The organism is Arthrobacter sp. FX8, assembly GCF_026723805.1.
GTDB lineage: Bacteria > Actinomycetota > Actinomycetes > Actinomycetales > Micrococcaceae > Arthrobacter.
Genome location: NZ_CP113505.1, coordinates 1,895,609 through 2,356,981, shown reverse-complemented (window position 1 = coordinate 2,356,981; position 461,373 = coordinate 1,895,609). Strand labels below are relative to the sequence as shown.

General features: G+C 66.0%; 364 protein-coding genes, 8 tRNA genes, 1 other RNA gene, 46 pseudogenes and 2 riboswitches (2 of these 421 only partly in view). Of the genes and pseudogenes, 259 read left to right on the top strand and 160 right to left on the bottom strand.

From position 1 onward, the window contains the following. Together mshA and OUO20_RS10780 are read right to left on the bottom strand one after the other, a co-directional pair. Window positions 1-612, bottom strand: the beginning of a protein-coding gene (mshA, locus tag OUO20_RS10785) for a D-inositol-3-phosphate glycosyltransferase (RefSeq protein WP_223992220.1). It extends 654 nt beyond the left edge of the window; only the first 612 of its 1,266 coding nucleotides appear in the window; it begins with the start codon at window positions 610-612; the stop codon falls past the left edge of the window. A 76-nt stretch (window positions 613-688) separates the two neighbouring features. Continuing rightward, on the bottom strand, window positions 689-2,116 hold the full coding sequence (locus OUO20_RS10780) for a family 4 glycosyl hydrolase (RefSeq protein WP_268001712.1): 1,428 nt from the start codon (window positions 2,114-2,116) through the stop codon (window positions 689-691). Window positions 2,117-2,207: 91 nt separating this feature from the next. On the opposite strand from OUO20_RS10780, the gene OUO20_RS10775 reads away from it, so the two are divergent. From OUO20_RS10775 to tsaD, 6 genes are read left to right on the top strand one after another with little or no spacing between them, the layout of a single operon-like run. Next, window positions 2,208-3,299 (top strand): PfkB family carbohydrate kinase, encoded by a 1,092-nt coding sequence (locus OUO20_RS10775; protein WP_268001711.1) that lies wholly within the window; start codon window positions 2,208-2,210, stop codon window positions 3,297-3,299. Window positions 3,300-3,355: 56 nt separating this feature from the next. Further along, window positions 3,356-4,609, top strand: coding sequence for an alanine racemase (alr, locus tag OUO20_RS10770; protein WP_268001710.1), 1,254 nt, complete (start codon window positions 3,356-3,358; stop codon window positions 4,607-4,609). Further along, window positions 4,606-5,220, top strand: a complete 615-nt coding sequence (tsaE, locus tag OUO20_RS10765) for a tRNA (adenosine(37)-N6)-threonylcarbamoyltransferase complex ATPase subunit type 1 TsaE (RefSeq protein ID WP_268001709.1) — start codon at window positions 4,606-4,608, stop codon at window positions 5,218-5,220. Before alr ends, tsaE begins: the two co-directional genes overlap by 4 nt. Then, window positions 5,214-5,885, top strand: a complete 672-nt coding sequence (tsaB, locus tag OUO20_RS10760) for a tRNA (adenosine(37)-N6)-threonylcarbamoyltransferase complex dimerization subunit type 1 TsaB (protein WP_018769196.1) — start codon at window positions 5,214-5,216, stop codon at window positions 5,883-5,885. The genes tsaE and tsaB overlap by 7 nt, the downstream gene beginning before the upstream one ends. Before the next feature lie 20 nt (window positions 5,886-5,905). Continuing rightward, window positions 5,906-6,400 (top strand): ribosomal protein S18-alanine N-acetyltransferase, encoded by a 495-nt coding sequence (gene rimI, locus OUO20_RS10755; protein ID WP_056394254.1) that lies wholly within the window; start codon window positions 5,906-5,908, stop codon window positions 6,398-6,400. Continuing rightward, a complete protein-coding gene (gene tsaD / locus OUO20_RS10750) occupies window positions 6,397-7,488 on the top strand; it encodes a tRNA (adenosine(37)-N6)-threonylcarbamoyltransferase complex transferase subunit TsaD (RefSeq protein ID WP_268001708.1) in 1,092 nt (363 codons plus the stop codon). Before rimI ends, tsaD begins: the two co-directional genes overlap by 4 nt. Window positions 7,489-7,604: 116 nt before the next feature. Here tsaD and OUO20_RS10745 read toward each other — a convergent pair whose 3' ends face one another. Continuing rightward, window positions 7,605-8,756, bottom strand: a complete 1,152-nt coding sequence (locus tag OUO20_RS10745; RefSeq protein WP_018769199.1) for a glutamate--cysteine ligase — start codon at window positions 8,754-8,756, stop codon at window positions 7,605-7,607. Between the two features lie 386 nt (window positions 8,757-9,142). Between OUO20_RS10745 and OUO20_RS10740 the strand changes: the two genes are divergently transcribed. Both OUO20_RS10740 and OUO20_RS10735 read left to right on the top strand, forming a co-directional pair. Further along, window positions 9,143-10,591: a glycoside hydrolase family 3 protein gene (locus OUO20_RS10740; RefSeq protein ID WP_134163894.1), complete on the top strand. Its 1,449-nt coding sequence runs from the start codon at window positions 9,143-9,145 to the stop codon at window positions 10,589-10,591. Between the two features lie 69 nt (window positions 10,592-10,660). Continuing rightward, on the top strand, window positions 10,661-11,479 hold the full coding sequence (locus OUO20_RS10735) for a shikimate 5-dehydrogenase (protein ID WP_442781079.1): 819 nt from the start codon (window positions 10,661-10,663) through the stop codon (window positions 11,477-11,479). A 4-nt stretch (window positions 11,480-11,483) separates the two neighbouring features. Here OUO20_RS10735 and OUO20_RS10730 read toward each other — a convergent pair. Beyond that, window positions 11,484-12,709 (bottom strand): annotated as a pseudogene (locus tag OUO20_RS10730) (THUMP-like domain-containing protein). 52 nt (window positions 12,710-12,761) lie between these two features. Between OUO20_RS10730 and OUO20_RS10725 the strand changes: the two are divergent. The 3 genes from OUO20_RS10725 to groL all read left to right on the top strand — a co-directional run bounded on the left by OUO20_RS10725 (window position 12,762) and on the right by groL (window position 15,378). Then, window positions 12,762-13,142, top strand: coding sequence for a DLW-39 family protein (locus OUO20_RS10725; protein ID WP_026265756.1), 381 nt, complete (start codon window positions 12,762-12,764; stop codon window positions 13,140-13,142). 252 nt (window positions 13,143-13,394) lie between these two features. Next, window positions 13,395-13,688 (top strand): co-chaperone GroES, encoded by a 294-nt coding sequence (gene groES, locus OUO20_RS10720; RefSeq protein ID WP_018769205.1) that lies wholly within the window; start codon window positions 13,395-13,397, stop codon window positions 13,686-13,688. Between the two features lie 79 nt (window positions 13,689-13,767). Beyond that, window positions 13,768-15,378: a chaperonin GroEL gene (gene groL, locus OUO20_RS10715; protein ID WP_018769206.1), complete on the top strand. Its 1,611-nt coding sequence runs from the start codon at window positions 13,768-13,770 to the stop codon at window positions 15,376-15,378. Window positions 15,379-15,446: 68 nt separating this feature from the next. On the opposite strand, the gene OUO20_RS10710 is transcribed toward groL, so the two are convergent. Beyond that, window positions 15,447-16,049 (bottom strand): dihydrofolate reductase family protein, encoded by a 603-nt coding sequence (locus OUO20_RS10710; RefSeq protein ID WP_018769207.1) that lies wholly within the window; start codon window positions 16,047-16,049, stop codon window positions 15,447-15,449. Window positions 16,050-16,105: 56 nt separating this feature from the next. On the opposite strand from OUO20_RS10710, the pseudogene OUO20_RS10705 reads away from it, so the two are divergent. Further along, a pseudogene (locus tag OUO20_RS10705) lies at window positions 16,106-17,628 on the top strand (ATP-dependent DNA ligase). Window positions 17,629-17,651: 23 nt separating this feature from the next. On the opposite strand, the gene OUO20_RS10700 reads toward OUO20_RS10705, so the two are convergent. Further along, window positions 17,652-18,620: a DUF389 domain-containing protein gene (locus OUO20_RS10700; RefSeq protein ID WP_018769209.1), complete on the bottom strand. Its 969-nt coding sequence runs from the start codon at window positions 18,618-18,620 to the stop codon at window positions 17,652-17,654. Window positions 18,621-18,809: 189 nt separating this feature from the next. On the opposite strand from OUO20_RS10700, the gene OUO20_RS10695 reads away from it, so the two are divergent. Then, window positions 18,810-20,840 carry an acyltransferase family protein gene (locus tag OUO20_RS10695; RefSeq protein WP_268001707.1) on the top strand — a complete coding sequence of 677 codons (2,031 nt, stop codon included), beginning with the start codon at window positions 18,810-18,812 and terminating at the stop codon, window positions 20,838-20,840. A gap of 227 nt (window positions 20,841-21,067) precedes the next feature. Beyond that, a complete protein-coding gene (gene guaB / locus OUO20_RS10690) occupies window positions 21,068-22,579 on the top strand; it encodes an IMP dehydrogenase (protein ID WP_018769211.1) in 1,512 nt (503 codons plus the stop codon). Window positions 22,580-22,643: 64 nt separating this feature from the next. Here the strand turns inward: guaB and OUO20_RS10685 are convergent, their stop codons facing one another. The 4 genes from OUO20_RS10685 to OUO20_RS10670 form a co-directional block, all read right to left on the bottom strand. Then, window positions 22,644-23,579 carry a carbohydrate kinase family protein gene (locus OUO20_RS10685; protein ID WP_268001706.1) on the bottom strand — a complete coding sequence of 312 codons (936 nt, stop codon included), beginning with the start codon at window positions 23,577-23,579 and terminating at the stop codon, window positions 22,644-22,646. A 101-nt stretch (window positions 23,580-23,680) separates the two neighbouring features. Continuing rightward, entirely contained in the window at window positions 23,681-24,475 is a 795-nt protein-coding gene (locus tag OUO20_RS10680) for an ATP-binding cassette domain-containing protein (protein WP_018769213.1), read from the bottom strand. Further along, a complete protein-coding gene (locus OUO20_RS10675; RefSeq protein WP_018769214.1) occupies window positions 24,472-25,518 on the bottom strand; it encodes an ABC transporter permease in 1,047 nt (348 codons plus the stop codon). Before OUO20_RS10675 ends, OUO20_RS10680 begins: the two co-directional genes overlap by 4 nt. A gap of 24 nt (window positions 25,519-25,542) precedes the next feature. Next, window positions 25,543-26,661: a substrate-binding domain-containing protein gene (locus OUO20_RS10670; RefSeq protein WP_268001705.1), complete on the bottom strand. Its 1,119-nt coding sequence runs from the start codon at window positions 26,659-26,661 to the stop codon at window positions 25,543-25,545. Between the two features lie 164 nt (window positions 26,662-26,825). Between OUO20_RS10670 and OUO20_RS10665 the strand changes: the two genes are divergently transcribed. Further along, a complete protein-coding gene (locus OUO20_RS10665) occupies window positions 26,826-27,824 on the top strand; it encodes a LacI family DNA-binding transcriptional regulator (protein WP_268003419.1) in 999 nt (332 codons plus the stop codon). Between the two features lie 24 nt (window positions 27,825-27,848). After that, complete coding sequence (locus OUO20_RS10660) at window positions 27,849-28,142, top strand: putative quinol monooxygenase (protein WP_018769217.1); 294 nt, start codon at window positions 27,849-27,851, stop codon at window positions 28,140-28,142. Between the two features lie 68 nt (window positions 28,143-28,210). On the opposite strand, the gene OUO20_RS10655 is transcribed toward OUO20_RS10660, so the two are convergent. Next, a complete protein-coding gene (locus OUO20_RS10655) occupies window positions 28,211-30,697 on the bottom strand; it encodes a GH32 C-terminal domain-containing protein (RefSeq protein ID WP_268001704.1) in 2,487 nt (828 codons plus the stop codon). Window positions 30,698-31,198: 501 nt separating this feature from the next. On the opposite strand from OUO20_RS10655, the gene OUO20_RS10650 reads away from it, so the two are divergent. Then, window positions 31,199-33,058, top strand: a complete 1,860-nt coding sequence (locus tag OUO20_RS10650) for an ABC transporter ATP-binding protein (protein WP_056394172.1) — start codon at window positions 31,199-31,201, stop codon at window positions 33,056-33,058. Here the strand turns inward: OUO20_RS10650 and OUO20_RS10645 are convergent. Next, window positions 33,055-33,660 (bottom strand): hypothetical protein, encoded by a 606-nt coding sequence (locus tag OUO20_RS10645; protein WP_268003418.1) that lies wholly within the window; start codon window positions 33,658-33,660, stop codon window positions 33,055-33,057. The genes OUO20_RS10650 and OUO20_RS10645 overlap by 4 nt on opposite strands. Window positions 33,661-33,716: 56 nt before the next feature. Here OUO20_RS10645 and OUO20_RS10640 point away from each other — a divergent pair, with 56 nt between their 5' ends. The 8 genes and pseudogenes from OUO20_RS10640 to OUO20_RS10605 all read left to right on the top strand — a co-directional run bounded on the left by OUO20_RS10640 (window position 33,717) and on the right by OUO20_RS10605 (window position 45,913). Then, window positions 33,717-34,853, top strand: coding sequence for a GuaB3 family IMP dehydrogenase-related protein (locus tag OUO20_RS10640; RefSeq protein ID WP_018769221.1), 1,137 nt, complete (start codon window positions 33,717-33,719; stop codon window positions 34,851-34,853). A 103-nt stretch (window positions 34,854-34,956) separates the two neighbouring features. After that, on the top strand, window positions 34,957-36,696 hold the full coding sequence (locus OUO20_RS10635; protein WP_018769222.1) for a glycerol-3-phosphate dehydrogenase/oxidase: 1,740 nt from the start codon (window positions 34,957-34,959) through the stop codon (window positions 36,694-36,696). Window positions 36,697-36,736: 40 nt separating this feature from the next. Beyond that, window positions 36,737-37,225 carry a PTS sugar transporter subunit IIA gene (locus OUO20_RS10630; RefSeq protein ID WP_056394163.1) on the top strand — a complete coding sequence of 163 codons (489 nt, stop codon included), beginning with the start codon at window positions 36,737-36,739 and terminating at the stop codon, window positions 37,223-37,225. A gap of 98 nt (window positions 37,226-37,323) precedes the next feature. Continuing rightward, window positions 37,324-38,214 (top strand): SURF1 family protein, encoded by an 891-nt coding sequence (locus OUO20_RS10625; RefSeq protein WP_018769224.1) that lies wholly within the window; start codon window positions 37,324-37,326, stop codon window positions 38,212-38,214. Beyond that, a complete protein-coding gene (locus OUO20_RS10620; RefSeq protein WP_018769225.1) occupies window positions 38,211-38,720 on the top strand; it encodes a DUF3817 domain-containing protein in 510 nt (169 codons plus the stop codon). Before OUO20_RS10625 ends, OUO20_RS10620 begins: the two co-directional genes overlap by 4 nt. A 127-nt stretch (window positions 38,721-38,847) precedes the next feature. Then, a complete protein-coding gene (locus OUO20_RS10615; RefSeq protein ID WP_268001703.1) occupies window positions 38,848-39,840 on the top strand; it encodes an IS481 family transposase in 993 nt (330 codons plus the stop codon). A 127-nt stretch (window positions 39,841-39,967) separates the two neighbouring features. Beyond that, entirely contained in the window at window positions 39,968-41,557 is a 1,590-nt protein-coding gene (guaA, locus tag OUO20_RS10610) for a glutamine-hydrolyzing GMP synthase (RefSeq protein WP_056394155.1), read from the top strand. 128 nt (window positions 41,558-41,685) lie between these two features. Further along, window positions 41,686-45,913, top strand: a pseudogene (locus OUO20_RS10605) (AAA family ATPase). A gap of 85 nt (window positions 45,914-45,998) precedes the next feature. Here the strand turns inward: OUO20_RS10605 and OUO20_RS10600 are convergent. The 4 genes from OUO20_RS10600 to OUO20_RS10585 all read right to left on the bottom strand — a co-directional run bounded on the left by OUO20_RS10600 (window position 45,999) and on the right by OUO20_RS10585 (window position 47,850). Beyond that, window positions 45,999-46,226 (bottom strand): hypothetical protein, encoded by a 228-nt coding sequence (locus OUO20_RS10600; RefSeq protein WP_268001702.1) that lies wholly within the window; start codon window positions 46,224-46,226, stop codon window positions 45,999-46,001. Beyond that, entirely contained in the window at window positions 46,183-46,740 is a 558-nt protein-coding gene (locus OUO20_RS10595; RefSeq protein WP_268001701.1) for an SAF domain-containing protein, read from the bottom strand. Before OUO20_RS10595 ends, OUO20_RS10600 begins: the two co-directional genes overlap by 44 nt. A gap of 112 nt (window positions 46,741-46,852) precedes the next feature. Next, the gene (locus OUO20_RS10590) at window positions 46,853-47,119 is read right to left on the bottom strand and encodes an FmdB family zinc ribbon protein (RefSeq protein ID WP_018769229.1); all 267 of its coding nucleotides are present in this window, start codon (window positions 47,117-47,119) and stop codon (window positions 46,853-46,855) included. A gap of 110 nt (window positions 47,120-47,229) precedes the next feature. Next, a complete protein-coding gene (locus OUO20_RS10585; RefSeq protein ID WP_018769230.1) occupies window positions 47,230-47,850 on the bottom strand; it encodes a 5-formyltetrahydrofolate cyclo-ligase in 621 nt (206 codons plus the stop codon). A 107-nt stretch (window positions 47,851-47,957) separates the two neighbouring features. On the opposite strand from OUO20_RS10585, the gene galU reads away from it, so the two are divergent. From galU to OUO20_RS10555, 6 genes are all read left to right on the top strand, one after another. Then, entirely contained in the window at window positions 47,958-48,863 is a 906-nt protein-coding gene (gene galU, locus OUO20_RS10580) for a UTP--glucose-1-phosphate uridylyltransferase GalU (RefSeq protein ID WP_018769231.1), read from the top strand. A 4-nt stretch (window positions 48,864-48,867) separates the two neighbouring features. Next, on the top strand, window positions 48,868-49,488 hold the full coding sequence (locus OUO20_RS10575; RefSeq protein ID WP_056394144.1) for a GNAT family N-acetyltransferase: 621 nt from the start codon (window positions 48,868-48,870) through the stop codon (window positions 49,486-49,488). A gap of 105 nt (window positions 49,489-49,593) precedes the next feature. Further along, window positions 49,594-50,517: a hypothetical protein gene (locus OUO20_RS10570; RefSeq protein ID WP_144600058.1), complete on the top strand. Its 924-nt coding sequence runs from the start codon at window positions 49,594-49,596 to the stop codon at window positions 50,515-50,517. A 131-nt stretch (window positions 50,518-50,648) separates the two neighbouring features. Further along, a tRNA-Ala gene (locus OUO20_RS10565) sits at window positions 50,649-50,724 on the top strand. A 534-nt stretch (window positions 50,725-51,258) separates the two neighbouring features. After that, complete coding sequence (locus OUO20_RS10560) at window positions 51,259-51,411, top strand: hypothetical protein (protein WP_018769235.1); 153 nt, start codon at window positions 51,259-51,261, stop codon at window positions 51,409-51,411. Between the two features lie 155 nt (window positions 51,412-51,566). Then, on the top strand, window positions 51,567-52,259 hold the full coding sequence (locus OUO20_RS10555) for a Pr6Pr family membrane protein (RefSeq protein ID WP_134163899.1): 693 nt from the start codon (window positions 51,567-51,569) through the stop codon (window positions 52,257-52,259). Here OUO20_RS10555 and corA read toward each other — a convergent pair. Both corA and OUO20_RS10545 read right to left on the bottom strand, forming a co-directional pair. Beyond that, the gene (gene corA / locus OUO20_RS10550; RefSeq protein ID WP_018769237.1) at window positions 52,256-53,251 is read right to left on the bottom strand and encodes a magnesium/cobalt transporter CorA; all 996 of its coding nucleotides are present in this window, start codon (window positions 53,249-53,251) and stop codon (window positions 52,256-52,258) included. The genes OUO20_RS10555 and corA overlap by 4 nt on opposite strands. Next, a complete protein-coding gene (locus OUO20_RS10545) occupies window positions 53,252-53,746 on the bottom strand; it encodes an Lrp/AsnC family transcriptional regulator (RefSeq protein WP_026265759.1) in 495 nt (164 codons plus the stop codon). Between the two features lie 170 nt (window positions 53,747-53,916). Here OUO20_RS10545 and OUO20_RS10540 point away from each other — a divergent pair, with 170 nt between their 5' ends. After that, on the top strand, window positions 53,917-55,164 hold the full coding sequence (locus OUO20_RS10540) for an MFS transporter (protein ID WP_134163748.1): 1,248 nt from the start codon (window positions 53,917-53,919) through the stop codon (window positions 55,162-55,164). 22 nt (window positions 55,165-55,186) lie between these two features. Here the strand turns inward: OUO20_RS10540 and OUO20_RS10535 are convergent, their stop codons facing one another. From OUO20_RS10535 to OUO20_RS10525, 3 genes are all read right to left on the bottom strand, one after another. After that, window positions 55,187-55,690: an Lrp/AsnC family transcriptional regulator gene (locus tag OUO20_RS10535; protein ID WP_026265760.1), complete on the bottom strand. Its 504-nt coding sequence runs from the start codon at window positions 55,688-55,690 to the stop codon at window positions 55,187-55,189. Between the two features lie 138 nt (window positions 55,691-55,828). After that, window positions 55,829-56,344 (bottom strand): hypothetical protein, encoded by a 516-nt coding sequence (locus OUO20_RS10530; RefSeq protein WP_268001700.1) that lies wholly within the window; start codon window positions 56,342-56,344, stop codon window positions 55,829-55,831. Beyond that, window positions 56,344-57,066, bottom strand: a complete 723-nt coding sequence (locus OUO20_RS10525) for an MFS transporter (protein ID WP_268001699.1) — start codon at window positions 57,064-57,066, stop codon at window positions 56,344-56,346. Before OUO20_RS10525 ends, OUO20_RS10530 begins: the two co-directional genes overlap by 1 nt. 119 nt (window positions 57,067-57,185) lie before the next feature. On the opposite strand from OUO20_RS10525, the gene OUO20_RS10520 reads away from it, so the two are divergent. Further along, a complete protein-coding gene (locus tag OUO20_RS10520; protein WP_018769242.1) occupies window positions 57,186-58,160 on the top strand; it encodes a LysR family transcriptional regulator in 975 nt (324 codons plus the stop codon). Between the two features lie 96 nt (window positions 58,161-58,256). Next, window positions 58,257-59,206 (top strand): annotated as a pseudogene (locus OUO20_RS10515) (N-acetylglucosamine kinase). Window positions 59,207-59,258: 52 nt separating this feature from the next. Here OUO20_RS10515 and OUO20_RS10510 read toward each other — a convergent pair. After that, window positions 59,259-60,275 (bottom strand): pirin family protein, encoded by a 1,017-nt coding sequence (locus OUO20_RS10510; RefSeq protein WP_018769244.1) that lies wholly within the window; start codon window positions 60,273-60,275, stop codon window positions 59,259-59,261. 205 nt (window positions 60,276-60,480) lie between these two features. On the opposite strand from OUO20_RS10510, the gene OUO20_RS10505 reads away from it, so the two are divergent. The 6 genes from OUO20_RS10505 (at window position 60,481) to OUO20_RS10480 (ending at window position 66,264) form a co-directional block, all read left to right on the top strand. Continuing rightward, window positions 60,481-61,581, top strand: a complete 1,101-nt coding sequence (locus tag OUO20_RS10505) for an ABC transporter ATP-binding protein (protein WP_134163749.1) — start codon at window positions 60,481-60,483, stop codon at window positions 61,579-61,581. Beyond that, complete coding sequence (locus OUO20_RS10500; protein ID WP_018769246.1) at window positions 61,581-62,294, top strand: ABC transporter permease; 714 nt, start codon at window positions 61,581-61,583, stop codon at window positions 62,292-62,294. The genes OUO20_RS10505 and OUO20_RS10500 overlap by 1 nt, the downstream gene beginning before the upstream one ends. Next, window positions 62,291-63,037 (top strand): ABC transporter permease, encoded by a 747-nt coding sequence (locus OUO20_RS10495; RefSeq protein ID WP_134163750.1) that lies wholly within the window; start codon window positions 62,291-62,293, stop codon window positions 63,035-63,037. Before OUO20_RS10500 ends, OUO20_RS10495 begins: the two co-directional genes overlap by 4 nt. Continuing rightward, window positions 63,034-63,996 carry an ABC transporter substrate-binding protein gene (locus tag OUO20_RS10490; protein ID WP_056394123.1) on the top strand — a complete coding sequence of 321 codons (963 nt, stop codon included), beginning with the start codon at window positions 63,034-63,036 and terminating at the stop codon, window positions 63,994-63,996. The genes OUO20_RS10495 and OUO20_RS10490 overlap by 4 nt, the downstream gene beginning before the upstream one ends. 142 nt (window positions 63,997-64,138) lie before the next feature. Continuing rightward, complete coding sequence (locus tag OUO20_RS10485) at window positions 64,139-65,359, top strand: pyridoxal phosphate-dependent aminotransferase (protein WP_134163751.1); 1,221 nt, start codon at window positions 64,139-64,141, stop codon at window positions 65,357-65,359. Between the two features lie 50 nt (window positions 65,360-65,409). Next, entirely contained in the window at window positions 65,410-66,264 is an 855-nt protein-coding gene (locus OUO20_RS10480) for a polyphosphate kinase 2 family protein (RefSeq protein ID WP_018769250.1), read from the top strand. Between the two features lie 65 nt (window positions 66,265-66,329). Here the strand turns inward: OUO20_RS10480 and OUO20_RS10475 are convergent, their stop codons facing one another. Further along, window positions 66,330-66,548 (bottom strand): exodeoxyribonuclease VII small subunit, encoded by a 219-nt coding sequence (locus OUO20_RS10475; RefSeq protein WP_268001698.1) that lies wholly within the window; start codon window positions 66,546-66,548, stop codon window positions 66,330-66,332. Further along, the gene (gene xseA, locus OUO20_RS10470; RefSeq protein ID WP_134163753.1) at window positions 66,545-67,915 is read right to left on the bottom strand and encodes an exodeoxyribonuclease VII large subunit; all 1,371 of its coding nucleotides are present in this window, start codon (window positions 67,913-67,915) and stop codon (window positions 66,545-66,547) included. Before xseA ends, OUO20_RS10475 begins: the two co-directional genes overlap by 4 nt. 164 nt (window positions 67,916-68,079) lie before the next feature. On the opposite strand from xseA, the gene OUO20_RS10465 reads away from it, so the two are divergent. Together OUO20_RS10465 and OUO20_RS10460 are read left to right on the top strand one after the other, a co-directional pair. After that, window positions 68,080-68,931, top strand: a complete 852-nt coding sequence (locus tag OUO20_RS10465; RefSeq protein ID WP_018769253.1) for a hypothetical protein — start codon at window positions 68,080-68,082, stop codon at window positions 68,929-68,931. 9 nt (window positions 68,932-68,940) lie between these two features. Next, window positions 68,941-70,019: pseudogene (locus OUO20_RS10460) on the top strand (4-hydroxy-3-methylbut-2-enyl diphosphate reductase). A 98-nt stretch (window positions 70,020-70,117) separates the two neighbouring features. Here OUO20_RS10460 and OUO20_RS10455 read toward each other — a convergent pair. Next, window positions 70,118-71,347, bottom strand: coding sequence for a DNA recombination protein RmuC (locus tag OUO20_RS10455; protein ID WP_268001697.1), 1,230 nt, complete (start codon window positions 71,345-71,347; stop codon window positions 70,118-70,120). 90 nt (window positions 71,348-71,437) lie between these two features. On the opposite strand from OUO20_RS10455, the gene ychF reads away from it, so the two are divergent. From ychF to OUO20_RS10425, 6 genes are all read left to right on the top strand, one after another. Beyond that, complete coding sequence (ychF, locus tag OUO20_RS10450; RefSeq protein ID WP_026265763.1) at window positions 71,438-72,523, top strand: redox-regulated ATPase YchF; 1,086 nt, start codon at window positions 71,438-71,440, stop codon at window positions 72,521-72,523. A gap of 85 nt (window positions 72,524-72,608) precedes the next feature. Further along, the gene (locus OUO20_RS10445) at window positions 72,609-74,369 is read left to right on the top strand and encodes an ABC transporter family substrate-binding protein (protein WP_268001696.1); all 1,761 of its coding nucleotides are present in this window, start codon (window positions 72,609-72,611) and stop codon (window positions 74,367-74,369) included. A gap of 286 nt (window positions 74,370-74,655) precedes the next feature. Next, on the top strand, window positions 74,656-76,344 hold the full coding sequence (locus OUO20_RS10440) for a peptide ABC transporter substrate-binding protein (RefSeq protein WP_018768615.1): 1,689 nt from the start codon (window positions 74,656-74,658) through the stop codon (window positions 76,342-76,344). A gap of 126 nt (window positions 76,345-76,470) precedes the next feature. Next, the gene (locus OUO20_RS10435; protein ID WP_018768614.1) at window positions 76,471-77,400 is read left to right on the top strand and encodes an ABC transporter permease; all 930 of its coding nucleotides are present in this window, start codon (window positions 76,471-76,473) and stop codon (window positions 77,398-77,400) included. After that, window positions 77,390-78,334 carry an ABC transporter permease gene (locus OUO20_RS10430; RefSeq protein ID WP_018768613.1) on the top strand — a complete coding sequence of 315 codons (945 nt, stop codon included), beginning with the start codon at window positions 77,390-77,392 and terminating at the stop codon, window positions 78,332-78,334. Before OUO20_RS10435 ends, OUO20_RS10430 begins: the two co-directional genes overlap by 11 nt. 11 nt (window positions 78,335-78,345) lie before the next feature. Continuing rightward, the gene (locus OUO20_RS10425) at window positions 78,346-80,052 is read left to right on the top strand and encodes a dipeptide ABC transporter ATP-binding protein (RefSeq protein WP_018768612.1); all 1,707 of its coding nucleotides are present in this window, start codon (window positions 78,346-78,348) and stop codon (window positions 80,050-80,052) included. A 58-nt stretch (window positions 80,053-80,110) separates the two neighbouring features. On the opposite strand, the gene OUO20_RS10420 is transcribed toward OUO20_RS10425, so the two are convergent. Then, window positions 80,111-80,974 carry an SGNH/GDSL hydrolase family protein gene (locus tag OUO20_RS10420; RefSeq protein ID WP_268001695.1) on the bottom strand — a complete coding sequence of 288 codons (864 nt, stop codon included), beginning with the start codon at window positions 80,972-80,974 and terminating at the stop codon, window positions 80,111-80,113. Window positions 80,975-81,242: 268 nt separating this feature from the next. On the opposite strand from OUO20_RS10420, the gene typA reads away from it, so the two are divergent. Next, window positions 81,243-83,171 carry a translational GTPase TypA gene (typA, locus tag OUO20_RS10415; RefSeq protein ID WP_018768610.1) on the top strand — a complete coding sequence of 643 codons (1,929 nt, stop codon included), beginning with the start codon at window positions 81,243-81,245 and terminating at the stop codon, window positions 83,169-83,171. A gap of 517 nt (window positions 83,172-83,688) precedes the next feature. After that, window positions 83,689-84,177, top strand: coding sequence for a hypothetical protein (locus OUO20_RS10410; RefSeq protein ID WP_160144470.1), 489 nt, complete (start codon window positions 83,689-83,691; stop codon window positions 84,175-84,177). 49 nt (window positions 84,178-84,226) lie between these two features. Here OUO20_RS10410 and OUO20_RS10405 read toward each other — a convergent pair whose 3' ends face one another. Then, window positions 84,227-84,466, bottom strand: coding sequence for a putative acetyltransferase (locus tag OUO20_RS10405; protein ID WP_043424755.1), 240 nt, complete (start codon window positions 84,464-84,466; stop codon window positions 84,227-84,229). 137 nt (window positions 84,467-84,603) lie between these two features. On the opposite strand from OUO20_RS10405, the gene fdxA reads away from it, so the two are divergent. From fdxA to OUO20_RS10390, 3 genes are all read left to right on the top strand, one after another. Beyond that, window positions 84,604-84,930, top strand: coding sequence for a ferredoxin (gene fdxA, locus OUO20_RS10400; RefSeq protein ID WP_026265673.1), 327 nt, complete (start codon window positions 84,604-84,606; stop codon window positions 84,928-84,930). A gap of 14 nt (window positions 84,931-84,944) precedes the next feature. Next, window positions 84,945-86,096 (top strand): succinyldiaminopimelate transaminase, encoded by a 1,152-nt coding sequence (gene dapC, locus OUO20_RS10395; RefSeq protein WP_134163757.1) that lies wholly within the window; start codon window positions 84,945-84,947, stop codon window positions 86,094-86,096. Between the two features lie 236 nt (window positions 86,097-86,332). Next, window positions 86,333-87,619, top strand: coding sequence for a citrate synthase (locus tag OUO20_RS10390; RefSeq protein WP_018768605.1), 1,287 nt, complete (start codon window positions 86,333-86,335; stop codon window positions 87,617-87,619). A 76-nt stretch (window positions 87,620-87,695) separates the two neighbouring features. Here the strand turns inward: OUO20_RS10390 and galE are convergent, their stop codons facing one another. Then, entirely contained in the window at window positions 87,696-88,709 is a 1,014-nt protein-coding gene (gene galE, locus OUO20_RS10385) for a UDP-glucose 4-epimerase GalE (protein ID WP_144599992.1), read from the bottom strand. A 109-nt stretch (window positions 88,710-88,818) separates the two neighbouring features. Here galE and OUO20_RS10380 point away from each other — a divergent pair, with 109 nt between their 5' ends. Next, window positions 88,819-89,427, top strand: coding sequence for a TetR/AcrR family transcriptional regulator (locus tag OUO20_RS10380; protein ID WP_134163900.1), 609 nt, complete (start codon window positions 88,819-88,821; stop codon window positions 89,425-89,427). Window positions 89,428-89,541: 114 nt separating this feature from the next. Next, complete coding sequence (locus OUO20_RS10375) at window positions 89,542-90,153, top strand: hypothetical protein (RefSeq protein ID WP_018768602.1); 612 nt, start codon at window positions 89,542-89,544, stop codon at window positions 90,151-90,153. Window positions 90,154-90,183: 30 nt separating this feature from the next. Here the strand turns inward: OUO20_RS10375 and OUO20_RS10370 are convergent, their stop codons facing one another. Further along, on the bottom strand, window positions 90,184-91,041 hold the full coding sequence (locus OUO20_RS10370) for a hypothetical protein (RefSeq protein WP_018768601.1): 858 nt from the start codon (window positions 91,039-91,041) through the stop codon (window positions 90,184-90,186). Window positions 91,042-91,048: 7 nt separating this feature from the next. After that, the gene (gene dapD, locus OUO20_RS10365) at window positions 91,049-92,071 is read right to left on the bottom strand and encodes a 2,3,4,5-tetrahydropyridine-2,6-dicarboxylate N-succinyltransferase (RefSeq protein WP_144599991.1); all 1,023 of its coding nucleotides are present in this window, start codon (window positions 92,069-92,071) and stop codon (window positions 91,049-91,051) included. Between the two features lie 51 nt (window positions 92,072-92,122). On the opposite strand from dapD, the gene dapE reads away from it, so the two are divergent. Continuing rightward, window positions 92,123-93,259, top strand: a complete 1,137-nt coding sequence (dapE, locus tag OUO20_RS10360; RefSeq protein WP_056394095.1) for a succinyl-diaminopimelate desuccinylase — start codon at window positions 92,123-92,125, stop codon at window positions 93,257-93,259. Between the two features lie 73 nt (window positions 93,260-93,332). Here the strand turns inward: dapE and OUO20_RS10355 are convergent, their stop codons facing one another. The 4 genes from OUO20_RS10355 to OUO20_RS10340 all read right to left on the bottom strand — a co-directional run bounded on the left by OUO20_RS10355 (window position 93,333) and on the right by OUO20_RS10340 (window position 96,618). After that, window positions 93,333-94,172, bottom strand: coding sequence for an amino acid ABC transporter permease (locus tag OUO20_RS10355; RefSeq protein WP_018768598.1), 840 nt, complete (start codon window positions 94,170-94,172; stop codon window positions 93,333-93,335). After that, a complete protein-coding gene (locus tag OUO20_RS10350; RefSeq protein WP_018768597.1) occupies window positions 94,169-94,819 on the bottom strand; it encodes an amino acid ABC transporter permease in 651 nt (216 codons plus the stop codon). The genes OUO20_RS10355 and OUO20_RS10350 overlap by 4 nt, the downstream gene beginning before the upstream one ends. Before the next feature lie 85 nt (window positions 94,820-94,904). Then, window positions 94,905-95,792, bottom strand: a complete 888-nt coding sequence (locus OUO20_RS10345) for a glutamate ABC transporter substrate-binding protein (RefSeq protein WP_144599990.1) — start codon at window positions 95,790-95,792, stop codon at window positions 94,905-94,907. Window positions 95,793-95,862: 70 nt separating this feature from the next. Then, on the bottom strand, window positions 95,863-96,618 hold the full coding sequence (locus tag OUO20_RS10340; RefSeq protein ID WP_026265670.1) for an amino acid ABC transporter ATP-binding protein: 756 nt from the start codon (window positions 96,616-96,618) through the stop codon (window positions 95,863-95,865). A 104-nt stretch (window positions 96,619-96,722) separates the two neighbouring features. On the opposite strand from OUO20_RS10340, the gene OUO20_RS10335 reads away from it, so the two are divergent. From OUO20_RS10335 to OUO20_RS10320, 4 genes are all read left to right on the top strand, one after another. After that, window positions 96,723-97,505 carry a TIGR00730 family Rossman fold protein gene (locus OUO20_RS10335; protein ID WP_018768594.1) on the top strand — a complete coding sequence of 261 codons (783 nt, stop codon included), beginning with the start codon at window positions 96,723-96,725 and terminating at the stop codon, window positions 97,503-97,505. A gap of 43 nt (window positions 97,506-97,548) precedes the next feature. Then, window positions 97,549-98,004, top strand: a complete 456-nt coding sequence (locus tag OUO20_RS10330) for a DivIVA domain-containing protein (protein ID WP_056394094.1) — start codon at window positions 97,549-97,551, stop codon at window positions 98,002-98,004. 40 nt (window positions 98,005-98,044) lie between these two features. After that, the gene (locus OUO20_RS10325) at window positions 98,045-99,256 is read left to right on the top strand and encodes a hypothetical protein (protein ID WP_268003416.1); all 1,212 of its coding nucleotides are present in this window, start codon (window positions 98,045-98,047) and stop codon (window positions 99,254-99,256) included. A gap of 233 nt (window positions 99,257-99,489) precedes the next feature. Then, a complete protein-coding gene (locus OUO20_RS10320; protein ID WP_009357720.1) occupies window positions 99,490-99,657 on the top strand; it encodes a DUF3117 domain-containing protein in 168 nt (55 codons plus the stop codon). A gap of 55 nt (window positions 99,658-99,712) precedes the next feature. Here the strand turns inward: OUO20_RS10320 and OUO20_RS10315 are convergent, their stop codons facing one another. Continuing rightward, window positions 99,713-100,345, bottom strand: a complete 633-nt coding sequence (locus OUO20_RS10315) for an O-methyltransferase (protein WP_018768591.1) — start codon at window positions 100,343-100,345, stop codon at window positions 99,713-99,715. A 228-nt stretch (window positions 100,346-100,573) separates the two neighbouring features. Between OUO20_RS10315 and sigE the strand changes: the two genes are divergently transcribed. After that, window positions 100,574-101,188, top strand: a complete 615-nt coding sequence (gene sigE / locus OUO20_RS10310; protein WP_026265669.1) for an RNA polymerase sigma factor SigE — start codon at window positions 100,574-100,576, stop codon at window positions 101,186-101,188. A 216-nt stretch (window positions 101,189-101,404) separates the two neighbouring features. Here sigE and OUO20_RS10305 read toward each other — a convergent pair whose 3' ends face one another. Beyond that, window positions 101,405-101,656 (bottom strand): hypothetical protein, encoded by a 252-nt coding sequence (locus OUO20_RS10305; RefSeq protein WP_268003343.1) that lies wholly within the window; start codon window positions 101,654-101,656, stop codon window positions 101,405-101,407. 189 nt (window positions 101,657-101,845) lie between these two features. Here OUO20_RS10305 and OUO20_RS10300 point away from each other — a divergent pair, with 189 nt between their 5' ends. Continuing rightward, on the top strand, window positions 101,846-102,094 hold the full coding sequence (locus tag OUO20_RS10300) for a hypothetical protein (protein ID WP_268003342.1): 249 nt from the start codon (window positions 101,846-101,848) through the stop codon (window positions 102,092-102,094). A gap of 69 nt (window positions 102,095-102,163) precedes the next feature. Then, a complete protein-coding gene (locus tag OUO20_RS10295; protein WP_018768588.1) occupies window positions 102,164-102,568 on the top strand; it encodes a twin-arginine translocation protein subunit TatB in 405 nt (134 codons plus the stop codon). A 29-nt stretch (window positions 102,569-102,597) separates the two neighbouring features. On the opposite strand, the gene OUO20_RS10290 is transcribed toward OUO20_RS10295, so the two are convergent. From OUO20_RS10290 to OUO20_RS10280, 3 genes and pseudogenes are all read right to left on the bottom strand, one after another. Further along, window positions 102,598-103,755 (bottom strand): Mrp/NBP35 family ATP-binding protein, encoded by a 1,158-nt coding sequence (locus OUO20_RS10290; RefSeq protein ID WP_268003341.1) that lies wholly within the window; start codon window positions 103,753-103,755, stop codon window positions 102,598-102,600. Between the two features lie 61 nt (window positions 103,756-103,816). Beyond that, the gene (locus OUO20_RS10285) at window positions 103,817-104,509 is read right to left on the bottom strand and encodes a DUF1003 domain-containing protein (protein WP_018768586.1); all 693 of its coding nucleotides are present in this window, start codon (window positions 104,507-104,509) and stop codon (window positions 103,817-103,819) included. After that, window positions 104,493-105,775, bottom strand: a pseudogene (locus OUO20_RS10280) (magnesium transporter MgtE N-terminal domain-containing protein). Before OUO20_RS10280 ends, OUO20_RS10285 begins: the two are co-directional and overlap by 17 nt. Before the next feature lie 77 nt (window positions 105,776-105,852). Here OUO20_RS10280 and OUO20_RS10275 point away from each other — a divergent pair. Beyond that, window positions 105,853-106,854 (top strand): general stress protein, encoded by a 1,002-nt coding sequence (locus OUO20_RS10275; RefSeq protein WP_268003340.1) that lies wholly within the window; start codon window positions 105,853-105,855, stop codon window positions 106,852-106,854. A 140-nt stretch (window positions 106,855-106,994) separates the two neighbouring features. Here OUO20_RS10275 and OUO20_RS10270 read toward each other — a convergent pair whose 3' ends face one another. Beyond that, entirely contained in the window at window positions 106,995-108,569 is a 1,575-nt protein-coding gene (locus OUO20_RS10270) for an aminopeptidase P family protein (RefSeq protein WP_056394082.1), read from the bottom strand. An 80-nt stretch (window positions 108,570-108,649) separates the two neighbouring features. Between OUO20_RS10270 and OUO20_RS10265 the strand changes: the two genes are divergently transcribed. Further along, window positions 108,650-109,498 (top strand): PHP domain-containing protein, encoded by an 849-nt coding sequence (locus OUO20_RS10265; protein WP_018768582.1) that lies wholly within the window; start codon window positions 108,650-108,652, stop codon window positions 109,496-109,498. Here the strand turns inward: OUO20_RS10265 and OUO20_RS10260 are convergent. The 4 genes from OUO20_RS10260 to thiE form a co-directional block, all read right to left on the bottom strand. Continuing rightward, complete coding sequence (locus tag OUO20_RS10260; RefSeq protein WP_056394077.1) at window positions 109,495-110,367, bottom strand: DNA-methyltransferase; 873 nt, start codon at window positions 110,365-110,367, stop codon at window positions 109,495-109,497. The genes OUO20_RS10265 and OUO20_RS10260 overlap by 4 nt on opposite strands. Window positions 110,368-110,375: 8 nt before the next feature. Beyond that, complete coding sequence (locus OUO20_RS10255; protein WP_268003339.1) at window positions 110,376-112,076, bottom strand: DEAD/DEAH box helicase; 1,701 nt, start codon at window positions 112,074-112,076, stop codon at window positions 110,376-110,378. A gap of 289 nt (window positions 112,077-112,365) precedes the next feature. Continuing rightward, the gene (locus tag OUO20_RS10250; protein WP_134163763.1) at window positions 112,366-113,871 is read right to left on the bottom strand and encodes an RNB domain-containing ribonuclease; all 1,506 of its coding nucleotides are present in this window, start codon (window positions 113,869-113,871) and stop codon (window positions 112,366-112,368) included. A 36-nt stretch (window positions 113,872-113,907) separates the two neighbouring features. Next, a complete protein-coding gene (thiE, locus tag OUO20_RS10245; RefSeq protein ID WP_134163764.1) occupies window positions 113,908-114,639 on the bottom strand; it encodes a thiamine phosphate synthase in 732 nt (243 codons plus the stop codon). 27 nt (window positions 114,640-114,666) lie between these two features. After that, a riboswitch (TPP riboswitch) is annotated at window positions 114,667-114,785 on the top strand. Here thiE and thiO point away from each other — a divergent pair. The 3 genes from thiO to OUO20_RS10230 all read left to right on the top strand — a co-directional run bounded on the left by thiO (window position 114,779) and on the right by OUO20_RS10230 (window position 117,133). Continuing rightward, window positions 114,779-116,080, top strand: a complete 1,302-nt coding sequence (gene thiO / locus OUO20_RS10240; RefSeq protein ID WP_134163765.1) for a glycine oxidase ThiO — start codon at window positions 114,779-114,781, stop codon at window positions 116,078-116,080. (Overlaps the previous riboswitch by 7 nt.) Beyond that, window positions 116,077-116,313, top strand: coding sequence for a sulfur carrier protein ThiS (gene thiS, locus OUO20_RS10235; RefSeq protein WP_018768576.1), 237 nt, complete (start codon window positions 116,077-116,079; stop codon window positions 116,311-116,313). The genes thiO and thiS overlap by 4 nt, the downstream gene beginning before the upstream one ends. A gap of 4 nt (window positions 116,314-116,317) precedes the next feature. Next, window positions 116,318-117,133, top strand: coding sequence for a thiazole synthase (locus OUO20_RS10230; protein ID WP_018768575.1), 816 nt, complete (start codon window positions 116,318-116,320; stop codon window positions 117,131-117,133). A gap of 87 nt (window positions 117,134-117,220) precedes the next feature. On the opposite strand, the gene OUO20_RS10225 is transcribed toward OUO20_RS10230, so the two are convergent. The 3 genes from OUO20_RS10225 to OUO20_RS10215 are packed head-to-tail and all read right to left on the bottom strand — an operon-like array spanning window position 117,221 to window position 118,482. Beyond that, window positions 117,221-117,523 carry a hypothetical protein gene (locus OUO20_RS10225; protein ID WP_018768574.1) on the bottom strand — a complete coding sequence of 101 codons (303 nt, stop codon included), beginning with the start codon at window positions 117,521-117,523 and terminating at the stop codon, window positions 117,221-117,223. A gap of 21 nt (window positions 117,524-117,544) precedes the next feature. Continuing rightward, window positions 117,545-117,769 carry a DUF3107 domain-containing protein gene (locus OUO20_RS10220; RefSeq protein ID WP_018768573.1) on the bottom strand — a complete coding sequence of 75 codons (225 nt, stop codon included), beginning with the start codon at window positions 117,767-117,769 and terminating at the stop codon, window positions 117,545-117,547. 47 nt (window positions 117,770-117,816) lie between these two features. After that, a complete protein-coding gene (locus tag OUO20_RS10215) occupies window positions 117,817-118,482 on the bottom strand; it encodes a TetR/AcrR family transcriptional regulator (protein ID WP_018768572.1) in 666 nt (221 codons plus the stop codon). An 84-nt stretch (window positions 118,483-118,566) separates the two neighbouring features. Here OUO20_RS10215 and moeB point away from each other — a divergent pair. Next, window positions 118,567-119,764, top strand: a pseudogene (gene moeB / locus OUO20_RS10210) (molybdopterin-synthase adenylyltransferase MoeB). A 107-nt stretch (window positions 119,765-119,871) separates the two neighbouring features. Here the strand turns inward: moeB and OUO20_RS10205 are convergent. Beyond that, window positions 119,872-121,197 (bottom strand): glutamyl-tRNA reductase, encoded by a 1,326-nt coding sequence (locus OUO20_RS10205; RefSeq protein WP_144599983.1) that lies wholly within the window; start codon window positions 121,195-121,197, stop codon window positions 119,872-119,874. Between the two features lie 158 nt (window positions 121,198-121,355). Between OUO20_RS10205 and hemE the strand changes: the two genes are divergently transcribed. The 10 genes and pseudogenes from hemE (at window position 121,356) to hemL (ending at window position 132,394) form a co-directional block, all read left to right on the top strand. Further along, window positions 121,356-122,450, top strand: a complete 1,095-nt coding sequence (gene hemE / locus OUO20_RS10200) for a uroporphyrinogen decarboxylase (protein ID WP_043424792.1) — start codon at window positions 121,356-121,358, stop codon at window positions 122,448-122,450. 4 nt (window positions 122,451-122,454) lie between these two features. Further along, window positions 122,455-123,936 (top strand): protoporphyrinogen oxidase, encoded by a 1,482-nt coding sequence (gene hemG, locus OUO20_RS10195; protein WP_268003337.1) that lies wholly within the window; start codon window positions 122,455-122,457, stop codon window positions 123,934-123,936. Window positions 123,937-124,602: 666 nt separating this feature from the next. Beyond that, the gene (locus tag OUO20_RS10190) at window positions 124,603-124,974 is read left to right on the top strand and encodes a hypothetical protein (RefSeq protein ID WP_268003336.1); all 372 of its coding nucleotides are present in this window, start codon (window positions 124,603-124,605) and stop codon (window positions 124,972-124,974) included. A 113-nt stretch (window positions 124,975-125,087) separates the two neighbouring features. Then, entirely contained in the window at window positions 125,088-125,789 is a 702-nt protein-coding gene (hemQ, locus tag OUO20_RS10185; RefSeq protein WP_018768566.1) for a hydrogen peroxide-dependent heme synthase, read from the top strand. Further along, a complete protein-coding gene (locus OUO20_RS10180) occupies window positions 125,786-127,033 on the top strand; it encodes a ferrochelatase (protein ID WP_268003335.1) in 1,248 nt (415 codons plus the stop codon). The genes hemQ and OUO20_RS10180 overlap by 4 nt, the downstream gene beginning before the upstream one ends. Then, entirely contained in the window at window positions 127,030-128,028 is a 999-nt protein-coding gene (gene hemC, locus OUO20_RS10175; RefSeq protein ID WP_268003334.1) for a hydroxymethylbilane synthase, read from the top strand. Before OUO20_RS10180 ends, hemC begins: the two co-directional genes overlap by 4 nt. A gap of 7 nt (window positions 128,029-128,035) precedes the next feature. Continuing rightward, window positions 128,036-128,917 carry a uroporphyrinogen-III synthase gene (locus OUO20_RS10170; protein WP_268003333.1) on the top strand — a complete coding sequence of 294 codons (882 nt, stop codon included), beginning with the start codon at window positions 128,036-128,038 and terminating at the stop codon, window positions 128,915-128,917. Between the two features lie 57 nt (window positions 128,918-128,974). Next, entirely contained in the window at window positions 128,975-129,958 is a 984-nt protein-coding gene (hemB, locus tag OUO20_RS10165) for a porphobilinogen synthase (protein ID WP_018768562.1), read from the top strand. Beyond that, a pseudogene (locus OUO20_RS10160) lies at window positions 129,955-131,030 on the top strand (LLM class flavin-dependent oxidoreductase). Before hemB ends, OUO20_RS10160 begins: the two are co-directional and overlap by 4 nt. 33 nt (window positions 131,031-131,063) lie before the next feature. Then, window positions 131,064-132,394, top strand: a pseudogene (gene hemL / locus OUO20_RS10155) (glutamate-1-semialdehyde 2,1-aminomutase). 136 nt (window positions 132,395-132,530) lie between these two features. Here hemL and OUO20_RS10150 read toward each other — a convergent pair. The 4 genes from OUO20_RS10150 to OUO20_RS10135 form a co-directional block, all read right to left on the bottom strand. Beyond that, window positions 132,531-133,268, bottom strand: a complete 738-nt coding sequence (locus OUO20_RS10150) for an amino acid ABC transporter ATP-binding protein (RefSeq protein ID WP_134163775.1) — start codon at window positions 133,266-133,268, stop codon at window positions 132,531-132,533. Continuing rightward, window positions 133,265-134,029: an amino acid ABC transporter permease gene (locus tag OUO20_RS10145; RefSeq protein WP_018768558.1), complete on the bottom strand. Its 765-nt coding sequence runs from the start codon at window positions 134,027-134,029 to the stop codon at window positions 133,265-133,267. Before OUO20_RS10145 ends, OUO20_RS10150 begins: the two co-directional genes overlap by 4 nt. A 12-nt stretch (window positions 134,030-134,041) precedes the next feature. Next, window positions 134,042-134,995 (bottom strand): ABC transporter substrate-binding protein, encoded by a 954-nt coding sequence (locus OUO20_RS10140; RefSeq protein ID WP_018768557.1) that lies wholly within the window; start codon window positions 134,993-134,995, stop codon window positions 134,042-134,044. A 329-nt stretch (window positions 134,996-135,324) separates the two neighbouring features. Then, a complete protein-coding gene (locus tag OUO20_RS10135) occupies window positions 135,325-136,035 on the bottom strand; it encodes a 3'-5' exonuclease (protein ID WP_134163776.1) in 711 nt (236 codons plus the stop codon). Window positions 136,036-136,098: 63 nt separating this feature from the next. Between OUO20_RS10135 and OUO20_RS10130 the strand changes: the two genes are divergently transcribed. The 3 genes from OUO20_RS10130 (at window position 136,099) to OUO20_RS10120 (ending at window position 143,365) form a co-directional block, all read left to right on the top strand. Further along, on the top strand, window positions 136,099-136,515 hold the full coding sequence (locus tag OUO20_RS10130; RefSeq protein ID WP_018768555.1) for an MGMT family protein: 417 nt from the start codon (window positions 136,099-136,101) through the stop codon (window positions 136,513-136,515). A gap of 122 nt (window positions 136,516-136,637) precedes the next feature. Further along, window positions 136,638-139,889, top strand: a complete 3,252-nt coding sequence (locus OUO20_RS10125; RefSeq protein WP_134163901.1) for an ATP-dependent helicase — start codon at window positions 136,638-136,640, stop codon at window positions 139,887-139,889. Then, window positions 139,886-143,365, top strand: a complete 3,480-nt coding sequence (locus OUO20_RS10120; RefSeq protein ID WP_268003332.1) for a UvrD-helicase domain-containing protein — start codon at window positions 139,886-139,888, stop codon at window positions 143,363-143,365. The genes OUO20_RS10125 and OUO20_RS10120 overlap by 4 nt, the downstream gene beginning before the upstream one ends. Window positions 143,366-143,398: 33 nt before the next feature. On the opposite strand, the gene OUO20_RS10115 is transcribed toward OUO20_RS10120, so the two are convergent. Then, window positions 143,399-144,658 carry a macrolide 2'-phosphotransferase gene (locus OUO20_RS10115; protein WP_268003331.1) on the bottom strand — a complete coding sequence of 420 codons (1,260 nt, stop codon included), beginning with the start codon at window positions 144,656-144,658 and terminating at the stop codon, window positions 143,399-143,401. 143 nt (window positions 144,659-144,801) lie between these two features. Here OUO20_RS10115 and nudC point away from each other — a divergent pair, with 143 nt between their 5' ends. From nudC to OUO20_RS21505, 3 genes and pseudogenes are all read left to right on the top strand, one after another. Then, entirely contained in the window at window positions 144,802-145,824 is a 1,023-nt protein-coding gene (gene nudC, locus OUO20_RS10110) for an NAD(+) diphosphatase (RefSeq protein WP_018768551.1), read from the top strand. Between the two features lie 55 nt (window positions 145,825-145,879). Then, window positions 145,880-148,014: pseudogene (locus OUO20_RS10105) on the top strand (UvrD-helicase domain-containing protein). Beyond that, complete coding sequence (locus OUO20_RS21505; RefSeq protein WP_056394033.1) at window positions 148,011-148,643, top strand: M48 family metallopeptidase; 633 nt, start codon at window positions 148,011-148,013, stop codon at window positions 148,641-148,643. The pseudogene OUO20_RS10105 and the gene OUO20_RS21505 overlap by 4 nt, the downstream one beginning before the upstream one ends. Before the next feature lie 58 nt (window positions 148,644-148,701). Here the strand turns inward: OUO20_RS21505 and OUO20_RS10090 are convergent, their stop codons facing one another. Next, window positions 148,702-150,126 carry a zinc-dependent metalloprotease gene (locus OUO20_RS10090; protein ID WP_223992143.1) on the bottom strand — a complete coding sequence of 475 codons (1,425 nt, stop codon included), beginning with the start codon at window positions 150,124-150,126 and terminating at the stop codon, window positions 148,702-148,704. Between the two features lie 136 nt (window positions 150,127-150,262). On the opposite strand from OUO20_RS10090, the gene OUO20_RS10085 reads away from it, so the two are divergent. The 5 genes from OUO20_RS10085 to OUO20_RS10065 all read left to right on the top strand — a co-directional run bounded on the left by OUO20_RS10085 (window position 150,263) and on the right by OUO20_RS10065 (window position 156,120). Next, complete coding sequence (locus OUO20_RS10085; protein ID WP_268003329.1) at window positions 150,263-151,477, top strand: YlbL family protein; 1,215 nt, start codon at window positions 150,263-150,265, stop codon at window positions 151,475-151,477. 162 nt (window positions 151,478-151,639) lie between these two features. Then, a complete protein-coding gene (locus OUO20_RS10080; protein ID WP_268003415.1) occupies window positions 151,640-154,618 on the top strand; it encodes a UPF0182 family membrane protein in 2,979 nt (992 codons plus the stop codon). Between the two features lie 137 nt (window positions 154,619-154,755). After that, window positions 154,756-154,829: transfer RNA gene (locus tag OUO20_RS10075), tRNA-Met, on the top strand. 146 nt (window positions 154,830-154,975) lie between these two features. Further along, a tRNA-Met gene (locus tag OUO20_RS10070) sits at window positions 154,976-155,049 on the top strand. A 138-nt stretch (window positions 155,050-155,187) separates the two neighbouring features. Continuing rightward, a complete protein-coding gene (locus OUO20_RS10065; RefSeq protein ID WP_268003328.1) occupies window positions 155,188-156,120 on the top strand; it encodes a cytochrome b/b6 domain-containing protein in 933 nt (310 codons plus the stop codon). Window positions 156,121-156,150: 30 nt separating this feature from the next. Here OUO20_RS10065 and OUO20_RS10060 read toward each other — a convergent pair whose 3' ends face one another. The 3 genes from OUO20_RS10060 to OUO20_RS10050 form a co-directional block, all read right to left on the bottom strand. Beyond that, window positions 156,151-157,575, bottom strand: coding sequence for a cryptochrome/photolyase family protein (locus tag OUO20_RS10060; protein WP_268003327.1), 1,425 nt, complete (start codon window positions 157,573-157,575; stop codon window positions 156,151-156,153). Window positions 157,576-157,666: 91 nt separating this feature from the next. Then, window positions 157,667-158,455, bottom strand: coding sequence for a PspA/IM30 family protein (locus tag OUO20_RS10055; protein WP_018768543.1), 789 nt, complete (start codon window positions 158,453-158,455; stop codon window positions 157,667-157,669). Window positions 158,456-158,562: 107 nt separating this feature from the next. Next, window positions 158,563-160,608: a TPM domain-containing protein gene (locus tag OUO20_RS10050; RefSeq protein WP_268003325.1), complete on the bottom strand. Its 2,046-nt coding sequence runs from the start codon at window positions 160,606-160,608 to the stop codon at window positions 158,563-158,565. A gap of 283 nt (window positions 160,609-160,891) precedes the next feature. Between OUO20_RS10050 and OUO20_RS10045 the strand changes: the two genes are divergently transcribed. The 4 genes and pseudogenes from OUO20_RS10045 (at window position 160,892) to OUO20_RS10030 (ending at window position 165,244) form a co-directional block, all read left to right on the top strand. Further along, a complete protein-coding gene (locus OUO20_RS10045) occupies window positions 160,892-162,469 on the top strand; it encodes a S1C family serine protease (protein WP_268003324.1) in 1,578 nt (525 codons plus the stop codon). 239 nt (window positions 162,470-162,708) lie between these two features. Then, window positions 162,709-163,500, top strand: a complete 792-nt coding sequence (locus tag OUO20_RS10040) for an electron transfer flavoprotein subunit beta/FixA family protein (RefSeq protein WP_018768539.1) — start codon at window positions 162,709-162,711, stop codon at window positions 163,498-163,500. A gap of 13 nt (window positions 163,501-163,513) precedes the next feature. Next, window positions 163,514-164,461 (top strand): electron transfer flavoprotein subunit alpha/FixB family protein, encoded by a 948-nt coding sequence (locus OUO20_RS10035; protein WP_018768538.1) that lies wholly within the window; start codon window positions 163,514-163,516, stop codon window positions 164,459-164,461. 4 nt (window positions 164,462-164,465) lie between these two features. Further along, a pseudogene (locus tag OUO20_RS10030) lies at window positions 164,466-165,244 on the top strand (PIG-L deacetylase family protein). A 79-nt stretch (window positions 165,245-165,323) separates the two neighbouring features. Here OUO20_RS10030 and OUO20_RS10025 read toward each other — a convergent pair. From OUO20_RS10025 to OUO20_RS10010, 4 genes are all read right to left on the bottom strand, one after another. Then, window positions 165,324-166,196 (bottom strand): anti-sigma factor domain-containing protein, encoded by an 873-nt coding sequence (locus tag OUO20_RS10025; RefSeq protein ID WP_018768536.1) that lies wholly within the window; start codon window positions 166,194-166,196, stop codon window positions 165,324-165,326. Between the two features lie 10 nt (window positions 166,197-166,206). Next, the gene (locus OUO20_RS10020; RefSeq protein WP_018768535.1) at window positions 166,207-166,815 is read right to left on the bottom strand and encodes a sigma-70 family RNA polymerase sigma factor; all 609 of its coding nucleotides are present in this window, start codon (window positions 166,813-166,815) and stop codon (window positions 166,207-166,209) included. A gap of 215 nt (window positions 166,816-167,030) precedes the next feature. Continuing rightward, window positions 167,031-167,498: a tRNA (cytidine(34)-2'-O)-methyltransferase gene (locus OUO20_RS10015; protein ID WP_018768534.1), complete on the bottom strand. Its 468-nt coding sequence runs from the start codon at window positions 167,496-167,498 to the stop codon at window positions 167,031-167,033. A gap of 23 nt (window positions 167,499-167,521) precedes the next feature. Next, complete coding sequence (locus OUO20_RS10010; RefSeq protein ID WP_018768533.1) at window positions 167,522-168,466, bottom strand: J domain-containing protein; 945 nt, start codon at window positions 168,464-168,466, stop codon at window positions 167,522-167,524. A 444-nt stretch (window positions 168,467-168,910) separates the two neighbouring features. On the opposite strand from OUO20_RS10010, the gene OUO20_RS21500 reads away from it, so the two are divergent. Then, on the top strand, window positions 168,911-169,354 hold the full coding sequence (locus OUO20_RS21500; protein ID WP_326498085.1) for a hypothetical protein: 444 nt from the start codon (window positions 168,911-168,913) through the stop codon (window positions 169,352-169,354). 179 nt (window positions 169,355-169,533) lie between these two features. On the opposite strand, the gene OUO20_RS10000 is transcribed toward OUO20_RS21500, so the two are convergent. Further along, window positions 169,534-169,956 carry a hypothetical protein gene (locus OUO20_RS10000; RefSeq protein ID WP_018768531.1) on the bottom strand — a complete coding sequence of 141 codons (423 nt, stop codon included), beginning with the start codon at window positions 169,954-169,956 and terminating at the stop codon, window positions 169,534-169,536. 88 nt (window positions 169,957-170,044) lie between these two features. Between OUO20_RS10000 and OUO20_RS09995 the strand changes: the two genes are divergently transcribed. The 9 genes and pseudogenes from OUO20_RS09995 (at window position 170,045) to OUO20_RS09955 (ending at window position 180,646) form a co-directional block, all read left to right on the top strand. Next, a complete protein-coding gene (locus OUO20_RS09995; RefSeq protein WP_268003323.1) occupies window positions 170,045-170,710 on the top strand; it encodes a helix-turn-helix transcriptional regulator in 666 nt (221 codons plus the stop codon). Between the two features lie 45 nt (window positions 170,711-170,755). After that, window positions 170,756-171,985 carry a cysteine desulfurase family protein gene (locus OUO20_RS09990; RefSeq protein WP_268003322.1) on the top strand — a complete coding sequence of 410 codons (1,230 nt, stop codon included), beginning with the start codon at window positions 170,756-170,758 and terminating at the stop codon, window positions 171,983-171,985. A gap of 151 nt (window positions 171,986-172,136) precedes the next feature. Next, window positions 172,137-173,266 (top strand): annotated as a pseudogene (gene mnmA, locus OUO20_RS09985) (tRNA 2-thiouridine(34) synthase MnmA). 268 nt (window positions 173,267-173,534) lie between these two features. Further along, window positions 173,535-175,168: pseudogene (locus tag OUO20_RS09980) on the top strand (ABC transporter substrate-binding protein). Window positions 175,169-175,263: 95 nt separating this feature from the next. Continuing rightward, the gene (locus OUO20_RS09975) at window positions 175,264-176,346 is read left to right on the top strand and encodes an ABC transporter permease (protein WP_018768526.1); all 1,083 of its coding nucleotides are present in this window, start codon (window positions 175,264-175,266) and stop codon (window positions 176,344-176,346) included. Continuing rightward, entirely contained in the window at window positions 176,346-177,347 is a 1,002-nt protein-coding gene (locus tag OUO20_RS09970) for an ABC transporter permease (RefSeq protein WP_018768525.1), read from the top strand. The genes OUO20_RS09975 and OUO20_RS09970 overlap by 1 nt, the downstream gene beginning before the upstream one ends. Continuing rightward, on the top strand, window positions 177,344-179,059 hold the full coding sequence (locus tag OUO20_RS09965) for an ABC transporter ATP-binding protein (RefSeq protein WP_268003320.1): 1,716 nt from the start codon (window positions 177,344-177,346) through the stop codon (window positions 179,057-179,059). Before OUO20_RS09970 ends, OUO20_RS09965 begins: the two co-directional genes overlap by 4 nt. A gap of 97 nt (window positions 179,060-179,156) precedes the next feature. Continuing rightward, the gene (locus OUO20_RS09960; protein WP_056388109.1) at window positions 179,157-179,564 is read left to right on the top strand and encodes a chorismate mutase; all 408 of its coding nucleotides are present in this window, start codon (window positions 179,157-179,159) and stop codon (window positions 179,562-179,564) included. A 74-nt stretch (window positions 179,565-179,638) separates the two neighbouring features. Continuing rightward, complete coding sequence (locus tag OUO20_RS09955; protein WP_268003319.1) at window positions 179,639-180,646, top strand: hypothetical protein; 1,008 nt, start codon at window positions 179,639-179,641, stop codon at window positions 180,644-180,646. Window positions 180,647-180,648: 2 nt separating this feature from the next. Here the strand turns inward: OUO20_RS09955 and OUO20_RS09950 are convergent, their stop codons facing one another. The 6 genes from OUO20_RS09950 to OUO20_RS09925 form a co-directional block, all read right to left on the bottom strand. Continuing rightward, window positions 180,649-181,362 carry a DUF4166 domain-containing protein gene (locus OUO20_RS09950; protein WP_268003318.1) on the bottom strand — a complete coding sequence of 238 codons (714 nt, stop codon included), beginning with the start codon at window positions 181,360-181,362 and terminating at the stop codon, window positions 180,649-180,651. Window positions 181,363-181,405: 43 nt separating this feature from the next. Continuing rightward, complete coding sequence (locus tag OUO20_RS09945; RefSeq protein ID WP_268003317.1) at window positions 181,406-182,698, bottom strand: DUF58 domain-containing protein; 1,293 nt, start codon at window positions 182,696-182,698, stop codon at window positions 181,406-181,408. Then, entirely contained in the window at window positions 182,698-183,693 is a 996-nt protein-coding gene (locus OUO20_RS09940; RefSeq protein ID WP_268003316.1) for an AAA family ATPase, read from the bottom strand. The genes OUO20_RS09945 and OUO20_RS09940 overlap by 1 nt, the downstream gene beginning before the upstream one ends. Continuing rightward, window positions 183,690-184,916, bottom strand: a complete 1,227-nt coding sequence (locus OUO20_RS09935) for a DUF4350 domain-containing protein (protein WP_268003315.1) — start codon at window positions 184,914-184,916, stop codon at window positions 183,690-183,692. Before OUO20_RS09935 ends, OUO20_RS09940 begins: the two co-directional genes overlap by 4 nt. After that, complete coding sequence (locus OUO20_RS09930) at window positions 184,913-185,200, bottom strand: DUF4129 domain-containing protein (protein WP_268003314.1); 288 nt, start codon at window positions 185,198-185,200, stop codon at window positions 184,913-184,915. The genes OUO20_RS09935 and OUO20_RS09930 overlap by 4 nt, the downstream gene beginning before the upstream one ends. A 339-nt stretch (window positions 185,201-185,539) precedes the next feature. After that, a complete protein-coding gene (locus OUO20_RS09925) occupies window positions 185,540-186,991 on the bottom strand; it encodes a DUF7847 domain-containing protein (protein ID WP_224084002.1) in 1,452 nt (483 codons plus the stop codon). A 182-nt stretch (window positions 186,992-187,173) separates the two neighbouring features. Here OUO20_RS09925 and mtrA point away from each other — a divergent pair, with 182 nt between their 5' ends. The 7 genes and pseudogenes from mtrA (at window position 187,174) to secA (ending at window position 197,498) form a co-directional block, all read left to right on the top strand. Next, the gene (mtrA, locus tag OUO20_RS09920) at window positions 187,174-187,848 is read left to right on the top strand and encodes an MtrAB system response regulator MtrA (RefSeq protein ID WP_018768515.1); all 675 of its coding nucleotides are present in this window, start codon (window positions 187,174-187,176) and stop codon (window positions 187,846-187,848) included. Window positions 187,849-187,975: 127 nt separating this feature from the next. Continuing rightward, window positions 187,976-189,748 carry an MtrAB system histidine kinase MtrB gene (gene mtrB / locus OUO20_RS09915; RefSeq protein WP_235509711.1) on the top strand — a complete coding sequence of 591 codons (1,773 nt, stop codon included), beginning with the start codon at window positions 187,976-187,978 and terminating at the stop codon, window positions 189,746-189,748. Then, window positions 189,745-191,460 (top strand): LpqB family beta-propeller domain-containing protein, encoded by a 1,716-nt coding sequence (locus OUO20_RS09910; RefSeq protein ID WP_056388097.1) that lies wholly within the window; start codon window positions 189,745-189,747, stop codon window positions 191,458-191,460. Before mtrB ends, OUO20_RS09910 begins: the two co-directional genes overlap by 4 nt. 116 nt (window positions 191,461-191,576) lie before the next feature. Then, window positions 191,577-192,557 (top strand): ComF family protein, encoded by a 981-nt coding sequence (locus tag OUO20_RS09905; RefSeq protein ID WP_268003313.1) that lies wholly within the window; start codon window positions 191,577-191,579, stop codon window positions 192,555-192,557. A gap of 131 nt (window positions 192,558-192,688) precedes the next feature. After that, on the top strand, window positions 192,689-193,414 hold the full coding sequence (gene hpf / locus OUO20_RS09900; RefSeq protein ID WP_026265659.1) for a ribosome hibernation-promoting factor, HPF/YfiA family: 726 nt from the start codon (window positions 192,689-192,691) through the stop codon (window positions 193,412-193,414). A gap of 32 nt (window positions 193,415-193,446) precedes the next feature. After that, a pseudogene (locus OUO20_RS09895) lies at window positions 193,447-194,657 on the top strand (winged helix-turn-helix domain-containing protein). 100 nt (window positions 194,658-194,757) lie between these two features. Beyond that, window positions 194,758-197,498: pseudogene (gene secA, locus OUO20_RS09890) on the top strand (preprotein translocase subunit SecA). A 116-nt stretch (window positions 197,499-197,614) separates the two neighbouring features. Here secA and OUO20_RS09885 read toward each other — a convergent pair. The 4 genes from OUO20_RS09885 to OUO20_RS09870 all read right to left on the bottom strand — a co-directional run bounded on the left by OUO20_RS09885 (window position 197,615) and on the right by OUO20_RS09870 (window position 200,054). Beyond that, a complete protein-coding gene (locus tag OUO20_RS09885) occupies window positions 197,615-198,118 on the bottom strand; it encodes an Rv3235 family protein (RefSeq protein WP_026265657.1) in 504 nt (167 codons plus the stop codon). Between the two features lie 104 nt (window positions 198,119-198,222). Further along, window positions 198,223-199,125 carry a LysM peptidoglycan-binding domain-containing protein gene (locus OUO20_RS09880; protein WP_268003312.1) on the bottom strand — a complete coding sequence of 301 codons (903 nt, stop codon included), beginning with the start codon at window positions 199,123-199,125 and terminating at the stop codon, window positions 198,223-198,225. Window positions 199,126-199,186: 61 nt separating this feature from the next. Next, on the bottom strand, window positions 199,187-199,504 hold the full coding sequence (locus OUO20_RS21495) for a hypothetical protein (protein ID WP_326498084.1): 318 nt from the start codon (window positions 199,502-199,504) through the stop codon (window positions 199,187-199,189). 334 nt (window positions 199,505-199,838) lie between these two features. Then, entirely contained in the window at window positions 199,839-200,054 is a 216-nt protein-coding gene (locus OUO20_RS09870; protein WP_018768505.1) for a helix-turn-helix domain-containing protein, read from the bottom strand. A 152-nt stretch (window positions 200,055-200,206) separates the two neighbouring features. Between OUO20_RS09870 and OUO20_RS09865 the strand changes: the two are divergent. The 4 genes and pseudogenes from OUO20_RS09865 to OUO20_RS09850 form a co-directional block, all read left to right on the top strand. Next, a pseudogene (locus OUO20_RS09865) lies at window positions 200,207-200,839 on the top strand (hypothetical protein); the annotation flags it as partial. 5 nt (window positions 200,840-200,844) lie between these two features. Then, the gene (locus tag OUO20_RS09860) at window positions 200,845-202,149 is read left to right on the top strand and encodes an AAA family ATPase (RefSeq protein WP_268003311.1); all 1,305 of its coding nucleotides are present in this window, start codon (window positions 200,845-200,847) and stop codon (window positions 202,147-202,149) included. A gap of 55 nt (window positions 202,150-202,204) precedes the next feature. Further along, on the top strand, window positions 202,205-207,058 hold the full coding sequence (locus OUO20_RS09855) for an NAD-glutamate dehydrogenase (protein ID WP_056388080.1): 4,854 nt from the start codon (window positions 202,205-202,207) through the stop codon (window positions 207,056-207,058). 27 nt (window positions 207,059-207,085) lie between these two features. Continuing rightward, on the top strand, window positions 207,086-208,552 hold the full coding sequence (locus OUO20_RS09850; protein ID WP_018768501.1) for a sensor histidine kinase: 1,467 nt from the start codon (window positions 207,086-207,088) through the stop codon (window positions 208,550-208,552). A gap of 158 nt (window positions 208,553-208,710) precedes the next feature. Here the strand turns inward: OUO20_RS09850 and OUO20_RS09845 are convergent, their stop codons facing one another. Further along, window positions 208,711-208,959 (bottom strand): WhiB family transcriptional regulator, encoded by a 249-nt coding sequence (locus tag OUO20_RS09845; protein ID WP_003804966.1) that lies wholly within the window; start codon window positions 208,957-208,959, stop codon window positions 208,711-208,713. A gap of 345 nt (window positions 208,960-209,304) precedes the next feature. Between OUO20_RS09845 and OUO20_RS09840 the strand changes: the two genes are divergently transcribed. Next, entirely contained in the window at window positions 209,305-209,676 is a 372-nt protein-coding gene (locus OUO20_RS09840) for a hypothetical protein (protein ID WP_442781121.1), read from the top strand. Between the two features lie 61 nt (window positions 209,677-209,737). Here the strand turns inward: OUO20_RS09840 and OUO20_RS09835 are convergent, their stop codons facing one another. After that, entirely contained in the window at window positions 209,738-210,049 is a 312-nt protein-coding gene (locus OUO20_RS09835; protein ID WP_268003309.1) for a hypothetical protein, read from the bottom strand. Between the two features lie 514 nt (window positions 210,050-210,563). Then, entirely contained in the window at window positions 210,564-213,821 is a 3,258-nt protein-coding gene (locus OUO20_RS09830) for an FtsK/SpoIIIE domain-containing protein (RefSeq protein ID WP_268003308.1), read from the bottom strand. Window positions 213,822-214,063: 242 nt separating this feature from the next. Between OUO20_RS09830 and glf the strand changes: the two genes are divergently transcribed. From glf to OUO20_RS09800, 6 genes and pseudogenes are all read left to right on the top strand, one after another. Next, window positions 214,064-215,251, top strand: a complete 1,188-nt coding sequence (gene glf, locus OUO20_RS09825) for a UDP-galactopyranose mutase (protein WP_018768498.1) — start codon at window positions 214,064-214,066, stop codon at window positions 215,249-215,251. Next, window positions 215,248-217,272 (top strand): glycosyltransferase, encoded by a 2,025-nt coding sequence (locus tag OUO20_RS09820; RefSeq protein WP_223992095.1) that lies wholly within the window; start codon window positions 215,248-215,250, stop codon window positions 217,270-217,272. Before glf ends, OUO20_RS09820 begins: the two co-directional genes overlap by 4 nt. Beyond that, window positions 217,269-218,149 (top strand): annotated as a pseudogene (locus OUO20_RS09815) (ABC transporter permease). Before OUO20_RS09820 ends, OUO20_RS09815 begins: the two are co-directional and overlap by 4 nt. Further along, window positions 218,150-218,875 (top strand): ABC transporter ATP-binding protein, encoded by a 726-nt coding sequence (locus OUO20_RS09810; RefSeq protein ID WP_144599941.1) that lies wholly within the window; start codon window positions 218,150-218,152, stop codon window positions 218,873-218,875. A gap of 181 nt (window positions 218,876-219,056) precedes the next feature. Next, window positions 219,057-220,496, top strand: a complete 1,440-nt coding sequence (locus tag OUO20_RS09805) for a DUF6541 family protein (protein ID WP_326498093.1) — start codon at window positions 219,057-219,059, stop codon at window positions 220,494-220,496. Window positions 220,497-220,507: 11 nt separating this feature from the next. Next, complete coding sequence (locus OUO20_RS09800) at window positions 220,508-220,996, top strand: DUF6541 family protein (RefSeq protein ID WP_268003306.1); 489 nt, start codon at window positions 220,508-220,510, stop codon at window positions 220,994-220,996. Here OUO20_RS09800 and OUO20_RS21690 read toward each other — a convergent pair. Together OUO20_RS21690 and OUO20_RS09795 are read right to left on the bottom strand one after the other, a co-directional pair. Beyond that, the gene (locus OUO20_RS21690; protein WP_442781135.1) at window positions 220,966-221,238 is read right to left on the bottom strand and encodes an integrase core domain-containing protein; all 273 of its coding nucleotides are present in this window, start codon (window positions 221,236-221,238) and stop codon (window positions 220,966-220,968) included. The genes OUO20_RS09800 and OUO20_RS21690 overlap by 31 nt on opposite strands. A 1,505-nt stretch (window positions 221,239-222,743) precedes the next feature. Continuing rightward, window positions 222,744-223,970 carry a hypothetical protein gene (locus tag OUO20_RS09795; RefSeq protein ID WP_268003305.1) on the bottom strand — a complete coding sequence of 409 codons (1,227 nt, stop codon included), beginning with the start codon at window positions 223,968-223,970 and terminating at the stop codon, window positions 222,744-222,746. A gap of 585 nt (window positions 223,971-224,555) precedes the next feature. Between OUO20_RS09795 and OUO20_RS09790 the strand changes: the two genes are divergently transcribed. Both OUO20_RS09790 and OUO20_RS09785 read left to right on the top strand, forming a co-directional pair. Continuing rightward, on the top strand, window positions 224,556-225,464 hold the full coding sequence (locus OUO20_RS09790; RefSeq protein ID WP_268003304.1) for a glycosyltransferase: 909 nt from the start codon (window positions 224,556-224,558) through the stop codon (window positions 225,462-225,464). Between the two features lie 33 nt (window positions 225,465-225,497). After that, entirely contained in the window at window positions 225,498-226,481 is a 984-nt protein-coding gene (locus OUO20_RS09785; protein WP_268003303.1) for a glycosyltransferase, read from the top strand. 22 nt (window positions 226,482-226,503) lie between these two features. Here the strand turns inward: OUO20_RS09785 and OUO20_RS09780 are convergent, their stop codons facing one another. Both OUO20_RS09780 and OUO20_RS09775 read right to left on the bottom strand, forming a co-directional pair. Then, a complete protein-coding gene (locus tag OUO20_RS09780; protein WP_223992085.1) occupies window positions 226,504-227,430 on the bottom strand; it encodes a glycosyltransferase in 927 nt (308 codons plus the stop codon). A gap of 45 nt (window positions 227,431-227,475) precedes the next feature. Continuing rightward, complete coding sequence (locus OUO20_RS09775) at window positions 227,476-228,237, bottom strand: glycosyltransferase (protein ID WP_268003302.1); 762 nt, start codon at window positions 228,235-228,237, stop codon at window positions 227,476-227,478. Window positions 228,238-228,561: 324 nt separating this feature from the next. Between OUO20_RS09775 and OUO20_RS09770 the strand changes: the two genes are divergently transcribed. Then, on the top strand, window positions 228,562-229,497 hold the full coding sequence (locus OUO20_RS09770) for a glycosyltransferase family 2 protein (protein ID WP_268003301.1): 936 nt from the start codon (window positions 228,562-228,564) through the stop codon (window positions 229,495-229,497). A gap of 185 nt (window positions 229,498-229,682) precedes the next feature. Here the strand turns inward: OUO20_RS09770 and OUO20_RS09765 are convergent, their stop codons facing one another. Further along, the gene (locus OUO20_RS09765) at window positions 229,683-230,864 is read right to left on the bottom strand and encodes a DUF7657 domain-containing protein (protein ID WP_268003300.1); all 1,182 of its coding nucleotides are present in this window, start codon (window positions 230,862-230,864) and stop codon (window positions 229,683-229,685) included. Then, window positions 230,816-231,637, bottom strand: coding sequence for a DUF7657 domain-containing protein (locus OUO20_RS09760; protein WP_268003299.1), 822 nt, complete (start codon window positions 231,635-231,637; stop codon window positions 230,816-230,818). Before OUO20_RS09760 ends, OUO20_RS09765 begins: the two co-directional genes overlap by 49 nt. 433 nt (window positions 231,638-232,070) lie before the next feature. On the opposite strand from OUO20_RS09760, the gene OUO20_RS09755 reads away from it, so the two are divergent. Next, window positions 232,071-232,496 carry a GtrA family protein gene (locus OUO20_RS09755; RefSeq protein WP_268003298.1) on the top strand — a complete coding sequence of 142 codons (426 nt, stop codon included), beginning with the start codon at window positions 232,071-232,073 and terminating at the stop codon, window positions 232,494-232,496. Window positions 232,497-232,627: 131 nt separating this feature from the next. Next, window positions 232,628-233,509, top strand: coding sequence for a glycosyltransferase family 2 protein (locus tag OUO20_RS09750; protein WP_018768486.1), 882 nt, complete (start codon window positions 232,628-232,630; stop codon window positions 233,507-233,509). A 55-nt stretch (window positions 233,510-233,564) separates the two neighbouring features. Here the strand turns inward: OUO20_RS09750 and OUO20_RS09745 are convergent, their stop codons facing one another. From OUO20_RS09745 to rfbB, 4 genes are read right to left on the bottom strand one after another with little or no spacing between them, the layout of a single operon-like run. Further along, on the bottom strand, window positions 233,565-233,975 hold the full coding sequence (locus OUO20_RS09745) for a DUF2304 domain-containing protein (RefSeq protein WP_142072158.1): 411 nt from the start codon (window positions 233,973-233,975) through the stop codon (window positions 233,565-233,567). 8 nt (window positions 233,976-233,983) lie between these two features. Continuing rightward, the gene (locus tag OUO20_RS09740; protein ID WP_144599918.1) at window positions 233,984-234,715 is read right to left on the bottom strand and encodes a glycosyltransferase family 2 protein; all 732 of its coding nucleotides are present in this window, start codon (window positions 234,713-234,715) and stop codon (window positions 233,984-233,986) included. Continuing rightward, window positions 234,712-236,136: a bifunctional dTDP-4-dehydrorhamnose 3,5-epimerase family protein/NAD(P)-dependent oxidoreductase gene (locus OUO20_RS09735; protein WP_268003297.1), complete on the bottom strand. Its 1,425-nt coding sequence runs from the start codon at window positions 236,134-236,136 to the stop codon at window positions 234,712-234,714. Before OUO20_RS09735 ends, OUO20_RS09740 begins: the two co-directional genes overlap by 4 nt. Window positions 236,137-236,139: 3 nt before the next feature. Beyond that, complete coding sequence (gene rfbB / locus OUO20_RS09730; protein WP_134163811.1) at window positions 236,140-237,138, bottom strand: dTDP-glucose 4,6-dehydratase; 999 nt, start codon at window positions 237,136-237,138, stop codon at window positions 236,140-236,142. Between the two features lie 55 nt (window positions 237,139-237,193). Here rfbB and rfbA point away from each other — a divergent pair, with 55 nt between their 5' ends. Then, window positions 237,194-238,060, top strand: a complete 867-nt coding sequence (gene rfbA, locus OUO20_RS09725) for a glucose-1-phosphate thymidylyltransferase RfbA (RefSeq protein ID WP_018768481.1) — start codon at window positions 237,194-237,196, stop codon at window positions 238,058-238,060. 109 nt (window positions 238,061-238,169) lie between these two features. Here the strand turns inward: rfbA and OUO20_RS21490 are convergent, their stop codons facing one another. Beyond that, window positions 238,170-239,222 carry a hypothetical protein gene (locus tag OUO20_RS21490; RefSeq protein WP_326498092.1) on the bottom strand — a complete coding sequence of 351 codons (1,053 nt, stop codon included), beginning with the start codon at window positions 239,220-239,222 and terminating at the stop codon, window positions 238,170-238,172. After that, complete coding sequence (locus OUO20_RS21485) at window positions 239,171-240,667, bottom strand: GH25 family lysozyme (protein ID WP_326498083.1); 1,497 nt, start codon at window positions 240,665-240,667, stop codon at window positions 239,171-239,173. The genes OUO20_RS21490 and OUO20_RS21485 overlap by 52 nt, the downstream gene beginning before the upstream one ends. 4 nt (window positions 240,668-240,671) lie before the next feature. Here OUO20_RS21485 and OUO20_RS09715 point away from each other — a divergent pair, with 4 nt between their 5' ends. From OUO20_RS09715 to OUO20_RS09705, 3 genes and pseudogenes are all read left to right on the top strand, one after another. Beyond that, a complete protein-coding gene (locus tag OUO20_RS09715) occupies window positions 240,672-241,028 on the top strand; it encodes a hypothetical protein (RefSeq protein WP_268003296.1) in 357 nt (118 codons plus the stop codon). A gap of 346 nt (window positions 241,029-241,374) precedes the next feature. Next, a pseudogene (locus OUO20_RS09710) lies at window positions 241,375-242,265 on the top strand (CpaF family protein); the annotation flags it as partial. Window positions 242,266-242,297: 32 nt separating this feature from the next. Further along, window positions 242,298-243,860: a recombinase family protein gene (locus OUO20_RS09705; protein ID WP_268003295.1), complete on the top strand. Its 1,563-nt coding sequence runs from the start codon at window positions 242,298-242,300 to the stop codon at window positions 243,858-243,860. Window positions 243,861-244,058: 198 nt separating this feature from the next. Here OUO20_RS09705 and OUO20_RS09700 read toward each other — a convergent pair whose 3' ends face one another. The 3 genes from OUO20_RS09700 to OUO20_RS09690 form a co-directional block, all read right to left on the bottom strand. Then, entirely contained in the window at window positions 244,059-244,658 is a 600-nt protein-coding gene (locus OUO20_RS09700) for a recombinase family protein (protein ID WP_268003294.1), read from the bottom strand. Window positions 244,659-245,472: 814 nt separating this feature from the next. Then, window positions 245,473-245,925 (bottom strand): hypothetical protein, encoded by a 453-nt coding sequence (locus OUO20_RS09695; protein WP_268003293.1) that lies wholly within the window; start codon window positions 245,923-245,925, stop codon window positions 245,473-245,475. Window positions 245,926-246,179: 254 nt separating this feature from the next. Then, on the bottom strand, window positions 246,180-247,301 hold the full coding sequence (locus tag OUO20_RS09690; RefSeq protein ID WP_268003292.1) for a hypothetical protein: 1,122 nt from the start codon (window positions 247,299-247,301) through the stop codon (window positions 246,180-246,182). Window positions 247,302-247,837: 536 nt separating this feature from the next. Between OUO20_RS09690 and OUO20_RS09685 the strand changes: the two genes are divergently transcribed. The 17 genes and pseudogenes from OUO20_RS09685 (at window position 247,838) to OUO20_RS09605 (ending at window position 262,639) form a co-directional block, all read left to right on the top strand. Continuing rightward, entirely contained in the window at window positions 247,838-248,062 is a 225-nt protein-coding gene (locus OUO20_RS09685; RefSeq protein WP_268003291.1) for a hypothetical protein, read from the top strand. Window positions 248,063-248,201: 139 nt separating this feature from the next. Beyond that, window positions 248,202-248,549: pseudogene (locus OUO20_RS09680) on the top strand (CpaF family protein); the annotation flags it as partial. Further along, window positions 248,546-249,403, top strand: coding sequence for a type II secretion system F family protein (locus tag OUO20_RS09675; protein ID WP_134163814.1), 858 nt, complete (start codon window positions 248,546-248,548; stop codon window positions 249,401-249,403). The pseudogene OUO20_RS09680 and the gene OUO20_RS09675, both read left to right, overlap by 4 nt. After that, window positions 249,400-250,341: a type II secretion system F family protein gene (locus OUO20_RS09670; RefSeq protein WP_268003290.1), complete on the top strand. Its 942-nt coding sequence runs from the start codon at window positions 249,400-249,402 to the stop codon at window positions 250,339-250,341. Before OUO20_RS09675 ends, OUO20_RS09670 begins: the two co-directional genes overlap by 4 nt. Window positions 250,342-250,417: 76 nt before the next feature. Beyond that, window positions 250,418-250,714: a hypothetical protein gene (locus OUO20_RS09665; protein ID WP_268003289.1), complete on the top strand. Its 297-nt coding sequence runs from the start codon at window positions 250,418-250,420 to the stop codon at window positions 250,712-250,714. Window positions 250,715-250,717: 3 nt separating this feature from the next. Then, a complete protein-coding gene (locus tag OUO20_RS09660) occupies window positions 250,718-251,131 on the top strand; it encodes a TadE family protein (RefSeq protein ID WP_268003288.1) in 414 nt (137 codons plus the stop codon). After that, complete coding sequence (locus OUO20_RS21480; RefSeq protein WP_018768473.1) at window positions 251,112-251,789, top strand: hypothetical protein; 678 nt, start codon at window positions 251,112-251,114, stop codon at window positions 251,787-251,789. The genes OUO20_RS09660 and OUO20_RS21480 overlap by 20 nt, the downstream gene beginning before the upstream one ends. Continuing rightward, entirely contained in the window at window positions 251,786-252,232 is a 447-nt protein-coding gene (locus OUO20_RS09650) for a pilus assembly protein TadG-related protein (RefSeq protein ID WP_268003287.1), read from the top strand. Before OUO20_RS21480 ends, OUO20_RS09650 begins: the two co-directional genes overlap by 4 nt. A 73-nt stretch (window positions 252,233-252,305) precedes the next feature. Then, a complete protein-coding gene (prfB, locus tag OUO20_RS09645) occupies window positions 252,306-253,421 on the top strand; it encodes a peptide chain release factor 2 (protein ID WP_268003286.1) in 1,116 nt (371 codons plus the stop codon). A 187-nt stretch (window positions 253,422-253,608) separates the two neighbouring features. Then, window positions 253,609-254,397, top strand: a complete 789-nt coding sequence (gene ftsE, locus OUO20_RS09640; RefSeq protein ID WP_018768470.1) for a cell division ATP-binding protein FtsE — start codon at window positions 253,609-253,611, stop codon at window positions 254,395-254,397. Continuing rightward, complete coding sequence (gene ftsX / locus OUO20_RS09635; RefSeq protein WP_018768469.1) at window positions 254,394-255,308, top strand: permease-like cell division protein FtsX; 915 nt, start codon at window positions 254,394-254,396, stop codon at window positions 255,306-255,308. The genes ftsE and ftsX overlap by 4 nt, the downstream gene beginning before the upstream one ends. A 29-nt stretch (window positions 255,309-255,337) precedes the next feature. Then, complete coding sequence (locus OUO20_RS09630) at window positions 255,338-256,768, top strand: M23 family metallopeptidase (RefSeq protein ID WP_018768468.1); 1,431 nt, start codon at window positions 255,338-255,340, stop codon at window positions 256,766-256,768. A gap of 83 nt (window positions 256,769-256,851) precedes the next feature. Further along, the gene (gene smpB / locus OUO20_RS09625) at window positions 256,852-257,325 is read left to right on the top strand and encodes an SsrA-binding protein SmpB (protein ID WP_009356865.1); all 474 of its coding nucleotides are present in this window, start codon (window positions 256,852-256,854) and stop codon (window positions 257,323-257,325) included. Between the two features lie 73 nt (window positions 257,326-257,398). After that, window positions 257,399-257,767: a transfer-messenger RNA gene (gene ssrA, locus OUO20_RS09620) on the top strand. Between the two features lie 116 nt (window positions 257,768-257,883). Continuing rightward, window positions 257,884-258,344 (top strand): annotated as a pseudogene (locus OUO20_RS09615) (pyridoxamine 5'-phosphate oxidase family protein). A gap of 87 nt (window positions 258,345-258,431) precedes the next feature. After that, on the top strand, window positions 258,432-261,617 hold the full coding sequence (locus OUO20_RS09610; RefSeq protein WP_268003285.1) for an HAD-IA family hydrolase: 3,186 nt from the start codon (window positions 258,432-258,434) through the stop codon (window positions 261,615-261,617). Beyond that, window positions 261,614-262,639: an ATP-dependent 6-phosphofructokinase gene (locus tag OUO20_RS09605; RefSeq protein ID WP_268003284.1), complete on the top strand. Its 1,026-nt coding sequence runs from the start codon at window positions 261,614-261,616 to the stop codon at window positions 262,637-262,639. Before OUO20_RS09610 ends, OUO20_RS09605 begins: the two co-directional genes overlap by 4 nt. 4 nt (window positions 262,640-262,643) lie before the next feature. Here the strand turns inward: OUO20_RS09605 and OUO20_RS09600 are convergent, their stop codons facing one another. Both OUO20_RS09600 and OUO20_RS09595 read right to left on the bottom strand, forming a co-directional pair. After that, on the bottom strand, window positions 262,644-263,654 hold the full coding sequence (locus OUO20_RS09600) for a zinc-dependent alcohol dehydrogenase family protein (RefSeq protein WP_056388049.1): 1,011 nt from the start codon (window positions 263,652-263,654) through the stop codon (window positions 262,644-262,646). Window positions 263,655-263,675: 21 nt separating this feature from the next. Continuing rightward, a complete protein-coding gene (locus tag OUO20_RS09595; protein ID WP_268003283.1) occupies window positions 263,676-264,146 on the bottom strand; it encodes a pyridoxamine 5'-phosphate oxidase family protein in 471 nt (156 codons plus the stop codon). A gap of 168 nt (window positions 264,147-264,314) precedes the next feature. On the opposite strand from OUO20_RS09595, the gene OUO20_RS09590 reads away from it, so the two are divergent. Both OUO20_RS09590 and OUO20_RS09585 read left to right on the top strand, forming a co-directional pair. After that, window positions 264,315-265,193 carry a hypothetical protein gene (locus OUO20_RS09590; RefSeq protein ID WP_268003282.1) on the top strand — a complete coding sequence of 293 codons (879 nt, stop codon included), beginning with the start codon at window positions 264,315-264,317 and terminating at the stop codon, window positions 265,191-265,193. 10 nt (window positions 265,194-265,203) lie between these two features. Next, a pseudogene (locus tag OUO20_RS09585) lies at window positions 265,204-266,258 on the top strand (zinc-dependent alcohol dehydrogenase family protein). Between the two features lie 12 nt (window positions 266,259-266,270). On the opposite strand, the gene OUO20_RS09580 reads toward OUO20_RS09585, so the two are convergent. Continuing rightward, complete coding sequence (locus tag OUO20_RS09580; protein ID WP_018768459.1) at window positions 266,271-266,735, bottom strand: pyridoxamine 5'-phosphate oxidase family protein; 465 nt, start codon at window positions 266,733-266,735, stop codon at window positions 266,271-266,273. Window positions 266,736-266,897: 162 nt separating this feature from the next. On the opposite strand from OUO20_RS09580, the gene OUO20_RS09575 reads away from it, so the two are divergent. Further along, on the top strand, window positions 266,898-267,881 hold the full coding sequence (locus tag OUO20_RS09575) for a S1C family serine protease (RefSeq protein ID WP_056388045.1): 984 nt from the start codon (window positions 266,898-266,900) through the stop codon (window positions 267,879-267,881). Between the two features lie 48 nt (window positions 267,882-267,929). Here OUO20_RS09575 and OUO20_RS09570 read toward each other — a convergent pair whose 3' ends face one another. The 10 genes and pseudogenes from OUO20_RS09570 to OUO20_RS09525 all read right to left on the bottom strand — a co-directional run bounded on the left by OUO20_RS09570 (window position 267,930) and on the right by OUO20_RS09525 (window position 276,408). Next, the gene (locus OUO20_RS09570; protein ID WP_134163823.1) at window positions 267,930-268,307 is read right to left on the bottom strand and encodes a hypothetical protein; all 378 of its coding nucleotides are present in this window, start codon (window positions 268,305-268,307) and stop codon (window positions 267,930-267,932) included. A gap of 62 nt (window positions 268,308-268,369) precedes the next feature. Next, window positions 268,370-268,768: a fluoride efflux transporter FluC gene (locus tag OUO20_RS09565; RefSeq protein ID WP_056388044.1), complete on the bottom strand. Its 399-nt coding sequence runs from the start codon at window positions 268,766-268,768 to the stop codon at window positions 268,370-268,372. Then, window positions 268,765-269,202 (bottom strand): fluoride efflux transporter FluC, encoded by a 438-nt coding sequence (locus tag OUO20_RS09560; protein ID WP_268003281.1) that lies wholly within the window; start codon window positions 269,200-269,202, stop codon window positions 268,765-268,767. Before OUO20_RS09560 ends, OUO20_RS09565 begins: the two co-directional genes overlap by 4 nt. After that, entirely contained in the window at window positions 269,174-269,887 is a 714-nt protein-coding gene (locus OUO20_RS09555) for a metal-dependent transcriptional regulator (protein ID WP_018768454.1), read from the bottom strand. Before OUO20_RS09555 ends, OUO20_RS09560 begins: the two co-directional genes overlap by 29 nt. Window positions 269,888-269,932: 45 nt before the next feature. Beyond that, entirely contained in the window at window positions 269,933-270,691 is a 759-nt protein-coding gene (locus tag OUO20_RS09550; protein ID WP_056388041.1) for a class I SAM-dependent methyltransferase, read from the bottom strand. A 101-nt stretch (window positions 270,692-270,792) separates the two neighbouring features. Further along, window positions 270,793-272,209, bottom strand: a pseudogene (locus OUO20_RS09545) (aminotransferase class V-fold PLP-dependent enzyme). A 36-nt stretch (window positions 272,210-272,245) separates the two neighbouring features. Further along, a riboswitch (SAM riboswitch) is annotated at window positions 272,246-272,359 on the bottom strand. A gap of 152 nt (window positions 272,360-272,511) precedes the next feature. Beyond that, window positions 272,512-273,324 (bottom strand): histidinol-phosphatase, encoded by an 813-nt coding sequence (gene hisN, locus OUO20_RS09540; RefSeq protein WP_018768451.1) that lies wholly within the window; start codon window positions 273,322-273,324, stop codon window positions 272,512-272,514. A gap of 44 nt (window positions 273,325-273,368) precedes the next feature. After that, window positions 273,369-274,483: pseudogene (gene rsgA / locus OUO20_RS09535) on the bottom strand (ribosome small subunit-dependent GTPase A). Beyond that, window positions 274,467-275,853 (bottom strand): annotated as a pseudogene (gene aroA, locus OUO20_RS09530) (3-phosphoshikimate 1-carboxyvinyltransferase). Before aroA ends, rsgA begins: the two co-directional pseudogenes overlap by 17 nt. 6 nt (window positions 275,854-275,859) lie before the next feature. Beyond that, window positions 275,860-276,408 carry a DoxX family protein gene (locus tag OUO20_RS09525; RefSeq protein WP_018768448.1) on the bottom strand — a complete coding sequence of 183 codons (549 nt, stop codon included), beginning with the start codon at window positions 276,406-276,408 and terminating at the stop codon, window positions 275,860-275,862. Window positions 276,409-276,683: 275 nt separating this feature from the next. Here OUO20_RS09525 and OUO20_RS09520 point away from each other — a divergent pair, with 275 nt between their 5' ends. Continuing rightward, window positions 276,684-277,457, top strand: coding sequence for a sigma-70 family RNA polymerase sigma factor (locus OUO20_RS09520; RefSeq protein ID WP_268003280.1), 774 nt, complete (start codon window positions 276,684-276,686; stop codon window positions 277,455-277,457). Further along, entirely contained in the window at window positions 277,454-277,714 is a 261-nt protein-coding gene (gene rsrA, locus OUO20_RS09515) for a mycothiol system anti-sigma-R factor (protein WP_018768446.1), read from the top strand. The genes OUO20_RS09520 and rsrA overlap by 4 nt, the downstream gene beginning before the upstream one ends. Window positions 277,715-277,818: 104 nt before the next feature. Here the strand turns inward: rsrA and OUO20_RS21685 are convergent, their stop codons facing one another. The 5 genes and pseudogenes from OUO20_RS21685 to OUO20_RS09495 all read right to left on the bottom strand — a co-directional run bounded on the left by OUO20_RS21685 (window position 277,819) and on the right by OUO20_RS09495 (window position 283,967). Beyond that, entirely contained in the window at window positions 277,819-277,893 is a 75-nt protein-coding gene (locus tag OUO20_RS21685) for a 50S ribosomal protein bL37 (RefSeq protein ID WP_369299106.1), read from the bottom strand. 119 nt (window positions 277,894-278,012) lie between these two features. Beyond that, entirely contained in the window at window positions 278,013-278,474 is a 462-nt protein-coding gene (locus OUO20_RS09510; protein WP_018768445.1) for a PadR family transcriptional regulator, read from the bottom strand. Continuing rightward, the gene (locus OUO20_RS09505) at window positions 278,474-279,307 is read right to left on the bottom strand and encodes a DUF4097 family beta strand repeat-containing protein (protein WP_268003279.1); all 834 of its coding nucleotides are present in this window, start codon (window positions 279,305-279,307) and stop codon (window positions 278,474-278,476) included. Before OUO20_RS09505 ends, OUO20_RS09510 begins: the two co-directional genes overlap by 1 nt. A gap of 92 nt (window positions 279,308-279,399) precedes the next feature. Next, window positions 279,400-279,993: pseudogene (locus OUO20_RS09500) on the bottom strand (GDSL-type esterase/lipase family protein); the annotation flags it as partial. A gap of 155 nt (window positions 279,994-280,148) precedes the next feature. After that, window positions 280,149-283,967, bottom strand: a complete 3,819-nt coding sequence (locus OUO20_RS09495) for a multifunctional oxoglutarate decarboxylase/oxoglutarate dehydrogenase thiamine pyrophosphate-binding subunit/dihydrolipoyllysine-residue succinyltransferase subunit (protein WP_268003278.1) — start codon at window positions 283,965-283,967, stop codon at window positions 280,149-280,151. A 593-nt stretch (window positions 283,968-284,560) separates the two neighbouring features. Between OUO20_RS09495 and OUO20_RS09490 the strand changes: the two are divergent. From OUO20_RS09490 to OUO20_RS09470, 5 genes and pseudogenes are all read left to right on the top strand, one after another. Further along, window positions 284,561-285,894 (top strand): annotated as a pseudogene (locus OUO20_RS09490) (hemolysin family protein). Then, window positions 285,891-286,961, top strand: a complete 1,071-nt coding sequence (locus OUO20_RS09485; protein ID WP_018768440.1) for a hemolysin family protein — start codon at window positions 285,891-285,893, stop codon at window positions 286,959-286,961. Before OUO20_RS09490 ends, OUO20_RS09485 begins: the two are co-directional and overlap by 4 nt. Before the next feature lie 76 nt (window positions 286,962-287,037). After that, entirely contained in the window at window positions 287,038-288,015 is a 978-nt protein-coding gene (locus tag OUO20_RS09480; RefSeq protein ID WP_268003277.1) for a metal ABC transporter solute-binding protein, Zn/Mn family, read from the top strand. Next, a complete protein-coding gene (locus tag OUO20_RS09475; protein ID WP_268003276.1) occupies window positions 288,012-288,827 on the top strand; it encodes a metal ABC transporter ATP-binding protein in 816 nt (271 codons plus the stop codon). Before OUO20_RS09480 ends, OUO20_RS09475 begins: the two co-directional genes overlap by 4 nt. After that, window positions 288,827-289,711, top strand: coding sequence for a metal ABC transporter permease (locus tag OUO20_RS09470; RefSeq protein ID WP_056388024.1), 885 nt, complete (start codon window positions 288,827-288,829; stop codon window positions 289,709-289,711). The genes OUO20_RS09475 and OUO20_RS09470 overlap by 1 nt, the downstream gene beginning before the upstream one ends. On the opposite strand, the gene OUO20_RS09465 is transcribed toward OUO20_RS09470, so the two are convergent. Further along, entirely contained in the window at window positions 289,689-290,150 is a 462-nt protein-coding gene (locus OUO20_RS09465) for a Fur family transcriptional regulator (protein WP_268003414.1), read from the bottom strand. The genes OUO20_RS09470 and OUO20_RS09465 overlap by 23 nt on opposite strands. A 116-nt stretch (window positions 290,151-290,266) precedes the next feature. Here OUO20_RS09465 and OUO20_RS09460 point away from each other — a divergent pair, with 116 nt between their 5' ends. Next, window positions 290,267-290,923, top strand: coding sequence for an MBL fold metallo-hydrolase (locus tag OUO20_RS09460; protein WP_134163834.1), 657 nt, complete (start codon window positions 290,267-290,269; stop codon window positions 290,921-290,923). Here the strand turns inward: OUO20_RS09460 and OUO20_RS09455 are convergent. Then, on the bottom strand, window positions 290,920-292,032 hold the full coding sequence (locus tag OUO20_RS09455; RefSeq protein ID WP_326498082.1) for a PLP-dependent cysteine synthase family protein: 1,113 nt from the start codon (window positions 292,030-292,032) through the stop codon (window positions 290,920-290,922). The two genes, OUO20_RS09460 and OUO20_RS09455, sit on opposite strands and share 4 nt — an antisense overlap. A gap of 108 nt (window positions 292,033-292,140) precedes the next feature. Between OUO20_RS09455 and OUO20_RS09450 the strand changes: the two genes are divergently transcribed. From OUO20_RS09450 to OUO20_RS09440, 3 genes are read left to right on the top strand one after another with little or no spacing between them, the layout of a single operon-like run. After that, window positions 292,141-293,055: a sulfurtransferase gene (locus OUO20_RS09450; protein WP_268003275.1), complete on the top strand. Its 915-nt coding sequence runs from the start codon at window positions 292,141-292,143 to the stop codon at window positions 293,053-293,055. Further along, window positions 293,052-294,245 (top strand): NAD(P)-dependent alcohol dehydrogenase, encoded by a 1,194-nt coding sequence (locus OUO20_RS09445; RefSeq protein ID WP_268003274.1) that lies wholly within the window; start codon window positions 293,052-293,054, stop codon window positions 294,243-294,245. Before OUO20_RS09450 ends, OUO20_RS09445 begins: the two co-directional genes overlap by 4 nt. Next, window positions 294,242-294,670 (top strand): HIT family protein, encoded by a 429-nt coding sequence (locus OUO20_RS09440; RefSeq protein WP_018768431.1) that lies wholly within the window; start codon window positions 294,242-294,244, stop codon window positions 294,668-294,670. The genes OUO20_RS09445 and OUO20_RS09440 overlap by 4 nt, the downstream gene beginning before the upstream one ends. 25 nt (window positions 294,671-294,695) lie before the next feature. Here OUO20_RS09440 and OUO20_RS09435 read toward each other — a convergent pair whose 3' ends face one another. The 3 genes from OUO20_RS09435 to OUO20_RS09425 all read right to left on the bottom strand — a co-directional run bounded on the left by OUO20_RS09435 (window position 294,696) and on the right by OUO20_RS09425 (window position 299,923). After that, the gene (locus OUO20_RS09435; RefSeq protein ID WP_134163838.1) at window positions 294,696-295,679 is read right to left on the bottom strand and encodes a beta-ketoacyl-ACP synthase III; all 984 of its coding nucleotides are present in this window, start codon (window positions 295,677-295,679) and stop codon (window positions 294,696-294,698) included. Then, complete coding sequence (gene hrpA, locus OUO20_RS09430; RefSeq protein ID WP_268003273.1) at window positions 295,676-299,677, bottom strand: ATP-dependent RNA helicase HrpA; 4,002 nt, start codon at window positions 299,675-299,677, stop codon at window positions 295,676-295,678. Before hrpA ends, OUO20_RS09435 begins: the two co-directional genes overlap by 4 nt. Before the next feature lie 78 nt (window positions 299,678-299,755). Then, entirely contained in the window at window positions 299,756-299,923 is a 168-nt protein-coding gene (locus OUO20_RS09425) for a hypothetical protein (RefSeq protein ID WP_018768428.1), read from the bottom strand. Window positions 299,924-300,004: 81 nt separating this feature from the next. Here OUO20_RS09425 and OUO20_RS09420 point away from each other — a divergent pair, with 81 nt between their 5' ends. Then, window positions 300,005-300,973: a GlxA family transcriptional regulator gene (locus OUO20_RS09420; protein WP_268003272.1), complete on the top strand. Its 969-nt coding sequence runs from the start codon at window positions 300,005-300,007 to the stop codon at window positions 300,971-300,973. A 13-nt stretch (window positions 300,974-300,986) separates the two neighbouring features. Here the strand turns inward: OUO20_RS09420 and OUO20_RS09415 are convergent, their stop codons facing one another. Further along, window positions 300,987-301,319, bottom strand: a complete 333-nt coding sequence (locus tag OUO20_RS09415) for a protealysin inhibitor emfourin (RefSeq protein ID WP_056388014.1) — start codon at window positions 301,317-301,319, stop codon at window positions 300,987-300,989. Window positions 301,320-301,376: 57 nt separating this feature from the next. Then, window positions 301,377-302,429 carry a M4 family metallopeptidase gene (locus OUO20_RS09410; protein ID WP_268003271.1) on the bottom strand — a complete coding sequence of 351 codons (1,053 nt, stop codon included), beginning with the start codon at window positions 302,427-302,429 and terminating at the stop codon, window positions 301,377-301,379. A 125-nt stretch (window positions 302,430-302,554) separates the two neighbouring features. Here OUO20_RS09410 and OUO20_RS09405 point away from each other — a divergent pair. Next, window positions 302,555-303,504, top strand: a pseudogene (locus tag OUO20_RS09405) (cation diffusion facilitator family transporter). Between the two features lie 82 nt (window positions 303,505-303,586). On the opposite strand, the gene OUO20_RS09400 reads toward OUO20_RS09405, so the two are convergent. The 4 genes from OUO20_RS09400 to OUO20_RS09385 form a co-directional block, all read right to left on the bottom strand. Continuing rightward, window positions 303,587-303,659, bottom strand: a tRNA-Arg gene (locus OUO20_RS09400). Window positions 303,660-303,769: 110 nt separating this feature from the next. Further along, complete coding sequence (locus tag OUO20_RS09395) at window positions 303,770-305,269, bottom strand: FAD-dependent oxidoreductase (RefSeq protein ID WP_442781120.1); 1,500 nt, start codon at window positions 305,267-305,269, stop codon at window positions 303,770-303,772. A gap of 46 nt (window positions 305,270-305,315) precedes the next feature. Further along, window positions 305,316-306,188, bottom strand: coding sequence for an FAD:protein FMN transferase (locus OUO20_RS09390; protein ID WP_268003269.1), 873 nt, complete (start codon window positions 306,186-306,188; stop codon window positions 305,316-305,318). A 3-nt stretch (window positions 306,189-306,191) separates the two neighbouring features. Continuing rightward, entirely contained in the window at window positions 306,192-306,683 is a 492-nt protein-coding gene (locus OUO20_RS09385) for an FMN-binding protein (RefSeq protein ID WP_166673024.1), read from the bottom strand. Between the two features lie 210 nt (window positions 306,684-306,893). Between OUO20_RS09385 and argS the strand changes: the two genes are divergently transcribed. The 10 genes and pseudogenes from argS (at window position 306,894) to OUO20_RS09335 (ending at window position 319,569) form a co-directional block, all read left to right on the top strand. Further along, window positions 306,894-308,543 (top strand): arginine--tRNA ligase, encoded by a 1,650-nt coding sequence (gene argS / locus OUO20_RS09380; protein ID WP_018768420.1) that lies wholly within the window; start codon window positions 306,894-306,896, stop codon window positions 308,541-308,543. A 4-nt stretch (window positions 308,544-308,547) separates the two neighbouring features. Then, window positions 308,548-310,020, top strand: a complete 1,473-nt coding sequence (gene lysA, locus OUO20_RS09375; protein WP_268003268.1) for a diaminopimelate decarboxylase — start codon at window positions 308,548-308,550, stop codon at window positions 310,018-310,020. Then, window positions 310,021-311,336, top strand: a pseudogene (locus OUO20_RS09370) (homoserine dehydrogenase). Beyond that, window positions 311,337-312,443: a threonine synthase gene (gene thrC, locus OUO20_RS09365; RefSeq protein WP_018768417.1), complete on the top strand. Its 1,107-nt coding sequence runs from the start codon at window positions 311,337-311,339 to the stop codon at window positions 312,441-312,443. A gap of 2 nt (window positions 312,444-312,445) precedes the next feature. Then, the gene (thrB, locus tag OUO20_RS09360) at window positions 312,446-313,420 is read left to right on the top strand and encodes a homoserine kinase (protein ID WP_018768416.1); all 975 of its coding nucleotides are present in this window, start codon (window positions 312,446-312,448) and stop codon (window positions 313,418-313,420) included. Between the two features lie 293 nt (window positions 313,421-313,713). Continuing rightward, window positions 313,714-315,897, top strand: a complete 2,184-nt coding sequence (gene rho, locus OUO20_RS09355; protein ID WP_018768415.1) for a transcription termination factor Rho — start codon at window positions 313,714-313,716, stop codon at window positions 315,895-315,897. A gap of 106 nt (window positions 315,898-316,003) precedes the next feature. Further along, the gene (gene prfA / locus OUO20_RS09350; RefSeq protein WP_018768414.1) at window positions 316,004-317,077 is read left to right on the top strand and encodes a peptide chain release factor 1; all 1,074 of its coding nucleotides are present in this window, start codon (window positions 316,004-316,006) and stop codon (window positions 317,075-317,077) included. Window positions 317,078-317,114: 37 nt separating this feature from the next. Further along, entirely contained in the window at window positions 317,115-318,002 is an 888-nt protein-coding gene (gene prmC / locus OUO20_RS09345; protein WP_223992008.1) for a peptide chain release factor N(5)-glutamine methyltransferase, read from the top strand. Then, window positions 317,999-318,811, top strand: coding sequence for an L-threonylcarbamoyladenylate synthase (locus OUO20_RS09340; protein WP_134163845.1), 813 nt, complete (start codon window positions 317,999-318,001; stop codon window positions 318,809-318,811). Before prmC ends, OUO20_RS09340 begins: the two co-directional genes overlap by 4 nt. Continuing rightward, on the top strand, window positions 318,811-319,569 hold the full coding sequence (locus OUO20_RS09335) for a WecB/TagA/CpsF family glycosyltransferase (protein WP_056387995.1): 759 nt from the start codon (window positions 318,811-318,813) through the stop codon (window positions 319,567-319,569). Before OUO20_RS09340 ends, OUO20_RS09335 begins: the two co-directional genes overlap by 1 nt. Window positions 319,570-319,609: 40 nt before the next feature. Here the strand turns inward: OUO20_RS09335 and OUO20_RS09330 are convergent. Continuing rightward, window positions 319,610-320,505: pseudogene (locus OUO20_RS09330) on the bottom strand (glycosyltransferase). Between the two features lie 275 nt (window positions 320,506-320,780). Between OUO20_RS09330 and OUO20_RS09325 the strand changes: the two are divergent. From OUO20_RS09325 to OUO20_RS09260, 14 genes and pseudogenes are all read left to right on the top strand, one after another. Then, a pseudogene (locus OUO20_RS09325) lies at window positions 320,781-321,892 on the top strand (MraY family glycosyltransferase). Window positions 321,893-322,003: 111 nt separating this feature from the next. Next, window positions 322,004-322,486: a hypothetical protein gene (locus OUO20_RS09320; RefSeq protein WP_018768408.1), complete on the top strand. Its 483-nt coding sequence runs from the start codon at window positions 322,004-322,006 to the stop codon at window positions 322,484-322,486. Beyond that, window positions 322,479-322,817: an AtpZ/AtpI family protein gene (locus tag OUO20_RS09315; RefSeq protein ID WP_018768407.1), complete on the top strand. Its 339-nt coding sequence runs from the start codon at window positions 322,479-322,481 to the stop codon at window positions 322,815-322,817. The genes OUO20_RS09320 and OUO20_RS09315 overlap by 8 nt, the downstream gene beginning before the upstream one ends. A gap of 81 nt (window positions 322,818-322,898) precedes the next feature. Further along, window positions 322,899-323,699 (top strand): F0F1 ATP synthase subunit A, encoded by an 801-nt coding sequence (gene atpB / locus OUO20_RS09310; protein ID WP_026265641.1) that lies wholly within the window; start codon window positions 322,899-322,901, stop codon window positions 323,697-323,699. Between the two features lie 108 nt (window positions 323,700-323,807). After that, the gene (gene atpE / locus OUO20_RS09305) at window positions 323,808-324,026 is read left to right on the top strand and encodes an ATP synthase F0 subunit C (protein ID WP_003804776.1); all 219 of its coding nucleotides are present in this window, start codon (window positions 323,808-323,810) and stop codon (window positions 324,024-324,026) included. Window positions 324,027-324,080: 54 nt separating this feature from the next. Then, window positions 324,081-324,632 (top strand): F0F1 ATP synthase subunit B, encoded by a 552-nt coding sequence (locus OUO20_RS09300; RefSeq protein WP_018768405.1) that lies wholly within the window; start codon window positions 324,081-324,083, stop codon window positions 324,630-324,632. After that, on the top strand, window positions 324,632-325,459 hold the full coding sequence (locus tag OUO20_RS09295) for a F0F1 ATP synthase subunit delta (protein WP_056387991.1): 828 nt from the start codon (window positions 324,632-324,634) through the stop codon (window positions 325,457-325,459). Before OUO20_RS09300 ends, OUO20_RS09295 begins: the two co-directional genes overlap by 1 nt. Before the next feature lie 78 nt (window positions 325,460-325,537). Beyond that, window positions 325,538-327,175 carry a F0F1 ATP synthase subunit alpha gene (gene atpA, locus OUO20_RS09290; protein WP_268003266.1) on the top strand — a complete coding sequence of 546 codons (1,638 nt, stop codon included), beginning with the start codon at window positions 325,538-325,540 and terminating at the stop codon, window positions 327,173-327,175. Between the two features lie 72 nt (window positions 327,176-327,247). Beyond that, window positions 327,248-328,137: pseudogene (locus OUO20_RS09285) on the top strand (F0F1 ATP synthase subunit gamma). Window positions 328,138-328,220: 83 nt separating this feature from the next. Further along, a complete protein-coding gene (gene atpD / locus OUO20_RS09280; protein ID WP_056387986.1) occupies window positions 328,221-329,675 on the top strand; it encodes a F0F1 ATP synthase subunit beta in 1,455 nt (484 codons plus the stop codon). Between the two features lies 1 nt (window position 329,676). After that, window positions 329,677-329,961, top strand: coding sequence for a F0F1 ATP synthase subunit epsilon (locus tag OUO20_RS09275; protein WP_018760117.1), 285 nt, complete (start codon window positions 329,677-329,679; stop codon window positions 329,959-329,961). 10 nt (window positions 329,962-329,971) lie between these two features. Next, window positions 329,972-330,403 (top strand): DUF2550 domain-containing protein, encoded by a 432-nt coding sequence (locus OUO20_RS09270; RefSeq protein WP_018768399.1) that lies wholly within the window; start codon window positions 329,972-329,974, stop codon window positions 330,401-330,403. A gap of 5 nt (window positions 330,404-330,408) precedes the next feature. After that, the gene (locus OUO20_RS09265; RefSeq protein ID WP_134163849.1) at window positions 330,409-331,737 is read left to right on the top strand and encodes an alpha/beta hydrolase; all 1,329 of its coding nucleotides are present in this window, start codon (window positions 330,409-330,411) and stop codon (window positions 331,735-331,737) included. Then, window positions 331,719-334,365, top strand: a pseudogene (locus OUO20_RS09260) (phosphatidylglycerol lysyltransferase domain-containing protein). The gene OUO20_RS09265 and the pseudogene OUO20_RS09260 overlap by 19 nt, the downstream one beginning before the upstream one ends. 93 nt (window positions 334,366-334,458) lie before the next feature. Here OUO20_RS09260 and OUO20_RS09255 read toward each other — a convergent pair. Then, the gene (locus OUO20_RS09255) at window positions 334,459-334,662 is read right to left on the bottom strand and encodes a cold-shock protein (RefSeq protein ID WP_011692441.1); all 204 of its coding nucleotides are present in this window, start codon (window positions 334,660-334,662) and stop codon (window positions 334,459-334,461) included. A 306-nt stretch (window positions 334,663-334,968) separates the two neighbouring features. Beyond that, complete coding sequence (nucS, locus tag OUO20_RS09250) at window positions 334,969-335,664, bottom strand: endonuclease NucS (RefSeq protein ID WP_134163850.1); 696 nt, start codon at window positions 335,662-335,664, stop codon at window positions 334,969-334,971. A gap of 119 nt (window positions 335,665-335,783) precedes the next feature. Here nucS and OUO20_RS09245 point away from each other — a divergent pair, with 119 nt between their 5' ends. Both OUO20_RS09245 and OUO20_RS09240 read left to right on the top strand, forming a co-directional pair. Further along, the gene (locus OUO20_RS09245) at window positions 335,784-336,137 is read left to right on the top strand and encodes a hypothetical protein (RefSeq protein WP_026265638.1); all 354 of its coding nucleotides are present in this window, start codon (window positions 335,784-335,786) and stop codon (window positions 336,135-336,137) included. A 29-nt stretch (window positions 336,138-336,166) separates the two neighbouring features. Further along, window positions 336,167-336,963: pseudogene (locus tag OUO20_RS09240) on the top strand (alpha/beta hydrolase). Window positions 336,964-337,000: 37 nt separating this feature from the next. Here the strand turns inward: OUO20_RS09240 and OUO20_RS09235 are convergent. Beyond that, window positions 337,001-338,319, bottom strand: a pseudogene (locus OUO20_RS09235) (AI-2E family transporter). A 234-nt stretch (window positions 338,320-338,553) separates the two neighbouring features. On the opposite strand from OUO20_RS09235, the gene OUO20_RS09230 reads away from it, so the two are divergent. The 4 genes and pseudogenes from OUO20_RS09230 (at window position 338,554) to OUO20_RS09215 (ending at window position 342,666) form a co-directional block, all read left to right on the top strand. Continuing rightward, window positions 338,554-340,227: a hypothetical protein gene (locus OUO20_RS09230; RefSeq protein ID WP_268003412.1), complete on the top strand. Its 1,674-nt coding sequence runs from the start codon at window positions 338,554-338,556 to the stop codon at window positions 340,225-340,227. A 51-nt stretch (window positions 340,228-340,278) separates the two neighbouring features. Further along, complete coding sequence (locus OUO20_RS09225; RefSeq protein ID WP_134163851.1) at window positions 340,279-341,271, top strand: tetratricopeptide repeat protein; 993 nt, start codon at window positions 340,279-340,281, stop codon at window positions 341,269-341,271. Then, a pseudogene (locus tag OUO20_RS09220) lies at window positions 341,271-342,367 on the top strand (NADH:flavin oxidoreductase/NADH oxidase). The gene OUO20_RS09225 and the pseudogene OUO20_RS09220 overlap by 1 nt, the downstream one beginning before the upstream one ends. Window positions 342,368-342,381: 14 nt before the next feature. Next, complete coding sequence (locus OUO20_RS09215) at window positions 342,382-342,666, top strand: DUF3253 domain-containing protein (protein ID WP_018768389.1); 285 nt, start codon at window positions 342,382-342,384, stop codon at window positions 342,664-342,666. Between the two features lie 14 nt (window positions 342,667-342,680). Here OUO20_RS09215 and OUO20_RS09210 read toward each other — a convergent pair whose 3' ends face one another. Further along, window positions 342,681-344,555 (bottom strand): Na+/H+ antiporter, encoded by a 1,875-nt coding sequence (locus OUO20_RS09210; protein WP_026265635.1) that lies wholly within the window; start codon window positions 344,553-344,555, stop codon window positions 342,681-342,683. 51 nt (window positions 344,556-344,606) lie between these two features. Between OUO20_RS09210 and OUO20_RS09205 the strand changes: the two genes are divergently transcribed. The 5 genes from OUO20_RS09205 (at window position 344,607) to OUO20_RS09185 (ending at window position 349,986) form a co-directional block, all read left to right on the top strand. After that, complete coding sequence (locus OUO20_RS09205; protein ID WP_026265634.1) at window positions 344,607-345,401, top strand: ABC transporter ATP-binding protein; 795 nt, start codon at window positions 344,607-344,609, stop codon at window positions 345,399-345,401. Then, window positions 345,383-346,954: a transporter gene (locus OUO20_RS09200; RefSeq protein ID WP_268003265.1), complete on the top strand. Its 1,572-nt coding sequence runs from the start codon at window positions 345,383-345,385 to the stop codon at window positions 346,952-346,954. Before OUO20_RS09205 ends, OUO20_RS09200 begins: the two co-directional genes overlap by 19 nt. Window positions 346,955-346,975: 21 nt before the next feature. Next, window positions 346,976-347,755: a glucosamine-6-phosphate deaminase gene (gene nagB, locus OUO20_RS09195; protein WP_056387972.1), complete on the top strand. Its 780-nt coding sequence runs from the start codon at window positions 346,976-346,978 to the stop codon at window positions 347,753-347,755. A gap of 108 nt (window positions 347,756-347,863) precedes the next feature. Continuing rightward, on the top strand, window positions 347,864-348,205 hold the full coding sequence (locus OUO20_RS09190) for a DUF3039 domain-containing protein (protein WP_026265633.1): 342 nt from the start codon (window positions 347,864-347,866) through the stop codon (window positions 348,203-348,205). Then, window positions 348,205-349,986, top strand: coding sequence for a DEAD/DEAH box helicase (locus OUO20_RS09185; protein WP_018768383.1), 1,782 nt, complete (start codon window positions 348,205-348,207; stop codon window positions 349,984-349,986). The genes OUO20_RS09190 and OUO20_RS09185 overlap by 1 nt, the downstream gene beginning before the upstream one ends. 15 nt (window positions 349,987-350,001) lie before the next feature. Here OUO20_RS09185 and OUO20_RS09180 read toward each other — a convergent pair whose 3' ends face one another. Next, window positions 350,002-350,634 (bottom strand): isochorismatase family protein, encoded by a 633-nt coding sequence (locus tag OUO20_RS09180; protein ID WP_268003263.1) that lies wholly within the window; start codon window positions 350,632-350,634, stop codon window positions 350,002-350,004. A gap of 9 nt (window positions 350,635-350,643) precedes the next feature. After that, window positions 350,644-351,972: a nicotinate phosphoribosyltransferase gene (locus OUO20_RS09175; protein WP_056387970.1), complete on the bottom strand. Its 1,329-nt coding sequence runs from the start codon at window positions 351,970-351,972 to the stop codon at window positions 350,644-350,646. A gap of 273 nt (window positions 351,973-352,245) precedes the next feature. On the opposite strand from OUO20_RS09175, the gene clpS reads away from it, so the two are divergent. The 6 genes from clpS (at window position 352,246) to rdgB (ending at window position 356,572) form a co-directional block, all read left to right on the top strand. Continuing rightward, window positions 352,246-352,629, top strand: coding sequence for an ATP-dependent Clp protease adapter ClpS (gene clpS / locus OUO20_RS09170; protein ID WP_018768380.1), 384 nt, complete (start codon window positions 352,246-352,248; stop codon window positions 352,627-352,629). Then, the gene (locus tag OUO20_RS09165; protein ID WP_056387968.1) at window positions 352,622-353,188 is read left to right on the top strand and encodes a DUF2017 domain-containing protein; all 567 of its coding nucleotides are present in this window, start codon (window positions 352,622-352,624) and stop codon (window positions 353,186-353,188) included. The genes clpS and OUO20_RS09165 overlap by 8 nt, the downstream gene beginning before the upstream one ends. Window positions 353,189-353,310: 122 nt before the next feature. Then, window positions 353,311-354,324, top strand: coding sequence for a glutamate racemase (gene murI, locus OUO20_RS09160; RefSeq protein WP_018768378.1), 1,014 nt, complete (start codon window positions 353,311-353,313; stop codon window positions 354,322-354,324). Next, complete coding sequence (locus OUO20_RS09155; protein ID WP_018768377.1) at window positions 354,321-355,118, top strand: MBL fold metallo-hydrolase; 798 nt, start codon at window positions 354,321-354,323, stop codon at window positions 355,116-355,118. The genes murI and OUO20_RS09155 overlap by 4 nt, the downstream gene beginning before the upstream one ends. A 51-nt stretch (window positions 355,119-355,169) precedes the next feature. Further along, the gene (gene rph, locus OUO20_RS09150; protein ID WP_026265632.1) at window positions 355,170-355,928 is read left to right on the top strand and encodes a ribonuclease PH; all 759 of its coding nucleotides are present in this window, start codon (window positions 355,170-355,172) and stop codon (window positions 355,926-355,928) included. Next, complete coding sequence (gene rdgB / locus OUO20_RS09145; RefSeq protein WP_268003262.1) at window positions 355,925-356,572, top strand: RdgB/HAM1 family non-canonical purine NTP pyrophosphatase; 648 nt, start codon at window positions 355,925-355,927, stop codon at window positions 356,570-356,572. The genes rph and rdgB overlap by 4 nt, the downstream gene beginning before the upstream one ends. Before the next feature lie 129 nt (window positions 356,573-356,701). Here rdgB and OUO20_RS09140 read toward each other — a convergent pair whose 3' ends face one another. Then, complete coding sequence (locus OUO20_RS09140) at window positions 356,702-357,496, bottom strand: DedA family protein (RefSeq protein WP_043424767.1); 795 nt, start codon at window positions 357,494-357,496, stop codon at window positions 356,702-356,704. Between the two features lie 68 nt (window positions 357,497-357,564). Here OUO20_RS09140 and OUO20_RS09135 point away from each other — a divergent pair. Both OUO20_RS09135 and OUO20_RS09130 read left to right on the top strand, forming a co-directional pair. Continuing rightward, window positions 357,565-358,619: pseudogene (locus OUO20_RS09135) on the top strand (exonuclease domain-containing protein). An 83-nt stretch (window positions 358,620-358,702) separates the two neighbouring features. Then, on the top strand, window positions 358,703-359,182 hold the full coding sequence (locus OUO20_RS09130) for a DUF4395 domain-containing protein (RefSeq protein ID WP_056387964.1): 480 nt from the start codon (window positions 358,703-358,705) through the stop codon (window positions 359,180-359,182). Here the strand turns inward: OUO20_RS09130 and OUO20_RS09125 are convergent. Further along, the gene (locus OUO20_RS09125) at window positions 359,163-360,248 is read right to left on the bottom strand and encodes an ADP-ribosylglycohydrolase family protein (protein ID WP_056387963.1); all 1,086 of its coding nucleotides are present in this window, start codon (window positions 360,246-360,248) and stop codon (window positions 359,163-359,165) included. The genes OUO20_RS09130 and OUO20_RS09125 overlap by 20 nt on opposite strands. Window positions 360,249-360,463: 215 nt before the next feature. On the opposite strand from OUO20_RS09125, the gene OUO20_RS09120 reads away from it, so the two are divergent. From OUO20_RS09120 to OUO20_RS09105, 4 genes and pseudogenes are all read left to right on the top strand, one after another. After that, entirely contained in the window at window positions 360,464-361,408 is a 945-nt protein-coding gene (locus tag OUO20_RS09120) for an aquaporin (RefSeq protein WP_268003261.1), read from the top strand. Between the two features lie 57 nt (window positions 361,409-361,465). Beyond that, entirely contained in the window at window positions 361,466-362,644 is a 1,179-nt protein-coding gene (locus OUO20_RS09115) for an exonuclease SbcCD subunit D (protein ID WP_056387959.1), read from the top strand. After that, the gene (locus OUO20_RS09110) at window positions 362,641-365,769 is read left to right on the top strand and encodes an AAA family ATPase (RefSeq protein WP_268003260.1); all 3,129 of its coding nucleotides are present in this window, start codon (window positions 362,641-362,643) and stop codon (window positions 365,767-365,769) included. Before OUO20_RS09115 ends, OUO20_RS09110 begins: the two co-directional genes overlap by 4 nt. Window positions 365,770-365,935: 166 nt before the next feature. Next, window positions 365,936-367,190, top strand: a pseudogene (locus OUO20_RS09105) (MFS transporter). Between the two features lie 35 nt (window positions 367,191-367,225). On the opposite strand, the gene OUO20_RS09100 reads toward OUO20_RS09105, so the two are convergent. Continuing rightward, window positions 367,226-367,957 (bottom strand): IclR family transcriptional regulator, encoded by a 732-nt coding sequence (locus OUO20_RS09100; protein WP_056387952.1) that lies wholly within the window; start codon window positions 367,955-367,957, stop codon window positions 367,226-367,228. A 250-nt stretch (window positions 367,958-368,207) separates the two neighbouring features. Here OUO20_RS09100 and OUO20_RS09095 point away from each other — a divergent pair, with 250 nt between their 5' ends. Further along, entirely contained in the window at window positions 368,208-369,542 is a 1,335-nt protein-coding gene (locus OUO20_RS09095; protein WP_018768365.1) for an MFS transporter, read from the top strand. Window positions 369,543-369,621: 79 nt separating this feature from the next. Here OUO20_RS09095 and OUO20_RS09090 read toward each other — a convergent pair whose 3' ends face one another. From OUO20_RS09090 to OUO20_RS09080, 3 genes are all read right to left on the bottom strand, one after another. Then, window positions 369,622-370,269: a phosphoribosyltransferase gene (locus OUO20_RS09090; protein ID WP_056387950.1), complete on the bottom strand. Its 648-nt coding sequence runs from the start codon at window positions 370,267-370,269 to the stop codon at window positions 369,622-369,624. A gap of 103 nt (window positions 370,270-370,372) precedes the next feature. After that, window positions 370,373-371,200, bottom strand: coding sequence for an alpha/beta fold hydrolase (locus OUO20_RS09085; RefSeq protein ID WP_268003259.1), 828 nt, complete (start codon window positions 371,198-371,200; stop codon window positions 370,373-370,375). An 81-nt stretch (window positions 371,201-371,281) separates the two neighbouring features. Then, a complete protein-coding gene (locus OUO20_RS09080) occupies window positions 371,282-372,673 on the bottom strand; it encodes an amino acid permease (protein ID WP_395858339.1) in 1,392 nt (463 codons plus the stop codon). Window positions 372,674-372,974: 301 nt separating this feature from the next. Here OUO20_RS09080 and OUO20_RS09075 point away from each other — a divergent pair, with 301 nt between their 5' ends. From OUO20_RS09075 to OUO20_RS09055, 5 genes and pseudogenes are all read left to right on the top strand, one after another. Next, window positions 372,975-373,685: an NUDIX hydrolase gene (locus OUO20_RS09075; protein WP_018768360.1), complete on the top strand. Its 711-nt coding sequence runs from the start codon at window positions 372,975-372,977 to the stop codon at window positions 373,683-373,685. Beyond that, window positions 373,682-374,983, top strand: a complete 1,302-nt coding sequence (gene nadA, locus OUO20_RS09070; RefSeq protein ID WP_056387944.1) for a quinolinate synthase NadA — start codon at window positions 373,682-373,684, stop codon at window positions 374,981-374,983. The genes OUO20_RS09075 and nadA overlap by 4 nt, the downstream gene beginning before the upstream one ends. Continuing rightward, on the top strand, window positions 374,983-376,785 hold the full coding sequence (locus OUO20_RS09065; RefSeq protein ID WP_056387942.1) for an L-aspartate oxidase: 1,803 nt from the start codon (window positions 374,983-374,985) through the stop codon (window positions 376,783-376,785). The genes nadA and OUO20_RS09065 overlap by 1 nt, the downstream gene beginning before the upstream one ends. Continuing rightward, window positions 376,778-377,694 (top strand): annotated as a pseudogene (nadC, locus tag OUO20_RS09060) (carboxylating nicotinate-nucleotide diphosphorylase). Before OUO20_RS09065 ends, nadC begins: the two are co-directional and overlap by 8 nt. A 7-nt stretch (window positions 377,695-377,701) precedes the next feature. Further along, window positions 377,702-378,868 (top strand): cysteine desulfurase family protein, encoded by a 1,167-nt coding sequence (locus tag OUO20_RS09055; protein ID WP_018768356.1) that lies wholly within the window; start codon window positions 377,702-377,704, stop codon window positions 378,866-378,868. A 14-nt stretch (window positions 378,869-378,882) separates the two neighbouring features. Here OUO20_RS09055 and OUO20_RS09050 read toward each other — a convergent pair whose 3' ends face one another. Continuing rightward, window positions 378,883-379,371, bottom strand: a complete 489-nt coding sequence (locus OUO20_RS09050; RefSeq protein ID WP_144599852.1) for a GtrA family protein — start codon at window positions 379,369-379,371, stop codon at window positions 378,883-378,885. An 86-nt stretch (window positions 379,372-379,457) separates the two neighbouring features. Beyond that, window positions 379,458-380,120, bottom strand: coding sequence for a DUF1684 domain-containing protein (locus OUO20_RS09045; protein ID WP_018768354.1), 663 nt, complete (start codon window positions 380,118-380,120; stop codon window positions 379,458-379,460). Window positions 380,121-380,300: 180 nt separating this feature from the next. Here OUO20_RS09045 and OUO20_RS09040 point away from each other — a divergent pair, with 180 nt between their 5' ends. After that, window positions 380,301-381,128: a hypothetical protein gene (locus tag OUO20_RS09040; RefSeq protein ID WP_268003258.1), complete on the top strand. Its 828-nt coding sequence runs from the start codon at window positions 380,301-380,303 to the stop codon at window positions 381,126-381,128. Between the two features lie 66 nt (window positions 381,129-381,194). Beyond that, window positions 381,195-382,001 (top strand): transglutaminase-like domain-containing protein, encoded by an 807-nt coding sequence (locus OUO20_RS09035; RefSeq protein WP_134163864.1) that lies wholly within the window; start codon window positions 381,195-381,197, stop codon window positions 381,999-382,001. A 73-nt stretch (window positions 382,002-382,074) separates the two neighbouring features. Here OUO20_RS09035 and OUO20_RS09030 read toward each other — a convergent pair whose 3' ends face one another. From OUO20_RS09030 to bcp, 8 genes and pseudogenes are all read right to left on the bottom strand, one after another. Beyond that, window positions 382,075-382,542 carry a MarR family winged helix-turn-helix transcriptional regulator gene (locus tag OUO20_RS09030; protein WP_018768351.1) on the bottom strand — a complete coding sequence of 156 codons (468 nt, stop codon included), beginning with the start codon at window positions 382,540-382,542 and terminating at the stop codon, window positions 382,075-382,077. Then, complete coding sequence (locus tag OUO20_RS09025) at window positions 382,542-383,651, bottom strand: LLM class flavin-dependent oxidoreductase (protein ID WP_018768350.1); 1,110 nt, start codon at window positions 383,649-383,651, stop codon at window positions 382,542-382,544. The genes OUO20_RS09030 and OUO20_RS09025 overlap by 1 nt, the downstream gene beginning before the upstream one ends. Before the next feature lie 113 nt (window positions 383,652-383,764). Next, a pseudogene (locus OUO20_RS09020) lies at window positions 383,765-386,993 on the bottom strand (efflux RND transporter permease subunit). Window positions 386,994-387,061: 68 nt separating this feature from the next. Continuing rightward, window positions 387,062-388,564, bottom strand: a complete 1,503-nt coding sequence (locus OUO20_RS09015) for a malate:quinone oxidoreductase (RefSeq protein WP_268003257.1) — start codon at window positions 388,562-388,564, stop codon at window positions 387,062-387,064. Between the two features lie 79 nt (window positions 388,565-388,643). Then, the gene (locus OUO20_RS09010) at window positions 388,644-390,311 is read right to left on the bottom strand and encodes an ABC transporter substrate-binding protein (RefSeq protein WP_261377347.1); all 1,668 of its coding nucleotides are present in this window, start codon (window positions 390,309-390,311) and stop codon (window positions 388,644-388,646) included. A gap of 160 nt (window positions 390,312-390,471) precedes the next feature. Continuing rightward, window positions 390,472-391,164: a fasciclin domain-containing protein gene (locus OUO20_RS09005; protein ID WP_056387927.1), complete on the bottom strand. Its 693-nt coding sequence runs from the start codon at window positions 391,162-391,164 to the stop codon at window positions 390,472-390,474. A gap of 229 nt (window positions 391,165-391,393) precedes the next feature. Further along, a tRNA-Leu gene (locus tag OUO20_RS09000) sits at window positions 391,394-391,476 on the bottom strand. Window positions 391,477-391,595: 119 nt separating this feature from the next. Then, on the bottom strand, window positions 391,596-392,069 hold the full coding sequence (gene bcp / locus OUO20_RS08995; protein WP_018768345.1) for a thioredoxin-dependent thiol peroxidase: 474 nt from the start codon (window positions 392,067-392,069) through the stop codon (window positions 391,596-391,598). Window positions 392,070-392,165: 96 nt separating this feature from the next. Between bcp and OUO20_RS08990 the strand changes: the two genes are divergently transcribed. Then, window positions 392,166-392,624 (top strand): MarR family winged helix-turn-helix transcriptional regulator, encoded by a 459-nt coding sequence (locus OUO20_RS08990; protein ID WP_018768344.1) that lies wholly within the window; start codon window positions 392,166-392,168, stop codon window positions 392,622-392,624. Between the two features lie 167 nt (window positions 392,625-392,791). On the opposite strand, the gene OUO20_RS08985 is transcribed toward OUO20_RS08990, so the two are convergent. The 3 genes from OUO20_RS08985 to OUO20_RS08975 all read right to left on the bottom strand — a co-directional run bounded on the left by OUO20_RS08985 (window position 392,792) and on the right by OUO20_RS08975 (window position 395,354). Beyond that, window positions 392,792-392,866: transfer RNA gene (locus OUO20_RS08985), tRNA-Lys, on the bottom strand. Window positions 392,867-392,980: 114 nt separating this feature from the next. Beyond that, complete coding sequence (locus OUO20_RS08980) at window positions 392,981-394,111, bottom strand: PQQ-dependent sugar dehydrogenase (RefSeq protein ID WP_268003256.1); 1,131 nt, start codon at window positions 394,109-394,111, stop codon at window positions 392,981-392,983. A gap of 55 nt (window positions 394,112-394,166) precedes the next feature. Continuing rightward, window positions 394,167-395,354: a sunset domain-containing protein gene (locus OUO20_RS08975; RefSeq protein ID WP_268003255.1), complete on the bottom strand. Its 1,188-nt coding sequence runs from the start codon at window positions 395,352-395,354 to the stop codon at window positions 394,167-394,169. A 260-nt stretch (window positions 395,355-395,614) separates the two neighbouring features. Between OUO20_RS08975 and ilvD the strand changes: the two genes are divergently transcribed. From ilvD to metG, 8 genes and pseudogenes are all read left to right on the top strand, one after another. Continuing rightward, a complete protein-coding gene (gene ilvD, locus OUO20_RS08970) occupies window positions 395,615-397,333 on the top strand; it encodes a dihydroxy-acid dehydratase (protein ID WP_268003253.1) in 1,719 nt (572 codons plus the stop codon). 376 nt (window positions 397,334-397,709) lie between these two features. After that, window positions 397,710-399,617 carry an acetolactate synthase large subunit gene (locus tag OUO20_RS08965; protein ID WP_018768341.1) on the top strand — a complete coding sequence of 636 codons (1,908 nt, stop codon included), beginning with the start codon at window positions 397,710-397,712 and terminating at the stop codon, window positions 399,615-399,617. A gap of 2 nt (window positions 399,618-399,619) precedes the next feature. After that, the gene (gene ilvN, locus OUO20_RS08960) at window positions 399,620-400,132 is read left to right on the top strand and encodes an acetolactate synthase small subunit (protein ID WP_018768340.1); all 513 of its coding nucleotides are present in this window, start codon (window positions 399,620-399,622) and stop codon (window positions 400,130-400,132) included. Between the two features lie 83 nt (window positions 400,133-400,215). Continuing rightward, window positions 400,216-401,241, top strand: coding sequence for a ketol-acid reductoisomerase (gene ilvC, locus OUO20_RS08955; protein WP_026265624.1), 1,026 nt, complete (start codon window positions 400,216-400,218; stop codon window positions 401,239-401,241). Window positions 401,242-401,366: 125 nt separating this feature from the next. After that, window positions 401,367-402,956 (top strand): phosphoglycerate dehydrogenase, encoded by a 1,590-nt coding sequence (gene serA, locus OUO20_RS08950; RefSeq protein WP_018768338.1) that lies wholly within the window; start codon window positions 401,367-401,369, stop codon window positions 402,954-402,956. A 218-nt stretch (window positions 402,957-403,174) separates the two neighbouring features. Beyond that, window positions 403,175-405,971 (top strand): annotated as a pseudogene (locus OUO20_RS08945) (ABC transporter permease). Next, on the top strand, window positions 405,968-406,723 hold the full coding sequence (locus tag OUO20_RS08940) for an ABC transporter ATP-binding protein (RefSeq protein WP_018768336.1): 756 nt from the start codon (window positions 405,968-405,970) through the stop codon (window positions 406,721-406,723). The pseudogene OUO20_RS08945 and the gene OUO20_RS08940 overlap by 4 nt, the downstream one beginning before the upstream one ends. Before the next feature lie 36 nt (window positions 406,724-406,759). Further along, a complete protein-coding gene (gene metG, locus OUO20_RS08935; protein WP_268003252.1) occupies window positions 406,760-408,319 on the top strand; it encodes a methionine--tRNA ligase in 1,560 nt (519 codons plus the stop codon). 88 nt (window positions 408,320-408,407) lie between these two features. On the opposite strand, the gene OUO20_RS08930 is transcribed toward metG, so the two are convergent. The 4 genes from OUO20_RS08930 to OUO20_RS08915 all read right to left on the bottom strand — a co-directional run bounded on the left by OUO20_RS08930 (window position 408,408) and on the right by OUO20_RS08915 (window position 413,747). Then, window positions 408,408-410,942 (bottom strand): FtsX-like permease family protein, encoded by a 2,535-nt coding sequence (locus OUO20_RS08930; protein WP_268003251.1) that lies wholly within the window; start codon window positions 410,940-410,942, stop codon window positions 408,408-408,410. Window positions 410,943-410,944: 2 nt separating this feature from the next. Continuing rightward, the gene (locus tag OUO20_RS08925) at window positions 410,945-411,721 is read right to left on the bottom strand and encodes an ABC transporter ATP-binding protein (RefSeq protein ID WP_268003250.1); all 777 of its coding nucleotides are present in this window, start codon (window positions 411,719-411,721) and stop codon (window positions 410,945-410,947) included. A 101-nt stretch (window positions 411,722-411,822) separates the two neighbouring features. Next, on the bottom strand, window positions 411,823-412,551 hold the full coding sequence (locus OUO20_RS08920) for a response regulator (RefSeq protein WP_268003249.1): 729 nt from the start codon (window positions 412,549-412,551) through the stop codon (window positions 411,823-411,825). A 2-nt stretch (window positions 412,552-412,553) separates the two neighbouring features. Next, on the bottom strand, window positions 412,554-413,747 hold the full coding sequence (locus OUO20_RS08915) for a sensor histidine kinase (RefSeq protein WP_056387910.1): 1,194 nt from the start codon (window positions 413,745-413,747) through the stop codon (window positions 412,554-412,556). A 150-nt stretch (window positions 413,748-413,897) separates the two neighbouring features. Between OUO20_RS08915 and OUO20_RS08910 the strand changes: the two genes are divergently transcribed. The 6 genes from OUO20_RS08910 (at window position 413,898) to OUO20_RS08885 (ending at window position 420,303) form a co-directional block, all read left to right on the top strand. Further along, window positions 413,898-414,950: a 3-isopropylmalate dehydrogenase gene (locus OUO20_RS08910; protein ID WP_018768329.1), complete on the top strand. Its 1,053-nt coding sequence runs from the start codon at window positions 413,898-413,900 to the stop codon at window positions 414,948-414,950. A 104-nt stretch (window positions 414,951-415,054) separates the two neighbouring features. Then, on the top strand, window positions 415,055-416,167 hold the full coding sequence (locus OUO20_RS08905; RefSeq protein ID WP_018768328.1) for a branched-chain amino acid aminotransferase: 1,113 nt from the start codon (window positions 415,055-415,057) through the stop codon (window positions 416,165-416,167). Between the two features lie 216 nt (window positions 416,168-416,383). Beyond that, window positions 416,384-417,205, top strand: coding sequence for an MBL fold metallo-hydrolase (locus tag OUO20_RS08900; RefSeq protein WP_056387908.1), 822 nt, complete (start codon window positions 416,384-416,386; stop codon window positions 417,203-417,205). A 10-nt stretch (window positions 417,206-417,215) separates the two neighbouring features. Continuing rightward, the gene (locus tag OUO20_RS08895) at window positions 417,216-417,992 is read left to right on the top strand and encodes a fumarylacetoacetate hydrolase family protein (protein ID WP_018768326.1); all 777 of its coding nucleotides are present in this window, start codon (window positions 417,216-417,218) and stop codon (window positions 417,990-417,992) included. 56 nt (window positions 417,993-418,048) lie between these two features. Further along, entirely contained in the window at window positions 418,049-419,563 is a 1,515-nt protein-coding gene (gene gltX, locus OUO20_RS08890; protein WP_018768325.1) for a glutamate--tRNA ligase, read from the top strand. Further along, window positions 419,563-420,303 (top strand): HAD family hydrolase, encoded by a 741-nt coding sequence (locus OUO20_RS08885; protein WP_056387906.1) that lies wholly within the window; start codon window positions 419,563-419,565, stop codon window positions 420,301-420,303. The genes gltX and OUO20_RS08885 overlap by 1 nt, the downstream gene beginning before the upstream one ends. A gap of 88 nt (window positions 420,304-420,391) precedes the next feature. Here the strand turns inward: OUO20_RS08885 and OUO20_RS08880 are convergent, their stop codons facing one another. Next, window positions 420,392-421,996 carry a hypothetical protein gene (locus OUO20_RS08880; RefSeq protein ID WP_268003248.1) on the bottom strand — a complete coding sequence of 535 codons (1,605 nt, stop codon included), beginning with the start codon at window positions 421,994-421,996 and terminating at the stop codon, window positions 420,392-420,394. A gap of 302 nt (window positions 421,997-422,298) precedes the next feature. Here OUO20_RS08880 and OUO20_RS08875 point away from each other — a divergent pair. The 4 genes and pseudogenes from OUO20_RS08875 (at window position 422,299) to OUO20_RS08860 (ending at window position 426,133) form a co-directional block, all read left to right on the top strand. Beyond that, window positions 422,299-422,370, top strand: a tRNA-Gln gene (locus tag OUO20_RS08875). Window positions 422,371-422,499: 129 nt separating this feature from the next. Continuing rightward, window positions 422,500-422,575, top strand: a tRNA-Glu gene (locus tag OUO20_RS08870). 180 nt (window positions 422,576-422,755) lie between these two features. Then, window positions 422,756-424,522, top strand: coding sequence for a dynamin family protein (locus OUO20_RS08865; protein ID WP_442781119.1), 1,767 nt, complete (start codon window positions 422,756-422,758; stop codon window positions 424,520-424,522). Further along, window positions 424,519-426,133: pseudogene (locus OUO20_RS08860) on the top strand (GTPase). The gene OUO20_RS08865 and the pseudogene OUO20_RS08860 overlap by 4 nt, the downstream one beginning before the upstream one ends. Before the next feature lie 23 nt (window positions 426,134-426,156). Here OUO20_RS08860 and OUO20_RS08855 read toward each other — a convergent pair. Further along, window positions 426,157-426,702, bottom strand: a complete 546-nt coding sequence (locus tag OUO20_RS08855) for a DUF1697 domain-containing protein (protein WP_056387902.1) — start codon at window positions 426,700-426,702, stop codon at window positions 426,157-426,159. A gap of 44 nt (window positions 426,703-426,746) precedes the next feature. Then, window positions 426,747-427,466, bottom strand: coding sequence for an IclR family transcriptional regulator (locus OUO20_RS08850; RefSeq protein WP_009356552.1), 720 nt, complete (start codon window positions 427,464-427,466; stop codon window positions 426,747-426,749). A 113-nt stretch (window positions 427,467-427,579) separates the two neighbouring features. On the opposite strand from OUO20_RS08850, the gene leuC reads away from it, so the two are divergent. From leuC to OUO20_RS08820, 6 genes are all read left to right on the top strand, one after another. Then, the gene (leuC, locus tag OUO20_RS08845) at window positions 427,580-429,034 is read left to right on the top strand and encodes a 3-isopropylmalate dehydratase large subunit (protein WP_026265621.1); all 1,455 of its coding nucleotides are present in this window, start codon (window positions 427,580-427,582) and stop codon (window positions 429,032-429,034) included. 10 nt (window positions 429,035-429,044) lie between these two features. Then, window positions 429,045-429,647: a 3-isopropylmalate dehydratase small subunit gene (gene leuD / locus OUO20_RS08840; RefSeq protein ID WP_018768318.1), complete on the top strand. Its 603-nt coding sequence runs from the start codon at window positions 429,045-429,047 to the stop codon at window positions 429,645-429,647. 159 nt (window positions 429,648-429,806) lie between these two features. Beyond that, window positions 429,807-431,132, top strand: a complete 1,326-nt coding sequence (gene murA, locus OUO20_RS08835) for a UDP-N-acetylglucosamine 1-carboxyvinyltransferase (RefSeq protein WP_026265620.1) — start codon at window positions 429,807-429,809, stop codon at window positions 431,130-431,132. Between the two features lie 9 nt (window positions 431,133-431,141). Then, window positions 431,142-431,909 (top strand): lysophospholipid acyltransferase family protein, encoded by a 768-nt coding sequence (locus tag OUO20_RS08830; RefSeq protein WP_056387899.1) that lies wholly within the window; start codon window positions 431,142-431,144, stop codon window positions 431,907-431,909. Further along, on the top strand, window positions 431,906-432,955 hold the full coding sequence (locus OUO20_RS08825; RefSeq protein WP_056387897.1) for an NAD(P)H-dependent glycerol-3-phosphate dehydrogenase: 1,050 nt from the start codon (window positions 431,906-431,908) through the stop codon (window positions 432,953-432,955). The genes OUO20_RS08830 and OUO20_RS08825 overlap by 4 nt, the downstream gene beginning before the upstream one ends. A 2-nt stretch (window positions 432,956-432,957) precedes the next feature. Further along, complete coding sequence (locus OUO20_RS08820; RefSeq protein WP_056387895.1) at window positions 432,958-434,106, top strand: D-alanine--D-alanine ligase family protein; 1,149 nt, start codon at window positions 432,958-432,960, stop codon at window positions 434,104-434,106. 42 nt (window positions 434,107-434,148) lie between these two features. On the opposite strand, the gene OUO20_RS08815 is transcribed toward OUO20_RS08820, so the two are convergent. Then, complete coding sequence (locus OUO20_RS08815; RefSeq protein WP_018768313.1) at window positions 434,149-434,652, bottom strand: DUF3515 domain-containing protein; 504 nt, start codon at window positions 434,650-434,652, stop codon at window positions 434,149-434,151. Window positions 434,653-434,721: 69 nt separating this feature from the next. Between OUO20_RS08815 and thiL the strand changes: the two genes are divergently transcribed. From thiL to rsmD, 4 genes and pseudogenes are all read left to right on the top strand, one after another. Next, complete coding sequence (thiL, locus tag OUO20_RS08810) at window positions 434,722-435,768, top strand: thiamine-phosphate kinase (protein ID WP_056387892.1); 1,047 nt, start codon at window positions 434,722-434,724, stop codon at window positions 435,766-435,768. 22 nt (window positions 435,769-435,790) lie between these two features. Continuing rightward, window positions 435,791-436,776, top strand: a pseudogene (locus tag OUO20_RS08805) (DAK2 domain-containing protein). Further along, entirely contained in the window at window positions 436,766-439,036 is a 2,271-nt protein-coding gene (locus OUO20_RS08800; RefSeq protein ID WP_018768310.1) for an ATP-dependent DNA helicase RecG, read from the top strand. The pseudogene OUO20_RS08805 and the gene OUO20_RS08800 overlap by 11 nt, the downstream one beginning before the upstream one ends. A gap of 42 nt (window positions 439,037-439,078) precedes the next feature. After that, a complete protein-coding gene (rsmD, locus tag OUO20_RS08795) occupies window positions 439,079-439,708 on the top strand; it encodes a 16S rRNA (guanine(966)-N(2))-methyltransferase RsmD (RefSeq protein WP_056388174.1) in 630 nt (209 codons plus the stop codon). Window positions 439,709-439,721: 13 nt separating this feature from the next. Here the strand turns inward: rsmD and OUO20_RS08790 are convergent, their stop codons facing one another. Continuing rightward, window positions 439,722-440,510, bottom strand: coding sequence for a spermidine synthase (locus OUO20_RS08790; RefSeq protein WP_200953130.1), 789 nt, complete (start codon window positions 440,508-440,510; stop codon window positions 439,722-439,724). Further along, complete coding sequence (locus tag OUO20_RS08785; protein WP_186447729.1) at window positions 440,510-441,739, bottom strand: aminotransferase class I/II-fold pyridoxal phosphate-dependent enzyme; 1,230 nt, start codon at window positions 441,737-441,739, stop codon at window positions 440,510-440,512. The genes OUO20_RS08790 and OUO20_RS08785 overlap by 1 nt, the downstream gene beginning before the upstream one ends. A 43-nt stretch (window positions 441,740-441,782) precedes the next feature. On the opposite strand from OUO20_RS08785, the gene coaD reads away from it, so the two are divergent. From coaD to mutM, 5 genes and pseudogenes are all read left to right on the top strand, one after another. Then, the gene (coaD, locus tag OUO20_RS08780; protein WP_056387888.1) at window positions 441,783-442,283 is read left to right on the top strand and encodes a pantetheine-phosphate adenylyltransferase; all 501 of its coding nucleotides are present in this window, start codon (window positions 441,783-441,785) and stop codon (window positions 442,281-442,283) included. Between the two features lie 122 nt (window positions 442,284-442,405). Further along, window positions 442,406-442,930 carry a YceD family protein gene (locus OUO20_RS08775; protein ID WP_082581631.1) on the top strand — a complete coding sequence of 175 codons (525 nt, stop codon included), beginning with the start codon at window positions 442,406-442,408 and terminating at the stop codon, window positions 442,928-442,930. 36 nt (window positions 442,931-442,966) lie between these two features. After that, window positions 442,967-443,170: a 50S ribosomal protein L32 gene (rpmF, locus tag OUO20_RS08770; protein ID WP_009356569.1), complete on the top strand. Its 204-nt coding sequence runs from the start codon at window positions 442,967-442,969 to the stop codon at window positions 443,168-443,170. A 20-nt stretch (window positions 443,171-443,190) separates the two neighbouring features. Next, window positions 443,191-443,919, top strand: a complete 729-nt coding sequence (rnc, locus tag OUO20_RS08765) for a ribonuclease III (protein WP_056387882.1) — start codon at window positions 443,191-443,193, stop codon at window positions 443,917-443,919. Between the two features lie 6 nt (window positions 443,920-443,925). Further along, window positions 443,926-444,893: pseudogene (gene mutM / locus OUO20_RS08760) on the top strand (bifunctional DNA-formamidopyrimidine glycosylase/DNA-(apurinic or apyrimidinic site) lyase). 24 nt (window positions 444,894-444,917) lie between these two features. On the opposite strand, the gene OUO20_RS08755 reads toward mutM, so the two are convergent. Genes OUO20_RS08755 through OUO20_RS08745 form a run of 3 tightly spaced genes read right to left on the bottom strand, consistent with a single transcriptional unit; the run spans window position 444,918 to window position 449,634 of the window. Beyond that, entirely contained in the window at window positions 444,918-445,889 is a 972-nt protein-coding gene (locus OUO20_RS08755; RefSeq protein WP_268003247.1) for an NAD-dependent epimerase/dehydratase family protein, read from the bottom strand. Further along, window positions 445,886-448,588 (bottom strand): alpha/beta fold hydrolase, encoded by a 2,703-nt coding sequence (locus OUO20_RS08750; protein WP_268003246.1) that lies wholly within the window; start codon window positions 448,586-448,588, stop codon window positions 445,886-445,888. Before OUO20_RS08750 ends, OUO20_RS08755 begins: the two co-directional genes overlap by 4 nt. Next, window positions 448,582-449,634 carry a 3-oxoacyl-ACP synthase III gene (locus tag OUO20_RS08745; RefSeq protein WP_056387874.1) on the bottom strand — a complete coding sequence of 351 codons (1,053 nt, stop codon included), beginning with the start codon at window positions 449,632-449,634 and terminating at the stop codon, window positions 448,582-448,584. The genes OUO20_RS08750 and OUO20_RS08745 overlap by 7 nt, the downstream gene beginning before the upstream one ends. A 200-nt stretch (window positions 449,635-449,834) precedes the next feature. Here OUO20_RS08745 and smc point away from each other — a divergent pair, with 200 nt between their 5' ends. Both smc and ftsY read left to right on the top strand, forming a co-directional pair. Beyond that, window positions 449,835-453,458, top strand: coding sequence for a chromosome segregation protein SMC (gene smc, locus OUO20_RS08740; RefSeq protein ID WP_268003245.1), 3,624 nt, complete (start codon window positions 449,835-449,837; stop codon window positions 453,456-453,458). A gap of 104 nt (window positions 453,459-453,562) precedes the next feature. Next, window positions 453,563-454,768, top strand: a complete 1,206-nt coding sequence (gene ftsY, locus OUO20_RS08735) for a signal recognition particle-docking protein FtsY (RefSeq protein ID WP_223991946.1) — start codon at window positions 453,563-453,565, stop codon at window positions 454,766-454,768. A gap of 66 nt (window positions 454,769-454,834) precedes the next feature. Here the strand turns inward: ftsY and OUO20_RS08730 are convergent, their stop codons facing one another. Further along, window positions 454,835-456,076, bottom strand: a complete 1,242-nt coding sequence (locus OUO20_RS08730) for an MFS transporter (protein ID WP_026265614.1) — start codon at window positions 456,074-456,076, stop codon at window positions 454,835-454,837. Between the two features lie 226 nt (window positions 456,077-456,302). Here OUO20_RS08730 and OUO20_RS08725 point away from each other — a divergent pair. Next, window positions 456,303-457,663 (top strand): annotated as a pseudogene (locus OUO20_RS08725) (ammonium transporter). Beyond that, window positions 457,660-457,998, top strand: coding sequence for a P-II family nitrogen regulator (locus OUO20_RS08720; protein WP_018768294.1), 339 nt, complete (start codon window positions 457,660-457,662; stop codon window positions 457,996-457,998). The pseudogene OUO20_RS08725 and the gene OUO20_RS08720 overlap by 4 nt, the downstream one beginning before the upstream one ends. 93 nt (window positions 457,999-458,091) lie before the next feature. On the opposite strand, the pseudogene OUO20_RS08715 reads toward OUO20_RS08720, so the two are convergent. Further along, window positions 458,092-459,494 (bottom strand): annotated as a pseudogene (locus OUO20_RS08715) (glucose-6-phosphate dehydrogenase). 84 nt (window positions 459,495-459,578) lie between these two features. Between OUO20_RS08715 and ffh the strand changes: the two are divergent. Both ffh and OUO20_RS08705 read left to right on the top strand, forming a co-directional pair. After that, on the top strand, window positions 459,579-461,162 hold the full coding sequence (gene ffh, locus OUO20_RS08710) for a signal recognition particle protein (protein WP_018768292.1): 1,584 nt from the start codon (window positions 459,579-459,581) through the stop codon (window positions 461,160-461,162). A gap of 101 nt (window positions 461,163-461,263) precedes the next feature. Beyond that, window positions 461,264-461,373 (top strand): annotated as a pseudogene (locus tag OUO20_RS08705) (alpha/beta fold hydrolase) (it continues 624 nt past the right edge of the window).

Sequence of the window (461,373 nt, the reverse complement as noted above, 5' to 3'; positions counted from 1 at the left end):
CAGGTCCACTCCGGGCGGGGCGATGTCGATGCGGTCGTAGGTGGCGCCGTAGTGGGAAACGAGCTCGGCTGCCTCGGAGCTGGTGTTGGCGATCAGCCGTGCCGCGCCGTCCACGATGCGGTGCTCGCCCACCTCGCGCCGGCGCGGCTCCGGCTGTTCGCCGGATTCAAGGAGCAGGTTCTTGACCTTGGCCATGGTGTGCATGGTGTGCACCAGCGGCACGCCCCACAGTTCGGACAGTTCCAGCCCGGCGATCCCGGACACCCAGTAATGCGAATGGATGACGTCATAGCGGCCGTGGGGCTGCCGGCGGCGGATCTGTTCGATCTCGGCCACCATGGCGTGCAGCAACCCCGGCAGCTCCTCTTTGGGGATCTTCTTCGGCGGCCCGGCCAGGACATTGTGCACGCAGACGCCGGGATCGGGATGTTCGACGGCGGGCTGGTCGGCTGAGGTGGCGCGTGTGAAGATCTCCACTTCCACGCCCGCCTCGGCCAGGGCGGAGGCCAGCTCGCGGATATAGACGTTCATTCCGCCGGCGTCACCGGAGCCCGGCTGTTCCATGGGGGAGGTGTGGAGGGAGAGCAGCGCGACCCTGCGGATCAGTGCCACGGGACCTCCTTCCGGCCGCCGGCGGGTATCAGGGGAGCCGGCTCAGTGCGCATTCGATAAAACATTACTCCTTCCCCTAACGCCCGCCGCCTTCCCAGATCTTCCCCAAAGCCGGGAAAGCCTGCTCATAACCAGCCAGAAGCTTCGCGGCGAGGTCCGGCGAATCCACGAGCGGGTGCCGGGCGAAGGCTTCAAGGGCCGCATCGCGGGCTCCGGTGCCGGCGGCCCGGACCACGAGCCGTTCCACCTCTTTGACCCGCTGGAGCAGCCGCAGCTGCGGGCCGTCCGGCGCCTGCTGGGGCAGGGGCACGGCGCCCCTGGCCGTCACTATGCAGGGAACCTCGACGACGGCGTCGGCGGGAAGGCCTGGAATGGCAGGCTGGGGAGCGGGCGGGGCAGCCGTGGCGGAGGCGGGCGGGTGGCCTTCAGGTGTCCCGGCGGGTGCCGCCGTGTTCCGGGTGTTCAGGACCAGTTGGGTCTCCCCGCGGCCGGCCAGGGCCCGCATGGCCGCCAGCGCCACCCGCTCATAGCCGCCCCCGGCCAGGTCCTCCTCGGCGCGGCGCTCGCCATCGTGCCGGGCCTCGGCCAGGTAGCCCTCTTCGCGGGAGCGCCGCGCCTCCTCCCACAGCCGGTAGGCGTCCGGCCCGGCAGCAGCCAGCCGCGGGTAGAGCTCCCGCTGCTGGCTGTGGATGGTCTCGCCCCGGGTCTGCGCCATGGCCTGCATCGCCTGCCGGGCTGCGTCGCGCTGGTAGTAGTAATACAGGTACTCGTTGGGAAGCATGCCCAGTTGGGCCAGGAACGGCTGCGGGAAAAGGCGGCCTTCCTCGAACGACTGCAGTGCGCCGGCATCCGCCAAAAGGCCACGCAGCACGTCCCGGCCGCCGGACTCCAGGCGGTACAGCCAGCCCAGGTGGTTCAGCCCGTAGTAGCCCACGCCGTCGAGCCTTCCCTCCGGCAACTGCACCCCGGCAGCGGCCGCCGCCCGCTGCACCAGACCGCCGGCAGAATCGCAGATCCCGATGACCCGGTGGCCCAGGACGGGAAGCAGCGCCTCAGTGACCATCCCGGCAGGGTTGGTGAAGTTGACCAGCCACGCGTCAGGGCAGTGCTCCCGCATCAGCCGGGCAAGGCCAAGCATCTGCGGAATGGTCCGCAAAGCGTACGAAATTCCCCCGGCCCCCGTGGTCTCCTGGCCCAGCAGCCCTAGGTCCTGCGCCACCTTCTCGTCCGCAACGCGCCCCGCTGTACCGCCCGGCCGGATCGCGGCGAACACCACGGTGGTGCCGGGCAGTGCTTCGGCAGGATCGGTGGTGGCGTGGACCGGAAGACGGGCACCATCACCCACCGGCATGCTCTCCAGCACGGCGGTGACGGCATCAAGGCGCGCGGGATCGACGTCGTACAGCACCAGCTCGGTGACCAGCCCGGCAAAGCGGCCGGACACCAGGGCCCGGTATATCAGCGGCACCCGGAAACCCCCGCCGCCGGCAATCAGAAGCCGCATACCATGCAGTGTAGGCGGGGTGTCCCGCGGCCTGTCCACGCCCGACCAAGGCCCCTACCGCAGCGGTGCGGCACGGCGTATCCTGCGCACTATGGACGCCATCCCAGCACGCCCCTACGACCCCCTGGCTGCCGTCCGTTCACCCGCCGAACCCGGATTCGACCTCTTGCTGGCCGGGACCGTGTTCCAGGACATCATCTTCACCGGCCTGCCCCACGGGCCCGAACCCGGCACGGAAATCTGGAGCGACGGCATGGGCAGCTGCCCCGGCGGCGTGGCCAACCAGGCCATTGCCGCTGCCAGGCTTGGGCTGCGCACCGGGCTGGCAGCTGCTTTCGGCGACGACGGGTACGGGGACTTCAACTGGAAGATCCTTTCCGGCCAGGAACACGTGGACCTCAGCCTTTCCCGACGCGTCCCGGGCTGGCACTCCCCGGTGACCGTGTCCCTCTGCGTGGACCAGGACCGCTCCCTGGTGACCCACGGGCACTCCGCACCGGTGACAAATTCCGAGCTGATCGGAAACCCGCCCAAGGCCCTCGCCGGAATCGCTGAGGTGGGCCTGGAAGTGGAGCCGTGGGCCCACGCAGCCCACGCCGGCGGGGTAAAGCTGTTCGGCGATGTTGGATGGGACCCCAGCGGGGAATGGGCGCCCGTCAGGCTCGACAACCTGCAGTACTTCTACGCCTTCCTGCCCAACCAGCGCGAGGCCATGGCGTTCACGGGCAAGGACAATCCGTGGAGCGCCTTGTACGCGCTGGCGGACCACGTTCCGGTGGCTGTCGTAACCCTGGGCCCGCAGGGCGCCATGGCCGTGGACTCGGAAACGGGCGAGGAAGAATGGGTCCCGTCGCTTCCGGTCAAGGCGCACGACCCCACCGGAGCCGGCGACTGCTTCGACGCAGCCTTCATCGTGGGCACCCTGGCCGGGTGGCCGCTGGGGGACCGGCTGCGCTTTGCCAACCTGTGCGCGTCCATGGCGGTGCAGGAGGTGGGCGGCTCGCTGGCGGCGCCGGGTTGGGGCGACATTGCCGACTGGTGGAGACGCGCCAACGCCCGCCCCGAACGGCAGACGAGCCAGTGGCTGCGGCGCTTCGGGTTCCTCGCTGACATCATCGACGACGTGCCGCTGTCAGCCCAGCGCAGGGCGGCCGCCACCATCGCGCACTTGTCGGATGCTTAGGCGGCGTTGGAGGCCCTGATTATTCGGCGCGAAGTGCCCGCACTAGAATCACTTAGGTGACCTACCCCGCAACAACCGGTGAATTCAGCGCTGCCTCCGGGCCGGACCCCCGCCACGAGCGGTCGGCCGTGATCGACCTGGACGCCATCCGGCACAACGTCCGCCGGCTTGCTGCCGCTGCCTCCCCCGCGAAAGTCATGGCCGTCGTCAAGGCGGATGCATACGGGCACGGCGCCGTCCCCGTTGCCCGCGCAGCCCTGCAGGCCGGCGCGGCCTGGCTCGGCGTGGCCCACATTTCCGAGGCCCTGGCGCTGCGCGCCGCCGGCATCGACGCGCCGCTTCTCGCCTGGCTGCACACCACGGACAGCAACTTCGGTGCCGCGGTGGCCGCCGGCGTCGATATTGGCTGCTCAGGGTGGGAGCTGGAACGCATCGTGGCCGCGGCCCGTGAGCAGGAGCGGCCGGCACGGGTGCATCTCAAGGTGGACACCGGGCTGGGACGGAACGGAGCCACCCCCGAGTCCTGGGACCGCCTGGTAGGGGAGGCCGTGGAATACCAGGACCAGGGCCTGCTGCGCGTAGTTGGCATCTTCTCCCACCTGGCCGTGGCCGACGAACCGGAGCGGCCCGAAACGGACCAGCAGGTGGCCGCGTTCCGGGAGGCGCTGGCCATTGCCGAGGACGCGGGCGTGGATCCCGAGGTCCGGCACCTTGCCAACACCCCCGCCACCCTGTCCCGCCCGGACACGCACTTCGACCTGGTCAGGGTTGGCCTGGGCATCTATGGGCTGTCGCCGTTTGACGGGCAGACTTCAGCAGAACTGGGACTCCGGCCCGCCATGACGCTGCGCACCCTCGTGTCGCAGTGCAAGGACGTGCCCGAGGGGCAGGGCGTCTCCTACGGGCTGCATTACCGCACCAGGACGGCGAGCACGCTGGCCCTGATTCCGGTGGGCTATGCCGACGGCGTCCCCCGGGTCGCCACCGGTGGACCCGTCCGCGTCGCAGGGAAGACCTATCCCGTGGTGGGCCGGATCGCGATGGACCAGATGGTGATCGACCTTGGGCCGGAGGCATCCGGAACTGACCTGCAGGGTGCGGAAGCGGAACTGTTCGGGGACGGCGCCGACGGCGGGCCCACCGCGGAGGACTGGGCACGCGCCGCGGGGACCATCAACTATGAAATCGTGACCCGCATCAGCCCCCGTGTTCCGCGCCGCTTCATCAACGAGGACCAGCCGGCGGGCACCGGCCACGCGGGTAACGGCCACGGCCTGGTGGGCGCGCCCGGCCCGGCGGGGGCCGCATGAGCGCGGCCGGACAGTTGGCTGCCAACTGGGAAAAGACGTTCACGGCGACGACGGCGGAACAGACGCACGCGTTCGGCGCACGTTTGGCGGAGGTGATGCGGGCCGGGGACCTGCTGGTGCTTTCCGGTGAGCTGGGTGCCGGGAAAACCACCTTCACCCAGGGACTGGGCGAGGGGCTGGGTGTCCGCGCAGGCATCATCTCACCCACCTTTGTGCTGGTCCGGATCCACCCGAACCTGCCGGATGGTCCGCGTCCCGGCGGCCCCGACCTTGTGCACGTGGACGCCTACCGGCTGGGTTCCGCAGCGGAGATCGACGACATCGACCTCGAAAACACCATGGACTCGTCCGTGACCGTGGTGGAGTGGGGACAGGACCGGGTGGAGCACCTCAGCGAGAGCCGGCTGGAGATCGACCTCCTCCGTGCCATCGGGCTGGATGCCGCCGGCAGTGGAGCTGGAAGCCTGGACTTCGACGGCGAAGACACCGACGAGCCCCGCACCATCGTGATGCGCGGCTACGGGCCGCGCTGGGCAACTGCCCCCGAACTGGGTGCCCCCGAGCTGGGTGGGCCGGAGCTGGGTGGGCCGGAAGGAAACGCCCCATGCTGATCCTCGCGATTGACACTTCCGCGGTGGCCAGCGCCGCGCTGGTGTCCGATGCAGCCCCCGAAGGCGTGGTGGCCAGCTTCTCCACGGAGGACACCCGCAGCCACGCTGAGGTGCTCGCTCCCGGCATCCACACCCTGCTGTCCGAAGCCGGCGTCACCGGGCAGGACATCGATGCGCTGGTGGTGGGCGTAGGCCCCGGCCCCTTCACCGGGCTGCGCTCGGGCATTGCCACCGCCCGGACGCTGGCGTTCGTCTGGGGCAAGCCGCTGCACGGCCTGATGAGCCTGGACGCGGTGGCCCTGGAGGTAGCCGAATCCACCGCCGCCGTCCCGGAGTTCCTGGTGGCCACCGACGCCCGCCGGAAAGAGGTCTACTGGGCGCGCTACAGCCTGGGTGACGGGCAGCTGCCGCTGCTGGAGGACGGCCCCCATGTTGGTTTCGCCGCCGACCTGCCGGACCTGCCCGCCTTCGGCGCGGGCGCAGGTCTCTACGCCGACGTCCTCCAAGCCGATCCCGAGTTCGCGGGGGAGCAACCCGACGCCCTGTATCTTGGCCAGTTTGCCCTGGCGCGGCTGGCTGCCGGGGAGGCCCTGCTGGACACCACACCCCTGTACCTGCGCGAATCAGATGCCCAGGTACCCGGACCACGGAAGCGTGCACTGTGAGTACCACCCCGGAACCCCACATGGCAGGCGTCACCGTCCGCGACATGACCCTGGGCGATGTACCCGCCGTCGGCGCCCTGGAACACAAGCTCTTCCCCATCGACGCCTGGCCCGTGCAGATGTTCCTGGATGAACTCTCCCAGCCGGAAACCCGCCGCTACCTTGTGGCGGAGACCACCGACGGCATCGTGGGCTACGCCGGGCTGATGTGCATCGAGCCCATCGCCGACATCCAGACCATCGCCGTCGTTCCTGATTACGAGGGGCGGGGAATCGGCAGCAGGCTGCTCACCCAACTCATCGCCGAGGCCAGGCACCGCGGTGCCGCCGATGTCCTGCTTGAGGTCCGCGCCGACAACCCGCGGGCGCAGCAGCTGTACGTGCGGTTCGGCTTCGAACAGATCCACATCCGCCCCCGCTACTACCGCGACGGCGTGGATGCGCTCATCATGCGGCTCCAGCTGGCCGCACCGGAAACTGATGGCCACCAAGCAACGGAAGCAGGCCGGCAATGAACCGCTCACAGCCCCTGGTGCTGGGGATCGAATCATCCTGCGACGAAACCGGCGTGGGCATCGTCCGCGGCACCACCCTCCTGACCAACACCGTCTCCTCCTCCATGGACGAGCACGTCCGCTTTGGCGGCGTCATCCCCGAGATCGCCTCGCGCGCCCACTTGGACGCGTTCGTCCCCACGCTCGATCAGGCGCTGGCAGACGCAGGCGTGAGCCTTGACGAGGTGGACGCCATCGCCGTCACATCCGGGCCCGGGCTGGCCGGCGCACTCATGGTGGGTGTCTGCGCTGCCAAGGCGCTGGCCGTCGCCACCGGGAAGCCGCTGTACGCGATCAACCACCTGGTGGCGCACGTGGGCGTGGGGTTGCTGGATGACCGCGCCAACGGCCGGAAGCAGGAGCTGCCGGAGAACCTGGGCGCCCTGCTGGTGTCCGGCGGCCACACCGAAATCCTGCGGATCAGGACCATCACCAGCGACGTGGAGCTCCTGGGCTCCACCATCGACGACGCCGCCGGTGAAGCCTACGACAAAGTGGCACGCATCCTGGGTCTTGGCTACCCGGGCGGCCCTGCGATCGACAAGGTGGCCCGCGGCGGCAATCCCAAGGCCATCCGCTTCCCCCGCGGCCTCACCCAGCCCAAGTACATGGGCACGGCGGATGAGCCGGGGCCGCACCGGTATGACTGGTCTTTCAGCGGCCTCAAGACGGCAGTGGCCCGGTGCGTGGAGCAGTTCGAGGCCCGCGGCGAAGAGATCCCCGTGGCTGACATCGCGGCCGCCTTCCAGGAAGCCGTGGTGGACGTGATTTCGTCCAAGGCGGTGCTGGCCTGCCGCGAGTACGGCATCAAGGATGTCCTGCTGGGTGGGGGAGTGGCGGCCAACTCGCGGCTGCGGGAACTGACCGGGCAGCGGTGCGCGTCCGCCGGCATCCGGCTGCACGTGCCGCCCCTGGACCTCTGCACGGACAACGGCGCCATGGTGGCCGCCCTCGGCGCACAGCTGGTGATGGCCGGCGTCGAACCCAGTGGAATCGCCTTCGCCCCGGACTCGTCAATGCCGGTTACATGGGTGTCGCTGCCGGCCTGACGGCAGAGCGCCGGGCGAAAGCGAACCGTCGCGGGGCACTTTGGCGGGCTCCGCCGTCGTACATCACGATGGCGGCCGGCGTGTCCGTGTCGAAGTGCCCCACTTCGGCAGGAGCACTACGCGGTGGGGCCGTTCCGCATCTGCTTGACCAGGTCCAGCACCACGGCCTGGAGGTTCCCGCCATTTTCCGCGGCCACGCGGCGCTGGCGCTGGTACCCGGCGCCGCGGCGGATGATCTTCTCGACGTCGGCAAGCTCGTCGGCGCAGCGCAGCTTGGCCGCCACCGGCTCCAGCCGGTTCAGCGTCTCCAGCAGGTGCTCGGTGACCAGCTGTTCCCGCCCTGCGGCGTCCAGGATGATGATGGCGTCCAGGCCGTACCGGGCGGCGCGCCACTTGTTCTCCTGCACGTGCCAGGGCGGCATGGTGGGAATGGTGCCGCCGTTGTCCAGGGTGGTGGAGAACTCGTCCACCAGGCATTGGGTGAGGGCCGCAATGGCACCCACTTCCTCCAACGTGGCCAGGCCGTCGCAGATGCGCATCTCGATGGTGCCAAGCGCCGGCACGGGCCGGATGTCCCAGCGGATCTCAGAGATGGTGTCGATCACGCCGGTGGTGAACATGTCCTGCACGTAGGACTCGTATTCCTCCCAGGATTTGAACTGGAAGGGCAGGCCGGCGGTGGGAAGCTGCTGGAACATCAGGGCCCGCTGGGAGGCATATCCGGTATCCTCGCCGCCCCAGAAGGGGCTGGATGCGGAGAGCGCCTGGAAGTGCGGGAAGTAGTTGACCAGGCCATCCAGGACGGGGAGTGCCTTGTCCCGGCGGTCCAGTCCTACGTGCACGTGAACGCCGTAAATGACCATCTGCCGGCCCCACCACTGGGTGCGGTCGATGAGTTTGGCGTAGCGGGCCTTGTCCGTCACGGGCTGCAGCTGCGGCGGGCTGAACGGGTGGCTGCCGGCGCAGAAGAGTTCCACGCCCATGGGATCGGTGATTTCGCGGACGGCGGCAACGGACCGGCTGAGGTCTTCCTTGGCCTCGGCAGCTGTTTCGCAGATGCCGGTGACCAGTTCCACGGTGTTCAGCAGCAGTTCCTGCTTGATGTGCGGATGTTCGTCGTCTTCGTTGAGTTCCGGGTGGCGGGAAGCAACTCCGCGGAGCACCTGGTTGGCCACGGATGCGAGCTCGCCCGTCTTTCCGTCCACCAGGGCAAGCTCCCACTCAACACCGAGGGTTGACTGCCTCGATGGGGCGAAGTCGATCTTCACACGTTTCCTCACTGTCCGGTTTGCCGCTGGCTGATGCCGCTCACAGGCTGCTGCCGGCAGGCGAACGGGTGGTTCAAGTCTAGTGCAGGGGTAGCATCGTATTGATGGCCCCGTTCCCCACGCGTCACAGACCTGCCAAAACCACTCCCGCCAAATCCTTCCCGCTCCTCCTGGCCCTGTCGGCCCTGGCGCTGGCCTCCTGCACAGCCTCCCCAACCGCAGCCCCGCCGTCGTCGTCCTCCGGGCCCACCGGGGCCCCTTCGGCATCGGCAAGTACGACGACGGCGCCTCCCACCGCTTCTGCCTCACCTGACGCAGGCTCCAGCCCCCTGGGGTGGGGCCCGGAGCAGCGCGACCAGGACGCCGCCGTCGCGGCCGTGGCAGCCATGACTCCGGAGGAGAAGGCGGGGCAGGTTCTGCTCCCGTTCTTCAAGGGCAACCAGGTGGAGGCGCACGCCGCGCTCATCCAGCGGCTGCACCTGGCCGGATCCATCATCATGGGCGACAACGTGCCACGCGATCAGCAGGGGAACGTGGACCTTGCCGCCATGGGCGCGGTGAACCAGCGGCTGCAGCAGGCTGTCGCCGCCGGCGGCCGGCGGTGGCCCGGGATCATCGGCGTGGACCAGGAAGGGGGCGCCGTGGCACGCCTGGGGCAGCCCCTGACTGAATGGCCCACGCCCATGAGCTACGGAGCGGCCGGCAACCCGGCCCTGACCCGGGAAGCAGGAAAGGGCCTCGCCGGCGAGCTGGTGCCGCTGGGATTCGACCTCGACTTCGCGCCGGATACCGACGTGACCATCGGGCCCAGCGACCCAACCATCGGCGCGCGCTCCATGTCCGCGGATCCTGCCGCCGCCGCAGCCCACGGGGTCGCCTTCGCCCAGGGCATGCTGGACGCCGGCGTGCTTCCCACCGTCAAGCACTTTCCCGGCCACGGCTCGGTGACCGCGGACTCCCACCTCAGCCTCCCGGTCCAGCCGGCCGGCATCGACCAGCTCCGGGCCCGGGACTGGAAACCCTTCCAGGCGGCCGTGGCCGCGGGCCTGCCGGTCGTCATGACGGGCCACATCGCTGTGCCTGCGCTGGAGCCCGGTGTGCCGGCGTCGCTCTCCGCACCGAGCTACGCCGCGATGAGGGAGCTCGGATTCAAAGGTGTAGCCGTGACGGACGCCCTCAACATGGGAGCCGTGGACAAGCAGTACCCCGCCGGCGCAGCAGCCGTAAAAGCTTTGGGAGCCGGCGCCGACCTGTTGCTGATGCCCGCGGACGTGGAACAGGCGCACGCCGCCATCCTCCAGGCCCTGGCCGCCGGCACGCTTCCCGCCTCCCGGCTGGATGAGGCCGCGCAGCGGGTGGCCACCATGATGATCTGGCATGCCCGGACCACGCCGCCTGCCGGAACAGCCGGCACAGGTGCCCCGGCCGGAAGCGGTGCGGCGTTGTCGGCGCGGGTTTCGGCGTCGGCCGTGACGGTTGTCTCCGGTCCCTGCAGCGGACCCCTGGTGCCCGGTGCGGTGCGCGTTGCCGGCGGGGGACCGGGGGACCGGGAGCGCTTCGAAGCCGCGGCCGCACGTGCCGGCCTCGCGGTTGGATCAGGACCGCTGGTGAACCTCATCGGCTTCGGCGGGAATCCAGCGGCCGGGGACATTGCCGTGGCCCTGGATGCCCCCTGGCCGCTCCAAAACTCCACGGCTCCGGTGAAGCTGGCGCTGTACGGCCGCACCGACGCCGCCTTTGATGCGCTGGTGGCCGTGCTGGCAGGAAAGGCGCCTGCTCCCGGGAAGCTGCCCGCCGCCGTCGGGCCTTTCCCCGCGGGAACCGGCTGCCCCTGACCTCTGACTCCTGCCCCGGACCCCGGACCGGGGACCCCGCACGATGGCTGGAACGCGTTTAATGGTCTGGTGCCCATTCTGAATAAAGACATGACCCTCTGCATCTCGCTGTCGGCCCGCCCCAGCAACAACGGGACCCGCTTCCACAACCATCTGTACGGGCAGCTGGGCCTGAACTGGATCTACAAGGCGTTCGCGCCCACCAACCTGGAACAGGCCATCGCCGGAGTGCGGGGCCTGGGCATCCGCGGCTGTGCCATCTCCATGCCGTACAAGGAAGACGTCATCGCGCTGGTGGACGAGATGGACCCGTCCGCCAAGGCCATCGACTCCGTGAACACCATCGTGAACACCGACGGCCACCTCAAGGCGTACAACACCGACTACACGGCCATTGAGCAGCTGCTGGCATCCAACGGGGTCCCCACCGACTATTCCGTGCTGGTCCAGGGGGCGGGCGGGATGGCCAAGGCCACCGTCGCCGCGCTCCGGGACGCCGGTTTCAAGGACGTCACCGTCATCGCCCGGAACGAGGCCGCCGGGCGTGCGCTCGCAGGACAGTACGGTTTCCAGTGGCGTGCAGCGCTCGACGGCGGGACGGCGGACATGATCATCAACGTCACCCCCATCGGCATGGCGGGCGGCGCCGAAGCTGACAGCCTGTCCTTCCCCGCGGAGGCCATCGAGGCCGCACGCGTGGTCTTCGACGTGGTGGCACTGCCCGCCGAGACGCCGCTGATCCGGGCCGCCCGCGCGGCAGGCAAGCACGTCATCACCGGTGCGGAGGTTGCCACCATCCAGGCCCTGGAACAGTTTGTGCTGTACACGGGAGTGCGCCCCACCGCGGAACAGGTCCGGGCAGCCGAGGAGTTCATGCGCGCCCAGTAGGCGTTTACACCGGTTCCACCACGATGGCCACGCGGTCCTCGCCGATGCGAGTCAGGACCAGCGTGGCCGTCCTGGCGGAACCCTTGGCGGCGCCCTTGCCCTGCGGGAGGAGCTGCTTCCGCAGCTCTTCCGGGGTCACCGCTGTGCCGCGCTTCTTGATGTCCAGCACGGTGATCCCCTCCTCCTTCACCCAGGCCTTGAGTGCCTTGACGTTGTAGGGCATGACTTCCAGGACCCTGTAAGCCTTGGCGAACGGGGTGTCCAGAAGTTCCGCGGCACAGATGTAGGCAATGTGTTCATCCACCAGGTGCCCGCCGAGCTGCAGCGCCACGTCGGCAACCAGCCCGGCACGGATCACGGCGCCGTCGGGTTCGTACAGGTAACCCTCCACGGGTCCCACCGGAGCGGCCGGGCCAGCGCCGAAGTCCTCTGCGCTGGTCAGCTCGGCGGGCCCCTGGGACCCCAGGACCAGGGCAGCCCGGCGGACCCCGGGCCTGCGCACGGCGTTGAACCAGAGGGTCACCTCGGTCACGTCCCCGGCCACCGACACCCACTGGGCTTCGCATCCCGTGGGCACGGACTCGTGGGGCATGCCCGGGCCCATCTTCACGCCCACCGCCTTCCCCCGGCGGCCAGCGACTCCACGAAGGACAACGGCGGTGAGAAAGCCTCCGGGTCCCAGATCCGCTTGGTCCCCGACGTGGAAGTGACGCGGCGTGCCGGATCCAGCCAGACGCCGTCGATCCCTTCCAGCGGGACCGATGCCGCGTCCGCGTGGACCACCGTGGCATTGGGGAAGGGGATGAGGTTCATGGTGGCGCAGGCGGCGGTGGTTTCATCCATCTCCACGGCGGTGACGGTGATGTCCAGGGAAGCCAGGGCCATGGCGTCGGCACCAAGACCGCAGCCCAGGTCCGCCACGTGCCGGATCCCGGCTGCGGCGAACCGCTGCGCGTGGTGTGCGGCGACGTTCAGCCGGGTGGCCTGCTCAAGGCCTGCCTGGGTGAAAAGCATCTGGCGGGCGAACTCACCAAACTTCGCCTCGGCCCTGGTCCGCAGCCTGGATTGCGTCAGGACGGCGGATACAAGTTCGCCCGGGTGGCCGGCTTTCCGGAGCGCCGAATTGAGCTCAAACGCGTCCTCTTCGCGGTAGGGGCCCAGCGATGCCAGCAACTCCCAGCCTTCGGGGGTCAACAGGGGTGCGATCTGGTCCTGGGGAGCGTGGGGCATGGTTTCCAGCCTAGTGGAGGACGGCTGCCGGGATACGGATACTGTTGAAACCATGGATGACAGCGCAGCCCCAGGGGAGACCGGCGAACATCGACCCAGGGACCGCGGTGTGGCTAGGTTTGCCCGTCCAGCCCTGATCGCCGCGGCCGTGGTGGCCGTGGTGTGCATCGCCCTGTTGGTGATCATTTTCCTGCTGGACACGTTCAACGCCACCGTTTATTCGGTGGGCGGCAACGACATCCACGACAACACGCAGGAGGCGCGGGACATCCGCGGGTTGTACGACGGCGCACGGGCCGGGAGCATTTTCTTCCTCGTTGTTGCCGTACTCACCGCAGCCGGGGCCGGTTGGGTGCTTTACCGGAAACGTCAGCAGGGAGGCGGCGAGGCCGACGGTGGCGAGGACGTGGACTTCGACGACCTGGGCCGTTAGGGAAGCATGTTTGCCGCCCTGGACCGCCGTCGGCCGGAGCCCGAAAGGCTTACGCCGATGACGAAACGTTGGCACTCACCTTGACCGAGTGCTAACCCTTACATAGAGTCTTCATTAGCACTCTCCCTAGGAGGGTGCTAACACATGAAGAGCTGCCAGCCAGGCTGCTGCCGGCACCGCGACGACGGTTTGCCAGCCACGGCGGAAAGCTTTCCAGTCCACGAATTTTGCTGACGAAAAGGAGAGGTCCGAGTGTCGGTCTCTATTAAGCCTCTTGAGGATCGTATTGTTGTCCGCCCGCTCGAAGCCGAGCAGACCACGGCTTCAGGCCTGGTCATCCCGGACTCCGCCCAGGAGAAGCCGCAGGAAGGCGAAGTTGTTGCAGTAGGCCCCGGCCGTTTCGAAGACGGCCAGCGGGTTCCGGTTGACGTTGCCGTTGGCGACGTCGTCATCTACTCCAAGTACGGCGGAACCGAAGTCAAGACCGGCGGCACCGAGTACCTGGTGCTGTCCGCCCGCGACGTCCTGGCTGTCGTCGTCAAGTAACTCTTCCGGATCCCCGTGCCGCCGGCCATGCTCATGCTGGCCGGCAGTGCGGGGTTTCTGTCTTTGAAAGGACAAAACCATGGCAAAGCAGCTTGCGTTTAACGACGCTGCCCGCCGGTCCCTTGAGGCCGGCATCGATAAGCTCGCGAACACCGTCAAGGTGACGCTCGGCCCCCGCGGCCGCAACGTCGTCCTGGACAAGAAGTGGGGCGCCCCCACCATCACGAATGACGGCGTCACCATCGCCCGTGAAGTGGAACTTGACGATCCCTACGAGAACCTTGGCGCGCAGCTGGCCAAGGAAGTAGCCACCAAGACCAACGACGTTGCCGGCGACGGCACCACCACCGCCACGGTCCTGGCCCAGGCCCTGGTCAAGGAAGGCCTGCGCAACGTTGCTGCCGGCGCCGCTCCCGGCCAGATCAAGCGCGGCATCGAAGTTGCGGTTGAAGCCGTGGCTGCCCGCCTGCTCGAAAACGCCCGCCCGGTCGAAGGCACCCAGGTGGCTAACGTTGCCGCCATCTCGGCCCAGAGCGACGAAATCGGCGAACTGCTCGCCGAGGCCTTTGGCAAGGTGGGCAAGGATGGCGTCATCACCATCGAAGAGTCCTCCACCACCCAGACCGAACTGGTCCTCACCGAGGGCATGCAGTTCGACAAGGGCTACCTGTCCCCGTACTTCGTCACCGACGCGGAACGCCAGGAAGCAGTCCTCGAGGACGCCCTTATCCTGATCAACCAGGGCAAGATCTCCTCGATCCAGGAATTCCTGCCGCTGCTGGAAAAGGCACTGCAGGCTTCCAAGCCGCTGTTCATCATCGCCGAGGACGTCGAGGGCGAGGCCCTGTCCACGCTCATCGTCAACCGCATCCGCGGCACCCTGAACGTTGTTGCCGTCAAGGCTCCCGGCTTCGGCGACCGCCGCAAGGCCATGCTGCAGGACATCGCCACCCTCACCGGTGCGCAGGTTGTCTCCCCGGAGCTGGGCCTGAGCCTGGACACCGTTGGCCTGGAGGTGCTGGGTACCGCCCGCCGCATCACCGTCACCAAGGACAACACCACCATCGTCGACGGCGCAGGCTCGGCCGAGGACGTGGCCGCACGCGTTGCCCAGCTGCGCGCCGAGGTTACCCGCACCGATTCCGACTGGGACCGCGAAAAGCTCCAGGAGCGGCTGGCCAAGCTGGCCGGCGGCATCGGCGTCATCAAGGTGGGTGCCGCAACCGAGGTTGAGCTGAAGGAAAAGAAGCACCGCATCGAGGACGCAGTGTCCTCCACCCGCGCTGCCCTCGAAGAAGGCATCGTGGCCGGCGGCGGCTCGGCCCTGATCCACGCCCTCAAGGCACTGGATGAGGATGCCGCCGTCAACGCCCTCGAAGGCGACGCTGCCGCGGCCGTCGGCATTGTCCGCCGCGCGCTGGTCCAGCCCCTGCGCTGGATCGCCCAGAACGCCGGCTTCGACGGTTACGTGGTCACCTCCAAGGTTGCCGACCTGGAAATCAACAACGGGTTCAACGCCAAGTCCGGCGAGTACGAGGACCTGATCGCTGCGGGCGTCATCGACCCCGTCAAGGTCACCCGTGCAGCCCTCCGCAACGCGGCCTCCATCGCCGCGCTGGTTCTCACCACCGAGACCCTTGTCGTGGAGAAGCCGGCCGAAGAGGACGAGCACGCAGGCCACAGCCACTGATCCTGCCCGTCTTCACATACAGAAAACCGGTCCAGCACCAGCTGGGCCGGTTTTCTGTGTTCCGGGTGCTACGTAGCCGCCATCTCGGCGGTTTCGACTCCGCCCGCAGGCTCGTAGACCAACGACACGGCTCCCTTGGGGTAGCTGCGTACCGGCTCGGCGAGGCGGAATGTTGAGGGGACCGTCCCGGCGTCGAAGAGCCGCTTGCCCTGCCCCAGGGTGACCGGATACAGCCAGAGATGAAGGCGGTCCAGCACTTGCGCCTCCAGCAGGGACCGGATGAGGACGCCACTGCCGAACATGTGCACCTGCTGGTACTCGTCCCGGAGTCCGCCCGCCGCCGCGGCATCCGGCAGCACGGTGGTGCCGGCCCATGCCGGATCGGACAAGGAGCTTGACACCACAAACTTGGGTATCCGGTTGAGCGTGTCCGCGATGTCCCCGGACTGCTGGGGCCAGTAGGCGGCAAAGATGTCGTAGGTCTTCCTGCCAAGGAGCAGGGCATCCATCCGCGCTATTCCAGCCGCAATGGCGGCGCCGGATTCGTCGTCGGAGACCGGTGCCTGCCAGCCGCCAAGGTTGAACCCGCCCTCGCTGTCTTCCTCGCGGCCGCCGGGCGCCTGGTAGACGCCGTCCAGGGTGATGAACAGGTTCGCGACGATGTTGCCCATCCACCAAGTCTGGAACGGGGCTCCGGCCCTGTCCAGTGCCGTGGCAGGATGGTGCCATGCTGCTCCTTGAGCTCGTCAACACCGCCGAGGCCGTCACCTCCACCCGCTCCCGGCTGGCCAAGGTGGATGCGCTGGCCCAGCTGCTGGGCCGGCTTGAGCCGGCGGAAATCCCGACGGCGGTGGGCTGGCTGGTTGCCAAGCCCCGCCAGGGACGCGTGGGCGTCGGATGGAGTGCCGTGGCGGCGGCCAAGGAGGAACCCGCCGTCGAACCAACCCTCACCCTGGCCGACCTCGACGCTGCCCTGGACCGGCTGCTTGCCACGGCGGGTACCGGATCGGGCGCGGGGCGCGCGGCCACCCTCCGGACGCTGATGGTGGCAGCCACTGCTTCTGAGCAGGCCTTCATCGCAGGTGTCCTGCTTGGCGAGCTGCGTATAGGAGCCCTGGAGGGAGTGCTGACGGATGCCGTTGCCCGCGCTGCCGGGAAGCCCGTTGCCGCCGTACGGCGCGCTGCGATGCTTTCGGGCGACCTGGGCGGAGCAGCCCTGCTGGCCATCACGGGCACCGAAGCCGAGCTGGACGCCGTCGGCCTGGTGGTTGGCCGCCCCGTGCAGCCCATGCTGGCGGCCACCGCGGCCAGTCCCAGCGCAGCCCTGGAGGCGACCGGGGAGGCCTCGGTGGAATACAAGCTCGACGGCGCCCGCATCCAGGTGCACCGGTCCGGCGACGACGTCAGCATCTACACGCGCAACCTCGCCGACGTCACCCACCGGCTCCCAGAGGTGGTGGACCTGGTTCGCGGGCTGCCGCTGCGGGACGTGATCCTTGACGGTGAAACCCTGGCCCTGGACGAGGAAGGCGGCCCGCGGCCGTTCCAGGAAACCATGGCGCGCTTCGGTGCGGATGCCGCGCGTGAGACGGTGCTGCATCCCTGGTTCTTCGACGTGCTGCATATCGATGGGCGGGACCTGCTTGATGAGCCGCTGTCCGCCCGGATCAGTGAGCTCGAGCGGATCGCGCCGGAGCACCGGATACCGGGGAGGTCACGGCCGATCCCGCCGTTGCGGAACGGGTGTCGCAGGAGGCGCTTGCCGCAGGCCATGAAGGCGTTGTGGTGAAGGCCATCGGTTCCACCTACGCGGCCGGCCGGCGCGGAGCCAACTGGGTGAAGGTCAAGCCGGTGCTGACGTACGACCTGGTGGTGCTCGCCTGCGAATGGGGGTCCGGGCGCCGCACCGGGATGCTGTCCAACCTGCACCTGGGCGCCCTTGACCCCGCTGGGGAGTTCGGAGAACCCGGCGGCTACGTCATGGTGGGCAAGACCTTCAAGGGCCTCACCGACGAACTGCTGCGATGGCAGACGGAGAGGTTCCAGGAGCTTGAGGTGCGGCGCACGGCCGGCACGGTGTGGGTTGAGCCGGTCACGGTGGTGGAAATCGCCATCGACGGCGTGCAGCAGTCACCGCGCTATCCCGGCGGCATCGCCCTGAGGTTTGCCCGGGTCAAGCGCTACCGGGATGACAAGGCTGCGGCCGAAGCAGACACGATCCAGACCCTGCGCGCCCTGCTGCGGCCGTAGCGCACCGTGAATGCGGAGGCTCCTTAGTTGCGGGCCCCGCTCCGCTGGCGCCTCAGGTTCCGTGCCACCCCGTGCGGCACGCGCCTGGAAACCATGCGGTAGAAAAGCAGTACCGCGAGGGCGGCCACCACGATGCCCACGAGGTTGAGCAGCAACTGGAGCGCCGAGCCCGCAGCCTTCTGGTATTCCCCCAGGACCAGGGCCACCGCAACGTACCCTGCCGCCGGAACGGTGGTCACCGAGATGAAGACCCCGATCAGGGCCGCGGAGCGCCGGCCGATGATGGAGAGCATTCCCGCGATGCCGGCCAGGACGGCAACAATCAGCGAATACGGACCCGGATGGTAGATGAATTCCACCGCGGAACCCTTGTCCAGGGCATCTCGCGGGAAGAGACCGAGGGGCACCGACAGCCACGCCGTCAGTGCCGCCAGCAGCATGGCCACGGGGAACCCGACACCCAGGGCAATGGCAGCACGGCGGCCAAGCTTCCACTGCCGGGTGGCAAGCGAGACGGCGAGGGCGGCCAGCGGTCCGAACTCGGGACCTACCGCCATGGCTCCCACAATCGCGATGGGGGAGTCCGTCACGATGCCGATCCCGGCAAGCTGGGTTGCGAGCACCAGGAAGGCGAGGAAGTTCCATGTCAGGCGGGAGTCCTCTCCGGTTTGCCGCGTCACGTCGTCCCAGATCACTGCGTCCGCACCGTCCCCGGGGGCGGCCCGCTCCGCCCGGTCGGCTTTCTTTGACAGGACTAATTCCGGCGTGGACATGGCAATGGATCCAACGTCCTGGACCTTCAGGATCTCCAGCTTCTCGAGGAGTTCCTCCACTGACTCCCGGGCGATCAGGACCTCGATAACGTCGCCTTCCGGGACCACCGACGCACCCGCAACCAGCGCAACCTCTGCCGCGCCCCGCTGGTCCCGGCACGTCTTCAGCGTCACGGCGGACAGCTCGCCCGGCACGCAAATCCGCAGTTGGACAACCACGCCGTCTCCCTTCGATGATTGGGCCCAGCATAGTCCGAACAGGTGCGTTGATTGGCCGTTGCTGACCGGCTTGGCTAAGCTTGATGCTTTGGCTGGCGGGCGTCCTGAGAGGTTCTAGTGTCGATAACGGAAACGTCGAAGGCACCTGAACCCCCGTCCAGTGCCGCGAACAGGAAACAGTCCAGTTCCGTGAACAGGAAACGGAAGCCCACTTTCCGCCCCGAGGTCCAGGGGCTCCGGGCCCTGGCTGTCCTGATGGTGGTGGCGTACCACGTGTGGCTGGGCCGCGTGTCCGGCGGCGTGGACATCTTCCTGCTGATCTCGGCGTTCCTGCTCACGCTTTCCTTCGTCCGCAAAGCCGAATCCGGCCACCCTTTCAAGCTGATGGCGCACTGGCTGCACCTTTTCAAGCGACTGCTGCCGGCCGCCGTCGTGGTGATCCTTGGAGTGCTGGCAGGCACCTGGCTGATCCTGCCGCAGGGCCGCTGGCCACAGGTGCTGGACCAGGCCTGGGCGTCCCTCCTTTACCGGCAGAACTGGCTCCTGGCAGACAATGCAGTGGACTACTACGCGCAGGACCACGCCGGAGCCAGTCCGCTGCAGCACTTCTGGTCCCTGTCCATCCAGGGACAGGTCTTCATTCTGTGGCCACTGATCTTTGCCGCGACCGCTGCGTTGCTGAACCGGCTGCGCCGGGTTCCCCGCCTGCAGGGGCTGACCTACCGAGGGTTGCTCGGCGCAGTCTTTGGAACGGTTTTGGCGGTGTCGCTTGCCTACTCCATTGACCAGACCGCCGGCAACCAGGCCTACGCCTACTTCGATACGCGCGCCCGGCTTTGGGAGTTTGCGCTGGGATCGTTGCTGGCACTGGCGCTGCCCTACGTCAAGCCCGGCCGCGTGGTGCGGGTGGCCCTGGGCTGGGCCGGACTGGCAGCCATGGTGTCCTGCGGGCTGGTCCTGACCGTCGACCGGTCCTTTCCCGGGTACGTGGCACTCTGGCCCACACTGGCCGCGGCGGCCATCATCATCGCAGGGCAAACCGGCAGCCGGTTCGGCGTAGACCGGCTCCTCAGCAGCCGCCCCGCCGTCGCCCTGGGTGACAACTCCTACGCGCTCTACCTCTGGCACTGGCCGGTCCTGGTGCTGGCGCTCGCGGCCACCGGCGTGGAGTCACCCAACCTCAAGCAGGGACTGGGCATCGTCGCTGCCTCCATCGTGCTCGCTGTCCTGACCACCCGCTTTGTTGAAAAGCCGCTGCGCGACTGGCATTGGCCCAAGCTTCGCGCCTGGCGGACCGCCGTCGTCATTGTTGCCTGCGGTGCCTTGCTGGCTGGTCCCGTGGCGGTTTGGCAGACATCGCTCACCGCAGAGGAAAGCGCGACGGCGGCACAGCCCCGTGAGCTGACGCCGGGGGCCCTGGCGCTCACGCCGGAGAACGAAAGCACGCCCGCGCCCAGGGCCAGGACCATCCCCGGGCCCACCGCCCTGGACAACGACTGGGCCGGGATCGACTCGCCCTGCACAGGTGCCAACGCCACGGGCGATCCCATCCTGGAGGGGTGCCGGCAGGAGCTTCCGGAGGAACCGTCCACCCGGCGCATCGTGGTGCTGGGCGACTCCCATGCCCAGCAGTACCTGGCAGCGCTGGCTCCCGTGGCGGCCGCGCGTGGGTGGGAATTGGTCACCCTCCTGATGCCCGCATGCCGGTTCGGCGCCGAATCGGAGACCAGGAATGCCGAATGCAACGCCTACAACAAGGCCAGCTCCGCCTACGTCCTGGAACACCGCCCGGATGCGGTGTTCACCGTGGCAACGCTGACCCATGAGGATGCCCCGTTCGAAACGGAGGTGCCGGGGTACCTTGACGGCGTCAAGCCGTTCGCCGACGCGGGGATCGAGATCGTGGGAATCCGCGACAACCCGAGATTCACCTTCAACATGCCCCAGTGCGCCCAACGGAACGGCGCCGGCGCGGCTGCCTGCAATCCATCGCTCGCCGAGTCCCTGGTGGAGCCATCGCCACTGGAGAACTACCGCGGCAAGCTGCCCGGGCTGCACCTGATGGACATGAGTGACTTCATCTGTGCCCGGGGCGTTTGCCCTGCGGTGGTGGGGAACGTGTACGTCTACAAGGACGACAACCACCTGACCAGAACCTATGTGGAGACCATGATCCCCATGTTCGAGCAGCGGCTGCTGGCTGCAACCGGCTGGAGCTGAGCCGGCCCTAAGGGTGGGTGGGGGCGTGCGGTTGCTCACATTACCGGTGTGGAATAGGGGGATCGGCGCCGAGGTTCTAATATTTACTCAACACTTTCTGCCCCCGGAACGCCGTCCTGCACGGTGGTCCCGCAGGATCGTCTGCACAGGCCAGTTCCGTAATAACGGGCTGGTCATCGGCTGCAACCCCTACCCGTGACCCAGCAACCAAGGTAAGAGGCGCACTCATGACCGAGCCCGAACACAACCCCTTTGGCTTCATCGGCCTGACCTACGATGACGTCCTGCTCCTGCCGGGCCACACCGACGTGATCCCGTCCGAAGCAGACACCTCCTCGCGGATCTCCAAGCGGATCACGGTGCAGACCCCGCTGCTTTCCGCCGCAATGGACACCGTGACGGAATCCCGCATGGCCATCGCGATGGCCCGCCAGGGTGGCCTGGGCGTGGTGCACCGCAACCTGTCCATCGCCGACCAGGCTGACCAGGTGGACCGGGTCAAGCGGAGCGAGTCAGGGATGATCACCAACCCGCTCACCATCCGTCCCGAGGCCACGCTGCGGGAACTTGATGACCTTTGCGCCCACTACCGCGTCTCCGGCCTGCCCGTGGTGGACGAGGACAACCGCCTGCTGGGCATCGTCACCAACCGCGACACCCGCTTTGTCCCCGAGTCCGATTTCCCGCTGCGGCTGGTCAGCGACGTCATGACCAAGATGCCCCTGGTCACCGGACACGTGGGAATCAGCCGCGAGGAAGCCTCGCACAAGCTCGCAACCAACAAGATCGAAAAGCTCCCGCTGGTGGACGAGCAGGGCCGGCTCAAGGGCCTCATCACCACCAAGGACTTCACCAAAGCCGAGCAGTACCCGCTGGCCACCAAGGACGACGAGGGCCGGCTCCGCGTGGGTGCTGCCATCGGCTTCTTTGGTGACGGCTGGGAGCGGGCCATGGCCCTGGTGGACGCCGGCGTCGATGCCCTGTTCGTGGACACCGCCAACGGCCACTCCCAGGGTGTGCTGGACATGATCCGCCGGCTCAAGTCCGACCCCGTGGCCGCCCACGTGGACATCATCGGCGGCCAGGCTGCCACCCGCGAAGGCGCCCAGGCACTGATCGACGCCGGCGCGGACGGCATCAAGGTGGGTGTTGGTCCGGGCTCCATCTGCACCACCCGCGTGGTGGCCGGCGTGGGCGTCCCGCAGATTACCGCCATCTACGAATCCGCCAAGGCTGCCATGCCGGCCGGCGTGCCGCTGATCGCCGACGGCGGCCTGCAGTACTCGGGCGACATCGGCAAGGCACTGGTGGCCGGAGCCGACACCGTCATGCTGGGATCGCTGCTGGCGGGCTGTGACGAGTCCCCGGGCGAGCTGATCTTCGTCAACGGCAAGCAGTTCAAGTCCTACCGCGGCATGGGCTCCCTGGGCGCCATGCAGTCCCGCGGCAAGAACACGTCCTACTCCAAGGACCGCTACTTCCAGGCGGACGTGTCCGGCGACGACAAGCTGATCCCCGAAGGCATCGAAGGCCGCGTTGCCTACCGCGGGCCGCTGTCCTCGGTGGCGTACCAGTTGGTGGGGGGCCTGCGCCAGACCATGTTCTACACCGGCGCACCGACCATCCCGGAGCTGAAGGCCCGCGGCAAGTTTGTCCGCATCACGTCTGCCGGACTCAAGGAATCGCACCCGCATGACATCCAGATGACCGTGGAGGCGCCGAACTACGGTTCGCGCTGATCCCGGTGGCTTAATGCTGCGGAAGGAGGTGGGGAATTCCCCGCCTCCTTCCGCATTTAAGCCCCTATACCGCCGGCTGCAGTTCCGACGTCAGCTCCTCAAGGGTGGGCGGATTGGCGCCAGGGCGGCTGACCGTAATCGCGGCAGCCTTGGATGCCATCCTGCCCAGGGTTTCCAGGACGGACGGCGCCAAGCCATCGGTGCTCCGGCAGAGCAGGCCGTAGATCAGGGCCGCCATATAGGAATCACCGGCTCCGATGGTGTCTGCCACTACCGTTTGGACGGACGGAATGTGCACCCGTGTGGCGGGTGTTGCCAGCAGCGAGCCGGCTGAACCCATGGTGACCACAGCCAGGCCCGCACCAAGTTCCAGGATCCGCGCCGCGGCGTCCTCGAACGTCACCCCCGGGTAGAGCCACCGGGCATCCTCGTCGCTAAGCTTCAGCACGTCGGCTAAGGGGGCCAGGTCTTCGAAAACAGCGAGGGCTTCCGCGTGGCTGCCCAAGAGTGCGGGGCGGATATTGGGATCGTAGGAAACCAGGCATTCACGGTGCGCCCGTTCCAGGAGGCTCTTGACGGAACCGGCTCCGGGCGCCAGGAAGCTGGCGATCGAGCCGGTGTGGAGCACCTTGGGAAAGGTGGCGGGGTGCACCGGCGGCAGCTCCCAGGAAACGTCGAATTCGTAGCTGGCGGACCCGTCAGCGCTTAGCGTGGCGGTGGCGGAAGCCGTGCGGCCCGGTGATTTCGACCCTGGCAGCAGCGCAACTCCGGCGCTGCCCAGGTGGCGCTCGATCAAGGCGCCGCGTTCGTCGTCGCCTATTGAGGTCAGGAGGCTGGTTCGCACGCCCAACCGTGCCAGCCCGTAGGCGACGTTGGCCGGGGAACCGCCGGGGTGCTCCGCCGTTCCTTCGGAGGTGCGGACGACGTCGACGAGTGCTTCGCCAACCACGATGACATCGGGAGTGGAGGCGCTGGTGCCGGAGCCACTGGTGTAGGACATGGGAGCAAACTTTCGTGAAGACGGGCGCGGACCTGCCGCCCGGGGCAGGCGAGCAGGTCCGCGAACAGGAAGGGGAGTGAAGGAAAGCGGTCGAACGCGGATCAGGCCGTGGCGGCGCCGGTCATGATGGCCACCGCGTCGGTCATGCTGTGCGACTTCGGGGTGATCGTGGCGGCGCATTTGCCGAGACGCTGGATGTGGATCCTGTCGGCAACGTCAAACACGTGCGGCATGTTGTGGCTGATCAGGATGACTGGAAGGCCGCGGTCCCGCAGATCCCGGACCAGCTGGAGGACCTGGTTCGACTCCCGCACGCCCAGTGCCGCGGTTGGCTCGTCGAGCACCACCACCTTGGAACCGAACGCTGCTGCCCTTGCCACAGCCACGGCCTGGCGCTGTCCGCCGGAGAGGTTCTCCACTGGGACGGTGACATCCTGAAGGGTTGAAATTCCGAGGCGGGTGAGCTCCTCCTTCGCCTTACGGCGCATCCCCTTGGTGTCCAGGACCCTGAAGATGGACCCGAGCGGTCCGGCCACCCGTTCCTCCCGGCCCAGGAACAGGTTCGAGGCCACGTCCAGGGCCGGCGAGACCGCCAGGTTCTGGTAGACCGTTTCGATTCCATGCGCGCGGGCATCCTGCGGACGCTTGAAGTGCACCGGCTGGCCGGAGACCAGGAGCTCGCCCGAGTCCGGAACCTCGGCCCCGGTGAGGCACTTGATGAGGGTGGACTTGCCGGCGCCGTTGTCGCCGATGATGGCCAGCACTTCGCCCGGATACAGCTCAAGGCTGACACCGTCAAGGCCAACCACCTTGCCGAAGGTCTTGACGAGGTTCCGCGCCTGGAGGATCGGCTGCCGGGTTTCGGTCTTGGGGGATTCAATGCCGGTGGAGGTCATGACTTCACCTTTCGGATCCACTGGTCGATCGACACAGCGATGATGATGAGGACGCCGACGGCGAGGGTTTGGAACAGCACGTCCAGCCCGGCCAGGGAAAGCCCGTTGCGGAAAACGCCCACGATCAGCGCACCGAGGAGGGATCCCCAGACGGAGCCGCGGCCGCCGAAGAGGCTGGTCCCGCCAATCACGACGGCGGTAATGGAGTCCAGGTTCAGGTCCACCCCGGCGTTGGGGCTTGCTGCGTTGGTACGCCCGATCTGGATCCAGGCTCCAATCGCCAGCACCGCGCCGGCCGCGAGGTAGACGCTCATCAGGACGCGGTTGACGGGGATACCGGCCAGGCGGGCGGCTTCCTTGTCATCGCCGACTGCGTACACGTGCCGCCCCCACGCCGTCTTGCCCAGGATGAAGGCGACCGCCACATAGAGCAGGAGCATCATGACCACGCCGGTGGAGATACGAACGGGCCCAACGGGGAACGTGCTGCCCATCCAGGTCAGGAGCCCCGGCATGCTCGAGCCACGGACCGTGGAGCCGCCCGAGTAGAGCAGGGTCAGGGCGATGAAGATGTTCAGGGTTCCCAGCGTCACGATGAATGGAGGGAGCCGGAACCTGGTCACCAGGAAGCCGTTGACAGCCCCGGCGGCAAGTCCGACGACGAGCCCCGCCACCAGTGCGATGGGTCCCGGCATGCCGTTGTTCACAGCCAACTGCGCCACCACCATGGAGGCCAGGATCATCACGGCGCCCACGGAAAGGTCGATTCCGGCGGTGAGGATGATGAGGGTCTGGGCGATGGCCAGGGTTCCGACGACGGACACCTGCTGGGTGATCAGGGACAGGTTCTCGAACCGCAGGAAGCGGTCATTGAGCAGGCCGAACACCACCACCGCCACAATCAGGACGATGGCCGGGCTCAGTGCCGGGTAGCGGTGCAGCACATTGCGGATGCGGCTAAGGGGAGTTTGGCGGTCGAGGAATTCCTCGGCCAGGTCGGTGGGCCCGGTAACCGGCGGGCCTGCGGTTTGTTGCTGGGTCATCGTTGCTCCTGTCACAGTTCCGGCTTACTTGCCCCAGCAGATCTGGGTGGCGTCCGTGGTCGTGATGCTCTTGACGCCGTCAGCCGCCTTGTCGGTGACCAGTTCGACGCCGGTGTTGAAGAAGTCCAGGCCGGCAGAGTTTTCGGGCTTCTTGCCGGTCTTGGCGAGGTCCACGATTGCCTTGACGCCCAGTTCGGCCATCTTGACCGGGTACTGCTGCGCGGTGGCACCGATGATGCCGGACTTGACGTTGTTCACGCCCGCGCAACCGCCATCAACGGAGACCACCAGCACGTCCTTTTCCTTACCTGCAGACTTCAGGGCTTCAAACGCGCCCGCGGCGGCCGGTTCGTTGATGGTGTAGACGACGTTGATGTTCGGATTCTTGGAGAGCAGCGTTTCCATGGCGGTTCGGCCACCGTCCTCGGCGCCCTGCGAAGCCTGGTTGCCCACGATCTCGTACTCGCCGCCCTTGCCGCCGGTGTACTTTCCGGTCTTGGCTTCGTCGCCGTTCTTCTTCTTGTCGGCGGTGTCAACGCCCAGGCCGGTCAGGAAGCCCTGGTCGCGGTTGTAGTCAACCGAGACAACCTTGTCGTCGAAGAGGTCGATCAGCGCGATGGTGGCCTTCTTGCCGCCCAGCTGCGCCGCGGTCCACTTGCCGATCAGCTCGCCGGCGGCGAAGTTGTCGGTTGCGAAGGTGATGTCGGCGGCATCGGCCGGGTCCGGCGGGGTGTCCAGTGCGATGACGAACAGCCCGGCGTCCTTCGCCTTCTTCAGGGCGTCGACGACGGACGGGCCGTTGGGCGTGATGAGGATGCCTTTGTCGCCCTTGGAGATGGCGTTTTCGATTGCCTGGATCTGGGTGTCTTCGTCGCCGTCGGCCTTTCCTGCCGCGAGCTTGAGGTCGATGCCGTCCGTAGCAGCCGCCTTCTTCGCACCCTCCTGCATGGAGACGAAGAACGGGTTCGACGTGGTCTTCACGATCAGTGAGACACCGATTTTCTCCGAGGAAGTACCGTCGGTGGAGCCTGTTGCGGAAGAGTTGCCCCCGCAGGCCGAGAGGCTGAGGGCGCCCAGGGTCAGGACTGCGCCGATGGCGAGGGAACGAGTAACAGTGTGCCGCGGGGTTTTGGAACTCAACATTGAATCTCCTGGTCTCAGGGCACTTAGCGTGCCTGACAACGATGTCATCGCTCATGTAATCAATGTCACAGGGTAGAGTCAAGTGTGAATCAATGATGAAGAGCGAGGTATTGACAACGATGTCTAATCGTTACCAGTCCGAGGTCAGCACGAACCGACCCACCATGCGCCATGTGGCCGCCTTGGCTGGCGTTGGGATCAAGACTGTTTCCCGGGTGATGAATGACGAGCCCGGCGTTTCGGAGGCCACGCGCCAGCGTGTCCTGGGAGCTTCCCAGCAGTTGCACTACCAATTGGACATGGCGGCGGGGAGCCTGCGTCGCGCCGGCCGAAAGACCTTGTCCATCGGGTTGCTGCTGCCCAGCGTTGCCAACCCTTTCAGCAGCGAAATCCACCGCGCACTGGAAGACGCCCTCGCCGAGCGCGGAATCGCCGTGTTCGCTGCAAGCCTCGACGACGACCCCGAGCGGGAGAAGGCCCTGGTGGGAGCGTTCCTCGGGCGCAGGGTGGATGGCATGGTCCTGACACCCATTGCCAGGAGCCAGGCCTACGTCATCCCCGAGCACTCCCGGGACCTGCCCCTCGTCTTCATCGACCGCGAGCCGGTGGGGATCGAGGCCGACGCTGTGGTAACCGACAACGCTGCCGGCTCTGCGCGGGCTGCAGCCCATCTCCTCCAGCACGGCCATACCAAACTTGCCTACCTGGGTGACCGCCCTGATATCCAGACTGCCCGCGATCGCCGCAGGGGCTTCATGGAAGAACTCGGCCGGGCGGGCGTCGCCACCGGTTCTGTTCCGGTTCGCGATGGCCTGCACGACGAAGAATCAGCGCGGCTCGCTGCCCACGAACTCCTCGCGTCCGACAACCCGCCTACTGCCATCTTCTCCAGCCAGAACCTCGTGACGTTCGGCGTCATGAGGGCACTGCGTGAACGGGGAGCCAGCCACCGGGTGGCGTTGGTGGGCTTCGACGACTTCACACTCGCCGACATGATGGACCCGGGCATCACCGTCATCGCACAGCATCCTGACCGGATCGGGAAGCTCGCCGCTGAGCGGTTGCTCGCCCGCATGGACGGCGACGACAGTGCTCCCCAGGCTTATGTTGTCCCCTCGGAACTGATCGTGCGCGGCTCGGGCGAGCTGCCGCCGTCGAACTGACCCACCACAGAAAGAAGGAAATCCATGACCAAAACACTGTATGCAGAATTCACCGTCAAGCCCGGAAGCGAAGGACGCGTCGCGGAGATGATGCGGGAACTGACGGAGCGCGTTCGCCGCGAGCCGGGCAACGAACATTTCCTTCCGTATACCCGGGAGTCCAACCCGCGTGAGTACTTCGTATTCGAGGTGTACCGGGACGACGACGCTTTCCAGGAGCACATCACCGCCGAATACGGAGCCACATTCAATGCCGAGCTGGCGCGGCACATCGAAGAGGACGGGTCGGTCCTGACCTGGCTGCAGCCGGTGGAATAGTTTCGCTGGGGGCTTCAGCATGCCCAGCCACCGGATGCCGCCGGCTGGGCATGCTGAAGCCTGCTTTCTCAGCCCCGGGCCTTCCCTCCGGCGTTGACCGCCTTGAGGGACGCCAGGAACATGGCCTGTTTCATCGGTGTGACGGTGAGCGACTTCAACTGCGCAACGCCGCCCTCGGCGAACAGCGCTACCTCCTTGGCTCCGTCCGCAGGGAAGACCTGATCGGTGATTGTCCGCAGTCCGCCTTGGGCGAAGACTTCCACCGAGGACCTGTCCACGTAGATCCGGAGGGTCACATTTCCCTGGGCATCCACGCTGACCGGTGCCGAATCGACCGAGGCAAACAGCGGATGGAAGCCGACATTGCCCGAATTCGCGCGATCGACATAGACCTCTTTTGTGGCGGCGTCGTAACCGACGGCTGTGGACGATGATCCGTTTCCGAAGAGGGTGATCCCGGACTTGGCCGCAGTGCCGGGAGCGAAGGTCACATCGATCCGCTGCACATCCCCCGACGCCGCGGAAGGCAGGGCATGCGTTCCGGGAGTGATGGTCCCGCCTGCGGTATTCCGGTAACTGGGCGCAGAGGCCAGCCCGTCCACCTGCTTCACTGCCTGCTGCGTCAGCCGCGGGCCGTCCGGCGTTTGCGTCAGGCCGATCTCGCGGGGCAGCGACATCGCGCTGCGCCATGGGAAAGTGGGAATGCTGTTGGCGTAGTCCCAGTTGTTCATCCAGCCGAGCATGACCCGCTTATCTTCGGGCATGTTGCCGAAGGAAACCGAGGCATAGTAGTCGCGGCCATAGTCCAGCCAGTCATAACTGTTGATGCGCGGCCGGGCCGGCTGCGGGGAAGCGGTGAACTCGTCGGCCAGGATGTGTCCCCAGCCGAACCGGTTGTTGTCCACGACCCTGATCTGCGCTTGGCGGCCGCGGAATTCCGCCACGTTCCACGACGCCCAGTCCAGCACCTCACTGTTCGCGCCGGTAGCTGTGCGCACCACCTCGCCATCCACCACCAGGTTCACTGTGGTTTCGTCCGAGCGCGGCACCGCAGCCTGGTCGGTCAGCATGACATGGTCAGCGGTGAGGTGCCCCCAACCGCCGGTCGCCTGGTCAACGATTCGAAGCCGGGCCTGCTTGCCCGCGAATTCGGAGACATCCCAGCCCTTCCAGTTGAGCGCGCCGGCGTCGTCCCCGGCAAGGGTGCGCACCACGTTCCCGTCCACCAGCAACTGGGCCTCCAGTACTTGCCCGGAGTCCGGGGAACGGTGCCCGCCGCCCACCAGCATGCTCACAAAGTTCCGGGAGAGCGTGAACTCGGGGGAGGTCAGGCTGCCTTGCCGGTCGTCACCCGGGGCCGCGCCTGTTTCGAAGGTGTTGATGCGTTTAGCGCCGATGTAGTAGTCGCCTCCCGTCGTGGCGGGCTGATACGACGGCGCGAGGTCGCCCGTGCCGGTCCAGCCGGCGTCGGCGAGGGTAGTGCCGTCCGGGACCTCGAAGCCATTGAACAGCAGGTCTCCCGGCGGCGGCGTATTGTCCAGCTTGTCGGAGACCCGCGGATGCTGGCCTCCACCCACCAGGAAGTTGATGTAGTCGCTGTCTACGGTAAAGCCAGGCGAGGACATGGACCCCAGGGGCCAGTCGCCGTCGTTGAAGGAATTTATCAAGCCCGCGCCTACGAACCCGCCAACGAGGTTTTGGCCCGGCAGGGTTCCGGCTGCCGGAGCGTCAGTGAAGGGTCCGTTCTTCCAGTTGCCGGGTTCATTGCTCACGGCCCACCCGTTGTATGTGCCGTCGTTGAATCCCGCCACGGGGGTTCCAGGGGGTAGCGCATCGCTGGGTTTCGTGGTCTCCGAGGTAAACGTGACGCCATCGAAGCTGCCCACGAAGTACTGACCCGCCGAGCCGCCAGCCACCCCGCCGGGATTGATATTGACCACCATGACCCATTTGACGTTGTTCGGGTCTCCGTCAACGGCCAGCGGGAAGAGGTCGGGGCATTCCCACAGTCCGCCCGTGGCATTGGCGGGCCCGAATTCGCTCAGGGCCGTCCAGTCCTTGAGGTTGGTCGACTTGTAAAGCAGTACTTTGTGGTCCAGGGCCTCAACGGCCGCCATCACCCAGTAGCCGCCTTCGGCAGTGCTGTACCAAAACACCTTTGGGTCCCGGAAGTTGGCGGAGTTCCGGTTCAGGACCGGGTCCGCGCTGTATTTGGTCCAGGTTTGTCCGTCATCAAGGCTGTAGGCCAGCGACTGGGCCTGGAGCCCGCGGTGCGGCGAGGCATCTTTGTAGGCACTGGTGTAAATCGCAATCAGCGGCGGGTTCTCCGTAGTCCCCAGACCGGATGTATTGTTCTTGTCCACCACAACGCTGCCCGAGAACACGTCCTCCTGGGTATCCGTGGAAATGGCGAGCGGCTGCTCCTGCCAATGAACGAGGTCAGTGGAGGTGGCATGTCCCCAGGACATGTTGCCCCAGGTGTTTCCGGACGGGTTGTGCTGGAAGAAAAGATGGTAGATCCCTTTGTGGTAGACCATTCCGTTGGGATCGTTCATCCAGTTCTTGGCCGGCGAGAAATGGTACGCCGGCCTGTAGGTTTCCTGGCCCAAAGTGCTGCCCGTGGTGGGCCCGGGGGAGGATTCCCGTCCGACTTCCCTGCAATCGCAGGTCCGGCGCCGGCCAACGCTCCGGTCAATATCAAACCCGTCAGCGTCAGGGCCGAAAGGAGCCGCGTGCTTCCCTTTTGTTTTCTGTGCATTTTGAGGTCGCCCTTCATCGCGCGTTCAGTTAGACAACGATGTCAATACGTGACGGAGCGTAGGTTAAGTCCACGAGACAAGTCAACGAACTCCCGCGGCCGGGCATCGGTAAGGACCTGGCTGCTTTCGAGCCCGTCTGACCGGCACGGCGCTCGACACCGTTGTCATGACAGCGGGCAAGAGGTGGGAACGGACCTGCAGAACCAGCCCCAGCCGGCCTGCGGCAACGGTTGTTGGCTGCGCCGAACGCCCTTCCGGGCTACCGCAAACTTTCGGTGCGCGCCCTAGGCTTGAGGTATGCCCCCATCACGCCATCCGGCGGAACTGAGCCCGAAGAGCGAACCCCACCGGCGGCTTGCCATACGGCCTTACGCCCGCGCCGTGGCCCAGGTCTTGCGGGTCAGTTTCCGTGCATCCCCGGGCGCGGTGATCATGAAGGTGCTCGGCTCGCTGATCTCGGCCGTTCTTCCCCTGGTCACCACCTACTTTGCGTCCCTCACCACCACCGCGCTGGCCGCAGCCTACGCGGGCGACGCCGGAGCCGGACGCGTTGCGATCGTCTACGTCATTGTCACCGCGGCGCTGGGACTCTTCTGGGGCGCCTTCAACAGCGTTGACCGGTACATCCAGCAGTTGATGAGCTTCAAGGTGGGCGCCATTGTGGGCGACCAGATGTATCAGCGCTTCCTCGCCCTCGAATTCTGGCGCTATGACGACAAAGAGACCGTGGACCTCTACGACCGCGCCAAACGGTTCTCCGACTCCTATGCAAGGGTCCTGGACCGCATTGCCGCTATCTTTACGCAGCTCATCTCGGTCATCCTGGCCATCGGCGCCCTGCTGTTGGTCAGCTGGTGGATCGCCGTGATCGTCCTGGTGGCGATCGTGCCCAGCGTGTACCTGCAGTTCAAGCTGTCCAGGGAACAGATTGCGCACTGGAACACGCAGGTGGACTCACGCCGCCAACGCCGGATGATTGAAACCAACCTCCTCCGGCCGCAGCACATTGCCGAGATGCGGCTGTATGGCATTGTCGGTTTCCTCATGGACCTACGCTCCCGGCTTCGGGACGCAGACGAGCGGCGGCGCCTTGACTACCAGCGGCGCTACATCCCCAAGCAGCTGGCCGCCGATGCACTCCAGTACGGTGCGGAGGTGGTGTCGCTGATCTGGGTGGTGGGTCAGATCATTGCCCGCGCCCAGCCCGTGGGCCAGTTCCTCTATGTGCAGCAGATCGTCAGCCGCGCCCTGTCCACCGCAAACAACCTGGTGTCCTCCTTGAGCTCCATTGATGAAGACCTCGCCAACCTGAAGGACTACGAGTTGTTCATGGCAATGCCGGTTCACTCGGAGCACGCGCCGCCGTTGCTGGCAGCGCCGAAGGAAGTCGAGCTGAAGGACATCCGCTTCACGTACACCGGCAGTGACATCGAAGTGATCAGGGGCATCAGCCTGACCATCCGCCAAGGCCAGCACATTGCCATCGTGGGGGAGAACGGTGCCGGCAAGTCCACGCTGATCCGCATCCTGGCCGGCCTTTACCGTCCGGACTCCGGCCAGGTGCTGCTCGACGGCGTGGACCTCGCCGCCGTTGACGTCACCTCCTGGCACCGCCACCTGGCGGTGCTGAGCCAGGAGTTCCTGAAATACGAGTTTGCCACCGCGGCGGAGAACATCTACTTCGGCGACGTTGACTCGCCGCGGGACGATGACCGCATCCGCAAGGCGGCCGCGGATGCCGAGGCGCTCGACTTCATCAATAAGCTGCCCAACGGCCTGGACAACCACGTCAGCAACTGGATGGAGGACCCGCGCGGCCGGAAGGGCAGCGGCCTTTCCGGCGGCCAGTGGCAGCGCCTTGCCATGGCCAGGAACTTCTACCGGGACGCGTCCTTCATGGTAATGGACGAGCCCACCTCCGCCATTGATGCCCTGGCCGAACACCGCATCTTCACCCGGCTCTTCGCGGACCGCAGCAGCACCATCATCGCCATCAGCCACCGGCTTGCCACCATCGAGAAAGCCGACATCGTGTACATGCTGGAGGACGGCGAAATCGTGGAGCAGGGCACGCACAAGGAACTGGTGGCCCTGCGCGGCAGGTACTTCAGGATGTTCGAATCCCAGCTGACGGTAGAGGAACCTACAGCAAACTAGGCCTCCAGTACGGTGGTGCGCACCCTCGCGACACTGGGCTTGGGCGGGACGCTGCTGAAACCGAAGGTCACGGCGGGCCGGATGGGGGCCAGCGCGCCGGCGTCGGCGCCTTCCCATGAAACGACGGCGGAGGTCACGTGGTGCAGGTCCGTCACCCCGTAAAACTCTGCCCTGCCGCTGCCCGCCGTGCCGTAGGTGCGGGCACCGCGGGCTGCCAGGGCGGCCAGCGGACTGACTGCGGAGAGCCAGCGTGGATGGACTGCAAGTCGCCTGGGAAGTGCCTTCAGCGCGGAACCGAGGTAGGTCCTCGCCCCGGTGACTGCCTGGATTGCCAGCGGCCCGGCGTCGACCGCCAACGCGCCGCCGGACAGTCCGGCAGCAACGTCCACCATGCGCACCTCATCAAAGCTGTAGGTCGACGCTATGAAGCCGGCAACGTCGGCGGACGGCGCAAGCAGCAGGCGGTGACCTGAGGGTTCCTGCACCATGACGTCCGAGAAGGTCCCGAAAGGGGACTCCTGCCACATGCCAACCACCGCGCGCAGTCCGGATGTGGTGCCAATGCCGGCGATGTGCCCGTCGAAGATCCAGCGTCTGCCCATCATGCCACTGTAGCCACCGGCCGGGACCAACGGGGCTGCTGGGATAACCTAGAGCAGTGACTTATGAGATCGAGATCGGCCGTGGCAAGCGTGGGCGTCGTGCCTACTCCCTGGATGACATTGCAATCGTCCCCAACCGTCGCACCCGCGACCCCAAGGACGTTTCCGTCTCCTGGCAGATCGACGCCTACCAGTTCGACATGCCGGTGATCGCGGCCCCGATGGACTCCGCCATGTCACCGGCAACGGCCATCGCGCTGGGCAAGCTGGGCGGCCTGGGCGTCCTTGACCTCGAGGGACTCTGGACCCGGTACGAGGATCCGCAGTCTGTTCTGGATGAAATCGCTGCGCTCCAGGACGAAACCAACAGCCCAGCCGTCACTGGCAGGATGCAGGAGCTGTACCGGGCGCCCATCCAGCCGGAACTCATCACGTCCCGCCTGGCCGAGATCCGCGAGGCCGGCGTCACCGTGGCCGGATCGCTCACCCCGCAGCGCACCCAGGAGCACTACAAGACGGTCGTGGCCGCAGGCGTCGACATCTTCGTCATCCGGGGCACTACCGTCTCCGCCGAGCATGTCTCCAAGAACCACGAACCGCTGAACCTGAAGCAGTTCATCTACGAACTCGACGTCCCCGTCATCGTGGGCGGGGCGGCCGGCTACACCCCGGCGCTGCACCTCATGCGGACCGGCGCGGCTGGTGTGCTGGTGGGCTTCGGGGGCGGCGCAACCACCACCACGCGGCGCGCCCTGGGCATCCACTCGCCCATGGCGTCAGCCATTTCCGACGTCGCGGCCGCCCGCCGGGACTACATGGACGAGTCCGGCGGCCGCTACGTGCACGTCATTGCCGACGGCGGCATGGGCACCTCGGGTGACATCGTCAAGGCCATCGCCATGGGCGCCGACGCCGTCATGCTGGGCAGCGCGCTGGCGCGCGCCGAAGAGGCACCCGGCAAGGGCTGGCACTGGGGCCAGGAGGCGCACCACCTGGAACTGCCGCGCGGTGACCGCGCCAACGTCGGCACCGTGGGTCCGCTGGAGGAAGTCCTCTTCGGGCCCGGCCACCACACCAACGGCACGTCCAACCTCATTGGTGCGCTGCGCCGCTCCATGGCGACCACCGGTTATTCGGACCTCAAGGAATTCCAGCGGGTCGACGTCGTCGTATCGCCCTACGCAGGGAACTGACGCGTTGGACGGGGCAGGGTGGGCGCCGCCCACCCTGCCCAAAGCACGCCGCCAGCAAGTAGTGTGGGTTTACAACCGGCACTAGAGGCACTGGAGGCGTTCAATGAAGAGTGTTCCTGCAAACGGCGGAGCCCTTGGCCCCGAAGCCAGGGAAGCATCCATCCAGCGGTTGCGCGCCACGTCCGAACCGGGCCGGGAACTGGACATCCTGATCGTCGGCGGCGGCATCGTCGGAGCGGGAGCCGCTTTGGACGCCGTGACCCGGGGGCTGAGCGTTGGCATCGTCGAGGCAAGCGACTGGGCTGCCGGCACGTCGTCACGGTCTTCGAAACTCATCCACGGCGGCCTGCGGTACCTGGAGATGCTCGACTTCGCCCTGGTCAAGGAGGCCCTGCAGGAACGCGGGCTGCTGCTCTCCGAAATCGCCCCGCACCTTGCCCGCCCGGTGCCCTTCCTGTATCCGCTCACCAAGCCCTTTATCGAGCGGCCTTACGTGGGCGCCGGCATCGCGCTCTATGACCTCATGTCCATCTCCAGCGGACACAGCCGCGGCGTGCCGTTCCACAAGCACCTGAGCAAGCGCGGCACCCTGCGCGCCGCCCCCAGCCTGAAGAATGATGCCTTCGTGGGATCCATCCGGTACTACGACGGACAGGTGGACGACGCCAAATACGTGGCAAACCTGGTGCGTACCGCTGCGTACTACGGCGCCCACGCCGTGAACCAGATGGCGGTGGTGGACTTCCTGCGCGAGGGCGAGCGGGTGGTCGGAGCCAAGGTGGAGAACCATGAGGACGGGACGCAATTCAGCATCCGGGCCAAGCAGGTCATCAACGCCACCGGAGTCTGGACGGACGAAACCCAGGCCATGGTGACCGACCGGGGCCAGTTGAAGGTCCGTGCCTCCAAGGGCATCCACCTGGTGGTTCCCCGCGACCGCTTCCAATCCACCGTGGGCCTGATCCTGCGCACGGAAAAGTCGGTGCTCTTTGTCATCCCGTGGGGACGGCACTGGATCATCGGCACCACGGACACCGACTGGCACCTGGACAAGGCCCACCCCGCGGCCTCAAGCAAGGACATCGACTACGTCCTGGAGCACGTCAACCAGGTGCTCAAGCGCCCGCTGACCAGGGAGGACGTTGAAGGGGTCTATGCCGGACTCCGGCCGCTGCTTGCCGGTGAAAACGATTCAACCGCCAAGCTGTCCCGCGAGCACGTTGTGGCACACCCTGTCCCCGGCCTGGTGGTGGTGGCCGGCGGCAAGTGGACCACCTACCGGGTCATGGCCAAGGATGCGGTGGACGAGGCCACCCGCACCATGGACGAACGGGTCCCGCCGAGCTGCACGGAAACCATCCCGCTGCTGGGCGCCAGCGGCTTCCGTGCGGCCTGGAACCGCCGGAACCGCACCGCGGAGGAATCCGGGGTCCATGTGGCACGGATCGAGCACCTGCTCAACCGGTACGGCTCCATGACGCCCGAGGTGCTGGCCATCATCGAGCAGAACAAGGAACTTGCCGAGCCCATCCCGGGAGCGGATGACTACCTGCAGGCGGAGGCGGTCTATGCCGCAACCCATGAAGGGGCCCGCCACGTGCAGGACGTCCTGACCCGGCGGACGCGCATTTCCATCGAGGCCTGGGACCGCGGCGTGTCCGCTGCCCCTGTTGTCGCTAAACTGATGGGTGACGTCCTTGGCTGGAGTGACGCGCAGCGTGAAAACGAGGTCCGCCACTACATTGCCCGCGTGGAAGCCGAACGCCTCAGCCAGCAACAGCCGGACGACGAATCCGCAGACGCCGCCCGCCTGGGCGCGGAAAACATCGTGCCCTTGCGCTGAGGGGCCGTTCGCCCTGCACTGCTGACAGAAGGGATACGCCTTGGCGGAACCACTGGACCCGTATGACGCCCACCTCACCACTGCCGACATGGTGATCCTGGAAATGGAAGCGAAGGACAAGACCGACGCCACCACCCAGTTGGCGGAACGGCTGCACGCAGCCGGGCGGATCTCGGATCTTGACGGGTTCCTGAAGAACGTCAATGCCCGCGAGCACCAGCTTGCCACGGGGCTCCCGGGCGGCATCGGGCTGCCGCATGCGCGCAGCGAGTTCGTCTCCCAGACCTCGATCGCGGTGGGGATCGCCAAGTACGGCCATGCCCTGGACTTCGGCGCCGCCGACGGTCCGGCCACGGTGATCCTGCTGATTGCCACCCCCGCCAGTTCCTTTTCCGACCACCTGGAAGTGCTGGCCACCCTGGCACGGTCGCTTTCCAAGGAATCCTTCCGCGAATCGCTGCGGCGCGCCTACGACGCCGAAGTGATCGCCGAACTCATCAACTCCAGCCTGGTGTTCTTCGACCACTAGGAACGCCCGGACCAGCATCCGGCCAGGGCCGGCTCCTCCCTGGGGCGGCCGGCGCCGGCGTTTAGTTGTTCTACAGAAGTACGAAGTACGGTTAAGACGTGTGGAAAACAGCCCTTAAACCCCGATGGATCGCAGGCTTTATCTTCGCGATCGCGCTCTCCGGGGTCTTCGTGCTGTTGAGCCAATGGCAGTTCGGACGCTCCACCCAACCCGAAGTGCCGGTCAATCCGGCCACCGAACAGGTCCAGCCGCTGACAAGCACGCTCCAGCCTGGCGAGTTCTTCCACGGCAGCGTCGCGGACCAGATGGTCACCGCCCAGGGAACGTACAGCGCTGACAAGCAGGTCCTGGTTCCGGGCCGGCTTCACGACGGCAAAAGCGGCTACTGGGTGGTGTCGGCCTTCGCCGTCAACGGCGCGCCCACACTGACGGGAGCCGCCGCAACACCGCAGACCTGGATCCCGGTGGCCCGCGGGTGGGTGGCTGACCCGCGGGACGCGGCAGCACCGCCGTCGGGCCCGGTTGAACTGACCGGACGGCTGCTGCCGTCCGAGGCGCCGGTGGCCGGAAAGGCGCCAAAGCCGGGGGAGGCGTCGGCGGTTTCCGTGGCCGAGCTCATCAACTACTGGGACGTGAGCAGCTACCCGGGCTTCGTCTCGGCCACCGCAGAGGTGGTGGGCGGCCAGGACGTGAGTGCCGCGGCCGTACCCGGCAACCTCTTGCCGCTGGACATCGGCCCCCAGCCGCCGGCACAGCACATCAACTGGCTCAACCTCTTCTACTCCATCGAGTGGGTCGTCTTCGCCGGCTTTGCCCTCTTCATCTGGTGGCGGCTGGTCAAGGACGACTACCACCGGGACCTCGAGGAGGCCCTCGATGACGCCGAAGGTTCCGAGCAGGACGAACCGCACGAACCGCACCAGCTTCCCCCGCACCAGCCTGACCAGCACCAGCAGCCTGACCAGTCCCAGCAGAAGGTACAGCCATGATTGATCCGAAACCGGCCACCCCGTCCCCGCAGGCTCCCGGCGGCAAGACGTCCGGCAGGAAGCGCCGCTTCGGCGGCACCGAGGCCCAGATCCGGTCGGCCCTGAAGTTCTATAAGGTCATGGCCTACCTCACCGGCACCATGCTGCTCCTGCTGTGCGCTGAACTCGTGGCCCGGTACGGCTTCGGGCAGTACCTGTTCGCCGGCGGCACCAACGCCGTGACCGGCCAGCCGTTCGGTTTCGGGTTCGCGGACGCCGAGCCGCCGGGAGTACTGAACGGCGTGAACGTCTCCGTTACGGTCCTGATCGTGCACGGCTGGATGTACGTCGTCTACCTGATCTCCAACTTCCGCTTGTGGTCCCTCATGCGCTGGCCCTTCCTGAAGCTGGTCCTGCTGGCCCTTGGCGGCGTGGTGCCGTTCCTGTCCTTCATCGTCGAGAAGAAGTTCCACGCCGAGGCGGAGGCCGAACTCGCTGCCAACCCGCAGGCTCCGCAGCGGTACTAGCTGTACTGCCCAGGGACGTTGGTTCGGTGAATGTGATGACTCGCTGGAGTCGTTGAGCCAAAGGTGAGGACCTCCGGTTGCACAGTGGAGTTGCTTAGACAACCGCTGCAGCGACCAGGAGGTCCTCATGTCCCACGCTAATGCCGCTTTGACTCCGCGCCAACGTTTACGCGTCGCGCGTCTGGTCGTTGACCACGGCTGGCCGGTATCCCGGGCTGCCGAGCAGTTCAACTGCTCCTGGCCGACCGCGAAACGGTGGGCGGCCCGTTACGCCGCGATGGGTGAGGCCGGTATGGCTGATAGGTCCTCCCGCCCGTACCGGGTGGCCAACCGGACGCCGCAGCAGCTGGTGCGCAAAGTTGTGCACCTGCGCTGGAAGCAACGGCTGGGACCGGTCGCGATCGGGGCGAAGCTGGCCATGCCGGCCTCGACCGTGCACGCGGTCCTGGTCCGGTGCCGGCTGAACCGCCTGCATCACGTGGACAAGCGCACCGGAGAAGTCATCCGCCGCTATGAGCACGTGACTCCCGGAGCGATGATCCATGTGGATGTGAAGAAGCTCGGCAACATCCCCGACGGCGGCGGCTGGCGCTACGTCGGGCGGCAGCAAGGCAAGCAGAACCGTGCTGCGACTCCGTCAAAGCCGCGCAGCAGACACCGTAGCCCGCTGATCGGGACCGCCTACGTACACACGGTCATTGACGACAATTCACGGGTCGCCTACGCGGAGATCCATGACGATGAAACAGCGGCCACCGCAGTAGCAGTCCTGCAAAGGGCTGTGTCCTGGTTCGCTGCCCGCGGCGTCACCGTGGAACGGGTTCTCTCTGACAACGGGGCGGCCTACAAATCACATCTCTGGCGGGACACCTGCCAAGAACTGGGGATCACGGCAAAGAAGACCCGGCCATATCGCCCGCAGACCAACGGCAAGATCGAACGCTTCCACAGAACCCTTGCCGACGGGTGGGCCTTCAAGCGCTTCTACGCCACGGAATCAGCCCGCAGAAACGCCCTCCCGGCATGGCTGCACCACTACAATCACCACAGGCCCCACACCGCAATCGGAGGCCACCCGCCCATCAGCCGCTTAACCAACCTGCCTGGGCAGTACAACTAGCCCTCCGGGCTGCCGGCCGCTGAGGTGCCTGGCCCCTCGCGGCGGCCGCCCGCCGTCGTACGTCTGCTCCGTCACAGCACGGCGTCTCAAGGTGCGCCGGTGCAACGGCGCCAAGTAGGCTATTACGGTGACTACTCCCACTGCATCCCAAACTTCCCAGAAGCCGGTGCTGGTTGTTGATTACGGTGCCCAGTACGCGCAGCTGATTGCCCGCCGCGTCCGGGAAGCGAATGTGTATTCGGAAGTGGTTCCGCATACCTACACCACCGAGCAGCTCCTGGCCAAGAATCCCGCCGCCATCATCCTGTCCGGCGGACCTTCCAGCGTCTATGCCGACGGCGCCCCGAGCGTGGGTGCCGACCTCTTCGAAGCCGGCGTCCCCGTCTTTGGCATCTGCTACGGCTTCCAGGCCATGGCCAACGCCCTGGGCGGCAAGGTGGACAAGACCGGCCTGCGGGAGTACGGATCCACCGAAACCACCATCCTCGGTGACAGCCGCTCGGTGCTTGAGGGCATGCCCCAGCACCAGAAGACCTGGATGAGCCACGGCGACTCCGTCCACCAGGCGCCGGAAGGCTTCGAAGTCCTGGCGACGACGGCGGGCGCGGAGGTAGCTGCCTTCGCCAACGAGGAAAAGGGTCTCTTCGGCGTGCAGTGGCACCCGGAGGTCAAGCACTCCGCCTACGGCCAGCAGGTGCTGGAGAACTTCCTGTTCAACTGCGCCAAGCTCGAGCCCAACTGGACCACCGGCAACATCCTGGAAGAGCAGGTGGAACGCATCCGCCAGCAGGTGGGGGATGCACGGGTCATCTGCGGCCTCTCCGGCGGCGTGGACTCCGCAGTGGCGGCAGCCCTGGTCCAGCGTGCCGTAGGCGACCAGCTCACCTGCGTGTTCGTGGACCACGGACTCCTGCGTGAAGGCGAAGCGGAGCAGGTGGAGCGCGACTTCGTGGCCGCCACCGGCGTGAAGCTGTACGTCGCCAACGAACAGGAACGCTTCCTCTCGGCCCTGGCAGGCGTCAGCGATCCGGAAACCAAGCGCAAGATCATCGGCCGCGAGTTCATCCGCGCCTTTGAGGAAGCCGAACTGGCCATCATCGCCGAGGCCGCTGCCCACGGCGAGAAGATCAAGTTCCTGGTCCAGGGCACCCTGTACCCGGACGTCGTCGAATCCGGCGGCGGCGAAGGTGCCGCGAACATCAAGAGCCACCACAACGTGGGCGGCCTCCCCGAGGACCTGCAGTTCGAGCTCGTTGAGCCGCTGCGCGCCCTGTTCAAGGACGAGGTCCGCGCAGTGGGTGCCCAGCTGGGGCTGCCGCAGGAAATCGTTGGCCGCCAACCGTTCCCCGGCCCCGGCCTGGGCATCCGGATTGTCGGCGAAGTGACCAAGGAGCGGCTGGACCTGCTGCGCAAGGCAGACGCCATTGCACGCGCCGAACTCACGGCAGCCGGCCTGGACAACGAGGTCTGGCAGATGCCCGTCGTCCTGCTGGCGGACGTCCGCAGCGTGGGCGTCATGGGCGACGGCCGTACCTACGGCCACCCCATCGTGCTTCGCCCCGTCTCCTCCGAGGACGCCATGACGGCCGACTGGTCGCGGCTGCCCTACGATCTCCTGGCCCGGATCTCCGGCCGGATCACCAACGAGGTGGACGGCGTCAACCGGGTGGTCCTGGACGTCACCAGCAAGCCGCCGGGAACCATCGAATGGGAATAGCATCCTAAGTGGCCGGCCTCCGCCAGCGGGGGCCGGCCGCTGCTTTTCCCGGATGAATCCCGGCAATTTCCCGTGCTCCAGTGTTGCGGTCGCTCAAGTCCGGCGCCGAAGCGGCTACTCTCGAATCTATGCCGGTATGGTCCAGGACGTCACGTGCAAGCGCAGAAAAGAAGGCAGAAGTGTCAGTTGGTCAAGGCCACCCGGAAGGCTCGGAAGAGCTTCGCAAATGGCTGTCCGGGCTTAAACCCGTTACCGGCGCGGACACGATGCTGCGCTTCACCAAGACACCCGAAGGCTCCATCGACCTTACGTCGGCACACCCTCCGGGCTCGCCCAGCTCATGGCCGGGCGCCGCACACGCCTGTCCACCCTGATCCGTGACCGGCAGCAGTATGTGGTGGCGGCCCGCGCTTCGCGCAACATCCGGTCCAAGATCTTCGAGCTCGCCAACGACCGCGGCATCGATGCCGGCTACCTGTCCGCCGGCACTGTGGTGTGGACGTCAGCCGTCGGCGGCAAACCCCAGCGGGTGTCCGCTCCGGTCATGCTGACCGCCATCTCCCTCACGGTACGGCCGGGGAGGACGACTTCGAACTGCAGCTCACCGAGCAGGCGCACATCAACCCGGCCCTGGTGCGGCACCTGAAGAACATCCACGGGATCGTCTTTGACGTCAACGCCGTGACCCGCCTCGCCTACAGCACCGCCCGGTTCGACCCCCAGCCTGTCCTGGACCGGCTGGCCACCCTGATCCGGCCCATCCACGGCGCGGAAACCCAGCACAACCTGCTCGTTTCCACGTTCGCCGACCTCTCCGGCAACCTCGACGATCCCTGGATCAACGACTCCCATCCCCTTGTGTCCGCGCTGGCAACTGCTGCCGGCGGCGAAGTGGTGGACGTGGAGGAACCCGACCCCTCCCGCTTCCCCCACCTGGACAACAGGCACCCCAAGGACGAGCTGCTGCTGCTGGATGCGGACACTGACCAGCAGTACGTCGTGGACGCGGCCCGCGCCGGAGACTCCCTGGTGGTCAGCAGTCCGCCCGGCACCGGGCAGACCCAGACGGCCATCAACACCATCGGTGCCCTGGTGGACGCCGGCAAGACTGTCCTGGTGGTGGGCGACCGCCGCGCCAGCCTCAACGAGGTCTCCGGGCATCTGGAGTCGCTGGGGCTGGAGTCCATCCTGTTCCAGCTCTCCGGAAACGTCACGGCGCAGCAGCTGAAGGGCCAGCTGCTCCGGGCGATCGTGCGCAACGAAAAGTCACTGGAACCCCAGCTCGGGAACCTCCACAACACCCTGGTGGAACACCGGCACGCCCTCATGGACCACGTGGCGTCGCTCCACAACGTCCGCGAGCGTTGGGGCTGCTCGCCCTACCAGGCCATGCAGTCACTCGCGGAGCTCACCTCCATCCACCCCGCGCCCGCCACCACCGTCCGGCTCAAGCGCAGCGTCCTGGACAGCATCCGGGACCGCGAGGAGCTGGCCGGCAGGCTCAGGCGCGCCGCGGAACTGGGCAGCTTCAGTAAGGCGGCCACCACCAGCCCCTGGCACGGGGCCCGGCTGCTGACCCGCAAGGAAACGGAGGAAGCGCAGGACCTGGTCCGCTCCGTCGCCAAGAGCCTTCCCCTCCTCCGCGACCGCATGGACGCCGTTGCGGAGCACGCCGAAATCCGCCTGGGCGAATCATTCGCCGAGTGGGGCGAGCAGCTGGAACTGCTGGTCGCCGTCCGCGGAAGCCTGGACAAGTTCACCCCGGACATCTTTGACCGGCCCGTGACGGACCTAATTTCCGCCACCGCGCCGTCCGCCTGGCGGCGTGAGCGCGGCATCGAGCTGACTGCCATGCAGCGCTCAAGGCTGCGCCGGGTCGCCAAGGAATACGTGCGCCCGGGCGTCCACATCGCAGACCTGCACTCATCCCTGGTGCTGGTGCAGGAGCAGCGCGCCCTGTGGGCGGGCTACGCCACCACGCAGCGGCACCCCGCCGTACCTTCCGGCCTGGCCGAAATGATTGCCATGTACCGGTCCCTGGACGGCGAACTGGCACAGCTGGGTGAGGCGCTGCGGCACACGGAAGGCGGCGGCTCGCTGTCCACCGTTCCCTACGCGCGGCTGATGGAACGCCTGGAGCGCCTGGTGGCGGACACCGACACGCTTAAGACCCTGCCCGAGCGCACCCTCCTGGTCGAGAACATGCGCGAACACGGCCTGGGCGAGCTCCTGGCCGACCTCGCCGAGCGGGAAGTCCCGGAGGGATCCGTTGCCGCCGAGCTGGAGCTGGCCTGGTGGCAGTCCGCGCTTGAGGCAATGATCAGTGGTGACGACTACCTGGCCATGTCCGACGGCGACGCGCTGCGCCAGCTTGAGGCAGAGTACCGGCTGGCGGACAACGCCCACGTTGCCAGCGGCGCCGCCCGCCTGCGGTGGGACCTGGCGGAACGGTGGCGCACAGCCATCGCTGCCCAGCCCCGCCAGGCCGACCTGCTGCGGAGCCTGCTCAAGGACGGCCGGGTCTCCCTGCCGGCCCTTACCGCACAGGCTCCGGACCTGATCGGCACCCTGGTTCCCGTCTGGTCTGTCAGCCCGTACCTGATGACGGGCCTGCTTCCGGCGGAACAGCACTTCGACGCCGTCGTAATCCTCGATGCGGAAGCCACCTCGCTTCAGGCTGTCCTGCCGGCAATCGCCCGTGCACGGCAGGTGATTGCCTTTGGCGACTCGCGCATTGCCACGCCGCGGACCTTCACCGTCGGGGTGGAACGGCTGGCGCCCGGCGAGTCGGCCCACCACCGGGTGGAAAGTGCCTTCACGGCATTGTCTGCCGTGCTTCCGGTGTGGCGGCTCAACGTGGTGTACCGGGCGGTGGACGAGGACCTGGTCCTTCAGCTGAGCAAGAACTTTTACGACGGCGGCCTGCGCCGGCTGCCGGAAGGCCAGTCGGCCACGGGGCTGGACCGGTCGCTGCTGGTGGAATACCTGCCGGACGGCACGGGCCTGCCCAGTGCCGGCGACGAAGGCGTGGAGTCCGTGGTGGCCGAGGTCAACCGCGTGGTGGAGCTCGTCTTCGAACACGCCCGCCTGCGCCCGCGAACGTCGCTGGCAGTGGTTACCGCAAGCCTGCGGCACGCCGCCAGGATTGGTGAATCCATCAGGCTCCAGCTGTCCAACCAGCCGGGCCTGGCCGGCTTCTTCGGCGCCGGGCCGGAATCTTTCCGGGTAGTTGACCTTGAACGCGCCCAGGGCCTGGTCCGCGACCACGTCATTTTCTCGCCCGGATTCGGGCGGACCCCGCACGGCCGCGCCCTGCACAACTTCGGGCCGCTCTCCGCGGAGGGCGGCCGGGAGAAGTTTGCCCTGGCCATGACCCGGGCGCGCCGTTCCATGCACGTGCTCACCTGCTTCCGGCCGGAGGACCTGGACCACACCAGGCTCACCCACGGGGCGGTGGATCTTTATACGCTGCTGGACCGGGAAATTTCCGGCAACACCGATCTCGGGACTCCCGCGTCCCGTGCCGCGGCCAGCGAGCAGGCGCTGGGAGCGGACCCGCTGGTAGCGGACCTGGGGGACCGGCTGCGGGCCCGTGGCGCCAGGGTCTGGCACCAGTACGACGGCGCCATCGACGTGGTTGCCGCGGCGGATCCCCTGAACACCATGGGCCAGGACGACCCCGACCTCCCGCGGCCCGTGGCCATCGAATCCGACGGCACGGCCCAGTACCGCACCATGAGCGTGCGTGAGCGCAGCAGGCTGCGGCCGCAACTGCTGGAACGCCTGGGATGGCGGTACATGCCGCTGTGGACCATCGAGGTCTTCACGGACCCCTCGTCCTGCGCGGACCGCATCGCCGGTTACCTGGGACTTGAGAAGATGGTGCTTCCGGGCCGGACCACGTCCAGCACAGGATTCCTGGACGATGACTTCAACCACGCACTTCACGGAATTGATGGGGCGCCTGCTGCCGGTGTTTCCTACCTGCCTTCCGAGGCTGTCAGCCAAGGCCGGCGCGCCCAGGGGACAAGGGAAGCGGGTGCCACGACGAGAGAAGACCAGCCTGGGAAAGACAGGCCCGAGGAAGACATGCGCCAGAACGAGAACAACACCCGGAACACGAACGACCTGAACAGGAACGACGACCTGGATAAGAACGGCGGCTCGAACAGGAACGACGACCTGGACAAGAACGGCGGCGCGAACAGGAGCGGGGCCGCAGCCGGAACTGACCGCGGTGCCGCTCCCGCGGATTCCGCAGCGCCGGTGCCTTCTCCGGGGCGCGGCCGGCAGCGGGGGCACCGACGAGATCCTCCCGAGCAAGGCGGCGGAAGACGACGCCCGCAGCTGGGGTGACCGGGAGGACGATCACGATACCTGGTTGAAGGAACAGAAACCGCCGCACTGGGGCTGACCCACATCATCCGGGCCACGCTTGAGGTCAGGGCGGCCCGACCAGGACGAAGAACAGCCTGCCCTGGGTGGAGGCGCCGGCCAGGCGCAGTGATTGTTCGGCGGTGGCTGCCACCACGATCAGTCCATCGGTCTCGGTGGTGCCGAGCCATTGACCCCCTTGGCCGCCGTTGTTCGAGGTCCACAGCACCGGGACGGCAGACGCCAGGACCTCAGAGGGACTCTTCTGGTCGAACCCGTTGGCTGATGTCAGCACAATGTTGACCAGCTGGCCGGGGAGACCAGCTGGATGGATGAGGCATCCGCCATCCGCAGGGGAACCGCGGCCGAACCGGGGGCGTCCCTGCCAGGAGCCCGGGGCCCAGCAGCTGGGCGTCGGTGAGGAGCTGGCCCTTCCGCAGCGGCGCTGCGAGCTGCTTGCCTGCGGTTGCGGATCCATCCCGGAGGAAGCCGTCGGTCACCATCCCGGGCGGCACCTGGACCTGGGCCAGGTCTGCTGCCGTTACCGTTGTTCCCGCGGGCAGGTCCCGGGCAGCGGACAGCGCCGTGACGGTGGTGAGCGGGGCGGGAGTGAGTTGCTGGACAGCGATTGCTGCAGCTGCGCACAAGAGCAGGGCCGCTACGAGGCGTCGGTTGCGGCTGAGCCAGCCGGCAAACCGCGAGTGCAGGGGACGCCGTCCGGGGCGGCGGGGGATGTTACGGGCACCTGCAGCATGGACATGGCTGGGGAACCGGAGACCGTCGCGGCGACGTCGGAAGAGTACTGGCATGCGCCCACGCTAGGTGACGCCAAAGCGGCACGGGAGCCCGGACGGCGGCTATGTGGACAAAGGCGGCCGGACGCAGGGAGCGTCCGGCCGCCGTCGTAAAGTCCTGGGCTGCTTAGCTGGCGGCAGCTGCTGCCGGCGCCGACGCGGCGGGGGTGGCAGCGGGCGTCGCTGCGGGTGCGGGGGAGACGGAGCTGCCCTTGGAATCGCGGGAATCCGTGCGGTAGAAACCCGAGCCCTTGAAGACGACACCGACGCTGTTGAACTTCTTGCGCAACGTGCCCTCGCATTCCGGGCAGGACGTCAGGCTGCTGTCCGAGAACGACTGGACAATGTCGAAGGCGTGGCCGCAATCCTTGCAGGCGTAAGCATATGTTGGCACTGGTGCTCCTCCTCTTGGGCAAACGAGAGGTCCCGTGCTGCCACCGGGTAAACCGTTAGCAGTCGCAGGGCCTGAGTGCTAATTCTATCACTGTGCCCGAATGGACGGGCTCAGGCGTTGCCCGCCAATGGCCGGTATCCGGACGGGGCCAGGACGGCCGGGACCGGTCGGTCGAACTTCTCGGCCGGTATCCGGCCGGCGGGCAGCAATTCGTCATCGTAGATAACAGCGGCCAGGGGAATTTCCTTCCCTGCCGTAGCCAGGTGCCCCAGGAATTTGTCGTAGTAGCCTCCGCCCTGCCCGATCCTGTTGCCGGCAAGGTCCACTGCGGTGGCCGGAATAAAGAGCACCGCTGCGCCACCGGCCGTTTCCGGCCCGTGACGGTGCCCCGTGGGCTCCAGGATTGGTGCATATTTGCTGCGCTCGAAGCTGGTCTCCGGCGTCCAGAACACCCAGCTCAATTCGCGGCCTTCCTCGCACACCGGAAGCAGTACCTGATGGCCGCTGCGATGCAGGGCGTTGATCAGGGGCAGGGTGGGCGGTTCGTGTCCCACGCCAAGGTATACGCAGGCTATCGAGGCGTGCTTCCCTGTGACCGTCCCCGCCCATGCTTCCCCATGGACGGCCAGGGCCGCGCCGGCAGCTTCGAGCTGCGCCGGCGTCAGCGCTGCCCGCCGCCGGCGGTGGGCGGCCCTGATGCCGTCCTTGACTGCGTTGGTCTCCTGCAGCATGGTGTCCTTCCTGCAATGCCCCGTATTGGGAGGTTCTTCCCGCACCGGCACGGGCTTGCCGCTCCGGTGGTTACTGAAATGCTTGACGCTGACGTTAGATTAGACCGGTGAACACCAGTAACCCCAGAGTCCGCAAAGCCGTCATTCCCGCCGCGGGCCTGGGCACCAGGTTCCTGCCAGCCACCAAGGCGATGCCCAAGGAAATGCTCCCCGTCGTGGACAAGCCTGCCATCCAGTATGTGGTGGAGGAAGCCGTCCACGTGGGCCTCCACGACATCCTGATGATTACGGGCCGCAACAAGCGGGCCCTGGAAGACCACTTCGACCGCGTGCCGTCCCTTGAGTCAACGCTCGAGGACAAAGGGGACACGGAGAAGCTGGCGTCCATCCAGGCGGCCAGCCAGTTGGGTGACATCCACTACGTCCGGCAGGGCGACCCCCACGGCCTGGGCCATGCGGTGCTCCGCGCAAAACAGCACGTGGGTGACGAAGCCTTCGCTGTCCTGCTGGGAGATGACCTGATTGACGCCCGCGACGAACTGCTCAGCACGATGATTGACGTCCAGGCCAAAACCGGCGGGTCCGTCGTCGCCCTGATTGAAGTGGAGCCGTCGGAGATCAGCGCCTACGGCTGTGCGGACATCCAGGACATCGACGGCGAAGACTACGTCCGCGTCAACCGGCTGGTGGAAAAGCCGTCACCCGAGGAAGCGCCCTCCAACCTGGCCCTGATCGGGCGTTATGTCCTGCACCCCGCCGTCTTCGGCGTCCTTGAACACACCGAACCGGGCCGGGGCGGGGAAATCCAGTTGACGGATGCCCTCCAGGAACTTGCCTCCGGTGATGGTGAAGGGCACGGGGTGTACGGGGTCGTGTTCCGGGGCCGGCGTTACGACACCGGCGACAAACTCAGCTACCTCAAGGCCTGCATCCAGCTCGCCATCGACAGCGACGACCTGGGCCCGGGCCTGCGGGAATGGCTGCCAGGTTTCACCTCGGACCTTTCCCGCTAGCGCCATGCGCAGTGGTCCCATCTGGCCGGTCACCCTGGAGTGCGGCGACTTGGTCCTGCGGCCCATCCGGTACCGCGACAAGAATGAATGGATGGAGGTGCGCTCGCGTAACAGTGAGTGGCTGCAGCCGTGGGAGGCCTCCAATCCGGATCCGGGCGGTGGGCTGCCCGATTACCGGCACATGGTCCGGTCGCTCAAAGTGCAGGCCGCGCAGGCCACAGCTTTGCCCTTCCTTATTACCGAGTGGAGGTCGGGCCTCAGCAGCCCCGCCATCGTGGGCCAGTTGACCGTGTCGTCAATCGTGTGGGGTTCGGCCATGATGGCAACCCTTGGCTACTGGGTTGACCAGGCACGGGCTGGACGGGGGATCGCCCCCACCTCCGTGGCGTTGGTGACGGACCACTGCTTCAGGACCCTCGGCCTGCACCGGATGGAAATCAATATCCGGCCCGAGAACGGACCCAGCCTGCGGGTGGTGGAAAAGCTGGGATTCCGGGACGAGGGGTACCGGCCCCGTTTCCTGCACATCAACGGCAAATGGGCCGACCACCGTTCCTTCGCCCTCACCGCGGAAGAAGTCCCGGAGGGCCTGCTGGGCCCCTGGCTGGCCTCGCGCCGGTCATAAATCCAACGGTTTGCCAGAGGGGGCACGACACACCGGGGCTAATGCGGCCTGAGCAGGCATGATGCTCATACGGTTTTGAGTGTGGACTTCCCCCTTAGCAGCTCAGTGATCCTCGTGGTTGCCGTCGCGCTCTGGATTGTATGGGTTGCCCCTTACGTCCTCCGGAACCGCCGGCACCAGTTCCAGCCTGCCGTCGACTTCCTGGCAGACGCCCCCGCCGATGAGGGGCCGGATCCGCACGCCGGCCTGGTCTTGAACGTCGCCGCCCAGCAGGAGAAAGCCATGGAACCCAGGAAGAGTCCGGCACCCGGTGCCGGCGCTGCCAGCACCCCGCCTCCGGCCCGGCTCCGCATCCGCTACGGCCGGACCGCGCTGGCCCTGGTGGGGCTGCTCTCCCTTGTCACGGCATTCATTTCCGGGATCCTGGCTGCCTTTGGCATCGGTTCGCCTGCCCTTCCGATCCTGTGCACGGTGCTGACTGTCGGGTCGGTGGCGCTGCTGCGTATGCTCGCCGTCCGCGACCGCAAGGCAAAGGTCAATGCTGCGTTCCGCTCGGCCATGAGTGCGCCTGCACGCCGCCCGGAGACGGCCGACGCGATTCCCCCAAAACCTGAGGCCGCCCCCGCGCGGCCGGACAGCCCGCTTTTCGATGCCGAGGCAGGCCAGGCCGGGATCAAGCGGCTCACGGCAGTTGAGCTTCGTGAAGCAGCCCTCGCCGTCGCGGTGGCTGCCGGCGATACCAGTGCTGCAGAGGCGGCCCCGGCCACTCCGGCGGGAACCCCTTGGGAGCCGGTGGAAGTCCCCAAGCCCGTTTACGTGGACGCAGCCAAGGCAAAGCGCCCGGAGCCGCAGCCTCTTGAACTTCCTGAGGCGCCCAAGGCAGTTGGCAAGCCGTCCCTGAAGCAGGGCGCTGCCGGGGTGCAGGCAGCGGAGTCCGCGGAAGCACAGCAGGTGGCCGATCAGCAGTTGACCAAGGCGCAGAGCGCGCTGAGCAACCTCGACGACGTTCTTCAGCGCCGGCGCGCGTAAAGTTTGGGCGGCGCGCCTTGGGATCCCGCGGCCGGCCGGAGCGTCAATTGGCGTTGGGCCGGGAAAATTTGTAGCCTAGGGACACCGGTTCCGCACCATCCTGGAACGCCTTGCAGGTTGCGGCCGATTCCGGGGCTATAGCTCAGTTGGTAGAGCGCTTCGTTCGCATCGAAGAGGTCAGGAGTTCGAATCTCCTTAGCTCCACCATTTGCAGGCGTGTTGCCAGAGCCAGAACACCTGGTTTGCCTTCCTTTTCAAATGCAGGTGCCCACCGCCGGGGCGATTCCTGTCCGCGGGTGGACTCCGCGGATCCTTCCCTCGCTCGTCCCTTCCCGTGGCCCTGATGCAACGAGCCGCTTCCGCAGACCGGGCAAAGGGCGCCAACGTGGGCGAACTGTTGCGCGGAGGCTTTCCGGTGCCGCCGCATACGCTGGGCGGGCGCCTCACGGAAGCCGGTGTCCTGGCCGGGCCCACGGATGTCACTCACCTGCGCTTCGAGGAACTTTGCGGCAATGCCCGACGGCGGGGCGTTGCCGCCGGCGGAGAAGGAGCGGCACCGCCGGCGTGTGCTGGCCCGCGCCGCCAAACGCAGTGAGCTGGAAGGTAGGTCCGCAACCCGCACCCTCGTGAACGGGCAAACAGTGGTGGTGGACGGAACCGCGGGACGCGTTACCGTTCCCATAGGCAAAACGCCCCCGGATGCAGGCCCGATCCGATGGGTGGGGGCCTAGAGTGGGCCTCATGGGAATCATCATCGGACTTCTTGTCCTCTGGCTCATCCTGTCCATCGTCGGCTTCGTCGTGAAGGGCCTTCTCTGGCTCGCCATCATCGGCCTGGTCCTCTTCGTCGCCACCGGCGTCTGGGGCTGGCTGAAGCGCAGAACCAACGCCTGACCGTCACCGCCTGCCCGGACCGGCTGTCACCGGCCCGGGTGGGCGGTGGGCGTTAGCGGTCGAAGGACCCTGTCTTTTTCCTCCTGCCGGCGTGACCCTTGCTCCATGAGCCTCACGAAGAAGGAAGGGCACCCCCACAGCTGGCTCCGCCGGTCGTGCGCAACTTTGCCATCAACCGTGCCCTGCACCCCGACCGCCCATGGATCCGGGCCACCCGGATCAGCGTCGGTCTTGTCGTGCTGGCCGCAATCGTGCAAAAGACCTTCGACGCCACCCTGCCCGGCAACGACGTGGATGTCCCGCAGCTGTATTCGGAATTCACTGTGCAGGGAAATCTTGTCTTCGGGCTTGTCCTGATCATTTCAGGGGTGCTGCGGCGACGCCGGCCGCCGCTGTGGTGGGACCAGATGTTCGGCGCGCTGGTCCTGTACATGGTCATGACGGGCATCATCTACATCGTGCTCGTGGCTCCGCCGGAAGAGCCGTGGTGGACATGGGATTTGTATTGGCCGCAGGTTGCCCACCACCGCCTGGCCCCGCTGGTGGCGGCGCTTGACTGGATTCTCGTCACCCGGACGGTCCGAGGTCCCTGGTGGCGGCCCCTCGCCTGGCTGGGCTATCCAGTGGCCTTCCTTGCGTTTTCGTGGATCCGGGGCGGCCTTGACGGATGGTACGTGTACGACTTCCTTGACCCAACCCTCGATGGCGGATGGGTGAGGGTGCTGGGTTCCACCGGCCAGGTTCTGGTGGCATTCCTGGTTGTTTCCCTCATGGTGCACGCGGTGGGCAATATGCGGGTGGCGCTGGCCACCGGACGGCTGCCCGCGACGGTGATCCCGCCCCGCTAGATCCAGCCCTTCCTCTTGAAGATGCCGTACATAAGGCCGCCGGCAGCCACCATGAGGAGCAGCGCCAGGGGGTAGCCGAAGGACCAATGGAGTTCGGGCATGTTGTCAAAGTTCATGCCGTAGATCCCGGCCACGAATGAGGGCGCAAACAGGATGGCCGCCCAGGACGAGATTTTCTTGACCTGTTCGTTCTGCTCGGCGCTGGCCTCGTTCTGCCGGTTGGCTGTCAGTGTCCCGTCGAGGGTCAGGGCGTTCTGCAGCAAGTCCCGGAAGGAGTCCGCCCGGGAAATCACCCGCTCAACGTGGTCTTCCACGTCACGCAGGTTATGCCGCAGCTCGCTTTCCACTTCGTACTTCTCGAAGCCGCGCTTCAACTGGTCCAGCATCTCGGGCAGGGGGTGGATGGCGCGCTGGAACTGGATGACCTCCCGGGCCAGTTCGTAAATGCGGCGGGACACGGAGGAATCGCCGCTGAACAGCTGGTCCTCGATCTCGTCAATGTCGTTTTCCAGCCCCGCCACCACCGGGGCGTAGTCATCCACCACCCGGTCCAGCAGGGCATACAGCACCGCTTCGGGACCGTGCCGCAGGAGATCAGGCCGCCCCTCCAGCCGCTGCCGCACCCTGGCAACGCCGGCCGTTTCCGCATGCCGCACCGTCACCACAAAGTTCTTGCCGGTGAACACGTGGAGTTCGCCGAATTCCACGGTTTCGTCCTCGTCCACGTACCGGGCGGGCCGCAGGACGGTGAAAAGGTTGTCGTCGTAACGCTCCAGCTTGGGCCGCTGGTGGGCCGAAACGGCATCCTCCACTGCGAGGGCATGGAGTCCGAACTCGCTGGCCACGGCCGCCATTTCCTCCGCCGTGGGCCGGTAGAGGCCGATCCATGCCATGCCGCCATGCAGGGACAGGGTCTCAAAGGTCTGCTCAAGACTGTCGGGCTCTGCATGGCGGACGCCGTTGACGTAGACGGCGTTATCGATGATGGTCATTCAGGAAATCCTAGCCGCCGGAGCTGCGGCACTGCTCAGGCCGCTGATGAGGGGCTCGGTCCGGTAGGGGATATGGGTGTGCAGGGCCAGCACGGTCTCTGTCCGGATGACACCCTTGATCCGCAGGACCTGCCGCAGGGACGACTGGAGGTTGTGGGTGTCCGTGGCCACCACCCGGCACCAGACATCGCCGCGGCCGGAGATCTCGTGGACTTCCAGGACCTGCGGGATGAGCCGCAGTGCTGCCACGACGCCGTCCAGCTCCCGGTGGGAGACCTCAATGGTCACAAAGGCCACCACGTCATAGCCCACCGCCTCCAGGTCAACCTCGCGCCCGCCCGGGCGCAGCACCCCGCTGCGCAGCAGGCGGCGAACCCGTGACTGGGCCGTGTTGCGGGCGATGCCCAGGGACTCGCCCAGCTCACCGATCTGGATGCGGGGATCCCGGATGAGGGCCAGCAGGATCTTCAGGTCCGTGGGGTCCAGTTTGTTCAAGATCGTCACTCTCCATCATTCGTGGATCCATAAGTTGATGATTTTGCTCAATTATCCCTGCAAGGTCGAAAGATATGGCGCAGCGGTACCGCATTCTTGAACCATCACAGTTGTATCCGCGCCGGGCTCCCACAAGGACCACCCGCCGCGGCGACCCCTAAGGCGGCACAATGACGGTCTTCAGCGAACTGCGCATGCGCCCGGCCACGGCCAGCGGATGGAATGCCACCACTACGGCGCGGCTGGTGATTTCCGGCGCGGTCATCTTCATGCTCCTGGTGGGCGCCAACCTTGCCACCCCGCTGTACCCCCTGCTGCAGGCCAACCTCGGGCTGTCCAGCCTCGACGTAACGGCGGCTTTCGCCAGCTACGTCCTGGCCCTGGTGGGGACGCTGCTGCTCGCCGGGCACTGGTCGGACCATATCGGCCGCCGGGCCGCCCTCCTGGTCGCTGTCCTGACCGGACTGGCGGGCGGCTGGATCTTCGCCGAAGCGGGCACGCTGGCTGCCCTGTGCGCCGGACGGGCGCTGCAGGGAATGGCGGTTGCGCTCGCCACGGGGGCCAGCGCGGCAGCCCTTCGCGAGCTGCTCCCGTCCCGGCCGGAGTGGGCATCGCGCTTTACGCTGCTGGCCTCCTCGGGGGGCGTAGCGGCGGGTCCCGTCATCGGCGGACTGCTGTCGCTGCTTCCCGGTGCAACCACGGCTCCGTACGTCGTCCATTCGCTGTTGCTGGCCGCGCTCCTTGTCCCGCTGTACCTGATCCGCGCACGCCCGGCCATCATGGTGCCGGCAGTGTCCCGCCCGCTGCACGTCCTTGCCCCGCGCCGTCCCTCCGTTTCACGGCAGGCGAGGGGCGCTTTCTGGCTGGCGTCCGGCGTCGGCTTCCTGAGCTTTGCCGTGTTTGGCTTCTCCCTGTCACTGGCCCCGGGCTACTTCGCGCAGGTCCTGGGCACGGACTCCCGGCCACTGATCGGCGTGCTGGCCGGCCTGCCGCTGGGGGCGTCAGCCCTGAGCCAGCTGGTGACCCTGCGCGGGCGCCTGGCCGTGCCTGCGGGGCTGGCCGTCCTGGGCGTCTCCGTCATCCTGCTGGGAGCCGCCGGCGCATGGCACAGCCCACTGCTGCTCGTTGGGGCTGCCGTTACCGCCGGCCTGGGGCAGGGCATGGCCTTCCGGATGGTTTTCAACGAGGTGGCGGGCAAGGTGGAGCCGGCACGCCACGCGCAGATCATCAGCACCGTGTACGTCATCACCTACCTGGGCAGCGCCGTGCCGGTCCTCGGCCTGGGCTGGGCCAGCGCCGTGTTCGGAATGGCGGCAGCGGTGCAGGGATTCGTCCTGCTGTGCGGCTCGGCGGCACTCGCCCTGTCAGCCGTCACCCTCACCGCTTCCATCAAAGCAACGAAACAGGGGTCCGTCTGAGCCGGGTGGATCTACAGCGGCGCTAGTCCGGAAGCGGGCCGTGGTTGCCCTGGATGTGTTCAAAGACCAGCGTGGTTTCGGTGTGGCCCACCACGGGATCGGTAGCCAAATTGTCCAGGACCCAGTCCCGCAGGTCTTCGGTGCTTCCGACGGCGATGTGCAGCAGGTAGTCCACCGAACCTGAGGTGTGGAAGGTCGACAGCACGGCGGGCAGGTGCGGCACGCGCGCAGTGAAACGGTCGATCTGGTCCCGGTCGTGGGCACGGAGCCGTACGGCCACCAGGGCCTGCACCGACCGGCCGATGGCCGACAGGCTCAGCTTCGCCTCGTAGCCCTGCACAATCCCGCGCTCCGAGAGGGCGCGGGTGCGCATCAAGGCGGTCGACGGCGCAATACCCACCATTTCGGCGAGCTGCTTGTTGGAAATCCTGGCGTCTGCCACGAGGGCCGCAAGGAGGCGCTCGTCAATGGCATCCAGCGGCTCCAGGTGCGCCCCGGGCCTGGTGTTCCTGGCATTCGTACTCACGGCGGTTCCTTCCACACGGTCCTTAGTTCATCCTAGACCGCAGAATCTCCACCATCGGCTCCACAGGCACGCGTCCTGCCGAACATCCGCTCTATCCTCGAAGCTGCTGGAGCGTGTTAATTCGAGTGCGGCACCGAGTCAGGCAGCGGCCGTTTCCGCGCGGGAATGGACGACGGCGACAGTTGCGGCAGTGAGGCACGCCAGGGCGATCACGGCTCCAGCCAGTGCGTTCCAGCCCCAGGCCTGGAAGACCAGGCCACCTGCCCAGCCCAGGAGGCTGGAGCCCAGGTAGTAGGCCAGGTTGTAAAGGGACGCTGCCTGCGCGCGGCCGGTGCTGGCGATGGCGCCCGTCCAGCCGGAGCCGATGCTGTGGGCTGCGAAGAAGCCGCCCGTGAACACCACCAGCCCGCACAGGATCAGCACCAGGGACGGGGTGAGGGTCAGGGCAAGGCCGCCAACAGCCAGGCCAAGTCCGCCCAGCAGCACGTTCCGGCGCCCGTATTTCGAGGTCATCCCCGCTGCCCAGCGGGAGGAGAAGGTGCCGGACAGATAGGCCAGGAAGATCAGGCTGATCACGGTGGCCGGCAGCCCGAACGGGGCGCCCGACAACCGGAACCCCAGATAGTTGTAGACGGCCACGAACCCGCCCATCATCAGGAAGGCCTGGGCATACAGGGCCAGCAGCCGGATGTTCCTAAGGTGGCCCCCGAGCGTCCGGACGGCGCTCCGGAGTCCGGCGGCCCGGGCAGGAACAAAACCCCTGGCCCGGGGCACCAGGACAAGGAAGGCGACGGCGGCAATCGTCGCCAGCACGGAAACTGCCAGGGCTGCCGACCGCCACCCCCAGAGTTCGCCGACAGGGCCGGCCACGAGCCGCCCTGAAAGTCCCCCAGGGTGGTCCCGGCAACATAGCTTCCGGCGGCAAGCGCGGCGTGCGCTTTGCTGACCTCCTCGTTGAGGTAGGCAATGGCGATGGCGGGGATTCCGCCCAGCGCCATCCCCTCCAACAGCCGGAGGACCAGCAGCATGCCGAAGCTGGCGGACAGGGGCACCAGCAGTCCCAGCACCGTGGCCGCCGTGATGCCCCACATCATCGCCTTCACCCGGCCGATCCGGTCCGCCAGGAAGGACCAGGGGATCACGGTTGCGGCCAAACCCACGGTGGCCAGGGAAATGGTGAGGGCAGCCTCGGCGGCAGTGACGCGCAGATCGGCCGCCAGGAGGGGCAGGACCGCCTGGGTGGAGTAAAGCTGCGCGAACGTTGCAACCCCTGCGCATGACAGACCGGCCAGGATCCGCCCGTAGGCCCTGGACCCTTTGGGATGGCCGTTCCACGGAGGGGAAGCCGCCGTGCCGGAGCTCGCTTTCTGTGGCATCAAGCAAGCGTAGTCCCCGGGCAATGAATGCTTCCAATGCATATTTTATGCCAAACTGATAGCAATATCGGATTGCTTCCCGGTTTCGGGAAAGCTCGGGAACCGGCAAGGGAGCAGCCATGGAACCGGACCGGAAACAATTGGCCCAACTTCTGCCCCTCATGCCGGTACTCGCCGAGCTGGGACGGACCGAACACGTCACGGAGACGGCCGAACTCCTCGGATTACCCCAATCGACGGTGAGCAGGGCAGTGGCAAGGGCCAGCGCCGCCGTCGGCACCGAACTCCTGGTCCGGGACGGCCGCGGTGTCCGCCTGACGCCCGCAGCCCGCACCCTGCTGCCCTACATCGAGCAGGCGCTCGCGGAGTTCCAGGCCGGCCTGGACCTGGTCCGGAACGAGTCCGAACTGGTCAGGGGCACCGTGTCCCTGTCTTTCCAGCACACCTTCGGCGAGGCTACCCTGCCCCTGCTGATCAGCGCCTTCCGTGCCCGGCATCCCGGGACCGGGTTCCGGCTCAGCCAGGGCGCCCGGAGCGCATGCCTTGAAGAGCTGTCATCCGGGGAAGCGGACCTGGCCCTCACCGCTCCCGTGGCGCCGGCGGGCAAAACCCTCGATTCGGCCCCGCTGTACCGGGAACCGCTCCGGCTGGTGGTGCATCACGCCCATCCCCTGGCCAGGCAGCGGATGGCCCGGCTGGCCGATATCCGGACGGAACCGTTCGTGGCGCTGGGAACCGGATACGGGCTGCGTTCGCTGACGGACGCCCTGTTCCGCGAGGCGGGATACCGGCCGCGGATCGCCTTCGAGAGCCAGGATTCACACACGGTCCGCGGACTGGTCTCGGCAGGCCTGGGCGTCAGCATCCTGCCGCCCGGCGGCGACGCCCCCGGCAGGACGCTGCGCCCGGAAACCGGAGACCTCGGCTGGGTGGAGGTGCCGCTGGACTCGGAGCTGGCCTTCCGGGAAGTCGGAGTGAGCTGGCGGCGCCGGAAACCCGAAACCGAACCCGTTCCCGCCAGGCTCTTCCGCGAGCTGGTGGTGGCCCAGGGGCCACGCTTGTTGGCCGGGCTGGTCACCAGGGCGGGCCGCTGACCCGGGGAACCGGATGACGACGGCGGGTGGCGGCCGCGCCTCCGCGGAAGGCAGGCGCGGCGCCCCAAAGCCAGGCCACGCAAGTACCCTTGTGACGTGACGAACACCCAGAACCCCTCCACCAGTCCCGACCAGCACGCCACGGACTCGCCAGGCAACCCACTGCACGGCGTCACGATCGGCCTGGACATCGGCGGCACCAAGACACACGGCATCCGCTTTGAAGACGGAGTGCCCGTCGCGGACGATGCGGCGGGGAGCTCCAACGTCCAGAACGTCAGCCGCGACCAGGCAGCACGGAACCTGGCGGAGCTTTTCGCCAGGATCGGTGGCGGCCGCGTGGACCGGGTGTACGCAGGGTCCGGCGGAATCGATACCGACGAGGACGCCGCCGCCCTGGCGGCCCTGATCCAGCCACTCGTCCCGGAGGCCCGCATCACCGTTGTCCACGACTCCCGCCTGCTGCTGGCCGCGGGCCGTGCCAGTACGGGAGTTGCGGTCATTGCAGGTACCGGCTCGGCTGCCTGGGGACGCAACGCCGACGGCGGCGAGGCCCGGGCGGGCGGATGGGGCTACCTGCTGGGGGATGAGGGCAGCGGTTACTGGCTGGGCAGGGAAGCGGTCCGGCACAGCCTGCGCAGGATGAACCAGGGCCTGCCGATTGACCAGCTCACGGCATCCCTCCTGGCATCCTGCGGCCTGGACCACCCCAACAAGCTGATTGCGCTGTTCCATTCCCCGGACACGGGACGGCGCTTTGGGCCCAGCAGGCCAGGCATGTCGTGGAAGCGGCCGCTGCCGGGCACCAGGACAGTGCAGCCCTGCTGGAGCAGGCCGGCCGCGACCTTGCCGCCTTGGCCGGGCAGGTGCTGGGCCAGCTGAAAATTGAAGGTCCGGTGATCCTGGGCGGCGGCCTGGGCATGAACGTGGCACCGCTGCAGGAGTCATTCCGCCGGAACCTCGAAGCAGGCGGCATCACTGACGTGAGGGTCCTGGACCAGGAACCGGTGTTCGGCGTCCTGCAACTCCTGGCCGAACCGGCCTGACGGCCGACAGGAACCAAACCGCGCTTGCCCGTCAGCGGGCCAGGCGGCGCGCTTAGTCGACGGCGCGCTTACGGGGCGTCAACCGCACGCCGGGCAGCGGGGGAGCGGGAATGCGGCCGGCCTCCGCCCCGGCCTCCGGACCGTGGCCTGGCACCAGTCCATACCTGGCCGCAGCCGTTTCGGCATCCGGCAGCCCGGCCTGCGCTTCCCAGTCCTCCCGGGCCTGCTCCACTTCGTCGTGGGTGCGGCCCACAAAGTTCCACCACATCAGCAGTTCTTCACCGAACGGCTCACCGCCAATCAGCAGGAACCGCGTGCCGGGGCGGGCCTCCATCCGGAGTTCGCTTCGGCCGGTGCCCAAGTAGCCCAGCGGCCCCGCCGGCAGGTCCTGCCCGTCCACCGCCAGGCCGCCGTCGAGCACCAGGATGCCGTGCTCAAAGGCGGGGTCCAGTGGCAGTACCGCGTCCCCTTCGCAGGAAACGTCCGCGCCAACGATCGGCGAAAACATCGTCGCGGGGGACACGACGCCCGCAAACCCACCCACCATGACGGTGGCGGTGAAGCCGTGGCCGGCGACGCGCGGCAGTTCCCGGTGCTGTTCGAACGCCGGCTCCCGGTTTCTCTCCCCGTCGGGAAGGGCCACCCAGAGCTGCAGGCCCCGCTGCAGCGGCAACTCCCCGCCGTCGGGAAGCACGGCGAATTCAGAGTGCGAGACCCCGTGCCCCGCCGTCATGATATTCAGCTCCCCGGGGCGCACTACCACGTCGCTGCCAACGCTGTCCCGGTGTCGGATGTGCCCAGCCAGCGGCCACGTCACCGTCTGCAGCCCGATATGGGGATGGGGGAGGACAGACATGGCGGTACGGTCCGGCCCGAAGCTGTCCAGGAAGCACCACGCGCCGATGGTGGGCAGTCCGCGCTGGGGCAGGGTGCGCTTGACGTTCATGGCGCGCACCCCGCCCAGGGGCACCTCACGTTCGGGCCACAGCTGCAGGCACGGGCCCGACGTGCCTCCGGCAGGTGCGGGCGGACAAACTTCCTGCTGGGGTGAAACTTCCAAGTTGGTCACGCCTCCACTTTAGGCCCGCCCGGCTTCGGCTACCCATCCACGCCAAGCGGGGTACCGAATGATTACAGTAGGGATTCCTTTGCGGGGATTAGGGCCTCATCTGCTGAAGCCGGCCCCCGTTTGGGTTACCGTAACTATCAGCGTGCTGATGGCAATGTCGCGGTGCTGACAACAGCCCGTCCAAGAGAACAGGTAAGTCCGCACCATGGACCAGGCGATGATCGAGTTCCAGAGCGTTACCAAGCAGTACCCGGGCGGCCAGCCGGCGGTGGACGGGCTGTCCATGTCCATTGCCAAAGGCACTGTGACGGTCTTCGTGGGTCCTTCCGGCTGCGGTAAAACAACATCGCTCAGGATGATCAACCGCATGGTGGAACCCACGTCAGGGACCATCACCGTGGACGGCCGGGATGTCACCACGGTGCCGGCGGCCGAACTGCGCCGCTCCATGGGCTACGTCATGCAGTCGGCAGGGTTGCTGCCGCACCGCTCGGTCCTCGACAACATCGCCACCGTTCCACGGCTGAACGGCGTCTCCAAAGCTGACGCCCGGAAGCGCGCAGAGGAGCTCCTGGACGTGGTGGGCCTGGCGCACTCCCTGGGCAAGCGGTACCCGTCCCAGCTGTCCGGCGGCCAGCAGCAGCGCGTTGGCGTTGCACGCGCGCTCGCCGCAGATCCGCCTGTTCTCCTCATGGATGAGCCGTTCAGCGCCGTGGACCCCGTTGTCCGGGACGAACTCCAGCAGGAACTGCTGCGCCTCCAGAAGGACCTGGCCAAGACCATCGTGTTCGTAACCCACGACATCGACGAGGCCACCATCCTGGGCGACAAGGTCGCCGTCTTTGCCACCGGCGGCAAGCTGGCCCAGTACGCCACCCCGGAGGAAATCCTGCGGGCGCCGGCCAACAACTTCGTCGCATCCTTCGTGGGGCGGGACCGCGGCTTCCGCCACCTGGGCTTCACGCCGTCCGACGGCGTGGCCATCCATCCCGTGCCCACGATCGTCCGCTCTCCGGACGGATATGAGTCTGATGCCAGTGCTGCCGGTGGCTGGCAGTTGGTGGTGGATGCGGACAAACATCCCCTGGGATGGTCGGCACCAGGGACCGAGACCGAGCTCGTTCCGGGTGGGTCGCTGTTCCGTCCGGGAGAGAGCCTGCGGCGGGCCCTTGACGCGGCCCTGTCGTCCCCGTCGGGCCTCGGTGTCGCCGTTGATACCGATGGCACGGTATTGGGCGTGGTCCGCGGCGGTGAGGTCCTGGCGCTGATCGAAGAGGCGCGCCAGTTGCGGCAGGCTGCCCTCTGATGGAATGGTTCCTGGCCAACACCGGCATGATCCTGGAACGCGGCGGCCAGCACCTGGTGCTGGCACTCGTTCCCATGGCCCTGGGCCTGCTGATTTCCATTCCGCTGGCGCAGTTGGCACGGCAGAACAGTGCACTCCGCTCCGTGGTCCTGACGGCTTCCTCTCTCCTGTACACCATCCCCTCGCTGGCGCTGTTCATCATCCTGCCCACCATCCTGGGCACCCGGATCCTGGATCCCCTCAACGTGGTGGTGGCCCTGACCATCTATGCCGTGGCACTGCTGGTGCGCGCCGCCCTGGATGCCTTCGATTCCGTGGACGCAGACGTCAGCCAGGCCGCGCAGGCCATGGGCTTCAAGCCGCTGGCCCGGTTCCTGCAGGTGGACCTGCCGCTCTCCCTGCCGGTCCTGTTCGCCGGGCTGCGGGTGGTGTCCGTCAGCAACATCTCGCTGGTGAGCGTCGCCGCCCTGCTGGGTGTCGGCAACCTGGGCATGCTCTTCACCGATGGCCTCCAGCGCGACTTCGTCACCGAGGTGGTGGTGGGGATCGTCGCCATCCTGATCCTCGCGCTGCTGATGGATGCCGTCCTCGTCCTGCTGGAACGCATCCTCACTCCGTGGGAACGGGCAGGAACGCGGCGGGGCCGCAGGGATGAAGGCGGCACTGCGCCCGCCGCTGCGGAGCGCGCCACCCTGGCGGGAGAAGCAGCGTGAGCAACGTCTTTTCAGATACCTTCGCCTGGCTTTCCGACCCCCTGCACTGGTCCGGAAGCATGGGCATCCCCGCCCGGATGTTGGAGCATCTGCAGTACACCGGACTCGTCATGCTGATCGCCACTGCCATCGCCGTTCCCGTCGGGCTGTTTGTCGGCCACACGGGAAGGGGACGGGTGGCAGTCGTCGCCCTGGCCGGAGCCCTGCGCGCGCTGCCCACCCTGGGCCTGCTCATCCTGTTCGTTCTGCTGGCCGGCATCGGGCTGATGCCTCCCATCTGGGCGCTGGTGATCCTCACCGTGCCCCCGCTGCTGGCCGGGACGTATGCCGGCATCTCCAGCGTGGACCGGAATGTGGTGGACGCGGCCCGGGCCATGGGAATGACTGAACTGCAGGTCCTGTTCCGGGCCGAGCTGCCCAACGCACTCACCGTCATGTTCGGCGGTTTCCGAACCGGCGTGCTGCAGGTGATCGCCACCGTCTCCGTCGTTGCCTACATCAACCTAGGTGGCCTGGGCCGCTATCTCTTCGACGGCCTTGTCCTTAGCGACTTCCCCCAGATGCTGGGAGGTTCCCTCCTCATCGCGGCGCTGGCGATCGCCGTCGACCTTGTCCTGTCCCTGTTCCAGAGGCTGTTCCTGACCCAAGGGGCCTCGAAGCTGTCCTACCGCAGCCATGAGGCTGCGGTTGATCTCACAGACCCCGTTGTTGCGGAGACTGTTGTTCAAGGAGGTAAGTCATGAAAGATAGCCGTCCCCAGCGCCTCGGAAGGCGGGCGTTCAGCGGTTTGGCCGCCGGGCTTGGCCTGGCAGTGGCATTGTCCGCCTGCGGGGGGTCGTCCGATCCGCTGAAGAACCCGCCGGCCACCAGTGGCAGTGCATCGGGTGGGGCGACCTCCCTCGTGGTGGGTTCAGCCGACTTCCCGGAGAGCCAGATCATCGCCGAGCTGTATGCCGGTGCATTGAACGCCAACGGCATCACCGCCACCACCAAGCCGAACATCGGCTCCCGCGAGGTCTACTTCAAGGCCGTCCAGGACGGCTCGGTGGACGTGGTGCCGGACTACAGCGGCAACCTGCTGCTGTACGTGGACAAGGAAGCCAAGGAGGTCTCCGCCGGTGACATCGCCAAGGCACTGCCCGGCAAGCTGCCGGACGGACTCGGCGTGCTGGACGTGTCCAAGGCCGAGGACAAGGACGCCATGGTGGTCACCAAGGCAACGGCGGAGAAGTACCAGTTGAAGTCCATCGAGGACCTGGCCAAGGTCTGCAGCGAGATTGTAGTGGGGGCTCCGGCCACGTTCGCCGAGCGCGCGTACGGCCTGCCCGGACTGAAGAAGAACTACAACTGCGTCCCCAAGAAGCTGGAGCCCTTCAGCGACGGTGGCGGCCCGGTGACGCTCAAGGCGCTGCTGGAGAACCAGGTGCAGGTGGCCGACATCTACACCACCACGCCGTCCATCGCGGACAACGACCTGGTGGTGCTGGAGGACCCGAAGAACAACTTCATCGCCCAGCAGGTCCTGCCGCTGTACAACAAGGCCAAGATGACAGACAAGGCCAAGCAGGCGCTCAACTCCGTGTCCAGCACGCTCACGACGGATGACCTGATCAACCTCAACCGGGCAGTCAGCGGCAGCCAGAAGCAGGACGCCAAGGCGGCAGCAACCGCCTGGCTGAAGGACAAGGGCATCGTCAAGTAAATCGGTTCCCTGTCCGCACGGGCAGGGTACGGACTGTTGATTAACGACGGCGGCTGCCGGACCTGCGGGGTCCGGCAGCCGCCGTCGGCCGTGTGGTGGACGTCTCAACGGGGATGCATCCTTCCTGTGGCATATTTGAGGGATGGCAGAATTCAGGCAGTCCACGAAGCTCAACAACGTCCTCTATGACATCCGTGGACCGATCCTGCAGGCCGCCCAGCAGATGGAGGCGGAGGGCCATCGAATCCTCAAACTGAACATCGGCAACCCGGCGCCGTTTGGCTTCGAGGCGCCGGACGCCATCCTGGTGGACATGATCCGCCACCTGCCCCATGCCCAGGGCTACAGCGACTCCCGCGGCATCTTTTCGGCACGCACCGCCGTCTCGCAGTACTACCAGACCCGCGGGATCCAGAATATCCACGTGGATGACATCTACCTGGGCAACGGTGTCAGCGAGCTCATCACCATGTCCCTCATGGCCCTTCTTGACGACGGCGATGAAGTGCTCATCCCCACGCCGGACTACCCGTTGTGGACCGCGTCCGTGGCGCTGGCCAGCGGCAGGCCGGTGCATTACCTCTGCGACGAGGAATCCGGCTGGCAGCCCGACCTTGACGACCTGGAAGCGAAGATCACGCCGCGCACCAAGGGCATCGTGGTCATCAACCCGAACAACCCCACGGGCGCCGTCTACCCGGAAGAGACGCTGAAGAAAATCGTCGCCCTCGCCGAGAAGCACGGCCTGGTGATTTTTGCCGACGAGATCTACGAAAAGATCCTGTACGAGGACGCCGTCCATGTGAACCTCGCCAAACTGACCGGTGACGACGTCCTGTGCCTGACGTTCAGCGGGTTGTCCAAGGCGTACCGCGTCTGCGGCTACCGGGCCGGCTGGATGGCCATCTCCGGGCCCAAGAAGGATGCCGCCGACTACCTCGAAGGCATCAACCTCCTGGCCAATATGCGCCTGTGCGCCAACGTCCCGGCCCAGCACGCCATCCAGACGGCGCTGGGCGGCTACCAGAGCATCAACGACCTCATCCTCCCCGGTGGCCGCCTGCTGGAGCAGCGCAACAAGGCATACGACATGCTGAACGCCATCCCGGGCGTCAGCACGCAGCAGGCCCGGGGTGCCCTTTACCTCTTTCCCCGGCTCGACCCGGAGGTCTACCACATCCGGGACGACGAAAAGTTTGTCCTTGACCTCCTGAAGGAACAGAAGATCCTGGTGTCCCACGGCCGTGCCTTCAACTGGGTGCGCCCCGACCATTTCCGGATGGTGACGCTGCCCAACGTCAAGGACATTGAAGAGGCCATCGGCCGGATGGGGGACTTCCTAACCAGGTACCAGGGGAACTAGCCTGTGCTCACGGGCCTACCGGTCCGTGCAACCTTGCGGAAAGGACTCCCATGGCCCGCGTCGTCGGCTTCGACCAGCATCCTGCTGAAACCCTTCGGGCCGGGGAGGGGTTCTCCCTTGCCGCAGTGGACCCGGACTCGACCCCCGGGTACAGCGGCAACAAGGCTGACGGCCGGCTGCTGCTGGCGGAGATGGACGACGAACTTTCCGGGTTGCAGGAAAAGCTCTTTGCCGAATCCCGGTTCGGGGGGACCAAGCGGATCCTATTGATCCTGCAGGCCATGGACACCGCCGGCAAGGGCGGAATCGTCAGCCATGTCATGGCGGCGATGAACCCTCAGGGCGTCCAGTTCAAGGCATTCAAGGCGCCCACCGACGAGGAGAAGTCCTACGACTTCCTGTGGCGGATCGAAAAGGAAGTGCCGGCGGCCGGAATGGTGGGTGTGTTCGACCGCTCCCACTACGAGGACGTTCTCATCCATCGCGTCCACGGATGGGCCACCCCGGACGAGATCAAGCGGCGCTACGTGGCCATTAATGAGTTTGAAACACGGCTGGCCGACTCGGGGACGAAGATCATCAAGGTGATGCTCCACATCAGCAGTGCGGAGCAAAAGGAGAGGCTGCTGGCCCGGCTGGATGATCCTTCCAAGCACTGGAAGTACAGCAGGGGAGACCTGGACGAGCGGGCCCACTGGGAGGACTACATGGCCGCATACCAGGCGGCCATCGACGAAACGAGTACGCCCAACGCGCCATGGCATGTTGTTCCGGCCAACAAGAAGTGGTTCGCCCGGATCGCGGTCCAGCAGCTGCTGCTCGGCGCCTTGTCCGGCCTGAAGCTGGAGTGGCCCAAGGCCGAGTTCGACGTAGCTGCCGAGCGGGAGCTGGTGGCCCGTTCCTGAGGGCCGGCCCTGGCCGTGGTCCTGCTTCAGCTTCCCTGTTTGGTTTTCCCCGCTTCCGGGTTTGCCTAAAGCGGCTGGTCCCGGGCTGCAGCCAGCCGCTTCCGGGCGCCCTCCAGCCACTCCTCGCAGCGTACCGCCAGCGCCTCACCTCGTTCCCACAGGGCCAGGGACTCCTCCAGGCTTGCCCCTCCTGCCTCCAGCCTGCCCACCACTGCTATGAGCTGCTCCCGCGCTTCCTCGTAGCTCAGGGCTGCGGCGTCGGACTCAGGTTTCTGTTCGGTCATGACTTCTCTTCCAATTCCTGGTGGTGGTCGGGGTTTCCTGATTGTGACCCGCCGGCCCCGGTGGACATGGCCCCGGTGGACATGGTGCCGGTAGACGTGGCTCCGAAGCGCCCCTCTGCCACGCGGATGGACAGGGCGGCCCCCGCCGGCGCTTCGGCAGGACGGCGGACAACGGCGTGGCCGGCCTGGGCGATCCGGGCGGCCTGGTCTCCTGCCAGTTCGACGACGGCGTACCCCCGGTCAAGCGTCTTTTGGGGCGAGAGGGCCCGGACCTGGGCTTTCAGGTGTTCAAGCTGGTCCGCTGCCCGCACCACGGTGGAGCTCACGGCCGCAGAGGACCGCCGCAGCAGCCGCTCGATTTCCTCGGCCCGGACGGAGACCATTCCTTCGGGTGCCGCCATGACGGGCCGGGAATGCAGGGCCGCCAGCCGGTCCGACTCCCGGTCCACCAGCCGGTCCATGCACCGCCGCAGTTGTTCCCGCGCCTGGCGCACGCCGGCGAGTTCTTCCGAGACTTCGGGAACGATCCGCTTGGCGGCGTCGGTGGGGGTGGAAGCCCGGAGGTCTGCAACATCATCCAGCAGCGGCCGGTCGGCCTCATGCCCGATGGCACTCACCACGGGCGTGGCGGCGGCAGCCACTGCCCGGACCAGTTCCTCGCTGTTGAACGGCAAGAGGTCTTCCAGCGCCCCGCCGCCCCGGGCGATGACAATGACGTCCACCTCAGGCCGGGCGTCCAGTTCCCGCAGGGCGCGGACCACCTGGGCCACGGCGGTATTCCCCTGGACAGCAACCTCGCGGATCTCAAACTCCACCGCCGGCCACCGCAGGGCTGCGTTGCGCAGGATGTCCTTCTTGGCGTCCGAATCCCGCCCGGTGATCAGGCCGATGCGGTGAGGCAGCAGGGGCAGCGGTTTCTTCCGTGAGTCGGCAAACAAGCCCTCAGCCGCCAACGCCTGGCGCAGCCGCTCGATCCTGGCCAGCAAGTCGCCCAATCCCACGGGCCGAATGTCCCGCACCAGCATGTTGAGCCTGCCCGTCTTCAACCAGAACTCCGGTTTCAGCAGGGCCACCACCCGTGAACCGCGCTCCAGCGGCAGATTCTGCCGTTCCAGCACCTTGGTCCACACCGACGCGGGAAGGGACACCTCTGCGTCCACGTCGCGAAGCGTGAGGTAGGCGTTGGTGCCGCGGCGGTTCAGCTCGATGACCTGGCCTTCCACCCATGCCGACGGGGTGCGGTCGATATGCGCCTTAAGCTTCTGCGACAACAGCTGCAGCGGCCAGGGGTTGTCCGGGCTGGTTTCCGCCGCTGTGGCCGGCAGGGTAGTGGGCGCCGCACCCGGAAGGGAGGCCTGGTCAGACATGCGGACGCCGTTGGGAGGCTGCTGGTGCTGCGGGCATGCGGTCCTTCATCTGTTGTGGGCGGTCAATCAACCTTATCCATAAGGTGTAGCACCGGGCACTGACAGGGACGGCCCTTCCACCCTGCCTAGGATGGGGTAAGGCCCCCAACCCCGAAGGACCTGTTGTGCGCACTTTTGTTTCTGCCATCGCCACCGTGCTGGGCATCCTCCTGGCCGCCGTTGCGGTTCCCGCCATGTGGGTGGACCGGAACATTGTCCAGGAAGACGGGTTTGTCCGCCTTGCAGCTCCACTCGGCAAGGACTCAGACTTCCAAAGGAAACTCGCTGCGGCGGCGGTGGGAACGATCGATACCGGATCTGTCCCCGGTTTCCTGTCCGGGCTGGTCCAGCCGATGCTCGAGAAGGCGGCGGAGTCCCTGACCGGGCTTCCCGGCTATCCGGCGGCGTGGGAGGAGACGCTCCGCCGGAGCCACCGCCTAAGTTTCGCCGACCCGGCGGCCAGTCCGCAGGGCGGTGCCTCGGCATCCTCGTTAACCCTCGACGTCGCCCCGTTGGTTGCCCTCGGCTCGGAGGAGATCTCCCGCACCACCCGGCTTCCCCTCGACCCTCCGGAGCAAACGCTGATCAATGTCGGCCAGCCCGTTCAGCGGCAATGGACCGAGCGGCTGGCCACGTACGCACCCATGGGCTACATCCTGGCCATCGGTTCAGCCATAGCGTTCCTGCTGGCTCTCGTCGCGGCACGGCGCCGCTGGACCGTGCTGCTGGCAGCCGGACTCGGCGGACTGGCCCTTGCAGGGGCGTGGGGCTTGGCCTTACAGCTGGGTTCGGCCCGTGCCCAGGCCACGGACACCGGCAATGCGGTGGCCAACATGTTCCGTGACGAGTTCCTGGCCGCCGCGGGCACCGATTTCCAGACGTGGATCGCAGCGGCCACGGTGACAGGTGGCGTTCTTATGGCAGCAGGCGTTGTGACCTTGTTCGCATCCCGGAAACGGGCGCGGGCCAGCCGGTAGCATGGAGGGATGACCACCTCGGCTGTACCCCTCTCGATGCCAACCATTCCACGCAGGCGCCGCTCGCCTGAGGACGTAGCAGCGGCAGCCCCCGTGAACGGCACCAAGAAGGTGCTGTTGGCTGCCCCCGTGGCTACTGTGCAGGCGTTGACCGGGCCGTGATCGCCGTCGAAAAGGCACTGGAACACTACGGGCCGCCCGTGTATGTCCGCAAGCAGATCGTCCACAACGTCCACGTGGTCAGCTCCCTGGAGGAAAAGGGCGCCATCTTCGTGGAGGAGACGGACGAAGTGCCCGAAGGCGCGCTGGTGATTTTCTCCGCCCACGGCGTTTCCCCCGCAGTGGTCGAATCCGCCGAAGAGCGCGGCCTGCGCACCATTGATGCCACGTGTCCGCTGGTTACCAAAGTGCACAAGGAAGCCGTCCGCTTCGCCAAGGACGATTTCGACATCCTCCTGATCGGCCACGACGGGCATGAGGAAGTGGAAGGCACCTCCGGTGAAGCGCCGGAACACATCCAGATCATCAACGGTCCCCATGAAGTGGACAAGGTAACTGTCCGTGACCCCGAGAAGGTCATCTGGCTCTCGCAGACCACGCTGAGCGTCGACGAGACCATGGAGACCGTCCGGCTGCTCAAGGAGCGGTTCCCCACCCTGCAGGACCCGCCCAGCGATGACATTTGCTACGCCACCACCAACCGGCAGGTCGCCATCAAGAAGATCGCACCCAAGGCGGACCTGGTGATCGTGGTGGGCTCGGCCAACTCGTCGAACTCCGTCCGCCTGGTGGAGGTGGCACTTGAGTACGGCGCCAAAGCCTCCTACCGGGTGGACTTCGCCAACGAGGTTGACGAAGCCTGGTTCGAGGGCGTCGCTACCGTGGGCGTCACATCCGGGGCTTCGGTTCCGGAAGTCCTGGTCCAGGACGTCCTCAGGCTCCTGGCAGACTATGGCTACGGCGCGGTGGAGGAAGTGGTCACGGCAGAGGAAGACCTCCTGTTCTCGCTGCCCAAGGAACTCCGCGCAACCCTGAAGCAGGCCGGCGACGTCAGCCGCGCCCTTGGCGGACGCCGGCCCCGCAGCTGAGTCCCCTGCATTATCAGCAGCCGGACGCCAACCAGACGTAAAAGACGGGCCGGGCAGTCACACGACTGCCCGGCCCGTCCTGCATCCGCGGCCCGTTGTCAGGCGGCCTCGCCGTCGCCCTGGAGTTCGGGTGCCACCAGCGAGCGCGGCGTCACCTCCACAACAGGAGGTGTCACCAGGCCGGACTCCTCGAGCGAGTTGAGCTTCCGGGCAGTGGGCAGCACCCTGGCTTCCAGGGTGCCCACCATGGCGTTGTAACGGTCCACCGAAGACTTGAGGGAAGAGCCCAGTTTGGTGACGTTTTCACCCAGGGTGCCCATCCGGTCGTACAGCTGCCGCGCGAGCTCGAACAACTCACGTGCACTGTCCGTCAGGACGTCCTGGCGCCACGTGAATGCCACCGACTTCAGCACGGCCAGCAGGGTGCTCGGCGACGCAAGGACCACGTTGCGGGACAACGCGTAATCCAGGAGCCCGGCGTCGGCAGTCAGTGCCGCCGCCAGGATGGATTCGGCCGGAATGAAACAGACCACCAGTTCCGGAGAGTTTCCCGGGATATCCCAGTATTTCTTGGTGCCCAATGCGTCAACGTGCGCCCTCAGGGCCTTGGCATGCGCCGCCAGCAGCGCCTGCCGGTTCCGCCCATCACTTACCGACTGGAGTCCGGAGGGCTGGCCGGCGCGCGGATCCACCGCACCCAGTTCCTGTGCCTCAAGGTAGGACGACAACGGGACTTTGGCATCCACCACCAGCTGCTTGTCGCCCGGCAACTGCACCACCAGGTCCGGGCGGACAGCCGAGTCCTGGCCGGCGCTGTGCACCTGTTCCACAAAGTCCACGTGGCGCAGCATCCCCGCGGCCTCCACTACACGCCGCAGCTGCACCTCGCCCCACTGGCCCCTGGCGCTGTTGGAACGCAGGGCCGATTCCAGGGCATGCGTGGACCGGATGAGCTGTTCATCGGAAAGCCTTGCCTCCTGCAGCTGCTGCGCCAGTTGGCCGTACTGTTCCACCCGGTCCCGCTCCAGCAGCGCCACCTGCTGCTGGACAGCGGACAGCTTCTCCGCCACCGGGGCCAGGGCGCGCAGGACACTGCCGTCCTGCGTCCTGGCCTCGCCCAGCTCACGGTTCTGCACCGCCAAAAGCCGCCGCTCGGCGTCGGCCGCTGCCAGCTGCGCCGTGACCTCCGAAAGGCGGGACGACACCTGGTCAAAGTCCGCCTCCAAGGCATGCGAGTTCCTGCGCAGGGAGAAATAAGTGGCCGCGGCGCCGGCAAGCGCACCAAGCAGCAGCATGAGAAGGGCCAGAATCAAGGCAAAAGCATCCATGGCTTCACTGTTGCACGGGCCTCTGACAATCAAAGGCAATGACATTCCCCGGTAGGGGCTGCCGGGGCCGGACGGGTAGAATCAATGCTCGTGGCTCTAACTATTGGCATCGTCGGACTGCCCAACGTCGGCAAATCAACCCTCTTCAACGCGCTCACCCGCAACCAGGTCCTGGCCGCGAACTACCCGTTCGCCACCATTGAACCGAACGTTGGTGTAGTGAACCTCCCGGACCCCAGGCTCCAGAAGCTCGCCGGGATCTTCGGCTCGCAGCGTGTCCTGCCTGCCGCCGTGTCCTTCGTCGACATCGCAGGCATCGTCAAGGGTGCATCCGAGGGGGAGGGGCTGGGCAACCAGTTCCTGGCCAACATCCGCGAGGCTGAAGCCATCGCCGAGGTTGTCCGGGTCTTCGATGACCCCGACGTGGTGCACGTCGACGGCAAGGTGGATCCCCGCTCGGACATGGAAACCATCAACACCGAGCTGATCCTCGCCGACCTGCAGACCATCGAAAAGGCCATCCCGCGGATCGAAAAGGAAGTCAAGATCAAGAAGCGGGAGGCCGCCGAGCTTGCGGCCATCAAGGCCGCGCAAGCGGTCCTGGAACGGGGTGACACCATCTACTCCTCCATCAAGAGCGACAAGCTGGAGATGGAGCACCTCAAGGAGCTGGGGCTGCTGACGGCCAAACCCTTCATCTACGTTTTCAATGCGGATGAAGCCATCCTGGGCAGCCCGGAAAAGCAGGAGGAGCTGCGCGCCATGGTGGCCCCCGCGGACTGCATCTTCCTTGACGCAAAGCTCGAAGCAGACCTCGTGGAACTCGACGAGGAAGAGGCCCGCGAGATGCTCGAGATGAACGGCCAGGACGAATCCGGCCTGGACCAGCTGGCGCGCGTCGGCTTCCACACCCTGGGGCTGCAGACGTACCTCACTGCCGGGCCCAAGGAAGCGCGGGCCTGGACCATCCGGCAGGGGGACACGGCACCGCAGGCCGCCGGCGTCATCCACTCCGACTTCCAGCGCGGATTCATCAAAGCCGAGGTGGTCTCCTTCAACGACCTCGTGGAGGCCGGCTCCATGGCTGAAGCAAAGTCCCGCGGGAAGGTCCGCATCGAAGGCAAGGAATACGTCATGGCCGACGGCGACGTGGTGGAGTTCCGCTTCAACGTCTGACCGGCCGGACGGCTTATCCTGAGTCTGTAGGGCGTGATCGTGGCGACCCAGTCCCCTCCGGAGAGGGAAAACACAAGGAGGCGGCATGCCGGTCCGGCGTCTGATGCAGTTGCTCATCGCCGTATTGGCGGCTGCCCTGGTTCTTTCAGGCTGCTCAGGCACCAGTGCCCCCTCGGTGGTGGTGGGGGAGGCGAAGCGCGGCGGCAGCGTGACGGTGGCAGAGGTCAATGCCTTCTCCTCGTTCAACCCCTACAGCGCCAACGGCAATACCGACATCAACTCGAAGATCGGTGCCATTACCCACTCCGGCTTCTACTACCTCGATGACAGCTCCAAAGTTGTCCGCAATGACAAGTTCGGGCACTTCGAAAAGGTCTCCGACCAGCCGCTCAAGGTGAAGTACACAGTCAACGAGGGCGTCAAGTGGTCGGACGGTGCGCCAATTGGCGCGGCCGACCTGCTACTAAGCTGGGCCGCCGGGTCAGGCTACTTCGACGACGTCGATCCAGCGGCCGGGAAGGGAACCAAGTACTTCTCCGTGGCGTCTGACACCACCGGGCTGGCAGGCACCCAGTTTCCTGAAATCGGCTCGGACGGCCGGTCCATCACCATCGAGTACGCAGCACCGTATGCCGACTGGGAAGTGGCGTTCGACGTCGGCCTCCCGGCCCACGTCGTCGCCGCCAAGAGCGGGCTGAACGATGAGGAGGACCTGGTTGATCTCCTCAAGGACACCCCGCGGGGCAATCCGGAAAAGCCGGCATCGAACCCCGCGCTCAAGAAGGTCAGCGACTTCTGGAATACCGGTTTCGATACAAAATCCATTCCCGACGATCCGGCACTCTACCTGTCCAGCGGCCCCTACATTGTCCGCGACATCGTCCCGGAGGTTTCAATGAAGCTGGTCCGGAACCGGGACTACGTCTGGGGTTCCGAACCCTGGCTGGACGAGATCAACGTCAGGTTCACCGGGGCAGTGCCGGCCGCAGTTGATGCCCTGCGCAACGGGCAGGCAGACATCATCTCGCCCCGGCCCTCGGCTGCCACGGACAATCTCCTCACGGGCCTGTCCGGCCAGGGCATCATCGTTGAACGGTACAAGCAGTCCGGCTACGACCACCTGGACCTCAACTTCGCCGGACCGTTCGCCGACAAGGACGTCCGGGAAGCGTTCCTCAAGACGGTTCCACGGCAGGCAATCGTGGACGCAGTGCTGGGAAACCAGGTGCCGGACAGCAAGCCGCTGGACTCGCAGGTCTTCCTGCCTGGACAGCCCAAATACGAAGAGACGGTAAAGAACAACGGCTCCTCAAACTACGCCAAGGTGGACATCGACGCCGCAAAGAGCCTCCTGAAGGGCGCAACCCCCACTGTCCGGATTCTCTACAACCGCGACAATCCCAACCGTGCCAGGGCGTTCACCCTGGTCCGCGACTCGGCCGTCCTGGCAGGATTCCGGGTGGTGGACGGTGGCCAGGGGAGTGCCGACTGGGCAGCTGCCTTGAGCCGTGGCGGCTATGACGCCGCCTTGTCCGGATGGATTGGGACCGAGGCCGGCGTGAGCCGGGTGCCGCAGATCTTCCGCACCGGGGCAGGCAGCAACTTTACGGGCTATTCCGACGGCGACGCGGACAAGGTCATGGAACAACTGTCCCAGACCACGGATCTGGGCAAACAGGACGAACTCCTGGCCGAGATCGACAAGCACGTCTGGGAGGACGCGTACGGGCTGCCCCTCTACCAAACCCTCGGCACAACTGCCTTCAACTCCAAGGTGGCCGGCGTGAAGACCAGTCCCGGCCCCCTCGGTGTGTGGTGGAACGTATGGGACTGGCGTCTGTCCTGACGCAGCCGCGTTTCCTTTAGGTCTTCCGGCCCTTGCGGGGAGCCGCGCCAGCCGATTCGCCGTCTGGCTTACTGGCGAGTAGCATGTGACGTGCCTAACTATCCACTGTGGCCTGGGGCATTTGACTGCGCCGGTCACGGTTTGGCAACGGAGTACCAGTATCTGGACTTTGTGCGGTTAGGCTAACCCGTATATGTAGGTTTCGTCACAGCGGTGTGCTGCGTCCGGCCTGCGGGGAAGCACAAGATTCCCCTATACATCTCTCCCACAACTCATAGGAGGCGGAATGCGTTTTACGCGCACTTCCAAAGCATTGGGCATCGTGGCAATCGCCGCGCTTGCCTTGACCGGATGCGGCACCGGTGGCGGTGGCAGCAATGAGGGTGCCAGCAATGCTGCCGGCGACCCGAACAAGGTCATCACGGCCTACAGCAACGAACCACAAAACCCGTTGCTGCCTGCCAACACCAATGAGGTCTACGGCGGCCGTGTCGTAAACCTGCTGTTCGAAGGCCTTCGCAGCTACGACGCGAACGGCAAGGCAGTCAACGCGCTGGCCGACTCGATCGACTCGTCGGACGCGCAGAACTGGACCATCAAGGTCAAGCAGGGCCAGAAATTCACCAACGGTGAAGCCATCACGGCCAAGACCTTCGTTGACTCCTGGAACTTCGCGGCAAACTCCAAGAACCTGCAGAACAATGGCTTCTTCTTCGAATCCATTGCCGGGTACGAGGATGTCTCCGCCGTCGATTCCGTCAAGGGTGCTGACGGCAAGACCACCACCACGCCCGCTCCCAAGGCCGACACCATGTCCGGCCTGCAGGCGACCGATGATTCCACCATCACGGTCAAGCTCGCCCAGCCCGAGGCCGACTGGTCCCTGCGCCTTGGCTACTCCGCCTTCTACCCGCTGCCCTCCGCGGCTTTGAAGGACCCCAAGACCTACGGTGAAAACCCCGTGGGCAACGGCCCCTACAAGTTCGAGAAGCAGGGTTCCTGGGTCCACGACCAGTCCATCACGCTGGTCAAGAACGCTGATTACAACGGCACCCGCCCCGCCAAGAACGGCGGCGTGACCTTCAAGTTCTACACCGACCCGGGCCCCGCGTACACCGACCTTCAGTCGGACAACCTGGACATCACCGACGTCCTGCCGTCCAACGCCCTGAAGACCTACGTCAACGACTTCCCGGACCGGAACGCCACCAAGCCCGTAGCCACCGATTCCACCCTGAACATCCCGGGCTACAACCCGAACTTCCAGGGTGAAGCCGGCAAGCTGCGCCGCCAGGCTCTGTCCTACGCCATCAACCGCGAGGAAATCGCCAAGGTGGTCTTCAACGGCACCCGCACCCCGGCCAAGGCCTTCGCGCCGCCGGTCATCGATGGCTTCAAGGAAGGCATCAAGGGCAGCGAAGTCCTGAAGTTCGACGCCGCCAAGGCCAAGGACCTGTGGGCACAGGCTGAGAAGATCAAGCCGTACGACAACTCCAAGCCGCTCCAGATCGCCTCCAACACCGATGGTGGCAACAAGGAATGGATCGATGCCGTCGCCAACGGCTTCAAGAACAACCTCGGCATCCAGGCTGAAATCCAGCCCTTTGCCAAGTTCGCCGAAGTCCTGAACCTGCGCAAGTCCCAGCAGCTGCCGGGCCTGACCCGCGCGGGCTGGCAGGGTGACTACCCGTCGCTCTACAACTTCCTGGGACCGGTCTGGGCCACGGGCGCTTCCTCCAACTACGAGAAGTACTCGAACCCTGAGTTCGACAAGCTCCTCAAGGAGGGCCTGGCCGCCAAGAGCACCGACGAGGCCAACGCCAAGTTCAACCAGGCACAGGAGATCCTGTTCCAGGACCTGCCCGGCCTGCCGCTCTGGGACCAGGCACGGCCGATCGTGTGGAGCAACAACATCGTGAAGGCCGAAACCGGCTGGAACGGTGAAATCCTCTACTACGGCATCACCGCCAAGTAGTCCCAGATCTAACTTGCCGTCAAGGCTGATGGGGGTTCCGGTTACGTCCGGGCCCCCATTGGCTTGCAAGCGGCAGGAAGGCACTCATGAACGCGTTTTCTCCTTTACCGGAAGGCAGGTAACACTGTGCTCCGGTTCATTCTGCGCCGACTCCTCCAGGTGATCCCTGTTTTCCTCGGCACAACCCTCTTGGTCTACTACATGGTGTTCGCCCTGCCCGGTGATCCCATTGCGGCCTTGTTCGGCGACCGCCAGCCCCCGCAGGCGGTCATCGACACCCTGCGCAGCCAGTACAACCTCGACCAGCCCTTCTGGGTCCAGTACGGCCTGTTCCTCAAGAACCTCTTCACCTTCAACCTGGGCAATGACTTCACCGGCCAGCCGATTGCGGCAAGCCTGGCGCGGGTCTTCCCGGTGACGGCGATGCTCGCCATCGAGGCGCTGGCCATCCAGGCCATCTTCGGGGTCGCGTTCGGCGTTTTCGCGGGCCTGCGCCGCGGCGGCTGGTTCGACTCCACGGTGCTCGTGGCATCGCTGGTGGTCATCGCCGTCCCCACCTTCGTGTTGGGCTTCGTCTTCCAGCTCGTCTTTGGTGTCCAGCTGGGGTGGGCCAAACCCACCGTGGGCGCCAATGCCAACTGGGTCACCCTGCTGCTGCCGGCAGTGGTCCTGGGACTCGTCTCCTTTGCGTACGTCCTCCGCCTGACCCGGGCATCGGTGAGCGAAAACATGAACGCCGACTACGTCCGGACGGCAACCGCCAAGGGTCTGTCCCGGCCCCGGGTGGTCCTGGCGCACATCCTGCGCAACTCGCTGATCCCGGTGGTGACCTACCTGGGTGCCAACCTTGGCGGGCTGATGGGCGGTGCCATCGTGACAGAGGGCATCTTCAATGTCCCTGGCGTGGGCAACAAGCTTTACCAGGCCGTCCTGCGCAGTGAAGGTCCCACTATCGTCTCCATCGTCAGCGTGCTGGTGCTGGTGTTCGTGGTGGCCAACCTGCTTGTCGATCTCCTGTACGCCTGGCTTGACCCGAGGATCCGCTATGACCAGTAATAACAGCCACTTTGTGGCACCCATCGACGAGACACCTCTGCAGGCAACGGACGCCGTCAAGACTGACCAGGCCCCGCTCAGCCTGTGGGCTGACGCCTGGCGCAAGCTCCGCCGTCGTCCGTTGTTCATCATCTCGGCACTGCTGATCCTTGCCCTGATCGTGATTGCGCTGTTCCCGGGCCTCTTCACGTCAACCCCGCCCAACGAGGGCTGTGAGCTCGCAAACTCCGAGGCAGGCCCCACCGCCGGGCACCCGTTCGGCTTCACCTTCCAGGGCTGCGACGTCTATTCCAGGGTCATCCACGGCACGCAGGCCTCACTTTCCGTGGGCCTGCTCTCGGTACTCTGCGTCCTGGTCATCGGTGTGACCCTTGGCGCCCTCGCCGGATACTACGGCGGCTGGATCGATGCCGTGCTGGCCCGCCTGGGCGACATCTTCTTCGCACTGCCGCTGGTGCTGGGCGCACTGGTGATCACGCAGCTCCCGCTGTTCCGCGAGAACAAGAGCGTATGGACCGTGGTATTCGTTATCTCGCTCCTGGCGTGGCCGCAAATGGCCCGCATCACCCGGGGCGCTGTCATCGAGGTGCGCAATGCGGACTTCGTCACCGCTGCACGGGCGCTGGGTGTTTCCAAGTTCGGCGCACTGATCCGCCACGTCCTGCCGAACGCCCTGGCCCCGATCATTGTCCTGGCAACGCTGGAACTTGGCGTGTTCATCGTTGCGGAAGCCACCCTGTCCTTCCTGGGCATCGGCCTACCGCAAAGCATCATGTCCTGGGGCAATGACATTGCAGGTGCCCAGGCATCAATCAGGACCCGGCCGGAAATCATGCTCTACCCGGCCGCCGCGCTCTCCCTTACGGTGTTGAGCTTCATCATGCTGGGCGACGCCGTGCGTGACGCCCTTGACCCGAAGAGCCGTCAGCGATGAGAGATAAAGAGATGACAACTCCAGACGTCCGCATTGATGAGGCCGGCACTACCGGCGTCAGGCCGCTGCTCGAAATCCGTGACCTGGCCATCACCTTCAAGACCGGCGGCGGTGAAGTCCAGGCTGTCCGGGACGCCCACCTGACCATCATGCCGGGCGAAACCGTGGCAATCGTGGGGGAATCCGGCTCCGGAAAGTCCACCACTGCCTTGGCGGCCATCGGGCTCCTGCCCAACAACGGCAGGGTCTCCGGCGGCCAGATCCTGCTCGACGGCGAGGACATTGCCCACGCCAGCGAGCAGCGCATGATCGAACTGCGCGGCAACACCATCGGCATGGTCCCGCAGGACCCCATGTCCAACCTGAACCCCGTGTGGAAGATCGGTTACCAGGTGAGGGAAACTCTGAAGGCGAACGGCCGTCCCAGCGGGCCGGACGACATCGCCAAGGTGCTCTCCCAGGCAGGCCTGCCGGATGCCAAGCGGCGGGCCAACCAGTACCCGCACGAGTTCTCGGGCGGCATGCGCCAGCGCGCGCTGATCGCGATTGGCCTGTCCTGCCAGCCGCGCCTGCTAATCGCGGACGAACCGACGTCGGCCCTCGACGTCACCGTCCAGCGGCAGATCCTGGACCACCTGGAAACCATGACCAACGAGCTGGGCACCTCGGTCCTGCTGATCACCCACGACCTGGGCCTGGCAGCCGAGCGCGCGGACAAGGTCGTGGTCATGTACCAGGGCCGCGTCGTTGAAGCGGGACCGTCGCTGGAACTTCTCCGCAACCCGCAGCACCCCTACACCAAGCGGCTCGTGGAGTCCGCTCCGTCGCTTGCCAGCCGCCGTATCCAGGTGGCCAAGGAGCAGGGCGTGGAGACGGCGGACCTCCTTGCGCCCGCCGCTGAAACGGTGAAGTCCGATACCTTCCTGCAGATCCAGGACCTGCGGAAGGTGTACAAGCTCCGCCAGGGGCTGGGCAAGACAACGGACTTCGCCGCCGTCGACGGCGTGAGCTTCGACGTCCGGCGTGGCACCACGACGGCGATCGTGGGGGAGTCGGGTTCCGGCAAGTCCACAGTGGCCAAGATGGTGCTCCAGCTTGAGAAGCCGACGGACGGCAGGATCCTGTTCGACGGCGTCGACACCTCCGCCCTGAAGCCTGCCGAACTGTTCAAGTTCCGCAGGCGGGTGCAGCCGATCTTCCAGGACCCGTACGGTTCGCTCGATCCGATGTACAACATCTACCGCACCATCGAGGAACCGCTGCGGGTCCACAAGATCGGCGACCAGGCCAGCCGGGAAAAGAAAGTCCGGACGCTGCTGGACCAGGTGGCGCTGCCCCAGTCCGCCATGCAGCGGTATCCGAACGAGCTGTCAGGCGGGCAGCGGCAACGCGTTGCCATTGCCAGGGCGCTGGCGCTGGACCCCGAAGTCATCATCTGTGACGAGGCTGTCTCTGCGCTGGACGTGCTGGTGCAGGCCCAGGTGCTCAACCTGCTTGCCGACCTGCAGGCCAACCTTGGACTGACCTACCTGTTCATCACGCATGACCTTGCCGTCGTCCGGCAGATCGCAGACCACGTGTGCGTGATGGAGAAGGGCCGCCTGGTGGAAACCGGGTCCACGGACGACGTCTTCGAAGCGCCGAAGCAGGACTACACCAAAGCGCTGCTGAACGCCATCCCCGGTGCGAAGCTGATGCTTCCTCCTGAGGTGGCGTAGCGGAACGTTTTCGCTGAACGGCTTGAGCCGGGATCTTCGGGTCCCGGCTCAAGCTGTTTCACTGCTCCACTGCCGGTTTCCGGTCCAGTCCCAGTTCGCGCAGCCTGTGCTCAAGAATCCCACCGAGCGCCACACGGCCTTCGGCGTTCATGTGGACGGCATCCGCCAGGTCTTTCGCCAGTCCGTACCGGGTGAGCCAGTCGCCCACGGAAACAAAGGGAAGTCCGTTGGCTGCTGCCACGGCACCCAGCAGAGCGTCCACCTCGCTGCGGCGCCCACCGCCGTCGTTTGCTCCCCGCGCCAGGGTGCCTATCATGGCAATCCTCGTGCCGGGATAGCGGGTCCGCAGTTCGGCAAGCAACCGCTGGGCGTTTCCTGCGATCTGCGCGTTGCCGGCGCCCCCGGCGGCGTCGTTCCCGCCACCCTCAATCACGATCAGTGCCGGCGTTCCGGCGGGAAGCAGCCAGTCCCCGCGCTGCAGGGCATCGATGTAATTGCCCGTGGAGCCGTTCGCCGCCACGAAGCCTGTGCCGCCGCGGCCGCAGAAGTAGACGTTGTAGCCGGCAGCGGCGAGGCCCAGGCGCGGCCAGCCATCCGCGGGTTCCGACTGTGAATCGCCAATCAGCAGCACGGTCCTGCTGATGTCCGGAACCACCGCCTCGAGCCGTCCGTTTCCGGGATTGCGGATCCGGGACGTGGCCACCACGGCCGGTTTCGCTCCTGCGCCGCCGGCTTGCCCCGCGGCCGCCTGTCCGTCCGCCGGCTGCCCGGCTGCCGCCCGTGCCAGGCCGCCCTGGGGAGAGTCCCCGGACAGTGCACAGCCGGCGAGTCCGAGCACTGCCGATACTGCGACCAGGCCGGACACAGCGGCGGCGGCAGCCCGGGCGGCACCCCGCGGTGTGCTGGCCTTGGCTGGGGGCATCGTTGGCTCCGGCGGTCTCGGAAGTGGGCTGTGTCACAGTCATCATGCCACGTACGCGGAAGTGGGAGTGAACTTAGTCACATGCCGGATCGGTTGGGCCTGATCGCGGCATTCCCGGCGCCGGCAAATCTGCCGGAATTTAGGCCAACAAATGGCTGGGCGGCTAGAATAGAGGAAGGCGCCCTGTGCCAAGGGCCTTGTCCGTCGTGCGTTCCAGTTGGAAATGTCGCGATACAACAGCTGACTCCACTGAATCGAGCCATTACGCATGTCTGAAACCACCACCAACACCGCGGTAGCCACTGCATCGCGCAGTGACCTGCGCAACGTCGCGATTGTGGCCCACGTTGACCACGGCAAGACCACCCTGGTCGACGCCATGCTCAAGCAGACCAACTCCTTTGCCGAGCACAACCACCTTGAGGACCGGGTGATGGACTCCGGTGACCTGGAGCGCGAAAAGGGCATCACCATCCTGGCCAAGAACACTACGGTGGCCTACAACGGTCCGTCTTCCAACGGCGAGACCATCACCATCAACGTCATCGACACCCCCGGCCACGCCGACTTCGGCGGCGAGGTGGAGCGCGGCCTGTCCATGGTGGACGGCGTCGTCCTCCTCGTTGACGCTTCTGAGGGCCCGCTGCCCCAGACCCGCTTCGTGCTGCGCAAGGCCCTTGCCGCGCACCTTCCCGTGATCCTGCTGGTCAACAAGACCGACCGCCCCGATGCCCGCATCGACGAAGTGGTCCACGAGTCCATGGACCTGCTCCTGGGCCTGGCCTCCGACCTTGCCGACGAGGTGCCGGACCTGGACCTGGACAAGGTCCTGGAAGTTCCCGTTGTCTACGCCGCCGCCAAGGTTGGCCGCGCATCGCTGGAGCAGCCCGCCAACGGTGCCGCCCCGGACAACGAGGACCTTGAGCCGCTGTTCAAGACCATCATCGAACACATCCCGGCTCCCACCTACAACCCCGAAGGTGTCCTGCAGGCGCACGTCACCAACCTGGACGCTTCCCCGTTCCTGGGCCGCCTGGCGCTGCTGCGCATCTACAACGGCACCCTGCGCAAGGGCCAGACAGTTGCCTGGGCCCGCGCCAACGGTGAACTCAAGAACGTCAAGATCACCGAACTCCTGGCCACCAAGGCGCTGGACCGCGTTCCGGCGGAATCCGCCGGACCGGGCGAAATCGTCGCCGTCGCCGGCATCGAGGAAATCACCATCGGTGAGACCCTGACCGACGCCGAGAACCCGCAGCCGCTGCCGCTGATCACCGTGGACGATCCCGCGATCTCCATGACAATCGGTATCAACACCTCGCCGCTGGCCGGCAAGGTCAAGGGCGCCAAGGTCACCGCCCGCCAGGTCAAGGACCGCCTGGACAAGGAACTGATCGGTAACGTCTCCATCAAGGTGCTCCCCACCGAGCGTCCGGATGCCTGGGAAGTCCAGGGCCGTGGCGAGCTGGCGCTGGCCATCCTGGTTGAGCAGATGCGCCGTGAAGGCTTCGAACTGACCGTTGGCAAGCCGCAGGTTGTCACCAAGACCGTTGACGGCAAGATCCACGAGCCGATGGAGCACATGACCATCGACGTGCCCGAGGAATACCTGGGCGCCGTCACGCAGCTGATGGCTGCCCGCAAGGGCCGGATGACCAACATGGCCAACCACGGCACCGGCTGGTGCCGCATGGAGTTCATCGTTCCCGCCCGCGGCCTGATCGGCTTCCGCACCCGGTTCCTCACCGACACCCGCGGCGCCGGCATCGCAGCGTCCATCTCCGAAGGCTACGAGCCCTGGGCCGGCCCCATCGAGTACCGCACCAACGGCTCCATGGTTGCTGACCGTGCCGGTGTTGTGACCCCGTTCGCCATGATCAACCTGCAGGAACGCGGCTCCTTCTTCGTGAAGCCCACCTCCGAGGTGTACGAGGGCATGATCGTGGGCGAGAACTCCCGCGCCGACGACATGGACGTCAACATCACCAAGGAAAAGAAGCTCACCAACATGCGTGCCGCTTCCTCCGACACCTTCGAGAACCTGACCCCGCCGCGCGAGCTCACCCTCGAGGAATCGCTGGAATTCGCCCGCGAGGACGAGTGCGTCGAGGTGACCCCGGAAGCCATCCGCATCCGCAAGGTCATCCTGGACACCAACGAGCGCGCCAAGGCCAACCGCGCCCGCGCCAAGGCATAGCAACGCCTGAACGCCCAGAATGCCACCGGTATTGCACCGGTGGCATTCTGCGTTGCCGGGCGGCGCGGCCAACCCAGGCCTCGATGCGCAGGGACGGCGTGGGCGCACTGGGCGCCTACTTCGGCGCCAGGGTCCGTTCTCCACATAGCCGTTTCCACCATCTGCGGATGCTCCCCGCGAGGCGCAGGCTTCAGACATGCAAACTATTTCTGAAGCACTGGCTGCCTTGGGCGGCGTTGCGGGCACCCGAACACTGTTACTGGCCGGCGTCTCCCGCCGATGCCTGGAAGCCGGACTATCAGACGGCTGCGTCCAAAGGATCGCCCGCGGCGTATTCGCCCTTCCGGATGCTGACCCCGTGCTTGTCCATGCGGCGCGCCATCACGCCGCACCTGGTTGCGTCACGGCCGCAGTGGCTTCCGGGTTATGGGTGATCAAGGCTCCGGATAGGCCGCATCTTGCCGCCCGCCATGGCAGGCCAATAGCCGGCTGTGTGGTGCACCGCAGCGACCTTCCGTTGACTCCTCTGGACGTCGTCTGCCAGTCTCTCCGCTGTCTGCCCCCTCTTGAGGGACTGACTATCGCGGAGTCCGCCGTCAAGAAAGGCCAAATCCAACTCGCGGAGCTGCGGGCGCGGTTTCCGGCCGCCCGTGAAAAGGCCCTGTTGAACCTGGTTGGCAGAATCCGACCCCAGTCCGGCTCCATCATCGAAACCATCGCCCGGTATCTGCTTGAAGAAGCGGGGCTTACAGTCGAGTTGCAGGTGCACATTCCTGGCATGGGCCACCTGGATCTCCTTGTTGATGGGCTGCTGGGCATTGAGGCGGACGGCTATGCCCATCACAGCAGCCGGGAGGCCTATCGGGAAGACAGGCGGCGTTGGAATGTCACCGTCATCAGGGGTGTCCCAACTCTCCGGGTGACGTTCGAGATGCTGGTCCGCGACCCCGCGGAGTTCGTTGGAATCGTCCGTAAGGCACTTGCCATGTACGGGACGGCGCGATGAAGCCCGGGATCAGCGCGCAGGAGCAGTCCGGGCGCACCGGGAGCGGCAGTCAGCGCACGGCCGGGCGGCGCGGGGGAGCAGGCGGGACCTCCTTGGCGGCCACCACCTGCCCAAGGGGAATAACGACGTCGGCCTGCCGGGTGCGGACGGTACAGGAACCGGCGTCGCACGCCAGCAGGTGACCCAGGGCGTCCGTGAGGCCTCCTTCGATCCGGTAACGCACCACCACGCGGATGCCGGGCGCAGCCGAGGCAAGGAAGCGGGCGGGTGCGGGTAGTGGCTGACTCACCAGTTCATACTAGGTGCGCCGGCTAGGTTCGCGGGAACGGGCTGGGGGATAATAGGCTCAGATGTCAACAGTCCGGCCGTGCTGCCGGATGCAAGAGCCGGCGGGAAGCCGGAACCCAACGTGGAGAGGCCAGGGACGTGACGTACGTAATCGCGCAGCCGTGTGTGGATGTTAAGGACAAGGCATGTATTGAGGAATGCCCGGTCGACTGCATCTATGAGGGCGAGCGTTCGCTGTACATCCATCCGGACGAATGCGTTGACTGCGGCGCCTGTGAACCGGTGTGCCCGGTGGAGGCCATCTACTACGAGGATGACACCCCCGAGGAATGGGCCGACTACTACAAGGCCAATGTTGAGTTCTTCGATGACCTCGGGTCCCCGGGTGGCGCGGCCAAGGTCGGCAACACGGGCAAGGACCACCCCATGATCGCCGCCCTGCCGCCGCAGAACCAAGACCACTGACGCGGACGCAAGCCGTGACCGCAGCAACGAATTCGTTTGGCCTGGATCTGCCCGACTACCCGTGGGAGGCCATGGCGCCGTACCTGGCGAAGGCTTCGGAGCATCCCGGCGGAGCCGTGAACCTGTCGATCGGGACACCTGTCGATCCCACGCCGCAGCTGATACAGGATGCACTGAAGGCGGCCGCGAATGCTCCGGGATATCCCACGGTGCACGGCACCCCGGCGCTCCGGGAAGCCATTGCGGGCTGGTTCGAGCGCCGGCGCGGCGTGTCCGGCCTTGATCCCCGGAACATCATGCCCACGGTGGGGTCCAAGGAACTCGTTGCGTGGCTTCCGCTGCTGCTGGGCCTCAAGCCGGGGGACGTCGTCGTACGCCCCAAGGTGGCCTACCCGACGTACGATATCGGCGCCACCCTCGCAGGCGTCACCTCCGTGGCAACGGACAACCTGGACGAACTCGATGACGCCACCCGCTCGCGCGTCCGCCTCATCTGGGTCAATTCCCCCGGGAACCCCACGGGAAGCGTCCGGGGCATCGAATCCCTTAAGGCGCTTGTGGAACAGGCGCGTGAGCTGGGTGCCGTGGTGGCCTCGGACGAATGCTATGCCGAACTCGGATGGGGGGACTGGGACGTCCAGCGCGGCGGCCGGCGCGTTCCCAGCATCCTGGACCCGCAGGTGGCGGGCGGCTCCCACCAGGGCCTGCTTGCCGTGTACTCGCTGAGCAAGCAGTCCAACCTCGCCGGCTACCGCGCGGCATTCGTGGCCGGTGATCCGGACCTGATGCCCAACCTGGTCAACAGCCGCAAGCACGCGGGCATGATTGTCCCTTACCCGGTCCAGGAGGCCATGCGCGTGGCCCTGGGGGACGACTCCCACGTCGAGGCCCAAAAGGACCTGTACAGGGGCCGGCGGGAGCGGCTGGTGCCCGCCCTGCTGGACTTCGGCCTGGAGATCAAGGATTCCGACGCCGGCCTGTACCTTTGGTCGACGGCGGGGGAGGACACGTGGGACACGGTGGCCCGCCTGGCTGACCGCGGCATTGTGGTGGGACCCGGCGTCTTCTACGGGGACGCCGGCAACGGCTATGTCCGCGTTGCCCTCACCGGATCCGACGAGCGGATCGATGCGGCCGTGGCACGCCTGGCCGGATCGGGCTCCTAAGGGTACGTAATAATCGTGTGACTCGCCCCACATCCGGCGCGTTTTAGGGTGCATTTGACGGCTGCGGATTAGTGACACCCGCCAAGGGGCGGTACTTTTAAGTGACTATCAATGGTGGCTTTCTACAAGAAGGCAGCCCGGGTGTTGGAACCTGTCTCCTCAGGCTTCGTGCGCGGCTCACCTGATGTTGGATCAAGCTTTCGACAGAGGCCCAGAAGCCTCATGAAGGGGACTCCATGACTGAGACCAACAATGCTGCGACCCTGCTCCACGCAGGTGGCGAGCTGAAGCTCCCGCGCATCCAGGTTGTTGAAGGGAACGAGGGTTACGACGTCTCCAAGCTGCTGAAGCAGACCGGTGCCGTGACCTTCGACCCCGGCTTCATGAACACCGCAGCAACCACCTCGGCAATCACCTACATCGATGGCGATGCGGGCATCCTGCGCTACCGCGGATACCCCATCGAGCAGCTGGCGCAGCACTCCAGCTTCCTTGAGGTGTCCTACCTGCTGATCTACGGCAACCTGCCCACGCCCACCGAGCTGGACGAGTTCGACCAGAAGATCCGCCGCCACACCCTGCTGCACGAGGAGCTCAAGGGCTTCTTTGGCGGCTTCCCCCGCGACGCGCACCCCATGCCGGTGCTGTCCTCGGCGGTGTCCGCGCTGTCCACGTTCTACCAGGACTCGCTGGACCCGTTCAACGCCGAACAGGTGGAGGTCTCCACCATCCGGCTCATGGCCAAGCTGCCGGTCATCGCCGCCTATGCCCACAAGAAGTCCATCGGCCAGCCCATGCTGTACCCGGACAACTCGATGAACCTGGTGGAGAACTTCCTGCGCCTCAGCTTCGGCCTGCCCGCCGAGCAGTATGAGCTGGACCCGGTCATCGTCAAGGCCCTGGACCTGCTCCTCATCCTCCACGCTGACCACGAGCAGAACTGTTCCACTTCCACCGTGCGCCTGGTGGGCTCCTCCAACGCCAACCTCTTCGCGTCCGTTTCGGCGGGTATCAACGCCCTCTTCGGCCCGGCCCACGGCGGTGCCAACGAGGCCGTGCTCAAGATGCTCCGCCAGATCCAGGCCGAGGGCCTCAAGCCCGAGGACTACATGGAGAAGGTCAAGAACAAGGAAGACGGCGTCCGCCTCATGGGCTTCGGGCACCGCGTGTACAAGAACTACGATCCGCGCGCCAAGATCGTCAAGGCCACGGCGCACGAGATCCTCAGCAAGCTCGGCGGCAACGACGAACTGCTGGACATCGCCATGCGGCTGGAAGAGAAAGCGCTTAGCGACGACTACTTCATCCAGCGCAAGCTCTACCCGAACGTGGACTTCTACACCGGCCTGATCTACAAGGCCATGGGCTTCCCCGAGAAAATGTTCACCGTCCTGTTCGCCATCGGCCGCCTGCCCGGCTGGATTGCCCAGTGGCGTGAAATGATCAGCGATCCCAACACCAAGATCGGCCGTCCGCGCCAGCTGTACATCGGCGAGCCGGAGCGGGACTACCCGGTCCGCTGAAACCGGCCATAACGACGGCGGCCGCCCACCTTTCCAAGGTGGGCGGCCGCTTCGCGTTGTGCCACATTCAAGGGGACTACGAGGCGTAGCCCTGGGGGTTGTTTTTCTGCCAGCGCCAGTGGTCCTCGCACATCTGGTCCACCGTCTTGGTGGTGGACCAGCTCAGGTCCGCCAGGGCGGACGTGGCGTCGGCCCAGAAGGCGGGCAGGTCCCCTGCCCGGCGGCTGGTGATTTCGTAGGGGATGGGCTTGCCCACAGCCTTCTCGAAGGAGCGCAGGACCTCCAGAACGGAGGAGCCCTTGCCGGAGCCGAGGTTCCAGCGGAAGACGCCCGTCCGGCCGGCAATGTGGTCCAGTGCCGCGACGTGCCCTGCCGCCAGGTCCACCACGTGGATGTAGTCGCGCAGGCAGGTGCCGTCCGGGGTGTCGTAGTCGCCGCCGAAGACCATGAGCTTCTCGCGGCGGCCCACCGCCACCTGGGCGATGAAGGGAACCAGGTTGTTGGGGATGCCCTGGGGATCTTCGCCGATGCGTCCTGAAGGGTGCGCGCCCACCGGGTTGAAGTAGCGCAGCAGTGCTATGTGCCAGCGGGAGTCGGCTGCGCCAAGATCGGAGAGGATGTCCTCGATCTGTTCCTTGGTGCGCCCGTAGGGGTTGTTGGCGCCGATTTCCATCTTTTCCACATAGGGGATGGGGTTGTGTTCGCCGTAGACGGTGGCGGACGAGCTGAAGACAATGGAGCGGACGTCGTGCCGGTCCATGACGCGGATGAGGTTGAGCGTGCCCACCAGGTTGTTGTAGTAGTACTTGAGCGGCTGCTGCACTGATTCGCCCACGGCCTTGAGCCCGGCGAAGTGGATGACGGCGTCAATGCCGGCGCCGGCGAAGACCTTGTCGACGGCGGCCTCGTCCACCAGGTCGACGTTGTGGAACTCCGCGGTCTTGCCGCTGAGCTCAGCCACGCGGCGCAGTGACTCCTCGCTGGAGTTGACCAGGTTGTCGATGACGGCCACGTCGTGGCCGGCTTCCTGCAGGGAAAGAACAGTGTGGGAACCGATGTAGCCGGTACCCCCTGTGACCAAGATTTTCATGCCTCAACGCTATCCCACGGGAAGCGGTCCCCGCCCCTGCGTCCCGGATGGCGGGCGTCGACCTGACGGTGGAGGCGGCAGTGGAAGCACAAGTGTGCTAATAAGAATGGTGCCCAAAATAGTAGACGCGGATGCCCGGCGTCAGGATGTTGTCCAAGCGGTTCTGCGTATCATCGCCGTGGATGGGCTGGAACGTGCCTCGCTGCGCGAAGTGGCGGACGAGGCCGGCCTGGCAGTCGGTTCCGTCCGGCACTACTTCGCTGGCAGTGATGAACTGCTGGCCTTCTCGTTCGGCACCGTGGTGGACCGGGTGGTCGGCAGGCTGGAGGCACTGCTGCCGGGCGTGCAGGAGGCTGCCCAGGCCAGCCCTGAACAGCGGCAGGCGGTTCTGACCCTCCTGGGCGGCATGCTTCCGCTGGATGAGGAATCAGCTGTGGAGGCCTGCGCCTGGCTTGCCTTCAAGAACGCGGCGCGGATCAGGCCGTTCCTTGCCGCCGAGGCCGACCGCAGCCACCGCGAGGTGGCCGCCATCGTGGGCGTAGTGGTTGCATCCCTGCTCCCCGAAGATGAACCGCAGGAGAACCTGGTGGTGGAGGCGGAACGCCTTCTGGCCACCCTGGACGGCCTGTGCATGCATGCCCTGCTGCAACCGGGCTGGATGACAGCGCAGATGTGCCGCGACGTGCTTGAGCGGCACCTGGACGGACTGGCACGGTAGGCGCCCGGGTCCAATCCTGCACTACCGGGAACTGGCTGCGGGAATAGACTGATAGCCGGGTACTGCAGAGCGGGTCATGCCGCCCGGCATGGGAAGGCCAGGGAAGGACTTTGGATGCATCACGCAAGCGGTTCAGGGTGGCAGATCACCACCGACACGTCCGGGCCAATGATGATCGCACTGTACGTCCGGGATGCGGCCGGCTTGAACGGAGTGGGACAACCGATGCTGTCCCATGCGTCGCCGAAGGTCCGTTCGGCTGACCACTCCCACCTGACGGCCGACGTTGGTGGCATCAGCGCGCTGAAGACCGAGTGGGAGGCCTGGTGGGAGCAGCTGCTGAAGGCCCATCCGCACACATCGCCGGAACTCTCCCCGCCCAGTTTTGACGCGTTCGGCAACTCTCCGGCCCTGCAGCGGGTCCTGCAGGCCCATTTCGGCTCCGCCCTCACTTGGGCCAGGGAGCGCAGGAGCGAATACGCCGAGCTCGAGGCCGAACGGGTGGCCTCCGGAACGGACCAGCTGCTTGAGGACATGGTGGACGACAGGCTGATGGAAGTGGGGCGGGACTCGCGGGACTTCAAGCTGACCATCATCGAGCTGCCGCTGGACGAGCAGCGGGCCTGGTACCTGGAGCCCGACAAGATCATCATGAGCCAGGATTTGATGGGGCAGCCGGACCTCCTCCGCAGCTACGTACAGCCGGTGCTGGAAATCCTGGTCTAGCCGCCCTTAAGGCAGGACGACGGCGGCCCTTCAGCTGCCGCCGTCGTCCTGCCGTACGGTGATGCGCACCTGTCCCTCCGGGGCCCCTGAAGCCTGCCATCCGTCCCCATCGGGACGGTGCCAGGTCCGGCCTGCCACCTCCACCTGGGTGACGGCCAGGTCCTTGGCGTTGGCAACCGCCCACTGGGCAACCGACCATGCCAGCGCGCCGTCGGCGTCCACCACCAGGGTGGCCCCGTCAACCTGTGAGTCCACGCCGCCGTAGGCCTGGTCCAGGTCGGTGGCCACCGATGCGGTTGTCCCGCCGGCCGCCGGGGAGCGGAGCGTGCACTGCACTCCGGCCGGCGTCTGTCCGGTGAGTCCGGAGGCAAAGGCCCGGCCCATGTCCTCGTGCTGGGCATATGCCTTGGGGTAGGCCGACTTCTGGACCCGCTGAGCAGCATCGGTGATGTCGAGCGCCTCGTAGCCCGGAATTTTCACCAGCGCGTCATAGAAGGCATTGACGGCATAGTAGGGGTCCATGATCTCGGCCTCCGTGCCCCAACCCTGGGACGGACGCTGCTGGAAAAGCCCCCGCGAGTCCGGACCGGCCTGGTCGCCGTGCCCGATGTTGCGCAGCTTCGACTCCTGCATGGCGGTGGCGATGGCAATGGTGGCGGCGCGCGCCGGCAGTCCCCGCCTGACGGCCGCCGCGGTGATCAGCGCGGCGTTGGCCGCCTGGTCCGGCGCAAGTTCACCGGTCCGGTTGCCGGCCGCAGCGGTGCAGCGCTCCGAAACGAGGGTTTCGGAACGCTGCACGAAGAACACTGCTGTGTAAATTCCGCCCGCTGCCAGTGCGAGGGTGAGCAGCAGCACCGCCAGGCGGCGCAGGCCGCGTCTGCGTGCCACGAAGGGATCAGTTGGCGTGCAGGGCGTCGTTCAGTTCAACGGTCTGGCCCTTGCGGGGCAGGGCCTCCACCGCCCCCGTGGTGGAGTTGCGGCGGAACAGCAGGTTGGGCACGCCGGAGAGTTCGGCGGCCTTGACGATCTTGGTGGTGTCATCGCCCACCTCGTCCTTGGGGCCCGGAACGCGGACCCGGGTGCCTGCCGTGACGTAAAGCCCGGCTTCCACCACGGAATCATCCCCGATGCTGATGCCCACGCCGGAGTTCGCACCGAGCAGGACGCGCTCACCGATGGTGATCTTTTCCTTGCCGCCGCCGGACAGGGTGCCCATGATGGAGGCGCCGCCGCCAACATCGCTGCCGTCGCCGGCCACGACACCTGCGGAGATACGGCCTTCCACCATGGAGGTGCCCAGGGTGCCGGCGTTGAAGTTGACGAAGCCCTCGTGCATGACTGTGGTGCCGGCGGCGAGGTGGGCGCCCAGGCGGACCCGGTCGGCGTCGGCAATCCTGACGCCGGAGGGGACCACGTAGTCCACCATGCGCGGGAACTTGTCCACGCCGTAGACGGTGACGGCGCCCCGGCGGCGAAGCCTTGCGCGTGTCAGTTCGAAGCCTTCGACGGCGGCCGGGCCGAAGTTGGTCCACACCACGTTGGGAAGCTTGCCGAAGATGCCGTCCAGGTTGATGGTGTTGGGCTGGGCCAGGCGGTGCGAGAGGAGGTGGAGGCGGAGGTAGGCGTCCGCGGTGTCCGCCGGGGCTTCATCGAGGTTGATCTGGACAAAGACCACCTTCTGCTCGGTGCCGCGGTCCTCGTCAGTGCCGTTCTCGGCGATCTGCACCAGGGTTTCATCCGCGTTGTCCACCGTGCGGAGGTTCTCCGCCGCAACTCCCAGTGCCGGCGCGGGGAACCAGACGTCCAGGACCGTGGCGTCGCCGGTGGCAATGGTGGCTACGCCAAAACCGTAGGCGGAACGGTCATCAGCGTTGGAGGTCAGGGTTTCGGGCACGGCAGAGGAAGCGGTCTCAGTCATGTGCCCCAGTCTATCGAGGGCGGGGCATGGGGTTCGAACTAGACTGGCTTCGTGACTGCTGAAACCGCCCCAGACTCTTCCGTGTCCACCCTTGACCTCCGCCAGGACGTGGCGCTGCTGACCGCAGCGCTCATGGACATCAACAGCGTGTCCGGCAATGAAAAGCAGCTCGCGGACGCCGTTGAGTCCGCCTTGCTTGGGATTCCCCAGCTGGCCGTGGTGCGCGACGGCGACGCCATCATCGCCCGGACCGAACTTGGACTCGCCGAACGTGTGATCCTTGCCGGCCATCTGGACACAGTGCCGCTTCCGCTCACCGAAGGATCCCGGGGCACCGTTCCCTCCAGCTGGGAATCGGGTGTTCCGGGCGAGGGCGTCCTGTACGGCCGCGGGGCCACGGACATGAAGGGCGGGGTGGCGGTCCAGCTCGCACTGGCGGCAGGATTGTTCGACGGCGGCGCGCAGCCCAAGCGGGACGTCACCTTCGTCTTCTATGACCACGAGGAAGTGGAGGCCGTGAAGAGCGGACTGGGACGCCTGGTCCGCAACCACGGCGACCTGCTGAAGGGGGACTTCGCCATCCTGCTGGAACCGACGGACGGCACGGTGGAGGGCGGCTGCAACGGCACCAGCCGGTTCGAGGCAAGCACGGTGGGGGAGGCCGCCCACTCGGCCCGCGCCTGGATGGGCAGCAACGCCATCCACGCCGCGGCACCGATCCTTGCCCGCCTGGCTGCCTACGAACCCCGGACCATCAATGTCGACGGGCTCGATTACCGGGAAAGCCTCAACGCGGTGAAGATCAACGGCGGCACGGCCGGGAACGTCATCCCGGACCGCTGCGTCGTCGAGATCAACTACCGGTTCGCCCCGGACAAGACGCCGGACCAGGCCGAAGCCCACGTCCGGGAGCTGCTGGCGGGCTTCGACGTGGTCCGCACCGATGCCGCCGCCGGCGCGCGGCCCGGACTGCAGCACCCGGCTGCCGCCTCGTTCGTGGCCGCCGTGGGAGCCGAGCCCAAGCCCAAATACGGCTGGACCGACGTCGCCCGCTTCAGTGAGCTGGGCATCCCGGCGGTGAACTTCGGCCCGGGGGACGCGCTGCTGGCGCACAAGGACGACGAGCACGTCCACGCCGACGCCATCCGCAAGTGCCTGGCCGCCCTGGAGAGCTGGCTCGCTGCCTGACGGTCCACGAACAGGAAAGGTCCGGAACTCCCCACGGGAGCTCCGGACCTTTCCTGTTGTGGGCTCTTGGAAGCTACGGAGCCGCAGCTTCCAAAACATCGGGTTCGGCCTTCGCCATGCCCCCGGCTGCCTTCTTGGAGCCGCGGCGCTCGATCCATACGGCAAGCCGCGAGACCGAGATGTTGATGGCGATGTAAATGGCCGCCGCCACGAAGAAGATGGGGAACAGGTATTGCGTGCCAAGGAAGTCCGCCATGACCTGCACCGCGCGCAGCAGCTCGCCGTACGCCACAATGTAGCCCAGCGAGGTGTCCTTCAGCAGCACCACCATCTGCGCCACGAGGGATGGCATCATGCGGCGGATCGCCTGCGGCAGCTCGATCAGCATGCGGGACTTGTAGCTGGTGAGGCCGATGGCCAGGCCGGCTTCCCGTTGTCCCTTGGGCAGGGACTGGATGCCGGCGCGGATGATCTCGGCAAAGACCGCAGCGTTGTACAGCACCAGGCCGGCCACGACGGCGATGAACGCCGAGGTGCCGAACCCGAGCAGGATGAAGAGCATCATGAGGACCACAGGCATGCCGCGGAGGAATTCCAGGATGATCCTCATGGGAATCCGGATGAATGCGGCATCCGAAATGCGGAGCAGGCACAGCAGCAGGCCCAGCGGGAACGCGATGACTGCCGCCAGTGCGGCTGCGGAAAGCGTGGACCCCAGCCCTTTACCGAGCAGTTGCCACACGTCGCCGCGGGTGAAGATTTGCCAGCGGCGCGCCTCGAAGATGCCCTGCTGGGCGAGGATCGTAACCACCCAGGCCAGCAGGCCGAGAATCAGCAGGCCGCCGATGATGGAGGCAATGAGGGAAACCCGGCGCGCTTTGGGGCCGGGGACGTCGTAGAGAACCGAGCTCATCGGGCAATCGCCACCTTTCGTTCCACCGTGTTGGCGAGGATTCCCAGCGGAACGGTGAGGAGCAGATAGAAGAACGCCGTGCCCAGCAGGACGGTGATGACGGCGTCGCCGTTGGCGTTGGCCAGCTGGCGGCCGTAGCCGAACAGCTCCAGGACGAAGAAGGCGCCGGCCACCGAAGAATTCTTGACGAGCGCGATCAGGATGTTGATCAGCGGCGGGATCACCGTCCGCAGGGCCTGGGGGAGGATGATGAGCGAGAGCACCTGGCCGAACTTCATGCCGATGCTGCGCGCTGCCTCGGCCTGGCCGACAGGCACGCTGTTGACACCTGAGCGGACAGCTTCGGCGATGAACGCGGCGGTGTAGGTGCTGAGGGCGATGATCGCGGCGATCTCGAACTGTTCGAACTTGACTCCGATACGGGGGAGCACGACTGCTGCAAAGAAGAACGCGATGGTCAGCGGGGTGTTGCGGAGGACTTCCACGTAGACGGTGCTGAAACCGCGGAGTGCCGCAACCGGGGAGACGCGTGCCGCGGCCAGCAAAGTGCCAAGGATCAACGCGAAGATACCGGAGACGACGGAAAGGAAAAGAGTGCGGAGAAAACCCTCCCAGTACAGGGGCAGGTTTTCAAAGATGACGTCCATAAGATCCTTCGGCTGTAAGCGTGGACGGATTGAAGGCTGTGCTGCCGGGGCCGTTGAGGGGCCCCGGCAGCATGGCGGACGCTACTTAGTAACGGTTGATGGCCGGGAGGCTGGGCGCGGTCTTGATAACCGAACCTGCGGTGGCTTCCCACGCCTTCTTGTACGAGCCGTCCTTCCCGAAGGCTTCCAGCTGGTCGTTGATCCAGTTGCGGAACTCGGTATCACCCTTCTTCAGGCCGATGCCGTAAGGCTCCTTGGTGAAGGTTTCCTCTGAGGCGAGCTTGAAGGCATCCGGCTCCTTGTCAACGAAACCGGCGAGGATCACGTTGTCCGTGGTGACGGCTTCAACCTGCTTGTTGCGAAGCGGCTCCAGGCAGGCGGAGTAGGTGGCGGCCGGAACCAGTTCCGCGCCGTACTTGTCCACGATGGTGGCGGCCGGGGTGGAGCCCGTCACGGAGCAGACCTTCTTGCCCTTGACGTCCTCGGGCTTCTTGATGGAGTCGTTGTCCTTGTTCACCATGAGGGCCTGGCCGGCTTCGTAGTACGGGCCGGCGAAGTCGACAACCTGCTTGCGCTTGTCGCTGATGGTGTAGGTGGCAATGACCAGATCCACCTTGCCCTGCTCAATGAAGGGCTCGCGGTTGGCCGAAACGGTCTCGGACCATTCGATCTTGTCCGCGGCGATGCCCAGCTTGGCGGCGATCAGCTTGCCGATTTCAACGTCGAAACCGACGGGCTTGCCGTCCAGGCCAACCTGGCCGAACAGTGGCTGGTCGAACTTGGTGCCGATCTTGATGGTGCCGGCGGAGGACAGCTTTGCCATGGTGGTTCCGGCAGCGAACGACGGCTTCTCAACGGGGCTGGGGTTGCTGGAGCCACCCGAGTCTCCGCCGCCACAGGCGCTGAGGGACAGGGCGAGGGCAGCGGTGGCCGCCACGACGAAGGATTTCCGCCTGGACATAAATGCCTTCATGACATTCCTTTCATTGGTGGCCGTGGGTTTCCGGCCTGGATGCGAACTGACGTGTGATGGTTCGAATAACTCAGTGGGTGAGGAGCTTGGACAGGAAGTCCTTGGCGCGGTCGCTCTTCGGGTTGGTGAAGAATTCCTCCGGGGTGGCGTCCTCCACGATCTGGCCGTCCGCCATGAAGACCACGCGGTCGGCGGCCTTGCGGGCGAAGCCCATCTCGTGCGTGACCACAATCATGGTCATGCCTTCCTTGGCCAACTGGACCATGACGTCCAGGACCTCGTTGATCATTTCGGGGTCCAGTGCGGATGTGGGCTCATCGAACAGCATGACCTTCGGCTTCATTGCCAGGGCGCGGGCAATCGCCACACGCTGCTGCTGGCCGCCGGAGAGCTGGGCCGGCAGCTTGGGCGCCTGGTGGCCCACGCCCACCCGTTCGAGCAGGGCCATGGCGTCCTTTTCCGCGGCCGCCTTGGACACGCCCTTGACCTTGATGGGCCCCAGGGTCACGTTCTCGAGGATCGTCTTGTGGGCGAAGAGGTTGAAGGACTGGAAAACCATTCCGACGTCGGCACGGAGCTGCGCGAGCTCCTTGCCTTCCTCGGGGAGGACTTTCCCGTCGATGCTGATGGTTCCGCCCTCAATGGTTTCCAGGCGGTTAATGGCCCGGCAGAGGGTGGACTTACCGGATCCCGAGGGTCCGATGACCACAACAACCTCGCCCTTGCGGACCTGCAGGTTGATGTCCTTCAAAACGTGCAGCTGGCCGTAATGCTTGTTTACGGCGTTCAGGGAGACGAGGGCATCGCCGGGCACATGAGTAGTCATAGGAACGAATCTAGCGAAGAACCGTGCGTTATGACGCCAATCACCCCAAGTTCCTGCTGATCGTGATTCAAGAGATACCTGGAGTGGGAGGTTAGCCTAGGGGAATGAGTATCAACGCAGATCCGGCCAAGAATTCCCAGCCCCGCCGTAAGGGGCCCCTTGAGCTGCGGCGCAAGCAGGCGGCCGTGGAGATGTCGGACCAGCACCTGCTTGATACCAAGGGTCCGGGCCAGTTTGTCCACACCGATCCGTGGCGGGTCCTGCGGATCCAAAGTGAATTCGTCGAAGGTTTCGGTGCCCTGGCGGACATTGGAAAAGCGGTCAGCGTTTTCGGCTCGGCGCGGACCAAACCGGGCAGCCAGTACTACGAGATGGGTGTGGAGGTGGGCCGCAAGCTCGCCGAAGCCGGAGTCGCGGTAATTACCGGTGGCGGGCCGGGCTCCATGGAGGCGGCCAACCGGGGGACGGTGGAGGGCAACGGCGTATCGGTTGGCCTTGGCATCGAGTTGCCGTTCGAGCAGGGCCTGAACCAGTGGGTGGACCTGGGCATCAACTTCCGGTACTTCTTTGCCCGCAAGACGATGTTCGTCAAATACGCGCAGGGCTTCATTGTGCTCCCCGGCGGGCTGGGCACCCTGGATGAGCTGTTCGAGGCCATGGTCCTGGTCCAGACGCGCAAGGTGACCTCGTTTCCCATCGTGCTCCTCGGCGTCGAATTCTGGGGACCGATGATCGACTGGATCAGGGGCACCCTGGTGGCCGAAGGCATGGTCTCGGAAAAGGACCTGGACCTGATCCAGCTCGTGGACGATCCCGCGGAGGCGGTGGACCGGGTCCTGCATGCAGGCGTGACACCGTCCCTGAACGGGGAACAGCGGCCGGAGTAGCTGCAGGCCAAAGTCCGGGCCGCCGGTCTGGCACGATGGAACCGTGAGCTTCTTCCTCGTTTTCCTGGCCGTCGTGCTGGTGGCGGCCGTCCTTTGGGCCGGCCTGGGCCGGCGCGCCCGCAAGACCGGCGGGGCTGCGCTGCCCGCCCTTTTGGACGGGGGATTCGACGAGCCGCCCGCCAACCTGCCGCCCGTGCTGCTTCCGGAGCGTGCCGCTCCGGAAGACGTTGAGCAGATCCGCTTTTCGCTTGGCCTGCGCGGCTACCGGATGGACCAGGTGGACCAGGTCCTGGACGAGCTGCGGGACCAGTTGACCGCAAGGGACACCGAGCTGGCGGAGCTGCGTATCCGGCTGGCTGCCATGGAGCAGGCGGGGGAGCAGGCTTCCGACGGCGGACCCGCGGCACCCGGCGGGAGGGCACCTGAAGTGCCAGGCAGCGGGAACGCCGGGAGTGGGGAGGCCGACGAGGTTGCCGTGCCAGGACAGGGCGGCCTGTGAGCACGGTGGCCCCCGCAACGCTCCGCCCTCTGCCGGCACCCTGGCCCGGCGCCTGGCCTCAGCCGTCCGCAACTGGCCGTGGTGGCTCCAGGTCACCGGCCTGTATGCCGCCGCACGCCTCGTTTCGGCCTGCATCTTCATGGCCGCGGCGCTCCACCAGGGCGTCAACCCCTGGTTCCCGCCCAAGCCGGATTACTGGAACTTCATCAACATCTGGGACGCCCGCTGGTACGCCCAGGTCATCGCCAACGGCTACCCGTCAATCCTTCCCACGGATGCCGCCGGCAATGTGCAGGAAAATACGTGGGCTTTCTACCCGCTCTATCCTGCACTGGCCGGTGGACTTAGCCGCCTCACCGGCCTGAACCCTGCCGCCTCGCTGACCCTCATCGCCATGCTGGCCGGCTGGGCGGCCGCCCTGGTGGTCTACACGCTCTTCCGGCAGAAGGCCGCACACGTGCCGGCCATGTGGGGGGTAGCGTTCTTTTCGACTTTTCCCGTCTCCGCCGTGCTGCAGGTCCCGTATGCCGAGCCGCTGTCACTCCTGCTGCTGGCCGCGGCCCTGCTGCTGGTAGTACGCCGGCAGTACCTCTGGGCCATCCCCGCGGTGTTCCTGCTGTGCCTGTCCCGGCCGGTGGGCGTCCCCTTCGCCGCCATGGCGGGGCTGCTGCTGGTCTTCCGCGCCGCCGCGCACGTCCGGAAGGGGCGGCAGCGCGGCGCGGATGAAGCAGCCCATTCCCTCCGGGACCTGGCGGCACTGACAGGGCTCACCGCCGTCGCAGGCGTTTCCGCGCTGGCCTGGCCCGCCGCCGCCTGGGCAGCGACGGGCGACCCGCAGGCCTATACCAAAACCGAGACGGTGTGGCGGGGCCAGGACCTGGTCCCGTTCCAGCCGTGGTTCGACACCGGCGTCGAACTCTTCGGCCCCGTGCTGGGCCTTCTGGCCCCCGTGGTTTTCGTGGCACTGTTCATTGCCATGCTGTTCCTTCCCCCGGTGGTGCGGCTCGGCGTCGAACTGCGGCTTTGGTGCGCCTGCTACATGGGTTACCTGCTGATGTTCCTCCATCCGCAAACCAGCACCTTCAGGATGCTGCTGCCGCTGTTTCCACTGGCCCTGGGGGCGGCGTTCCTGTCCCGTTCCAGGGCTTACCGGGGCACGGTGGTGGTGATGTTCCTGCTGCTTCAGATGGTCTGGATCGTCTGGCTCTGGGCCTGGGCGCAGCTTCCCGGCGGAGGGGATTATCCGCCCTGACAAATCAGGCTTCCGCGCAGGTCAGCCGGGAAATAACAGTTGCCGGAAAATGTCCATCGATTAGCTACGTACGGGTAATTCCGCGATAATGATAGGTAAGCAAGGACAAAAGCATTCAGAAAACGCGCAGCCTTGGCGGTGGCACCACCACCCCGCCATAGCGGCCTGATCGACATGCGGACACAGCCCGCCCGGGCTGATCAGTCCTGGGACAAAATGGAGGGGAATTCCTCATGGCGGCTATGAAACCACGCACCGGCGACGGCCCAATGGAAGTCACCAAGGAGGGCCGCAGCCTGATCATGCGCGTCCCGCTCGAAGGCGGCGGGCGCCTGGTGGTCGAACTGAACGCTGCCGAGGCAGCCAACCTCAAGGAATGCCTGGTAGGCGTTACCGAATAGTCGTACCGGACAGGGTGCGCGGCCCGCGGGCTGCGCACCCTGTCCTTTGGGACGCTTACTTCTTGACTGCCACCAGCAGGCCATCGCCGGTGGGGAGCATTGCCGACGCCAGCCTGTCGTCGTCGCGGATTGCCCTGCCCACCTGCCGCAGGACCACCGTGGTGGCCTCCCGGCCCGCCGGGTTGGCAACCTTGTCCTTGTCCAGCGCGTCATTGATGACCAGCAGCCCCGCGGGTTTCAGCAGCCGGATGGCCTGCTCCACATAGCCCGGAAGGCCCGGCTTGTCCGCGTCGATGAAGACGAGGTCGTAGGCGCCATCGGTCAGCCGTGGCAGGACGTCGCCCGCACGGCCGGAAATGGTGCGGGTGCGGTTGGCGGGACTGCCGGCCTCCGCAAACGCTTCGCGGGCGGCCCTCAGGTGCTCCACATCCACGTCGATGGTGGTCAGGACTGCGTGCGGTCCCAGGCCCCGCAGCAGGCAGACGCCGGAGACGCCGGCGCCGGTGCCGATCTCGACGGCGGTCTGGGCTTTGGAGGCGGCGGCCAGCACCGTCAGGACGGCCCCCACGCCGGGGCTGATGGCGCTTACCCCCAATTCAAATGAACGTTCCCGGGCCCGAAGCATAACCTCATCCTCAGCGGGCAGATCTTCTGCATAGGACCAGCTGCTGGATTTGTCGGCGCTCATGAATTATCGCTTTCTGGGCGTAAGGGGGAATGTCTCCTCAAGCCTACTGTGTTCGGGCCGGCCGGCCGGGAAAGCGGCCGTTGCGCCGAAGGCTGAAGTTTGCCAATGGTCAGGAAATTCCCAGCCAAGTTTGACATGATTGATATCCGCTCATCCAAAAGGTGACCGGCGCCGAATCAGAGATGTCAACAGTATCCGGGCGTTAGCATTCCACGAGGGGAGTGGACGATGTCATCTTCAGTTGTGGCACCTGTCCCTGCAGTAAACAATCCCGATGATGAGTGGGTCCGTCCCACCTGGGAAGAAGTGGTCACCAACCATTCCGCAAAGGTGTACCGGCTGGCGTACCGCCTGACCGGAAACAAGTACGACGCCGAGGACCTCACCCAGGAGGTGTTTGTCCGCGTCTTCCGGTCGCTGGAGAACTTCAAGCCAGGAACACTCGATGGCTGGCTGCACCGCATCACCACCAACCTGTTCCTTGACCAGGCCCGGCGCAGGACCCGCATCCGGTTCGACGCCCTCGCGGAGGACGCCGAGTCCCGGCTGCCCGGCCGTGAGCCGGGGCCGGAGCAGAGCTTCGAGCTGAACAACCTGGACCTGGACGTACAGGCCGCGCTGGAGGAACTGCCGCCGGACTTCCGTGCCGCCGTGGTCCTGTGCGACCTCGAGGGGCTGTCCTACGACGAAGTCGCCGAGGCCCTGGGCGTGAAGCTGGGCACCGTCCGCTCACGCATCCACCGCGGCAGGACCATGCTCCGTGAAAAGCTGGCCCACCGCGACCCCCGCCCGCAGCAGTCCCGCCGCAAGCTTGCGATGCCACGCATCGCCGGCATCCTCTGAACGGCACATGAAGTCCCAGTTTCCTTTCGGCGGCAGGCATCAGCGCAGCGGCAGCCACCTTGAGGCCTGCCAGGAGTGTGCTGCGGCCGTGCGCCGGGAACGGCAGTACCTTGAGCGTCTGCGCGATGCTCCCATTCCGCCCGCCAGCCAGGACCTGACGGCGCGGCTGCTGACCCGCACCCACGAATTGGCAGCCCAGCCGCCCGCCCCTGCCCATCAGGGCGGGACCTCCCGTGTGGCCGCCCGGGCACTTGCATTCACCGCGGGCGGAACCATGGCAGCGGCCGGAGTGCTGGCCGTAGGGGCCTTCACGGCAGCGGGAGACCCTGCGGCCGGGGAACGGGCGGGGACCGAAGCAGCCTTTTCGCACGTCTCGTCCCAGACCCCTGCGGACGGCCGGACCTTGACCGCCGCGCAGCTGGCCACGTTGCGTTCCGAGGGGTGGGCCTGCCCCGAACTGCAGGCCATGGGATTCCATGTGGAAGCGGCCAGGGCGCTGGTGGTTGACGGGCAACCTGCAGTGGAGCTGCGGCTCACCGACGGTACCCATCACGCCACCGTCACGGAACAGCACCCGGTTGATCATCAACCGGCCGGCAACGCCACACCGGCTCCGGGCGGCCCGGCGGGGAGGGCACCGCCGGCCAAGGTGGTCCAATGCAGGTTTCGAGCACCTCTCCCTGGTCCGCCACCTACCGGGCAGCCGGCCTCACCATCACTTACCGCTCCGATCTGCCCCCCGAGCAGGCAGATGATGCCCTGCCCATGCTCAAGCAGTACGCCGATACCGCGGCGGAAGGGGTTGCCGCCGCCGTGCCCGACACCACAGTGACGCCGGCACCGGAGCCCCTGGAGTCGCGGCTGGAGCGCGGGATCAACAAGATAGCTGCCCTGTTCACCCAGTAATGCAGACTGTTTTCCCGTCCGCCGGACGGGAATCGTCACTCGCAGCCCGGAGAGGGTAATCTTCCTAAAGTGTTTGGAATCAACGGCCCGGAGTTCATCCTTCTGCTGATCATCGGCGTGCTGGTGATCGGCCCCCAGCGGCTGCCGGAATATACCCAGAAGCTGGCAAACCTGGTCAAGGAACTCCGCCGCATGGCTTCCGGGGCGCGTGAACAAATCAAGGAAGAAGTGGGCATCGACATTGACGATGTCGACTGGAAGAAGTACGACCCCCGCCAGTACGACCCCCGCCGCATCATCAAGGAAGCACTGCTCGACGACGACACCAAGCCCGTCAGCGCAAATGCTCCGGCCGCCGTGGCAGCAGTTTCCGGCGCCGCGGCCGTGGCGGATGCAGCCCCGCAGCGGCCCGAAAGAGTCGTGCAGAGGCTGGCCCCTGGCGATGCAGCCCCTTTCGACACCGAAGCCACCTAGGGTTTTCGGGCCCGCCAGTTCCGGCCCGGTCAGCGCGGCTGCAGTCCCAGCTTCATCCCTGCAAGGCCACGGGGTTTAGCGGCCAACTGCCCTGCGATGCCGGCCAGCGCCACAGCGCCCGCCGAAGCAGGTTGGCCCAGCACGATCGGAACCCCCGAGTCCCCGCCTTCGCGCAGCTGGATGTCCAGGGGAATCTGGCCCAGCAACGGTACCTCCGCCCCGACCGTGGCGCTGAGGCGTTCGGTGAGGACCGCCCCGCCGCCGCTTCCAAACAGTTCCATCCGGCCGCCGTCGGGCATCTCCAGGTAGGACATGTTCTCGATGACGCCCGCGATCTTCTGACCCGTCTGGGTGGCGATGGCGCCAGCGCGTTCGGCAACGTCCGCCGCCGCCGCCTGGGGCGTGGTGACCACCAGGATTTCGGCCTTGGGCAGGAGTTGGGCCACGGAAATGGCGATGTCACCCGTACCCGGCGGGAGATCCAGGAACAGGGCGTCCAGGTCGCCGAAGTAGACGTCGGTGAGGAACTGTTCCAGGGCCCGGTGCAGCATGGGTCCCCGCCAGGCAACCGGCTGGTTGCCGGTGACGAACATGCCAATGGAGATCACCTTCACGCCGTACGCAACCGGGGGCAGGATCATGTCGTCCACCTGGGTGGGTTTCTGGGTGATGCCCATCAGCGCAGGGACGGAGAAGCCGTAGACGTCTGCATCCACGATGCCCACACGCAGGCCTTGGGCAGCCAGGGCCGTGGCCAGGTTGACGGTGACCGAGGACTTGCCCACTCCGCCCTTGCCGCTGGCCACGGCGTAGACCCTGGTAAGGGAATCGGGCTCATTGAAGGTGATTTTGCGCTGGCCGCCGGCGCCGCGCAGCTTCTCCTTGAGGGCATCGCGCTGGGCCTGGTCCATCACCTTGAGCTCGACGTCGACGGCGGTGACGCCGGGGACTGCGAAAAGGGCCTTTTGCGCATCGGCGGTGATGGTGTCCCGCAGCGGGCAGCCGGCAATGGTGAGCAGGACCGCCACGCTCACCTTGCCGTCGTCGGAAACCTGGACGGAGTCCACCATGCCCAGTTCGGTGATGGGGCGCCGGAGTTCGGGATCGATCACGGTGGCGAGGGCGCTGTTGACGGCCTGTGCCAGTGCCGGTTGGGTGGAGTCAGCGGGATCGATGGGGGCGCTCATGGGAGGAGCCTCGGCTTTCGTACGGATGCGGCGGCGGGCCTGCCGGAGGGCGGCCTGGCGGTCATTGGGCAGAGTGGCCCGGTTTCACCCGGGGGATCTGCTGGGTGCGCGGGCTGCGTTGCCGGTCCCGCTGTTCGCGCAGCTTGTCCTTGACCTTGTCCCGTGGGGATTCGTGCGAACCGGGGCCCGTGTCATCGTGGGTCCGCAGTTCCTCCTGGGCTTCCAGCAGGTCTTCAAGGAGTGAGCGCAGCTCGGCGCGGACGTAGTCGCGGGTGGCTACCTCGCGCAGGGCGATCCGCAGGGAGGCCAGTTCCCGGGTCAGGTACTCGGTGTCGGACAGGTTGCGTTCGGCGCGCTGGCGGTCCTGCTGCACCGAGACGCGGTCGCGGTCATCCTGCCGGTTCTGCGCCAGCAGCAGCAGGGGCGCGGCGTAGGAAGCCTGCAGCGACAGCATCAGGGTCAGCAGGGTGAAGCCAAGGTCCCTTGAATCGAACTGCCACTCGACGGGCGCCCACGTGTTCCAGCCCAGCCAGAAAATACAGAACACCGTCATGTAGACCAGGAACTGCGGGGTGCCCATGAACCGGGCAAAGCCCTCGGTGGCGTGGCCGAATGCGTCCGGATCCGGGGAGAACTTGGGCAGGATCCGCTGCCGGGCGCTCAAGGGAGTATCGAGACTGCCTTTTGATTCCGCGTTGGCCAGGTTCCGCTGGCTGGGGTTCTTCGGGGCGCTGTTATCAGCCAATGCGGCCACCGAGCTTTCTTATCGGGGCTTCGCCATCATGGGCGCGCCAGTCGTCCGGCAACAAGTGATCCAATACGTCATCAACAGTCACCGCCCCCACAAGCCGGCCGGCGTCGTTGACCACCGGGAGGGAGTTGAGGTTGTAGGTGGCCAGGGTCCGTGCCACTTCGCTGATGTGGGCCTGGTCGGACAACGGCTCGAGGTTCTTGTCCACCAGGTTTCCCAGAGCCTCGAACGGCGGGAAGCGCAGCAGCTGCTGGATGTGCACCACACCCAGGAAGCGGCCGGTGGGGGTTTCCAGCGGCGGCCGGGCAATAAAGATCGACGACGCCAGCGCAGGGGAGAGCTCCTCCCGCCGGACGTGGGCCAGGGCTTCGGCAACCGTGGCTTCCGGCGGCAGGATGACCGGTACCGGAGTCATCAGGCCGCCGGCGGTGTCCTCGTCGTATTCAAGCAGGCGGCGGACGTCCTCCGCGCCTTCGGGTTCCATCAGCTGAAGGAGTTCCTCTGCCTGGGCGGAGGGGAGTTCGCCGAGGAGGTCGGCGGCGTCGTCGGGGTCCATCTCCTCGAGGACGTCGGCGGCGCGCTGGACATCCAGCGCGGAGAGGATTTCCACCTGGTCGTCCTCGGGAAGCTCCTGGAGGACGTCGGCCAGCCGCTCGTCCTGCAGTTCGCTGGCCACTTCGAACCGGCGCTTGTCGCTCATCTCCTGCAGTGCCTCGGCGAAGTCAGCGGGCTTGAGGTCCTCGTGGTTGGCCACGAACTGTGTGGCTGCCTGCGGCTCGGTGCGTGGCCCCTGCTGGGCGTCCGCCCAGTCAATGATCAGTGTTTCGTTGCGGCGCAGCCGGCTCAAGGGGGACAGTGAGTGGCCGCGCCGGACAAAAAGCTTGCTGACGAACCAGTCGCGGGACCGGTGCTGGTCGATGGCGATGTCCTCGATGGTGGCGTCCCCGCTGCCGTCACGGAGGGTGACCCTGCGGTCGAACATCTCCGCCACCACCAGCGTTTCGGCTCCGCGCTGTTCAAACCGGCGCAGGTTGACCAGGCCCGTGCAGATGATCTGGGTCTGGTCGATCGAGGTAATGCGCGTCATGGGCACGAAGACGCGCTTCTTTCCCGGTACTTCCACCACGATGCCCACCACGTGGGGGCTCCCTGGGTTCCGCGGGACAGCACAACAACATCGCGCAGCCGGCCCAGCCGGTCGCCCAGCGGGTCGAAGACATCGAGGCCCAGGAGGCGCGCCACGAAGACGCGAGTAGGTGTTGTGCTCACCACTACAGGCTACCGAGTCTGCTCTCTTTTAGCTGAATTTACAGGCAGCACCCACCTTGATGGGCAAGAATGGGGTTATGTCGAACATTTTTGGTCCTCCCAGGGCCGGCGCCGCGAACGGACCGGACGATGCCCGGGCTGTTCCCACCGGCGACACCGTTGGCTCGTACACTTCCTACCTCGACGCCCAAAAAGCGGTTGACTACCTGGCGGACCAGCAGTTCCCGGTCCAGATGGTCTCCATCGTGGGCAATGAACTGAAGATGGTGGAGCGGGTCACCGGGCGTCTCAGCTACCCCCGGGTGGCGCTGTCGGGGGCGTTGAGCGGCATGTGGTTCGGCCTGTTCGTCGGCGTCATGCTGTCCTTCTTCGCACCCTCGCCCGGCTACTTCTCGATCATGACGTCGGTGCTGATGGGTGCGGCGTTCTTCATGCTCTTCGGCATCGTCACGTACGCCATGCAGCGCGGCAAGCGGGACTTCACGTCCACCAGCCAGGTGGTGGCAACGAGCTATGACGTGATCGTTGCGCCGGAGGCCGCCCACGAGGCGCGGCGCCTGCTGCAGCAGCTGCCCATGACGCGTTCGGACGCGGCAGCGGGCCAGCGGCCGTACACACAGCACGACTACTACAACCAGCCGTACCAGCACCAGCAGCAGCCGGGGCAGCAGCAGGGCCCTGCCCGTCCCGCCGGATGGAACGATCCCTACGGCCAGCGGTCCGCCGGCACAGCCGCCGAGGATGGATCAGCCCAGGACGGAAGTGGCTACGCAGGCGACGCCGGCCAGCAGCACAGTGGCCAGCAGCACAGTGGGCAGCAGCACGGCGGGCAGCAATACGACGGCGGCCAGCACCAGCCGGCGCAGCCGGCAAGCCCGGTCCGGGCCGTCCGCTACCCGGACCTGCCGGATGGCCGCCCGCAGTACGGCGTGCGCCTGCCGCAGGGTCCCGGCGCCGGACAGCCAGGGCCAGGACAGCCAGATCCCCGACAGCCTGCGCCAGGACAGAACGCGGAACACCAACCCGACGCCCGGCATGGCCAGGACGGGGACCAGCACCACGGCGACCACCGGGAGTAGGACGGCCGGAGCAGCCAAGGTCCAGGAAGCCTGAAAGCCAAGGAAACCTGAAAGCCAAGGAAACCTGGGAGCGCCAACGCAAAGAGCGGGGCCGCCGGAACGAATCCGGCGGCCCCGCTCTTTGCTGTTTCCGGCCGGGGTCAGGCTTCTTCGGTCCGGTAGATGCCGGCCATCCAGTCCTCCACGTCTTCCGGTTTCCGCGGCAGGGCGGCACTGAGGTTCACGGGGCCGTCAGCGGTCATGAGGATGTCGTCCTCGATCCTGATGCCGATGCCGCGGTATTCCTCGGGAATCGCCAGGTCTTCCTTCTTGAAGTACAGGCCCGGTTCGATGGTGAAGACCATGCCTTCGGTGAGGATGCCGTCCAGGTAGAGTTCGCGTTTGGCCTGCGCGCAGTCGTGCACGTCCAGTCCCAGGTGGTGGCTGGTGCCGTGCGGCATCCACCGGCGGTGCTGCTGCCCCTCGGGGCTGATGGCCTCCTCCACGCTGACCGGCAGGATGTCCCATTCGGCCAGGCGTTCTGCCAGCACGGTGGTGGCGGCGGTGTGGATGTCACGGAACTTGGTTCCCGGCCGGGCAGCGGCGAACCCGGCGTCGGCAGCATCAAGGACTGCCTGGTAGACCTTGCGCTGGATGTCGCTGAAGGAGCCGCTGGCCGGAAGCGTCCGGGTGATGTCTGCTGTGTAGAGCGAGTCGGCCTCGACACCGGCGTCCAGGAGCAGGAGCTCGCCGGCGTGGATGCGTCCGGTGTTGCGGGTCCAGTGCAGCACGGTGGCGTTGTTGCCGGATGCTGCGATGGTGTCGTAACCCAGTTCGTTGCCCACTTCGCGGGCGCGGGCGAAGAAGGCTCCCTCCACCACCCGCTCGCCGCGGGCATGCGTCAGTGCCCGCGGAAGGGCCTTGACCACTTCTTCGAAGCCTTCGACGGTGGCCGCCACCGCGATCTTCATTTCCTCGATTTCCCACTCATCCTTGAGCAGGCGCAGTTCGGAAAGGGCCTCACTGAGCTTTTCGTCCAGGGCATCAAGGACGCCAAGGTCCAGGTTCTCAGGGTCCCTGGCCGTGTTGTACCGGGCCGTGTCCACCAGTGCGTCAATGTTCTCGTCCACTTTGCGGACCAGGCGGATGGAGATTCCGCCGATCTCCGGGGCGCCCACATCCTTGGTGATGGCCGTTTCCAGTTGGTCGATGTGCGCGGTGGCCAGTCCCAGGCGGGCCTCGAATTCCTCCAGGGTGGGGCGGGCCCCAATCCAGAACTCGCCGGAGCGGGAATCGGCGTAGAACTGTTCGGTGTCCCTGCCGGCCAGCGGCCGGAAGTACAGCGTCGCGCGGTGGTTCCCGCCGTCGTCGCCCGTTCCTTCTGCCACGGGTTCCAGGATCAGGACGGCATCCGGTTCGTGGTCCAGGCCCAGCCCGGTCAGGTGGGCGAAGCCGGAGTGCGGGCGGAAGCGGTAGTCGCAGTCGTTGGAACGGACTTTCAGGGGCCCCGCGGGGATGATCAGGCGTTCGCCGTTGAACAGGGCGGAGATCGCCTTGCGCCGGGCAGCGGCGTATCCGGCGACGGCGTCCCGCTGCGGAAGCTCCTGGCTGGACGGCGCCCAGTTGCTGGCCATGAAGGCCTTGAAAGCGTTGGAACTGGGCCGCTGCGAGCGGTTGTTGACGCGCTCCTCCAACGGCTGGGAAGCAGAGTTTTGGGTGTTTTCGGCATCGTTCACGGCACCATCGTCTCACCAGCATCCCGGCTAAGCGAACAGGACAGCCGGGTCCCGGGGCCGTGGTCCACTACGCTGGACCAGTGAGGATTGACCTGCATGCCCACTCCAATGTTTCCGACGGTACCGAAACGCCCGCCGATGTCATGGCGTCCGCCGCGCGTGCCGGCCTTGATGTGGTGGCCCTGACCGACCACGACTCCACGGCAGGCTGGGCGGAGGCGGCAGCGGCCGCAGCAACCTGCGGGGTGGCACTGGTACCGGGCATGGAGGTTTCATGCCGGACGGAGGAGGGCATCAGCGTCCACCTGCTGAGCTATCTGCATGATCCCACCCATCCCGGCCTCCTGGAGGAAATCACCAAGGCCAAGGATTCCCGCCTCACCAGGGCCGAACGGATGGTCACCATCCTGGCGGAGGACTACCCGCTGACGTGGGATGACGTGATCCACCACGTGGCACCCGGCGCCACCCTTGGACGGCCGCACATCGCAGACGCCCTCGTCGCGGCGGGCGTGGTGGAGGACCGTTCGGAAGCCTTCGCCTCCATCCTCACCTCCCGGTCCCGGTACTTCATCCCGCACTATGCTCCGGACCCGGCCACCGCCGTCGAACTCGTCCGTGCCGCCGGCGGCGTGCCCGTGTTCGCCCACCCTGTGGCGTCCGCACGGGGACGGATCGTGGGGGAGCGGACCTACCGCGACATGATCGACGCCGGGCTGGCCGGCCTGGAGATCGACCACCGGGACAACCCGGAAGAGGGCCGGGACTTCCTGCGCAGGCTCGCGGCCAAACACGGCCTGCTGATTACCGGTTCCTCCGATTACCACGGCACCGGCAAGCCCAACCTGCTCGGCGAAAACCTCACGGCACCCGACATGCTCGCGCGGATCGAGGCACTCGGCACGGGAGCCGCCGTCGTCCGGCCCTAGCTGGGCTGGAACGAGGCAACGGTGGCGTGCGCGCCCAGCCGCTTGGCCATGATGTCAATGGCGGGCTGGTTCTGGTCCACGCACACGAACTTCCGGCCAAGCTTGGCGGCAACGGCCCCCAGCGTTCCGGAGCCGGCGAAGAAGTCCAGGCACCAGTCACCGGGCCGGCTCGAGGCGGCCACCACCCGCCGGACCAGGCCCTCCGGCTTCTGCGTGGGGTAACCGGTCTTCTCCTTGCCGGTGGGTGAGACGATGGTGTGCCACCAGACGTCGGTGGGCAGCTTTCCCAGCTCGCGCTTGGCAGGCGTTACCAATCCAGGCGCCATGTACGGCTCGCGGTCCACCTCGGCGCTGTCGAAGTGGTACTTCGCCGGGTTCTTGACGTACACCAGGATGTTGTCGTGCTTGGTGGGCCACCGGTTTTTGGCCCGCGCGCCGTAGTCGTAGGCCCAGATGATCTCGTTCAGGAAGCATTCGCGGCCAAAGATCGCATCAAGCATCACTTTGGCGTAGTGCACCTCGCGGTAGTCCAGGTGCAGGTAGAGGGTTCCGTCGTCGGCCAGCAGGCGCCATGCCTCCACCAGCCGGGGTTCCAGGAAGGACCAGTAGTCGCTGAACGCGTCATCGTAGCGGTGCAGGGCGCCCTTGATGGTGTCGTAGGAGCGGCCCTTGAAGCCCACGCGGTCCCCGCTGCCGCCGGCGTTAACCACCATCCTGGTTTCCTGGCGCAGCTGCGGCCTGCCCGTGTTGAAGGGCGGGTCCACGTAAATCAGTGTGAAGGCGCCGTCCGGCAGCGTGGGGAGGTACTCCGCGTTGTCAGCGTGTACCACCAGGCTGCCGCCGTCCGGCGCCCAAACAGTGTCAGTCATCGGGGCAGTTAGCCCTCTGACGTGCCAGGCTGCGTGCCCGTGTCGGCGCCTGCCACCACTTCGCCGTTGCGGCGGCGGGTGCGGGTCCGGGGCCTGCGGGTGCGTGAAGGCTGTTCGCCGCCCGTTGCGGGTGCGGCAGCCTCGGCCGCGGGAGCGGCGGCGGAGTCCGGCGTCCGACGGCGGCGCTCGCCGCTGCGCGCGGTGTCGCCTCCGCTGCGGCTTCCTTCGCTGCGGGAACCTTCGCGGCTGCCAGTGCGGCTTTCCCGCCCACGGCCGTCCCGTTCCCGGGACCGGCCGCCGTCGCGGCTGCCGCCGCGGCTGTTCTTCTTGCCGGTTTCGCCCAGGTCCTCAAGCACCTCGGCGTCGACGCCAGCCAGGGTCCGCTTGTCACGCGGCAGCCGGCCCTTGGTACCCACGGGGATGTCGAGGTCCGCGAAGAGGTGCGGCGAGGAGGAGTAGGTTTCGACAGGTTCGGGCACATTGAGGCCCAGCGCCTTGTTGATCAGCACCCAGCGGGGAACATCGTCCCAGTCCACGAACGTGACAGCGGTGCCCTTGTTGCCCGCGCGGCCGGTGCGGCCCACCCGGTGCAGGTAGATCTTTTCGTCTTCCACGCACTGGTAGTTGATCACGTGGGTGACGTCCTCGACGTCGATGCCGCGCGCCGCGACATCGGTTGCCACCAGGACGTCCACCTTGTTGTTGCGGAATGCCCGCAGTGCCTGTTCACGGGCGCCCTGGCCCAGGTCACCGTGGATGGCAGCGGCAGCGAAGCCGCGGTCCACCAGTTCCTCGGCCACCTTTGCGGCGGTGCGCTTGGTCTTGGTGAAGATGATGGTCCGTCCGCGGCCGCGGGCCTGCAGGATGCGTGCCACCACTTCGATCTTGTCCATGCTGTGCGCACGGTAGATCAGCTGGCGGATATCGCGCTTGGTCAGGCCCTCGTCCTCAGGGTCCGCGGCGCGGATGTGCGTGGGCTGGGTCATGTAGCGGCGGGCCATGGCGATGACCGGACCGGGCATGGTGGCGGAGAACAGGAGCGTCTGGCGGACTGCGGGAGTTGCCGCGATGAGGGTCTCGACATCCGGCAGGAAGCCAAGGTCCAGCATCTCGTCAGCTTCGTCCAGCACCACGATCTTGACGTTCTTCAGGCTCAGGTGCTTTTGCTTGAAAAGGTCGATCAGCCGGCCGGGGGTACCCACCACAACCTCGACGCCCTGCTTGAGGGCCTCCACCTGGGGCTCGTAGGCGCGGCCGCCGTAAATGGTGGCGATCCTCGCGTTGCGCTTCCGGGAAGCGGTCACCAGGTCACCGGCCACCTGCACCGCCAGTTCGCGGGTGGGGACGATGACCAGGGCCTGCGGGGCTCCCGGGACGGCCAGCTTGGCGTAGCCGGGGTCGTCCTGCCCGATGACCCGCTGCAGGGCGGGGATGCCGAAGCCCAGGGTCTTGCCGGTGCCTGTCTTGGCCTGGCCGATGATGTCGTGGCCGCCCAGCGCCACCGGAAGGGTCATGGCCTGGATGGGGAACGGGTGGGTGATCCCGGCGTCAGCCAGGGATTCCACGATGTCCTCGCGGACGTTGTAGTCGGCAAAGGACTTTTCCGCGATCTCGTGCGGGGTCTCGTCGGAGATGATGGTTTCTTCCGGCTCGATGGTTTCCGTGCCGGTCTCATCGCTCAGGAGCTGGTGGGTATGCAATTCACTCACGGGGGAGTTTCCTTATTCATTTGGGCAATGGCGCTGCCTGCTCAACGGGCCGGCCAGGACTGGCCGTTCCGGAGCACGCTCAGGCGCGCAAGCGATTCCAGTGGAAGCCGATCGCGGGCTATCTAATGCTGGCACTGGTGACCAACGGGCAAATCTCAAGATCGCGTAGGGGCGGGCTTGTTGGTTTCAAATCAAGGAAATCAACGACCGGGCATCCATTTCTACCCTCTCAGTCTAGCTGCAAGGTCGCAGAAACACGTTTCGGCCCGCCTGCCGCGGCCGCCGCCGCTTACGGGATCAGCTCGAAATGGATCTCGCGGGTGGTGATGTCCGAGGAAACCAGCCGGACCCGGACCTTGGTACCCGACTCCAGCTCGCCGGCGCACCGGGCAGTGACCGCGGGCTCGGCAATCTGGATGATGCCCGAACTTCCGGTGCCGTTTCCGTTCTTCCCGTTGCCGTTTTTCACCGTCCCGGTCCCGTTTCCATTCCCGTTTCCGTTTTGCGGCCGGGAGCCGGAAATCACGATCGCATCGAACTCCTGCCCGATGTGGTTCAGCAGCAGCGCGGCCTCAACGGTGTCCAGGGCCAGTCGTTCCATCCTGGACGCGAGCTGGTCCGATCCGGCCATGATGCCCGGCAGGAGCGGCAGGGCTTCCCGCGCCCAGTCCGGAACATCCCCGCCATTGCTGAGGGCCTCGCAGATCACCAGCACAAAGCGGTCCACCAGGCGGCGGAGCGGCGCGGTGGTGTGGGCATAGGCCGCGCCGATGGCAGACTGCACGCCGTCCTCGGGGACCGTTCCGTCAAAGGCGGTATAGGAGGCGCCCCGGAACAGCATGCCGGCGGAATGCATGATGGCCAGCTGGCGGGGATCGGTGGGATCCAGGGAACGCAGGTATTCGCCGTAGCTGACTTCACCGTCCCAGGGCCTGCCCAGCACCTCGGTCTGCAGCCGGAAATGCTTCAGCGACCGTTCGTCCGGGGCGGGCATGGTGCGCAGGATTCCCACCTTGCCCTCCAGCATGAGCTGCGCGGCGGCCATCCCGGTCATCAGGGAAATCTGCGCGTTCCAGTCCTCCACGGGAAGCTGCGGTACGGCAGCAATGCGGTAGCCGCCGTCGGGCAGCTGGACAATTTCCTGCTCGGGCATGTTGAGGCTGGCCCCGCCGCGTTCCCGCTCCAGGGCCACCCGCTTCAGGCCCACCTCGCGGAGGAGCCGCAGCACCGGCGAGGCCGTCCCGGCGTCGAGGTCTTCCTGCGCACCCTTGTAGCTGAGCTTGTCGCGGCTGCGGACCCGCGCCCGCCTGACGCCCACCGACACAACCGTTGCGTCGCCGTCGAGCGTGAAGTCCCATACGAAAGCCGAACAATCCTGGCCCGGCAGCAGGCTTCCTGCCCCCTCGCTGATCACTTCCGGGTGCAGCGGAATCCGGCCGTCCGGAGCGTAGAACGTCTGGCCGCGGCGCCGGGTCTCGGCGTCCAGGGGACCTCCCGGCGCAACAAACGCCGGCACATCGGCGATCGCGTACATTACCCGGTAGCCGTTCCCGTCCGGTTCGATGAACACCGCCTGGTCCAGGTCCGTGGAGGAGGCCGGATCGATGGTCACGAACTGGACGGCGGTCAGGTCGTAGGACGGAAGCTTCAGCGCTGCCACAGCGGCCCGGGCATCCGCCACTGCCTCAGCCGGGTACGGTCCCGGCAGTTCAAGTTCGGTGCGCAGCAGGCCCAACGCCTCTTCCAGGGCGTTCCTGTGGTCATGGACGTTTGGAGCCAGCCGATGATGTGACACAAAAGTCAGCGTAGCTCCAAGTCCGCCGATATGGCATCAGGCGGCGGCGTCCAATGCGTCGAGGAGGGAGGCGGCAGCGGCGGCGGGATCGGAGGCCTCGGTGATGGCGCGCACCACCACGATCCTGCGCGCACCGGCTTCCGCCACCTGGTGGACGTTTCCGTGGTCAATGCCGCCAATGGCGAACCAGGGCACGGGGTCCGCCGCCTGCCGTGAGGCCTCGGCGGCATACTTCACCAGGTCAGTGCCCACGGCGGACCTGCCGGGTTTGGTGGGGGTTGCCCAGACCGGACCCACGCAGAAGTAGTCCAGCCCGGCTGGTCCGGCAGTTGCTGCCAGGGCGGCGTCCACCTGCCCGGTGGTGTGGCTGGAGAGCCCGATGGCGGCGTTGCCGTTGACCAGCGTGCGCGCCGCCGCCAGCGGCAGGTCCTTCTGGCCGATGTGGAACACCGGTGCCCCGGAGAGGACGGCGATGTCCGCACGGTCATTGACCGCCCACAGCTTTCCGTGCCGTACCGCGGATTCCTTCAGCACCGCCAGGAGGTCCAGTTCCTCGGCCGCCTCGATGGTCTTGTCGCGCAGCTGGATGATGTCCACGCCACCGGCGAACGCGGCGTCAACGAACTCCGCGAAGTCGCCGCGGTCCCGGCGCGCATCGGTGCAGAGGTACAGGCGGGCTGCCTTCAGGGCGTCGTTGTCCCGTGAATTGACGACTTCGGTGGCTGGAGCGTGGTGGCCGGCGGGAAAGGATGGGGTGGACACATTCATGCGTGCAAGCCTAGTTCCTCTAAACTGGGCTGGTACTGCGGGAGCCCGCGGCGGCTGTCACAAAGCGCCGGGCTGAGAGGGCGTCAGAGCCGACCGCTTGACCTGATCCGGTTAATGCCGGCGTAGGGAAGGAACCCACATGCGTACCCCCTTCACCCATCACCCCGGGTCCGCCCGCAGCTCCATTCCCTCCACCCTCCGGGCCGACGTTGCCGTCATCGGCGGGGGAGTGGTGGGGCACGGCATTGCCTGGGAGGCGCAGCGTTCCGGGCGCTCGGTGGTCCTCATTGATGACGCGCCCGGTACCGGCGCCAGCTGGGCGGCGGCCGGCATGCTGGCTCCCGTCAGCGAACTGCATTACCAGGAGGAAGAGCTCCTGGAACTGATGCTTGACGCATCATCGCGCTGGCCCGGGTTCGCCGCCGGGCTGGGCAGGGCAACGGGCGCGGATTCCGGATACCTGACGACGCCGACCCTCGCCGTGGGTGCCGACGCGGCCGACCGCCGGGCGCTGATGGACCTGCGCACAGTCCAGCAGGCCAACGGGCTGGCGGTGGAACCCCTGACCGTGCGGGAGGCCCGGAAGCGTGAGCCGCTGCTCAGCCCGGCCATTGCGTGCGCACTTGATACCCCGGCGGACCACCAGGTGGATCCCCGGCGCCTGGTGGCCGCCTTGCGGCTGGCCCTGGCCGGCGCGGCGCAGGAGCAGCCCCAGCTGGCGGTTGCCGGGGCAGTGGAAGGTTTTGCCGTGCCGGAGCGGGCAGCCGGGCTGCTGTGGGAGGGCGGAACGGTTTCCGGGGTCCGCCTGGCCGGCGGCGGCACGGTGCTGGCAACGGAGACCGTGGTGGCCAATGGCCTGCAGGCGGGGGCGCTTGACGGCCTGCCGGACGGCCTTGAGCTGCCGCTGCGGCCCGTGCACGGGGATATCCTGCGCCTTGCCGTTCCCCGCCACCTTCAGCCCTTGGTGACGTCAACGGTGCGCGGCCTGGTCCACGGCATCCCCGTGTACATCGTTCCCAGGCAGGACGGGACCGTGGTGATCGGAGCTACGCAGCGGGAGGACGCCCTCTCCGATGCCGTGAGTGCCGGCGGCGTCTACCAGCTGCTGCGGGATGCGCAGGCTCTGGTGCCCGCCGTCGCTGAACTCGAACTCCTGGAATGCACCGCCCGCGCCCGCCCCGGTACCCCTGACAACGCGCCGCTCCTGGGCCGGGTGCCGGCCGCTCCGGGCGCCGGGGGAGGACAGGCCGGGCACGTCCCCGGACTCATCATCGCCACCGGGTTCTTCCGGCACGGAGTCCTGCTCACTCCCGCCGCGGCGGCCATCTGCAGGGAACTGCTGGACGGCAGGGCCGATCCCCGCTGGGGACCCTTCAGCCCGGACCGGTTTTCCAGGCCGGCAACGGCAGCAACAAGCCCCCACATCAAGGAGACTGCGTGAACATCACCCTTAACGGAAACCCGCACACGGTGGCCGACGGAGCTTCGATCACCACGCTGGTCAGCGAGGTCACCGGACGCCCGCTGGCGGACAACGGACAGGCGACCGACGGCGGGAAACTCGGCGTCGCCGTCGCGCACAATGCCCATGTGGTGCCGCGCAGCCAATGGTTCGCCACCGCGCTCGCCGACGGCGACGACATCGAACTTGTTACAGCAGTACAGGGAGGCTGACGCCATGACCGAAACCAGCACCATCAACCCTGCAGGAAACGCCGGTGCCGGCGACGCCCTGGTGATCGACGGCGTCGAGCTGGGTTCCAGGCTCATCATGGGCACCGGGGGAGCGCCCAGCCTCGATGGCCTGGGCGCGGCGCTCCTTGCCTCCGGCACCGCACTGACCACCGTGGCCATGCGGCGCTACTCCACGGCTGAAACCGGCTCGCTGTTCCAGCTGCTGGTGGATCACGGAATCCGGGTCCTGCCCAATACGGCCGGCTGCTTCACGGCCAGGGACGCGGTCCTTACCGCGGAACTGGCCCGGGAGGCCCTGGAAACAGACTGGGTGAAACTGGAGGTCATCGCCGATGAACAAACCCTCCTGCCGGACGCCGTGGAACTGGTCGAGGCCACCGAGCAGCTGGTCAACCGCGGCTTCAAGGTCTTCGCCTACACCAACGACGATCCTGTGCTGGCCCTGCGGTTGGAGAACCTTGGAGCCACCGCCGTCATGCCGCTGGGTGCCCCGATCGGCACCGGCCTGGGGATCCTGAACCCGCACAACATTGAGCTCATCGTTTCCCGGGCCTCCGTGCCCGTGGTCCTGGATGCCGGCATCGGCACGGCATCCGACGCCTCCCTTGCCATGGAGCTGGGCTGCGACGCCGTGCTGCTGGCCACGGCCGTGACCCGCGCCCAGAACCCCACCCTCATGGGAGAAGCCTTCAAGCACGCGGTGATCGCGGGCAGGATGGCCCGGGCGGCCGGGCGCATCCCGCGCCGGGAGCATGCCCTCGCCTCATCTGCCATGGAAGGCCGGGCCGAGTTCCTCTAGGCATCGGCCATTCACCTAAAGGGCTGTGGCCACCACCCGCCTGGGTGGTGGCCACAGCCATATGCCTGGGAGCCTGCCAGCGACGGCTCAGCGCCGCAGGATCGCAGTGAGCCGTTCCGCATCATGGCGCGCCCGCGTACGGCCAAAATAGGCGACGGCGGCGATGGCGGCAGCAATGCCCAGAACGATGGGCAGGACCCAGGGAAGCCAGGTCAGCCCGGGCAGGTAGCCGAAACCGGCCGCCATCAGAATGATCCACACCAGCGCCGCAGCACCCGCGGCGACGCCGGCCGGAAGCGCCGCACCGTACTTGGCGTGCCGCTTGTCATTGGCCCAGACGACGAAGCCGCCGGCGACAGTGGCCAGCACCACAATGGACAGCGAAAGCATGGATCTCCTTGGAACCGGGGACTAGAACTGGCCGAAACCTACGCGCCGAACCTCTTCGGCACCGATTTCCACATAGGCAAGAGCGTTGCCCGGAACGATGATCAGGCGTCCTTTTTCATCCTTCAGGCGAAGTTCGTTGCCTCCGGTGATGGCTTCGCCAACAACCTTGGCCACAGTCTCCGCGTCCTGGTCCGATTCCAGCACGATCTCGCGGCCAACGTTTTGAACGCCGATCTTAATTTCCAAGGGGCCTCCCAGCCTGTGAAGTTCGTCGATGATGTCTTATTTGTAGTCTAGGACTCTTTGGGGAAGCGAGAGATTCCGCGCCAAGCTAAACGGTAGATGAGGTCACTGGCCACGTTGAGGTCCAGGTTGCCGTCCGTTTCCAGCCAGTACCGCGCGCTGACCTGCGCCATTCCGGCCAGTCCGCGGCCAAGGAGTTCGGCCTCGAGGTGGGGGAGCTTGGTGTCCTCGGCAATGACCCTGGCGATGGCGTCGGCGAAGGTCCGGTTGAAGGTTTCCAGCCTGGAGCTGACGTCGGGGTCGTTGATCAGGTCGGACTCGAACACCAGGCGGTGGGCCTGGTCGTCGCTGGCGATGAAATGGAAGTAGGCGCGCATGACGGCCTGGACCCGTTCATCGTTGTCCGTGGTGGAATTCAGGGCACCAAGCATCAACTCGGTCAGGGACGCCAGGTGGCTCTCGAGCAGTGCGAGGTAGAGTTCCCGCTTTGACGGAAAGTGCTGGTACAGCACCGGTTTGCTGACATGGGCGGTCTCTGCAATTTCATCCATGGCCGCGCCGTGGTAGCCGTTGGCCACGAACACCTCCTGGGCGGCGGCAAGCAGCTGTGCGCGGCGCTCATCCCGGGGCAGCCGGGCGGACCGATGGCCTGCGGGGCGGGAGGGAGTTTGCGGTTCGGCGGCGGGCGGGCGGTCAGCCCGTGCTTCAGGGACCACAGTTGTCCTTCTTTCCATTGCAGTTACCTTCACTTTACTGCGGGGTAATATGACCCGGCGGTATCCCGGGGCATACATTGAAGTATGGCTTCGTCTTTCACCGCAAATGTTTCAACCCATTCCCTGGATCCGCTGGTGGAACCGGCCGCCGGCCTCACCCCTGCCGAGGTTGAACGGTACTCCCGGCACCTGATCATTCCCGAGATCGGTGGCCTGGGCCAGCGGCGGCTCAAGAACGCCAAGGTGCTGGTGATCGGTGCCGGCGGCCTGGGCGCCCCGGCCCTGCTGTACCTGGCCGCGGCAGGCGTTGGAACCATTGGAATCGTCGACGACGACGTGGTGGACCTGAGCAACCTGCAGCGGCAGGTGATCCACGGCGTCAGCGACGTGGGCCGGCCCAAGATCGAGTCGGCACGCGATGCCATCGCGGAGCTGAATCCGCTGGTGGATGTCCGGCTGCACAACCTGCGCCTTGACGCGTCCAACGCCCTGGAGTTGTTCCGGGGTACGACCTCATCCTTGACGGGGCCGACAACTTCGCCACCAGGTACCTGGTGAACGACGCCGCGGCCATCCTGGGCAAGCCCTACGTGTGGGGTTCCATCTTCCGGTTCGACGGCCAGGTCAGCGTGTTCTGGGAGAAGCACGGGCCCACCTACCGCGACCTGTATCCGGAGGCTCCCCCGCGGGGTCCGTGCCGTCCTGCGGCGAGGGCGGTGTGTTCGGCATGCTCTGCGCTGCCGTGGGATCGCTCATGGTGACCGAGGCAGTGAAGCTGATCACCGGCGTCGGGCGTTCCCTGCTGGGCCGCGTGGCCCTCTTTGACGCCTTGGGCGGCAGCTGGCGGGAGATCCGGGTGTCGAAGGACCCCGCGGCGGAACCCATCACCGAACTCACTGACTACGAGGCTTTCTGCGGCATCGCTCCCGCCTCGCAGGCGGACACGGAACATACAGTCACCGCTACCCAGCTGGCCACCATGCTGGCGTCGCGGAAAGCCGGGCTCAAGGATTTCGAGCTGGTAGATGTCCGCGAAGCCGGGGAATACGACATCGTCCGGATCGACGGGGCCAAACTGATCCCGCAGGGACGGATCCTTGCCGGGGAGGCGTGGGACGAACTTCCGCAGGACCGGGACATCGTGTTCCACTGCAAGGCCGGCACCCGGTCCGCGAACGTGCTGGCAGCGGCACGGCAGGCCGGCTACCAGCGGGTCAGCCACCTTGACGGCGGGATCCTGGCCTGGGTGCGTGAGGTGGAACCCCAGAAGCCCGTCTACTGACGGGACGCTCCATCACTTCCCGCGCCCTTTTGGAGTACGCCCCATCACTTTCCAGAAGAAAGTGATGGGGCGTTGCCGTAAATAGTGCAGGTAGTGATGGGGCGTGGTCAGGCGGTTTCGCGGCCCTGGTGGTCCACCGGGCATTCGGCCTCGACGGCGGCAGGGGCGGCGGTGGCGGGCTGTTCGACAGTGATGCCGTACAGGGCCTCCAGCGCAGCAACGTAGTCGTCCTGTTGGCCGTTCGCAGCGAGTTCGCGGGCGCGGACCGTGGGTACGTGCAGCAGCTGCTTGACCATGCGGCGGAGGGCGAACTCGACTTCCTCGGCGGCGGCGGTGCAGCCGTGGCGGGCACGGACCTTTTCCATCTCCGCGTCCAGGACGTTCATGGTGTGGCGCCGCAGGGCAACGATGGCTGAATCGACGGAGCGGGCTTCACGCTCCTGCTCGAAGGCCTTGGCGGCACCCTTCACGATGCCGCTGGCCTGGGCCAGCGATTCCGCCTGTTCCTGCGGCGCGGCCAGGCGGACTGATTCCAGGGTGAGCAGTTCCACGCCGTCCAGCTCGCCGACGGCGGGGTCGAAGTCGTGGGTGAGGGCAAGGTCGATGGCGATCAGGGGCTGCGGCGAATCGGCGCGCACCTGGGCGAGCTCGTCGGCTTCGACCCGGGTGTCCGACCCACTGCACCCGATCATGACGTCCGCAGCCGCCACTGCGGACCGCAGCGAGTCCACGTCCAGGGCGGTCCCGCCGCGCGAGGCGACAAATCCTTCGGCCCGGCCGGACGAGGAGTAAACGGAGATGTCCGTGCAGCCGCGTTCACGCAGCAGTGCCATGGTGGCCCCGGCGTAGGCGCCGGTCCCGAACAGCACAACCTTCTTGGTTGTCCAGTCCGGGTTTTCGGAAAGATCGGTGGCAAGGTCCAGTGCCACCGAGACGATGGACAGGCCGCGGGAACCGAGCGCCGTCTGCGCGCCAACATCCTTGGCTGTCTTGGAGGCGGCCTGGAAAAGCCGGATGAGGCCGGCGCTGGCAGTGCCGTCGTGCTGGGCGGTAATCAGTGCCCGCCGCACCTGGCCGGCGATTTCGCGTTCACCCACGACGGCGGAGTCCAGTCCCGCGCTGACGGCGAACAGGTGCTGGGTCACCTCGGGTCCGGTGCGTGTGCTGAAGGAACGTGAGACGAGGGGTTCGGCCAGTCCGCTGGCCTCGCTGATCCGGGCCACGAGTGCCGCCCGGGCTGCTTCGACGTCGTTGGGGTTGGCAGCTTCGCCGTAGATTTCGTAGCGGTTGCAGGTGGCCAGCACCACTGCCCCTGCCACGGCGGGGGATTCGGTGAGCGCGGATGCGGCAATCCCGGAGGAACCGTTGCTCAACTGAGCAACGGTTTCAAGGTCGATGTCGGCGTGTGTAGCCACCAATGAGAAAAGAACCACAGCAGACCAATCATAGCTTTTTCGTTGCCTGGTAGAACAACCACCGGAAAGGATAACCGCCACATTCCACCGTGATCCGCGCCACCTCCCCCTGGCCCGCGTTGCCAGCGACAGGTTGTCGTTATCTTTTGCAGCTCTTTTTCGGCACAATCAAAAGCATGACTCCTAGCCCTGCCGTCTCCGCTGCCGGCGCCCTTGCCGCAGACCATCCACTGATGGACGGCCGCACAGCGGATTCACCGCTGATCACGGCCTACCGCGGAGGCAAGCCGTCCCGCCGTCCCGTCTGGTTCATGCGGCAGGCGGGCCGGTCGCTGCCGGAATACCTTAAGGTGCGCGAGGGCATCGCCATGCTGGACTCCTGCCTCCGGCCGGAGCTGGCCTCCGAAATCACGCTCCAGCCCGTACGCCGCCACGATGTGGACGCGGGCATCTTCTTCTCGGACATCGTCATCCCGCTGAAGCTCGCCGGCGTGGGCGTGGACATCGTTCCCGGGGTGGGCCCGGTCCTTGACATGCCGGTGCGTACGGCGGCCGACGTTGCCGCCCTGCCCCAGCTCACCTGGGAAGCCCTGGAACCCATCCGCGAAGCCGTCCGCCTGACCGTGGCCGAACTGGGCAAGACGCCGCTGATCGGGTTTGCCGGCGCACCGTTCACCCTGGCCGCCTACATGGTGGAAGGAAAACCCAGCCGTGACCACCTCGGCCCGCGGACCATGATGCATGCGGATCCGGAGACGTGGACCGCCCTGGCCAACTGGGCTGCCGATGCCTCGGGCATGTTCCTCCAGGCCCAGCTGGAGGCAGGCGCGTCCGCCGCCCAGCTCTTTGACTCCTGGGCGGGTTCGCTGGGACTGGCCGATTACACCAAGTACGTTGCACCGGCGTCGGCCCGCGCCCTGGACCATGTCCGCCACCTCGGGGCTCCGCTCATCCACTTCGGCACCGGCACCTCCGAACTTCTCGTTGCCATGCGCGACGTGGGTGTGGATGTGGTGGGCGTCGACTACCGGCTGCCGCTCGATGAGGCCAACCGCCGGCTGGGTGGAACCGTCCCGCTGCAGGGAAACATCGACCCCGCACTGCTGGCGGCTCCTTGGGACATCCTCGAGGCCCATGTCCGCGAGGTCATCGCCGCCGGCTCCGCCGCCCCCGGCCACGTCCTGAACCTGGGACACGGAGTGCCGCCCGAAACCGACCCGGACGTCCTGACCCGGGTGGTGGAGCTCATCCACTCCATCTCGCCGGAGTAGCCACATGGGCAGTTCTGCGGCGAGGCCCGGCACGGCACTGGTGGTGGGCGGCGGAATCTCCGGGCTGCTGTCCGCCCGGGAACTCGCCGCGGCCGGCCACGAGGTGACGGTCCTGGAGGCGGGCCCGGCGTGGGGCGGCTGCGTGGGCAGCCACACGGTAGCGGGCCTCACGCTGGACAGTGGCGCCGAGTCGTTCGCCACGCGGTCCGACGCCGTCGCGCGGCTGTGCGCAGAACTTGGCCTGGGCGCAAGGATCGTTCCGCCCCGCCCCGGAGGTGCGTGGGTGCAGCTTCCGGATGGTGCCCGCGAACTTCCCAGGACCGGCGTCCTGGGCATCCCCGCCAACCCCTGGGATCCTGAAGTCCGGCGCACCCTGGGTACCCTGGGCTCGCTGCGGGCCTCCCTGGACAGGCTGCTGCCCGCTTCCGTGGGCGCCGGTGCGGGCGTCACCAGCGTCTCCGCGCTGGTCAGGGCCCGGATGGGTTCGCGGGTGCTGGAGCGCCTGGTCTCGCCGGTGGTGGGCGGCGTCCACTCCGCAGATCCCGGGCTGCTCGACGTTGACATGGTGGCTCCAGGGCTGCGGGCAGGGTTGCGCCGGCACGGTTCCCTCGCTGCCGCGGTTTCGGCCCAGCGGCGCGGGGCCGGTGAGAATTCCGGGGCAGCCGGCGCCGGCACCCCACTCCAGCCCGGCCAAGCAGGAAAACCTGCCAAGGCCGGTTCCGCAGTCGCGGGCCTCGAAGGCGGCATGCACACCCTGGTGGATGCACTGGTGGAAGATCTCAGGCGACGGGGCGTCGCCCTGCTGGCGAACACCGCTGCCACCTCTGTATCCCGCACCCCTGAAGGCTGGCTGGTGGAGGCCGGCGGTGCAGCCTTCCGCACCGCCCTGCTGGTGGTGGCCGTGGATGGCCCGGCCGCCGTCGGACTGCTGGAACATGCCGTCCCGCTGATCGCAGGGAAGAAGCCTGCGTCCGGACCTGACGTCAAGCTGGTCACCGTGGTCCTGGACAAACCGGACCTTGACCGGCGGCCCCGGGGGACAGGAATCCTGGTGGCCCCGCAAACGCCGGGCATCGAGGCAAAGGCGCTGACGCATGCAACGGGAAAATGGGACTGGCTGGCGGCTGCTGCCGGCCAGGGACGCCACGTGGTGCGCCTTTCCTACGGCCGGGTGGACGGCGCTTCGGTGCACCAGCCTGCCGGACCGGATACCGATGACGAGCTCTTCGCAGCCGCCCTGCGGGACGCTTCCGCTCTCCTGGGCGTCCAGATCGCCGGCGGGGACGTGCGCGGATGGGACGTTGTCCGATGGCGCGGCTCGCTGCCGTTCGCAGCCGTGGGGCACCGCGCCCGGGCAGCAGAGATCCGCCAGGCCTGCACCGCCGCCGGTGGCCTGGCAATCGTGGGCGGCTGGGTGGCCGGAAACGGCCTCGCCGCCGTCGTTGCCGACACACGTGAGCAAATCGGCCAATTAACCGCCGCCTAGGCATCGGTGCTGGTCAGCCCGGCGCGTCGGGTTCTTGGCAGTATCCACCCGCACGCCCCGCGGCCCTTCCCGGTTTTCAATCGGCCATCCGTTCTGGTTAGGGTCGATGACTATGGTTCAACACAGGTCCGAGCTTTCCATGTCCCGGACCGGTATCCATGGGGGACTCCGACGCGGTACTGCAGCCGCTGCGTTCGGAGCGGTACTGGTTCTTTCCACCGGCGTGCAGGCGTCCTTGGCTGACGACGCGGTTCCCCCTCCCCAAGACTCCCCAGCGCAGGCGTCCCTGGCCGGAACGGCCGCCGACGGTTCAACTGCCACCCCTCGTGGCAAGGTTCCGGCCATCCCTGCCGTGCCGGGAGCATTGCTGCCGGCCGTGAAGGCTTCGCTCGCACCCGGTTCGACGACGGCGACGGCACAGGCCACAGCGCAGGCTTCGATGACGGGACTGCCGCTTCCGGACGTCCCGCTGCCCACAGTCTCCGGAACGCCTTTGGTGACCGGCGGCCCGACCACCTCGACTGCGGCGCCGGCCGGCGGAGCATCCTCCACGGCAACCCGACCAGGATCCGGCACCCAGCCGGGGCCCACCTCAGCCACCGCGCCAGGGGTTGCCCCCGCGGCCGGTACCTCCCCGGCGGGGGCGCCCCGGCCCCGACGCCTCCCTTGCCTGGAACAGAAGCGGCAGGCCAGGCGTCCGGTTCACAGGATGCCGTAGCAGCCCCCGGCGGGGCGGCAGGTACCGCCACCGGTGGAGAGGCCGGTGGAGATGCGGCCGGCCCGGCCGCGAGTGGGGGAGCGGTTGCGCCTTCTCCCACCCTGCCCACGTCGCTGCCCACCGCGCTGTCCATCAATGCACGCCAGTCCCAGCCCACCCGGGTGCCGCAGGCTGCCGCTGCACCCGCGGGCCCGGGCCGCGCCGTTTCCTCCACCGGCCCCCTGCCGGACATGCCGGATGCCATGGTGTGGTTGGGCGCCGGACTGGTTGGCGTGGGTGCCGCCGCCGGGTTGGTCTTCCTGCGCATGCGCCGCCCCTGAGGATGCGGCGCCGGAAGCCCTCCACGGCAGGCAAACGTGACTTTGCTCACTTCTACGAGTTGTAGAACTCTTCGGTTTCGCCTTGGGGGCAGCGAAGGGGCAAACTTGTAACCATGAGCCACACTTCTGCCGAATCTGTCACTAAAACCGAAGAATCAGCCGAGCAGTTCTTTACCCTCTGGACGGTATTCAAGCGGTCGGAGTCAGTGGTCCGCAGCGCCGATGCCGCCGCCGACTTCGAAGCGCTGCTGGAGCGGCTCGCCGCGGCCGGCGTCACGCACCGGGGCAGCTACGACGTCTCGGCCATGCGCGCCGACGCCGACGTCATGGTGTGGCTCCACGGCCCCAAGCCCGAGGCGCTGCAGCAGGCCATCCGCGACATCCGCCGCAGCCCCCTCTTCGCGGGCACGGAGATCGTGTGGTCCGCCATGGGCGTCCACCGCGAGGCGGAGTTCGCCAAGAACCACACGCCCGCCTACTCGCGGGGCGTCGCTCCGGCCGAGTGGCTGTGCGTCTACCCGTTCGTGCGCTCCTACGAGTGGTACATCCTGCCGGAGGCCGAGCGCGGCAAGATGCTCCGCGACCACGGCCTGCTGGGCAGGGACTTCCCCCAGGTCATCTCCAACACCGTCTCCTCCTTCGCCCTGGGGGACTGGGAATGGATCCTCGGCCTGGAGGCACCCGAACTGGTGGACCTCGTGGACCTGATGCGCCACCTGCGCGCCACGGAGGCCCGCAACCATGTCCGCGAGGAAGTTCCGTTCTACACCGGACGCCGGATCACCGCCGAAGAAGTAGCAGAGGTGCTCGCATGAACCCGCTCGACCCCACAGTTGCCACCGCCGTGAACCCCGTCACCGAGGCCGGGCGCATGGTCCCCAAGAATTACGACGCCGTCCTGCTCGCCTCCTTCGGCGGTCCGGAAGGCCAGGAGGACGTCATCCCGTTCCTCCGCAACGTCACGCGCGGCCGGGGGATCCCGGACGAGCGGCTCGAGGAAGTCTCACACCATTACCGCGCCAACGGCGGCGTGAGCCCCATCAACCAGCAGAACCGGGAACTCAAGGCAGCGCTGGAAGCCGAACTGGCTGCCCGCGGCATCGACCTGCCCGTGCTGTGGGGCAACCGGAACTGGGCGCCGTACATCCCCCAGACCCTGCAGGAAGCGTACGACGCCGGCCACCGCCGGGTGCTGATGCTCACCACGAGTGCCTACTCCTGCTACTCCAGCTGCCGCCAGTACCGCGAGGACATCGGCATGGCCCTGACGGAGACCGGCCTGGACGGCCGGCTGGAAGTGGACAAGGTCCGCCAGTACTTCGACCACCCCGGTTTCGTGGAGCCGTTCGTCGAGGGAACTGCCGCAGGACTGGCCGATGTGCGCGCCAAGCTTGCCGACGCCGGAAGCCCCGACGCGCCCGTCCACATCCTGTTTGCCACCCACTCCATCCCTACCCGGGATGCTGAGGCCGCGGGGCGGTCCGAGGGTGAGCCGCGTGAGTTCGAGGAAGGGTCCGCCTACGTGGCGCAGCACCTGGCCAACGCCGCGGCCGTCATCGGGCGGGTCCAGGATGAAACCGGCCTGACCGCACCGTGGTCCCTGGTGTACCAGTCCCGTTCGGGCGCCCCGCACGTGCCGTGGCTGGAACCGGACATCAATGACGCCATCGAGGAACTCGCCGGGCAGGGCGTCAAGGGCATCGTCATCGTCCCCCTGGGCTTTGTCAGCGACCACATGGAAGTTGTCTGGGACCTGGACACCGAGGCCATGGAAACGTGCGCAAACCTCGGCCTTGCGGCCACCCGCGTCCCCACCCCCGGTACCCACCGCACGTTCGTTAATGGACTTGTGGACCTCATCTGCGAGCGGACGGTGGCCAACAACATCAGCGACCGTCCCGCCCTGACGGATCTTGGCCCCTGGTACGACGTCTGCCGCCCGGGCTGCTGCGCCAACTTCCGCGGCGAAAAACCCACGATTGCAGGAGCCGACACCACCGTGGGCACGGGGCATGACCCTTATCCCTCGGGGGATGCCGGCGAGACGGCGCAGCCGTGACGGTCCGGATTGGAACCCGCGCCAGCAAACTGGCGCTCACCCAGACCCAGCAGACCGCGGACCAGCTCGCCGCCGTCGGGGGTTTCCCGGTGGAACTGGTGCACATCCGCACTGACGGTGACGTCCTCACCGGGTCGCTGTCCCAGATGGGCGGCACGGGCGTCTTTGTTGCGGCCCTGCGCGACGCGCTGCTGCGCAGTGAGTGCGACGTCGCCGTCCATTCGCTCAAGGACCTGCCCACCGGTGCGGCAGTAGGACTCAGCCTTGCCGCCACGCCGCGCCGGGTGGACGTCCGCGACGTCCTGTGCGCCCGCGACGGGTTCAAGCTGGCCGACCTGCCTGCCGGAGCCCGGGTCGGCACCGGGTCGCCCCGCCGCGCTGCACAGCTGCGGGCGGCCCGCGCCGACCTGGACATTGTCGACATCCGCGGCAACGTGGACACCCGCCTGGGCCGTGTTCCCGGCCTGCCAGGCAACTCCACTGACCAAGTGGTCCCCGGGAAATCCTGCGACCTGGACGCCGTGGTTCTTGCTGCCGCCGGCCTTGAGCGCATTGGCCGGCTGGACGCCGTCACCGAGTACCTCGAAACGGACGTGATGCTGCCCGCGGCCGGACAGGGATCACTGGCCATCGAATGCCGTACTGCCGACGCGCCGCCCAAACCGGGATCGGATGAAGGATCCCGTGAGGTCCTGGCCCAAGCCCTCGCTGCCCTGGACGACCCCGACACCCGCCTTGCCGTGACGGCAGAGCGCGCCCTGCTGGCCCGGCTCGAAGCAGGCTGTGCAGCCCCGGTAGGCGCCTATGCCTACCGGAAGGGCAGCATGCTGCACCTGAAAGCCGTGGTGTGCGCCGTCGACGGCACCGCAACGGTCCGGGACAAGCGCGCCACGGACGGACTCACGGAAGTCGGGGCCACCCTGCTGGGCATCGAACTGGCCGAAGCGCTGCTTGCCGCCGGAGCCGCCGACATCGCAGACCTGCAGGCGTCCTGACCCGGCGATGACGCAGCCTTCCCGCAGGTCCGGACCGCAGATTCCACCCAGCCAATCCCTGCTGGGCGGAGCCCGCGTCCTCGTCACGCGCAGCCCGGAGCGGTCCGGTGCCCTGGTGGAGGCCCTGGCCGGAGCCGGCGCGACGCCGGTGCTGCTGCCGCTCATCGACTTCGAACGGGCCCCGGACCAGCACGCGCTCGACGTCGCCTGCGACGCCCTGGCGGCAGGGGCCTTCGACTGGCTGGTGGTCAGCAGTGCCACGACCGTGCATGTCCTGATGGAAATGGCCGCCGAGCGTGGCCTTGGCCTGGGCCAGTTGGTCCCCTCCGGTACCCGGATCGCCGCGATCGGCCCCGCCACGCGGAGGCTGCTGTCGGCGGGCGGGCTGGATGCCGCCCTCACCCCCGCCGGCGAACAGTCGGCCGCCGGCCTCCTCGCGGTATGGCCCGGCGGCGGCAGGATCCTGCTGCCGCAGGCGGACATCGCAGCCGGCACACTGGCAGAGGGCCTCGCTGCCGCAGGCAGCGCCGTCACCGCCGTAACGGCCTACCGCACCGTCGACTATCCGGCGGCAGCCGACCGCAGGCTCGCCGTGCAGCCGGAAGACGGCGACGCCGGCCAGCACCCGCCGTCGTACTCCCTCCTGACGCCCGAAACGGCCGCCGCGGACATCGCCGAAGGGCGCATAGCGGCCGTGATCGCCGCCTCGCCGAGCGCCGTACGCCGTATTTCCGCCCTTGGTCCCCTGGGCGGCTGCCGGCTGGTGGTGATCGGCCGTTCGACGGCGGACCAGGCTGCTGCCCTGGGCCTGGACGTGGCTGCGGTGGCGGCTGAGCCCACACCGGACGGGCTGGTGGCGGCCGTCGCGAAGGCCCTCAACCCGCCCTGACCGCCCCGCCCCGGTATGCCCCCTCAAGCTTCAAGAACAACGCGAAGGACAGGACCCATGACTTTCCCCAACCAACGCCCCCGCCGCCTGCGCACCACCCCCGCCATGCGCCGGCTGACCGCCGAAACCCGCCTCTCGCCGGCGGAACTCATCCTTCCGGCCTTCATCCGCGAGGGACTGACCGAACCCAACCCCATCACTTCCATGCCGGGGGTGGTCCAGCACACCACCGACACGCTCAAGCGGGCCGCGGCGGAGGCCGTTGAGCTCGGCCTGGGCGGCATCATGCTCTTCGGCATCCCGGAAACCCGTGACGCCGAAGGCTCGGCATCACTCGACCCGGAGGGAGTGCTGAACAAGGCCATCCGGGACGTCCGCGCCGAAGTGGGCGATGACCTGGTGGTCATGAGCGATGTGTGCCTGGACGAATTCACCGACCACGGCCACTGCGGAGTCCTCGACGCCGACGGGTACGTGGACAACGACCGCACCGTGGAGATCTACGCCAGGATGGCCGTTGCACAGGCGGAGGCCGGCGCGCACATGCTGGGCCCCTCGGGCATGATGGACGGCCAGATCGCCGCCATCCGGTCGGCCCTGGATCAAGCCGGATATGCCAACACCTCCGTCATCGCCTACGCCGCCAAGTACGCCTCGGCGTTCTACGGGCCGTTCCGCGAAGCGGTGGACTCACAGCTCAAGGGCGACCGGCGGACCTACCAAATGGATGCCGGCAACCGCACCGAAGCCCTCCGCGAGGTTGAACTGGACCTCGCCGAGGGCGCGGACATCATCATGGTCAAACCGGCCATGAGCTACCTGGACATCGTGGCCGACGTTGCCGCGATGAGTCCCGTCCCGGTGTCCGCCTACCAGATTTCCGGTGAATACGCCATGATCGAGGCCGCCGCCGCCAACGGCTGGATCGACCGCCGCGCAGCCATCACCGAGTCCGTCCTGGGCATCCGGCGGGCCGGGGCCCACATGGTCCTCACGTACTGGGCCGCCGAACTGGCCGGCTGGCTGAAGGAAGCCCGGTGACAGCCGGGCAGGCCGCGGAACCCACCGCGCCGGTGGGGAGGACCGCATCCTCCTCGGCCTGAACACCTTCGGTGACGTTGGCGAGGCTCCGGACGGCAGCCAGCAGCCGCACGCCCAGGTCCTGCGCCAACTGCTGGAACAGGCGGAACTTGCCGACGCCGTCGGGCTCCATGCCTTTGGCGTGGGGGAGCACCACCGCAAGGACTACGCGGTGTCAGCGCCGGAAGTCTTCCTGGCCGCCGCTGCCGCCCGCACAACCCGCATCCGGCTGGGCTCCGCCGTAACAGTCCTGAGCTCGGATGACCCCATCCGTGTCTTCCAGCGCTTTTCCACTGTGGACGCCATTTCGAGCGGCCGCGCCGAAGTGATGCTGGGGCGCGGATCCTTCATCGAATCCTTCCCCCTGTTCGGCCTGGACCTGGCCGACTATGAGGTCCTGTTCGAAGAGAAACTCGAGTTGTTCGACAAGGTCCGCGCGCAAAAGCCCGTGCACTGGGAAGGCCGCACCCGGCCCGCGCTGCACGGCCTGAGCGTCTATCCGCCCCTGGAGCACCACCTGCTGCCCACGTGGATCGGGGTGGGCGGAACACCAGAATCGGTGCTGCGCTGCGCCCAGTACGGCTATCCCATCATCTTTGCCATCATCGGCGGCCAGCCGCGCGGCTTCCGGCCGCTTGCCGACCTCTACCGGGAGGCGATGGCCAAGTACGGGCACCCCATGCAGCAGATGGCCACGCACTCGCCCGGGCACGTGGCCGACACCGATGAGCAGGCCCGGGAAGAACTGTTCCCGCACTGGCTGAAGCTGCGCAACAAGCTCGGCGCCGAACGCGGATGGGGACCGGCCGGCCGGGGAGAGTTCGACGCCCTGTGCTCCGCGGAAGGCGCCCTCTACGTCGGATCGCCGGAAACGGTGGCCCAAAAAATCGTCCGGCTGAAGCGGAACCTGGGTGTGGACCGCTTCGACTTGAAATACAGCAACGGACCGCTGCCGCACGCGGCCATGATGCGTTCAATCGAACTGATGGGCACCGCGGTGGCGCCCCGGGTGGCAGAGCTGCTCGCCGGCTGACTGCGCTTCCGGCTAACTGAGAGAATAGAAACCATGACTTCCAGCAATCCTCGCAACGAGGCACTCTTCGACCGCGCCCGCCAGCTGATGCCGGGCGGAGTCAATTCGCCGGTCCGGGCCTTCGGCTCCGTCGGCGGGACGCCGCGCTTCATGGTCTCCGCCAAGGGGCCCTACCTGACCGACGCCGACGGCAAGGATACGTGGACCTGGTCTGCTCCTGGGGCCCGGCGCTGCTGGGGCACGCCCACCCGGCCGTGCTGGATGCCGTCCACGCCGCCGTCGACCGCGGCCTCTCCTTCGGCGCTTCCACCCCGGACGAAGCGAACCTGGCCGAAATCGTGAAGGAGCGCGTCCCCGCCGTCGAGCGCCTCCGCATGGTCTCCACCGGCACCGAAGCCACCATGACGGCGGTCCGGCTGGCCCGCGGGTTCACCGGCCGCAACCTCATCATCAAGTTCGCCGGCTGCTACCACGGCCACCTCGATGGACTCCTGGCCGCTGCAGGCTCCGGCGTGGCAACCCTCGCCCTGCCCGGTTCCGCCGGCGTCACGGAAGCCACCGCCGCCGAAACCCTGGTGCTGCCCTACAACGACCTCCAGGCCGTCAAGGAAGCCTTCGCCACGCACGGATCCAATATCGCGGCCGTCATCACCGAAGCGGCGCCCGCCAACATGGGTGTGGTCACCCCCGCCGAAGGGTTCAATGCAGGGCTTTCCCGGATCACCCGCGAGCATGGCGCGCTGCTCATCGTCGACGAGGTCCTGACCGGTTTCCGCACCGGCTACTCCGGCTACTGGGGCCTCACCGGAGGCGCGCCGGATGCCGAGGACCCCTGGACTCCGGACCTGCTCACCTTCGGCAAGGTCATCGGCGGCGGAATGCCGACGGCGGCACTGGGCGGACGTGCCGACGTCATGGACTACCTGGCCCCCACCGGCCCGGTCTACCAGGCCGGAACGCTTTCCGGGAACCCGGTGGCCATGGCGGCAGGGGTGGCAACCCTGACGCACGCCACGCGGGACGTTTATGCCTTCATCGACGTCCGGTCCCTCGAACTGTCCTCCGCGCTGTCCAACGCCCTGGATGCCGCCGGGGTGGACCACTCCATCCAGTTCGCCGGCAACCTGTTCTCGGTGGCCTTCGGAACCTCGGCCCACGGCGTCCACAACTACGCCGACGCCCAGGCCCAGGAGGCGTTCCGCTACGCGCCGTTCTTCCACTCCATGCTGGAGTCCGGCGTATACCTGCCGCCGTCGGTCTTCGAGGCCTGGTTCCTCTCCGCCGCGCACGACGATGATGCCATGAACCGGATCTACGACGCCCTTCCCGCGGCAGCCAGGGCCGCAGCCGCCGCCCAGGGGTAGGAACAGCGAAAAGGCGCGTCCCGGCGTCGTGAACCTGCCGCCGGGACGAAAAATCCCCGCCTTCCGGACAAATCCCACTGCATGCGAGGGGAAAGTCCGGGAAGCGGGGATTTTCTGTCTGTGCGTGCCTTCGGCCCTAGAGGACGTCCGAGAGGAAGCCCTTGAGCCGGTCCGTCTTCGGGTCGGTGAAGAGCTGCTCCGGCGGACCGGACTCCACCACAACACCGGCGTCCATGAACGTCACGGCGTCGGACACGTTGCGGGAGAAGCCCATTTCGTGGGTTACCACCACCATGGTCATGCCGCCCTTGGCGAGGTCCGCCATCAGCGACAGCACGCCCTTGACCAGCTCCGGGTCCAGGGCAGAGGTTGCCTCGTCGAAGAACATGACCTCCGGCTTCATGGCCAGCGCACGGGCGATGGCCACGCGCTGCTGCTGGCCGCCGGAGAGGTTGGCCGGGCGGGATTCGGCCTTATGCCTCAGGCCCACCAGGTCCAACTGCTCCAGTGCCTCACTGCGCGCCTCCTCCTTGGAGAGCTTGCGCAGCTTCCGCAGGGCCAGTGAAACGTTTTCCTCCACCGTCTTGTGCGGGAACAGGTTGAACTGCTGGAACACCATGCCGATCCGGCGGCGCAGCTCGTCCGGGTTGTCCTTCAGGACTGACCGCCCGTCCAGCAGGATGTCCCCCTGGTCCGGTTCGATCAGGCGGTTCATGACGCGCAACAGCGTGGACTTGCCCGAACCCGACGGTCCAATGACGGACGCCGTGGTGCCCTGGGGAACGTGCAGGTCGATGCCCCGCAGGACGTGGTTGCTGCCGAAGGAAAGGTGGATGTTCTTGGCGCTCAGTGTTCCCGACGCAAATTCGCTCATGCCTGGGCTCCCTTTCCAACGACCGCTGCGGCCTCGTCCGGTTCTTTCTTTTCGGGCCTGCCGGTGCGCAGCCGGGCATCGATCCAGTTCACGAAGTGGGTCAGCGGGATGGTCAGCGCCAGGTAGAAGACGGCTGCCGCCACGTAGGGCGACAGGTTGCCGGTGGTGGCCGCCGCATCCTTGCCGATCTGGAAGATCTCGCGCTCACTTGCCAGCAGTCCCAGGAGGAAGACAAGGGATGATTCCTTGATCAGCGCAATGAACTGGTTGACCAGGGCCGGAAGCACCCGCCGGATGCCCTGGGGCACCACTACAAGGCGCATGGACGCACCGTAGCCGAACCCCAGGGCGCGGGAAGCCTCGAGTTGTCCCTTGTCGACGCTCTGGATGCCGGAGCGGAAGATCTCGCCGATGTAGGCGCCGGACATCAGCGAAAGCGCCGCGACAGCCATCGGGTAGGGGCTCGTGGAACCCGTGAATTCGCGGACGATCGGCCCGAACCCGAAGCCGATGACCAGGATGGTCAGGACCGGCGGGAGGCCGCGCAGGATGTCCGTGTAGATCCGCGCGACCCAGCGCGCTGCTGCGTTCCGGGAGATCCCCATCAGGGCGAGCAGCATCCCCAGGGCTGTCCCGATGATGCCCGAGATGATGGCCAGCACGAGGGTATTCGGCAGGCCGACGGCGAACATCTTGGGGATGACTTCGCCCATCGCCTTCCAGTCAAGGAAGGTGTCAGCGAGTTGCTTGAGGATATCCATGGAACGCCCTGGTTACTTGGCGGCCGGGATCTGGACGGCCTTGCTGCCCGGCTTCCAGCCCTGCGGGGTCTGTTCAGCGGCGGTGGGGCGGTCCTTGTACCACTCGGACGTCAGCTTGGCCCAGGTACCGTCCGCGATGACCGCGTCCAGGCCGGAGTTCAGGGCGTCGATCAGGGGCTGGTTGTCCTTGTTGACGGCGTAGGCGGTGAAGTTCTGGGTGTTCACAACCTTCTCGGCGATCTTGGTGTTGTCGCCTTCCTTGACCTGACCGGTTGCCTGCTGGGAGGGTGCCACCCAGGCGTCAATCTGGCCGTTCTTCACGTTGCCGTACACGGTGTTGTAGTCCGGGAAACGGACCGGCTCCAGCTTGAGGGTGTTGGTGACGTAGTCGTCCTGGACGGTGCCCTGGACGACGCCGATCCGGACGCCTTCCTTGAGGTCGGCGAAGCCGTTGACCTTGGAGCCGTTCTTGGTCACCACAGCCATGTAGCCGAAGTCGTAGCCGTTGGTGAAGCCAACGGTCTTGCGGCGGGCGTCGGTGGTGGAGATCGAGGAGGATCCGACGTCGAACTGCTTGTTGGCCACCTGGGACAGCAGGGCCGAGAAGTCGGTGGAGGCGAACTCAACCTTGAGGCCCAGCTTGTCGGCAATGGCGCGCAGCAGCTCGTTGTCGTAGCCGGTGAACTTGCCCGAAGGGTCGATGAAGATGTTGGGCGGGGCGTCCGAGAGGGTTCCCACGCGCAGGGTGCCCTCGGTGATGAGGCCCAGCTTGGTCTTGTCGATCTTGTCCACCGGGGTGACGTTGGCGGTGGTGTACTTGTCCAGCGTCTGCTGGTCGCTGCCGGCGAGGGCATCGGTGGGGGTGCCGCTGGGCTGGGAAGACCCGCCGCCGCAGGCTGCGAGGGAAACCGCGAGGGCAAGTGCAACGGGAGCGGTAGTGAGCCACTTCATCGCTTTGATTTTCATCAGGTTGTCACTTTCATATGAGTCATAAGTCGACCGGGCCGCAAGGCAGCGCTGTGGCGCCTGGCACCTGCCCGGTGCTGGTCGAGCCGTCCCGGGCAGGGGTGACCGCAAAACTTTATTGTCTCACTAGCGTGAAGTGAGGGTCCTTGCCGAAGAAGCGCGAGCCCAATCTCGGTTCTGCCAAATGAAATTCTGCCCTTTATGAGGAAGTTGGAGCAGCTTGCGCGCGGTTACCCTCTTCCGGTGAAGGATGCAGGTGCAGAGACTCCCCGGTTTGTGAAGCAGCATGACTGTGACATGCCTCCCAGTTTGGAGTGGCGCGGCTGCGCCTAGAAGCCACCTGCGGTTGCATCCTGCGGCGGCAGCACCGGCCAGTCACCCTCGATCACGGCGGCCGGCTTTGTCTTTCGGAGGTACCCCTGGAAGTCCGCCGCCTGGCTGACCGCCCAGTCCACCTGCAGTTGGTGCAGCTGGCTTGCCGGCATCACCAGCTTGGGGAACTTGCCCGCCATCGCATCGAGGACCCGCAGGGTGGCAAGCGCATCCGCGGCCGAAGTGTGGGCATTGTCCAGGACCACGCCGTACTCCTCGCACAATGCGGTGAGCGTGCGCTTGCCCTTGCGGAACCGGTCAACCTGCTTGTTCATGATGTAGGGGTCAAGGACCGGGAAGCGGCTGAGCTGGGGAATCCCATAGCGGGCGGATTCAGCGGCAAGGACCGTGAAATCGTAGCTCGCGTTGAACGCGATCACCGGGATGGCGGAATCGAAGAGCTCCTGGAGCACCGCGGCGACTTCACGGGTGACCTCGTGCGCCGGGCGGCCGTCCCGCCTGGCCTGTTCGGTGGTGATGCCGTGGACGTCACTTGCCTCGGTGGGGATTTCCACGCCGGGATCAGCCAGCCACTCGTGTTCCTTGATGATCTGGCCTTGGTGGTCCACCACGGTGATTGATGCGGTGACGATTCTTGCCGCCCGCGAATTGCGGCCGGTGGTTTCCAGGTCGAAGGCTGCGCGGGGAAGGGTGTTCCAGGAACTCATGCTTCAACGCTAAAGGGACCCACTGACAAATCCGTGGAACGCCACTGCGGCTAGATTGGATCAATGCGGAATGAGTACGTCCAAGCGGTCCTTGCCGTCGTAAGGCTGGTACCGCCAGGGTCCGCAGTGTCGTACGGGGATGTGGCCGAGCTCCTGGGTTCGGGCGGACCGCGCCAGATCGGTTCCGTCATGAGCCACCATGGCGGCGGCGTTCCCTGGTGGCGCGTCCTGAAGGCCAGCGGCCACGCGCCCGAGGGGCATGAGGCCGAGGCCCTCCTCCTTTACCTTGAAGAGGGCACCGCGCTCCTTGGCGACTTCAGTTCGTACCTCCGGACCGGGGAGGGCCGGTGGCGGGTTGACCTGGCGGCCGCCCGCTGGGCACCCACGGAGAGTGATTTTGACAGTATCGACGCAATTGCCGGGCAACTTGAGCGCAGCCTCCACAGATTGTCGGTGGCTGATGATGGAATGATTTTGTGACCGTAACAATTCCTTTGACCGGCCCCTGGGACCCGCACCGGCAGGCGCCGGGGGCAGGCCAGCCCCACACGGGGCAGGAGCAGGCTTTTCCCGACGCAGGGACCCCGGACAGCGGCAGTGGCCTGCCTGCTGTCCCTGCCCTCCGGTTGCTGCCCCCGCGACGGGTGCACGTGGAAGCCCTCCGGCTCACGCCGGACCAGCAGGCCGCAGTTGACGTGGCACAGGGTTCCGGGCCCGTCCTGGTCCCGGGCGCACCGGGCACGGGAAAAACCACCGTCCTGGTCGAGGCCGCCGTCCAGCGGGTCTTCCGTGACGGCGTCGACCCCGAGCGCATGCTGATTCTCGCGCCCACCCGCCTCGCTGCCGATTTCCTGCGCGACCGTTTTACCGCCCGGCTGGACAGGAGCCTCAGCACCACCCCCGCCAGGACGTGGGCCTCCTACGCCTTCGACCTGATCCGCCGTGCCAAGGCCGAGGGCGTCATCCCGCTTTCCAGGCCGCCACGGCTGCTGTCCGGCCCGGAACAGGACCTCATCATCAGGGAACTCCTCGAAGGCCACAGGCTTCCCGGCCTTGAACTGCCCTGGCCCGCCGATCTTGAGGGGGCACTGGAAACCCGCGGCTTCCGCCAGGAAGTGCGGCAGCTCTTTGACCGCATCATCGAATCCGGCCGCACGGCCGGGGACCTTGTCCGGTTGGCGGATGAATGCAACCGGCCCGATTGGAAAGCCGCAGCTGCGCTGTATGCCGAGTACCGCGACGTCCTTGACCTGCGGATGCCCGAGGCCTTCGATCCCGCCGGGATCATCACGGCCGCCCGGCAGATCTTCCAGGACGCCCCGGATTTCCTCGCCGCGGAACGTGCCCGGCTGCAGGTTGTCCTGGTGGACGATATCCAGGAAGCAAACCCCGCTATCTTTGAGCTGCTGGCAGATATCGCCGCCGGCAAGGACTGCTACGTGACATCGTCCCCGGACACGGTGGTCCAGGGTTTCCGGGGAGCCCGTCCCGACCTGGTGGCGGAGCTGCCCCGGCTGCTGTCAACCCGGACGCCTGTCCTGGAGCGCCCGCTGTGGCACGCCCACGGCCTGGCGCCCAGCCTGGCCGAGGCGTGGCAAAACGTCGCGGGCCGCATTTCGCAGCGCGCAGGCGGCCAGCTGGCACGGCGCCTTGAACCGCCGGTGTGGCCTGGACAGGCCGAAGGCCCCGCGCGCCCCGGACCTGCCGTTCCCGGGAACGTCGAGGCCCATCTGGTCCCCACTCCGGTGCATGAGCTCCGGTATGTTGCACAGCGGATCCTGGACCAGCACATCAACCACAACCGCGGTCTCGCGGATATTGCAGTCATCGTCCGCAACGGCGGCCAGGTCAGCGAGTTGCAGCGTTATCTCTCCGGGCAGGGCATTCCGGTGCGGGTGCCTGTGGCCGAATCGGCGGTCCGGGACGAGGTGGCTGTCCGGCCCCTGCTGGATGCTTTCGCCATTGCGTTGGATCCCAAGCTGCTGACACCCGAGGCCGCAGTGTCACTTCTCACCTCCCGCATCGGTGGTGCCACCTCCATCGAACTGCGCAGGCTCCGGCAATCGCTGCGGCGCGAGGAACTCCTGGGCGGCGGGGGCCGCGCCAGCGATGTGCTGCTGGTCGAGGCACTGCTTGAGCCCGGCGCGCTGGGTGCACTGGGTATCGAGGGCCGCGCCGCCCGCCGGACTGCCCGGATGATCCAGGCCGGGCGGGAAGCCGCCCACCTGCCCGGTGCCAACGCCGAGTCGGTGCTGTGGGCGCTCTGGAACTCCACGGGGCTCTCATCGGTGTGGACGGCCACCGCTTTGTCGGGCGGCCCGCACGGGGCCCGGGCTGACCGCGACCTGGACGCCATGATGGCGCTGTTCCACACAGCGGAGCGCTACGTGGACCAGATGCCCGGCGCGGGCCCCGAACAGTTCCTGGAGTACCTCCTGAACCAGGAGCTTCCCATGGACACCCTCGCCGCCCGCGCCCAGGTGGATGATGCCGTGGAGTTGATGACCCCCGCCAGTGCCGCCGGGCGGGAATGGCCCGTCGTGATCGTTGCGGGGCTGCAGGAGGGGGTGTGGCCCAACACAAGGCTCCGCGGTGAACTGCTCGGCAGCACGCTGTATGCGGATGCCGTGGAACATGGTCCGGAGTATGCCCTCCAGCGGGACCCCTTGAGCCGCCTCCGGGACATCCGCTACGACGAACTCCGGAGTTTCTCCACGGCGGTGTCCAGGGCACGGGAGCTGCTGGTCTGTACGGCAGTCTCGTCGGAGGACTGCCAGCCGTCATCCTTCCTGGACTTCGTTGCGCCCCTGGACCCGGGGGAGGAGGGGCGGGCGTTCACCCAGGTGGAACGGCCCATGACGCTGCGCGCCCTGGTCGCCGAGCTCCGGCAACATGTCCAGTTGGAGGGGACAGCCCAGGCAGCGGAAGCCGCGAGGGTTCTGGCGCATCTCGCTGCGCAGGACCCTGCCGTGGCCGGAGCGCACCCGGACAGCTGGTGGGGACTTGCCCCTTTGACCTCCTCGGAGGCGGTGGTCCCGCCCGGCGGGACGGTGTCCGTTTCCCCCTCAAAGGTGGAGACCGTCCAAAAGTCGCCGTTGGACTGGTTCGTCCAGGCAGCCGGCGGGGAAGCAGCAACGGACTTCGCCCGGAGCCTGGGCACCCTGGTGCACGCGATCGCGCAGGACATGCCGGACGCGTCCGGATCAGAGTACGTTGCTGAACTCGTGCGGCGCTGGCCTGCGCTGGGTATGAAGGACAACTGGGAGGGAAAGCTGGACTTCCAGCGTGCTGAAGCCATGGTGCGCAAGCTTGCGCAGTACGTGCTTTCGATGAGGAGCGGAAACCGCAGCCTGCTGGGCGTGGAAAAGGACTTTGAAGTGGCCCTTGGTCAGGTGGCAGTGGACGATGCTCCGCCGCGTGAAGCGGTGCTCCGCGGCCAGGTGGACCGTTTGGAGATCGACGCCGAAGGGCGGCTGGTGGTGGTGGACCTCAAGACCGGGAAGCGGCAGCCAGGCAAGGACGATCTGTCCCGCCACCCACAGCTCGGCGCATACCAGGCGGCAGTACTGGCGGGCGGTTTCGATGCCGGCGCTGACGGGGACCGCCCCAGGTCCGGCGGGGCCGTGCTGGCACAGCTGGGGACTGGAGCCATCAATCCAGCCATCCAGCAGCAGGAACCACTCGACCCGCAGGAGAACTGGGCATTGGACATGGTGGAGGAGGCGGCCGCCGTGATGGCCGGCAAGGAGTTCGTTGCACGGCATGACCCTGCCAAGGGCAGCCATGGCGGCCATGGCTGCCGGCTACCTGAGGTGTGCCCCCTGTGCGCGCGCGGAAGGCAGGTGACCGAATGAGTGGGGTGCCGGCAGCCGCGGAAGCCGCTCCGGCGGTGCGCTTCAGCCCCGAAGAACTGTCTGCGCTGCTCGGAGAAAGAAATACCCCAACGCCTGAGCAATCAGCGATCATCTCCTCGCCGCTTGCTCCGCGGCTGGTCATCGCGGGAGCCGGATCGGGAAAAACCGCCACCATGGCGGACCGGGTGGTCTGGCTCGTGGCCAACGGGTGGGTCACCCCTGAGGAGGTCCTGGGCGTGACCTTCACCCGGAAGGCGGCCGGCGAACTTGCCAGCCGGATCCGGTCAAAGCTCCTGGCCCTGCAGCGTCTTGCGGCGAAGGAGGCCGGGAAAGGCGTCTTTCCGGAGGCCCTGGGCAGCAGTGACGCCCTTGAGCCCAAAGTGTCCACCTACCATTCGTTCGCCAGCGGCATCGTCTCCGACTACGGGCTGCGGCTCGGGGTGGAGCGGGACGTGGTTCTGCTGGGCGGCGCGCAGGCCTGGCAGCTGGCCAGTGAGGTGGTTGAGGCCTACGACGGCGAATACGCCCACTTCCGGGCCGCCAAGTCCACATTGGTGAAGGCCGTCATTCAGCTGGCGGGGGAATGCGCGGAACACCTTCAGGAGCCTGAGGACGTCGAAGCGTGGCTCATGGCCCGCCTTTCGGAGTTTGATTCACTGCCCTACGTGGCCGGAAAGAAAAGGAACCCGCCCAAGGCGGCACTGGACCTGGGTGGAATGCTGCGGACCAGGGCAAGCGTCGCTGACATGGTGGGCCGCTACGCCGCAGCCAAACGGGCCCGCGGCGCACTCGATTTCGGCGACCTGGTGGCCCTCGCCGCCAAGGTGGCGCAGGAGGTCCCGCTGGCTGCCCAGATGGAGCGCCAGCGGTACAAAGTGGTCCTGCTCGACGAGTTCCAGGACACCTCATACGCGCAGTTGGTGCTGTTTTCCCGTCTGTTCGGCGGCGGCCACGCCGTGACAGCGGTCGGGGACCCCAACCAGTCAATCTATGGTTTCCGTGGCGCTTCCGCGGGCCAGTTGTTCCACTTCGTCCGCGAATTTCCCGTCCGGACCAGCGCACCGGACGAGGCACCGGGCTGGGCGCCTGCCCCCACCTCATACCTCACAACGGCCTGGCGGAACGGCCGGTCGATCCTGGCCGCAGCAAACGTCATGTCGCAATCCCTCGGCCGGTCAGCGGCCCACAAGGGACCTGCCGGGGACAGGGCAGCAGCTGCGGACGTGCCCCCGCTGCAGCCGAGCCCCCATGCCGTGGACGGAACGGTGGTGCTGGGCCGTTTCGCCAGCGACGTGGAGGAAGCTGCAGCCCTGGCTGACGATGTCCTGAAATACCGGGTGACAGACTTCGAACTGAAACCTGACGGTGTGCCCGAGCCGCCGGCCCTCGCCGTGCTGTGCCGCAGGCGCGCCCAGATGGAAACCGTCCGGCGGCAGTTCGAGGCCCGGGGGATCCCTTACGAAATCGTCGGTCTTGGCGGACTCCTGGACACCCCGGAGATTGTTGACCTGGTGGCCACCCTCCGCGTGCTTGCCGATCCGGGGCGGTCTGATGCCCTGATGCGGCTGCTCGCGGGTGCCCGATGGCGGATAGGTCCTGCCGACCTCATGGCCCTGCGCGATTGGTCGAGCCAGCTGGCAAGGAGGCGGGGGCGGGCTGCGCAGGAGTTCGACGCCGACACCCGGGACGGTGACAGCGATGAAGCAGGCGTCCCCGTCCTCGAGGGTGACCTTACCGACGGCGCCAGCCTGGTGGAGGCCCTGGACTTCCTGCCGCGTGACGGGTGGACGTCGCAGAATGGCCGCATCCTCAGCGCTGCGGCCCGCAGCAGGCTGGCCCGGCTGTCTGCCGAGTTGCGGCAACTGCGCGGATACCTCGGCGATGACCTCACCACGCTCCTGGGCGAGGTGGAGAGGGCCATGCTGCTGGACATCGAAGTGGCAGCGCACCCGGGGATCAGCATCCACCAGGCCCGCCGCAACCTCGATGCGTTCCAGGATGCCGCCGCCGGGTTCCTGCGCACCTCCCAGAGAGTGGATATCCTCGCTTTCCTGTCCTGGCTGGAGGCTGCTTCAGCGGAAGAAAACGGGTTGGAAGCGCCTGCCAGTGACGTGAACCGGGAGGCCGTGCAGCTGTTGACGGTCCACGCTTCCAAGGGCCTGGAATGGGATGTTGTGTTTGTCCCCGGGATGAATGCCGGCGCCTTCCCCAGCGACAGGGACTCCCGCTGGAGCAGCGGTTCCGCCGCGCTGCCCTGGCCGCTGCGCGGGGACCGGGCCGACCTTCCGCAGTGGGACCTCGACCAACCGGACCAGAAAGGCTGGCTGGACGCGGAGAAGGACTACAAGGCCGGGGTGCAGGCCCACGGCGAATCGGAGGAACGGCGGCTGGCGTACGTCGCCTACACCAGGGCCAAGCATGTCCTGTGGGTGTCCAGTGCCGCCTGGGTGGGCTCACGGGCGGGGCGGGCGGAGATGTCTCCATTCCTTGCGGAGCTGGAAGTCCTGGCGCAACCGGCTGACGGCGCGGGAAGTCGGGAGGCTGTGGTCCACCCGCTGTCGCTGGAGGAGGCAGCGCTGCCCCTGCAGAGTCCGTTGACACTGGAAACAGAAGAAGCAACCTGGCCGTACGACCCCCTTGAAGGGCCCGTGGACCCACGCAGCGGTGAGCGCCTTCGGTTGGCCAGCGGGCGAAGGACGGCCATGGAGTCGGCGGCCCAACGGGTGCTCGGCATCCTGTCCACCGGCGGGGGAGCGCTGGTGCCCGCGGAGCGGTCCGGGCCGCAGCCCGGCCTGACGGGAGCAGCGGCCGGCTGGGCACGCGAAGCCGCGTTGCTGCTGGAGCGCAGGGCCAGAAGATCCAGTGGGCAGGATGTGCACCTGCCTACCCACATCTCTGCTTCCACCCTGGTTGACCTCGGGGATGACCCTGAGGCGGTGCTGGGGCGCCTGCGCCGGCCGGTGCCCCGGGAACCGGGCATGTCGGCCCGGAAGGGCACCGCTTTCCATGCTTGGGTGGAGGAATATTTTGGCAGGGCCGGAATGCTGGACCTCGGCGAAGCGCCCGGTTCGGACGACCATATCGATGCTGCCTACGATTTGGATGAGATGGTGGCTACGTTCAAGGCTTCCCCTTGGGCTGAGCGGAACCCGGCCTTCGTCGAGGTCCCGGTGGAAACCAGGGTTGGGGAGGTTGTGGTGCGGGGCCGGGTGGACGCCGTATTCCGTGACGCCGATGGCCGCTGGGACCTGGTGGACTGGAAAACCGGCCGCCGGCCGTCCGCGGAGCAGCTGAAGACCCGTTCGATCCAGTTGGCGGTGTACCGGCTGGCGTGGGCACGCCTGAAGGATGTTCCCCTGGAGGACGTGCGGGCTGCATTCTTCTACGTGGCTGACAACGCTGTGGTGCGGCCGCACGATTTGGGGTCGGCCGACGAGCTGGAAGGAATCGTTGCCGCTGCGCTTAGCCGGCCTTGAGTGGGACTGCCACGTAACCAGGCCTGGCCAGGCTCAGCCCTGTTTGACGTTAATGACCGAGATGGCGGCGGTGGATGTATCGTCCGGACCCTTGGTTCCGGGGGTTTCGGCGCCCGTGGCCTCCGCGGAACCGGCTGCAGTGGGCTGCTCCGCCGGGACGGGGGCAACGTGCACTGCAGGTTGGATGGAGACTGCCGGCTCCGCTGGCGTAGTGGACCCGGCGGGGACCGGAACCACCGTAACGGCGGGAGTGACGGCGGAACTGCCGCTCCCGGAAGCCGCGCCTGTTCCGGATCCGGTGGCGGCTGCGGGAACGGATGCGCCTGCAGCGTCCGGGCTGCCCTTGACCGGAAGCGGCTCCACGCTGATCGGCTGGCCGCCGTACTCGGCGATGTCGCTGGCCAGGCTCTCCAGCATGTCTTCCGCCTCGGTGACCATGTCCTGGTCACCGGTGGCGAGGCCCTTGACCAGGTACTGAGCCAGGGCGAATTCGGCGGACAGGGCGGCCCGGCGCAGGAGGTGCTGGTCCGGCACGTCGCGTCGGCTGGATGTGTACGCCTTCAGCACGGCGTCAATGAAGTCCTGTTCATTGGAAGCCACCAGCCAGGCGAAGTCATCGGCCGGGTCCCCGATGCGCAGGTCGGTCCAACCCGTTACTGCGGTCACCCTGCCCGCCTCCACCAGCAGGTTGTCCTCATGCAGGTCGCCGTGGACCACGCAGGGGTTGAACCGCCACAGGGACACATCCTCCATGGCGTGTTCCCAGCGGCGCAGCAGTGCGGCCGGGATCTTGCCGGTGGTGGCTGCCTGGTCCAGTTCGTTCAGCCGCCGCTGGCGGAACTCGTTGGGGGTGTAGCTGGGCAGGTCGGCGTTGCTGACCAGTGAGCGGGGCAGATCGTGGACCGCGGCCAAGGCGGAGCCGATCTCCCGGGCCAGGCCGGCAGGCCCCGACGTCAGCTCCTCGACGCTGCGTGTGGTGCCGGACAGGTGCGAGTATACGAAGGTGGTCAGCGTTCCCAGCCGGACGCTGCCGGCCACCGTCGGCATCAGGAACGGCAGTTCGGCGCGCACGGCGGGAGCAAAAGCCCGGAGTACCAGGAATTCCGTTTCCAGCCGCGCGCTGGCTTCCGCGTGGCGCGGCGACCGGACCCGCCAGCGCTTTCCTTCGGAATCGAGGAGCAGGGCCGAATCGAAGTCCGCGGGGTCATCCGGCGCGGAGCTAACGGCCGTCGGGGTCAGTCCGGGGACTGCCGCGGTTGCTATTGCCGCCAGTTCAATCGGTTTTCTTCTCACCGTTCCACGGTAGATTGCCCGCCCTCCCAGACAGCGGTCCGGCCGCGGCGAGTCTTGAGATAGCTGCAAATAGGGGGCTTCCCTGCGGCGGGGCGGTACCTCCCGAAATGTGAAATGTCGGAAGCAGTCAGTACGGTGGAACCATGAGCCATGCGGAGTCTGTCATACCCGTCCACCAGGCGGCGCCGGAACGGCTGCCGGCGAACCATCTGGTGGATACCCTGCTCCCCGTAAGGCCGGCCTTGGTGGACCGCGGATCGGCCGCGCGCGCCAGGCCCGGCATGATCGATGATCTTCTGTCCGGCCCGGATGCGCTGGCTGCGGTCCTGTCGAGGCGCCAGGGGCTGGTGCAGGGCGGCGACATGATGCTGACCGGGGCCAGGGAACTCCTGGCACAGCTGAAAGCAGCAGGAGCCGCGCCGGAACTCGTGGTGTACCTGGGCTCGGCGCTGCCTGCCTCACACCTTCCGGCCGGGACCGAGCTGCTGCTGTTCGTCCTTCCTGAGCCCCCGGAACCCGGGACCGCCGGTATCCCCGCGGATGCTGAGTGGGCTGGATTCCGCGACGTCGCCGCAGGCTTGACGGCCACCTCCACAGCCTTGTTCGTGGAAGCCAGCGCCATCGCAAACTGGCACGCTGCCCACACGCATTGCCCACGCTGCGGCACCCCCACGGAAGTGGTGGCCGGCGGCTGGGTGCGCCGGTGCCCGGCGGACAGTTCCGAACACTTCCCCCGCACGGACCCCGCCATCATCGTCACTGTCGTCGGCCCGGACGGCCGGCTGCTCCTGGGCGGCGGCGGCCCCGTGGACGCCCGGAACTACTCCACCCTCGCCGGGTTCGTTGAGCCTGGCGAATCCCTTGAAGAGGCCGTGGTGCGCGAGATCCAGGAGGAGGTGGGCGTGCGGGTCACCGCCTGCCAGTACCTCGGCTCCCAGTCGTGGCCGTTCCCCGCCTCCCTTATGCTTGGATTCACCGCCGTCACCGAGGACGCCCAGGCAACGCCCGACGGCGTGGAGGTCACCAGGGCCCGCTGGTTCAGCCGGGAGGAACTCCAGGAAGCGGTGCTCAGCGGGGAGATCACCATCTCCACCAGGCTCTCCATTGCCCGCTCGCTTATTGAGCACTGGTACGGCGGCCGGATCCAGGACCTCACTGGCGCCTAAGTTATTCCATCCACCAGACTCCAGCACGCGGTAGTCGAGAAACAAAGCAGCAGAAGTGACTACAGAGAATTTTGACGGAGCAGCCTCGCTGGAGGACCGGATCCTCGGCGGACTGGACGCCGAACAGCGTGAGGTGGCCAGCACCTTGAATGGCCCGTTGTGCGTCCTGGCCGGCGCGGGCACCGGAAAGACCCGTGCCATCACCCACCGCATCGCCTACGGCGTGCACTCGGGGGTTTACACTCCGCAGCGCCTGCTCGCCGTAACGTTCACGGCCCGGGCTGCGGCAGAGATGCGCAGCCGCCTGCGGGACCTCGGCGCCGGCAACGTGCAGGCCCGTACCTTCCACGCCGCTGCCCTGCGCCAGCTGCAGTTCTTCTGGCCCCAGGCGGTGGGTGGAACACTGCCCAACCTGCTGGACCACAAGGCCCAGATGCTGGCAGAGGCCGCCCGGCGGCTCAGGCTCAGCACGGACCGGGCCTCCATCCGCGACCTTGCCTCGGAAATCGAATGGGCCAAGGTGTCCATGCTGACACCGGCCAATTACCTGGAGAACGCCCAGGGGAGGGGCGCGCCCGGGGGTTCGACCTCACCACGGTCGCCCGGGTCTTCCAGTCCTACGAGGACGTCAAGACGGACCGCAACGTGATCGACTTTGAGGACGTCCTGCTGATCACGGTGGGCATCCTGCAGGAGGACGAGAAGGTGGCCGCCACGGTCCGGGAACAGTACCGGCACTTTGTGGTGGACGAATACCAGGACGTCTCCCCGCTGCAGCAGCGGCTCCTGGACCTGTGGCTCGGCGGCCGTGACGAACTCTGCGTGGTGGGTGACGCAAGCCAGACCATCTATTCCTTTACCGGCGCATCGCCCCGGCACCTCCTGGACTTCAAGACCCGATACCCCCAGGCCAACGTGGTCAAGCTCATCAGGGACTACCGCTCCACCCCGCAGGTGGTGAAACTGGCCAATGACCTGCTGGCCGCCCGCCGCAGCGGCGGGCCCACCGCCGACGCCGCGTGGGCATCGCCCCTCCAGCTCGTGGCGCAGCGCCCCGCCGGGCCCGCGCCCCAGTTCACCGAGTGCACGGACGACGAAGCTGAAGCCGCCACGGTGGCGCAGAAGATCAAGGCACTGCTCGACGCCGGCACTCCAGCCAGCGAGGTGGCCATCCTTTTCCGTACCAACGGCCAGTCCGAGGCTTACGAGCAGGCGCTGGCCGCGGCAGGCATCGGCTACCAGCTGCGTGGCGGCGAGCGCTTCTTCGCCCGCAAGGAGGTAAGGGACGCGATCCTCCAGCTGCGTGCCGCCACCCGGGCGGTTTCCGAATCGGACACACCGGAACCCCTGGGTCAACTGGTCCGGGACATCGTCTCCTCCCTCGGCTACACCGACTCGGCACCGCACAGCGGGGGTGCCCTGCGCGAACGCTGGGAGTCCCTCGCGGCACTGGTGGCGCTCGCCGACGAACTGGTGCAGTCCCGCGGCCCCCAGTTTGGCCTGGCTGATTTCGTCAACGAACTCCAGGAGCGTTCCCTCGCCCAGCACGCGCCCACCGTGCAGGGCGTTACGCTCGCCTCGCTCCACGCGGCCAAGGGCCTGGAATGGGATGCCGTCTTCCTGGTGGGGCTCAGCGAAGGCCTGATGCCCATTTCCTTCGCCGATTCACCGGAATCGGTGGATGAGGAGCGCCGCCTCCTCTATGTCGGCATCACCCGCGCCCGTGAACACCTTTCCCTCTCGTGGAGCACCGCGAGGACCCCCGGCGGCCGGGCCAACCGGAAGCCGTCCCGGTTCCTCGACGGCCTGCGGCCGGACTCGGTGGCAAGCTCAAGCACCCGGGGGAAGGGCGCGCTTCCGCGCCGCAAGGCTGCCGCCCCCGCCGTGTGCCGGGTCTGCGGGAGCATGCTTGCCACCGGAGCGGAACGCAAGGTTGGCCGCTGCAACGCGTGTCCCCCCAGCTACGAGGAGCAGACCTTTGATGCGCTCCGCAACTGGCGCCGCGAGGTGGCCCAATCCGCGGACGTCCCGGCCTTCGTCGTCTTTACCGACGCCACCCTCACTGCCATCGCGGAGGCGAGGCCGGCGTCGCTGGAGGAACTTGCGGGCCTGGCCGGCGTTGGCCCATCCAAGCTGGAAAAGTACGGGGAGGACGTCCTCCGGGTCCTCGTCGAAAGCTCGGTCCTGTGAAACGCGGAGCCAGCGGCGGTGCCCGGCAGGCGTCAGTGCTGACCACCTCGAACGGTTCTCCGGTGGAGGTGCGGCGCTCTGCCCGGCGCACCCGCACGGTGGCGGCGTTCTGGGAAGACGGGACGGCGGTGGTTGCCATTCCGGCCCGCTTCACTGCGGCGCAGGAGCGCGAGTGGGTCCACAAAATGCTGGCCAAACTGCACAAGCAGGGGCAGCGGCAGGCGGCAGCCGGGCGGCGGCGTCCTGCCACAGATGAGGCCCTCGCAGCCCATGCGGCCACGCTGTCCACGCAATACCTCGGTGGCCGGTCAGTGCCCACATCCGTCCGTTGGGTCAGCAACCAGAATTCCCGGTGGGGTTCGGCCACGCCGGCCGAGGGGACCATCCGCCTGTCTGACAAGCTGCGGCCCATGCCCCAGTGGGTCATCGACTACGTGCTGCTCCACGAGCTGGCCCACCTTCTGGTGGCCTCACACAACGCTGCCTTCTGGCAGCTGCTGGAGGCCTACCCCGAAACCCAGCGGGCCAAGGCCTTCCTCGAGGGTGTTTCCTTCGCCACGTCGCGGGGAATGGACAAAGATGCCGACCAGCCTGACGTCGGCCCGCTTGACGCTGACGTAGTCCAATAGCGGGCAAATCCGGCGAAAAGTCTGGCGGGCCAGGAGGCCCTGGCCCGCCAGCAATGTCTCAGCCCTTGGGCTGGTCCGTTCCGCCGTCGTCGTCCTTGCTGCCGGTGTCCCCGGCGCCGCCCTGATCACCGGAGGTGTCGTCGAAACCGCCGTCCAGCAGTTTCTGCAGCGCGTCATCCACCTCGCTGTCGCTTGCCTCGGCAAGCTTGCGGCGGGAGCTGAAACCCTTCGGATCATCCAGGTCCTCGGCCGTGGGCAGCAGGTCGGGGTGGTGCCAGATGGCGTCACGGCCCTCGATCCCGCGTTCCTCCTTCAACGTGGCCCACAGGGTGGCCGCGTCCCGCAGCCTGCGCGGACGCAGCTCGAGTCCCACCAGTGAAGCGAAGGCGTGTTCGGCGGGACCGCCCGTTGCCCGCCGGCGCCGCACTGTTTCGCGCAGTGCCCCGGCGGACGGCAGGACCTTCTCCGTGGCGGCCGCGGTCAGTTCATCCACCCAGCCCTCCACAAGGGCCAGCGCGGTCTCGAGCTTTTCCAGTGCCTGTTCCTGGGCGGGAGTCCGCTGTGGCATGAACACGCCCTGCGACAGGGCCTCCTGGATGCCTTCCGGGTTGCTGGGGTCAAGGTCGCGGGCGAGTTCCTCGATGCGTGAGGTGTCGATGTGGATGCCGCGGGCGTATGCCTCGATGGCGCCCAGCAGGTGTCCGCGCAGCCAGGGAACCTGTACGAACAGCCGGGCGTGCGCGGCTTCCCGAACGGCCAGGAACAGCCGGATGTCGTTCTCGGGCAGGGACAGGCCCTCGCCGAACGCGGCGACATTGGCCGGCAGGAGTGCCATCTCAAGGTCGGCCAGCGGGACGCCGATGTCGGTGGAGCTCACCACGTCCTTGGACAGGGCGCCGATGGCCTGCCCCAGCTGCATACCGAAGATGGCGCCGCCCATGTTCTGCAGCATCGAGGAGGCTCCGCCCATCATGGACTTCATTTCCTCGGGCATCTGCTCCGTCATGGCGGAGGAGAGCGCATTGGCGATGCTGTTGGCCACGGGTTCTGTCAGCCGCTTCCAGGTGCCCAGGGTGGCCTCCACCCATTCCGCGCGGGACCATGCCTTGCCGATCAGACCGGTGGCGGGCAGGTCGGTGACGGGGTCCAGCCACATCTCGGCGAGGCGGAGGGCTTCATCCACCTCCCGGGACTGCTGGGCAGTGACGGACGGGTCCGCGCTGCCGGCCGCAACCCGCCGGGCATTGTCGTGGGCCAGTGTCCAGTTGACGGGCCCTTCGGACGGTGCGCTCATCATCGCCTGAACCTGGGAGAACATCTGGGCCAGCAGGTTGGGGTCGTCCGGCAGGCCGGCCGCCTTGGCCAGCTCGGCGGGATCGAAGTTTTCCATCCCCTTGCCGCCCATTAGGTTCTGCAGCATTTCGGTCAACGGATCCTTGGGGGTGTCGTCGCCGTTGGACGGATTGAGTGGGTTGGAGGTCATGGTCCCGCCGATCGATGGTGTGACTGTTGATCAACCTTCACGGTACCCCGGTGGGGGTCGGCTGTCTGCCGCCCGCCGCCGTCGTTCGCTCTAGGCAAAGCGCCCCGTCGCACCACCACCGCGTACTGTTGGTGGGGTGACTACAACCCGTGGCGGCCACCCTTCAGAGGACCACGTTCCCGATCTTCCCCCTTTCTCCAATCCCGGTCCGTTTGGTGCCGGCAGCCCGCCCGAAGGCTCCGGGGCCGGTGGCGGCCAGGCAGTTGAAGGCAGCGGCCCCGGCGCGTCCGACGGCGGCGGCACGGCCAGGCGGCTTTCCACCATGATGGTTGCCGGGCTGGCGGCGTTGGGGCTGGGAATTGCCGTGGGGACGCTTCCGGTGCCGTATGTCATTGAATCGCCCGGGCCCACCTACAACACGCTGGGGGAGAGCCAGGGACATCCGGTCATCAACGTCAGCGGCCGCGAAACGTATCCGGCTGCCGGGAGCCTCGACCTGACCACCGTGTACGTTGACGGCGGCCCCAATGGCCCGGTCAGCATCCTCAACGCATTCTCGGCATGGCTGGACAACTCCAAAGCCGTGTACCCGGTGGAGCTGATCTATCCCACGGGCACAACGAAGGAAGAGGCCCAGGAACAGAGTGCGGTGGCCATGGCCACGTCCCAGGAGAACGCGGTGGCCTCCGCCCTGAATGAACTCGGGATTCCCTTCAGCCAACAGCTCCAGGCCGCGGACCTGTCCAAGGATTCCGCGTCCGCCGGCAGGATCCAGCAAGGGGACATCCTCAAATCCATTAACGGCAGGGACATCACCGCCCTCAGTGTGATCCAGGATGAGCTGGCCTCGGGCAAGGGTGCCCCGGTCTCGGTAACGGTGGAACGCGCCGGCCAGCCCGTCACCGTCCAGGTCACGCCCAAGGACAACGGCCAGGGCCGTTTCATCCTCGGTGTCATGTTGAAGTACCTCTTCAGCTTCCCCTTCCAGGTCCAGATCTCCCTGGACAAGGTGGGCGGGCCCAGTGCCGGGCTCATGTTCTCGCTGGGCATCATCGATACGGTTACGCCGGGGGACCTCACCGGCGGAAAACATATCGCGGGTACCGGCACCATCTCGCCTGACGGCAAGGTGGGACCCATCGGCGGCATCGGGCAAAAGATGCGGGGTGCGCGTTCGTCCGGTGCCACCCTTTTCCTGGCGCCCGCCGGCAACTGCAACGAAGTGGCCGGCCACGTTCCCGACGGCCTCCAGGTGGTCCGCGTGGAAAACCTCTCGGAAGCCCGGCATGCCGTGGAACTGGCCGGAAGCGGCCAGGACACATCCGCGCTCCCGGCCTGCGCCAGCAAATAGACTGGGCGCAACTAGACTCACAGGAACTAAGCTTTACCGCCACTCGTGGCACAGTTGACGGACGAAACCAGCCGTTTGACCGGTACCGTACGTCGCTCGCACGCTTCGAATATTTCGACGACCAGCTATGAGGTACCCAGTTTGTCCCGTCCCGCCAGCACCATGTCCACCGGCAGGCCCCCTTCACGACGCGGCGTGCTGACGCCCACCCTGATTATTGTCGCCCTGGTGGTAGTGGGCTTCATTTTCTTCGCCAACGTCTGGACCGACGTCCTCTGGTACCGGCAACTGGGCTTCATCGAAGTCTTCGTCACCGAGAACCTCGCCAAGATCGCCACCTTCGTGGCCGGCTTCGCCATCATGTTCGCGGCTGTCTTCTTTTCGATCCGCATTGCCTACAACGCCCGGCCGGTCTACGCGCCGGACTCTGAAATCAGGGACAACCTCAACCGGTACCAGGCGCAGCTGGAGCCGGTCCGGCGCATCGTCATGGTGGGCCTGCCGGTCCTCTTCGGCCTGTTTGCGGGCAGCGCTGCGGCGAGCCAGTGGCAGAAGGTCCTGCTGTTCTTCAACCAGGTTGGCTTCGGCGAGGCCGATCCGCAGTTCAACATGGACATCAGCTTCTACCTGATGACCCTGCCGTTCCTCGGTTTTGTGACCGGGTTCCTGATCAGCGTGGTGGTGATTGCGGGCATCGCCGGCATCCTCACCCACTACCTGTACGGCAGCATCCGGCTGATGGAGCGCGGCGTGTTCACCAGCCGCGCGGCACAGATCCACATCGCCGTGACCGGCGCCGCCTTCCTGGTGCTCCTCGGCGTCAACTTCTGGCTGGACCGCTACTCTTCCGTCCAGAGCAACGGCGGCCGCTGGGCCGGCGCCCTCTACACGGATGTCAACGCCGTCATCCCCACCAAGGCCATCCTCGCCGTGGCTGCCGTGCTGGTGGCCATCCTGTTCATCGTGGCCGCCGTGATTGGCCGCTGGCGCCTTCCGGTGATCGGTACCGCCATGCTGATCATCACCTCCATCCTGGCCGGGGGCGTGTATCCCTGGGTGATCCAGCAGTTCCAGGTCCGCCCGTCCGAGCAGACGCTGGAAAGCAAATACATCCAGCGCAACATCGAGAACACGCGCAAGGCCTACGGCCTGGACGGCATTCAGGAAACCCGGTACGACGCCACCAACACGGCCAGTACCGGCGCGTTGGCGCCGGACGCCCAGACCACTGCCAACATCCGCCTCCTGGACCCGAACCTGATTTCGGACGCGTTTGCTCAGCTGGAGCAGTACCGCCCGTACTACCAGTTCCCCAAGGCCCTCAATGTGGACCGCTACGAGGTGGACGGCAAGATCCAGGACACCGTGATCGCCGTGCGGGAACTGAATCCCACGAACGTGGCAACCAACCAGCAGGGCTGGCTGAACCAGCATGTGGTGTACACCCACGGCTATGGGGTTGTGGCGGCCAAGGGCAACAAGTTCACGGTTGACGGCAAGCCTGAATTCCTCCAGTCCGGCATTCCGTCCACCGGCGTGTTGGGCAACGATACAACCTACGAGCCGCGGATCTACTTCGGCGAGTCCTCGCCCGAATACTCGATTGTCGGCGCACCCGACGGCGCCACCCCGCGCGAGCAGGACCGCCCTTCCGGCAAGGAAGGGGAGGGCGAAACCCAGTACACGTTCAAGGGGAACGGGGGGCCCAATGTTGGATCCTTCTTCAACAAGATCCTTTACGCCATCAAGTTCCAGTCCTCGGACCTGCTGCTTTCGGACGGCGTGAACCCGGCGTCGCAGATCCTGTATGACCGCAGCCCCCGCGAGCGTATCCAGAAGGTGGCACCCTACCTGACCGTTGACGGCGGCGCTTACCCGGCCGTGGTGGACGGCAGGGTCAAATGGATCGTGGACGGCTACACCACCAGCCAGTACTACCCGTACTCGCAGCAGAAGCAGCTCTCGGATGCCACCACTGATTCGCAGACCAGCTCCGGCCGCGCCGTGGCCCTGCCCAACAGCACGGTGAACTACATCCGCAACTCGGTCAAGGCCACTGTGGATGCCTACGACGGCTCGGTCACCCTCTATGCCTGGGACGACACGGACCCGGTCCTCAAGGCCTGGCAGAAGGTTTTCCCCTCATCCCTGAAGCCGTACTCGGAGATGTCCGGCGCGGTGATGAGCCACGTCCGCTACCCGGAGGACCTCTTCAAGGTCCAGCGTGAGCTGCTGGGGCAGTACCACGTGACGGATCCCACCAGCTTCTACAAGAACAACGACGCATGGAGCGTACCTGCCGATCCCACGGTGGATACGGACGTGAAGCAGCCGCCGTTCTACATGTCGCTGCAGATGCCGGACCAGCAGAAGCCTGCGTTCCAGCTGACGTCCTCGTTCATCCCGCAGATCGTCAACGGCAATGCCCGCAACGTCCTGTACGGGTTCCTCGCCGCTGACTCGGATGCCGGGAACCAGGCCGGTGTGAAGGCGGACGGCTACGGCAAGCTCCGGCTGCTGCAGATCCCGCCGGAAACGCAGGTGCCCGGTCCGGGCCAGGCGCAGAACAAGTTCAACTCCGATCCCACTGTTTCGCAGGCACTGAACCTGTTGCGGCAGGGTGCGTCGGACGTGCTGAACGGCAACCTGCTCACCCTGCCCGTCGGCGGCGGCATCCTTTACGTCCAGCCTGTCTACCTCAAGTCCACCGGTGAGACGTCCTATCCCACCCTGCAACGCGTGCTGGTGGCCTTCGGGGACAAGGTGGGCTTCGCGCCAACGCTTGACGCGGCCCTCAAGCAGCTATTCGGTGGTGACTCCGGTGCAGCAGCGGGTGACTCCGCCAACAACGGCCAGGTGCCGGCCGGCCCGGCAGCGCCTGCGACACCGGCCGCAGCGGACGCGAAGGCCCAGCTGAAGGCGGCCCTGGACGAGGCGAATGCGGCCATCCAGTCCGGCCAGTCGGCACTGGCGGCAGGCGACTTCGCTGCCTATGGCGAGGCGCAGAAGAAGGTGGCGGCCGCGCTGAAGAAGGCGATGGACGCAGAGGCCAAGATCCCGGTCACCGCTCCGGAGGCAAGCCCGGCCCCCGCTGCTTCCAGCTCACCCTCGGCAACGCCGTCCCCGTCAGCGGGCCGGTAGCAGGACGGGCACAGCAGCACGACGGCGGCAGCCCGGCATCCGAGCCCCATGGGGGCAAGGTGCCGGGCCGGCGTAACGGACGTCACGCCGCTTCGATTTGGCCTGCGGTTCACCTCCCGGTAAAGTAGTTCTTGCGACGCGGGGTGGAGCAGTTCGGTAGCTCGCTGGGCTCATAACCCAGAGGTCACAGGTTCAAATCCTGTCCCCGCAACTGAGGAAAGGCCCGGACATTGGAAACAATGTCCGGGCCTTTTGCTTTCTCCGCTGGAGCCGCCGGGACCGTCGTCGAACCCCAAGGGGGCCTGGTGGAAGTGTGGTCAGGCCGGCCGTGAAAGTAGGGTAGTGTTGATCAAGCGACGCGGGGTGGAGCAGTTCGGTAGCTCGCTGGGCTCATAACCCAGAGGTCACAGGTTCAAATCCTGTCCCCGCAACTTATGAAGGCCCCGACCGGCAGTTACGCCGGCCGGGGTCTTTCTTTTCCTTGGATGCGCACAGTTCCTAGTATTCTCTTTCGAAGGGTCCCGCGATCTGCGGGCTGCCCCAGTCATTCTTGAGAGGTATGTTGTTCGATGGCCACACCCACGAAGAAACCCGGCGCCGCGACGGGTAAGCGGTCCCGGCTCTACTGGGCGGTTCCTGCTGTCCTCGTGGCGCTGGTCCTGGTGGTTCTGGCGGCCAGGCTGGTCGTGGGACTGCCCGCCGTCGCGTCCTTTGTCACCGACTACCCGGGCCAGTCGGCACTGCCGGCCGGCGCCCCGGTGGGATTCCCCGCGTGGCTCGCCTGGCAGCACTTCCTCAACGCCTTCTTCCTGCTCCTGATCATCCGCACCGGATGGCAGGTGCGGACCACTACACGGCCCAGCGGGCACTGGACCCGGAACAACAAGGGCCTGATCCGCACCAGGAACGCGCCCACCAAGATCAGCCTTGAACTGTGGTTCCACCTGACGCTGGACGCCCTGTGGATCCTGAACGGGCTCGTCTTTGCCGTGCTGCTGTTCGCCACCGGGCAATGGATGCGCATCGTCCCCACCAGCTGGGACGTCATCCCCAACGCCCTGTCGGCCGCGCTGCAATACGCCTCGCTGGACTGGCCCACGGAAGACGGCTGGATCAACTACAACGCGCTGCAGCTCCTGGCTTACTTCGTGACGGTCTTCCTCGCCGCTCCGCTGGCGTTCATCACGGGCCTGCGGATGTCCTCCGCCTGGCCAAAGAAGGCTGCCGGCCTGAACAAGGCCTACCCGATCGAATGGGCCCGCGCCGTGCACTTCCCGGTGATGATCTACTTCGTGGCCTTCATCGTGGTCCACGTCTTCCTGGTGCTCACCACGGGTGCACTGCGGAACCTGAACCACATGTACGGGGTCCGGGACGACGACGGCTGGTTCGGCTTCTGGGTGTTCCTGGCCTCCGTGGCCGTCATGGCGGCCGCGTGGTTCCTGGCCCGCCCGGTCTTCCTGCGGCCCATCGCCTCCCTCATGGGCAAGGTCAGCCGCTAAGGCCACCCGGCACCCCACAGCCGGGGCGGCTCAGCCGTCCTTGAGCTGCTGGTAGGCAGCCAGCGCCCGTTCCCGGGACTGAGGAAGCTCCACAAGGGGTTCCGGGTAGTCCGGGACCCCGGTCTTCCAGGGCTCGTGGATGGACTTGTTGTCCAGGTCAGCGAGCTCCGGAACGAACTCGCGCAGGTACCGGCCGCCGGCGTCGAATTTCCTGCTTTGGGTGACGGGATTGAAGATCCGGTAGTACGGCGACGCGTCCGCGCCGGAACCGGCCACCCACTGCCAGTTGGCCGGATTGCTGGCGGCGTCGGCGTCCACCAGCGTGTCCCAGAACCATTGCTCTCCAATCCGCCAGTCGGCCAGCAGATTCTTCACCAGGAACGAGGCCGCGGCCATCCGCACCCGGTTGTGCATCCAGCCGGTCTGCCAGAGCTGCCGCATCCCGGCGTCCACCAGGGGGTAACCCGTGCGTCCCTGCTGCCAGGCCGCGAGCTCACTCCTGCCCGGCTGCTGCCAGGCGAACCGGTCGAATTCGGCCCGGTAGTTGCGGGTGGCCAGGTCCGGGTTGTTGTACAGCAGCTGCCAGCAGAATTCCCGCCAGCCAAGCTCCGAGCGGAAAATTCCGACGTCGGCCGGCACCTTATGCGGGAAACGTTGGCGGATCTCACGCCACACCCGGAACGGGCTGACTTCGCCGAAACGCAGGTGGGGTGACAGACGGCTGGTTCCCTCGATGCCGGGCAGGTTCCGTCCGGTTCCATATTCCTCGGCAGGGCCGTCCAGGAAGTCCGCCAGCCGGTGGCGCGCGCCTTCCTCGCCGGGAGTCCAGGTGGCGGAGAGGCCGCCGCTCCAGTCGGGGGAGGAGGGGAGCAGCCGCCAGCTGTCGAGGTCGTCGCCGGCCTGGAGACGGCCGCCTTGAGGGGGTCCCGGGATCCGGGCCGGAGGCTCCTGGGGGTCCCGGACCTCCTGGCCGGCAAGGCATGCCCGCCAGAAAGGAGTGAACACCTTGTAGGGGCCGCCGGAGCCGGTCTTGACCGTCCAGGGCTCGAACAGGAGGTTTGCCTGGAAGCTTGACGCCTCCAGGCCGTTCTCCCCGGCCCACTCCTTGACCGCGGCGTCGATGCTGCGCTCGGGTTGACCGTACCGCCGGTTCCAGAACAAGTGCGTTGCCCCGGCGTGCACAGCCACTTCCTTAATCACCCGCCCGGCCGGCCCCCGGCGAAGGAGCAGCCGCGAGCCGCGGGCCTCGAGGGAGGAAGCCAATCGTGCCAGTGAGTGGTGCAGCCACCACCGGGTTGCACCGCCCAGCGGCCGGATGCCCGCAGATTCTTCATCCAGGACGTACACCACTGTCACCGGCAGGCCCAGCGCGGCGGCGGAGTTGAGGGCGGGGTTGTCATCCAGGCGAAGGTCATCGCGCAGCCAGACCAGGGCGGTCTCTTCAGAGGAGGTCATGGCACCACGCTACACACTGCGGACATGGCGGTGGCCGGGACCACGGGGTCCCGGCCACCGCCTGGTTTCGACTGTGTGGTGCTGGCTGGCCTTAGAGCTTGTCGAAGTCCGCTTCCTCCACGGTTGCCTCGGACTCCGCGGCGTTGGCGGCGCCGAGGGCAGGTTTGGCGCCGCCGGCCTTCAAAGCGGCCAGCCGGGCCTCGATCTCCGTCTGCTCGCCAAGGTCCTCCAGCTGGTTGAACTGGGCATCCAGGCTGGACGCTGCCAGTTCCTCCTGGCCGCGGACCCTGGCCTCTTCGCGGCGGATCTTTTCTTCGAAGCGTCCCACTTCGCTGGTGGGGTCCATGATGTCGATGCTCTTGATGGCGTCGTGCACCTGGGACTGCGCCTCTGCCGTCTTGGACCTGGCCACCAGTTCGTTGCGCTTGCTGGTCAGCTGGTTGAGCTTGTTCTTCATCTGGTCCAGGCCGGTCTTCAGCTTGTCCACCACCTCGCGCTGGGAGGCGATGCTCGGCTCTGCGCCCTTGGCTTCGTTCTCGGCCGCCATCTGCCGCTGCAGGGCGACCTTTGCCAGGTTGTCGAACTTCTCGGCGTCGGCGACGTCGCCGGCGGCGCGGAACTCGTCAGCCTTGCGGGAGGCGGCCAGTGCCTTGTTCCCCCAGTCGCGGGCGTTCTTGACGTCTTCGTTGTAGTCGTCTTCCAGCATGCGGAGGTTGCCGATGGTTTGCGCCACGGCGGACTCGGCTTCGGCGATGTTGTTGGTGTAGTCGCGGACCATCTGGTCCAGCATCCGCTGCGGATCCTCGGCGTTGTCCAGCAAGGAGTTGATATTGGCCTTTGCCAGCTGCGCGATCCGGCCGAAAATGGACTGCTTAACCATGGTGTTTGCCTTTCGTCCTGCTCTGTGTTGACCACTGACGTCCGTGAACAGTGGTGTCGTGCTTCTGTCCGCCCGCCGGGTTCTCCAGCGTGTTCCGACGGAAGTGTTTAGAAACTGCCGGAGTCTCCGCCGCCGAAATCACCGCCGCCAAAGCCGCCGTCCCCGCCGAAGCCGCCGCCTCCACCGCCATCACCCCAGCCGCCGCCGCCCCAGCCGCCGTGGCCACCGTTGAGGATTGAGTTGATCAGGATGCCGCCCAGGATGGCGCCGCCCAGTCCGCCGCCGCCTCCGCCGCCGAACATGCCGCCACGGCCGAAGCCCTGGTTGGCATAGCCGTCAAAATGCTCGACGTCGGCCTGGGCCAGCTGTGCGGCCTGTGCTGCCAGGGCGTGGGCCTGCTGCGCGTAGGTAAGCGCGGTGACGGGGTCGGTGCGGGCAATGGAGAGTGCGTAGTCGAGGTTCCGCTGCGACTCCGCAAGCCTGGTGCGTGCCTCGGTGCCCACCCCGCCGCGGCGCGCGGTGATGTAATCGGAGGTGGCACTGATCTGGGCCTGGGCGGACATGATGGTCTGCTGCAGCGACGCCTGTGCGCGGCGGGCCTGCTCCTGCTGGTCCCGGATCCCGGTCAGGGCCTGGTCCAGGGACTGGTGCGCGGTTTCCACCCTCTGCAGGGTGGCGATGGGGTCAATCTTTCCGCCCTGGATTTCGGTCTTCACCTGGGCAAGGGCGGCCTCCACCGCTGCCACTGGACCGGCCAGTTCGGCGTGGGTGCCGGACTGGATCATGGCCTTTGCCTGGGCCAGGTCCTGGGACGTATCCACCACCGCCGCTTCGAGGCCGTTGCGGGCCTGGTCGAGATTGGCGGCGACCTTGGCGATGGCATCCAGCAGGACGTTGGTCTGGTGCAGGCTTTCTTCGGCTGCGCGAACGGCCACTGCCGCCAGGCTGCTCTCGCCCTCGCCGAGCTTCTGCTGCGCGGTTTCGGAGGCGTTCTGGACGAACGCCAGCCGTTCCTTGGCCTGCACGATGTTGTCCGAGACCTGGGTCAGCGCACTGTCGGCGTACTTTGACCGCATGGCGGCAAGGGACTGCTCCGCGCTGGCGATCTTGGCGTCCGCTTCGCGGGCTCCGTTGTTGACCGCCGCAAGGGCCTGCGGTGCGTTCTTCTCCAGCTCACGCAGGGAGTCAAAGTCGGCCTTCTGCTCCTGCAGGGAGGCCAGGGCGGCTTCCGAGCGCCGGATGATCTCGCCCAGCCAGGTCCGCTGCTGCTCCTCGGTGTCCGGAATGTGGTCGTCCAGCTGCTGCTGAAGCTTGAAGGACTCCGTCATGTGGGCCTTCGCTTCCGCCAAAGCTTTGGTGAAGTTTCCGACGGCGGCATCACCGTACTGTGCCTGGGCAAAGCCGAGTTCCTGCTCGCTGGACTTGATGGCGTCATCCGCTTCGATGAGCAGGGATCCGCTCTTCCGGCGGAGTTCCTCCACGCTCAGTGACGCCAGCGGGTCCAGTTCTGCGCCCTGGGGGCCGTAGCTTCCACTGGACGCGTCCTTGCCGGCGGCCTTCTTTCGCCGGTTCCGGTAATACAGGTACGCGCCGCCGCCGGCCACCACCACGCCGGCACCCACCAGGATGCCCGCGCCGGCCCCGTCACCGGATGGCACATTGCCGCTGCCGCCGCCGGCAGCATCGCCGATGGCTGAGGCGGTATCTATGGCAGCCTGCGCGAAGTCGCGCTTGCCCGCCCCGAGGTTGGCGGCGACAGCGTTCTGGGTGATGTTGCTGCGCTTGGAGTAAATGGAACTGGCGGAATTGGGCGAGAAGTAGTACTTGCCCTGCTCGGTGGCGATGGCAAGAATGGCGTCTGCTTTGCCCATTCCCTTGGCCTGCGCCACCGCATTGCTCCAGGCTGCGGGATCAGTGGGGTTCTCGAACGACTTAACCGTGACCACGTACAGGTTGTACTTGTGGTCCTTCAGCAGCTTCTGGATGGCGTCCTGGACCTCGCCCTTCCGGCTGCCCAGGACGTTCGCGTCATCAACAATGTTGGTGCCGGAGGGGATGGTGACCGGGTTTTCGGCCCAGGCGGCGCCGGCGGGTACCGCCAGCAGCCCGGCAAGGCCGATCACGGCGAGGAAACGTTTGAACTTTGACCGCATGTGCAACCCTTCAGCACGCCTGACACCGATTCGGGACGAATCAGTCGTCGAATCCAACAGCGCCCCCACGCTTGGTGTGAAGCCGCAGGTCGCTGTGGCAATTCATCTTTGATTCTATGGTGCACCCCACAGCCAGTCCATGACGGCGAATATGCCCCCAGCGAAACGCCCCGCCCTCCAGAAGGACATGACCGGAACGTTCAGGAAGCTCTCAGCAAACATCCGAGCTTGTTCCAGCGGGACGGTCCATAGTTAATGGCAGACGAGGATGAAAGGAAGTCCCATGACTGAGAATCAAACCCCAGGACCGGTCCCGGAGGACAGCCACGCGGGCAACCGGAACCCGTGGCAGCGGCAGGGCCAGCAGCAGGACGCGCAGCAGCCCGGTGACCGGCAGGTGGCCACTCAGTATGGGAATGGGAACGGGACCGCGGACCAGGAGCCCGGCGGCTACAGCGGTGCGGAGCAGCGCGACCACACCCAGGAGTTGCCCGGAGCTCCACGTCCGGTGTATCCGCAGCGCCAGCCGTTTTACGGCCAGTCCGGACATTACGGCCAGCAGCAGCACCACGATGGCCAGCCCGTTCACGGCGGGGGCCCCGGCACGCCGAACGGCAGCGCCGGCTACACCCCCAATCCCAAGGACGCGCCGCGCCGGAAGGCAACCTTTGGCGTCGGTACCCTCGTGGCCAGCATCCTCGCAGCAGGCCTTGTGGGAGGCGGCGTGGCTACGGTGGGTGCCGGCGAACTGTTTGGGAACACCGGGTCCAGCACTTCAACCGTCGGCAGCAACAGCCAGCCCGGTACGGTCATCGTCAACAACAAGGACGACGTCAACGCCATTACCGCGGCTGCCGTGAAGGCCTCGCCCAGCGTCGTCACCATCAGTGCCACCAGCGGCAGCTCAGGGGGCACGGGTTCGGGCATCGTCCTTGACGACCAAGGCCACATCCTGACCAACACCCACGTGGTGACCCTCGATGGCCAGACCGCCAATGCCACCCTCGAAATCCGGACCAGTGACGGAAAGGTCCTGACGGCAAAGCTGGTGGGCACCGACCCCCTGTCCGACCTCGCCGTCATCAAGGTGGACGACACGTCAAGCCTGACCCCTGCCACCCTGGGTGATTCCTCCAAGCTGAACGTGGGTGATACGGCCATCGCCATCGGTTCTCCGCTGGGGCTGACCGGAACGGTCACGGACGGCATCGTGTCCACGCTCAACCGGACCATCAGCGTTGCATCGTCCGCAGCCCCGAAGGGCGGCGACAACAGCCAGGGCGGCGACCAGGGCTTCCAGTTCGCCCCTCCGGGCGGCGGCCAGAGCCAGCAAAGCGCGGGCGAGGGATCCATCGCCATCAACGTCATCCAGACTGATGCTGCCATCAACCCTGGCAACTCCGGCGGCGCCCTGGTGAACAGCAAGGGCGAGATCATCGGCGTCAACGTCGCCATTGCTTCCGCGGGCTCCGGGACGTCCACTTCCCAGAGCGGCAACATCGGCGTGGGGTTCAGCATCCCGATCAACAACGCCAAGCGCGTCGCCCAGGAAATCATCGACACCGGCAAGGCCTCGCACGGCCAGCTGGGTGTCAGCGTCAAGGCCAAGACGTCGGGTGCCTCCTCCGAATTCTCGGTGGGGGCCGACGTGGCAACCGTTGACCCCAACTCTGCCGCAGGAAAAGCCGGTATCAAGGTCGGTGACGTCATCACCAAGTTCAACGACCTCACCATCGGCGAACCGAACCAGCTGACCGCGGCCGTCCGCGAACAGCCGGCGGGCTCCACCGTGAAGATCACGGTCCAGCGCAGCGGCAAGGAACAGACATTCGACGTCACGCTGGGTGCCGCAGCCAGCTGAGGCCAGGCAGCAACATCGTGCAGCAATGACGACGGCGGCGTTCCCATCCAAGGGGGCGCCGCCGTCGTCATGCTGAGCCACGGTGAGGGCCTGACACAGGCGTTAACGGAAGAGGGCGCAGGGGCGCGCCGATATGGTTAGCTAGGAGCTACCCGCCTGCCGGGCATTCCGCGGCCATGACCCACCCGGCTGGCTGTCCACAAGCATGGAAGGCTGCTGTAAACACAGTGGAAGAGACATTGAAGATCGTAGTCCTGGTCAAACATGTACCGGACGCCCAGTTCGACCGTCATCTCAACGGTGAGGGCAACACGGTGGACCGCGACGAAAGCATTCTGTCCGAGCTTGACGAGTACGCCCTCGAGGCAGCGCTGCAGCTGGCCGAGGCGAGGGGCGGGAGCAAAGCGGGCAACCAGGTCATCGCCCTGAGCATGGGACCCTCCGGAGCCGTCAACGCCGTCAAGAAGTCGCTGCAGATGGGCGCCACCGAGGGCGTTCACCTGACGGACGACGCCCTGGCCGGCTCGGACGCCGCGGCCACGTCGCTTGCGCTCGCAGCGGCCGTCCGCCACCTGGGCGACGTGGACCTGGTCATCACCGGCATGGCCTCCACCGACGGTGAAACCTCGCTTGTCCCGGCGCAGCTGGCGGAGCGGCTCGGGCTGCCCCAGGTGACCTTTGCCTCCACGCTGGAGGTCGACGGCGGCCGGCTGACGGCCCGCCGCGACGCCGACACCTCCTCGGAGACCGTAGAGGCGCCGCTGCCCGCCGTCGTATCCGTGACGGACCAGATCAACGAGCCCCGGTACCCCAACTTCAAGGGAATCATCGCAGCCAAGCGCAAGAGCATCACCACACTGTCCCTGGCCGACATCGGTGTGGACCCCGCCCAGGTCGGCTTCGCCGGTTCCTGGACCAGCGTGGCCAGCGCGGAACAGCGGCCGCCCCGGACTGCAGGGACCATCATCACCGACGAGGGCGACGCCGGCATCAAGCTGGTTGACTTCCTGGCCGCCCAGAAGCTGCTCTAAGAGGGACATCGACATGGCAAAAGTACTCGTATTCATCGACAACCCCGGCGAATCGCTCAAGAAGAGCAGCCTTGAGCTGCTGACCCTGGCCCGTTCCCTGGGCGGGGGCGCCGTGGCGCTCAACGGAGACCTTTCCGACGGCGCCGCAGCCACCTTCGCCGAATACGGCGTGGAAAGCATCCTGCGCCCGTCTGCCCAGGACCTGGATGACTTCCTGGTGGCACCCAAGGCCGCCTACGTGGCCGCCGCGGCTGAAGCCAGCGGCGCTGGCATCGTGCTGCTGGACAACTCGCCCGAAGGCAAGGAGATCGCGGCGCGGGCGGCTATCCGGTTGAACGCCGGGGTCATTACTGACGTGGTGGCCGTGGACCCGGACGGCACTGCCCACAAGTCCGTCCTGGCCGGCTCGTACAACACGGACTGCAAAGCCACCACCCCGGTTTCCGTGCTGACCCTGAAGGCCAACAACGTCACCCCGGAACCTGCCCCTGCACCCACAACGCCCGAAACCGCGACGGTTGAGGTCCCCGCGGTGGCTGCAGCCGCCCGGATCACGGCCCGTGAGCAGAAGGTGGCCAGCGGCCGGCCCGACCTCACGGACGCACGGATCGTGGTTGCCGGCGGACGCGGCATGGACGGCGACTTCGGCCCGGTGGAAGAGCTGGCCGATGCCCTCGGTGCCGCCGTGGGCGCCTCCCGTGCCGCCACGGACGCGGGCTGGATCAGCCACGATGCCCAGGTGGGGCAGACCGGCAAGACAGTTTCCCCGCAGCTGTACATCTCCGCAGGCATCTCCGGCGCCATCCAGCAAAAAGCCGGAATGCAGACGTCCAAGGTCATCGTTGCCGTGAACAAGGATGCCGAGTCCCCGGTCTTCGAGATTGCGGATTTCGGCATCATCGGCGATGTGTTCGAAGTCCTCCCGCAGGCCACCGCCGAGATCAAGAAGCGAAAAGGCTGAATCGTTGACTGCCTCCCACGGGCAGGCAGGGAGCCCGTTCAACCCGGACATACACCGGGTTGGGCGGGTGCTCTGTTTTGCGGCCCACCCTGACGACATCGATTTTGGCGCAGCCGGCACCGTTGCCGCCTGGACGGCGGCCGGCGTGGAGGTCAGCTACTGCATCATGACCGACGGCGACGCCGGCGGCTTCGACCCGGCGCACCGCGCGGACATCATCGCCATGCGCGACGCCGAGCAGCGCCGTGCCGCGGAACTGGTGGGCGTCACCGACATCCACTACCTTCACCAGCGGGACGGGTACCTCGAGCCGTCGCACGAGGTGATGAAAGGGGTGGTGCGGCTGATCCGGGAACTCCGTCCCGACGTCGTCCTCGCCATGCATCCGGAACGGAACTGGCAGCGGATCCAAAAGAGCCATCCCGACCACCTGGCCGTGGGGAAGCGGTAACACGTGCCGTGTATCCCGCGCTCGAGAACCCGTTCGCCTACCCGGAACTGGCCGAAGCCGGCCTGGCAGCCTACAAGCTGCCGTGGCTGTGGCTTTACGCCGGACCCGAGGAACGGGAGAACCACTTCGTGGACGTCACCGCCCAGGTGGACGCCAAGCTGGCCGCCATCCATGTCCACGTCAGCCAGCATCCTGACGTGGCTGCCATGGAAGCCGCCGTCCGGCAGGGTATGCGGCTCAATGCCGCACGGGCCGGGCTGCCGGAGGGGCACAGCGCGGAAGCCTTCCACGTGGTGGCAATCAACGGGCCCGGGACCATCGCAGGCTTTTGAGTTGGAAAGCGCCCCCGGTTCCTTCCTCAGGAAGGAACCGGGGGCGCTTTACTGTTTGACGGCTGATGCCGGGGCCGGGTCAGGCTCCCAGCGGGGCTGCCGCCACCGTGGGCAGGGTGGGGGCCTTGGACCCGCCCGCCGGCTCAACTGTGATTCCCAGTGAAGCGGCCGAGTGGATGCCCTGGACCACCGCAGGCTTGGACAGGGCCTGTTCGTCCATGAGGCCCTGCGACACCGGTGCGGAGCCGTCCTTGGGGATCAGCCACATCTGGTAGACCTTGCCCGCCGGGGGAGCGGGCACGCCGCTCATCTTCACTACGGCCGCGTCCTCCGACGCTGAAATCAGGAGGGTGGCCTTGCCGCCGCCCACCACGTTCACGGAAGCTTCGCGCAGGTCCCCGGCCCTGGCCACCTGGTTGACCGGATCGTTTTGGTCGGCAATGTAGGCGCCAACGCCCACGCCGCCCAGGGCAATGGCTGCTGCAGCTGCCACGCCGACCAGCCAGCGCCGGGCGCCGGAAGCGCCGCGCCGGTCCTCCCGGCGCTTGCGGGCCTGCGCCAGCTCATCGCGTGCTTCCGGCCCTGCAGGCTTGCCTTCAAATGGGGTTGGCGGGGTGCCTGCGGCCGGTACGGCTCCACCGGGCAGCCCCTCCTGCCCGGGGAATTGGGCAGGAAGCTGCGCAATGATCCGCTCGAAGAGGTCCGACGGGGGTTCTTCCTCCACCCGGAAAGTGCGCGCCAGCGCCTCGCGGGACTGCCGGACGCGGTCCAGGAAGGCCAGGCGCTCCGCTGCCGGGGCCGAGGAGATGTACTGGTCAATGGTGTCGCGTTCCTGCTCCGTGACCGCATCCAGGGCGTAGAGCTCGGCCAGGTCAACGGCGCGGCCTGACGCAAGGTCCATGGCGACAGCGTCGCCGAAGGAACCCGAACGTCCACTGCGCCCTTCGTCCATACCGCTCATCTCAACTCACCCCCAAACAGGTCTTCAATCGGATCAGTCCATCGCGGATGCGGGACTTGATGGTGGGCACGGCTGCGTTCAGCCGTTCGGCGACCTCCCGGTAGGTGAGGCCGCCGTAGTAGGCAAGGCGCACGGATTCCTGCTGTGTTTCGGTCAGCGTCCCCAGGCAGCGGACCACCGCCTCAGCCTCAAGCCGGCTGCCCACTTCGTCGGAAACACTGTCGTGGTCGATGTCCTGCGTGCTGGCCCCGTACCTGGCTTCCCTGTCGGTGGAAGACTGCGACGAGCGCACCTTGTCCACGGCCCGCCGGTGCGAGATGGTCATCAGCCAGGAAAGCGGGCTCCCTGCCTGCGGATCGAACTTCGCCGCGTTCTGCCAGACCTGCAGGAAGACCTCCTGGGTGGTGTCCTCGCTGAGTTCGGGATCGATCAGGACGCGCCGTGCCATGCCGAAGACCCTGCGGGACGTCAACTGGTAGAACTCGGCGAACGCCGCCTGGTCTCCGCGGGCGATGCCCGCGAGCAGGATTGACAGGCGTTGGCTGAGGTCTGCCGGCGGGTCAGTCACCGCGGCGGAGCCCTCGGAATTTGGCGCGTTGGGAGTTTCCATTAAGTCCAAGCATAAGTCTCCGGGCGGCGAATCCTGAGCACTGCCGTGCCGGTTGCGGCTTGCCTGCCTGGATCCTGACTCCAGTAGTGTCACCTGCCGCTCCTTGCTCCGCTCGAATGTCGTCAAGAGTCATTCGAGGCCGGAGGCGGGGCGGATGGGACGGCGGCTGAAGAATTTGCATGGCTCCTGGGAGGGGGCGCCGGTCCGGACGACTGCTACAGCCTGGCCCCCGGAAAACCTTGCTGGCGCCAGGCCTCATACACGGCAATCGAGGCGGCGTTTGCGAGGTTCAGGGAACGCAGGGCCGGCAGCATGGGCAGGCGCACGGTGGCCGTTACATGGGGATCGGTCTTCAGTTCCGCCGGCAGTCCCACGGATTCACGGCCGAACATCAGTACATCACCGGGACGGTAGGTGATGTCCGTGTAGCTGGTGGTGCCGTCAGAGGTGAAGGCGTAAACGTTCCCGGGCTGAAGGTGCTCCCAGGCGGCTTCGATCGACTTGTGCACAGTGACGACGGCGAGGTCGTGGTAGTCGAGGCCCGCCCGGCGGAGTTTTGCGTCAGAGAAGTCGAACCCCAGGGGTTCCACAAGGTGCAGCTCTGCGCCGGTGATTGCGGCAAGGCGGATGGCGTTGCCGGTATTGCCGGGGATTTCTGGGGCATGGAAAAGGATGCGGAACACCTCCCCATCCTAGCGATCCGTTCTTAGTGCATTCCCCGCAGCAGCCTTGCGAGGACCGGAACGTTGACGGTGTTCGGGGCAGGGCCCGATGCCAGGAACTCCTTCAGGCCGCGCACCATGCCGGCGGCATTGACGATCTGGACGGTCTCCAGGGCGCCCGCGGGGCGCCGGTGGTGGTCGATCACGGGTTCGTGGAGGTTGCCGTCCGGGCTGTGCACCACGGTCCATCCGGTGACGTTCAGCTCGGGAAAGATGTCCTGCATGGCCCACACCACGCGGGCGAGCTGCGGTGGTGCCACCGCGCGGCCGCCGTGGTTGAGGGTCCGGCCGTCCCATGCATAGGCGCCCTTGGGCAGCAGCATGGAGTTGACCAGGGCCAGCCGGTAGCCGGACAGGACCGCGTGGTCGATGTGGCTGTTGTCCGCGGGCGACTGCAGGCCGTTGATGAGCCGCGCGGCCGGGATGGCCGGAAGCACCTGCCGGGTCAGCAGCTGAACGGTGCGCATCTCGCGCTGGATGCGGGCCTCGGCACCGAAGATACCCCGTTTCCGCGGCATCCCGTGTACCTGTTGGCGGGCCTGGGCAAGGGGAATGAGCGGGACCGCGGAGCCGGCTGCCTCGTACGGCGGAACGTAGACCGGCGGGTCGCCTGCGGTGTTCCTGCCGTTGTCCGGCCTGCGGACGGTGGCAGAGGCCCGGCTTCCGGCGGCGGGCGCATCAAAGTGGGCGCCGCCGTCGGACGTGTCACGGACCGCACCCGCGCCATAGGTGCGGTCGTAGGCTTTCCGGCGCTGCGGATCGATGAGGGTCTCGTACGCGGCGGTCACCCGGCGGAAGGTTGCGGCGTCACCCCCGTGGTCCGGGTGTGCCGCCCTGGCAGCGCGCCGGTACGCCACCTTGATTTCCTTTTCGGTGGCGGTGACGGCCACGCGAAGGACCTGGTAGTGGGAGCTGCTGCTCTCGGTCAAGATCTTCCTTTTCTTGATGCGCGGCGTCTTAATTCTCCGCAGGGAAAGCAAAGTGCCCGCCCAGTCTAGCCAGCACGGTTGATGGGCCTGCCGTAACAACGAATGTCCGGGGCTTCCAGGTTCCCGGCGGACGGCGTCTAGACTCTTGCCTGCGCGGCCGGACACCGGCCGAAGGGGATGCGACGGACTGGAGACGGATATGCCGACGACGGCGGGACGGGCCGGCAGGGCATGGAACCGGGGAGTGCAGCCCGCCATTGCAGGCCTGGTTGCGGTGCTTCTTGGCGGCTGCAGCGTGGACGTCCGGGATCCTTCCGTGCCTGCTGCCCCTGCCAGCACGCCCGTTCTGTCCACGCCAACCATCACCCCGGGCCACGACGCCGCTGCAGTGGCGGGACGGGACCTGCCCTTGCCGCCGGTGGCACCTTGGCGCCCGGGGTGCCGGTGGGAATTTCTGACGGGCTGAAGGACGTGCCCGGCTGGAAGGTCACCAAGGACAACGTGTCGGGCGCCAGCGAATACGTTAAGGCGGATGGGTGCGTTGTCGCCGCACGGGTCAGTACGGGCCAGGGGCCGCTGGTCCGCGGCGATGACCGTGAATCGTCTGTCGCCCTTTTCCAGTACCTGGACGCCACCATCCAGCCCTCGTACCTGAAGACCGGGACTTTGCGGTGGGGTGGTACCCCCGAGGCTCCCGGCAAGAATGTGGAAGTGCTGGCACTGGAGCAGACGGCTCCCGGCGGAAGGTCCACCGCCGTGCTGGCGAGGGTCTTCGGCACCGCAGGCTCCTCGGCCTATATATCCGTGTCCTGCCCGGATCCGGCCACCTTGGCCACGGCGCGCGACGAGGTGGTCCGCTACCTGCCGTTGCTGCCTCCGTCTGCTTGAGCCCGGACAGCGTGCATGCACGGGCCCTGTTGCAGGGCTGGGGCGCGGGGTCCGGCTCGTAAAACCGCCGGCGGCTGGAGGGCTCAGCTGCCGGCGGCTTTGGGTGTGCACAACGCTCCGCGCCGTGAGTAATGCTGTGCGCTGTCTGTAGTGCTTGCGCCTGGCCGGCGCCAGCGGCGTCAGGCAGCAGTTCGGCTGGTCCCCATCGACAGCCGGTTAAGGGCCAGCGCGCCGACCAGCAGCCCGAAGTCCCGGAGGGCCACGTCGTAGAAACTTCCCAGCAGGAGCAGGTTGACGATGATCCCTGCCAGCCACGCCGCCACGAGCAGCGAACCATACTTCGGCCGGACAGCCACGACGATGCCCGCGATGATCTCCACTGCGCCGACGATGTACATGAAGGTCTGGGGCGGCAGCGGCACCACCGCTGTTGCCTGGGGCGCCAGGTAGATGGTCCAGTCAGTCAGGATGTTCGTGAACTTGTCCAGGCCGAAAAGGACCGGAGCAACGGTGAAGACGGTACGCAGCAGCACGAACGCCTGCCGGGCCGCCGGCATGGTGGTTGATGCGTGCTGGGCCCGCACTGCCGACGCTGATTTCATGGTGTTCTCCTTCTAAAAGTAGGTATGCCCATTTTAGAAAGCGCACGTTCTATAATCAATAGATCTTGACTTTGGATTGGTGGGCATTATGTACCGACTTCCCTGGGCTGACAGGATTGCTGCCGTTGCCTCGCTGACGGACGCCAAGAGGCTGCATCTTTTCGAGCTCGTGGCATCATCACCACGGCCGCTGGGGCGCGACGATGTTGCCGAGGCCGCAGGCATGGCCCGCAGCACAGTGTCATTCCACCTGGACAGGCTGGTCCAGGACGGTTTGCTGGCCGTGGAGTTCCACAAGCCCGCAGGAAGGACGGGACCGGGCTCCGGCCGCCCCGCCAAGATGTACCGGACAGTGGGGAGTGAAATCGGCGCGTCGGTGCCGGACCGGAACTATGACCTCGCCGGGGAACTCATGGCGACCGCCATCGAAGCATCCCAGGCCGACGGCGCGCCTGTGGCTGAGTCGCTCCGCGCGGCCGCCTTCCTGAAGGGCCGGGAACTGGCGGAAGCGGCGGGGGACCTGGAAGAGTTCCTGACCGAATCGGGCTACCAGCCAGAGCACGACGGCGAGGGCGGTTACCTGCTTCCCAACTGCCCGTTCCACCGCCTGTCGCGGGCACATGCGGCAGTGGTGTGCGATATGAACGGCGCCTTCCTGCGCGGGGCCGCGGTGGGGTGTGGCAGTCCGGAAGAGCGCGTTGCCCCGGCTGCCGGCGCCGGCCATTGCTGCGCGAGGATTACCGGCGGGGACTGACCGGCTCCCCGGGGATGCGGCGGCAGGCCACGATAGAATTGGAGGATGCCCGCCTACCTCGACCATGCCGCCACCACTCCGCTGTCCGCAGCGGCGCTCGCCGCCCTGACGCGTGAACTGGCCCGGACCGGGAACCCGTCGTCGCTTCATGGATCGGGACGCCGGGCGCGCCGTGCCGTTGAGGATGCGCGCGAGGTGATCGCAGCGGCCGCGGGAGCCCACCCCTCCGAGGTAATTTTCACCTCCGGAGGCACCGAATCGGACAACCTCGCAGTGAAGGGCATGTACTGGTCCCGCGTGGCAGGGGACCCACACCGGCGCCGCATCCTTTGCTCCGCCGTCGAACATCATGCGGTGCTGGACACCGTCGAATGGCTCGAACGCCACGAGGGTGCCGACGTGACCTGGCTGCCGGTGGACGGCAAGGGTGTCCTGGACCTCGACGTCCTCGAAGCCGAGCTCGCGCGCGACCCCGCCGCCGTGGCCCTGGTGACCGTGATGTGGGCGAACAACGAGGTGGGCACCATCCAGCCCATCCACCGGGTGGTTGAGCTGGCCCATGCCGCCGGCGTCCCCGTGCACTCGGACGCCGTCCAGGCATTCGGCTCCGTCCCGGTGCACTTCAAGGAATCGGGCCTGGACGCGATGTCCATCTCCGGACACAAGATCGGCGGCCCGGTGGGCGTGGGCGCACTCCTGCTGGGCCGCGCTGTAAAACTGACGCCGGTACAGCACGGCGGCGGCCAGGAACGTGATGTCCGCTCCGGCACGCTGGACACCGCCTCCATCGCTGCCTTCGCTGCCGCCGCGGAGGCCGTCACCGCCGGGCTGCCGGCGGAAGCGGCGCGGATTGCCGCACTGCGTGACCGCCTGATCGAGGGCGTCCGGGAAAGCGTTCCGGAGGCCGTCCTCCGCGGGGCACCCCACGGCGGCCGGCTGCCAGGCAATGCCCATTTCACGTTCCCCGGCTGCGAAGGTGACTCGCTGCTGTTCCTTCTTGACCTGGCCGGCGTCGAATCATCCACCGGCTCGGCGTGCACCGCCGGCGTGCCGCGGCCATCCCACGTGCTGCTCGCCATGGGCCTGGACGAGGAAACGGCACGCGGAGCCCAGCGTTTCAGCCTGGGGCACGCGTCCACCGAGGCCGACGTTGATGCTTTGCTGAGGGCGCTTCCGGAGGCTTATGCGCGGGCCCGCCAGGCCGGCATGGCCGGGCACGAGTCCTCCATTCAGACAGCAGGAACCGTGGCGCGGCAGGCGCTGCGCGGCGTGTGAACGCGCCACCCGACGTTCTTCGTGCCCATACCGGCCTGGATCGTGCCGGCCGATTTGCCTGCCACCGTAGAATAGATAGGCGAAGATCGTTTCCGCTGCCGGTGGGTCCCAGCCCGGCCCGGAAGAACATATCCCCCAACAGAAGGCCAGCATGCGAGTACTAGCAGCCATGAGCGGCGGAGTGGACTCCGCTGTTGCCGCCGCCCGCGCGGTGGAGGCCGGGCACGACGTCGTCGGCGTCCACCTGGCCCTCTCGCGCATGCCCGGCACCCTGCGCACGGGCAGCCGCGGCTGCTGCACCATTGAGGACTCCCGGGATGCCTGGCGCGCCTGCGACGTTTTGGGCATTCCCTATTACGTGTGGGATTTCTCGGAGCGCTTCAAGGAAGACGTCGTCCAGGACTTCATCGATGAATACGCGGCCGGCAGGACGCCCAACCCCTGCATGCGCTGCAACGAACGCATCAAGTTCGCGGCCCTGCTGGAAAAGGCCATCGCCCTGGGCTTTGATGCCGTGTGCACCGGCCACTACGCCAAGGTGATCGAAGACGCCCACGGTAACCGGGAACTGCACCGCGCCGCGGACTGGGCCAAGGACCAGAGCTACGTCCTTGGCGTCCTCACCCACGAACAGCTCAAGCACTCCATGTTCCCGCTGGCCGACACCCCGTCCAAGGCCGAGGTGCGTGCCGAAGCGGAGCGGCGGGGCCTGTCTGTCGCCAACAAGCCGGACAGCCATGACATTTGCTTCATTCCCGACGGCGACACGGCGGGTTGGCTTGCGGAAAAAATCGACATGACCACCGGCGACATTGTCGACGAGACCGGCGCGAAGGTGGGGGAGCACCCGGGAGCCAACGCGTTCACGGTCGGCCAGCGGCGCGGACTAAAACTCGGAACTCCCGCTGCCGACGGCAAGCCCCGCTTCGTCCTGGAAATTCGGCCCAAGGAAAACAAGGTGGTGGTGGGTCCCGAGGCGCTGCTGGCGATCGACGAGATCCGCGGCATCAAGGTGTCCTGGGCGGGACTTCCGATCGCCGAGGTGAAAACGGGAGCTGAGTTCGACTGCTACGCCCAGGTCCGGGCGCACGGGGACCCGGTGCCGGCCACTGCCAGGATGGAGCCTGCCACGGACGGAGCCGGAGGCCAGCTGGTGGTCCGGCTGGTGACGCCCCTGAGGGGGTGGCCCCCGGCCAGACAGTGGTGCTCTACCAGGGCAGCCGGGTACTGGGCCAGGCCACCATCGACACCGCCCGGTCGCTGCAGCGCGCCGCGCTCTAGCCACACCATCCCAAAGCACCGTCCCGGTTGTCGCCGGGGCGGTGCTTTGGCGTTTCCGGCCGATTCCTGTCCCTCAGGCGCCTGCATCCGCAGTCCGACCAGTGGGCAGGGGTACCAATGAGATAAATTTTGTGTTTCAACTCACAAATTGGCCGTCCCGAGGGCTGACTCTCTGATTGAATCTAGGGATCAGCCCTGTGCTCCGGGGCAGGGGCACACACGCCCATGTGCCCGGAGCGCACGTTCTCATCGGACAGAAAGCTCACAGATGACGAAGAGCAACAAAGCCCTGCATGGCGCGATCGCGCTGGCAGGCATTTCCGCGCTGGCAATGACGGCCTGCACAGGCCCGTCCGGAGGCGGAAGCAGCACAGCATCGGGAAGTGCAGGCAGCATCATTGCTTACGGCACCACCGACAAAGTCACTGCCCTGGACCCGGCGGGGTCGTACGACAACGGTTCGTTCATGGTGATGAACCAGATCTACTCCTTCCTGATGAACTCCAAGCCCGGCGGCGCCGAACCTGCACCGGACCTGGCCGAATCGGGTTCCTTTACTAAACCCACGGAATTCACGGTCAAGATGAAGAGCGGCCTTAAATGGGCCAATGGGCACGTACTGGACTCCAAAGACGTGAAGTTTTCGTTCGACCGCCAGGTCAAGATCGCTGATCCCAACGGGCCTGCATCCCTGCTGACCAACATCCAGTCCATTGCCACCCCGGATGCCACCACAGTGGTGTTCACCCTCAAGCAGGCCAACGATCAGACCTTCACCCAGATCCTGCAAAGTCCCGCGGCCCCCATTGTTGACGATGAAGTCTTCCCGGCGGACAAACTCCTCAGTGACGAGGAGATCGTCAAGGCCAAGGCCTTCCACGGCCAGTACGTTATCGACTCCTACAACAAGAACACGCTGGTGAGCCTCACGGCTTGGCCCGATTACGACGGTGTCCTCGGCAAACCGGCCAATTCCGGCGCCACCATTAAGTACTACACCGACCAGACCAACATGAAGCTGGAAGTCAAGGGTGGGCAGATCGACGTTGCCAACCGCAGCCTCAGCGCCACGGACATTGACGACCTCAAAAAGGACTCCAACGTCAAGGTCAACGTCGGCCCCGGCGGCGAGATGCGGTACATCGTCTTCAACTTCGACACCATGCCCTTCGGCGCCAAGACTCCCGAAGCAGATCCTAAGAAGGCGCTGGCCGTGCGGCAGGCCATGGCCAACCTCGTTGACCGCCAGGCCATTTCCGACCAGGTCTACAAGGGCACCTATCTGCCCATGTGGTCCAATGTTCCGTCCGGTTTCCTCGGCGCCAACGAATCCTTCAAGCAGGCGTACGGCGACGGAAGCGGCAAGCCGAGCCTGGACAAGGCGAAGAAGGTCCTCAGCGACGCCGGCATCAGCGGTCCGGTCAATCTCAAACTGCAGTACAACCCGGACCACTATGGCAAGTCCTCGGGTGACGAATATGCCATGGTCAAGGACCAATTGGAGAAGAGCGGCCTCTTTACCGTAGATCTGCAGTCCACCGAGTGGGTCACCTACAACTCGGCATCGAAGAAGGACAGCTACCCCGTCTTCCAGCTTGGCTGGTTCCCGGACTTCAGTGATGCGGACAACTACCTGACCCCTTCTTCCCTAAGGGCGGCTTCTTCAACAACCACTACTCCAACACCGACGTCGAAGCGCTGATTGCCAAGCAGTTGGTCACTGCCGACAAATCGGAGCGTGTTAAGACTATCCAGGACATTCAAAACCAACTGGCCAAGGACATTTCCACCCTGCCGCTGCTGCAGGGAGCCCAGGTGGCCGTTTCAGGGAAAAACGTGAAGGGCGTGGATTCCACATTGGACGCATCCTTCAAGTTCAGGCTCGGGACCGTTTCCAAGTAATCACCAATCCGCCAGCTTAGGAGGTGGGGCCTGCGCGGCTCCGCCTCCTAACTGTTGGCCCCACATCTTTCGTTTTCTTACCAAGCAGGGACAGCATGGCCACAATGATCGATGCGCCGCCGCCAACGGTAGCGCCGCCCAAATCCAAATCCGCGGGAGGTGGCCTCGGGAGATACATCCTGATCCGCTTCCTGCTTATCTTTCCGACGATCTTCATCCTCGTCACCCTGGTCTTCTTCCTGATGCGGATCACAGGCGATCCCATCACCGCATCCCAAGGCGGACGCCTGCCGCAGGAGCAGATTGATGCGTTGATCCACCAGGCTGGTTATGACCGGAGCCTGTTCATTCAGTACGTCGAGTACCTTGGCAACATCGCCACAGGCAACTTCGGAAGGACCATCTCAGACGGGCGGCCCGTCATCGAGATGCTGACCACTTTCGGGGCCGCCACGCTGGAACTGAGCATCAATGCCTTGATCGTGGCGCTGCTGGTGGGGATTCCGCTGGGGATGTTTGCCGCCCACAAACGCGATAAGGTTCCGGACGCCCTCCTGCGGTTGTTTGCCATTCTTTGCTACGCCACTCCTGTCTTCTTCGCAGGTCTGCTGCTGAAGCTGGTCTTTTCCGTAGGCTTGGGCTGGTTCCCCGTCGCGGGCCGTGCATCCACCACAACGGAACTGGCGATGGGCAGGCTGGCAGCGCCCAGCCGGATCTACTGGCTGGACGCCCTGCGCAGCGGTGACCTGGCAGCTTTTGGCGACATCGTCCACCACGCGGTTCTGCCTGCCGTCGCCCTCGGCCTGCTTACAGCCGGTGTTTTCCTGCGCCTGGTCCGCACCAACGTCATTGGCACCCTGGGCAAGGATTATGTTGAGGCCGGCCGCTCCCGTGGAGTCAGCGAATTCCGGCTTGTGACAAAGCATGCCTACAAGCCGGCCCTGATCCCCATCATCACCGTTATGGGCCTGCAGATCGCCTTGATGCTCGGCGGCGCGGTGCTGACGGAAACCACTTTTGAGTGGAAGGGCCTTGGGTATCAGCTGGCGCAGTACCTGACGGCGCGTGACTTTGTTGCGGTCCAGGGGATAGTCATGCTTCTGGCCGTCATCGTTGCGGTCACCAATTTCGTGGTGGACATTGCTGCCGCCCTGATTGATCCGCGGGTGAGGTACTGATGAATAACGAAGCCCTGCCCCATCCCAAAAAGCCGCTGCTCGACCGCCTGCCGGTGGCGTCCCACATCCGCCAAAGCGTTGGCCTGCAGCGCACGATGCTGCTGATCGGCGTCGTGCTTTGTGTTGTTTTTGTGGTGGCTGCTGTTTTCGCGCCGCTGCTGGCGCCCTATGGTTTCTCCCAGATTTCCGATGAAGCAGGCTCGTTTCCGGCCCAGGCGGAACCCGGTGGCAAGCACCCATGGGGGACGACTGTTGGAGGCTACGACGTCCTGTCACGCGTGATCTGGGGATCACAGACAGCCGCAGCGGTGCTTGTGGCCGCTGTCGTGATGTCAATCTTCCTCGGGGTATTTCTGGGGCTCGTCAGTGGCTACATTGGTGGCTGGCTGGACCGGGTTCTTGTGGTGGTTGCTGATGCCATCTATGCCTTTCCGACCCTCCTCGTAGCGATCGTTATGTCCATCGCGATCAATAAGGGGCAGTCCGGATTCTGGGGTGGAATCCTCGCCTGCGGGCTGGCGATCACCGCAGTGTTTGTCCCGCAGTACTTCCGGGTGATACGTGCCGAAACCATACGGCTGAAAGCCGAACCGTTCGTGGAATCCGCCCAGGTGGTAGGTGCCTCCAGCGCCAGGATCATCGGCCGGCACATTTTCGCCAACGCCACCAGGACCCTGCCATTGATCTTCACCCTCAACGCATCGGAAGCCATCCTGACCTTGGCAGGGCTGGGCTTCCTGGGCTTTGGCATTGAGCCGAGCTCCGCTGCGGAATGGGGATTTGACCTGAACAAGGCACTTTCCGATGCCTCCTCGGGCATCTGGTGGACCGGTGTGTTCCCTGGCTTGGCCATAGTCCTGACGGTCGTCGGACTCACCTTGGTCGGGGAGAGCATTAATGACCTGAACGACCCGCGCCTGCGCGGACGCAAGCGTGCCGGCGGCACGGCGCCGGCCCCGGTGGCCAATGAGGCCATCGCTGCAGAAGTGAGGAATTCATGACAGGCAACATCGAATCGTCGCCGGTACACCAGCCCGACGCCGGCCAGCACGTGCTCGACATCGACCACCTGCAGGTCACGTTCGCCACGGACGCAGGCGACGTCCACGCAGTCAAGGACGTGAGCCTCAACGTCAGGAAGGGTGAGGTCCTTGCCATCGTGGGGGAGTCCGGCTCCGGCAAGACCGTCACGGCCAAAACCATCCTGGGCCTGCTCCCGGAAACCGCCACGAGTTCCGGCGCGGTCCTGATCAACGGCACCAACATCATCAGCCTCAGTCCGCACCGGCTGCGGCAGATCCGCGGCCGGGATGTGGCCATGGTGTTCCAGGAGCCGTCCACGGCCCTGAACCCCGTATTCACAGTGGGCTGGCAGATCGCCGAGGGGATTCGCGCCCACGCCGCCGTGGATGGCGGAGGCCGCGTCTCGGCAAAGGAGGCCAAAGCACGGGCAATCGAGGCGCTCCGCAAGGTGGGCATCCCTGACCCGGAACACCGCGTCAACTATTACCCGCACCAGTTCTCCGGAGGGCAGAAGCAGCGTGTGGTGATCGCCGCCGCGCTGGCGCTGAACCCCGGACTGATTGTCGCCGACGAGCCCACCACCGCCCTCGACGTCACCGTCCAGGCCGAGATCCTGGAGCTGCTGCGAGACCTTCGCGACAAGTACGGCACGTCCATAGTGCTGATCACGCACAACATGGGCGTGGTGGCTGACCTGGCGGACCGCGTGGTGGTGATGTACCAGGGCGACGTTGTGGAGGAAGCCCCGGCGAAGACGTTGTTCGCTGAACCCCGCCAGGACTACACCCGCAAGCTCCTGGCTGCAGTCCCGCACCTGGGCCGGAATTCCGCGTCCGCAGGCCTTACCGAACGGCGCCACCAGGATGAGGAAGTCCTTGTGGCTGCTGACAACCTGGTCATCGAGTATCCGGGGCGGCTCGGCACCCCCGCCTTCAAGGCCGTGGACGGCGTCAGCTTCACCCTGTCCAGGGGTGAGGTTTTCGGCCTGGTGGGCGAATCGGGGTCCGGCAAGACCACCATCGGGCGGGCGATCGCCGGGCTCAACCGGACCACCGGCGGCAGCCTGAAGGTGCTGGGCTATGAGATGCTCAACCTTCGCGAACGCACTTTCAAGCCGCTCCGCAAGGACATCGGCTTCGTGTTCCAGGACCCCGCCGCCTCCTTTAACCCGCAGCTGACCATCGGGGAATGCATCGCCGAACCTATGGTCATCCACACAAATCCAAGCCCGGCCCAGGCGCGGAAACGCGTCGGTGAGCTGCTCGAATCAGTCCAGCTGCCGGCGTCGTACGCGGCCCGTTACCCGCACGAACTGTCCGGCGGCCAGCGGCAGCGGGCATCACTGGCGCGGGCGCTGAGCCTGAACCCGCGGCTGCTGATAGCGGATGAGCCGACGTCGGCCCTGGACGTTTCGGTGCAGGCAAAGGTCCTGGAGCTGTTCAGGGACATCCAGGAGGAGTTCGGCTTCGGCTGCCTGTTCATCAGCCATGACCTGGCTGTAGTGGACATCCTGTCCTCGTGGGTGGGCGTGCTGTACAAGGGCAAGCTGGTGGAGCAGGGGATCGGAAGCCAGGTCATGGGGAACCCCCAGCATGACTACACGCGCCGGCTGATCGCCTCCCTGCCCGTGCCGGACCCGGCCGAACAGGCCAAACGCCGGGAGGAGCACCGGGCACTCCTGGGCATCTGACCCTCCAGGCCCGCAGTGTGGGGCGCCGGTGCCGGCGGACGGCCGCACCGGCGCTTCACACCCGCGTCGATTCCGTCGGCTCCCATAGACTGGAGCCATGACGCAGCACAACCCCAGCACTCCTGGCTCCGACGATTTTGATCCCTCCGCCAGCTCACTGGCTGGCCACGTGGACGATTCGGTGATGGCTGAACTGCTGTCCATCCGCTCCAGCATCGACAACATTGATGCCACCCTGGTGTACCTCCTGGCCGAGCGATTCAAGGCCACACAAAAAGTGGGCTTCCTGAAGGCAACACACCGCCTTCCGGCCGGCGACCCAGGACGTGAAGCAGCCCAGATCGCGAGGCTGCGACGCCTCGCCGAGGACGCCCACCTTGACCCGGCATTCGCAGAGAAGTTCCTCAACTTCATCATCGGCGAGGTGATCCGCCATCACGAGGCCATCGCCGAGGACCACCAGGCCTCGTCGGGCCAGCAGCCGCAGACTTCCGCACTGGCGTGAGCCGGGAACAGCACCAAAGGGGCCCAGCCCCGCGTCCGGCCGCGGCTCCCTTCCAGGAGGTCACAGCCAGGGAAGTGACGGCCACCGGACTGGGACCGTGGCCGGGCGAGGACCCGCTGGAAGCCGCCCGGATCATCCGCGGCGAGCTCGGCAGCCCGCACCTGCCATTCCTCGCCGAACTGCCCGACCGCGGTGTCGGCTCAGACGCCCTGGGCCGTACGGCCTCGTTCCTGGAAGAGCTGGCGGTGGACGTCCAGCCCTACGGATGGCGGCTTGTTGACCGCCCCGGCAAGGACATGCAGCGTGCCGTGTCGGCGCTGTCCACCGACCTGAATGTCCTCGCCGACGTGGCCGGGGGCGAGGACGTGTCGGCGGGTGAACTCAAGGTGCAGCTGGTGGGGCCGCTCAGCCTTGCCGCCGGCCTGCACTTGCATAACGGGGAGCGCGCCCTCCTGGACTACGGAGCCCGCCGGGACGTGGCCGCGTCCCTTGCCGCGGGCGTCGGCGGTTACCTTCGCCGGGTTGCGGCGGCCGTACCGGGTGCACGCCTGGTGGTGCAGGTGGACGAGCCCGCCATCGCCGCCGTGCTGGCCGGAACCATACCCACGGCGAGCGGTTACCGCACCCTCCGCGCAGTGCCGGCATCGGAAGCGCGCGAATCCTGGCGCCTGGTCCTGGACGCCCTCCGCTCGGCCGGTGCCGCTGAGGTTGTTGTCACATGTCCTGAAATCGAAGCGCCGATCGAGCTGGTCCTGGCGGCCGGTGCGGACGGCGTCGCCCTGCCGCTCAAGGCACTGACCAACCGCCAGTGGGAACAGCTTGCCGCAGCACTGGAGTCAGGGAAACAGTTCTGGGCCGGTGCGCTGGACGTCCCCGCCGGCGCCCCGCTGCCCAGGGTCGCCGACTGCGTGGAGTCAGTATGGCGTCCGTGGCGCCAGCTGGGTCTTCCGCCGTCGCTGCTTGGCGCCATCCGGGTGACGCCTTCAGCAGGACTGGCAGGCCACACACCTGCGCAGGCCACCGCCGTCCTGGGCCGGCTGATCCAGGTGGCCGACGGCCTGAACCAGCAGGCGCTGGGATAGGGCTACACCCTGTTCTCCCAGCGGTCCGGCTGGGCGTAGCGGGGCAGGAAGCTTTGGGCGGAACTGCCGCCAGTGTAGGGCCGCAGCCGGTAATCGAAGGCGCCCGCGTACACCAGCACCAGGCCGATCTGCGGCTGGATGACCTTCACCTGGATGCGGTGCCGCCCGTTGCTTCCTTCCGCGGGATCCCACCACTGTTCGGCGTACGCCTTGGCGTCCAGGCCTGCCGGAAGCGGGACCCGGAGCGGGCCCAGGAAGAGCCGCGACGCCTCTGAGACACCGCGCAGACTTCCGGCAGCGGTGACGCTCAGGTTCAGGTCGGTCACCAGGCGCCGGTATCTGCCCACGTAGTCCACCAGCTGGGTGGTGCCACCCCGGTTGGTGACGCTGGTGGTGTCCTGGAAAAGCCGGGTGCGCGCCGGGAACCGGATCTCGCGCCGGGCGGTAAGGCTGGAACGGCCGAACGGATCCTGGTGGGCGTGGTTCTCGATCCGGAACGGAACGTTCTCCCCGTACTCGGGGAAGAAGGCCTCTTCGCCCCCGGTGACCCTCAGCAAAGGGCGCAGCCACCGCTGGCGGCACCCCACGACGTCGAACGTTCCTTCCCCTACGCCGTACTGGCCGGATCCCGGGACCAGCGAGAAGTACTCCTGGAGCTCGGGCTGCAGCCGGGAGAATTCCCGGCCCAGGGCCTGCTGGTAGATCGGGACGTTCATGAAGTGGACCTCCTGTTGCCGGGGGAGACGATAGCCTCCGGATTCACAATCTACCGGCAGCCTTGAGCCGGATGTACATGTCCGCCAGCCGGGGCGGCAACTCGTGGGGCTCGGCGTCCACCACTTCCACCCCGTAGCGGCGCAGCTCGGCTGACACCGCCGCCCGCTGCAGGAGGGCGCGCTCGGCCGCGGCCGCGCGGAACACCGCCGTGGCATCGTTCCGTTCCCGGAGCATGGCGCCCAGCTGCGGGTCGCGGACAGCCGCCACCACCACAACATGCTGGCTCGCCAGCCGCTCCGCCACGGGAAGCAGGCCCTCCTCCGGCGCCCCGCTGTCCAGCGACGTCAACAGCACCACCAGCGACCGGTGCGCCGAAACAGCACGGACCTGGGCCGGGACCGCAGGCCAATCCATCTCAATCAGCTCGGCCTCAAGCGGAGCCATGGCCTGGACCAGCCGGCCCAGGATATTGCCCTGCCCGGCAGAGCCCGCCCGCGCCCGGACCCTGCGGTCGAAGGCTACCAAGTCCACCCGGTCGCCACCCCGTTCGGCCAGGACACCCAGAAGGAGCGCAGCCTCTATCCCAGTGTCCAGGCGCGATTCGTCCACGATCCTTGCTGCGGCGGTACGTGACGTATCCAGGACCATCACCACGCGCCGGTCCCGTTCCGGGCGCCAGGTCCGGACCACCACGGAGGAGCGCCGGGCAGTGGCGCGCCAGTCGATGGAGCGTACGTCGTCACCGCGGACATAGTCCCGCAGGGAATCGAACTCGGTGCCCGCGCCCCGGACCTGGACTGCCGCCTTCCCATCAAGTTCACGCAGCTTCCGCAGCTTTGACGGCAGGTGGCGTCGGGAATGGAAGGGCGGCAGCACCCGCACCGAGCCCGGACAGTCAATGGTCCGCTGGCGGGCTGCCAGGTGCAGCGGACCAAAGGACCGAAGCGTCACGTGCGGCGCTGAGAGGTCACCCCGCCGGACCGGCCGGAGCCGAACCGCGAACCGCCTGCCTTCCCCGGCCGGGACATCAATGTCCTGGACGGGGTTCCGGGCACCGGCGGAAGGTTGCCACCCGTCCCGGAACGATCCCCGAAGCCGCCTGCTGCCGCCGTTACGGATGGTGAGCGCCGCCTCCACCACATTGTTCAGGGTTACGTTCTCCGGTTCGGCACGCACCAGATTGACCTGCCGGAGGGGTGCCGCGGCCAGCAGGTCCGCGCCCAGCAGCGCTGCAAGCGCGGCGATGGTGGCTAGGATTGTCAGCCAACCCGGGAACAGCAGTACCGGCACGAGTCCCAGCAGCACCACTGCGACGAACCGCCCGGAGATGGCCATCAGCGCGGAACGGGGACGGCGGCCAGGATGCTGCCCAGGACGTCGTCCACCCGCACCCCGTCCATCTGTGCCTCGGGTTGCAGCGCCACCCTGTGCCGCAGGCAGGGCAAAGCCAGTGCCTTGACGTCGTCAGGGGTAACGAAAGGACGGCCGGAGAGCCACGCCCACGACCTCGACGTGTTGAGCAGGGCGGTGGCTCCCCGGGGTGAGACACCAAGCTGGAACGAAGGCGCTGACCGCGTGGCACGCACCAGGTCAACGATGTAGCTGATAATTTCCGGTTCCACCGCCACCCGGCCCACTGCCTCCCGCGCCCGTTCCAGGTCCTCCGCGCCGGCCACCGCCCGGACGCCGGCGGCCGCCAGATCCCGCGGATCGAACCCCGCGGCATGGCGGCGGATGACTTCAATCTCATCCCTGCGTTCAGGCAGCGGCATGGTGAGCTTCAGCAGGAACCGGTCCAGCTGTGCCTCAGGCAGGGAATAGGTCCCCTCGTACTCCACGGGGTTCTGGGTGGCCGCCACCAGGAATGGCGAGGGCAGCCGCCGGGAGACGCCGTCCACAGACACCTGCCGCTCCTCCATGGCTTCGAGGAGTGAAGCCTGGGTCTTTGGAGGAGTCCGGTTGATCTCGTCCGCCAGCAGGAGGTTGGTGAAGACCGGTCCTTCCCGGAAGCTGAACTCGGAGGTGTGCGAGTCGTAGACCAGGGAACCGGTGACGTCACCCGGCATGAGGTCGGGGGTGAACTGCACCCGCTTGGTGTCCAGGCTCAGCGCGGAGGACAACGCCCGGACCAGCAGGGTCTTTGCAACTCCGGGGACGCCCTCCAGCAGCACATGCCCCTGGGAAAGCAGTGCAATCAGGAGGCCGGTGACGGTGGCATCCTGCCCCACCACCGCCTTGGCCACCTCCCGGCGGACCGCAAGCAGCGCCTGCCGAGCGCCGTCGTCGTCAACCGTATTAAGGACCCGCTGGCCACTGCTCTGTTCGCTCATCGGATCTTGACCTCTTTCTCGAGTTTGTCCAAGGCCTGCGACCAGGCAACCAGCCGGGCCTCGGTTGCGGGGCGTTCGTTGATCAGCGTGCGGACTTCAGTGGCGTCCCGGTTCAGGAGCCGGGCTGCTGCCGAAATCGTGTCCTCGGCGGTGGCGCCTGGTCCCATCCGCAGCTTCCCGGACAACCGGACCAGCAGGCCGGCCCGGAGGTTGTCCCGTGCCTGGTCGATGGCGCGCGCGTCCTGGTAGAGCCGGGCACGTCCCTCGGCCGTCTCAACAGCCTTGACCACCACCGGCAACGGCTCGAATACGAGCGGCCCGTGCCGCCGGCCCCGCCACACGACGGCCGTCACCGCCACCAGGAGCAGCCAGGGGCCCAGGAAGCGGGCCCAGGCCGGAGCAATGTCATCGAGGGTTTTCCCGGATCCGTTGGATGCTGCGTCCTCAATCGAGGGCAGGTACCAGACCAGGTCAGGCGACGCGCCGAGCAACCTGGTGGCAAGCGCGGCGTTTCCCAGTTCGTCCAGCCTCCCGTTGCCCAGGACGGCCGTGCTGCCCAGCACGGCCAGGCGGCCATCGCCGCTGATGGCAAGCATTCCGGCGGTTCCTGCTGTCCGGAAACAGGACGTGCCGCCGTCGTACACAAATCCTCCCTGTCCCGTGACCTGTCCCGCAGCTTCCGCGTCAGGGTGGGAACACCCGGCATCAAGGATCGGGAAGGCATCGGGAACAACGCCGGCCTGGTGGATGCCGCTGTCAAGGGCGGTGAGCGTCTCCAGCCGTGGGGAGAGCACCACCACCCGGTCTGCCTCCGCTCTCAGGTCGGCCAGCTGCTGCGCACCCAGGATGCCGTTCCTGTCGTAGAGCAGGAGGGTGGGGGAGGAGCCGGAGCGCAGGTCCGCCAGCGCTGCATCGAACCGGCCGGGTGTGTGAACGGAAACCCCGTGCCGGCCCAGGATCTGCGCCAGCGCCCTGGCCCCTTCCGGCGCGGCATTGTGGACCGAGAGGGGAACGGCGTCACCCTTCGGAGCGAGTTGCGTGCCCACGACAAGTGCCAGCCCCGCAGCCACCACCATTGCCGCCGCGGTCAGGCCGCGGTGCCGCCGCAGCCAACCCCGAATCCTCCGGTTGTCAGCCACGGATCCGGTGGCCGGTTGCTTGCCACCGTCCGGTTCCCTGCCCGCGTCCCGGGGTTTCTCGCCGATGGCGGGAAGGCCGGTCACGGCGTCACCGCCGCAGTGCCGGCGGTGGCGGGCTTCATGGCGTCCAAGGCGGTATCAAGCTCCACCATCTGCCGGTAGTCCCCGCTGTCGGCCGCCCTGTTTCCGTAGCGGACCCCGTCGAAAGTGGCCGCTGCCCGGGCAAGGCGCCCGGACTGGCTGTTGAACGGAACGGACAAGGCCCGGGCCGCTTCGTCGGCAGTGCGGCCGGGCTGCGGGTCCAGGATGGCCCGGTCCTCCGCACTCCGGACCACCGCGCGGAAGCGGTCGACGACGGCGTCCCCCACTTTCCGGCGGCGGCCGCCGCTTCCGCACGGGCCCGGTAGTCGGTGGCACCAAGGGTGGGTTCCCGTTCGAAGACGTCCCTGGCCTGCCGGGACCGGGCGTGCAGGCGGGGGCGGGCCAGGATGATGGCAGCCGCGATGATGGCGGCAATAACGAGGGCGATGACGGGGCTTGGCACCGGGGCAGCGTCTCCCTGGGAGCCGTCCAGGGACTGCAGCCAGTCCAGGAAGTTCCGCCACAGGGTGCCGAGCCATGAGGGGGCGGCATCACGGTACTCCCGTTTGGCCAATTCCTCCTCCGCCCAGCGCCGTGCCTCCCCGGCACCCGGACGCACGGGTGGCTCAGCCGCCATAAGGCCAGGCTCCAGGCGAGGCTCCATATCCGGGATACGGGCGGTTGTTGCCGGGGTGCGCGCCCCGGCCCGGGATGCCGTCAGGATCAGCGCCGTTCTCCAATTGGTGCAGCAGCGCAATGTCCAGGCCGTCCCGGCGCATCCGCAGGTCCATGTAGAGCAACGCCATGACTGACGTCTGGAAGGCGTAACCGACCGCGCCCACCAGGGCACCGACCACCGCGGTGAAGATGCCGACGGCCACGGCGAGCGTTGCTTCCTGCCCGCTGCCGCCGTGCGGCGAGACCACCCCGGAGAGGACCGTTGGCAGGATGCTGGCCGGGATCAGGACCACCTGGGTGATGACGGCCACCAGGATCCCCACCACCAGGGTGATGCCAAAGATCCGCCACCAGTTGCCCCTGGTCAGTTTCCAGGACCGGCGAAGGCCGGCAAACGCCCCGAGTTCTTCGATAACGACGGCGGCGGGCGCCACCATGAGCTTGACCGCCACCCAGAGGAACCCGGCGCCGAAGGCCAGCATCAGGGGGATGACCAGCAGGGCTCCCGCGCCACGCACGTTGGAGAACAGGAGCACGACGACGGCGACGAAAACGATCGCCGTGGCCAGCACGGCTGCAACCAGCAGCGCCGCCAACCTGATCAGTGACCCAAACCTTGGACGCGCCAACGACAGCATGCGCCGGAAGCCGGTGGGCTGGTTAAGGACGGACCGGGCCACCGGGACCACCATGGCACCTTGGAGGACAACGGTGATGAAGACGGACAGGATGGACAGCAGGACGAAGGTGGCCATCAGCCCGAATCCCAGGGAAGCGATATCGGTGTTGCTCGCCGTCCGGGCCCAGGCTTCGATGGACCCTGACGACGTCGCGAAAACTCCCGTTAGCACCGCCGCGAGGATGGCTGACAGGGACTGCGCCAGGAGGCCGGCGCCGAGCATCGCCTTGGCGTTGCGCCTGATGGCCTGGAAGGAACCGTCCAGGACCTCCCCGAACAACAACGGCCGCAACGGAATGATCCCGGGTTTGGGCGGGGCTGCATACCTGGGCTGCGCTGAGGGCCAGGCGCCGTAGGAACCGCCGGAATACGGCGACCGGATATCTGGGGGTCCGCCGTAAGGCTGGCCGCTGTATCCCGGGGTCCCGTAGGACTGGCCGCCGGATGGGAAAGCTCCGGGGGACGGGGCGCCAGGGTACGGGGCATTTCGGGGCGGGTGCTGTCCGGGCTGCTGTTGCCACTGCGGTTGCTGCCGCGGCTCGGTTCCCGGCCAGGGGCCTGCTTGCCGGCCCTCGGGCGGCGTCCAGGGCTGGTCCCACTGCTGTTCCCGGGCGGGCGGCACCGGCCCGGGCCCGCCTGCGGAAGCCGGCCCGACGTCGTCGTGTCCAACGCCTGGCTGCTCCTGCGCCGGCTCCCCGGGCCCCGACTCCTGTGGTGACACTGATTCCTCCCCCAATACCAGTCCGCCTGCTCCTGCGCCGGAAATGCACCCGGCAAAAGGGCGCACCGGCCACGCGGGGCATGACCCCAAGACTATAGTTCCGGCGCCGGACGGCCTAGTGCCCCGCCATGCCGGAAGCCGCTCAACAGGACAAACCCATCCCGATAAGGGAATATATAGCTATGAAGGCACGCATTCTGGTGGTAGATGATGACGAAGCGCTGGCCGAGATGATTGGAATTGTCCTCCGTAATGACGGCTTCGAGCCGGTCTTTTGCGCCGACGGCGCCCAGGCCCTGGACGTGTTCCGGTCATCGCGGCCGGACCTGGTCCTGCTCGATCTCATGCTTCCCGGTATGGATGGCATCGAGGTCTGCCGCCAGATCCGCGGCGAGTCGGACGTGCCCATCGTCATGCTGACCGCCAAGTCCGATACCTCAGACGTCGTCCGCGGGCTGGAATCCGGGGCTGACGACTACGTGCCTAAGCCGTTCAAGCCTGCCGAGCTGGTGGCACGCGTGCGTGCCCGCCTTCGCCCGGGGGACCAGAAAGCCCCCGAAACGCTGCGCATCGCGGATATCACCATCGACGTCGCCGGGCACACGGTCAGCCGGGGCAATGAGCGGATCTCCCTGACGCCGCTGGAGTTCGACCTCCTGGTGGCGCTGGCCCGCAAGCCTTGGCAGGTCTTCACCCGGGAACTGCTGCTGGAGCAGGTCTGGGGCTACCGCCACGCCGCTGACACCCGGCTTGTCAACGTCCATGTCCAGCGCCTGCGGTCCAAGATCGAGCAGGACCCGGAAGCTCCGGAAGTCGTATTGACGGTGCGTGGTGTCGGCTATAAAGCAGGGGTCTGACCCCGCCGCGCAGGACGGGGAACCGGATCAGCGCGTAACCCCGGACTCCGCGGATGCCGTGAAACAGGACGGCGCCGTCCAGGATGCGCCGGAAGCCGGCGACGCCGCCACTCCCGGGCTGCGGCACATGGCGTTCCGGGCAAGGATCTGGCAGCGGCGTGCCCTGATTGTGGCGCTCCGCGTCGCCCGGCTCGTCCGGACGGGAGTCCGGCGCTTCCTTCCCGGTCTGCGGTACCTTGGGCGGGCCTTGCAGCGGCGCTGGCGCCGGTCCATTCAATTCCGCACCGTTCTCACCACACTGATGCTCGCCGTGACCTCGTTCGCCGTGGTCGGTGCCTATCTGTCCAACCAGATTGCCAACAACCTGTTCCAGGAGCGGCTGACGCAGGCGGAGTCCGAGACCCGCTACAACGTCAAGCAGGTTCAGGAAACGTTCGACGGCGCCCAGGTCACCGACCAGTCCAGCGTCATCACCCTGGTCTACGACACCCTGAACGCGGTGGAGGGCCGGGGCTCAGTGATCCAGCGCCGGTACGTCTTCGAGGCGATGCCGGAGCAGACCAAGCCCCGCAACCGGTGGGTTGAGTCGCGGGCATCCGACCAACTCACGGTCAGCGTCATTCCCCCTGAGCTGCGCAAGGCCGTCCAGCAGTCGGGGAAGGACCAGTACTGGGCTTCCACCGTCATCCCCGTGGGCACCGAGGACCGGCCGGGGATCGCGGTCGGCAACAAGGTGACCTTCAACGGCACTGTCTACGAGCTTTACCTGATCTACGACCTGAACACAGCGCAGCAGACGCTTAACGAGATCCAAAGCGTCCTGTGGGCCGGCGGTGCGGTGCTGGTCCTCCTGATTGGCGCTGTCGCCTGGTACGTCACCCGCAACGTGGTGAGCCCGGTCAGCCATGCCGCGATGGTCTCGGAGAAGCTCGCCGCCGGGCAGCTGCAGGAGCGCATGGTGGTCAAGGGGGAGGACGAGGTGGCCCGCCTTGGCGCTTCCTTTAACCACATGGCCGCCAGCCTGCAGGAGCAGATCACCCAGCTGGCGACGCTCTCCCAGATGCAGCAGCGCTTCGTGTCCGATGTGTCGCACGAGCTCCGGACGCCGCTCACAACCGTGCGCATGGCGGCAGAGGTCCTGTACGACGCCCGCGATGACTTCGACCCCATCAACAAGCGGTCCGCAGAGCTCCTGTACAACCAGGTGGAGCGGTTCCAGTCCCTCCTCTCCGACCTCCTCGAAATCAGCCGCTTCGACGCCGGCGTGGCCGTGCTGGATGCTGAACCCGAGGACCTTCTCCAAGTGATCTCCCACGTCATTGAAGGCGCCGCGCCGGTGGCGGCTGAATACGGTTCGGAGATTGTCCTGACCGCTCCCGAGGGCGCCGTGGTGGTGGAGATGGACGCCCGGCGCATCGACAGGATCCTGCGGAACCTGATCCTGAACGCGGTGGAGCACGGTGAGGGCAAGCCGGTGGCCGTCACGGTCGCGGTCAATGAAACTGCCGTGGGCGTTGCTGTCCGCGACCACGGGATCGGGATGGACCAGGCACAGGCCGCCAGGGTTTTCGACAGGTTCTGGCGAGCCGACCCTGCCCGCGCACGCACCACGGGCGGCAGCGGGCTGGGATTGTCCATCGCCATGGAGGATACGAAGCTGCACCACGGCTGGCTGCAGGCCTGGGGCAGGAAAGGCGACGGCGCCAACTTCCGTTTGACCCTTCCCTTGCGCCAGGACGGTGGCATCAGCGAGTCGCCCGTCCAGCTGGAGCCAAAGGACGTCACCAATCCCGGAGCGCCGGGGAGCGTTCCCGCGGAACAGGACTACAAAAACATGCTGGTGCTGCAGGCGGGAGCGGCCCGGCCTGCTCCGGTGCGCGCGCCCGAGGAGACACCATGAGGGCCACCGTGCGCCTGGCGAAGTACCCGGCGGCACTGCTTGCCCTGCTGATCGTCCTCTTGTCCGGCTGCGCACGGATCCCCACGTCCGGTCCGGTGGGAAAAAGCAGCGAAAGCAGCGCCGGCAACGTCAGCGCTCCCGTGTTCCTCCCGGCAGCGCCGCAGCCCGGGGCATCACCCGAGACCATCATCGACTACTTCTACCGGGCAGGCAGTGGCTACGAGGACGACTATGCGGTGGCCCGCCAGTACCTGACGCAGGCCTCGGCTGTGTCCTGGAAACCGGACAAACGCGCGCTGGTATACCGGGAGGCGCGCGTTGTGCCCACGGGCACGGAAAACGTCTTCAACTACGAGCTCGATGTGTCCTACACGGTGGACGCCGACGGCATAGCCACCCAGTCGCCGCCGGGAACCGTGGAGCGCATCCCGGTGACGGTGACCCAGGTGGATGGAGAGTGGCGGATTTCGGCGATTCCCGACGGGACCGCCATTGCCGAGGAAACGTTCAAGGTGATCTACGGTGCCTACCCCATCTACTTTTACGACCCCACCTTCACCTATGCCATCCCGGACGTCCGCTGGTTCCTGAAGAACAAGACGGTCAAAGCAATGACCAGTGCCCTGCTGGCCGGGCCCGCCCCGTACCTGCGCGGCGCCGTCGCCAGTGCCTTCCCTTCCGGGATCAAGCTCGCCCGGGAATCCGTGCCGGTGGTGTCCGGGGCCGCACAGGTGGACCTGACAGCCAAGGAGCTGACGGAAACATCGGCGGAGGACCGGCTCCGCATGCAGATGCAGCTGACCCTGACGTTCCGCAGCCAGCCTGACGTGGTCAATGTTGAACTCCGTGCCAACCAGGACCTGGTCCGGGTGGAGGACAACGGGTCCGTTCTTCCTCCGGTGCTGGACAGGACCGTGCCCTCACGCCAGATCGCCATCAGCGGCAACGAACTGGTGCGCTATGAAAACAACCGCGTCTCGCCGTTGCCTGACATGCAGCCGGTGTCTGCGCTCAACCCCCGCTATCCGGCGGAATCCCCGGTGTCACAGACGGCTGCCTTCCTCAATGAAGGCCGCACCACGCTGTACAGCATCAATCCCGGCCAGCCTGCGCGCGCCTTGACTACCCGGAGCACCCTCACCCGCCCGTCCTTCAGTGTCTCCGACTGGGTATGGACGGCCGGACCCGGTGCCACCGGAGCCACGGAAGTAGTGGCTTTCCATCCCACCGGAGTGGCAGAGGGCGCCGCCGTTCCGTCCGTGACGCTGGCACCCTCCTGGCTTGCCGGCCGCACGGTCAAGGAATTCCGCGTCTCACGCGACGGTGTGCGCGCCCTGGTCATATCCGAACAGAACGGGAAGTCCAAGGTGCAGGTGACAGGCATGATCCGCGCCGCCGACGGTACGCCGCGCGAACTGACCGCGCCCGTCACCCTGGTATCCGGCACCGACCCTGATCAAGGGGTGTGGGTGAATGGCATTACCGTTGCCGTCATGAAGGGGGCTTCGGGTTCCAACGTCACACCGGAGCTCCTGTCCCTCACCTCCGGCCAGCCGCAGCAGCTTGCCCCGTGGCCGGGCCTGGTAGCCATCAGTGCCGGGAATGGCGCCGACGACATTTATGTCCAGTCCGGGGAAGGGATCTTCCAGCGCCTCGGCAATGGCTGGTCCCCGCAGATCAAGGGCCCTATCGACCCCGCGTTTCCCGGCTGACACCCTGTTGGCGGTATCGCCAGGTTCTGCCTCCGCCGTCCCGATGGGGCCTGCCTTATGCACATAGCCCGGGCTGGCCCTCCAACTGTGACTGGGCTTCAGGCGACAGTGGAACCATGAAACGGCTCATCCGCAGGAACGGCGCGGCCGGTTCCGGCCACCGGGGGACCCGGAGGGTGGATCCGGACCTTCAACCGCCCCCGCCCTGGGCGGCGCTGCACCGGGGTGAACACGCGGCCGCCCTCCTTCGCCTTGCCGACTGGCTGGCCGGCGCCGTGGCGGATCTGCTCGCCCTGGCCGTCCCTGTGGACTGTGTCTGCTGCGGGGCCGAAGACAGCACCCTGTGCCCATCCTGTGCCAGCCGCATCCGCCAGCTGACCAGGCAGCCATTCCGGGCCGAAAGCGGAGCTCCGGCCCTTATGGATGTCGCCGGCTCCGTCGTGCTTCCCGTCGTTGCAGCGGGGGTGTACCGGGACGAGCTGGCGCAGGGACTGCTGTCGTTCAAACGGCACGGCCAGCCTCAGCTTGGCAGAAGCCTTGGCCGGGCGCTCGCATGTGCAGTCAGGGCCGCCGTCCCTGGCCCCGGCCGATGCCTCCTGGTCCCCGTGCCCACCAGCACGCCGGCCTACGTCAGCCGGGGCTTCAGCCCGGTCCACCTGCTCCTGAAGTCGGCGGCACGGCAGCATCCAGGGCTCGACGTCGCGGATGTGCTGGGCAAGACTCCAAGGCCTGGCCCCGTCCTCCCCGGCACCCGCGGATCCGGCAGCGGAAGAGGTGTGGCCGGCCAAAAAGGCCTGGGGAGGGGAGCCCGTTCCCAGCGCGTCCGGGGGTCCATGCGGGTCAAGCCCGGGGCCCGGGCAAAGGTGGCAGGGCGCCCCTGCATCATCGTTGATGACGTCCTCACAACCGGTGCCACGGTGGGCGAAGCAGCCCGCGCACTGCACCTGGCCGGCGCTGTGGTGAGGGGCGCCGTCGTGCTTGCCGCGACACGCCCGCCCGATACCCAGCAGCCGGGCTGCCGGGCCGCCGCGCCGCGTGAAAGCCCGCATGACTTAGAAAAAATAAACCGGGAAAGGATGAATAACGGGTGGCTATGAACTAACGTCTGAGGTGGGTACCAAGAACAGAATGTACCTTTCGATGGCGGCTCGGAGAGGGGCTCGACTGTCACACAGCCCGGCCCAGGGAAGCGCCGCCGTCGTGTCACCGAAGTCATTTGGAGGGCACCATGGAGTTTATGATCAGCGGACGAAATCTGACAGTTTCAGACCGGTTCCGCGAGTATGCCGGGGAAAAGATCGCGAAAATTGAATCGCTGGGCGACAAAGTCCAGCGGGTCGACGCGAAAGTCTCCAAGGAGACCAATGCCCGGCAGACCGGCGACCAGCTGACCGTCGAGGTGACAGTCCTGGGCCGCGGACCCGTAATCCGTGCCGAAGCAAGCGCCGCAGACAAGTTTGCTGCCTTTGACCTCGCCTACAACAAACTGCTTGAGCGGCTCCGGCGGGCCAAGGACCGCAAGAAGGTCCACCACGGCCGCCACACTCCCAAGGCTGTCCGTGAGGCCACCGCCTCACTCGAGCCCGCCAGTGCCCATGAACCGCTGTATCTTGAGGCCAACCACCGGAATGAAGCGGTGGCAGCCCCCGAAGACAAATCGCCGTACGATGTTGACAACGACATCCCGGCCGGAAACTCACCGGTGCTGATCCGGCGCAAGGTCTTTCCCGCCGCATCCCTCTCCCTCGACGACGCCGTAGACAATATGGAGCTTGTGGGCCACGACTTCTATCTCTTCGTGGACAAAGCGACCAACACGCCCTCCGTCGTGTACCGCCGCCGTGGCTGGACCTATGGGGTCATTACGCTGGACCATGAATGCGAGCCGGGAGACACCGTGGTGGAGGAAAAGATTCTTGCCTACCGCTCCGACGACGCCGCCGCCAACGCTTAGGGTGGACCAAACCACCAGCAGAGAGGACTGAATTGTCAGCAACGCTGAGCCTTCACCAGGCACGGCGGATCGCATTGGCAGCGCAGGGACTCCATAAAGTACGGCCCACCGGCCCCGTGACAGCACGGGCGGTGGGCCGTACTTTGCCCGCCTCCAGCTCGTCCAGATCGACTCCGTGAACGTCCTGGTCCGCAGCCATTTCCTGCCCTTCTATTCCCGCCTTGGCAACTATGACCGGGACATCCTGCAGCGCATGTCTGCCAGCCACCCCCGCCGGATGCTGGAGTACTGGGCACACGAAGCGAGCTACATCCGGCCGGAGCATTACCAGGATCTGCTGCTGTGGCAAAAGCGCTCCTGGGTGGGCGCCTCCCGGCTGGATCCCGGGCTCCGCAACGACGTCGCAGACCGGATCCTGGCGGTCCTGGCCAGGTCCCGGCCCATGACGGCCTCCGAACTGACCGCCCGGATTGGCCACGTTGAGGAAAAACAGACAACCGACTGGGGGTGGAACTGGAACGCGGTGAAACGGGTCCTTGAACACCTCTTCGAAGAAGGGCTGGTATCGGCAGCCTCGAGGACCGGGCAATTCGAGCGCAGGTACACGCTGACAGCCAAAGTCCTCCCACACCCTGCCGAAGCAGGTGGGGAAGTCGACCCAACAGCTGCGCTCCGCCGGCTGACCGAAGCGGCGGCCCGGGCGCATGGGATCGGAAGCATCCGCTGCTTCGCCGACTACTTCCGGACGCCCGTCAAGGCAACGGCGCTCGCCGTTGCGCACTTGGTGGAGCAGGGCAGGCTGGAACCGGTCAACGTGCCGGGGTGGGGGAGGGACGTGTTCCGGCATGTTGAGGCTGTACTGCCGCGGCGTGCCACCGGCCGGGCCCTGTTGAGCCCGTTTGATTCCATGGTCTTTGAACGCCGGCGCCTGCTGGAACTGTTCGGCTTCCATTACCGGATCGAGATCTACACCCCGGAGCCCAAACGGCGCTACGGCTATTACGTCCTGCCGTTCCTGCTGCGCGACAGGATGGTGGCCAGGGTTGACTTGAAGGCGGACCGGACGGGTGGCCGTCTGCTGGTGAGAGCCGCGTTTGCCGAGCCGGACGCACCCGCGGACACCGCCGTCGAACTCGCTGCCGAGCTGAGGCTGATGAGCCAGTGGCTTGGCCTGCCGGATGTGGAAGTGGGGCCGGCAGGAGACCTCGCTGCAAGGCTTGCCCATGAGCTGGCACGGCTGTAAGGAGTATCCGCTCTCAGGGAAAAGGGGGCACCGGCCGCGTGTCTCTCCCGTAGACTGAACACGCCAGAATTCGGCGGCATCAGACTGGGAGCATCTTCACGTGGCATCACTTATCGAAAAAATTCTCCGCACGGGTGACAAGAAAACACTCCGGCAGCTGCGGAACTATGCCGATTCCATCAACGCCCTCGAAGACTCATTCAAGACCTTTACCGACGCAGAGTTGCGTGAGGAGACTGACCGTCTCCGCGAACGCCACCAGGACGGTGAAAAGCTCGAAGACCTGCTTCCGGAGGCCTTTGCCGCCGTGCGCGAAGCGTCCTCGCGGACCCTGGGGATGCGCCACTTCGATGTCCAGCTGATGGGCGGCGCTGCCCTGCATTTGGGGAACATCGCTGAAATGAAAACCGGTGAAGGCAAGACCCTGGTGGCGACCGCTCCCGCCTACCTGAACGCCCTCACCGGCAAGGGTGTCCACGTGGTCACCGTCAACGATTACCTGGCCGAATACCAGTCCGAACTCATGGGCCGTGTCTACCGCTTCCTCGGCCTGACCAGCGGCGTCATCCTCGCCAACCAGGATCCTGCCGTGCGCCGCCAGCAGTACGCCGCGGACATCACCTATGGAACCAACAACGAGTTCGGGTTCGACTACCTGCGCGACAACATGGCCTGGGACCGGAACGAATTGGTCCAGCGCGGCCACAACTTCGCCATCGTCGACGAAGTCGACTCCATCCTTATCGATGAAGCGCGTACGCCGCTCATCATCTCCGGCCCTGCCCAGGGGACACCAACCGCTGGTACAGCGAGTTCGCCAAAGTGGTGCTCCGGCTGCAGCCGGAGAAAGACTACGAAGTCGATGAAAAGAAGCGCACGGTCGGCGTCCTGGAGAGCGGAATCGAAAAGGTCGAGGACTACCTTGGCATCTCCAACCTGTACGAATCCGCGAACACGCCGCTGATCGGGTTCCTGAATAACGCCATCAAGGCCAAGGAACTGTTCAAGCGGGACAAGGACTACGTCATCCTGGACGGCGAAGTCCTGATCGTTGACGAGCACACCGGCCGCATCCTGGCCGGGCGACGCTACAACGAAGGCATGCACCAGGCGATCGAGGCCAAGGAAGGCGTCGAGATCAAGGCGGAAAACCAGACCCTTGCCACAGTCACCCTGCAGAACTACTTCCGCATGTATGACAAGCTTTCCGGCATGACCGGCACCGCCGAGACTGAGGCGGCCGAGTTCATGAGCACCTACAAGCTTGGCGTGGTGGCCATCCCCACCAACCGGGACATGCAGCGGATAGACCAGCCGGACCTCGTGTTCAAGAATGAGGTTGTCAAGTTCGACGCCGTGGTGCGGGACATCGCCGAACGCCACGAAAAAGGCCAGCCTGTCCTCGTGGGCACCACCAGCGTGGAGAAGAGCGAGTACCTGTCCAAGCTGCTCGCCAAGGAAGGCATCCGGCACGAAGTCCTGAACGCCAAGAACCACGCCCGCGAAGCCGCCATTGTCGCCCAGGCGGGCCGGAAGGGCGCGGTTACCGTGGCCACCAACATGGCCGGCCGCGGCACCGACATCATGCTCGGCGGCAACGCGGAGTTCACCGCCGTGGCCGAGCTTGCCAAGCGCGGGCTGGACCCGGAGGAGAACTCGGAAGAATACGAGGCAGCCTGGCCTGCGGCACTTGAAGCTGCCAAGCAGTCCGTGAAGGACGAACACGAGGAAGTCCTGGACCTCGGCGGCCTCTATGTCCTGGGCACCGAGCGCCATGAGTCACGCCGCATCGACAACCAGCTCCGCGGCCGTTCCGGCCGCCAGGGCGATCCCGGGGAATCCCGGTTCTACCTCTCGCTGACAGACGACCTTATGCGGCTCTTCAACTCGGGAGCCGCGGAACGGCTTATGAACAGCTCGGTCCCGGACGACGTCGCGCTCGAATCCAAGCTTGTCTCGCGTGCCATCGCGTCCGCGCAGGGCCAGGTGGAAGGCCGGAACGCCGAGCAGCGCAAGAACGTGCTGAAGTACGACGACGTCCTGAACCGTCAGCGCGAAGCGATTTACAGCGACCGCCGGCGCATCCTTGAGGGCGATGACCTGCACGAGAAGGTGCAGTTCTTCATCGAAGACACCATTACGGCGCTGATCGACGCCGCAACGGCGGAGGGGAACGGTGACGACTGGGACTTCCACCAGCTGTGGACCAACCTCAAGACGCTCTACCCGGTCAGCGTTTCGGCGGAAGACATCATCGAGGAAGCCGGGGGCAAGTCCAGGGTCACCGTGGAGCTGCTGAAGGAGGAAATCCTCTCTGACGCCCGCCTGGTGTACCAGGCCCGCGAGGAGGTCATCGGCTCCGAAAGCATGCGCGAGCTCGAGCGCAGGGTGGTCCTGTCCGTCATCGGACGCAAATGGCAGGAACACCTCTACGAGATGGACTACCTGAAGGAAGGGATTGGCCTGCGCGCCATGGCACAGCGCGATCCGCTGGTGGAGTACCAGCGCGAGGGCTTCGCCATGTTCCAAAGCATGATGGAAGCCATCCGCGAGGAAAGCGTTGGATTCCTCTACAACCTTGAGGTGGAAGTAACCCCCGCCCAGGATGTAGTAGTACAGGATGCCGACGGCGGGCATACCGAGCACGTTGACCCCCAGGTTCACGCCGCCGGCCTCGAAGCCCCCGAGAAGCCTGCGCAGCTGCAGTACACGGCTCCCTCGGAAAGTGGAGGAACCCAGACACGCGTGGAAACGCGCGCCGGAAGCGGTCGCTCCGGCAATCCTGCCAAGGCAGCTGCCCAGGATGCAGCCAAACGCCCCGCGAAAAAGAAGAAGCGCTAGCAGGACAGCTGCAGGTACCCGCCGGCGGCGGCAAACAGGGCAGGGACGGACGCGTCCCTGCCCTGTTTGCGCGTCGTCTGTTCCGTACCACCGCACGCCCCAGGTATTTCGACGGGTCAGCCGATGACAAGTTCAACAACCCGCCACACCTGCTTGCTGCGCTCAAGCCGGACAGCTACGGCACGGGCCCGCACATCATCCACCACTACAGCACTGGCCTCGTAGATTCCGTCGGCCACTTCACAGACCCGCACGGAGCGGACTGTTGAATTCCGGTGGAGCCGGGCCAATGCAGGATTGCCGGTCCTGGTGAGCTCGCGCCTGATCAGCGCTGCCCGGTGCTGCAGCGATGCCAGGCAGCGCGGGTCCAGGCGCCGCGCCAACTGCTGGATGGGGCGGATGCCGGCGAGGACCTCCATGGAAGCCTGAACTGTCCCGCGGGTAATGGCCCTGACCTCCGCAGCCTCGCTAACTGGCCGCAGCGATGGAGGGGTTGCCCCGGTGGATTGGCCGGAGCGGGTTGGCGTCGACACAGGCAGCGGCTTTGCGGGACCGGCCCCTCCCTGCCTGGACTCGGTGGCCGGACCTTTAACGGCCCGGATAGGTGTCACTGCGGTCATGGCGTTCCCCTTGGTTGGTGTGACTGGTGATTAGGCTTGCTTCTGGTTCGACGTGATGTTGGTACTTTGACCGGTTATTGGTGCGAGTGGGTCACTTACAGCGGCTACGACGCTGCCGGCGCCTGGAGTATCTGGCCTGGAAGCAGGACATCCGGGCTTCCACCGATCAGTGCACGGTTCGCGGCATACCAGCGCGGCCATTCAAGGGCGATGTCCACATCCGATGCCTCCGGGCCCAAGTGGGTGGCTACGATGTCCCACAGCGTGTCGCCCGCGAGGACCGTCACTGCCTTTGCCGGGCCACCCCTGCCATTGGCACCAGGGCCACTGCCGCCCCACTCCGGCGCGGTCCTGGTTTCCGGTCCGGCCAGGAGGCCGGGCTCCACCACAGGGGGAGCGGGCTGCCAACCGGGGTCGATCGGAGTGACGGTTGGCGGCGTAATGGAATTCGTTGCCGGCGACGGCCCTTCCTGGCCGGCTGGCGCTGCTGCAACCGGGAGAGGCGGGTTTTTGACGCGCACACCGCCCGGGCTGTCGCTGACCCTGGGCAGCGGACCATCTTGGGGAGCCGCCGGGTCTGACGGAGCCGACGACGCCACGTGTGCCTGTGTAGGCGTCCACTCGGGCCCGGAAGCGCTTAGGACCGCCGCATGTGCGGCGACACCTGACGCGAGTTGTATTGAGAGTGCCGCGACAACTGCCCTCCGCATGAAAGCGGGCGAGAGCCTCCGGGCGGCCGCTGCGGCCCGCCGTCGTCCCAGGCGTTCCAGCAGAACGGATGCCCCGGCGGTCAGGATCGAGACAGCCCACCAGAGTAGAAGGCCGATGCCGGTGGCCGCTGTGGTCCCACCCAGGAGGAGGTCCACGGATTCGCCCTGGTGCCGGGCCATGGATTCCTGCCACTGGGACAACAGGCCCGTTCCGAGGAAGCAGAGCAGAATGCCGAGTACTAACAGGGCCAGGACCATGCAGGCATCCGACCATTGGATTTTGTCTCCCCGGCCCATTAGTACTCCTTTGATAGCGTTTGATGCTGTTTATTGATGTTTGAACCAGTTTGGACCGCGATCAAAGTATTTGTCCATACGTTGGAATGAAAAAGACGGCGCATTGACGGGCCGGACAGGGGGACCCTACGCTGGCGGAATGCGCTGGGATGCACTCTTCAATGACATGGAAAGCCAGCTTGCGGAGGCTGAGCGGCTGGCGCTGGACAGTGAGGTCAACGAGCGCGCGCGGGCAGAAATGGTGAGCCTGCCCCTTGAAAGCAGGTTGCGCGCCGCTGTTGGGTACCGGATCGGTGTTCAGCTCATCTGCGGCGAAACGGTGCACGGGGAACTGACGCATGCTGGAGCGGATGCACTGGTCCTGGATGAAGGCCAGCACCAGGTGCTCATCCCCTATGCGGCGGCGGCACGCTACGTTGGCCTGGGCAGGCACGCATTGGCGGAGACTTCACCGGTCCGCCGGTCGATCGGATTGGCGCATGCCCTGCGTGGCCTGGCGCGCGACCGGGCGGAGCTCTCGGTGACGATTGGTGGTGGAGCCGGGACCAGCAGGCTGGCAGGCGTGATCGACCGTGTTGGCAGGGACTACATCGACCTGGCCATGGTCAATACCGGGGAGCCCCGGAGGGGTCACAGTGTAGGCCAGGTTTCAGCAATACCTTTCACGGCCCTGGCCATGATCAGGTCATACAAACCCGGGGGAGCTAGCGGCGTCAGACGGACTTCGAGCGCGATTCCTGGATCATGCGGCTGGCCTCGGCGTAGCGTTCCTCGATGTACTGCTCCAGCATCTTCTCTTCGACCCGCCATTGCCCGCGGCCACCCACCTGGATAGCCTTCAGCTCACCGCTGCGGACCAGGGCGTAGGCGGCAGGGGAATTGATCTGGAGCTGCTCCGCGACGTCGGCGAGTGTGAGGAACCTGGGCATGTATCCATTTTGCCATCAAGTGGCTCATTTTGTGGCTGTTATCCACAGATTGGCGCCATTTAGACAAATGACTTTTGTTCACCGGGCCATGCGGTAACAATGAGGAGTCCGGCCAGAGAGGACAGGTTCGGTATACCTGGGGGGAGAACGGCATGGTTCCTGATTCAAGTGCAACTGCAGCGCGGCTTAAGCGTCCATCGTGGAAGGACCCCCGGCTGCTGGTTGGCGTTCTCCTGGTCCTGGTGTCCGTCGCCGGAGTCGTCTTCCTTGTCGGAAGTGCAGACCGCACCACCGAGGTCTACGCCGCACGGGACGGCATAGCCGTTGGTGAGCGCCTGACGCCCGACAATGTAGTCCGCGCCAAGGTCCGGCTGGGCGATGCCGAACAGCACTACATCACTGTCGAGGCCGGCCTGCCCCAGGACGTGGTCGCGATGCAAAGAATCGCAAAAGACCAACTGGTTCCCAGGGCAAGCCTCGGTACGGTGGATCGGCTGGACCGGAAGCCCGTCGCCCTCAGCGTTGAGCAGACTTTGCCGTCACAGGCAGTTGCCGGTGCCCGCGTGGACGTCTGGGTGGCACAGCCGGATGCGAAGAATGGATTCAGCGAGCCCAGGCTGATCCTTCCCGGAGCGGAAATTGCAGAGGTCTCCACGGGATCCACCGCTCTTGGATCGTCAAAGACCACTGTGCTGATGGTCCTGGTGGAGGACAAGCAGATGCCTGCGTTGCTGGGGGCCCAGGCAAACGAGGCCAAGATCTCCGTGGTGTGGAATCCGGGCGGCGCCCGATGCACATTCCCGTTGTCACCGTCGGCCAGAGCCGCGAGGACCTGGTGGGCGGGCTCGAAAGACTCCACGGCCCGGTCACGGTGGTTCGCAGGTGCGCTGAACTTCCCGAACTGCTTGCTGCCTGCCAGAGCGGGCTGGCGAGGGCGGCAGTCGTGGCAGAGGGTTCAGAGGGGCTGACCGCGTCCCTGGTTGACCGTCTTGGAGCTGTTGGCGTGGCGATCGTCGCGCTGACCGATAACGCGGAGGAGGCAGCCAGACTCCGCACGATAGGTGTCGCTTCGGCGCTGTCGGGCGTTGAGTCCGCGGAGCTTTCGGAAAGGATCGCGGACGCCGTCGCCCAGCTGACCGGCGCGCTTCGTCCGGCGAACCTCAGCGCGGCCGCCGATACCGCTGCTGCACTGGCAACGGATCCCGTTGTGCCGGCGTTGGACGAGGAGGGGCGCGGGGCCGGGCAGCTGATCGTTGTTTGGGGTCCCGCCGGATCTCCGGGACGTACAACGGTTGCTGTGAACATCGCCGGTGAGATGGCCGCCGACGGCCGGTCAGTCCTGCTGGTCGACGCCGACACGTACGGCGCCAGCGTGGCGGCAGTGCTGGGACTCCTGGATGAGTCAGCCGGGCTTGCCCAGGCGTGCAGGCTTGCAGACCAGGGCCTGCTGGACGCCGAGGCACTGCGGAAGGTGGCCGCCACGGTCGCCACCACGGCCGGGACGTTCCGGGTGCTGACCGGCATAACCCGGGCCGATCGGTGGACGGAACTCCGCGCCCCTGCCCTGGGACTGGTCCTTGAGCGGGCCCGGCAGATTGCCGATGTTGTGGTGGTTGACACCGGGTTTTGCCTTGAGGCGGATGAGGAACTGAGCTTTGACACCACGGCGCCTCGACGGAACGCGGCGACACTGCGTCCGCTGGAACTGGCGGACACTGTGTATGCCGTCGGCGCTGCTGATCCCGTGGGTGTTCCACGGCTGGTCCGTGCACTTGCCGAGCTGGAGGGCGCAGTCCCGCACGCATCGCCCACAGTCGTAATGAACAAGGTGCGTTCGTCGTCCGTGGGAAGGGCCCCCGAGCGCCAACTGCGGGATGCGTGGGAACGGTACGGCCCCGCGTCCAGCCTCAAGGCATTCCTGCCTTACGACCCTGTCGCCGCCGACGCCGCACTCCTGGCGGGATCACTGCTGCTCGAAGCGTCGCCCGAATCGACCCTCCGGCGCGCTATCCGGGAACTGGTTTGTGCACCCGACCAGCGAAAGTCCAAATCATCTGTATTTTCTTCCACACCGCGGCGAACGGCAAAGGACTAGGCTCGCCATAAGAGCTGCAAAGGTGCGGCGAGAATCTCTGATGGAGGCGTTGTCGATGTCGTCTGGATCCAGTGTGGAGGACCAGCCCCTCTCCATTGAAAGCCTTGAAGGCTTCATGGGGGACTACTACCAGCACCTGGCTGAGGAGGATGCCCGAAGCTACCCCCGCGACGTACTGGAGTCCCGGGCCGAGGAACACCGCCGGACAGCATCAGTACGGCAGCCCGGGCAGGCGAAGATCTCGATCATCGACGAAGAGGACAGCAGCGTCATCTTTGTCGTCACCGACGACATGCCGTTTCTTGTCGACTCCGTGAACTCAGAACTGGTCCGGCAGCACGCCGCCATCAAGCTTGTGGTCCACCCGCTTTTCGTGGCCACCAGGAACCGGGAAACGGGCGAACTGGTCAAGGTCAACAGGGTCCCCGCGCACTTGGGCATATCAAGTGGGGATACCGCGGCAATGCCAAACCTCTCCCACCTCATCGCGCAGGGTGAGAACGCGTCGCACATGGAGTCGTGGATCGCCGTCGAAATCCAACGCGTCTCCGACGACGTGAAGGCGTCCCTGCTCGCCGGCCTGACCCGCGTGCTGAAAGATGTGCGCGCCGCCGTTGAAGACTGGCCCAAAATGCGCCAAAAGGCCCTGGAAATCGCCGAAAGCCTGGACCGGGTGGCCAATCCCGCCCAGATTGCCGAACTGCGGCAGGCCAAGGACTTGCTGCGGTGGCTTGACGAAGGGAACTTCACGTTCCTCGGCTACCGTGAGTACGACCTTCTCAACGTGGACGGCGAAGACGTCCTCGAACTGCGCGAGGACAGCGGCCTCGGGCTGCTGCGCGCGGCCGCCGACTCCCCGCACATCCAGCACCTCACTGATACCGGCCGTAAGAAGGCCCGCGAAAAGCGTGCACTGGTCATCACGAAGGCCAATTCACGGTCCACCGTCCACCGCTCGGCCTACCTGGACTACATCGGCATCAAAAGCTTCGACGCCGCGGGCAACGTCAACGGGGAGCGCCGTTTCATCGGTCTTTTCGCCACCAGCGCCTACGCCGGCTCCGTCCGCGATATTCCCATTGTCCGGGAGAAAGTGGATGCCGTGCTGCAGAGCGCGGGTTTCCCGCCGGACTCGCACTCGGGCAAGGACCTCCTGGGAATCCTCGAAACCTACCCCCGGGATGAACTTTTCCAGATCGAAATTCCCGACCTTGCCGCCACCGCGCTGGGAATCCAGAAGCTGCAGGAACGGCGGCGTACCCGCCTGTTCCTGAGGCCGGACATCTACGGCCGGTTCATGTCCGCCGTCGTTTACCTGCCGCGCGACCGTTACACCACCAACGTCCGGCTTCGCATAGAACAGGAACTGCGGGAAACGTTCCAGGCGGTCTCGATTGATTACGAAGCCCGTATGACGGAGTCCGCCCTCGCCAGGCTGTTCTTCCGTATTCGGCTGCCCAAGGATGCCGACGTCAGCCACGTCAACAGCGATGAGCTGGAAAAGCGGCTGGTCCGGGCCGCAAGGTCATGGAGTGAAGGCATCGCGGAAGTCCTGCGTGAAGGGCGGGATGCGACCGAAGCCAAGGAACTCGCCGCTGTCTGGGCCGAAGCGTTCCCGGCCAGCTACCGCGTGGACTACGAAGTAGAGGACGCGCTTGAGGACATTGCGCGTTTCGAAAAGTACGGGGCCGCCGCGGAGCGGAGCACCGGCGCGCGGCAGGAACGGCCCGGCGTCCACGTGTACCTTCCAGAAGGGGCCGGCGCCACCCTGGAAGAGGATGCAAGGGTCAAGCTCTACATGCTGGAGCCCAAGAGCCTGAGCCAGATTTTGCCGTACTTCCATAATCTCGGACTCGAGGTCCTGGATGAACGGCCGTTTGAAATCGAAACAGCAGACCACCGCGACTTCTTCCTGTACGACCTGGGTTTGAAATACCCGGCCGGCGTGGACCCGATGTCAACCGGAGAGCTTCTCGCGGAATCCTTCGGGGCGGCTGTCACCGGCGCTGCGGAATCGGACAGCTTTGACCGGCTGGTGCTGAGGGAGGGCCTGCACTGGCGGCAGATCACCGTACTGCGCGCCTATGCCCGTTACATGCGCCAGATGGGCAACAGCAGCTCCTTCGGCTTCATGGCGGACACGCTCCTCGCGAACCCCAACGTGACAAGGGGCCTCACGGCGCTCTTTGCCGCCCGCTTTGACCCGGCCTTGACTGACGGAGACCGGTCCGAGGCACAGGCCTCCGTGGGACGGGACCTGGCAGCATCCATCGAAAAGGTGGCAACGCTGGACGCCGACCGCGTGCTGCGCACCTTCGTCAACCTCATTGAGGCCACGCTTCGCACCAACTTCTACCAGGACAAGCCGCACCTGAGCTTCAAGCTGGATCCCGCGCGGATCGAAGGACTGCCCTTCCCGCGGCCTATGTTTGAAATTTGGGTTTACTCCCCACGAGTTGAGGGTGTGCATCTTCGGTTCGGCAAGGTGGCGCGTGGCGGATTGCGCTGGTCTGACCGGCGGGAGGATTTCCGGACGGAGGTCCTGGGCCTGGTGAAGGCGCAGACGGTCAAGAACGCCGTCATCGTGCCAACCGGTGCCAAGGGCGGCTTCTTCGCCAAGCAGCTTCCCGATCCCGCCACGGACCGCGCCGCCTGGATGGCCGAGGGCGTCGAAAGCTACAAAACGTTCATCCGTGGGCTGCTGGATCTAACTGACAACCTTCTCACGGAAGGCGGCGGCGAACGGCTCGTGCCGCCGTCGAACGTTGTCAGGCATGACGACGACGACTCCTACCTGGTGGTCGCGGCGGACAAGGGAACGGCTACTTTCTCAGACATTGCCAACAGCCTTTCCGCGGAGTACGGCTTCTGGCTTGGCGACGCCTTCGCCTCCGGCGGCTCCGTGGGGTACGACCACAAGGCCATGGGCATCACGGCCCGCGGCGCCTGGGAATCGGTCAAGCGGCACTTCAGCGAGCTGGACCTGGATACCCAGACCGAGCCGTTCACGGTGGTGGGTGTGGGGGACATGTCCGGTGACGTGTTTGGCAATGGGATGCTCCTGTCCCGGCACATCCGCCTGCTGGCTGCCTTCGACCACCGGCACATCTTCCTGGACCCGGAGCCGGACGAGGAGTCCTCGTTTGCGGAGCGGCAGAGACTTTTCGAGCTGCCCCGGTCCTCGTGGGACGACTACGACAAGTCGCTGATCAGTGAGGGCGGCGGGGTCTTCGCCCGGCAGGCCAAGTCCATTCCCGTGTCCACGCAGGTTCGGACCGCGCTGGGGCTCCCGGCGGACACCACTGAACTCAGCCCTCCCGAGCTGCTGCGTGCCATCCTGCTGGCGCCTGCCGACCTTCTCTACAACGGCGGTATCGGTACCTACGTCAAGGCGAGTTCCGAATCCAACGCATCCGTGGGGGACAAAGCCAACGATGCCATCCGCGTCAACGGCCGGGACCTGCGCGTCAAGGTGGTGGGTGAAGGCGGAAACCTGGGCATGACCCAGCGCGGACGTATCGAGGCAGCGTTGCAGGGCGTCATTCTCAACACGGACGCGATCGACAACTCCGCCGGCGTGGACTGCTCGGACCACGAAGTGAACATCAAGATCTTCGTTGACCGGATGGTTGCGGCTGGCAAACTGCCGGCCGGTGAGCGGGCCGACTTCCTCGCCTCCATGACCGATGAGGTGGGCCGGCTGGTCCTCGAAGACAACATCGACCAGAACATCCTGCTGCTGAACGACAGGACCCGCGTCGCGGAGTGGAGCCCGAGCTACGAGCGGCTCATGGACTGGCTGGAGAAGAGCGCCGACTTGAATCGCGACCTGGAAGCGCTGCCCAGCACGGCAATGCTCCGGGACCGGCTGCAGCAAGGCCAGGGCCTGACTTCTCCCGAGCTTTCGGTGCTGGCCGCCTACGCCAAGATCGAGCTTGCATCGGCGCTGCGGGACAGCGACCTTGCCGATGACCCGTGGTTCCGGCAGACGCTGCGTTCCTACTTCCCGCACCAGGTGCGCGAACGCTTCGACGCGGAACTGGACACCCACCCCCTGCGCCGCGAGATTATCGCCACCGTGGTGGCGAACGACATGATCAACCTGGGCGGCATCACCTTCGCCTTCCGCGTCATGGAGGAAACCTCGGCCAGTGAAGTGGCCGTGGCCAAGGCATTCGTGGCGCTGCGCGAGGTGTACGAACTGGATGCGATGGTGGGCGAGCTGAACAGCCTGCCTGCCTCGTTCCCCACGGAGCACTGGAGCACCGTCCACCTGGACATCCGCCGGCTTCTGGACCGGGCTGTCCGGTGGCTGCTGAGCCAGGAGAGCGTTTCACGCCCCATCGCCGACGTGGTGGCCGAGTTCAAGCCGCTCATGGATCCCATGCGGGCCCGGCTGCTGGACTACCTGCGCGGCGACGACCGCGAGCGGGTGGCGGAATGGCTGGCGAAGGGCCGCGAGTGGCAACTGCCCGAAGGCCTTGCCCTGCGCTGGGCAGAACTGTTCGAGAGCTTCGTGCTGCTGGACATCGCAAAGATCGCCCGGACCCGGAAAGACCCGGTGGAGCAGATCGCCGCCGTCTACTACACGGTGTTCAACCGGTTCCATGCCGACTCGCTGCTGGAGCGGATCAGCAGCCTGCCCCGACAGGACCGGTGGCAGGCGCTGGCAAGGGCTGCCCTGCGCGACGATCTGTACTCAACGGTGTCGGACATGACGACGGCGGTGCTGGACGCTACGTCTGCCGCCGACGCCCCCGATGCACGGCTCAAGGACTGGGAGGCACAAAATGCCGAGCAGCTGGGCAGGGCAAAGAGCATGTTCGACGAGGTGAATGCACTCGAGGCCGACGACATGGCCTCGCTGTCGGTAGCATTGAGGCTCTTGAGGTCAATCGTCCGACGCTAGCAATCCGGCGTCGCAAATGGAGGTGCAGTGGCAATCTTTACGGACCCTATCAGGGAACATGCTGATTTCGGGCCGGGCGATGCCGAATGGCTGCACCTCCTGGTGGGGGACTGGCAGATGGTCGCGGACTTGGCGTTCGCCGACCTGGCGCTCTGGTTCCCCCACCCGGAGCTTGGCTACATCGCTTTGGCGCACGTACGCCCGTCCACCACGCACACGGCGTTCCACAGCGACTTCGTCGGCGAGGGAATCCGGTCAGACCTGCAACCGCTCGTGGACAAAGCCTGGAACTCCCGGTCCATTGAGCGCTCCAGCGAGACGAACTGGAACAGCGAGATGGCGCTGCGGGTGGAGGCCGTCCCCATGGTCCGCAACGGCCGGACCCTTGCGGTAGTCACCACCCATATGGACCTCTCCAGTTCACGCATGCCGTCACGGCTGGAGTTGACCTACCGCCAGTGCGCCTACGACCTCCTGCGGATGGGCACGCTTGGGTTGTGGCCCGACTTCGCCTCACCTACCGGCTCCCGCCGGGGCGCGCCCCGCGTAGGGGACGGCCTCATCCGGCTGGATGCCGATGGCGTGGTCCAGTACGCCAGTCCCAACGGAGTGTCGGCCTTCCGGCGCCTGGGTGACGGCGAATCCCTGGAAGGGCGCTCGCTCGCCGAAGTCACCGCCGGCCTGCTCAAGGACCGGCGCATGGTCGATGAGACCCTGCCGCTGGTTGTCACCGGACGCATGCCATGGCGCAGCGAGATCGAGTCCCGCGGGGTCAGCCTGTCCCTGCGGGCCATTCCGCTCCGGGACGAACAGCAGCGGTTCGGCGCCCTGGTTCTCTGCCGTGACGTCTCCGAATTGCGCCGACGCGAAATGGAGCTGGTGACCAAGGACGCCACCATCCGGGAGATCCACCACCGGGTCAAGAACAATCTCCAGACCGTGGCTGCGCTCTTGCGGATGCAGTCCAGGCGCATGGTCAGCGATGAGGCGAAGCAGGGCCTGGAGCAGGCGATGCGGCGCGTTGCCACGATCGCGCTGGTCCACGAGACATTGTCGCAGGGCCTGACGCAAAGTGTTGATTTCGACGAACTGATCGGGCGCCAGTTCCGGCTGTCTGCTGAGGTGGCCTCCCCGTCGCAGCAGGTCCGGACCGAACGGTCAGGGACCTTCGGTGAACTTCCCAGCGATCTTGCCACCCCGCTGGCCCTCGTCATCAACGAACTGGTGACCAACGCTGTGGAGCATGGCCTTGAAGGAAGGGCAGGAACAGTCTGGCTTGTTGCCGACCGGTCCGAAGGGGACGACGGCGAAGAACTGACTGTGACCATCGCCGATGACGGGGTGGGGCTTCCGCAGACTCCGCACGTTGAGGGGCTCGGGCTTCAGATCGTGCGCACGCTTGTCACCAGCGAGTTGGGCGGGACCATCACGTGGGAGCGCCGCGAGGGCGGCGGGACTGAGGTCAAGATCCGGCTCAGCCTGGCCGGGAAGTAGAGGGTGCCGGTCCGGCCACAGATCCAAGGCCGGACGGTGAGTAATACAGACACCGTAGAACAGACAGAGGCCCCTGGACGATCCATGTGGATTGTCCAGGGGCCTCTATTCTGCGGTTGCTAGGTCCGATGCTGACCGGCCTGCGGTGCCGTGCCTTCCTAGGAGGCGCGACGTGCGCGGGCGGCGCGCCGTTTAAGCGCGCGGCGCTCGTCTTCGCTCATGCCGCCCCATACGCCGGCGTCCTGGCCGGACTCGAGGGCCCACTGCAGGCAGGTGTCTACGACAGGGCACCGGCGGCAGACGCTCTTGGCTTCCTCGATCTGCAGGAGGGCAGGTCCTGTGTTCCCAACGGGGAAAAACAGTTCCGGGTCCTTGTCAAGGCACGCTGCGCGGTTACGCCAATCCATGCTGATCAGTTGCTCCATTTCTGGGAAATGCCTTTGTGAAATTATTCACTAGTGGCTACAAAGGAAAGGGGCCCTCAGGGCCCCCTTGGTCATCTGCATCAAGCCTGTCATGTTAACGCTGTGTAAACAAGGGGTAAGAACGCTTGATATCCGCTGAAACCTGAGCGATGCATCACAGTGTCGGCTCCCGCCCTCACCAGTGTCCGACTATGTCCGGTAGGGTGCCAGTGTGTCAAGACCCCCGGTAAACCCAGCAGGCGCCCCCCTTCTCCTGATGAGCCCCGTGACGGTGCTGACCCTTCGGCCGGCGATCGTCCGGCAACCGTGCCGGCCGCGGCCAAGGTGGTGGCCATTGTGACTGCTGCAGAGGCGACGGCTTTGCTGGCAGCCGCCGGGTGGTACGCCTACGAGATGCTCAGCGGGAGCCCCGTGCTGTCCTTCTGGGGTGCCGTCTTCACCTTGGGGCTCCTGCTTGCTTTCTCCGCGTGGCTGTTTGCCGTGTCCGTCTTTTTGTACAGGGGCTATCGCTGGACCCGGGCGGCCGCATTGGTGGCCCAACTGTTCGTCCTGACCATAGGCGTACCTGCCATAACCAGCGGCCTGGTCCTTGCCGGGTTGGCGATGCTGGTACCCGCTGTTATCGCCATCGTCCTCCTTTTCTCCAACAACGTGATCAACCATGCCTCCCGAACCGGAAGTGCTCCGCCCACACTTTGACCTGCAGCGCGGGCCCTGGCCGCCCCTCCGCGGGACGGCGTTCGACGGGCAACCGGCATGCTCAGCCTGTCGCGCCCGCCCAGGCCACCTGAACGGGGCAGGACCGCCCGCCGGAGATGAGGACGCCACGCCCCGGCGGAGCGTTGGACTCAACTTCGAACCTGATCCCAAACAAGTCGCCATCCGCCAGCGAACGTGGCCCCAGCAGAAGTCCGGCGCCGGCGCCCCTTGCGTTCATGACCAGCGGAACGCGTTGGAAAAGCAGTGGGCTGAAGGCAGCAGTGACCATCAGGGAGTGGCCCAAAGCGGCCAGCCGCTCCAAAGCCCTCAATGCCGGAAGGGCCAGCAGATCAACGTCGTCAACCAGCAGCACGGTCTCCCGCGAAAGCCCCCGCTCTCCGCCTGCATAAGCACGTCCCGCCAAAAATCTTCTGCGCCTTCTGCCGGTACCGGACACGTGCACCACTGCTGCCCCGGGTTGAGTGCTGCCAGCGCGAGCAGGGTATTGCTTTTGCCGCTTCCCGGGTTGCCAAGAATGGCGGTGACTCCGCTGCCAGGCATCCGCAAGGACGCCGGAGCGGGTTCGTCTCCGGCTACGCCCAGGATGACGTTGCGTGACCGGCGGGGCGGTTCCGATAGTTCGGAGCAGTGCGTACCGCCAGGCGGGTCCTGGTCTGGGGACCGCAGGGCTCGCTGGGGTGTCCCCGCCGCCGACATGACCGCTGCGACCTGCCGGACCGTGATTTTCGCGGGGAGGGGTTCAATGCGGAATGGAGTCGATGCGGCTGGCGGATATCCGGCGCCTCTCCGGCCTGTGCCAGCCTGCAGATCGGGGGTGCGGTAGAACTGGCAGGCAACGGGGTTGCCGCCCGAGACAGGGCCGAAGGCTACAGCCCTGCCCTTGACGGCCGGAACGGCAGGCATCCGCGGCCACAGGGCGCGGTTCTCCCCGGTGGAGCAGGCTGGAAAAAGAAACGATTGGGAAGCGCACCAAAGAACCTGGCGGTGACAAGCTCCCGCTCCCCATGGACCAGGAGCGTTATCCCTGCCCTGGCGCCGTCGCGCACGAGGTCCAGAACCAGATCTTCCGCCCAGGCCAGCGGTCCGGACCGGAATGCCGAAACCCAGGATCCCCAGCCGATGATGACGAGGACGAGAGGTACCGGATTGGAGGCGGGTTGACTCAACCGCTGCCCCAGTTCACGGACGAGCCGCTCCAGGATGCGCACTCCACGCCGCAGATCGTGCAAGGCGGCGTGGGCGCCCACCCGTGCTTCACCTGCCAGCGGGCAAAGACTCCCGTCCGCGTCCAGGACATAGAAATGGGCTCCATCAGGACTGGCCATTAGTTCATGGACAGTCAATTCCAGTGCCGATCCGGCCCCGGAAGTTGGACTGCCAATGAAGGCTGCGTGACCGTGCTTGGCATGGCTCCAAAGAAGGGGCTGAAGTTCTTGTTGCTCGGGAACATCCATCAGGCCGAGGCAGATCTGGCCCGCCACAGGGACGGGTTCCAGGGCCAGTGAGTCAGCGGTTCCCGAATCCGAGGATGGCGCGTTCGGGTCGGGCTTTTCCAGTTCAGTCGGCAGTGGAGGTGCGACAGGCCTTCTCGGTGCTGGTTTCTGCTGGGCAGCGCACAGGCTCCTCACCAAGGCTGCCAGCGGTTCCACTGCCTGTGCGGGGGTGGGTGCAGGGGCTCGTCTGTCGCCTGGTTCGGCTGCCTGGCAGGCGAGATAGTCCATTGTCCGCTGGACAGACACGGCACTTGCCTGTTTGCGATCGGAGACTGACGACAGGGACGCGGCCTGGAACTCCTCGGCCGGCTCCGTTCCGCGCGCCAGGAAGGCGCGGCCGGGGGTATTAACACTGATGGCCGAAGCGTCCCTGGAATTGACGATGTCGACAGATTCCATGTCGGACTGCACGCGAAGTGCAATGTTCGAGGTGACGTTTGCACGGATGTCAGCTGTCAACGCTCCCTGCGGCCTCTGAGTGGCCATGATCAAGTGGATGCCCAGTGACCGTCCGATCGATGCTATCCGCAGCAGCTCACGAAGCACTTCCGGCGCGTCGTCAACCAGCATCCTGAACTCATCGATGACGATGACGAGGTGGGGGAGCACAAAATCCTTGGCCGCCGGTGCGGAGCGGTACGTGGAGACGTCAGGGACGCGGGCCGCGGCGAGGCAGCTCTCCCGCAGCCTCACTTCGGCGCGAAGCGATGTCAGTGTCCGCTCCATCTCGGAATCGGAAAGATCCGTCTGCAGTCCCACGCAATGAAAGAGCCCGCTGAGCGGACCAAGACCTGAACCGCCCTTGAAATCGATGAAGAAGAAGTTGACCCGGTCCGGCGGATAGGACAAGGCCAGCGCCAGGGCCATGCTCCGGAGCAGTTCCGACTTCCCTGAGCCTGTGGTGCCTGCCACCACGAGGTGCGGACCGTCGGCCAGGAGGTCGAAGGTCTTCGTTCCCGACCTGCAAACGCCCAAGGGTACGGGCAATCCGATGTTTCGGGCGCTGCAGTCCCATCTGCTTGCGGTAGCCGCGAGCGTCAGTGGCAGGACTTCGTCAAGGCTGCAGGAAGCGGGAACGGTCTTGGCCTGTTCCTTGTCACCAATCAGGGCACCGGCGAGGTGCCGGCAGAAAGCGGTAAAGACTTCGTCCGGGACCAGGTCAGGGACAAACACAGTACCGCGGTGGTTCTGCACCACGGTTGATGCGCGCTCGGACAGGAGGACGTCAGGTGCAGGCCAATCGCCGTCTTCAGGCAGGAAGTGAAGAACCTGCCACCCCCGCTGGAGCGCTGCTTCCCGGAGCGACTTTTCCACCACCGCTCCGGAGTTATCCCCCCGGATCAAAAGGACTCCCCGCCCGCAGCCCTGTTGCTCGCTGCCGTCCACTGCATTAAGGGCGGCGGACAGTGTTGCAGTGAGCGTCACTCTGCTGAGATACCGGGCTGCGAGGGGTAGGGCTTCCGGCAGCCCGTGGACGACGACATTCATCGTGCCCGTGCGCGGGTATGCCGCAAGTTGCATGAGAAGGGAGCGGAGGGTGCCATCGGTGGCAAAGCGCGGGCCGCCCAGGGTGGTGAGCGGGACGTCCGGGTCCAGAACGACGGGGACGATTCCTGCCCGTGGGATGGTCGCGGCAGCACCGGGCGGTTCGATCCTGACATTGTCCGGCTGTTCTGCCTGTCCCAGCCGCAGCCACACCCCGTCGCCGGGGGAATCCGGGCTGGACGTCCCTTCAGTCCGCCGGGCCGCAAGAGCAACGATGGACAGGGAAGGGGCGCACCGTCGTCGGCGTTCCCTGTCATCTTCAACAGCCGACTTCAGGGCCGCGGACAGGTCCCGCCTGTGCCGCCGTCCGCTGACCGCGGGCACCAGGACCGAAAACACCGAAACCGCGGAAAAGGCCAGAAACATCCACATGCCGGTGAGAAAGGCCAGCAGTACCCCAAGTGCCAGTGGGAGAATCGCGGTCAGAAGGAGTGCCGCGCGGTTTCCTGGATCAGGGCGGCCGGACACCACGATAGGTTCCGCCACCGACTTTCCTGCTTCCGAGAGGACTCTATGGGGCACATCTGCAAACACCAGCGATAGGTTCGATTGACCGCACCTGATGGTTGAGTCCGTTGAGATAACCGTGTTCCGTATCCTTTGGCCGTCGACATATGTCCCGTTGGCGCTGTCCAGGTCAACCAATATGATCTCCGTGTCAGTGACCACCACACTGGCATGTTCACGGGACAACTCCGGGTCCGGGATGACAATCCGTGTGCCGCTTCGACCGATGGTGTAGGTGCCACGCCGTAATGGCACAACGGTTCCCGCTGCTGCTCCGCTGTCGATGGCGAGGACCAGGGGAGGGACGGCATCGGCAATTGGCGGGCGCCGTGGCCGCCTGCTCGAAGGTGGGGTGCCGCCGTCGACAAGGATTGCCGCCTCTACGAGCGGCGGCACGCCGAGGACCAGGGAACGCAGATCCTGCCCGTCCACTCTGACTGAGCCCGCACCGTACTTCCGGACCAACTGTTCGTGAATGACGTACCCTGCCGTGCCGGCCGGTGCATCAATGGACAGTTCCACGGGTGGCTGGGGACGCGGTGATCCCGGTCCGCCCACCAGAGTGCAATTAAGCGTCATGGGTAGTTGGTCCCTCGTGCATGCACCCACGCTAGCCACCGGGCTCAGTGCGGGGCATTGGCTTCTGCGCCTATGTGGATAACCTGCACTGGGATAACGGGGTCCTTCGCCTGCCCATCGGGACTCCGTGTGCCGGGTCACAGCGGGAATGCTGATTCGACGGGCCCTGCAGTCACTCGGGTAGGCTAGAGCAGCAGACACTGCGCACCATTGCGCTGCCCGCATTCGAACCAGGAGATTTTGTGACCGCTGACCTCGTCATCGTAGGGTCCGGCTTTTTTGGCCTGACAATCGCAGAACAGGCCGCCACTGAGCTCGGCCTGAAGGTCGTTGTCATCGACCGCCGCCACCACATCGGCGGAAACGCGTACAGCGAAAAGGAAGAGCAGACCGGGATCGAGATCCACCGGTACGGCGCCCACCTCTTCCATACCTCGAACGAGCGGGTGTGGGAGTACGTCAACCGGTTCACCACCTTCACTGACTATGTGCACAAGGTCTATGGCGTCCACAAGGGCGAGGTCTATTCGCTTCCCATCAACCTGGCCACCATCAACCAGTTCTTCCGGGCCAATCTCACCCCCGGCCAGGCCCGCGACCTCATCCAGGAACAGGCAGGGGAACTGGCGGGAACTGACCCCCAGAACCTGAACGACAAGGGCATCCAGCTGATCGGCCGCCCCTTGTACGAGGCCTTCATCAAGCACTACACCGGCAAGCAGTGGCAGACAGATCCCAAGGACCTGCCGGCCGGTATCATTTCCCGGCTGCCTGTGCGCTACAACTATGACAACCGGTACTTCAATGACAAGTACGAGGGCCTGCCGACCAACGGCTACACCGCCTGGATCGAAAAGATGGCAGAGCACCCCAACATCGAGGTGCGGCTCAATACCGACTTCTTCGACGAGTCCCACGAGTACAGCAAGAACAAGGTCGTGGGCAACATTCCTGTCGTCTACACCGGCCCGGTGGATCGGTACTTCGACTATGCCGAGGGCGACCTGTCCTGGCGCACCATCGACTTCGAGGAAGAAGTCCTTGAGATGGGCGACTTCCAGGGCACGTCGGTTGTGAACTACAACGACGCAGACGTCCCCTACACCCGCATCATCGAACCGCGCCACTTCCACCCGGAGCGCGACTACCAGACCGAAAAGACGGTCATCATGCGCGAATTCTCGCGCTTTGCCGAAAAGGGCGATGAGCCTTACTACCCGGTCAACACCTCCGCGGACAGGGAACGCCTCCTGAAGTACCGAGACCTCGCTGCGGCCGAAAAGGACGTATTGTTCGGCGGCAGGCTGGGCACCTACAAGTACCTCGACATGCACATGGCCATCGGCGCCGCTCTCAGCATGTTTGACAACAAGATCCGGCCGCACTTCGAAAGCGGCGTACAGCTTGAAAGCGGGGGAGTCGACGCATGAGCGTCCCTACCGACAACAAGACGAAGAACACCGTGAGGGCTGACGCTGTTAAGGACCGGGGAGCGTGGCAGACGCTTCAGCGTGTGATCCTGCCCAGTGCCAGCCAGATGGACACGGTGCCCCTCTATATGGACATGGGCACCGCGACGGGCATTCAGTTGCCCACCGCCGGCGACCGCGACGGTAAGACCGCGAAGCCCCGGACCATCAGCAGCCCCACCAAAGAAGCGCACGTTGAAGACTTCCTTTCGCGGCACTCAACGTCTGTCCGTTCCGGCGAACGGGTGTCTTTCGGCACCTACTTCAACGCTTTCCCCGCCAGCTACTGGCGTCGGTGGACGACAGTAGACAAGATCCGGCTCCAGGTCCGGACACAGGGCGCCGGCTCGGTTATCGTCTACAAGTCGAACGCCCGCGGTTCCCTGCAGCGGGTGGACACCCGCCGGGTTGAAGGCAACGCGGAGAGCACGTTTGAACTTTCACTGGCGCCCTTCGGCGACGGCGGGTGGTACTGGTTCGACCTGCTGGCCGGAACCGAGCCCTTGATCATGCTCGACGCGGAATGGCAGGGTCCGGCGGTCGAAACAACGCCGGGGTCCGTCACGCTCCAGATCACCACCCTGAACAAAACGGATTTCTGCCTCAACAACCTGCGGCTCCTTGCCGACAGCGAAGAAGCGCTGGCCCACGTGCAGGAAATCCTGATTGTTGACCAGGGCACACAGAAACTCTCCGACGCTGAGGGGTTCGACGACGTCAAGCGTTCCCTCAGGGGCAAGCTCCGCATCATCAATCAGTCCAACCTGGGCGGTTCGGGCGGGTTTGCGCGGGGCATGTTCGAGGCTGTCGAGAACGGCAGCGACTACGCCCTGTTGATGGACGATGACGTCGTTGTTGAGCCTGAGAGCATCATTCGCCTTCTGACGTTCGCGGACCGGTGCAAAACTCCGACCCTCGTCGGAGGGCACATGTTCGACCTCTACAACCGGACGGTCCTGCACACCTTCGGCGAAGTGGTAAACCCTTACCGGTTCCAGCCTTCGCTACCCAGCGAGGACATGATCCTGGGCCACGACTTCCTGTCGTCCAACCTTCGCCAAACCCCGTGGCTGCATCGGCGTTGCGACGTCGATTACAACGGCTGGTGGATGTGCCTGATCCCCACCCAGGTAATCCGGGAGATCGGACTCTCACTCCCGCTGTTCATCAAGTGGGACGATTCCGAATATGGGCTGCGGGCCAAGGCGGCCGGATACCCCACGGTGTCGTTACCGGGCTCAGCTGTCTGGCACGTGTCCTGGATTGATAAGGACGACCTCGTTGGCTGGCAGGCCTACTTCCACGCCCGCAACAGGGTGGTGGCCGCCCTCCTTCACAGTCCCTACGAGTTCGGCGGCAGGGTCATCAAGGAGTCGCAATACGCTGACATCAAGCATTTGGTGTCCATGCAGTACGCCACCGCCCAGGGCCGGCAATGGGCCCTGGAAGATGTGCTGAAGGGGCCGGAAGCCTTGCCAGGGCTGTTGTCAGCGAAACTGCCGCAGATCCGCGAGATGATGTCCGCGCATTCGGATGCTGTCTTCCGTCCTAATCCGGAAGACTTCCCGGCCCCCAAGATGGATAAGCCTCCCCGCCGGGGCCACGGTCCCTCGAAGCCGGGAAAGCTGACACTTCTGCCCTGGGCTGCCAAGACCGTCGTTCGGCAATTGGCGAGCCCTGTCCATGGCACCAGCGCAGAGCGCCCGCAGACAACTATCGCCCACCAAGACAACCGGTGGTGGCGCATGGCGCAGTACGACAGCGCTGTAGTGTCCAACGCTGAAGGCACCGGAGCCTCCTGGTACCGCCGGGATCCCAAGGAACTGAGGAAGATGCTGGCCGAAAGTGCCCGTCTTCACTCTGCCCTCCTCAAGGACTGGCCGGCCCTAAGCAGGAAGTACAAAGCAGCAGTCTCGGACCTCACCTCCATGGAGTCCTGGAGGAAGACGTTCGAACAACATACCCAGAACGAGATCAAGTGAGCGCAATCGCATCCGGTGAGTTGACCACTCCCGGACTGGGGGTGGCCTGCGGGACATCAGGCAGTCAGGCTTCCTTCTTAAGCTGCTGGTACGGAAAGAACTCAAAGTGCGCTACCGAGGGTCGGTCTTGGGCCTGCTCTGGTCGTATGTGAAGCCCGGCGTGCAGTTCATCGTCTTCTATGTGGCCCTGGGAGTCTTTCTCGGACTGGAACGAAGCTCACGGAATCCGGAGGGGCTGACAAACTATGCGGTCTACCTGTTTTCCGGAATTGTCCTGATCAACTTCTTCTCAGAGGCCCTGGGCAATGCGGCCAGGTCCATCGTCAATAACGGAAACCTCATCAAGAAGATCTATCTTCCGCGCGAGCTCTTTCCTGTGGCGTCAGTGTGGGTTTCTGCTGTGCACTTCTTCCCGCAGCTGGTGGTGCTCATCGTCGGTTGCCTATTCGCCGGTTGGCATCCCAACGTGTTTCAATTGCTCGCTGCGGTGGCCGGCTTTGCTATCGTTGCCCTCCTTGCGACGGGCCTGGGTCTTCTGTTCGGCGCGGCCAACGTCTACTTCCGTGACTCCGAGAACCTGGTGGACATGCTCCTGATGGTTGCCACCTGGGCATCGCCCGTCATGTATGCATGGTCCATGGTGCAGGAGAAGCTGGGAGCAGGATGGTTCGCCGTCTACCAAGCGAACCCGATCACGATCGGCGTAGAGCTTTTTCACTACGCGTTTTGGTTCCCGACGACTGACGGTTCCGTCTCCATGCCCCCCAATCTGTTTAGTATTTGGCTGCTGGTTGGGCTGGGTGTTGCCTTGGCGATCCTCGTCTTGGGCCAATTCACTTTCCGCCGCCTTGAGGGCCGTTTCGCGCAGGAGCTCTAAGTGGTCAACGCAATTGAAGTTTCTGACATCAGCAAGCAATTCGTCCTTCGTCATACGCGATCCATCAAGGAAGCCGTCGTTTGGCTCGTGAAAGGGCGCAAAGGGGATCTTTCGGAGAAGTTCCACGCACTAAAGAACGTTTCTCTCAACGTCGAGGCGGGGGAAACTGTGGCGCTGCTGGGCCTGAACGGCTCCGGCAAGTCCACTTTGCTCAAGCACATTTCCGGAGTCATGCTTCCTGATTCAGGAACGGTAAAGACAAGGGGCAGGGTCGCAGGACTGATCGAAGTCGGCGCGGGCTTCCACCCGGACCTCTCCGGACGCGACAACGTGTTCCTTAACGGCGCCATCCTGGGAATGACTGAGCAGCAGATCAAGGACCGGTTCGACGATATCGTCGAGTTTTCCGAGATCGGGCAATTCATCGATACAGAGGTTAAGTTCTATTCCTCCGGCATGTACTTGCGGCTGGCGTTTTCGGTTGCTGTCCACACAGACCCGGAAGTCTTTCTTATTGATGAGATCCTTGCGGTCGGAGACGAACCTTTCCAGCGCAAATGTATTGACAAGATCCAGGAACTGGCCCGGGACGGTAAGACCCTGGTCGTGGTAAGCCATGACCTGGACCTTGTCTCCCGGATTTGTCAGCGGGGTGTTCTCCTCAAACACGGAGAAATGATCTACGACGGCCCGATACGCGAGGCCGTCGGCCTGTTGCGTCATTGAGCCAAGTAACCTTATGTCGCGGTTAGCATCCTAACCGGCCGCGATGTTTCAACGGGCAGCAGCGGCATGCAGAATACCCGCGCTCCAGTAGCCGTACGGAGGACTCTTGTCTTGGTTTGAAGCAGTACCGCAGTGTGTCCTCGCGGTGGCCCTGCTGACTATCCCCGGTTTCGCCGTCGGCATGGCGGCCCGGCTCGGCGCAGCCCGGGCCGCCGCCACAGCTCCCGGGATAAGCGTTTCAATAATTGCTGTGGCTGCAATCGCAGCACCCTTCGCTGGAATCGCATGGTCGCTCCTGCCGGTAATCGCCGTAACCATTGGGGTGGCTGCCGTAGCTTTTGCGCTGTCCCTCCTGCTCAGGAAGCGGGCCGGCGCGGGCGATGCGAAATTGGAGGACAAACCGGGACACTGGATCGTGGCTTCTGTAGCGGCGGCGGCCGTCGCAGCCGTCCTCATAGGTGGCCGTCTGCTGCGCGCTATAGGATCCCCCGAATCGTTCTCCCAGACGTTCGATAATGTCTTTCATCTGAACGCTATACGGTACATTCTTGACACCGGTTCCGGTTCGTCACTTACTTTGAGCGGAATGACGGGTGGTAGTTCCTACCCTGCTGCCTGGCACGACTTGGTATCCTTGGTCGTCCTCATCGGGGGAGGGGAGATAACCTCCTCCGTAAATGTAATCAATCTTCTGATAGCCGCCTTCGTATGGCCTTTAGGCTGCATTTATCTTTCGCACGCTATCTGGGGGCGACGTCCTGCCGTGAGTTTCGCGGCCGGCGTACTCTCCGCTGCCTTTGGTGCCTTTCCTATCTCTCTGCTGGATTTCGGCGTTCTTTACCCCAATTTCCTTGCGCTCGCGCTTTTGCCCTTGGTGTTTGCTCTAGGCCTCGAGTCAATGGGTTTGTCCGCCATCTCGAACCGATCCAAGCTGTTGAGCCTTCTTCTGCTGCTTGCCGTGCTTCCTGGTATGGCGCTTGCCCACCCGAGTGTCGCCATGGCGTGGCTGGCGCTGATGTTGCCGCCGGCCCTTTACGTCTATGCCCTCGTTTTTGCCAATGCGCTGAAGTTTAGGAGAGGCAGAGCACGCATTCTGGTGGCGACGGTATTCTCCATTGCTTTACTTACCGGCATCGCTTTGATCAAAATGCTGTGGGATGTGGTACGCCCTCCGGCGGAAACCGCCTTTTGGCCGCCGGTAGAGTCTACAGGCCAGGCAATTGGAGAGGTGATCTCCAGCTCAGCTATCGGCCGCCCCGCAGCGTGGGTGATCATGCTTCTGACGCTCATGGGCATTTATTTGACCATCCGGTCTAGCCGGCAGCTGTGGCTACTGGGATCCTATGCCGTCGCAGCATTTCTCTTCGTTGTAGTCAGCTCCTTTCCGGCCGACGACTTCCGGCTCTTTCTCACTGGCATCTGGTACAACGACCCGCCCCGGCTGGCGGCACTCCTACCCGTGGTGACCATCCCGCTCGCGTGCCAAGGCGCCGTCTTTGTGTGGACTCAGCTGACCACCATCCTGGCAAGCTCTACCGGATTGCTGAGGGGTCGTTCTGTTCGAAGCACGGCGCCTGCAAAGGGGGAAGGACATCACAGCCGGAACTACTGGTTGCCCTAGCGGCTACCGCGATGGTCTTTGCTTTGATTGTGGGTACTCAACGCGGCAATGTCGGCCAAGCCGAGGCATCTATGGCTGGATCTTACCGGTTGTCCGAGAATTCGCCGCTGATATCGAGCGACGAAATGGCGCTTATCAAGCGTTTGCCGGGCGAAGTGCCTAAAAACGCCCTTATGGTGGGAAATCCTTGGAATGGAAGTTCCCTTGCGTATGCCTTTGCCGACCGGAAGCTCGTCCAACTTCACATCCTCAGTGCTGTTCCCCAAGGCGCAGCTCCATTGCTCAACGGTCCCACTCCAGCCAAGGGCGACCCCGCTGTATGCCCCACAGTTGAGCGCCTTAAGATCGAGTACATCCTCGACTTCGGGCACCGGGAAGTCCATGGAAGAGACAGCGGCTACAAAGGATTGGACGCCCTGATAGGTGCCGGGCTAGCTACGCTCGAAGACTCACAGGGTGAAGCGAAGCTCTACAAGCTGGATTTATGTCCTGCTGTTTGAGTTAGGGCGGTCTTTGCAGTGCGTCCGTGGTGCCTCGGTGTGCCCAGTCGGTAAGTTGACAGTTGACACCTGCTGGTGGGTGGACTCGCTCCGAGGCTGCGGTGGGCCCGGTGAGTGTTGTAGAAGTTTAGCCACGACTGCAACGCATCGGTCCGGGCCTGGTTTGAGATGCAAGTCTCTCGGTGCTCCCGGCCTTTCTGGAAGGTGCGGTTGAAGCGTTTTGCTTTGCCTTTTGCAGAGATGGCGGCATCTATTCAGGATGTGCTTGGCCCCCAACGCGGCCAGCGCGTCGTGGAAGTCCCGAGCGAGCAGGTAGGCGAAGGCGCTGTCAGTCATTACGCGTGTTACCGGAGCAGGGTTGGCTGTCTGGCGGCTCTTGAGCGGGCGAGGAATCTGGCGCCGGTTGGGCTTTTCTCGTCGGGCAGGACCCGGCGTAGGCGAAGCGGGGGAGCAAGCAACCGCGGCGAGGACGTAGTAAGATCCAGGTCTGCCCGAAGGGCAGTGGGTGGCCCGGCTTTGGGAAAGGTCTGTCTGCTGACCGCCGCTGTCGGGAATACGGTCGACTATCCTCGGCGTGGATGTGAATCATGTGTCCGGGATGTCACGTTCATAGCGGTGGTCCTTGGCAGGAGAAGCTCGGATCCGGGTCGCATAGCCGGGGCATGCCGGCGCGGGCCAGAATCCTACAGACCGTCCGGGCACGGGACACGCAGCGCAAGACGAGGCCGTCGGCCCCTCCCGATACATCACCCGCTTGACAGGAATGTGGCCCGGGTGGCGAGAGGGCACTACTTTGGACGGGAACTCCGGTCCTCAAGGTCTTCCCAGCCGTGGAAGCGGTATCGGCTTGTCCAGTGGTGGGAGCGGGTCCCTTGAGAAGCCCAGTCCCCTGGCCGCGTGGGCGACCGCGCGTCCGGTGACAACACGCTTTCATGATGATGCGTCTACCTGTCGGTGACGGTCGATAGGCGAGCCTTTGTGACGGCGGCGGAGTTCAGCGGTCGATGCAACGGTTTATGGTTCTGTCGCCGGTGAAGTCCGTCTAGCCAGGTGCTCCATTGGACTCTGCCAACCCAGGACTTCGCGGGGGCTGCGATTAATTTCGGCCGCGACCTTGGTGAGGTGTTTGGGGCTGTGGACGTCGAAGTCTGTTCCTGTCGGGAAGTACTGCCGGAGCAGGCCATCACTATTCTCGCCTGAGCCGTGCTGCCAGAGGGTCGCTGGATCACAGAAATGCATCGGAATCAGCGTCTGCCGCGTAAGACTCTGGTGGCAAGCCCTTTCAGTCCCCTGAACCCACGTCAAAGAATGGCTCACGGGAGTGGGCTCATAGAAGGAGCCAGCCGATCGCGCAGATTCCCAGAACCGTGGTTTCCGCCAAGTGTACGGATCTAAGAGGTCCTCAACCATTCATGATAACCACCATTCTGCTCAGTACATCTAGGCTGCTGAGAGTAGGAACGGCCGTCGGTGGATTTCACTTGCGGGATACTGACGCGCTGCCTAGCGGAGAAGTCGAACATAGTGGATGAACTACATTTTCCGGGGCGCATTTTGGGCCGGCGTGGTCAACATCCGTGTCTGCAGCGCTGGCTACACTCAATTTCATAAAATCGTCGCCCGTGTCATCGTGTACGTCTGCAGCACAACCACGCCCCGTGGCTTTTACACGCGGCCCGGCAGCGAGACTTTTGGTTAACCCTGGAACTGGGTTGCGTAAGTCGCACGCCCAAGTCGGTGGCTGGATTTAGGGATAAGAGAGAGCCGTGTTCCTGACGAAGTATCGTCGGAGGGCTCTGCCTTGATACGCGGCAACTAGTATTTCAGAAACCGCGACTGCCCACGCTACTCCGGTGACATCGGTGAACAACGCCGCCAACACAATAGCAGGCGCGCCGCAGACGGCACCGAGAACGGTTGATTGGACAAGGATTCTTCCCTGTCCCACGGACACGAGGCAAGCCAACCCAAGGATCTGGGAAACTGCCACTGACAAAAACATCAATCCCACAGCAGCGCTCAGTGAACTCGGGAAAATAACTAAACCGTTGGACAATATCTCGCTTGCGACCGGACCTAGTAGGAAGATGCCCATTCCGCCAAGAAATCCAAACAAGGGTGCAACCTGAGCACTCCGCACGAGCCTATGCTTTAGGTTTTCGGGACCCCCTTCGGGGATCCAGCCCTGAATGAATTGAAGGAGCGGGGAAAGCGCCAAAACGCCGTAGCGAAAAATTCTATCCGCCATGAGGTAGACCCCCAGCTGCGCGGGCAGGAATAGATTGATCGCCACTAGTGGCAGGTTCACGTATAAGCTTCCGGTCGCGGCTGTGACGACGCCGTGTCTCTGGTGCGCCAACCGGCTAAAGGCTTCCCTTACCCTGAAGTTTGCCGTAATACTTGCCTTCGCAGGTTTAACTATGACCGTGCAGGTAAGGGCCAGAGCAAGAATATTGAAGAGCAATTGTATCGCTACCAGCCAGATGATCTCGCGGGTTAGAGCCAGGACTGCCAGGCCGATCAAAGTCCCACCAAACTGCGGGAGTGCATCGAGGAAAAATAGCCTCTTGGGCTTGGCTTCACCTATGAAGTACCAGTTTCCGCCAAGGAACGGCAGCAAATACGCGATCGAGGCCAGCACAACGAGAGGCACATGTTCAGGTTGCAGGATGATCATGACGGCTGCCATCGCCGGGGCCGCGATCAAATATAGGTAGCCTCGACTAACAAGCGAATCAACGAAGAGCTGGGGTCGAAGTGCCTTGTTCATCGAGGCAACCATCGACGGACCGGTAGTGCCCCAACCGAAGGCAACAAGGATGCCGAACATGATCGACACAGATTGGGCCATTGCCTGAACTGCCCAAAGCTGTGCTCCGGCGATCCCGGTTATCACCGGAATTGACACAAGCCCAACGATCGTTCCGACGCCAACTGTTAGGGAAAAACTTGCAAGACGTGCCAAGGAGGCCATGATCGGTTTCGCTGACAAGATTTCTCGCGTTCCTCGAGTTTGAACAGGCCAAGTACCCAATAATAGTTCACCACGCGGTGGGGCCAGGATTGCCTGATGGGCCACGTGATACTAATCCCACCTTCGGAGGCAGCGCTGTACAGCCCCGATTGGTGGACTCGCGGGATGGAAGCAGAGGGCTGCTGCTTCGCAGAATGTCCGCACATCTCGCCACACTAAGAGGCGCTGAAGCCGCTAGTGCTGTCCAAGGCTCTGTGTCAGCTACATAGGGAAGTCCACATTACGGCTCAACAAAATGGCCGGAAGTCTGCTTCGTGGTACTTGCAGGGGCGGTGAGACGTGCCAGCATCATGGTGCTTGGGTCATGGTCCATTAGAATTGGTTGACGACAGAGCCGTTTGAGCGGGAAAGTTCGGGGCGTTCGGCTTTGCCTGCGGATCGTACTCGGGCTGTCGTGGTGGGCATGAATGCTGCCGAGTATGCAGCCCATCTTTCCGAATATCTCGAGTTTCAGCTCGGATGCTGACAACTGCGGCGGCGGGCGCTGCAAGATAAACAGCTACACGATGAATTGAGGAAATTTTCATGACGCAGGGAGAGGAGAGCGTTCGCGTCGCCGCGATTATAGCGGCGTATAATCCCGATAAGAAGGTCATTGATGTTTTTAGGGCCGTTGTTGGGCAGGTGGATTTGGTTGTTGTCGTAGATGACAGATCAAATGATTCCTCCACAATGCCAGTTTTTGAAGAATTACGGTCTTTGGGTGCAGAAGTAATTCATTCACCAAACAACGCCGGCATAGCCAGAACGCTCAATATAGGTATAAGCAGGTGTGCAGCGATCGGCCGGTTTGACTATTATCTGACCTTGGACCAAGATTCCATACCGGACCAGGATTATGTCAGCAATGCTTTGAAGGCGGACAGGCTTGCGCGTGAGCTGAACATACCAGTGGGGTTCGTAAGTGCTGCGACATATAACAACAGCCCAGTCCTCGGAAACGGAACCTTACTCGGATTCGAGCAGCCCTTCGATCCATGGCAATCGGGAATGTTAATACCCCGCTCGACCTTCAACGCGGTAGGGGGCTTGGATGAGAAGCTCGTTATCGACGCAGTCGACTCTGAATTTACGCTACGAGTGCGGAAGGCCGGCCTTGCAGTTCTTTGCGGCAGTGGGTGCAATATGGCGCACTCTCTGGGACAACAAAGTACGGTTAGTTTTTGGGGAAAGAAGAGGCTCTATACGTACCATTCGCCGGTACGTGTCTATTACATCACTCGAAACAATTTATTAATTTTCTTCCGTTACTTCTTGGCGGACCCAATTTGGGTTGCGCGTAAAAGCTACTACGAGCTGGTCAACCATTCTCGAAGGATTCTTTTTAGTAAAAATAAGAAGGAAATTTTACGGGCCATGCTCTTCGGAGTCCGCGATGCCTCAATGTTTCGAAATGGTATTATTAGGGCCAGCGACATGCAGAAGTTGAGCTAGCCTGTGTTTTTTGGTGGGGTGAAGGGGAATAAATTGAACGATCAGGTTCGGACGGGCTTTGGTGTTGTCGCCCTAGCGGCCTACAAACCTGACTGGAACCTGTTCCGGCGTCAACTGCAATCGATTCGCGATCAATCGCATGATGAGTTCCTATGCTTAATTTCGGCTGACGGTGGCTGTGATGAAATCAAGGCTTTCGTCGATGAAACTGTTATGGGCGACACTCGGTTCCAGGTTATCGGATTTGATGAGCGTTTGGGATTCTATGGAAATTTCGAACGAGTTCTAGAGCATGTGCCGGTGGATGCCACCTGGATTGCTCTATCGGATCAGGACGACTTTTGGTATCCAAAAAAGTTGGACACGTTGATTCCCTATCTTACTCACTATTCACTGGCGACTGGCCAAGCTCGTGTAGTCACCGAGACGGGTGCTGTCCTCGCTGAATCCACTAATCGATGCAACGTCCCGCCAGCGCATCTTCTCGTTGACAATCAGATAACCGGGGGCCTTTCCGTCTTCCGGAGGGAACTACTTGCTACCGTTCTTCCGTTTCCTCGTTTGAGCAATCCATCCGAGAACCACGACCATTGGATTGGGCTTTGCGCGGCCGTCGCTGAAGGGGCTTATATTGCTGACGCATTAGTACAGGACTATGTGCAGCATGGAGGGAACGTTCTGGGTGAGCCGGACCGGAGTTTCAATGTAAAGCGTTCGATCGATAACTTCCGAAGAATGGGTCACAAATTCGAAGGTGCGGGTAATTTGTCATCGCTTTTGCGCGTGATGATGAACATCAAGTTCGGCTGGTCTCGTACCATGGTCCTTGAGCTTCGAGGGAGAGCGCCGCAACGCCTCCAGGCATTGGAGCCGCTCCTGGAAGTTGTGACGCCCAGAAAATACTGGATCAAGAAGCTGGCAGTTCTATGGTCCGCCGTTTCAAGCAAGCACGTCTCGATACCCTCAGCCATAACGTTTGCAGCAGGCGCTGCCGTGGCATCGGTACTTCGGCGATAACCCCGCTGGTCATCGCCGGCTTCTATTTCAATTTCGCGGCATCTTGTGGTCGAATGCGGCCAGAATGACCGGCGACTGCATCCCGGATACCAGTAAGCCACGCGCGCACGAACGCGATGCGGCGTGGCCCAAATGCGACGCGGACAATGTTGCTCTCGACTTCCATCCAAAGGCGTCGCAACATCCAAATACGATTCGTAGAAAAGTAGCGGACGACCATGAGCCAGATATTTCGGGTTATGTAATAAACGCGAACAGGAGAGTGATGGATAATCTGAAGATCCTGACCGTCAACCCGCAAAGGGCGCCCCATTATAGACATAGGCCGTGTTTCTCCAAGGGAGTGTTCGATGTCGCAGCCGACGCCGACAGGGGTTGAGTAACCTGCTGCACGGATCCGGAGATTAAAGTCGGTATCAACGCAGTCTATGAACAGGCTCTCATCGAAAAGCCCGACGTCGTCCAATACGCTGACTGGAATAAGACAACCCGACTGCATCGGGTCAAAGGCCTGGACTACGTCTTCGTTTCCATGGAGCCTCTTGACTGGTTTTGCGTTGTGCGACTCCGGTGAAACCAGGCCAACTCGCATTCCTTGGGCAGCCGCATTACGGAAGCTGCGAAGTGCATTTTCCACGTAGTTCTCGCCGAGTGTCGAATCTTGGTCCATAGTAAGGATCCAGTCGGGCTCCCATAGGGTGCGCGCCTGCCGGATGCCCTCGTTGAGCGCACTGGCAATTCCTGAGTTCCGCGGCTGGCGGAGAACTGTTATGCCGTCTTCTTCCAGAACGCTAAGAATGGGCGACGCATCCTGATTGGAGCCGTCGTCCACGACCAATATGTAGGGTACAAGATTCCGGAGGAGAGTTACACGGGAGATGATGTCAACTGAGGGGTTATAGCTGGTGACGACGGCGGCAACTTTATGCTGGGGTCCTGCTTCAAACATGGGTATCCGTTTCGCGATGTGTGGCGGATTTAGCGCGCAGCAAACTCAACCTTTGACAGTTGCGGGCGATTTGCGCCGCCGCCTGCTTCGAAGCGCCAGAGTGACGAGGTTGGCTAGGAACGCGGCGCGGGCGCGGACAATCTTACTAATTCCGCGCATTTTTCTGGGGGTCAGATTCTCATTGTGCAGCCGGTGAAGTATCGTGTCATCCTCAAGATAGGCGATGCTCTTTGAAAAATTACCGCACATTGCCAACCACTGGTCGTGGGATTCAGACATATGAGACGGGAAAGGGAGCGCCAACTCCTTCAAATTTGACTTGAAAGCCATGGCGCAGCCCCAATGCAGTCTATACCCAATAACAATTCCCAGGAGATTCCTAAAATGTTTCTGGGAATCTCTGCTGCGAAGCCTGATGTCATGAAAACGACCCGATTCACCACCAAAATGCTTGCAGTTTGTTACCACCATGGATTTGTCGGCCAGAGCGGCGAGCATTTTGTCCAGCCGGCCTGGGACCCATATATCATCTTGATCGGATAGAAAAATATAATTTCCGCTGCTTAGCCATATCGCTTTTTCAAATGTTCTCACATAGCCAAGATTTTGCTTATTGCGATGAAGGACTACCCTCGAATCTTGAACAGCCTCAATCCGTGCGACTGTGTCGTCCGTGGATTCATCATCTACTATGAGCAGTTCGTCATTTGGTCCGAGCTGCGGCAGTATGGACTCGATCTGCTCTGCGATGAATTCGGAGCCGTTATAGGCGGCCATGCAGACGCTGACCCGGACATTTTCTGTCATTAGTCGGAAGCCCTTCTTCAACTCACGGACAGGAGAATCACGCGGTAGCAAATACGTGAGGTCTATAAGAGTTTACCCGTATTCCTGACGAGACTCCGTCTGCGGGTCTTCGACGGTAGAGGCCAGGCCGGGTTCCTGCACGAAGAGGCGTTGCTGGTGTCTGCCTGTCCGATACACCATCCTTGCCGGGGCAGCAGGAGCCTCTGCTGTATACGTTCTCCGCGATCAGAAGCGTGGGAAGCCAGCGGGTCCCGACCCAGGAGCTTACCGAGGCGGATGGGCTATGGTTGATGGGTTCATCTTCACCTTTCGACAGGAAGTCCAATGACCGTTGCTGCTGTGGTCGTCTCATACAACAGGAAAGACCTCCTCGAAAAATGTCTTGCTGCCCTCGAGGGGCAGACACGAGCACTCGACGAAATCATTGTGATCGACAACTCGTCCACCGACGGCGCTCCTGAACTGGTGAAGGAATTGTTTCCAAAGGTGAAACTCTTTGACACGGGCTCCAACGTCGGTGGAGCAGGTGGCTTTGCGTGGGGCGTTGAGTTGGCGATTGCGCACGGACACGAGTATGCCTGGTTGATGGACGATGACGCCGAGCCGGAGCTGGACGCCTTGGAACCGCTGATCGAGCTTGCAGGAAGCGCTTCTGAGCCCTACTCCTTCCTGGCATCTATGGTCACGCTGGGTGGAAACACCATCAACACTGGGAACCCGCCTGTATTCAGCAACGACATCAGCCGCCAGGTGAGTGCGAACCTCAAAGGTGCGATCGCAATCGATGCAGCGACTTTCGTAGGCGTTTTGGTAAATCTTGACGTCGCCCGCCAAACCCACCTGCCGCAAAGGGATTATTTCATCTGGGTTGACGACACCGAGTACACCTTTCGCTTGTCTCGTATAGCCCCGGCTGTGATGGTGCGGGAGAGCAGGATCAAGCATCCCCTCAGCAAGTCAGGGTCAAAAGACATGGGCTGGCGTCTGTTCTACTTCCTTCGAAACAAGCTTTGGCTGATCCGGACAGATCCCCAAATGAGCATCCAACGAAAGGCATTTGAGATTCTGGGTTATGTCGGCGCCGCATTGCTCCAGGGGCCGCACGCGGAAGACAAGAAGTTGTGGATTCGAAGCGTAGTCCGCGGGGCATATCAAGGCCTCGTCAAATCCGCACGTAAGGAACTTCCGGGCACTTTGTTGGATGAATTGAGCCCTACAGAACGCGACACAGCCCTCGAACATAAAAGTATGAACGTTTAGTGGAGTATGTGGGCGCCGGCAGCCTAGCTATGCAAAGACTGGCCGGCATCTTCAGCGAGGCAGGTTTCTCGGCCTATCTGTGAAGGCTGGACAACGGTGGGACAGGCTGATCCTCTCTGCGACTGAGTAGGCTCTGTCATCTCAACCCTAGGGTGAAACTGTGAGAAGTGGATCATTCGCCTTGTCTACGAAACTTTGTAGATAAGGGTTTCTTGTCCCGACCATGTCAGCTCCTTTTCCAGGCTCAAGCAGGACCCGGAAAGTTCTTGCGACGCAGTGATGTGGGTGAGGGAGGGAAACGACTCCTTGAGGTCGCATGGATCGATGTGGACGATTGTTCTGTCCGTACCGTTATTTGAAAACGCCGGCGGTGCCCCTGGCGTCCAGAAGAACTGGATAAAGCCGCCACCTCTGTTCCAGTCGTTGGCAAAGCGCTGTTCGGGGTCCAAGACGGTCCACTTGCTAGCGTCCGGGCCGGAACGTTGAACTCCCGTAAGTGACGGTACGCCGTTAGCGAGCAGCAACGTGTCGACCGAGGGCCGGTCAGAAGCCCAAAGCGAACCTGCCGCGCGGCTTACTTTGCCTTCAGAGTAGAAATATTTAGCCGTTGTCGATGCACGCAGGTCACCCAGCCCAAATATCAGGGGATTCGATCCAAAAACAGGGATCGCCATCAGGGCTGCTGCAATACCCACAGAAAAGGCGGACTTGGGAAAGCTGGTCACAATGAAGACCACGACGGCGACGCCAGCAGCGGCAAGCAGAACTTCTTTCCTCGACATGGTAGGAAGGTAAGAAAGTTGAAGCTCGGATCCTGCATACGCTGTCACCAATCCTGTTGCCAGAGCCGAAGCTATCGAGAGGCGCCAGCGACGATTGTCCGGCAGTCGGGACAGTAGCACACCGACTAACAGCGCCCCCAAGATTCCGCAAACCTGTGCTGCCCTGGCAGGCTGCACGTAGTTCAGCAGGGGAATCTTCGCGCCCATGGGCCCGAAGTTGAAAGAGCACCATAAGAGCCATAAACCACCCGAGAAGGCAAGCACCAGGGCCACGACATTGTCGCGCCACCTGCCCATGGCAGAGATGCCGAGCCATATCACGACAGCCCAGACGAACGTCACTGTGAAGGCCGTTGACATCTCGCTCTGGTTACTGCCAAGAGGCACTGCATCCTTGAGTTCGCCGAGAGCTGGCGCGCCGAAAAGAAATCCGAATGGCTGGGCTTCACCGGTCGACCGTCTCGAACCCGGATAGACGGTGTTCAGCAGCCCATTGATGCCCTTTTCATTTTCCAGCAGCGTGCCGACGCCGAAGATCAGTGCGACACCAGCGGTGAAGCCAACGGCTTTAATTTTGGCAGCCACCCGTCCTTCCGGGACAGGATCCAGAGAGCACTTGCGGCAAGAACGGGCAAACCGAGAACGAGTGACCAAGGAATGTAGAAACTAGGGATGCCGGCAAGGAGGATTCCGCCGACAACCGACTGCAAAAGCGGTAGAGCTGACCGTTTAGATTTGAAGCCGCAGTAGGCGGAGAGAAGCAAACTCGAGCCCGCAACCGTGTAGGCAATGAGCTGAATAGGCATCATCGTCCACCAGGATGCGGCGGGGGAGAGCGCTATCAGGAACGCTGCCAACCAGCCCATATTGCGGGACGATCCAACCTGTTCGAACCATTTAGGGAGAAAGAGGAAGAGCGCGACGGCAGGAAGCCACCAATGGGCTGCGAAGACCATCTCGTCTGGAAGTATCGCCGCCGCCCGAAGCATTGTGGAATCAAAGTAGACGAATGTTTCAAAGAAGCCGCCAGATGGGTACCTGTGAACAACATCGGCGGGGGCCGCAAGGTAGCTTGTCGTTGGCGCTGCACCCGTAGCCATGATCGAAATCGCTATAGGAGAAAACGCGTTGAACTCGTCCGAGCGGATGACGGAACTTGACCCTATTTGGTATCCCTCGGGGTGGGAGGGATCTTGTCGGAGTTCTGCCACTCCAATTGAAGAGGTCGTAGCGCCGGTGATCACCAGGAATGCATATACAGCGATGACGGCCATTCGCGCCATTCGGTCGGAAGCTGACACCCAACGCCAGGCATGCAAGCTGATGCTTTGAAGTCTGGACGACATCTGGGGTGACATTCTGCTCTTCCTTCTTGCCTAACGACTGCTGTTACCTGTGCCATAACCCGGGCGCGACGCTGCACAGACAATTTCGACCGACTTGCATGGGATCCCTGCCGCCCATAGATCGCGGCTGGCGCCCAGACCAAGGGGTCCAAAGGTGAAATCACCGGCTATGGCTCGATGCCGCAGAATGATGTGTTGTTGCTCCCCAAATTTCTGAAGCGCCGAATTAACCCCCGCGCCCCCGGCGAGGGCGCCACGTATGCAACGGCAACGCAAGTATAACGTCATGGAACCGGTCGAAGCCGTCGGCGCGAATGCCGCCTCGACCTCTTTGCCGGTAGCACCCCATGGACAGCCACCCGGTATGATGGCTTGAGCCCGACTGCAACCTGCGGGGGTATACGGAACTGGGAGTGGCTTGCAGACAACAGACAGTGCGCGATCAGTGAAGCATCGAGCACAGAAACTCGCTTCCCGGATCTCAGGGATCGTTGAGCGCAGCCACCTGATCAAGTTCCTGCTCGTTGGAGGCGCTTCCTTCGCAGTAGATCTTGCTCTACTGGCCCTCATGCATGAAGTCTTCGGAGTGGACCTCTGGATTGCCACGCCCATCGCTTTTGTCGCCAGCTTGGTGTTCAACTTCGCCCTCCAGCGCTCCTTTACGTTCCGTGCCAGAAACCGGAGCCATGTGAGCCTGCTCAAGTATCTGGCCCTGGTGGTTTTCAACATCGTGGCAATAGATGTCATCGTGAACGGCTTCGACGCCTGGGGAATTTCCTACGGAATAGGCAAGGCGTTCGCGACTGTACTGACCACATCTTGGAACTTTTGGCTCTATAAGGTATGGATTTTCAGGCATGAGCCCGGATAAGTTCCTGCTCGTGCAGGAACTGTGACCGCTGAAGGCACGGACTAGCACTCCTCAAACGACCATCTGGCTCACGTTCGGACTAACCGCTGGCGGGCATCCGCTGGAAGACAAGAAAAGGATCTACCTGGCACATGGCCATTGATGTATTGCTTCCCTACTATGGGGACGTCGACCTGATGAAACTCGCTGCCCAGAGCGTCATGAGCCAGCAGTTCGAAGACTGGCGGCTCATCGTGGTGGATGATGGGTTTCCAAGCCCGGAACCTCAGCGCTGGTTCGAATCCATCTCCGACCCTCGGGTGAGCTACCAAAAGAACGAAAAGAACCTGGGTGCCAACGGAAACTACCGCAAGGCCCTGGACCTGGCTGAAGCCCCCATCGTCGTCGTCATGGGCGCTGATGACATCATGCTGCCGAACTATCTGGCAGTAGTATCAAAGGCTTTCGAAGCCTACCCACAAGCCAGCGTGGTGCAGCCAGGGGTCCAGGTGATCGACGAGAAGGGCCGAGTCGCGTCGCCTCTGGTCGACATCGTCAAGAAGGTCTATGCCCCGAGCGTCAAGGAACCGGTCCTCCTGCAGGGCGAAAGAATGGCAACCAGCCTTATGCGGGCAGACTGGGCTTACTTCCCGTCCCTTGCTTGGCGCACGGACGTGATTCGCCGCATCGGTTTCACCGAGGGGCTGCACGTCGTCCAGGACCTCGCACTATTGCTGGATATTGCTGCTGAAAACGGATCTATGGTGGTTGATCCAACCTTGGCATTCCTTTATCGCCGTCATTCAGCCTCAGACTCATCAGTTAAGGCTCTGGATGGGAGGCGCTTCGATGAGGAGCGGGCCTTCTTCGAGGGCCAGGCGCGCCGATTCCGCGAACTCGGCTGGCAGAGGACAGCTCGCGCGGCTGCTTTCCATACGACGTCGCGTCTGAACGCCGCTACCCTGGTCGCGCGTTCCCTGGCGATTGGGAAGACCGATTCCCTGCCCCGGCTGTTGAAACACGTTATCTCTTAGGAGACTTAAATAATTCAGGTGGCTGCAGGCATTGACCGGCAGCCACCTGAATAGTTTAAGCAGTGGTTTCGGGCGGCCTTCCCGCGCTTGGCACCTCGTTGCCCGGTACAGATTGATCGCGTGTTTGGCCTTTTTCCAGTTCCTGTACTTTGAGCCGCAGAATTCCTACTTCTTCGGCCAGGACACGGATCTCGTCCTCAGCCTGGGACTGCTCGAAAGACAGATGAAGGCAGACCAGGACGAGCAAAAGCAATGCCATCGCGAAAAGGAGGTTTGAAGGCACTTGAACGCCGAGCACGCCGCTGGCCCAGAAAAGTAGCTGTGGGAACGCAACAAGGACCAGCATTCCAACACCGATGATGATCCAGAGGACTGCGTACTTTTCCCTCAGATGACGCCGGCGGAGCATCTCGAAGATAATGAGCAGAATGACCAGCACAAAGATGAAGCCAACAAGCGTGGCCATGTGAACTCCTAGTTGGATGACGGTACGTTTTTCTTGCGCGTCAAAGCGAAGAGGAGGGCAAAAGCTGACCGGCCGAGGTAGATGGCTGCCTTCAATGGGTCGTGGCTCGGCGTCCCGCCCTGCCGCTCCCGCATTGACACTCCAACCTGGCGCACGGTGCACCCGGACCGGATCGCAACAACCAGGGAATCAATGGTATCCCCGAGGTACTCCGCAGGGTAGTGGTCAACGTATTGCCGGATGGCCTTTGTGTTCGCAGCGCGGAACCCTGACGTGACATCCGTGAGCCGGGTTCCTGCGACCCTCGATATCGTCCACGCCAGGACGTTCATGGCCCACTTACGGGGCCCGCGGACTGTGTAATTGCCCTTATCGGCGAAGCGGGCACCGATGACGATGTCTGCTTCCTGGAGCCCATCGAGGACGGCTTTTATATCCCGGGGATCGTGCTGGCCATCCGAATCCACTTGGATGACCTGGGTGTAGCCGTGCATCTTTGCGAATTTGAACCCGGTTCTCATGGCACCGCCAACGCCCATGTTGAACGGTAGCTGCACAACCAGCGCGCCTGCATCACGGGCTACCTGTGCCGTGTCGTCCCGTGAACCGTCGTCAACTACCAGGACATCGCAATCCGGGCCAAACTCGAAGACCTCACGAATCGTGTTGCCGATGGCCTCCGATTCGTTCCAGGCCGGCATGATCACAAGGGTGTGCTGCGTCTGATCTACAGGTCTCATGCCTTATCGTTTTCCAACTTCAGATAGGCTGCCAGCCGCTCGTCGGCATCAGGTATGTCGAAACCCGTAGAGCGCGTCTTTGCCAAGTCGAGCGTGCTGGAAAGTGGCCGCGGGGCCGCTGCCTTGTCCTTGAAATATTCGGCAGTGGTGATGCCAGTGACGTCACTGCCGGATGCCCCGCACTGCTCGAACACATCCCGCGCAATATCCGCCCAGCTCCTGACGGGCCCGTCATTGCTGAAGTTATACAAACCATAGGTTGCATCCGACTCCAGCAAATGTCGAATGAAAGCCGCAATGTCCTGGGTGAAGCTCAGGCGGCCTGTCTGGTCATTCACGACGGAAGGCTTGACCCCTTTTCGCGCCAGGCTGGCCATGGTGCGGACGAAGTTATTTCCTTCTCCAATAACCCAACTGGTCCGCACAATGTAGTGGCGGGGAACCACGCTGACTACCGCGTCTCCGGCGGCCTTTGTCTGCCCATAAACGCCCAAGGGAGAGCAGAGCTCGTCCTCGTCGTGGATATCGCGGCTACCGTCAAAGACATAGTCCGAGGAAATATGGACCAAAGTGAGATCATTCTCGACGGCGGTGCGCGCCAGTTGCGCTACGGCCGCGACGTTGATGGACCAGGCGGAGGCCCGCCCATCTGCGCTTTCCGCCGCGTCGACAGCAGTGTAGGCGGCGACGTTGATAATCGTCGAGTAGTTCTTCCAGTTCCTGCTTTTGAAACTGTTCGCGTTGGTGAGATCGAACTCAGCGCGGCCTGCAAACTCAACCGAGGTATCGCCGTCGTACTGGGCACGAAGTGCCTTGCCCAGCTGCCCCCCGGCACCTACCACAAGGATCTTCTTGGCTGCCATCGGGACCACGTCGGCCATCCGCGGGTGCGCTTTGTCCTTGTCAGAGAGTTCCGCCTGGGTGAGCGGAATCGGCCACTGGATCGCAGCCGTCTCATCGGCGAGGTTAAGGAAGGTGTATTGACCTTGAGCGTCCGCGGACCAGTGGTCGTTCACCAAGTACGTGTAGGCGGTATTGTCCTCCAGCGTCTGGAACGCATTGCCGACTCCGCGGGGGATGAAGATTGCCTGGCTCGGGTCGAGTTCAGCCGTGAAGACCGCACCGAACGAGGGGCCCTCCCGAAGATCAACCCACGCCCCGAAGATGCGGCCGGTGGCCACCGAAATGAATTTGTCCCACGGCTCGGCATGGATCCCACGGGTGGTTCCGGCCTTTTCGTTGTAGGAGATGTTGTTCTGCACGGGCCGGAAGTCAGGCAGCCCGAGAGCAAGCATCTTTTCCCGCTGCCAGTTCTCCTTGAACCATCCCCGGTTGTCGCCGTGGACCGGGAGGTCGTAGAGAACGACGCCGGGAATGGGGGTTTGGTGGGCAGCAAGCTTCTTCGAGAACTCCAGCGACATGGATTACTGGCCCTGTTCCTTGTATTTTGCTTCGGTGGCAGCCTTCTGCGGGCGCCACCAGTCTTCGTTATCCCGGTACCAGGCGATTGTGTCTTCGATGCCCTCGTCGAAGTTGGAGAACTGAGGTTTCCACCCGAGTTCGTCGCGCAACTTGGTGGAATCGATGGCGTAGCGGAGGTCGTGACCTGGCCGGTCGACCACATGGTCGTAGGCATCCGGGGCCTGTCCCATGTGCTTGAGGATCAGCTCTACGACGTCTTTGTTGTTCTTCTCGCCGTCCGCGCCGATCAGATAGGTCTCGCCAATCTTTCCCCCGGCGATGATTGCAAGCACAGCGGAGGAATGGTCGTTGGCGTGGATCCAGTCCCTGACGTTCTCGCCCTTACCGTAGAGCTTGGGGCGAATGCCGTCGATGACATTGGTGATCTGCCGGGGGATGAACTTCTCCACGTGCTGGTACGGACCATAGTTATTGGAACAGTTGCTGATGGTGGCCTGCAGGCCGAAGGAGCGTACCCATGCCCGTACCAGCAGATCGGAACCGGCCTTGGTTGACGAGTACGGGCTTGAGGGGTTGTAAGGCGTTTGTTCGGTGAAACGCTCCGGGTCATCCAGCTCCAGGTCTCCGTAAACTTCGTCCGTGGAGATGTGGTGGAAGCGTTTGTTGTGCTTGCGCGCTGCCTCAATGAGCGTATAGGTGCCGATGATGTTGGTGTCCAGGAAAGGGCGTGGGTCGTGCAACGAGTTGTCGTTGTGCGACTCGGCAGCGTAGTGAACAACGACGTCGGAATCGGCAACAAGACCATCTACAAGGGCTGCGTCCGCTATATCCCCCCGGACGAAGGTGAAACGTTCCTCCGGAAGGCCCTTCAACGACTCGAGGTTACCTGCGTAGGTCAGCTTGTCCAGAACCGTTACGTGGTCGTCGGTGTTTTCCAAAACGTAGTGGACAAAGTTCGAGCCAATAAAGCCGGCTCCGCCGGTTACGAGAAGTCGCTGCATAATTCCCTAGACTACCGGATTTGCTGCTGCTCCTAGCGAAGGGAAAGATGGGGACATGCGCGGAATAATACTGGCCGGCGGAACCGGCTCCAGGCTTCATCCCATCACGCTGGGTGTCAGCAAGCAATTGGTACCGGTCTACGACAAGCCGATGATCTACTACCCGCTGTCCACGCTGATCCTGGCTGGGATCCGGGACATCCTCATCATTACCACTCCCCACGACGCGGAGCAGTTTGAACGCTTATTGGGGGATGGGTCCCGGTTCGGCGTCTCCATCACCTACAAGCAGCAGCCTTCTCCTGACGGACTGGCCCAGGCATTTGTGCTCGGTGCGGACCATATCGGTGATGACAGCGTTGCTCTGGTCCTGGGTGACAACATCTTCTATGGCCAGGGCATGGGCACTCAGCTGCGCAGGTTCAAGACCATCGACGGGGGAGCAGTCTTCGGATACTGGGTCAAGGATCCGTCTGCTTACGGGGTGGTGGAATTCGATGACGATGGCAAGGCTTTGTCCCTGGAAGAGAAGCCCGCGGCACCCAAGAGCCACTACGCAGTTCCAGGGCTCTATTTCTATGACAACGATGTTGTTGACATCGCCAAGAACCTCAAGCCGTCCGCCCGCGGTGAACTCGAGATCACCGACGTGAACCGCGTCTATCTGGACGCCGGTAAGCTGCAGGTCGAGATCCTGCCCCGGGGAACTGCTTGGCTCGACACCGGGACCTTCAACGACCTAAACGATGCCTCCAATTTCATTCGGACGGTGGAGAACCGGCAAGGCTTGAAGATTGGAGCGCCCGAAGAGATCTCGTGGCGGCTGGGGTTCCTGACCGACGATGAACTCCGCGAAAGGGCCGAACCCCTCGTCAAGAGCGGTTACGGCTCATACCTGCTCGAGCTCCTCGCCGAAAAGTAGATTTCTACAAACAGAAGAGGGTTGAAGCGGCTGCTTCAACCCTTTTCTGTTCTGAATCCAAGAGCTCAACCGCTGTGGCTCCTGCTGCCCGCAGCAGGAGCCACAGCGGTTACCGACGCACTGTGCTTGCGCTGGCCCCAGTTGTGGGGCTCCAGGTGATGGACCCGCCCTGGTAGTTCTGGAAGCAGCCTCCGTTGGCCAAGGTGCAGGAAGTTGCTGCGATGGGATAGCCGAGGAAGCTGTTCTCGTAGCCAAGGCTGGCGTATTTTGCACGAATCGCTCCACTGCTGGGTTGAGCCCCCGTTGCCTGCGACCACAGCATCGCTCCGCCTTGGAAATTCTGGTAGCAGCCTCCGTCCCTGATGCCGCAGACCACACCGCCCGTAGGGTATCCCAACTCGCTGAGCTCGTAGCCCATGGAGCCCCACTTGGATCTGATGGGTCCGTTGGGGCTTATCTGCGCGCCCGTGGCGGGAGACCAGAGAATAGCCCCGTTTTGGTAGTTCTGGTAGCAACCACCGTCTTTCAGGCCGCAGACCTGGTTACTGGTGGGGTATCCGAGAGAACCGTTTTCGTATCCTGTCGCAGCCCAGAGTGTGCGGATGGGCCCTGCAGGGCTCGGCTGGGCGCCCGTGGCCGCCGACCAGAGAACGGCGCCATTCTGGAAGTTCTGGTAGCAGCCTCCTCCGACAAGTCCGCAGACTTGGGTTGCGCTGGGGTAGCCAAGTACTCCGGACTCGCGCCCCTGAGCTTTCCATGAGGCAAAAATTGGGGACATGACCTGCAAGACGCCTCTGCCGGAAGTCCACGTAAGTGAGCCGTTCTGGAAATCCTGCGAGCAGCCTCCGTCGGGTAGCCCGCAAACTTCGGTTGCGGTGGGGTAGCCCATGGCACCGTTCTCAAAGCCGGTTCGAGCCCATTCATTTCTGATGGGACCAGCCTTGCTCAGCTGCGCACCGGAGGTCGCTGACCAAATAATGGCCCCGCCTTCGAATTCCTGGAAGCAGCCGCCGTTCACGAGCCCGCATGTTTGAGGTCCGGTGGGATATCCCATCAGACCGCTCTCACCCCCTTGCTGAAGCCACAACGTGCGGATAGGTCCGTTGGGGCTCAATTGGGCTCCAGTGGAGGGTGACCAGACGGTGGCACCCTTTTCGAACAGTTGCCGGCACCCCCGTTTTTCAGTCCGCAGGATTCATCCTGAGTGGCATACCCGAGCGGTCCAGCTTCCCGCCCGGAAGTGCGCCAAGCCGACTCCATGTCGCCCCAAACGATGTGCGTTCCGGTGGCGGTGGAGCTGGCGATGCTCCCTGTTTGAAAGCGCTGGAAACAGCCGCCGTCCCGCAGCCCGCAAAGCGTGTCGCTGGCGGGATATCCCAGGGGTCCCGCCTCGAATCCGGTCTTCTGCCAAGCCGTTCGAATGGGACCGTTCAGGCTGAGGTTGGCTCCGGTGCCGGGCGACCACAAGATCGCACCCGACTGGAAATTCTGGTAGCAACCTTGAGCGGAAAGGCCACATACCTGGCCTCCCAGTGGATAACCCATGGGTCCGTTTTCAAATCCCGAGTTTGCCCATGCCGTTCGGATGGGGCCTCTCACGCTGATTTGAGCGCCAGTGCCCGATGTCCAGATGATCGCCCCGTTCTGGAAGTCCTGAAAGCAACCGCCATTCTTCAGGCCGCATACGACAGCAGACGTTGGGTAGCCCAGTATTCCGTTTTCGAAACCGGATGCTTGCCAGACGCCACGGATAGGGCCCGTAGGGCTTGGCTGTGCTCCGCTGGCAGGCGACCAGATCACAGCGCCATTTTGATAGTTCTGGTAGCAGCCGCCGTCGCGCAGACCACAAACTATTGCCGATGTCTGGGCCCCCAGCTCCGGCGTGCGGGCTCTGACGTCACTAATACCCTGACTTGCTGCAAGCGGAATAGCGGTCCCAGCGAATGCCTTGAGTCCCGCATAGTCCCCGTTCCAAACGTTGGAGTCCCCAGCAAACGGCCCGGTGCTGCTGTACTGCCAGATGCTGTAGGTGTCCCAACTCCCTGTCGGAATGGCGCCCGCATCGTTGGTTGCCGAGTACGGGTAGGCCGCAACCCACAAGGGATAGTCCCCAAAACCGGTGGGATTGCCCAGGCACTGGTTCCACCAATTTGTATTCGTATAGATCATCGGCAGTCTGCCGGTGAGGGACCTCATCGTGTTTCCGAAGTCCTGGACCCAGGATGTCAGTTGCGCCTGGGACATGCCATAGCAGGTGTTGCCAAAGTAGAAGCCGTTGATCGTCCGACCCTCGTAGGGGTTGAACTCGAAGTCGAGAACCGGCGGCATCGTATAGCCGTCGCCGGACCATCCACCACCGTTGTTCACGAAATAGCGCGCCTGATCGGCGCCGGAAGACCAGTTGGGGATCGCGAAGTGGTATGCGCCCCGGAGCATCCCCACGCTTCGTGCGCCTTGGTACTGTGAGCCAAACAGATCATTCGTGAAGTAATTGCCTTCAGAGGCTTTCACATACGCGAACCGGGCACCCATGTTCCACTGCTGCTGCCAGTCGACGCTGGTTTGGTGTCCACTGACGTCAAGCCCCTGTATCCCAAAGGAGGGCATCCATGTGCCCTCTGTTGCGAGCGATTCGGCGCTGAGCTTCTGGGCGGTGGGCGACGGGGTAGCAGAGGTCACTCTCTTGGACCTCTGCCCCATTTCCGCCCCGCCGGGGCCGATGGCCTGGGCCATTGACTGGGGAGTAGCCGACGTCGGCGAACTGGCTGCGATGGAAGGCTGCGGCGACGCAGTGGTTGTTGGTGCCGGCGTCGCCTGTGGCAGCGTAGTGGCAGTTTGGGACGGGGCAGGCGTTGGTGTGGGACTGGGCTCCAAAGCGGAAGCTGCTCCGATCAGGCCAGGGCCGGTCAGCAAGGAGGCAGCTAATAAGCCGGCCCCAAGGGACATCATGATTGGGCGACGGGACTGAGACAGGTTCCGCTTCATATGTGCTCCGGAGACAATGCGGCGCTCCCCCAAGCGCCTCTTTGGATACTGCTCAGGTGATTTCCCCCAGGAAGGCACCTGATAGTGCTATTTCGATAAATAACGCGCTCACCATAGCACCAGTGTTACTGGCGCAACCAGTGATTCTGGTGTTACTTCTGTGAATCCTGTGGTCTTCGAAGCGAAATCTTGAGCCCTACTAAGGGGAATCTTGAGGGTCGTCAGTTATCCACAGGAGTGCTGAATGACTTGTTGCGGCAGGACCCTCTACTTAAGCTGTACCCAGTCGAACTGCCTCCGCTGGGGGCGGCAGTTGTATGGGGGAACATATGGACGCGCTGGGAATTGTCGAGGACGAAGTCCGCGAGCTCATCCGCCGTCGTGGGCTGGACCCACTGAGGCAGGCAGGAGAGGTCCGTAGGCTGGTGGAAGCAGCCGTCACTGACTATGACGAGCGCGCCCTTATGGGGCCTCTTCCACCCCTTGGCCCGTTGGATGCTGCCCGTAGGTTCCTGTTTGATGCCGTGGCCGGCTTTGGAGTGCTCCAGCCACTCCTAGACGATCCTTCAATAGAAGAGATCTGGCTCAACGCGCCAAACGAAATATATGTGGCACGCAACGGGGAGTCAGAGCTGACCTCGCTGAGCCTCTCCGAGCAACACGTGCGTGACCTCGTAGAACGCATGCTCAAAAGCTCCGGCAGACGGCTGGACATGTCGTCCCCTTTTGTGGACGCGGCACTGCCGGACGGATCCAGGCTCCACGTAGTCATTCCGGATGTAACCCGCCGGCACTGGGCCGTGAACATCCGCAAATTCGTCGTGAAGGCCAGCCGACTGGAACACCTGGTCGAGTTGGGAACGCTGACACCGCAGTCGGCACGATTTCTCGGCGCGGCGGTGTCCAGTGGCCTCAACATCCTTGTGTCGGGGGCCACCCAGGCAGGTAAGACAACCATGCTGAACTGTCTGGCGGCGAGCATAGGTAGCCGGGAGCGTGTCATCACCGTCGAGGAAATCTTTGAACTTCAGTTTCCCCTCCGGGACGTGGTGGGTCTGCAGTGCCGGCAGCCGAACCTCGAAGGTGAGGGCGAAATTCCACTCCGTCGCCTGGTCAAGGAAGCGTTGCGGATGCGTCCGGACCGGCTGGTGGTAGGGGAGGTGCGGGAAGCCGAGAGCCTGGACATGCTGATTGCCCTTAACAGTGGCCTCCCCAATATGCGACGAAACGCAATACAAAGTAGGCTGGTCCCATGGCCAGCAAACGAGCAGCGATCTACGCCCGCATTTCTGACGATAAGAGGGGCGAGGGGCTGGGCGTGCAGCGCCAGATTGATGACTGTCAGGCGCTCGCGAAGTCGCAGGACTTTGATGTGGTGGAGGTCTACACCGACAACGACATCAGTGCCTACTCGGGCAAGCGACGTCCTAGTTACCGACGGATGCTCGCAGCCATTGAAAGCGGCCATATCGAGGCTGTGCTTTATTGGCACTATGACCGGCTGCATCGGAGCCCTGTGGAGCTTGAGGAATACATTGCCCTCTGCAACAGACACGGCACTGAAAACCATACAGTCAAAGGCGGGGAGGTCGATCTCAGTTCACCGGAGGGCATCCTCCGGGCGGGTCTGCTGGGGCAAGTGGCCCGGTACGAATCCGCCCACAAGGCCGACCGGGTTCGTCGCGCTCAGGAACAGAACGCAATGGATGGAAAGTGGCTGGGTGGCGGACGCCCCTTCGGGTGGCGGATTGTAGATGGTGCCCCTGTGCTGGACGACGACGAGGCGCAGATTGTAAGAGACGCGCACTCGCATGTGTTGGCTGGCTTATCTCTAGGTTCGTTCATTCAAGGCCTGACAGAACGTGGCATCAAGACCGCGCGCGGTGGTGCCTGGTCCTACGCAACTCTCCGCCAGATGCTCTTGCGTCCCCGTAACGCGGGGCTCGCTGAATGGAAAGGCGCGATAGTGGGTGAGTCGGAATTTCCCCCGATTGTGGAGCGCCACATTTGGGAAGCGACCTGCTCCAAGCTGTCCGACCCAGCAAGGCGACGCTCGGAGAGTAACAAGGTGAAGCACTTGTTGGCTGGCATTGCATTGTGTGAGTGCCTGCGCCCGATGAAGTCGGGCCAGATCACGGACCGCAAAGGTATCAAGCATATGATTTACCGCTGTTCCGAAAGTGGTCCGGGGCATGTGAACAAGCGGATGTCTTACGTAGACGAACACGTGGAGCGCCAAATACTGTTCTTCCTTGCCGTGGCGGCCAACAGGGCGACGACGGCACCGGTGGATCCTGCGGTGATACAGGGCCTTAGGACTGAGGAGGCGGCCCACCGAGAGAACCTGAACCAAGCAGCACGCCTTTTTGCTGAGGGAGTCATTGACGGTGAACAGCTGGCCGTCATGTCCCAAGTCAGCAAAGCCAAGCTGGCTACCGTTCAACAGCAACTGGCAGAATTGGATGAAGCAAGTGCTAGGCGCGAGGAAGTAGACATGCCTGCCGACGTCGACTGGTCCGACACTTCCTCTACCGACGCTTGGTACGCCCTCCACGTGGAGCGTAAACGAGCGTTTATCCGGGACAACTTCATTATCATCCTCCACCGCCACACGCGGGGGAGTGCAAGAGTCTTTGATCCGGGGACAGTTCAAATTGTGGTCAAGTCCACGGGAGCGGTACACGCGACCCCCTCCATGGTTGAGCAATGGAAAGTAGAGTCTGCTGGCTGGGATAAGCCAATGCCCTACGGTGTCATGATTCAACCGGTGCTGGGACCAGAACTCCCGCCGGAACGGACGGCAGCGATCGCATAGCTCCACTGTCTCCGCCACGCTCTCGCTGTTGCTGCAGCAGAAGGTTAAATAAGGGCCTCAAAATGGGCGGGGGCACATAAGTGCCACCCAGCCCCCGCTAGGCCCTCCTGCGCCTTTCCCTGGCTGTAAAGAGAGCGTATGGTGAGGACTGCCAAGGCCCCCGGCGGGAACCGGGGGTCCGGTCCTGCTTGTGATCTCTTAGTTCCGCGACTTCGCTGGCAGGGACAGCACTTCCATGCGGCGGTATAGCGTTGCCCTGGACATGCCGAGATCACGTGCTACCTGCGCTGCTGGCTCGCCTGCCTGAATCAGGCGAGCTGCATTCTTGATCTGGCTGTCTGTGAATTGCGCTTTACGCCCGCCCAAGTCCTTGCCTGCGGCTCGCCGCTTGCTCACACTGTCGGTGATGCGCTCGCGTTTGATCTCAAGCTCCATCTGCCCAAGGGCGGCCATGACTGTGAAGACCATGGCTCCCATGGGAGTGCTGGTGTCCACGTCGCCACCGCCCAGGTTGAGCACGCGCAAGCCTGCGCCCTTGGCTTTGATCTCCTCCGCCAGTTTGAGCATGTTGACGGTGGACCGCCCCAAGCGGTCCAGCGTTGTAACAACAAGGGTGTCACCGTCATGCAAGGCCGCCAATGCTTTGTCCAGGTCCACTCGGGATGCCTTGGCACCGCTCACGCCGTGATCCACGTACAGATCATCTCGCCGCACGCCAGCGGCGAGGAGGTCGACCTCTTGCCTGTCGCTGTCCTGTGCCCTGGTTGAAACTCGGGCGTATCCAATCAGCTTTCCCATGCCTTGCTCCCTCTCAATGTGTCTCACAACAGTGTTTTGCTACACACAAATTAACAGGCACTTGTGAGACATGCAAGCGAGACACTTTGAGGGTGCCTTAGACGGGGATTGTGTCTCACAACCAGAGTGTCTTATTTCTCATGGCTTGCGAGACAGTGGCTCCTGGGGCAAGACAGGATTCAGGGTGTCTTCCTCATATTGCTAAGCCACATGGAAGTTATGACGCTGGCGTTCAGGATTGGTGGAACTACTACCAGCCAGCTTGGTGCATGCAGCGCACTCAGCGCACCCGCCAGCAATGCTGCGGCAATTATCATGAGGCCGGAGATCAGAAGCATCCTGCCTGTGCTCTTTTTGGCTGACATGGCGCTGAGTATACGGAAGGGCGCGCAAAGGTGCTGCTGCCAACCAAGGGGCGAGGGGTGGGGGTAGACCCCCTTGGTCCTTGCTCGCTTCCCCGGCTGTCATAGCGCCTCCGGTTGCGAACGGGTTGAGGAGCTTTCCGGGTGCCGGGACAATGACAACAACGTCCACTTCAACGATGCCAATGGTTTGCGCCGTGTCCTGATGCAGGACCGGTGGTGTTAGCACCTTTCGTTTGGTACGGGTTCCAAGCCAGGATTAGTCCCGAATCAGCCTCAACAAAGGGAAGTGGCGCTATCGCCCGGGGGTATTACGGAGCGTCCCTGCACTTCCGACACTTGGTACCGGCAAGGAAAGGTTGTATTTGACTGCGAAAGCTACGACTGCTGGATGCTCGACGGCGGACCAGTTAACGAAGGGGCCGCGCCGGCCCCGCTTTCGCCTTTCATTCTCACCACGCCTTACCGGTTCCAGGTGAGCCGGGTTGCAGCATGCGGGGTTGCAGTCCTTCGGCAGGGTGATCGAGTTCGTAGCCGGGTTTGTGCCCACCCATTAGGAGGTTCCACAACACGCGGTGGAATGCCCAATGAACCTGGTTGGCTCCCTCGGGGATGAAGCCAACGTACTCACCTTTCTTGCCCATGACGGGACCGCTGGCAATCCAGCATCCGTTGAGTGGAGTGATCTTTGCGGCGAGCCGCTCCAGGTTGACTGCTTCTACGTCGGGCGTCCATCGGAGATGCTCGACTTCGTGAGTGCGACAGAAGAATAGGACCTTATTGCCGTGCTTCATACGGCGTCCGCCGTCGTCCTGGAATGCTCGGCATCCATCCCACGCGCATCGGAGGTCTTTGTTCTTGTAGTACCAGATGTCGTAGTGGGACTGGCACCGCTGGCGCTTCACTGCGACCTCGTTGCAGCCTCGCTGATTGCACTTCCCCAGGGTCTTAGCTCTGCCCAAATATGCCTCCAGGTGGGGTCTTGCATTCCACATTTATTCTCGGTAGAGTCCGTGAAGAACGTCTGTGTTTCCCCGCGATCTAGGGGCGGAGCATAGCCTATCATGCCCAAAAGGGCCCGCCGCATTATTAGGGCTTTGTCCGGTGTGGCCTTCGGTTGGCCCAGCCACGTAGCCCCAGCGGAGTGGCCCGGAAAGCGTCACCAGTGTTGGTGACGCTCGACAGGCACCATGAAGTGCCTCCAATTGGGATCAATCCCCGGGCCTCCGCTGGGAACGCTCGGACCGTCGTATTCCCACCGGTCACTTGGAGCCTCGCTGGCTCCAATGGCAAATACCCAACCGGTGACAGTCCTCCGCCATGCCCACCACTGCTGCCCATCGTCGGCGACATGCATCGTGATGACTGCCCCCTCAGGCAGTCCCTTCTTGGCGAAGGTGTCGGCCCCCAGTAAGTCCAGCATGTCGTCCCGGTATCGGCCGCGTTGCCGGTAATGACCGGCATGGCATAGGTGCAGATAGCTCAGCGCGTTCCTGGTTTCCGCAAATTCGCGTTGGTCAAGTTGCTTTCCTGCGTCGTCCCTACCCTGTAACCCGGCATTGTCAACTAGGCGTTGCTTTTTGACTGCCTCCTCCTGAAGTATGGCGGCCTCTGCCGCCTGACCCTCGTCAAACGCTTTCAGGGCACCGGCCACGGTCGTTGCTCGTGCCATGTCGAACCGGGTTCGCGGCGTTACACCGTTGAGCTTCGGCAAGCTGAGTCCCGTCCGTAGGGCCAGCGCCAATGCGGGCTTCCATACAGATGTCCCAACAGGGACCGTGGCCCGCATGCGGAACGCTGCCGTCTCATAGGTGGCATAAAGGGCGAACGCGTACATGAACGGCAGGAATGCTGCCGTCATGCCAATTGGAAGGGCAAACTTCCTCGCTTCCATGAGGAAGTCGATTCGTGACCACTGAGCGGCGATTTCAAAAGCACTGTGGAGTGCGACGACCAAGGCCAAGAAGACGATCATGGCATTGAAGACTTGGTGGGCGCGGTGATACTCAGGGTTCCCAGCGCTAAAGCCGCTGAGGATGCCCAGTACGACGAACCCGGCCTGTAGGACCAGTTCAGTCGAGAGTTCAAACGGGTACATGTCCAAAACAAACTGCACGGCGACTGGCGCGGCGATCGCGCCAAGGGCAAGGTTGCGGAAGAAGTGTGGTTGAGTCTGTGCACGACGCAGGCGGAAGAGTGAAACAAGGGCGACCGTGATGAACCATACGATGGTGGGCGTGATCAGCTTGGCGTCCCAAACTCCAAACTGGTTCAGTCCCATGATGACTGCCAGGGTGTAGGCCAGTAGAAGGCCAATGGACGTGAGAACCTTCCGGTGAGCAAAGGCTGACAAGGCCGGTCGGAACGCAGCTCTTAGGCTGGGGACTATTAGTACCAGCGCGGCGGCTGTGCAGATAAGGATCAGGAGTGACCACTCGCGGTTATTTACTTCCACGTTAAAACCCTACCGACGAGGGCTGACATCCCCCGTCGGGGGAGCATGTGGTTTCGAGTGTGCCTGAACAATGTCCGGCCTACCGGAATTTACAGGCTCACCAGTTGCTCGCAGCGTGGCACGCGCGCAGATGCGTGCTGCGATATGCAGGCTAGCTTGGCCTTCCCGATGAGTGGGCAATCTTCGACGTAGCCAGGCATCCAGGATGGGGCTGAAAGGCGACTCTGGACGTGGGCCTACCGGATTCTTGCCTTTCATGGTTCAGTTCACTTATGGCATCGCCATCCCCCAAGAAGCCGGGAGCCAACGGTTCAGGCCCTGTCAGCGCAAGCCCTGAGGCGAAGCGCAGGCTTAGGTACATCTTGTACTTTTCGCTTCCCTTTATGGTGGTGTCGCTGATCCTGAACTTCCTGCCCTTCGACGCCCTACCTTGGCAGGTGGCCAAAGCTGTCTTTCTTCTTATTGGAGCGGTCGTTCTTGGCATCTGGGTGACTCGGTTTTCGTTGTGGCAACGGGATGAGTACTGGAGGGAACGCGGCAAAGACCCTAAGCATCCTGAGCGCCTGCCGAACCACACCGCTGACTGAACTAAAGCAGCGCGACCCGTTTCCCTACACTGTGCTCCAGCTATGTCCGGCGTGCCGAAATTACCATTACGCTCCAGATGCTCGCCACTGCTTCAGGACGCTCGGTGTGACCAGCTTGCACTGCGTTTCAAGAAAGTTCGGCCTGCCCGGAATGTGCACCGTCCATGCGAACTCGGCGCACGATGCTGTGACCAAGATCTGCACGTTGCCGCTATTGGCGGGGGACAACATCTCCAGTGCGTTCGTGGTCCCCACCGTTGCATCCTGCATAGACCTTGTAGTGCACTGCAGTAGGCATCCCGATGGGCGTCGGCAAGTGACCCAAATCCTATCGTTGGGGCGCCGCGTGGAAAACGGCATCATCGAGTCGTCACTGGTTTTCGCCCTGGAGAATGGAATCCTGCAACCACGGGCCAACGCCATGCCGGCAGCTGAGAAGTTTTCGCGGGCAGGATACGACCTCGCCACGCTGCTGGATCCGCGATGATCCCGGCGCTGATGGGGGCGGCGCTAGGGATGGGCCTCTTCCTCATTTGGTGGTCCTGTTGGGAAACGCCAGACCCCGGGAACCGCGTGCGAAAGCCCGGCCACCTGGCTGACCTGCTCGCGGTTGCCGGGGTCGACAGGGTCTCAGCCCGCGGTTTGGCCGGTACTTGCTTGGGCCTCGGGGTTTTTGTAGCACTGGTGTTCTACGGGCTTAGCCATTCGTGGCCCATTGCCGGCTGCTTCGGACTTTTCGGCACATGGCTTCCCGTCACCATCCTCAGGTGGCGGGCCAAAAAGAGGACGGCCCTGCTGCGCCAACTCTGGCCTGACGTCGTGGATCATCTGCGCTCTGCGATCCGTGCGGGCCTGCCCCTGCCCGAGGCCCTCATTCAGCTTGGAGAAAAGGGACCTGAGGAATTGCGGCCCATTTTTCGTGAGTTCGGCGCTGACTATCGCGCCGGAGGCCAGTTTGATGGGTCTCTAAACAAGTTGAAGCAGCGATTGGCTGACCCGGTGGCCGACCGCATCGTCGAAGCGCTCCGGCTGACCCGGGAGGTAGGCGGTTCGGACCTGGGGAAGCTCCTGGGCACCTTGGCGGAATTCCTGCGGGAGAATGCCCGGACCCGCAGCGAGCTCGAGGCGCGGCAGTCGTGGACCATCAATGCCGCCCGGCTTGCCGTCGCGGCACCCTGGATCGTGATGATCCTGCTTGCCAGCAGGCCGGAGGCGATCCAGGCCTACAACACGCCTATGGGCGCCGCAGTCCTGCTCGGCGGCTTGGTGGTCTCGCTTGTTTGCTACACGGTGATGTTGAAGATCGGGGCCCTGCCACAGGACGAAAGGGTGCTCCGATGATCGTCATCCCGCCTGCAGCAGTAATCTGCGGTATCGGCCTTGGCCTTGGTTTGTGGCTCGTGATCTTCCGGTCACCTCCCATGCGCGCCCTGACGCTTTCCCAACGCATAGAGCCCCAACTTAAGTCGCAAAACCTGGAGTCGAGGCTCCTGCACGCCGGCGAGCAGAACCTGACACCTTTCGGCCCCCTCGAACGAATTTTCCGTCCCGTCTTCCGGGACTGGCTGTCCGCATTGGGAAGACTGAACCCCACGCCTGGTGCCACGGGCCGGCGGCTGGCCCAGGCAGGAATCAACAAGTCTGCCATCGACTTCCGCGCTGAACAGTTGCTGTGGGCTGCTGCGGGTTTTGTCCTCTCAGCGACTTTCATGCTCATTGGAGCCGCAGCGGGCGGGTTCAGTCCGCTCTTGGCAGCGGCGGTAATTATCGGCAGTACTGCAGCGGGTTTTGTGTTGCGGGACTACTGGCTTGGCGCCCAGGTCCGCCGGCGGGAAGCGCGGATGATGGCCGAGTTTCCCAGCCTTGCCGAACTGATGGCCCTGGCCGTCGGCGCAGGGGAGAGCGCAACAGGCGCATTGGATCGCGTCTGCAGGAGTGCCAACGGTGAGCTGTCCAAGGAATTTTCGAAGATCCTCGCGGAGACCAGGGCCGGCAAGCCGCTGATTCTGGCAATGCAGGAGTTCTCTGCGCGCACCGACCTTGCGCCGCTGGTCAGGTTTGTTGACGGCATCATCGTTGCGGTGGAAAGAGGAACACCCCTTGCGGACGTGCTTCGCGCGCAGGCGCAGGACGTGCGCGATTCGGCCAAGCGGGACCTGATGGAAGCTGCCGGGAAAAAGGAAATCGCAATGATGGTGCCCCTGGTTTTCGGGGTGCTTCCCCTGACCGTGGTGTTTGCTGTCTTCCCCGGCCTGGCCGCCATCAACCTGGGCTTCTGATGAGGAGAAAGACCCGAAGCCCGGACCCGCTGCCATTAGTTAAAGCCCACCTTAGGAACCAGGAATAGGACTCAAGATGAAAACCATGGGAACCCGCTGTGCGATGCTGCTTCTTGGCCTTGCCGCTTTACTGCAGCTCAAGGTGCCCGGGACAGCCGGGAGGGGGCGCCCTATCGGTGCACAGTACACCGAAGGCAGGGAAGACCTTCAGGTGCCTCCGACCATCGGTAACGATAACCCTGAACGAGGTGACGTTCCGGGATGGGTGATGATAACCCTGATGTCCGCCGTCCTGGTTGCAGCCCTGCTGGCGCTCGCGGGCCCCGCTTTGGAGGCCATGTTCAACCAGGCAATGGACAAGGTGGGGAACTGAACCATGCTACCGTCCGCTCACGGACCCGTGCAGCCAGTGCTGCCCAGGCCGGGCGAGCGGGGTTCAGCCGTGGTGGACTTCGTCCTGGTTGGCGGGTTGCTGACGATGTTCTTCCTTGCGATTATTCAGCTGACCCTGGTTCTGCATGTCCGGAACACACTTATTGATGCTGCTGCCTCTGGTGCCCGGTACGGCACACTCGCTGACCGCAATGCCGCCGACGCGCAAGAGCGGACCCGCAGCCTCATCAGCGTGGCCCTGAACGAAGGCTTTGCTGACCAGGTCAGTACGCAGGAAGTAACTGTCCAGGGGATGCGCACCCTGGAAGTGACTGTCCGGTCCCCAATGCCGGTCATCGGTCTGATTGGGCCCCGGGACCTGCTGGAGGTGAAAGGGCATGCGGCTGTCCAGCCTTGATCCGTTCAGCGCCAGCCCGTTGCCCCACCCCGACGGACCACCCCGCGCCAGTGCGCAGTCCTGTTCCAGTGCCCAGTCCCGCTCCAGCGCACAGGCCGGTTCCAATCTGTTCCTGGTCACGGCCCGCGTGGCAGAAGTGCTTTGCAGGGAGCGTGCCGGGGGCACGCACGTGGGCGACCCATCCCACTGCCCCAGGCCTGCTCGCGGGGAGCACCAGCAGCAGGGCTTTGTGCATGAGGAGCAGGGGAGCGGACACGAGCAAGGAAGTGCGGTAGTCGAGTTCACGTTCCTTGCACTTCTGCTGATGGTCCCGCTGGTGTACTTCGTGATCACCGTCGGGCAAATCCAGGGCGGTTCCTTCGCCGTGGTGGGTGCCGCGGACCAGGCGGCGAAGGTTTATGTGGCACAGCCGGATTCCTCCACAGCCCAGGCAGCTGCGGAGCAGGCCGTGGCCCTCGCCCTTTCCGACTTCGGGCACCAGGCAGACAGGGCCCGCATGGCCACGACCTGCAACCCTGCTGACTGCCAGGCCGCCGGAACCACGGTGACTGTCACCGTAAGCCTGAGCGTACCGCTGCCGTTCATTCCGTTCGCCGACGGATTATCAGCCACGGAGGTTGAGGCGTCTTCCACCCAATTGGTAGGCCGGTACCGGTGAAACGCCGGGAATCGGACCAGAGCGGCCAGGTCATGGTGATGATTCTCGGCTACATCACCCTGGCACTTCTGGTGGCGACGGTCGTCGTCGGCATATCTGCCGTCTATCTGGAGCACAAGCGCCTGCTGTCCCTGGCAGACGGGGCATCGCTTGCGGCGGCCGACAGCTACACGTTGGGAGAAGTCACATCCCAGGGTGGAAGCCCCTCGGCTGTCCTTAATCCCGCGCGCGTCCGCAATGTAGCTGCCGACTTCGTCTCGAGGAGCCCAGCCTCGCAGCGTTTCTCAGGCCTCGCCGTCGCCGCTACAACGGGTACACCTGACGGTTCCACCGCCGTCGTGGTCCTCACGGCAGACGTGCACCCACCTGTGGTGAACTTCCTTGTCCCTGATGGCATCCGAATCGAAGCGACGTCCACCGCCCGCTCACGCCTGGCCCGCTGAGTCATGCACCCGCTGAGCCAATGATCCTGGCAGCGCCGGGCCGTACCGCTCCATAGCGTAGGCTTAAACAACCATGGCCAATATTGATTTTTCCGCTGAAATCCGGGCGCTGCGCGCCACCTACGAGTCCATTGAACGCGTCAGCGACGTGGGGACACTCAAGGAAGACATCGCCGAACTCAGCGAGCGGGCAGGGGAGCCGGACCTTTGGGACGACCCCGCGGCCGCGCAGAAAATCACCTCCCGGCTTTCCCACCGCCAGTCCGAACTGGAGCGACTCACCAACCTGGCATCCCGGATCGACGACCTTGAAGTCCTCGTTGAGCTTGGGCAGGACGAGGACGACGCGGACTCGATGGGGGAGGCCGCGACAGAACTTGAGTCCATTAGGAAAGCCCTCAAGGACCTGGAAGTGGTCACCCTGCTGTCCGGCGAGTACGACGAACGCGAAGCCGTGGTCTCCATCCGCGCCGGCGCGGGAGGTGTGGACGCCGCAGACTTCGCCGAGATGTTGATGCGCATGTACCTCCGGTGGGCCGAGCGGCACGGCTACCCCACCACCGTCATGGACACGTCCTACGCGGAGGAGGCCGGGCTCAAGTCGGCCACCTTCGAGGTGAAGGCTCCCTACGCGTACGGCACGCTCAGCGTGGAAGCCGGAACCCACCGTCTCGTCAGGATCAGCCCGTTCGACAACCAGGGCCGCCGCCAGACGTCCTTTGCCGCAGTGGAAGTCATTCCGCTGATCGAGCAGACGGACTCCATCGACATCCCGGACAACGAAATCAGGGTGGACGTGTTCCGTTCGTCGGGCCCCGGCGGCCAGTCGGTCAACACCACGGACTCCGCCGTCCGCCTCACCCACATCCCGACCGGCACGGTGGTTTCCATGCAAAACGAGAAATCGCAGCTGCAGAACCGCGCCGCCGCCATGCGCGTGCTGCAGTCCCGGCTCCTGCTGCTGAAGAAGGAGCAGGAAGATGCGGAGAAGAAGGCGCTGGCCGGCGATGTTAAAGCTTCGTGGGGTGACCAGATGCGCTCCTACGTTCTGAACCCGTATCAAATGGTGAAGGACCTGCGCACCGAGCACGAAGTGGGCAACACGTCCGCAGTGTTCGACGGCGAGATTGACGACTTCATCGATGCGGGCATCCGCTGGCGTACTGACAACCGCAACGCCGAAAAGTAGGCCTGCCGGCCCCGCCGTCCTGCAGCTGATCCAGCGACACGCCCCCGAAAGCAGGTCGAAGCACGGGGGACCCTGCGTATAGTCGAGGGGCCGGGGCCCTACTTTCCCCAAACGAAAACCCGTGCACCGGCTGCAGAACTGGGCTGCATCACAAGAATCAGCCATGCCCTGCAGGGTACTTAGGGCCATGATCCGATTCGAAAATGTCACCAAGGTTTACGACCAGAAAGCCCGTCCGGCGCTGGACTCTGTCACCCTTGAGATTGACCGCGGCGAATTCGCCTTCCTTGTCGGTGCGTCCGGCTCCGGAAAATCCACCTTCCTCCGCCTGGTGCTGAAGGAAGACCGCGCCACCTCCGGCGCTGTTTACGTCGCCGGCCAAAACGTCGCGAAGATTTCCAGTTGGCGTGTTCCGCGCCTCCGCCGGGGCATCGGCGTCGTGTTCCAGGACTTCCGCCTCCTGCCCCAAAAGAATGTCTTCGCCAACGTGGCGTTCGCCATGCAGGTCATCGGCAAGAGCCGCAGCGTCATCCGCGACACCGTCCCGGAGGTCCTGAAGACCGTCGGCCTCGAAGGCAAGGAACACCGCATGCCGCACGAGCTGTCCGGCGGCGAGCAGCAGCGCGTGGCCATCGCGCGTGCCGTGGTCAACCGGCCCGGGATCCTCCTCGCGGACGAACCCACCGGAAACCTGGACCCCACCACGTCCATGGGAATCATGGGCGTCCTGGACAAGATCAACCAGAACGGAACCACCGTGGTGATGGCCACCCACGATGACGACATCGTCAACGAAATGCGCAAACGGGTGGTCGAACTCAGGAACGGCGTGGTGATCCGCGACGAAGCCAAGGCCTTGTACACCTCGATGATTCCCGTCGTCGGCCAGTCCAGGCGCCTTAAGGACGCCAGTGGCAGGGAAACGCCCGACGGCGGCCTGCCGGGCAATGGCGCTGAAGGCGAGGCCCAGCGGTGAGGCTCGCATTCATCCTTTCGGAAATCGGCAGCGGGCTGCGCCGGAACCTTTCCATGGTGGTCTCGGTCATCCTGGTGACGTTCGTGTCCCTCACCTTCGTGGGTGCGGCCGGAATGCTGCAAATGCAGATCAACCAGATGAAGGGCTACTGGTACGACAAGGTCCAGGTGGCGATCTTCCTTTGCAGTGAAGGTTCGACGGCGCCGGGTTGCGCTTCCGGGCCAGTCACCCCTGAGCAGCAACAGGGCTTGAACGCGCTCCTTGAGTCCCCGGCCGTGGCGCAGTACATCAACGACTTTCAGTTCGAGTCCAAGGATGAGGCCTACAAGCACTTCAAGGACCAGTTTTCGAACTCTCCGATCGTCGATTCCGTGACGCCGGACCAGCTGCCCGCATCGTTCCGGATCAACATGAAGGACCCGGAAAAGTACCAGATCATCAGCGAGACGTTTTCCTCCCAGCCAGGCGTGGAAACGGTGATCGACCAGCGCCAGCTCCTCGAACGCCTCTTCTCGGTGATGAACGGTGCGTCCCTTGTGGCGGTCGGCATCGCAGGGGTCATGATCGTCTGCGCCATCCTGCTGATCGCCACCACCATCAGGCTCTCCGCGTTCAGCCGGCGCCGCGAAACCGGAATCATGCGCCTGGTCGGTGCCTCAAAAACCGTGATCCAGCTGCCGTTCATCCTGGAAGGCGTCATAGCAGCCGTCATCGGCGCTGCCCTGGCCTCGGGCACCCTGTGGGCCGTAGCGCAATACTTCCTGGGCGACTATATGTCGCGGCAATACCCGGATACGGCCTTTATCTCATCCGGGCAGACCCTGATCATCGCCCCGGCGCTGATAATCCTTGGCGGATCCTTGGCAGGAATTTCGTCTCTCTTGACCTTACGTAGATATTTGCGCGTTTAGGCTGTGCACACCGCGACCTAGGAATGCCCATGAACCTCATTCACCAAACCTTGCCCCGCCCCCGGCACAGCCGAGGGCGGGCCGCTGCCCGCCGTTTGGGGATCGTCAGCGGCGTGCTCACCGTCATCCTTTCGGCCGGGATGGCCCTTGCCACACCCGTCGCTTTCGCCGACGACCTCGAAGACCGCCAAGCCGCGCTCGAGGCCGAAGCCGCACGCGTCCAGGCATCCCTCGAATTCGTCGATTCCCGGATCGCCAAGGCCGCCAGCGACCTGGTGATCTACCAGGGACAGTTGCCCGGTGCCCAGCAGGCACTCCTTGAGGCACAGGGGCGGGTAGCCGGGGCTGTCAAGGAGGTAGAGGCGCTGTCGGCCCGCGTGGACATGGCCCAGCAGAACAAGGCCAAGATCACCCAGCAGCTGGAGACGGACAAGCAAAAGATCGCGGACACCAAGAAACTGATTGGGCAGATCGCCACCCAGGCCTACAAATCCGGCGGCGTTCCTTCGAACCTGTCGCTCTTCTTCGGCTCCAACAGCGGCAGCAGCCTGACCGAAACCATGGACCTTGCGGACCAGGCCATGCGCAGCCAGAACGCAGCCATGGACAAGCTCAGCCAGCAGAACGCCACCAACGTCAACTCCGAAGCGCGCCTGCAAGCTGTCGAAGCTGAGATCAAGGACCTCAAGGCCAAGGCCGACGCCGCCCTGGAGCGGGAGAAGGCCGCCCGCGACGAGGCTGCGGCCAAGAAGGCCCAAGTCGACCAGCTCATTGCGGACACCACCCGCCTCGATGCCGAACTCCAGGCGGCAAAGCCCGGCATCCAGGCCCAGTTGGCCGGCGTCCAGGCCAACCAGAACCAGGTGGCCAACGAGATCGCCGAACGCGACCGCAGGGCCCGTGAAGCTTGGGAAGCCGAGCAGCGCAGGCAGGCGGCTGCTGCTGCCGCTGCGGCGGCCGCGGCCGCGGCCGCCGCAAACCGCCCGGCCCCGCCCGCGCAGCCGTACGTCCCGCCCGCCGCGGGATCGCCGTCGGCGTTTGGCCTCCGCCACCCCTTCGACGGCAGCATCCCCATCACCTCCGGTTTTGGCTACCGCACCACCCCGCCGGGAACCATCGACTTCTATGGCACCGGTGGATACATGCACACCGGAATCGACTTTGGCGCAGCCTGCGGCACGCCCGTGTATGCGGCAGCTGCCGGTGAGGTCTTCAGCTCAGGCTGGAATTCCGCCGATGGTGGCGGTTGGCGCGTCAAGATCGATCACGGCGTGGTGCAGGGCAATACGCTCACCACCATCTACTACCACAACTCCAGCATCGTGGTTTCGAATGGGCAGAGGGTCTCCCAGGGCCAGCTCATTGCCTACTCCGGCAGCACCGGCAACTCCACGGGTTGCCACGCCCACTTCGAAACCTGGCTCAATGGTGCCGCCGTCGACCCCATGGGATTGCTGTAGGGGCGAAGCGCTGCTGCCGTAGACTGGTATAGCTCCGCGCCGCAGGCCCGGAGGCACCCGACCTGAACCCGAGGAGTTTCCCCGTGCCTAAAGAAAGTGGCCGTAAGGTAGTGGCCACCAACCGCAAGGCCCGGCACGATTACCACGTGCTGGACACTTACGAGGCCGGCATCGCGCTGATGGGCACCGAAGTGAAGTCCCTGCGTGAGGGCCACGCCTCCATGGTGGACGGATTCTGCACGTTCTATAACGACGAACTGTGGATGGAAGCCATCCACATTCCCGAATACAACCAGGGCAGTTGGACCAACCACGCGGCACGCCGGCGCCGCAAGCTGCTGCTGCACCGGGAAGAACTCATCAAGATCTCCCACAAGGTCCGGGAGTCCGGCTACACCATTGTTCCCCTCCAGCTGTACTTCGTGGACGGCAAGGCCAAGGTGGAAATCGGTGTTGCCCGCGGCAAGCGCGAATACGACAAGCGGCAGACGCTGCGGGAACAGCAGGACAACCGTGAAGCCCAGCGTGAGATGCGCGAGCGCAACCGGCGCCGGTAGGAATTATTTCCACGGGTCATGCGTTAGTATGGATAGTCCGGCAGGCTTGCCAGCCGGTTTGGTAACAAAATACGGGGATGATCGGTTTCGACGGTGTTAGTCGCGACAGGTGAAGCGGGCCGAGGATGCAGAATTATCTCGTAAACGCTTTCTGCAAACCAATAAGTGCCGAATCTAAGCGCACTGACTTCGCTCTTGCTGCCTAAGCAGTAAGACAGTCCGTCAGCCCGGGGTTGCTATCGCCCCGGATCCTGACGTCATTTAGATAGCCACTGCTGTTTGCTCCCGTCATCGGAGTAAACGGGACTTTTAGATGACTGGGCCCGGATCAGCCAGCTGTTTGCAGCATGGCTGGGGCCGAGAAAATCCGACGCAAACTGCGCCCGGAGAAGCCCTGACAACACGACATCGGACGGGGGTTCAATTCCCCCCATCTCCACCCACGGGTAAAACACCCCGGTCTTCGGACCGGGGTGTTTTTCTTTGCCCGTCAAGGCAAGGGGACCCGGGCCTAAATGCTCTACCGGGCTGGCCCGGCAAGCCGTTACCTTCGACTGCATGCACAACGATCCACCGCAAACGCCTACCGAAGTCCTGGACGCCGGAGCGTGCTGGGACCTCCTGCGTGGAGTATCCGTCGGCCATTTGGCAGTGCTGGTGAACGGATACCCGGAGGTGTTCCCGGTCAACTACAAAGTGGACCACGAATCGCTGGTCTTCCGGACGGGGAGGGAACGAAACTGCGCGCAGCAGGCGGGCCGCTCGCCGTCGCCCTGGAAGCCGACGGCCATGATGCCGCCAAAGCATGGAGCGTCCTGGTCAAAGGCAAGGCCGTCATCCTCGAGCCATCGGAGGAACTGATGAAGGGAGCAGGCCTTACCCTGTTTCCCTGGCAGGCCGGTGAAAAGGAGCACTTTGTCCGGATAGTTCCCAACTCCGTAACGGGCAGGCGTTTTTCCATCACGTCCCCGTTGACCTGGTGGAGCCACGTGGGGCACACAGCCGGCGCAAAGACATAGGGTTCCAGTGGCCGCGTCGTGGCCCGGCGGCCGCGCCGGGCCCTAGGGCCCTGTCCGGAATGACCGCTTTGCTGGTACCACTGACCTATGATCGGGTCGCCCACCGCCGCTTCTGCCAAGCCACCGTTTGACGCCGTCATCTTCGACCTGGACGGGGTGGTCACCAATACAGCGCTGGTCCACCAGGCTGCCTGGAAAGATGCGTTCGACCGGATCCTGCGTGACCCAAGAGTCCCTGCCGGCGCCAACCGTGCCCCGCTCAGCAGGAATGACTACCTCACCTTCATCGACGGGATGCCGCGGGAGGAGGGGGTGGTACGGTTCCTGGCTGCCAGGGGAGTGCAGGTTGAGAAGGGAAACGAGACGGACGAAGCCGGCGCATGGACCGGGTTCGGCCTGGGTGCCTGGAAGAACGAACTGTTCCTGAAACACCTCCGGACCGACGGCGTCCAGAGTTACCCAGGCACCCTGGATTTGCTGCAGAGGCTAGCGGGCGCGGCAGTGCCCACTGCTGTGGTCACCTCAAGCCGGAACGCCGGGTTGGTCCTGGAAGCGGCGGGCATCCAGGATCTCTTCAGGGTGGTGCTGGACGGAACGACGGCGGCCCGGCTCGGCCTGCGCGGAAAACCGGCGCCGGACGTCTTTCTTGCGGCCGCATCGCGGCTTGGGGTCTCCCCGCCACATGCGGTGGTGATCGAGGACTCCGCGGCGGGGGTTGAGGCCGGCCGCCGGGGTGACTTCGGCCTCGTTGTCGGAATCGACCGGACCGGCAACCGCCGGCAGCTTGAGGCAGCCGGCGCCCATACCGTCCTCAACGACGTGGGGGAGCTGGATCTGGGCCAGGTCATCGGCAACGCCTGGCACCTCGTCTATGAAGGTTTCGACGCCGCACACGAGGGACACCGGGAAGCCCTGACCACGCTGGGCAATGGTTACATGGGCGTCCGCGGGGCGGCGCCCGAAGGCGGCAGCTTCAGCTACGCGGGCATGTACCTCGCCGGCGTCTACAACCGTGTCCGCGCGGAAGCCGGCGGCGAGACGCTGCTGGAAGAACACATGGTCAACGCCCCCAACTGCCTGCCGCTCGACCTGCGCCTGCCGGGCCAGCAGTGGTGGTCGGAGGGCGGAATGACCTCGGTCCGCGAGCACAGGGTCCTGGACCTCAGACGGGCGGTACTGGAGCGGCGGCTGCTGCTGGAGACAGCCGACCACCGCAGGCTGGAAGTAGTGCAAACCCGTTTCGCGTCCATGGCCGAGCCCCATCTGCTGGTCCTTGAGACGGTTATCACCGCGCTGGGCTGGAGCGGTCAGGTGGAGGTCCGCAGCGGTGTCAACGCCGGGGTCCGCAACGCCAACCTCCCCGAACATGCCCAGGGTTCGGACGTCCACATCGCTGACAGGACAGCCTCCCACCGCTCCATCCCTGAGCCGTCCGCGCTTGCTGCCTCCGTCGTCGAAGTGGAAACTACCCAGAGCCTCATCCGCATCGCCGCGGCCTATCGAACACAGGTATTCCCGGAAGCGGAGGGAGTTGAGGAGGGCAGGAAAGGGGCCTTCCATTTCCAGACTCTTCTGCTGTCCCTCAGTGCCGGCGCCGCGGTGCGGATCACCAAGACGGTGGCAGTGGTGACGTCCCGTGACCGTGCCATATCCTCTCCGGAAGCCGGTGCCCGTGCGGTCCTGGCGCGTATCCCCGGGGACTTCGATTCGCTGCTGACGGCGCACGAGGAAGCGTGGCGGCGCGAGCTGCGGCCGTTCATGGTGGAGATCGATGCCCCGGTCCAGGTGCGCCTTGTCCTGAACCTGCACATATTCCATCTGCTGCAGACACTGACACACCATACGACCGAACTGGATGCCGGCGTGACGGCGCGTGGACTCCACGGCGAGGGCTACCGGGGCCACGTCTTTTGGGATGAGCTGTTCGTCCTGCCGGTACTCGCCTCGAGGACGCCTGAGGTTGCGCGTGCCGTCATCGATTACAGGTGGCGGCGGCTTCCCGCCGCCCGGCATGCCGCGGCCCTGGAAGGTCTGGCAGGGGCGAAATTTCCGTGGCAAAGCGCCAGCGCCGGAACCGAGGAAACGCCCAAATGGTTGTACAACGACAGGTCCGGCAGGTGGGTCAAGGACCACTCGCACCTGCAGGTGCACTCCGGACTTGCTGTCGCGTTCAATGCCTGGCAGTACTTCCAAACCACTGGTAACAAGATCTGGCTCCTGCAAAAGGGGGCGGAACTGGTGATCGAGGTTGCCCGTTTCTTCCGCTCACTGGCGGACTACGACCAGCAGGAGGGCCGGTACCACCTTCGCGGCGTCGTGGGACCGGACGAATACCACACCGGCTATCCCGGCAGCGACGGACCCGGCCTGGACGACAATGCCTACACCAATGTCATGGCGGCATGGGCCTGCTCCACGGCAAGGGGAATCATGGCCTTCCTGCGCGGCAGCGAACGTGCCGTACTCATGGAACGCCTGGGTGTCACAGAGGAGGAAACCGCCGGGTGGGCGCACGTGGGATCGGCGATGTATGTCCCCTTTCACGAGGACGGCGTCATTAGCCAGTTCGAGGGCTACGGGTCGTTGAAGGAACTCGACTGGGACCACTACCGGGACAGGTACGGCGACATTGAGCGGCTGGACCTCATCCTCGAGGCCGAAGATGACAGTACCAACTGCTACAAACTGGCAAAGCAGGCCGACGTCCTGATGCTCCCGTACCTGTTGGGACACGACGGACTGGTCAGCATTCTTCGGCGGCTTCAGTATGCATTCACGGCGGAACACCTCAACAAGACGATCGAGTATTACCTGGCCAGGACGGCGCACGGCTCCACCCTGAGCAGGGTTGCCCACGCGTCCGTCCTTGCGGGCCTGGACGCGGACCGGGCTTGGGACAGTTTCCGGGAAGCGCTCGACGCCGATCTTGACGATACCCAGCACGGCACCACGCGCGCGGGCATCCATTTGGGCGCGATGGCCGGAACCATCGACGTGGTCCAGCGCAGCTTTGCGGGGCTCCGGTTCAGCGGTGACACGATCCTGTTTGCACCCAACCTCCCCACCGGGCTGCGCGCCGTTGCCTTTGAGGTCCTCTACCGGGGACACCGCCTCCGCATACATCTCAAGGACGGGGACATGAGCATCGCCTCTGCTCCCGGTGACGCCGGCCCCATCAAGGTGCAGGTGCATGGCAATGACGAGGTCCTTCCTCCCGGGCAAACCCTCCATTTTCCGTTGCCTGTCCGGGCTTCGGGGGTGGTGGTCCGGTGAAGCGGCTGGGGATCCTCACCAGTGGCGGTGACTGCCCGGGCGTGAACGCGGTCATCCGGGGAGCCGTGCTGGGCGGGCACGTTTCGCATGGCTATGGATTCATCGGGTTCCGGGACGGTTGGCGGGGTGTGTTGGAGCAGGACGTTTACCCTTTGCCCCGTACGAGTGTCCGTGGGATCGCCCGCCTGGGTGGAACCATCCTGGGCACGTCCCGGACCAACCCGCTGGTGGGCAATGGAATCGAGGGTGTCCGTGCCTGCGTCCGGCACAACGAACTGGACGGCCTGATTGCCATTGGGGGAGAGGGAACACTGGCAGCCGCCCGGGAACTCTGCTCCCAGGGCATCAACGTGGTGGGAGTGCCCAAGACCATCGACAATGACCTCGGCGCCACCGACTACACCTTCGGCTTTGATTCTGCGGTGCAGACCGCCACCGAAGCCATCGACCGGCTCCGGACCACCGGCGAGTCGCACCACCGGTGCATGGTGGCCGAGGTCATGGGCCGCAGTGCGGGCTGGATAGCACTGCATTCCGGGATGGCATCGGGCGCGCACGCCATCCTGATACCTGAACATCCGGTGTCCCTGGACCAAATTTGCTCGTGGGTGCTGTCAGCCCGTGACCGGGGCAGGGCTCCGCTCGTGGTGGTGGCCGAGGCCTTCGCTCCTGAAGGCCACGAAGCACCGTACGCGCCCCGTGGCCTGGATACTTTCGGACGCCCGCGGCTGGGAGGCATCGGACTGCTGCTTGAAGGAGAACTGCAGCTGCGGACCGGCATCGAAACGCGCGCCACCGTCCTGGGCCACATCCAGCGTGGCGGCGAACCCACGGCCTTCGACCGTGTCCTTGCCACCAGGCTGGGCCTGGCCGCCGTCGAATCGGCAGCCGCCGGCAGGTGGGGCACCATGGTTTCGCTGCGCGGCACGGACATTGTCAACGTCGACCTTGAAGAAGCGCTGGGGGAACTGAAGGTGGTCCCTGAAGCGCGGTACCAGGAGGCCGCCGTCCTGTTTGGATGAGAGGCTACTGTTCCGGCCGGACCCGCAGGACTGCCGAACCGGTAATCCTGTCGGCAGCCAGGTCCTCAAGTGCCTTGGCCGCAGCCTGGAACGGGTAGGCCGTGGTGGTGAGGGTAAGCGAAAGCCTGGCTGCGAGAGCCAGGAACTCACGCCCGTCAGCCCGGGTATTGGCTGTCACGCTCCGCACCTGCCGTTCAAAAAAGAGCTCCCTGGTGTAATTGAGGGCCGGGATGTCGCTTAGGTGGATTCCGGCGATGGCAAGCGTTCCGCCCCGGTCCAGGGCGCGCAGCGCAGCCGGGACAAGGTCTCCAACCGGTGCGAAAAGAATGGCGGAATCGAGCGGTACCGGCGGCTGGTCATAAGCGTCCCCCGCATAATCAGCTCCCAACTCCAGGGCGAGCGACCGCGCGCCGTCAGACCGGGTCATGACATACACGGAGGCGCCCTGTTTAAGCGCCAACTGGGCGGTGATGTGGGCAGAGCTGCCAAAGCCGTAAATGCCAAGGCGGCCACCCACGGGAAGGGCGGCGCGCTTCAGCGCGCGGTACCCGATGATGCCCGAACACAGCAGTGGTGCCGCCTGCTCATCCCGGAAGGTTGGAGGTACCGGGTAGGCAAAGTCCTCCGCAACCGTCAAGTACTCGGCATAGCCGCCATCCCTGTCCCAGCCGGTGAAGACGGGCGACTGGCACAGATTTTCATCACCCCGGCGGCAGTAGTCGCACCTGCCGCAAACCCCGCCAAGCCACGCCACACCCACCCTGTCGCCAGTCCTGAACCGGGAGCAGGCAACTCCTGCCTCAACAACCACGCCGATTGCTTCATGCCCGGGCACAGTCTGCGCACGGTGCGGTGCCAGGTCTCCTTCAGCGAGGTGGAGGTCGGTGCGGCAAACACCGCAGACAGTCACTTCCACCAGGAGTTCGTTGGCCGCAGGCGTGGGAGTGGCACGGAGTCCCTGAACCAGCGGGTGGGTGGATATGGGGCCCGGCCCGTTCACCCACCATGCGCGCACGGTGTCTCCTGCCCGTAATTCCTACTCGAAACCGGCGCGGGTTGCGTCGTCCAGCGAGGTTTGCCACAGCAGTGGTGCGTCCACCGTGAAGCGCCTCCCCGTTATCGACTCCGGCGTGATGCGGATGAAGTGCTCCTGCCCCACGCCCTGCCATGGAAACAGCGCCCGCTTGACGTCATCCAGGTCAGGGCCCGTGGGCGCCGCTTCAACAGCCGTGCCTTTGACCACGACGCTCCATGCGAGCCCGAATTGGGAGCTGACCGCATCTGCTTCGAGGGCCACGGTGGCTTCCGACTGGAGGGCCTGGTGCTTGGTACCGCCGCCGGTGCGGAAAACCAGCGTCCTGCCGTCCACCTTGTAATTGACGGGAAAGACATCCGGATGGCCATCGGCGATGACGGCCAGGCGCCCCACCCCGGTCTGGGCGAGGAGCGTCCAGCACTCGACCGCGTCAAGGATTTCCGGCACAGGCACGTTCGTTTTCTCAGTCATAGGCCACAGCGTAGGCAACTCTCCCGCCTGCCGTAAGGGCATAAAGGCCCGGCCTCCAAGGAAGGACCAATGCCCAAGGAAGGACCAATGGCACTTGGGGTCCGGCCGGCCCAATGGGACGCTGTGGGGACGCCCGGGAAACGCTCATCTTCCGGTGAAAGGTGGCCCATGCTGACCCATCTGTTCCTCAACCGCCTGCTGTGGGCTGTTGCCGGACTGCTGGCGCTCGCCGCTGCGGCAACGGGGCTTTGGCGGCCCGGAATCTACAACAGGGTGGTTGCCGCTGACCTGATCCCCGGCGCCTACTCCCAGGACCTGCTCTCCGTCGCGGCCGGGCTCGCGTTGCTGTACCTGGCCTACGCGGTTGGCCCGCACAGGGCCAAATACCAGATCGTGGCACTGGGGCTCCTTGGCTACCTCTTCTACGCATACGGGATCTACGTCATTGAGCGGACGTACAACGGCCTGTACCTGCTCTACATGGCAGTCTTCGCAGTGTCATTCTGGGCCATGGTCACCGCCGGGGCCACCATGGACCGCGACGCGCCATCCGCCTCCCTTCCCCGTGCACTGAGGCTGGTGTCAGCGGCCGGTGCCATCCTTCAGCCGCTGATCTTCTACCCTCTGTGGATCGGGATGCTCCTGCCCCTGATGCGGAGCGGCGAGCAGATTGACTCCCTCTACTCGATCTTCATCCTGGACCTTTGCTTCATCATGCCCGGGTTCCTGATCCTGTCCTTCCTCACGTACCGGGGCCACCGTACGGGACTGCTGCTTCTCCCGGCCCTGTATGTCCTGGGTTTCACCCTCATTTTCTCCCTGGCGGTGGGTGAACTGGTTAAACCCCTGTTCGGTGCAGAACCAAGCCTGGCCGCCTTGCTGCCCGCCCTTGGGCTCTCGGGGCTTTTCCTGGTGCTCGGAAGCCTGCACATAGCCAAACTCCAGGCAGTGGATCCGCCGGCAGCCAGTCCCGCCGGCCCGCAGCCCAACCATCAGCTGTCCGCGCAAGCCGGCGGCGAACGTCGGAGAATCCGTCCCACACAGTAAGGAGAGACACATGAAAGCCCTCGTCTACGGCGGACCGGGTGACAAGTCATGGACTGATGTCCCCGACCCCCGGATCCAGCAACCCGGCGACGTCATCGTCAAGGTCGATACCACCACGATCTGCGGCACCGACCTGCATATCCTTAAAGGTGACGTACCCGCCGTCGAAAAGGGCCGGATCCTGGGACATGAGGCGGTGGGAACCATCGTGGAAACCGGGCCTTCCGTGACCGGCCTGAAGGTGAATGACCGTGTCATCATCTCGTGCATCAAATCCTGCGGCCACTGTGCCAACTGCAAGACCGGACTCTATTCGCACTGCCTGGGAGGCGAAGGCCAGGAAGGCACCGGGTGGATCTTCGGACACCTGATCGACGGGACCCAGGCGGAGTATGTCCGCGTGCCGTACGCCGAAAACTCGCTGCACCTGCTGCCCTCGGGCGTCAGCGACGAACAGGCCGTCATGCTCTCCGATATCCTCCCCACCGGATTCGAAATAGGTGTCCAGTACGGCCGGGTGAAGCCCGGCGACACCGTGGCCGTTGTTGGTGCCGGGCCGGTGGGCCTGGCGGCGATCACCACGGCAGGACTGTACGGCGCAGCGACTGTGGTGGCCATCGACCTGGACGCCAACCGCCTGGCGAAGGCAAGGAGTTCGGCGCCACGGACACTGTCCTTTCCGGCAGCAGTGACTGGAAGGAACAGGTCCTGGCCCTGACCGGCGGACAGGGCGTCGATGTGGCCATCGAAGCTGTTGGCGTGCCGGCAACATTTGGCATGTGCACCGACATAGTGCGGCCGGGTGGATCGGTGGCGAACGTTGGGGTGCACGGAAAACCGGTGGAGCTGCACCTGGAAAACCTGTGGATCCAAAACATCAACATCAGCATGGGGCTGGTGAATACCAACACGACGCCCATGCTGCTCAAGCTTGTGGCCCAGGGAAAGATCAGGGCGGAGAAGTTCGCCACGCACCATTTCAGTTTCGACCAGTTCCTTGACGCCTACGACACGTTTTCCCGGGCAGCCGAAACCAAGGCCCTCAAAGTGATCATCACGGCGTGAGACCGCAGGCCGCTACAGCCAGTCGGCGGAAAAATCGACCGGCGGCCACCAGCGGGTCCGCGGCGTGACAGCGAAACGGCGGCCGGTGATATCGGTGGGGGTAATGGCCACCAGGTGGTCCTTGATCCCCGGTTCCCAAGGTTCCCTGTCGGCGTCTTCCTCCGGAAGCTTCATGCTGGCTTCATCGAATGGCTGCGGCCTGCCCTTGGCGACAACGCTCCAGACCTGAGTGGCGTATGGGTTGAGGCCGTCCACCTCCAAGGCGGCAACCGAGCCGCTGAGCAGGGCACGGAGCTTGGTCCCCGGCGCCGTGCGGAACAGCAGGGTGTCACCGGCGACCGAAAAATTCACGGGAAAAATCTCGGGAACGTCACCGTTGATGACCGCCAGCCGCCCGATATAGGAGGACCGAAGGTACCGCCAGCACTCCTCAGCGTTCAGTATTTCCGTTTGAGACCCTGCAGGGGAGTCAGTCATGCTCCGATCCTAAAGCCTTGACAGCCGCACCGCACCGCAATGCCCGCGTTCACCCACGGCGTAGTTCCACCGGGAGTGGACCGTGCCCGGCCATTGTTGTCTCCCGTAAGGACCCGTAAAGGGCATGGATTGCCGGAAGCGGCACCAGACCGGAGGTGCGTCATGGAACAGGCGCGGGAACCCATATCCACCGGAGACGAGGACGTCCTGGACTCGTACTCGCAAACGGTCATGCGTGTCGCGGCAGCGGTTACGCCCCACGTGGCAGCCATCGAGATGACCGCGAATAGGGGCAACGGCAGGGTGAGGGTGGGCGCCGGCTCGGCCGTTCTCTTCACGGAGGACGGATACCTGCTCACCAACTCACACGTCGTGGCAGGCACCCGGCACGGTTTTGCGGTGTTTGGAGACGGGAGCCGGATGGAACTGGAACTGGTGGGAGCCGACCCCTTGTCCGATCTAGCAGTCGTCCACGGTTCGCGGCCCAAGGTGCCACCTGCTCAGTTCGGCGCGGCCGAGACCCTGCGCGTGGGCCAGCTTGTGATTGCCGTCGGAAACCCACTGGGCCTGGCGGGGTCAGTCACCGCGGGCGTGGTCAGCGGTTTGGGCCGGGCCATTCCAGTCTGGGCGGGCGGCAACAGGAGGGTGATCGAGGACGTTATCCAGACGGACGCAGCGCTGAACCCAGGCAACTCCGGTGGAGCGCTGGCGGACACGCACTCCAGGATCGTCGGCATCAACACCGCAGTGGCGGGCGCCGGGCTGGGGCTCGCCATACCAATCAATGCCACCACCCGCAGGATCATCTCCGCGCTCCTGTCAGACGGGAGGGTACGCCGTGCCTACCTGGGCCTTGTCAGCACGCCCATCCAGCTCAACCCCAGCGCTGTGATCCGCAGCGGGCTGCGCGAAGGGCTCCGCGTCGTGGAGGTCCTGCCCGGCTCGCCGGCGGACAAAGCAGGCCTTGCCGCGGGTGACATTATCGTCACCGCCGGAGGCCGTCCCGTCAGCAACGCCGAAAGCCTGCAGCGGCTCCTGTTTTCCGATGCCATCGGCGAGCCGCTGGACGTGAAGGTACTCCGCGACGGCACCGAGCTGCACCTCACCGCCGTCCCGGAAGAAATGACAGGCAACGGCGCAGGATAATGCCCGACGCCGGACCGAAGGTCCCCGGGGCACGTCACCTGGGCGGGCCTAAGGACGGAGCGGAGGCGCTTCCACGTCCGCGATGCCCACGAAACGGGTCCCCACGCCGTCGTACTCGCTGCGGACGCACCCGGGGCGGACGGCGGGAACATCGGAAGGCGCATGATGGCTGCATACCACGTAGGTGAAGTCCGGCCACCACTTCTTGGGCCGGGCCGCCTCCTCATAGCCACAGACGGCGCATTCCAGGTGCACCCACACCGGCCGCTTGCCCGTCCGGTTGGCGCGCGACTGCACCAGCCATGGCGGAGGATTGTCGAGGATGGCGCGGAGTTCGGCCTCCGTCATCCACTTCGGCAGGCCGTGGCGCTGCGCCATCTCAAGGGGAACATCAAGGGTTATTGCGGCGTCGCGTCTGCTGATCATCACCTTCCACCATACGGGAGGCCGCCAAATCGCCGGCCGGGCCCCCAACGGGAACAGCGTCGCTAGGAAGCCAGTGCACTGCCAGCGGCCGCGGCAGCAAAGCCAAGGCCCAGGTTAACCGCCACGTTCAGGGCCGCGGCGCCGAACCGTGCTTCGCTGAGCAGGCGGATGGTGGCGGTGGTCCACGAACTGAAGGTGGTAAGTCCGCCGGCCAGTCCGGTGGCCAAACCCACCTGCCATTCCGCGCCCAGTCCCAGCCCGGCGGTCAGGCCGTGTGCCAGACCGATGATGAAGCAGCCGACGACGTTGACCAGCAGGGTGGCCCAGGGCCAGTGCAACGCCGCACGGCCATCGGTGCGGACGCTGCGGATGCTGCTGTGGTGTGCGAACCAGCTGTCGATCCCGAACCGCAGCAGCGCCCCGGCCACGCCAAACACTCCCACCAGGGCTGCCGTGATCATGCCGGGCCCCGGTTCCGGGCGATGAGCCTTCCGGTGCGCCAGCCCAGGCCTGCCGCCGAAAGGCCGAGCAACAGCGACAAGCCCAGGTAAAGGAGCCATACGGGGTGCTCACCCGCGCGTGCCAACTGGCCGGAGGCGAAAATGACCGCGGAAAAGGTGGTGAAGGAACCCAGCAGGCCCGGCCCGATGCCGGCGCGCAGCCAGAAGGCCGTGTGCGGGCGTGCCATCCAGACGGTGGTCAAAGCCGCGAGGACGAAACTGCCGCTGATGTTGATGCCCAGCGTGGCCCACGGGACCGAACCGGGCGCGTCCGGAAACGCCAGGCCCAGCCCGTAGCGCAGCTCACTGCCGATCAGTCCGCCGGCGGCGACAGCCAGCCAGGCACGGGCGGTGGGCAACGCCACGTCAGAGCCCGTCCAGGGCGCAGCCGGCATGCGGCGCGTCGCTGGAGACCCAGAGCGCCGAGGCGATTTCCTCAGCGAAATCGTACTCACGGGCGCCGCCGGGACCACCGATCCGCACCACCAGGGCTCCGCCGAAAGGCCGCCGTCCCACCACCTCGACGTCCGCATCAAGGTCGATGGCCTGGGCGGCCAGGTAGCGCAGCAGTTCCGGGTTGTCGTCGCTGATCCGGGTGATCCTGCCGGTATGTCCCTGGTCCAGCTCGGCGAGGAGGTGCGCGCGCGGCATCAGCACCTGCCCGTCCGCCGTGGGGATTGGATCGCCGTGCGGGTCACGCTTCGGGTCCCCGAGCTTGGCGGCGACCCGTTCGATGAACGTGTCCGATACGGCGTGTTCGAGTTGTTCAGCCTCATCGTGGACTTCGTCCCAGCTGTATCCGAGCCGCTGGACAAGGTATGTCTCGATCAGCCGGTGGCGCCGGACCATGGACAGCGCCAGCCGCAGGCCGGCCTCGGTCAGCGTGACGGCGCTGTAGGGCTTGTGGTCCACCAGGCCCTGGTCCTTGAGTTTGCGGACCATTTCCGAAACCGAGGAATTTGCCACCCCCAGCCGCTGTGCGAGCTGGGAGGACGTGATGGGCTTGTCCTGCCATTCGGTAAAGGAATAAATGACCTTGACGTAATCCTCGATCGAGGAGGAGGGCGCGCTGGTCTTCACGAATCCAAGCCTACCGGCTCTGCAGGCGCCATACGGGATGCGCCGTCATGCCTTGACGGCCCGCCAAGCCAGGGTGAGGTAGGGAAGGTCGATTTCCTGGTCAGGGGTGTAGGCAAGGTGTTCGTGCAGGTACCAGTCCAGGTTGGCCAGGACCTTGGCCCGCGTTGACTCGCCGGCCCGGAGGTAGTAGCTGCGGGATTTAGTGAGTTCCATCAGGTCCGTGGTGTCCACTGTGTCCTGCCAGTGGGTGACATGCCCTTCGAGCCCCTGGAACTCCGGGCCGATGACGGGCTTGTGCCCCGGCCGGTAGACGTCGCCTGCGTGCATGATCCGGGAGAGCCGGTGCACCCAGGGCACTGAGGTGTCCAGCTGGTTCCACACCAGGCCGAGGGTTCCGTGCGGGCGCAGCACGCGGGCCAGTTCGGTGCTTGCCGCCAGGGCGTCGCACCAGTGCCACGCCTGGGCTACGGTGACGACGTCGAAGCTGGCGTCGGGCAGGCCTGTCGCCTCGGCAGTCCCCGGCATCGCCGTGGCAGCCGGGTAGTGTTCCGTGAGCTGGGCGAGCATGTCCGCCGAGGGGTCCACGGCCGTGACGTCCAGCCCCATGTCCAGCAGCAGCGCGGTGAACTTTCCGGTACCGGCACCAACGTCGAGGGCTTCATGGGCGTCGGCGGGCACCAGCCACCGGGCTGACTCCTCAGGGTAGCCGGGCCGGACGCGCTGGTAGTGCCTGCCGCCGTCCTGGAAGCTCTGGCCCAGTTCCCTGCGCCGCCCGTGATCAAGCTTGGGGCCACCCCGAACCACGCGTGGCCTCCTTCAGCTGACGTCCTGCGGTACCTTTCGAATTTACCGCATTCCCCTGACGCGCGGTCAGCCGGCTGAAACAGGAGTGGCGGTTTCCGGCGTCAGTCGTCGATGCAGGGCGCTGCGCCGGCTGTTCCAGGGGTGTTGGGCGCCCAGTGCGGGTAGGTGCGGGTGTCGTTGGCAGGGACCCAGCGGCCTGCGTCCACCACGTAGTCCCAGCCCAGCCCGTTGCTCCGGAGCGCCTGGATGCCGGCCAGCAGGCGCTCGGCATCTTCCAGGCGCGAACCGACGCCGAAGCTGGCGCGGAGGGAACCGGACGGCAGGCCCAGGCGCTTCAGCAGGGGATGGGCGCAGAAGCGCCCGTCACGCAGGCCCACGCCATGCTCTGCCGAAAGGTACGCCGCCACCAGTCCTGCGTCGTAACCCTCGACGGAGAAGTTGACCACCCCGATGGTGTCCGTTTCGGGGTTGGTGTCCTTGAAGATCTGGTGAACCGTGACGCCGTCGATCCGCTGGAGTCCCTCCACCAAAAAGGAGCGGATGGCGGACTCGTGGGCGTGCCAGCGTGCCTGGTCCAGGCCTGCAATGACCTGGGTGGCGCGGGCCAGCGTGGCGGCCCCCAGGACGTTCGGCGAGCCCCCTCATGGCGGGCCGGGCCGGTGGCCCAGCTGACGCCGTCGAGCCTGGCTTCCTTGACGGCGCCGCCGCCGGCGAGGTGCGGGACGCCGGCGTCCAGCCAGTCCGGGCGCCCCACCAGGACGCCGGCGCCGAAGGGCGCGTACAGCTTGTGGCCTGAGAAGGCGAGGTAGTCGACGTCATCCGCGCTGATGTCTATGCGGCGGTGCGGCGCGAGCTGGGCCGCATCCACCACGATCCGTGCGCCATGTTCGTGGGCCAGCGCGGCCAGCGCCCGGATGGGGAGGATTTCGCCGGTCACGTTGGAGGCCCCGGTGACCGCGACCAAGCTGACACCGCCCTGTCCAAGCTCGGCACGTACGGCCTCAAGGGTGCCGGTGATGGTGTCGGCGGCGACGATGCTGCGGTGCGGGACGCCCTGCCACGGCAGGAGATTGGCGTGGTGTTCGATGTCCAGGTACAGCACTTCGCCGTCGTGGCGGCCATCGGTCACGGGAAGGCAGCCGGCCAGCAGGTTCAGCGAATCCGTCGTGTTGCGGGTGAAGATGACCGAATCATCCGGGCGGCCGCCCACGAAATCCCTGACGATGCTGCGCGCGTTCTCGTACACGGAGGTGCTGATCTGGGATGCGTATCCTGCCCCGCGGTGGACGCTGGCGTAGTAGGGGAGGATCTCATTCAGGTAAGCGGACACTACGGACAGTGCCGGGGCGGAGGCGCCGTAATCGAGGTTGGCGTACCGCACGTGGCCGCCCGAAATCAGGGGCGCCTGGATTTCGGCGCCGGTGACGGCAGCGAGCGGCCGGCCGGCTGCGGCGTGGCGTGCATGGGGGACGGCAGCTTCGGCAATGACGGGCTGGGGGAGACGGTGGCAGTTGTCACAGAGACCTCACTTGGTACAGGACTCCGGCATAGTGGAATCCGCGCTTGCCGCATCCGCTCCGGACCGGCCTGGTCGTCACCCGGGGCACCCCACCGCGAATGGAGGGTTGCCGGCCAGCAAACCGGGGTTTTGCGCTGGCACTCGTGACCTGCATAAAAGCGTAGGACATGGGGCGGCCAGGACTGAAGCCGCGGCAATTGTTAAGGGCTTTGTTACGCGCCCCCGAATAAACGACGCCGGGCACCTGCCTTGGGAGGTGTCCGGCGTCGCATTATTCGTTCAAACGTGGAAAGCGCGTGAGTTACAGCAGATCGTCCAGGTACGGGTTCAATCGGTGCAGGACCTCCGAGTGCAGGATTGAGTTCGTGGCCAGGGCGTTCCCGCCGAACGGGCCGTCCTCGCCTTCCAGGGATGTGAACCGGCCGCCGGCCTCCACCACGATCGGCACCAGGGCAGCCATGTCATAGAGGTTCAGCTCGGGTTCGCAGGCGATGTCCACGGAGCCCTCGGCCACCATGCAATACGACCAGAAATCCCCGTAGGCCCGGGTCCGCCAAACGTCCTCGGTAAGGCCGAGGAACTCGTCAAGGTTTCCGCGTTCCTTCCACCCGCCCAGGCTGGAGTAGGAGAGGGAGGCGTCGGAAAGCTTCGACACGTTGGACACGCGGAGGCGGGTGGCGGCGGCAAGGGACCTGCCCATGTACGCGCCCATGCCTTTCGCCGCCCACCAGCGCTTGCCCAGGGCCGGGGCGCTGACGACGCCCACCACCGGTTCGCCCTCATCCACGAGGGCGATCAGCGTGGCCCATACGGGAACGCCGCGGACAAAGTTCTTGGTTCCGTCAATGGGGTCGATGATCCAGCGCCGGGAACCGTGGCCGGTGCTGCCGAATTCCTCGCCCAGGACGGCGTCGCGGGGGCGTGAACGGGAGAGCTGGCCCCGGATGGCTTCCTCGGCGGCCTTGTCCGCGTCGGTGACCGGCGTCAGGTCCGGCTTGGTCTCAACGTGGAGGTCCAGGGCCTTGAAGCGGCTCATGGTCTGGTCATCCACGGAGTCGGCCAGGACATGGGCCAGGCGCAGGTCATCGTTGTAGCTCGAAGCGGGTTGGATCATGGTTCCAAACTACCGTCTGTGGACGGTTCTGCCGGGAGAACGCGTCAGTTGACGCTGCCGAGCTCCTTGGTTTCCTGTGCTTCCATCCTCGGGTCCGTACCAAGCAGGCGCCGCAGCGAGGCCAGCCGGGCCGCGCCGGTGGGACCTGCGTGTCCGCCTGCCACCCAGTCGTCGAGGCCGCAGTTCACTGCGGTTGCGGTGTGCTTGCAGCCCCGTTCGCAGTTCTCGATGCCGGGGAGAGGTCCGGGAAGGAGCGCAGGATGCGGTCAGGGTCCACGTGCGCCAGGCCAAAGGAACGGATGCCGGGGGTATCGATGATCCAGCTGCCGGGAGGCGCGTCCGCCAACCGCAAGGCAAGGGCCGACGACGACGTGTGGCGGCCGCGCCCGGTCACGGCATTCACGCCGCCGGTGGCCCGCTCGGCGCCGGTCAGGGCGTTCACCATGGTGGACTTGCCGACGCCGGAGTGCCCCAGCATAACGGTGACCTTGCCATCGAGATGGTCCCGCAGCGCCGCCACTGCGGCGCTGTCCAGCCGCGCCGAGAGCCCGTCATCGGACCGGGCATCGATTCCCGACGCCTGCGCATCCGCCGTCTTGCTGATGATCACCGGGAAGTCCAGGTGCGTGTAGTTGGAAAGCAGTTCCGCGGGGTCTTTGACGTCGGCCTTGGTGACCAGCAGGATGGGTTCGATTCCGGCGTCGTATGCGGCCACGAGCGCGCGGTCGATGAACCCCGTGCGGGGTTCCGGGTTGGCGGCAGCCACCACGATCACCAGTTGGTCGGCGTTGGCCACCACCGCGCGCTCCACGGGGTCGGTGTCGTCGGCGCTGCGGCGCAGGAGGGTGTGGCGGTCCTGGATCTTCACCAGCCGGGCCAGCGTGTCCGGCGCGCCGGACACGTCCCCCACGAGCGAGACGAAGTCGCCTGCCACAACGGGCGAGCGCCGAAGTTCCCGGGCGCGCGCGGCAATGACAACGCGCTCATTCTCCGAGTCCTCGTCCACTACCGCGGTGTACCGCCCGCGGTCCACCGTGATGATCCGTCCGGTCACGGCGTCGTCGTGGCTGGGGCGGTCTTTGGTGCGCGGCCGGGAGCCCTTCTTGCTGGGACGGATCCGAACGTCCGATTCGTCCCAGGAATCAGTGCTCCGCGCCACTGCCGCGCCCTTCCGGTCCGGCGGCGGACCCTTCTCCCTGGGCCAGCATGCCGGCCCACAGCTGCGGGAAATCCGGCATGGTCTTGGCCGTGGTGCCGATGTCCTCCACCTGGACGCCTTCGACGGCGAGTCCCAGGATTGCGCCGGCCGTGGCCATGCGGTGGTCGGCGTAGCTGTGGACGACGCCGGCGTGCAGCCGGGCGGGCCGGATCACCAGGCCGTCGCTGGTTTCCTCGGCGTCGCCGCCCAGCCGGTTGATCTCCGATACCAGGGCCGCGAGCCTGTCCGTCTCGTGTCCCCTCAGGTGGGCGATGCCGCTGAGGCGGGAAGGCCCCGTGGCAAGGGCACACAGGGCCGCGACCGTGGGAGCCAGTTCACTGGTGTCCGCGAAGTTGCCGCCCTTGATCTCCGGGCCGCCGGTGACGGTCAGGACACCGTCAGCCAGGGTGACCGAGGCGCCCATGCTGGCCAGGATTCCGCGCCACAGGTCTCCCACCTGCTGCGTTTCATCAGGCCAGTTGGGAATCCGTACGGTGCCCCGCGTGGCCAGGGCCGCGGCCAGGAAGGGCCCGGCGTTGGAAAGGTCCTGTTCAATCCGCTGGTCGAAGGCGCGGATGGGTCCCGGCGCCACCACCCAGTGGTTGGGGACGGAGTCGTCCACTGAAACGCCGGCACCGCGCAGGACGGCCACTGTCATGTTGATGTGGTCCAGGCTGGGTACCGGCTTGCCCACGTGTTCCAGGTGCAGGCCGTCGTCGAACCTTGCGCCCACCAGGAGGAGGGCGGAGACGAACTGCGAGGAGGCGCTGGCATCGATCACCAGATGGCCGCCGCGGACTGCGCCGTTGCCTTCCACCACAAAGGGAGCGACGACGGCGCGCTGCCGTCTTCGGCGGAAACGGCCACGCCCAGGGCTTTGAGGGCCTCGATGATGGTTCCCATGGGGCGCTTGCGGGCGTGGGGATCGCCGTCGAACACGCTGGCTCCGTTGCGGAGCGCCGCCAGCGGCGGAACGAACCGCATGACGGTGCCGGCAAGTCCGCAGTCGATCCTGGTGTGGGACGCGGCCGCTGCCGCCGGCAGCGGAACCACCTCCAGGTCGGGCCCAAAGGCACCGTCCCCGGGCACTTCGGTGATGACGGCACCGAGCTGCCGCAGTGCGTCGACCATGAGTGCGGAGTCCCTGGAATGCAGGGGGCCCGCAGCCGGGACGGGCCGTCCGCGAGGGCTGCCAGGACCAGGTACCTGTTGGTCAGGGACTTCGATCCGGGCACCGTCACGGTGGCGTTAACGGGCCGGGACGCAAAGGGTGCGGCCCAGTGCTGGACAGGCGTTCCGGACCCGTCCCGGGTGGCAACTGCTGCGGTCATTCGTGTTTATGCTCCCGTAGCGTGTTCGACGGCGCGGCGCACGGCCTTGTCCGCCTTGTTCAGCTTCTTGGTGGTGGTCCTGCGCGCGTCGGCGGCCAGGTGCGAGGCGTTCCGACGGGCATCGGCCGCCAGGTGCTCGGCGCGCCAGGCCAGGCCGGGCTTGCCGGCGGTGTCCACGGAAGCGAGCAGGGCGCCGCCGCTCAGCGAGAGGTTCTTGAGCAGCTGGTTCCGGCGGCTTTCGCGGCCTTCCTTGCTGCTGATATCCGCGCTGCGCCATTCAACGAAGGTGTTCAGGAGCGAAATCACCGTCAACAGGCCCGCGGAGAGCCGGGAAAACTTGCCAAGGCCGAACAGGACGCCGGCCCCTACCTGGGTTCCGCCAATCACACGTGCGAGGGTGGTTTCGTTCGCCTGGAAGGGAAGCGAGGCTGCAGCCTTACGCAGCAGCGGTGAGAGCTGCTGAGCGGTGTCGTCTGCGTTCCTGAGCTTATCCAGTCCGGCGAGAACGAAACTGGAGGCGAGCATGGGCCGTGCGAGCGTGCGGACAAAGGACATGGATTTCCTCCTGGATGGACGAGCCGCGCCGAGCGGCGGAGTCGGTCCTAGTCTTGCACTTTTGGGGAATATTTGCCCGTGGGAGGCGGTTATGGCAAACAGGTCCGCAACAGGGGCCTGACAATCATTCACCCGAAACAGAGCGGAGTTGGCCCTTGGGGAAGGTGTTGGACGGAACCAGGCAGGCGGGCCCGGTGGCAGTGGACAAGCTGGCCTCGGAACCGCCGGAATACGGCACGCCCCGGGCAGGGAGCCTGACAGTAGACTTGAAGGCAATGAACACCCTGGATCCGGCCGTTACGGCCATGTATGAGGCTACCCCCGGCGAAGCAAACGGCAGGGCCGGCACCGCGCCTGTGCCTGCCGGACAGGCAGGCCCTGAATCATTGGCCGCAGAAGCGGATGCCGAGGATGCCACGCTGGACGTCGCCACGGAGAGCGTGGAGGAGCGCCGCCTTCGCTTTGAGCGGGATGCCATGCAGTACGTCGACCAGCTGTATTCCGCTGCCATGCGCATGGCCCGGAACCCGTCCGACGCGGAGGATCTGGTCCAGGAGGCCTACACCAAGGCTTTTTCGGCCTTCCACCAGTACAAGCCGGGAACAAACCTGAAAGCCTGGTTGTACCGGATCCTGACCAACACGTACATCAACCTCTACCGCAAGAGGCAGCGTGAGCCCCTGCAGTCCAACTCGGACAGCATTGAGGACTGGCAGCTGGCACGGGCGGAGTCGCACACCTCGAGCGGACTGCGCTCAGCCGAGGCTGAAGCCCTGGATCACCTTCCGGATTCGGACGTGAAGCGGGCGCTGCAGGACATCCCCGAAGAATTCCGGCTGGCGGTCTACTTCGCCGACGTTGAGGGCTTTGCCTACAAGGAAATCTCGGACATCATGAACACGCCCATCGGCACTGTGATGTCCCGGCTCCACCGCGGCCGGCGAATGTTGCGGGACATGCTCGCGGAATACGCCGCCGAGCGGGGATTTAAAACGGCCGCAGATGCCTCGGATGCGGCAGGAAGCAAAGCACAGGAGAACAGGAAATGAGCGACTGCCAGGGATTGGGCGATTGCGACGACACCAGGATGCAACGCATCTACGAATACCTTGACGGGGCGCTGACCCGCGAGGACCTCACGGAAATCAAGAACCACCTTGATGACTGCCCTGAGTGCACGGAACAGTATGACCTGGAGTGCGTCATCCGCAATATGGTCAAGCGCTCCTGCACGGAGTCCGCGCCGGACAACCTGAAGAACGCCATCCTGGACAGGATCCACACCATCCGTCCCGTGGAGGCCTAGGAACAGGCACGCGTTGCGCCGGTCAGGGCCGCAGACAGCAAAGGACCCCGGAAGCCGTTTGGCTTGCGGGGTCCTTCGCTTGAACCGTAGTTCCTGGCATTTGCCTAGGTGTTGGGGCGCTTCCCGTGGTTCGCGCCGCCACGCTTACGGTCACGACGCTTGCGTGCACGCTTGCTCATAGCTGGCCTCCTTACTGTTGGTACTCAAAAGAGCTGCCCTCAAGTCTCCCACATGATGTGGCGGCCCGCGAACCGGGTAGGGGCGGATGACCTGCGGAAGTGCGGCAGCAGGCGCCGCCTTAGGACTGCAGGGTGCTGCGGATGGCCGCGCGGGCGTCGTCGAGGGCTGTCCTGACGGTTTCCAGCGTCACAGGGCTGATGGGGCGGCGCATGGCCTGCCGCCGCAGGTCCGCGCAGAGCTCATCATGGAACTTCTGCACCATCAGTTCCACGTCAAGCCGTTGGACGGAGACGGCGATGTCATTCTCGACCCCCGCCAGATCGTCGCGGCGCCGGTTCAGTTCGGCAAGGCCGGCGGCTGTAATGCGGTAGTTGGTGCGCCGCCCGGCCGGCTCGGTGGCCACCAGGCCATCCTCCTCGAGCTTGCCCAGCCGGGGGTAGATGGTTCCGGCGCTTGGCGAATAAGTCCCCGCGAACCTTTCCTTGAGCGCCTTGATGAGCTCGTACCCGTGCTTGGGCCCGCTTTCCAGCAGTGCCAGCAGGTAGAGGCGCAACGCACCGTGTGCGAAGACGGGCGGCATCAGCCTTGCGCTTCCCCGTCGCCGTCAAGTGGTGCAGGAGCGTGGGATATGGACGTCTTGCCGGATACCGAATTGGTCCGGACGAGCATCAGCTGGCCGTCGGGCCCGGCAATGGTCTCCACTTTGCCGTTGGCCAGGAGGCACTGCCGGCCGTCAAGGATCACCGCTCCGCCGGCGGACTTGGCCACGATGTCGACGCCGACGTCGTGCGGCAGCCTGATAGCCAGATCCCCGGACACCGAGTTGGAGCCGAAGTCCCGGGTGAAATCGAGCAGTTCAACGTCGAGGTGCCCGCTGACGGTGTTGGTGCGCACGTTGGTGAAGTATCCGGAGGCGGTAACCCTGCCTGAGACGCTCTTGGCCATGAGTACCCCGCGGTGGTTCCTGACCTCCACGCTGCCGCTGATGGTATTGACCTGAAGCTCGCCGGAGGTACTGTCCGCCATTACGGAACCTGACACGGTGTTAAGCCGGACACGGGCAGAGACGCCCGAAACCAGCCCGTCCCCGCTGACGGTCCCGGCCTCCACCTCCACACCCTGGGGAACAGCGATGGTGATGAGCGCGGAGTTGTCGCTGCTGTGGTTGACCGTCTCCATGAGGTTCTTGAACCAGCCCTGGGCTCCGTGCAGCTGGTGCCGCACTTCGAGCCTGCCGCTGTTCAGTGACACGGCTACCGGATCGCCGTGCACGTCGGCGAACTCCAGCCGCACCTGGGACCCCGCGTGCGCCGTGATCCTGAACCTGCCACGGACCATGCCCAGCTTCAGGGCCGTCACGCCGTCGACGTCCATGGTTTGCGGGTCGGTCACACTCCAGTTTTGCTCGGCCATGGTCCCCTCCAAAAGACGATATATCGCGTAGCCCCTACAACGTATCGCCGCAGGCGGGCAGGGTCAAGATATATCTCGAGCGGGCTACTACTGGGGGCTTCCAGTCCCAGCCACTGGAACCAGCCGCGGTGCAGCACCAGCCATGCCATGAGGCCATAGCCTGCCTGGCCGGGCGTTCCACCGTTTGCGGCAAGGTCCTGGCGCCACTGTTCGTGGTTCAGCAGGGGCGAGAACGTGTCGACGTAGAGGTGCTTGCGGCGGGTGGTGACATCGGCGAAGGCGGTGTTCAGTTCGTCAAGCCGCCGGTTCTGGGCCGGGTCCAGCGTGGGAGGCGGCCCCACGACGAATACCTCGATCCGGTTCTGTGACGCCGAGTCCAGGATATTGGCCAGGTTCAGCCTGCTCCGTGCGGTGGAAAGACCGAATTCAATGTCCCGCCCGGACAGGCCGATGACCAGCCGGTTCTCCGCCTGGGGGCTGAAACGGCGGCCGGCTTCCTCCAGCCAACGTGCCGCAAGCCCCTCGGTGCCTTCCTGCGGACAGGGGAGGGCGTAGCTTTCCAGGAGCATTCCGTCCTGGGGAGTGCGGGCCAGGACGCGGCCCAGCCAGCCAAGTGCCCGGGGATCCCCCAGTCCGGCCAGCAGTTCGTCTCCTACAGCTGCGATCCGCAGCTTCCTGTCTTCCACGCGTTCCTCTTTACTTCGGTACGGGTTTACTTCGGTACGGCCGCTGCATCGTCGCCGCCGCGGCTGCGGGGGTACGGGGCGGCGCTGTCCATCCATTAAACAGAACTGCCCGGCCGGAGTCTGGTATTTCGACTCCGGCCGGGCAGCCTTACTGCTTACTTCCGTGCAAATGCCTGCTTCAGGAGGACATCCTGTTCCGCAGCGTGCCGCTTCATGGAGCCGGCTGCCGTGGAGGCGGATGCCGGCCGGGACACAAGGCGGACCCGCCGGTCAAGGGCCTCGGGCAGGTGCAGGCCGATGAATGGCCAGGGGCCCTGGTTGGCAGGCTCATCCTGTGCCCAGACCACTTCGGCGTTGGGGTACTTGGCGAGCTCCGCCGCGATCTCCTGGTGCGGCAGCGGGTAGAGCTGCTCCACGCGGATGATGGCGGTGGTCTTGTCGCCGGTCTTCTGCCGGGTGGACAGGAGATCGTAGTACAGGCGGCCGGAGACCAGAAGCACGCGTTCGACGGCGGTGGCCGGCAGCTGCTCATGCTCACCAATGACAGGACGGAAGGTGCCGCTGGTGAAGTCCTCCACGGACGAGGCGGCAGCCTTCAGGCGCAGCAGCTGCTTGGGCGTGAAGATGATCAACGGCTTGCGCGGCCGGTTGTACGCCTGGCGCCGCAGCAAGTGGAAGTGCGAGGCCGCCGTGGTGGGGTTGGCCACAATCATGTTGTCTTCCGCGCAGAGCTGCAGGAAGCGCTCGATCCTCGCCGAGGAGTGGTCCGGGCCCTGGCCTTCGTAGCCGTGCGGGAGCATCAGGACCAGCGAGGACCGCTGGCCCCACTTCTGCTCTGCGGAGGAGATGAATTCGTCGATGATGGTCTGCGCACCGTTGACGAAGTCGCCGAACTGGGCCTCCCAGAGGACCAGGGCGTCCGGGCGTTCCACGGAGTAGCCGTACTCGAAGCCCATGGCCGCGTATTCGGACAGCAGTGAATCGTAGATCCACAGCTTGGCCTGGTCGTCGGAAAGGTTGCCCAGCGGCAGCCATTCCTTGCCGTTGGCACGGTCGTGGAAGACGGCGTGGCGCTGTACGAAGGTGCCGCGGCGGGAGTCCTGGCCGGCAAGGCGTACGGGGACGCCTTCCATGATCAGGGAGCCGAAGGCTGCGATCTCGCCGAAGCCCCAGTCGATGCCGCCTTCGCGGGACATCTGCTCGCGCTTTTCCAGCAGCTGCTTCAACTTGGGGTGGACCGTAAAGCCATCGGGGATCTCGACGTGAGCCTTGCCGATCCGGGCCAGGGTGTCGGCGCTGATGGCCGTGGAGGCCGGTGCGCTGACGCTGGAATCGGACTGCTGGGCCATGGGCCGCTCGATGTCGGACACGGCAGCGGAATCCGCGGTCACGATCGGGATGGGGGAGGTCTGGGCGGCGTGGGTCTCGGCGAAGACCCGCTCCAGCCGTTCCTGGTAGTCGCGGAGCAGCTGCTCGGCTTCTTCCTCGGTAATGTCCCCGCGGCCGATGAGCGACTCCGTGTACAACTTGCGGACGGAGCGCTTGGCCTCGATCAGGTTGTACATCAGCGGCTGGGTCATCGAGGGGTCGTCACCCTCGTTGTGGCCCCGGCGGCGGTAGCACACCATGTCGATGACGACGTCCTTGTGGAAGCGCTGGCGGAATTCGTAGGCGAGCTGGCCGATGCGGACCACAGCCTCGGGGTCGTCGCCGTTCACGTGGAAGACCGGTGCCTGGATCATCTTGGCAACGTCCGTGGAGTACGTGGATGAGCGCGACGACGACGGGGCGGTGGTGAAGCCGACCTGGTTGTTGACCACGATGTGGATGGTTCCACCGGTGCGGTAACCGCGCAGCTGGGACAGGTTGAGCGTTTCCGCAACCACGCCCTGGCCGGCGAAGGCAGCGTCGCCGTGGACCATGATGGGCAGGACGGGGAACGACTCGCCCTGGTCAAGGCGGTCCTGCTTGGCCCTGACAATGCCCTCGAGGACGGAGTCCACGGCTTCCAGGTGGGACGGGTTGGCGGCGAGGTAGACCTTGGTCTCCTTGCCGGTGTCCGAGGTGAAGGTACCTTCGGTGCCCAGGTGGTACTTGACGTCGCCGGAGCCCTGGACGGAGCGCGGATCCTGCGTGCCTTCGAATTCGCGGAACACCTGTGCGTAGGTCTTGCCGGCGATGTTCGTCAGGACGTTGAGGCGGCCGCGGTGGGCCATGCCGATGGCAACCTCGTCCAGGCCGTCATCGGCTGCATCGGACATAATTGCGTCCAGCAACGGAATCAGGGACTCGCCGCCTTCCAGCGAGAAGCGCTTCTGCCCCACGAACTTGGTCTGCAGGAAGGTTTCGAAGGCCTCGGCCGCGTTCAGCTTGGAGACGATCCGCAGCTGCTCTTCCCGGCTGGGCTTGGAGTAGGGGTGTTCCAGCTGGTCCTGGAACCACTTGCGCTCGGCAGGCTCCTGGATGTGCATGTATTCGATGCCGGTGGTGCGGCAGTAGGCATCCCGCAGGACTCCGAGGATGTCGCGGAACTTCAGCATCGGCTTGCCGCCGAAGCCGCCCGTGGGCCATTCGCGGTCCAGGTCCCAGAGGGTCAGGCCGTAGGTGAGGACGTCGAGGTCCGGGTGCTTGCGCTGCACGTACTCCAGCGGATCGGTATCCGCCATGAGGTGGCCGCGTACGCGGAAGGAGTGGATCAGCTGCTGGATCCTGGCAACCTTGTTGATCTCGTCAGCCGGATCCACCTGCAGGTCCGCACTCCAGCGGACAGGCTCGTAGGGGATGCGGAGGGCTTCGAAGATCTCGTCGTAGAAGTTCTGTGCGCCCAGCAGCAGCTGGTGCACCAGCTTGAGGAACTCGCCGCTGCCGGCGCCCTGGATGACGCGGTGGTCATACGTCGAGGTCAGGGTGAGGACCTTGCTGATGGCGTTGTGGGCGATGATCTTTTCGCTGGCACCCTGGAATTCGGCCGGGTAGTCAAGGGCGCCGACGCCGATGATGGCCGCCTGGCCCTTGGAAAGGCGCGGCACTGAGTGCACGGTGCCGATGCCGCCGGGGTTGGTCAGGGAGACAGTGGTGCCCTGATGGTCCTCGGCGGTGAGCTTGCCGTTGCGGGCGCGCTTGATGAGGTCCTCGTACGTGTGCCAGAACTCGGCGAAGTTGAGGGTCTCGGCCTTCTTGATGTTCGGGACCATGAGCAGGCGGGTGCCGTCGGGCTTGGGCATGTCGATGGCGATGCCGAAGTTGACGTGGGCCGGCTGGACCGCAACGGGCTTGCCGTCCACCTCGTCGTAGTACACGTTCATCGACGGGAACTGGGAAAGGGCCCGGATGACTGCGTAGCCAATGAGGTGCGTGAAGGAGACCTTGCCGCCGCGGGCGCGGGCCAGGTTCGAGTTGATGACCACGCGGTTGTCGATGAGCAGCTTGGCCGGAATCGCCCGGACGCTGGTGGCCGTGGGCACCTCAAGGCTGGTGACCATGTTGGTGGCGATGGCCTTGGCAGGTCCGCGGAGGACGGAGACGACGTCCTCCTCCGGCGCGGTGGGGGCCTTGACGTTCTTGGGCAGCTGCGCCGGAATGGGCTGCGAGCCGGTGCCTGCTTCGGTCTTCTTGCCGCCGTCGCGTGCCTCCGTGGCGGGGGCCTTCTTGACCGGCGCAGGGGCTGCTGCAGGAGCGGCGGCCGGGGCGGCGGCGGGTGCCGCCGGGGGAGCGGCAGGGGCTGCGGCCGGCGACGGTGCCGAAGCAGCGGGTGCCGTCTTCACCACGGGCAGCTCGCGCGTAGGAGGATTGGCAGCGTGCGCGGAATTTCCATTGTTGGAAGAACCGTTACCCGAGTCGAAAGATTCAAACAGCGGCCACCACTTGGCGTCCACGGCGTTCTTGTCCTGTTGGTACTGCTCGTACAGTTCGTCAACGAGCCACTCGTTCCCGCCAAATTCCTCTGGTAGACGGTGGCTTGGCTGCTCTGGCACTTGAAATACGCCTCTTCCATGAGTTTGATTTCTCTTTGGCCCCCCGGTGCTTCAGCACTGCGATCGAACCAGTCTCTGCGTCCTCTGAACCCAGACCCTTAGCAAGTCTAGTGAGCATCTTGTGTTAACTGCCAATAAGGGTGACCCAAATCATGAAGTGACGAACACGGGGCTGAATGTGAGCCCAAAATTGCATCTGAATTGCCATCTGATACGCCCGGCTCCTGGAGCGCCAAGGGTCGCCGGGAAGCCCCGCAAAGTGCTGGGGCGGCCGCAGGCCGGGCCGCCCCGGCGGCGGACTGCCGCGCATCCGGCCGGGGCCGCTCCTGTAGACTGAAATTCTTATGGACAGTAAATCTAGGTGCCGGCCTGGGCACTGTCAGCGGAGCTCCACGAGGAGCGCCGCACAGTCCGCCCCCAGAGCCGGCAAACCCCGACAACGCGCCCATCACCAGCCAGCGGCCCAGCTTGCCGCATCCCGTGCGGACCAGTCCTCGGGATCCGCCGACCATCCTCCGCCGGGCCGAAGCAGCTCCTCCCTTTTCCGGTGGGCTGCGCTCCCGGCGGTCCTGCCGCTCCAGGCGGGATGCTGAATGGAGTGGCTCCTCCTGGCAGCAGGCCTGCTGCTGATCGCCGGCACCGGATTCTTTGTGGCCGTCGAGTTTTCCCTCATCGCTTTGGACCAATCCACCGTCCAGCGCGCCATTGACGACGGGGACAGCGGCGCTGTGCCGTTGCTCACCTGCCTCAAATCGCTGTCAACCCAGCTGTCCAGCTGCCAACTCGGCATCACCCTGACCACGCTGCTCACCGGCTACGTCATGGAACCCTCGGTTGGCCACCTCCTCGAGGCGCCGCTGGCCGCCGTCGGACTTCCCGCCGTGGCCGTGCAGTCCATCTCCCTCATCCTCGCCATGGTGCTGGCTACGCTGCTGTCCATGCTCCTGGGTGAACTGGTGCCCAAGAACATGGCGATCGCGCTGTCGTTTCCCGTGGGCCGGGCGCTGGCCCGGCCGCAGCTGATCTTCACGGCGATCTTCAAACCGGCCATCCTTGTCCTGAACGGCTTTTCCAACAAGGTCCTGAACGTTTTCGGGCTGGAAGCCAAGGAAGAAATTTCCGGCGCGCGGACTCCGGCGGAGCTTGCCTCGCTGGTCCGCAGGTCGGCTGCGATGGGAACGCTCGACGCCGGGACTGCCAACTTCATCGCCCGCACCCTGAATTTCTCAACGCGGACGGCCGCGGACGTCATGACGCCGCGCATCCGGCTCGAGACAATCGACGCCGACCAGCCGGTCTCCGACGTGGTGGACGCAGCACGCAGGACCGGGTACTCCCGGTTCCCTGTTATTGGCGAGTCCGCCGACGACATCCGTGGACTGGTGCACGTCAAGAAGGCCGTGGCTGTTCCGTGGGACCGGCGCCGCAACCTTGAAGCGGGCGCCATCATGACCGAGGTACTGCGGGTGCCCGAGACCATCCACCTTGATGCACTCCTGGCCGAGCTCCGCGAGGAAACCTCCAGCTGGCCGTCGTGCTTGATGAATACGGGGGTACGGCAGGCATCGCCACCCTTGAGGACCTGGTGGAGGAAATCGTGGGCGAGGTGGCGGACGAGCACGACAAGGTCCGTCCGGGGCTACTGCAAAGCGCCTCCGGCGACTGGTACTTTCCCGGGCTCCTCCGTCCGGACGAGTTGTCCGAACAGATCCCGGGGCTGAGTGTTCCGGACGAAGCGGCCTACGAGACCGTGGGCGGCTACGTCATGAGCAAACTCGGCCGGATCGCCGTGGTGGGGGACTCCGTCCCGGTGGGCGGCGGAACGCTCAGCGTTACCAGGATGGACGGCCGGAGAATCGACCGCATCTGCTTCCACCCGGTGGATCAACCGGCTGCACAGGACGCCAATGACAGGAGCAAGCCATGAGCGACTGGGCGGGCATCCTCTGGCTGGGCTTGCTCCTGCTGGGCAATGCCTTTTTCGTGGCGGCTGAGTTCGCCATCATGTCCGCGCGCCGCAGCCAGATTGAGCCCTTGGCCGACACCGGATCCAAGCGCGCCCAGACAACCCTGCGCGCCATGGAGAACGTGTCCTTGATGCTGGCCTGCGCGCAGCTTGGCATCACCGTCTGCTCCCTGCTGATCCTGCTGGTGGCCGAGCCGGCAATCCACCACCTGCTTGCCGTCCCCATCGAGACGGTGGGCCTGCCGGCGGAAGCTGCGGACGTTGCGGCCTTCGCCGTGGCCCTGATGCTGGTGACCTTCCTCCACGTCACATTCGGCGAGATGGTGCCCAAGAACATCTCGGTGTCCGTGGCGGACAAGGCCGCGCTGCTCCTGGCCCCGCCGCTGCTGTTCATCTCGCGGCTGGTCCATCCGGTGATTTCAGTCCTCAACTGGTCCGCCAACTACATCCTTAAGCTGATGCGGATCGAGCCCAAGGATGAGGTGACGTCCTCCTTCACGCTGGAGGAGGTGCAGTCGATCGTCCAGGAGTCCACCCGCCACGGCCTGGTGGACGACGACGCCGGGCTCATTACCGGTGCCCTGGAGTTCTCGGAGCACACGGCGGAGGACATCATGGTGCCGCTCGGGAAGCTGGTCATGCTGGGGGCTTCCACCACTCCGGTGGAGTTTGAAAAGGCCGTCAGCCGTACGGGATTCTCCCGGTTTCCCATGCTTGATGACGACGACATGCTCTACGGCTACCTCCACGTGAAGGATGTGCTGTCCATTCCGGAGTCCGCCTACGAACTGCCGATTGCCGAGAGCCGTATCCGCTCGCTGGCCAACCTGGCGCTGGGGGACGAGATCGAAAAAGCCATGTCCGTCATGCAGCGCACGGGATCCCACCTTGCACGCGTGATCGGCCCGGACGGCAAGACGCGGGGTGTGCTCTTCCTTGAGGACGTCATCGAACAGCTCGTCGGTGAAATCCGGGACGCGACGCAGGCCACCGGAATCCGCCGGTTGGGCCAGCCGAACGGAAATTGACCTAAATAGGAATCATTCGCATTTAGGTATAGGCTTGCACTGTCGTCCTCCCCATCTGCGTGAACTGAGGTTTTCCGTGCGCCGTACCGCCGCTGCCAGCTCTTTCCTTGCCGCCCTGACGGGCCTTGGCCTTCTGCTCAGTGCGTGCAGCCCGCAGCAGTCCGGGGCGCCCGCTTCCACGCAGGGGATCAACGTCGTGGCCTCGACGAATGTGTACGGCGACATTGCCAGGAGCATCGGTGGGGATAAGGTCAGCGTGACCGCGATCATCAACAACGCCGGCCAGGATCCGCATTCCTATGAAGCGACCGCCCAGGACCGCCTCACTGTTTCGAAGGCGCAGCTGGTCATCGAAAACGGCGGCGGCTACGACGACTTCCTTCATACCCTGGTGGAGAGCAGCAAGCTCGACGGCGGTTCGGTGCTGACCGCCGTCGAAGTCTCCGGCCTTGCCCACCCGGAGGAGGAGGCTTCCGCCTCGACCGGGCCGGCCGCCGAAGGCTCTGGCGGGCACGATCACGGCAACTTCAACGAACACGTCTGGTACAGCCTGCCGGCCATGGAGCGGATGGCCGACAGTGTTGCGGCGAAGCTCGGCATGCTGGATCCCGGTTCTGCCGCCACGTTCACAGCCAACGCCGGTGCCTTCAAGGCCTCCCTCTCAGACCTGCACGGCAAGCTGGAGGCCCGGAAAGGCGCGGCGGCCGGAGGACAGGTTGCGGTCACCGAACCCGTTCCCCTCTACCTGCTCGAAGATGCGGGCCTGAAGAACGCCACACCTGAGGCCTACACTGCCGCGATCGAGGAGGGCACTGACGTCCCGCCCGCCGCCATGCAGGAGGCCACAGACCTGGTGGCTTCCGGGACAGTGCGGCTGCTGGCCTACAACGCGCAGACCGAGGGCCCGCAGACGGAAGCGCTGAAGAAGGCTGCTGAAGCCGCAGGGGTTCCGGTGGTGGACTTCACCGAAACCCTGCCTGAGGGAAAGACCTACGTGCAGTGGATGACGGACAATGTGAACAACGTCAGCAAAATTCTGGAGTCAAACAGGTGAAATCCGTCGTCAGCCTCAGCGGGGCGTGCCTCAGGTTCGGTCAGCGCACGCTTTGGGAGGATCTGGACCTGGACATCAGGCCCGGTGAGTTCTTCGCCGTGCTGGGTCCCAACGGCAGCGGCAAAACCAGTTTCCTGAAGGTCCTCCTGGGCCTGCAGAAGCTGCACTCCGGACAAGCGTTCCTGGGCGGCCGGCCCGTGGAACGCGGCAGCAACCTGATCGGCTACATTCCACAACAGAAGTCGTTTCCGCAGGACACGCCCCTGCGTGCCCGCGATCTGGTGGCCCTGGGAGTCGACGGGCACCGGTGGGGCATCCGGTTGTCGGCCGGCAAGACAAACCGCAGGGTGGACCAGCTCCTGGAACTGGTGGGCGCCTCCGACTACGCCAAGGTCCCCGTTGGCCAGCTCTCCGGCGGGGAGCAACAGCGGCTCCGCGTGGCGCAGGCACTGGCAACTGATCCGCAGGTCCTGCTCTGCGATGAGCCGCTGTTGTCCCTTGACCTGCACCACCAGCAGGCAGTCAGCACCCTGATCAACAAACAAAGCCGCGAACACAACAGCGCCGTTGTCTTCGTTACCCACGAAATCAACCCCATCATCGACTACGTGGACCGGGTCCTGTACCTGGCAGGGGGACGGTTCCGGGTGGGGACGCCGGAAGAGGTCATGACCACGGAAGTGCTCTCCGACCTCTACGGCACCCAGGTGGAGGTGATCCACGCCAACGGCCGGATCGTCGTCGTTGGCCTGCCCGATGCCACCACCCACCACCACGCCGAGGCTGACGCCCTGGCAGGGGAGGCAGCGTAATGGACGCCGACAGCATCCTCGGTGCCATCTTCAACTTCGACAACTACGGCGAACTGCTGGTCCTGGTCCAGAACTCAATTTGGGCGGGCGCCATCCTGGGGCTCCTTGGCGGCCTCGTGGGCACGTTCGTCATGAAGCGGGACCTCGCTTTCGCGGTCCACGGCATCTCCGAACTTTCCTTCGCCGGCGCCGCCTTCGCCCTGCTGGTCGGTGCGGACGTGGTTTTTGGCTCGCTCATAGGATCGGTGGCGGCAGCGCTGCTGCTGGGCCTGATGGGTGTCCGGGCCAGGGACAAGAACTCAACCATCGGCGTGATCATGCCGTTCGGCCTGGGACTCGGAATCCTGTTCCTGTCCCTGTACCAGGGCCGGGCCGCAAACAAGTTCGGGCTCCTCACCGGGCAAATCGTTTCCGTGGACACCGTCCAGCTCCAGGCCCTCGCCGGGACCGCCGTTGTGGTGATGCTGGTGCTGGTGGCCATCTGGCGGCCGCTCACCTTCGCCAGCGTGGATCCCGAACTCGCCGAGGCGCGGGGAGTCCCGGTCCGCACGCTGGCCCTCGTCTTCATGGTCCTCCTGGGCGTCAGTGTCGCCTTGTCCATCCAGGTGGTCGGCGCCCTGCTGGTGCTTGCGCTGCTGATTACGCCGGCGGCCGCGGCACTGCGGGTCACGTCGTCGCCGGTTGCGGCGGTGGTCCTGAGCGTCGTTTTTGCTGTCACCGCAACGGTGGGCGGAATCCTGCTGGCACTGGGCGGACGGATCCCCATCAGCCCCTACGTCACCACGTTGTCGTTCCTGATCTACGTGGCGTGCCGCGCCATCAGCTCCGTGCGCGCCGCGCGCGGCATCAACGGGCGGGTCCTTACAGCTTCCCGGCAGCCTTAAGGGCGGTGCAGTCAGGGCACAGGCCGAAAATCTCCACGGTATGGTCCACCTCGGTGAACCCATGCTCGGCGGCCGTGCGCACCGCCCACGTTTCGACGGCGGGTGCCTCCACCTCCACCGCCTTTCCGCAGTTCCTGCACAGCAGGTGGTGGTGATGCGCGGTCACCGCACAGCGCCGGTACACGGCCTCGCCGTCGCCATTGCGCAGCACATCCACCAATCCCTCATCGGCCAGTGACTGCAGGATCCGGTAGGCAGTGGCCAATGACACGGACACGCCCTGGTTCTGCAGGATGCGGTACAGCTCCTGCGTGCTGACGAAGTCGTCCAGGTGGTCCAGGGCCGCACTGACGGCCTTGCGCTGCTTGGTAACGCGCTGTTCCCTGCCGCCTCCTGCCGGGGATGGGGCGGTGGAATCAGCCTTGACGCCGATCGGCATGGACGAACTCGCTTCCGTGGGGGGCAAACACCAAGATTACCAGCCGGAGCTTCATGGGCCGGAGTGGAGGCCAGGGTCCGTGGACAGGCTTCCGGGGCGGACCCTAGGCTGGCGCTATGAAGCTGACCAAGTACACCCACGCCTGTATCCGGCTCGAGAAGGAAGGCCGCATCCTGGTCCTGGACCCCGGCACCTTCTCCGAATCAGCCGAGGCGCTGTCAGGGGCGCAGGCAGTCCTGGTAACCCACGAACACGCAGACCATCTTGACACCAAGGCCGTGGTGGCCGCACTCGAAGGAGACCCGGGCCTGGCGCTGTATGCCCCCGGGGGCGTGGCCGGGCAACTGCGCCGGGAAGCCGCCGCCGCGGCAGACCGCATCCATACGGTGGAACCCGGCCAATCCTTCCAGGCCGCCGGCTTCGACATCCGCAGCTTTGGCGGCCAGCACGCCCTGATACACCCGCAGATCCCGGTGGTTGCCAACATCGGTTTCCTGGTGGACGGAAACGTGTACCACCCGGGGGACTCGTTCATCATCCCGGACGGAATCCAGGTCCAGACGCTCCTGGTCCCGCTGCACGCGCCGTGGAGCAAGTCCGCCGAGGTTGTTGACTTCGTCATCGGTGTGCGGGCGCCGCGCGCCTTCCAGATCCATGACGGCCTGCTCAACGACAACGGCCTGGGCATCGTTGAAGGCCATGTCAAGCGGATCGGCGCCAAGTACGGCACCGAATACAGGCACCTGGCCGCCCGCGAGTCCGTGGAGGTTTAGGCCGGCGCGCCGGTCCACTCCCCGGTGTCCAGGAAGCGCGAAATCACGGCCTCGTAGGGCGCCGGATCCAGCCCCTGGGAAGCCAGCCAGTCCTGGTTCCAGTAGTTGCCCGCATACCGTTCGCCGCCGTCGCACATCAACGACACGATGCTGCCCTTGCGGCCCTCGGACAGCATCTGGGCCACCGTCTGCCAGACTCCCCACAGGTTGGTTCCGGTGGAGGGACCTGCATGCAGGCCGGCGAATGAGTTCAGGTGCCGCATTGCTGCCACCGAGGCGGCATCCGGCACCTGGACCATCCGGTCGATCACCGTAGGGATGAAGCTCGGCTCCATCCGGGCCCGGCCAATGCCTTCGATGCGCGAGGGCAGGCCGGTGGGCCGTCCGGCTGCTTCCCCCAGCCAGCCTGGATAGAAGGCCGAGTTCTCCGGGTCCACCACCAGCAACCGTGTGGGATGGCTGTGGTAGCGCAGATACCGGCCGATCGTGGCGCTGGTTCCGCCCGTACCGGCGCCAACCACGATCCACTCCGGCACCGGATGCGGCTCCAGGCTGAGCTGCCCGAAGATCGATTCGGCGATGTTGTTGTTCCCGCGCCAGTCGGTGGCCCGCTCCGCGAACGTGAACTGGTCCATGTAATGCCCGTTGCAGGTGGCGGCTACTTCTTCGGCTGTCGAATACACATCCGTGGCGTTCTCCACCAGCAGGCAGGAGCCGCCGAACTTTTCGATCAGCGCGATCTTTTCCGGGCTGGTGGTGCGGGCCATCACGGCGACAAAGGGCAAACCCAGCAACTGGGCGAAGTAGGCCTCCGAGACCGCGGTGCTGCCGCTTGAGGCCTCCACGATGGTGGTGTCCGCCCGGATCCAGCCGTTGACCAGCCCGAACAGGAACAGGGACCTGGCCAGCCGGTGCTTCAGGCTGCCGGAGCGGTGCGTGGACTCGTCCTTGAGGTACAGCTGGATGCCCCACTGTTCCGGCAGCGGCACGGAGTACAGGTGCGTGTCCGCGGAACGGTTGTTTTCGGCGGTGATGGTGCGGATGGCCTGGTCGGCCCAGTCCCGGTCCGTTCCGCCATCGTTCCTGCCGGTGCTGCCCTCGATCGTCACCTGTCCAGCCTACCCGCGGGCCGGGAACTCCCCGTCTAGAGTGGGACCGGCGGCCGTCCAGGCAGAATATCCCGCGTCCGCCGTCAGCACGCTGCAGAAGGAGCACCGATGAAACCGTTGATGGACGTTGCCGCCCTCCAGGCCAGGCTCGGCGCCGGGCGCCGGACGGTGCTGCTGGACGTGCGCTGGGTCCTGGGCGATCCGCACGGCCACGAACACTATCTCGCAGGGCACCTGCCGGGTGCCGTCTTCGTGGACCTGGCCTCCGAGCTGTCCGACCCGGCGGTTCCGGACCGGGGACGGCACCCCCTGCCCTCCTCCGGACAGTTCCAGGAGTCGGCCCGGCGCTGGGGCGTCAGGAAGGGCGACGTCGTGGTCGCCTACGATGACAGCGCGAACATGGCGGCCGCAAGGGTGTGGTGGATGCTCCGCGATGCCGGCCTCAATGAGGTGTACCTGCTCGACGGCGGCCTGGCCGCCTGGCGTGCCGCCGGCCTGCCCCTCGAACCGGGCCCGGTCCATCCCGCGCGCGGCGACGTGGAGCTGGGCAGCGGGCAGATGCCAGTGGTCGACGCCGGTGCTGCCGCAGCCTGGCCGAGGGATGGGCTGCTGTTCGATGCCAGGGCAGGGGAGAGGTACCGGGGCGAGGTCGAACCGGTTGATCCCCGTGCCGGACACATTCCGGGAGCGGTGAGCGCCCCCACCACCGGGAACGTGGACGACGCCGGGCGGTTCCTGCCGCGGGAAGAGCTGCGGCGGAGGTTTGAATCCCTTGGCGTGGTGGCAGGCCTCCCGGTGGCCGTCTATTGCGGGTCCGGCGTCACGGCCGCCCACGAGGTGGCTGCACTGGAACTCGCCGGGTTTCCGGCAGCCCTGTACCCAGGCTCCTTTTCGGAGTGGTCCAACCGGCCCGGGCTGCCGGTGGCCGTGGGTCCGGAACCCGGGGGCGGCGGAACGGAGGCCCGGGAGGGCGGAAGGCCGGCTGGAAACTCCGCAGGCGGCGGGGGTAGCGTCGCACTATGACACCAGGACGCCCGGTACCACCGCCCCTAGCAAAACCCATAGATCCAGCCCAACCCAACGACCCCTCCAACCCTCTGGATCCCGTATCTGATGCTGCCCCCGCCGCTGAAGCCGGGTCGCTTGCCGGCGCCTGGGGTGCGGTCTCCCGGGAGAGCGGACTGGTGCCGCTGACCGTGGCCCGGCGCGCGCCCAAGCCGGACGACGTGGAGATCGCCATCGAGTTCTGCGGGCTCTGCCACTCCGACGTGCACGCAACCCGCGGAGAATGGGGCGGCCAGGCGTACCCCCTGGTTCCCGGCCACGAAATCGTGGGAACCGTCAGCAGGATCGGCGCGGACGTTACCGACTTCGCCATAGGCGACCGGGTGGGCGTGGGCTGCATGGTGGACTCCTGCCGCGAGTGCGACAGTTGCCTTGACGGCCTTGAGCAGTACTGCGAAAACGGGATGACCGGCACTTACGGTGCCAAGGACCGGCGGAACGGTGACGCAATCACCCAGGGCGGGTATTCCTCGTCCATCGTGGTGGACCGCCGGTACGTCCTGCGTGTCCCGGCGTCGCTGGACCCGGCCGCCGTCGCGCCCCTGCTGTGCGCCGGCGTCACCACGTTCTCCCCGTTGCGGCACTTCGACGTCGGGGAAGGGGACGTGGTGGGCGTCGTCGGGCTGGGCGGGCTCGGCCACATGGCCGTCAAGCTTGCAAAGGCGATGGGGGCGAAGGTGGTGGTATTCACCACGTCAGAGTCCAAGGTGGCGGCCGCGCTGGAGCTTGGCGCGGACGAGGTTGTCCTGTCCCGGGACGGGGAGGCGATGGCGGCCGCGGACCGCACGGTGGACCTCATCATCGATACCGTTGCCGCCCCGCACGACCTGAACCCCTTCTTCCGCACCCTGCGCGTGGACGGGGCATTGTTCCAGCTGGGACTGCCCTCCGAGGCGATGCCGCCGGTCAACCCGGGTGCTCTGATCCGGCGCCGGATCGCCTATGCAGGGTCCTTGATCGGCGGGATTGCCGAGACCCAGGAGATGCTGGATTTCTGCGCTGAACACGGCGTGGTGGCCGACATTGAGATGGTGACCGCTGCCCAGCTGAATGAAGCTTACGACCGGATGGTCGCAGGAGACGTTAAGTACCGGTTCGTGCTGGATACCGGCACGCTGCAGGCAGCCGCTGAGGAGACAGACGCATGAGCACACTGTTCACGAAGATCATCAAGGGTGAGATCCCCGGCCGGTTTGTGTGGCGGGAGGACGACGTTTCGGCGTTCCTGACCACCGGCCCGCTCGCGGACGGCCACACGCTGGTGGTTCCCACCGAAGAAGTGGACCGCTGGACGGACGCGTCGCCGGAAACACTGGCCAAGGTCATGGAAGTGGCACGGCGCATCGGTGCCGTCCAGGTGGACATTTTCGGGGCACGCCGGGCGGGCCTTATCGTGGCGGGCTACGAAATCAACCACCTGCACGTCCACGTGTGGCCATCGCAAAGCATGGCCGACTTCGACTTCGGATCGGCGGACCAGAACCCGGACCCCGCAGTCCTCGACGCCAACGCGGAGAAACTGCGCGACGGCCTCCGGGCCGCCGGGTACGGGGAGTTCGTGCCCGGCAGGTAGGACGCGGGGAAGGCTGGCAGGGAGATCAGTCCCGGCGCGGCGTCATCGCCACCATGCCCGCATAGGTGAAGCCGCCGCCGAAGCCGAAAAGCAGTGCGGGGACGTCCGCCGGGATCCTTCCGGAGTGCCACCATTTGCTCAGCCCCAGCGGCACGCTGGCAGCGGACGTGTTCCCGGACTCGGTGACGTCGGTGATGACAATCCGGTCCGACAGCCCCAGGGCCTCGGCCAGCGGTTCGATGATGCGGAGGTTGGCCTGGTGCGCGGCAAGGACCTGGATGTCGTCCATTGCCAGCCCCGCCCTGGCCACCGTCTCGCGGGCACGCTCCGGCGCTTTGGTCAGGGCCCACCGCAGCACCTCGCGGCCGTTCTGCGAAAACCTGCCCGACGGCGGGGAGATCCGGACAGCATCGGCCATGCCGCCCTCGGACCCCCACACCACCGGGCCAATGCGGGGCGTCTCCGACGGACGCACGACGGCGGCGCCGGCGCCGTCCGCGGTGAGCACCGCCGTCGCGCGGTCCGTCCAGTCGGTCACGGCTGAGAGGGTTTCCGCGCCAACGACGATCGCGTGGGAGGCGCTGCCGCTGCGGATGGCCTGGTCGGCCACGCCGAGGGCGTACTCAAAGCCCGAACAGGCCGTATTGACGTCCATGATGGCCGGTCCCCGGCCGTCCCGTCCCAGGCCCAGCGCCTCGGCCACCCGGCCCGCGGTGTTGGGGGAACGTTCGGCGGCCGTGGTGGTGGCCACCACCACGAGGTCGACGTCCGCGGCCGCGACGCCCGAATCGGCCAGGGCCATCCGTGCCGCCGGAACCGCGAGGTCCACCACTGTCTCGCCCTCGCCGGCGATGTGCCTTGTGACGATGCCGGTGCGCTGGCGGATCCACTCGTCGTTGGTGTCCATCATGCCCTCGAGCTCATGGTTGTCCATGATGCGCGCGGGCTGGGCGTGGCCGAGCCCTGCAATCTCTGTCCCTGCCGGGCCCTGGGCAAGCGTGAGCTTCATTGGATTCCTCTCCTTGGTGGCTGGCCGCCGCTAGGCGGGGCCAGTGCTTTGTTGAGCACGGCGCGGATCCGCTTCTCAGACACTGAATACGCGGTGCCGAGCTCGACGGCGAACAGGCTTACCCGAAGTTCCTCGATCATCCAGCGCACTTGGGTTAACTCGCGTCCTGCCCGCCGTCCGGGCAGCAGCGCCGAGACGGCATCGTCGTAGTCGTCCTCAAGCCGCTGGACGACAGCCATGTTAAGGGCGTCGCGCTGGACGTTGCCGGGCAGCCGCTCCAGCCGCTTCTCGATGGCCGCCAGGTACCGGGGCATCTGGCTGAGCTGTGCGTAGCCCGTGCGTGCCACAAAACCGGGATACACCAGTTGTTCCAGTTGGCTCTTGACGTCGTTGAGCGCGCTGATCAGGGCCAGGCTGGTGGTGCCCTTGAGCTGCTTCTCGATCCGGCGGGTGCTGGCCAGGATGCGCTCCACCACGGCGGTGACCGTGAAGACGGTGTCGATCAGTTCGGCACGCACCAGCTCATACAGCTGGTCAAAGGCCTTCCGGTCCCAGGGAAGGTCCGCGGGCGTGAGCTTGTCGATGGCCGCCAGCGCGCAGTCCGCGATGAGGGCGGATACCGAGCCGTGCGGGTTCTGGCTGAAGGTCAGCTTTTCCGTGTTGCTCAGGTGCTCCAGGACGTAGCGGTCCGGCGCCGGAACCCGCAGGGCAAGCAGGCGGATCACGCCGCCGCGCATCGCGTCGAACTGTTCCTCCTGCGTCTGGAAGACCCGCAGCGACACTGAGGTTCCCTGGTCCACCAGGGCCGGGTACCCGGTGACGGTGTGGCCTTTGACCATGCTGCTCACCTGGCGTTCGATGGTGCCGAAACTCCATTCCGTCAGGCCTTCCTGCTCCACGAACCCGGCCGCGGCGGAGGTTCCCGGCACCCCGGCAGCCTGCGGGCGTGTGGCTGCTCCGGCGTCGGACGCCTTGCCGTTCCTGCGCTGCTGGGCCTTGCCGCCGGCGCCGGGCGCAGTGGAGGCCGGTGTGGCGCCGAGCGAGTCTGCAATCGCGCGCCGGGTGGCAGGAGCCAGCCTCTCCTGCAGTTCGGCCAGGTCCTTTCCTTCGCCCAGCACCTTGCCGCCGCTGTCCACCACCTTGAAACTCACGCGCAGGTGCGCAGGCACGGCGTCCCAGTTCCAGGAACCGGGCGGGATGATGGCGCCGCGGATCCGCCGCAGCGCGAGTTCCAGCGACGGCTCCAGCTCATCCCGGGCAGGATCGAAGTCCGCTTCGAGGACCGCCACCGCCTGCCGGGCAACATCGGGGGCAGGAACGAAGTTCTTGCGGACCTGCTTGGGCAGCGACTTGATCAACGCGGTCACCAGCTCCACGCGCTGGCCGGGGATCAGCCAGCGGAACGGGGCATCGTCCAGCTGGTTGAGGAACAGGACGGGAACTTCGGCCGTGACGCCGTCGGACGGGTTGGGCGGTGAACCAGGAGCCACGGGGTGGAACTCGTACGTCAGCGGAAGCTCGAAGCCCTTGTGCAACCAGGTCTTGGGGTAGGCCGATTCATCCAGGTCATCGGCGTCGTCACTGAGGAGCAGCGATTTGTCGTAGTCCAGGAGGTCCGGATTCTCCCGGCGGGCATCCTTCCACCATTTATCGAAGTGCCGTTCGGAAACCACGTCGGGGCCGATCCTGGCGTCATAGAACTCGAACAGCGTCTCGTCATCCACCAACAGGTCGCGGCGGCGCATGCGTGCCTCGAGTTCCTCCACCTCATGCAGGAGCGCCCGGTTGCGGTGGAAGAACTTGTGGTGGGTCTTCCAGTCACCCTCCACCAGGGCATGCCGGATGAACAGCTCCCGGGCCACGACCGGATCCACCCTGCCGTAGTTAATCCGCCGCTGGGCAATGATGGGAACGCCATAAAGGGTGACTTTTTCGTAGGCCATGACCGCGCCCTGCCGCGTGGACCAGTGCGGTTCACTGTAGGTGCGCTTCACCAGGTCCGGTGCCACCTGCTCGGCCCACAGGGGATCGAATTTGGCCGCCACCCTGGCCCACAGGCGGCTGGTTTCCACCAGCTCCGCTGCCATGACGAACGTGGGGGATTTCTTGAACAGCGCGGATCCGGGGAAGATCGCGAACCGGCTGCCGCGGGCACCTGCATACTCGCGCTTGCGCTCATCCAGGATTCCGATGTGGCTCAGGAGCCCGGACAGCAGGCTGATGTGGATCCCGTCATGGTTGCCCACGGGATCGGCCAGGCGCTTGTTGTCCAGGGCGATCCCCAGCGGCCGCGCAAGCTGGCGCAACTGCGCGAAGAGGTCCTGCCACTCGCGAACCCGCAGGTAGTTGATGAATTCGGCCCGGCACAACCGGCGGAAGGCCGACGAGGACAGTTCCTGCTGTTTCTCCTGCAGGTAGTTCCAGAGGTTGAGGTAGCCGGTGAAGTCCGAGTTTTCGTCCCGGAAGCGGTTGTGCTTTTCCGCGGCCAGCTGCTGCTTGTCTGTGGGCCGTTCGCGGGGGTCCTGAATGGTCAGCGCGGCCGCCAGGACCATGACTTCGCGGACGCAGCCGCGTTTTCCGGCCTCCACGATCATTCGGCCCAGGCGGGGATCGACGGGCAGCTGGGCGAGTTTCTGTCCGACGGCGGTGAGGCCGCCGCCTGCCCCGGGCTTACCGCCGTTGTCTTGCGGGCGTGGGGGAGCCAGGGCGCCGAGCTCGCGAAGGAGGGTAACGCCGTCGTTGATGGCCCGCGTTTCCGGCGGCTCGACAAAGGGGAACTCCTCAACGTCCTTGGGGCCCTTTGCCACGCCCATGGCGGTCATCTGGAGGATGACGGCGGCGAGGTTGGTGCGCAGGATCTCCGGATCCGTGAACCGGGGCCGGGACTCGTAGTCCTCCTCCGAGTAGAGCCGGATGGCGATTCCGTCAGACACCCGGCCGCAGCGGCCGGAGCGCTGGTTGGCCGATGCCTGCGAGACGCGTTCGATGGGCAGGCGCTGGACCTTGGTGCGGTGCGAATACCGGGAGATGCGGGCCGTGCCCGTGTCGATGACGTACTTGATGCCCGGCACCGTGAGTGACGTTTCCGCCACGTTGGTGGCAAGCACGATCCGGCGCTTGCTGCCGGGGTGGAATACCTTGTGCTGCTCCTGCAGGCTCAGGCGCGCGAACAGGGGAAGGATCTCGGTGTTGGACAGCCTTCGGTTGGACTGGATCCGGGCCTGGAGTGCGTCCGCGGCGTCGCGGATCTCCCGCTCGCCGGAGAAGAAGACCAGGATGTCACCGGGCGCTTCCGCCGCGAGCTCGTCCACCGCATCGCAGACGGCATCCAGGGGATCGCGGTCCTCCTCGAGTTCATCGTCCGAGGGGTCGTCGTCGTCGGCCTTGGGCTGGGACAGCGGCCGGTAGCGGATTTCCACCGGATAGGTCCGGCCGGAGACTTCGACGATGGGAGCGGGTTGTTCCGGGGTCCCGAAGTGGTGGGCGAACCGTTCCGGGTCGATGGTGGCTGAGGTGATGATCACCTTCAGGTCCGGCCGCTGCGGCAGGATCCGCTTGAGGTAGCCCAGGATGAAGTCGATGTTGAGGCTTCGTTCGTGTGCCTCGTCAATGATGATGGTGCTGTACCTGCGCAGCAGTCTGTCCCGCTGGATCTCGGCAAGCAGGATGCCGTCGGTCATCAGCTTGACCTTGGTTGCCTTGCTTACCTCACCGGTGAAACGGACCTGGAAGCCCACCTCCTGGCCGATGTCCACGCCAAGCTCTTCCGCAATGCGCTCGGCCACGGTCCGGGCTGCCAGCCGCCGGGGCTGCGTGTGGCCGATCAGTCCCTTCTCGCCCAGGCCAAGTTCCAGGCACATCTTGGGGATCTGGGTGGTCTTTCCGGAGCCGGTCTCGCCGGCGATGATGGTCACCTGGTTGGCCGCGATCGCGGCCATCAAGTCCTCGCGGCGCTCGGAAACCGGCAGCTCGGCGGGATAGGAGATATGAAAAGTCATGGCTGCAGACAGTCTACTGCGGGAGCCCCGGCTTCCCGTTTGTACTGCCGGCAGGTGTCCGGCGCCTTTGGTTCTGCCCTAGAAAACGCGGAGCGTGTAGTTGATGCTTGGGAGGTCCAGGGCGGACCAGGCTTCGTGGGATTCAGCAGGAGGCGTGTGCCCCCGGCCATCACGCAAAAGCGCTGAAATGGTTGCTGCGGCCACGAGGAGGATCAGGAGGATGAGGAGGGTTATGAGGATTTCCATGCCTCCATGCTTCTCCATCCTGCAACAGGGAAAAAGTGGCAGAAATGCCCAAAAAGACATAATTCCTGCCACAATGGAAGCATGCTCAAATCAGTGGCCGTCATCGTGGTTCCCAACTTCTCGATGTTCGAGTTCGGCACTGCCTGCGAGGTATTCGGCATCGACAGATCCGGCCGGGGAAGCGGCGTCCCGGCCTTCGACTTCCGCGTCTGCACGCCGGAGCCTGGCGACGTCCGGTTGAAGTCAGGCCTGACCCTCAACGTGGGCCTGGGACTTGAAGCCACCGAAGATGCGGACCTGGTCATCATGGCCCCCTACGGGAGGGGCGACGAGTTGCATGAATCCGTAGTCGAGGCGCTGAGGGCTGCTGATGCAAGGGGGGCATGGGTGATGTCCATCTGCTCGGGCGCTTTTGCCTTGGCCCGCGCCGGATTGCTGGATGGGCGCCGCTGCACCACGCACTGGCACTACTCCGGCCAACTGGCTGCCGAAAATCCCGGCGTGCAGGTGGACGAAAACGTACTCTACGTGCAGGACGGCAACATCATTACGTCCGCAGGGACCGCCGCCGGGATCGATGCCTGCCTCCACCTTGTGCGGGTCGAACTCGGGGCCAAGGTGGCCGCCGCGATCGCCAGGGACATGGTGGTTCCTCCGCACCGCGACGGCGGCCAGGCGCAGTTCATTGACCGGCCAATGCCGGCCTGCGGCTCAGCTCCCATGGAGGAGCTGCTGCGCTGGATGGTGGAGAACCTGGACCGCGAGCACACGGTAAGCGAACTGGCGGCACGCGTGCACCTGTCGGCCAGGACGTTCGCCCGGCGCTTCCGGTCCGAGACCGGAGCGACGCCTGCCGCCTGGCTCAATTCACAGCGGGTGCTCCGGGCCCAGGACCTCCTTGAGTCCACGGACCTGAACATCGAAGAAATCGCCAGGGAGTCCGGCTTCGGGCACCCTGTCCTGCTGCGGCACCACTTCGCCAAGGTCCTGGACACCAGCCCGCAGTCATACCGCCGCGCTTTCCGCGGCCAACTGGCTGTGGCGGGGTAGCACCCTTTGCACCCTAGCCCGGGGCGGGCTCGTCGCGGCGTTCCTGGGCGCGGAGTTCCTCGGCCGCTTCCCGTGCGCTGTCCACAAGAATCCGCCAGGGTCCGGTGACGGCCTGCTCGGGAAGTGCTGCCCTGCGTTGCCCTGCCCGGATCGAGTAGATGAACCTGTCCGGTTGGGCTTCCGCAAATTGCTCGGCAGCTGCCCTTGGCGTCTTGGGTACCGAATCCCACGGGCAGGCCTCGACCAGGGGCTGCCATTGGCTGAGGTCGCTGTCCGATTGCGCATCGACCGTCCACACCCGCGTAACCGCAGCTATCCCGCCGCTCCGTTCCACCTTGATCTTCATGGCCTGGCCCCTGGGCTTCCCTGCGGCCCGGCGGCCAGTGACGGTCAGCCGGGGTGGTTAAACCTTGACCTTCACAGTTTCCCACGCCCCCGTTACGGCGTCATGCTCTTTGGACCCCGAACCGAACAGGTCCGCGGCGGCCCGTGCCGTGGCGCGGGCAAAGACGGTGAAGGTTGCGGCCGGCGGCAACGAACCGCTGGTAAGGGTCTCGTACCAGATGCGGCCGGGCGCCTCCCAGGCATTGCCGCCGAGGGCGTCCGCCACCAGGTAGAACGCGCGGTTGGGGATGCCGGAGTTGATGTGGACACCGCCGTTGTCTGCGCTGGTCCGGACATACGAGTCCATGGAGTCGGGTTGCGGGTCCTTGCCCAGCACGTCGTCGTCGTACGCCGTTCCGGGCGCCTTCATGGACCGAAGGGCCTGCCCCTGGACCTTGGATGTAAAGAGGCCTTCACCGATCAGCCAGCTGGCCTGGGCGGCGGACTGGTTCTTGACGTACTGCTCAACGAGGGCGCCGAAGACATCTGACATCGACTCATTAAGGGCGCCCGCCTGGTTCCGGTACGCAAGCCCGGCCGAGTACTGGGTGACCCCGTGCGCCAGTTCGTGTCCAATAACGCTGAGGGACTTGGTGAACCGGTCAAAGACGTCGCCGTCGCCGTCACCGAACACCATCTGGGTGCCGTTCCAGAAAGCGTTGTCGTACAGGTTGCCGAAGTGCACCGTGGCATCGAGCTTCATGCCGCGTCCGTCAACCGAATCCCGGCCGAAGGCGTCGGCATACAGCCGGTGCGTGTGACCCAGGCCGTCGTAGGCTTCATCGGTGGCGGCGTCGCCGGTGGCGCGCCCGCCTTCTTCCCGGACCAGCCTGCCGGGGAGCGTTTCTTCGCCGCCGGCATCGTAGATGGTGCGGTCCACCGGGCCCGGCTTGACCTGGCGCAGCCCGGGCGGGAGGACCGGGACGGCCTGTGCACGTGCTGCCTGGAATGATTCGATGTGGCCAAGGGCCTTCCGGGCCGCGCTTGCCGCCGAAGAGAATCCCGGTGCGTCCTGTTGGGCCAGCCGGCGCAACAGGTAGGGCGGAACGATGGAACAGAACTGAACTTGCATGGCGTACTCCCTCAGCTAGGTGGTTTCAGCCTAAGAGGAGCCTCCGACAATTGACTGCAGGCGGCCGCCGCGAATTCGGTTGGCTTCCGGGTGCTGCAGCAGGCCCGGATGGGTACGGTAGGCGCATGGCTGACACCGAAAAGCACAACAAGCCCGGCTCCACCCTCCTCACGGTCATCATCGCCTTCGTAGCCAATACGCTCGTGGCGGTGGCGAAGTCGGTGGCCGCAGTCCTTTCGGGCTCGGCCTCCATGGCAGCGGAGGCAGCCCACTCCTGGGCGGACACAGGAAACCAGGTGTTCCTGTTCTTCGCCGAGCGCCGTTCAGGCAGGCCCAGGGACAAGAGCCATCCCATGGGCTACGGCCGTGAAGCCTACGTGTGGTCCATGTTCGCCGCGTTCGGACTCTTTACCGCCGGCGCGGTGGTGTCCATCATGCATGGCATCCAGGAGATCATCGAGCCGGAGCCGGCCGCAGATTTCATGGTGGCCTATGTGGTCCTGGCGGTGTCTTTCGTCTTCGAAGGCATCTCCTTTGTCCAGGCTTTCCGCCAGACCAGGAAGGCGGCCCATGAGCTGGACCGGCACACGCTGGAGCAGGTGCTCATCAGCTCCGATCCCACCCTGCGCGCCGTCTTCGCCGAGGACGCTGCCGCGCTGATCGGCCTTGTCATAGCCTTCGTGGGCGTGTTCCTGCACCAGGTCACCGGATCGCCGTTGCCCGATGCAATCGGTTCGATCGCGGTCGGCGTGCTGCTGGCCGTCGTCGCCGTCGTCCTGATCGACCGCAACAGGCGCTTCCTGGTGGGCCAGGGCGTCACCCCCGACATTGAACGGTCCATGGCGCAACGGTGCTGGCGCACCCCGAGATCGCGCGGCTCACGTACCTGCACCTGGAATTCGTCGGTCCCCGCAAGCTGTACCTGGTTGCGGCCGTGGACCTGCAGGGGGACCATCCCGAACATGAAGTGGCGGTGGTCCTGCGCCGGATCGAGCGTGAGCTGGAAGACCATGAAACTGTCGAGGAAGCCGTGCTGACCCTGGCCACGCTTGACGAGGTTGCCCTGCATTTCTGATCCTGCGGCTTCCGCAGCGCAGCAGGAAAGGCCGGAAAACGAAAGAACCCCGCCGCTTCAGTGAAGCGGCGGAGGTTTTCTGTGCCCTCGATAGGATTCGAACCTACGACCTTCTGCTCCGGAGGCAGACGCTCTATCCCCTGAGCTACGAGGGCAATCCGTATTTCCTGCCGTTCCCGGCGGGACGTCCTAGAGCTTAGCAGGAAGGTGGCCCGCAAGGGAAAACCGACACCACGGCCAGGAATGGACAGGCAAAGAAGCGGTTTCAATAGCCGGCGAAGGAGTCCGTCCGGACCCGGCGGGCACCGGCGCTCTTCGCCGCCCGGCGGAGCGATGCAACGCTTGCCGGGGACCCCGAAACATAGACGTCACGGGCGGCGATGTCCGGCACGAGCGCCGCAATGGCCCCTCCGTCCAGCCGGGCTCCCGGGCCGGTGTTTGCGGCAGCGGAGGCCAGGCCGGAGGGCGGCCGGGAACCGTCCGCCAACCGCACCAGCACCCGGATGCCGGCGTCCCGGAGTTCCTCCGCGTAGGCCACTTCCCCTGCGCTTTGGGCCAGGAGCAGGAGCACGGCGTCCCGCTCCCGCAGGCCCCCGGAGGACAGGTATGAAACGAAGGGCGTGATGCCGATTCCCGCCGCGATGAGCAAGACCGGCCGGTGCGGATCGCGCGGCAGGACAAAGTCGCCGCCCACCGCCGTGGCTGCCACTTCGTCGCCCGGCCGCAAGGCCAGCAGCGCCTCCTTTGCCGCAGACAAGGGACCGGCCGTCCGCACGGCGAACTTCACCAGCCGCTCCCGCGGTGGGCTTGTCAGGCTGAACACCCGGCGTCGGCCCTTGCCGTCCGGCCTGGCGTGCGGCAGGTCCAGTTCCATGTACTGGCCCGGAAGGAAGCGCACCGGCCGGGCCGGGTTGAACGTGAACTCGGTGGTGGCGGGCGTCAGCTGCCGGGCGCCGGTGAACCGGAGCTTCACGGCCCCGCGCTGCCCTGCCAGGAAGGCCAGCAGGTTGCCTGCCAGCAGGGCTGCCTCGGGCGAGTTGGCGAACAGGCCCACGTTCCAGGGGACGGCGAAGAGCACTCCCACCACGGTGGCCAGCGCCAGCTGGTGCCTGCGGCGGGGCGGCAGGGTCAGGGGCTCGGTCAGCATGAATCCCACGAAGAACAGGACCGGCCGCTGCGCCAGGGCCTGGTAGATGCCCATGCCCGCCGGCATGCCCGATCGAAGCAGTTCAAGGGTGATGATGGCGGTGGCCACCAGCGTGAACATGGATGCCATCAGCACTTTGCGGGTCCGGTACAGGACCAGCAGCACGCCCGGCACCAGCAGCCACAGCATGGCAGGAGTGGCCGCCCACCACGTAGCGATATTCAGCCCGGTGAGGCCGGTGGCGAAGGCGCCGGCGGCGGCAGGATTGAAGATGTGCCGGCCGCGCCACGCCAAGGCATATTTGGAGGCGGAGGCCAGGACGCATGCCAGTGCCACCCCGGCCAGGTCCAGCGGCTGCAGGGACGGCCAGAACAGGAAATACAGCAGCAGCCCCGTGATGAGGGAGGACTCCGTGTGGGGGTTGACCCGGAAAAGCGCCGCCAGCGCCCGGTTGGAGGCGTAGGTCAAGCCCAGGCACAGCGCCAGGTGCGCGAGTATTTCCGGGATACCGAACGTCAGCCAGCCCAGGATGTTGAGCAGGATGCTGTAGGCGGCCAGGACCGCCAGGACTGTTAGGACAACCCGGTACATGGTGAACCTGCCCACGGCGGTCCCCATCCGGCCGGCCAGGGACGGCGCCGGGGGTGCGGTGTTTCCACGGGGCTCATGAGAACAGCATCCCTTCGAATTCGGCGGAGTAGGCGGCGCTGCCGTCGGAAAAGACGGTCAGCCACGAAAAATCAAAGCTTTCCTGGAGCGTGGCGCCGGGAACAAAGAACAGGGCCGTGGCGAGTGCGTCGGCCACCATGGCAGTCCCCGCCAAGGCCCAGGTGGCGACGGCGGTCCGCACCGGCTGCCCGGTGGTCCCGTCCAGGACGTGGTGGAGTCCGTCCCCCCAGGCGCGGCGGTTGGCAGCCGACGCACACAGGGCGCGGCCGTCCAGGTGGATCGTCCCAATCGCCTGTGCAGGGTTGTAGGGGTGTTCAAGCGCCACGCTGACGGGTCCTGCCCCGCGGGCCAGCAGGTCGCCACTGGCGTCGATGACGAAGGCGCCGATGCCGGCGGCCGCCAGGTCCGCGGCCAGGAGGTCCACCAGCAGGCCCTTGCCTGCGGCGCCGATGTCCAGCAGCACGGGGGCGCTGGCCGTCAGGACGGTTCCGGACCACGTGAGCACCGATTCCCAGGCCGGCGCAGGCAGCGGCGGACCGGCCGGCTGGAGCGAATACGCTGCGTCATACCCCAGGCGCTCCAGGCTGCCGCCAATCAGCGGCGTCATGGCGCCGCCGGTCACCCGGTAGAGCAGGCTGTACAGCTCGCCCAGCGGAGCAGCCTCGTCCGGAAACTGATAACGCCCCGGCTCCCGTGCCAGGTCCGACACCAGCGAGTCGGCCCGGAAACGGGACCAGTCGGCGTCGAACTTCTCGACCGTGTTAAGCACGCGTGCGCGCAGGGACGCGGGCAACGGCAGGGGAGTGGTGATGTCCCAGCCGGTTCCGATCCCCTGGAACAGGAAGTCATCCCAGTCCGTGACGGACACCGCCTACTGCGCCTCCGCCTTGATCTTGTCCACGGCCTGGTTGAAGCCTCCGCTGGTCAGGGAGGAGCCTGCAACCTTGGAAACGTTCAGTTCATCGATGTTCCTGCCCACCACCTGGGCAGCGATGCCACCGGCGAACTGGCCCTGGAACTTGCGGGTGTTCGGATTGGACGGGTGCTGGGTGATCTGCACGTCCGTGACCTTTCCCGCCGCCAGCGTCAGCTGAACGCCCACCGTTTCCGTGCCGTTGGGTGACACGTAGTTCCCGTCCGCGCTGTAGGTGCCGTCTCTGTAATTGCCGCCGCTGCCGGCCAGGGCGGAAGAACCCGCAGAAGGAGTGGACGGGCTTCCCGCAGCGCCCGGGGTGCTGTCCGCCGTGGATGGTGCACAGCCGGCCACGGTTCCTGCGAGGGACAGGCCTGCAAGGCTGGCGAAGATACCCTTGCGGAGCGCGGCGCTGGATATGGCGGGGCTTTGAGGGGTGGAGGGTCTCATGAAGGCTCTCGTTTCACTGTTGGGGCTGTACCGGTCTCTTTGCGCAATGCCGTCTTTGCGCAATCCCGTGCGGCAGTGGTTACGGTCTAATCAACGCCGGATGGGCCGGAATGGTTCACCGCGGAGCCGGGCCCACCCGTCCATGGAGCCGGAAGGGCGGCCCAGGCCGCCAAATTCTTTGCTGTCACTGGCCCCCGGTAGTCTAGAGGGGTGACTCCCGAAGAACTTTCCCTCGCCATATCCGCCTGCCTCAAAGACGCCGTCGCCGCCGGTGATATTGACCTTGCGGCGTCAGCCATTCCGGCTGAGGTGCGCGTGGAGCGGCCCAAGAACCGGGACCACGGCGACTGGGCCACCAACATTGCCCTCCAACTCGCCAAGCAGGCGGGTACCAACCCGCGCGAATTCGCCACCCTCCTCAGCAGCCGGTTGAAGACCATCGACGGCGTCTCCGCCGTCGACATCGCCGGCCCTGGCTTCCTGAACATCACGGTGGACGCCGCGGCCGCCGGCGCCCTGGCAAAGGTCATTGTCGAGGCCGGCGGGGACTACGGCACCAACACGGCGCTCGCCGGGCACACCGTCAACATGGAGTTCGTGTCCGCAAACCCCACCGGGCCGCTGCACATCGGGCACACCCGCTGGGCCGCCCTGGGCGATTCCATCGCCCGCGTGCTGCGGGCGTCCGGCGCCGACGTCACGGCCGAGTACTACATCAATGACGCCGGCTCGCAGATGAACACCTTCGCCACCTCCGTCTACAACCGGCTGCACGGCCTTCCCGTGCCGGACGGCGGCTACCCGGGACAGTACATCGCGGACCTGGGCCACGAAGTGCTCACTGCCCACCCGGACATCCGCGAGCTCACTGAAGTGGCGGCCCTGCCGGTCATCCGCGCCGCCGCCTATGAAGCGCAGATGAAGGACATCAAGGCCACCCTGGCGGACTTCGGCGTCGAGTTCGACGTCTTCTTCTCCGAACAGGAATTGCACGACGCCGGCGCCATTGAAAGTGCCGTGGCCCGCCTTCGCGAACAGGGCCACGTGTTCGACGACGGCGGGGCGGTCTGGCTGCGGACCACGGACTTTGGCGACGACAAGGACCGCGTGATGGTCCGGGCGAACGGCGAGCCCACCTACTTTGCCGCTGACGCCGCCTACTACCTGTCCAAAAAGGACCGCGGCTTCACCGAGAAGATCTACCTCCTGGGCGCCGACCACCACGGCTACATCAACCGGCTCAAGGCCATTGCGGCCGCTGCCGGTGACGACCCCGAGGTCAACATCGAGGTCCTGATCGGCCAGTTGGTGTCCGTCAACGGCGCCAAGCTGTCCAAGCGCGCCGGCAACATCATCGAACTCAAGGACCTGATCGAGTGGCTGGGCAAGGACGCCGTCCGCTACTCGCTGGCCCGGTTCCCCGCCGATTCACCGCTGACCCTTGACCCGGACCTGTTGAAGAAGCACAGCAACGAGAACCCGGTGTTCTACGTGCAGTACGCCCATGCCCGCTCGCGCGGCGCCGCACGCAATGCCGTGGCTGCGGGCGTGGACCGTTCCGCGTTCGACGCCTCGCTGCTGGACCACGCCACGGAAAACGAGCTGCTGTCCTACCTGGGCAGCTACCCGTCCATCGTGGCCAAGGCAGCAGAGCTGCGCGAACCGCACCGCGTGGCACGGCACCTTGAGGCCATCGCCGGGGCCTACCACCGCTGGTACGACGCCTGCCGCATTGCCCCCATGGGCGACGAACCCGTGACCGACCTCAACCGCACCCGCCTGTGGCTCAACGACGCCACCAGCCAGGTGCTGGCGAACGGACTCGACCTGCTGGGCGTTTCGGCGCCGGAACGGATGTGACCCGGTGACGCACACAGCAGCCCAGGCTTCTCCGCTTGCCCCGGAGTGGCTCACTGTTCCGGACGACCTCAATGCCCTCCACGAACCGATGTGGGCCCGCGACGTGGCACGCGACGGGGACGGCGAACTCAGCATTGACGGCATCCCCGTCAGCGAGCTTCAGCGGCAGTACGGCACCCCGCTTTTCGTGATGAGCGAGAACGACTTCCGTGCCCGGGCCAGGGCATTCAGCGACGCCTTTAACGATGCCTTTGCCGATATTTGCGGGGGAGTGGACGTCTACTACGCCGGAAAGTCGTTCCTCTGCACCGCGGTGGTCCGCTGGGTGGAAGAGGAAGGGCTGCGCCTGGACACCGCCTCGGGCGGCGAACTCGCCGTGGCCCACCGGGCCGGAATTCCCGGCGCGGACGTCGCGCTGCACGGCAACAACAAGTCCGACGGCGAAATCCACCGGGCCCTGGACATGGGACTGGGCCGGATCGTGGTGGACAGCCTGGCCGAACTCCACAGGGTGGGCACCATCGCCGAGGCCCGCGGTGAACAGGCCAAGGTCATGCTTCGGCTGACTCCCGGCGTGCACGCCCACACCCACGAGTTCATCGCCACTGCCCACGAGGACCAGAAGTTCGGCCTCTCCATGGCAGCCGACACCACTGACGAGGCCGGGATCTCGGCCGCCGAGGAAGCAGTGGCGGCGGCCACAGCCCATCCCGGCATCGAACTGCTGGGCCTGCACTGCCACATTGGGTCGCAGATCTTCGAACCGGACGGTTTCGCGCTGGCCGCCGAGAAGCTCCTTCGCTTCCTGGCCGCCATGCAGGAAAAATACTCCATCACCCTGCCGGAACTGGACCTCGGGGGCGGATACGGGATTGCCTACACCCCGGTGGACACCCCGCGCCCCGCCGCTGAAATCGCCACGGCGATGGCCGCCGTCGTGCGTTCCACCTGCGCCGAGCTGGGCATTGACGCGCCCCGCATCTCCATCGAGCCCGGGCGCGCCATCGTGGGCAGCACCACGTTCACCCTTTACGAGGTGGGCACCGTGAAGACGGTCCGCGTGGATGCCCCTGCGGCTTCCGCGGACGGTGACGCGGGCAACAACGTTACGTATCCCCGCCGGTATGTTTCGGTTGACGGTGGCATGAGCGATAACGCCCGGCCAGTGCTGTACGACGCGGATTATTCGGCCGTTCTGGCCTCGCGGACGTCCGGCGCGGCGCCGCAGCTGTCCCGCGTGGTGGGCAAACATTGCGAGAGCGGCGACATAGTTGTTAGAGATGTATATCTGCCCGAGGACGTGGCAGCCGGTGATCTGCTTGCTGTACCGGGAACCGGCGCCTACTGCTGGGCCCTCTCGAGCAACTACAACTATCTGGCCCGGCCGGGCGTTGTCGCGGTGCGCGACGGATCTTCCCGGCTGATTGTCCGCGGGGAAACCGAAGAAGACCTGCTGAACCGCGACATGGGAGCCTGAATGACGGAAATGCGAACGCTGAAAGTAGCCCTGCTGGGCTGTGGCAACGTTGGGGCCCAGGTTGCGCGGATCCTCCTTGAGGACGCCGATGCCCTTGCCGCCCGGACAGGTGCCCGCCTGCAGCTCAGCGGCATCGCCGTGCGCAACGTCAACGCCCCGCGCGACGTTGACCTGCCGCAGGAGCTCTTCACCACCGACGCTGACACCCTGGTCAAGGACGCCGACCTGGTCATCGAACTGATGGGCGGCATCGAACCGGCCCGCACCCTGATCCTCTCCGCCCTGCGCAACGGCGCGTGCGTCGTGACGGGCAACAAGGCGCTCCTGGCCCAGGACGGCCCCACCCTCTACGAAGAGGCTGACAAGGCCCACGTCCAGCTCTCCTACGAAGCTGCCGTGGCCGGTGCCATTCCCATCCTCCGCCCCATCCGCGACAGCCTCTCGGGCGACCGGATCACCCGGGTGCTGGGCATCGTCAACGGCACCACCAACTTCATCCTTGACCAGATGGATTCCACCGGTGCCCAGTTCGCGGACGCCCTCGCCGAGGCCCAGCGCCTTGGCTACGCGGAAGCCGACCCCACGGCCGACGTCGAAGGCCACGACGCCGCCGCCAAGGCCGCCATCCTGGCCTCGCTCTCCTTCCACACCCGCTTCGCCCTGGAGAACGTCCACTGCGAGGGAATCACCAACGTCAGCGCTGCCGACATCGCCGCGGCGAAGGACGCCGGCTTCGTGATCAAGCTGCTGGCCATCGCGGAGAAGCTGACCGACGCCAATGGTGAGGAAGGCGTGTCCGTCCGTGTCCACCCCACCCTCCTGCCGCGCGAACACCCGCTGGCCGCGGTCCGCGGAGCCTTCAACGCCGTGTTCATCGAAGCGGAAAACGCCGGCGAGCTGATGTTCTACGGCCAGGGCGCCGGGGAACCCCCACGGCGTCTGCCGTTATGGGCGATCTCGTGTCGGCCGCCCGCCGGCTGGTCCTGGGTGGACCCCAGCGCACGGAAACCACCACCGGCCACGTCCCGGCGCTGCCCATCGAAGCGGCCACCACCAGCTACTACATCGGCCTGGATGTTGCAGACCAGCCCGGTGTGCTTGCCCGGATCGCCCAGCTGTTCGCCGAGCACGGCGTCTCCATCGAAATCATGCGGCAGACCATCCACCGGGATGCGGAATCCAACGTGGAGTCGGCCGAACTGCGGATTGTCACCCACCGCGCATCAGAGGCTGCCCTTGCAGCCACCGTCCAGGCCGTAAAGGGCCTGGACGTCATCAATTCAGTTACATCCGTTCTGCGGGTAGAAGGAGTCTAAGTGGCTCACCAATGGCGCGGCGTCATCCGCGAATACGCTGACCGTCTGCCCGTGACGGAGTCCACCCGGGTGATCACCCTGGGGGAGGGCGGCACCCCGCTGGTCCACGCGCAGAAGCTCTCAGAACTCACCGGTTCCGAGGTCTACCTGAAAGTGGAGGGGATGAACCCCACCGGGTCCTTCAAGGACCGGGGCATGACCATGGCCATGACCGCGGCGGTAGCCTCCGGTGCGAAGGCCGTTGTGTGTGCGTCCACCGGCAACACGTCCGCTTCAGCCGCCGCCTACGCAACCGCCGCCGGCCTGAAGTGCGCCGTCCTGGTGCCCGAGGGCAAGATCTCCATGGGCAAGCTGAGCCAGGCGATCGCCCATGGCGCCACCCTCCTGCAGGTGGACGGCAACTTCGACAACTGCCTGGACATCGCCCGCAAGCTGGGGGAGTCGTACCCCGTCTTCCTGGTCAACTCCGTCAACCCTGCCCGCATCCAGGGCCAGAAGACCGGCGCCTTCGAAGTGGTCGATGCCCTGGGCGACGCACCGGACATCCACGTCCTGCCCGTGGGCAATGCCGGCAACATCACGGCATACTGGAAGGGCTACAAGGAGTATTCAGCCCCCTTCGAATCCGACACGGCCGGCACCCTGCCCGCCGTCGCCACCAGGACGCCCGCCATGTGGGGCTTCCAGGCAGCCGGGGCAGCACCGTTCGTGGCGGGCCACCCGATCACCGAGCCGGACACCATCGCCACGGCCATCCGCATCGGAAACCCCGCTTCCTGGGACGGGGCCGTAGGGGCACGTGACGAATCCGGTGGACTCATCGATGCCGTCACCGACGAGGAAATCCTGAACGCCCACCGCTGGCTGTCGGCCAGGGAAGGCGTGTTCGTGGAGCCCGGCTCCGCTGCCGGCGTGGCGGGCCTGCTCAAGAAGCACGCCGCCGGCGAGGTTCCCAGCGGCAAGACCATCGTCATCACCGTCACCGGGCACGGCCTGAAGGACCCCCAGTGGGCCCTGCGCACGGAAGACGGCAGCGAAGTCCAGCCCGTCAAGGTACCGAATGACGTGGTTACTGTCGCCGCTGAGCTGGGACTGGAAGAAAAATAGCCTTGGACACCACCTCGCAGGCCACTGTCGGACTGCACCTGATCGAGCCCGGGCAGCGCGTCAGCGTCCGGGTGCCCGCCACCAGCGCCAACCTCGGTCCGGGCTACGACAGCCTGGGGCTCGCTCTGGCCCTGCATGACACCCTCACCGTGGAAAGCCTCGACACGGATGAACTCGTGTTTGAGCTCCGCGGCGAGGGCGCGGACACTTTGCCGCGGGATGCCAGCCACCTGGTGGTCCGCGCCATGGACGCGGCCTTCGAGCGGCTGGGCTACCGGCACGGCGGACTGCGGGTGGTTGCGGACAACGTCAACCCGCACGGCCGGGGGCTGGGCTCATCCGCGTCAGCGGTGGTGGCCGCAGTTTCGGCTGCAAATGCCATGGTGCCGGCCGGGGACCAGCGCGGAAAGGATTGGATCCTCCAGCTCACCAGTGAACTGGAGGGCCATCCGGACAACGTGGCACCCGCCATCTTCGGCGGCCTGGCGCTGTCATGGCAGGACAGTGAGCAGTACAGCAGCACCAGTGCCACGGTGGCCACGTCCGTCATCCCCATCGTGGCGGTACCTGACTACGAACTCTCCACCGAGGCAGCCCGCGCCCTTTTGCCGGCATCTGTGGGACACCACGCTGCCGCCATGAACTCCGGCCGGGCGGCGCTGCTGATCCACGCGCTGACGCAGAACCCCGAATTCCTGCTGCCGGGCACCGAGGACTACCTGCACCAGAGCTACCGCGCGGACGCCATGCGGCCCAGTGCCGCGTTGATCGGCGCACTCCGCAAAGCGGGCTACGCGGCCGTGGTTTCCGGTGCCGGGCCCACCGTCCTGGTGCTGGCAAACGGTGAAGACCAGGCAGGCAAGGCCCTCGCCTTCATCAAGGCCTACACGGCGGAGAACACGCCGGACATCGGCTGGCGCGTCCTGAAGCTCGCAGTGGACGTTGAAGGTGCTAAGGTTGAACTGCACCGGCGGTAATTCCGCCTATCTGATCTGCTCCTGCATTCAGTTGCTATTTGATCTACGACTGTGAATGTATTCCGGTGCCGCCTGCTTGGTCTGTCGCAGGAATCTGCAGCATTCAACTGCCCCTGAACCGTCAGTCCGGCGTTGCGCCATGGGCGCAGTGCAAGGTGAATCAGTATCCGGCCCTGCTGGCCGAAATCCAACCGGCAAGGCCGAAATCCCGGCTGCAGATCTGAACTGCAGCCCAGATCAAATCATCGCGCCCAGCTCCCAGTCTGGACGCCGTCGAGGGGGAAGGATCCTTCGTGACCGAAACCACTGAGCTGTCGCCAGCTGTGGAACACTCAACTTCTGCTGCCGAATCACCGGCCGCAACCGCCAAGAGCAGCGGCCTTGCCGGCCTGAAGCTCGCCCAGCTGCAGGCTCTCGCCAGCCAGCTCGGTATCTCGGGTGGATCCCGCATGCGCAAGGGGGACCTGGTCTCGGCCATTTCCGCCCACCGTGCCGGAACACTCACTGCCAAGGCCCCCGCAAAGGCTGCGGCAAAGGCTACGGAATCCGCCGTGGCCCCGGCCGCAGCTGCACCGGCTTCCGCTCCGGAGGCCCCGGCCGCCGAAGCTCCCGCCGCGGAAGGCACCCGTGCCCGTGGACGCGGCCGCAGCCGCCGCGCCGTCAGTGACGGCGTGGTTTCCCCGGCAACCGAAGCTCCCCTTGTGGAAACCCCCGCCGCACCTGCCGGTGCCACCGTCGAGGCGCCGTCGGCCGCCCCTGCGGAAACTGCGGAGGCCACTGAAGGCGCCCCTGAGCGCCGCCAGCCGCGCACCCGCAACCGCCGCCGCAGCGAAGCCGCTGCCGCTGTCCAGGAAGCCCCGGCCGAAACCCCGGCAGAACAGCCCGCCACAGAACAGCGTTCAACCGAGCAGCGTTCAACGGAGCAGCGTTCAACCGAGCAGCGCACCGAAGCCCCCGCAACCGAAGCAGGCGACGCCGGCCAGCGCACCGAACGCCGTGAAGGCGGCCGCACCCGCGGCCGTGACAACACCTCCCGCGACTCGGACGGGGGCCGTGACAACAGCGGCAGCCGCGACGCCGGCCAGCGTGAAGGTGCCCAGCGTGAAGGTGCCCGGGACAACCGCGACAACGATGACAGCGACGGCGGAAGCCGCCGCAACCGCCGTAACCGCCGCGACCGGAACGACCGCAACGACCGCTCCGGTGGCCAGGACCGGGACAACTCCCGCAACGACCGCTTCCGCGACCGCAACGACCGCCGCCGTGGCCGCAACCAGGGCCCGGACGTGGACGACGTCGAAATCACCGAAGACGACGTGCTGCTGCCCGTCGCCGGCATCCTGGACGTCCTGGAGAACTACGCGTTCATCCGCACCTCCGGCTACCTGCCGGGCCCGAACGACGTCTACGTCTCCCTCGCCCAGGTCAAGAAGTACAACCTGCGCAAGGGCGACGCCGTGGTCGGCGCCATCCGTGCACCGCGTGACGGCGAGGACCGCAGCCAGCAGTCCGCCCGCCAGAAGTTCAACGCCCTTGTCCGCGTCACTTCTGTCAATGGCAAGACGCCTGAGGAACTCAAGGACCGCGTCGAATTCGCCAAGCTCGTCCCGCTGTACCCCTCCGAGCGCCTGCGCCTCGAGACGGACCCCAAGAAGATCGGCCCCCGGGTCATTGACCTGGTGGCCCCGATCGGCAAGGGCCAGCGCGGCCTGATCGTTTCGCCGCCCAAGGCCGGCAAGACGCTCATCCTGCAGTCCATCGCCAACGCCATCACCACCAACAACCCTGAGGTCCACCTCATGATGGTGCTGGTGGACGAACGTCCCGAAGAAGTCACGGACATGCAGCGCACCGTCAAGGGTGAGGTCATCGCCTCCACCTTCGACCGTCCCGCCGACGACCACACCACCGTGGCCGAACTCTCCATCGAACGCGCCAAGCGCCTCGTGGAGATGGGCATGGACGTGGTGGTCCTCCTGGACTCCATGACCCGCCTGGGCCGCGCCTACAACCTGGCAGCACCGGCCTCCGGCCGCATCCTGTCCGGTGGTGTGGACTCCGCAGCCCTCTACCCGCCCAAGCGCTTCTTCGGTGCCGCCCGCAATATCGAAAACGGCGGCTCGCTGACCATCCTGGCCACCGCCCTCGTGGAGACCGGATCCAAGATGGACGAGGTCATCTTCGAAGAGTTCAAGGGCACCGGCAACATGGAGCTCCGCCTGTCCCGCCAGCTGGCCGACAAGCGCATCTTCCCCGCCGTGGACGTCAACGCGTCCGGCACCCGCCGCGAGGAAAACCTGCTTTCCCCCGAGGAAGTCAAGATCATGTGGAAGCTGCGCCGCGTCCTCTCCGGACTCGAGACCCAGCAGAGCCTTGAACTGCTCACCAACAAGATCCGGGAAACCCAGAGCAACGTCGAGTTCCTCATGCAGGTCCAGAAGACGACGCTTGGTGCGAAGTCGGATAACGACAAGTAGCTGAGTCAGGGGCGGGGCCGTCGCATAATCTGCGGGCCCCGCCCTTTGGCGTGTCCTACCAGCCACCCGGCGAAACTAGACTTGTACAAGTCGAAAGAGGTTTTAAATGTTTGAGTCCGTACAGGGCCTGCTTGATGAGCATGATGCCATCCAGGCGCAGCTGGGGGATCCTGCTGTCTATGCTGACCAGCGGCTTGCCCGGAAACTGGGGCGGCGGTCGGCTCAGCTCAATGGCATTGTCGAGGCCTACCACAAGTGGGAAGGCATCCGTGATGACCTTGCCGCCGCCAAGGAGATGGCGTCCGAGGACCCCGAGTTCGCCGCCGAGGTGCCTGAACTCGAAGCCGCGATGGAGACTGCCGCGGCCAAGCTGCGCCGCCTGCTGATTCCCCGGGATCCTGACGATGCCCGCAACGTGATCCTTGAGGTCAAGGGCGGTGAAGGCGGCGACGAGGCCGCGCTGTTCGCCGGCGACCTGCTGCGCATGTACACCCGGTACGCCGAGTCGCGCGGCTGGAAGACCGAAATCATCTCCGCCACCGAATCGGACCTCGGCGGGTACAAGGACGTCCAGGTGGCGGTCAAGGGCAACTCCAACGACCCCGCCGAGGGCGTGTACGCACGGCTGAAGTTCGAAGGTGGCGTGCACCGCGTCCAGCGCGTGCCCGTCACCGAATCCCAGGGCCGCATCCACACCTCCGCTGCCGGCGTGCTGGTCCTGCCCGAGGTTGACGAGCCCGAAGAACTCGAGATCAGCCCCAACGACCTCAAGATCGACGTCTACCGTTCCTCGGGCCCCGGCGGGCAGTCCGTCAACACCACCGACTCCGCCGTCCGCATCACGCACCTTCCCACCGGCATTGTGGTGGCCATGCAGAACGAGAAATCACAGCTGCAGAACCGCGAGGCCGGCATGCGCGTCCTGCGGGCACGCATCCTGGCGCACCAGCAGGAGCAGATCGACGCCGAGAACTCGGCCCAGCGGAAGTCGCAGATCCGCACCATGGACCGTTCGGAGCGCATCCGCACCTACAACTACCCGGAAAACCGGATCGCGGACCACCGCACCGGCTACAAGGCCTACAACCTTGACCAGGTCATGAACGGGGACCTGGAGCCGGTCATCCAGTCCGCCATCGAGATGGACGAGCAGGCGCGGCTGGACGCCATCGGCGACTAGTCCGCCCGGCGCACCATCAGGACACGAAATACAGGACATGACATTCGGGCCAGGCCAGTCGCTCGCTGATGCCGTCAGCGAGGCCACCGCCATCCTGCGGGACGCCGGCGTTCCCAGCCCACGCGTGGACGCGGAGCTGCTTGCGGACCACCTGCTGAACGTAGGGCTCGGCCGGCTTCGCGCCATGATGCTCGGCGATGCGCCGGCACCGGAAGGCTACGAAGCCCTCGTGGCCGAACGCGCCGGCAGGACTCCGCTGCAGCACATCACCGGCGTCGCCCACTTCCGCTACCTTGAACTGGCCGTGGGGCCCGGGGTGTTCATCCCGAGGCCGGAGACCGAATCCGTCGTCCAGCTGGCCATCGACCACGTCAAGGACATGCAACGGCCCCGGATCGTGGACCTGGGGACCGGTTCCGGCGCCATTGCCGGATCCATTGCGCACGAGGTACCGGGCGCCGAGGTCCACGCCGTCGAATTCAGCCCGTTTGCGCACGCCTGGGCGGCCAAAAACCTGGCACCGTTGGGCGTCAATCTGGTCCTGGGGGACCTGCGCGACGCCTTTCCGGAACTCAACGGGACAGTCGACGTCGTGGTTTCCAACCCGCCCTACATCCCCGCCGAGGCTATCCCCAACGAACCGGAAGTGGCCCTGCACGACCCGCCCGAGGCGTTGTACGGCGGGGGAGCGGACGGCATGGAACTTCCGACGGCGGCGGCCGCCTCCGCTGCCCGGCTGCTGCGTCCCGGCGGCTACTTCGTCATGGAACACGCGGAAGTCCAGTCCGGCTGGATAGCCGCCATGCTTGCCAGGACCGGATCCTGGACAGCCATCACGACGCACCTGGACCTCAACGGCAAGGAGCGCGCCACAAGTGCCGTGCTCGCGGACCAGGCCATACGGAATGAAAGAATGGGCCAGTGACCACTACTTATGACTGCACCATTGACGACGAACGGGCACGCGGCCTGGAACATGCCCAGCGCGCCATCAGCGAAAAGAAGTGCGTCGTGCTGCCCACGGACACCGTCTACGGCATCGGCGCAGACGCGTTCTCGCCGCAGGCCGTCACCATGCTGCTGGTGTCCAAGGGGCGCAGCCGCACCATGCCCCCGCCTGTCCTGATTCCCCGCATCAACGCCCTGGACGGCCTGGCCACCGAGGTTTCGGCCGAAGCCCGCAAGCTGGCAGAAGCCTTCTGGCCCGGCGGCCTGACCCTGATCCTGCACGCCCAGCCGTCCCTTGACTGGGACCTGGGCGAAACCAAGGGAACGGTGGCGCTCCGGATGCCCGCCGACGAGGTCGCCCTGGAACTGCTGACCCTGACGGGCCCGCTGGCCGTTTCCTCTGCCAACCGCACCGGCCAGGCCCCTGCGCAGACTGCCGCAGCGGCGCGGGAACAGCTGGCGGACTCGGTGGAGGTTTACCTGGAGGGCGGCCCGCGCCCACTGGAAGGCGAAGCCGGCGTGCCGTCAACCATCGTGGATGCCACCGGCCCCATCCTGCGCGTGGTGCGCAACGGGGCAGTGAGCCTGGACCGGTTGCGCGAGCACGTCCCGGGCGTCCTGGGCCTGGGTGAAATCCCCATGGCGGAGAAGGAAGCGGCACCGGCGCAGCCTGCGGCAGGGGAGGACGGGAACGACGCCGGGTCCGCGCCTGCTGCGTCCGGCTCCTCCGCGGTCACGGGTACAGCAGCGGAACCCGCCTCGCCGGCCGGAGACCCGCGGCCTTGATGACGCTGGAGCGCCAACGCATTCCCGTCCTGGACGTCCATGCCACTCCGCTGCGGGTGCCTGAGCTCGTTGCGGAACTGAGCAGCTACGTAGCGGAAGGTTCCACGCGCACCGTCCTGGGCCACAACCTGCACAGCGTCACGCTGGCCTTGTCCGACGCCGGGTTCCGCCGCCTCTACGAGGAAAGCGATGTGGTGCTCCTGGACGGGGCGCCGGTGCTGTGGCTCTGGGGGAGGACCGGCAACGCTGACGGCCCGGTCATGGACTACCGGCTGGGCTCCACCGACTGGCTGCCGGCCCTGGACCAGGTCCGGGGGCTGGAACGGATCGCCGTGATCGGTGCCGGTCCGGACGCGAACGCCGGAGCTGTCAGCCGGCTGAAGGCGATCGTTCCGGGCGCCCGCGTGTCCGGCCTGCCCGGCGAAGGCTGGGGTCCTGCCCTGGAGGAAGCCGCCGTCGCATGGCTGCACCGTGAACAGCCCCAGATGGTCCTGCTTGGCCTGGGAATGCCGCTGCAGGAGGACGTGCTGCAGCGGCGGCTGCGCGACATGCCCCCGGCCGTCTATTGTGCCGTGGGCGGCGCCATCGAGCAGTTGGCCGGGGTCCAGAAGCTGGCGCCGCGGTGGCTTGGCAGGATGGGGCTGGAGTGGGCCTGGCGCCTGCTCCTGCATCCCCGCCGCGTGGCGTACCGGGTCCTGGGCGAGCCGTGGGTGCTGCTGTGGCTCCTGGCCGCGCGCCGGCTGCGGACCAGGGCCTGAACCGGCCGCGGCTGGTCAGAAACCGGGAGAGGGGCGCTGGCTAGAACTTCTGGTCCTCCAGGGGGCCAAAGCCCTTGCCCCGCAGACCCGTGCCAAAGGCGCGCGCCCAGGCCACAAAGCCCGGCAGGTCGCGGCGCTGCAGGAAGTAGCCCAGGTACCCGCCGGCGTCGGCCACAAAGAGCGCACCCGGAAGTACCGGCGGATGAGGTAACCGCGGTTCCGGTAGTAGTAATAGCGCTTGAAGGCGGAGTCGGGGACGATGACATGCCAGCGGGCCCCGTAGACATGCTGCGTTTCCGTGAAGGCGTGCGGATGCGTGATGGCCGTGGTGGTGACCGTCCCAAAACGTATACCGGCCTTGCGGAGCCGGATGGTGAAATCGACCTCGTCGCCGCGGATGAACAGCCGCATATCCGGCAAGCCCACTTTGAAGAACACGTCCGAGCGGATCAGCGCGCCGTTGAAGAAGTGGCCGTCGTCCGGAAGGAAACCGAGCTTCTCCACCTCTGCCCGGTCGTGCGTCACCTTGCCGTCCAGGCGGAAGAAAAAGGACAGCCGGTCGGGATGGCCCGGCGCCGTGACAAGGGGAACCACAGCCTCCAGGTCGCGCGCCTCGGCCTCGCGCAGCAGCGTGGCCAGGCATTCGGGATCAGCCGGCTCGGCGTCGTCGTCCATCATCCAAATCCAGCGGGCACCGCTGGCGACTGCCTTGAGGGCGGCCAGCGCAAACCCGCCCGCGCCCCCGAGGTTGGCTTCGGACCGGACGTAGTCCACATTGCGGTGCTGTTCGGCCACCTCCCGTGCAGGCGTGGTGCCACTGTCCACCAGGCAAATGGTGTCCACGCGCAGGCTCTGCGCGTTGATCGAATCCAGCAGCACAGACAGTTCCTTGGGCCGGTCGAACGTCACGGCGGCAACCGCAATGCGGGGGGTCATGGAGGTCCTTTCAGCATGGCCGCCAGGGAGTTCCCCGCCTGATATGCGCCCGTGTGGCGCGGAGCCATGGTGCCGGTGGCACTAGTATCTTTGACTAGAGTCCACTGTAATACAGCCCTGTACGGCACCGAACACTGCCTGCTGCGCGCTCGGCGACGGAGAAGTTTCATTTATCGAAGAACAGATTCCCGGCCAGTGAGCCCACCGACCACGGACCGGCTGCCAGGGCAGCCGAGCGGCTTCGACACCACCAATCCTGAAACGGCTCCAGTCCCATGATCATGTACATGCTCATGGGGCTGGTGGCTGCCATTGTGTCCTACGCTGCCACGTGGGGCGCCCGCATCGTGGGGCACCGGCTTGAACTGCACCTGCCCATCCGCAGCCGTGACATGCATTCCACCCCCGTTTCCAGGCTTGGCGGCGTTGCGATCTTCCTCGGTGTCATGGTGGCACTGGTCCTCGCCAGCCAGTCCTTTTTCGTCAAGGACATCTACCGGAACAATTTCTCCCCCTGGGGGTCCTCGCCGGTGCAGCGGTGATCGTCCTGGTGGGCGTGGCGGACGACCTGCTGGACATCCGCTGGTGGGTGAAGCTGATCGGTCAAAGCGCCGCCGGACTCACCGTGGCCATCTGGGGTGTCCAAATGACCATCGTCCCGTGGGTGCCCGACCCCATCTACCTCCAGGACGGGACACTCCGCGTGGTGCTGACGGCGGGACTCATCGTCACCACCATGAATGCCTTCAACTTCATTGACGGACTGGACGGCCTTGCTGCAGGCGTGGCCATCATCGGCGGAACGGCGTTCTTCTTCACCGCCTACTGGGTGCACCGGAACGCTGTGCTGCTGGACTACTCGGACCTGGCAACCCTCATTACGGCCGTCCTGGTAGGCGGGTGCCTGGGGTTCCTGCCACACAATTTCTTTCCGTCGAAGATCTTCATGGGCGATTCGGGCGCCATGCTGATCGGGCTGCTCATGGCCTCGGCCGGCGTCGTGTCCACAGGACAGATCTCCTCAGGCCTGTATGACCGTGCCAACGGTATTTCCACCGTGATTCCCATCCTGCTTCCCTTCGCCGTGCTCTTCCTTCCGCTGCTGGACCTGGGCCTCGCAGTGGTTCGCCGCACGGCCCGCGGGCGTTCGCCCTGGTCCGCCGACCGCGGGCATCTGCACCACAAACTGCTGGACATCGGCTACTCCCACCGCACCGCCGTGATCCTGATGTATCTCTGGACCGCCGTGCTGTCCTTCGGCGGCCTGGCCTTTGCCGTCTTCCCCTGGCAGGTCGTTCTCGCCGTCGACATCTTCGCCACCCTGGTGATGGGACTGGTGACCGCATGGCCATACCTTTCCCGCGGCAACGGGGAAACTGCGGCGTAATGCCGGTTCTGAATTATTTCTATCTCATGTAGAATTTAGGGGCAGCCCAAGCTGCCACTCCACCCCCTGCCTCCTGGCCATTTGCCATGTGGTGCCGACGATTGGGATCGAATGACCTCCAACGCCGAGTCCGGACCTGCCTCCGGCAACGGACACGTTGGCGCCTCCGGTCCCACCCGCTCGCTGTGGCTGAACCTGCTTAAGCGCAGCTCGATCGCCGCCGGTGCGGGGCTCGCCCTGTGTGCCATTCCCGCCGGACTCCTCAACGGAGCAAGCGGCGCGGTCTCCAGCGTGCTCGGTGGCCTGCTGGTCATGCTGTTCTTCGGCATCAGCCTGCTGATCGGCCACTTCGTGGGACGCGGGAACCCGTCCGGCGCGATAGGGATGTTCGTAGCCACCTATTTCATCAAGGTAGTTGGCTTCGCCGTCGTCCTGTTCGTCATCGGCGCCCCTGAATGGCTACACGGCCGCTGGTTCATCATCGGCGCCGTGGTGGCGGTCGTCCTGTGGCAGGCCGCTGAGATCCACGGATTCAGCAGGGCCCGCCTCCAGATCTACAACGATCCAGATGACAAGGGAGCAACCCATGCGTGACCAGAAGAAGCCCGCGGCTGCCGCACATGGCAAACGCGGATCCAACGGCTCCGCAGCAACCGATTCCGACGCCTCCACCGATGGCGGCTACAACGCTGGAATGGCTGTATTCAGCTACATCATTGGCGGAATCATCGTCTGGAGTTTGATAGGGTGGGGACTGGATTATCTGTGGGGAACGCGCTGGATTGTGCTCGCAGGCGCTCTGCTCGGAGCCGTCGGAGGTTTCTACCTTTCCCACATGCACGGCCTCACCAGTTCCCGAAAAATTGCTGATGAGCGCCATGCTCCCAGCGCACCGTCCCAGGACGGAAAAGATAGTGCCAAATAATTTCACAGGGGGAACAGCAGGCTGTCAGGCTGCCGGACCCCGCCCAACGCCCAATGATGGACACTGCAGAGAGGAAACGCGTTGATCGCGCTTGCGCTCCCGGCCCAAGATTCAGGAGAGTTCACTCCTCCTGGTATTAACGAAATGCATTTGCCGGCAATCCTGCCGTGGGGTGCCGCAGAAGGATTCTCCAAGCAGATGCTGCTGGTCCTCCTCTCTGTCGTCTTTATCGCAGTCTTCTTCGTGCTCGCCGCACGCAAGCAGCAGCTGGTACCCGGCAAGCTCCAGTTCGCCGGAGAGGCCGCCTACGGCTTTGTCCGCAACGGCATTGCCAAGGACATCATCGGCGGCAGGGACTTCATGAAGTACGTCCCCCTGCTGTTCAGCCTGTTCTTCTTCATCCTGGTCAACAACATCTACGGCGCCATCCCGGTGTTCCAGCTCCCCACGTTCTCGCACGTGGGTGGAGCGTACGTGCTGGCCGGCCTGGTCTATGTCACCTGGATCGCCATCGGCGTGAAGAAGAACGGCCTGCGCTACTTCAAGCTGGCCACCGTCCCCTCGGGCGTGCCGTGGTACATCCTGCCGATCGTCATCCCGATCGAAATCATCTCCAACTTCGTTGTCCGGCCCGTCACGCACAGCCTCCGTCTGTTCGCGACCATGCTGGCCGGCCACCTGATCGTGATGATCGCCGGTTCCGGCATCGAATACCTCATCATGCAGGAGAACGTGCTGCTGAAGGGAACGTCCGTCCTGGTGCTGGCAGGTGCCATCGCCATGTACATGCTCGAAGCCCTGATCATGGTCCTGCAGGCCTACGTCTTCACGCTGCTGACCGCGATCTACATCGAAGGCGCCCTTCACGCCGACAGCCACTAGGCACCCTGCCGGGAGCGACGCTCCGCCGGCCCACCACAGTCTTCCCCTCGCGGGGATGAAGCAACCCAAACAACCTGCCACACAAAGTGGCATCTTGAAAGGAAAAAAATGGAAGGCTCCATCAACGGCTCCCTCAACCTCATCGGCTATGGCCTCTCGGCTATCGGCGGTGGTATCGGTGTGGGTCTCGTGTTCGCTGCCTACATCAACGGCGTTGCACGTCAGCCGGAAGCCCAGCGCGTCCTGCAGCCGATCGCATTCCTTGGCCTGGCGCTGACCGAAGCACTCGCCATCCTGGGCCTGGTCTTCGCTTTCGTTCTCAAGTAAACCTTCAGAACTTCAGCGAACATTCAGAACCGAGTAGATAAGGACGGGTGAAATATGCATCAGCTGATCATCTCAGCCGCCGCTGAAGGCGACGTCAACCCACTTATTCCCAATGCCTGGGAAATGCTGGTTGTCTTCGTGGGCTTTGCCATCCTCTTCTTCATCGTGGTCAAGTTTGTTGTCCCGATGTTCGAGAAGACCTTCGCAGAGCGTGCCGAGGCCATCGAAGGCGGTATCGCCAAGGCTGAAAAGGCCCAGGCTGAGGCGTCTGCTGCACTCGAAGAGTACAAGCAGCAGCTGACCGACGCCCGCACCGAAGCCAACCGCATCCGTGAGGAAGCCCGCGCCGAAGGTGCCCAGATCCTCGCGGATCTCAAGGAGAAGGCGGCAGCAGAGTCTGCCCGCATCACCGCGCAGGCCCACGCACAGATCGAATCCGAGCGCCAGGCGGCCGTTGTGTCCCTGCGCTCTGAGGTAGGCACCCTGGCCACCACCCTGGCAGGCCGCATCGTGGGCGAATCGCTCAACGATGATGAGCGTGCAGCGCGGGTTGTGGACCGCTTCCTGGCAGATCTGGAGTCCCAGAACGCAGGTGCAGCTAAGTAATGGCAGGCGTATCGAGCGAATCGCTGGCAACAGCGCTGGCAGAGTTGGAAGCAAAGCTTCCCACCGCGTCGCTGCAGCTGGCAAAGGAACTCTTCGGAATTCTGGGAATGGTGGACAGCTCGGCTGGCTTGCGCCGCGCCCTGACTGACCCGTCCCGCAACGGTGACGAAAAGTCGGCGCTGGTCAAGCAGCTGGTTGGCGGGAAAGTCTCCGCTGATGCTGCAGACATTGCAGGCGGACTGGCCAGCTCACGCTGGGCAAACGCCCGTGATATCGGCGATGCACTCGAGACTCTTGCCGCAACGGTGGTCATTTCCGTTGCTGAAAACAAGTCGGCCGTTTCTGCCTCCGGAATCACTGGCCTGGAAGAGCTGGAGAACGACCTGTTCTCTTTCAACCAGGCTGTTGCCTCCAGCCATGAGGTACAACGTGCTCTGTCCGAACCACAGGCCAGCGGTGCAGCCAAGGTTGTACTTGCGGAGAAGCTTGTGCCCGGCGCCAGTGAGGAAGCGAAAGTCCTCATTGTCCAGGCTGTAACCCAGCCCCGCGGCATCAAGCCCACCCGGCTGGTGCAGCGGTTCGCCGAGCTTGCGGCCAAGCGGCAGCAGCGCTGGATTGCGACGGTCAGCGTGACCCGTCCTTTGACGCAGACGCAGCTTGCCCGCCTGCAGGCTGGCCTGAATGCCATGTACGGGCGGGAACTGAAGGTCAACCTCAATGTTGACCCGGCACTCATTGGCGGCATCCGCGTCCAGGTTGGTGACGAAGTGCTTGACGCTTCGGTCCTCACCAAGCTGGGCGAGCTGCAGCGCCAGCTGGCCGGCTAGCCGGACAAGCACAACCTAACTGATAGAAACCCCGGTCACCGCTTGCGGTGATCACAAACAGGAGAGCAGGGACTGCAGATGGCCGAATTGACCATCAACGCCGACGACGTCCGTAATGCGCTGAACGAGTTCGCGGCGTCCTACGAACCCGGAAACGCAGAGCGCGTAGAGGTCGGCCGCGTAACCACCGCTGGTGACGGCATCGCCCGTGTTGAGGGCCTTCCCTCGGTCATGGCGAACGAGCTGCTGCGCTTTGAGGACGGCACCCTGGGCCTTGCCCAGAACCTCGACGTCCGCGAAATCGGCGTCATCATCCTCGGTGACTTCACCGGCATCGAAGAAGGCCAGGAAGTACACCGCACCGGACAGGTTCTGTCCGTTCCCGTGGGCGACGCCTTCCTGGGCCGCGTTGTCGACCCGCTGGGCATGCCCATCGACGACCTCGGCGAGATCAAGGCCGAGACCACCCGCGCCCTGGAGCTCCAGGCTCCCGGCGTGACCCAGCGCAAATCGGTGCACGAGCCGATGCAGACCGGCCTCAAGGCGATCGACGCCATGATCCCGATCGGCCGCGGCCAGCGCCAGCTCATCATTGGTGACCGCCAGACCGGCAAGTCTGCCATTGCCATCGACACGATCATCAACCAGAAGGCCAACTGGGCTTCCGGCGATGTGACCAAGCAGGTCCGCTGCATCTATGTGGCGATCGGGCAGAAGGCGTCCACCATCGCCGCCATCCGCCAGACGCTCGAGGACAACGGTGCGCTGGAATACACCACCATTGTGGCTTCTCCCGCTTCGGACCCCGCAGGCTTCAAGTACCTGGCACCGTATGCAGGCTCGGCCATTGGCCAGCACTGGATGTACGGTGGCAAGCACGTCCTCATCGTGTTCGATGACCTGTCCAAGCAGGCCGAAGCCTACCGCGCCGTGTCGCTGCTGCTCCGCCGTCCGCCGGGACGCGAAGCCTACCCGGGCGACGTCTTCTACCTGCACTCCCGCCTGCTGGAACGTTGTGCCAAGCTTTCCGACGAGCTCGGTGCCGGTTCCATGACGGGCCTGCCGCTGATCGAGACGAAGGCGAACGACGTGTCCGCCTACATCCCGACCAACGTCATCTCCATCACCGACGGCCAGATCTTCCTGCAGTCGGACCTCTTCAACGCCAACCAGCGTCCCGCTGTTGACGTGGGTGTCTCGGTGTCCCGCGTTGGCGGTGCCGCCCAGGTGAAATCCATGAAGAAGGTATCCGGCACCTTGAAGCTGGATCTGGCCCAGTACCGCGATATGCAGGCCTTCGCGATGTTCGCATCCGACCTGGACGCAGCATCCCGCCAGCAGTTGACCCGTGGTGCACGCCTGATGGAACTGCTGAAGCAGGGCCAGTACTCACCGTTCCCGATCGAGGACCAGGTTGTGTCCATCTGGGCCGGCACCAACGGCTACCTGGACGACGTTCCGGTTGAAGACATCAGCCGCTTTGAGTCGGAGTTCTTGGAGCACCTGCGCCACAAGTCCTCGATCCTGACCACGCTGGCCCAGACCAACGTGCTGGACGACGACACCGTTGCGGCCCTGAAGTCCTCGATTGTCGACTTCAAGAAGGGGTTCTTCGGCGAGGGCGACAACCTGCTGGTTGGTGCCGGGCATGAAGAGCACGCCCCCATCGACGAGGCCCAGGTTGACCAGGAAAAAATCGTCAGGCAGAAGCGCTAGTTCCACTGACCGGGTGTGCCGGGCCCACGGGTCCGGCGCACCCGCTGCAGGGAACGCTAGGAAAGGATAAGTATGGGAGCCCAGATCCGGGTCTACCGCCAGAAGATCAGCTCGACCACGTCGATGCGCAAGATCTTCAAGGCGATGGAACTGATCGCTACCTCGCGCATCGGCAAGGCCCGTGCGCGCGTAGCAGCTTCACTGCCTTACGCGAACGCGATTACGCGCGCCGTTTCTGCTGTCGCCAGCCAGAGCGAGATCGACCACCCGCTGACCACCGAGCCGGAGCAGATCCGCCGTGCCGCCGTCCTGGTAATCACCTCGGACCGCGGCCTGGCCGGTTCTTACTCTGCCAGCGTGCTGAAGCAGGCGGAAGGCCTCGTCGAGCTTCTTCACGAAGAAGGCAAGGAAGTCAAGACCTACGTCGTCGGACGCAAGGCCCAGGCCTACTTCGATTTCCGGAACCGCGAGTATGCGCGGGTCTGGACCGGGGGACCGACGCGCCCGAGTTCGCGACCGCACGTGAGATCGGCGAAGCTCTGCTGTCGGAATTCGCAACGGAGTTCGAAGAGGGCGGCGTAGAGGAAATCCACGTCGTCTACACCCGCTTCAAGTCCATGGTCACCCAGGAGCCGACGGTCATCCGGCTGCTCCCGCTTGAAGTTGTGGAAGAACAGGCTGCATCTGAATCGGACCTCTTGCCGCTGTACGAGTTTGAGCCGGAAGCCGAGCGGGTTCTTGACGCGCTGCTGCCGCGCTACATCGAATCCCGTATCTTCGCAGCCATGCTGCAGGCAGCAGCTTCCGAGCTCGCCGCCCGCCAGCGGGCGATGAAGTCCGCAGGCGACAACGCGACAGACCTGATCAAGAAGTACACGCGTCTGCGCAACACGGCCCGCCAGGCCGAGATCACGCAGGAACTCTCCGAGATTGTTGCCGGTGCCGACGCTCTTGCGTCCTAGCCTCCACCACCTCGGTTCCCGCGTAACCAGCACCACCACAGATAGACTTAACCCCACGCCATCTACTGAATGAAGTGAGAGAGATGACTGCCACTGCTACCGAACACGTAGCCGCAACGTCCGGTGCAACCGGCCGTATTGCGCGCGTAATCGGCCCGGTTGTCGACGTCGAATTCCCGGCTGACGCAATCCCGTCGATTTACAACGCCCTCACCACCGAGATCACTCTCAACGGTGAAACCAAGACCATCACCTTCGAAGTTGCGCTGCACCTGGGTGACAACCTCGTCCGCGCCATCTCCCTCCAGGCCACCGATGGACTCGTCCGCGGCACGTCCGTGGTGGACACCGGCGCCCCGATCTCCGTTCCCGTCGGTGACGGCGTCAAGGGACACATCTTCAACGTGCTGGGCCAGCCCCTGGACGTTGCCGAGTCGGAACTGGAGATCACCGAGCGCTGGCCAATCCACCGCAAGGCCCCCAGCTTCGCCTCCCTCGAAGGTTCCACCGAGATGCTGGAAACCGGCATCAAGGTCATCGACCTCCTCACCCCGTACATCAAGGGTGGAAAGATCGGCCTCTTCGGCGGCGCCGGTGTGGGCAAGACCGTGCTGATCCAGGAAATGATCACCCGTGTTGCCCGCAACTTCGGTGGTACCTCGGTCTTCGCCGGTGTTGGCGAGCGTACCCGTGAGGGCAACGACCTCTGGGTTGAAATGGAAGAGGCAGGGGTCCTCAAGGACACTGCCCTTGTATTCGGCCAGATGGACGAGCCGCCGGGAACGCGTCTGCGTGTGGCCCTGTCCGCGCTGACCATGGCGGAGTACTTCCGCGATGTGCAGAACCAGGACGTGCTGCTCTTCATCGACAACATCTTCCGCTTCACCCAGGCCGGCTCCGAGGTATCGACCCTGCTGGGCCGCATGCCTTCCGCCGTGGGCTACCAGCCCAACCTGGCGGATGAGATGGGCCTCCTTCAGGAGCGCATCACCTCCACGAAGGGCCACTCCATCACCTCGATGCAGGCCATCTACGTCCCCGCAGATGACTACACCGACCCGGCTCCGGCCACGACCTTCGCACACCTCGACGCGACCACGGAACTTTCCCGTGAAATCGCCTCCCGTGGTCTGTACCCGGCCGTTGACCCGCTGACGTCCACGTCCCGCATCCTGGATCCCCAGTACATCGGCAAGGACCACTACAACACGGCAGTCCGCGTGAAGCAGATCCTGCAGAAGAACAAGGAACTCCAGGACATCATCGCCATCCTCGGTGTCGATGAACTCTCCGAAGAGGACAAGATCGTCGTCTCCCGTGCACGCCGCATCCAGCAGTTCCTCTCGCAGAACACCTACACCGCCAAGCAGTTCACCGGCGTTGAGGGCTCCACGGTTTCCATCAAGGACACCGTTGAAGGCTTCTCGGCCATCTGCGACGGCGAGCTGGACCACGTCGCGGAGCAGGCGTTCTTCAACGTCGGCGGCCTCGACGACGTCGAGCGCCAGTGGGCCAAGATCCAGGAACAGACCAAGTAATATGGCTGAGCTTGAGGTTGAGATTGTCGCAGCGGACCACTTCGTGTGGTCCGGAGCGGCCAAGATGGTCAAGGCCCGCACCAGCGATGGTGAAATCGGAATCCTGCCCGGCCACTCGCCCCTGCTGGCGATCCTGGCCGAGGGTGAACTGGCCATCCAGCCGGTGTCCGGGGACCGTATTGCGGTAGACGTCGACGGCGGGTTCTTCTCGGTCGACAACAACCGCGTGGTTATCGTTGCTGACAACGCCCAGCTGGGCGGCTCGGCTACCGCTGGGATCCGCTAGCACGACCTTGATGGACGCACCGGGTATTCCGTTCATCGCACTGGCAATCGCCTTCGGATTGCTGATCATTGCACTGTGCCTTTCGGGGGTGCGCCGCTTCAACCTGCGGCGTGCCCTCGGCACGGTGGACGCCTCCATTTGCGTTGCTGGAAACAGCTGGCAGATGGGGGTTTGTCGTTATCAGGACAACGACCTTGAATGGTTCAGGCTCATCTCCTTGAGCGTGCGTCCCAAATACACGTTCAAGCGCAGTTCGCTGGAGCTGCTGGGCCGCCGGAAACCCACGGAGGCGGAAGCCGTCAAGGTCCAACCGGACGTGGTGATCGTTGAGCTCCGGTATGAGGGGCAGGACCTGCACCTTGCCATGAAGTTCGACGCATATACGGGTCTTTCATCCTGGCTTGAGGCAGGTCCGGTGATAGGCGTGGGGACCTGGCGCTAGCCGACGTGGATTGGCTTTCAGACATCCGGCTCACGGACGGTCCACTGTATGGGACCGTCCTGGTATTGGGAATGGGCGGCGCCGCCTATCTCCTGGTGCCACCTTGGCGCGCCTCCATGACGCCGGGGCACCGCGCCCGGGCGTGGGCGGTCCGCATCCTCACCGCCGCGGCAGCCGCCTTTGCGCTGGTGGGTACGGTGCACTGGGCGCTCATCAACATCTTCTCCACCTTCCCCGAGGACCTGCCGGACCCCGTCCTGCTGTGGATTGTGCCCGGTGTTGCGGCTCTTCTCCTGGGCCTGCTCCGGCTGCCCCGGAGCAGCTGGGGCGGACGCGGGGGAGGGATCCTCGCCGCACTGCTGGTGGTGCTGCTCTCGGCGATCCAAGTCAACGCGTACTTTGGCCTCAACAGGACCGTGAGCGATCTGCTGGGTACGGCCCTGGCCCGGATACCGGCCCTTGAACAGGACCTTATGCGCCGTCCGGGCGCGTCCGACGGCGTACCCCTCCAGGGGTGGAAGCCGGAAGGGGAGCTGCCGGACGGGGGCGTCCTGCGGAAGTCCGCGATCCCTGGAACGCAGTCCGGGATGAACACGCGTGAGGCCTACATCTACCTTCCGCCGGCCTACTTTGCGGCGAACCGGCCCGCATTGCCGGTACTGGTTCTGGTGGCCGGACAGCCGGGCGGGCCGGCGGACTGGCTCACCGGCGGCGCAATCCGCGGTCACATGGATTCCTTTGCCGCGGCACACGGCGGAGTGTCCCCGGTGGTGGTCATTCCGGATCCCAACGGGTCGCAGTCCGCCAACACCATGTGCATGGACAGCCGCATTGCCAACGCGGACACCTATCTCTCACAGGATGTACCTCAGTGGATCAGTTCCACCCTGGCGGTGGATACCAACCACAGCCACTGGGCTGTGGGTGGCTTCTCCTTCGGCGGCACGTGCGCCGTGCAGATGGGAACCCGGCATCCCGACGTCTACGCCGACGTGCTCGCCTTCTCCAGCGAGGCCGAACCTGCCATTGCCAAGGAGCGGCAGAAGACCATAGACGCAGCATTTCCCGGAAACCCAGATGAATTCACCAAGCAGACTCCACTGGAGATCATGAAACACCAACGGTTTGAGTCCAGCGGCATGTACCTCACTGCAGGCCAGAACGATCCCGAGTTCGTGGGCAACCTCCACACGCTGGCGGCTGCGGCAGAGGCCGCCGGCTTCACTGTGCAGGCACACGAGGTGGAGCACACGGGCCACTCCTGGGATACGTCCTCCAAGCGGTTCGCGGATGCGCTGCAGTTCCTTGGCAGCCAGTGGGGGCTGCAGTGGTGAGTACCAGGAAACCGGAACGCACGGCCGCCCTGATGTGGGCCGCCGTCGGACGTCCGGCAGTCCAGCAGGCGCTGCTCACGCTGAAATCCATGCCCTTCACCCTGGGCGTGCTGGTTGCCTTCCTTGCGGCCGCTGCCCTGACCGGAAGCTTCCTTGACGGGCCGCCGGAGCAGCTCCTGGGCCTAGCCTCGGTCAGCGGCCCCGGCCTGCGCAGCGGGCAGTGGTGGACGCTGTTCACCAGCGCCTTCTTCGCCACCAACCCGCTCGCCTACCTCGCCGCGTCGCTGATGATCGTGCTGCTGCTGGGCCTGGCGGAGCGCAAGCTTGGCCGGCGGGCCGCCGTCGGACTGTTCTTTGGCGGGCAATTCGCGGCCGTCACGGTGTTCCTCCTGGTAACCCAGCTGGCCGTGTATGTGGGCGACGGCTGGCTGGACCGGATGGTGGATGACAGGCTCATCGGTCCGTATGCCCCGGTGCTTATTGCCGGGCTTGCGGCCAGTGCCCGGATCACGCTGCTGTGGCAGCGCCGGCTCCGCACCGTGGTGCTGTCCATTTCCCTGCTGCTGGTCCTGTACGTGGGGCACGCCGAAACCGTCATTGGCCTCATCGGCGCCCTCCTTGGCCTCCTTGCAGGCTGGTGGATCCAGGGGGACCAGGGGCGGCTTCACCGTCACCGGTCAACGGGCCGGGAAACCAGGAACCTCCTGGCCCTGACCGTTGCCGTGTTCGCGGTGGGTCCCATCCTGACCGGAATCACGCGTGCGCCAACCGGCCCGCTGGCTTTGCTCCGGGACGTCGTCCTGAGCCCGATGCCCACGCTGAACCAACTGATCTTCAACTGCGGCGCCACCGTTGACGCCACTTGCCTGGAAACGGGCAGGGCAGGGTTTGCCGGCCCGTTCGGCCTGGCGCTGGCCGTGGTGCCGGTCCTCCTGCTGCTGATCTGCGCGGACGGCATGCGCCGGGGCCGCCGGCTGGCCCTGAACATCGCGCTGGCCATCCAGTTGGCTGTCACCGCCCTCGCCGCGGTCTACCTGGCACTGTTCGCCCTTGTTCCCTCACGCCTGCAGGGCACGCATGCAACGCCGCTGTCCTCGGCCTTCGCACATGTGCTGCCGCTCGTGGTGGTTCCGCTGCTGCTGGCAGTGGTCCTGTGGCTGAACCGGCGGCAGTTCCGCGTGCAGACGCGTCCGGGCGCCCGGCGGACGCTCGCCGCGGTGGTCTGCGGAACCTGGCTGGTGCTGGCCAGCTCATATACCGTGGCCTGGTTCTGGTCCGGCGGACTGTCCCGTGACGGCGGCTTGCTGGGCCTTTTCGCCGAGTTGGCCCGGCAGTACGTCCCGGTGCCCATTCCGCAGAATTTCCGCCGGGTCTTCCCGGAACGCGACAGCGCCGAAGCACTGCTGTTCGCCTACTCGGGACCGGTGTTCTGGCTCGTGGCCCTGGCGGCGGTGTTGTGGGTGCTGGTGGGCCGGCACCACGGCCTCCACTTCGGACGGCAGGACCGCAGCCGCGCCCGGGAACTGCTCCACCAGGGCGGCGGACCCTTGTCCTGGATGGCACTGTGGGAGCCCAACACGTACTGGTTCAGCCCGGACGGCGCAGGCGGCATGGCCTTCCAGCAGCATGGGACCGTGGCCCTGACCCTGGGCGGTGCATTCGGTGACCGCAAGGCCGAGCAGCGGGTCACCGAAGGCTTCCTGGACTACTGCCGCAGCCAGGCCCTGATACCGGCGCTGTATTCCTGCGACGACACCATGTGGCCGGTACTGAGGGAACGCGGCTTCTCCCGCGTGGCCGTGGCCCAGGAGACCCGGCTGGCGCTGAACGAGCTTGAGTTCAAAGGCAAGGAATGGCAGAACGTCAGGACCGCCCTGAACCGCGCCGCGAAGCTGGGCGTCCATGCCGTCTGGGGCTCCTACCATTCGCTGCCCGCAACGCTCCGGCTAAGGCTGAACGAAGTGTCCGAGGAATGGGCGGCCGGCAAGTCCGTTCCGGAAATGGGCTTCACGCTGGGGGAGTGGACGAGCTCGACGACGAGGAGGTCCTGTGCTGCCTGGCCGTGGACGGCCACGGCGTGGTCCACGGCGTGACCAGCTGGCTGCCCGTGTACGACGGCGGGCGGCTGGTAAGCAGGACCCTGGATGTCATGCGCCGCGGCAGTGAAGGATTTCCGGGGGTGATGGAATTCCTGATTGCCTCCGCCGTACTGGAGTTGCGGGATTCCGTGGACGTGATCTCCCTGTCGGGTTCGCCGCTGGCCAGCCGTCCCGATGCCCAGCCGGAGCGGGGAACAGGAACAGGCGCGGAGGGAACAGGCGCCGGGGGAACGGGCGCCGGGGGCCCGGCGGGGGCGAGGACGCAGGGCAACAGGAGGGCGCCCCCGATGAGGGCGCGCAGAACCTGGTCAGGATCCTGGACCTGGTGGGCCACGCGCTTGAGCCGGTCTACGGCTTCCGCTCCCTGGCGGCCTTCAAGTCCCGGTTCAAGCCGGAGTACCGGGCGCTTTACCTGTACTACCAGGATCCGTTGCACCTGCCCGCCATCGGCAGGGCGCTGACCCGCGCCTACCTCCCCGGTCTTTCCCTGGCGCAGGGCGCCCGGCTGGTGCGCAAGCTGGTGACCTGAGGCGGCAGCAACGCCGGCATAAAAAATGGTCCCCGGCAATCCTGCCGGGGACCATTTGATTCGCTGACAGCCGCGGGAAGCGGCCGGGCGGTACTAGACCAACGTTACGCCGGTAGCCTGGGGACCCTTGGCACCCTGGCCGATTTCGAACTGAACGCGCTGGTTCTCGTCGAGGGTTTTGAAGCCGCCGGTCTGGATTTCCGAGTAGTGAACGAAGACATCGCCATCGGAGTCATCCGGGGTGATGAAGCCGAAGCCCTTTTCAGCGTTGAACCACTTGACGGTTCCCTGTGCCATTTATTTCTCCTCATTGTGGAACTTTTAAGACCGGCACACCTCGTGCCGACCTTGGTCACTCCGCGAGAAGAATCCTGATTGCCTTTCCCCGATGGGAGATCCGGCGCTGCAGGAGCTTCGCGCTCGCAACATGTCTTGCGAGCATGAAAAACACCTACACAAAGACTGAGATAAGAATTTCATGCCCGTTCCCGCAGGTCAACGGGCCGGAGGACAAAAAGGACAAAATTTAGGTAAAAAACAGATGTCGCTGAAGCCTGCACCGAATGCCGGACAATTAAGTGCCTAAAGCAACAAAGGCAAAAACTAGAAGAGGCGGGATTCGCTGTCGTCCACTCCGCGCATGGCGTCGTAGTCCAGCGTTATGCAGTCGATCCCGCGGTCGTTTGCCAGCACCTTGGCCTGCGGCTTGATCTGCTGGGCAGCAAAGATTCCCCGGACCGGTGCCAGCAAAGGGTCGCGGTTGAGCAGCTCCAGGTACCGGGTCAGTTGCTCCACGCCGTCAATGTCGCCCCGGCGCTTGAGCTCAATCGCCACGGTGGCGCCGTCCGCGTCGCGCGCCAGGATGTCCACGGGCCCAATGGCGGTGAAGTACTCGCGCCTGATGAGGGAGTAGCCCCGTCCAAGCGTCTCGATCTGCTCGGCGAGCAGCCGCTGCAGGTCAGCCTCCACCCCGTCCTTGATCAGTCCGGGATCCACGCCCAGGTCGTGGGAGGACTCGCTGATCTTCTCGTGGATATTGATGATGAGCCGGTCATCGGTCTTGGCCGACTGCACCGTCCACTGCTCCACCACGCCAAGTTCGAGGTCCACTTCGTCGGGGGAAGAAACCCGCAGCGTGGCAGGCGGGCTCATCCAGTTCAGCGGCTTGTAGGAACCGCCGTCGGAATGGACCAGCACGGAGCCGTCCGCCTTGACCAGCAGGAGCCGGGTGGCGAGGGGGAGATGGGCTTTGAGCCGGCCAACGTAATCAACGGAGCAATGGGCTATGACAAGTCGCACGCCGTACAGACTATCGCGTGGGCTCCGCAGGCCATGTCCGACGGCGGGGCGCCGGGTGCATCGGAAGCGGCGGCAAGGAGCGGGACAGGGGAGTGGGCGGCCTGGGGCAGAATGGATACATGCCGCGTTCCAACCGTCCCCGCCGTCCTGTTTCCGGCAAGGGTTCCGCTTCCGGCAGGGGCGCAGGAGGAAAGAGGAGCGGGGACATTCCCGAACTGGACCTGGAACGGGCACGGGCCGGTATCGCCCGCCGCGAGAGCGCCCCGGACGGCGAGTGGATGGTACGGACCATGACCGCCAGGAATGCTGAGAAGACCTACATCTGCCCGGAATGCTCCACCGCCGTGCTGCCCGGCGTCGCACACCTGGTGGTCTGGAAGGACGACCACCTCTTTGGTGCCGCCGCCGGGCTGGCCGAGCGGCGGCACTGGCACACCAACTGCTGGATGACGCGCAGCTACCGGTACCGCTGACGCCGCCCGCTGTCGCTAAGCTGGCAGTCATGACTTTTGATCCGGCGTCGTACCACTTCACCCAGGCCGGGGGCCCTGTCCCCATCCGTGCCTCCACCGTCCTGCCCGCCCGTCGAGAGAACATCGAGCTGCAGACGGAGGACGGCCACACGCTGGTGGGCGAGCTGGCACTGCCGGAATCCGGCCCCGTCAAGGCAACGCTGATCACGCTCCACCCGCTGCCGACGCACGGTGGCTTCATGGATTCCCATGTGTACCGCAAGGCCTCCTACCGGCTGCCGGCGCTGGCGGGCATCGCGGTGCTGCGCTTCAATACCCGGGGTACGGCCTCCCCCGGGGTGCCAGCAGCGGCGCGTTCGAGGAAGGGATAGGGGAGCGGCACGACGTCGAGGCAGCCGTGCGCTTCGCCGTTGAGCGGGGCCTGCCCAACCGCTGGCTGGTGGGCTGGTCGTTCGGGACCGAACTTGCGCTGATGTACGGCGCCGTGGAGCCGGTGGCCCCACAGATCGAGGGGGCGGTGCTGCTGTCGCCTCCGCTGCACCGCGCCACGGACAAGCACCTGCAGCTGTGGGCCGAATCCGGCAAGCCCCTCACCGTCCTGGTGCCGGAGCACGACGACTTCCTCCAGCCTGCCGAGGCAACCGCAAGGTTCAGCCTGGTGCCGCAGGCCCGCGTAGTGGGCGTGGCCGGGGCCAAGCATCTGTGGGTGGGGGAGAAGTACGCCGCACGGGTACTGAACGACATCGTGGCGCTTGTCAGTCCAGATGCCGCCGCAGCACCGCTGCCGCAGGAATGGGAAGGGCCGGCGGCGACGGCCGGCGCCTAAGCGGCCCCGCAGGGAACGACGTGCGGGGGCCAGCGGGTCAGTGCTGGTCCTGCCGGACGATATAGATTTCCCGGAGCAGCAGCAGGACCGCTGCGGCAGTGGGGATGGCGATCAGCGCACCGAGCACGCCCAGCAGGCTTCCGCCGGCAATCACGGAGATCACCGCCACGGCACCGGGCACGGCAACTGCCTTCTGCATGATGCGCGGCGAGATGAAGTAGGCCTCGAACTGCAGGTACGCGAAATAGCAGATGGCGTAGATGGCGGCCGCCTGCCAGCCCTGGGTGAGGGATACAAGGATCACCACAATGCCTGCGATCATGCCGCCCACCAGCGGGATGAAAGCGAGCAGGACCACCACGAACGCCAGCAGCAGGGCAAAGGGGATGCCCACGATGGACATCACCACGAAGGCGAAAGTGGCGTTGAGGAGGGCCACGCATGCCTGGCCGATGACGTAGTTTCCCACTGACCGGGTGATCTCCTCGGAGAGGGCGGCCACCCGTTTGCGGCGGGAGCGGGGGCCAGCCTGTAGCCCCACTTCTTCATCGCCGGCAGCGCTGCCAGGAAGTACAGGCTCAGCACCAGGACAATGAGGGTGCCGAAGAGCCCGTTGGCCACGGTGGATCCGAATCCCACCACGCCGCCGAAAATGCCGCCCATGGCCGCCGGGTCATTGACGAACTTGTCCAGTTCCTCGGTGATGCGGTCCCGCACGCCGAACTGGTCATCGAGGCTGCGGAAGAAGTCCGAGTCCATGAAGCTGCGCACCCAGTCCGGCGCCTGCCGCACGATCTCCGACACCTGTTCAACAATGGTGGGGATAAGAGTGGCGAAAAACCCGACGACGGCGCCCATGAGGACAGCCACGGAGACAAGGATGCCGGCGGGCCGGGGGATCTTCCTGTTTTCGAGCCAGCCCACCACGGGTTCAAGTCCCAGGGCGATGAACAGCGCCGCCACGATCCACAGCAGCAGCTGCGTGGTGTGGGAACCGATCCAGTAGACCAGCAGCGCCAGTCCCACGCCCACTGTCCCCATGAAGCCCATGTACAGGGGATGCTGGGGGGACATGCGCGGCCCGGGGTGGCCGAACTGGGGTTCCTCGTCACCGCCGTGGTCCGTCTGGGGAACCTGCCCGGTGTATTCCGGGGGCATTTCGAACCGAAGCCTGGGCTGTGCTCCGGGCAAGGGCTGGCGGAGCCTGCGGACCACCTGGCCGAGTGCAGCCGCTGCCGTGCCCCTGCGGTGGGCTGCCGCTGCCATTCCCAGGGGAGGCACCGTCGCAGGGACAGGGCCCCTGGAATCCCCGGGATTTCCAGTTGCCGCCGAGGATGGGTCCGTCTTGTCAGTCACTGGTTTTGGGGGCCTGTTCCGTGCGTGGCTCCGTGTGCGCGGGCCAATGTGATGATCATCGCAAACACTATCAGCAGGCTTGTCACCGGGAGCCGAAGCCACCGCCCGGAGGTCTTCGGAAGAGGGGCCGGAACGGGCAAAAAGGGGCTCCTGGTAACAAAAAGGTTACTATTGAAGGCAAACCCCCGCTGATGATAGGTGTTTCCCTTGCGTTTAAAGACTGCAGCCGCACTTGTGCTGCTCGGCCTCCTGACACTTTTGGCCGGCATCGGCCAGAGAACCATCTGGGCTCCATCCGAGACGTTCACAGCGTCCGTGCCGGCGGATGCCGCCGGCGCGCCGTTGACGGTCATCGACCAGAAGCTGCGCACCCTGCATGACGGAACCGTCAAGATCACCGTCCAGGGCGACGGCAACTTCATGCTGGCCACGGGACGGCCCGATGACGTGAGCGCCTGGGTGGGCCAGACGGCCCACAACACCATCACCGGCGTCACCGAAGACGAAAAGTCACTCGTGGTTGAGCACGCCGACGGCGAAGGGACCGCCCCCAACCCGGCCGGTTCCGACCTCTGGGTTTCCAATGAGAATGCCAGCGGCGAGCTTGAATACACCTGGACCCCGCCCGCCGACGGTGACTGGAGCCTGCTCCTCGCTTCCGACGGCACCAAGGCCGCCCCGGCTTCTGTCTCCATGACCTTCCCCAACGACACGTCCACCCCCTGGGCGGTCCCGCTGATGGTCCTGGGCAGCCTGCTGATCGTGGGCGGAATTGTCCTGGGACTGCTTTCAGCCCGCCGGAAGGACGGCGAGGGCGGTGACAGCGGCTACGCCCGCCGCGCCCGTGCACGGAACGCCGAAACGCAGGGCCAGGCCCCGTCGTCGTCCTCCTCTTCCAAGGCCACCATGGTGGCGGCCGGCGTGGTTGCCGCCCTGCTGGCCGGATCCGCCACTGCTGCCCAGGCCGCCAGTCCAAGCCCGCTGCCGTCCGGCAGCGCCTCATCCACGGCGAAGCAAGCCGCGGGATCGCCGGTCCTGCTGGACGCCCAGTTCCGCCGGATCCTGGAGCAGGTCTCCAGCGCCACCGACGCCGGCGACGCCGCCAAGGATGCGGCCAAGTTGGCGGACCGCGTGGGTGGACCGGAACTGGAAGTCCGTACCCAGAACTACAAGATCCGCTCCCAGGTGGGCACTTACGAGCCGCGCATGCCCGTACGTTCCACCAAGCTGCTGACCACCGTCGTTACCAGCGATCGTGAGTGGCCCCGCTCGGTGCTGGCCGTGACCCAGGGCGAAGGCAACGTCGTTCCGCAGATCCTGACCCTGGTCCAGCAGTCGCCGCGCGAGAACTACAAGCTCATGGAAACCACGCCGCTGCAGCCGGGCACCACCTTCCCGAACATCAGCCGCGGCGGTACCGAGACGCTTTCCGCAGCGGACAAGAGCGGGCTGCTCTACAGCGGCGAGGAAGCAATGTCCGGCCTGGCCGACAGGCTCACGTCGGCGGACTCGCCGTTCAAGGACAAGCTGGTCGAGGGCCAGTCCTCGCCGTATATCGCCGATACCCTGTCCTACCAGGCTGAGGTGGCGAAGGCAGGCGAAAACGGCAACTTCTCCTTCACTCACAAGGTGGTCCCCGAAAGCACCGTGGTGTTCCGCACCTCGGACGGCGGGGCCCTGGTCCTGGGCCGGATCAACTTTGGCTTCGAGGGCACCCCCAAGGCGGCCGGTGACAAGCTGAGCATCGGCGACGATGCGGCAGCCCTGGCCGGCGGCAAGGAAACCACCACCGGCATGGTGCTGAGCTTCGCGGAATCCATGGCGGTCTATGTGCCGCCGGCAGGATCCACGGACCCGATGAAGCTCGTCGCCGCAACCCGCGGCCTGGTCGGAGCCACCTTCAAGTAGGGCCTGGCTGTATTACCACCGGCAGCGGCCGGAGTGGCTAGAGTGGGAAACATGAGTTCGCCAGCTTCCCGCCCAGTCCCTCCTGCCGCTGCCAACCCGGTTAACCTGCGCGGCGCCGTCGACCTTTCCTCGCTGAAGCGCCCGGCCGCCCCGTCCGGGCCTGCCGCCCCGTCCGGCCCTGCAACAGCGCCCCGGGGCGACCAGCCGGACGCACCCGCCGGCGGCCCCGAACTCAAGGTCAACGTCACCGAGGCAAACTTCCAGCAGCTGGTGGAACTGTCCGCCCAGGTCCCCGTGGTGTTCGCCCTGTGGGCCCCGTACTCGCCCGAATCCGGCAGGATGCTCGAGACCCTTGAGCGCGTGGTTGCCTCGTACGGTGGACGCCTGGTCCTTGGCGCAGCAGACATCGAGGCCTTCCCGCAGCTGGCCCAGGCCTTCCAGGTGCAGGCCGTTCCCACCGCCGTCGCCGTCTTGAAGGGGCAGCCGGTGCCGCTCTTCCAGGGCAGCGCGGAAGAAGAGCAGGTGCGCAGCCTCTTCGACGAACTCCTCAAGGTGGCTGCAGCGAACGGGGTCACCGGAAGCCTTGGCGGGGAAGCGGGCGGGGAACAGGAGCCCGCGCCGCTGCCGCCGCTGCACCAGGCCGCCTTTGACGCCATTGAGGCCGGCGACTACGCCGCCGCAGCTGCGGCCTACCGCCAGGCGCTCAAGGAGATGCCGGCCGACCATGAGGCCAAGGCCGGCCTGGCGCAGGTGGAACTGATGGACCGGCTGCAGTCGTTGTCGGCCCAGGACAGCGAGGCGCTGCGTGCGCAGGCCGCGGATGAGCCGGACAACCTGGCGGCACAGCTCGGCGTGGCGGACCTCGACGTGGCCGGCGGCCACGTCGAGGATGCACTGAACCGGCTGGTGGCGTTCATCGGCAGGAACTTCGGCCCGGAGCGGGAGACCGCACGGGTACGGCTGCTGGAGCTGTTCGACATCGTGGGCGCGGGTGATGAGCGGGTAGCAAAGTCGCGGCAGGCGCTTGCCCGGGTGCTGTTCTAGTGCCGGCCCTGTTCCAGCCGCTGACGCTGCGGTCCATGGAGCTGCAGCACCGTGGCTGGGTATCGCCCATGTGCCAGTACAGCTGCGATCCCGACGACGCCCCGGGCGTTCCGAACGACTGGCACCTGGTGCACCTTGGCGGGTTTGCCACGGGCGGCGCCGCGATGATCCTCACGGAGGCCGCGGCAGTAAACGCCGCCGGCCGGATCAGTCCCCGCGACGCCGGCCTCTACAACGACGACCAGGCGGCGGCCTGGCAGCGGATTATCTCCTTTGTCCACCGGCACGGTACCGCCGGCACCAGGATCGGCGTGCAGCTGGCCCACGCCGGCCGCAAGGCGTCAACGTACTGGCCGTTTTCGGGCAAGCACGGGAGCGTTCCGGCGTCCGACGGCGGCTGGGACACCGTGGGCCCGTCCACCACCGCATTCGAGGGCTATGCGGCGCCTGCCGCCATGACCGTGGAACAGATCCACGGCGTCATTGCCGATTTTGCCGCTGCCGCCGTGCGTGCGGTGGACGCCGGCTTTGACACGATGGAGATCCACGGGGCGCACGGCTACCTCCTGCACCAGTTCCAGAGCCCGCTGATCAACCAGCGTGACGACGACTGGGGCGGGGACGAAACCGGTCGGAACCGGCTCATGCTGGCCGTGGTGGACGCCGTCCGCGCTGTCATTCCCGATTCCATGCCCCTGCTGCTCCGGATCTCTGCCACAGACTGGGCGCCGGGCGGCGTGGACCAGGCGGCGTCGGTGCGGCTGGCCCGCGAGGCGGCCGCCCGCGGCGTGGACCTGGTGGATGTCTCCAGCGGCGGGGCCGTGGCGCACCAGCAGATCAAGCCGGGCCTGGGCTATCAAACCGGATTCTCCGCAGCCATCCGCGAGGAGGCAGGAGTCGCCACCGGCACGGTGGGGCTGGTGACCACGCCCGGGCAGGCGGAGCACGCCGTTGCCACCGGCCAGGCCGACGGCGTCTTCATTGCGCGCGCGGCGCTGCGCGACCCCACTGGTGGCTGCGGGCCGCCTTCGAACTGGGTTACGACATTGCCTGGCCGCCCCAGTACGAGCGGGCCATCCCGCGGCGTGCCTTCTGACCGTGGCGTCCGGCATGGCGCATCCTGGCGGAACGGGGCCGCAAACCAAGGTTGACCGGCAGCTGGAAGCGAAGATCCTGGAACTGTTGGCATCCCGTGCGGACACGGCCACCATCTGCCCCTCTGATGCTGCCAGGGCCGTGGGCGGAGATGACTGGCGCCGGCTCATGGAACCCGCCCGGGCCGCCGCACGCCGCCTGGTGGACGCAGGGCAGGTCCACATCACCCAAGGCGGTTCCGTCGTTGATCCGGGTACGGCCAGGGGTCCGATCAGGATCCGGAAAGTGCCCCCGAACTAAGTACCCGGCCTGCTTCAGCCGAGCAGGTCATCCACGTAGCACCAGCGCCAGTCCTCACCGGGTTCAATGCTGCGCATGACCGGGTGGCCGGCTTCCTTGAAATGGCGGCTGGCGTGCCGTCCCGCCGAGGAATCGCAGCAGCCAATGTTTCCGCAGGCCAGGCACATTCGCAGGTGTACCGGTGTGGTCCCTTCCCGTTCGCACCCGGCACAGGTGGGGTTCGCCGGAACCGGCGACGGCATGGCGGCGGTCAGGTGGTCGCACACGCCGCCCGGCTGGGCAAGTCCTTCGCCGCCGCCCTCTGTGGCGGCGTCGGGTTCGTTGAGGGAGGCATCAAGCATGGACTCCTCCACATCCAGCCGTTCCAGGACCTCACTGAGGACTTCATGCGCGAAGTCCCCGCCACGCCGAAGCTCCAGCACCTTGTCCCGCTCAGCCTCCAGCATGGCCATCCGCAATTGGGCGTAACGCTGGCTGGGGGTGGCCGACTCCGCGGCCGGCCTGCCCAGGCGCTCCCAGGCCGCGAGTCCCCGCTCCTGGGTCCGGCGCCGGAGCATATCCATGACCTCGGGCGGGTCGTTCTCGCGCCGCAGCTGCTCCAGCCGCTCCATTCCCGCCGCGGTGGCCAGCTGCATCAGCGCGGCCTGGTTCAGCGCGTCCTCGCGCCTGTCCGGTCCCGGCAGCCCCAGGACCCGGACCAGGGCCGGCAGCGTGAATCCCTGCAGCACCAGGGTGCCTGCCACCACCACCATGGCCGCCAGGACCAGTACGTTGCGGTGCTCCAGGTCGTCCGGCAGCGTCAGGACGGCGGCAAGGGTAACCACGCCGCGCATGCCTGCCCAGGACACAATGGCCGGGAACTGCCAGGGCGGCGCGGGGTCTTTCCGCTGCACGGAAGGGATCAGCCGGGGCAGGTACGTGGCCGGAAAAACCCAGACGGGCCGCAGCACCAGCACCGCCAGCAGGATCACGGCACAGCCAAGCCACACCCGGCCGGCACCCAGCGAATCGTCCTGGACGCTGTCGATGATGCTCCGCACCTGCAGGCCGATCAGGAGGAACACGGCGTTCTCCAGCAGGAACTGGACGGTGTCCCAGTTGCTCCGGGCGCTTTGCCGCGCGGCGCCGTTGGGCATGGACGGCGCCTTGGTGCCCATCACCAGGCCGGTTACGACGACGGCGAGCACCCCGGACGCGTGGATCGCCTCGGCGGGGAGGAACGCAACGAAGGGTGCCATCAGAGATGTTGAGGTGTTGATGGCAACGTTGCTGATCCGCTTCCTGACTTCGGTGAGGAGGTACGCTGCGGCCAGTCCCACCGCCAGGCCGCCGCCGGCCGCCACCACAAATCCACCCGCCACATCCAGGGCGGAGACGGAGCCCGCGATGGCCGCCACCGCAGCACGCAGGCACACCAGTGCCGTGGCGTCGTTGACCAGTGACTCGCCTTCCAGGATGTTCACGATCCGGCGGGGCATCCCCACCTTCCGTGCAATGGCCGTAGCCGCCACCGCGTCAGGCGGCGCCACCACCGCGCCAAGCGCAATGGCTGCGGCCAGCGGGATTTCCGGGAACAGCCACCACACCACCAACCCGACTCCCACGGTGCCGAAGATGACGTAGCCAACGGACAGCAATCCGATGGAGCGGCGGTTGCTCTTGAAGTCGAACAGCGACGTGCGGAACGCGGCCGCGTACAGCAGCGGCGGCAGCAGGCCGACCAACACCAGTTCGGGGTTCAGCTCGACGGGCGGAATGAATGGCAGGAACGATCCCGCCACCCCGGCCAGGACCAGCAGCAGCGGAACCGGGATATTGAACCTGCGGCCCACGGCGCTGCCGGCGCACACCACAGCAACGATCACCAGCAGGCCCAACGCAATACCCATGGGGCTAGTTTCGCACCCCCGAAGCCCCGGTCCGCGGACTAGGCTGGCAGCATGACTGCTCCGATACCGTCCCCGGCGCCGAATACGGGGCCCGTGGCGGCCCTGTCCATCCGCGGGCTGGCCAAAAGGTTCGGCGGGAAGATCGCGGTGGACGGCATCAGCCTGGAGGTCCCGGCGGGTTCGTTTTTCGGGATCGTGGGGCCCAACGGTGCGGGCAAGACCACCACGCTGTCCATGGCCACCGGCCTCCTGCGTCCCGATTTCGGCACGGCGGTGGTGCACGGGGTGGATGTGTGGCGGCACCCGCTGGAAGCCAAGCGGCTGATGGGGATCCTGCCCGACGGCGTCCGGCTCTTCGACCGGCTCACCGGGGAGCAGCTGATCACGTACGCCGGGCTGCTGCGCGGCATGGACAAAGCCGTGGTGGCCGCCCGGGTAGGGGAGCTGCTGGCGGCAATGGACCTGGCCCAGGACGCCGGGACGCTGGTGGTGGACTATTCCGCCGGCATGACAAAGAAGATCGCCCTGGCCTCGGCCTTGATCCACGCCCCGAGGCTGCTGGTCCTGGACGAGCCCTTCGAAGCCGTTGACCCGGTGTCGGCGGCGAACATCCGGTCCATCCTGGACCGGTACGTCGCCTCCGGTGGAACGGTCATCGTCTCCAGCCATGTGATGGACCTGGTCCAGCGCATGTGCGACCACGTCGCCGTGGTGGCCCGGGGCAGGCTGCTGGCCGCAGGAACCGTGGACGAGGTGCGGGCCGGCGCCTCGCTGGAGGACCGTTTCGTGCAGTTGGTCGGAGGCCACAGCCACACGGAAGGGCTGGAATGGTTGCGCACCTTCTGAGGCTCAAGCTCACGCTGCTGCGCAACGGACTGCGCCGCAGCCCCTGGCAGCTGGTGGGCATGGCCATTGCGGGGCTCTACGCGCTGGGGGTTGTGGCAACACTGATCATCGCCCTTGTCCTCCTGCGCAACGCCGGCCCCGCCGCCGCGCACACCACAATCGTCCTTGGCGGCTCCGCCGCCGTGCTTGGCTGGGGCATCATTCCGGTGGTGGCATCCGCCACGGACATGACGCTCGATCCGGCGCGCTTCACCACCTTTGCCATTCCCATGAAGCAGATGCTCACCGGCCTCGCCCTTGGCGGACTGATCGGCATCCCGGGGTTGGCCACCACGCTCGTGGCCCTGTCCACGGTGGTGACCTGGTCCCGCGGCGTGCTCCCCGCGCTTGCCGCCCTCCTTGGCGCATGCCTGGGTGTCATGACCTGCGTGGTGCTGGCCAAGGTGGTCACCACCGCCACGGCAAGCCTGGCTGCCTCGCGGCGCTTCAAGGACATCAGCGCCATCGCCTTCATGGTGCCGCTTGTCCTGCTGGGCCCCATCGTGGCAGGGGTTGGCCGTGGCATCTCCGCTTCCACCGGATTCCTGCCCGGGTTCGCCGGGACGTTGTCCTGGACGCCGCTCGGGGCACCGTGGTCCCTCGGTGGCGACATCGCATCAGGCCGGCCCGGGCAGGCGGCGGTGAAACTGCTGGTTTCGGTGGCGGTCCTCGGCGCCCTGGCCTGGTGCTGGAAGCTCCTGCTCGAGCGGGCGCTGGTCACCCCGCCGTACGCCGGTGCCGGGAAGCGCAAGGGCGGCCGGCTGGGCCTGTTCGGCGTGCTGCCGGCCACCCCGGCGGGCGCGGCGATGGCCAGGTCGCTCACCTACTGGATCCGGGACCCGCGGTATTCGGGATCGTTGGTGGTGATCCCGCTGCTTCCGGTGGTGCTGGGTGTCCAGGGGGCCCAGACCGGCAGCTATGGCAGCCTTGCCTTCCTTGCCCCGGTGTCGGCCTTCATCCTGGCCTGGTCCATCTCCGCGGACGTCTCGTACGACAACACGGCGTTTGCGCTGCACCTGGCCACCGGGGTCCGCGGGGTGGCTGACCGGCTGGGCCGGGCCCTGGCCTGCCTGACCTTCGCCCTGCCCGTGGTGCTGGTGTTCTCGGTGGGCTACGCGGCATTCACCCGCAACTGGGCCGCGCTGCCCGGCCAGCTGGGGTTCAGCCTGGGGATCCTCTTCACCGGCCTGGGGCTGTCCTCGGTGGTGTCGGCCCGCTACACGGTGACCGTGCCGCTTCCGGGCGACAGTCCGTTCAAGAAGCCACCGGGCAACGTGGGCCAAACCCTTGCCGTTCAGTTCGTTGGAATGCTGGTCCTGATGGTCCTGGTCCTGCCCGAGGCAGCGCTGCTGGTGGCACAGGCTGTCACCGGCAACGTCCTGTTCGGTTGGCTCACCCTCGCCGTGGGGACCGTTTTGGGCATGGTCCTTTTCCTGGCCGGTATGCGGCTGGGCGGCAAGTGGCTCGAGGCGCGGGGGCCGGAGCTCCTGGCGCAGGTTACCGTCAACCGCTGACAGTTCCCGGAAAGGAACAACATGGAAATCGTGATCCTTGGCGGCAGCCGGCAGATCGCCAAACTCGCGGCGGACGCCATAGAGAAACTGATCAGGCGCAAGCCCGGCGCAGTCCTTGGCCTGGCCACGGGGTCCTCTCCCTTGCCTGTCTATGACGAACTGGCGGCCCGGCATGGACAGGGCCTGGACTTCAGCCGCGCCTCCGGCTTTGCCCTGGATGAATACGTGGGCCTGCCCGCGGGCCACCCCGAGTCCTACCGCGAGGTGGTCCGGCGGGAATTCACCAGCCGCGTGAACATTGCGCCCGGGAACGTCCACGGCCCCGATGGAACTGCATCCGACATCCCCGCCGCCTGCGACGCTTACGAGCAAGCCATCACCGCGGCGGGCGGCGTGGACCTGCAGCTGCTGGGCGTGGGCACCGACGGACATATCGGTTTTAACGAACCGGGCTCCTCCTTTGCCTCCCGGACCAGGATCAAGAGCCTGATCGAACAGACCCGCCGCGACAACGCCAGGTTCTTCAACAACCTTGCGGAGGTACCGCACCATGTCATCACCCAGGGACTGGGCACCATCATGGAGGCCAAACATGTGATCCTGGTGGCCACGGGGGCGCAAAAGGCCCGGGCCGTCCGCGACTTCGTGGAGGGACCTGTGGCTGCCATTTGCCCCGCATCCGTCCTGCAGTTCCATCCACACGCCACCGTCCTGCTGGACGAGGCCGCCGCTTCCGGCCTCAAACTGGCAGATTTCTACCGCCACACCTATGAAAACAAGCCTTCGTGGCAGGGACTCTAGCCGCCTTACGCGCGTTGCCGCCGGCGATGAAAAAGTACGACGGCGGCCGGTGCGGGGCCTCCGCGCGGGCGTGCCGCCGTCGAACGCCGGGCCGGGGGAGCGGCTAAGATGGATGCCATGACTAGCATGACGGACCCTCTCGACAACGACCCGATGCGCGAGCTTTCCGGGGCTGGATCGTCCACGGCCACCATTGAGCGCGAGGAACTGCGCCAGGAAGTGGAACCCGGGGACCGGGAGCGCTTTTCGCACTATGTGCGGAAGGAAAAGATCATGGAGTCCGCGCTGACCGGGGAGCCCGTCATCGCCCTGTGCGGCAAGGTCTGGACGCCGGGACGGGATCCGCAGAAGTTCCCGGTCTGCCCCATGTGCAAGGAGGTCTACGAGGGCCTCCGGCCGGGCAATGACGGCGGCAAGGGTCCCGGAGGGGACTCGGGCAGCAACAAGTAGTGACGGAGACGCTCTTTGGCGGTCCCACCCTGCCTCCGGCGTATCCGGAACGCGCAGCCTGGGGAACCGCCCCGAAACTCCGTGCCTGGCAGCAGGAAGCCCTTGACCTTTACCTGAAGAACAGTCCCCGCGACTTCCTTGCGGTGGCAACCCCGGGCGCCGGTAAAACCACCTTCGCGCTGCGCATCGCCTCCACGCTCATCGATTCCGGCGCCGTTAACCGGGTGACCATCGTTGCGCCCACGGACCACCTGAAGCGCCAGTGGGCGGATGCTGCCGCCAAGGTGGGGATCGCCATCGACCCCAACTTCAAGAACTCCGACGGCCAGCACGGCCGCGGCTTCATCGGCGTCGCCGTCACCTATGCCCAGGTGGCCAGCAAACCGCTGCTGCACCGGGCCAAGACTGAAGCTGCCCGGACCCTGGTGATCCTGGACGAGATCCACCACGGCGGCGAAGCCCTGTCCTGGGGCGACGGCCTGCGCGAGGCATTCGATCCCGCCGTGCGCCGCCTGTCGCTGACCGGTACGCCGTTCCGCTCCGACACCTCGCCCATCCCGTTCGTGGAGTACGCCGAGGACCGGGACGGGATCCGGCGCTCCAAGGCCGACTACACCTACGGCTACGGCAACGCGCTCCGGGACCACGTGGTCCGGCCCGTGATGTTCATGGCCTACTCCGGCCAGATGCGCTGGCGCACCAGCGCGGGCGAGGAAATGGCGGCGTCCCTCGGCGAGGCAGCGGTGACCAAGGACATCACCAGCCACGCCTGGCGGACCGCGCTCAATCCCGCGGGGGAGTGGATCCCAGCGGTCCTGGCCGGCGCGGACAAAAGGCTCAGCGAAGTCCGGCGCACCGTCCCGGACGCCGGCGGCCTGGTCATCGCCACCGACCACGAGGACGCCCGGGCCTACGCCGGCCAGCTGAAGAAGATCACCGGCGAGTCGCCCACCGTCATCCTGTCCGACGACGCCAAGGCCTCCAGCAAGATCGAGGAATTCTCCGCCGGCGAAAAGCGCTGGATGGTGGCCGTGCGCATGGTCTCCGAAGGCGTTGACGTGCCCCGGCTGTCGGTCGGCGTATACGCCACCTCGACGTCCACGCCGCTGTTCTTCGCCCAGGCCGTGGGGCGCTTCGTGCGTGCCCGCAAGAGGGGCGAAACGGCGTCGGTCTTCCTGCCGTCCGTTCCCCAGCTGATGGCACTGGCCAATTCCATGGAGATGGAGCGCGACCACGCCCTGGACCGCCCCGAAAAAGAGGACGGCGACGGGCTTTTCAACCCCGAAGACTCACTGATGGAGGAGGCCAACCGGGAAGAAAAGGCCTCCGACAGCCTCACCAAGGGCAAGTTCGAGGCACTGGACTCCCAGGCCTCCTTTGACCGGGTCCTGTTCGACGGCGGCGAGTTCGGCACCGGCGGCGAGGTAGGGTCCGACGACGAACTGGACTTCCTGGGGATCCCCGGCCTGCTGGACGCCGAGCAGGTGGGTACGCTGCTGCGCCAGCGCCAGCACGAGCAGCTGAACCGGAAGAACCGGAAGGCACCGGCCGCCGCCGAAAGCCAGGCCCCGGCCGTTCCCGACCACCGGATGCTGATGGACCTGCGCAACGAACTGGCCAAGAACGTGGCCGCCTGGGCTGCCCGGACCGGGACGCCCCACGGCGTGGTGCACACTAAACTCCGCACGGTTTGCGGCGGCCCTCCCGTGGCGCAGGCCAACGAGGAGCAGCTGAAGTCGCGGCTGCGCAAGCTCCAGGACTGGTTCGTGGGCCGCAAGTAGCGGCACTCCCAGGAATCAGGCGATGTCCGCCCCGCCGAGTTCCATTTCCGCAACGGCGTCTTCCAGGTCCTCGGCGATGCCGGCGGTCAGCGACCGCAGCACCGTGACACCGTAGCCGGCCTGGACGGCGTCAAGCGCGGTGGCCTTCACGCAGTAGTCGGTGGCAATGCCAACCACCACCACGTCCTCCACGTCGTGGCTCTGCAGCCAGTCATCGAGGCCGATGGCGTCCTCATCGGGCTCGAGGGCCTTCCTGGCGGCGGGCAGGCCGCCGGCGTTCCGTTCCCCGGTGGGAACGGCATCCTCCGGGGCCAGCAGCCCCTCGAAACCTGAGTAGGCGGCGGCGAACTGCCCCTTCCGGAAGTAGGCATCGATGTACTCGGTGTCCAGGTCCGGATGAAGATCCGCTCCGCGGGTGCCCGCCACGCAGTGCGGCGGCCAGCTCTCCTTGAAGTCGGGTGTGTCCGAGAAGTGGCTGCCGGGGTCCACGTGCCAGTCCTGGGTGGCAACCACATAGTCGTATTCGCTGTTGTGGGCGTCCAGGTACTCGCTGATGGCGCCTGCCACGGCCGCGCCGCCGGGAACGGGGAGCGATCCGCCCTCGCAGAAATCGTTCTGCACGTCCACGATGATCAAAGCGCGGGACATTGGTGCTCCTTAGTTTTCCTCGTAGAGAGTGGGGATGGCGGCCTCGCCGCGCTGCAGGCGGTTGACCACGGACGGCAGCTCGGCCATGGAGTCGGCGTGGCGCTGCCGGGCCCGCAGCACGCCCTCGTGTCCGGTCCAGCCCGGGATTACCTCGCCGTTCTTCATGAACTGCTGCAGCAGCGGACGGTCGTTGCCGTCGTCCTCCGGCCGGTGGCCCACGCCCACCACCTCTGCGGTGGCGGTGCCACGTTCGTCCAGCTTGCGCAGCGCGTACTTGCGCCCGCCCACGCTTGCCTTGTTCTTGGCCGCCTTGGCCACGGACACGAAGTTGCCGTCGTCGTCGGTGCGGCTGACCAGTTTGTAGACCATGCTGGCGGTGGGCGCGCCGGAGCCGGTCACCAGCGACGTTCCCACGCCGTAGGAGTCCACGGGCGCCGACTGCAGGGCAGCGATGGCGTACTCGTCCAGGTCGGACGTCACCACGATCTTGGTGTGGTCGTTGCCGAGGTCGTCCAGCAGCCGCCGGACCCACTGCGCCTGGGCCACCAGGTCGCCGGAGTCCAGGCGGACGGCGCCCAGGCGGGGCCCTGCCAGGTCAACGGCCGTGCGGACGGCCTTTTCGACGTCGTACGTATCCACCAGCAGGGACGTCCCCTCGCCCAGCGAGGCAATCTGGGCCTCGAAGGCCTCCCGTTCAGTGTCGTGCAACAGCGTGAACGAGTGCGCGGCGGTGCCCACGGTCTTCACGCCGTAGCGGATGCCGGCCTCAAGGTTGGAAGTACTGTCAAAGCCGGCAATGATGGCCGCCCGGGCTGACGCTGTGGCGGCCTCCTCGTGGGTGCGCCGCGATCCCATCTCGATGCAGGGCCTGCCACCGGCGGCGCTGACCATCCGGGAAGCCGCTGAAGCGATGGCGGTGTCGTGGTTCAGGACGGACAGCAGGTAGGTCTCCAGAATGCAGGCTTCGGCGAAGGAGGCCTCGACGATCAGGATGGGGGAGTTGGGGAAGTATGCGTCGCCCTCGGCGTAGCCCCAGATGTCGCCCGAAAATTTATAGTTGGCCAGGTACTCCAGCGTCTCCCGGTTCACCACGCGGGTACGCTCCAGGAACTCCAGTTCAGCGTCGCCGAAACGGAACTGCGCAATGCCCTCCAGCAGGCGTCCGGTCCCGGCGACAATGCCGTAGCGCCGGCCGTCGGGCAGCCGCCGCGCGAACGCCTCGAACACCGACCTGCGGTGCGCAGCCCCTGAATGCAGCGACGCCTGCAGCATGGTCAGCTCATAATGGTCGGTGTAAAAGGACGTGCGGGGATGGTCCCAGCCGGCTGAGGTGCTCACGAAAGTCACTCTAGTCCCCACCGGCTCCCGCGTCTCGCTTCGCTTCGCCGCGGGGCCCTCGCCGGTGTGGGCCCACCCACCGGCTCCCGCGTCTCGCTTCGCTTCGCCGCGGGGCCCTCGCCGGTGTGGGCCCACCCACCGGCTCCCGCGTCTCGCTTCGCTTCGCCGCGGGGCCCTCGCCGGTGTGGGCCCACCCACCGGCTCCCGCGTCTCGCTTCGCTTCGCCGCGGGACCCTCGCCGGCGTGGGCCCACCCTCCCCATAGAATGGACAGATGACCATAAGCGTTGCGCCCGGCCCTGATACACAGGAGGGCATCCGGACCGGCACAGCAGAGTCCACCGACTCCCTGACCGCGCCGGACATTCCCTGGAACCTGGTGATCTGGAACGATCCCGTCAATCTCATGAGCTACGTCAGCTACGTGTTCCAAAGCTACTTTGGCTACTCGGAAACCAAAGCCAACAAGCTCATGATGGAAGTCCACCGGAAGGGCCGGTCCATCGTCGCCTCAGGCAGCAAGGAACAGGTGGAGCGCCACGCCGTGGCCATGCACGGCTTCGGGCTCTGGGCCACGGTGGAAAAGGCCAGCGGCGGCCCGGGCGGCAAATCAGGCAAGTCCGGCGGTCCGGGCCAGGGTAAGGGAAAACGTGGCTAAGGCATTCAAATACGGGCTCAAGGGCATCACCGGCTACCTGGAACCGGCTGAACGGGACCTGCTGCGCAGCCTGATCGACGACGTCATTTCCATGCTCCAGCCTGAGGACCGCACCGGGCAGGACCCGCTGGCAGCACTGATCGGCCTGGACATGGAGGTTGCAGAACCCACGGACCGGGCCGTCAAGCGGCTGTTGCCCAACGTTGTCAAGGACGACGGCGACGCGTCCCTTGAGTTCCGCCAGCTCACCGAGCGTTCACTGCGGGAGACAAAGATCGGGGCCCTGCGCGCCGCGGCTTTGGACCTGGACAAGGACGAGATCGTGCTGACCCCCGAGGGGGCGCAGCACTGGTCCATGGCGCTGAACGATGTGCGCCTGGTCCTGGCCGAACGGCTGGACATCCGGGACGAGGCCGACGCCGAGCATGTGCACCGCATGCAGGACTGGTCCCAGGCCGAGGACGTGGAAAGCTACCTGGCCCTGGTCTACAACTTCACCACCTGGCTCCAGGAGTCCCTGGTCCAGGCCCTGCTGCAGTCCATGGAATCCCGCCGGTGAGCCACGGCGGCCAGGGGAGGCCGTCCGCTGTGACGCAGCAGACATGAGTCGCGGGACACAAGATGATGGCTGACGCTTCCGGGAACACCTATCCTCGAATAATCATGACTACAGCCCCGAGCATGGAACCACCGGCGGAAACACAGCCCACGGACGCCGACAGCGGGTTCCCCGCCGTCGCCCCGGAAACCCGTCCCATCGGCGTCTTCGATTCCGGCGTCGGCGGCCTCACCGTGGCCCGCTCCATCATTGACCAGCTTCCCAACGAGTCGATCCTCTACGTGGGGGACACCGCGCACGGGCCGTACGGGCCGCTCCCCATCGCGGAGGTGCGGGCCAACGCCCTGGGCGTGATGGACGAACTCGTGGACTCCGGCGTCAAGCTGCTCACCATCGCCTGCAACTCGGCGTCGGCCGCTGTCCTCCGGGACGCCCGGGAGCGGTACACCGCCAAGTACGGCATCCCGGTCATCGAAGTCATCCAGCCCGCGGTGCGGCGCGCCGTTGCCGCCACCCGCAGCGGAAGGGTGGGCGTGATCGGCACGTCGGCCACCGTGGGCTCGCGCGCGTATGAGGACACCTTCGCCGCGGCGCCCGACCTGGACATCACCTCCGTCGCCTGCCCGGAGTTCGTCAGCTACGTGGAGGCCGGGATCACCACCGGCCCGGCCCTGCTCGCCGTCGCGGAAGAGTACCTTGCCCCGTTGAAGGCGGCCGGGGTGGACACCGTGGTCCTGGGCTGCACCCACTACCCGCTGCTGACGGGCGTAATTTCCTACGTCATGGGCGCGGATGTCACCCTGGTCTCCAGCGCCGAGGAAACGGCCAAGGACGTGTACCGCGCCCTTGCCACGCACAACCTGCAGCGCACGTCCCCCACCCCGCCCGAGCACCACTTCGTGGCCACCGGCGACGCCGGGCAGTTCGAGGCGCTGGCCCGGCGGTTCCTGGGCCCCGAGGTGCTGTCCGTCCGCCACGTGGACCATGTGGCCGCCCAGTATCCTACGGGCAGCCTGGCGCGGATCACCCCTGAGATGATCGCCGCCGCGCAGGGCGCGCGCGAACGCCCCAGGATCTCCAACTTCGTGGGCGGCGGACTGGCCGACGCACGCCGCTCCGGAGGACCCGCCCTGTGAAGCTGACCATCGTGGGATGCACGGGCTCGTTCCCCGGGCCCGGCTCGCCGGCGTCGTGCTACCTCCTGACCGCCACTGACGGTGAGCGGTCGTGGAAGGTGGTGATGGACCTTGGCAGCGGCGCGCTGGGGGCCATCCAGCGCTACACGGACCTGGAGGACATCGACGCGATCTTCCTCACCCACCTGCACCCGGACCACTGCATGGACCTGTGCGGGCTGCACGTTGCCATCCGCTGGAAGCCCGGCGGGTGGGGGCGCGGCCGCATTCCCGTGTGGGGCCCCGCCGCCACGGCGGACAGGATGGCCACGGCCTATGGGCTTGACCTGGACCCCGGCATGCATGAGGAGTTCGACTTCACCAACTGGACCGAACGCGAATCCGTGACCGTGGGCCCCTTCACCGTCACGCCCTTCGCGGTCAACCACCCCATTGAGGAGGCCTACGCCCTCCGGGTGGAGGTGGTGGAGCCCGGCAAGGACGGCACGTCGGTGTCCCGGGTCCTGACCTATTCCGGCGACACGGATTCCTGCGCGGGGCTTGAGGAAGCCGCCAAGGACGCGGACCTGTTCCTGTGCGAGGCAGCCTTCGAAGAGGGCCGTGACGCCGGCATCAAGGATGTCCACTTGACCGGCAAACGGGCGGGGGAGGCTGCAGCGGCGGCGGGCGCCCGGCGGCTCCTGCTGACCCACATCCCGGTATGGACGTCCCAGACCACGGTCATGGCCGAAGCGCGCCCGGTGTTCCCCGGGGACGTGGCCGTTGCCGTAGCGGGCGTGCACTACACCATCTAGCCGCGCCGGCACCCCGACAAGCCATGCACCGGCACTCGATAAGCTAGGGGCATGACATCTGAAGCAACTGCAGTGCCCATTGTGCGCGCCGACGGCCGTGCCCCGGACCAGCTCCGGCCCATCAGCATCACCCGCGGATGGTCCAATCAGGCTGAGGGATCGGCACTGATCGAGTTCGGCAACACCAGGGTCCTGTGCACGGCGTCGCTGACCCCAGGCGTCCCGCGCTGGCTTAAGGGCGAGGGCCGCGGCTGGGTCACGGCGGAATACGCCATGCTCCCGCGCGCCACCAACACCAGGTCCGACCGCGAATCCGTCAAGGGAAAGATCGGCGGCCGCACCCACGAGATCTCGCGCCTGATCGGGCGCTCGCTGCGCTCAATCATCGACACCAAGGCCCTGGGCGAGAACACTATCGTGCTGGACTGCGACGTCCTGCAGGCCGACGGCGGCACCCGCACGGCGGCCATCACCGGTGCCTACGTGGCACTGGCGGACTCCATCCGGTTCGCCCGCGACAACCAGCTCATCGGCAGGAACGCCCAGCCCATCATCGACACCATCGCGGCGGTGTCCGTGGGCATTATCGACGGGGTTCCCATGCTGGACCTGCCCTATGTCGAGGATGTCCGCGCTGAAACCGACATGAACGTGGTGGTGACCGGCTCCGGCAAGTTCGTGGAGGTGCAGGGCACGGCCGAGGGCGCTCCCTTCGACCGGGCGGAACTTGACCAGCTCCTTGACCTGGCCCTGCTGGGAACCGCCCAGCTCGCTGCCATCCAGCGCGAGACCCTGGCGGAATCCCTGTGAGCAGCCCGGCTCCCCGGCTGGTGCTCGCCACGCACAACAAGGGCAAGCTCCGCGAACTCCGTGAGCTGCTGCGCGGGCAGGTGCCAGGGCTCGACGTCGACACCCAGGTGGTGGACGCGGCGGCGGCGGGTGCGCCGGACGTTGCCGAAACCGGCGTGACGTTCGCCGAAAACTCGCTGCTGAAGGCCCGCGCCGTCGCCGGCGCCACCGGCCTGGTGGCCATCGCCGACGACTCCGGGCTGGCCGTGGACGTCCTGGGCGGGGCTCCGGGCATCTTCTCCGCCCGCTGGGCAGGACGCCACGGCGACGACGCCGCCAACCTGGAACTGCTGCTGAACCAGCTCTCCGACGTCCCGGACGAACACCGTGGCGCCGCATTCGTGTGCGCCGCCGCGCTGGCCGTGCCCGCTGACGGAGGCGGACCCGGGCGCGAAGTGGTGGAGTACGGGCAGCTTGAGGGGATCCTGCTGCGCGAACCCCGGGGGAGCGGCGGGTTCGGCTACGACCCCGTCCTGCAGCCGGCAGGCGAGGACCGCAGCTGTGCCGAACTGTCCGCCGAGGAAAAGAACGCCATCAGCCACCGCGGCAAGGCCTTCCGGGCCCTGCTGCCGTCCATTGTGGCGGCCCTGGAGGCGGCCCGCTAGGGAACCTGCCTGCCCGCAGGCCAGCCAACTTCAAAACGGCCAGCCAACAAAAGAAGGTGCGCATCCCGGCGGGATGCGCACCTTCTTTGCAGCCTGGCCGGCTTTTGCAGTCTGGCCGGGGGAAGGCTGCTACTCCGGCCGGCCGCGGTGGCTGTTGCGGGGAGTCTTCCGCTCCTCGTCCGGTTCGTGTTCCTCGATGAACTCGTCCACCGCGTCCGTGCCGTAGGCCTGTGCCTGGCGCTTGGCGGACAGGCCGCGCAGGACCTCGATGCCGATGGGAATCACCGAGACCAGCACAATGGCGATGAAGATGATGTCCAGGTTGTCCCGGACCCACGGAACTTTGTCGCCCAGCAGGTAACCGAGCAGCGTCACACCGCCGCCCCACAGTGCCGCTCCGATGACGTTGTAGAGGAAGAATTTCCTCCTGCTCATTTGCGCCACGCCGACGATCACAGGAACAAAGGTCCGGATGATGGGGACGAAGCGGGCCAGGATCAGTGCTTTGCCGCCGTGCTTTTCAAAGAAGGCGTGCGCATTTTCGACATTCTCGCGCTTGAAGAGCTTGGAGTTTGGCTTGTTGAAGATGGCGGGACCGGCCTTTGAACCGATGAGGTAGCCGGTCTGGTTGCCGATGATGGCCGAGACCACGATCAGGAGGGCCAAAAGCCAGATGTTGAACTTGATGGTGTCCGTGGCCACCAGCAGGCCGGCGGTGAACAGCATGGAGTCTCCGGGGAGGAAGAACCCCACCAGCAGCCCGGTTTCGGCGAAGACGATGCCGCACACCAGCAGGACCACCCAGGGGGCGAGCGCGGGATCGGCCAGGAAGACCTGGGGGTTCAGCCAATCGGGCAGGAAGGAAGCCATTCTTGGCTGGACCGGTCCCGCACCCACCAGCATGGACACAGCGAGGTCATTCATCACAGGAAAGTTCACCTCTCAAGGGTACTTGACCGGTCTGGGAGGCCTGCGGCGGTAAGGTAGGGGCCGTGGGTTTGGACTTTACGGCGATCGACTTCGAAACGGCCAACGGCTTCCGCGGCTCCCCGTGCTCTGTGGGACTGACGAAGGTAAGGGGCGGGGAAATCGTCGCAGAGGCCTCCTGGCTGATGCGCCCCCGGCCGGTTATGACCACTTTGACCATCACAACGTCCGGATCCACGGCATCACGGCTGCGGATGTTGCCGGAAGGCCCCGTTTTGGGGAGTTGTTCCCGGAGATTGGGGCGTTCATCGGCGACGACGTGCTTGCAGCCCACAATGCCGCCTTTGACCTGGGCGTGATCCGCTCGGCGCTGGAGGTATCGGGCCTGCCCGGTCCCGCCTACGACTACGTCTGCACCGTCATGCTGTCCCGGCGCTGCTACTCGCTCGTCTCCAACTCGCTTCCCTTCGCCGCCGAGGAAGCGGGCGTACCGCTGGTCAACCACCACGACGCCGCCGAGGACGCCCGCGCCTGCGCCGGGATCCTCGTCGACATCGCCGCGCGCAACGGTGCCAACAGCATCGCCGAACTCTTCCTCTCCCTGGGGCTGGCCATGCCGCACCAGCAGGCCTTCGATCCCGCCTCGGGCGACCTGTCGAAGCCAAGCGTGGCGGCCATGGCTGCTGCGTCCGGCAACGGTGCCGCACTGGTGCGCCGGTTCCAGTCCGGCTGGCCCGAGGAAGGGCTGAACCCGGAACCCAACCTGGACGCCGAGCCAGGCCATCCGTTGTACGCGCAGACGGTGGTATTCACCGGGCAGCTCTCCATTGCCCGTCCGGAAGCGAAGCTGCGCTCGGCCAGGTGCGGTGCCCGGACGGAAAGCCGGGTCACCGGCCGTACCACCGTGCTGGTGGTGGGGGATGGCTTCGTTGCCTCAGACCTGCGCTCCGGCAGGCTCACCGGCAAGGCGCGCCGCGTCCTGGAGCTCCATGAGAGGGGACAAGCCATCGAAGTGCTGTCCGAGGGTGAGTTCCTCCAGATGGTGGGCAACGGGGACGCCCTGCACGCCGACCCCGGGGAAACCTGGGACGGCGCCCGCGCGACTGCCGTCAGCGCCTGACGCGGCCGGCACTCAAAGGCGCGCCCGCTTCATGCGGCGCAACACAGCGTGGCAGCCCTGCCACAGGCTCCTAGCCTTGCCATATGGCGTCCCTGTTCGCTTTTCCCAATCCCGTCAACGAGTACGCCGCCCGTGTCACGGCAGCGCTCGTGGTGCTGCTCGCCGTCGTCACCGCCTTGGCGGGCTCCGGGTGGGGGCTGCTGGCCATCTCCATCGGGTTCTGGCTGCGTCTGCTCTTCGGCCCGCGGATTTCACCCCTGGCGCTGCTCTCAGTCAAGGTCATCACTCCGCGGCTGGGAAAGGTAAGACTTGTGCCGGGGCCGCCCAAGCGCTTTGCCCAGGGGATAGGTGCTGCCGTATCCACCGCGGCGCTGCTCCTGTTCGCCGCAGGTGCAGCAGCCGCAGCCTGGACCCTCCTGGGGATCCTGGTGGTGGCAGCCTCCCTGGAGGCCTTCGCCGGGTTCTGCCTGGGGTGCGCCATCTTCGGGTTCCTGCAGCGCCGCGGGCTGGTCCCCGAAGACGTCTGCGAGGCCTGCAACAACATCAGCCTTCGCCGGTTGTGACCTTCACCAACTGATTGGCCATGCCGCGGACCACCCCGGGCGCTTCCAGGGCCCCGAGCCACTGCGCCGGCAGGCAGTCTTCCCCATAGAAGGCGCCCAGGATGTTCCCTGCCAGCGAGCCCGTGGTACTGCTGGGGCCGTCATGGTTCACGGCCAGAACAACAGCGTCCCGGAAATGCCGGCCCGGCCCGGCGTCCGCGTCGTCAGCGGGCAACGTGGCCAGGACTGCATACAGTGCGACGGCGAGTGCCTCCTCCGCCATCCGGCCCCCGCCAAGCACGTGGACCAGTTCCTCCGGGGCAACGATTGCCTTGTCGGCGAGACGAAGGGCGGCCTCAAGCCTCTCCGGGAGCTCCGGCGCCACGTCCGGGAGGGTGGCCGCGTGCGCCGCCACCGCGGCAGCGGCGTCCCGCAGCGCCTCGCCGGACACGAGCTTATGGATCAGGAGACTGAAGATTCCGGCGCTCTGGCGGGCGGAAGGGTGCCCGTGCGTGAGGGAGGCGGCATCGGAACTGAGCTTGTAGACGGCGTCGGGCGCAATATGTGGAATAAGCCCGAACGGCGCCGAACGCATCACCGTGCCGGCGCCTTTGGCCTCGGGGTTGACGGGGCGGACCGACGTGCCCATCTCGCCGGAGGCCAGCCCGGTGATGCAGTCCTGCTCCGGATGCCGGCGCTGCCGCAGCACCTCGTTGCCGTCGATCCAGCGGGGCTGGGGTGCGGGCGCTGAAGCCCCGGCGTCTTCGCCCTGGTTGGCCAGCCAGCGCAGGTACGCCAGCCAGAGGCAGGCGTTCACATCCGCACCCACCCCGTCGTTGGCCCACTCCAACGCCTCCACCAGCCCGTCCACGGTATACAGGGTCAGCTGCGTGTCGTCGGAAAAAGGCCAGGAACCGGACAGAGCGTCAAACCCGGTCAGGCCCCGGGCTCCGAAGCGCCGGCGGATGGCGCCGATGGAATCAGCCTCCACCGCATACCCCAGTGCATCCCCCAGCGCCCCGCCCAGCAGCGCACCATGGATCCGGGACTTGAGGGTGGGCACAGGGGTTCCGCGGTCGATGCTCATGAAGTAAATTTACCGTCCGAAAACCGGTCCCGCCGCCTGGTCCCATCCGTCCCGCCGGCCATTGCGCACGGCTGGTGTCCAGCAAACGCACAGCCTGGGCTGGAATACTGCACGGGTTGCCCGGCGCCGCCCTGCAAGCTGGTGGAAGCCCCGGAACCGGCAGCAGCTGCCGCTTGCAACGCAAAGCCCAGGCCCCAAGAAGCGAAGGTCCCATCATGAGCACCCCTGTCCCCGCCCGCGACGCACTGCAGCCCGGCCCGGCCACCGCGCCCAGCGCTCTGATGCCCCGCCTGGTGGCCGAGGCCTTCGGCAGCCTCTTCCTGGCCGTGGCCGGGCTGGGCGTGCCGCTGTTCAGCATTCCGCAGTCCAGCCCGGTGCCGGCGGCCCTTGCCGCCGGCCTGGCCATCACGGCGGCAATGCTCGCCTTCGGACACATCTCCGGCGGCCATTTCAATCCCGCCGTTACCCTGGGTCACCTCCTGGCGGGACGGATCCGTGCCGGCGCCGCCGCCGCATACGCCGCCGCCCAGGTGGTGGGAGCCCTGGTGGGCGCCCTTGCCCTGTTCGGCATCCTCCGCACCCTTCCCAGCATCCCTGACAGCCGTACTGCCTTCGACACCGTGACCGCGGGCTTCGGCGAGCATTCCATCATTCAGGCCCCGCTCGCCGCCGTCGTGCTCCTGGAACTGCTGGGGGCCGCGATCATCGTGGCTGTCTTCCTTGCCGCCGGCCGCTCCGGCGGCAGCCGCAGCGCGGCGCCGGTTGCCGTCGGCCTGTCCTTTGCGGCCCTGCTGCAGGTGGGCCAGTCGGTGGGGAACCTGCCGTACAACCCCGCCCGCGCCGTCGCCTCCGCCGTCTTCAGTTCCGGCTGGGCCGTGGAGCAGCTGTGGGTCTTCCTGGTCGCGCCGCTGGCCGGCGCTGCCATCGCGGGGCTGGCGTTCCGCATTACCGGAGTGGCTGAGTCCGCTGCATCCGTTGAGGACGGCGCGGACCTCCATGACGACGAGGGCGCCGCCGAGGCCGACGACGACGCCGGGGAGGCCGACGACGACGCCATGGAAAGTGCCGGCACGGACAGGGCTGTGCCCGCAGCGGCCGCCCGGCAGGACGCAGGCGGCGTCAACGAGGCGCAGGAGTTTTTCGAAGGAAAACGGTCCTGACCGCCGCTGGCCGCGGCGTTTTCCTTGAGTGTCAGTGGTTGCCGATAGCTTAGGGATATGCGGTTACTTCACACCTCGGACTGGCATCTGGGCCGTTCCTTCCACGGCGTCGGCATGCTGGACGCCCAGCGCGCCTTCGTTGACCAGCTGGTGGCAGCGGTCCAGCGGGACAGCGTGGACGTTGTCCTGATCGCCGGCGACGTCTATGACCGGGCGCTGCCGGGCGTGGACGTGGTCCACCTGCTTGATGACGCATTGGTCCGCCTGACTGCCACGGGTGCAAAAGTGGTGCTTACCAGCGGGAACCACGACTCCGCCATCCGCCTGGGTTTTGCCTCCCGCCTGCTGGAACGCGGGGGAGTGCACCTGCGCACCAGGGTGGAGGACCTCGCCCACCCGCTCCTGCTGCCGCTGGGCGCGGATGCTGCCGGAAAGGACGCCGTCCTCGCGCTGTACGGCATCCCATGGCTTGAGCCCAGGCTTGTCGCCGAACAGCTGGGGGCTGAAACGCCAAGCCATTTCGAGGTAACCCGGGCGGCCACCGGCCTGATCCGGGAGGACATCGCCCGGCGTGCGGCTACCGCCACCGTCCACTCCGTAATCCTGGCCCACACATTCGCCAGCGGCGGCATCAGTTCGGACAGCGAACGGGACCTCAGCATCGGCGGAGTGGGCGCGGTGCCGCTGGACCTCTTCGACGGCTTTAGCTACACCGCCCTGGGCCACCTGCACGGGCGTCAACAGCTGTCCGGCTCCGTCAGGTATTCCGGGTCGCCGCTGGCCTATTCCTTCTCCGAGGCCGCCCACCGGAAGGGTGCCTGGCTGGTGGACATCGGTCCGGCGGGAGTCACATCCGTGGCAGAGGTCCTGTGGGAGGCCCCGCGGTCCCTCGCCGTACTGCGCGGAACCCTGGAAGATCTCCTGGCGGACCCGGGCCACGCCTGGGCTGAGACCGCCTACTGCCAGATCACCCTGACGGATGCCCAGCGTCCCGCCCGTGCCATGGAACGGCTCCGCGCCAGGTTCCCGGACACCCTGGTCCTGTCCTTCGATCCGCAGGGCGGGGCTGCCGCCCCCCAGGCCAGCTACAGCAGCAGGCTCGCGGGCGCACCGGATGACCTCGCCCTGTGCTGCGGTTTCCTGGAGCATGTGCGGGGACGGGCTGCAGACCCGGCGGAGAAGAACGCGCTCGCCGCCGCGCTGGAAAACGTCAGGCTGCTGGAGGCGTCACGGTGAGGATCCACCATCTGCGCATCTCCGGGTTCGGCCCTTTCGCCGGAACCGAGGACATCGACTTTGACCGCCTCAGCGCCCATGGCCTGTTCCTGCTGAACGGGCCCACCGGTGCCGGCAAGACCAGCGTGCTGGATGCCATCTGCTTTGCCCTGTACGGATCTGTCCCCGGTGCCCGGCAGGACGGCAAGCGGCTGCGCAGCGACCACGCGGAACCTGGTCAGGAACCTTCCGTGACCTGCGAGTTCTCCTCGCAGGGCCGCCGCTTCGAAGTGACCCGCTCGCCGGCGTGGGACAAGCCCAGCGCGCGGGGCAAGAATGGCTTCACGGTCCAGCAGGCAAAGACGCTGCTCCGCGAACGGATCGATGGTGCGTGGGTGGAAAAGTCCGCCCGCAACGACGAAGCAGGCGCGGAGATCATGGCGCTGCTGGGCATGGACCGTGAGCAGTTCACCCGGGTGGTCATGCTGCCGCAGGGTGATTTCGCTGCCTTCCTCCGCTCCAAGGCCGCCGACCGCCTGGACCTGCTGCAAAAGCTCTTCGGCACCCAGCGCTTCGAGGCCCTGGAACAGGAACTCTCGCGTCAGGCTGCCGCCGCCCGGGAGGACGTCGCCGCCCTGTCCGGCCAACTCGGCCTCCTTGCCTCGCGTGCCGAAACCGAGGCCGCTCCGCTCCAGCTTCCTGATGCCGGAGCTCCGCCGACGGACGACGTCCCCGGCCGCCTTGACTGGCTGCAGGCTTCCGTTGCCGGCCGGCTGGCGGAACTCACGGAGCACGCCGCAGCCGCGGCGGCGCTCAGCCAGGACCGCCGAAGTGAGGTGGACAGCGAAGCCGCGCGGCATGAGCGGCACCGGAAACTCCAGGCGGCCACCGCCCGGCGGAAGTCCGTGGAGGACGGGGCCGCGCATCGCGATGAGCTCTCCTCCCGTCTGGCCCGGCACCGCCAGGCCGAGGTCCTCCAGGGGCAGCTGCAGGCCGTGGACGCTGCGGCAGCCAAGGTCCACAACGCGGAAGCCGCTGCAGAATCTGCCCTGACGTTGCTGCGGATGGCTGCCACGGACGACGGCGAACTGGCCCGGCTGGGCCTGGAAACCTTTGGCTCCAAAACACTGGGCTCCAAATCACCGGGCTCCGAAACACTGGGCTCCAAAACATTGGGTTCGGAACCACCCGCCGCCGGAGGCACCGTCCCCGGGGCAGCGGACGAACTGGGCCGGCTGCGTTCGCTGCTGGCCGTCGTCGAGGCCCGGCTGCCGGACGAGGACAGGCTCCAGGACCTGCGGAAGCGGCACCGGAGCCTGGCTGGCCGGCAGGAAGAGCTCCGGCTCACCGTGGAGACGCTGGGGAATCGCGCAGCCCATTTGCAGGACGATCGGGCGGTACTGGCCGACGGTATGGACCAGCTGGAAGCGCGCTCCATCGAGGCGGCACTCCGCCGCAAGGAAGCCGCTGCGGCCGCGGAACTGCTGGACATCGTCCGGCGGCACGGGCGGGCTGCCCAGCGGAGGGACCTGGCCAGGATCCGCCATGACGATTCGCGGGAGGACCTCCTGGAGGCAAAACGTCATTGGCTGGACCTGCGGGAGGTCAGGCTCGCCAAGGCCGCATCCGAGCTGGCAGCCAAGCTGGTTGCCGGCGAGCCCTGTCCCGTCTGCGGAAGCGGGCAGCATCCCCGCCCCGCGGATGGCGGCACTACCGGCCCGGGTCTGGCCCAGGATGAAGAGGAAGCCCACCGCTTATACGAGGCCGCAGAGGCAGCCCATGCCCTGGTTGCCGCTGACCTTGCAGAAGCGGAGCAGGCCGTGGCAGTCCTCGCCGGCCAGGGCGGGACCACCCCTGTTGAAGAGGCACGCGCCGGTGCCGAGGCCGCCCTCGCTGCCGCCGCGGACGCAGAGAAGGCCGCAGAGGAGCTGCAGGACAGGCGGCAACGGCTGGAAGCGCTGGATGCCGGCCTGGGGCAGGCGCGTGCCGCGCTGTCCGAAACAGAGGCAGAGCTGTCCCGGACTGCCGTGTCCCTTGCCGAGGCGGCCGAACAGGCTGCAGCACTGGACAAGGCGCTCGCCGCCCTGCGCGGCCCCCACCCCAGCTTGACCCGTCGGCTGCGGGCACTCGAGGACGCCGCAGCAGTCCTGGACAAGGCCGTCGAGGCGCAGACGCGGCTGGACGCGGCGCGGCTGCAGTCCGCCGAAGCGCAGGAGCAGTTGGAACTGGCCCTGCCGGGTGCGGGTTTCGCCACGGCAGACGACGTCCGCAGCCAGCTCCTTGGCGCCGCCGAAGCGGCAGCCCTGGAAGCCGCCGGCCGTGCAGCCCAGGACGAAGCCGCGCGCGTTGCCGGATTGTTCGAATCCGAGGACATTGTGCTGGCCCTGGCAGAAGCCGCGGACGGCTTCCGGGCAGACGAGGAGCGGCTGGCAGCGCTTCGCCTGGAGGCGGCCACTGCCCAGAATGACGGGCGGGAAGCCGATCTTGCCGCCGGTCTCGCCTCGCGTTGCCTGGAATCCCTGAAAACGATCGCCGCCGACTACCAGGAGCTGGTCCGCGCATCCCGGGAACCGGCGGAGCGGGCACAGATGCTTGCCGGGCTGGCTGACGCCGCAGCCGGCCGGGGTGAGAACACGTACCGGATGAGCCTGAACAGCTACGTCCTGGCGGCGAGGCTGGAGCAGGTGGCCCTCGCCGCGTCCGAACGCCTGGTGGCCATGAGTGATGGCCGCTACCTGCTCCAGCACACCGACGCCAAGGCAGCGCGTGGCGCAAAATCAGGGCTGGGACTTGAAGTGGTGGACCAGTGGACGGGCTTCCGGCGGGACACCTCCACCCTGTCCGGGGGCGAGTCCTTCATGGCGTCGCTCTCGCTGGCACTCGGGCTGGCGGACGTCGTCCAGCAGGAAGCCGGAGGGGTGGAAATCGAGACCCTGTTCGTGGATGAGGGCTTCGGAAGCCTGGACGAACAGTCCTTGGAACAGGTCATGGATGCCATTGAGGGGCTCCGCGACGGCGGCAGGGTGGTGGGACTGGTCAGCCATGTTGCCGAGATGAAACAGCGCATCGGGACCCAGCTGCAAGTGATTAAGAGCCGGAACGGCTCCACGCTGCGGATCTCCGAGACTGCGGACGCCCTCGCCTGACCAGGCCGATATAATGGAGCGCGTTACCGGGTTGCGCGCATCGGGAGGAGGGACGATGCGCACCTATTGAACGAGCCCGGAATTGACACCACAAACTACTCCTTCAACCACCCCCGACACTCCTGCCCGCACCGCCGCAGAGCAGGAAACCTCCAGCCCGGACTCCATGGAACGGGCAGCGAGGGGGCGTTTTTCCCGGCTGCCGCAGCTCGCCGGCAGAAGCTTCATTCCCTTGGGACTTTTTGCGCGGCTTCCCTGGCCATGCTGGCCATGGGCACGCTGACCCTGGTCACCTCGGTCACGGGTTCCTTCGCCGCCGGCGGGGCCGCGGCCGGCGCGGTGGGCCTCGGCTCCGCGCTCGGAGCTCCGGTGCTCGGAGCCCTGGCGGACAGGCGGGGACAACGGCCCGTCCTGCTCCTGTCCGCTCTGCTCAACACCGTGGCGGTGCTGGCCTTGGTCTTCATCGCCAACACCACATCCGAGGCGGGGATTTCCCGCCCGCCGTCCTGGTGGCCGCCTTCGCCGCCGGCGCCACCTGCCCCCAGGTGGGACCCCTGGCCCGGGTCAGGTGGATGGCGCTGACAGCCAATGCCGCAGGTCCGTCGGCGCCGTCCGGTGGCGCTGCCCGTGAGCTGGACACCGCGCTCTCCTACGAGAGCACGGCCGATGAACTGACGTTTGTCCTGGGGCCGGCCCTGGTGGGAATCCTGGCCAGCCTCGTGGCGCCCTGGCTTCCCTTGGCGCTGGCAGCGGCCATGACCATCACCCTTGTCCCTGCCTTCGCGGTGCACCCTACCCATGGCGCCGTACCTGCCACCGGTCGTCCCGTCCGCAGGAAGGGCACGGGCAGGGCACAACCCGTGAAGCTGCCATGGGTCGTTGCCTTGCCGGTTCTGGCCATGGTCTGCATGGGGACCTTTTTCGGTTCCACCCAGGCCGCCCTCAGCGCCTTCTCTGCGGGGCTCGCAGGCACGGAAATTGCGGGCCTGCTGTACGCCGTGATGGGCCTAAGCTCTGCAGTGGCGGCATTCTCGGTTGCCTACTGGCCGCGGCGCGCCGGCCTGGCACTGCGCTGGGTGCTGTGCGCAGCCCTGATGGCGGGGCTGGCGGTCCTGCTGCTGGTGCCGGCATCGCTGCCCATGATGGCGGCGGTCCTGCTGGTCCTTGGACTCCCGGTGGGTCCGGTCATGGTCACGGTCTTCGCCGTGGGCGGACAGGTGGCTCCCGCCGGCCGGCTTGGCACGGTCATGACCGCCCTGGCCAGCGGTATTGTCGCCGGAACGGCCATCGGGTCCTCGATTGGGGGACAGCTGGCCCAACTCCACGGCCCGGCGGCGGCGTTCCTTGTCCCGGTCTGCGCGGCGGCAGCGCTGGCGCTGCTTGGGGCCGGGGCCGCCGTCGTGCTCCGCCGGAGGACCTGACAGGGCCTCGATGCCAGCCTGCCGCCCTCCCGCCGCTACGCCAGTTGGCTCTCGATCCTGGCGGCGCTTGCGGCGATGGCCGCCCCCACCGTTTCCGGATCATGGGCGGAACGGATGTAGACGACGGCGAGGGCGGCCGGGCGCCCGCCGGGCACCCGGACAGGGGCTGCCAGCGAGGAAACCCCGGCAATGACCTCGTCATGGCTGGCTGAGTAACCCCTCCTCCGCGCTTCCGACGCCTCCGGACGGTAGGGGATACCCGTATCCAAGCGGTCCCACTCGGCTTCGGACAGGGCCGACTGGATGGCGATACCCGGCGCGCCTGCGTTGATGGGGTGGCGCGTACCAGGGTGCTGGGCCACGGTGGCGCCCGAATGCCGCGGCTCAACCGTGACGAGCGTGATGCAGTCATGGTGGTCCCACACCGCAACGAACGCCGTCATATCCAGCGAGTTCGCCAATTGGGTGAGCTCGGGAAGGGCGGCGCTCTGCAGGTTGCGCGATACTCCCCGGGCCAGGACTGCCAGGCCGGGGCCGGGCTGGACCCGTCCGGCATCGTCACGCACCAGGAGGGAATGGTCTTCCAGGGTACGCAGGATCCGGTAGGCCACCGAACGGTGGACACCCATGGCGTCGGCCAGTTCGGCGATGGTCAGCGGGCCCGGGGCAGCTGCCAGGATCTCAAGGGCGCGGATGCCGCGCGAAAGGGTCTGGGACGGCGAAGCCTGCGGCTCCGCCGTCCGGGCTGCGGCTGCTGGAGGTGTCATGAAATCCATCCTAGGGGCGAACGCGCGGCCTGCCGTGACTCTTGTCTCATCCGGGCGCACCGGGTATTGTCCTCTATACGAACTCGCAGTTCGAATATAGAACTCAATGTCGGGCACATCCCCTTGAAAAAATCCGCACCCCGTGTCCCGCATCACAATTCCGTAGTACCCTACTAACTAACTGACCGTTCTGTCGGTAATTCTGAAGGCGTCCGGGTGGCACTGCTGCCCAATAAACAATGGAGTTTCAATGACCACACCTTCCAAGGTGGATACCCCCGCCGGTCCCAGCAGCCGGCGGGAGGAACGCAAGGTCCTCGCCGGCACCCTCGTCGGCACCACCATCGAGTGGTACGACTTCTTCATCTTTGCCCAGCTGACCGCAACGCTGCTGTCGCCGCTGTTCCTGGCACCGCTGAACGAGTCCAACCCGGGCCTGGCGCAGATCCTCTCGTTTGCCCTCATCGGCATCAGCTTCCTGTTCCGCCCGCTCGGCGCTGTTGTCGCCGGACACCTGGGCGACCGACTGGGGCGTAAGGCGATGCTGGTCTTCACCCTGGTCATGATGGGCGCCGCGACGGCCCTGATCGGTATGCTCCCCACGTATGCGCAGATCGGTGCCTGGGCTCCCATCCTGCTGATCCTGCTGCGCGTCATCCAGGGCTTCTCGGCCGGCGGGGAATGGGGCGGCGCCGCCCTGATGGCTGTTGAGCATGCACCCATCAGCCGCCGCGGCCTGTTCGGAGCCTACCCGCAGATCGGCGTACCCGTAGGCATGATCCTGGCCACCGGCCTGCTCTACTTCCTCAACACCGGCATGTCCAAGGAAGACTTCGCGGCATGGGGCTGGCGCGTGCCGTTCCTGCTCTCCATCGTCCTGATCGTGGTGGGCTACCTGATCCGCCGCGCAGTCGCCGAGAGCCCCGTCTTCCAGGAGATGGCCCTGCGGAAGAAGGAAAGCAAGGCGCCGCTGGGCGAGCTGATCCGGAACCACAAACTGCCCGTCCTGTATTCCACCCTGATCTTCATCGGCAACAACGCCGCCGGGTACCTGCTGATCGCGTTCTTCATCTCCTACGCGACCAAGACCCTGAAGATGCCCACCCCGCAGATCCTCCTGGCCACCACCCTTGCGTCCTTTGGCTGGCTGATCTTCACCCTGGTGGGCGGCTGGCTGTCGGACCGGATCGGCCGCGTGAAGACCTTCCTCACCGGCTACGCCATCGTCTTTGCCTGGATGATCCCCATGTTCGCCCTCATCGACACCAAGAACATCCTGCTCTACGGCGTCGCCCTGTTCGTCCTGACCATCGGCCTGGGCCTGTCCTACGGTCCCATGTCGGCCATGTATGCAGAGATGTTCCCCGCCAACGTCAGGTACTCCGGCATCTCCATCGGCTACGCCTTCGGCGCCATCCTGGGCGGCGCCTTCGCGGCCACCATTGCCGAGTCACTGCTGCAGGCCACCAAGTGGACCGGTTCGATCGGCATCTACATCATGGTCCTCTGCGTCATTTCGGCCGTCGGCGTGGTGCTGGCCAAGGAAACCAAGGGCCGCCCGCTGGGCGTCAGCAACCACCACTGATCCCCATCGCCCCCGGACGACGTGGGCAGGACAGCAGGCCCGGACCGCAAGGTCCGGGCCTGCTGTGCTTCCGGGCGGCCTAGTGCGCCAGCAGCCTGACCGCGTCGTCGTCGCTCAACTGCCCAAAGTGCCGGTAATAGCTTCCAACAGCCCGGAATCTTCCCGGCAGGTGCAGGCACACCACGGCTTCGCACACCCGCTCAAGCGAGGCTTCGGCGTCGATCGATCCCACGGGAGCTGCCGCCACCACGGCAGCCGCGCCGCCCTCCCGCATGGCTTCGACGGCGGCACGCATCGTAGCGCCCGTGGCCAGGCCGTCATCCACCAGGAGGACGGTCCTGTCCGCCACGTCGATGCCGGTTCCCGGATACAGCTCCACCCGGCGGAGCAGTTCGTCCCGTTCGCGCCTCTCAACGTCATCCAGCCATTCCTGCTGCACGCCGTGGTCAAGGACGCGTTCCAGCAACGGCTTGTTGATCAACCGGACCGTGCGCCCTTGCGCCCAGGCCAGCGCCCCAAAGGCGGTTTCCTCGTGACCCGGAATACCCAGCTTGCGCACCAGGACGGCGCCCAGGGGCAGGCCGAGGGCAGCCGCTGCAGCCGCGGCGACAGGAATACCGCCGCGCGCCAGGCCCAGGACCACGGTGCCCGGCTGTTCCCGGAACTGTCCAAGCGCAGCGGCCAGGCGGTGGCCGGCGTCAGTGCGGTCTTCGAAACGCGTACCCATCTGTCCCTCCCGGCAACTGCGGCCTGCCTGCCCCCAGCGTACTGCTGGATGCCCTGGCGGTTTCAGCCCGGGGCCAGGCTTTCCAGCAAGACCCGGGCCCTGCCTAGACGGACAGGAACGAGATCGCGGCCTGCTTGAAGGCCCTGCTGGTGATGGCGTTGGTGTGGTTCCGGCCCGGGAGGACCAGCTGTTCGACCATGGAACCGGCGCCGCGGGCCAGCGCGGCGAGCCTGGGCAGGATCGCGGCGCGTTCGTCCTTGTCGCCCGCCACCAGCAGCATGGGAACATGGGGGACTGCCTCGGCAGGGTCGTAGGGCTCGGCCTTGATGGCCTCCACCAGGGACAGCAGCGCGAAGATGTTGTTGTTCGGCAGCAGCAATGCCATCTTCAGGAGCTGGGCGGTTGATTCGTCCTGGATCGGTGTCCCGTCCGCAAGGTAGTCCTGGGCGGCGATGAGGTCGAATGCAGCAAGGGGGTCGGAGTCGTTGGGGCCGCCGAGCACCAGCCGGTGCACCAGCTCGGGCTGGGTTGCGGCGAACTCCCAGGCGAGCCTGGATCCCAGGGAGTAGCCCACGACGTCCAGCCCGCTGGAAGGGTCGCCGTCCTGCAGGGGGTGGACGCCGGCGTCGAACGCCGCCTGGAGCAGGTCCGCCCTGATCCTGCTGGGGGAGTAGGAGTCACGGTCCTCCGGCGCGCCGCTGCGGCCGTGGCCGGGAAGGTCCACGGTGATGACCCGGCGGCCGGCCTCGAGCAGCGCCGACACCCAGCCGGTGTCCTCCCAATTGAGCTTGGAGGAGGAGGAGAAGCCGTGCAGCAGCAGGACCGGCCGCAGGCCGGCATCGTTTGCGGGCTCATGGACCGCCACATACAGCTGGGGGTCGGTGCCTTCAACGGTGTGCGCGTGCTGCTGTCCGGTGTGCCTGCCGCTCATGGTGTCAGTTCCCCAATCAGGTACGGCGCCTGGGCGGGCCCGGCGCGTCGGTGCGTCTTCCTTGGAAAGGTACGCACCACTCTACCTGTTGGCAGGCTGGTCCCTGCCGGTGAGGCGGGCCCCGGCAGCACACGCCAGCGCGATGCCGGCAACCAGGGCGAAGGTGCTGAAAAGCTGCACCCGGCTGCTCTCCGCGCTGAGGCCGACGGCGAAAATCACCCCAAGGAGGACCAGGCCCAGGATGGTCAGGCCGGGAAAGCCCTTCATCCGCAGCGGAAGCGGGATTCCGTCCCGGTCTGCCCGGCGGCGCAGGATCAACTGGGAGACCAGGGCGCTGCCCCAGACCACCAGGCATGTCGATCCCACCAGCTGGAACAGGGCGGGCAGGATCCGGTCCGGGAACAACAGCTCCAGGACGGTGGCGATGAAGCCGAAGGCCACCGACACCGCCACTGCGGCCAGGGGCACGGCGGCGCCGTTGAGGCGGGTCAGGATGCGCGGCGCTTCACCGCGCTGCGCCAGGGAGTACACCATGCGGGACGCCCCATAGAGGTTGGCGTTCAGTGCCGAGAGAAGTGCGACGACGGCCACCAAGGTGATTGCGGTGGACGCACCGGGGATCCGGGCCGCATCCAGCACCCCGGCGAAGGGCGAGGCCAGGCTGCTGGACGTGGCGGGGAGGACCGCGGCGATGACGAAGACAGAGCCGATGTAGAACACCAGGATGCGCCACACCACGGTCCGGATGGCCTTGCCCACGCTGCGTTCCGGGTCCTCGGTTTCGGCCGCGGCCACCGAGACGATTTCCGTTCCGCCGAATGCGAAGATCACCACGAACAGGGCCGCCGCAACGCCGCCCAGACCCTGGGGAGCAAAGTTGCCGGTAAGGTTTCCGGCTCCCGGGGAGTCGACGCCGGGCAGCAGCCCCAGGAGCAAAGCGGCCCCCACTGCAAGGAACAGCACGATGACGGCCACCTTGAGGATGGCGAACCAGAACTCGAACTCACCGAAGTTCCGGACACCGGCCAGGTTGATGCCGGTAAACACCACCATGAACAGCAGCGCCAGCGCCCAGACCGGGATCATGGGCCAGACGGAGAACAGCAGCCCGGCGGCGCCCAGTGCCTCGGCTGCGATCACCACCACCAGCTGCAGCCACCACAGCCATCCGATGGTGGCCCCGGCCGTACGCCCCATGGCCCGCCCGGCGTAAACGGAAAAGGCGCCGCTGTTCGGGTTGGCGGCCGCCATTTCGCCCAAGGCCCACATCACCAGGATGATCAGCGTGCCGGCCACCAGGTAGGAGATGAGGACTGCCGGTCCGGCGGCCTGGACCCCGGCACCCGATCCCAGGAACAAGCCTGCGCCGATGGCACTGCCCAGCCCCATCATGGTGAGCTGGCGCGGCTTCATGCTGTGGCTTGCCGGCGTCTTGGGCGGGGCTGCGGCGGACATGGTCCGGCCAGACTTCATCGTCATTGGGATGGTGCACCTTCTGGAGCTGGTTCGACAGTCCGGTCCGGATGGTCCGGGGGTCCTTGTGGGACCTTTTGAATTTACCGGCTTCGAGGAGCCGCCCAAAAACGGTAGGAAGAACCGCCAGGGGAGAAGGGCGGGCGCGCCCTTGACCCTGGACCGTTCCGGCGTCCCCAGGCGGCAGCAGAAACATTTCCCTTTCCTGCGCTGCTGGTCGTAGAATTAGTTTTGGTCAAGTTGACCATAACTCTGAAGAACCGCCGCATCCGGCGATGGGCACGACGAGAGGCGGTGGAACGTGTACTACAGCTCGGCAAACGTGTCTGAGCGGCAGGCCGCGCCGCCGTCGCTGGCCATTTCCACGGTGATCTTCGCCCTGCGGCCCAGTGAAACGTCGGGCCGTCCCACGCTGTGGCTGCCCCTGGTGCGGCGCATCCGTGAGCCCTTCAAGGGGCTGTGGGCACTGCCGGGCGGCCCCCTCAGCCATGAGGAGTCGCTCCAGGACGCCGCGGCCAGGAACCTGCGGGAAACCACAGGCCTGGCGCCCCGCTACCTTGAGCAGCTGTACGCCTTCGGCGGCCTGCACCGCTCACCCACGCAGCGCGTGGTCTCCATCGTGTACTGGGCCCTGGTCCAGCCCACGGAGGCTGCGCTCGCCGACGAATCCGAGAACGTGCGGTGGTTCCGCGCGGACCGCCTGGGCGGGCTGGCCTTCGACCACAACGCGATCGTTGACTACGCCCTCGGGCGACTGCGCAACAAGCTGGCCTACGGCTCAGTGGCGTACCACCTGCTGGGCGAGTACTTCACCCTGGCCCAGGTCCGCGAAGTCTACGAAGCTGTCCTGGACCGCGAACTGGATCCCGCCAACTTCCGCCGGCAACTCAAATCCACCCCGGAAATCGAAGAAACCGGGGAATACCTCCAAGGCGGGAAACACCGTCCGCCACGCCTCTACCGCTACACCGGCCGGCCAGGCCTTGACCCAGACAACAGGAGCACACCATGAGCAGCGTCAACACGGCAATCCAGCTGATCACGCGCGAACAGGCCGAAAAAGGCGCAGCCGAACGCAGCACCTGCAGCCCGGCACTGGCGAGCGGACCCTGGGACTACGACCTGGCCGAGGCACTGGCGGGTGTCCCCGCCTACGGCCCGGGTGCATCCAGCGCCGACCCCGCCCCCGCCACCACCCCGCGCCAGGGCCAGCTCCCCGAGGAATACAAGCGGGCCAGCGACGCCGAACTCGGCGAACGGATCAAAGCCGCCAAAGCCGAACTGGGGGAACGCGCCGTCATCCTGGGCCACTTCTACCAGCGCGACGAGGTGATCCAGTACGCCGACTTCGTGGGTGACTCCTTCCAGCTCGCCAACGCGGCACTCACCAGGCCGGAGGCCGAGGCGATCGTCTTCTGCGGGGTCCATTTCATGGCCGAAACCGCGGACATTCTCTCCACCCCGGAGCAGGCGGTCATCCTGCCCAACCTCGCCGCCGGCTGCTCCATGGCCGACATGGCGGACGCGGACTCCGTGGAGGAATGCTGGGAGCAGCTGGCGGAGATCTTCGGCACCGAGCCCGACGCCGACGGCCGGGTTCCGGTCATCCCCGTCACCTACATGAATTCCTCCGCAGCCCTGAAGGCTTTCTGCGGCGAGCACGGCGGCATCGTCTGCACCTCCTCCAACGCCAGGACCGTCCTGGAGTGGGCGTTCCAGCGCGGACAGCGGGTGCTGTTCTTCCCCGACCAGCACCTCGGCCGCAACACCGCCAAGGCCCTGGGCGTACCGCTTGGGCAGATGCCCATGTGGAACCCGCGCAAGGACCTCGGCGGCAACGACGAACAGGCGCTGCTCGACTCCCGGGTGATCCTCTGGCACGGGTTCTGCTCCGTGCACAAGCGCTTCAACGTAGCCCAGATCGAGAAGGCCCGCGCCGATTTCCCCGGCGTGCAGGTGATCGTGCACCCCGAATGCCCCATGGAAGTGGTGGACGCCGCCGATTCCGCCGGCTCCACCGACTTCATCAAGAAAGCCATCGCCGCAGCCACCGAGCCCACCACGTTCGCCATCGGCACCGAAATCAACATGGTGAACCGGCTCGCCGCCGAATACCCGCAGCACACCATCTTCTGCCTGGACCCGGTGATCTGCCCCTGCTCCACGATGTACCGCATCCACCCCGGTTACCTTGCCTGGGTGCTGGAGGAACTGGTGGCCGGCCGCATCGTCAACCGCATCACGGTGGCTGACGATGTACAGGCCAACGCCAGGACGGCGCTCGAGCGCATGCTCGCTGCGAGGCCCTGATGCGCCGCGGGCCCGACGCGCCCGCCCGCCGGCTCGCCGTCGTCGGAAGCGGCATCGCGGGACTTTACGCCGCCCTGCTTGCCGCAGATGCCGGCGCCGACGTGGTGCTGGTGACCAAAGGCGCACTGGAGCACAGCAACACCTGGTACGCGCAGGGCGGCATCTCCGCCGTGCTCGCCGAACCTGCGCCGGGGGACACCGTTGCCGCGCACATCGCGGACACGCTCCGGGCAGGGGCGGGGCACTGCAACGAGGACGCCGTCCGGCTGATGTGCACGCAGGCACGGCAGGACATCGCCGGCCTCCAGCGCTACGGGGTGGCGTTTGACGCGGGGCCAGCTGGAGCGGGCCACGGTGACGCAAGGCACGACGGCGGCCCGGCCCTTGGGCTCGAGGCAGCACACAGTGCCCCGCGCATCCTGCACGCAGGAGGGGACGCCACGGGCGCGCGCGTCGCCGGTGCACTGATCCAGGCGGTCCTGTCCCTGCGGGACGCGGGTAAGCTGACGCTCCTCACGGAAGCCCACGTCACAGCCCTCACCACCCGCGACGGGAATGTGAGCGGGGTCGAATACCACCAGGACGGCCGCAACCTCAGCCTGGACGTGGACGCCGTCCTGCTCGCCACCGGAGGAGCCGGCCAGTTGTTCGCCCAAACCACCAACCCCGCCGTGGCCACCGCCGACGGCCTGGCGCTCGCCGTCCGCGCCGGCGCAGCCACGGCAGACCTCGAATTCTTCCAGTTCCACCCCACCTGCCTGGTCAGCTCCGCCACCGCCCACCCCGGACGCCTGGACGGACCCCTGCTGATCTCCGAAGCCGTCCGCGGCGAAGGCGCCGTCCTGCTCGACTCCAACGGCCGGCGCTTCATGAAGGCCTACCACCCAGACGCCGAACTGGCACCCCGCGATGTCGTCTCACGCAGCATCGCCCTCCACCTCGCCAAACTCGGTGACCCCAACGGCCACGTCTACCTCGACGCCCGCGCCATCGAACAGGCCAGGGGCAACGGGTTCCTCCAACAGCGGTTCCCCACCCTCACCCGCAAGACCCTCGACGCCGGTATCGACTGGACCCGCGAACTGGTCCCCGTCGCACCCGCCGCCCACTACTGGATGGGCGGCGTAACCACCGACCTCCACGCCCGTACCACCGTCCCCGGGCTATACGCAGCCGGTGAAGTTGCGTGCACCGGCGTCCAAGGGGCAAACCGGCTGGCCAGCAACTCCCTCCTCGAAGGACTCGTCTTTGGCCGCCGCGCTGTCGAAGACTTCCTCTGTGGTGACGCGCTTCCTTGGGTGTCGCCTGACGGCGCTCCTCCGCTCGCTGTCTCGGCCGCTGCCGGCCTCCCCTTGACGCTCGCTTCCGGAGCACCCTCAGTCGACGTTTGTCGGGTCCCCTTGGGTGCTGCCGCAGAAGGCGCGGCGGACCGGCCAGATGGTCCGCTCGGGAGCCTGCCGTCCAACTTCGGCGGGGGCGGGGAGGCCGGGGAGGCGTTTTCGCGGGGCGCCCTTCGCCGCCTCATGACCTCGCATGCCGGGGTTTTGCGGTCCGGGGAATTGTTGGCTGAGGCTGCTTCCACTCTTGACCGGTGGGCCGCCGTCGTCCGTCCCCATGCTGACTCGCCCTCTGCCGGCCCTGCCGTGCTTGAGGACCGGAACCTGCTGCTGGCCGCCCAGCTGCTCGTCGACGGCGCCCTCGGCCGCCGCGAATCCCTCGGGGCGCACTACCGCAGTGATGATCCCGCAGACCCTGAAACCACTTACCCTCCGCGCCCGAAAGCGAGCCTGCTCCATGACTGAACCCGCCGTGATCGACCAGGCAGCCACCCTGCGCCCCGCACTGGACCTCACCCTTCCCGCGGCACCGGTCAGGGAGATCCTGGAACGGGCCTTCGCCGAGGATGCACCCTCCGGCGACATCACCTCGCAACTGCTCATTCCCGCCTCGGCCCGCGCCACGGCCGTCCTCAATGCCCGGGTGGCCGGGGTCCTCAGCGGCGCAACAGTGTTCCGCGACGCGATGCAGCTGGTGGATCCCGCCACCCAGGTGGAGCTGCTCGTGGCGGACGGAGAAGCGTTCGACGCCGGCACGCACCTTGCGAGGGTCACCGGCAGCGCCCGCTCGGTGCTGATGGCAGAACGCGTGGCGCTCAACCTGGTCCAGCGGATGTCCGCCATCGCCACCAAGACCGCCGCGTTCGTCCGGCTCGCCGAGGGGACCCGGGCGCGCATCACCGACACGCGCAAGACCACACCGGGCCTGCGCGTCCTGGAACGGTTCGCCGTACGGTGCGGCGGCGGCGCTAACCACCGGTACAGCCTGTCCGACGCGGTGCTGGCCAAGGACAACCACCTGGCCGTGATGACCGGGGAGACCCGGCAAAGCTCACCGGGCTCCTGCTGGCCGCCAAAGCCCAGCTGGGGCACACCACCCACTTTGAAGTGGAAGTGGACAGCATGGAGCAGATCGAGCCCGTGCTGGCCGCCGGCGTGGACACCATCATGCTGGACAACTTCACGGTTGAAGAGCTGAAGGCCGGCGTGGCCCTCGTGGCCGGTCGCGCCCGCGTGGAAGCAAGCGGCAACGTCAACCCCGGCACCGTCGCGGCGATTGCCGCCACAGGGGTGGACGTCATCTCCGTGGGGGCACTGACGCACACCGTGGCCGCACTGGACCTGGGCCTCGACGTCGAACTGACCGCCCGGTGAGCACGCCATGATCTTCCTCGACGCCGCCGCCACCACCCCCGTCCGCCGCGAAGTACTGGACGCCATGTGGCCTTACCTCACCGGCTCCTTCGGGAACCCCTCCAGCCACCACACCCTTGGTGAGGCGGCAGCTGCGGCGCTCGCGGGGGCGCGGGCAGCGGTGGCCGGCGTCCTTGGCTGCCGGCAGGGCGAGGTCGTGTTCACTTCCGGGGGAACGGAAGCGGACAACCTGGCCGTCAAGGGCATTGCCCTGGCCCGGCAGGCGGCAAACCCGCATTGGAACCGGGTGGTGATCAGCGCCGTCGAACATCCGGCCGTGGAGGAATCCGCGCGCTACCTGGAGCGTTTCCACGGCTTCGTGGTGGACGTGGTGCCGGTCGACGCAACCGGCCAGGTCACCCCTGATGCGCTGGCCGGGGTGCTGTGCCCGGAGACCGCGCTGGTCAGCATCATGTACGCCAACAATGAGGTCGGCACCGTCCAGCCCATCGCCGCGCTCGCAGAACTCGCCCACCACCACGGAATCCCCTTCCATACCGATGCCGTCCAGGCCGCCGGATGGCTGCCGCTGGACACCAAGGCCCTGGGCGTGGACGCCATGAGCATCTCCGGGCACAAGCTGGGGGCGCCCAAAGGCTGCGGCCTGCTCTTCGTCCGGAGCCGTACGCGGCTGGAACCGGTCATTCACGGCGGCGGCCAGGAAAGAGGCCGCCGCTCGGGGACGGAAAACGTGGCCGGGGCGGTGGGGCTGGCCACGGCCCTCACGCTCGCCCACGGCCGGCAGGCCGGCCAGCAGCCAAGGGTGGCCGCCTTGCGGGACCGTTTCATCGCCGCCGTGCTGGCCGCGGTGCCGGACGCTGTCCTGACCGGCCACCCCTCCGAACGGCTGCCCTCCGTAGCATCATTCTGCTTCCCCGGAACCAGCGGCGAGTCTGTGCTGCTGGAGCTGGAACGGAGCGGCGTGGTCTGCTCCAGCGGTTCGGCCTGCGCTGCCGGCTCGGATGCGCCGTCGCCCGTGCTTACCGCGCTGGGAATTTCCGCCGAAGTGGCGCAGACAGCGGTCCGGTTCAGTTTCGACGCATCGGTAACCCGGGAGGAACTGGACGTGGCTGCGGACGCGGTGCGGGCCGCCGTCGCCAGTGTCAAGAACCTGGGCGCGGGCAAAGGCCGCTGACCGTCGCTGCCTGGTCAGCGGTGCCGCGCGCGGCGGAAAATCCAGTGCCGCAGCATGCTGAAGCGCACCGCCGTGGCCAGGAAGCCGGACAACGTGGTGGCCAGCAGTTCGTCCGCCACGGTGGCCTCCGGATTGAACCAGTGCAGCACACCCAGGCTGCTGCCGGTGATCACCAGGGCCACGGCGATCACCACCAGGCCGTTGAGGTGGTCACGGGTGCGGCGCTGCTGGCCTGCGATCTTGAACGTCAGCCGGCGGTTCAAGGCAGTGTTCAAGAGCGACGTGAGGACCAGCGCCACCGCGTTGGCCAGCTGGGCGCCAAGCCATGGCCGCAGCAGCGCGTAGAGGCACAGTGATGCAGCGGTGCAGATGACGCCGACACCGGAGAAGCGGAGCAACTGCCGGATGACCGGATAGCGCAGGACTCCCCGGTAATGCCTGGTGGCAGGCAGGCGCCGGGTGCTGGTCTCCGGTACTGCTGGTGCGGACAGTCCCTCCCTCATCCGGCGGCACCGGCAGGACGGTCAGCGCCGCGGGCAGGGGGCAAGCAGGAGATGCGCACAGGGCGCCCAGGACGAACCGCCATCCGTCAGTACAGCTCGCCCACGGGAATTTCCACTGCCAGCCGGTTGGAGGGCCCGGGCAGCGGGCAGGCCCAGGCCTCGTTGTAGGCGCAGGAGGGGTTGTAGGCGAAATTGAAATCCAGGACGAACATGGCGCCCGGGCCGGTGCCGGCTACGCCGTGGAAGGCGCCCTTGATGGTGTCGATCAGGTAGCGACCCGCCCCGTAGGTGCCGCCGGGCTGGCCTGCCGTGGCATCGCGGAATGGAACGAAGATCCCGCCGCCGTACCCGTGGAGCTTCCACACCGCGAGCTGGCCCATTTCGGGCAAATCGAAGGTGCCCAGCCGGACAAAGTGCACCACGCCGTCGGTCCCGGTGTCGACGCTCATCTCGCGGCCGGCACCCTCTTTGGTCAAGGGCACGTGGAACCGGTAGATGGGATCGTAGTCGGCGGTCTTCAGCCCGGAGAAGCGCGCCTTGCCCGCGGCGGTCAGCGCAGAAGCCGGGTGGGTGGCGAACATCATGTCACGCTGGTGGCGCCAGTACGAGTGTGCCTCGGACGGGCTTTCAACCGAGAGCCGGCGGACGGTGTCGTAGAGCGCAAAGGTCCTCAGCCGCCAGTCGGCGATATCCAGGGCGGAGATGTCCGCCGGGTTGTCTTCGGCTGCGCCGTGCTGCTCTTCCGCCATAACCCCCAGCCTAGTCCCCGGGCAGCGTGGCAGCCGTCCGACGGCGACACGCCGGGTATGTGCCCGGGGGAACGGATGGCCGGCGCCCGGCAGAGGGGGCCACGGAACACCGTTCGCAAGCGCAGGAAACACCGCCGTGCCGGCCCGGAGAGGAGCCGTGCCGCCATTAGGCTGGCTTCCATGACAGGCAAGGAAGTATTGAGCGCTCTTCCCCGGATGTCACTGGTGGCCGCCGTGGTCCTGCTGACGGGTTGCTCCGGATCACCGGCCGGCCCGGGATGGACGGCACAGCCGGCAACCTCCGGGGCAGCAACCTCCGGATCTGCAGCGACCGGGCCAACATCCGGAACGGCGTCGGCGTCACCGGACGCCGGCGGCACCGTCCCGGCCCCTGCCTCCGCAACTGCCGGCGAGCCGCAGGGGGCGGCCACCGCCGCCTCCTGGAAGACATACTCGGATCCTGCCAGGACGGTGAGCTTCGACCTGCCGGCGGACTGGATCGCGCAGTCGGTGGCGCCCGAGGAAGGCGTGCTTCCCGGTGGGCTGAAGATTGAGGTGAAGAAGCCCGACGGAACCTTCGTCGCCGCGCTCCGGACCGGACTGCCGCCGTCGAACGTCGACTGTCCCGACAACGCACGGCACCCGTACACCGTGATCAGCAGCGTGCCTTTTGAGCTCTCCGTCCCGGGCGGGGAGGGAACCATCCCGCCGCGGATGGTCTACCGGGTGATCCAGGGGTACCGCTACTTCGGTTCCTACGGCATCACCAACCTGGTGGGCGGAACAGACGGGCAGGCGTGCGGGCTGCGCAACGTGGTTCGTGGTCCGGCCGGCAAGGGGGACTACTCGTTCGGCGACCTGGTGACCCTCAAAGCCTTTGCGCCGGATGAGAAAGTGGCACCGGCGACGGCCTTCGACACCCTTGGCCAGGCCGCCCAGTACGTCAACGAAAGCGCTGACTTCGCCAACGTGCAGCGGATGCTAATGTCGCTGAAGGTCAAAAACTAGTCCCGCTGCCGGCACTCACAAGTGCGGGGTGTGCGACTTACCTTCCCCCAACACCCCCGGAGAGACATGGAACGCTCTGTTTCCGCACGCCTGGCCTTCAGGACCATCGCCAACACCAAGGTGGCCATGGCCATCGCCGTAGCACGGAACAGCGGCTACTCATCCTTCACGGAGTCCCTCTCCGTCACTGCCGGCGGGGCCGAGGTTCCACTCACGGAAGTTTCCGACCACCACGGCGGCCGGTTCCACTACATGGAGTTTGCCCAACCCACCGACGTCAGCGTGGACTATTCCGCCACGGTGACGGGCCGCGCCGTTCCGGAAGACGCCACCCTGGCCGAGCGGATCCGCTACGTCCGCCCCAGCCGGTATGCCGAGTCGGACCGGCTGCTGCCCACGGCCTATGCCGAGTTCGAAGGGGTCCAGGGAGCGGACCTGGTGCGCGCCGTCCGCGACTGGGTCAACGGTGAACTGCGGTACATCAGCGGCTCCTCCCGCGGCACGGACGGTGCCGTGGAGACCCTCCTCAGCAGGCGCGGCGTGTGCCGGGACTTTGCGCACCTTGCCATCGCGCTGCTCCGCTCCAAGGACATCCCGGCCCGGCTGGCGGCCGTCTACGCACCGGGCCTGAGCCCGATGGATTTCCACGCCGTGGCGGAAGCCTACGTGGAGGGGGCCTGGCACGTCATCGACCCCACGGGGCTCGCGCCGCGGGAGTCGATGCTGCGCATTACCGCCGGCCGCGACTCATCAGACACGGCGTTCCTTTCCACGGTGGGTGGAAGCCTGGTGTTGAACCAGCTGCGCGTCACGGCCGTGGTTGACGGGGACCTGCCCGGCGAGGATCCCTCCCGGCTGGTGGCGCTCGGCTGACTGTCCGTCCTGGCTGTCCACCCGGCCCGGCCGTCCTGTTCGGCCGGCCCATGCGGCAGCGGGAAGCCGCCTGCTACCGCGGAAGGGGACCCAGCGAACTTCGCAGCTTGTCCGTGAGCCGCTTCAGTTCCTTCTGCTCCGCGGCCGTCAGGGCGGGACCCACCAGCGCGGAAATGTCCCGGACGTGCTCGCGGCCGATTTCCTTCTGCAGCTCCCGCCCCTCGTCGGTCAGCTTCAGCAGGATGCCGCGGCCGTCCTCGGGGGCCGGCATTCTGGCCACAAGCCCCCGCTTTTCGAGCCGCTCCACCAGCCTGCTCAGGCTGGACTGGCTCAACAGCACGTTGTCGTTGAGCTCGTTGAGCCGCAGCCAGCCGGACGGGCACCGGGAGAGCGTGAACAGGACGTCGTATTCGTTGACCGCCAGCTTCCGGAAAGCCCGCCCGGACTGCAGCTTGCGCATCACCGCTACCTGGGCGCGGAACAGGGACTCCCAGGTTTCGGCTGCCAGCCGCACCGGAGATTCCGTTCCTCCCGCAGCCATCACGCCTCCGCGGTGGCTTTGTCGGCGTCCTGCGATGCCAGCAGGGCGGCGACACGGCCGGCGTGGGTGGGCGGCTCGGGAACGTGCGCGGGCTTGAGGGCCGCGTACTCCTTGCGGAGCACGGGCAGGACTTCTTCGCCGAACAGGTCCAGTTGCTCCAGGACGGTCTTCAGCGGCAGGCCGGCATGGTCGATCAGGAACAGCTGGCGCTGGTAGTCGCCGAAGTGCTCGCGGAAGGTCAGGGTCTTCTCGATGACTTCCTGCGGGCTGCCCACGGTCAGCGGGGTCTGGGAGGTGAAGTCCTCCAGGGACGGTCCGTGGCCGTACACGGGGGCGTTGTCGAAGTATGGGCGGAATTCGTTTACTGCCTCCTGGGAGTTCTTCCGCATGAAGAACTGGCCGCCGAGCCCGACGATCGCCTGGTCCGCCTTGCCGTGTCCGTAGTGCTCGTACCGCTCGCGGTAGAGGCCGATCAGCTGCTGGTAGTGCTCCTTGGGCCAGAAGATGTTGTTGGCGAAGAAGCCGTCGCCGAAGTAAGCGGCCACCTCCGCGATCTGCGGGGTACGGATGGAGCCGTGCCACACGAAGGGGGCCACGCCGTCGAGCGGCCGGGGCGTGGAGGTGAAGTTCTGCAGCGGGGTGCGGAACTTGCCGGACCAGTTGACGGTGTCCTCGTCCCACAGCTTGCGCAGGAGGCTGTAGTTCTCAATGGCCAGCTCCACGCCGTCCTGGATGTTCTTGCCGAACCACGGATACACCGGGGCGGTGTTGCCGCGGCCCAGGACCAGGTCCACGCGCCCGTCGGACAGGTGCTGGAGCATGGCGAAGTCCTCGGCGATCTTCACCGGGTCATTGGTGGTGATCAGCGTGGTGGCCGTGGAGAGGATGATCCGTTCCGTCTGGGCTGCAATGTACGCGAGGGTGGTGGTGGGTGAGGAGGAGAAGAAGGGCCGGTTGTGGTGCTCGCCCAGGGCGTAGACATCCATGCCGATTTCCTCGACCTTTTTGGCGATGGCCACCGAGGCCTTGATGCGTTCGTGCTCGGTGGGGGTGCGGCCCGTGGTGGGGTCCGTGGTGATGTCGCTGACGCTGAAAACACCGATCTGCATGGCGTGCCTTTCCGTTCCTGGACTTGCTGGGCTTGGCTCCAGTGTAAACCAATTTAGATGCATTTGCATCTATCGCCGGATACAACGCAGCCACGCCGGAAATATTCCGCCGTTTAGTCTGCGCCGGGAGCGGCGCGCCGGCCGCTGACCTTGGGGACCTGGCCGGTGGTCCAGTCCATGAATTCGGCGTCGAGGTCGGCACCCGGTCCCATTTCGGGGCGGGCCTGCAGGTCGCGCAGGAGTGCCTTTTCTCACGCCGTCCCTCCACCAGCCGGTACAGCACCGGGACCAGGATCAGGGTCAGTGCGGTGGAGGACACCAGCCCGCCGATCACCACCACGGCCAGCGGCTGCGAGATGAACCCGCCGCCGCCCGTGATGCCCAGGGCCATCGGCGTCAGGGCGAAGACCGTGGCAAGGGCCGTCATCAGGATGGGGCGGAGGCGCTGGCGTGCGCCGTTGGTGATGGCGTCCGCCACGTTCATGCCGGGCCTGCCGTCGCGCGGCTGCCGGTACTGGTTGATCAGGTCGATCAGCACGATGGCGTTGGTAACCACGATGCCCACCAGCATCAGCATGCCGATGAGCGACGGCAGGCCCAGGGGCACTCCGGTGAGCAGCAGCAGGGCCACCGCGCCGGTCGCTGCGAACGGAACCGAGACCAGCAGGATCAGCGGCTGGACGAGCGACTTGAAGGTGGCCACCATGATCACGTAGACAATGGCGATGGCTGCCAGCAGGGCCAGGCCCAGCTGCCGGAACGATTCTGCCTGCTGGGTGGTGGCGCCGCCGATCGCCGCGGTGACGCCGGCGGGCAGCTGGACGTCCGCCAGGCGCTTCTGGACTTCCGTGTTCACCGCGCCCAGGTTGGAGCCCGACGGCGTGATGGACACCTTGGCGGTCCGCTCGCCATTGCTGGCGGTGATGGAGACGGGGACGTCCACCTGCTCCACGGACGCGATGCTTCCCAGCGTTACAGGCCGGCCGCCTGCGGGCAGCGGGATGTTCCGGACGGCGTCGATGCTGGTGAACTTGGTGCCCTGGCCGATGCGGACGGGAAAATCGTTGGTATCGATCCGGACCGTGCCCGCAGGGATGGGGCTGATGGTCGATGCCAGGACCCCGGCCACCTGTTGCTCGTTCAGGCCGGCGGCGACGGCTTTGGCCCTGTCCACCTTGACCTGCACCACAGGGTTGCTGGCGGCCAGGTTGCTGGCAACTTCGCTGGTGCCGGGCACGCCCGTCATGGCCGCGACCATGGTGTCGCTGGCGGCCTGCAGGTCGGCGCTGCTGGCAGCCTTCAGCGTGATGTCCACGGTGGATGACGTGCCGAAGCCGCCCTGCTGGGTGCCCACCGATACCTTGCCCGAGTCGGGCACCTTCGCAAGCTCTGAGCGAACTGTCTCCTGGAGGCGCTCCTGGTTGGCCTTTTCGTCTGTCACCACTGTGAAGGTGGAGTTGGAGGATCCGGTGGAGGTGAGCGCGGCGAAGCCGGCCTGGGCGTTGCCGGAGGTCACCTGGACGTCCTTGATGCCGTCAATGCCCCGCAGCACCTCTTCGAGGCGGATGGCGGCGGCGCTGGTGTCGGCCAGGCTGGTCCCGGCCGGCAGCACCTGCCGTACGGTCAGGCTGTTCTGTCCCGAGTTTCCCAGGAGGTTCGTGGCAAGCAGTGGTGTCATGGCACCGGTGGCACCGAGCACCAGGACCGCGGCAACCAGGGTGATGACGGGGTGCTTCTGCGTGGACCGGAGGATGGGCAGGTAGCCGCGCTGCAGGCGGCTTCGCTGTTCGGCTTCGTGGGCCTTCGCTTTCGCCTCCTCGGCGATCCGCCGGGCCTCGGGGGAGCCGGCGGGCGCCCTGCCCGCCGCGCCCTTGGGGTTTTTAGGAACCAGTAGGCGAGCACGGGGACGATGGTCAGCGACACCAGCAGCGACGCCAGCAGTGCCATGGTCACGGTCAAAGCGAATGGCCGGAAGAGTTCGCCGGCCAGTTCGCCGACGAAGGCGATGGGCAGGAACACCGCCACCGTGGTCAGGGTGGAGGCGGTGATGGCGCCGGCCACCTCCCTGATGGCGGTGAGGATCGCCGTCGACTTTTCCTCACCGTAGCTGAGGTGCCGCTTGATGTTTTCGATGACAACGATGGAGTCGTCCACCACGCGCCCGATCGCGATGGTGAGCGCGCCGAGCGTCAGGATGTTCAGCGAGTAGCCGGTGGCCGACAGGCCGATGAACGTGATCAGCAGGGACAGCGGAATGGACACCGCTGTGACCAGCGTGGAGCGGGCGGACATCAGGAAGAGCAGGATGATGGCGACGGCGAAGCCCAGTCCCAGCAGGCCTTCCGTGGTGAGGTCCTTGATGGACTTTTCGATGAAGGGTGCCTGGTCGAAGACCGGCGTGAACCTGGCGTTGGAGCCCAGTTCCGCCTCCAGGTCCTTCAGCGAGTCCCGCACCGCATGGGAGATGCCCACCGTGTCGCCCTCGGGTTTCTTGGTCACGGAGATGGCAAGGGTTTCGGCGCCGTTGGTGCGGGTGATGGAGGTGCGTTCGTCATCCTTGAGGGAAACATCGGCAACGGAGCCGATTGTTGCCCCATTCCTGGCACCTGCCAGCGGGAGTGCCTTGATGGCGTCCAGGGAGTCCACCGGGCTGCCAATCTGAAGCGACAGCGTCTTGCCCTGCTCCTGGAGCGTCCCGGCGGGGACCAGCGCGCCGTTATTGGACAGCGCGTCCCGGATGGAGGTGACACCTGTACCCGCCGCTGCCATGGCGTCGGCCCTGGGAAGGATCTCGATGTGCTGGGATGCGCCGCCGGTGACATCGGCGCTGCGGACGCCGTCGATCTTCTGCAGCCGGGGAACGCTCAGGCGCTGCAGGTCGGCATTCAGCTCGCTGAGCGTCTTGTCCGAGGAGACGGCGAGGAAGACGATGGGGAAGTCGCTGATGCTTCCGGCAATGGCCTGCGGCTGGACATCGCTGGGCAGGGACCGCTTGGCATTGGAGATGGCCCGGTCGATCTGGTTCCTGGCCCGGTCCAGGTTCGACCCGTACGTGAACACCATGGTGATCTGGGAGACGCCGGTGCGTGACGTGGAGGAGGTGGATTCCAGCCCCTCCACGCCGTTCAGCGCTTTCTCAAGCGGGCCGCTGACCTGCTTGTCCACCACTTCCGGCGACGCGCCCGGCATGGAGCTGAGCACCGTGATCTGCGGGAACTCAATGGAAGGGATGAGTTCCTGCTTCAGCGATGACATGGTGATCACGCCGAAGACCGAGGCGAACACGGTGATCAGTGCGATCAGGGCCCGGTTTGCCAGGGAAAGGTGCGCCAGCCGGAACATGGGTGGTCTCCTGGGGGTCTAAGTGACTGGTACATGCCCTGGGGGTGCCAGCCGCTGGCCCCGCAGGGTCAGTGGCTGGCGGAAACGCTCTCCAGCTGGAGGGACGCGGCCGTTGCCCGTTCCAGCTCCGCGGCAAGGTCCGGATTCTCATCCAGCTTCACCCCGTAGCCGGGCATCATGTCCTTGAGCTTGCCCTGCCAGCCCTTGAAGTTCTTGGGGAACGTCTTCTGCAGCAGTTCGATCATGATGGGGACAGCGGTTGAGGCTCCGGGCGACGCGCCCAGGAGCGCACCGATGGAGCCGTCGCGGCCGGCAATCACTTCGGTACCGAACTGAAGGATGCCGCCCTTTTGCGGGTCTTTCTTGATGATCTGTACACGCTGGCCGGCGGTGATGAGTTCCCAGTCCCCGCCCTTTGCCTCGGGGTAGTACTCGCGCAGTGCCTCAACCTTCTGGTCGTGCCGCTTGACCACTTCCTTGACGAGGTACGCGGTGAGGTCCATGTTGTCCTTGGCCACGGCCAGCATCGGGATGATGTTCCCGGGCCGGATGGACAGCGGCAGGTCCAGGTAGGAGCCGTTCTTCAGGAAGTTGGTGGAGAAGCCGGCGTACGGACCGAACAGGAGCGAACGCTTCCCGTTGACGTAGCGGGTGTCCAGGTGCGGAACAGACATGGGGGGAGCGCCCACGGAGGCCTGGCCGTAGACCTTGGCACTGTGCTGGGCCGCGATGGCCTCGTCCGTGCAGCGGAAGAACTGGCCGGAGACGGGGAAGCCGCCATAGCCCTTGCTTTCGGGGATGCCGGAGGCCTGCAGCAGGTGCAGGGCCCCGCCGCCGGCTCCGACGAAGACGAACTTGGCGTGGATCTTGCCGTGTTCCCCGGACTTGGGGTACTTCAGCGTCAGGTCCCAGCCGCCGTCGGAGGCGCGGGAGATCCCGGTGACGTCGTGGTTGTAGTTGATTTCGACGCCGTTGTGCCCAAGGTAGGTCACCAGCTCGCGCGTGAGTGCCCCGAAGTCGACGTCGGTGCCCTCGGCAGCGCGGGTGGCGGCGATGCGCTGCTGGGGGTCGCGTCCCTTGACGATCAGTGGCGCCCACTTGGCGATCTGCGCGTGGTCCTCGGAGTACTCCATGCTGCGGAACAGGGGGTGCGGCTTCAGCGCCTCGTAGCGGGTCTTCAGGAACCGGGTGTGGTCCTCGCCGATCACGAAGCTCATGTGCGGGACAGTGTTGATGAAGCCCTTGGGCGAACCGATCAGGTTGTTGTCCACCAGGTGGGACCAGAACTGGCGGGAAAGCTGGAACTGTTCGTTGATGAGCAGTGCCTTGCCGGGGTTGACCGAGCCGTCTTTGGCTGCGGGGGAGTAGTTGAGTTCGCAGAGGGCGGCGTGGCCCGTGCCCGCGTTGTTCCAGGGGTCCGAGCTTTCGAGGCCCGGCTGGTCCAGCCGTTCGAACAGGGAGATGGTCCAGTCCGGCTCCAGCTGCTTGAGGAATGCCCCCAGGGTGGCGCTCATGATGCCGCCGCCTATCAGGACAACGTCGGCGTGTGGGGTCTTGGAAATGAAGGTCACGATCAGTCTCCGATTGCAGCGGCTCTGGCTGTCACAGAATATCCCCGCGCGGCCCGCATACTGAAATTGGCCGGGCCCGTCAAGGCTTTAGCTGGACCTTCGTGAAAACTTCGTTTAAGACCGGCGATGCAGGGTAGCTCAGCACCCGGTCTGACAGGGCAAGCGCGGAGATGGGGAAGGCGATGGGGACTGCCGGCACGGTCGCGGCGATCTGGGCATTGATGGTGTGATAAAGCTCATCCCGTTCCTTGCCGTCAGGCAGTCCCCGTGCCCGGTTGATCTTCGAGAACACCTGGGGATCCTGGTAGCCGAACTCGCCGTTCTTCTCTCCGAAGAGAGGGCCGACGAAGTTGTCCGCGTCCGAGTACGAGCCGTTCCAGCCGAGGATGTGCAGCGCGTGGTCGCCGGCGGACTGGACCTTCTGGAGGTAGCCGTCCGACCAGTCCACGGGGACAGGACGGATATTGAAGCCGACGGCGGTGAGCTGGCGGCTGAGCTCGGCGTAAACCTTTTCCGGCGTGGGCAGGTAGGGCCGGGTGACGTTCATGGGGTAGTAGAACTTCAGTTCCTCGCCCGCGTAGCCGCCCTCCTTGAGGTAATCCTTGGCCTTCAACGGATCGTGCCCGAGTGCCGGGGCGTCATTGTTGAAGCCGCTGATCTTGGGCGGGACAAACTGCGTGGCTTTGGCCGTGTTGTCGATAAAGAACTTCCGGATCAGGGTTTCCTTGTCGATCGCAAGCTCCACCGCCTGCCGGATCTTCTGGTTCTGCAGTACCGGGATGTCCTGGTTCATGCCGACGTACATCACCGAGAACGGGTCGCGCTGCACAATCTGTTTGCCGCGCTTGACCAGTTGGTCGAAATTCCCCACGGTCACGGCGTCATAGCCGTCGATCTTTCCGTCCAGCAGGGCCTGGAGGCGAATCTGGGGATGGTTGTAGGCCTGGAAATTGATGGTGGCGATCTGGCCGCGGTCACCCCAGTAGGTCTTGTTGCTGGAGAGGGTGACACTGTCGCTGCCCCACGCCGCCAGGGTGAAGGGCCCGGTGCCGACGGGGTTCGTGGCGAACCTGGACATGGCCTGGCCGCCCCGGTTCTGGTCCAGGACGTCTGCCGTGCCGGCGGCAAGGGCCCCAGGGGACGCAATGGCGAAAGCCGGCAGGGTCAGGGCCTGGAGGAACGCCGTGAAGCGCTGCGTCAGGTCGATCTGGACGGTGTCGGCCGAGACCGCCGTGCAGCTCTTGAAGATGGACAATCCGGGCTCGTCCGAGTGCGCCTTGAACACGCTCTTGAACGAGCTGCCTGGCGCCTGCCTCCGCAACTCGGCGGGAAACGCGAACCAGCGGTTGAAGTTGGCGCAGACGGCATCGGCGTTGAATGGCGTGCCGTCCTGGAACGTAACCCCGGAGCGGAGCTTGAAGGTGTAGGTCCGGCCCTCGTTGGACTCGTTCCATTCCGTGGCCAGCAGCGGGGTCGGCTTGCCGGTGGTCTGGTCCACGCCCACAAGGCCTTCAAGGATCTGGCGGGTGATGCGCTGCGACTCCACGTCGCTGGACAGGGCGGGATCCAGTCCCAGGGGCTGGGCGGCCGTGCCGAAACTGAAGGTGGCATCAGGCTCCGCCCGCGCGGAACTGGGCGTTCCGGATGTGGGGGAAGGGGACGGCGTCCCGGTGCATGACGTCATGCCCAGCGCCATGAGGACGGCGCCGGCCTTGATGACCGTTCGCCGCGATGTACTGCTGGGCACTCGTTTATCACCTCTGGATGCTGCCGGCTCCGCCCCTTGCGGGCCGGGACCAGTCTAGAGGACAAGGCATGGGGCCAATCCCAGGCACGTCCGGGACGCGCCAGGGCCGGGCCCGCTCGTTGCAGCGGACCCGGCCTTGGTCATGTGGGGAAGAGAGGGCTTACTTGGGCATGAGGACGGAGTCGACCAGGTAGACCGTCGCATTCTTGGTCTTGACGCCGCCGCAGACCACGTTGGCGTTGTCCACCTTGAGGTTGTCGCCGCTGCCGGTGACGGTGACGGAGCCGCCCTGGACCGTGGCGTGCGTGCCGGCAATCTTGTCCGGGGTGATCTGGCCGGGAACCACGTGGTAGGTCAGGATCTTGCTGAGCAGCGCATCGTCCGTCTTCAGGGTCTCGATCGTGGCGGCGTCGATCTTCTTGAAGGCGTCGTCCACCGGCGCGAAGACGGTGAATTCGCCGCCGTTGAGCGTGTCAACCAGGTCCACCTTGGGGTTCAGCTTGCCGGAGACTGCAGCGGTGAGCGTGGTCAGGATCGGGTTGTTGGAGGCGGCGACGGCCACCGGGTCCAGGGCCATGCCCTCCACCGAGCCCGCACCGGTGGGAACCTGCTTGGCGTAGGCGGCGCAGCCTGGGCCAACCAGGTTTGCGGCCGGGTCCATCATGCCGGCCGAGGAGCTGGCCGACGCACTGGCGGACGGGGACGCCATGCTGGAGCTGGGGGAGGATGACATCGGCGCCGACGACGCCGACGAACCGGAGGTGCTGCCGGAACCGCCACATGCGGTGAGGCTGAGCAGAGCGGCCGCTGCAACGCCTGCGACGGTGAAAGTTGTGCGCTTGAAGGTCTGCATTTCAGTTCTCCTTGGATCGTTTTGCCTGCCGCCCCGGATGGGATGTCCGCGGCCTGCAGTCTGCCTTGGGGTAAGCACCTGCCCTTGGCTGGTGTCTCAATGGCTATTCGGCCGTTGGGCAGTGGTGGATGGGTGATCTTTGGAGTTTTTCGATTTGAGGCACTAATCCGGCCCAAGCACCGTCATGCCTTAAACGCAAAATCCCCCGGCCGAAGCCGGGGGATCCCAGGTGCGCAAGGGGGACTTGAACCCCCACGCCCGAAGGCACAGGAACCTAAATCCTGCGTGTCTGCCAATTTCACCACTCGCGCGCGGTTTCCTGCCGGGAACCCTGAAGGTTCGACGGCGGATGCCAGTGTCCATTGTAGCGTTGCCCGGGTACGTGGCTGGGAGGGTGCCTGGACAACTGACAGGGGCGGTTGCCTGCGGGGTCAGTTGTCCAGATTGAGGTCCCGCCGCAGTTTGGCGACGTGTCCCGTGGCGCGGACGTTGTATTGGGCAAGGGAAACGTTGCCAGAGGGGTCCACGACGATTGTGGAGCGGATAAGGCCCTGGTACGTCTTGCCGTAGTTCTTCTTTTCGCCCCAGGCGCCGTAAGCCTCGGCCACCGCGTGGTCCGCGTCGGAGAGCAGGGGGAACGTCAGCGACTCGTTGGCAGCGAACTTGGCCAGTTTTTCAACCGGGTCGGGGGAGATGCCAAGGACGTCGAAGCCGGAGGCCTGCAGCGACGCAAGGCTGTCCCGGAAGTCGCAGGCTTCTTTGGTACAGCCGGGCGTGGAGGCGGCCGGGTAGAAATACACAATGGTGGAGCGGCCGGGCCGGGGAGCCAGGCTGACGTCCTTGCCGGTCGAATCCTGAAGAGTGAAAGCGGGTGCTTTGTCGCCGGTAACGAGTCTTTCAGCCATTGTTTTTCTCCTTGTCGCGGGCGGGACACAACAGCCTAGTAAGCACGTGGGGCGAGTGCTAATCGGCATTTGGCTATACTTGCTGCTATGCCTGATATGGATCACTGGCCCACAGGGCGCCTCCTGTCCACTGCTGCGCGCCTCGTTGAACACTCCTGGAACGAAAAACTTGGCGCCATCGGACTCACCCACGCCGGTGTTATCGCCATCGAGGTCCTTGCCGCGCAAGGACCCATGACCCAGGCGCAGCTTGCCCAGTATGTCCGTGTCCAGGCCCAGACCATGGGCAAGACACTCAGCCGGCTTGAGTCCCACGGCCACATCGTCCGGGTCCGCAGCACCTCGGACCGCAGGAGCCACGTCGTGTCGCTCACCGAGCAGGGCAAGGAAGCCGTTGCCCAGGCCGTGGAGATGGAGCGCTCCGTGCTGGCATCGGCGTCGATCGACCCCGAACTGCTGCGCCAGGAACTCAAGGCCGTAGTGCGCGAACTGGCCAGCCAGTTCTCCACCACGCCCAGCAACGCGGGCGACCTGGTGGACAACGCCGCCAAGTAGCAGTTGGCCCCGCAGGCCGTTTAAGGAAAAGCGCGGTCCCGGCATGGAAAAGCCGGGACCGCGCTTTTTGGTGCCCGACTGCGGGGTGCCCGTTCCGGACGCCGTGAAGCCCTAAAACAAAACAGCCTCCGGTTTGTGTTTCCACAAACCGGAGGCTGTTTTCCCAGTGGTGCACCCCCGGGACTTGAACCCGGAACCCATTGATTAAGAGTCAATTGCTCTGCCAATTGAGCTAGAGGTGCATCTTTTTTGCTTCCATCCCCGGGCTTTTTCTTTCCCGTTGATCTCCGCAACGACATGAAACTCTACACGAACTTTTGGTGCAAGTGAAATCGGCCCGGGTGGCGGTGCCTGAATCACTGGAATGGGCGCAAAACCAGCACGAAATCAGGGTTTTCGTTGTTCGTCAGCAGCCACAAACCTCCCTGCGGGGTCCGAATCACGTCGCGGATCCGGCCGTATCCGCCTGTGAAATAGGCCACAGGGGTGCCCGCCTCTGTCCCGTTGAGCGGCACCGTCCACAGGCGCTGCCCCCGGAGGGCGCCCAGATAGGCAACACCCCCGGCTATCTCCAGTCCGCTGGGTGAAGAATCGCTCGTCGACGGCCACACCACTTTTGCATCCTGGAACTCCGCCCGGTGCGGTGCGCCGGTGACCAGCGGCCAGCCGTAGTTGGCGCCCGGCACAATCAGGTTCAGTTCGTCGTCCACGTCGGGTCCAAACTCGCTGGCCCACAGCCTGCCGGCGTCATCCCAGGCCAGGCCCTGGACGTTCCGGTGGCCCAGGCTGTAAGTGGCGTTGCCGAACGGGTTGCCCGGGGCGGGGCTGCCGTCGGGCGTAAGCCGAAGAATTTTTCCGCCCAGGGCGTTGGGGTCCTGCGGCTGCCCGCGGCGCTGGGCGTCGCCGGTGCCCACGTACAGGAGGCCGTCCGGGCCAAAGCGGATCCTGCCGCCGTTGTGGGTGGTGGCCTTTGGGATTCCTGAAAACACAACCTGGGGCTGGCCGAGCGCCAGGGAACCATCGCCATTGGCCTTGACGGTAAGCCGGATGACGCGGTTGTCCTCCTGTGCGGTCAGGTACGTGTACAGCAGGTGGTCCGTGGCGAAGTGCGGGGACAGTGCCAGGCCAAGCAGGCCCCCTTCCCCGGCGGGGACCACGCCCGGGATTTTGCCAAGCGTTGTGGCTTTTCCTTCCCGGACGGCCTTCAGGAGCGCTGTGTCCCGCTCGGAGATGATGGCGGTGCCGTCCGGAAGGAAGACCGCCGCCCAAGGGATGCTCAGCTGGAGGTCCAGCCGTTCCTGCACCGCCGGTACGGGGGCAGAAGAAGCGGAAGGGGCAGGGGCGGTAGAGAGTGGGGGAACAACGACGGCGGTTTCCGGCGGGGTGCCGCGGCTTGCCGTGCCTGTGGCCGGTGCAGGCGGCCCGGGGGTCCCCGTGCAGGCGGCAAGCGCCAGGGACAGGGCCAGCGCCAGGCACGATGCCAGCACCTTGGATGAGTCCAGGCAAGGAAGGCCCGCCGCAACGCGGCGGGCCTTCCTCCTCTTAGAGCCGTTTGCGCCGGGGCGCGCGGAAGCCGGCGGCCTCCGCGTGTGCGGCAGATTCAAACCAGACTTCCGCCCGGGTCTGCTCATAGTCGGGATGTCCTTCTTCGTAGTAGACCATCGCGGCGGCATCGCCCTTCACGGTGTAGTCCGCCGGTCCGCTCCCATCGGGGCCCGGCGCGGCCGAACCTGCGCCATAGGGCTCATCTGCTGCGAGGTGTCCGGCCGGCTCGACGGCAGCCATACCCTGTGCCTGAGCGCCCTGGGCGTGCCCGCCTTGTGGCGGCGCGCCCTGCCCGGCCGCTGCCACGTCCTGCCCGGCCGCTGCCACGTCCTGCCCGGCCGCGGGCACACCCTGGTCCTGGCCGGAGGGCTGGTGGTGATCCGCCCCGTTCTCCACCAGGGCGGAGGACTGGGTGCGGTCCAGTGTTTCGGCCGCTGCGGCCTGTCCCTCGGTGCCATCGGCGGCTGGCGGCACGGCCGGCTCCTGGTGGGCCGGTGATGCGGACGTGTCGGCGTGGTGCCGTGGCGCGTGCCCGCCGGCCGGCTGCGCTGGCGCCGCGCCGCCGTCGTCCGTGCCTTCCAGTGCAGCCGTTTCAGCGCCGGGAAGCGTGGGGGCGTGCGGTGCCGTGTACTCGTCATGGTGGACCGGGCGGGTCGCCGGGGGTGAAGCCTGCCCGGACGGCGCCCCGGCGGGAGCTCCGGCCTGTGCCGGCTGTTCCGCGGGAGTTCCGGCTGCACCTGCGGCGGAGGAGCCTGACCCGGAGCCGGCCTCGGACCACTGGGTTTCCCACTCGGCCTGGTCTGCCGCCTGGTTCTGTGCCTGGTCCTGGCTGCGACCGTCCCCGTCCTCTGTGCTGCCGGGTGACGTGCTGCGGGGCGACGTGCCGCCTGCCGGAGTGCCGGCGCTGGATGCAGCGGCGGAATCAGCCGGTTCCTCAGCGGTGGGAAGGACGGCCGGTTCGGCGGGCTTTCCGAACCCCGCTGCCGTGGGGATGCCGGTGGTGCCCGCAGCCTGGGCGGAGGCCGCGGCACTGCCGCCTTCGAGCGCTCCATCGGTCCGGACCCTGTCCGTCCCTGCCCCCGGCGATGATCCGCCGCGCTGATTGGCGGACCTGCTGCGGTTCACCAGCCAGCCGATGATGATGATGACGATAACGACGAGAATGATCCAGAAAACAATGTCCATGGCAGGCCTTTCGGTCCAAGTGGCTCGGTGTCCTGTCCCCGACGCTACGTCGGGTCACCACTGCTGTCCAGAGATCCCGCGCCACGCCGGGGGGTCATGGCCGTGAAGCTCCTGCGGCCGGGCGGGACCCGGCATGCGCTGCGCCGAGTCTCGAAATATGAGACGAATGTCCACTATTTGACAACCATTTCCGTGCCTTTTGGCCCAACCTCTGCGCAGACTGTCGTTTCCGCGACGGTCTGCGCCCTAGACTTTCCCCTATGAGTGACGCCCAGACCGCCTCCGAGACCACGCCTGACATCAAACCCCGCAGCCGCGTCGTGACCGACGGGATCCATGCGGCCCCCGCGCGCGGCATGTTCCGGGCGGTCGGGATGGGCGATGACGACTTCGCCAAGCCGCAGGTGGGCGTGGCGAGTTCATGGAATGAGATCACCCCCTGCAACCTCTCACTGAACCGGCTTGCGCAGGGCGCCAAGGAAGGCGTCCACGCAGGTGGCGGGTTCCCCATGCAGTTCGGCACCATCTCCGTCTCCGACGGCATCTCGATGGGCCACGAGGGCATGCACTTCTCCCTGGTTTCACGCGAGGTCATCGCCGACTCCGTTGAGACCGTCATGCAGGCGGAACGGATCGACGGTTCGGTCCTCCTGGCCGGCTGCGACAAGTCCCTGCCCGGCATGCTGATGGCGGCGGCCCGACTGGACCTTGCCAGCGTGTTCCTCTACGCCGGCTCCATCATGCCCGGCTGGGTCAAGCTCGAGGACGGCTCCGAGAAGGAAGTCACCCTCATTGACGCCTTCGAAGCCGTCGGCGCATGCGCGGCCGGCAAGATGAGCATGGAGGACCTCACCCGCATCGAAAAGGCCATCTGCCCCGGCGAAGGCGCGTGCGGCGGGATGTACACGGCCAACACCATGGCCTGCATCGGCGAGGCCCTGGGCATGTCCCTGCCCGGCTCGGCCGCACCGCCCTCGGCAGACCGCCGTCGTGATGAGTTCGCCCGCAAGTCCGGCGAAGCCGTGGTCAACCTCCTGCGCAAGGGCATCACGGCCCGCGACATCATGACCAGGGACGCCTTCGAGAACGCCATTGCCGTCACGATGGCCTTCGGCGGCTCCACCAACGCCGTCCTGCACCTGCTGGCCATTGCCCGCGAAGCCGAGGTTGAGCTCACCCTTGACGACTTCAACCGCATTGGCGACAGGATCCCGCACCTGGGCGACCTGAAGCCTTTCGGCCGCTACGTGATGACCGACGTCGACAGGATCGGCGGCGTGCCGGTGATCATGAAAGCCCTGCTCGACGCCGGCCTGCTCCACGGCGACTGCCTCACCGTCACGGGCAAGACCGTTGCGGAAAACCTGGAAGCGATCAACCCGCCGGACGTGGACGGAAAGATCCTCCGCGCTTTGGACAATCCGATCCACAAGACCGGCGGCATCACCATCCTTCACGGCTCCATGGCCCCCGAAGGCGCCGTCGTCAAGAGTGCCGGATTCGACGCCGATGTCTTCGAGGGAACCGCCCGCGTGTTCGAGCGCGAACAGGGCGCCCTGGACGCGCTGGACAACGGCAAGATCCAGGCGGGCGACGTCGTCGTGATCCGCTACGAAGGACCCAAGGGCGGCCCCGGCATGCGCGAAATGCTCGCAATCACCGGCGCCATCAAGGGGGCAGGCCTGGGCAAGGACGTCCTGCTGCTCACCGACGGCCGGTTCTCCGGCGGCACCACCGGCCTGTGCATCGGCCACGTTGCCCCGGAAGCGGTCGACGGCGGCCCCATCGCCTTCGTGAAGGACGGTGACAGGATCCGGGTGGACATCGCCGCCCGCAGCTTCGACCTGCTGGTGGACGACGCAGAACTGGAAGCCCGGAAGGTGGGCTGGGAGCCGCTCCCTGCCCGCTACACCAAGGGTGTGCTTGCCAAGTACGCCAAGCTGGTGCACAGCGCCAGCCAGGGCGCCTACACCGGCTGACGGGTGATCCCTTCCCAAGTGATGCGGCGCGGCCGCCGCATCACTTGGGGCCCTCGGGATCCCCCTTATTAAGCCCTGCCGCCTGTGCGGTTGGGTTTCGGTCGGTCCTTCCGAGATAGGATCAAAGAGTGGACAACGGGGTCCACATGGTGAGATAGGGTTGTCGCTCGTTGACACCTGTCTCACCGAGAGGGAAGACTGAACGCATGACTTTCGTTACCGCCGGCACCGTCGTCGTCCTTACCAAGCGCGTGGCACATTAGCCTCCACTGGTAACGAACCGTCACGCGCGAAACCCCTCACAGAGCCACCCGGCTGAGGGGTTTTTTTATTTCCCTCAGCCAGAAACCACAGAAGATCCACAAGGAAGAGTCCGATGAGCAAAGGATCGCCCATCAGCCCCTCGCTGATGGCCACCAAGTCCGCTGGAGCCGCCAAGGCTCCGGAACGCGCCGACCGGACGGCTGACCACGCCGCCGTCGTCGCCGACCTTGCTGCCGTCTCTCCTGTCCTTGGGCCGAACAACGTCGTACCCCCGACGGTGATGACCGGCTCGCAAGCAATCGTCCGCTCGCTCGAAGAACTCGGCGTCGACGACATTTTCGGTTTGCCGGGTGGCGCGATCCTGCCCACCTACGACCCCTTGATGGCCTCCACCATGAACCACGTGCTGGTCCGTCACGAACAGGGAGCCGGCCACGCCGCGCAAGGCTACGCCATGGTCACCGGGCGGGTTGGCGTCTGCATCGCCACCTCGGGTCCCGGGGCCACCAACCTCGTTACCGCCATCATGGATGCCCACATGGACTCCGTGCCACTGGTGGCCATCACCGGCCAGGTGTCCAGCGGCGTCATCGGCACCGACGCCTTCCAGGAAGCCGACATCGTGGGTATCACCATGCCCATCACCAAGCACTCCTTCCTGGTGACCGACCCCAACGACATCCCGCACGTCATGGCCGAAGCCTTCCACCTGGCTTCCACCGGCCGTCCGGGCCCCGTGCTTGTCGACGTCGCCAAGGACGCCCAGGTGGGCCAGATGACGTTCTCCTGGCCGCCGAAGATCGACCTGCCCGGCTACCGGCCGGTCACCCGCGGCCACAACAAGCAGGTCCGCGAGGCGGCCAAGCTCATTGCGGCGTCCACCAAGCCGGTACTGTACGTGGGCGGCGGCGTGGTCAAGGCACACGCGTCAGCTGAACTGCTTGCACTCGCCGAAGCAACCGGGGCACCTGTCGTCACCACCCTGATGGCCAAGGGTGCATTCCCGGATTCGCACCCGCAGCACGTGGGCATGCCCGGCATGCATGGCACCGTTTCCGCCGTCACGGCCCTGCAGCAGTCCGACCTGCTGATCACCCTCGGAGCCCGCTTCGATGACCGCGTGACCGGCGTGCTGAAGACCTTCGCGCCCAACGCCAAAGTCATCCATGCGGACATCGACCCGGCCGAGATCTCCAAGAACCGCACCGCCGATGTCCCCATTGTGGGGTCCGTCAAGGAGATCATCCCGGAACTGACCGAGGCCGTACGCAGCCAGTTCGAGGCCTCCGGCGCCCCTGACTTGACCACCTGGTGGGCCTTCCTTAACAACCTCAAGGAAACCTATCCGCTGGGCTGGACGGAGCCTGACGACGGCCTCATCGCACCGCAGAAGGTCATCCAGCGGATCGGCGCCCTGACCGGGCCTGAAGGCGTTTACGTGGCCGGTGTGGGCCAGCACCAGATGTGGGCTGCCCAGTTCATCAAGTACGAGCGCCCCCACGCATGGCTGAACTCCGGCGGCGCGGGAACCATGGGCTACGCCGTACCGGCGGCCATGGGCGCCAAGGTGGGCGAGCCGGACCGGGTGGTCTGGGCCATCGACGGCGACGGCTGCTTCCAGATGACCAACCAGGAACTGGCCACCTGCGCCATCAACAAGATCCCCATCAAGGTTGCTGTCATCAACAACTCCTCGCTGGGCATGGTGCGCCAGTGGCAGACCCTCTTCTACGAGGGCCGCTACTCCAACACCGACCTCAACACCGGCCACGACACCGTCCGCATCCCGGACTTCGTCAAGCTGGGGGAGGCCTACGGCTGTGCCTCGTTCCGCTGCGAACGCGACGAGGACATTGACGCCACCATCCAAAAAGCCCTCGAAATCAACGACCGCCCCGTGGTTATCGATTTCGTGGTGAGCCCCAACTCCATGGTGTGGCCGATGGTGCCCGCCGGCGTGAGCAACGACCAGATCCAGGTTGCCCGCAACATGACCCCGGAATGGGAAGAGGAAGACTGAGCATGAGCCGCCACACACTCTCCGTCCTGGTTGAGGACAAGCCCGGCGTCCTGACCCGCGTGGCCAGCCTGTTCGCCCGCCGCGCCTTCAACATCAACTCCCTGGCCGTTGGCCCCACCGAAGTGCCGGGCGTATCCCGCATGACGGTGGTGGTCGACGCCGACGGCGACCTCATCGAGCAGGTCACCAAGCAGCTCAACAAACTGATCAACGTCATCAAGATCGTTGAGCTGACCCCAGAATCTTCCGTACAGCGCGACCACATCCTGGTCAAAGTACGTGCGGATGCCGCAACACGTCTGCAGGTAACCCAGGCCGCAGACCTGTTCCGTGCCTCAGTGGTCGACGTCTCCACCGACTCCGTCGTCATTGAGGCCACCGGCCACCCCGAAAAGCTCACGGCACTGCTTTCAGTGCTGGAGCCCTTCGGCATCCGCGAAATTGTGCAGTCCGGCACCCTGGCCGTTGGACGGGGATCCCGCTCCATGAGTGACCGGGCGCTCCGCTCCGCCTAGGCACCTGCCCAAGGCGGGCCCCGCGCCCGTAACCGCAGCACCGCAAGACCACTATCTACAACCACTCAAGAGGAGTTACGCAAGTGACTGAAATGTTCTACGACGACGACGCCGATCTGTCGATCATCCAGGGCCGCAAGGTTGCCATCGTTGGCTACGGTTCCCAGGGCCACGCCCACGCGCTCAACCTGCGCGATTCCGGCGTCGAGGTCGTCATCGCCCTGAAGGACGGCTCCAAGTCGACCGCCAAGGCGCAGGATGCAGGCTTCACGGTCAAGAACGTTGCCGACGCCGCCGAATGGGCTGACGTCATCATGATCCTGGCGCCGGACCAGCACCAGCGCGCGATCTACAACGACTCCATCAAGGACAAGCTGACCCCCGGCAAGGCACTGGCGTTCGCCCACGGCTTCAACATCCGCTTCGGCTACATCCAGGCACCGGAAGGCGTTGACGTCATCCTGGTGGCCCCGAAGGCTCCGGGCCACACCGTGCGCCGCGAGTTCGAGGCCGGCCGCGGCATCCCGGACATCATCGCCGTCGAGCAGGACGCGTCCGGCAACGCCTGGGAGCTGGCCAAGTCCTACGCCAAGGCCATCGGCGGCACCCGCGCGGGCGTCATCAAGACCACCTTCACCGAAGAGACCGAAACGGACCTCTTCGGCGAGCAGGCTGTCCTCTGCGGCGGCGTTTCCCAGCTGATCCAGTACGGCTTCGAGACCCTCACCGAGGCCGGCTACCAGCCGCAGATCGCCTACTTCGAGGTGCTGCACGAGCTCAAGCTCATCGTCGACCTCATGTGGGAGGGCGGCATCGCCAAGCAGCGCTGGAGCGTCTCGGACACCGCAGAATACGGCGACTACGTCTCCGGCCCGCGCGTCATCACCCCCCAGGTGAAGGAAAACATGAAGGCCGTCCTGGCCGACATCCAGTCCGGTGCCTTCGCCAAGCGCTTCATCGAGGACCAGGACAACGGCGGCGTGGAGTTCAAGGAACTGCGTGCCAAGGCCGAGCAGCACCCCATCGAGGCTGTCGGCCGCGAACTGCGCTCCCTGTTCTCCTGGCAGCAGCAGGACGTCGACTACGTGGAAGGCTCCGCAGCCCGCTAAGGCTGCCAGCCCAACCACATAGACCGCAACGGTGAGGCCGGGTTCACACTTAACAATGTGAGCCCGGCCTTTCCGTCGGCCTAGACTTGTTTCCATCCCCAGGACTGCAACGCAGAGGATCAGCCGTGTCAAAACCCGTAGTACTGCTCGCCGAAGAACTTTCCCCCGCCACCGTCGAGGCCCTTGGCCCGGACTTTGAAATCCGCCAGACCGACGGTGCCGACCGTTCCCAGCTGCTTTCTGCGATCAGTGACGTAGACGCCATCCTGGTCCGCTCCGCCACCCAGGTTGACGCCGAAGCCATCGCTGCGGCCAAGAACCTGAAGGTCATTGCCCGTGCCGGCGTGGGGCTGGACAACGTGGACATCAAGGCCGCCACCCAGGCCGGCGTCATGGTGGTCAACGCGCCCACGTCCAACATCGTGTCCGCCGCTGAACTCACCGTGGGCCACATCCTGAGCCTGGCCCGCCACATCCCGCAGGCCAGCGCCGCCCTCAAGGACGGCGAATGGAAGCGCTCCAAGTACACCGGCATCGAGCTGTTCGAAAAGAAGATCGGCATCATCGGCCTGGGCCGGATCGGTGCCCTGGTGGCAGCCCGCCTGAAGGGCTTCGACACCAAGATCCTTGCCTACGACCCCTACATCACCTCCGCCCGCGCCGCGCAGCTGGGCGTGCAGCTGGTGACCCTGGACGAACTCCTGGCCCAGTCGGACTTCATCACCATCCACATGCCCAAGACGCCCGAGACGGTGGGCATGCTGGGCGCTGACGCGTTCAAGAAGATGAAGAGCACCGCCTACGTGGTCAACGTGGCCCGCGGTGGCCTGGTGGACGAGGAAGCCCTCTTCACCGCCCTCCAGGACGGCGAGATCGCCGGCGCCGGCGTGGACGTCTTCGCCAAGGAGCCCAGCACCGACCTGCCGTTCTTCAAGCTCGACAACGTGGTGGTGACCCCGCACCTGGGCGCCTCCACCGACGAAGCCCAGGAGAAGGCCGGCGTCTCCGTGGCCAAGTCCGTCCGCCTCGCCCTCGCCGGCGAGCTGGTGCCGGATGCCGTCAACGTTGCCGGCGGCGTCATTGCCCCCGACGTCCGCCCCGGCATCCCGCTGATCGAGAAGCTGGGCCGCATCTTCACCGCGCTGACCCACGCCTCCCTGACCCAGTTCGACGTCGAGGTGGCCGGCGAAATCTCCTCACTCGACGTCAAGGTCCTGGAACTGGCCGCGCTGAAGGGTATCTTCGCCGACGTCGTGACCGAGCAGGTGTCCTATGTCAACGCCCCGGTGATCGCCGAGCAGCGCGGCATCAACGTCCGCCTGATCACCACGCCGGAGACCGAGTCCTACCGCAACGTCCTGACCCTGCGCGGCGCCCTCAGCGACGGCAGCCAGATCTCCGTGGCCGGCACCCTGACCGGTCCCAAGCAGATCGAGAAGCTGGTGGGCATCAACGGCTTCGAGGTTGAGATCCCCATCAGCGAGCACCTCGTGGTGGTTGCCTACACCGACCGCCCCGGCGTGATCGGAACCATCGGCCACATCCTGGGCATGAACAACATCAACATCGCCGGCATGCAGGTGGCGCGTTCCAACGAGGGCGGCCAGGTCCTTGCCCTGCTGACCATCGACAGCTCTGTGCCGCAGCAGGTGCTGGACGCCATCAAGGCAGGCATCGGCGCTGAGATGGTCCGGGAAGTGGACCTGGAAGACTAACGCGACACACCGGCCGAAACGCCGCTGCCGCCCCTCCGCAGGGCCTCGTCCACTGCGGAGCCACGTATGATTGGCCGGTCTGCTTACAATGGCTTGGTCCTGATTCAGGACCGTAGCCGGCAGACCGGCCAATACCTTTTGCACATCCATCCGTCATTGTCCACGTCTGCCCGGGCGGATGGAAGTGTGCGCACGCAATCCAGGTTTCAGGGAGTTCCATGAACGCCGTCCAGAGGTTCATCAGAAGCAGGGTGCTGCTGTTGACCGCGGCCATCTTGATCGCAGCCATGTGCTTGTCGGTCCTCGTTCAAAGCCAGTCACAGGCTGCGCTCAACCGCACGGTTGATGAAAACTCGAGGGGCTCTACGACATCCTGGTCCAGGCCAAGGCACCCTCCGGGGCCCTCCTGCAGCCCGAGATCGCCAACGGCGCCGGCGGCATCGGCTTCGACCAGCTGGACTCCATCCGGAAGCTGTCCGGCACGTCCGTGGCGGCCCCCATCAGCCTGGTCTCGCGGGTCACCCAGAACCTTGAGACGCCCCGGCTCGACGCCATGGACTACCTCGGCTACAACGCCGGGCTGGCCGGCACCGCCACCGCGGACCAGGCGGCGGGTGCCACCTCGCCGGACAAGTGGCCGGCCGCTGAATCGGTCCTGACCGATGCCGCCAAGAAGTACCGGCTGACCGCCAGCGCAGTGAGCTCTGACGGCAACTCGGAGCAGACCCTCTTCAAGACCACCGCCGAGGGCACGCTGGGCAAGGCCCGGCTCGTGGAGGAAAAGGCCCAGGGCGGCAGCAGCATCCGCATCGCCCCGCCGGCGGGGAGACCGGCATCAAATTCCCCGCCCCCGCCGGCGGCTCCGAGCACAATCTCTTCAGCCTTTCCGTCGCCCTCCCGCTGGCTCCCGAGGTCACCGAATCCGTGGTGGCAGTGGACCCGGCCGCTGAACGGGCCCTGCTGGGCTCCGCGGGCGACTTCCTGGCCCCGTTGGAGAAGGCCCCGCCCGCCGACGCACGCGACGCGGGCGCCGTGGGCCGCTACCTGGAAGGCCTCTTCACCAACGGCATCAGCATGGACCAGCTCAAGGAAGGTCCGGACTTCCTGGGCGTCAAGCTCAAGTACTGGGCTCCGCTGATGACCCAGTACCAGCAGGCCAAGCGCACCGGCCAGCTGACCAGCGGCTCGCAGGCCGTCCCGCTGATCGTGCGTTCCGGAACATCGCTGGACCTGAAGTACAACGTCAAGATCGAGGAGATTGACGACGCCGGCAAGGTAGTCAAGGACGTCGGCACCGTGTCGAAGTCCCTGGGCAAGGATTACCTGCCGTTCGTCTCGAAGGACCCGTTCGTTTTGTCATGGCCGGGCTCCACGGACCACTCGTCGCTGCTGGGCAACAACGGCAACTTCAACGCGGGCCTGTACACCCCGGCAAAGTGGAGCACCAACTTCGCCGGCGCCCCCAAATACAACGACAGTGACACAGCGGCCAACGGTGCCGTGGACAAGACCGCTGTTCCCGGCGAATGGGTCACCGTCAACCGCCTTCCTGACAAGGCCGCCAACGGCGCGCCCGTTGACCAGACCCAGCGGAACCCGGTGGACGAGCGGTCCTACCGGGACAACCTGTCCACCGGCCAGCAGCAGGCGGCAACGCCGTTGCCCATGGTGTACGGCACGTTCGACCCCGCCGCTGTCGAGGCGGCCTCCGGGGACGTCAACAAGCTCCCGCTGGGCGGCTACGACCCCACGCCGTTCACGCTGGTCAAGGATGCTGCCGGCAAGGATGTTCCCGCAGCAGACCTGAAGCCCTCGTTGAGCGCCACCGGGCTGGCCAGCCAGTCCGCCGGTGCCATCACCGACTACTACGGACTCGCAGCAGCGCGCGGCTACAAGCAGAACGCCGCCGTCATCGACGCCGTGCGCGTCCGCGCCAAGGCGCCGGGCAGCTGGAAGGACGCCCAGCCCGAGGTGGAGAAGCTCGCCGCCGAGATCAGGGACATGGGCCTGGACGCCACCGTGGTGGCCGGTTCGGCGCGTGAGGACACCAGCATCTTCGTTCCCGGCTACTCCAAGGACGGAGCCGGCAAGGAGTCCGCCCTGGGCACCGTCCAGCAGTCCTGGGTCCGGCAGAACGCTGCCGAAGCCGTGGCCGGAGCGCTGTCCGGAACGAACATCACGCTGCTGTTCCTCACCCTGTGCGGCGCCGCCCTGCTGACGGGGGCCTCCACCGTGAGCTACATCCGGAAACGGCGCAGCGAGGCAGGGACCCTGCGGGCCATGGGCTGGACCCAGCGGCGGATCCGCAGCTGGGTACTTGAGGAATTCGGCGTCGGGGCCGTACTGCTCGCCGCCGCCGGCATCGTGCTGAGCCTGGTGAGCTGGAGCCTTGCCACCGCACTGGTGTGCGCCGCCGTCCTGGTCCTGTACTGCGGCGCGGCCCTCTTCGCCGCGCAGCAGCTCCGCCACCGCGACGTGATCGACCAGGAGCCGCAGCACGACGAACGGCTCATCCCGGTGGATTCGCCGCTGACCTTCGCCAACCGGCAGCTGAGCACCAACAAGTTCAACACGTTGTCCCTGGCGGTTGCGGTCGGCGTCTTCGGTGCCGCCGTCGGCGGGCTGATCGCCCTGCTGATCGACATCCCGCGGGCAGCGGGTGCAAGCGCGCTGAGCGGCCTGGCGGCGGCCAGCGTCACCCTGCCGAGCATCCTGCTGGCGCTTGCGGGGGTGGCCGTGGGACTGGTGCTCACCCTGGTGACAGGCCGCTTCGAGCTCAACGCCAAGCGGCAATACCTTGGCATCCTCCAGGCGATGGGCTGGAACCCTGACATGCTCCGCCAGGTCCGTTTGTTCGAGAACGCACTGGTGGGAACCGTGGCCCTGCCGCTGGGCGTGCTGGGCGCCCTGGGCATCGGCCTGCTGCTGGCACCCTACGCGGCCATCTGGGCCGCCGTAGCCGGCCTGGTGGCTGTAATTTGCTGGATACCTATTGCAACGAAAGTGGTCCAATGACAAACCCGACGAACCTCCAGCGCAGCCGCAGGAGCGGCTCCAACGAGGTCCCCCTGCAGACCCGGGCCAACACCATCGTCAAGTCGGCCGACCACGCCACCCCGCTGGAGATGCGCGACATCACCATCCGCTATGGCGGTGGAAAGGGCGGCGCCGAGGCCGTGAGCGTGGTGGAAGGCTTCGACCTGACCCTGCACGCCGGCGAAATGCACTGTGTGGCCGGCCGAAGCGGCTCCGGCAAGACCAGCATCCTGACCGTCGGCGCGGGACTCACCCTGCCGACGTCGGGCCGCGTTTTCTGGGAAGGCGATTCGCTCGAAAGCATGGGCGACGACGAAATCGCCGACCGCCGTCGTGCACTGATCGGTTATGTGGACCAGGGCGGTGCCCTGATCGACGGCATGAGCGCACTGGAGAACGTGCTCCTGCCTGCCGTTCCGGACGGCGAAGTGGACCAGCGGCGCGACATGGCCAAGGACCTCCTGGACCTGGTGGGCCTTGGCCGGCGGATGCGGCACCGTCCCGCCCAGCTGTCCGGCGGTGAACGGCAGCGCGTGGCGATCGCCCGCGCCCTGATCCTGGGCACCAGGGTCCTGGTGGTGGACGAGCCCACCGCCAGCCTGGACCGTGCCTCCGCCAACCGCATCATCAGTATCCTGAAGGACACCACCTCTGACGGGATCGCCGTCCTCGTGGCCTCCCACGACCACGAACTGGTCCGGCTGAGCGATACCCTGACAGAACTGATCTAGCCCCGCCCACTCCGCACTGAAGGTAACCGTCCGAACGTGACTGCTCCAGAAAAAACGCCGTTCTACATCACCACGGCCATCACCTACCCCAACGGTGTGCCGCACATCGGCCATGCCTACGAGTACATAGCCACCGACGCCATGGCGCGCTTCAAGCGGCTGGACGGTTATGACGTGATGTTCCTGACCGGCACGGACGAGCACGGCATGAAGATTGCCCAGACCGCGGAGAAGGAGGGCGTCACGCCCAAGGAGCTGGTGGACCGGAACGCGGAGGTCTACATGGCTGCGCACGCCGCGCTGGGCATCAGCTACGACCGCTTCATCCGCACCACGGACGAAGACCACTACGCTGCCTCGCAGGCCATCTGGAAGAAGATGGAAGCGAACGGGGACATCTACCTCTCCAAGTACGAGGGCTGGTACTCCGTCCGGGACGAAGCCTTCTATGGCGAGGATGACACCGTGGTCAAGGACGACGGCGTGCGCTACTCGAAAGAGACGGACACCGAGGTGACGTGGACGGCGGAGGAGAGCTACTTCTTCCGGCTGTCCGCCTACCAGGACAAACTGCTGGCGCTGTATGAATCCCACCCGGAATTCGGCGCGCCGCAGTACCGGTTCAACGAGGTCATCAGCTTCGTCAAGCGCGGGCTGGAGGATCTGTCCATCAGCCGGACCACGTTCGACTGGGGCGTTCCCGTGCCCGGCAACGACAAGCACGTCATGTATGTCTGGGTGGACGCGCTGACCAACTACCTCACGGGCGTCGGTTACCCGGATGTGGACTCGGAGAAGTTCCGGAAGTACTGGCCCGCCGACGTCCACATCATCGGCAAGGACATTTCCCGGTTCCACGCCATCTACTGGCCCGCCTTCCTGATGAGCGCAGGGCTGGAGCTGCCCAAGCGGGTCATGATCCACGGGTTCCTGCACAACAACGGGGTCAAGATGTCCAAGTCCCTGGGCAACGTGGTGGCTCCTGCCGATTTCGTTGCCCGCTATGGGCTGGACCAGGTGCGGTTCTTCTTCCTCCGCGAAGTCCCGTTCGGGGCCGATGGCAGCTACAACCACGAGGCCATCGTGGGGCGCATGAACGCGGACCTGGCGAACAACTTCGGCAACCTCGCACAGCGGTCGCTGTCCATGGTGGCGAAGAACTGCGGCGCCTCGGTTCCCACCCCCGGAGAGTTCACGGCTGCGGACCAGGCCATCCTTGACCAGGCCAACGGCCTGCTGGACGCCGCCCGCGCCGCCTTCGACAAGCAGGAATTCAGCCGCGCCCTGGAAGCTGTCTGGGGCGTGCTGCACCACACCAACGCCTACTTCGCCGATCAGGCGCCCTGGGTCCTGCGGAAGACCGACGTCGAACGCATGAACACCGTCCTGTACGTGACCCTGGAGGTCCTGCGGATCGTGGCCATCCTGGCCCAGCCGGTCATGCCCAACGCCACGGCCAAACTCCTGGACGCCCTGGGCCAGGCAGAAGGTGAAGCCCGCCAGTTCGCCGCCATCGCCAGCCCGATCGTCCCGGGAACGGCACTGCCGGCTCCCACTCCTGTGTTCCCCAAGTTCGAGGAACCGGCCGAAGCCTGAGGTTCCGGCGCACGAAAGGGCAGGTGAGGCGGACTTCCGCGCCACCTGCCCTTTCCCGTTCCGGCGCCCGGGCCCGGCCGTCGGCGGGCTATGCGGCGGCAAGCCCCTGGACAGGCGACAGCCGTGCCGCACGCCGGGCAGGAATGACCGACGCCAGCAGGCCGGCGACCACGGCCACGGCCAGTACCCCCAACAACTGCAGCCAAGGGACGGAGGGTGTGACCTCGGCCAGGCTGCCGAGGGCGGACCGCGCCCCCAGCCAGCCATAGACGCTGCCCAGGACAGCACCAATCACTGCGGCGACGCCGGCCACCAGGGCTGCCTCAAGGGCCAGCATGCCCCGCAGCTGGCCTTTGGTAAGGCCCAGCGCCCGGAGCAGGGAGTTCTCCCTGGTCCGTTCGAGCACGGACAGCGACAGTGTATTGGCCACGCCGATCAGCGCGATCAGCACCGCCACCCCCAATAGGCCCGTGACCACTAGGAGCAGTACGTCGATGACCTCATTGAAGGTGACCCGCTCTATGGCGGCGCCGCTGACCGCACCCGCGGACACGCCTGCTGCCTGGGCAACAGCGGACTGGATGTCCTTGATCCGGTCTGCGGACAGCGGTGCGCCGCCGGGAGCGTCCGCCAGGCGCAGCCAGACGGCACTGGCCGCGGGGCCGGTGCCATCGGTCCGCGCACTGTCTGTTGGGGCAACGCCACTGCCCGTCAGGCCCGACTGGCGGGCGGTGTCGGTGGACACCAGGGCCGGGATGTTGCGGGTCCGCAGCACCACGGCTTCCAAGGTGGCCCGTCCGGCGGCGCCGTTGACCTCAACGGATCCGGCCGGGGAGCCTTCGGGCAGGTAGATCCTGCCCGGTTCAAGGGTAATAGTGGTGTCGCGGAGCAGCCGGCCGGCCTCCGCCGCGTCGAGGGCATAGACGGGGCTGTCCATGCCTTCGCCGGCCATGGTGCCTGCTACCGGCAGCAAGGCCGCAGTAGCGACGCCGTCGATCCGTGCTACTGCGTCACGCTCGAGGGCTGTCAGTGCACCCCCGGTGATGGCCATATCCACGGGGTAGGTACCGGCGAGGGCGTCATCAAACGCCTGGCGGGCAGTGGCAGCCCCGGTCATCATGAGGGACACCAGCGTGACGCCGATCAGGAGGGCGGCAGCGGTGACGGAAGTCCGGGCCGGGTTGCGGACGGCATTGAGTGCGGCCAGCTTCCCGGGGACGCCGGCAGGGGAGGCCAACCGTCCCGCCAGGCCCACCAGCTGCGGGACGAACAGGGTGGCGCAGAGCAGGACTCCGACGAAGGAGAGCACGCCGCCGGCGAAGGCCACCACCAGCATCACGCCCGCGGCGCCGAGGGCCAGCAACGGAATACCAAGGGCAAGGGCGGCAAGGCCCAGCACCAGTCGCACTCGGCCGCGCCGGTTCCCGATTCCGGCATCGTCAGCCGGCCGCAGGGCAGCAAGCGGAGCCACGGCCGTGGCAGCTTTCGCGGGAACCAGGGCGGCGCCCAGGGTCAGGAATGTGCCTACTGCCAGCCCCGCAATGACGGACGACGACGGGACGGCCATGGTGGCAAACGCCATGTCCGGCTGCGTCCCGGCCCAGCCGATCAGGGCAGCCATCAGGGCGACGGCGGCGAGCACACCAGCCGCAGAGGACACCAGGCCCACCACCAGGGCTTCGGCCAGGACCGAGTTGCGTACCTGGCTCCGGCACGCCCCCAGGCACCTGAGCAGCGCCAGTTCCCTGGTGCGTTGGGCCACCAGCACCGCGAAGGTGTTGGTCACCACCAGGCCGGAGACAATCAGGGCGACCCCGGCGAACGCCAGCAGGATGATTGTCAGTTCATCCTGGCCTCCGGTCATCATCGCCACCTGGGCGGTGACCTGTTCGTCTGCTGTTTTGACCTGCGCGCCGGCGCCGACGCCGGTGAGCGCCGCCAGCACGTTCTTGCTGGTTGTGGCGGCGTCGATGCCTGAAGCCAGGGCCAACTGGATGGTCCCGTAGCCGGCGCCGGCGCCGGTACCACCTTGCGGGTCCCGGGCACCGGCTGCCAGGGCACTGACGGCCGGTGTCCCGGCGACGATCTGCGGGAGGGCAGAGGTGAAGGGGTCGTTGCTGCCGCGAAGGATCCCGGTGACGGTCATGGCCACGGTTGTGGCGCCGCCGGGGGCCCTGAGGGTCAGGGAGTCGCCGATGCGCAGCCCATAGCGGGCGGGGGCAGCCCCGTCCACCGCAACGCCGTCAGCACTCTCCGGGAGGGCGCCGTCGGTCACGGCCGCGGTTTCCAAGGCCATCGGCGCCAGGTTCCGGGCCTGCGCAAACACCTCCTGGCCGCCGGCGGTGAACTCGGTGTACGCCTCCATCCGGCCATAGGCCTCGGTCACGCCAGGTACCGCACGGACTGCTGCCAGGGCGGCATCGTTGAAGGTTCCCGTGTCCGGGGTGGCGATGAGGCCGGCCTTGCTGTAAGCCTCTCCGAGGCTGGCACCCAGCGAAGCACGGGTACTCGCCCCCATCATCAGGGTGGTGGACAGGAACGCCACTGACAGCATCACCGCCAGGCCGACGGCAATGAACCGGCGGCTGTGGGACTGGAATTGCGAGAAGGCAACGCGCAGCACGATCAGCCTCCCAGCTTGCCGAGGGCAGCGAGGACGGACCCGGCGGTGGGCTCGGCGATCTCGCCCACCAGACCGCCGTCACTCATCAGGACCACGCGGTCGGCGTAGCTGGCCGCCACCGGATCGTGGGTGACCATGATGATCGTCTGGCCCATTTCCCGGCTGCTGCGGCGCAGCAGTGCCAGGACCTCGCCGCCGGCGGTCGAATCAAGGTTGCCGGTAGGTTCGTCCCCGAACACCACGTCGGGCCGGGTCAGCAGGGCCCGGGCCGCGGCCACCCGCTGCTGTTGACCGCCGGAGAGCTCGTGCGGCCGGTGCCGGAGCCTGTCCTTAAGGCCAAGCGTGGCCACCACTGTGTCGAACCAGGCGGCGTCGGTGGCCTTGTTTGCCAGTGCCAGCGGCAGCGTGATGTTCTGTTCGGCTGTCAGCGTCGGCACGAGGTTAAAGGCCTGGAAGACAAATCCGATCCGGTCGCGGCGAAGAGTGGTGAGCTGCTTGTCGTTCAGGGCCGTGATGTCCGTCCCGCCCACCAGGATCCGTCCGGAGTCCGCGGTGTCCAGGCCGGCGAGGCAGTGCATCAGGGTGGACTTTCCGGAGCCGGAAGGGCCCATTATTGCGGTGAAGCGGCCGGCATCGAATGTGACGCTGACCTCACGCAGGGCGCTGACGCGGGTGGCGCCGCGGCCGTACGTCTTGGCCAGGGAGAGGGCCTGCACGGCGGGAGCGGAGGTGATGTTTTGCCTGTTAAAAGCAGTATGGGCATGCGCGGAAGTTGTCATGTTTCCACGCTATGGCCGCACCCGGCGCCCGGGGATCGGCCGGTGGTCTGGTCCTGCCGGGGCCGGCCTCATACCCAGGTCTGAGACGACCGCGCCAGGCGTCAGCCCCCGGGAGTGACAACCCCGGTCTCGTAGGCGAGCACGACTGCCTGGACCCGGTCCCGTGCCCCAAGCTTGGCCAGGATGTGCCCTACATGCGTTTTGACGGTTGCTTCGGAGACAAACAGGTCTGCCGCGATCTCAGGGTTGGATCGCCCTTGTGCCATGAGGGTGAACACTTCGCGCTCGCGGGCTGTGAGCCGTTCGACGGCCTCGTGGTCCTCGGGCCGTTCGTTGCCGTGCGCGCGCAGCAGCGGAGCTACGTGGTCCAGGAGCCGGCGGGTGGTGGAGGGGGCGATGACGGCGTCCCCGCGGTGCACCGTGCGGATGGCTTCCAGCAGTTCCTCCGGCGGGGCGTCCTTCAGGAGGAAACCGCTGGCGCCGGCTTCGATTGCCGCCAGTGCGTACTCGTCCAGATCGAAGGTCGTGAGCACCACGACGCGAAGTTCAGCCCTGGCTGACCCGGCGGGGGCGGAAGCGGCGCGTTCGATAAGCCTGCGGGTGGCCTCGATGCCGTCCATTCCCGGCATGCGCACGTCCATCAGGACGACGTCGGCGGCTGCTGCTCCGAGGGCCTGGAGTGCCTCGAGCCCGTTCCCGGCCTCGACCACGACGTAAAGGTCCGGCTGGGAGTTGATCAGCATTCTGAATCCCGACCGCACCAGTTGCTGGTCATCGACCAGCGCCACTCGGATCGGAGCGGTTGTGTCACGGTCTAGTGGCAATGTCATGCTCAAGCCTCGGTGTAGGGAAGGAAGGCCGAAACCTGGAAGCCCCCGCCCGCGGCCGGGCGGGCCGCCAACGAACCATCGTAAAGGCTGATCCGTTCCCGCATGCCCCGCAGCCCGTTACCGCCGTCTTCCCCGGCACCCACCGCCGGATGGGCAGCAGCGCCCCGGCCGTCGTCGTGCACTTCGAGCTGCAGCCCGCGTGGCTGCCACCGCACCAAAACCCGGGCCCGGGCCCGCGGACCTGCATGCTTGAGGACGTTCGTCAGGGATTCCTGGAGGACCCGGTATGCCGTGAGTTCGGCGCCCGGAGGCAGGGTGCGCCGCGGCGATCCCAGCCGTTCGACGTCCAGCGGCAGGCCGGCCGCACGGAACCCCAGGAACAGCTCATCGAGGTCCACAAGTCCGGGCAACGGGCGGGTGGTGGACTCATCGCCGTGCCGCAGCACACCCAGCAGCCGGCGCATTTCCGCCAACGATTCCCGTGCCGTGGCGGCGACGGTGGCCAGCGTTTCCGTGGCCACGGCAGGGTTGGCTGCCGCTGCGTATCGTGCACCGTCGGACTGGGTGATGATCACGGACAGGGAATGCGCCACGATGTCGTGCATCTCACGGGCAATGTGGGCGCGTTCATCGGCGGCGGCCAGGGAGCGTTCCTGCTGTTGTTCGGTTTCGAGCCGACGGGCACGGTCCGCGAGGGTCTGCAGTTGCTGACGGCGGACGCGTGTCAGGTCCCCGAGGGTCCAACTGAACAACACCAGCATCCAGATCAGTACGGTGTACACGGCACTAATGGTGAGGCCCAGCACGCCCGTTTGGGCCGTGCTGCTGAGGTTTCGGGTGGTCAGCAGCACGCCGCCCAGCAGGCCCAGGCCCAGGACCGACCGGCTGGCCCGGGCAGGACCGTAGGCGGCAACGGCATAGATGATCAGCGGAACAGCCATCAATCCCGCCAGGGGCTCCAGCCCGGATGCCCATAACGCCAGAGATGCCACCACAATGGCGCCCGCCGCGGGCACCGGCCGGGTGCGTCGCCATGCCAGCGGCACCACCAGTGCGCTCGACAGCACGAAGTGCCAGGGTCGGTCCGCGATGAGGTACACCGGGCCGCAGAAAAGCAGGAGCGCCAGCATGAGGACCAGGTCCACCCGGAAGGTGTTGACCCGGAGCCAGTGATAAGCCTTGTGCCGTAATTCCACCCCGAAACTCTATGCTGATGCGGTGGCGGGTGCCTCATGCCTGGGGCTGATCGCTGTACACGTCCGGGACTCCAACGCCGCCGACGGACCCGGTGTCCGGAATATGGGACGGCTTGACCAGCATATGGATGGTCTGGCTACCCTGAAGACATGAGCGCATCCTCCATCGATCTTGCAGTTATTCCCGGCGACGGCATCGGCCCCGAGGTCATTGCCGAGGCCCTTAAAGTCCTGGAAAAGGCTGTTGCGGCGGAGGGCGTGGAGCTCAAGCCCACGCATTACGAGCTCGGCGCCGAGCACTGGCTTCGCACCGGCGAGACCCTGCCGGACGACGTCCTGGCCGACCTGAAGACCCGCGACGCCATCCTCTTCGGCGCGGTGGGCGCCGCCCCCGGCGACACCCGGATCCCGTCCGGCATCATCGAGCGTGAGCTGCTCCTCAAGCTCCGGTTCAGCCTGGACCACTACGTCAACCTGCGGCCTTCCCGGCTTTACGGTACCGTCGGCAGCCCCCTGGCCAACCCCGGCACCATCGACTTCATCGTGGTCCGCGAAGGCACCGAAGGGCCCTACGTCGGGAACGGCGGCACCCTGCGTGCGGGCACCCCGCACGAGGTAGCCACCGAAGTTTCCCTGAACACCGCCCACGGCGTGGAGCGCGTGGTCCGTGACGCCTTCCGACGCGCCAGCGCGCGGGAACGCAAGCACGTCACCCTGGTGCACAAACACAACGTCCTGGTCTTCGCCGGCCACCTCTGGAAGCGCACCGTCGAAGCCGTCGCCCAGGAATTCCCGGACGTCACTCACGACTACCTGCACGTGGACGCCGCCACGATCTTCATGGTCACGGACCCGTCCCGCTTCGATGTCATCGTCACGGACAATCTGTTCGGCGACATCATCACCGACCTCGCCGCTGCCATCACCGGCGGCATCGGCCTGGCCGCCTCCGGCAACATCAACATGGACCGCACCGCGCCTTCCATGTTCGAACCGGTCCACGGTTCCGCGCCGGACATCGCCGGCCAGGGCAAGGCAGATCCCACCGCGGCGATCCTCTCCGCGGCCCTCCTGCTGGACCACCTGGGCTACACGGACGCCGCCCGCAGGATTGAAGCTGCCGTGGTTGCCGACGTCGAAAAGCGTGACGGCACCGCACGCAGCACCACGGCCGTGGGCGACGCCATCACCGCCGGCCTTTAGCCCGCGCCGGGGCATCCGGCATCGGGCGTAAGCTTGTCTCGAATCACCAAATGCCGCCCCGCCGTTCAGCGCTGAACGAGGTGGCGGCCGATCGTGGAGGAACCATGACCCAGACCGCCCATGGCGTCGAATTCACCCGGCAGCCTTCGGCCAACCCGAAGTCCGCCGAAGAGCGTGCAGCCATCCTGGCAAACCCGGGATTCGGCAACTACTTCACCGACCACACCGCCATCGTGGACTACAGCGTGGACGCGGACGGCAACGGCGGCTGGCACGATGCCCGGATCGAACCCTACGGTCCGATCGTCCTGGATCCTTCCGCCGCCGTCTTCCACTACGGCCAGGAGATCTTCGAAGGGTTGAAGGCCTACCGCCACGCGGACGGGTCCATCTGGACCTTCCGCCCGGAGGCGAACGCGGCGCGGCTGAACAAATCCGCCCGCCGTCTGGCCCTTCCGGAACTGCCGGCCGAGTACTTCCTCGGCGCCATCCGCGAACTGGTGGCAGTGGACAAGGAGTGGGTCCCCTCCGGCGACGGCGAGGCCCTGTACCTGCGGCCGTTCATGATCGCCACCGAGGCCTTCCTGGGCGTCCGCGCCGCCCGCGAGGTGTCCTTCCGGGTGATCGCCTCGCCTGCCGGCAACTACTTCGGCGGCGAGCTCAAGCCCGTGTCCATCTGGATCTCCCGGCAGTATGCCCGCGCCGGCCGTGGCGGCACCGGCGACGCCAAGTGCGGCGGCAACTACGCGGCTTCGCTGATCGCGCAGCAGGAGGCCGAGGCCAACGGGTGCAAGCAGGTCCTGTTCCTTGACCAGGCCAACGACAACGCCGTGGAAGAACTGGGCGGCATGAACGTGTTCTTCGTCATGAAGGACGGCTCGCTGGTAACGCCCGCGCTCACCGGGACCATCCTGGAAGGCGTCACCCGGATGTCCGTCATCCAGGTGGCCAAGGACATGGGCCGCGAGGTTTCCGAGCGGAAGATCACCCTTGACGAGTGGCGTGACGGCGTGGCCTCCGGTGACATCACCGAAGTGTTCGCCTGCGGCACGGCAGCCGTCATCACTCCCATCGGAGTCCTCAAGGACGCCACCGAGTTCATCGGTTCCGAGGACGCCAAGGCGGGGGAGACCACCATGGCCATCCGCGAAAAGCTCTTGGGCATCCAGACGGGCACGGAGCCGGACACCCACGGCTGGCTGACCCGCCTGGCATAGCCTGGCAGTTTTCAATGTACGACGGCGCCTGCCGGACTTGGGTCCGGCAGGCGCCGTCCTGCGTTCCGGCCAACAGGCATTCCTGGGCTGGTTCGCAGATCCTGACCTTGAAGGCGTGGTTGTGCGAACAAGCTGCTGACTGTTGCGGGGTGGATGCCGGCACACCGACGCGCTGCGGGGCTGGGGTGGGGCAGCGCCGGATGCAAGGATGGACCGGTGACTTCAGTTTCCGGCCCCCGGCTGCAGCGCAGCTCCGGGCTCACACAGTTCATCCTGGCACCCAACCCCGGCCCCATGAGCCTGGACGGCACCAACTCCTACCTCGTGCGTGCCCCCGGCCATTCCTCCGTGGTGGTCGTGGATCCCGGTCCCCGGGACGAAACGCACCTGAACGCACTGGCCGGGACCGCCGCCGTCGAACTGATTTTGGTGACCCACCGGCACGCGGACCATACGGCGGGTTCCGCCCGCCTGCATGAATTGACGGGCGCGCCGGTCCGGGCGGCGGAGCCCGGCCACTGCCACGGCGGGGGAGTGCCGCTGGTCCATGGAGAGGTGATCCAGGCCGCAGGGCTGGAGATCGTCGTCCTGGCCACGCCCGGCCACACCTCAGACTCCGTCTGTTTCCACCTGCCTGCGGACGGGGACCATGGATCGGTGCTGACGGGCGACACCGTCCTTGGCCGCGGCACCACCGTCCTGGATTATCCGGACGGCACGCTGGGCGACTACCTGGCATCCCTGGACCGGCTCGAAGCGCTGGGGCCCGCAACCGTCCTCCCGGCCCACGGCCCGGTGCTGCCCTCCCTTGAAGCCATCGCACGGGACTACCGGACACACCGGGAAGAACGGCTGGCGCAGATCCGCGCCGCGCTGGACCGGCTGGGCCAGGACGCAGCCGCGGAGGAGGTGGCCGACGCCGTCTATTCCGACGTCGAGCCTTCCGTCCGGCGTGCCGCCGAGCTGTCCGTGGCCGCGCAGCTGTCCTACCTGCGCGGTGGCGGCAGCGCGGGCCAGGCGGCACCGGCGGGACGGTAGGGTAGGAGCCATGCGTATTGCCAGGTTTGTAGTCGATTCCGATCCCCTGTACGGCGTTGTGGAAGGTGAACCGGGCAGTGAGGAAATCACTGTCATCCACGGCGACCCCTTCTTCCATGGCGTGGAGCGCACATCCGTGCGCCACAAGCTGGAGGACGTCCGGCTGCTGGCGCCGATCATCCCGCGGAGCAAGGTGATCGGCGTTGGCCGGAACTTCGTGGATCACGCCCATGAACTCGGCAACGAGGTCCCCGCCCAGCCGCTGCTCTTCCTGAAGCCCAACACCGCAGTCGTGGGCCCCAACGACCCCGTAGTGCTGCCGGAGTTCTCCGAAGAGGTCTCCTTCGAAGCTGAACTCTGCGTGGTGATCGGCCGGATCTGCAAGGACGTGCCGGAAGACCGCGTGGACGATGTCATCTTCGGCTACACGTGCGGCAACGACCTCACGGCCCGCGACGTCCAGAAAACGGACCTGCAGTGGACCCGCGCCAAGGGCTTCGACACCTCCGCGCCGCTGGGGCCCTGGATCGAGACCGACCTGGACACGGAGGACCTGCGGATCCAGGGCAGGCTCAACGGTGAAGTGCGCCAGGACGGCAGCACCAGCCAGATGATCCGCGGCGTGCGCGAACTGGTGTCGGTGGTATCGCAGGCGTTTACCCTGCTGCCGGGCGACGTGATCATGACCGGCACGCCCGCCGGCGTGGGCCTGGTCAAAGAGGGCGACCGCTTCGAGGTGGAAATCGAGGGCATCGGACGGCTTTCCAACCCCATCGTCCGCCGCTAGGCCTGTCCGGCCGGCGGAAGGCCGGACCCGGCCAGGCGGGTAAAGTTGAAGCCACTATGACTATCGCTTCTTCGTCACCCGCCGCAGCCATTCCGCCCGTTACCGCCGAGACGCCCGTCCGGGTCCGTTTCTGCCCGTCGCCCACGGGTACCCCGCACGTTGGACTGATCCGGACGGCCCTGTTCAACTGGGCCTACGCGCGCCACACCAAGGGCACGCTGGTTTTCCGCATCGAGGACACGGACGCGGCGCGGGACAGCGAGGAAAGCTACCACCAGCTGCTCGACGCATTGAAGTGGCTGGGCATCGACTGGGACGAGGGCGTTGAGGTCGGCGGCCCGCACGAGCCGTACCGGCAGTCCCAGCGCGGCGACATCTACCAGGACGTCATCAAGCGGCTGCATGACGGCGGGTTCATCTACGAGTCCTTCTCCACCCCGGAGGAGATCGAGGCGCGCCACCGCGCGGCCGGACGGGACCCGAAGCTTGGCTACGACGGCTTTGACCGGCACCTGACGGAGGAGCAGCTGGCGCAGTACCGGGCGGAGGGCCGGCAGGCTGTCCTCCGCCTGCGCATGCCGGACGAGGACATCACGTTCACCGACCTGGTCCGCGGCGACATCACGTTCAAGGCCGGTTCCGTCCCTGACTTCGCCGTGGTGCGGGCCAACGGTGCTCCGCTCTACACGCTGGTCAACCCGGTGGACGACGCTCTGATGGGCATCACCCATGTGCTGCGCGGCGAGGACCTGCTCAGCTCCACGCCCCGCCAGATCGCCCTGTACCGGGCGCTGTACGCCATCGGCGTCGCCGAGTACATGCCGGAGTTCGGCCACCTTCCCTACGTCATGGGCCAGGGCAACAAGAAGCTGTCCAAGCGCGACCCCGAGTCCAGCCTGTTCCTGCATCGGGAGCGGGGCTTCATCCCGGAAGGGCTGCTGAACTACCTGTCCCTGCTGGGCTGGTCCCTCAGCGCGGACGAGGACATCTTTACGGTGGAGCAGCTTGTGGAGCACTTTGACGTCCACGACGTCCTGGCCAACCCGGCCCGCTTCGACCTGAAGAAGGCCGAGGCCATCAACGGCACCCACGTCCGGATGCTCGAGCCCAAGGTGTTCCGTGACCGCGTTGCGCACTACCTGCGCGAGGCAGGCCTGGTGGGGGAGATCCTGACAGACCGCGAAGAGGAAATCGTCACCGAGGCGGCGCCGCTGATCCAGGAACGCATCACGCTCCTGGGCGAAGCCCCGGACATGCTGGCGTTCCTGTTCAAGGCCGATGACGCCATCGACATCGCCGACGACGCACGCAAAGGCCTTCCCGCCAACCTTCCCGAGGTCCTTGATGCCGCCATCGCCGCGCTGGAACCGGTGGCGGAATGGACGCCGGACAACATCCAGGCCGCACTCAAGCAGGCCCTGGTGGAGGACATGGGCATCAAGCCGAGGCTTGCCTTCGGCCCGGTGCGCACGGCCGTTTCCGGCCGCCGCGTGTCGCCGCCGCTGTTTGAGTCCATGGTGATCCTGGGCAAGGAGTCCTCCCTGCGCCGGCTCCGCGCCTTCCGCGGCTGATGACCGCTCCCAGCCAAGCGGCCCGAGCCGGCATACTGGAGACACCTTTCGGCCGTGTCCGGGGCGTCCTGTTCGACATTGACGACACCCTGGTGGACCTCGAGTATTCGATGACCACCGCGCTGCGCGAGGTCAGCGAACACCTCCTGCCCGGACTGGACCAGGCCGGGTGGGAGCGGTTCGGCCGCATCTTCACCCACGAGACCACCCACTTCTACGACCGCTACCTGGCCGGCGAGCTGACGTTCAACGAACAACGCCTGCTCCGCGGGCGTGCGGCACTGGGACACTTCGGCGTTGACCTGGGCGAGGGCGAGGAGTCGCACCGGTGGCTGGCGGCCTACATGGAGAAGCAGCCCGCGTACGTGAAGCCGTTCCCCGATGTGCTGCCCCTCCTGGACGTCCTGGACAATGCGGGAGTGCCCTACGGCGCCGTGAGCAACAACGTCCATGACTACCAGCGCGCCAAGTTGGACGGGGCCGGGCTGGAGCGGATCACGCACCTGGTGGGCACGGACACGCTTGGCGTGGCCAAGCCCGATCCGGCCATGTACCTTGAGGGCGTCCGGCTGCTGGGCACTGCCCCGGGCGAAACGCTGTACGTGGGCGATAACCGGCTGCTGGATGCGGAGGGTTCGACGGCGGCAGGGCTGCTGGGCGTCTGGCTGAACCGCGTGGGTGAGGTTGTGGAGGGCTTCGAGGGCAGCATGGTTGCTTCCCTGGAGGAACTGCTGGCCTAACCGGACCAGCCGGCCACATAGGCGTTGCAGGCCGGGACCGCGGCCCCCTTTTTGCAGGGCCGCGGTCCCGGCCTGTCTGCGTCAGCTGTCAGGGGGCCCGCAGGCCCGCGGCACGGCGGCGCAGGAGCAGGTAGGCCGCGACGGCGGCGGCCACGAGCAGCGCGATCAGCAGCAGGGCGATGCCCGGGTTGTCCAGCCAGGACGACGGCGACACTGCCGCCACTTTCGTGTGCAGCTCCTGCGTGCCGGCAGCGATTTTCGCGTTGCCGTCCGCCAGCTTGCCGGCGCCTTCCGCCAGTTTGCCGGAACCGTCGTCCAGCCGGCCGTTGCCATCGGCCAGCTGACCGGATCCTTCGGCGAGCCGTGCGGACCCCGATTCCAGTTGGCCCGTCCCACTGCTGAGCTTGACGGTTCCGTCGGAGAGGGCTTCCGTTCCCGCCAGCAGGCCCGGGTTCGCCGGGTCGCCGCCGCCGTTGATGCCCGCGCTGAGCCGGGTGGTGCCGTCCTGGAGGTTGTTGGCGGCGTAGATCAGGCCGGGACGGTCGGGGTCGCCCGGCAAACCGTCCATCCCCACCCGGATCTTCGCCGTCCCCTCGGCCAGCATCGACGTGCCCAGCACCACGCCCGGGTTCTGCGGATCCGTCGCATTGAGCTTTTCCGCCAGGGTGGCAAAGCCCGCCTTCAACCGTCCGGCGCCGTCGTTCAACTCGCCGGCTCCCGTGGCCAGCCTGCCCGTTCCGGTCTTCAGCTGCCCGGCGCCGTCGTCCAGGGCCCCGGCCCCGCCGTTGACCTTTGCTGCGCCGGCGTCAAGCTGTACCGCCCCGGCATAGGCCCTCCGGCCGCCGTCGGCCAGCTTGGCTATCTGGTCCTTGATCACTGCAAGGGGTACCAGGCCCTGCGGTCCGTTCGCTGCCGCTTCGAGCTGGTCCAGTCCCTGGCTGAGTGCGGCGAGCCCGTCGCCCTGTGCGGGGTCGTTGCCGGCACCCGGGTAACCCTTGAGCCGGTTTGCTCCGGCTGCCAGCTGGCCGGTGCCGTCCTTCAGCGCTGCGGTCCCGCTGCGCAGCTTGGTGGCGCCGGCATCAAGATCGCCGGCACCTGCGGCGAGCTGGCCCGTGCCTGCAGCGATCCGGCCCGCGCCGTCAGCAAGGTTGTTGGGTGCGTTTCCGGACGCCGTTGGGGTTAGCGCAGCGGAAAGAGCGACGGCGCCGGACTGAAGCTTCCGTGCGCCGTCGTCCACCTGGTAGACACCCGGTACCAGCTTGTTCAGCACATCATTCTGCAGCTTGGTGGTACCGGCGTGCAGCTTGTCCACCCCTGGTGCCAGCTGGTCGCGGACTCCGGAGAAGATCCGGCCGGCCCCCGACTGCAGGGCCGCGGCGCCGGCATTCAATTCGCTGCTGCCGTCCCTGACCTTGTCCGAGCCGTCCTTCACCTGCGCCGCGCCTTTGTTCGCGGCCCCTGCTCCTGCTGCCAGCTGGCCCGAACCGTCTTTGAGTTGGTTGGCCCCCGCGGCAGCCTGCTCTGCTCCGTCCATCAGCTGCGCGGCACCGTTGGCGATCTGGCCCGTGAGGAAGGTATAAACCGCAAGGAAAAGAGCCAGCAGCAGGGACAGTGCGGTGATGGCGATGGATTGGGACCGGGTTTTGGGCTTGGCTGTTGCGATGGATTCTGTGCGGGTTGTCAACGCTGACACTTCCTAACTGGGCCACCGGGCGACGCTGCCCGGTGGTCGAAACCGTTGGTGGGAGGGCCATCCTGTTTCCTCGTGGGGGTGCCCGGATAGCGGGACGGGAAGATGTTACTGATGGGTAACTTACTCGAGGGTAACCATACGGCGGGAGCGTGGGCAAGGGCCCGCATGGAGAAGTCCATGCGGCTGCCGGCGACTTCGTCGATCCCGATTTGTGCGAGCCGAAAGTCTCGGGTAAAGTAATTTCTCGTGCTGAGGCGCACGGAGCAGGGAAAAAGCCCTGAAAACCGGCCCGAAAGTGCCATTGGGATATGGTGTAATTGGCAACACTACGGTTTCTGGTACCGTCATTCTAGGTTCGAGTCCTGGTATCCCAGCTCTGATTTGAAAGCTGGCTTCAGCTGGAATTCAGTAGGTTTCCACTCGGTTCGCCGATTTGAAACCACGGCAAAGTGTGTGAAATACTCACTGAGCTTGAGCGGCGGAAACGCTGCCGGAAGTACTCTGGCCCCATCGTATAGCGGCCTAGTACGCCGCCCTCTCACGGCGGTAACGCGGGTTCGAATCCCGCTGGGGTCACCATCGAAATGGTCCCGGGCATTAGCCCGGGGCCATTTTTTATGAGCATCAGGCCGGTTCCCCTCCAGCCGGACGAGACCGCCTGTCGTTTCGAAGAAAATCGTCCTGCTGCGGGGGAATTCCCTGCTGGGGACGACACGCGGTGGAACTTCGCGCCCCCTACTCAACTGGCATGATGTAGCTGTGACCTCCCATGACGAGCACGGCCGCCCCATCCCGCCGGTGCCGCACGCCATGGCGGCAGTGACCCTGCTGGAGGAGATCCGCGGCGGCCTGGACGATGTGCTGCTGCCGCTCGCGCTGACGGGCGCGGACCAGGCACGCCGCGAAACGTCGGCCGCAAGGGCGCAGCTGGACGACTACATCCTTCCGCGGTACCGGAGCCTGGACGCCCCCTTGCTTGCCGTCGTCGGCGGTTCCACCGGTGCCGGCAAATCCACCCTGGTGAACGGGCTCGTGGGGCATCCCGTCACGCGGGCCGGGGCCATCCGCCCCACTACCCGCCAGCCCATCCTGCTGCACAACCCCGCAGAGGGAACATGGTTTGAAGGGCAGCGGGTCCTGCCCGGGCTAAGCCGGATCCGCGGTACCCTCGCCGGCACTCCGGCCGCCGCGGGCGCCATGCCGGAGCCGCGCGACGCCGCTTCGCTGGTGCTGCTGGCCGATCCGGCGGTTCCGGCCGGCATCGCACTCCTTGACGCCCCGGACGTTGACTCCATTTCCGACCAAAACCGCCTGCTGGCCGGGCAACTGCTGGCCGCCGCGGACTTGTGGGTGTTTGTCACCACAGCCAACCGGTACGCGGACGCCGTTCCCTGGAAGCTCCTCCTGGACGCGGCGGCGCGGGACATTACTGTGGCAGTGGTGCTGGACCGGGTGCCGCCGGGCGCGCAGGCGGAGGTAAGCGAGGACCTCCGCGGCCTGCTCGACCGGGAGGGGCTCGGTGGGAGCCGGCTGTTCATCATCGCCGAGACGGTCCTTGATCCGCACGGCATGCTGCCTCCCGGCGCTGTCAATGAGCTGCGGGACTGGCTTGGTGCCCTGGCCGCCGATGCTGCCGGCCGGGCCGCCGTCGCACGGCGGACCCTGAATGGAACCGTCCGCGCCCTGGCCCATCGGATTCCGGATATCGCCGGCGCCGTCCGTGAGCAGGAGCTGGCCGCCTCGCGACTTGAGGCCGACGCCGTGGCGGCTTACGCGGATGCCGCCAAGCGGATCCTTGATGCCACCCGCGACGGTGCACTCCTCCGGGGCGAAGTGCTGGCCCGGTGGCAGGATTTTGTGGGCACCGGTGAATTCTTCCGCGCCCTTGAGCAGAATGTGGGGCGGTTCCGGGACAGGCTGGGGGCCTTCTTCCGCGGTGAACCGGCACCGGCCGTCGGGGTTGAGGCGGCCATCGAAACCGGGCTTCAGGCCGTCATTGTGGACGAGGCAGCCAACGCAGCGGAGGACACCGACCAGCGGTGGCGCTCAGACCCCGCGGGGCGGCAGCTGCTGGGTCCGGACGACCTGTCGGGGACGGCGCCCGGGTTCGCCGAACGGGCAGCAGCGGAAATCCGGGCGTGGCAGGAAGCCCTGATGGAGCTGATCCGGACGGAAGGCCAGGGACGGCGGACGCAGGCCCGGTGGCTGTCCTTTGGCATCAACGGCCTCGGCGCCGCGCTGATGATCGTGGTGTTTTCGATGACTGCGGGCCTGACCGGACTGGAGATCGGCGTGGCGGGCGGAACCGCCGTCGTGGGCCAGCGCCTGCTGGAAGCGGTGTTCGGCGAGGACGCCGTGCGCCGCATGGCTGATAAAGCCCGTGAAGATCTGGCCACGCGGTGCCGGCGCCTGCTGGCAGACGAGCAGGAGAAGTTCCTGCAGCGGCTGCCGGAAGGCAATCCCGCCCTCGCACAACGCCTTGCTGCGCAGGCCGGGGAACTGGCCCGGCTGGCGGAGAGCGCGTGAGCCGCCACAGCGGGGCACACGCGTCCTCCAAACTGGACGCCCGGCTCCAGGCGCTCCAGGACGCCCGGGAGCTGGGGGAGGGGGTCCTGCCGGACCAGGCGCTGCAGGACGTGTTCGACGTCCTGGAGCGCGCAAGTTCCCGCCGTTCCTTGTCCGGCGACCACACCGTGGTGGGATTTTTCGGGGCCACCGGAAGCGGCAAGTCCTCCCTCTTCAACGCGGTCAGCGGCGCGGAGATCGCGACGGCGGCGGCCCGCCGTCCGACGACATCGGAACCACTGGCAGGTGTTTGGGGAGCGGCAGGCAGCGAAGCCCTCCTCGACTGGCTGGAAGTTGGAAACCGGCATCACGCCGCGCCGGTGGACGGCTTCGCCGACGAACAGACGGGGCTGATCCTGCTCGATCTGCCTGACTTCGACTCCACCCATGCAGCCAACCGCGGGATCGTGCAGCGGATGGTGGGGATGGTGGACGTCCTGGTGTGGGTGCTGGACCCGCAGAAGTATGCCGACGCTGCCGTCCACCATGGGTTCCTGGCGCCGCACGCTTCGCACGGGGCCGTCACGCTTGTGGTCCTGAACCAGGTGGACCGGCTCCCGGAACACGATGTGCAGCCCGTGCTCGACTCGCTGCACGCAATCCTTGCAGGTGAAGGGCTGGGACAGGTGCGGGTCCTCCCTTCATCGGCGGTGACGGGGGCGGGGATCGGGGAAGTGCGGGCGGCGATCCGGAAGGTGGCCGTCCAGCGCCAGGCCCAGTCCCGGCGGCTGGAGGCGGATATCACTAAGGCCGGGCAGGACCTGCGGCAGGCTTCCGGGGACGGCGTCGCCGCAGGGGTCCGGCCGGCCGCCAGGTCCCGGCTCGCGGGCGAACTGGCTGTGGCAGCGAACGTGCCTGCCGTGGTGCGGGCCGTCGGCCAGTCCTACCGGCTGGAGTCCGTCCGGCGCACCGGCTGGCCCGTCACCCGCTGGCTCTCCAGGTTCCGCCCGGACCCGCTGCGCCGCCTCAATCTCCGCAGGGATTCACCTGCCGGGCTGAACCGGACCTCCCTGCCGGCCGCCGGCGCGCCGGAGCGGGCCCGGACGGACGCTGCCGTCAGGGAATTTGCGGACGCGGCCAGCGAGGGGCTCCGGGACCCTGGCGGGCAGCGATTAGGGGAGGGCCAGGGCCGGCCGGGACCGGCTGCCCGACGCCCTGGACCAGGCCATCGCCGGGACCGACATCGGGGCCAACCGCAAGGCGTGGTGGTGGGGTGCCTTCAACGTGGTTCAGTGGCTGGCGCTGCTGACGGTGCTGGGCGGCCTGGGCTGGCTTGGCGTCCTGGCCGGACTGGCCTACCTGCAGCTGCCGGTGCCCGAAGTTCCACGCGCGGAAGGCTGGCCGGTACCCACCCTGATGATCGCCTTCGGCCTGGTGCTGGGGATATTTTTGGCGGTCACCGGCCGTTTCATTGCGTCCGGTGCTGCCCGGGCGCGGGCTGCAAGGGCACGACGGCGGCTGAACAGCGCCGTGGCAGCGGCGGCGCAGGAGCTGGTGGTGGCGCCCGTGGAGGAGGAGATTGCCAGGCTGGCAGCCTTCAACAAGGCGCTGAAGAAGGCCATGGGGCCGTAGGGCTGCTACCGGCCCATAATGACCTAGCCGCCCGCCAGGGCGGCCGCGGCGTCCCGGACCTTGATGAGGGTGCGCAGGTTGCGGGTGGTGGTTGCGGCCTTGAACTTCGTTTTCGCGCTGATCTTGCTGAAGGGGCTGTCCAGTGTCCCTCCCGCCGGGGCCAGCCAGGCAAGCGCTTCGGGCCCCAGCCGCTGCTGGTCCTGGCTTTCAAGGGCTGACCCGGCCGCCTCCAGTTCGTCAAGGACGGCGGTGTCCGAGGACAGGGTGATATAGGTGTGGGTGGACCTGTCGTCGTCCGGGTAGGGGCAGCCATCCACCAGTTGGGCCACCCGCCCGGCGTCCAGGACCACAACCCACGCTTCATAGCCAAAGGCGGCCCGGAGGCACTTTTCGCATTCCTGTTTGACCGCTGCCGCGTCCAGGGTGCTGCTGAGCACCACGTTTCCGCTGGCCAGCAGGGTCTTTGCGTCCGTGAAGCCGCAGGATTTCAGCGCGTCCCGCAGGTCCGCCATCTTGATATTGATCCCGCCCACGTTGATGCCGCGGAGGAACACCGCATAGCTGCCCATGGGCACAGCCTAGCGGCCGGAGCCCCGGTGGGGCCGGCAGGAGCCTAGTCGTTGTTCTTGCGGAGGGCCTCGGTGAGGATGCGCCCGGCATTGCAGACAACTTCGGCGTGCAGGCGGCCGGGCTGGCGGGTCAGCCGCTCAATTGGACCGGAAATGGAGACGGCGGCAATCACCCTGCCGGACGGACCCCTCACCGGTGCCGAAACGGAGGCGACCCCCGGCTCACGCTCGCCAAGGCTCTGTCCCCAGCCCCGGCGTCGTACTCCTGCCAGGACGGTCGGCGTGAAACGGGCCGACTGCAGGCCCTCGAGGAGCCTGTCGTGATCCTCCCAGGCGAGCAGGACCTGCGCGGCAGAGCCGGCCTTCATGGACAACTGCGTGCCCACGGGAATGGTGTCGCGCAGGCCGATGGGGCGCTCCGCGGAGGCGACGCATACGCGCCAGTCACCCTGCCTGCGGAAGATCTGGGCGCTTTCGCCGGTGGCATCGCGCAGTTGCATGAGTACGGGCCCGGCCGAGGCGATCAGGCGGTCTTCCCCGGCGGCGGAGGCAAGCTCCACAAGCCTGCTGCCGAGCACGAACCGGCCCTGGATGTCTCGGCTGACCAGCCGGTGGTGCACCAGCGCCAAAGCGAGGCGGTGGACAGTGGGCCGGGCCAGGCCGGTGGCGGCTACCAGCTGCGCCAGCGTGGTGGGGCCGGCCTCAAGGGCATCGAGCACCTGGGCCGCTTTATCAATGACACCGACTCCACTAGAATTGTCCATGTAATGATATTGCCGTCTCAATATCTGAGATGCAAATCTTTCGGCTGGCGCAGCGCGGAGCCGTCCTGATTCAGTTGGATCAATCAGCCAAACAGCAGTGAAGGGAGATGGCCATGGCAAAGACATTGGCCGAGAAAGTCTGGGACGCACATGTGGTGCGCAAAGGTGACGGCGATGGTGCCAACGCCCAGCCGGACCTTCTGTACATCGACCTTCACCTGGTCCACGAAGTCACGTCCCCGCAGGCGTTCGAAGGCCTGCGGCTGGCCGGCCGCAAGCTGCGCCGGCCGGACCTGACCATTGCCACCGAGGACCACAACACCCCCACGCTGGACATCGACAAACCGATTGCCGACCTGACCAGCCGCACCCAGATCCAGACCCTGCGCAACAACTGCGCGGAGTTCGGCGTCCGGCTGCACAGCCTGGGCGATGCCGAGCAGGGCATCGTGCACGTGGTGGGCCCGCAGCTGGGCCTCACCCAGCCCGGCATGACGGTGGTCTGCGGCGACTCGCATACATCCACCCACGGCGCTTTCGGTGCGCTGGCCATGGGCATCGGCACCTCCGAGGTGGAGCACGTCATGGCCACCCAGACCCTGTCCCTGAAGCCGTTCAAGACCATGGCCATCAACGTCGAGGGCACACTGCGTCCCGGCGTCACCGCCAAGGACATCATCCTCGCCGTGATCGCCAAGATCGGCACCGGCGGCGGCCAGGGCTACGTCCTGGAATACCGCGGGTCGGCGATCCGCGCCCTGTCCATGGAAGCGCGCATGACCATCTGCAACATGTCCATCGAAGCCGGCGCCCGCGCCGGCATGGTGGCCCCGGACGAAACCACCTACGAGTACATGAAGGGCCGCCCCCACGCGCCGGAAGGCGAGGACTGGGACGCCGCCGTGGAGTACTGGAATACGCTGCGTACCGACGACGACGCCACCTTCGACGTGCAGGTTGACCTGGACGCCAACACCCTGGAGCCGTTCGTCACCTGGGGCACCAACCCCGGCCAGGGCGTGTCCCTGTCCGAGTCCGTTCCGTCACCCGGGGACTTCGGTGACGAAAACGCCAAGGCCGCTGCCGAGCGCGCCCTGCAGTACATGGGACTCGAAGCCGGCACGCCCATGAAGGACATCCGCGTGGACACCGTCTTCCTGGGCTCCTGCACCAACTCCCGGATGGAGGACCTGCGTGCCGCTGCCGACATCATCCGCGGCCGGCAAAAGGATCCGAACATCCGGATGCTGGTGGTCCCCGGCTCTGCCCGCGTCCGGCTGGAAGCCGAGGCCGAGGGCCTGGACAAGGTCTTCAAGGACTTCGGTGCCGAGTGGCGCTTTGCCGGCTGCTCCATGTGCCTGGGCATGAACCCGGACCAGCTGGAGGTGGGGGAGCGTTGCGCCTCAACCTCCAACCGAAACTTCGAAGGCCGGCAGGGCAAGGGTGGCCGCACCCACCTGGTCTCCCCGGTGGTGGCCGCAGCCACGGCAGTACGGGGCACGCTCAGCTCTCCATCGGACCTTGACCCGGCTCCCGAACCCGCCGCCATCCGCATCGACGCAGCCTAGGACAGCACAAATGGAAAAGTTCACCAAGCACACCGGTATCGGCGTCCCGCTGCGCCAGAGCAACGTCGACACCGACCAGATCATCCCCGCGGTCTACCTCAAGCGGATCACCCGGACCGGCTTCGAGGACGCGCTCTTCTCCGCCTGGCGCAAGGACCCCTCCTTCATCCTGAACCAGGAGCCCTACAACGCGGGATCGGTCCTGGTGGCAGGCCCCGATTTCGGCACCGGTTCCTCCCGTGAACACGCGGTCTGGGCGCTGAAGGACTACGGTTTCAAAGCCGTCCTGTCCTCCCGGTTCGCCGACATCTTCCGCGGCAACTCGGGCAAGCAGGGACTTCTGGCCGCGCAGGTTGCGCAGGACGACATCGAGCTCATCTGGAAGGAACTCGAAAACGCCCCGGGAACCCAGGTCACCGTGGACCTCGAGTCCAAGACCGTCGTCTGCGGCAACATCGTGGCGCCGTTCGACATCGACGACTACACCCGCTGGCGGCTCCTGGAAGGCCTCGACGACATCGGGCTGACCCTCCAGCACGAAGCCGACATCACCGCCTACGAGGCGACCCGCCAGGCGTTCAAGCCCAAGACCCTGCCGGCGAAGCTTTCCTAGCCCCGGGGCCACCATCCCGGCGGCGTGGCGCAGCGGGCGAAGGCCGCGCCACGCCCCGCCGCCGGTACCCCCTTATTTCGGTTCGGTAACGCGACCTCCTATGCTTGGTTGGAGCCTTTGCAAGGTTTTGGGGGCTAGTGATCGTGAGGAAACCGGTATATGAGTAGTGTTCTGACAATCCGCGGCGGTGTCCCGCTTACAGGCCGCGTCAGCGTCCGTGGGGCAAAGAATCTTGTCCCCAAGGCAATGGTGGCGGCGTTGCTGGGCAACGAACCCTCGGTGTTGCGGAACGTGCCGGAGATCAAGGACGTGGAGGTGGTCACCTCCCTGCTGCAGCTGCATGGGGTGACCGTGGAGAAGGACCCGGTCAACGGTGACCTCACCCTCGATCCCAAGGCCGCAAAGACGGCGCCGAGCACCGCGATCGATGCCCATGCCGGTGACTCCCGCATCCCCATCCTGCTGTGCGGACCGCTGATCCATGCCATTGGCGAAGCCTTCATTCCCGACCTGGGCGGCTGCAAGATCGGCGACCGTCCCATCGACTACCACCTGGATGTCCTGCGCCAGTTCGGTGCCGTCGTGGAGAAGCGCCCCGGTGGCATCCACATCTCTGCACCCAAGGGCCTGCACGGCGCCAAGATCTCGCTGCCGTACCCGTCCGTGGGCGCCACCGAGCAGGTCCTGCTGAGCGCCACCCGCGCGGAAGGCATCACGGAGCTGTCCGGCGCCGCCACCGAGCCGGAAATCATCGACCTTATCGCCGTGCTGCAGAAGATGGGCGCCATCATCAGCGTGCAGACGGACCGGACCATCCGCATCGAGGGTGTCCGTGACCTCGGCGGCTACAACCACCGTGCCCTCTCGGACCGCAACGAATCGGCGTCCTGGGCTTCGGCCGCACTGGTGACCCGCGGCGACATCTTCGTTGAAGGCGCATCCCAGCGCGACATGATGACGTTCCTGAACACCTACCGCAAGGTGGGCGGCGGAATGGACATCGGCGAGGACGGCATCCGGTTCTACCACAAGGGCGGAAAGCTGAACCCGCTGGTCCTTGAAACGGATGTCCACCCCGGCTTCATGACGGACTGGCAGCAGCCCCTGGTGGTTGCGCTGACCCAGGCCGAGGGCGTATCGATCGTGCACGAGACGGTGTATGAGAACCGTTTTGGCTTCACCGACGCCCTGATCCGCATGGGCGCCAGCATCCAGGTGCACCGGGAATGCCTGGGCAGTGTCCCGTGCCGGTTCGGCCAGCGCAACTTCCTGCACTCCGCGGTGATTTCCGGACCCACCCAGCTCAAGGGAACCGACATTGATGTCCCCGACCTGCGCGGCGGGTTCAGCCACCTGATTGCCGCCCTGGCCGCCACCGGAACGTCCCGGGTCACCGGCATCGACATCATCAACCGGGGCTACGAGCGGTTCACGGAAAAGCTCGCCGGCCTTGGGGCCGACTTCGACATCACCACCACGAAGTAGCGCGGCACCGTGAAGGAATCGGCCAAAAGCAAGGCCACATTTGTTTTCATTGCCAGCATCGCCCGGCCGCTGCTGAACCTGATGATGTCCAAGACGTGGGAAGGCACCGAAAAGCTTCCCGCCGGCGGCTTCATCGCAGCCCCCAACCACTGCACGGAGATCGACCCCCTTGTTGTGGGGCACATGCTCTACAACCAGAAGCGTGCCCCGCACTTCCTGGCCAAGGCCGCGCTGTTCAAGGTTCCCGGCCTGGGTGCGCTCCTGCGCGCCACCAAGCAGGTGCCGGTGGAGCGCTCGACGGCGGGAGCGAACCGATCGCTGCAAGTGGCCCAGGAGATTGTGGCTGAGGGCGGGGCGATCATCATTTACCCGGAGGGAACGCTGACACGCGATCCCGGGCTTTGGCCGATGAAGGGGCATACCGGCGCGGCAAGGCTGGCCCTCGAAGGCGATATTCCGGTGGTGCCCATTGCCCACTGGGGCGCGCACGAGGTGTTCCCCAGGTACGGCAAGCGGTTCCACGTGTTCCCCCGGAAGCACTCACGCGTCGTCGTGGGCGAACCGGTGGACCTGAGTGCGTTCCGCGGCCGCCCGCTGGACAAGGCCACCCTGACGGAGGCGACGGAAGTGATCATGGACGCGATCACGGCTTTGCTGGCAGGCCTGCGCGGCGAGCAGCCTCCCGCCGAACGCTGGGACCCGGCCAAGCGGCCGCAGGCCAAGCACGGACGGTTCGTTGACCGCGGCGAGCCCGAATCAGGAACGGAAGCTCCGTGACCGCTGACGGGAAGCCGGGGGCGGCGGGCACGGTAGCCGTCCTGGGTGCGGGATCGTGGGGGACAACCTTCGCGAAGATCCTCGCGGACGCTGCGATTGCCGCCGGAACGCCGCGCGTCATCAGGCTTTGGGGCAGGCGCGCCGGGGTGGTCGAAGAGATCAACAACTGCCACCGCAACAGTGAGTACCTCAAGGACATCGTCCTGCCGGAGAGCATCACGGCGTCCACAGACGTCCGCGGAGTCCTGGCGGGAGCCGACCTGGTGGTGCTGGCGGTTCCGGCCCAGTCGCTGCGCCCGCAGCTGCGCGAATGGAAGGACATGATCGCTCCCGGAGCTGTTGTGGTCTCCCTGATGAAGGGGCTGGAGCTGGGCACGGACGCGCGGATGAGCGAGGTCATCGCACAGGAACTGGGCCTGCCGCTGGAACGCATCGCAGTTGTCTCGGGACCCAACCTCGCCATGGAAATTGCGCGGGAAGAGCCTACGGCATCAGTCGTGGCATGCGCTGACTCCGCCACTGCAGGCTGGCTCGCCCGGACCTGCACCGCCCCCTACTTCCGGCCCTACACCACGGCCGATGTGGTCGGCGTCGAAATCGGCGGCATCGTCAAGAACGTGATTGCGCTGGCAGTAGGCATCTGTGAGGGCAAGCAGATGGGGGACAACACCAAGGCCTCGGTGATTACCCGGGGACTCGCGGAAACGTCCCGCCTCGCCTTGGCGCTGGGCGGCGAGGCCAAGACCATGGCCGGGCTCGCCGGGCTGGGCGACCTTGTGGCAACCTGTTCGTCCGCGCTGTCCCGGAACCACACGGCCGGGAGGCTGCTGGGCCAGGGCCTGACCCTGGAGGAGGTGGGCCGAAAGATGACCCAGACCGCCGAAGGCATCAAATCCGGCCAGGCCGTCCATGAACTCGCCGGCAAGCTCGGCGTCGACATGCCCATCACTGCCGCCGTCGTCGCGGTGCTGGCGGGCAAGCTGTCCGTTGACCAACTGGGGCCGGTTCTGCTGTCCCGGGAATTGAAACCTGAAGGCGATTACTGACCATGTCCCAAGACACACCCAACACAGGGGAAACTGCCACCAGCCGCAAGCCGCGGGTCGCCGTGCTTTTCGGCGGCCGCTCCAGCGAGCACGCCGTGAGCTGCGTCACCGCAGCAGGCGTGCTGGGCGCGATCAACAAGGACAAGTACGACGTCATCCCCATCGGGATTGCCAAAACCGGCCAGTGGGTTCTTGCCCCGGCCGAAACCACCCAGTGGTCGCTTGCCGCATCATCACTCCCCGAGGTAGTACCTTCCCCGCAGACCGTCACGCTTGCTGAGATCGGCGGGGAACACCAGCTGATCGTGGCGTCCCCCAACGAGGTTCCGCAGGAACTGGGCGCCGTCGACGTGGTCTTTCCGCTGTTGCACGGCCCCTTCGGCGAGGACGGGACCATCCAGGGGCTCCTTGAACTTTCCGACACCCGCTACGTCGGCGCCGGAGTCCTGGCATCGGCCGTCGGCATGGACAAGCACTACATGAAGGTGGTCTTCGAGGCCGCCGGACTCCGCGTGGGACCCTACGTGGCTGTGACCGACCGGCAGTGGCAGCGGGATCCCGAATCCGTCAGGAAGCAGGTGGACCGCCTCGGTTTCCCCGTCTTCGTCAAGCCGGCCCGTGCCGGCTCGTCGATGGGCATCTCCAAGGTTGATTCCCTTGAGGACCTGGACGCCGCGATCGAAGAGGCCCGCCGCCACGACCTCAAGCTGGTCATTGAAGCCGGAATTGTCGGCCGCGAAATCGAATGCGCTGTCCTGGAAGGCAGGGGCACCGATGCGCCCCGGACCTCGATGCCGGGCGAAATCTCGGTGTCCGGGGGGACGCACGAGTTCTACGACTTCAACGCCAAGTATGTGGAGGATGATGCCGCAGCCCTGAGCTGTCCCGCAGACATCCCCGCGGAAGCGATCTCCCGGGTCCGGGAGCTGGCGGCCGCCGCATTCGACGCCGTCGGCGCCGAGGGCCTGAGCCGCGTGGATTTCTTCTACACCCCCGAGGGCGAACTGATCATCAACGAGATCAACACCATGCCCGGCTTCACGCCCAAGAGCATGTACCCGCAGATGTGGGCAGCGTCCGGACTGGGCTACGCGGACCTGATCGACGAACTCATCCACCTGGCCCTGAACCGCAAAACCGGCCTTCGCTGATCCACGCCGGAACCCTCCCGGCGTGGGCCCACCCGCCTGGACCTACCGGCTCTTCGGCAGGTTCTGCAGGTCTTCCTGGCCCACGCAGTTCCGTGCTGACGGCACCTTTTCGGCAGCTGCTGCCAGGTCCGCGAGTACGGTTGCGGAGCTGATTTTGTCCGGGTCCATCAGGATTTCCGTGGCCGGTTCCCGCCCGTAGGTGGTCAGCGTCCACACGGGGTCGCCCTCCTTGATGACCCAGTCGACGCCGTTGACGGTCACGCAGCGGTCCGTCGTAGGGCCCGGCACATTGACGCCGCAGCGGAGGATGACAAGCGACGGGTCGCCCCAGGCTGCGGTGGCCTGGCTGTTGGTCTTCCGCAGCTTTGAATCGCCGATGGCGTCCGGCAGGGCCACCATCATCGGTGCGCACAGCGGATTGGCGGCGTCCCTGGCGGGCGTGACGTCCACCGCGGGGGAGCAGGCGGTCAAGGAAAGGGCGGCAATTCCCCCAACCATCGCCATCCTGGCGGCACGGGCGGACAGGGGCAGCTGGGGATGGTGCATGATCCCAGCCTATCGCCGCCGTCGTCCCCGCCCGGACACGATGTCGGCCGGGCGCGGTAGCGTAGTGGCGTGCCTGAAGACCTCCGTAACCGCGTCGCCTGCCAGCCCACCGTCGCCGGCCTTTCCGAAGCCGAGCTGCTGGACCGGATTTTTCCGCGCCTCCGGATGGCCGGGGGCCACACCGCCAGCACGTTGCTGGGTCCCGGCGATGACGCCGCCGTCGTCGCAGCCCCGGACGGCAGAACCGTCATCAGCATCGACACCCAGGTCCAGGACCAGGACTTCCGCCTCCTGTGGCCCAACGGCTACCGCACCACCGGGTTCGACGTCGGATGGAAGGCTGCGGCACAAAACCTCAGCGACATCAACGCCATGGGCGCACAGGCAATATCCATGGTGGTCAGCCTCACCCTCCCCGTGGACACGCCCGTGAGGTGGGTGGAGGACCTGGCGGACGGGTTGACAGCCGGAATCCGTGAACTTGGCGCCGCGCGTTGCTCCGTGGCCGGCGGGGACCTGGGCCGGGGCCGCGAAATCTCGGTAACCGTGGCGGTGCTGGGGACGCTCGACGGCGGACAGCCGGTCCTGCGGTCCGGCGCCCGGGCGGGGGACATCCTGGCGCTGGCAGGAACAGCAGGCCATGCCGCCGCAGGCCTGGCGCTGCTTGAATCGGACATCGCCGTGGACACCCTCACCCCGGCCGAGCGCGCCTTCGTGGACCTGCAGTGCCGGCCGCGTCCGCCGCTGCATGCCGGGCCTGCAGCCCGGGCGGCGGGTGCCACGGCAATGCTGGACATCTCGGACGGACTCCTGCGGGACGGCAAGCGGCTGGCCGCCGCCAGCAACGTCGCCGTCGCGCTCGATCCGGCCGGCCTGGCGCAACTGGCGGGCCTCCTGGCCCCCGCCTCCGCCCGCCTGGGCGGGGACGGCACGGCATGGGTGCTGGGCGGCGGAGAGGACCACGGGCTCCTGGCCACATTCCCGGCGGGCGTTCAGCTGCCACCCGGATTCACTGCGATAGGCTCGATACATGCACTCGGTACCGACGAAGGCCCGGGCGTCCTGATTGCGGGCCGGGCCGCGGACACCGGGGGATGGGATCACTTTGCACACTAAGGTTGCCGCCAACGCGCTGGCGATGAAGAGGTGGCTGGGCAAGGCTGAAACTGCCCTGGGAAACCACAGCGACCGGCTCAACGCCATCAACATCTTCCCGGTGGCCGACGGCGACACGGGCACCAACCTCTATCTCACCGTGCGCGCTGCCGCCCGCTCCCTGGTGCTCGCCGAGGATCAGCCGGCCCCGGTCGACGTCGGGGAAGTCCTTGCCACGGCCGGGCAGGCCGCCATGGAGGAAGCCAGGGGAAACTCGGGAACTCTTTTTCCGTGTTTCTTTGCGCCGCCGCGGAACCCCTTGCCGGCCATACCCGGTTGACCTCCACGCTCCTGTCGGCAGCGCTGAACCGTGCCCAGATCCGCGCATGGTCCGCACTGAGTGATCCAGTTCCGGGAACCATGTTGTCGGTCATGGAAGCGGCAGCCCGTGCGGCAGCCGCCGTCGACGCCGCCCAGGACGGCGATGACAGCAACCATGCGCTGGGCCTGGCCCTGGACGCGGCGGTGGAGGGTGCGCTGGCCGCCGTGATCCACACCGAGGAGCAGCTCGATGCCCTGCAGTCCGCCCATGTGGTGGACGCGGGCGGCGTGGGCATGCTGCTGATCCTCGACTGCCTCCGCTCCGCCGTCCTGGGCGAGGAACTGCAGAGCGAACTCCTCGATGGCCTGCACGGCTACGACGTCTCCGACCCCCACATCCACACTTCCATGCCGGACGACGACGGCGTGGAAGTCATGTGCACCATCAACCTTTCGCCCCTGAATGCCGCCACCCTCCGGCAGCGGCTGGACGAGATCGGCGAGTCCGTCATCATGAGCCAGGTGGGCAACGGCTCGGATCCCGAGGGCAACTACCGGTGGCGGGTCCACGTCCACGTTCCGGAACCTGACGCGGCCGTGGACATCATCAGGTCGCTGGGGGAGCCGTCCCAGATCAGCATCAGCGAGTTGGCGCTTCCCCGGGACCCGGATGCGGAAAAGGTGAACACCGGCGGGCATGAACGCTGAGCTGGACCTCGCCCTGGAACGCCGGATCGGAAAGCGCTCCGCGGCCGTCATTGAAAAACACCTTGGCATCACCACTGTCGAAGGCCTCCTCAATTACTTTCCCCGCCGCTACCTCATGCGCGGTGAGCTGACTCCCATCAGCGAGCTCCCGCTCAATGAGGACGTCACCCTCATCGCCCGGGTGCTGTCCAGCAGCACGCGGGCAATGCAGGCACGGCGGGGGACCATCACGGACGTCATCGTTTCCGACGACGACGGGCAGCAGGGCCTCCGGCTGGTGGGCGGCAGGGACTACCACGGCAAAGTGCCCGGGACCCTCAAGATCAGCTTCTTCAACGGCTACAAGGCAAAAGCCGAGCTCCTGCAGGGACGGCGGGCGCTGTTCTCGGGAAAAGTCACCAGCTTCAAAGGCCAGCTGGGCCTCACCAACCCGGACTTCCAGCTCCTGGACGATGACCCCTTCGTGCAGGGCACCGGTGACCCCGCGAAACTCGCCGCGATGCCCATCCCCGTGTATCCCGCCACAGCCAAGCTTCCCAGCTGGAGGATCCAGAAGGTGATCGGCACCCTGCTCGAAACCGTGGACCTGGGTGCGCTGCCGGATCCGCTTCCACCTACGGTCGCCGCGAGGGAAGGCTTCCTGCCCGTGGCGGAGGCGTACCGGCTCATCCACGCGCCGGAAATCGCCGCCGACTGGAAACGCGCCCGGGACCGGTTCCGGTACCAGGAAGCCCTGGTGCTGCAATCAGCGCTTGCCAGGCGCCGGGCCCAGCTCGCCGCCGAGGAAGCCACCGCACGGCGCCCTGTCACAGACGGTCTCCTGGCTGCCTTCGACCAGGACCTGCCCTTCACGCTCACAGCCGGCCAGGCCGCCGTCGGCAAGACCCTCGCCGCGGAACTGGCGCAGGCAGCCCCCATGAACCGGCTGCTGCAGGGTGAAGTGGGCTCAGGGAAAACCGTGGTGGCGCTGCGGGCCATGTTGCAGGTGATCGACGCCGGCGGCCAGGCCGCACTCCTGGCGCCCACCGAAGTGCTCGCCGCCCAGCATTACGACTCCATCCGCCGCACCCTGGGCGTGCTCTCCAGCGACGGACTCCTCGGCGGGCCGTCCGGGGGCAACGGGCCGTCCGTGCAGGTCACGCTTCTGACCGGGTCCATGCCCACTGCGGCACGGAAACAAGCCATGCTGGACGCCGCCTCGGGGACCGCAGGAATCATCATCGGCACCCACGCCCTCCTCAGTGACAACGTGTCCTTCTACGACCTCGGCCTGATCGTGGTGGACGAGCAGCACCGCTTCGGTGTGGAACAGCGCGATGCCCTGCGGGCGAAGGCCCGGAAACCGCCGCACCTGCTCGTCATGACCGCCACGCCCATTCCCCGCACCGTAGCGATGACCGTGTTTGGCGACCTTGAGACCTCCACCCTCGACGAACTGCCAAAGGGCCGGGCCCCGATCACCACCTACCTCGTGGGCCTTGCGGAAAATCCCGGCTGGGTGGCACGGATCTGGGCACGTGCCCGGGAAGAGATCGACGCCGGCCACCAGGTGTACGTGGTCTGTCCCAAGATCGGAACAGACGACGACGGCGACTTCAGCCCGGGGGAGGCGGCACCTCCCGGCATGGACACAGAGGAGACGCGAGAGCTCGCGTCGGTCACCGCCGTCGTGGACCATCTTCAGGGCGAGCCCTCGCTGGCAGGGGTGCCGCTGGCTCCCCTACACGGACGCCAGGACCCCGACCTGAAGACGGAGACCATGGCCGGGTTCACCGCCAACCGCATCAAGCTGCTCGTCTCCACCACCGTGATCGAAGTGGGGGTGGACGTCCACAACGCCACCCTGATGGTCATCCTGGACGCCGACAGGTTCGGCATCTCCCAGTTGCACCAGCTTCGCGGCCGTGTGGGCCGCGGCGGACTGCCGGGAACCTGCCTGCTGGTCACCGCCCTGGAACCGGGCCACCCAAGCCGGCGGCGGCTGGATGCCGTGGCGGCCACCACCGACGGGTTTGTGCTCTCCCAGGAAGACCTCAAACTGCGGCGCGAGGGCGACATCCTGGGCGCTTCCCAGTCCGGCGGACGGTCCACATTGAAACTGCTGCGGGTGCTCGAACACGAAGACGTCATCGCCCGGGCCAGGGAGGACGCCCAGGCGATCGTAGGCGGCGACCCGTTGCTGTCCGGCTACCCGGAACTCGCGGACGCCATCGAGAAATACCTCAACCCTGAGAAGGAGGCGTTCCTTGAACGCGGTTAGCAAAGAAAGCGGAGCGGGCGCCGGCGGATCGCGGTGGGCACGGTGACCAGGATTATCTCCGGCGTTGGTGGCGGAACGCCGTTGGCGGCGGTTCCCGGGTCCTTGACCAGGCCTACGACAGACCGGGTGAAGGAAGCTCTGTTCTCCCGCCTGGACGCCTTCGAGGTGATTTCCGGGGCGCGGGTGCTTGATCTATACGCGGGTTCGGGTTCCCTGGGGGTGGAAAGCGCCAGCAGGGGAGCCGCGACAGTGGACCTGGTGGAATCCGACGCCAAGGCCAGCGGTGTGTGCCAGCGCAACGCGGACCTCATTAACGGAGTCCTGGGCCGAAAGGCCGTCACGGTGCACCGCTCCAGGGTGGAACCTTTCCTGGACCGGGCCGCGGAATCTGCGGCCTGGGACCTGGTGTTCCTGGATCCGCCGTATCCGTTGGAGGAAGCCGCACTGTCGGCGGTGCTGCAGAAGCTCGCCGCGCACCTGGTCCCGGGTGCCGTTGTGGTGGTGGAACGCTCGTCCCGCTCCCCGGAACCGCAGTGGCCGGACGGGATGACGAGGTTCGCCGAAAAGAAGTACGGGGAAACCCGGCTGTGGTTCGCCGAGCCGTTCGTGCCCGACGCCATCGCTCCGGATGACCTGGCCGATGTTGCCGGACCTGACACCCAGGGCACCTAGCCCGCCAAGGCGCTCAGCCCGAGAAGGGGTCCAGATCCACTCCCGCCAGGACACGGGCAGGGTGGGGGCCCCGGGCGGTCAGCTCAGCTGTCCACGATTCCGGCCAGGGGCCCTGTGTGCCTGCCAGGATGATGTTGCCCGGGTACCTGCCCTCGAACATGCCCGCTTCCGCAAAGGCACCCACATCCGCCATTGCCGCGCGCATCGCCGCCACCTGGCTCCGGACCAGTGTGAGGGCCGCCTCGTCGCCCACGTTGACGATCAGCAGGCCGTCCGGGCGCAGACGCTCCCTGGCTTCGCGGTAGAAACCGCTGGTGGCGATGTGGGCCGGCGCTTCCGGGCCGGAAAAGATGTCCAGGATTACGACGTCGAACGTGAGTCCCGGATCGAGGGCACCGAGCGCCTCGCGGGCGTCGCCGATGACGGTGGTCAGGTCTGTCCCGTCGGGCATGGGAAGGTGCCGAAGGACAAAGTCGAGCAGCTCACGTTCCAGCTCGACCGCGTACTGGAGCGAACCGGCGCGGGTGGCCTGGATGTAGCGCGCAAGCGTCAGCGCCCCTGCCCCCAGGTGGAGGGCGCTGATCGGCTCGCCGGGAGGGGCGGCCAGATCCACCAGGTGCCCGATCCTGCGGAGGTATTCGTAGAAGATGTCCTCCGGCCGGTCGAGGTTGACGTGGGATTGTTCGGAGCCGCCGATGCTCAGTACATAGCCCCCGTCAGTGAACGCATCGGGTTCGATGGTGGCATGCCGGCCGGTGGTCCGCAGGAAGCGGCTGGCGTGCACGCCGCTGCCGCCGGACATCAGAGCCTTCCGCGCAGGGTGGACAGCCGCGCCGCAGCCTCCTCCAGGACTTCTGTCTTTTTGCAGAACGCGAACCGGAGCAGGCTTCGCATCCGCTTCGCGCCTTCCGCATGGCAGAAGACCGGAACGGGAATGGCTGCGACGCCCACCAGTGCCGGCAGGCGGCGGGCGAGGTCCAGGGCATCGGTGATGCCCAGCGGAGCCGTATCCACATTGACGAAGTAGGTTCCCTGTGGTGTGAAAACGTCAAAGCCCGCCGCCCGAAGTCCGGCGCTGAGGATGTCACGTTTCGTCTCAAGGGCGGCGGCGATGCCCGTGTAGAAACTGTCCGGCAGGGCCAGCCCCTTGGCGATCGCGGCCTGGAAGGGAGTGCCTGAGCTGTAGGTAAGGAATTGCTTGACCGTGCGGACGGCGGAGACCAACTCTTCGGGCCCGCTCAGCCAGCCGATCTTCCAGCCGGTCAGGGAAAAGGTCTTTCCGGCAGAGGAAATGGTGATGGTGCGGGCGGCGGCCCCTGGAAGGGTGGCAACGGGGGTATGGGCCACGCCGAAGGTGAGGTGCTCATACACCTCATCCGTGATGACAATGCTGCCGTGCTTCTCCGCGAGCTCCACCACGCGCTGCAGGACGGCCGGCGGAAAAACGGCGCCGGTGGGATTGTGCGGGTTGTTCAGCAGTACAACGCGGGTCCGCCCGTTGAACGCTGCCTCCAGGGCCGCCATGTCCGGCATGAAGTCCGGGGCAGCGAGCGGCACCGTGACGTGGGAGGCGCCGGAAAGCCCAATGACCGCGCCGTAGGAGTCATAGAAAGGCTCGAACGTCAGGACCTCGTCGCCGGGTCCGGCAAAGGCCAGGAGGGCCGCGGCGATGCCTTCGGTGGCTCCGGTGGTGATGATGACTTCGGTTGCCGGGTCCGGCGCAAGCCCGTAGAACCGTTCCTGGTGTGCGGCCACCGCCTGGCGGAGTTCGGGCAGGCCCTTGCCGGGCGCGTACTGGTTGGCCCCCGCTGCGATGGCTGCCCGGGCTGCCTCCCGGATTTCGGCAGGCCCGTCCTCATCGGGGAAGCCCTGGCCCAGGTTGATGGCCCCGGTCTGGACGGCCAGGGTGGTCATCTCTTCAAAGATGGTGACACCCAGCCCGCCGTCGGGCGCTAGGAGGTTGGCACCGAGCGCCGTACGCTGCCAGGGCGCAGGTGCCAAGGGGGTGGAAAGTTCCCGTGGTGGATGCATCCAGTCATGGTATCCCGGCCTTTCCATGGGGTAGGTTCGGAGCATGAGACGCGCTGTGTGCCCCGGATCCTTCGACCCCATCCACAACGGCCATCTCGAAGTCATCGCACGGGCTGCCGGTCTTTTCGACGAGGTCATCGTGGCCATTTCCACCAACTACGCCAAGAAGTACATGTTCAGCCTGGAAGAGCGGCTGGAAATGGCGCGCGAAACGCTGGCACTGCTCAGGGGCATCGTGGTGGAACCGGTGGGCGAGGGGCTCCTGGCGGAGTACTGCCGCCAGCGGGGCGTGTCGGCCATCGTCAAGGGGCTCCGGTCCTCGTCGGACTTTGACTACGAGCTGCCCATGGCCACCATGAACCGGCAGCTGAGCGGGGTGGAGACAGTGTTCCTCCCGGCAGAGGCCAGCTACGTCCATTTGTCCTCCACCCTGATCAAAGAGGTGTCGTCCCTGGGCGGCAGCGTGTCCGACTACGTGCCCCGCTCGGTGCACCGCCGCATGGTTTCCGGCGAGCCTTCGGCGGATCAGCAGCCAAAGCGGTAGGCTGGATCGGTACTTCGGCGCTTCCTCGTGCCGGTTTGAGTCGCTGCGGCTCTTCAGGCTAAGATGGTACGTCGGTCATATGTTCAACAGGAGTTCTCATTAACAGAGATGCTGGTTCGCCCTTGGCGTTCGACGTCAAGGACCTCGGGCGCAGCCCGGGAAGCATGCGGACACTGAAGGAACATGTACCCGCACCGGGTGATCTTGGTGTGGCGCTCATTGGTGTTCAGGAAGGCTCGGATGTCGAGCTGGATCTGAGGCTGGAGGCCGTACACGAAGGAATTCTGGTATCAGGAACCGTGGTTGCCGAAGTTACTGGCGAGTGCGGCCGATGCCTGGATCCCCTTGCGTATGACCTTGAGGTCAATGTGCAAGAACTTTTCTTCTACGAGGGCATTCAGCTTTCGGATGGAGAAGATGATGAAGAGCAACGTCGAGTCGAGCACGATGTAATCGATCTTGAACCGGTGTTGCGGGACGCGGTTGTCACCAATCTGCCGTTCCAGCCGGTGTGCCGGGAAGACTGCCAGGGCCTTTGCTCCGAATGCGGAGCTCGCCTGGAAGACGAGCCGGGGCACCACCACGAGGTCCTGGATCCTCGCTGGGCTGCCCTAGCTGATATGGCTAAGCCTGACCGGCAAAATTGATTTGTACGTGTTTGTCTAGAGAGAAATGAGTTAGCCGTGGCTGTTCCCAAGCGGAAAATGTCTCGCTCGAATACCCGCGCCCGCCGCTCGCAGTGGAAGGCGACCGCCCCCCACCTGGTGAAGACCGTTGAGAACGGCCAGGTCACCTACAGCCTGCCGCACCAGGCAAAGGTCGTTACCGACTCTGCCGGCACCGCGCTGTTCCTTGAGTACAAGGGCCGCAAGGTCGCTGACGTCTAATCGGCCCAACAGGCTGACTGATGTCTTCAACTGAAGAGCTTCTGAAGCGTCTCGGTGTCACTATTGACGCCGGGACGCTTCGTCTTGCGCTTACCCACCGTTCGTACGCATACGAGAACGGCGGCATACCCACCAACGAGCGGCTCGAGTTCCTGGGCGACTCCATTTTGGGATTCTCCGTCACCGATGCCCTCTACCGGGACAACCCGGACCTGCCCGAAGGCGAACTCGCCAAGCGCCGGTCCGCCGTCGTCAGTACCCGGGCCCTCGCCGGGATCGGCCGCAGCCTTGGCATCGGTGAGTATATCTACCTCGGGCAGGGCGAAAAGCTCACCCACGGCAAGAACAAGGCCTCCATCCTCGCGGACACCATGGAGGCCCTGATCGGGGCAACGTACGTTTCCAACGACATCGAGACCGCGCGCCAGCTGGTCATGCGGCTGGTCGGTCCGCTGCTGAAGGACGCCGCAGTCCTGGGCGCCGGCACCGACTGGAAGACCAGCATCCAGGAACTCGCCGCCAGCCGGCAGCTGGGCAGCATCCACTATGCAGTGGACGGCTCCGGCCCGGACCACGCCCGCACCTTCACGGCGGTGCTGAACATTGGCGGCAAGGCCTACGGCAAGGGCTCCGGCCATTCCAAGAAGGAAGCCGAACAGGAGGCAGCGGAAGACGCCTGGCGGGTGCTCTCCGGAGCCGGGGCCCAGGCTGACCCCAGCACCTCCGCAGGCTCCATAGCCGCCAAGTAGCGCTCCGTGCCTGAATTGCCAGAGGTCGAAGTGGTGCGCCGCGGCCTGGTGAACTGGGTCCGCGGCAGGACCATCCGCGCCGTGGACGTCATCGATCCCCGCTCCATCCGGCGCCACGCCCTCGGGGCAGGGGACTTCATCGGCAACCTCGAAGGCGCCACGGTGGCCGACGTCGTGCGGCGCGGCAAGTTCCTCTGGATGCCGCTGCTGGACGGCACCGCTGCGCTGCCGAACGCCGGGGAGGACACCCGCGTTCCCGCGGTGGCACTCATGGCGCATCTGGGCATGAGCGGGCAGCTGCTGATGCAGGGCCCCGGCGTTCCCGATGAAAGGCACCTCAAGGTCCGTTTCCGGCTCAGTCCCCGCGACGGCATGCCGGACCAGCTGCGGTTCGTGGACCAGCGGATCTTCGGAGGCCTTTTTGTCACCGCACTGGTACCCACGGACGACGGCGGCCCGGGCGGCCTCGCGGAATCCCCCTTCCCCTGATCGCCGCCGAAGCCGCGCACATTGCGCGCGATCCACTGGACCCTTCGTTCTCCTTCGACCTCTTCTACCAGCGGCTTCGGAAGCGCCGGACCGGCCTGAAGCGGGCACTGCTGGACCAGGGCCTGGTCTCCGGTATCGGGAACATCTATGCCGACGAAGCGCTGTGGCGGGCCCGGCTGCATTACGCCCGGCCCACCGATACCCTGCGCCGGGGGGACGCCCGGCGTGTCCTCGACAGCGCCCGCGAGGTCATGCTCGATGCCCTGGCCGCAGGAGGAACCAGCTTCGATTCCCTGTACGTCAACGTCAACGGCGCCTCAGGCTACTTCGACCGGTCCCTCAACGCGTACGGCCGCCAGGGTGAGCCGTGCAAAAGGTGCGCGGCCGCAGGAATCCAGGCGGTCATCCGCCGCGAGCAGTTCATGAACCGTTCGTCCCACACCTGCCCCGTGTGCCAGCCGCGGCCACGCAACGGCCGCTGGTAGCACCGGGCCGCCCAGGCGATGGGCTCAGCGGGTGCCATAGTGTGCTGCCAGCCGCGCCAGGCCTTCGTCGATCGGGACGGCCGGAGTCCAGTCGAGGAGTTCCCGGGTTTCGCGCTGGTCGAACCAGTGGGCGGTGGACAGCTGCTCAGCGAGGAATTTCGTCATGGGCGGTTCGTCCTGCATTCCAAGCCTCAGCCACAGTTTTTCCACTACGGACCCCGCCGCCCTGGCAAACCGCCCCGGGACGGACCACGACGGGGCAGGCACGCCACCGGCGGCGCAGATGCCGGCAATCAGTTCGCCCACCGGCCGTGGCTCCCCGTTGCTGACAACCAGCGCCCTGCCATGGATGTGGCTGATGCGCTCCAGCGCGGCAACAATCGCCGACGCGGCGTTGTCCACGTACGTGGTATCGATCAGGGCGGCGCCCGCATCCAGCAGCGGCAGCCGGTGCCGGGCAGCCCGCGCCAGCACCCGTTCCACCAGCTGCGTGTCCCCGGGTCCCCAGACCACGTGCGGCCGAACGGCAGCAACGCGGAAGTCCGGGGCGTCCGCGGCAAGGGCCAGCAGTTCCGCCTGGGCCTTGGTGCGGGAGTAGTCCCCGTGGGCATGCTCCGGGTCCGCGGGCTCTGCCCCCAGGCCCGCAATGGCGGCGCCGGAATTGGCCACTGACGGCGAGGACACGAAGATTAGGTTCCGCACGCCGGCCGCGCGGGCGGCGAGGAGCAGCCGCAGGGTGCCGTGGACGTTTACTTCGTCGAACTGTGCGGCACGGCCGGTGAAGGAGACCTTGGCCGCCAGGTGGATGACTGCCTCGGCACCCCGGACGGCATCGCTGACCGCGGCGTCATCGGTGAGGGATCCGCGGTGGTCCGTGGCGCCGTCGACCCCTGAGGGACGCCGCTGGAAGGTGGTGACGTCATGGCCCCGGTGCACCAGTTGTCCGGCGACTCCGCGGCCCAGGAGTCCGCTTGCACCGGTAACGAGGACTTTCATGGCGTCCCCGCGCGTCCGCCGGCCAGGACGGAGGCAGCCCACCGGGACAGGCGCGTCCGGTCGATCTTTGCGTTGTGGCGGATATCGGTAGGCTGCGCGGGGACCACCAGCACGGCGGCCACGGAAATGCCCGCCGTGCGCGCGGCTTCCCGGACCTTTCCAGCCAGTTCCGGACCGGCAGGCCCGGCTTTCCGGACGGGCGGGACCGTCTCGACCACGGCGGTGACGGCCTGCGTCCCCGCCGACCCCACGCCAACAATCGCGGCCATCCGGATGCCGGCCACGCGTTCGATGGCCTGTTCGGCGCCGACCGGTGTCACCACCGAACCGGGCGCGGTGACGACGTGCGCAAGCCGGCCTTCCACCCACAACCGGCCGTCGGAGTCGAAGTGGCCGACGTCGCCGGTGCGGTGCCATCCGGCCACGCCGGTGCTGGCTTCCTGGGTCAGCCAGAGCCGGTCGTACATATCCTTGACGTGCGGCGCACTGACCAGGATTTCTCCTGTGATTCCCGCGTCCGTGACAGGAGTTGAACCGGGGGCTGTGCCGTCTGCCGCCAGGGGGATGACGGCCACCCGGGCGCCGTGGACGGGCCGGCCCACGCAGACACCGTTGCCGGCGCCGGGCTTTGTTCCGGATCCGGCGTCGAAAGCCGCGGCCCTGATTTGTTCGAGGCTGATGTCGGTGACGGGGAGCGCTTCCGTCATTCCGTAGGGCGTGTGCAGGGAGGCACCCGGCAGGAGCCGCTGCATCTCCGCAAGGAGCGGTTCGGGAACGGGGGCGCCTGCGGAGAGCAGCAGTTCAACCCGTTTCAGCGCTGCGGTGCCCTCCGCACTGAGTCCGCCGCTGGTGGCGACGACGTTGCGCAGGGCAGCCGGCGAGGCGAAGACCACGGTGGCGTCGATGGCCGCTGCGGCGTCCGCGAGGGCCCGCGCGGTCAGGGTTCGTGGCGCGGTGACATCCATCGCCGGCGTCACGGACACGGTTCCCAGTGCCGGTCCGAGCAGGGCGAAGGGCGCGAAACCCGCCACCAGCCGCTGGCCCGGATGGATCCCGAAGGTTTCGGCCACGGTGTCCCGCATCGCGGCGAGTTGCCGGTGCGTGTACAGCACGCCCTTGGCCGGACCGGTGGAGCCGGAGGTGAAGAGCACGGCGGCGGGGGAGTCCGGGTCCGGCCAGTATGTGCCGTTGCCGTTGCCGTTGCCGTTGCCGTCGCCAGGCCCGGCGGAGCGCACCCTACCCGCCGTTGTTAGTGCGGCCAGGGAGGTTTCCACTCCGAGAATCCGGCGGCGGGCGGCCGGGAGGTCGCGTACGCTGATGCGCCTGGCCGCCCATCCCAGGGCGCGGGCAGCTGCCAGCGCCCTGTCGATGCCGATCAGGAAGTCGGGAGTAGCCCCCTTGACCGCCCGGTTCAGTCCCTTCGTTCCGAGTCCGGCATCGGCCACCACCACTACGGCTCCCAGCCGCAGGCAGGCATACAGGGCCACGGTCAGGTCCACCCCGGGCGGGACCATGAGGCTCACCCGGCTGCCCGGCCTTACGCCTGCCAGGTGCAGGCCGGTGGCCAGGCGGTGGACGTCAGAGTCCAGCTGCTGCCACGTGAGGGAACGGGCCACGGTGCCGTCCGCAGCCATTTCGACGACGGCCGGCTTACCTCCGGCGGGTCCTGCCGCCTGTTCGGCGAGGAGCGTCCACAGTGGCTGGAAACCTGCGCGGGCCGGTGGCTGGGAAGCGGCGTTCCCCACCGCGGGCGAACCGTTGCCGCCGCCGCTGACGCGCCCGGCCAGCCAGTCGAAAACCGCCGGGGCGATGTCGCGGTCCTCCACGAGCAGGTGTCCTGCGCCCTCGTAGCGGTGCACGTCAGCATGCGGGAGGCGGGTGATGAGGTCCTTGAGGTAGCGGTCGGAAAAGATCGGGTCGCGCGGACCCCACAGCATCAGGGCAGGGACCTTCAGGTTCCGGAGGCCTTCCGCCACGCCGCTGAGCGCAGAAAAGCTGGGATGCCAGGCGTCCACGGGAATGTCGGCAACAAAGTTTCCCACGCCGGCCCGCCGCTCGGCTCCGCGGTAGGGGGCCATATACGCCTTCCGGACATCCGCGGGCAGCGGCGGGTGCGCCAGCGAATGCGTCACCCGCAGGAAGGAGTCGGATGTGGTGGTTCCCCATGTGTGCACGGCAGGGTGCAGGGCAAGGCGCAAGGCCGGGGGAATGGACGAGCCTGCAGGCTGGTGAACGGCCGTGTTGGTCAGTACCACGCCGGCCAACTGGTGCTGGTGGGCCAGCGCCCAGCCCAGGCTGACCACTCCGCCCCAGTCATGCCCCACCGAGACGACCGGTCCTTCCAAGGCCACCGCGTCCGTCAGGTCGTTCAGGTCCTGGATCCTGTCTGCCAGCCGGCGGAAGGTGCCCGTGCGTTCGGAGAATCCCATGTCCAGCTGGTCAACCGCCACCACCCGCCACGGATGCGCGGGGTCGCATCCGGCGGCCAGCAGGCTCCGCCACAGGTAGGACCAGGTGGGGTTGCCGTGCACGCACAGCAGGGTCCCGGCGGGAACCAGGCCACGGCCGGCGAGTTCTGCGCCGTTGTCCAGCAGGTGCCAGCGGCGCACCGTGCCCGGCGCGTCGACGCCGGCTGTGGAAGGGACATCAATCTGGCGCGACCACCCGGCGGCCACGCCCGGCCAGTCCGCGATCACCAAACGATTTCCAGCATTGCGGTGTTCAGGCCGGAACCCACGCCCATGCACAGGACGCGGTCCCCGGTATCCAGGGACTGCGACTCGGCCGCAAGCGTCATGGGCAGCGAGGCGGGCCCAACATTGCCCCAGTGCGGGAACGTGATGGGCACCTTGTCGGGGTCGAGGTCAATGGCGTCAATGATGGCCTGTGTATAGGCGTTGCTGACCTGGTGCGTGACGTAGCGGTCCATGGCCGCCCAGTCCCACTCGGGCTGCGCTTCATGCCACGCGTCCACGACCAGCTGGAGGCCGCCGTCGAGCAGTCCTTTCGTGTCCGTGCTCATGCCGTCGATGCCGCCCACGCACAATTCATGGTGCTCGGTGCCGGCACGCATCACGCCGCCCACCACGCGGTGGGCCCCGGGGTGCTCATCGGCCGGTCCCAGGACAGCCGCTGCGGCCCCGGATCCCAACGTCAGCGTGGCGAACTCGCGGTTGAAGTCGTCGCGGGTGGTTTCCGGCCGCTGGAGCCGGGCGAGGGTGGCCTCCTGCGTCAGCTGGGCGTCCTCGCCATTGACGATGACGGCGTACCTGATCTGCCCCGAATCGATCATGTTCGCTGCCAGGGTCAGGGCGTTCACGAACCCGAGGCATGCGTTGGCGAGGTCGAAGTTCATGGCCGACGACGGCAGGCTCAGGCCGTGGTGGATCTTCACCGCCACGGACGGTTCGAGGTTGCGGCGCGTGACCGAGGTGTTGATCAGCAGTCCGACGTCGGAGGCTTCGATGCCTGCCTCGGCCAGGGCCTTGGCTCCGGCTTCCACCGCGGCGTCGTCGAACGATGTTCCGGGGGCCCACCAGCGGCGGTGCGTAATGCCCGCAACGCGCTCAAGCAGCCGGGGTGGAAACTTCAGCCGCTTCAGGGTGTGCGCCAGGTGGCGGTCGAAGTCCGTGGAGCTTACGATCCTTGGAGCCTCGACGCTGCTCACCGAGAGCAGCGCGGTGTTGCTGTGGCGGAAGGTTGCATTACCTGCCAATTCAAGCCCCTCTTCGTTTCCGTCGCGCATTCATGCGGTGACTGTACCCACATAAACGCAGGCTCAAGAGCTTAACTATGCCTTTGCCGGGCCGGAACCGGCATATCCGGCCGTGGCGCCGGCCCCGGCTTCCGGGTGCTGCTGCCGGGAATTGTCGGTCCTGCGCAGTAGATTGTAGTGAGCCGGTTCCAGCAAAACTGTCCTATCCGCTCCAGGAGACCTGAAAAGCCTTGCACCTCAAAAGCCTCACCGTCCGGGGGTTCAAGTCCTTTGCCTCTGCCACCACCTTCGACTTCGAACCCGGCGTCACCGCCGTCGTGGGTCCCAACGGATCCGGCAAGTCCAACGTGGTGGACGCCCTGGCCTGGGTCATGGGGGAGCAGGGGGCCAAGACTCTCCGCGGCGGCAAGATGGAGGATGTCATTTTTGCCGGGACGTCCGGGCGGCCGCCCCTGGGACGCGCCCACGTTTCGCTGACCATCGACAACGCCGACGGCGCGCTCCCCATCGAATACAGCGAAGTCACCATCTCACGGACGCTTTTCCGGACAGGCGGCTCCGAATACGCCATTAACGGTGCCGCCTGCCGTTTGCTGGACATCCAGGAGCTGCTCTCCGACTCCGGGCTGGGCCGGGAGATGCACGTCATCGTGGGCCAGGGGCAGCTGGACCGCGTCCTGCACGCCACCCCCGAGGACCGCCGCGGCTTCATCGAGGAGGCGGCGGGGATCCTCAAACACCGCCGGCGCAAGGAACGGACCGTCCGGAAGCTGGAGGCGATGCAGGCCAACCTGCAGCGCCTCACAGACCTCACCGGGGAGATCCGCCGCCAGCTGACGCCCCTTGGCAAACAGGCCGAAGTGGCCCGCCGCGCCCAGCGCGTCCAGTTCGACGTCCGGGACGCCCGTGCCCGGCTGCTCGCCGATGACCTCGTCCAGCTGCAGCAGGCGCTGCAGCAGGACGTGGCGGACGAGGCAGCGCTCAAAGCCCGCCGGACCGCCGTCGAACATGAACTCGAAGCCGGGCGCCGGCAGCAGGCGGCGCTGGAGCAGCTGGCGGCCGAAGCCACACCCCGGCTCAACGCCGCGCGGGACACCTGGTACCAGCTGTCCACTGCACGGGAGCGCCTCCGGTCGCTCGGTTCGCTGGCCACCGAGCGCAGCCGCCTGCTCGGCTCCGACGATGCCGCACCGGCATCCGCCCGGGACCCCGAACAGCTCGAACGCCAAGCCGCCAGGGTGCGGCAGGAGCTGGCCGAGCTCGAACAGGACATCCACGCCAGGCGCACCACCCCGGACACGGCCAGCGCCGCGAAGGCCGAGGCAGAGCAGGCAGCCGTGGCCGAGGACCGGCGGCTCACGGCCCAGCTCCGGGCCGCGGCGGACCGGCGGGAAGGCCTGGCCCGCCTGGCCGGACAAGTGGCGGCGGCCCGGTCCCGGGTGGAATCCGCGCAGGCAGAACTGGGCCGGCTGCGGGAGTCCCTTGCCGCCGGCACGGAACGGCGGGCGCGCGCCCAGGCCGAGTTCACGGCCTTGGAAAACCAGGTGGCCGGCGTGGAGGAAGGGGAGGAATCCCTCGACGCCGATTACGAGGCCGCCAGTGAAGCACTTGATGCGGTCCTTCAGGAGATTGCCCGGCTCAAGGCCGCCGTCAACGAAGGCGTCCGCAAGCGGGACGCCCTTGCCGCCCGGCTCGACGCTCTTAAGCTCGGCCTGGACCGCAAGGACGGTGCCAGGCACGTACTGGAGTCAGGGCTGTCCGGGGTGCTGGGCAGCCTGGCGGCCGGGATCAGCGTGCAGGGTGGTTACGAGGCGGCGGTCGCTGCCGCGCTGGGAGAGGCCTCCGAGGCAGTCCTCGTCCAGGATCAGGACACGGCGGCCGCCGTCCTGAAGGTGCTCAAGGACGACGACGCCGGGCGGGCGTCGCTGCTCCTCGCATCAGCGGTGGCAGGCCACCTGGGTGACCCCGCCACGGAGTCCACGCCGGGAGGAGCGGCCGCCCCCAAAGCAGTGCCGCTGCCCGATGGTGCGCAATGGGCCGCCGACCTGGTGGACGGACCTGCGGAGCACATCCCGCTGGTCCGGCACCTGCTGTCCGGAACCGCCGTCGTCACAGGCATCGACGCCGCGGCTGCGCTGGTGGCCGGGCTGCCCGGACTCACGGCGGTCACCCGCGAGGGGGACGTGTTCACCGCCGTATCCGTTGCCGGCGGTTCTGCCAAGGCGCCCTCCCTCCTTGAGGTGCAGGCGGCGGTGGACGACGCCGACCGTGGCCTTTCGGCGGTCACGGCAGACCTGGAGCGGAACAGGTTCGCCCTGGCCGCCGCCGAGGCGCGCCGCGCCGGAGCGCAGGAGGAGGCGGACGCTGCCCTGGACAAACTGCACGAATCCGATGCCCGCCTGGCCGCCGTGGCCGAACGCCTGGGCCACCTGAATTCGGTCCTGCGCAGCGCCGTCGGTGAGAGCGACCGCCTGGCGGCCTCCCTGGCACGCGCTGCGGAGAACGTTGCCGCGGAGGAGGAGGCGCTCGCTGCCATCACGGCCCGGCTGGCCGCCGCCCAGGAGGCTCCGGTTGAAGAGGAGCCCTCCACCGAACAGCGGGACGCGTTGGCCCGTGCCGCATCCGCCGCCCGTGCAGCGGAAGTGGAGGCGCGGTTATCCCTGCGCAGCGCCGAAGAGCAGCTGGCGGCAACCCGCAACAGGGTGGCGTCCCTGGAGCGCGCCGCCGCCACCGAACGCCGTGCCCGGGAGGAAGCAGCCCAGCGTGCCCGGCGCCGCCGCATCCAGGCCAGGCGTGCGGCCGCCGTTTCCGCCGCGGCGGAACTGGCACTGCGTTACGTGGACGTATCGGTGGACCTCGCCCGGCACGAACGGGACCTGGCCGAGGAAAACCGCGAACAGCGTGACCGTGGGCTTCGGGACATCCGGGAAGCCAACGACGCCCTGGCCCGCGAACTGGCCGACCTCACCGACAACGTGCACCGGGATGAGCTGGCCCGTGCGCAGCAGCGGGCCAGGATCGAGGCGGTGGAATCCCGGTCCGTGGACGAGTTGGGCATCACCCCCGAAGCGCTGGTGGCAGAGTTCGGGCCGCACGTCCCGGTTCCCGTGCCTGCGGAGGAGACCGGCGACAAGTGGGCCGCGCTGCGGGCTCCCGTTGACGCCGGCGGGGAAGAAATCCGGGAAGGGAAGCCGTACGTCCGGCAGGAGCAGGAGAAACGGCTGCGCAAAGCTGAACGCGACCTCGCCAGCCTGGGCAAGGTCAACCCCCTGGCCCTGGAGGAATTCGCGGCACTGGAGGAGCGGCACCAGTTCCTCAGCACCCAGCTTGAGGACCTGAAGGCCAGCCGCCGGGACCTGCTGGACATCATCAAGGAAGTGGACGACCGGGTCCAGCGCGTCTTCGCCGAGGCGTTCGAGGACACCCAGGTCCAGTTTGTCCGGGTTTTTGAGCGGCTCTTTCCCGGCGGCGAGGGCCGCCTGGTCCTCACGGACCCGGGGGACATGCTCAGCACAGGCATCGAGGTGGAGGCCCGTCCTGCGGGCAAGAAAATTAAACGGTTGTCCCTGCTCTCCGGAGGCGAGCGGTCCCTTACCGCGGTGGCGCTGCTGGTGGCCATCTTCAAGGCGCGGCCCTCGCCGTTCTACGTCATGGACGAGGTGGAGGCGGCGCTGGACGACACCAACCTCGGCCGGTTGATCACCATCTTCGAGGAACTTCGGGAGTCCAGCCAGCTCATCGTCATCACCCACCAGAAGCGGACCATGGAGGTGGCGGACGCACTGTACGGCGTCACCATGAGGGGCGACGGCGTTTCCACGGTGATCAGCCAGCGGCTCGTTTCCGAGGTGTAGCAGGACCCGCCGGCGTCCGGCGGCCGCGGGGGCGCCGCATTGGGGCAGGTCAGGGGCGGGCTGCGCGCCCGAACCGGGCAGGCCGTTTGTGAGAAGCTAGGGGAGTGAATGACATCCTTCCCATTGTCCTGTCCATTCTTGTTGCGCTGGTGGTCATCGGCGGCCTGATTCCGGTCCTGCTCAAGACGCGGAGGAACATCACCCGGTACCCCGGCACGCGGGATGCCAACGATCCTGAGGTCCGCTCCGGCGGCAGCACCGCCGTAGCGGACAGCGCCGGACCAATCGAACGCACGGCGCCCGCGGGCGTGGACCTCGAAGGGCTTGACACCACTACGGTTCCGGACGACGCTGCCGGGCTGGAAACCATTCCCGTCGAAACACCGCTGCCTGTCGCGGGCCGCCTCACCCGCCTCCGTGAGCGGCTGGTCCGCTCCAACAACATCATGGGCAAGGGCCTGCTGGCGCTGCTGTCCAGCGACCGGATCGATGAGAGCGTCTGGGACGAGGTGGAGGAGACACTCCTCCTCGCGGACCTGGGAACCGAACCCACCATGCAGCTGGTGGATGCCCTGCGGGAGCGGGTCAAGGTGCTGGGCACCCGGACCCCCGAACACGTCAAGGCCATGCTCCGCGAAGAGCTCATCAAGCTTGTTGACCCCTCCATGGACCGCAGCCTGAACGTCCAGCGCCATGCGGACAGGCCTGCCGTGATGATGGTGGTGGGCGTGAACGGCGTCGGCAAGACCACCACCGTCGGCAAGCTGGCGCGCGTGCTGGTGGCAGAGGACAAGGACGTCCTGCTGGGTGCCGCGGACACGTTCCGCGCCGCCGCGGCGGAACAGCTGGCCACGTGGGGGCAGCGCGTCGGCGTCCCCACCGTGAAGTCGGACATCGACGGCGCCGATCCCGCCTCCGTTGCCTACGAGGCCGTGAAGGCAGGCATTGAGCAGGAAGTGGACGTTGTCATGATCGACACCGCCGGCCGCCTCCAGAACAAGGTGGGCCTGATGGACGAACTGGGCAAGGTCAAGCGCGTGGTGGAGAAGCTGGCCGAGGTGGACGAGGTCCTGCTGGTTCTGGATGCCACCACCGGCCAGAACGGCCTGAACCAGGCGCGGGTCTTTTCGGAGGTTGTCAACATCACCGGCATCGTCCTGACCAAACTGGACGGAACCGCGAAGGGCGGCATCGTCGTCGCCATCCAGAAGGCGCTCGGCGTGCCCGTCAAACTCATCGGACTCGGCGAAGGCGCCGACGACCTGGCCCCGTTCGACACCGAAGGCTTTGTCGACGCCCTGCTGAACTAGCTAAGCCAGCCCAACCAGCTCGCATTAGTTGTCGTTTTGAGCCCTCAAAACGACAACAACTGCGGGCTAGTTGGGTTTAACCCGGAGTGTTTCGCGGGTGGGCAGCCAACCGACGGCGGCCAGGAGCATGACGCCGCCGGTCACGCCGAAAGCCCAGCCGAAACCCAGCCGGTCCGCGAGCAGCCCGGCCGCCACCGGTCCGACGATCGCTCCGACGTCGGACGTCATTTGGTAGACGGCCAGGACCTTGCCGCCGGAGCGTGCGTTCCCAATGACATCGGCGACGGCGGCCTGCTGCGCCGGGCCGAAAAGGCCGGACCCGACGCCGGCAAGCGTCGATGCGGCAAGGAACCAGGGCAGGTCGGAGGTCAAGCCGATCGCCGCAGTCGCGAAGGCTGCCACCAGCAGGCCGGAGATCATCATCGGCTTGCGCCCCAGGGAGTCCGCCAGCCGCCCCGAGAAGGTCAGCGCGGCGGCGTTCCCGGCAGCGAAGACTGCCAGCGCCAGTCCGGCCGCCTGCGGTCCTGCCCCGAAGGCTGCCGCGGCGAACAGCGGCACCGTTGCCATGCGGACGCCAAACGTGGCCCACCCGTTGGCAAAGCTGGACAGCAGGGCCGACCGGTAGGTTCCGGCAGCCACGGCTTCGCCAAAGCGCATGTCCGGCGGACGGTGCTGGGTTTCACCGCCGCCCCGGCGCTGGTGGCTGAGCTGGGTCTGCACCACAAACGCGGCAACGAGCAGGGCCCCGGCGTAGGCAAGGAACGGGACCCGCAGGCCCAGCCCCGCCAGCAGACCGCCCACAATCGGCCCGCACACATTCCCGATCAGGAAAGCGGACGCATAGGCACCTGAGACCCTGCCCCTGCTCTGGGGTGGGGCCAGGCGGACCACCAGGGCCATCGATGCCACCGTGAACATCACGGACCCGGCTCCGCCAAGGCCGCGGAACAGCAGCAACTGCCAATAGTCCTGCGCAAAGGCGCAGGCCGCCGTGGACAAGGCCACGATCAACAGCCCAGCGACATAGACGGGCCGTTCACCGCGCTTGCCGATCAGTGCTCCGCCGGCGGGTGCAAAGGCAAGGCGCATGAAGGCAAAGATCGCCACGATGACGGCTGCCTCGGTGTTCCCTACGCCGAAGGTTGTTGCGAACTGCGGCAATACAGGCGCAACGAGCCCGAATCCAAGCGCAATCAGGAACGCCGCGGCCAGCATCACCTTAATGTCGCGGGGAAGTTTCTCCCGCCGAGGCCTTAGCCGGGCCAAAAACCTCGAAGTGGCGCCGCTTTCGCGGGGTGTTGCCGTCATTGTGAAGGAGTCCTTGCAGGAAAGGGAGCCGGGTGGCTGCGCGGGTGCGGAAACATAACCGTAACAAGGCGGATATGCACCATTTACTTCCTAGAGGTTGTTGTAACAGGCCCGCAATCTAAATCCTCCGCGGGCGAAACACGCCGCCCACAAACTCATTACAGGACGCAAAAAGGCGTTGGCAGGCGGAGTACTCCGCAAGATTCGATGAGAGAGGACGTGCACCATGGAACTTACCGCAGGTCACGTTTGGGTCATGGTGGCGGCAGCCCTTGTGCTGTTCATGACACCCGGTCTGGCATTTTTCTACGGCGGCATGACCCGCGCCAAGGCAGCACTGAACATGATGATGATGAGCTTCATCTCCATCGGCATGGTGGGTGTTGTCTGGGTGCTGTGGGGCGCGTCCATGAGCTCCGGTGAAGGCTTCCTGGAGATCGTGGGCAACCCGTTCGCCACATTCGGCCTTGAGGGCATCACCACCCCTGACGGTCTGATCAAGGTTGGCTACGCCGCCACCTTCGCCATCATCACCGTGGCACTGATCAGCGGCGCCATCGCCGACCGCGCCAAGTTCGGCGCCTGGTCCGTCTTCGTTCCCGTGTGGGTCACGCTCGTCTACTGCCCGCTGGCGTACATGGTGTGGGGCGGCGGACTCTTCGGCCCCGAAGGCGCCATCGGCAAGGCCCTCGGCCCCGCCATCGACTTCGCCGGCGGCACCGTGGTCCACATCAACGCAGGTGTGGCGGCGCTCATCCTCGTCCTCATCATCGGCAACCGCAAGGGCTTCGGCAAGGACCCCAACCACCGCCCGCACAACATCCCGTTCGTCATGCTCGGCGCAGCCATCCTGTGGTTCGGCTGGTTCGGTTTCAACGGCGGTGCAGCCACCACTGCCGAACAGGGGGTCTGATCTGGATCAACACCCTCGCAGCCCCGGCAGCAGCCATGCTCGGCTGGCTGGTCACCGAACGGATCCGCGACGGACACCCCACTTCCCTCGGCGCCGCATCCGGCGTGGTGGCCGGCCTCGTCGCCATCACCCCGGCCTGCGCCAACGTCAGCCCCGTCGGTGCACTCGGCCTGGGCGTCGTGGCCGGCGTAGCCTCCGCCCTGGCAGTCGGCCTGAAGTTCCGCTGGGGCTTCGATGACTCGCTGGACGTCGTCGGCGTGCACCTGGTGTCCGGCATCATCGGCACCGTGGCGCTCGGCTTCATCGCACTGCCCACCGACGGTGTTGGCGGCGGCCTCTTCTACGGCGGCGGACTGACCCAGCTCTGGGCGCAGCTCGCGGCAGCCGGCGTCGCCATCGCCTACTCCGCAGTCCTGACGGCCATCATTGCGCTGGCCATCCACAAGACCATGGGCTTCCGGGTCTCGCAGGAACAGGAAACGGTGGGTGTGGACCTCAGCCTGCACGCCGAGACTGCCTACGAGTTCGGACTGAGCGGACACGGCGGAAGCTTCCAGCCGCTGCACGACATGATCACCGGCAAGGGCCAGGGCGAGTCCCACGCGCCAGTCCAGGGGACGCCGGGCACGCAGAAGTCACAGTCAGCAACAGGTAAGGAAAGCGTGGGGGCATGAAACTGATTACTGCAATCGTCCGGCCGGAAAAGCTCGAAGCCATCAGGGAGGGACTGGAATCCTATGGTGTTCAGGGCCTGACCGTCAGCGCAGCCAGCGGATACGGCCGGCAGCGCGGCTACACCGAGGTCTACCGCGGAGCCGAATACAACGTGGACCTCCTGCCCAAGATCCGGGTGGAAGTCCTGGCCACGGACGAGCAGGCAGACGACATCCTGGATGTGATCATTGCCAGTTCCAATACCGGCAGGGCCGGGGACGGCAAGGTCTGGACCATCGATGTCCATGAAGCAGTTAGGGTCCGGACCGGGGAACGCGGAGTGGCCGCCATCTAGGCACCGGCACGGAACCATAAAGACAGGCAGGGCGGGAACCGAAAGGTTCCCGCCCTGCCTCTTGTTAACGCTGCCGGTGCTGCCGCGGACTGCTCAGTCCTTTGAGCGGTTGGTGGGCCAGGATGCCGGGCCGGCCGAACCGGCGTCGTACTCTTCAAGCGGGACGTCCCCGCGCTCCCACGCCTTGAGGACCGGCTCAACAATCCGCCAGCAGTCCTCTGCAGTGTCTCCCCGGACGGACAGCAACGGATCGCCGGTCAGCACGCCTTCCAGCACTTCGCCGTAGGGCAGGAGATCGGAGGCGCTCAGTTCGGCTTCCAGGGTGACCCGGCCCAGGCTGAAGATGTTTCCCGGACCGTTGACGTCGACGTCGAACTCCAGTGTGTCCGGGCCGAAACCGATCCGGAGCTGGTTGGGGGAGTCCACCCCGGTAAAGCCCTGGGGCAGGTGTGGCACCGGAAGGAAGGTGACCACCGCTTCCTTGCGCTTGTCGCCCAGGGCCTTGCCGGAACGCAGGATGAAGGGAACCCCCGCCAGCGCCAGTTGTCGATGCCCACCTGGATTTCGGCAAGGGTTTCGGTTCCCTTTCCGGGATCCACGCCTTCCTCCTTGGCGTAGTCCGGGACGTCCTTGCCTGCCACGGAACCGGCGGTGTAGCGGGCCCTGCGCGTTGAGCCAGTGAAGGGGGCACTGACGCTGCTGGCCCGCAGGACGGTGGAGACGGCGTCGCGGAGGTCGCGCTCGCCGATGGTGGCCGGAGGTTCGATGGCCATGATCGCCATGACCTGCAGGAGGTGGCTCTGGATCATATCCCGGAGGGCGCCGGCGCCGTCGTAGTAGCGCGCTCGGCCTTCCAGGGCCAGGTCCTCATCGAAAAAGATCTCCACCTTTTCCACGTGCTGCCTGTTCCATACCGGCTCAAGGAAGTTGTTGGCGAACCGAAGGCCCAGGATGTTCAGGACGGTGGCCTTGCCCAGGAAATGGTCAACCCGGTGGATATGGTCTTCGGGGACCAGCCGTGCCAGGGTCCGGTTCAGCGACCGGGCCGATTCCTCGCTGAAGCCGAAGGGCTTCTCCATTACCAGGCGGGTGCCTTCCGGAACCTCTTCCGGCTGGAGCGTCTCGCATGCCTGCTGGCTGATCCGGGGCGGCAACGCAAAGTAAACGGCCACCGGGCCTTCCAGCCCCGCGAGCAGGGCGGCCAGGGCACCCTTGGCCGTGACGTCCACCTGGTGGTACGCCGTCTCCTTCTGCAGCAGCTCGAGGGCGTCCTTTCCGGAACTGTCTGCCGCGCCGGCTGCAGCAGCGAACGATGCCTGGACCCGCTCCCGCCATTGTTCCGGCGTCCACGGATCCGAGCCTGCCCCCACCAGGGTGAGGCCCTCCGCGCGGCCTGCGGCAACGAGCCGCGCCAGGCCGGGCAGGAGGAGCCGGCCGGTGAGGTCGCCCGAGGCGCCGAGGATGAGCAGGGTCTTCACAGTCGTTTGGCTCGTCATTTTGCCAGCATGCCACCTACCGGGCCTGACTTGATACCCTAGATAGTCGAGTCCCGATCATCCACTGAAAGAAGTGCACGTCGCGTGTTCAATTCACTCTCTGACCGGTTGACAGCAACCTTCAAGAATCTCCGCGGTAAAGGCAGGCTCACCGAGGCCGACGTCGATGCCACCGTCCGGGAGATCCGCCGCGCGCTTCTGGACGCCGATGTTGCCGTTCCCGTTGTGCGTGAGTTCACTGGCCGGGTCCGTGAACGCGCCCTGGGTGCCGAGGTCTCTGCGGCACTGAACCCCGGCCAGCAGATCGTCAAGATCGTCAATGAGGAACTCGTCGAGATCCTGGGCGGCGAAACCCGGCGGATCCGGCTGGCCAAGAACGGCCCCACCGTCATCATGCTCGCCGGCCTCCAGGGTGCCGGCAAGACCACCCTTGCGGGCAAGCTGTCCAAGTGGCTGAAGGCCCAGGGGCACAGCCCCATGCTGGTGGCCTGCGACCTGCAGCGCCCTAACGCCGTCACCCAGCTCCAGGTGGTGGGCCAGCGGGCAAAGGTCCCCGTCTTCGCCCCGCACCCGGGTGCCACCTCCACCGAGCTGGACCAGCCCGCCGGCGACCCCGTCGCCGTCGCCCGCGCCGGCGTCGAGGAAGCACGCCAGAAGCTGCACGACGTCGTCATCGTTGACACGGCCGGCCGCTTGGGCGTGGACGCCGACATGATGGAACAGGCGCGCCAGATCCGCCGTGCCATCGTGCCCAACGAAGTCCTGTTCGTGATCGACTCCATGATCGGCCAGGACGCCGTGAACACGGCCCTCGCCTTCGACGAAGGCGTGAACTTCACGGGCATCGTGCTGTCCAAGCTCGACGGCGACGCCCGAGGCGGTGCCGCTCTTTCAGTCGCGTCGGTCACCGGCAAGCCGGTCATGTTCGCCTCCACCGGCGAAGGCCTGGACGATTTCGAACTCTTCCACCCGGACCGGATGGCCTCGCGCATCCTGGATATGGGCGACATCCTCACCCTCATCGAACAGGCCGAAAAGGCCTGGGACAAGGATGAGGCCGCCCGGATGGCGAAGAAGTTCGCCGACCAGGAAGACTTCACCCTCGAGGACTTCCTGGCCCAGATGCAGCAGATCCGCAACATGGGCTCCATGAAGAAGATGCTCATGATGATGCCGGGTGCACAGAACATCCGGCAGCAGCTGGAGCAGTTCGACGAGCGCGAGATCGACCGCGTCGAGGCAATCGTCCGCTCCATGACACCGCACGAGCGGCTGGCGCCGAAGATCATCAACGGTTCACGGCGGGCACGCATCGCCCGTGGTTCCGGCGTCCACGTCTCCGAGGTCAACGGCCTGCTGGAGCGCTTCGCCCAGGCCCAGAAGATGATGAAGAAGATGGCCCAGGGCGGCATGCCGGGAATGCCGGGGATGCCTGGCCTGCCCGGCGCCGGCGGCGGTGCCCGGAAGAACGCCAAGAACGCGCCCAAGAAGAAGGCAAAGTCCGGCAACCCGGCCAAGGCTGCCCAGGAGCGCAAGGAAGCGGAAGCCCGCCGTGCCAACGCCGCCAAGGCGCTGCCTACGGGCGCCGCCTTCGGCCAGCAGGGCGGGGACTTCGACCCGTCCCAGCTGAACCTCCCCAAGGGCTTCGACAAGTTCCTGGGCAAGTAGCAGTTCCCCGGCAACGCAGCGCCGGGTGTCGTTTTGACCTCTCAGAACGACACCTGGCGCTGCTTGCTTGGGATGTCAGTGCCGTGGAATAGGGTTGGGACATGTTCAAGCAGAGGGTAGTGTTCGTGCACGGCGCCGGAACCTTCGGTGCCGCCGCGTGGCCGCGCCAGCACGGCATGGCACTGTCCTATGACGCCCTGTTCCTCCGCCG

What these genes read in the sequence shown, in the direction of transcription:
- OUO20_RS10780 (WP_268001712.1), bottom strand. Translation starts at nt 2,116, where the DNA reads ATGCGGCTTCTGATTGCCGGCGGCGGGGGTTTCCGGGTGCCGCTGATA.
- OUO20_RS10775 (WP_268001711.1), top strand. Translation starts at nt 2,208, where the DNA reads ATGGACGCCATCCCAGCACGCCCCTACGACCCCCTGGCTGCCGTCCGT.
- tsaE (WP_268001709.1), top strand. Translation starts at nt 4,606, where the DNA reads ATGAGCGCGGCCGGACAGTTGGCTGCCAACTGGGAAAAGACGTTCACG.
- tsaB (WP_018769196.1), top strand. Translation starts at nt 5,214, where the DNA reads ATGCTGATCCTCGCGATTGACACTTCCGCGGTGGCCAGCGCCGCGCTG.
- rimI (WP_056394254.1), top strand. Translation starts at nt 5,906, where the DNA reads ATGGCAGGCGTCACCGTCCGCGACATGACCCTGGGCGATGTACCCGCC.
- tsaD (WP_268001708.1), top strand. Translation starts at nt 6,397, where the DNA reads ATGAACCGCTCACAGCCCCTGGTGCTGGGGATCGAATCATCCTGCGAC.
- OUO20_RS10740 (WP_134163894.1), top strand. Translation starts at nt 9,143, where the DNA reads ATGACTCCGGAGGAGAAGGCGGGGCAGGTTCTGCTCCCGTTCTTCAAG.
- OUO20_RS10725 (WP_026265756.1), top strand. Translation starts at nt 12,762, where the DNA reads ATGGATGACAGCGCAGCCCCAGGGGAGACCGGCGAACATCGACCCAGG.
- groL (WP_018769206.1), top strand. Translation starts at nt 13,768, where the DNA reads ATGGCAAAGCAGCTTGCGTTTAACGACGCTGCCCGCCGGTCCCTTGAG.
- OUO20_RS10710 (WP_018769207.1), bottom strand. Translation starts at nt 16,049, where the DNA reads ATGGGCAACATCGTCGCGAACCTGTTCATCACCCTGGACGGCGTCTAC.
- guaB (WP_018769211.1), top strand. Translation starts at nt 21,068, where the DNA reads ATGACCGAGCCCGAACACAACCCCTTTGGCTTCATCGGCCTGACCTAC.
- OUO20_RS10685 (WP_268001706.1), bottom strand. Translation starts at nt 23,579, where the DNA reads ATGTCCTACACCAGTGGCTCCGGCACCAGCGCCTCCACTCCCGATGTC.
- OUO20_RS10680 (WP_018769213.1), bottom strand. Translation starts at nt 24,475, where the DNA reads ATGACCTCCACCGGCATTGAATCCCCCAAGACCGAAACCCGGCAGCCG.
- OUO20_RS10675 (WP_018769214.1), bottom strand. Translation starts at nt 25,518, where the DNA reads ATGACCCAGCAACAAACCGCAGGCCCGCCGGTTACCGGGCCCACCGAC.
- OUO20_RS10670 (WP_268001705.1), bottom strand. Translation starts at nt 26,661, where the DNA reads ATGTTGAGTTCCAAAACCCCGCGGCACACTGTTACTCGTTCCCTCGCC.
- OUO20_RS10665 (WP_268003419.1), top strand. Translation starts at nt 26,826, where the DNA reads ATGCGCCATGTGGCCGCCTTGGCTGGCGTTGGGATCAAGACTGTTTCC.
- OUO20_RS10660 (WP_018769217.1), top strand. Translation starts at nt 27,849, where the DNA reads ATGACCAAAACACTGTATGCAGAATTCACCGTCAAGCCCGGAAGCGAA.
- OUO20_RS10655 (WP_268001704.1), bottom strand. Translation starts at nt 30,697, where the DNA reads ATGAACGATCCCAACGGAATGGTCTACCACAAAGGGATCTACCATCTT.
- OUO20_RS10650 (WP_056394172.1), top strand. Translation starts at nt 31,199, where the DNA reads ATGCCCCCATCACGCCATCCGGCGGAACTGAGCCCGAAGAGCGAACCC.
- OUO20_RS10645 (WP_268003418.1), bottom strand. Translation starts at nt 33,660, where the DNA reads ATGGGCAGACGCTGGATCTTCGACGGGCACATCGCCGGCATTGGCACC.
- OUO20_RS10635 (WP_018769222.1), top strand. Translation starts at nt 34,957, where the DNA reads ATGAAGAGTGTTCCTGCAAACGGCGGAGCCCTTGGCCCCGAAGCCAGG.
- OUO20_RS10620 (WP_018769225.1), top strand. Translation starts at nt 38,211, where the DNA reads ATGATTGATCCGAAACCGGCCACCCCGTCCCCGCAGGCTCCCGGCGGC.
- OUO20_RS10615 (WP_268001703.1), top strand. Translation starts at nt 38,848, where the DNA reads ATGTCCCACGCTAATGCCGCTTTGACTCCGCGCCAACGTTTACGCGTC.
- OUO20_RS10595 (WP_268001701.1), bottom strand. Translation starts at nt 46,740, where the DNA reads ATGCCAGTACTCTTCCGACGTCGCCGCGACGGTCTCCGGTTCCCCAGC.
- OUO20_RS10585 (WP_018769230.1), bottom strand. Translation starts at nt 47,850, where the DNA reads ATGCTGCAGGAGACCAACGCAGTCAAGGACGGCATCAGGGCCGCCCAC.
- OUO20_RS10575 (WP_056394144.1), top strand. Translation starts at nt 48,868, where the DNA reads ATGCGCAGTGGTCCCATCTGGCCGGTCACCCTGGAGTGCGGCGACTTG.
- OUO20_RS10560 (WP_018769235.1), top strand. Translation starts at nt 51,259, where the DNA reads ATGGGAATCATCATCGGACTTCTTGTCCTCTGGCTCATCCTGTCCATC.
- corA (WP_018769237.1), bottom strand. Translation starts at nt 53,251, where the DNA reads ATGACCATCATCGATAACGCCGTCTACGTCAACGGCGTCCGCCATGCA.
- OUO20_RS10540 (WP_134163748.1), top strand. Translation starts at nt 53,917, where the DNA reads ATGACGGTCTTCAGCGAACTGCGCATGCGCCCGGCCACGGCCAGCGGA.
- OUO20_RS10530 (WP_268001700.1), bottom strand. Translation starts at nt 56,344, where the DNA reads ATGATGGGCGGGTTCGTGGCCGTCTACAACTATCTGGGGTTCCGGTTG.
- OUO20_RS10525 (WP_268001699.1), bottom strand. Translation starts at nt 57,066, where the DNA reads ATGCCACAGAAAGCGAGCTCCGGCACGGCGGCTTCCCCTCCGTGGAAC.
- OUO20_RS10520 (WP_018769242.1), top strand. Translation starts at nt 57,186, where the DNA reads ATGGAACCGGACCGGAAACAATTGGCCCAACTTCTGCCCCTCATGCCG.
- OUO20_RS10505 (WP_134163749.1), top strand. Translation starts at nt 60,481, where the DNA reads ATGGACCAGGCGATGATCGAGTTCCAGAGCGTTACCAAGCAGTACCCG.
- OUO20_RS10500 (WP_018769246.1), top strand. Translation starts at nt 61,581, where the DNA reads ATGGAATGGTTCCTGGCCAACACCGGCATGATCCTGGAACGCGGCGGC.
- OUO20_RS10490 (WP_056394123.1), top strand. Translation starts at nt 63,034, where the DNA reads ATGAAAGATAGCCGTCCCCAGCGCCTCGGAAGGCGGGCGTTCAGCGGT.
- OUO20_RS10485 (WP_134163751.1), top strand. Translation starts at nt 64,139, where the DNA reads ATGGCAGAATTCAGGCAGTCCACGAAGCTCAACAACGTCCTCTATGAC.
- OUO20_RS10480 (WP_018769250.1), top strand. Translation starts at nt 65,410, where the DNA reads ATGGCCCGCGTCGTCGGCTTCGACCAGCATCCTGCTGAAACCCTTCGG.
- OUO20_RS10475 (WP_268001698.1), bottom strand. Translation starts at nt 66,548, where the DNA reads ATGACCGAACAGAAACCTGAGTCCGACGCCGCAGCCCTGAGCTACGAG.
- xseA (WP_134163753.1), bottom strand. Translation starts at nt 67,915, where the DNA reads ATGTCTGACCAGGCCTCCCTTCCGGGTGCGGCGCCCACTACCCTGCCG.
- OUO20_RS10455 (WP_268001697.1), bottom strand. Translation starts at nt 71,347, where the DNA reads ATGGATGCTTTTGCCTTGATTCTGGCCCTTCTCATGCTGCTGCTTGGT.
- OUO20_RS10445 (WP_268001696.1), top strand. Translation starts at nt 72,609, where the DNA reads ATGCCGGTCCGGCGTCTGATGCAGTTGCTCATCGCCGTATTGGCGGCT.
- OUO20_RS10440 (WP_018768615.1), top strand. Translation starts at nt 74,656, where the DNA reads ATGCGTTTTACGCGCACTTCCAAAGCATTGGGCATCGTGGCAATCGCC.
- OUO20_RS10430 (WP_018768613.1), top strand. Translation starts at nt 77,390, where the DNA reads ATGACCAGTAATAACAGCCACTTTGTGGCACCCATCGACGAGACACCT.
- OUO20_RS10425 (WP_018768612.1), top strand. Translation starts at nt 78,346, where the DNA reads ATGACAACTCCAGACGTCCGCATTGATGAGGCCGGCACTACCGGCGTC.
- OUO20_RS10420 (WP_268001695.1), bottom strand. Translation starts at nt 80,974, where the DNA reads ATGCCCCCAGCCAAGGCCAGCACACCGCGGGGTGCCGCCCGGGCTGCC.
- typA (WP_018768610.1), top strand. Translation starts at nt 81,243, where the DNA reads ATGTCTGAAACCACCACCAACACCGCGGTAGCCACTGCATCGCGCAGT.
- OUO20_RS10390 (WP_018768605.1), top strand. Translation starts at nt 86,333, where the DNA reads ATGACTGAGACCAACAATGCTGCGACCCTGCTCCACGCAGGTGGCGAG.
- galE (WP_144599992.1), bottom strand. Translation starts at nt 88,709, where the DNA reads ATGAAAATCTTGGTCACAGGGGGTACCGGCTACATCGGTTCCCACACT.
- OUO20_RS10375 (WP_018768602.1), top strand. Translation starts at nt 89,542, where the DNA reads ATGCATCACGCAAGCGGTTCAGGGTGGCAGATCACCACCGACACGTCC.
- dapD (WP_144599991.1), bottom strand. Translation starts at nt 92,071, where the DNA reads ATGACTGAGACCGCTTCCTCTGCCGTGCCCGAAACCCTGACCTCCAAC.
- OUO20_RS10355 (WP_018768598.1), bottom strand. Translation starts at nt 94,172, where the DNA reads ATGAGCTCGGTTCTCTACGACGTCCCCGGCCCCAAAGCGCGCCGGGTT.
- OUO20_RS10350 (WP_018768597.1), bottom strand. Translation starts at nt 94,819, where the DNA reads ATGGACGTCATCTTTGAAAACCTGCCCCTGTACTGGGAGGGTTTTCTC.
- OUO20_RS10345 (WP_144599990.1), bottom strand. Translation starts at nt 95,792, where the DNA reads ATGAAGGCATTTATGTCCAGGCGGAAATCCTTCGTCGTGGCGGCCACC.
- OUO20_RS10340 (WP_026265670.1), bottom strand. Translation starts at nt 96,618, where the DNA reads ATGACTACTCATGTGCCCGGCGATGCCCTCGTCTCCCTGAACGCCGTA.
- OUO20_RS10335 (WP_018768594.1), top strand. Translation starts at nt 96,723, where the DNA reads ATGAGTATCAACGCAGATCCGGCCAAGAATTCCCAGCCCCGCCGTAAG.
- OUO20_RS10320 (WP_009357720.1), top strand. Translation starts at nt 99,490, where the DNA reads ATGGCGGCTATGAAACCACGCACCGGCGACGGCCCAATGGAAGTCACC.
- OUO20_RS10315 (WP_018768591.1), bottom strand. Translation starts at nt 100,345, where the DNA reads ATGAGCGCCGACAAATCCAGCAGCTGGTCCTATGCAGAAGATCTGCCC.
- sigE (WP_026265669.1), top strand. Translation starts at nt 100,574, where the DNA reads ATGTCATCTTCAGTTGTGGCACCTGTCCCTGCAGTAAACAATCCCGAT.
- OUO20_RS10305 (WP_268003343.1), bottom strand. Translation starts at nt 101,656, where the DNA reads ATGGCCTGCAGTTCGGGGCAGGCCCACCCCTCGGAACGCAACGTGGCC.
- OUO20_RS10300 (WP_268003342.1), top strand. Translation starts at nt 101,846, where the DNA reads ATGCAGGTTTCGAGCACCTCTCCCTGGTCCGCCACCTACCGGGCAGCC.
- OUO20_RS10290 (WP_268003341.1), bottom strand. Translation starts at nt 103,755, where the DNA reads ATGAGCGCCCCCATCGATCCCGCTGACTCCACCCAACCGGCACTGGCA.
- OUO20_RS10275 (WP_268003340.1), top strand. Translation starts at nt 105,853, where the DNA reads ATGTCGAACATTTTTGGTCCTCCCAGGGCCGGCGCCGCGAACGGACCG.
- OUO20_RS10260 (WP_056394077.1), bottom strand. Translation starts at nt 110,367, where the DNA reads ATGACTGACACTGTTTGGGCGCCGGACGGCGGCAGCCTGGTGGTACAC.
- thiE (WP_134163764.1), bottom strand. Translation starts at nt 114,639, where the DNA reads ATGAATGTGTCCACCCCATCCTTTCCCGCCGGCCACCACGCTCCAGCC.
- thiO (WP_134163765.1), top strand. Translation starts at nt 114,779, where the DNA reads ATGCGTACCCCCTTCACCCATCACCCCGGGTCCGCCCGCAGCTCCATT.
- OUO20_RS10230 (WP_018768575.1), top strand. Translation starts at nt 116,318, where the DNA reads ATGACCGAAACCAGCACCATCAACCCTGCAGGAAACGCCGGTGCCGGC.
- OUO20_RS10225 (WP_018768574.1), bottom strand. Translation starts at nt 117,523, where the DNA reads ATGCTTTCGCTGTCCATTGTGGTGCTGGCCACTGTCGCCGGCGGCTTC.
- hemE (WP_043424792.1), top strand. Translation starts at nt 121,356, where the DNA reads ATGACTCCTAGCCCTGCCGTCTCCGCTGCCGGCGCCCTTGCCGCAGAC.
- hemG (WP_268003337.1), top strand. Translation starts at nt 122,455, where the DNA reads ATGGGCAGTTCTGCGGCGAGGCCCGGCACGGCACTGGTGGTGGGCGGC.
- hemQ (WP_018768566.1), top strand. Translation starts at nt 125,088, where the DNA reads ATGAGCCACACTTCTGCCGAATCTGTCACTAAAACCGAAGAATCAGCC.
- OUO20_RS10180 (WP_268003335.1), top strand. Translation starts at nt 125,786, where the DNA reads ATGAACCCGCTCGACCCCACAGTTGCCACCGCCGTGAACCCCGTCACC.
- OUO20_RS10170 (WP_268003333.1), top strand. Translation starts at nt 128,036, where the DNA reads ATGACGCAGCCTTCCCGCAGGTCCGGACCGCAGATTCCACCCAGCCAA.
- hemB (WP_018768562.1), top strand. Translation starts at nt 128,975, where the DNA reads ATGACTTTCCCCAACCAACGCCCCCGCCGCCTGCGCACCACCCCCGCC.
- OUO20_RS10150 (WP_134163775.1), bottom strand. Translation starts at nt 133,268, where the DNA reads ATGAGCGAATTTGCGTCGGGAACACTGAGCGCCAAGAACATCCACCTT.
- OUO20_RS10145 (WP_018768558.1), bottom strand. Translation starts at nt 134,029, where the DNA reads ATGGATATCCTCAAGCAACTCGCTGACACCTTCCTTGACTGGAAGGCG.
- OUO20_RS10140 (WP_018768557.1), bottom strand. Translation starts at nt 134,995, where the DNA reads ATGAAAATCAAAGCGATGAAGTGGCTCACTACCGCTCCCGTTGCACTT.
- OUO20_RS10135 (WP_134163776.1), bottom strand. Translation starts at nt 136,035, where the DNA reads ATGAGTTCCTGGAACACCCTTCCCCGCGCAGCCTTCGACCTGGAAACC.
- OUO20_RS10130 (WP_018768555.1), top strand. Translation starts at nt 136,099, where the DNA reads ATGCGGAATGAGTACGTCCAAGCGGTCCTTGCCGTCGTAAGGCTGGTA.
- OUO20_RS10120 (WP_268003332.1), top strand. Translation starts at nt 139,886, where the DNA reads ATGAGTGGGGTGCCGGCAGCCGCGGAAGCCGCTCCGGCGGTGCGCTTC.
- nudC (WP_018768551.1), top strand. Translation starts at nt 144,802, where the DNA reads ATGAGCCATGCGGAGTCTGTCATACCCGTCCACCAGGCGGCGCCGGAA.
- OUO20_RS10090 (WP_223992143.1), bottom strand. Translation starts at nt 150,126, where the DNA reads ATGACCTCCAACCCACTCAATCCGTCCAACGGCGACGACACCCCCAAG.
- OUO20_RS10080 (WP_268003415.1), top strand. Translation starts at nt 151,640, where the DNA reads ATGTCCACCGGCAGGCCCCCTTCACGACGCGGCGTGCTGACGCCCACC.
- OUO20_RS10065 (WP_268003328.1), top strand. Translation starts at nt 155,188, where the DNA reads ATGGCCACACCCACGAAGAAACCCGGCGCCGCGACGGGTAAGCGGTCC.
- OUO20_RS10060 (WP_268003327.1), bottom strand. Translation starts at nt 157,575, where the DNA reads ATGACCTCCTCTGAAGAGACCGCCCTGGTCTGGCTGCGCGATGACCTT.
- OUO20_RS10055 (WP_018768543.1), bottom strand. Translation starts at nt 158,455, where the DNA reads ATGGTTAAGCAGTCCATTTTCGGCCGGATCGCGCAGCTGGCAAAGGCC.
- OUO20_RS10050 (WP_268003325.1), bottom strand. Translation starts at nt 160,608, where the DNA reads ATGCGGTCAAAGTTCAAACGTTTCCTCGCCGTGATCGGCCTTGCCGGG.
- OUO20_RS10045 (WP_268003324.1), top strand. Translation starts at nt 160,892, where the DNA reads ATGACTGAGAATCAAACCCCAGGACCGGTCCCGGAGGACAGCCACGCG.
- OUO20_RS10035 (WP_018768538.1), top strand. Translation starts at nt 163,514, where the DNA reads ATGGCAAAAGTACTCGTATTCATCGACAACCCCGGCGAATCGCTCAAG.
- OUO20_RS10025 (WP_018768536.1), bottom strand. Translation starts at nt 166,196, where the DNA reads ATGGACGAAGGGCGCAGTGGACGTTCGGGTTCCTTCGGCGACGCTGTC.
- OUO20_RS10020 (WP_018768535.1), bottom strand. Translation starts at nt 166,815, where the DNA reads ATGGAAACTCCCAACGCGCCAAATTCCGAGGGCTCCGCCGCGGTGACT.
- OUO20_RS10000 (WP_018768531.1), bottom strand. Translation starts at nt 169,956, where the DNA reads ATGAAATCAGCGTCGGCAGTGCGGGCCCAGCACGCATCAACCACCATG.
- OUO20_RS09995 (WP_268003323.1), top strand. Translation starts at nt 170,045, where the DNA reads ATGTACCGACTTCCCTGGGCTGACAGGATTGCTGCCGTTGCCTCGCTG.
- OUO20_RS09990 (WP_268003322.1), top strand. Translation starts at nt 170,756, where the DNA reads ATGCCCGCCTACCTCGACCATGCCGCCACCACTCCGCTGTCCGCAGCG.
- OUO20_RS09975 (WP_018768526.1), top strand. Translation starts at nt 175,264, where the DNA reads ATGGCCACAATGATCGATGCGCCGCCGCCAACGGTAGCGCCGCCCAAA.
- OUO20_RS09970 (WP_018768525.1), top strand. Translation starts at nt 176,346, where the DNA reads ATGAATAACGAAGCCCTGCCCCATCCCAAAAAGCCGCTGCTCGACCGC.
- OUO20_RS09965 (WP_268003320.1), top strand. Translation starts at nt 177,344, where the DNA reads ATGACAGGCAACATCGAATCGTCGCCGGTACACCAGCCCGACGCCGGC.
- OUO20_RS09960 (WP_056388109.1), top strand. Translation starts at nt 179,157, where the DNA reads ATGACGCAGCACAACCCCAGCACTCCTGGCTCCGACGATTTTGATCCC.
- OUO20_RS09950 (WP_268003318.1), bottom strand. Translation starts at nt 181,362, where the DNA reads ATGAACGTCCCGATCTACCAGCAGGCCCTGGGCCGGGAATTCTCCCGG.
- OUO20_RS09945 (WP_268003317.1), bottom strand. Translation starts at nt 182,698, where the DNA reads ATGGCCATCTCCGGGCGGTTCGTCGCAGTGGTGCTGCTGGGACTCGTG.
- OUO20_RS09940 (WP_268003316.1), bottom strand. Translation starts at nt 183,693, where the DNA reads ATGAGCGAACAGAGCAGTGGCCAGCGGGTCCTTAATACGGTTGACGAC.
- mtrA (WP_018768515.1), top strand. Translation starts at nt 187,174, where the DNA reads ATGAAGGCACGCATTCTGGTGGTAGATGATGACGAAGCGCTGGCCGAG.
- mtrB (WP_235509711.1), top strand. Translation starts at nt 187,976, where the DNA reads ATGGCGTTCCGGGCAAGGATCTGGCAGCGGCGTGCCCTGATTGTGGCG.
- OUO20_RS09910 (WP_056388097.1), top strand. Translation starts at nt 189,745, where the DNA reads ATGAGGGCCACCGTGCGCCTGGCGAAGTACCCGGCGGCACTGCTTGCC.
- OUO20_RS09905 (WP_268003313.1), top strand. Translation starts at nt 191,577, where the DNA reads ATGAAACGGCTCATCCGCAGGAACGGCGCGGCCGGTTCCGGCCACCGG.
- hpf (WP_026265659.1), top strand. Translation starts at nt 192,689, where the DNA reads ATGGAGTTTATGATCAGCGGACGAAATCTGACAGTTTCAGACCGGTTC.
- OUO20_RS09885 (WP_026265657.1), bottom strand. Translation starts at nt 198,118, where the DNA reads ATGACCGCAGTGACACCTATCCGGGCCGTTAAAGGTCCGGCCACCGAG.
- OUO20_RS09880 (WP_268003312.1), bottom strand. Translation starts at nt 199,125, where the DNA reads ATGGGCCGGGGAGACAAAATCCAATGGTCGGATGCCTGCATGGTCCTG.
- OUO20_RS09870 (WP_018768505.1), bottom strand. Translation starts at nt 200,054, where the DNA reads ATGCCCAGGTTCCTCACACTCGCCGACGTCGCGGAGCAGCTCCAGATC.
- OUO20_RS09860 (WP_268003311.1), top strand. Translation starts at nt 200,845, where the DNA reads ATGCACATTCCCGTTGTCACCGTCGGCCAGAGCCGCGAGGACCTGGTG.
- OUO20_RS09855 (WP_056388080.1), top strand. Translation starts at nt 202,205, where the DNA reads ATGTCGTCTGGATCCAGTGTGGAGGACCAGCCCCTCTCCATTGAAAGC.
- OUO20_RS09845 (WP_003804966.1), bottom strand. Translation starts at nt 208,959, where the DNA reads ATGGATTGGCGTAACCGCGCAGCGTGCCTTGACAAGGACCCGGAACTG.
- OUO20_RS09830 (WP_268003308.1), bottom strand. Translation starts at nt 213,821, where the DNA reads ATGACGCTTAATTGCACTCTGGTGGGCGGACCGGGATCACCGCGTCCC.
- OUO20_RS09820 (WP_223992095.1), top strand. Translation starts at nt 215,248, where the DNA reads ATGAGCGTCCCTACCGACAACAAGACGAAGAACACCGTGAGGGCTGAC.
- OUO20_RS09805 (WP_326498093.1), top strand. Translation starts at nt 219,057, where the DNA reads ATGGCGGCCCGGCTCGGCGCAGCCCGGGCCGCCGCCACAGCTCCCGGG.
- OUO20_RS09800 (WP_268003306.1), top strand. Translation starts at nt 220,508, where the DNA reads ATGGTCTTTGCTTTGATTGTGGGTACTCAACGCGGCAATGTCGGCCAA.
- OUO20_RS09795 (WP_268003305.1), bottom strand. Translation starts at nt 223,970, where the DNA reads ATGGCCTCCTTGGCACGTCTTGCAAGTTTTTCCCTAACAGTTGGCGTC.
- OUO20_RS09790 (WP_268003304.1), top strand. Translation starts at nt 224,556, where the DNA reads ATGACGCAGGGAGAGGAGAGCGTTCGCGTCGCCGCGATTATAGCGGCG.
- OUO20_RS09780 (WP_223992085.1), bottom strand. Translation starts at nt 227,430, where the DNA reads ATGTTTGAAGCAGGACCCCAGCATAAAGTTGCCGCCGTCGTCACCAGC.
- OUO20_RS09775 (WP_268003302.1), bottom strand. Translation starts at nt 228,237, where the DNA reads ATGACAGAAAATGTCCGGGTCAGCGTCTGCATGGCCGCCTATAACGGC.
- OUO20_RS09770 (WP_268003301.1), top strand. Translation starts at nt 228,562, where the DNA reads ATGACCGTTGCTGCTGTGGTCGTCTCATACAACAGGAAAGACCTCCTC.
- OUO20_RS09760 (WP_268003299.1), bottom strand. Translation starts at nt 231,637, where the DNA reads ATGTCACCCCAGATGTCGTCCAGACTTCAAAGCATCAGCTTGCATGCC.
- OUO20_RS09750 (WP_018768486.1), top strand. Translation starts at nt 232,628, where the DNA reads ATGGCCATTGATGTATTGCTTCCCTACTATGGGGACGTCGACCTGATG.
- OUO20_RS09745 (WP_142072158.1), bottom strand. Translation starts at nt 233,975, where the DNA reads ATGGCCACGCTTGTTGGCTTCATCTTTGTGCTGGTCATTCTGCTCATT.
- OUO20_RS09740 (WP_144599918.1), bottom strand. Translation starts at nt 234,715, where the DNA reads ATGAGACCTGTAGATCAGACGCAGCACACCCTTGTGATCATGCCGGCC.
- OUO20_RS09735 (WP_268003297.1), bottom strand. Translation starts at nt 236,136, where the DNA reads ATGTCGCTGGAGTTCTCGAAGAAGCTTGCTGCCCACCAAACCCCCATT.
- rfbB (WP_134163811.1), bottom strand. Translation starts at nt 237,138, where the DNA reads ATGCAGCGACTTCTCGTAACCGGCGGAGCCGGCTTTATTGGCTCGAAC.
- rfbA (WP_018768481.1), top strand. Translation starts at nt 237,194, where the DNA reads ATGCGCGGAATAATACTGGCCGGCGGAACCGGCTCCAGGCTTCATCCC.
- OUO20_RS21485 (WP_326498083.1), bottom strand. Translation starts at nt 240,667, where the DNA reads ATGCCCTCCTTTGGGATACAGGGGCTTGACGTCAGTGGACACCAAACC.
- OUO20_RS09705 (WP_268003295.1), top strand. Translation starts at nt 242,298, where the DNA reads ATGGCCAGCAAACGAGCAGCGATCTACGCCCGCATTTCTGACGATAAG.
- OUO20_RS09700 (WP_268003294.1), bottom strand. Translation starts at nt 244,658, where the DNA reads ATGGGAAAGCTGATTGGATACGCCCGAGTTTCAACCAGGGCACAGGAC.
- OUO20_RS09690 (WP_268003292.1), bottom strand. Translation starts at nt 247,301, where the DNA reads ATGGGACTGAACCAGTTTGGAGTTTGGGACGCCAAGCTGATCACGCCC.
- OUO20_RS09675 (WP_134163814.1), top strand. Translation starts at nt 248,546, where the DNA reads ATGATCCCGGCGCTGATGGGGGCGGCGCTAGGGATGGGCCTCTTCCTC.
- OUO20_RS09670 (WP_268003290.1), top strand. Translation starts at nt 249,400, where the DNA reads ATGATCGTCATCCCGCCTGCAGCAGTAATCTGCGGTATCGGCCTTGGC.
- OUO20_RS09665 (WP_268003289.1), top strand. Translation starts at nt 250,418, where the DNA reads ATGAAAACCATGGGAACCCGCTGTGCGATGCTGCTTCTTGGCCTTGCC.
- OUO20_RS09660 (WP_268003288.1), top strand. Translation starts at nt 250,718, where the DNA reads ATGCTACCGTCCGCTCACGGACCCGTGCAGCCAGTGCTGCCCAGGCCG.
- OUO20_RS21480 (WP_018768473.1), top strand. Translation starts at nt 251,112, where the DNA reads ATGCGGCTGTCCAGCCTTGATCCGTTCAGCGCCAGCCCGTTGCCCCAC.
- prfB (WP_268003286.1), top strand. Translation starts at nt 252,306, where the DNA reads ATGGCCAATATTGATTTTTCCGCTGAAATCCGGGCGCTGCGCGCCACC.
- ftsE (WP_018768470.1), top strand. Translation starts at nt 253,609, where the DNA reads ATGATCCGATTCGAAAATGTCACCAAGGTTTACGACCAGAAAGCCCGT.
- OUO20_RS09630 (WP_018768468.1), top strand. Translation starts at nt 255,338, where the DNA reads ATGAACCTCATTCACCAAACCTTGCCCCGCCCCCGGCACAGCCGAGGG.
- OUO20_RS09610 (WP_268003285.1), top strand. Translation starts at nt 258,432, where the DNA reads ATGATCGGGTCGCCCACCGCCGCTTCTGCCAAGCCACCGTTTGACGCC.
- OUO20_RS09595 (WP_268003283.1), bottom strand. Translation starts at nt 264,146, where the DNA reads ATGACTGAGAAAACGAACGTGCCTGTGCCGGAAATCCTTGACGCGGTC.
- OUO20_RS09590 (WP_268003282.1), top strand. Translation starts at nt 264,315, where the DNA reads ATGCTGACCCATCTGTTCCTCAACCGCCTGCTGTGGGCTGTTGCCGGA.
- OUO20_RS09580 (WP_018768459.1), bottom strand. Translation starts at nt 266,735, where the DNA reads ATGACTGACTCCCCTGCAGGGTCTCAAACGGAAATACTGAACGCTGAG.
- OUO20_RS09575 (WP_056388045.1), top strand. Translation starts at nt 266,898, where the DNA reads ATGGAACAGGCGCGGGAACCCATATCCACCGGAGACGAGGACGTCCTG.
- OUO20_RS09570 (WP_134163823.1), bottom strand. Translation starts at nt 268,307, where the DNA reads ATGATCAGCAGACGCGACGCCGCAATAACCCTTGATGTTCCCCTTGAG.
- OUO20_RS09565 (WP_056388044.1), bottom strand. Translation starts at nt 268,768, where the DNA reads ATGATCACGGCAGCCCTGGTGGGAGTGTTTGGCGTGGCCGGGGCGCTG.
- OUO20_RS09560 (WP_268003281.1), bottom strand. Translation starts at nt 269,202, where the DNA reads ATGCCGGCTGCGCCCTGGACGGGCTCTGACGTGGCGTTGCCCACCGCC.
- hisN (WP_018768451.1), bottom strand. Translation starts at nt 273,324, where the DNA reads ATGATCCAACCCGCTTCGAGCTACAACGATGACCTGCGCCTGGCCCAT.
- OUO20_RS09525 (WP_018768448.1), bottom strand. Translation starts at nt 276,408, where the DNA reads ATGTCCTTTGTCCGCACGCTCGCACGGCCCATGCTCGCCTCCAGTTTC.
- OUO20_RS09520 (WP_268003280.1), top strand. Translation starts at nt 276,684, where the DNA reads ATGAACACCCTGGATCCGGCCGTTACGGCCATGTATGAGGCTACCCCC.
- rsrA (WP_018768446.1), top strand. Translation starts at nt 277,454, where the DNA reads ATGAGCGACTGCCAGGGATTGGGCGATTGCGACGACACCAGGATGCAA.
- OUO20_RS09510 (WP_018768445.1), bottom strand. Translation starts at nt 278,474, where the DNA reads ATGCCGCCCGTCTTCGCACACGGTGCGTTGCGCCTCTACCTGCTGGCA.
- OUO20_RS09505 (WP_268003279.1), bottom strand. Translation starts at nt 279,307, where the DNA reads ATGGCCGAGCAAAACTGGAGTGTGACCGACCCGCAAACCATGGACGTC.
- OUO20_RS09485 (WP_018768440.1), top strand. Translation starts at nt 285,891, where the DNA reads ATGAGCGACTGGGCGGGCATCCTCTGGCTGGGCTTGCTCCTGCTGGGC.
- OUO20_RS09470 (WP_056388024.1), top strand. Translation starts at nt 288,827, where the DNA reads ATGGACGCCGACAGCATCCTCGGTGCCATCTTCAACTTCGACAACTAC.
- OUO20_RS09465 (WP_268003414.1), bottom strand. Translation starts at nt 290,150, where the DNA reads ATGCCGATCGGCGTCAAGGCTGATTCCACCGCCCCATCCCCGGCAGGA.
- OUO20_RS09460 (WP_134163834.1), top strand. Translation starts at nt 290,267, where the DNA reads ATGAAGCTGACCAAGTACACCCACGCCTGTATCCGGCTCGAGAAGGAA.
- OUO20_RS09450 (WP_268003275.1), top strand. Translation starts at nt 292,141, where the DNA reads ATGAAACCGTTGATGGACGTTGCCGCCCTCCAGGCCAGGCTCGGCGCC.
- OUO20_RS09445 (WP_268003274.1), top strand. Translation starts at nt 293,052, where the DNA reads ATGACACCAGGACGCCCGGTACCACCGCCCCTAGCAAAACCCATAGAT.
- OUO20_RS09440 (WP_018768431.1), top strand. Translation starts at nt 294,242, where the DNA reads ATGAGCACACTGTTCACGAAGATCATCAAGGGTGAGATCCCCGGCCGG.
- OUO20_RS09435 (WP_134163838.1), bottom strand. Translation starts at nt 295,679, where the DNA reads ATGAAGCTCACGCTTGCCCAGGGCCCGGCAGGGACAGAGATTGCAGGG.
- hrpA (WP_268003273.1), bottom strand. Translation starts at nt 299,677, where the DNA reads ATGACTTTTCATATCTCCTATCCCGCCGAGCTGCCGGTTTCCGAGCGC.
- OUO20_RS09425 (WP_018768428.1), bottom strand. Translation starts at nt 299,923, where the DNA reads ATGGAAATCCTCATAACCCTCCTCATCCTCCTGATCCTCCTCGTGGCC.
- OUO20_RS09420 (WP_268003272.1), top strand. Translation starts at nt 300,005, where the DNA reads ATGCTCAAATCAGTGGCCGTCATCGTGGTTCCCAACTTCTCGATGTTC.
- OUO20_RS09415 (WP_056388014.1), bottom strand. Translation starts at nt 301,319, where the DNA reads ATGAAGATCAAGGTGGAACGGAGCGGCGGGATAGCTGCGGTTACGCGG.
- OUO20_RS09410 (WP_268003271.1), bottom strand. Translation starts at nt 302,429, where the DNA reads ATGCAAGTTCAGTTCTGTTCCATCGTTCCGCCCTACCTGTTGCGCCGG.
- OUO20_RS09395 (WP_442781120.1), bottom strand. Translation starts at nt 305,269, where the DNA reads ATGGGGACCGCCGTGGGCAGGTTCACCATGTACCGGGTTGTCCTAACA.
- OUO20_RS09385 (WP_166673024.1), bottom strand. Translation starts at nt 306,683, where the DNA reads ATGAGACCCTCCACCCCTCAAAGCCCCGCCATATCCAGCGCCGCGCTC.
- prfA (WP_018768414.1), top strand. Translation starts at nt 316,004, where the DNA reads ATGTTTGAGTCCGTACAGGGCCTGCTTGATGAGCATGATGCCATCCAG.
- prmC (WP_223992008.1), top strand. Translation starts at nt 317,115, where the DNA reads ATGACATTCGGGCCAGGCCAGTCGCTCGCTGATGCCGTCAGCGAGGCC.
- OUO20_RS09335 (WP_056387995.1), top strand. Translation starts at nt 318,811, where the DNA reads ATGACGCTGGAGCGCCAACGCATTCCCGTCCTGGACGTCCATGCCACT.
- OUO20_RS09320 (WP_018768408.1), top strand. Translation starts at nt 322,004, where the DNA reads ATGACCTCCAACGCCGAGTCCGGACCTGCCTCCGGCAACGGACACGTT.
- OUO20_RS09315 (WP_018768407.1), top strand. Translation starts at nt 322,479, where the DNA reads ATGCGTGACCAGAAGAAGCCCGCGGCTGCCGCACATGGCAAACGCGGA.
- atpE (WP_003804776.1), top strand. Translation starts at nt 323,808, where the DNA reads ATGGAAGGCTCCATCAACGGCTCCCTCAACCTCATCGGCTATGGCCTC.
- OUO20_RS09300 (WP_018768405.1), top strand. Translation starts at nt 324,081, where the DNA reads ATGCATCAGCTGATCATCTCAGCCGCCGCTGAAGGCGACGTCAACCCA.
- OUO20_RS09295 (WP_056387991.1), top strand. Translation starts at nt 324,632, where the DNA reads ATGGCAGGCGTATCGAGCGAATCGCTGGCAACAGCGCTGGCAGAGTTG.
- atpA (WP_268003266.1), top strand. Translation starts at nt 325,538, where the DNA reads ATGGCCGAATTGACCATCAACGCCGACGACGTCCGTAATGCGCTGAAC.
- atpD (WP_056387986.1), top strand. Translation starts at nt 328,221, where the DNA reads ATGACTGCCACTGCTACCGAACACGTAGCCGCAACGTCCGGTGCAACC.
- OUO20_RS09275 (WP_018760117.1), top strand. Translation starts at nt 329,677, where the DNA reads ATGGCTGAGCTTGAGGTTGAGATTGTCGCAGCGGACCACTTCGTGTGG.
- OUO20_RS09270 (WP_018768399.1), top strand. Translation starts at nt 329,972, where the DNA reads ATGGACGCACCGGGTATTCCGTTCATCGCACTGGCAATCGCCTTCGGA.
- OUO20_RS09255 (WP_011692441.1), bottom strand. Translation starts at nt 334,662, where the DNA reads ATGGCACAGGGAACCGTCAAGTGGTTCAACGCTGAAAAGGGCTTCGGC.
- OUO20_RS09245 (WP_026265638.1), top strand. Translation starts at nt 335,784, where the DNA reads ATGCCGCGTTCCAACCGTCCCCGCCGTCCTGTTTCCGGCAAGGGTTCC.
- OUO20_RS09225 (WP_134163851.1), top strand. Translation starts at nt 340,279, where the DNA reads ATGAGTTCGCCAGCTTCCCGCCCAGTCCCTCCTGCCGCTGCCAACCCG.
- OUO20_RS09215 (WP_018768389.1), top strand. Translation starts at nt 342,382, where the DNA reads ATGGCGCATCCTGGCGGAACGGGGCCGCAAACCAAGGTTGACCGGCAG.
- OUO20_RS09210 (WP_026265635.1), bottom strand. Translation starts at nt 344,555, where the DNA reads ATGGGTATTGCGTTGGGCCTGCTGGTGATCGTTGCTGTGGTGTGCGCC.
- OUO20_RS09205 (WP_026265634.1), top strand. Translation starts at nt 344,607, where the DNA reads ATGACTGCTCCGATACCGTCCCCGGCGCCGAATACGGGGCCCGTGGCG.
- OUO20_RS09200 (WP_268003265.1), top strand. Translation starts at nt 345,383, where the DNA reads ATGGTTGCGCACCTTCTGAGGCTCAAGCTCACGCTGCTGCGCAACGGA.
- nagB (WP_056387972.1), top strand. Translation starts at nt 346,976, where the DNA reads ATGGAAATCGTGATCCTTGGCGGCAGCCGGCAGATCGCCAAACTCGCG.
- OUO20_RS09190 (WP_026265633.1), top strand. Translation starts at nt 347,864, where the DNA reads ATGGATGCCATGACTAGCATGACGGACCCTCTCGACAACGACCCGATG.
- OUO20_RS09180 (WP_268003263.1), bottom strand. Translation starts at nt 350,634, where the DNA reads ATGTCCCGCGCTTTGATCATCGTGGACGTGCAGAACGATTTCTGCGAG.
- clpS (WP_018768380.1), top strand. Translation starts at nt 352,246, where the DNA reads ATGACCATAAGCGTTGCGCCCGGCCCTGATACACAGGAGGGCATCCGG.
- murI (WP_018768378.1), top strand. Translation starts at nt 353,311, where the DNA reads ATGGAACCACCGGCGGAAACACAGCCCACGGACGCCGACAGCGGGTTC.
- rph (WP_026265632.1), top strand. Translation starts at nt 355,170, where the DNA reads ATGACATCTGAAGCAACTGCAGTGCCCATTGTGCGCGCCGACGGCCGT.
- OUO20_RS09140 (WP_043424767.1), bottom strand. Translation starts at nt 357,496, where the DNA reads ATGAATGACCTCGCTGTGTCCATGCTGGTGGGTGCGGGACCGGTCCAG.
- OUO20_RS09130 (WP_056387964.1), top strand. Translation starts at nt 358,703, where the DNA reads ATGGCGTCCCTGTTCGCTTTTCCCAATCCCGTCAACGAGTACGCCGCC.
- OUO20_RS09125 (WP_056387963.1), bottom strand. Translation starts at nt 360,248, where the DNA reads ATGAGCATCGACCGCGGAACCCCTGTGCCCACCCTCAAGTCCCGGATC.
- OUO20_RS09120 (WP_268003261.1), top strand. Translation starts at nt 360,464, where the DNA reads ATGAGCACCCCTGTCCCCGCCCGCGACGCACTGCAGCCCGGCCCGGCC.
- OUO20_RS09115 (WP_056387959.1), top strand. Translation starts at nt 361,466, where the DNA reads ATGCGGTTACTTCACACCTCGGACTGGCATCTGGGCCGTTCCTTCCAC.
- OUO20_RS09100 (WP_056387952.1), bottom strand. Translation starts at nt 367,957, where the DNA reads ATGACACCTCCAGCAGCCGCAGCCCGGACGGCGGAGCCGCAGGCTTCG.
- OUO20_RS09095 (WP_018768365.1), top strand. Translation starts at nt 368,208, where the DNA reads ATGACCACACCTTCCAAGGTGGATACCCCCGCCGGTCCCAGCAGCCGG.
- OUO20_RS09090 (WP_056387950.1), bottom strand. Translation starts at nt 370,269, where the DNA reads ATGGGTACGCGTTTCGAAGACCGCACTGACGCCGGCCACCGCCTGGCC.
- OUO20_RS09085 (WP_268003259.1), bottom strand. Translation starts at nt 371,200, where the DNA reads ATGAGCGGCAGGCACACCGGACAGCAGCACGCGCACACCGTTGAAGGC.
- OUO20_RS09080 (WP_395858339.1), bottom strand. Translation starts at nt 372,673, where the DNA reads ATGAAGTCTGGCCGGACCATGTCCGCCGCAGCCCCGCCCAAGACGCCG.
- nadA (WP_056387944.1), top strand. Translation starts at nt 373,682, where the DNA reads ATGAGCAGCGTCAACACGGCAATCCAGCTGATCACGCGCGAACAGGCC.
- OUO20_RS09065 (WP_056387942.1), top strand. Translation starts at nt 374,983, where the DNA reads ATGCGCCGCGGGCCCGACGCGCCCGCCCGCCGGCTCGCCGTCGTCGGA.
- OUO20_RS09055 (WP_018768356.1), top strand. Translation starts at nt 377,702, where the DNA reads ATGATCTTCCTCGACGCCGCCGCCACCACCCCCGTCCGCCGCGAAGTA.
- OUO20_RS09050 (WP_144599852.1), bottom strand. Translation starts at nt 379,371, where the DNA reads ATGAGGGAGGGACTGTCCGCACCAGCAGTACCGGAGACCAGCACCCGG.
- OUO20_RS09045 (WP_018768354.1), bottom strand. Translation starts at nt 380,120, where the DNA reads ATGGCGGAAGAGCAGCACGGCGCAGCCGAAGACAACCCGGCGGACATC.
- OUO20_RS09040 (WP_268003258.1), top strand. Translation starts at nt 380,301, where the DNA reads ATGACAGGCAAGGAAGTATTGAGCGCTCTTCCCCGGATGTCACTGGTG.
- OUO20_RS09035 (WP_134163864.1), top strand. Translation starts at nt 381,195, where the DNA reads ATGGAACGCTCTGTTTCCGCACGCCTGGCCTTCAGGACCATCGCCAAC.
- OUO20_RS09030 (WP_018768351.1), bottom strand. Translation starts at nt 382,542, where the DNA reads ATGGCTGCGGGAGGAACGGAATCTCCGGTGCGGCTGGCAGCCGAAACC.
- OUO20_RS09025 (WP_018768350.1), bottom strand. Translation starts at nt 383,651, where the DNA reads ATGCAGATCGGTGTTTTCAGCGTCAGCGACATCACCACGGACCCCACC.
- OUO20_RS09005 (WP_056387927.1), bottom strand. Translation starts at nt 391,164, where the DNA reads ATGCAGACCTTCAAGCGCACAACTTTCACCGTCGCAGGCGTTGCAGCG.
- bcp (WP_018768345.1), bottom strand. Translation starts at nt 392,069, where the DNA reads ATGGCTGAAAGACTCGTTACCGGCGACAAAGCACCCGCTTTCACTCTT.
- OUO20_RS08990 (WP_018768344.1), top strand. Translation starts at nt 392,166, where the DNA reads ATGGATCACTGGCCCACAGGGCGCCTCCTGTCCACTGCTGCGCGCCTC.
- OUO20_RS08975 (WP_268003255.1), bottom strand. Translation starts at nt 395,354, where the DNA reads ATGGACATTGTTTTCTGGATCATTCTCGTCGTTATCGTCATCATCATC.
- ilvD (WP_268003253.1), top strand. Translation starts at nt 395,615, where the DNA reads ATGAGTGACGCCCAGACCGCCTCCGAGACCACGCCTGACATCAAACCC.
- OUO20_RS08965 (WP_018768341.1), top strand. Translation starts at nt 397,710, where the DNA reads ATGAGCAAAGGATCGCCCATCAGCCCCTCGCTGATGGCCACCAAGTCC.
- ilvN (WP_018768340.1), top strand. Translation starts at nt 399,620, where the DNA reads ATGAGCCGCCACACACTCTCCGTCCTGGTTGAGGACAAGCCCGGCGTC.
- OUO20_RS08940 (WP_018768336.1), top strand. Translation starts at nt 405,968, where the DNA reads ATGACAAACCCGACGAACCTCCAGCGCAGCCGCAGGAGCGGCTCCAAC.
- OUO20_RS08925 (WP_268003250.1), bottom strand. Translation starts at nt 411,721, where the DNA reads ATGACAACTTCCGCGCATGCCCATACTGCTTTTAACAGGCAAAACATC.
- OUO20_RS08920 (WP_268003249.1), bottom strand. Translation starts at nt 412,551, where the DNA reads ATGACATTGCCACTAGACCGTGACACAACCGCTCCGATCCGAGTGGCG.
- OUO20_RS08910 (WP_018768329.1), top strand. Translation starts at nt 413,898, where the DNA reads ATGAGCGCATCCTCCATCGATCTTGCAGTTATTCCCGGCGACGGCATC.
- OUO20_RS08905 (WP_018768328.1), top strand. Translation starts at nt 415,055, where the DNA reads ATGACCCAGACCGCCCATGGCGTCGAATTCACCCGGCAGCCTTCGGCC.
- OUO20_RS08895 (WP_018768326.1), top strand. Translation starts at nt 417,216, where the DNA reads ATGCGTATTGCCAGGTTTGTAGTCGATTCCGATCCCCTGTACGGCGTT.
- gltX (WP_018768325.1), top strand. Translation starts at nt 418,049, where the DNA reads ATGACTATCGCTTCTTCGTCACCCGCCGCAGCCATTCCGCCCGTTACC.
- OUO20_RS08885 (WP_056387906.1), top strand. Translation starts at nt 419,563, where the DNA reads ATGACCGCTCCCAGCCAAGCGGCCCGAGCCGGCATACTGGAGACACCT.
- OUO20_RS08855 (WP_056387902.1), bottom strand. Translation starts at nt 426,702, where the DNA reads ATGGGCAGCTATGCGGTGTTCCTCCGCGGCATCAACGTGGGCGGGATC.
- OUO20_RS08850 (WP_009356552.1), bottom strand. Translation starts at nt 427,466, where the DNA reads ATGGACAATTCTAGTGGAGTCGGTGTCATTGATAAAGCGGCCCAGGTG.
- leuC (WP_026265621.1), top strand. Translation starts at nt 427,580, where the DNA reads ATGGCAAAGACATTGGCCGAGAAAGTCTGGGACGCACATGTGGTGCGC.
- leuD (WP_018768318.1), top strand. Translation starts at nt 429,045, where the DNA reads ATGGAAAAGTTCACCAAGCACACCGGTATCGGCGTCCCGCTGCGCCAG.
- murA (WP_026265620.1), top strand. Translation starts at nt 429,807, where the DNA reads ATGAGTAGTGTTCTGACAATCCGCGGCGGTGTCCCGCTTACAGGCCGC.
- OUO20_RS08820 (WP_056387895.1), top strand. Translation starts at nt 432,958, where the DNA reads ATGTCCCAAGACACACCCAACACAGGGGAAACTGCCACCAGCCGCAAG.
- OUO20_RS08815 (WP_018768313.1), bottom strand. Translation starts at nt 434,652, where the DNA reads ATGCACCATCCCCAGCTGCCCCTGTCCGCCCGTGCCGCCAGGATGGCG.
- OUO20_RS08800 (WP_018768310.1), top strand. Translation starts at nt 436,766, where the DNA reads ATGAACGCTGAGCTGGACCTCGCCCTGGAACGCCGGATCGGAAAGCGC.
- OUO20_RS08790 (WP_200953130.1), bottom strand. Translation starts at nt 440,510, where the DNA reads ATGTCCGGCGGCAGCGGCGTGCACGCCAGCCGCTTCCTGCGGACCACC.
- OUO20_RS08785 (WP_186447729.1), bottom strand. Translation starts at nt 441,739, where the DNA reads ATGCATCCACCACGGGAACTTTCCACCCCCTTGGCACCTGCGCCCTGG.
- coaD (WP_056387888.1), top strand. Translation starts at nt 441,783, where the DNA reads ATGAGACGCGCTGTGTGCCCCGGATCCTTCGACCCCATCCACAACGGC.
- rnc (WP_056387882.1), top strand. Translation starts at nt 443,191, where the DNA reads ATGTCTTCAACTGAAGAGCTTCTGAAGCGTCTCGGTGTCACTATTGAC.
- OUO20_RS08755 (WP_268003247.1), bottom strand. Translation starts at nt 445,889, where the DNA reads ATGAAAGTCCTCGTTACCGGTGCAAGCGGACTCCTGGGCCGCGGAGTC.
- OUO20_RS08745 (WP_056387874.1), bottom strand. Translation starts at nt 449,634, where the DNA reads ATGCGCGACGGAAACGAAGAGGGGCTTGAATTGGCAGGTAATGCAACC.
- OUO20_RS08730 (WP_026265614.1), bottom strand. Translation starts at nt 456,076, where the DNA reads ATGACGGCAACACCCCGCGAAAGCGGCGCCACTTCGAGGTTTTTGGCC.
- OUO20_RS08720 (WP_018768294.1), top strand. Translation starts at nt 457,660, where the DNA reads ATGAAACTGATTACTGCAATCGTCCGGCCGGAAAAGCTCGAAGCCATC.